Origin of the sequence: Pseudomonas sp. WS 5059 (assembly GCF_012985525.1) — a bacterium.
In the GTDB taxonomy this organism is placed as follows: Bacteria; Pseudomonadota; Gammaproteobacteria; order Pseudomonadales; family Pseudomonadaceae; genus Aquipseudomonas.
In genome coordinates, this window is the sequence record NZ_JAAQWO010000001.1 from 456,307 (window position 1) to 917,679 (window position 461,373).

General features: G+C 60.7%; 354 protein-coding genes, 10 pseudogenes and 3 riboswitches (2 of these 367 cut by a window edge). Of the genes and pseudogenes, 157 read left to right on the forward strand and 207 right to left on the reverse strand.

Annotated features, from left to right (window positions below; all coding sequences use genetic code 11):
- Together HBO12_RS02050 and HBO12_RS02055 are read left to right on the forward strand one after the other, a co-directional pair.
- A protein-coding gene (locus HBO12_RS02050) for a TonB-dependent receptor (RefSeq protein ID WP_170041288.1) crosses the window boundary here: on the forward strand, positions 1-637 show its 3' portion. Its footprint begins 1,754 nt before the window's first position; the window shows 637 of its 2,391 coding nt (coding positions 1,755-2,391); the start codon falls outside the window, past its left edge; its stop codon occupies positions 635-637.
- A 220-nt stretch (positions 638-857) separates the two neighbouring features.
- The gene (locus HBO12_RS02055; protein ID WP_003173733.1) at positions 858-1,073 is read left to right on the forward strand and encodes a TOBE domain-containing protein; all 216 of its coding nucleotides are present in this window, start codon (positions 858-860) and stop codon (positions 1,071-1,073) included.
- Positions 1,074-1,129: 56 nt separating this feature from the next.
- Here the strand turns inward: HBO12_RS02055 and HBO12_RS02060 are convergent, their stop codons facing one another.
- From HBO12_RS02060 to HBO12_RS02080, 5 genes and pseudogenes are all read right to left on the reverse strand, one after another.
- Positions 1,130-2,278 (reverse strand): MalY/PatB family protein, encoded by a 1,149-nt coding sequence (locus HBO12_RS02060; RefSeq protein WP_169953188.1) that lies wholly within the window; start codon positions 2,276-2,278, stop codon positions 1,130-1,132.
- A 49-nt stretch (positions 2,279-2,327) separates the two neighbouring features.
- Positions 2,328-3,008, reverse strand: coding sequence for a Crp/Fnr family transcriptional regulator (locus tag HBO12_RS02065; RefSeq protein WP_169953191.1), 681 nt, complete (start codon positions 3,006-3,008; stop codon positions 2,328-2,330).
- Between the two features lie 143 nt (positions 3,009-3,151).
- Positions 3,152-3,307: pseudogene (locus tag HBO12_RS02070) on the reverse strand (LysR family transcriptional regulator); the annotation flags it as partial.
- A gap of 435 nt (positions 3,308-3,742) precedes the next feature.
- Positions 3,743-4,390, reverse strand: coding sequence for a two-component system response regulator NarL (gene narL, locus HBO12_RS02075; RefSeq protein WP_170041607.1), 648 nt, complete (start codon positions 4,388-4,390; stop codon positions 3,743-3,745).
- Between the two features lie 11 nt (positions 4,391-4,401).
- Positions 4,402-6,207, reverse strand: coding sequence for an ATP-binding protein (locus HBO12_RS02080; protein ID WP_170041289.1), 1,806 nt, complete (start codon positions 6,205-6,207; stop codon positions 4,402-4,404).
- Between the two features lie 310 nt (positions 6,208-6,517).
- On the opposite strand from HBO12_RS02080, the gene HBO12_RS02085 reads away from it, so the two are divergent.
- The 13 genes from HBO12_RS02085 to HBO12_RS02145 all read left to right on the forward strand — a co-directional run bounded on the left by HBO12_RS02085 (position 6,518) and on the right by HBO12_RS02145 (position 23,786).
- Positions 6,518-7,783, forward strand: a complete 1,266-nt coding sequence (locus tag HBO12_RS02085; protein WP_169953196.1) for an MFS transporter — start codon at positions 6,518-6,520, stop codon at positions 7,781-7,783.
- The gene (locus tag HBO12_RS02090) at positions 7,780-9,177 is read left to right on the forward strand and encodes a NarK family nitrate/nitrite MFS transporter (RefSeq protein WP_169953198.1); all 1,398 of its coding nucleotides are present in this window, start codon (positions 7,780-7,782) and stop codon (positions 9,175-9,177) included. The genes HBO12_RS02085 and HBO12_RS02090 overlap by 4 nt, the downstream gene beginning before the upstream one ends.
- 70 nt (positions 9,178-9,247) lie before the next feature.
- The gene (locus tag HBO12_RS02095) at positions 9,248-13,021 is read left to right on the forward strand and encodes a nitrate reductase subunit alpha (protein WP_170041290.1); all 3,774 of its coding nucleotides are present in this window, start codon (positions 9,248-9,250) and stop codon (positions 13,019-13,021) included.
- 1 nt (position 13,022) lies between these two features.
- On the forward strand, positions 13,023-14,561 hold the full coding sequence (gene narH / locus HBO12_RS02100) for a nitrate reductase subunit beta (protein WP_170041291.1): 1,539 nt from the start codon (positions 13,023-13,025) through the stop codon (positions 14,559-14,561).
- Between the two features lie 3 nt (positions 14,562-14,564).
- Entirely contained in the window at positions 14,565-15,320 is a 756-nt protein-coding gene (gene narJ, locus HBO12_RS02105; RefSeq protein WP_170041292.1) for a nitrate reductase molybdenum cofactor assembly chaperone, read from the forward strand.
- Complete coding sequence (gene narI / locus HBO12_RS02110; RefSeq protein WP_169953205.1) at positions 15,313-15,990, forward strand: respiratory nitrate reductase subunit gamma; 678 nt, start codon at positions 15,313-15,315, stop codon at positions 15,988-15,990. Before narJ ends, narI begins: the two co-directional genes overlap by 8 nt.
- A 10-nt stretch (positions 15,991-16,000) precedes the next feature.
- Positions 16,001-16,915, forward strand: coding sequence for a peptidylprolyl isomerase (locus HBO12_RS02115; protein WP_170041293.1), 915 nt, complete (start codon positions 16,001-16,003; stop codon positions 16,913-16,915).
- Position 16,916: 1 nt separating this feature from the next.
- Positions 16,917-17,903 carry a GTP 3',8-cyclase MoaA gene (moaA, locus tag HBO12_RS02120; protein WP_170041294.1) on the forward strand — a complete coding sequence of 329 codons (987 nt, stop codon included), beginning with the start codon at positions 16,917-16,919 and terminating at the stop codon, positions 17,901-17,903.
- A 120-nt stretch (positions 17,904-18,023) separates the two neighbouring features.
- Positions 18,024-19,076: a PDDEXK nuclease domain-containing protein gene (locus tag HBO12_RS02125; RefSeq protein ID WP_170041608.1), complete on the forward strand. Its 1,053-nt coding sequence runs from the start codon at positions 18,024-18,026 to the stop codon at positions 19,074-19,076.
- A gap of 96 nt (positions 19,077-19,172) precedes the next feature.
- Complete coding sequence (locus HBO12_RS02130) at positions 19,173-21,173, forward strand: ribonucleoside triphosphate reductase (protein ID WP_170041295.1); 2,001 nt, start codon at positions 19,173-19,175, stop codon at positions 21,171-21,173.
- 46 nt (positions 21,174-21,219) lie between these two features.
- Positions 21,220-21,375 (forward strand): anaerobic ribonucleoside-triphosphate reductase, encoded by a 156-nt coding sequence (gene nrdD / locus HBO12_RS02135; RefSeq protein WP_029291331.1) that lies wholly within the window; start codon positions 21,220-21,222, stop codon positions 21,373-21,375.
- On the forward strand, positions 21,372-22,067 hold the full coding sequence (locus tag HBO12_RS02140) for an anaerobic ribonucleoside-triphosphate reductase activating protein (protein WP_262376877.1): 696 nt from the start codon (positions 21,372-21,374) through the stop codon (positions 22,065-22,067). The genes nrdD and HBO12_RS02140 overlap by 4 nt, the downstream gene beginning before the upstream one ends.
- 99 nt (positions 22,068-22,166) lie before the next feature.
- The gene (locus HBO12_RS02145; protein WP_170041296.1) at positions 22,167-23,786 is read left to right on the forward strand and encodes a methyl-accepting chemotaxis protein; all 1,620 of its coding nucleotides are present in this window, start codon (positions 22,167-22,169) and stop codon (positions 23,784-23,786) included.
- 196 nt (positions 23,787-23,982) lie between these two features.
- On the opposite strand, the gene HBO12_RS02150 is transcribed toward HBO12_RS02145, so the two are convergent.
- From HBO12_RS02150 to HBO12_RS02165, 4 genes are read right to left on the reverse strand one after another with little or no spacing between them, the layout of a single operon-like run.
- The gene (locus HBO12_RS02150) at positions 23,983-25,308 is read right to left on the reverse strand and encodes a 4Fe-4S binding protein (RefSeq protein WP_170041610.1); all 1,326 of its coding nucleotides are present in this window, start codon (positions 25,306-25,308) and stop codon (positions 23,983-23,985) included.
- Between the two features lie 32 nt (positions 25,309-25,340).
- On the reverse strand, positions 25,341-26,183 hold the full coding sequence (locus tag HBO12_RS02155) for an FTR1 family iron permease (protein ID WP_169953216.1): 843 nt from the start codon (positions 26,181-26,183) through the stop codon (positions 25,341-25,343).
- 17 nt (positions 26,184-26,200) lie between these two features.
- Positions 26,201-26,524 (reverse strand): cupredoxin domain-containing protein, encoded by a 324-nt coding sequence (locus HBO12_RS02160; RefSeq protein WP_169953218.1) that lies wholly within the window; start codon positions 26,522-26,524, stop codon positions 26,201-26,203.
- Complete coding sequence (locus HBO12_RS02165) at positions 26,525-27,055, reverse strand: iron transporter (RefSeq protein ID WP_169953220.1); 531 nt, start codon at positions 27,053-27,055, stop codon at positions 26,525-26,527.
- Between the two features lie 176 nt (positions 27,056-27,231).
- Between HBO12_RS02165 and HBO12_RS02170 the strand changes: the two genes are divergently transcribed.
- Positions 27,232-27,441, forward strand: coding sequence for a DUF3079 domain-containing protein (locus tag HBO12_RS02170; RefSeq protein WP_169953222.1), 210 nt, complete (start codon positions 27,232-27,234; stop codon positions 27,439-27,441).
- Positions 27,442-27,684: 243 nt separating this feature from the next.
- On the opposite strand, the gene HBO12_RS02175 is transcribed toward HBO12_RS02170, so the two are convergent.
- Positions 27,685-28,560 carry an alpha/beta hydrolase gene (locus HBO12_RS02175; protein ID WP_170041297.1) on the reverse strand — a complete coding sequence of 292 codons (876 nt, stop codon included), beginning with the start codon at positions 28,558-28,560 and terminating at the stop codon, positions 27,685-27,687.
- Positions 28,561-28,634: 74 nt separating this feature from the next.
- On the reverse strand, positions 28,635-29,804 hold the full coding sequence (locus HBO12_RS02180) for a GGDEF domain-containing protein (protein ID WP_170041298.1): 1,170 nt from the start codon (positions 29,802-29,804) through the stop codon (positions 28,635-28,637).
- A gap of 186 nt (positions 29,805-29,990) precedes the next feature.
- On the opposite strand from HBO12_RS02180, the gene HBO12_RS02185 reads away from it, so the two are divergent.
- Both HBO12_RS02185 and HBO12_RS02190 read left to right on the forward strand, forming a co-directional pair.
- Entirely contained in the window at positions 29,991-30,587 is a 597-nt protein-coding gene (locus HBO12_RS02185; protein WP_169953230.1) for an NUDIX domain-containing protein, read from the forward strand.
- A 105-nt stretch (positions 30,588-30,692) separates the two neighbouring features.
- A complete protein-coding gene (locus HBO12_RS02190; RefSeq protein WP_170041299.1) occupies positions 30,693-31,280 on the forward strand; it encodes a LysE family translocator in 588 nt (195 codons plus the stop codon).
- Between the two features lies 1 nt (position 31,281).
- Here the strand turns inward: HBO12_RS02190 and HBO12_RS02195 are convergent, their stop codons facing one another.
- The 13 genes and pseudogenes from HBO12_RS02195 to gloB all read right to left on the reverse strand — a co-directional run bounded on the left by HBO12_RS02195 (position 31,282) and on the right by gloB (position 48,206).
- Positions 31,282-32,103 carry an AraC family transcriptional regulator gene (locus tag HBO12_RS02195; protein WP_170041300.1) on the reverse strand — a complete coding sequence of 274 codons (822 nt, stop codon included), beginning with the start codon at positions 32,101-32,103 and terminating at the stop codon, positions 31,282-31,284.
- A 176-nt stretch (positions 32,104-32,279) separates the two neighbouring features.
- Positions 32,280-34,748: a TonB-dependent siderophore receptor gene (locus HBO12_RS02200; RefSeq protein ID WP_170041301.1), complete on the reverse strand. Its 2,469-nt coding sequence runs from the start codon at positions 34,746-34,748 to the stop codon at positions 32,280-32,282.
- A 133-nt stretch (positions 34,749-34,881) separates the two neighbouring features.
- Complete coding sequence (locus tag HBO12_RS02205) at positions 34,882-35,850, reverse strand: FecR domain-containing protein (RefSeq protein WP_170041302.1); 969 nt, start codon at positions 35,848-35,850, stop codon at positions 34,882-34,884.
- The gene (locus tag HBO12_RS02210) at positions 35,847-36,377 is read right to left on the reverse strand and encodes a sigma-70 family RNA polymerase sigma factor (protein WP_169953240.1); all 531 of its coding nucleotides are present in this window, start codon (positions 36,375-36,377) and stop codon (positions 35,847-35,849) included. Before HBO12_RS02210 ends, HBO12_RS02205 begins: the two co-directional genes overlap by 4 nt.
- 203 nt (positions 36,378-36,580) lie before the next feature.
- Positions 36,581-37,199 (reverse strand): annotated as a pseudogene (locus HBO12_RS28290) (DNA adenine methylase); the annotation flags it as partial.
- Between the two features lie 103 nt (positions 37,200-37,302).
- On the reverse strand, positions 37,303-37,692 hold the full coding sequence (locus tag HBO12_RS02215; protein WP_169953242.1) for a hypothetical protein: 390 nt from the start codon (positions 37,690-37,692) through the stop codon (positions 37,303-37,305).
- 627 nt (positions 37,693-38,319) lie between these two features.
- Positions 38,320-39,930, reverse strand: a complete 1,611-nt coding sequence (locus HBO12_RS02220; RefSeq protein ID WP_170041303.1) for an ABC transporter ATP-binding protein — start codon at positions 39,928-39,930, stop codon at positions 38,320-38,322.
- A gap of 1 nt (position 39,931) precedes the next feature.
- Positions 39,932-40,951, reverse strand: coding sequence for an ABC transporter permease (locus HBO12_RS02225; protein WP_029291368.1), 1,020 nt, complete (start codon positions 40,949-40,951; stop codon positions 39,932-39,934).
- A 1-nt stretch (position 40,952) separates the two neighbouring features.
- Entirely contained in the window at positions 40,953-42,026 is a 1,074-nt protein-coding gene (locus HBO12_RS02230) for a microcin C ABC transporter permease YejB (RefSeq protein ID WP_169953246.1), read from the reverse strand.
- A 1-nt stretch (position 42,027) separates the two neighbouring features.
- On the reverse strand, positions 42,028-43,866 hold the full coding sequence (locus HBO12_RS02235) for an extracellular solute-binding protein (RefSeq protein WP_170041304.1): 1,839 nt from the start codon (positions 43,864-43,866) through the stop codon (positions 42,028-42,030).
- A complete protein-coding gene (locus HBO12_RS02240) occupies positions 43,863-45,692 on the reverse strand; it encodes an extracellular solute-binding protein (RefSeq protein WP_170041305.1) in 1,830 nt (609 codons plus the stop codon). The genes HBO12_RS02235 and HBO12_RS02240 overlap by 4 nt, the downstream gene beginning before the upstream one ends.
- A gap of 235 nt (positions 45,693-45,927) precedes the next feature.
- Positions 45,928-47,340, reverse strand: coding sequence for a lytic transglycosylase domain-containing protein (locus HBO12_RS02245; protein ID WP_169953252.1), 1,413 nt, complete (start codon positions 47,338-47,340; stop codon positions 45,928-45,930).
- A gap of 98 nt (positions 47,341-47,438) precedes the next feature.
- A complete protein-coding gene (gene gloB / locus HBO12_RS02250) occupies positions 47,439-48,206 on the reverse strand; it encodes a hydroxyacylglutathione hydrolase (RefSeq protein WP_170041306.1) in 768 nt (255 codons plus the stop codon).
- A 65-nt stretch (positions 48,207-48,271) separates the two neighbouring features.
- Here gloB and HBO12_RS02255 point away from each other — a divergent pair, with 65 nt between their 5' ends.
- Together HBO12_RS02255 and rnhA are read left to right on the forward strand one after the other, a co-directional pair.
- A complete protein-coding gene (locus HBO12_RS02255; protein WP_169953256.1) occupies positions 48,272-49,030 on the forward strand; it encodes a class I SAM-dependent methyltransferase in 759 nt (252 codons plus the stop codon).
- 85 nt (positions 49,031-49,115) lie between these two features.
- Positions 49,116-49,568 carry a ribonuclease HI gene (gene rnhA, locus HBO12_RS02260; protein WP_029291380.1) on the forward strand — a complete coding sequence of 151 codons (453 nt, stop codon included), beginning with the start codon at positions 49,116-49,118 and terminating at the stop codon, positions 49,566-49,568.
- A 3-nt stretch (positions 49,569-49,571) separates the two neighbouring features.
- On the opposite strand, the gene HBO12_RS02265 is transcribed toward rnhA, so the two are convergent.
- Together HBO12_RS02265 and HBO12_RS02270 are read right to left on the reverse strand one after the other, a co-directional pair.
- The gene (locus tag HBO12_RS02265; RefSeq protein ID WP_170041307.1) at positions 49,572-50,513 is read right to left on the reverse strand and encodes a glycerophosphodiester phosphodiesterase family protein; all 942 of its coding nucleotides are present in this window, start codon (positions 50,511-50,513) and stop codon (positions 49,572-49,574) included.
- Positions 50,514-50,532: 19 nt separating this feature from the next.
- Complete coding sequence (locus HBO12_RS02270; RefSeq protein ID WP_169953260.1) at positions 50,533-50,838, reverse strand: DUF2388 domain-containing protein; 306 nt, start codon at positions 50,836-50,838, stop codon at positions 50,533-50,535.
- 201 nt (positions 50,839-51,039) lie between these two features.
- Here HBO12_RS02270 and dnaQ point away from each other — a divergent pair, with 201 nt between their 5' ends.
- The 3 genes from dnaQ to HBO12_RS02285 all read left to right on the forward strand — a co-directional run bounded on the left by dnaQ (position 51,040) and on the right by HBO12_RS02285 (position 54,797).
- Entirely contained in the window at positions 51,040-51,780 is a 741-nt protein-coding gene (gene dnaQ / locus HBO12_RS02275) for a DNA polymerase III subunit epsilon (RefSeq protein ID WP_162947798.1), read from the forward strand.
- A 189-nt stretch (positions 51,781-51,969) separates the two neighbouring features.
- A complete protein-coding gene (locus HBO12_RS02280) occupies positions 51,970-54,225 on the forward strand; it encodes an Orn/Lys/Arg family decarboxylase (RefSeq protein ID WP_170041308.1) in 2,256 nt (751 codons plus the stop codon).
- 20 nt (positions 54,226-54,245) lie between these two features.
- Positions 54,246-54,797, forward strand: coding sequence for a GNAT family N-acetyltransferase (locus tag HBO12_RS02285; RefSeq protein WP_170041611.1), 552 nt, complete (start codon positions 54,246-54,248; stop codon positions 54,795-54,797).
- A 3-nt stretch (positions 54,798-54,800) separates the two neighbouring features.
- Here the strand turns inward: HBO12_RS02285 and HBO12_RS02290 are convergent, their stop codons facing one another.
- Entirely contained in the window at positions 54,801-55,691 is an 891-nt protein-coding gene (locus tag HBO12_RS02290) for a LysR substrate-binding domain-containing protein (protein ID WP_169953263.1), read from the reverse strand.
- A gap of 92 nt (positions 55,692-55,783) precedes the next feature.
- Positions 55,784-56,008, reverse strand: a complete 225-nt coding sequence (locus tag HBO12_RS02295; RefSeq protein WP_170041309.1) for a hypothetical protein — start codon at positions 56,006-56,008, stop codon at positions 55,784-55,786.
- A 215-nt stretch (positions 56,009-56,223) separates the two neighbouring features.
- On the opposite strand from HBO12_RS02295, the gene HBO12_RS02300 reads away from it, so the two are divergent.
- Positions 56,224-56,781 (forward strand): NADPH-dependent FMN reductase, encoded by a 558-nt coding sequence (locus HBO12_RS02300; protein ID WP_169953267.1) that lies wholly within the window; start codon positions 56,224-56,226, stop codon positions 56,779-56,781.
- Between the two features lie 122 nt (positions 56,782-56,903).
- Here HBO12_RS02300 and HBO12_RS02305 read toward each other — a convergent pair whose 3' ends face one another.
- Together HBO12_RS02305 and HBO12_RS02310 are read right to left on the reverse strand one after the other, a co-directional pair.
- Complete coding sequence (locus HBO12_RS02305) at positions 56,904-57,398, reverse strand: DUF934 domain-containing protein (RefSeq protein WP_169953269.1); 495 nt, start codon at positions 57,396-57,398, stop codon at positions 56,904-56,906.
- Positions 57,382-59,040, reverse strand: a complete 1,659-nt coding sequence (locus HBO12_RS02310; RefSeq protein WP_169953271.1) for a nitrite/sulfite reductase — start codon at positions 59,038-59,040, stop codon at positions 57,382-57,384. The genes HBO12_RS02305 and HBO12_RS02310 overlap by 17 nt, the downstream gene beginning before the upstream one ends.
- Positions 59,041-59,492: 452 nt before the next feature.
- Between HBO12_RS02310 and HBO12_RS02315 the strand changes: the two genes are divergently transcribed.
- Complete coding sequence (locus HBO12_RS02315; RefSeq protein ID WP_170041310.1) at positions 59,493-60,572, forward strand: ABC transporter substrate-binding protein; 1,080 nt, start codon at positions 59,493-59,495, stop codon at positions 60,570-60,572.
- Between the two features lie 6 nt (positions 60,573-60,578).
- Here the strand turns inward: HBO12_RS02315 and HBO12_RS02320 are convergent, their stop codons facing one another.
- Positions 60,579-60,794: a DUF2970 domain-containing protein gene (locus HBO12_RS02320; protein ID WP_169953275.1), complete on the reverse strand. Its 216-nt coding sequence runs from the start codon at positions 60,792-60,794 to the stop codon at positions 60,579-60,581.
- 114 nt (positions 60,795-60,908) lie between these two features.
- Here HBO12_RS02320 and HBO12_RS02325 point away from each other — a divergent pair, with 114 nt between their 5' ends.
- Positions 60,909-67,979 (forward strand): NEL-type E3 ubiquitin ligase domain-containing protein, encoded by a 7,071-nt coding sequence (locus HBO12_RS02325; RefSeq protein WP_170041311.1) that lies wholly within the window; start codon positions 60,909-60,911, stop codon positions 67,977-67,979.
- A gap of 98 nt (positions 67,980-68,077) precedes the next feature.
- On the opposite strand, the gene metH is transcribed toward HBO12_RS02325, so the two are convergent.
- Positions 68,078-71,788, reverse strand: a complete 3,711-nt coding sequence (gene metH, locus HBO12_RS02330; RefSeq protein ID WP_169953279.1) for a methionine synthase — start codon at positions 71,786-71,788, stop codon at positions 68,078-68,080.
- Between the two features lie 165 nt (positions 71,789-71,953).
- Here metH and HBO12_RS02335 point away from each other — a divergent pair, with 165 nt between their 5' ends.
- Both HBO12_RS02335 and nfuA read left to right on the forward strand, forming a co-directional pair.
- Positions 71,954-74,245 carry a fatty acid cis/trans isomerase gene (locus tag HBO12_RS02335; RefSeq protein WP_170041312.1) on the forward strand — a complete coding sequence of 764 codons (2,292 nt, stop codon included), beginning with the start codon at positions 71,954-71,956 and terminating at the stop codon, positions 74,243-74,245.
- 86 nt (positions 74,246-74,331) lie between these two features.
- Positions 74,332-74,916: a Fe-S biogenesis protein NfuA gene (gene nfuA, locus HBO12_RS02340; RefSeq protein ID WP_003190728.1), complete on the forward strand. Its 585-nt coding sequence runs from the start codon at positions 74,332-74,334 to the stop codon at positions 74,914-74,916.
- Between the two features lie 203 nt (positions 74,917-75,119).
- Here nfuA and cobM read toward each other — a convergent pair whose 3' ends face one another.
- The 5 genes from cobM to HBO12_RS02365 form a co-directional block, all read right to left on the reverse strand.
- On the reverse strand, positions 75,120-75,866 hold the full coding sequence (cobM, locus tag HBO12_RS02345; protein ID WP_169953283.1) for a precorrin-4 C(11)-methyltransferase: 747 nt from the start codon (positions 75,864-75,866) through the stop codon (positions 75,120-75,122).
- Positions 75,867-75,947: 81 nt separating this feature from the next.
- Positions 75,948-76,361 carry a cobalamin biosynthesis protein gene (locus tag HBO12_RS02350; protein ID WP_170041313.1) on the reverse strand — a complete coding sequence of 138 codons (414 nt, stop codon included), beginning with the start codon at positions 76,359-76,361 and terminating at the stop codon, positions 75,948-75,950.
- The gene (locus tag HBO12_RS02355) at positions 76,358-77,059 is read right to left on the reverse strand and encodes a CbtA family protein (RefSeq protein WP_169953287.1); all 702 of its coding nucleotides are present in this window, start codon (positions 77,057-77,059) and stop codon (positions 76,358-76,360) included. The genes HBO12_RS02350 and HBO12_RS02355 overlap by 4 nt, the downstream gene beginning before the upstream one ends.
- A gap of 11 nt (positions 77,060-77,070) precedes the next feature.
- Complete coding sequence (locus HBO12_RS02360; protein ID WP_027606475.1) at positions 77,071-77,259, reverse strand: CbtB domain-containing protein; 189 nt, start codon at positions 77,257-77,259, stop codon at positions 77,071-77,073.
- Positions 77,260-77,355: 96 nt separating this feature from the next.
- Positions 77,356-77,562, reverse strand: a riboswitch (cobalamin riboswitch).
- 51 nt (positions 77,563-77,613) lie between these two features.
- Positions 77,614-78,324 (reverse strand): hypothetical protein, encoded by a 711-nt coding sequence (locus HBO12_RS02365; RefSeq protein WP_170041314.1) that lies wholly within the window; start codon positions 78,322-78,324, stop codon positions 77,614-77,616.
- A gap of 674 nt (positions 78,325-78,998) precedes the next feature.
- A riboswitch (cobalamin riboswitch) is annotated at positions 78,999-79,200 on the forward strand.
- A gap of 91 nt (positions 79,201-79,291) precedes the next feature.
- Between HBO12_RS02365 and cobW the strand changes: the two genes are divergently transcribed.
- The 11 genes and pseudogenes from cobW to HBO12_RS02420 all read left to right on the forward strand — a co-directional run.
- Positions 79,292-80,353: a cobalamin biosynthesis protein CobW gene (gene cobW, locus HBO12_RS02370; RefSeq protein ID WP_170041315.1), complete on the forward strand. Its 1,062-nt coding sequence runs from the start codon at positions 79,292-79,294 to the stop codon at positions 80,351-80,353.
- Between the two features lie 3 nt (positions 80,354-80,356).
- Positions 80,357-84,118, forward strand: coding sequence for a cobaltochelatase subunit CobN (gene cobN, locus HBO12_RS02375; RefSeq protein WP_170041316.1), 3,762 nt, complete (start codon positions 80,357-80,359; stop codon positions 84,116-84,118).
- Positions 84,118-85,116: an ATP-binding protein gene (locus HBO12_RS02380; RefSeq protein ID WP_170041317.1), complete on the forward strand. Its 999-nt coding sequence runs from the start codon at positions 84,118-84,120 to the stop codon at positions 85,114-85,116. Before cobN ends, HBO12_RS02380 begins: the two co-directional genes overlap by 1 nt.
- Positions 85,117-85,169: 53 nt before the next feature.
- Entirely contained in the window at positions 85,170-85,808 is a 639-nt protein-coding gene (locus HBO12_RS02385; protein ID WP_170041612.1) for a VWA domain-containing protein, read from the forward strand.
- A 75-nt stretch (positions 85,809-85,883) separates the two neighbouring features.
- Entirely contained in the window at positions 85,884-88,265 is a 2,382-nt protein-coding gene (locus HBO12_RS02390; RefSeq protein ID WP_170041318.1) for a type VI secretion system Vgr family protein, read from the forward strand.
- Between the two features lie 30 nt (positions 88,266-88,295).
- Positions 88,296-91,055, forward strand: a complete 2,760-nt coding sequence (locus HBO12_RS02395; protein ID WP_170041319.1) for a hypothetical protein — start codon at positions 88,296-88,298, stop codon at positions 91,053-91,055.
- Positions 91,055-91,942, forward strand: coding sequence for a tetratricopeptide repeat protein (locus tag HBO12_RS02400; protein ID WP_170041320.1), 888 nt, complete (start codon positions 91,055-91,057; stop codon positions 91,940-91,942). The genes HBO12_RS02395 and HBO12_RS02400 overlap by 1 nt, the downstream gene beginning before the upstream one ends.
- 119 nt (positions 91,943-92,061) lie before the next feature.
- Positions 92,062-94,017, forward strand: coding sequence for a glycoside hydrolase family 19 protein (locus HBO12_RS28600; RefSeq protein WP_170041321.1), 1,956 nt, complete (start codon positions 92,062-92,064; stop codon positions 94,015-94,017).
- On the forward strand, positions 94,014-94,802 hold the full coding sequence (locus tag HBO12_RS02410; RefSeq protein ID WP_170041322.1) for a hypothetical protein: 789 nt from the start codon (positions 94,014-94,016) through the stop codon (positions 94,800-94,802). Before HBO12_RS28600 ends, HBO12_RS02410 begins: the two co-directional genes overlap by 4 nt.
- 239 nt (positions 94,803-95,041) lie before the next feature.
- Complete coding sequence (locus tag HBO12_RS02415; RefSeq protein ID WP_170041323.1) at positions 95,042-95,305, forward strand: PAAR domain-containing protein; 264 nt, start codon at positions 95,042-95,044, stop codon at positions 95,303-95,305.
- A gap of 491 nt (positions 95,306-95,796) precedes the next feature.
- A pseudogene (locus HBO12_RS02420) lies at positions 95,797-96,381 on the forward strand (type VI secretion IcmF C-terminal domain-containing protein); the annotation flags it as partial.
- Positions 96,382-96,407: 26 nt separating this feature from the next.
- Here HBO12_RS02420 and HBO12_RS02425 read toward each other — a convergent pair.
- Entirely contained in the window at positions 96,408-97,355 is a 948-nt protein-coding gene (locus HBO12_RS02425) for a DUF1853 family protein (protein WP_170041324.1), read from the reverse strand.
- Between the two features lie 154 nt (positions 97,356-97,509).
- Here HBO12_RS02425 and HBO12_RS02430 point away from each other — a divergent pair, with 154 nt between their 5' ends.
- The 8 genes from HBO12_RS02430 to HBO12_RS02465 all read left to right on the forward strand — a co-directional run bounded on the left by HBO12_RS02430 (position 97,510) and on the right by HBO12_RS02465 (position 105,771).
- Positions 97,510-98,400 (forward strand): NAD(+) kinase, encoded by an 891-nt coding sequence (locus HBO12_RS02430; protein ID WP_010210870.1) that lies wholly within the window; start codon positions 97,510-97,512, stop codon positions 98,398-98,400.
- Positions 98,397-99,374 carry a metallophosphoesterase gene (locus tag HBO12_RS02435; protein ID WP_170041613.1) on the forward strand — a complete coding sequence of 326 codons (978 nt, stop codon included), beginning with the start codon at positions 98,397-98,399 and terminating at the stop codon, positions 99,372-99,374. The genes HBO12_RS02430 and HBO12_RS02435 overlap by 4 nt, the downstream gene beginning before the upstream one ends.
- Positions 99,367-100,236 carry a rhomboid family intramembrane serine protease gene (locus tag HBO12_RS02440; RefSeq protein ID WP_169951949.1) on the forward strand — a complete coding sequence of 290 codons (870 nt, stop codon included), beginning with the start codon at positions 99,367-99,369 and terminating at the stop codon, positions 100,234-100,236. Before HBO12_RS02435 ends, HBO12_RS02440 begins: the two co-directional genes overlap by 8 nt.
- A 31-nt stretch (positions 100,237-100,267) precedes the next feature.
- Positions 100,268-100,528 (forward strand): YeaC family protein, encoded by a 261-nt coding sequence (locus HBO12_RS02445; RefSeq protein WP_029291449.1) that lies wholly within the window; start codon positions 100,268-100,270, stop codon positions 100,526-100,528.
- Entirely contained in the window at positions 100,525-101,355 is an 831-nt protein-coding gene (locus HBO12_RS02450) for a DUF2797 domain-containing protein (protein WP_178123663.1), read from the forward strand. Before HBO12_RS02445 ends, HBO12_RS02450 begins: the two co-directional genes overlap by 4 nt.
- Positions 101,356-101,368: 13 nt before the next feature.
- Positions 101,369-104,026: an aminopeptidase N gene (gene pepN / locus HBO12_RS02455; protein ID WP_170041325.1), complete on the forward strand. Its 2,658-nt coding sequence runs from the start codon at positions 101,369-101,371 to the stop codon at positions 104,024-104,026.
- A complete protein-coding gene (gene zapE, locus HBO12_RS02460) occupies positions 104,023-105,129 on the forward strand; it encodes a cell division protein ZapE (protein ID WP_170041326.1) in 1,107 nt (368 codons plus the stop codon). Before pepN ends, zapE begins: the two co-directional genes overlap by 4 nt.
- Positions 105,130-105,279: 150 nt before the next feature.
- Entirely contained in the window at positions 105,280-105,771 is a 492-nt protein-coding gene (locus tag HBO12_RS02465) for a GNAT family N-acetyltransferase (RefSeq protein ID WP_169951944.1), read from the forward strand.
- Positions 105,772-105,814: 43 nt separating this feature from the next.
- Here the strand turns inward: HBO12_RS02465 and HBO12_RS02470 are convergent, their stop codons facing one another.
- The 3 genes from HBO12_RS02470 to HBO12_RS02480 all read right to left on the reverse strand — a co-directional run bounded on the left by HBO12_RS02470 (position 105,815) and on the right by HBO12_RS02480 (position 108,213).
- The gene (locus HBO12_RS02470; RefSeq protein ID WP_170041327.1) at positions 105,815-106,036 is read right to left on the reverse strand and encodes a hypothetical protein; all 222 of its coding nucleotides are present in this window, start codon (positions 106,034-106,036) and stop codon (positions 105,815-105,817) included.
- A gap of 134 nt (positions 106,037-106,170) precedes the next feature.
- The gene (locus HBO12_RS02475; protein ID WP_170041328.1) at positions 106,171-107,916 is read right to left on the reverse strand and encodes a phosphoethanolamine transferase CptA; all 1,746 of its coding nucleotides are present in this window, start codon (positions 107,914-107,916) and stop codon (positions 106,171-106,173) included.
- A gap of 147 nt (positions 107,917-108,063) precedes the next feature.
- Positions 108,064-108,213: a DUF6026 family protein gene (locus tag HBO12_RS02480; protein WP_222931746.1), complete on the reverse strand. Its 150-nt coding sequence runs from the start codon at positions 108,211-108,213 to the stop codon at positions 108,064-108,066.
- 281 nt (positions 108,214-108,494) lie between these two features.
- On the opposite strand from HBO12_RS02480, the gene gnd reads away from it, so the two are divergent.
- From gnd to HBO12_RS02495, 3 genes are read left to right on the forward strand one after another with little or no spacing between them, the layout of a single operon-like run.
- Positions 108,495-109,475, forward strand: a complete 981-nt coding sequence (gene gnd / locus HBO12_RS02485; RefSeq protein WP_169951938.1) for a phosphogluconate dehydrogenase (NAD(+)-dependent, decarboxylating) — start codon at positions 108,495-108,497, stop codon at positions 109,473-109,475.
- Positions 109,472-110,995, forward strand: coding sequence for a glucose-6-phosphate dehydrogenase (gene zwf, locus HBO12_RS02490; RefSeq protein WP_169951935.1), 1,524 nt, complete (start codon positions 109,472-109,474; stop codon positions 110,993-110,995). Before gnd ends, zwf begins: the two co-directional genes overlap by 4 nt.
- Complete coding sequence (locus HBO12_RS02495; RefSeq protein ID WP_170041329.1) at positions 110,992-111,816, forward strand: HAD family hydrolase; 825 nt, start codon at positions 110,992-110,994, stop codon at positions 111,814-111,816. Before zwf ends, HBO12_RS02495 begins: the two co-directional genes overlap by 4 nt.
- Here the strand turns inward: HBO12_RS02495 and nhaB are convergent.
- Positions 111,804-113,306, reverse strand: coding sequence for a sodium/proton antiporter NhaB (gene nhaB / locus HBO12_RS02500; protein WP_170041330.1), 1,503 nt, complete (start codon positions 113,304-113,306; stop codon positions 111,804-111,806). The genes HBO12_RS02495 and nhaB overlap by 13 nt on opposite strands.
- A 216-nt stretch (positions 113,307-113,522) precedes the next feature.
- Positions 113,523-113,789: a hypothetical protein gene (locus HBO12_RS02505; RefSeq protein WP_169951918.1), complete on the reverse strand. Its 267-nt coding sequence runs from the start codon at positions 113,787-113,789 to the stop codon at positions 113,523-113,525.
- Between the two features lie 341 nt (positions 113,790-114,130).
- Between HBO12_RS02505 and HBO12_RS02510 the strand changes: the two genes are divergently transcribed.
- The gene (locus tag HBO12_RS02510) at positions 114,131-115,456 is read left to right on the forward strand and encodes a sigma-54 dependent transcriptional regulator (RefSeq protein ID WP_169951915.1); all 1,326 of its coding nucleotides are present in this window, start codon (positions 114,131-114,133) and stop codon (positions 115,454-115,456) included.
- An 83-nt stretch (positions 115,457-115,539) separates the two neighbouring features.
- On the opposite strand, the gene HBO12_RS02515 is transcribed toward HBO12_RS02510, so the two are convergent.
- From HBO12_RS02515 to HBO12_RS02545, 7 genes and pseudogenes are all read right to left on the reverse strand, one after another.
- Positions 115,540-116,841 (reverse strand): coiled-coil domain-containing protein, encoded by a 1,302-nt coding sequence (locus HBO12_RS02515; protein ID WP_169951912.1) that lies wholly within the window; start codon positions 116,839-116,841, stop codon positions 115,540-115,542.
- Positions 116,842-116,890: 49 nt separating this feature from the next.
- Complete coding sequence (locus tag HBO12_RS02520) at positions 116,891-117,637, reverse strand: hypothetical protein (protein ID WP_170041331.1); 747 nt, start codon at positions 117,635-117,637, stop codon at positions 116,891-116,893.
- 37 nt (positions 117,638-117,674) lie between these two features.
- Entirely contained in the window at positions 117,675-118,355 is a 681-nt protein-coding gene (locus HBO12_RS02525) for a C39 family peptidase (protein WP_170041332.1), read from the reverse strand.
- Positions 118,356-118,689: 334 nt separating this feature from the next.
- Positions 118,690-118,789: pseudogene (locus HBO12_RS28665) on the reverse strand (heme utilization protein); the annotation flags it as partial.
- Positions 118,790-119,238: 449 nt separating this feature from the next.
- Positions 119,239-119,787 carry an adhesin gene (locus HBO12_RS02535; RefSeq protein WP_169951902.1) on the reverse strand — a complete coding sequence of 183 codons (549 nt, stop codon included), beginning with the start codon at positions 119,785-119,787 and terminating at the stop codon, positions 119,239-119,241.
- Positions 119,784-120,242 carry a hypothetical protein gene (locus tag HBO12_RS02540; protein ID WP_170041333.1) on the reverse strand — a complete coding sequence of 153 codons (459 nt, stop codon included), beginning with the start codon at positions 120,240-120,242 and terminating at the stop codon, positions 119,784-119,786. The genes HBO12_RS02535 and HBO12_RS02540 overlap by 4 nt, the downstream gene beginning before the upstream one ends.
- 328 nt (positions 120,243-120,570) lie before the next feature.
- Complete coding sequence (locus HBO12_RS02545; protein WP_170041334.1) at positions 120,571-121,569, reverse strand: FecR family protein; 999 nt, start codon at positions 121,567-121,569, stop codon at positions 120,571-120,573.
- A 151-nt stretch (positions 121,570-121,720) separates the two neighbouring features.
- Here HBO12_RS02545 and HBO12_RS02550 point away from each other — a divergent pair, with 151 nt between their 5' ends.
- Positions 121,721-121,990 carry a PepSY domain-containing protein gene (locus HBO12_RS02550; protein ID WP_170041335.1) on the forward strand — a complete coding sequence of 90 codons (270 nt, stop codon included), beginning with the start codon at positions 121,721-121,723 and terminating at the stop codon, positions 121,988-121,990.
- Between the two features lie 11 nt (positions 121,991-122,001).
- Here HBO12_RS02550 and HBO12_RS02555 read toward each other — a convergent pair whose 3' ends face one another.
- Positions 122,002-127,143 (reverse strand): DUF6543 domain-containing protein, encoded by a 5,142-nt coding sequence (locus HBO12_RS02555; RefSeq protein WP_170041336.1) that lies wholly within the window; start codon positions 127,141-127,143, stop codon positions 122,002-122,004.
- A 129-nt stretch (positions 127,144-127,272) separates the two neighbouring features.
- Between HBO12_RS02555 and HBO12_RS02560 the strand changes: the two genes are divergently transcribed.
- Complete coding sequence (locus tag HBO12_RS02560) at positions 127,273-128,304, forward strand: Ldh family oxidoreductase (RefSeq protein WP_169951891.1); 1,032 nt, start codon at positions 127,273-127,275, stop codon at positions 128,302-128,304.
- A 39-nt stretch (positions 128,305-128,343) separates the two neighbouring features.
- On the opposite strand, the gene HBO12_RS02565 is transcribed toward HBO12_RS02560, so the two are convergent.
- Complete coding sequence (locus HBO12_RS02565; RefSeq protein ID WP_169951888.1) at positions 128,344-128,664, reverse strand: ElaB/YgaM/YqjD family protein; 321 nt, start codon at positions 128,662-128,664, stop codon at positions 128,344-128,346.
- A gap of 165 nt (positions 128,665-128,829) precedes the next feature.
- On the opposite strand from HBO12_RS02565, the gene HBO12_RS02570 reads away from it, so the two are divergent.
- Complete coding sequence (locus tag HBO12_RS02570; RefSeq protein ID WP_038441493.1) at positions 128,830-129,081, forward strand: hypothetical protein; 252 nt, start codon at positions 128,830-128,832, stop codon at positions 129,079-129,081.
- Between the two features lie 17 nt (positions 129,082-129,098).
- On the opposite strand, the gene HBO12_RS02575 is transcribed toward HBO12_RS02570, so the two are convergent.
- The 3 genes from HBO12_RS02575 to HBO12_RS02585 are packed head-to-tail and all read right to left on the reverse strand — an operon-like array spanning position 129,099 to position 131,556.
- Entirely contained in the window at positions 129,099-129,647 is a 549-nt protein-coding gene (locus HBO12_RS02575; protein WP_170041337.1) for a GNAT family N-acetyltransferase, read from the reverse strand.
- Positions 129,648-129,652: 5 nt separating this feature from the next.
- Positions 129,653-130,120 (reverse strand): LEA/WHy family protein, encoded by a 468-nt coding sequence (locus tag HBO12_RS02580; protein ID WP_170041338.1) that lies wholly within the window; start codon positions 130,118-130,120, stop codon positions 129,653-129,655.
- A gap of 8 nt (positions 130,121-130,128) precedes the next feature.
- On the reverse strand, positions 130,129-131,556 hold the full coding sequence (locus HBO12_RS02585) for a nucleobase:cation symporter-2 family protein (protein ID WP_170041339.1): 1,428 nt from the start codon (positions 131,554-131,556) through the stop codon (positions 130,129-130,131).
- A 234-nt stretch (positions 131,557-131,790) separates the two neighbouring features.
- Between HBO12_RS02585 and HBO12_RS02590 the strand changes: the two genes are divergently transcribed.
- Positions 131,791-133,416, forward strand: coding sequence for a methyl-accepting chemotaxis protein (locus tag HBO12_RS02590; RefSeq protein WP_170041340.1), 1,626 nt, complete (start codon positions 131,791-131,793; stop codon positions 133,414-133,416).
- 568 nt (positions 133,417-133,984) lie between these two features.
- Here HBO12_RS02590 and HBO12_RS02595 read toward each other — a convergent pair.
- From HBO12_RS02595 to HBO12_RS02615, 5 genes are all read right to left on the reverse strand, one after another.
- Positions 133,985-134,962, reverse strand: coding sequence for a 2-hydroxyacid dehydrogenase (locus tag HBO12_RS02595; RefSeq protein ID WP_170041341.1), 978 nt, complete (start codon positions 134,960-134,962; stop codon positions 133,985-133,987).
- Positions 134,962-136,257 carry an MFS transporter gene (locus tag HBO12_RS02600; protein WP_169951876.1) on the reverse strand — a complete coding sequence of 432 codons (1,296 nt, stop codon included), beginning with the start codon at positions 136,255-136,257 and terminating at the stop codon, positions 134,962-134,964. Before HBO12_RS02600 ends, HBO12_RS02595 begins: the two co-directional genes overlap by 1 nt.
- A gap of 59 nt (positions 136,258-136,316) precedes the next feature.
- Positions 136,317-137,261, reverse strand: a complete 945-nt coding sequence (locus HBO12_RS02605; protein WP_170041342.1) for a sugar kinase — start codon at positions 137,259-137,261, stop codon at positions 136,317-136,319.
- Positions 137,254-138,036, reverse strand: coding sequence for a sugar phosphate isomerase/epimerase family protein (locus tag HBO12_RS02610; protein ID WP_170041343.1), 783 nt, complete (start codon positions 138,034-138,036; stop codon positions 137,254-137,256). The genes HBO12_RS02605 and HBO12_RS02610 overlap by 8 nt, the downstream gene beginning before the upstream one ends.
- A 64-nt stretch (positions 138,037-138,100) precedes the next feature.
- Positions 138,101-139,120: a substrate-binding domain-containing protein gene (locus HBO12_RS02615; RefSeq protein ID WP_170041344.1), complete on the reverse strand. Its 1,020-nt coding sequence runs from the start codon at positions 139,118-139,120 to the stop codon at positions 138,101-138,103.
- A 265-nt stretch (positions 139,121-139,385) separates the two neighbouring features.
- Here HBO12_RS02615 and HBO12_RS02620 point away from each other — a divergent pair, with 265 nt between their 5' ends.
- The 3 genes from HBO12_RS02620 (at position 139,386) to HBO12_RS02630 (ending at position 145,357) form a co-directional block, all read left to right on the forward strand.
- Positions 139,386-140,618: a hypothetical protein gene (locus HBO12_RS02620; RefSeq protein WP_170041345.1), complete on the forward strand. Its 1,233-nt coding sequence runs from the start codon at positions 139,386-139,388 to the stop codon at positions 140,616-140,618.
- A 195-nt stretch (positions 140,619-140,813) separates the two neighbouring features.
- Positions 140,814-142,832: a hypothetical protein gene (locus HBO12_RS02625; protein WP_170041346.1), complete on the forward strand. Its 2,019-nt coding sequence runs from the start codon at positions 140,814-140,816 to the stop codon at positions 142,830-142,832.
- Between the two features lie 260 nt (positions 142,833-143,092).
- The gene (locus tag HBO12_RS02630; RefSeq protein WP_170041347.1) at positions 143,093-145,357 is read left to right on the forward strand and encodes an autotransporter outer membrane beta-barrel domain-containing protein; all 2,265 of its coding nucleotides are present in this window, start codon (positions 143,093-143,095) and stop codon (positions 145,355-145,357) included.
- 64 nt (positions 145,358-145,421) lie between these two features.
- Here HBO12_RS02630 and HBO12_RS02635 read toward each other — a convergent pair whose 3' ends face one another.
- From HBO12_RS02635 to HBO12_RS02650, 4 genes are all read right to left on the reverse strand, one after another.
- On the reverse strand, positions 145,422-145,883 hold the full coding sequence (locus HBO12_RS02635) for a hypothetical protein (protein ID WP_170041348.1): 462 nt from the start codon (positions 145,881-145,883) through the stop codon (positions 145,422-145,424).
- A gap of 184 nt (positions 145,884-146,067) precedes the next feature.
- Positions 146,068-146,709, reverse strand: a complete 642-nt coding sequence (locus tag HBO12_RS02640; protein ID WP_170041349.1) for a DUF1345 domain-containing protein — start codon at positions 146,707-146,709, stop codon at positions 146,068-146,070.
- 81 nt (positions 146,710-146,790) lie between these two features.
- Positions 146,791-149,883: an efflux RND transporter permease subunit gene (locus HBO12_RS02645; protein ID WP_170041350.1), complete on the reverse strand. Its 3,093-nt coding sequence runs from the start codon at positions 149,881-149,883 to the stop codon at positions 146,791-146,793.
- An 18-nt stretch (positions 149,884-149,901) separates the two neighbouring features.
- Positions 149,902-151,059 carry an efflux RND transporter periplasmic adaptor subunit gene (locus HBO12_RS02650; protein WP_170041351.1) on the reverse strand — a complete coding sequence of 386 codons (1,158 nt, stop codon included), beginning with the start codon at positions 151,057-151,059 and terminating at the stop codon, positions 149,902-149,904.
- A 198-nt stretch (positions 151,060-151,257) separates the two neighbouring features.
- On the opposite strand from HBO12_RS02650, the gene HBO12_RS02655 reads away from it, so the two are divergent.
- The 4 genes from HBO12_RS02655 (at position 151,258) to nudC (ending at position 155,167) form a co-directional block, all read left to right on the forward strand.
- Positions 151,258-151,959 (forward strand): response regulator, encoded by a 702-nt coding sequence (locus tag HBO12_RS02655; protein ID WP_169951853.1) that lies wholly within the window; start codon positions 151,258-151,260, stop codon positions 151,957-151,959.
- A 4-nt stretch (positions 151,960-151,963) separates the two neighbouring features.
- Complete coding sequence (locus tag HBO12_RS02660) at positions 151,964-153,259, forward strand: ATP-binding protein (protein WP_169951851.1); 1,296 nt, start codon at positions 151,964-151,966, stop codon at positions 153,257-153,259.
- A 255-nt stretch (positions 153,260-153,514) separates the two neighbouring features.
- On the forward strand, positions 153,515-154,327 hold the full coding sequence (locus HBO12_RS02665) for a crotonase/enoyl-CoA hydratase family protein (protein WP_170041352.1): 813 nt from the start codon (positions 153,515-153,517) through the stop codon (positions 154,325-154,327).
- A 6-nt stretch (positions 154,328-154,333) separates the two neighbouring features.
- A complete protein-coding gene (gene nudC, locus HBO12_RS02670; RefSeq protein WP_169951847.1) occupies positions 154,334-155,167 on the forward strand; it encodes an NAD(+) diphosphatase in 834 nt (277 codons plus the stop codon).
- Here the strand turns inward: nudC and HBO12_RS02675 are convergent.
- Entirely contained in the window at positions 155,135-155,914 is a 780-nt protein-coding gene (locus tag HBO12_RS02675; RefSeq protein WP_029291538.1) for a TSUP family transporter, read from the reverse strand. The genes nudC and HBO12_RS02675 overlap by 33 nt on opposite strands.
- Positions 155,915-156,187: 273 nt before the next feature.
- Between HBO12_RS02675 and sfnG the strand changes: the two genes are divergently transcribed.
- Positions 156,188-157,300 carry a dimethylsulfone monooxygenase SfnG gene (gene sfnG, locus HBO12_RS02680; protein ID WP_170041353.1) on the forward strand — a complete coding sequence of 371 codons (1,113 nt, stop codon included), beginning with the start codon at positions 156,188-156,190 and terminating at the stop codon, positions 157,298-157,300.
- On the opposite strand, the gene HBO12_RS02685 is transcribed toward sfnG, so the two are convergent.
- Complete coding sequence (locus HBO12_RS02685; RefSeq protein WP_170041354.1) at positions 157,289-158,380, reverse strand: GNAT family N-acetyltransferase/peptidase C39 family protein; 1,092 nt, start codon at positions 158,378-158,380, stop codon at positions 157,289-157,291. The genes sfnG and HBO12_RS02685 overlap by 12 nt on opposite strands.
- A 92-nt stretch (positions 158,381-158,472) precedes the next feature.
- On the opposite strand from HBO12_RS02685, the gene HBO12_RS02690 reads away from it, so the two are divergent.
- Positions 158,473-160,059 carry a RimK family protein gene (locus tag HBO12_RS02690; protein ID WP_178123665.1) on the forward strand — a complete coding sequence of 529 codons (1,587 nt, stop codon included), beginning with the start codon at positions 158,473-158,475 and terminating at the stop codon, positions 160,057-160,059.
- Complete coding sequence (locus HBO12_RS02695; RefSeq protein WP_170041615.1) at positions 160,053-160,994, forward strand: magnesium transporter CorA family protein; 942 nt, start codon at positions 160,053-160,055, stop codon at positions 160,992-160,994. The genes HBO12_RS02690 and HBO12_RS02695 overlap by 7 nt, the downstream gene beginning before the upstream one ends.
- A gap of 33 nt (positions 160,995-161,027) precedes the next feature.
- On the opposite strand, the gene map is transcribed toward HBO12_RS02695, so the two are convergent.
- The gene (map, locus tag HBO12_RS02700; protein ID WP_170041355.1) at positions 161,028-161,783 is read right to left on the reverse strand and encodes a type I methionyl aminopeptidase; all 756 of its coding nucleotides are present in this window, start codon (positions 161,781-161,783) and stop codon (positions 161,028-161,030) included.
- On the reverse strand, positions 161,783-161,983 hold the full coding sequence (locus tag HBO12_RS02705; protein WP_169951839.1) for a ParD-like family protein: 201 nt from the start codon (positions 161,981-161,983) through the stop codon (positions 161,783-161,785). The genes map and HBO12_RS02705 overlap by 1 nt, the downstream gene beginning before the upstream one ends.
- Before the next feature lie 250 nt (positions 161,984-162,233).
- Here HBO12_RS02705 and ilvA point away from each other — a divergent pair, with 250 nt between their 5' ends.
- A complete protein-coding gene (gene ilvA / locus HBO12_RS02710) occupies positions 162,234-163,280 on the forward strand; it encodes a threonine ammonia-lyase, biosynthetic (protein ID WP_169951836.1) in 1,047 nt (348 codons plus the stop codon).
- Between the two features lie 157 nt (positions 163,281-163,437).
- Here the strand turns inward: ilvA and eco are convergent, their stop codons facing one another.
- Positions 163,438-163,920, reverse strand: a complete 483-nt coding sequence (gene eco, locus HBO12_RS02715; RefSeq protein WP_170041356.1) for a serine protease inhibitor ecotin — start codon at positions 163,918-163,920, stop codon at positions 163,438-163,440.
- Between the two features lie 247 nt (positions 163,921-164,167).
- Here eco and HBO12_RS02720 point away from each other — a divergent pair, with 247 nt between their 5' ends.
- Positions 164,168-164,425, forward strand: a complete 258-nt coding sequence (locus tag HBO12_RS02720) for a DUF1652 domain-containing protein (protein ID WP_169951832.1) — start codon at positions 164,168-164,170, stop codon at positions 164,423-164,425.
- Here HBO12_RS02720 and HBO12_RS02725 read toward each other — a convergent pair whose 3' ends face one another.
- The gene (locus HBO12_RS02725; protein ID WP_170041357.1) at positions 164,426-164,806 is read right to left on the reverse strand and encodes a hypothetical protein; all 381 of its coding nucleotides are present in this window, start codon (positions 164,804-164,806) and stop codon (positions 164,426-164,428) included.
- 134 nt (positions 164,807-164,940) lie between these two features.
- Here HBO12_RS02725 and aqpZ point away from each other — a divergent pair.
- Positions 164,941-165,640: pseudogene (gene aqpZ, locus HBO12_RS02730) on the forward strand (aquaporin Z).
- 4 nt (positions 165,641-165,644) lie between these two features.
- On the opposite strand, the gene HBO12_RS02735 reads toward aqpZ, so the two are convergent.
- The 8 genes from HBO12_RS02735 to HBO12_RS02770 form a co-directional block, all read right to left on the reverse strand.
- On the reverse strand, positions 165,645-168,299 hold the full coding sequence (locus HBO12_RS02735) for an autotransporter family protein (RefSeq protein ID WP_170041358.1): 2,655 nt from the start codon (positions 168,297-168,299) through the stop codon (positions 165,645-165,647).
- A 140-nt stretch (positions 168,300-168,439) separates the two neighbouring features.
- Complete coding sequence (locus HBO12_RS02740; protein ID WP_169951824.1) at positions 168,440-169,381, reverse strand: carbohydrate kinase family protein; 942 nt, start codon at positions 169,379-169,381, stop codon at positions 168,440-168,442.
- Between the two features lie 12 nt (positions 169,382-169,393).
- Positions 169,394-170,875 carry a xylulokinase gene (gene xylB, locus HBO12_RS02745; RefSeq protein ID WP_170041359.1) on the reverse strand — a complete coding sequence of 494 codons (1,482 nt, stop codon included), beginning with the start codon at positions 170,873-170,875 and terminating at the stop codon, positions 169,394-169,396.
- Between the two features lie 51 nt (positions 170,876-170,926).
- The gene (locus HBO12_RS02750) at positions 170,927-172,399 is read right to left on the reverse strand and encodes a mannitol dehydrogenase family protein (protein WP_170041360.1); all 1,473 of its coding nucleotides are present in this window, start codon (positions 172,397-172,399) and stop codon (positions 170,927-170,929) included.
- A 17-nt stretch (positions 172,400-172,416) separates the two neighbouring features.
- Positions 172,417-173,520, reverse strand: coding sequence for an ABC transporter ATP-binding protein (locus HBO12_RS02755; RefSeq protein WP_169951818.1), 1,104 nt, complete (start codon positions 173,518-173,520; stop codon positions 172,417-172,419).
- Positions 173,521-173,547: 27 nt separating this feature from the next.
- Positions 173,548-174,378 carry a carbohydrate ABC transporter permease gene (locus HBO12_RS02760; RefSeq protein WP_170041361.1) on the reverse strand — a complete coding sequence of 277 codons (831 nt, stop codon included), beginning with the start codon at positions 174,376-174,378 and terminating at the stop codon, positions 173,548-173,550.
- Positions 174,379-174,388: 10 nt separating this feature from the next.
- On the reverse strand, positions 174,389-175,276 hold the full coding sequence (locus HBO12_RS02765) for a carbohydrate ABC transporter permease (protein ID WP_051903031.1): 888 nt from the start codon (positions 175,274-175,276) through the stop codon (positions 174,389-174,391).
- A 162-nt stretch (positions 175,277-175,438) separates the two neighbouring features.
- Positions 175,439-176,749 (reverse strand): ABC transporter substrate-binding protein, encoded by a 1,311-nt coding sequence (locus tag HBO12_RS02770; RefSeq protein ID WP_169951814.1) that lies wholly within the window; start codon positions 176,747-176,749, stop codon positions 175,439-175,441.
- A 251-nt stretch (positions 176,750-177,000) separates the two neighbouring features.
- Here HBO12_RS02770 and HBO12_RS02775 point away from each other — a divergent pair, with 251 nt between their 5' ends.
- Positions 177,001-177,273 (forward strand): chitin-binding domain-containing protein, encoded by a 273-nt coding sequence (locus HBO12_RS02775; RefSeq protein WP_170041362.1) that lies wholly within the window; start codon positions 177,001-177,003, stop codon positions 177,271-177,273.
- 71 nt (positions 177,274-177,344) lie between these two features.
- Here HBO12_RS02775 and HBO12_RS02780 read toward each other — a convergent pair whose 3' ends face one another.
- From HBO12_RS02780 to HBO12_RS02790, 3 genes are all read right to left on the reverse strand, one after another.
- Positions 177,345-181,127, reverse strand: coding sequence for a hypothetical protein (locus HBO12_RS02780; RefSeq protein WP_170041363.1), 3,783 nt, complete (start codon positions 181,125-181,127; stop codon positions 177,345-177,347).
- Positions 181,128-181,227: 100 nt separating this feature from the next.
- The gene (locus HBO12_RS02785; protein WP_169951808.1) at positions 181,228-182,133 is read right to left on the reverse strand and encodes an AraC family transcriptional regulator; all 906 of its coding nucleotides are present in this window, start codon (positions 182,131-182,133) and stop codon (positions 181,228-181,230) included.
- A gap of 72 nt (positions 182,134-182,205) precedes the next feature.
- On the reverse strand, positions 182,206-183,498 hold the full coding sequence (locus HBO12_RS02790; protein ID WP_170041364.1) for a glycosyltransferase: 1,293 nt from the start codon (positions 183,496-183,498) through the stop codon (positions 182,206-182,208).
- Between the two features lie 166 nt (positions 183,499-183,664).
- Between HBO12_RS02790 and tpx the strand changes: the two genes are divergently transcribed.
- From tpx to HBO12_RS02825, 7 genes are all read left to right on the forward strand, one after another.
- Positions 183,665-184,165, forward strand: coding sequence for a thiol peroxidase (tpx, locus tag HBO12_RS02795; protein WP_169951804.1), 501 nt, complete (start codon positions 183,665-183,667; stop codon positions 184,163-184,165).
- 233 nt (positions 184,166-184,398) lie between these two features.
- Positions 184,399-185,703: an MdtA/MuxA family multidrug efflux RND transporter periplasmic adaptor subunit gene (locus tag HBO12_RS02800; RefSeq protein ID WP_170041365.1), complete on the forward strand. Its 1,305-nt coding sequence runs from the start codon at positions 184,399-184,401 to the stop codon at positions 185,701-185,703.
- On the forward strand, positions 185,700-188,801 hold the full coding sequence (locus tag HBO12_RS02805; protein WP_170041366.1) for an MdtB/MuxB family multidrug efflux RND transporter permease subunit: 3,102 nt from the start codon (positions 185,700-185,702) through the stop codon (positions 188,799-188,801). Before HBO12_RS02800 ends, HBO12_RS02805 begins: the two co-directional genes overlap by 4 nt.
- A complete protein-coding gene (locus tag HBO12_RS02810; protein ID WP_169951798.1) occupies positions 188,798-191,905 on the forward strand; it encodes an efflux RND transporter permease subunit in 3,108 nt (1,035 codons plus the stop codon). The genes HBO12_RS02805 and HBO12_RS02810 overlap by 4 nt, the downstream gene beginning before the upstream one ends.
- Positions 191,902-193,371: an efflux transporter outer membrane subunit gene (locus HBO12_RS02815; RefSeq protein WP_170041367.1), complete on the forward strand. Its 1,470-nt coding sequence runs from the start codon at positions 191,902-191,904 to the stop codon at positions 193,369-193,371. Before HBO12_RS02810 ends, HBO12_RS02815 begins: the two co-directional genes overlap by 4 nt.
- Before the next feature lie 240 nt (positions 193,372-193,611).
- Positions 193,612-195,693 carry a putative bifunctional diguanylate cyclase/phosphodiesterase gene (locus HBO12_RS02820; protein WP_170041368.1) on the forward strand — a complete coding sequence of 694 codons (2,082 nt, stop codon included), beginning with the start codon at positions 193,612-193,614 and terminating at the stop codon, positions 195,691-195,693.
- An 87-nt stretch (positions 195,694-195,780) separates the two neighbouring features.
- Positions 195,781-196,527, forward strand: coding sequence for an SDR family oxidoreductase (locus tag HBO12_RS02825; protein ID WP_170041369.1), 747 nt, complete (start codon positions 195,781-195,783; stop codon positions 196,525-196,527).
- 41 nt (positions 196,528-196,568) lie between these two features.
- On the opposite strand, the gene HBO12_RS02830 is transcribed toward HBO12_RS02825, so the two are convergent.
- The 5 genes from HBO12_RS02830 to HBO12_RS02850 all read right to left on the reverse strand — a co-directional run bounded on the left by HBO12_RS02830 (position 196,569) and on the right by HBO12_RS02850 (position 201,790).
- Positions 196,569-197,714: a GGDEF domain-containing protein gene (locus HBO12_RS02830; RefSeq protein WP_170041370.1), complete on the reverse strand. Its 1,146-nt coding sequence runs from the start codon at positions 197,712-197,714 to the stop codon at positions 196,569-196,571.
- A gap of 125 nt (positions 197,715-197,839) precedes the next feature.
- On the reverse strand, positions 197,840-198,301 hold the full coding sequence (locus HBO12_RS02835) for a hypothetical protein (protein WP_262376883.1): 462 nt from the start codon (positions 198,299-198,301) through the stop codon (positions 197,840-197,842).
- 95 nt (positions 198,302-198,396) lie between these two features.
- Positions 198,397-199,806, reverse strand: coding sequence for a GntR family transcriptional regulator MpaR (gene mapR, locus HBO12_RS02840; RefSeq protein WP_169951788.1), 1,410 nt, complete (start codon positions 199,804-199,806; stop codon positions 198,397-198,399).
- A 133-nt stretch (positions 199,807-199,939) separates the two neighbouring features.
- Entirely contained in the window at positions 199,940-201,355 is a 1,416-nt protein-coding gene (gene ccoG / locus HBO12_RS02845; RefSeq protein ID WP_170041371.1) for a cytochrome c oxidase accessory protein CcoG, read from the reverse strand.
- Positions 201,356-201,550: 195 nt separating this feature from the next.
- Entirely contained in the window at positions 201,551-201,790 is a 240-nt protein-coding gene (locus tag HBO12_RS02850; protein WP_169951784.1) for a DUF3203 family protein, read from the reverse strand.
- Positions 201,791-201,911: 121 nt separating this feature from the next.
- Between HBO12_RS02850 and HBO12_RS02855 the strand changes: the two genes are divergently transcribed.
- A complete protein-coding gene (locus HBO12_RS02855; protein ID WP_170041372.1) occupies positions 201,912-202,406 on the forward strand; it encodes an MgtC/SapB family protein in 495 nt (164 codons plus the stop codon).
- Positions 202,407-202,416: 10 nt separating this feature from the next.
- Here the strand turns inward: HBO12_RS02855 and HBO12_RS02860 are convergent, their stop codons facing one another.
- On the reverse strand, positions 202,417-202,575 hold the full coding sequence (locus HBO12_RS02860; RefSeq protein ID WP_170041373.1) for a hypothetical protein: 159 nt from the start codon (positions 202,573-202,575) through the stop codon (positions 202,417-202,419).
- Between the two features lie 200 nt (positions 202,576-202,775).
- Here HBO12_RS02860 and HBO12_RS02865 point away from each other — a divergent pair, with 200 nt between their 5' ends.
- The 4 genes from HBO12_RS02865 to HBO12_RS02880 all read left to right on the forward strand — a co-directional run bounded on the left by HBO12_RS02865 (position 202,776) and on the right by HBO12_RS02880 (position 214,786).
- Positions 202,776-204,749 (forward strand): alpha-1,4-glucan--maltose-1-phosphate maltosyltransferase, encoded by a 1,974-nt coding sequence (locus tag HBO12_RS02865; RefSeq protein WP_170041374.1) that lies wholly within the window; start codon positions 202,776-202,778, stop codon positions 204,747-204,749.
- 155 nt (positions 204,750-204,904) lie between these two features.
- Positions 204,905-208,219, forward strand: a complete 3,315-nt coding sequence (gene treS, locus HBO12_RS02870; RefSeq protein WP_170041375.1) for a maltose alpha-D-glucosyltransferase — start codon at positions 204,905-204,907, stop codon at positions 208,217-208,219.
- Positions 208,220-208,262: 43 nt separating this feature from the next.
- Entirely contained in the window at positions 208,263-210,491 is a 2,229-nt protein-coding gene (gene glgB / locus HBO12_RS02875; protein WP_170041376.1) for a 1,4-alpha-glucan branching protein GlgB, read from the forward strand.
- 128 nt (positions 210,492-210,619) lie between these two features.
- The gene (locus HBO12_RS02880; RefSeq protein ID WP_170041377.1) at positions 210,620-214,786 is read left to right on the forward strand and encodes a hypothetical protein; all 4,167 of its coding nucleotides are present in this window, start codon (positions 210,620-210,622) and stop codon (positions 214,784-214,786) included.
- Positions 214,787-214,823: 37 nt separating this feature from the next.
- Here the strand turns inward: HBO12_RS02880 and HBO12_RS02885 are convergent, their stop codons facing one another.
- From HBO12_RS02885 to arnC, 28 genes are all read right to left on the reverse strand, one after another.
- A complete protein-coding gene (locus tag HBO12_RS02885; protein ID WP_170041617.1) occupies positions 214,824-215,585 on the reverse strand; it encodes a PIG-L family deacetylase in 762 nt (253 codons plus the stop codon).
- A 174-nt stretch (positions 215,586-215,759) separates the two neighbouring features.
- A complete protein-coding gene (locus tag HBO12_RS02890) occupies positions 215,760-216,419 on the reverse strand; it encodes a glycosyltransferase family 2 protein (protein WP_169951772.1) in 660 nt (219 codons plus the stop codon).
- Positions 216,416-217,015: an SAM-dependent methyltransferase gene (locus tag HBO12_RS02895; protein ID WP_170041378.1), complete on the reverse strand. Its 600-nt coding sequence runs from the start codon at positions 217,013-217,015 to the stop codon at positions 216,416-216,418. Before HBO12_RS02895 ends, HBO12_RS02890 begins: the two co-directional genes overlap by 4 nt.
- Positions 217,012-217,770 (reverse strand): PIG-L deacetylase family protein, encoded by a 759-nt coding sequence (locus HBO12_RS02900; protein ID WP_170041618.1) that lies wholly within the window; start codon positions 217,768-217,770, stop codon positions 217,012-217,014. Before HBO12_RS02900 ends, HBO12_RS02895 begins: the two co-directional genes overlap by 4 nt.
- Entirely contained in the window at positions 217,767-218,768 is a 1,002-nt protein-coding gene (locus HBO12_RS02905) for an acyl-CoA dehydrogenase family protein (protein WP_169951768.1), read from the reverse strand. The genes HBO12_RS02900 and HBO12_RS02905 overlap by 4 nt, the downstream gene beginning before the upstream one ends.
- 1 nt (position 218,769) lies before the next feature.
- Positions 218,770-220,911 (reverse strand): glycogen debranching protein GlgX, encoded by a 2,142-nt coding sequence (gene glgX / locus HBO12_RS02910; protein ID WP_169951766.1) that lies wholly within the window; start codon positions 220,909-220,911, stop codon positions 218,770-218,772.
- Between the two features lie 163 nt (positions 220,912-221,074).
- Complete coding sequence (locus HBO12_RS02915) at positions 221,075-221,305, reverse strand: DUF2934 domain-containing protein (RefSeq protein ID WP_169951764.1); 231 nt, start codon at positions 221,303-221,305, stop codon at positions 221,075-221,077.
- Between the two features lie 23 nt (positions 221,306-221,328).
- On the reverse strand, positions 221,329-224,082 hold the full coding sequence (locus HBO12_RS02920; RefSeq protein ID WP_170041379.1) for a malto-oligosyltrehalose synthase: 2,754 nt from the start codon (positions 224,080-224,082) through the stop codon (positions 221,329-221,331).
- Positions 224,079-226,163, reverse strand: a complete 2,085-nt coding sequence (gene malQ, locus HBO12_RS02925) for a 4-alpha-glucanotransferase (RefSeq protein WP_170041380.1) — start codon at positions 226,161-226,163, stop codon at positions 224,079-224,081. Before malQ ends, HBO12_RS02920 begins: the two co-directional genes overlap by 4 nt.
- Entirely contained in the window at positions 226,160-227,917 is a 1,758-nt protein-coding gene (gene treZ, locus HBO12_RS02930; RefSeq protein WP_170041381.1) for a malto-oligosyltrehalose trehalohydrolase, read from the reverse strand. Before treZ ends, malQ begins: the two co-directional genes overlap by 4 nt.
- Before the next feature lie 14 nt (positions 227,918-227,931).
- The gene (glgA, locus tag HBO12_RS02935) at positions 227,932-229,491 is read right to left on the reverse strand and encodes a glycogen synthase GlgA (RefSeq protein ID WP_169951756.1); all 1,560 of its coding nucleotides are present in this window, start codon (positions 229,489-229,491) and stop codon (positions 227,932-227,934) included.
- A 557-nt stretch (positions 229,492-230,048) separates the two neighbouring features.
- Positions 230,049-231,002 (reverse strand): D-2-hydroxyacid dehydrogenase family protein, encoded by a 954-nt coding sequence (locus HBO12_RS02940; RefSeq protein ID WP_170041382.1) that lies wholly within the window; start codon positions 231,000-231,002, stop codon positions 230,049-230,051.
- A 24-nt stretch (positions 231,003-231,026) separates the two neighbouring features.
- Positions 231,027-232,040 (reverse strand): alpha/beta fold hydrolase, encoded by a 1,014-nt coding sequence (locus HBO12_RS02945; RefSeq protein ID WP_169951750.1) that lies wholly within the window; start codon positions 232,038-232,040, stop codon positions 231,027-231,029.
- A 97-nt stretch (positions 232,041-232,137) separates the two neighbouring features.
- Entirely contained in the window at positions 232,138-232,569 is a 432-nt protein-coding gene (locus HBO12_RS02950; protein WP_169951748.1) for a YqaA family protein, read from the reverse strand.
- Positions 232,570-232,572: 3 nt separating this feature from the next.
- Complete coding sequence (locus HBO12_RS02955) at positions 232,573-233,019, reverse strand: DUF411 domain-containing protein (RefSeq protein WP_170041383.1); 447 nt, start codon at positions 233,017-233,019, stop codon at positions 232,573-232,575.
- A gap of 166 nt (positions 233,020-233,185) precedes the next feature.
- Positions 233,186-233,635 carry an SRPBCC family protein gene (locus HBO12_RS02960; protein WP_169951744.1) on the reverse strand — a complete coding sequence of 150 codons (450 nt, stop codon included), beginning with the start codon at positions 233,633-233,635 and terminating at the stop codon, positions 233,186-233,188.
- 97 nt (positions 233,636-233,732) lie between these two features.
- Positions 233,733-234,884, reverse strand: a complete 1,152-nt coding sequence (locus tag HBO12_RS02965) for an acyl-CoA dehydrogenase family protein (RefSeq protein ID WP_170041384.1) — start codon at positions 234,882-234,884, stop codon at positions 233,733-233,735.
- 3 nt (positions 234,885-234,887) lie between these two features.
- Positions 234,888-235,994, reverse strand: a complete 1,107-nt coding sequence (locus HBO12_RS02970; RefSeq protein WP_170041385.1) for an enoyl-CoA hydratase/isomerase family protein — start codon at positions 235,992-235,994, stop codon at positions 234,888-234,890.
- Positions 235,995-236,152: 158 nt separating this feature from the next.
- Positions 236,153-236,857 (reverse strand): HPP family protein, encoded by a 705-nt coding sequence (locus HBO12_RS02975; RefSeq protein ID WP_169951738.1) that lies wholly within the window; start codon positions 236,855-236,857, stop codon positions 236,153-236,155.
- Between the two features lie 161 nt (positions 236,858-237,018).
- Entirely contained in the window at positions 237,019-237,186 is a 168-nt protein-coding gene (locus HBO12_RS02980) for a type VI secretion system contractile sheath small subunit (RefSeq protein WP_262376917.1), read from the reverse strand.
- Positions 237,187-237,391: 205 nt separating this feature from the next.
- Positions 237,392-238,999, reverse strand: a complete 1,608-nt coding sequence (locus tag HBO12_RS02985) for a phospholipid carrier-dependent glycosyltransferase (RefSeq protein ID WP_170041386.1) — start codon at positions 238,997-238,999, stop codon at positions 237,392-237,394.
- 3 nt (positions 239,000-239,002) lie between these two features.
- Positions 239,003-240,376, reverse strand: a complete 1,374-nt coding sequence (locus HBO12_RS02990; RefSeq protein ID WP_169951734.1) for a UDP-glucose dehydrogenase family protein — start codon at positions 240,374-240,376, stop codon at positions 239,003-239,005.
- The gene (arnF, locus tag HBO12_RS02995) at positions 240,373-240,777 is read right to left on the reverse strand and encodes a 4-amino-4-deoxy-L-arabinose-phosphoundecaprenol flippase subunit ArnF (RefSeq protein WP_170041387.1); all 405 of its coding nucleotides are present in this window, start codon (positions 240,775-240,777) and stop codon (positions 240,373-240,375) included. The genes HBO12_RS02990 and arnF overlap by 4 nt, the downstream gene beginning before the upstream one ends.
- Positions 240,774-241,121: a 4-amino-4-deoxy-L-arabinose-phosphoundecaprenol flippase subunit ArnE gene (gene arnE / locus HBO12_RS03000; protein WP_170041388.1), complete on the reverse strand. Its 348-nt coding sequence runs from the start codon at positions 241,119-241,121 to the stop codon at positions 240,774-240,776. The genes arnF and arnE overlap by 4 nt, the downstream gene beginning before the upstream one ends.
- On the reverse strand, positions 241,118-242,773 hold the full coding sequence (gene arnT, locus HBO12_RS03005) for a lipid IV(A) 4-amino-4-deoxy-L-arabinosyltransferase (RefSeq protein ID WP_170041389.1): 1,656 nt from the start codon (positions 242,771-242,773) through the stop codon (positions 241,118-241,120). The genes arnE and arnT overlap by 4 nt, the downstream gene beginning before the upstream one ends.
- Positions 242,770-243,657 (reverse strand): 4-deoxy-4-formamido-L-arabinose-phosphoundecaprenol deformylase, encoded by an 888-nt coding sequence (gene arnD / locus HBO12_RS03010; protein ID WP_170041619.1) that lies wholly within the window; start codon positions 243,655-243,657, stop codon positions 242,770-242,772. Before arnD ends, arnT begins: the two co-directional genes overlap by 4 nt.
- Entirely contained in the window at positions 243,654-245,657 is a 2,004-nt protein-coding gene (gene arnA / locus HBO12_RS03015) for a bifunctional UDP-4-amino-4-deoxy-L-arabinose formyltransferase/UDP-glucuronic acid oxidase ArnA (RefSeq protein ID WP_169951727.1), read from the reverse strand. Before arnA ends, arnD begins: the two co-directional genes overlap by 4 nt.
- Complete coding sequence (gene arnC, locus HBO12_RS03020) at positions 245,654-246,688, reverse strand: undecaprenyl-phosphate 4-deoxy-4-formamido-L-arabinose transferase (RefSeq protein WP_170041390.1); 1,035 nt, start codon at positions 246,686-246,688, stop codon at positions 245,654-245,656. The genes arnA and arnC overlap by 4 nt, the downstream gene beginning before the upstream one ends.
- Before the next feature lie 451 nt (positions 246,689-247,139).
- Between arnC and HBO12_RS03025 the strand changes: the two genes are divergently transcribed.
- The 3 genes from HBO12_RS03025 (at position 247,140) to HBO12_RS03035 (ending at position 249,580) form a co-directional block, all read left to right on the forward strand.
- Positions 247,140-247,940, forward strand: coding sequence for a M949_RS01915 family surface polysaccharide biosynthesis protein (locus HBO12_RS03025; protein WP_170041391.1), 801 nt, complete (start codon positions 247,140-247,142; stop codon positions 247,938-247,940).
- Positions 247,941-248,048: 108 nt separating this feature from the next.
- A complete protein-coding gene (locus HBO12_RS03030; protein WP_169951721.1) occupies positions 248,049-248,963 on the forward strand; it encodes a site-specific integrase in 915 nt (304 codons plus the stop codon).
- 23 nt (positions 248,964-248,986) lie between these two features.
- Positions 248,987-249,580 (forward strand): hypothetical protein, encoded by a 594-nt coding sequence (locus tag HBO12_RS03035; RefSeq protein WP_170041392.1) that lies wholly within the window; start codon positions 248,987-248,989, stop codon positions 249,578-249,580.
- A 90-nt stretch (positions 249,581-249,670) separates the two neighbouring features.
- On the opposite strand, the gene HBO12_RS03040 is transcribed toward HBO12_RS03035, so the two are convergent.
- From HBO12_RS03040 to HBO12_RS03105, 14 genes and pseudogenes are all read right to left on the reverse strand, one after another.
- A complete protein-coding gene (locus tag HBO12_RS03040) occupies positions 249,671-252,205 on the reverse strand; it encodes a fimbria/pilus outer membrane usher protein (protein WP_170041393.1) in 2,535 nt (844 codons plus the stop codon).
- 79 nt (positions 252,206-252,284) lie between these two features.
- Positions 252,285-253,031 carry a fimbrial biogenesis chaperone gene (locus tag HBO12_RS03045; protein WP_170041394.1) on the reverse strand — a complete coding sequence of 249 codons (747 nt, stop codon included), beginning with the start codon at positions 253,029-253,031 and terminating at the stop codon, positions 252,285-252,287.
- A 73-nt stretch (positions 253,032-253,104) separates the two neighbouring features.
- Positions 253,105-253,707: a fimbrial protein gene (locus tag HBO12_RS03050; RefSeq protein WP_169951714.1), complete on the reverse strand. Its 603-nt coding sequence runs from the start codon at positions 253,705-253,707 to the stop codon at positions 253,105-253,107.
- Between the two features lie 147 nt (positions 253,708-253,854).
- On the reverse strand, positions 253,855-254,502 hold the full coding sequence (locus HBO12_RS03055) for a response regulator (RefSeq protein WP_170041395.1): 648 nt from the start codon (positions 254,500-254,502) through the stop codon (positions 253,855-253,857).
- Between the two features lie 73 nt (positions 254,503-254,575).
- Positions 254,576-257,758, reverse strand: coding sequence for a hybrid sensor histidine kinase/response regulator (locus HBO12_RS03060; protein WP_170041396.1), 3,183 nt, complete (start codon positions 257,756-257,758; stop codon positions 254,576-254,578).
- 82 nt (positions 257,759-257,840) lie between these two features.
- Positions 257,841-259,034, reverse strand: coding sequence for a response regulator cyclic di-GMP phosphodiesterase PvrR (pvrR, locus tag HBO12_RS03065; protein ID WP_169951708.1), 1,194 nt, complete (start codon positions 259,032-259,034; stop codon positions 257,841-257,843).
- Positions 259,021-261,831: an ATP-binding protein gene (locus tag HBO12_RS03070; protein ID WP_170041397.1), complete on the reverse strand. Its 2,811-nt coding sequence runs from the start codon at positions 261,829-261,831 to the stop codon at positions 259,021-259,023. The genes pvrR and HBO12_RS03070 overlap by 14 nt, the downstream gene beginning before the upstream one ends.
- A gap of 64 nt (positions 261,832-261,895) precedes the next feature.
- Positions 261,896-262,882, reverse strand: coding sequence for a fimbrial protein (locus HBO12_RS03075; protein WP_170041398.1), 987 nt, complete (start codon positions 262,880-262,882; stop codon positions 261,896-261,898).
- A 23-nt stretch (positions 262,883-262,905) separates the two neighbouring features.
- A complete protein-coding gene (locus tag HBO12_RS03080; protein WP_170041399.1) occupies positions 262,906-263,631 on the reverse strand; it encodes a fimbrial biogenesis chaperone in 726 nt (241 codons plus the stop codon).
- Positions 263,632-263,739: 108 nt separating this feature from the next.
- Positions 263,740-264,576, reverse strand: a complete 837-nt coding sequence (gene otnI, locus HBO12_RS03085; protein WP_170041400.1) for a 2-oxo-tetronate isomerase — start codon at positions 264,574-264,576, stop codon at positions 263,740-263,742.
- A 39-nt stretch (positions 264,577-264,615) separates the two neighbouring features.
- On the reverse strand, positions 264,616-265,254 hold the full coding sequence (gene otnC, locus HBO12_RS03090; RefSeq protein ID WP_170041401.1) for a 3-oxo-tetronate 4-phosphate decarboxylase: 639 nt from the start codon (positions 265,252-265,254) through the stop codon (positions 264,616-264,618).
- Positions 265,251-266,543, reverse strand: coding sequence for a 3-oxo-tetronate kinase (otnK, locus tag HBO12_RS03095; protein ID WP_170041402.1), 1,293 nt, complete (start codon positions 266,541-266,543; stop codon positions 265,251-265,253). The genes otnC and otnK overlap by 4 nt, the downstream gene beginning before the upstream one ends.
- A gap of 20 nt (positions 266,544-266,563) precedes the next feature.
- On the reverse strand, positions 266,564-267,538 hold the full coding sequence (gene denD / locus HBO12_RS03100; RefSeq protein ID WP_170041403.1) for a D-erythronate dehydrogenase: 975 nt from the start codon (positions 267,536-267,538) through the stop codon (positions 266,564-266,566).
- A gap of 15 nt (positions 267,539-267,553) precedes the next feature.
- A pseudogene (locus HBO12_RS03105) lies at positions 267,554-268,864 on the reverse strand (MFS transporter).
- A gap of 165 nt (positions 268,865-269,029) precedes the next feature.
- Here HBO12_RS03105 and HBO12_RS03110 point away from each other — a divergent pair.
- The 5 genes from HBO12_RS03110 to HBO12_RS03130 all read left to right on the forward strand — a co-directional run bounded on the left by HBO12_RS03110 (position 269,030) and on the right by HBO12_RS03130 (position 275,580).
- Positions 269,030-269,809, forward strand: coding sequence for a FadR/GntR family transcriptional regulator (locus HBO12_RS03110; RefSeq protein ID WP_170041404.1), 780 nt, complete (start codon positions 269,030-269,032; stop codon positions 269,807-269,809).
- A gap of 154 nt (positions 269,810-269,963) precedes the next feature.
- Positions 269,964-270,398: a hypothetical protein gene (locus tag HBO12_RS03115; protein WP_170041405.1), complete on the forward strand. Its 435-nt coding sequence runs from the start codon at positions 269,964-269,966 to the stop codon at positions 270,396-270,398.
- A gap of 292 nt (positions 270,399-270,690) precedes the next feature.
- A complete protein-coding gene (locus HBO12_RS03120; RefSeq protein ID WP_170041406.1) occupies positions 270,691-271,944 on the forward strand; it encodes a tyrosine-type recombinase/integrase in 1,254 nt (417 codons plus the stop codon).
- A gap of 11 nt (positions 271,945-271,955) precedes the next feature.
- Positions 271,956-273,476, forward strand: coding sequence for a site-specific recombinase (locus HBO12_RS03125; protein WP_170041407.1), 1,521 nt, complete (start codon positions 271,956-271,958; stop codon positions 273,474-273,476).
- Entirely contained in the window at positions 273,463-275,580 is a 2,118-nt protein-coding gene (locus HBO12_RS03130) for a hypothetical protein (protein WP_170041408.1), read from the forward strand. The genes HBO12_RS03125 and HBO12_RS03130 overlap by 14 nt, the downstream gene beginning before the upstream one ends.
- Before the next feature lie 1,019 nt (positions 275,581-276,599).
- Here HBO12_RS03130 and HBO12_RS03135 read toward each other — a convergent pair.
- The gene (locus HBO12_RS03135) at positions 276,600-278,825 is read right to left on the reverse strand and encodes a Mov34/MPN/PAD-1 family protein (protein WP_170041409.1); all 2,226 of its coding nucleotides are present in this window, start codon (positions 278,823-278,825) and stop codon (positions 276,600-276,602) included.
- Entirely contained in the window at positions 278,822-280,012 is a 1,191-nt protein-coding gene (locus HBO12_RS03140) for a ComEC/Rec2 family competence protein (RefSeq protein ID WP_170041410.1), read from the reverse strand. The genes HBO12_RS03135 and HBO12_RS03140 overlap by 4 nt, the downstream gene beginning before the upstream one ends.
- Positions 280,013-280,142: 130 nt before the next feature.
- On the opposite strand from HBO12_RS03140, the gene HBO12_RS03145 reads away from it, so the two are divergent.
- Complete coding sequence (locus tag HBO12_RS03145; RefSeq protein WP_038843347.1) at positions 280,143-281,018, forward strand: WYL domain-containing protein; 876 nt, start codon at positions 280,143-280,145, stop codon at positions 281,016-281,018.
- On the forward strand, positions 281,011-281,550 hold the full coding sequence (locus HBO12_RS03150; RefSeq protein ID WP_222932584.1) for a hypothetical protein: 540 nt from the start codon (positions 281,011-281,013) through the stop codon (positions 281,548-281,550). Before HBO12_RS03145 ends, HBO12_RS03150 begins: the two co-directional genes overlap by 8 nt.
- Positions 281,551-281,621: 71 nt before the next feature.
- Here HBO12_RS03150 and HBO12_RS03155 read toward each other — a convergent pair whose 3' ends face one another.
- Positions 281,622-282,791 (reverse strand): hypothetical protein, encoded by a 1,170-nt coding sequence (locus tag HBO12_RS03155; RefSeq protein ID WP_170041411.1) that lies wholly within the window; start codon positions 282,789-282,791, stop codon positions 281,622-281,624.
- Positions 282,792-282,942: 151 nt separating this feature from the next.
- Between HBO12_RS03155 and HBO12_RS03160 the strand changes: the two genes are divergently transcribed.
- Positions 282,943-284,105 (forward strand): IS3 family transposase gene (locus HBO12_RS03160; protein ID WP_170041412.1). Its coding sequence is split into 2 segments (ribosomal slippage): positions 282,943-283,195 and positions 283,195-284,105, totalling 1,164 coding nucleotides; the frame shifts between segments, so codons are not numbered across the junction.
- A 430-nt stretch (positions 284,106-284,535) separates the two neighbouring features.
- On the opposite strand, the gene HBO12_RS03165 is transcribed toward HBO12_RS03160, so the two are convergent.
- On the reverse strand, positions 284,536-285,840 hold the full coding sequence (locus HBO12_RS03165) for a ComEC/Rec2 family competence protein (protein WP_170041413.1): 1,305 nt from the start codon (positions 285,838-285,840) through the stop codon (positions 284,536-284,538).
- Positions 285,841-285,954: 114 nt separating this feature from the next.
- Positions 285,955-286,323, reverse strand: a complete 369-nt coding sequence (locus HBO12_RS03170; protein WP_170041414.1) for a hypothetical protein — start codon at positions 286,321-286,323, stop codon at positions 285,955-285,957.
- A gap of 749 nt (positions 286,324-287,072) precedes the next feature.
- On the opposite strand from HBO12_RS03170, the gene HBO12_RS03175 reads away from it, so the two are divergent.
- Positions 287,073-288,425 carry an AAA family ATPase gene (locus HBO12_RS03175; RefSeq protein ID WP_069075998.1) on the forward strand — a complete coding sequence of 451 codons (1,353 nt, stop codon included), beginning with the start codon at positions 287,073-287,075 and terminating at the stop codon, positions 288,423-288,425.
- Complete coding sequence (locus HBO12_RS03180; protein WP_170041415.1) at positions 288,422-289,129, forward strand: HNH endonuclease; 708 nt, start codon at positions 288,422-288,424, stop codon at positions 289,127-289,129. The genes HBO12_RS03175 and HBO12_RS03180 overlap by 4 nt, the downstream gene beginning before the upstream one ends.
- Before the next feature lie 594 nt (positions 289,130-289,723).
- On the opposite strand, the gene HBO12_RS03185 is transcribed toward HBO12_RS03180, so the two are convergent.
- Positions 289,724-290,905 carry an MFS transporter gene (locus HBO12_RS03185; RefSeq protein ID WP_170041416.1) on the reverse strand — a complete coding sequence of 394 codons (1,182 nt, stop codon included), beginning with the start codon at positions 290,903-290,905 and terminating at the stop codon, positions 289,724-289,726.
- Between the two features lie 319 nt (positions 290,906-291,224).
- Here HBO12_RS03185 and HBO12_RS03190 point away from each other — a divergent pair, with 319 nt between their 5' ends.
- Positions 291,225-292,109, forward strand: coding sequence for a LysR family transcriptional regulator (locus tag HBO12_RS03190; protein WP_169951618.1), 885 nt, complete (start codon positions 291,225-291,227; stop codon positions 292,107-292,109).
- A 46-nt stretch (positions 292,110-292,155) separates the two neighbouring features.
- Here the strand turns inward: HBO12_RS03190 and HBO12_RS03195 are convergent, their stop codons facing one another.
- The 4 genes from HBO12_RS03195 to HBO12_RS03210 all read right to left on the reverse strand — a co-directional run bounded on the left by HBO12_RS03195 (position 292,156) and on the right by HBO12_RS03210 (position 295,278).
- Positions 292,156-293,253, reverse strand: a complete 1,098-nt coding sequence (locus tag HBO12_RS03195; RefSeq protein WP_432755756.1) for an alkene reductase — start codon at positions 293,251-293,253, stop codon at positions 292,156-292,158.
- A 158-nt stretch (positions 293,254-293,411) separates the two neighbouring features.
- A complete protein-coding gene (locus HBO12_RS03200; protein WP_169951614.1) occupies positions 293,412-294,077 on the reverse strand; it encodes a TIGR02466 family protein in 666 nt (221 codons plus the stop codon).
- Positions 294,078-294,334: 257 nt separating this feature from the next.
- Positions 294,335-294,952 (reverse strand): dTMP kinase, encoded by a 618-nt coding sequence (locus HBO12_RS03205; RefSeq protein WP_170041418.1) that lies wholly within the window; start codon positions 294,950-294,952, stop codon positions 294,335-294,337.
- On the reverse strand, positions 294,949-295,278 hold the full coding sequence (locus HBO12_RS03210) for a lysozyme inhibitor LprI family protein (protein ID WP_169951610.1): 330 nt from the start codon (positions 295,276-295,278) through the stop codon (positions 294,949-294,951). Before HBO12_RS03210 ends, HBO12_RS03205 begins: the two co-directional genes overlap by 4 nt.
- 229 nt (positions 295,279-295,507) lie before the next feature.
- Here HBO12_RS03210 and HBO12_RS03215 point away from each other — a divergent pair, with 229 nt between their 5' ends.
- Both HBO12_RS03215 and HBO12_RS03220 read left to right on the forward strand, forming a co-directional pair.
- Positions 295,508-295,882, forward strand: a complete 375-nt coding sequence (locus HBO12_RS03215) for a RidA family protein (RefSeq protein WP_170041419.1) — start codon at positions 295,508-295,510, stop codon at positions 295,880-295,882.
- Positions 295,883-295,976: 94 nt separating this feature from the next.
- Positions 295,977-297,980: a peptidase U32 family protein gene (locus tag HBO12_RS03220; RefSeq protein ID WP_170041420.1), complete on the forward strand. Its 2,004-nt coding sequence runs from the start codon at positions 295,977-295,979 to the stop codon at positions 297,978-297,980.
- Positions 297,981-298,051: 71 nt separating this feature from the next.
- On the opposite strand, the gene HBO12_RS03225 is transcribed toward HBO12_RS03220, so the two are convergent.
- Positions 298,052-298,960 (reverse strand): DMT family transporter, encoded by a 909-nt coding sequence (locus tag HBO12_RS03225; protein WP_169951603.1) that lies wholly within the window; start codon positions 298,958-298,960, stop codon positions 298,052-298,054.
- Between the two features lie 131 nt (positions 298,961-299,091).
- Between HBO12_RS03225 and HBO12_RS03230 the strand changes: the two genes are divergently transcribed.
- Positions 299,092-299,535 (forward strand): Lrp/AsnC family transcriptional regulator, encoded by a 444-nt coding sequence (locus tag HBO12_RS03230; protein ID WP_170041421.1) that lies wholly within the window; start codon positions 299,092-299,094, stop codon positions 299,533-299,535.
- Between the two features lie 13 nt (positions 299,536-299,548).
- On the opposite strand, the gene HBO12_RS28300 is transcribed toward HBO12_RS03230, so the two are convergent.
- The 3 genes from HBO12_RS28300 to HBO12_RS03240 form a co-directional block, all read right to left on the reverse strand.
- Entirely contained in the window at positions 299,549-299,677 is a 129-nt protein-coding gene (locus HBO12_RS28300) for a hypothetical protein (RefSeq protein ID WP_262376885.1), read from the reverse strand.
- A gap of 4 nt (positions 299,678-299,681) precedes the next feature.
- A complete protein-coding gene (locus HBO12_RS03235) occupies positions 299,682-299,909 on the reverse strand; it encodes a hypothetical protein (protein WP_170041422.1) in 228 nt (75 codons plus the stop codon).
- Between the two features lie 85 nt (positions 299,910-299,994).
- Positions 299,995-300,540: a hypothetical protein gene (locus HBO12_RS03240; protein WP_169951596.1), complete on the reverse strand. Its 546-nt coding sequence runs from the start codon at positions 300,538-300,540 to the stop codon at positions 299,995-299,997.
- Between the two features lie 375 nt (positions 300,541-300,915).
- Here HBO12_RS03240 and HBO12_RS03245 point away from each other — a divergent pair, with 375 nt between their 5' ends.
- From HBO12_RS03245 to HBO12_RS03255, 3 genes are all read left to right on the forward strand, one after another.
- Entirely contained in the window at positions 300,916-302,325 is a 1,410-nt protein-coding gene (locus HBO12_RS03245) for a circularly permuted type 2 ATP-grasp protein (protein ID WP_170041423.1), read from the forward strand.
- 2 nt (positions 302,326-302,327) lie between these two features.
- Positions 302,328-303,278: an alpha-E domain-containing protein gene (locus tag HBO12_RS03250; RefSeq protein WP_169951592.1), complete on the forward strand. Its 951-nt coding sequence runs from the start codon at positions 302,328-302,330 to the stop codon at positions 303,276-303,278.
- Positions 303,279-303,511: 233 nt separating this feature from the next.
- A complete protein-coding gene (locus HBO12_RS03255; RefSeq protein ID WP_170041424.1) occupies positions 303,512-303,943 on the forward strand; it encodes a nuclear transport factor 2 family protein in 432 nt (143 codons plus the stop codon).
- 3 nt (positions 303,944-303,946) lie between these two features.
- Here HBO12_RS03255 and HBO12_RS03260 read toward each other — a convergent pair whose 3' ends face one another.
- The 3 genes from HBO12_RS03260 to HBO12_RS03270 all read right to left on the reverse strand — a co-directional run bounded on the left by HBO12_RS03260 (position 303,947) and on the right by HBO12_RS03270 (position 308,860).
- Complete coding sequence (locus HBO12_RS03260; protein ID WP_170041425.1) at positions 303,947-304,882, reverse strand: alpha/beta fold hydrolase; 936 nt, start codon at positions 304,880-304,882, stop codon at positions 303,947-303,949.
- A gap of 79 nt (positions 304,883-304,961) precedes the next feature.
- Positions 304,962-307,214, reverse strand: coding sequence for an ATP-dependent DNA helicase (locus HBO12_RS03265; RefSeq protein ID WP_170041426.1), 2,253 nt, complete (start codon positions 307,212-307,214; stop codon positions 304,962-304,964).
- Complete coding sequence (locus HBO12_RS03270; RefSeq protein ID WP_170041427.1) at positions 307,211-308,860, reverse strand: VRR-NUC domain-containing protein; 1,650 nt, start codon at positions 308,858-308,860, stop codon at positions 307,211-307,213. Before HBO12_RS03270 ends, HBO12_RS03265 begins: the two co-directional genes overlap by 4 nt.
- Positions 308,861-309,048: 188 nt before the next feature.
- On the opposite strand from HBO12_RS03270, the gene HBO12_RS03275 reads away from it, so the two are divergent.
- Positions 309,049-309,273 (forward strand): YgdI/YgdR family lipoprotein, encoded by a 225-nt coding sequence (locus tag HBO12_RS03275; RefSeq protein WP_076960938.1) that lies wholly within the window; start codon positions 309,049-309,051, stop codon positions 309,271-309,273.
- A gap of 44 nt (positions 309,274-309,317) precedes the next feature.
- On the opposite strand, the gene HBO12_RS03280 is transcribed toward HBO12_RS03275, so the two are convergent.
- From HBO12_RS03280 to HBO12_RS03325, 10 genes are all read right to left on the reverse strand, one after another.
- Positions 309,318-311,165, reverse strand: a complete 1,848-nt coding sequence (locus tag HBO12_RS03280) for a polyurethane esterase (RefSeq protein WP_170041428.1) — start codon at positions 311,163-311,165, stop codon at positions 309,318-309,320.
- A gap of 101 nt (positions 311,166-311,266) precedes the next feature.
- Entirely contained in the window at positions 311,267-314,398 is a 3,132-nt protein-coding gene (locus HBO12_RS03285; protein ID WP_170041429.1) for an autotransporter outer membrane beta-barrel domain-containing protein, read from the reverse strand.
- 31 nt (positions 314,399-314,429) lie between these two features.
- Positions 314,430-317,354: an autotransporter serine peptidase EprS gene (gene eprS / locus HBO12_RS03290; protein WP_170041621.1), complete on the reverse strand. Its 2,925-nt coding sequence runs from the start codon at positions 317,352-317,354 to the stop codon at positions 314,430-314,432.
- Positions 317,355-317,489: 135 nt separating this feature from the next.
- Positions 317,490-318,827, reverse strand: coding sequence for a TolC family outer membrane protein (locus tag HBO12_RS03295; RefSeq protein ID WP_169951577.1), 1,338 nt, complete (start codon positions 318,825-318,827; stop codon positions 317,490-317,492).
- Between the two features lie 2 nt (positions 318,828-318,829).
- Positions 318,830-320,152 (reverse strand): HlyD family type I secretion periplasmic adaptor subunit, encoded by a 1,323-nt coding sequence (locus HBO12_RS03300; RefSeq protein WP_170041430.1) that lies wholly within the window; start codon positions 320,150-320,152, stop codon positions 318,830-318,832.
- Entirely contained in the window at positions 320,149-321,900 is a 1,752-nt protein-coding gene (locus HBO12_RS03305) for a type I secretion system permease/ATPase (protein ID WP_170041431.1), read from the reverse strand. The genes HBO12_RS03300 and HBO12_RS03305 overlap by 4 nt, the downstream gene beginning before the upstream one ends.
- A 177-nt stretch (positions 321,901-322,077) precedes the next feature.
- Positions 322,078-322,446 (reverse strand): AprI/Inh family metalloprotease inhibitor, encoded by a 369-nt coding sequence (locus tag HBO12_RS03310; protein ID WP_407073405.1) that lies wholly within the window; start codon positions 322,444-322,446, stop codon positions 322,078-322,080.
- Positions 322,447-322,518: 72 nt separating this feature from the next.
- Complete coding sequence (locus HBO12_RS03315; protein ID WP_169951568.1) at positions 322,519-323,967, reverse strand: serralysin family metalloprotease; 1,449 nt, start codon at positions 323,965-323,967, stop codon at positions 322,519-322,521.
- 425 nt (positions 323,968-324,392) lie between these two features.
- On the reverse strand, positions 324,393-325,490 hold the full coding sequence (locus HBO12_RS03320) for a DmpA family aminopeptidase (RefSeq protein ID WP_170041432.1): 1,098 nt from the start codon (positions 325,488-325,490) through the stop codon (positions 324,393-324,395).
- A 9-nt stretch (positions 325,491-325,499) separates the two neighbouring features.
- Positions 325,500-326,864, reverse strand: a complete 1,365-nt coding sequence (locus tag HBO12_RS03325) for an APC family permease (protein WP_170041433.1) — start codon at positions 326,862-326,864, stop codon at positions 325,500-325,502.
- A gap of 213 nt (positions 326,865-327,077) precedes the next feature.
- Here HBO12_RS03325 and HBO12_RS03330 point away from each other — a divergent pair, with 213 nt between their 5' ends.
- Complete coding sequence (locus HBO12_RS03330) at positions 327,078-327,872, forward strand: helix-turn-helix transcriptional regulator (RefSeq protein WP_169951562.1); 795 nt, start codon at positions 327,078-327,080, stop codon at positions 327,870-327,872.
- 311 nt (positions 327,873-328,183) lie between these two features.
- Here the strand turns inward: HBO12_RS03330 and HBO12_RS03335 are convergent, their stop codons facing one another.
- The 4 genes from HBO12_RS03335 to HBO12_RS03350 are packed head-to-tail and all read right to left on the reverse strand — an operon-like array spanning position 328,184 to position 331,973.
- On the reverse strand, positions 328,184-329,263 hold the full coding sequence (locus HBO12_RS03335; protein WP_169951560.1) for a polyamine ABC transporter substrate-binding protein: 1,080 nt from the start codon (positions 329,261-329,263) through the stop codon (positions 328,184-328,186).
- A 60-nt stretch (positions 329,264-329,323) separates the two neighbouring features.
- Positions 329,324-329,665, reverse strand: a complete 342-nt coding sequence (locus HBO12_RS03340) for a cupin domain-containing protein (protein WP_169951558.1) — start codon at positions 329,663-329,665, stop codon at positions 329,324-329,326.
- 27 nt (positions 329,666-329,692) lie between these two features.
- Complete coding sequence (locus HBO12_RS03345) at positions 329,693-331,099, reverse strand: NAD(P)/FAD-dependent oxidoreductase (protein WP_170041434.1); 1,407 nt, start codon at positions 331,097-331,099, stop codon at positions 329,693-329,695.
- 49 nt (positions 331,100-331,148) lie between these two features.
- Entirely contained in the window at positions 331,149-331,973 is an 825-nt protein-coding gene (locus HBO12_RS03350) for a helix-turn-helix domain-containing protein (protein ID WP_170041435.1), read from the reverse strand.
- A 257-nt stretch (positions 331,974-332,230) separates the two neighbouring features.
- On the opposite strand from HBO12_RS03350, the gene HBO12_RS03355 reads away from it, so the two are divergent.
- Complete coding sequence (locus tag HBO12_RS03355; protein WP_169951551.1) at positions 332,231-332,503, forward strand: DUF1652 domain-containing protein; 273 nt, start codon at positions 332,231-332,233, stop codon at positions 332,501-332,503.
- A gap of 46 nt (positions 332,504-332,549) precedes the next feature.
- Here the strand turns inward: HBO12_RS03355 and HBO12_RS03360 are convergent, their stop codons facing one another.
- Positions 332,550-335,003 carry a UvrD-helicase domain-containing protein gene (locus HBO12_RS03360; RefSeq protein WP_170041436.1) on the reverse strand — a complete coding sequence of 818 codons (2,454 nt, stop codon included), beginning with the start codon at positions 335,001-335,003 and terminating at the stop codon, positions 332,550-332,552.
- 227 nt (positions 335,004-335,230) lie between these two features.
- On the opposite strand from HBO12_RS03360, the gene HBO12_RS03365 reads away from it, so the two are divergent.
- Positions 335,231-335,926 carry a pirin family protein gene (locus HBO12_RS03365; RefSeq protein ID WP_170041437.1) on the forward strand — a complete coding sequence of 232 codons (696 nt, stop codon included), beginning with the start codon at positions 335,231-335,233 and terminating at the stop codon, positions 335,924-335,926.
- Positions 335,927-336,056: 130 nt separating this feature from the next.
- Here HBO12_RS03365 and pgm read toward each other — a convergent pair whose 3' ends face one another.
- The 4 genes from pgm to HBO12_RS03385 all read right to left on the reverse strand — a co-directional run bounded on the left by pgm (position 336,057) and on the right by HBO12_RS03385 (position 342,368).
- On the reverse strand, positions 336,057-337,703 hold the full coding sequence (gene pgm, locus HBO12_RS03370; protein WP_170041438.1) for a phosphoglucomutase (alpha-D-glucose-1,6-bisphosphate-dependent): 1,647 nt from the start codon (positions 337,701-337,703) through the stop codon (positions 336,057-336,059).
- Positions 337,704-337,817: 114 nt separating this feature from the next.
- On the reverse strand, positions 337,818-339,218 hold the full coding sequence (locus HBO12_RS03375) for an aminotransferase-like domain-containing protein (protein ID WP_170041439.1): 1,401 nt from the start codon (positions 339,216-339,218) through the stop codon (positions 337,818-337,820).
- A gap of 28 nt (positions 339,219-339,246) precedes the next feature.
- Positions 339,247-340,656: a hypothetical protein gene (locus tag HBO12_RS03380; RefSeq protein ID WP_262376886.1), complete on the reverse strand. Its 1,410-nt coding sequence runs from the start codon at positions 340,654-340,656 to the stop codon at positions 339,247-339,249.
- 689 nt (positions 340,657-341,345) lie between these two features.
- Positions 341,346-342,368: a zinc-dependent alcohol dehydrogenase family protein gene (locus HBO12_RS03385; protein WP_169951539.1), complete on the reverse strand. Its 1,023-nt coding sequence runs from the start codon at positions 342,366-342,368 to the stop codon at positions 341,346-341,348.
- Between the two features lie 247 nt (positions 342,369-342,615).
- On the opposite strand from HBO12_RS03385, the gene HBO12_RS03390 reads away from it, so the two are divergent.
- A complete protein-coding gene (locus tag HBO12_RS03390) occupies positions 342,616-343,530 on the forward strand; it encodes a LysR family transcriptional regulator (protein WP_262376887.1) in 915 nt (304 codons plus the stop codon).
- 199 nt (positions 343,531-343,729) lie between these two features.
- Positions 343,730-344,419, forward strand: a pseudogene (locus HBO12_RS03395) (tyrosine-type recombinase/integrase); the annotation flags it as partial.
- Between the two features lie 181 nt (positions 344,420-344,600).
- On the opposite strand, the gene HBO12_RS03400 reads toward HBO12_RS03395, so the two are convergent.
- Complete coding sequence (locus HBO12_RS03400; protein WP_170041441.1) at positions 344,601-346,085, reverse strand: DHA2 family efflux MFS transporter permease subunit; 1,485 nt, start codon at positions 346,083-346,085, stop codon at positions 344,601-344,603.
- 189 nt (positions 346,086-346,274) lie between these two features.
- Here HBO12_RS03400 and HBO12_RS03405 point away from each other — a divergent pair, with 189 nt between their 5' ends.
- The 9 genes and pseudogenes from HBO12_RS03405 (at position 346,275) to HBO12_RS03445 (ending at position 357,258) form a co-directional block, all read left to right on the forward strand.
- Entirely contained in the window at positions 346,275-346,907 is a 633-nt protein-coding gene (locus tag HBO12_RS03405; protein ID WP_169951535.1) for a TetR/AcrR family transcriptional regulator, read from the forward strand.
- Between the two features lie 479 nt (positions 346,908-347,386).
- The gene (locus HBO12_RS03410) at positions 347,387-347,650 is read left to right on the forward strand and encodes a hypothetical protein (protein ID WP_170041442.1); all 264 of its coding nucleotides are present in this window, start codon (positions 347,387-347,389) and stop codon (positions 347,648-347,650) included.
- A complete protein-coding gene (locus HBO12_RS03415; RefSeq protein ID WP_170041443.1) occupies positions 347,647-349,269 on the forward strand; it encodes an AMP-binding protein in 1,623 nt (540 codons plus the stop codon). Before HBO12_RS03410 ends, HBO12_RS03415 begins: the two co-directional genes overlap by 4 nt.
- Positions 349,266-350,021, forward strand: a complete 756-nt coding sequence (locus tag HBO12_RS03420; protein WP_170041444.1) for a thioesterase II family protein — start codon at positions 349,266-349,268, stop codon at positions 350,019-350,021. Before HBO12_RS03415 ends, HBO12_RS03420 begins: the two co-directional genes overlap by 4 nt.
- Before the next feature lie 43 nt (positions 350,022-350,064).
- Positions 350,065-351,093: a pyridoxal-phosphate dependent enzyme gene (locus tag HBO12_RS03425; protein WP_169951527.1), complete on the forward strand. Its 1,029-nt coding sequence runs from the start codon at positions 350,065-350,067 to the stop codon at positions 351,091-351,093.
- Between the two features lie 4 nt (positions 351,094-351,097).
- Positions 351,098-351,673 carry an allene oxide cyclase barrel-like domain-containing protein gene (locus HBO12_RS03430; RefSeq protein WP_169951525.1) on the forward strand — a complete coding sequence of 192 codons (576 nt, stop codon included), beginning with the start codon at positions 351,098-351,100 and terminating at the stop codon, positions 351,671-351,673.
- A gap of 13 nt (positions 351,674-351,686) precedes the next feature.
- Positions 351,687-354,581: a type I polyketide synthase gene (locus HBO12_RS03435; protein WP_170041445.1), complete on the forward strand. Its 2,895-nt coding sequence runs from the start codon at positions 351,687-351,689 to the stop codon at positions 354,579-354,581.
- 2 nt (positions 354,582-354,583) lie between these two features.
- Positions 354,584-355,687, forward strand: a complete 1,104-nt coding sequence (locus HBO12_RS03440; RefSeq protein ID WP_169951521.1) for a Glu/Leu/Phe/Val dehydrogenase — start codon at positions 354,584-354,586, stop codon at positions 355,685-355,687.
- A gap of 296 nt (positions 355,688-355,983) precedes the next feature.
- Positions 355,984-357,258, forward strand: a pseudogene (locus HBO12_RS03445) (FAD-dependent oxidoreductase).
- A 153-nt stretch (positions 357,259-357,411) separates the two neighbouring features.
- Here HBO12_RS03445 and HBO12_RS03450 read toward each other — a convergent pair.
- The 14 genes from HBO12_RS03450 to HBO12_RS03515 all read right to left on the reverse strand — a co-directional run bounded on the left by HBO12_RS03450 (position 357,412) and on the right by HBO12_RS03515 (position 376,279).
- Positions 357,412-358,710, reverse strand: coding sequence for an LLM class flavin-dependent oxidoreductase (locus HBO12_RS03450; protein WP_170041446.1), 1,299 nt, complete (start codon positions 358,708-358,710; stop codon positions 357,412-357,414).
- Positions 358,707-359,513: an ABC transporter ATP-binding protein gene (locus HBO12_RS03455; RefSeq protein ID WP_170041447.1), complete on the reverse strand. Its 807-nt coding sequence runs from the start codon at positions 359,511-359,513 to the stop codon at positions 358,707-358,709. The genes HBO12_RS03450 and HBO12_RS03455 overlap by 4 nt, the downstream gene beginning before the upstream one ends.
- Positions 359,510-360,577, reverse strand: coding sequence for a FecCD family ABC transporter permease (locus HBO12_RS03460; RefSeq protein WP_170041448.1), 1,068 nt, complete (start codon positions 360,575-360,577; stop codon positions 359,510-359,512). Before HBO12_RS03460 ends, HBO12_RS03455 begins: the two co-directional genes overlap by 4 nt.
- Positions 360,574-361,731: an ABC transporter substrate-binding protein gene (locus HBO12_RS03465; protein WP_170041449.1), complete on the reverse strand. Its 1,158-nt coding sequence runs from the start codon at positions 361,729-361,731 to the stop codon at positions 360,574-360,576. The genes HBO12_RS03460 and HBO12_RS03465 overlap by 4 nt, the downstream gene beginning before the upstream one ends.
- 5 nt (positions 361,732-361,736) lie before the next feature.
- The gene (locus HBO12_RS03470; protein ID WP_222932587.1) at positions 361,737-364,007 is read right to left on the reverse strand and encodes a TonB-dependent siderophore receptor; all 2,271 of its coding nucleotides are present in this window, start codon (positions 364,005-364,007) and stop codon (positions 361,737-361,739) included.
- A gap of 509 nt (positions 364,008-364,516) precedes the next feature.
- Positions 364,517-365,935 carry an aldehyde dehydrogenase family protein gene (locus HBO12_RS03475; RefSeq protein ID WP_170041450.1) on the reverse strand — a complete coding sequence of 473 codons (1,419 nt, stop codon included), beginning with the start codon at positions 365,933-365,935 and terminating at the stop codon, positions 364,517-364,519.
- Positions 365,936-365,949: 14 nt separating this feature from the next.
- Positions 365,950-367,275, reverse strand: coding sequence for an omega-aminotransferase AptA (aptA, locus tag HBO12_RS03480; RefSeq protein ID WP_170041451.1), 1,326 nt, complete (start codon positions 367,273-367,275; stop codon positions 365,950-365,952).
- A complete protein-coding gene (locus HBO12_RS03485) occupies positions 367,272-368,789 on the reverse strand; it encodes a serine hydrolase domain-containing protein (RefSeq protein WP_169951504.1) in 1,518 nt (505 codons plus the stop codon). Before HBO12_RS03485 ends, aptA begins: the two co-directional genes overlap by 4 nt.
- Positions 368,790-368,853: 64 nt before the next feature.
- Positions 368,854-370,134 carry an OprD family porin gene (locus HBO12_RS03490; RefSeq protein WP_170041452.1) on the reverse strand — a complete coding sequence of 427 codons (1,281 nt, stop codon included), beginning with the start codon at positions 370,132-370,134 and terminating at the stop codon, positions 368,854-368,856.
- Positions 370,135-370,264: 130 nt separating this feature from the next.
- On the reverse strand, positions 370,265-371,896 hold the full coding sequence (locus HBO12_RS03495; protein ID WP_170041453.1) for an ABC transporter ATP-binding protein: 1,632 nt from the start codon (positions 371,894-371,896) through the stop codon (positions 370,265-370,267).
- A gap of 2 nt (positions 371,897-371,898) precedes the next feature.
- Positions 371,899-372,768: an ABC transporter permease gene (locus HBO12_RS03500; protein WP_170041454.1), complete on the reverse strand. Its 870-nt coding sequence runs from the start codon at positions 372,766-372,768 to the stop codon at positions 371,899-371,901.
- Positions 372,765-373,706, reverse strand: a complete 942-nt coding sequence (locus tag HBO12_RS03505; protein WP_169951498.1) for an ABC transporter permease — start codon at positions 373,704-373,706, stop codon at positions 372,765-372,767. Before HBO12_RS03505 ends, HBO12_RS03500 begins: the two co-directional genes overlap by 4 nt.
- 11 nt (positions 373,707-373,717) lie before the next feature.
- Positions 373,718-375,286, reverse strand: a complete 1,569-nt coding sequence (locus HBO12_RS03510) for an ABC transporter substrate-binding protein (protein WP_169951496.1) — start codon at positions 375,284-375,286, stop codon at positions 373,718-373,720.
- Positions 375,287-375,412: 126 nt separating this feature from the next.
- A complete protein-coding gene (locus tag HBO12_RS03515; protein ID WP_170041455.1) occupies positions 375,413-376,279 on the reverse strand; it encodes an alpha/beta hydrolase family protein in 867 nt (288 codons plus the stop codon).
- 113 nt (positions 376,280-376,392) lie between these two features.
- Here HBO12_RS03515 and HBO12_RS03520 point away from each other — a divergent pair, with 113 nt between their 5' ends.
- Positions 376,393-377,289: a LysR family transcriptional regulator gene (locus tag HBO12_RS03520; protein WP_262376890.1), complete on the forward strand. Its 897-nt coding sequence runs from the start codon at positions 376,393-376,395 to the stop codon at positions 377,287-377,289.
- 34 nt (positions 377,290-377,323) lie between these two features.
- On the opposite strand, the gene HBO12_RS03525 is transcribed toward HBO12_RS03520, so the two are convergent.
- A complete protein-coding gene (locus tag HBO12_RS03525) occupies positions 377,324-378,268 on the reverse strand; it encodes a Dyp-type peroxidase (RefSeq protein WP_169951960.1) in 945 nt (314 codons plus the stop codon).
- 155 nt (positions 378,269-378,423) lie between these two features.
- On the opposite strand from HBO12_RS03525, the gene HBO12_RS03530 reads away from it, so the two are divergent.
- Positions 378,424-383,298, forward strand: coding sequence for an RHS repeat-associated core domain-containing protein (locus tag HBO12_RS03530; protein ID WP_170041456.1), 4,875 nt, complete (start codon positions 378,424-378,426; stop codon positions 383,296-383,298).
- Positions 383,299-383,500: 202 nt separating this feature from the next.
- On the opposite strand, the gene HBO12_RS03535 is transcribed toward HBO12_RS03530, so the two are convergent.
- The 5 genes from HBO12_RS03535 to HBO12_RS03555 form a co-directional block, all read right to left on the reverse strand.
- Entirely contained in the window at positions 383,501-384,262 is a 762-nt protein-coding gene (locus HBO12_RS03535; protein ID WP_170041457.1) for a 1,6-dihydroxycyclohexa-2,4-diene-1-carboxylate dehydrogenase, read from the reverse strand.
- A gap of 10 nt (positions 384,263-384,272) precedes the next feature.
- A complete protein-coding gene (gene benC / locus HBO12_RS03540) occupies positions 384,273-385,295 on the reverse strand; it encodes a benzoate 1,2-dioxygenase electron transfer component BenC (RefSeq protein WP_170041458.1) in 1,023 nt (340 codons plus the stop codon).
- 10 nt (positions 385,296-385,305) lie between these two features.
- Complete coding sequence (benB, locus tag HBO12_RS03545; protein ID WP_169951484.1) at positions 385,306-385,794, reverse strand: benzoate 1,2-dioxygenase small subunit; 489 nt, start codon at positions 385,792-385,794, stop codon at positions 385,306-385,308.
- Entirely contained in the window at positions 385,791-387,167 is a 1,377-nt protein-coding gene (locus HBO12_RS03550) for a Rieske 2Fe-2S domain-containing protein (protein ID WP_170041459.1), read from the reverse strand. Before HBO12_RS03550 ends, benB begins: the two co-directional genes overlap by 4 nt.
- Before the next feature lie 107 nt (positions 387,168-387,274).
- A complete protein-coding gene (locus tag HBO12_RS03555; RefSeq protein WP_169951480.1) occupies positions 387,275-388,222 on the reverse strand; it encodes an AraC family transcriptional regulator in 948 nt (315 codons plus the stop codon).
- 440 nt (positions 388,223-388,662) lie between these two features.
- Between HBO12_RS03555 and HBO12_RS03560 the strand changes: the two genes are divergently transcribed.
- A complete protein-coding gene (locus tag HBO12_RS03560; RefSeq protein WP_170041460.1) occupies positions 388,663-391,101 on the forward strand; it encodes a membrane-bound PQQ-dependent dehydrogenase, glucose/quinate/shikimate family in 2,439 nt (812 codons plus the stop codon).
- 77 nt (positions 391,102-391,178) lie between these two features.
- Here HBO12_RS03560 and HBO12_RS03565 read toward each other — a convergent pair whose 3' ends face one another.
- Positions 391,179-392,162 (reverse strand): Lrp/AsnC family transcriptional regulator, encoded by a 984-nt coding sequence (locus HBO12_RS03565; RefSeq protein WP_170041461.1) that lies wholly within the window; start codon positions 392,160-392,162, stop codon positions 391,179-391,181.
- Between the two features lie 98 nt (positions 392,163-392,260).
- Here HBO12_RS03565 and HBO12_RS03570 point away from each other — a divergent pair, with 98 nt between their 5' ends.
- The 5 genes from HBO12_RS03570 (at position 392,261) to HBO12_RS03590 (ending at position 399,118) form a co-directional block, all read left to right on the forward strand.
- Entirely contained in the window at positions 392,261-393,553 is a 1,293-nt protein-coding gene (locus tag HBO12_RS03570; RefSeq protein ID WP_170041462.1) for an MFS transporter, read from the forward strand.
- A gap of 87 nt (positions 393,554-393,640) precedes the next feature.
- Positions 393,641-395,053, forward strand: a complete 1,413-nt coding sequence (locus tag HBO12_RS03575; RefSeq protein ID WP_170041463.1) for an amidase — start codon at positions 393,641-393,643, stop codon at positions 395,051-395,053.
- A 144-nt stretch (positions 395,054-395,197) separates the two neighbouring features.
- The gene (locus tag HBO12_RS03580; protein ID WP_262376891.1) at positions 395,198-395,695 is read left to right on the forward strand and encodes an RNA polymerase sigma factor; all 498 of its coding nucleotides are present in this window, start codon (positions 395,198-395,200) and stop codon (positions 395,693-395,695) included.
- 5 nt (positions 395,696-395,700) lie between these two features.
- The gene (locus HBO12_RS03585) at positions 395,701-396,636 is read left to right on the forward strand and encodes a FecR family protein (RefSeq protein WP_170041465.1); all 936 of its coding nucleotides are present in this window, start codon (positions 395,701-395,703) and stop codon (positions 396,634-396,636) included.
- A gap of 76 nt (positions 396,637-396,712) precedes the next feature.
- On the forward strand, positions 396,713-399,118 hold the full coding sequence (locus HBO12_RS03590; protein WP_170041466.1) for a TonB-dependent siderophore receptor: 2,406 nt from the start codon (positions 396,713-396,715) through the stop codon (positions 399,116-399,118).
- Positions 399,119-399,235: 117 nt separating this feature from the next.
- On the opposite strand, the gene HBO12_RS03595 is transcribed toward HBO12_RS03590, so the two are convergent.
- Positions 399,236-400,381 carry a serine hydrolase domain-containing protein gene (locus HBO12_RS03595; RefSeq protein ID WP_169951464.1) on the reverse strand — a complete coding sequence of 382 codons (1,146 nt, stop codon included), beginning with the start codon at positions 400,379-400,381 and terminating at the stop codon, positions 399,236-399,238.
- Positions 400,382-400,521: 140 nt separating this feature from the next.
- On the reverse strand, positions 400,522-401,589 hold the full coding sequence (locus HBO12_RS03600) for a fatty acid desaturase (RefSeq protein WP_169951462.1): 1,068 nt from the start codon (positions 401,587-401,589) through the stop codon (positions 400,522-400,524).
- Between the two features lie 318 nt (positions 401,590-401,907).
- On the opposite strand from HBO12_RS03600, the gene HBO12_RS03605 reads away from it, so the two are divergent.
- Complete coding sequence (locus HBO12_RS03605) at positions 401,908-402,471, forward strand: recombinase family protein (protein WP_170041467.1); 564 nt, start codon at positions 401,908-401,910, stop codon at positions 402,469-402,471.
- 42 nt (positions 402,472-402,513) lie between these two features.
- Here the strand turns inward: HBO12_RS03605 and HBO12_RS03610 are convergent, their stop codons facing one another.
- Positions 402,514-403,068, reverse strand: a complete 555-nt coding sequence (locus HBO12_RS03610; protein ID WP_170041468.1) for a P-loop NTPase family protein — start codon at positions 403,066-403,068, stop codon at positions 402,514-402,516.
- Between the two features lie 180 nt (positions 403,069-403,248).
- On the opposite strand from HBO12_RS03610, the gene HBO12_RS03615 reads away from it, so the two are divergent.
- The 3 genes from HBO12_RS03615 (at position 403,249) to HBO12_RS03625 (ending at position 407,286) form a co-directional block, all read left to right on the forward strand.
- Positions 403,249-403,764 (forward strand): sigma-70 family RNA polymerase sigma factor, encoded by a 516-nt coding sequence (locus tag HBO12_RS03615; RefSeq protein WP_346266485.1) that lies wholly within the window; start codon positions 403,249-403,251, stop codon positions 403,762-403,764.
- Complete coding sequence (locus tag HBO12_RS03620; protein ID WP_170041469.1) at positions 403,761-404,723, forward strand: FecR domain-containing protein; 963 nt, start codon at positions 403,761-403,763, stop codon at positions 404,721-404,723. Before HBO12_RS03615 ends, HBO12_RS03620 begins: the two co-directional genes overlap by 4 nt.
- Before the next feature lie 97 nt (positions 404,724-404,820).
- Positions 404,821-407,286: a TonB-dependent siderophore receptor gene (locus tag HBO12_RS03625; RefSeq protein ID WP_170041470.1), complete on the forward strand. Its 2,466-nt coding sequence runs from the start codon at positions 404,821-404,823 to the stop codon at positions 407,284-407,286.
- 568 nt (positions 407,287-407,854) lie between these two features.
- Here the strand turns inward: HBO12_RS03625 and HBO12_RS03630 are convergent.
- Positions 407,855-408,478 (reverse strand): annotated as a pseudogene (locus HBO12_RS03630) (LTA synthase family protein); the annotation flags it as partial.
- Between HBO12_RS03630 and HBO12_RS03635 the strand changes: the two are divergent.
- From HBO12_RS03635 to HBO12_RS03675, 9 genes and pseudogenes are all read left to right on the forward strand, one after another.
- A pseudogene (locus tag HBO12_RS03635) lies at positions 408,470-409,423 on the forward strand (ATP-binding protein); the annotation flags it as partial. The pseudogenes HBO12_RS03630 and HBO12_RS03635 sit on opposite strands and share 9 nt — an antisense overlap.
- Positions 409,424-409,475: 52 nt before the next feature.
- Positions 409,476-409,648: riboswitch (yybP-ykoY riboswitch) on the forward strand.
- Positions 409,649-409,652: 4 nt separating this feature from the next.
- Positions 409,653-410,216, forward strand: a complete 564-nt coding sequence (gene mntP / locus HBO12_RS03640) for a manganese efflux pump MntP (RefSeq protein WP_170041471.1) — start codon at positions 409,653-409,655, stop codon at positions 410,214-410,216.
- A 184-nt stretch (positions 410,217-410,400) separates the two neighbouring features.
- Positions 410,401-410,808: a GtrA family protein gene (locus tag HBO12_RS28670; RefSeq protein ID WP_170041472.1), complete on the forward strand. Its 408-nt coding sequence runs from the start codon at positions 410,401-410,403 to the stop codon at positions 410,806-410,808.
- Positions 410,789-411,775, forward strand: coding sequence for a glycosyltransferase family 2 protein (locus HBO12_RS03650; RefSeq protein WP_262376893.1), 987 nt, complete (start codon positions 410,789-410,791; stop codon positions 411,773-411,775). The genes HBO12_RS28670 and HBO12_RS03650 overlap by 20 nt, the downstream gene beginning before the upstream one ends.
- A complete protein-coding gene (locus HBO12_RS03655) occupies positions 411,775-413,208 on the forward strand; it encodes an ArnT family glycosyltransferase (protein ID WP_262376894.1) in 1,434 nt (477 codons plus the stop codon). The genes HBO12_RS03650 and HBO12_RS03655 overlap by 1 nt, the downstream gene beginning before the upstream one ends.
- 50 nt (positions 413,209-413,258) lie before the next feature.
- Entirely contained in the window at positions 413,259-415,664 is a 2,406-nt protein-coding gene (locus HBO12_RS03660; RefSeq protein WP_170041473.1) for a glucose/quinate/shikimate family membrane-bound PQQ-dependent dehydrogenase, read from the forward strand.
- A 92-nt stretch (positions 415,665-415,756) separates the two neighbouring features.
- Complete coding sequence (locus HBO12_RS03665) at positions 415,757-417,016, forward strand: carbohydrate porin (protein WP_170041474.1); 1,260 nt, start codon at positions 415,757-415,759, stop codon at positions 417,014-417,016.
- 95 nt (positions 417,017-417,111) lie between these two features.
- A complete protein-coding gene (locus tag HBO12_RS03670; protein WP_170041475.1) occupies positions 417,112-417,738 on the forward strand; it encodes a LysE family translocator in 627 nt (208 codons plus the stop codon).
- Positions 417,739-417,796: 58 nt separating this feature from the next.
- Positions 417,797-418,759, forward strand: coding sequence for an arsenic resistance protein (locus HBO12_RS03675; protein WP_170041476.1), 963 nt, complete (start codon positions 417,797-417,799; stop codon positions 418,757-418,759).
- On the opposite strand, the gene yddG is transcribed toward HBO12_RS03675, so the two are convergent.
- On the reverse strand, positions 418,756-419,646 hold the full coding sequence (gene yddG, locus HBO12_RS03680; protein WP_169951437.1) for an aromatic amino acid DMT transporter YddG: 891 nt from the start codon (positions 419,644-419,646) through the stop codon (positions 418,756-418,758). The two genes, HBO12_RS03675 and yddG, sit on opposite strands and share 4 nt — an antisense overlap.
- 732 nt (positions 419,647-420,378) lie before the next feature.
- On the opposite strand from yddG, the gene mexE reads away from it, so the two are divergent.
- From mexE to HBO12_RS03695, 3 genes are read left to right on the forward strand one after another with little or no spacing between them, the layout of a single operon-like run.
- Positions 420,379-421,623 (forward strand): multidrug efflux RND transporter periplasmic adaptor subunit MexE, encoded by a 1,245-nt coding sequence (mexE, locus tag HBO12_RS03685; protein ID WP_169951435.1) that lies wholly within the window; start codon positions 420,379-420,381, stop codon positions 421,621-421,623.
- Between the two features lie 15 nt (positions 421,624-421,638).
- Positions 421,639-424,818, forward strand: a complete 3,180-nt coding sequence (locus HBO12_RS03690) for an efflux RND transporter permease subunit (protein WP_170041477.1) — start codon at positions 421,639-421,641, stop codon at positions 424,816-424,818.
- A complete protein-coding gene (locus HBO12_RS03695; RefSeq protein WP_170041478.1) occupies positions 424,815-426,230 on the forward strand; it encodes an efflux transporter outer membrane subunit in 1,416 nt (471 codons plus the stop codon). Before HBO12_RS03690 ends, HBO12_RS03695 begins: the two co-directional genes overlap by 4 nt.
- Before the next feature lie 257 nt (positions 426,231-426,487).
- Here HBO12_RS03695 and HBO12_RS03700 read toward each other — a convergent pair whose 3' ends face one another.
- The gene (locus tag HBO12_RS03700) at positions 426,488-427,504 is read right to left on the reverse strand and encodes an AraC family transcriptional regulator (protein WP_170041479.1); all 1,017 of its coding nucleotides are present in this window, start codon (positions 427,502-427,504) and stop codon (positions 426,488-426,490) included.
- Between the two features lie 190 nt (positions 427,505-427,694).
- Here HBO12_RS03700 and efeU point away from each other — a divergent pair, with 190 nt between their 5' ends.
- The 5 genes from efeU to HBO12_RS03725 all read left to right on the forward strand — a co-directional run bounded on the left by efeU (position 427,695) and on the right by HBO12_RS03725 (position 433,370).
- Positions 427,695-428,528: an iron uptake transporter permease EfeU gene (gene efeU / locus HBO12_RS03705; RefSeq protein WP_170041480.1), complete on the forward strand. Its 834-nt coding sequence runs from the start codon at positions 427,695-427,697 to the stop codon at positions 428,526-428,528.
- A 9-nt stretch (positions 428,529-428,537) separates the two neighbouring features.
- On the forward strand, positions 428,538-429,734 hold the full coding sequence (gene efeO, locus HBO12_RS03710; protein WP_463671600.1) for an iron uptake system protein EfeO: 1,197 nt from the start codon (positions 428,538-428,540) through the stop codon (positions 429,732-429,734).
- 14 nt (positions 429,735-429,748) lie between these two features.
- Positions 429,749-431,038: an iron uptake transporter deferrochelatase/peroxidase subunit gene (efeB, locus tag HBO12_RS03715; RefSeq protein ID WP_170041481.1), complete on the forward strand. Its 1,290-nt coding sequence runs from the start codon at positions 429,749-429,751 to the stop codon at positions 431,036-431,038.
- A 27-nt stretch (positions 431,039-431,065) separates the two neighbouring features.
- Positions 431,066-431,878: an iron uptake system protein EfeO gene (gene efeO / locus HBO12_RS03720; protein WP_169951419.1), complete on the forward strand. Its 813-nt coding sequence runs from the start codon at positions 431,066-431,068 to the stop codon at positions 431,876-431,878.
- 289 nt (positions 431,879-432,167) lie between these two features.
- On the forward strand, positions 432,168-433,370 hold the full coding sequence (locus HBO12_RS03725; protein ID WP_169957290.1) for an MFS transporter: 1,203 nt from the start codon (positions 432,168-432,170) through the stop codon (positions 433,368-433,370).
- Here HBO12_RS03725 and pssA read toward each other — a convergent pair.
- A complete protein-coding gene (pssA, locus tag HBO12_RS03730; RefSeq protein WP_170041482.1) occupies positions 433,367-434,710 on the reverse strand; it encodes a CDP-diacylglycerol--serine O-phosphatidyltransferase in 1,344 nt (447 codons plus the stop codon). The genes HBO12_RS03725 and pssA overlap by 4 nt on opposite strands.
- Before the next feature lie 124 nt (positions 434,711-434,834).
- On the opposite strand from pssA, the gene HBO12_RS03735 reads away from it, so the two are divergent.
- On the forward strand, positions 434,835-435,398 hold the full coding sequence (locus tag HBO12_RS03735; protein ID WP_170041483.1) for a TetR/AcrR family transcriptional regulator: 564 nt from the start codon (positions 434,835-434,837) through the stop codon (positions 435,396-435,398).
- 44 nt (positions 435,399-435,442) lie between these two features.
- On the forward strand, positions 435,443-435,922 hold the full coding sequence (locus tag HBO12_RS03740) for a nuclear transport factor 2 family protein (protein ID WP_170041484.1): 480 nt from the start codon (positions 435,443-435,445) through the stop codon (positions 435,920-435,922).
- Between the two features lie 7 nt (positions 435,923-435,929).
- Here HBO12_RS03740 and HBO12_RS03745 read toward each other — a convergent pair whose 3' ends face one another.
- The 4 genes from HBO12_RS03745 to HBO12_RS03760 all read right to left on the reverse strand — a co-directional run bounded on the left by HBO12_RS03745 (position 435,930) and on the right by HBO12_RS03760 (position 440,156).
- Positions 435,930-437,087 (reverse strand): PQQ-dependent sugar dehydrogenase, encoded by a 1,158-nt coding sequence (locus HBO12_RS03745; protein WP_170041485.1) that lies wholly within the window; start codon positions 437,085-437,087, stop codon positions 435,930-435,932.
- A gap of 19 nt (positions 437,088-437,106) precedes the next feature.
- Positions 437,107-437,424: a hypothetical protein gene (locus HBO12_RS03750; RefSeq protein WP_170041486.1), complete on the reverse strand. Its 318-nt coding sequence runs from the start codon at positions 437,422-437,424 to the stop codon at positions 437,107-437,109.
- A 210-nt stretch (positions 437,425-437,634) separates the two neighbouring features.
- Positions 437,635-438,534 (reverse strand): lipid A hydroxylase LpxO, encoded by a 900-nt coding sequence (gene lpxO / locus HBO12_RS03755; protein WP_170041487.1) that lies wholly within the window; start codon positions 438,532-438,534, stop codon positions 437,635-437,637.
- Positions 438,535-438,812: 278 nt separating this feature from the next.
- Positions 438,813-440,156 carry a Wzz/FepE/Etk N-terminal domain-containing protein gene (locus HBO12_RS03760; protein ID WP_169957307.1) on the reverse strand — a complete coding sequence of 448 codons (1,344 nt, stop codon included), beginning with the start codon at positions 440,154-440,156 and terminating at the stop codon, positions 438,813-438,815.
- A gap of 390 nt (positions 440,157-440,546) precedes the next feature.
- Here HBO12_RS03760 and HBO12_RS03765 point away from each other — a divergent pair, with 390 nt between their 5' ends.
- Positions 440,547-440,945, forward strand: coding sequence for a TIGR03067 domain-containing protein (locus HBO12_RS03765; protein WP_169957309.1), 399 nt, complete (start codon positions 440,547-440,549; stop codon positions 440,943-440,945).
- A gap of 117 nt (positions 440,946-441,062) precedes the next feature.
- Here HBO12_RS03765 and HBO12_RS03770 read toward each other — a convergent pair whose 3' ends face one another.
- Positions 441,063-441,875 (reverse strand): class I SAM-dependent methyltransferase, encoded by an 813-nt coding sequence (locus tag HBO12_RS03770; protein WP_170041488.1) that lies wholly within the window; start codon positions 441,873-441,875, stop codon positions 441,063-441,065.
- 467 nt (positions 441,876-442,342) lie between these two features.
- Between HBO12_RS03770 and HBO12_RS03775 the strand changes: the two genes are divergently transcribed.
- The gene (locus HBO12_RS03775; RefSeq protein ID WP_082445592.1) at positions 442,343-443,929 is read left to right on the forward strand and encodes an ABC-F family ATPase; all 1,587 of its coding nucleotides are present in this window, start codon (positions 442,343-442,345) and stop codon (positions 443,927-443,929) included.
- Between the two features lie 177 nt (positions 443,930-444,106).
- The gene (locus HBO12_RS03780) at positions 444,107-445,279 is read left to right on the forward strand and encodes an MFS transporter (RefSeq protein WP_170041489.1); all 1,173 of its coding nucleotides are present in this window, start codon (positions 444,107-444,109) and stop codon (positions 445,277-445,279) included.
- On the opposite strand, the gene HBO12_RS03785 is transcribed toward HBO12_RS03780, so the two are convergent.
- Positions 445,273-446,310 carry an alpha/beta hydrolase family protein gene (locus HBO12_RS03785; protein ID WP_169952457.1) on the reverse strand — a complete coding sequence of 346 codons (1,038 nt, stop codon included), beginning with the start codon at positions 446,308-446,310 and terminating at the stop codon, positions 445,273-445,275. The two genes, HBO12_RS03780 and HBO12_RS03785, sit on opposite strands and share 7 nt — an antisense overlap.
- Positions 446,311-446,491: 181 nt before the next feature.
- Entirely contained in the window at positions 446,492-447,103 is a 612-nt protein-coding gene (locus tag HBO12_RS03790) for an FMN-dependent NADH-azoreductase (protein ID WP_169952460.1), read from the reverse strand.
- Between the two features lie 126 nt (positions 447,104-447,229).
- On the opposite strand from HBO12_RS03790, the gene HBO12_RS03795 reads away from it, so the two are divergent.
- The gene (locus HBO12_RS03795) at positions 447,230-448,138 is read left to right on the forward strand and encodes a LysR substrate-binding domain-containing protein (RefSeq protein ID WP_170041490.1); all 909 of its coding nucleotides are present in this window, start codon (positions 447,230-447,232) and stop codon (positions 448,136-448,138) included.
- 11 nt (positions 448,139-448,149) lie between these two features.
- Positions 448,150-448,500, forward strand: a complete 351-nt coding sequence (locus HBO12_RS03800) for an MmcQ/YjbR family DNA-binding protein (RefSeq protein ID WP_057440098.1) — start codon at positions 448,150-448,152, stop codon at positions 448,498-448,500.
- A 90-nt stretch (positions 448,501-448,590) separates the two neighbouring features.
- On the opposite strand, the gene HBO12_RS03805 is transcribed toward HBO12_RS03800, so the two are convergent.
- Both HBO12_RS03805 and HBO12_RS03810 read right to left on the reverse strand, forming a co-directional pair.
- Entirely contained in the window at positions 448,591-448,974 is a 384-nt protein-coding gene (locus tag HBO12_RS03805) for a DUF1294 domain-containing protein (protein ID WP_169952859.1), read from the reverse strand.
- A complete protein-coding gene (locus tag HBO12_RS03810; protein ID WP_169952464.1) occupies positions 448,974-449,804 on the reverse strand; it encodes an undecaprenyl-diphosphate phosphatase in 831 nt (276 codons plus the stop codon). Before HBO12_RS03810 ends, HBO12_RS03805 begins: the two co-directional genes overlap by 1 nt.
- Before the next feature lie 250 nt (positions 449,805-450,054).
- On the opposite strand from HBO12_RS03810, the gene HBO12_RS03815 reads away from it, so the two are divergent.
- The 3 genes from HBO12_RS03815 (at position 450,055) to HBO12_RS03825 (ending at position 452,878) form a co-directional block, all read left to right on the forward strand.
- Entirely contained in the window at positions 450,055-451,689 is a 1,635-nt protein-coding gene (locus HBO12_RS03815; protein WP_170041491.1) for a methyl-accepting chemotaxis protein, read from the forward strand.
- A 104-nt stretch (positions 451,690-451,793) separates the two neighbouring features.
- Positions 451,794-452,357, forward strand: coding sequence for a nicotinamide riboside transporter PnuC (gene pnuC, locus HBO12_RS03820; protein ID WP_169952469.1), 564 nt, complete (start codon positions 451,794-451,796; stop codon positions 452,355-452,357).
- Entirely contained in the window at positions 452,354-452,878 is a 525-nt protein-coding gene (locus HBO12_RS03825) for an AAA family ATPase (RefSeq protein ID WP_170041626.1), read from the forward strand. The genes pnuC and HBO12_RS03825 overlap by 4 nt, the downstream gene beginning before the upstream one ends.
- 5 nt (positions 452,879-452,883) lie before the next feature.
- On the opposite strand, the gene pvdQ is transcribed toward HBO12_RS03825, so the two are convergent.
- Complete coding sequence (gene pvdQ, locus HBO12_RS03830; RefSeq protein WP_170041492.1) at positions 452,884-455,172, reverse strand: bifunctional acylase PvdQ; 2,289 nt, start codon at positions 455,170-455,172, stop codon at positions 452,884-452,886.
- A 252-nt stretch (positions 455,173-455,424) separates the two neighbouring features.
- On the opposite strand from pvdQ, the gene HBO12_RS03835 reads away from it, so the two are divergent.
- Positions 455,425-455,805, forward strand: a complete 381-nt coding sequence (locus HBO12_RS03835) for a fe2+ zn2+ uptake regulation protein (RefSeq protein WP_169952473.1) — start codon at positions 455,425-455,427, stop codon at positions 455,803-455,805.
- A gap of 1 nt (position 455,806) precedes the next feature.
- On the opposite strand, the gene HBO12_RS03840 is transcribed toward HBO12_RS03835, so the two are convergent.
- Positions 455,807-456,001 (reverse strand): hypothetical protein, encoded by a 195-nt coding sequence (locus tag HBO12_RS03840; RefSeq protein WP_057440092.1) that lies wholly within the window; start codon positions 455,999-456,001, stop codon positions 455,807-455,809.
- 266 nt (positions 456,002-456,267) lie between these two features.
- Between HBO12_RS03840 and HBO12_RS03845 the strand changes: the two genes are divergently transcribed.
- Complete coding sequence (locus HBO12_RS03845; protein WP_170041493.1) at positions 456,268-459,801, forward strand: membrane-targeted effector domain-containing toxin; 3,534 nt, start codon at positions 456,268-456,270, stop codon at positions 459,799-459,801.
- A gap of 66 nt (positions 459,802-459,867) precedes the next feature.
- Here HBO12_RS03845 and HBO12_RS03850 read toward each other — a convergent pair whose 3' ends face one another.
- Both HBO12_RS03850 and HBO12_RS03855 read right to left on the reverse strand, forming a co-directional pair.
- Entirely contained in the window at positions 459,868-460,641 is a 774-nt protein-coding gene (locus tag HBO12_RS03850) for an enoyl-CoA hydratase (protein WP_169952477.1), read from the reverse strand.
- 14 nt (positions 460,642-460,655) lie between these two features.
- Positions 460,656-461,373 carry the 3' portion of an acyl-CoA dehydrogenase gene (locus HBO12_RS03855; RefSeq protein WP_170041494.1) on the reverse strand. It continues 410 nt past the right edge of the window, so the window shows 718 of its 1,128 coding nt (coding positions 411-1,128); its start codon lies off the right edge, out of view; it ends in the stop codon at positions 460,656-460,658.

Below are 461,373 nucleotides of genomic sequence, written 5' to 3' on the forward strand. Positions count from 1 at the left end.
GCCTTCGAGTGGGGTGCGCAATGAAAACGCGATCTTCCCGCCGACCAAGAGCAAGCAGGTGGAAGTCGGCGCCAAGTACGACATGGGCAGCTTTGGCCTGACCGCCAGTGTGTTCCAGATCAAGCAGCCGGCCTATGGCATCGACAGCCAGGGCTTCTTCAAACCCAACGGCGAGTTGCGCAACCAGGGTGTGGAATTGAACGTGTTTGGCGAGCCCCTGGCAGGCGTGCGCCTGCTCGGCGGGGTGATGCTGCTCGACAGCGAGCAGACCAAGACCGCCCAGGGCCTGACTGACGGCAAGCGCGGCACCGGCTCGCCGATTGCCAACGTCAACCTGGGGGCCGAATGGGACATCCCGCGCCTGCAAGGCCTGACCCTGACCGCCCGGGCGATCCACACCGGCGCGCAGTACCTGGATGCAGCCAACCAGCAGAAGATCGATGGCTGGGAACGCTATGACCTGGGGGCGCGCTATACCTTCAAGGTCAAGGAAAACCCGGTGACCCTGCGCGCTACCGTGGAGAACGTGCTGGACACCACCTATTGGGCCTCGGCTGCAACCTCCAGCGACAGCGCGCCTGGCCTGACCCTGTCTACGCCGCGCACATGGCTGGTGTCGGCAACAGTAGGTTTTTGACCAAACCCATGTAGGAGCCGGCTTGCCGGCGATGGCGTCCTTGAACTCAGCACATGATTCACGGGCCCCATCGCCGGCAAGCCGGCTCCTACAGGGTTTCTCATATGTTTATATGGAATAAATAAATAGTTATTTATTCCTTTTGTTGTTGGTGGGAATGGCGCATTTTGAGGGCCTGCGCATTCGTGCGGATTGACCCAACCGTAAAAGGAAAACCGACATGACCATCAAAGCGATCAACGTGCGCAACCAGTTCAAGGGCGTGATCAAGGAAATTCTGCTGGGCGAGGTGGTGTCCGAAATCGACGTGCAGACCGCGTCCGGGATTGTCACTTCGGTGATCACCACCCGTTCGGTACGCGACCTAGAATTGAAGGTGGGCAGCGAAGTGATTGCCTTCGTCAAATCCACCGAAGTGTCCATCGCCAAGCTCTGAACCCAAACCTGCGCATACCTTTATAGGCGCCGGCAAGCCTGCGCCTACACGGGTCTTCAGCGGTTTTTCAGGCTGCGTTCCAGGCGTGAAATACCTTCTTCGAGCAACGCCCGCGGGCAGCCGAAGTTCAAGCGCACGAACTGCTGGCTGTCATCGCCAAATTCCACGCCTGCACTCAAGCCTACCTTGGCCTGCTCCAGGAAAAACCGCTGCGGGTCTTCCAGGCCCAGGGCGCTGCAATCGAGCCAGGCCAGGTAAGTGCCTTGCGGGGCATGCATGGTCACCCCCGGCAGGCGTTTTTGCACTGCATCCAGCAGGTAGTCGCGGTTGCCTTGCAAGTACGTCAGCAACGCCTTCAACCATTCACCGCATTGGCTGTACGCCGCCCAGGTGGCTTCCAGGCCCAGGGGGCTGACACTGTCGACCATGCCGCAGCGTGCCTTGTTGAAGCGCTCGCGGATGACTGGATCCTGGACAATCGCAAAGCAGGTCTTCAGGCCGGCGACGTTGTAGGCCTTGCTGGCCGACATCAGGGTAATGGTGCGCCGGGCGATCTCTGCGCTCAGCGATGCGGTGGGGATATGCCGGCGCCCGTCAAAGCACAGCTCGGCATGGATTTCGTCAGAGATAATCAGCGTGCCCTGTTCCAGGCAGGCAGTGGCCACCGCCAGCAATTCCTCGCGGGCGAACACCTTGCCCAGGGGGTTGTGGGGGTTGCTCAACAGCAAGGCACCGGCACCTTTCAAGGCCTGGCGCAAGGCGGGCAGGGGGGTGAGGTATTCGCCCTGGGCGCTCAGTTCAAACGGCACTTCGATCTTCGGCAGGTTCCAGTTGCCGGCCGCATGGCGCAGCGGCGCGTAGTTGGGAGTCTGCAAGACCACCGACTGGCCCGGTTGGACGAAGGCGTGCAGGGCCATGTTGAAACCCGGCTCGACGCCCGGCAGGAATAACAGTTCATCGGGCTGCACGCGCCAGGCGTACTTGTCCCACAGGTCGCTGATGATCGCTTCGCGCACTTCTGGCCGGGCAACGCTGTAGCCGAGCATTTGCTGGTCCAGGCGCGCGTGCAGGGCCGTGAGGATCGCCGGTGGGGCGGCGATGTCCATGTCGGCAATCCACATCGGCAAGACGTCTTCGGGGTAGCGGCTCCACTTGGTGCTGCCGGTGCCGAGGCGAGGGTGGATCGTGTCGAAATCAAAGCTCATGGGGGCGCTCGTGTCAGGAAGGCGGGCGAAGAATCACGTCGATTCTAAGTCAGCCGGCCTGATAGGTCATCAACTGCTCCTCGCACAGGATGCGGATGGTGCGCCGTTGCACCTCGATCAGGCCGGCGTCTACCAAACGATGCAGAATCCGTGAAAACGTCTCTGGCTGAATCCCCAGTTTGGAGGCTACCAGGCGCTTGGGCACTTGCAGCACCACATCACCGCTGGCCAGATCGCGCTCCTGGACCAGGAAGTTGATGACCCGGCGACTGGCATTGGCCAGGCTCAGGGTGTCGATGTCCTTGAGGCGCTGATGCAGGTGGATGCTCATGGTGCCGAGGATCGCCAGGCAGATCTGCGGCTGGTCCTCCAGGGCCTTGCGGTAGTGATGGCCCTCGATACTCACCAGCACGCTGTCCTTGAGCGCCGTAGCACTTACCGGGTAGGCCTTGGCCTGGCTGAACAGCAGGGCTTCGGCAAAGGTCTGGCCGGGGCGAATGACCTCCACCAGATGTTCCTGGCCTTCGCCGGTGACCCGGTGCAACTTGATCTGGCCGCTGACCAGCAGGAAAAACCGCTCGGCGGGGTCGCCCTGGTGCATCAAGGTGATGTGGGCGGGCAAGCGCTTGAGATTGGCCAGGGTGCAGATGTCCTGGAAAATCTTCTCCGGCAACGGGCTGAACAGATGATGCCGGCGTAGGGTTAAAACGATGGATGGGTGGGTCAGCATGGCGTACCTCCGCTCCCGTCCATGGTAGAGCGTGAGGCCTGTGGGGCCTATGCCTCGTTGGAGGTAGCCCCGTGGAGGCAGTGGCCCTGCAGCAGCGCCGAAAATGCATCGCGCGCCGGATGGCAACCTGCGTTGGCATGCTAGTAAAACCGGTTATCGATGCGCGTCAGTTCCGCGAACTCATGGCCTTGCCAGTTGGCACGCTGGCGGTATTGCTCGTAGATCCCCCGGGGCACCAGCGCGGCGCCGCTGCCGGCACTGACACAGCCGATAATCGTGCCGTAGCTGGCGATGCTGATGGCGTGGGTGATATTGGCGCAGCGGCCTCCGGTGATGGTGATGGTGGGGACGGTGAGTGGGGGCGTTGACGGTGAAAGCGAGGCGGCCTTAGAGCCGACCTGATCTTCAAATTGCACGCGCGCTCCTGTGGGAGCGGGCTTGCTCGCGATGGTCGTTAACGATGAAAAATGAATGCCTGACACTCTGATGTTTTCTTGCGGGCGCCATCGCGGGCAAGCCCACTCCCACAGGGGAATGGCTTGCCCGCCGGGCCTGGGCCAGGCTCCGAGTGGTGGGGCAAGAGCGCTTTGCTTCCTTTGGCGCTCTTCCAAAGTGAGCCGCCGTAAGGGCGGAACCAATAGTAGCCGTGACCGCAGCAACGGATATGTACACAAACCTGAGAATCACTAAAGAGATGTGTAGATACCTATGCTGCGATGGCGGTGCATCAGTCCCTACCCAGCCTGACGCAAATGCTCCATCGCCCAAACCGCCGCTTCCACCCGCGAGCGCAGCCCCAGTTTGTGCAGCAGATTCTTCACATGCACTTTCACCGTGCCCTCGGTAATCCCCAGCTTGTGCCCGATCACCTTGTTGCTATAGCCCCCGGCAATGGTCTTCAACACCTGCCGCTCGCGTTCGGTCAGTTCCACTGCCGCGTGGGGCTGGGGCGAGCGCAAGGCCTGGGCCAGCACCCGGGTCAGGCCGGGGCTGATCACCAGGGCGCCGTGCAGCGCATCGCGGATGTACTGGATCAGCAGTTCCGGCTCCATGTCCTTGAGCAGGTAGCCGTTGGCATCCAGGCGCAGGGCGTCGCGGATGTCGTCTTCGGCATCGGACACGGTAAACAGCAAGACCTTGCCGCCATAGGCCATGGCCCGCAGCTGGCGCAGGGTTTCCAGGCCGTTCATCTGCGGCATGTTGTTGTCCAGCAGCACCAGGTCCGGTTGCAGCGACTCGATCAGGCCCAGGGCTTCCTCGCCATTGCCGGCTTCGCCCACCACGTGCAGGTCGTCTTCCAGTTCGAGCATCTGGCGCATGCCGTGGCGCATCATCGGGTGGTCGTCGACGAGCAGGATGCGGTGGCGTACAGATGGGTTGATGAGCGCCGTGTTCATGACAAGCTACCTTCTGGTAAAGAGTGCCCGAGGAATTCCGGGCGAAACAGCAAGTGCACCCGGGTGCCCTGGGGCTCGCGGGAGGAAATGTCCAGTTGACCGTGCAGGCTGCGGGCGCGTTCGTCCATGATGGTCAGGCCGTGGTGTTCGCGCTGGTCCACCGGCTCGCTGAAGCCGCGGCCATCGTCTTCAATGCTCAGGCTCACGGTTTCGCCGTTCTGGCGCAGTTGCAGCCAGGCGTTTTCGGCGTGGGCATGGCGCAGGCAGTTGGACAGCGCTTCGCGGGTTACCTGTAACAGGTGGATCTGTTCACTGGCCGACAGTTGGAAGGCCAGGGCATCCACATGCAGGTGCACCTGGAACTCGCCACGCCGCGAGAACTCCTCGGCGGTGTCTTTGAGCTCCTGGACCAGCCCGGCATCGTGGATTTGCAGGCGAAAGGTGGTGAGCAACTCACGCAATTGCCGGTAGGCGTTGTTCAGGCCTTCGCGCAGTTCACCGGTGACGGTTTCCAGGGTGGCCTTGGGTTCGTCGCGGCGCAGCAGGGTCTGCATGCGGCTGACTTGCAGCTTCATATAGGACAGGGCCTGGGCCAGGGAATCATGCAGCTCGCGGGCGATGATGGTGCGTTCGTCCAGCAGCAATAAACGGTGGTCCTGCTCGCGCTGGCGCTTGAGGGACAGCGAGGTGCCAATCAGGTTGGCCAGGGCCTGGATCAGTTGTTGCTCCCAGGCTTGGGGGGCATGGCCGTCGACAAAATGCGCCTTGAGTTCGCCCAGTTCCGCGCCCTGGTTGCTGATGCTGAACACCTGGGGCGGGGCCACGTGGTGGCGCTCGCAGGTGGCGCAGTCACCGATGGCGCAGACGTTGCGGCTGTTGCCGCCATGCAGCGCGAGCATCTGCTGCGCCGGGGCGAGGAAGTGCCCTTGCAGGCACAGCGACAGGCGCAGGCCCGGCAGGCGTTTCTGGAAACGCCGAATCAATTCGTCGAGGCCTTCGGCGTTGGCCAGGCGCGTGGCCAGGCTGCGGCTGCTCTCGTAGAGCAGTTCCAGGGCGGCGTTGGCCTGTTGCAGGTTGAGGGTTTTGTGCTGCACCTGGCTTTCCAGGGTGCGATGGGATTGCTCGATGGTTTCGGCCAGGGTGTTGAAGCTCAGGGCCAGTTGCCCCAGTTCGTCCTGGGAGCGGTGATTGACCCGGGTCTGGTAATCACCCTCACGAAAGCGCCGGGTGGCGTCCACCAGTTCCTTCAAGGGCGTGACCACGCCGTACTGCAACTCATACAGCCCCAGCAGCAGGATGATCAGGGTGCTGAACAGCGCCAGGCCCTGGATCAGCTGTTGCCAGCCTTGTTTGTGCTCACTCTGTTGCTGCAACAGGCTGACGAACTGGTTCAGTTGCTCGACAAAGGCCGGTGCGCGCTCGCGAAAGAGCGCGCCGTCGCCGCGCTCGATGGCCGGGCGCAGTTCCTGGTTCCAGTGTTGCTGGATCTGCCGGTAGCTCTGTTGCAGGGCGCTGTGGGGGCCGTCTTCGAGCACCGCTTTCAAGGATTGGCTGTCCAGGCGCCGTTGCAGGCTCTGGGTGATGGCCAGGATCTCGTCGGCGGGGGCGTGGTCGGCGAGTTTCCAGCTCAGGTGGTAGGTCTCCATGCGCACCGAGCCTGCGGTGTTGATGGCCGCGCCGTCGCCCTGGCTGAACCAGGCGATCAGCCCGGCGCTCAGGGAACTGGCCAGGGCCAGGATCGCAATCAGGATCACCGCGACACCGGCGCGTGCGGGCAGGGAGCTGCGCAGCCAGTTAAACATCACGGCGTAATCGAAGGGGTAAGGACAACAGCATGGCGGCACCTGGCATAGGAAACAGTATTGGATTCTGCATTCCCTGGCGCACTACCTCTAAAGAGTTGCCGGCGAACCCTCCCACGGGAAAAAGCCGGCACAAGAGACCAATCCATTGATAAATAAAGACTTTCTCTTGTTTTTTGGTCTACCTCTTAAGAGGTAGATGGGCCAAGCATAGGCCAATACCCCCCAGGTGGACGTTGATCTGGGTCAAGTTCCTGGAGGACGTCGCCCCTAACCTGCGCTCATGGAATCACTTCTGGGAGCGCAAACCGTGACTCAACCCCGTGTAAGACAGGGCCTGGTGCTGGGCATGAGTACACTGGCCTTCACCGTGTGCTTTATGGTCTGGATGATGTTCGCCGTGCTCGGCGTGCCGATCAAAGAGCTGCTGCAACTCAACGAAACCCAGTTCGGCCTGCTGGCCGCCACCCCGGTACTGACCGGCTCCCTGGTGCGCCTGCCCCTGGGCCTGCTGACTGACCGCTTCGGCGGGCGCATCGTGTTCTTTGTCTTGATGCTCGCCTGCGTGCTGCCGCTGTACCTGATCACCTACGCCACCGCCTTCTGGCAATTCCTCGTGCTGGGGCTGTTTGTCGGCCTGGCCGGCGGCTCGTTTTCGGTGGGCATCGCCTACGTCGCCAAGTGGTTCGACAAGGACAACCAGGGCTTTGCCATGGGCGTGTTCGGCGCTGGTAACGCGGGGGCGGCGGTGACCAAGTTTCTGGCGCCGGCGCTGATCGCCCTGGGTACCTGGCACCTGGTGCCAAAGGTGTTCAGCGCAATCTTGTTTATCACCGCGCTGCTGTTCTGGTTCCTCACCAGCGAGAACAAGGCCCACCGCAGTGCCGGTGGCGCCACCTTGCGCGAACAACTGCTGTGCCTCAAGGACCCGGCCGTGTGGCGCTACTGCCAGTACTACTCGATTGTGTTCGGTGGCTACGTGGCCCTGGCGCTGTGGGCGACCAAGTACTACGTGCAGGAATACGGCTTCAGCCTGCAAAGCGCTGCGCTGTTGGCCGCGTGTTTTTCCCTGCCCGGTGGCGTGCTGCGCGCTGTGGGCGGCTGGATGTCCGACCGCTGGGGCGCACAGAGCGTGACCTGGTGGGTGTTGTGGGTCAGTTGGATCTGCCTGTTCCTGCTCAGCTACCCGCAGACCCAATTGCAGGTGCAGACCGTCAACGGCCCGCTGGATTTTCATATCGGCCTCAATGCCACCCTGTTCACCGTGCTGCTGTTTGTGATGGGCATCGCCTTCGCCTTCGGCAAGGCCTCGGTGTTCAAGTACATCGCCAATGACTACCCGCAAAACATGGGCGCGGTGTCCGGCATCGTCGGCCTGGCGGGCGGCCTTGGCGGCTTTGTCCTGCCGATCATGTTCGGCGCCCTGGTGGACCTCACCGGCGTGCGCTCCTCCTGCTTCATGTTGATGTACGGCGTGGTCTGGGTATCCCTGACCTGGATGTACTTCAGCGAAATCCGCAAGCAACCGCTGCTTGGTAAAGCGGCGGCCCAGCCTCTCCAAGGAGAATCCGCATGACTATCGCGCAAAAGCCCGACTCGGGCCCGGTGATCCACGACTGGCGCCCTGAAGACCCGGCGTTCTGGGGCGCCAGCGGCAAGCAGACCGCGACCCGTAACCTGTGGATCTCGATCCCGGCGCTGCTGTTGGCCTTCGCTGTGTGGATGGTGTGGAGCACGGTGATCGTGCGCCTGAACGCCATCGGTTTCAGCTTCACCACTGACCAATTGTTCTGGCTGGCGGCGTTGCCGGGCCTGTCTGGCGCCACGTTGCGCGTGTTCTATTCGTTCATGGTGCCGATCTTCGGTGGCCGCCGCTGGACGGCCCTGAGCACCGCGTCGCTGCTGATTCCATCACTGTGGATGGGCTTCGCGGTACAAGACCCGAGCACCTCCTACAGCGTGTTTGTATTGATCGCGCTGTTGTGCGGCTTCGGTGGCGGCAACTTCGCCTCGAGCATGTCCAACATCAGCTTCTTCTACCCCAAGTCCCAGCAAGGCACGGCCCTGGGCCTGAACGCCGGCCTGGGTAACCTGGGGGTGTCGGTGATGCAGTTCTGTGTGCCGCTGGTGATTACCTTCGGCGTGTTCGGCCTGCTCGGCGGCCAGCCACAGACCCTGGAAGATGGCAGCCAGTTGTGGTTGCAGAACGCCGGGTTTATCTGGGTGCCGTTCATCATCACCGTGACCCTGTTTGCCTGGTTCGGCATGAATGACCTGTCCAGCGCCCGCGCTTCGTTCAGCGAGCAGGCGGTGATCTTCAAGCGCAAGCACAACTGGCTGATGTGCTGGTTGTACCTGGCCACCTTCGGTTCCTTCATTGGCTTTTCGGCCGCCTTCCCGATGCTGATCAAGACCTCGTTCCCAGACGTCAACGCCCTGAAATTCGCCTTCCTCGGCCCGCTGGTAGGTGCCCTGGTGCGCCCATTGGGCGGCTGGCTGGCCGACAAGCTGGGCGGTGCGCGGGTGACCTTGTGGAACTTCGTGCTGATGATCGTGATGGTGTTCGGCGTCCTGCACTTTTTGCCCCTGAACGGCGAGGGCGGCAGCTTCTACGGCTTCCTCGGCATGTTCATGCTGCTGTTCATCACCACCGGCATCGGCAACGGCTCCACCTTCCGCATGATCCCGGTGATCTTCCGCACCCAGCATGAAAAAGCCAGCGCCGGCAAACCCGCCGCCGTGCGTGAGCAAGCCCTCAAGGATGCCAGCAAGGAATCGGCCGCCGTGCTGGGCTTCAGCTCGGCCATGGGTGCCTTCGGTGCGTTCTTCATCCCCAAGACCTTTGGCTCGTCCATGGCCTACACCGGCAGCCCGGCCATGGCGTTCTACATGTTTGTCGGCTTCTACCTGACCTGCATCGTCGTGACCTGGTGGTGGTATGCGCGCAAAGGCGCCGAGACCCCCTGCTGAGTCGACCCCGAATTCAAACCTTGCGTGGGCGGGGCACAGAACCCCGCGGCAAGCCTGAGAGGAAAGCACCATGAGTCATTTACTCGATCAACTGCGGTTCTTCAATCGCAAGCAAGACGAATTCTCCGAAGGTCACGGCGAGACCCGCAAGGAGTCCCGCGACTGGGAGAACGTCTACCGTTCGCGCTGGCAGTACGACAAGATCGTGCGCTCCACCCACGGGGTGAACTGCACCGGCTCGTGCTCGTGGAAGATCTACGTGAAGAACGGCCTGATCACGTGGGAAACCCAGCAGACCGACTACCCGCGTACCCGCAACGACCTGCCTAACCACGAGCCGCGCGGCTGCCCCCGTGGCGCGAGCTACAGCTGGTACATCTACAGCGCCAACCGCCTGAAGTACCCGAAGATCCGCAAGCCATTGCTCAAGCTGTGGCGCGAGGCGCGCCTGACGCTGTCGCCGGTCGAGGCCTGGGCGAGCATTGTCGAGGACAAGGCCAAGGCCGACTCCTATAAAAGCAAGCGTGGCATGGGCGGCTTCATCCGCTCCAACTGGGATGAAGTCAACGAAATCATCGCCGCGTCCAACGTCTACACCATCAAGCAATACGGCCCGGACCGCATCGTCGGCTTCTCGCCGATCCCGGCCATGTCCATGGTCAGCTACGCCGCAGGTTCGCGTTACCTGTCGCTGATCGGCGGCGTGTGCCTGAGTTTCTATGACTGGTACTGCGACTTGCCGCCAGCCTCGCCGATGGTCTGGGGCGAGCAGACCGACGTGCCGGAATCGGCCGACTGGTACAACTCCAACTACATCATTGCCTGGGGCTCGAACGTCCCGCAGACCCGGACCCCGGACGCGCACTTCTTCACCGAGGTGCGCTACAAGGGCACCAAGACCGTGGCCATCACGCCTGACTATTCGGAAGTAGCCAAGCTCACCGACCTGTGGCTCAACCCCAAGCAGGGCACCGACGCGGCACTGGCCCAGGCCTTCAACCATGTGATCTTCAAGGAATTTCACCTGGATAAACCGAGCGCGTACTTCACCGAATACGCCAAGCGCTACACCGACTTGCCGGTGTTGGTAATGCTCAAGCCCATGACCGGCTTCGCCCCGGGCGCAGGCTTCCAGCCGGACCGCTTCCTGCGCGCCTCGGACCTGGTGGACAACCTCGGCCAGGACAACAATCCGGAATGGAAAACCATCGCCCTCGACGAAAGCGGCGAACTGGTCTCACCACAAGGCGCCATCGGCTATCGCTGGGGCGAGAAGGGCAAGTGGAACATCCTGGCCAAAGAAGGCGGTGAAGGCCGCGAGATCGACCTCAAGCTGAGCCTGATCGGCGAGGACGTCGCCGAAGTGGCGTTCCCGTATTTTGCCGGTGAAGCCCACGACTACTTCCAGCACGTGGCCGGTGACGCCGTGCAGTTCCGTCGGGTGCCGGTGCACAGCGTGACCCTGGCCGATGGCACGGTGGCCAAAGTGGCGACGGTGTTCGACCTGTCGGCGGCCAACCTGGCCATCGACCGTGGCCTGGGCGGCAGCAACGTGGCCAAGGACTACAACGACGCCAGCGTACCGGGCACGCCAGCCTGGCAGGAAGCAATCACCGGGGTCAGCCGCGAGAAGGCGATCCAGATCGCCCGTGAGTTTGCCGACAACGCCGACAAGACCCGTGGGCGCTCGATGATCATCGTCGGCGCGGCAATGAACCACTGGTACCACATGGACATGAACTACCGCGGGCTGATCAATATGCTCATGCTCTGCGGTTGTGTCGGCCAGACCGGCGGCGGTTGGGCGCACTACGTGGGCCAGGAAAAACTGCGGCCGCAATGCGGCTGGTTGCCCCTGGCATTCGGCCTGGACTGGAACCGTCCGCCGCGCCAGATGAACGGCACCAGCTTCTTCTACGGCCACAGCTCGCAATGGCGCCACGAGAAGATGAGCATGCACGACATCCTCTCGCCGCTGGCCGACAAGTCGCAGTTCCCCGAGCACGCCCTGGACTACAACATCCGCGCCGAACGCGCCGGCTGGTTGCCCAGCGCACCCCAACTCAATACCAACCCGTTGCACATCTGCCGCGACGCGGCGGCAGCCGGTATGGACCCCAAAGACTACGTGGTCAAATCCTGGCAGGACGGCAGCCTGCGCTTTGCCTGCGAGCAGCCGGACAGCCCGGTGAACTTCCCGCGCAACATGTTTATCTGGCGCTCCAACTTGCTCGGCTCGTCGGGCAAGGGCCACGAGTACATGCTCAAGTACCTGCTCGGCACCAAGAACGGGGTGATGAACGAAGACATCGGCCACAGCACCGAATGCAAGCCAACCGAGGCCGAGTGGGTCGAAGACGGCGCCATCGGCAAGCTGGACCTGGTGACCACCCTGGACTTCCGCATGTCCTCGACCTGCGTGTATTCCGACATCGTGTTGCCGACTGCAACATGGTACGAAAAAGACGACATGAACACCTCGGACATGCACCCGTTCATTCACCCGCTGTCGGCGGCGATTGATCCGGCGTGGGAATCGCGTTCGGACTGGGAGATCTACAAAGGCATCGCCAAGGCGTTCTCGGTCATGTCGGTCGGCCACCTGGGCGTGGAGCAAGACCTGGTGACCGTGCCGTTGATGCATGACAGCGTTGGTGAACTGGCCCAGCCGTTTGGCGGCACTGACTGGAAAAGCGCCGGCGTGGCGCCGGTACCGGGCAAGAATGCGCCGAACATGGCGGTGGTGGAACGGGATTACCCGAACATCTACAAGCAGTTCTCATCGCTGGGCCCGATGTTGGAAAAACTCGGCAACGGTGGCAAGGGCATCAACTGGAATACCGACGAGGAAGTCGAGTTCCTTGGCGAACTCAACCACCACGAAGGTGACGCGGGCATCAGCCACGGCCGGCCAAAAATCGACACGGCAATTGATGCGGCCGAGGTGATTCTGTCCCTGGCTCCGGAAACCAACGGCAAGGTCGCCTTGAAGGCCTGGGCGGCGCTGTCGGAATTCACCGGCATCGACCACAGCCACCTGGCGATTTCCAAGGCCCACGAAGCGATCCGCTTCCGCGATATCCAGGCGCAGCCGCGCAAGATCATCTCCAGCCCCACCTGGTCGGGCCTGGAAGACGAGCACGTGAGCTACAACGCCGGCTACACCAACGTCCATGAAAACATCCCATGGCGCACCATCACCGGCCGCCAGCAGTTCTACCAGGATCACCCGTGGATGCAGGCGTTCGGCGAGCAACTGATGAGCTACCGGCCACCGGTCAACACCCGCACCATCGAAGGGGTGAAGGACAAGCGCAGCAATGGCGAGACCGAAATCGTCCTGAACTGGATCACGCCGCACCAGAAATGGGGGATCCACAGCACCTACAGCGACAACCTGCTGATGCTCACCTTGAGCCGTGGCGGCCCGATTGTGTGGCTCTCGGAAATCGACGCCAAGCGCGCCGGGATCGAGGACAACGACTGGATCGAGTGCTTCAACGTCAACGGCGCGCTGACCGCCCGTGCGGTGGTCAGCCAGCGGGTCAAGGAAGGCATGGTGATGATGTACCACGCCCAGGAACGCATCGTGAACGTACCGGGTTCGGAAACCACCAAGACCCGTGGCGGCCACCACAACTCGGTGACCCGCGTGGTGCTCAAGCCGACCCATATGATCGGTGGCTATGCCCAGCAGGCCTACGGTTTCAACTATTACGGCACAGTCGGCTGCAACCGCGATGAATTCGTGGTGGTGCGCAAGATGGTCAAGGTCGATTGGCTCGATGGTTCCAGCGGTGATGATCTGCCGCGTCCATTGCCGACCGATATCGAGGAGAACTGAGATGAAGATCCGCTCACAAATCGGCATGGTCCTGAACCTGGACAAGTGCATCGGCTGCCACACCTGCTCGATCACCTGCAAAAACGTATGGACCAGCCGCGAAGGCATGGAATACGCGTGGTTCAACAACGTTGAATCCAAGCCGGGCATCGGCTACCCCAAGGAGTGGGAAAACCAGGACAAGTGGAAGGGCGGCTGGATCCGCAACGCCAACGGCTCGATCAACCCGCGCATCGGTGGCAAGTTCCGCGTGCTGGCGAACATCTTTGCCAACCCGGACCTGCCGAGCCTGGACGACTACTACGAGCCGTTCGACTTCGACTACCAGCACCTGCACACCGCGCCTTTGGGCGAGCACCAACCGACCGCACGCCCGCGTTCGGTGGTGTCCGGCAAGCGCATGGAAAAAATCGAGTGGGGCCCCAACTGGGAAGAAATCCTCGGCACCGAGTTCGCCAAGCGCCGCAAGGACAAGAACTTCGACCAGATCCAGGCCGACATTTATGGCGAGTACGAAAACACCTTCATGATGTACCTGCCGCGCCTGTGCGAGCACTGCCTGAACCCTGCGTGCGCGGCGTCGTGCCCCAGCGGTGCGATCTACAAGCGTGAAGAAGACGGCATCGTGCTGATCGACCAGGAAAAATGCCGCGGCTGGCGCATGTGCATCAGCGGCTGCCCGTACAAGAAAATCTACTTCAACTGGAAGAGCGGCAAATCCGAGAAGTGCATCTTCTGCTACCCCCGGATCGAAGCCGGTATGCCTACCGTCTGCGCTGAAACCTGCGTCGGGCGCATCCGCTACCTCGGTGTGCTGCTGTATGACGCCGACCGCATCAGCGAAGTCGCCAGCACCGCCAACGAGCACGACCTGTACGACAAGCAGCTGGAAATCTTTCTCGACCCGAATGACCCGGCGGTGATCCGCCAGGCCCTGGCCGATGGTGTACCGCAGTCGGTGATCGACTCGGCCCAGCGTTCGCCGGTGTACAAAATGGCCGTGGACTGGAAGCTCGCGCTGCCGCTGCACCCGGAATACCGCACCTTGCCGATGGTCTGGTACGTGCCGCCACTCTCGCCGATCCAGAACGCAGCTGCCGCCGGCACCGTGGGCATGAACGGGGTGATCCCGGATGTCGACAGCCTGCGCATCCCCCTGCGTTACCTGGCCAATATGCTGACTGCCGGTGACGAAAAGCCGGTCAAGCGTGCGCTGAAACGCCTGCTGGCCATGCGCGCCTTCAAGCGCTCGCAGCAAGTGGACGGCGTCGAGGACCTGCAAGTGCTGGCCGACGTGGACCTGAGCGTGGCCCAGGTGGAAGAGATGTACCGCTACCTGGCGATTGCCAACTACGAGGACCGGTTTGTGGTGCCCAGCGCGCACCGTGAAGACGCGATGAGCGATGCGTTTGCCGAGCGTTCCGGCTGTGGTTTCAGCTTCGGCAGCGGCTGCAGTGGCAGCTCCGATACCAACATGTTCGGCGCCAAGAAGGCCAACCGCCGCGACGTGCTGAAAACCGTCCAGATCTGGGAGGACTGAGCCATGCGCATTCTTAAAGTGATCTCGTTGCTGCTCGACTATCCCACCGAAACCCTGGTGAACGGCCGCGATGAACTGGAGCAGGCGATTATCGAATCGCGGGAAATCAGCCCCAAGCAACGTGGCGCGCTGTTCGAGCTGTTGGAGCTGATCTGCAGCAATGACCTGATGGATGGCCAGGAGCATTACGGCGCGCTGTTCGGCCGGGGCCGCTCGCTGTCGCTGCTGTTGTTCGAACACGTGCATGGCGAGTCGCGGGACCGTGGCCAGGCCATGGTCGACATGATGGCCCAGTACCAGGAAGCCGGGTTTGCCATTGGCGTCAAGGAGCTGCCGGACTACATCCCGTTGTACCTGGAGTTTTTGTCCACCCGCGAAGACATCGAGGCCCGCGAGGGACTGGCGGATGTGGCGCACCTGCTGGCCCTGCTGGCGGCGCGCCTGGATGAGCGTGAAAGCGCTTACGCCAGTTGTTTCCGTGCGCTGTTGCAGATCAGCGGCGCCGAGCCGCACCAGGCGATTGCCGAGTTGCGTGCCCAGGTTGCCGCCGAAGTACGCGACGACTCCCTCGAAGCCCTGGACAAGGTCTGGGAAGAGGAGGCCGTGGACTTTATGCAGGCCGAGCAGCAGGACCGTTGCAGCGCAATGCCCAGCGCACCGGGCAAGGCCCGCGAAGAAAGTGCGGTGCCCTTGCACTGGGTGGATTTTCAGCACGAGGGGCTGGCCGCCGTGCCAGCCAAGGAGGTGGGTAATGTCTAAGTGGAATTTGCTGGTATTTGGCGTGTATCCGTATGTCGCCCTGGCCATTTGCCTGTTGGGCAGTTGGGCGCGGTTTGACCTGTCCCAGTACACCTGGAAGGCCGGCTCCAGCCAGATGCTCAATAACCGTGGGATGCGCGTGGCGAGCAACTTCTTCCATATCGGCGTGCTGTTCGTGCTGGCCGGGCATTTTGTCGGCCTGCTGACCCCGGCGTCGATCTATCACCATGTGATCAGCACCGAGCACAAGCAACTGCTGGCGATGGTCTCCGGGGGCTTCTTCGGCCTGCTGTGCCTGGTGGGCCTGCTGATGCTGGTCAAGCGCCGCCTCACCGACCCAAGGGTTCGAGCTACGTCGAGCCCGTCGGACATCTTGATCCTGCTGGTGTTGCTGGCGCAGCTGGTGCTGGGCTTGCTGACCATCGTCGCCTCGACCGGGCATATGGACGGCTCGGTGATGGTGATGCTCGCGGACTGGGCGCAGAACGTGGTGTTGCTGCGGCCGGTGGAAGCGGCAGCTTCGATTGCCCCGGTCAGCCTGATCTACAAGTTGCACGTGGCGCTGGGCCTGACCCTGTTTGTGTTGTTCCCGTTTACCCGGCTGGTGCATATGGTCAGCGCGCCGATCTGGTACTTGGGTCGTCGTTATCAAATCGTGCGGCAGAAGTGAGGAGAACGTCATGACTACAGGATGCGGATGTGGTGGCGGCGGTGCTGGCGGTGGCGGTTGCAGTTCTTCGGCCAAGGCTGTGGACGTGGTGGTGCCCGAGGTCGAGGTGGCGGTTGAGCCGCAACTGATCGCCAGCAGCGAGCAGGAATGGCCGATTGTCAGCGTCAACGGGGTGCTGATCACCCCGGAAAATATGGCCCAGGAGTTGCAATATCACCCGGCCGAAAGCCGCGAGGAGGCGGTGTTTCTCGCCGCCCGCGCGCTGGTGATTCGTGAGCTGTTGCAGCAGCGGATCCGCGAGCTGGGTGTGCAACTGCAAGTCGGCGCCGGCGAGAACGAGGAAGAGGCGGCGACCCGCCTGTTGCTGGAGCGCGAAGTGACGGTGCCGGACTGCGATGAGGCCACCTGTGTGCGCTACTTCGAGAGCAATCGCGGGCGCTTTCACAGCGCGCCGTTGCTGGCCGTGCGGCATATTTTGCTGGAGTGTGCGCCGGACGATGCCGAGGCGCGCCATCAGGCCCATGCCCAGGCCGAGGTGCTGTTGCTGAGCCTGGAAGAGTCGCCCGGTGCCTTTGGCGAACTGGCGCTGAAGTATTCGGCGTGCCCGTCCAAGGCCCAGGGCGGCTCGCTCGGGCAAGTCAGCAAGGGCCAGACCGTGCCGGAGTTGGAGCGCCAGTTGTTCACCCTGGCACCGGGCCTGGCCAGTAAGCCTCTGGAAAGTCGCTACGGCTGGCATGTGATCTGCGTCGATCAGCGCATCGAAGGCCAGCCGCTGCCGTACGAGGCGGTGGCCACGGCGATCCGCACCCAGTTGCAGCAAGGGGTGTGGCAGAAGGCCCTGGTGCAATACCTGCAAACCCTGATTGGCGCGGCCGATGTGCGTGGCATCGCGTTGCAGGGCGCCGACTCGCCGTTGGTGCAGTGACATGAGCCTGGTGGATGGTGTGGGCCGTTCCATTGACTACCTGCGGCTGTCGGTGACCGATCGTTGTGATTTTCGCTGTGTGTATTGCATGGCGAAAAATATGACCTTCCTGCCGCGCCAGCAGGTGCTGACCCTGGAGGAACTGCAACGGCTGGCGACGGTGTTCGTCAGCCAGGGTGTGCGCAAGATCCGCCTGACCGGGGGCGAGCCGCTGATCCGTCCGGGCATTGTCGAGCTGTGCCGCCATATCGCTGCGTTGCCCGGCCTGCGCGAACTGGTGATGACCAGCAACGGCTCGCAACTGGGCCGCCTGGCGCGGCCGCTGGTGGAGGCCGGAGTCAAGCGCATGAACATCAGCCTCGACAGCCTCGATCCCGAACGCTTTCGCGCGATCACCCGCAACGGTGACCTGCGCCAGGTACTGGACGGCATCGAGGCGGCGCAGGATGCCGGGTTCGAGCGGGTCAAGCTCAACTGCGTGGTAATGAAGGGACGCAACTTCGATGAAGTCCCGGCGCTGGTGCAGTACGCCATCGACCAGGGCATCGATATCAGCTTTATCGAAGAGATGCCGCTGGGGGATGTGGGGCGCTCGCGGGGCGAATCCTTTTGCTCCAGCGAGCAGGTGCGGGCGGTGATCGCCGAGCATCATGGCTTACTCGACAGCACCGAAAACAGCGGCGGCCCGGCACGCTACGTGCGCCTGGCCCGGCATCCGCGCACGCGCATAGGCTTTATCTCGCCCAACTCCCATAACTTCTGTGCCAGCTGCAACCGGGTGCGGATGACAGTGGAGGGGCAGTTGCTGCTGTGCCTGGGGCAGGACAATGCGGTGGATTTTCGTGCGTTGTTGCGCCGCTACCCGCTGGACGACCGGCCGCTTGTGGAGGCACTGCACAAGGCGTTGCGGGGCAAGCCATCGCGCCATGATTTCACCGGGCAGGGCGAGGTGCAGGTGGTGCGGTTTATGAATATGAGTGGGGGGTGAGGCTGGCCAACAGTAGTTCCCATTGTTTTGTATCAAGGGCATTGTGCTGGCCCGCGTGGCTTTTTTTGGTCGTTACCATTGCCGGTTTCTACAACGTGCAATATCGACAAGGAACCCGGAATGAATCGATCAGATGATGGCCTCACCACACCACCTGAGGGATATGGCGACTGGTTGAAAGAACTGAAAAACCGCATCCACTCTGCCCAACTGCGTGCATCTCTGGCGGTAAACCGCGAGCTTGTGCTGCTGTACTGGCAGATTGGCCAGGACATATTGACCCGACAGGCGCAGCAGGGGTGGGGAGCCAAAGTCATTGAGCGTCTGGCGCGGGATTTGCGTTCGGCTTTTCCTGATATGAAAGGTTTTTCGCCGCGTAACCTCAAGTACATGCGCGCATTTGCTGAAGCCTGGCCGGACGCTGAGTTTGTGCAAGGGGTGCTTGCACAATTGCCTTGGTATCACCAATTAGCGCTGCTCGATAAGCTACCCGGCCCCGAAACCCGCCGCTGGTACGCCGCCCAAGCCATTGAACACAACTGGTCACGCAACATTCTGGTCATGCAGATCGAGACTCGTTTGCTCGAGCGCAGTGGCAATGCTGTCAGCAACTTCGAAACCCTGCTGCCCAAGCCCCAGTCGGACCTGGCCCGCGAGTCGCTGAAAGATCCCTATCGTTTCGACTTTCTGGGACTGACCCTGGACGCGCAGGAGCGCGAGATCGAAAGCGCACTGATCAGGCATGTCACCGACTTTCTACTGGAGTTGGGGGCAGGCTTTGCCTTTGTCGGCAAGCAGGTACTGCTGGATGTGGGCGGCGAGGAGTTCTTTATTGACCTGCTGTTTTATCACCTGAAACTGCGCTGTTACGTCGCTATCGAACTCAAGGCCGGCAAGTTCAAACCAGAGCATCTGGGGCAGTTGGGTTTTTACCTCGCGGCCGTGGATGCCCAACTCAAGCACCCACAAGACAGCCCCACCATTGGCCTGCTGCTGTGCAAAAGCAAAAACAAGATAGTGGCTGAATATGCCTTGCGTGACAGCGCTCGACCCATCGGGGTGGCGGAGTACCAGTTGGTCGACTCCCTCCCGGCAGAACTCCAAATCAGCTTGCCCAGCATTGAACAGATTGAACGTGAACTGGCCTGTGACGATACGTCTTCGCAAACTTGACCCTGATCAATTGCAAGTCCCCGTTCACTGCGTACCATCACTGCATATTGTGTTTATACTAACTATTAAATCTATATGTAGTGTTTGGAGCCCCCAATGCAGATCACCTCAAGCCCGCTGGTCAGTACCCGCCTACACAAGCGCGATGGCACTCAGGTCGCCTTTGACGCCGAGAAAATCCGCCAGGCGATGATCGCCGCCGGTAACGCCACCGGCGAGTATCAGGACGCCGAGGTCGACCTGTTGTTGGGCGCAGTGCTCGCCCGGTTGCGTGGGATCACCCGGCTGGATGTGGAGCAGATCCAGGACAGTGTCGAGCGGGTCTTGATGGATGCCGGGTACTTTATGGCGATGCGCGCCTATATCGTCTACCGCGAGCAGCATGGGCGCCTGCGCCGGGATCGCAAGACCCTGGTGGAGGTCGCTACGTCGATGAACGAGTACCTCGACCGTGAAGACTGGCGGGTGCAGGCCAATGCCAACCAGGGCTATTCCCTGGGCGGGCTGGTGCTTAATGTGTCGGGCAAGGTCACCGCCAATTACTGGCTGGACGAGGTCTACAGCCAGGAGATCGGCCAGGCCCATCGCGAGGCGGACTTGCATATCCATGACCTGGACATGCTCGCTGGCTACTGCGCCGGCTGGTCCCTGCGCACCCTGCTGCACGAAGGCCTCAATGGCGTGCCCGGCCGCGTCGAAGCCGGGCCGCCCAAGCACCTGGGCAGTGCCCTGGGGCAGATGGTCAACTTCCTCGGCACCCTGCAGAACGAGTGGGCCGGCGCCCAGGCGTTCAGCTCGTTCGACACCTACCTGGCGCCCTTTGTGCGCAAGGATCAACTGACGTTCCCCGAGATCCGCCAGGCGGTGCAGGAGTTCATCTACAACCTCAACGTGCCGTCGCGCTGGGGCACGCAAACGCCGTTTACCAACCTGACGTTCGACTGGGTTTGCCCCGAGGATTTGCGCGAGCAGATCCCGATCATCGGTGGCGAAGAAATGCCGTTTGCCTACGGTGACCTGCAAGCGGAAATGGAGCTGATCAACCGCGCCTATATCGAAGTGATGCAGGCGGGTGACGCCAAGGGTCGGGTGTTCACTTTCCCGATCCCCACCTACAACATCACCCATGACTTCCCGTGGGACAGTGAAAACGCCGACCGCCTGTTCGAGATGACCGCGCGCTACGGCCTGCCGTACTTCCAGAACTTCCTCAACTCGGATATGCAGCCCAACCAGGTGCGCTCGATGTGCTGCCGCTTGCAGTTGGACGTGCGCGAGTTGCTCAAGCGTGGCGGCGGGTTGTTCGGCTCGGCGGAGCAGACCGGTTCATTGGGCGTGGTGACGATCAACTGCGCGCGCCTGGGTTACCTGTTCAAGGGCGACACCAGTGGCCTGTTGCAGCGCCTGGACCACTTGATGGAACTGGCGATGGAGAGCCTGGAGGTCAAGCGCAAGGTGATCCAGCACCACATGGACGCCGGTCTGTATCCCTACACCAAGCGCTACCTGGGCACTTTGCGCAATCACTTCTCCACCATCGGCCTCAATGGCATGCACGAGATGCTGCGCAACTTCACCGGAGACGAGGAGGGCACGCATACCGCCCGTGGCCGCGAGTTTGCGTTGCAGGTGCTGGACCATGTGCGCGCCACGTTGCTGCGCTTCCAGGAAGACACCGGCCACCTGTACAACCTGGAAGCCACGCCGGCCGAAGGCACCACCTATCGGTTTGCCAAGGAAGACCTCAAGCGCTTCCCCGCGATCCTCCAGGCCGGCAGCCTTGACGCGCCTTACTACACCAACTCTTCGCAACTGCCGGTGGGCTACACCGAAGACCCCTTCGAAGCCCTGGAGCTGCAAGACGAGCTGCAATGCAAATACACCGGCGGCACCGTGCTGCACCTGTACATGGCCGAACAGATTTCCTCGGCCCAGGCCTGCAAGCAACTGGTACGCAAGGCCCTGGGGCGCTTCCGCCTGCCGTACCTGACGGTGACGCCGACGTTCTCCATCTGCCCGGTACACGGCTACCTGGCAGGCGAACATGAATTCTGCCCCAAGTGCGACGAGGTTATAGCCCTCGACAAAACCCTGTAGGAGCGGGCCAAGGGCCCAACGTATTCCAACCCCAAGGAGATTCACCATGCAAACCACCCAGCCACAACGCCAACGCTGTGAAGTCTGGACCCGTGTCATGGGTTACCACCGACCGGTTTCGGCCTTTAACCCCGGCAAACAATCGGAGCACCGTGAGCGCGCGCACTTTACCGAAAGTGCCGCTGCGGCCGGGCGCCAATGAGTCGAGCGCTACGGGTCGGGGGCATGGTGCCCCTGACCACCCTCGACTACCCCGGCATGCTCGCCTGCGTGCTGTTTTGCCAGGGTTGTGCCTGGCGCTGTCGGTATTGCCATAACCCGGACCTGATCCCCCCTCGCGGCAGCGATGAGGTGGATTGGCGCCGGGTTTTGCTGTTTCTGCAACGCCGCCAGGACCTGCTGGACGCCGTGGTGTTCAGCGGTGGTGAACCGACCTTGCAGGAAGGCCTGCCGGCCGCCATGGACGAAGTGCGCGAGATGGGTTTTCGTATCGGTCTGCACAGTGCCGGGATCAAGCCCGGTGCGTTCGGCCATGCCCTGGCCCATGCCGACTGGGTTGGCTTCGACGTCAAGGCCCTGGCCGAGGACTGCCAGTTGATCACCCAGGTCAAGGGCAGCGGCGCCGCCAATTGGCGCAGCCTCGACCTGCTGCTGCACAGCGGCGTGGACTATGAATGCCGCACCACCGTGCATTGGCACCTGATCGACCCGCAGCGCCTGTTGCAGCTGGCCCAGCGTTTGCAAGAACGGGGAGTCAAGCGCTTCGCCGTACAGTTGGTGCGCACCGCGCGCATGCTCGATGAGCAACTGCCGAGCGTTTCGGCACAGGCCTTGCTGCCTGAACTATGGGAGAAAATGCGGGCATTGTTCCCGGCATTTGTTTTACGGGGCTGATCCCTTCGCGGAGCCCTTTCAAGCGTGGCGATTGAACTCCCACCGGATTATCAAAGATGCTGCCCCTCGTGGGCAGGTATTCATCAGGGAGCTTATGACATGACTCGATTAACCACCGCCCGCCGCATCGCGATCGGCTTTGCCATCGCACCCTTGGCCCTGGCTGGCATGGCGTTCTATGCCCTGCACGACCTGGGCACCCTTAAGGAACAATCGGAACTGATCGTGCAGCAGGACTGGCCGAAAATCGCCCCGATCATGGTGATTGCCACTGGTGTGCGCGACAACGGCCGCAACACCCGTGACTTGCTGATCGACCAGGACAACCAGGCCGCGCAACAGGCCATTGCCACCACCCGGCAACGCATCACCGATGCCTTCACCCAGTTGGAGCCATTGTTCAACACGCCGACGGGCCAGGCGGCCTATGCCGATCTGAAACAGCGTCGCGAAGCTTATGTCGGCGCCTTTACCCAGGTGCAGGCGCTGATCCGCCAGGGCGCCCATGCCGAGGGTGTGGCGCAGCTCAAGCAGAACGTACAACCTGCCGAGCAGGCCGTCTTCAAGAGCCTGGAGGCGATGATGGCCCTGCAGGGGCAGATCTTTACCGAGCGCGAACACGCGGCGCAGACCCTGTACAGCGAGGCACGGCGCAACATGCTCGGGCTGTTCCTGCTGTGCGTGGCCCTGGTGGTGGCGGCAGCGGTGATTGTCACCCGCAGCGTGACCCGGCCCCTGGGCGGTGAGCCCGACGAGGCCGCCCGTGTGTTGAGCCAGATTGCCCAGGGCGACCTGACCACCCCGGTACCAACGGCGGGCAGCGCTGACGGCAGCGTGATGAAAAACATGCAGCAGATGCAGCACAACCTCAACGAAATGGTGCGCCAGATCGCCGCGTCAGTGGATCGTGTGGCCAGCTCTTCCGAGGAGTTGAGCGCGGTCAGCAGCCAGACCAGCAGCAGCTTGCAGTTGCAAGGCATGGAGATCGAACAGGCCGCCACGGCGGTCAACGAGATGACGGCGGCGGTCGATGAAGTGGCGCGCAATGCGGTGAGCACCAGTGAAGCCTCGCGCTTGTCGGCGCAGACCGCCCAGTTGGGGCGCGATCAAGTGCAGGAAACGGTCGCCTCGATCAACACCCTGGCCGACGGCGTCAGTGGCACCTCGGTGCGGATCCAGCAACTGGCCGGGCGGGTGCAGGACATCAGTGGCGTGCTGGAAGTAATCCGCAGCATTGCCGACCAGACCAACCTGCTGGCGCTCAACGCGGCCATCGAAGCGGCACGGGCCGGGGACGCCGGGCGCGGGTTTGCGGTGGTGGCCGATGAGGTGCGGGCCCTGGCCCATCGCACCCAGGCCTCGACCCAGGAGATCGAGCAGATGATCGGCAATATCCGCCAAGACACCGAACAGGCCGTGACCGCGATGCAGGGCAGCAGTGACCTGGTACGGGCCACCTTGGGCGTGGCACAGCGTTCGGGCGAAGCCCTGGAAGCGATTACCCAGTCGATCTCGCAGATCAACGAACGCAACCTGATGATCGCCAGCGCCACTGAAGAGCAGGCACTGGTGGCGCGGGAGGTGGATCGCAACCTGGTGGGCATTCGCAACCTGTCCGAGCAGGTGTTGCTGGGGGCCCGGCATACCGATACGGCGGGGCATGAATTGGCACAGATGGCCAGCGAGTTGCACCTGACGGTCGCCAGGTTCCGCGTTTAGCGCTGGGCCTCCCTAATGTCGTTCAGTTAAGCGCAGATCCCCTGTGGGAGCGGGCTTGCTCGCGAAAGCAGTGGGTCAGTCAACATCAATGGTTGCTGGGCCGACGCCTTCGCGGCGATGCGGCGATCCGACAAGCCCGCTCCCACATTTGATCTTCGCTGCTTTGAGCATCGCGTTCGCTTAATTGAACGGTGTTCTACAGGCTCCAGCCCCAGAACTGTAGCCACCAGCCATACGCCACCAGCCCATTAGCCAGTAGCAGGCAAGCCGAGGCCGCGCAGCGTCGCGCCAAGGGTGTGTCGGCCAACTGTTGCCACGCCAGCCACACACACCAAGCGACAGCCCCGGCCAGCAATGCGCCGCGCGCCGGTTGCACCCATTCCAGTAACAACCCTTCATAACGCAACAACTTCACCGTGGTTGCCGACAGCCCGAGGAACAGCCCCGCACCGCCAAGGGGCGTCAAGGTCAGCGCCAGGGCCCAATACCGTGCACGGTCCCCACTCAAGCCTGCGGCCAGGCGCACCAGCCCCATCAATGCGCCGCCGATCAACAGGCTGCTGGCGCCCAGGTACACGACGATGCAAAAGCCATCCAGCCAACTGAAGCTGTCGTTGGCCTGGGGATAATGAGTCAACAACCACCAGGGCGCGCTGTCCTGCAACGGCCATAGCCAATCGTGTTCCACCAGCCACTGTGCGACGAACTGTTTGAACGTGATGAACCAAGGGCTGACGGTCCACTGGAAGGCGCCCATCGCCAGGCCGATCACTCCAAATAGCAACAAGCGCGTATCCCAGGGCTGCGCGGGTTTGCGCGGGGCCTGGAGGATTTCGTTGTTGCACGAGCGGGCAATCAACTGCACCGCGCCGCGTTGCCCGCTACAGCGCCCGCACGCGTGGCAATCGCTGGCGCCTTGCAGGCGGCGGATGTCCAGCAGCGGCGCGCAGTTGGGCAAGGGCAGGCGCGGACCGTCGTTGGCTTTCCAGCGTTGCTCGTCGACCTGGAAGTGCACCGGCGCCAGGCGCGCGAGCAGGGCGAAAACACCGCTGACCGGGCACAGGTAGCGGCACCACACCCGTTTGCCGCGCACAAACAGCAGGCCCACCAGCACTGCGGCCACCGTTGAGCCGCCGAGGATCAGCAAGGCGGCCTGGGCGTAGTCGTACACACTGATCAGTTGGCCGTAGAGGGTGGTCAGGCAGAAACCCACGGTAGGCCAGCCGCCCCAGCGGATCCAGTTGGGGATACCCAGGCCGCGCCCATGGCGGCTGGCCCATTCGCTCAAGGAGCCTTCGGGGCAGAGCACGCCGCACCACACACGGCCAAACAGCACGATGGACAGCACCACGAACGGCCACCACACACCCCAGAACAGGAACTGTGCCAGTAGGGTCAGGTTGTCCAGCAGGCGCGCCTGGCTGCTGGGCAGCGCGAGCAACGCGGGCACGACCAGCAGTCCTGCGTAGAACAGCACTACCGCCCATTGCACGCCGCGAATCAACCGCCCATGGCGGCACATGCCATCCCCCAGGCGTTGCAGCCAGGGGCTGTTCACAACGGCGCTCGTCGGGCGCGATACAGCCCTTGGCCGACCAGCAGCCAATAGCCTGCCAGCACCAGCAGGGTGACTGCGCTGGGCGTCGCGCGGTACCCGGCAAAGCCGGCGAGCACTGCGCCCAGGCCGTGGCTGTCACTGAGCAGGGCAGTGCTGTCCCACCAGGCTTCGCCCACCAGGGTGTAGACCCAATCGGGCATGTCCATGGCCAACAGCTGCCCGCCAATACGTTCCACGGCGGCCACCAGCAGGGCAGCCGCCAACAGCAGCAACAGCACCTCGCTGAGAGCAAAAAACCGCGACCAGGAGATCAGCCGCCGCGTGCTGCGCAGCAGCATCACCGTCAGTCCGGCCAACACCAGGCCGAGCACGCCGCCAACGGCGAACAGGCCCAGTGCCGGGCCGTGTAGCTGGGCACCGGCACCGTACAGGAACACCACGCTTTCGCTGCCTTCGCGGCTGACCGCCAACAACGCCAGCAACAACAACCCCAGGCCGCCCTGGCGCGCCGCGCGCTGGTCGGCGTCGCGCAGCAGGGTATGGCGCAGGTTTGGCCCGTGGCGGTGCATCCAGAACACCATCTGTACCATCAACAGGCTTGCCAGCAAGGTCATGCCGGCCTGGAACCATTCGCCGCTGGGGCCGCTCATGGCTTCGCCGGCCCACAGCATCAAGCCGGCCAACCCGGCGGAACACAGCAGGCCCAGCGCCACGCCGGCCCACAGGAAGCGCCCCAGGCGCGAGCCCTCGGGCTGTTGGCTGATCCAGGCCTGGAGAATGCCGATCACCAGCAACGCCTCGACGCTTTCTCGCCAGACGATAAACATCGATTGATTCATCTAATGCTCCCGGGCCGTTATTCGGCGAGGATGCTGCCCTCGGGCAGCTGTGAGTTGAATTCGTCGAAAAACGGATAGGCGCCGGGCTTGAGCGGGTGGATCACGACAAAGGTGGTCACCCCCGGCGACAGCACTTTTTCCACGCGCAGCGGCGTGCTCTCGAACTCGGCCGGGCCCTGGCCGATATTCTTCAGCACGATCTTGAAGCGCTGGCCGGCCGCCACCTTGAGTTGCGCCGGGTTGAAGTGGCCGTCTTGCAGGGTTAATTCATAGGTGGGCAAGGGCGCTGCCAGAGCCGTGCCACAGGCCAGCAGCGCGCACAGGGCGAGGGGATTGCGCATTCAGTAACCGCCTTTCTTGCCGATCCCCGCATAGACGAATTCGTAATGCACTTCGCAGCGCTCGAACCAAGGGGCTACGCCGGTTTCCTTGTCGGTATGCCGCCCCAGTGAGCCATGACCGCTGGGCGGCATCACCGTGAAGGTCAGTTGGTATTTGCCAGGGCCGAGCAGTTTGACGTTGTCGCCGTAGTGCGGCCCGTCGTTGGCCACCATGGCGTGGAATTCACCGATGATCGGGCTGGCACCGCCTTGTTTCTGCAGGCGGAACGTTACGTTCAGGTAGGGTACGAAACTGCCTTCCTGGAAGCCCTGCTGGTTGTCGGCGGTGGCGCGGATGTCGGCCTCCAGGTGCACATCCGAATCGGCAGTGGCGCGCATCATGCCCGGTGGCGCCATTTCGATTGGTTGCAGATAGACCGCGCCGACTTCCAGGCCGGGACACATTTGTGGTTCGCCGATCGGGTATTCCTTGGCGACGGCCGCGCCAGTCGACAGCAGCAGGGCCAGTGACAGCGTGAAGGGGATGCGCATGGGTGTTTCCTGACAGGGCAAATGAGAAGCCGAGTCTAGAAAGCTTTGCTGTAAATAATAATGATTCCCGTCAAGTTTCCAGGTCTGTGGCCACAACCATTCTTGACGTTGGTCAAGGCTGTGGGCAGGCGCTGGCCGTAGGATCAAATCACCGCCCACCGCTGTGGAGCCTACTCATGGCCAAGCCGTTCCCGCTCAACCCCAAACACCCCGAGCGTATCTGCTGGGGCTGCGACCGTTATTGCGCGACCACTGCGCTGGCCTGCGGCAACGGCGCCGACCGCACCATGCATCCGGCCGAGATGATCGGCGAGGACTGGTACCTGCATGGCGACTGGGGCATTGAGTTGCCGATTGCCACGGATAAGGTGCCGCAGGGCAACTGACCGCGAAGGGGGCAATGTGCGGCGCCGTTGCCGGGTATGCAGGTGGTGGCGGATAAAAAACGGTTAAATGCAAAAAGAGTTGTCCACGAAAACCGTGGGTATCTCTGTGGATAACCTTGCGTGGCCCCGGCAGCACTGGCGATTCTAGCTGCGGTCAATATTTGATCAGGATCGTTTGCAAGCCTTTTGGCGCGCGGCTTGCGCTTGACACGCATCGTTGAAATCGGTGCCGGATTCGCACTTTTACAGCAAACCCTGCAGTGCCTGGCGATAGCTGCGCCCCCCCAGGCTCAGGCTGTTGTTGTGGCTGGCTCCCGGCACCAGCAGCAAATGCTTGGGCTCTTGGGCGGCATCAAATAATTGCTGGCTGAAACGCGGCGGTACGTAGCGGTCATCGAGGCCGTGTACCACCAGCAAGGGCATGTGGATATCGGCGATTTTGTCGATGGAATCAAACTTCTGCGACAGCAACCAGCGCACCGGCAGCGAGGTGTTGGCCACCGCCGCCGCAACATCGGCCAGGGAGGTAAAGGTGGATTCGATCACCAGCCCACGTACCGGTGGCGGCAGCTGTTGCGCGGCTGCCTGCTGACCCAGTTCGGCCGCGAGGTCGATGGCTACGGCGCCGCCCAGGGAGTGGCCGTAGATCAGGCGCTTGCCCGGGTCCGGTTGCAGCACCTGGAAGCGCTCCCAGGCAATCCGTGCATCCTGGTAAACGCTGGTTTCTGATGGCAGGTCGCCCCGGCTCTGGCCAAAGCCCCGGTAGTCGATGGCCAGCACGGAGTAGCCCTGGGCGTGCAGTTGCTCGATGCGAAACAACTGGCCGGTGAGGTTCCAGCGCACCCCGTGCAGGTAGAGGATCGCCGGTGCGTCTTTTTTCGCCGCCGGCCACCACCAGCCATGCAGGCTCTGCCCGGACTTGAAGCTGGCCGGCTTGAGTTCGAACTCCTGCACATCGCTGGGCAGGCCGCGATACCAACTGGCAGTACCGGGCTCGATACGAAACACCAGTTCCCGCTCCTTGTGTTGCAGCACATTGCACCCCACCGGCAGGCCCAGGATCAGCAGTGCCATGCACAGCAGGGGCAGACGCAGGCGTGAGAGAAAACGTGAGGACATGGCGGTTCCAGGACAGGCGCAAAGCAGGATTTTTACCAGATGCCTTGTCAGTGAAGGGATTATTCAGACAGCCGTCAGGGAGCGATTGCTTGCAAAGTGTTGCAGGCGGTCTGCACGCGGTTGCGTCCCTGGTCCTTGGCGCGGTACAGCGCCTGGTCTGCCTGGGACAACAGCCGCGACAGAGCGTGGCAGCCCGCAGTGGTGGTCACCACCCCGATACTCACACTGAGGAACCCCGGCGCCAGCAGGTCCAGTTCGGCAAACCGCTGGCGAATGCGTTCGGCGACCTGCACGGCGCCTTGCTCATCGGTATCGGCCAGCAGGCAGGCAAACTCTTCGCCGCCGATGCGCGCGAACAGATCGTGCTTGCGCAGGATCGACGAGGTCAGTTGGCTGAAGGCAATCAACGCCTGGTCGCCCATGGGGTGCCCGAAACTGTCGTTGAGGCGCTTGAAATAGTCGAGGTCGCATAACAGCAAAGTCACCGGCTTGCCGTGTTGCTGGCTGTCGGCCAGAAGTTTTTCGCCATGCAGCATGAAGGCCCGGCGATTGCCGATACCGGTCAGTACGTCGGTGAGGGCGGCGGCCTTGAAGTTGAGCTCGGCGCGCTCCTTGACCATCGCCAGGGTGACGTAGGCGATGCCGATCGCATACAGCATCGATTCGAACAACATGAACGAGAAGAACGGCACGCCTTCGCCCACCAGCGTGTTTTCATTCTTGATCGGCATGCCGGGGTCGATCACTGCGCGCACGCAGTAAAACGTCGTGTGAAACAGCATCAGCCCCACAGCCGGCAGATAGGCTACTTCCAGGTGTCGGCGATGGCGCCACAACTCCAGCGCCGACAGCACGCCATAGCTGGCGGCTACCAGGGAGTACAGGGTCACCCGGCTGGACATCGAGCCATAAAACGGCGGCACCAGGCACATCACCAGCCACAGCGCCGGGCCTGCGAGGATGCCCGGCAGATAGGGCTTGCCATGGACGAACAGGCGCATGGCGGTCCAGTTCATGGCGGCGCTGAGCAACAGCACCACATTGCCCAGGACCAGCGCGACAAAATCCACGCCCACGCCGCGCACCACGATCAAGGCGGTGCCGAGGGACGCCAGCATCAGCATCACCCCCAAATAGCCCAGGGTGGGCTCGCGCACACGGTGCCAGGCGTGGACAGTGAGCAGGCCCATCAGGCAAAAAACGAAGACCGCGACCATCAAGAGCGTCGGTATGTGCAGCATCATGTCCTTGACCCCGCAAGATGCACTGTCGAGATAACCCCCGGCAGACACACGCCAAAGCGGTCATCCGGTGCAGAAAGGGCGCAATTGTAGCCGGATAACGCGGATCAATGCTGGCCTAAGGACAGCTTGACGTTGAGCGCACGTCCCCGACATGCTGCGCCCCCCCTGCGACCAAAAGGACTTCCCATGGACAACAGCCCCGTACGCATCACCGGCGAAGAGCTGCTCTCGGACAACTGGTACCTGCTGAAAAAGTACAGCTTCGACCTGCGCCGCCGCGACGGCAGTTGGCAAGCCCAGACCCGCGAGGTGTACGACCGCGGCAATGGCGCGACCATCCTCCTGTACAACACCTTGCAGCGCACGGTGTTGCTGATTCGCCAGTTCCGCATGCCGACCTTCGTCAATGGCCACGACGGCTACCTGATCGAAACCGCCGCGGGCCTGCTGGACAACGCCAGCCCTGAAGAGCGTATCCGCCTGGAAGCCGAGGAAGAGACCGGCTACCGCATCGGCCATGTCGAGAAAATCTACTCGGCATTCATGAGCCCCGGTTCGGTGACCGAGCGCATTCATTTCTTTATCGGTGAGTACCAACCCGGCGACCGTGTGGGCGAGGGCGGCGGGCTTGAAGAGGAGGGCGAGGATATCGACGTGCTGGAGCTGGGGTTTGACGAGGCCATCGCCATGGTAACGCGCGGTGAGATTGTCGATGGCAAGACCATCATGCTCCTGCAATACCTGGAGCTGCGGCTGCTCAAGGCGACCCTGACGCTTGCGTAGACGCCGGCTTGCCGGCGCCTGCAGGGGCATTTTCTTCAATACGCACTGGCTACAGGAACGTAGCGTACAGGCCTCGTCCCCCTGTCATTACAAAAAGGAAGTGCAATGAGTGTGCTCATGTCCATGGCCGCCTTCGCCCTGGCGACCTCTATCACCCCCGGCCCCGTCAATATCGTCGCCCTTGGCTCGGGTGCGCGCTTTGGTTTTGTCGCCAGCCAGAAGCACGTGGCCGGCGCGGCGCTGGGGTTCACGGTGTTGTTGGTATTGATCGGCCTGGGCCTGCACGAACTGCTGGTGCGTTGGCCGATCTTGACCCAGGGCATCCAGTGGGGTGGGGTGGTATTCCTGCTGTACATGGCCTACAAGCTGGCGATCGATGACGGCCGGCTGGATGCCCAAGAGGCCGGCGTTGCGCCGTCGATGTTGTATGGCGCGGTCATGCAATGGCTCAACCCCAAGGCCTGGCTGGCGTGCGTGGCGGGCATGGGGCTGTTTGCGGCCGATGGCGAGGCCACGCGGGTCTGGCAACTGGCGGCGGTGTACCTGGTGATTTGCTACCTGTCGGTGGCGTGCTGGTCGTATGTGGGCACGTTCTTGCGTCGTTACCTGAGCAATGCCCAGGGCATGCGCCTGTTCAACCGGGCCATGGCACTGTTGCTGGTGCTCAGTGTGGCGTACCTGTTGCTGGGCTGAGTCAGCCGCGATATTGCCCAGGTGTGGCGGCCAGGTGTTGCTTGAACGTGCGCTGGAAGTGCGCCTGGTCGGCAAAGCCTGCGGCCAGTGCCACATCGGCAATCAACCGGCCGTTGCGCAGTTGGTTGCGGGCAAACTGGATCCGCTGGTTGACCAGGAATGCATGGGGTGTCATCCCGTAAGACTGCTTGAACGCACGGATCAGGTACGACGGCGACAGCTGCGCGGCCTGGCAGATCTCGTCGAGTTTCAGCGCCTCGGTGCAATGTTCGCGGATGTACTCGGCGGCGCGTTCGAGCTTGTGATTGACCTCCCGTAGCCGCGTCGCAGCGGGGTTCAGGCGCAGCTGTACCTCAGTGAAAAAACTCACCACGGCACTGTGTTTGTGCAGCTGTTCGGCGTGCTCGTCGGTCAGCACGGCGTACAGCTCAAGCAGGCCTGCAAACAGCAGCGGGTCATCGGTATGGGTGGTGCTGAAGCGGCGAAAGTCCAAGTCGTAGGCAAACCCCAACTGGTGTTGCAGGTCGGTCAGCCAGGGGGTGTCGATATAGAGCATGTGATACGACCAGGGCTGGTCGTCGATGGGATTGCAGGCGTGCACGTCGCCGGGGTTCATCAGCACCACGGTGCCGGTGTGGATTTGGAACGTGTCCGGGCCATGGATATACAGGCTCTGCCCGGCGGTGATCGCACCAATCGAGAAATGATCGTGGGCATGCCGGGTGTAGCAGACCTTGCGCCCGTCATCGATGGTGCGCGCCTCGATAAACGGCAGGCTGGCATCACGCCAGAAGCGCGGGGCGGCCAGGTCGGGCAGCGACATGATGCAATCTCCGAAGATCTTGTAGGAGCCCGATGATTGCACATAAATACGGCGCCGACCTTATGTAGGATCCGGTTTGCCTGCGATGGCGGTGGTTCAGTCGGGGGATTTGGCGACTGCTCTACCGCCATCGCAGGCAAGCCAGCTCCTACATTTTTAGGGGGCGTATCCAGGGCTTAGAAGTCCCAGCGCGTCGCCAGTTGCAGGCTGCGCGGCTCGCCGTAGAAGCCGGTACCGAAGTTGCCCAGGCCGGTGTAGTACTTTTTATCCAGGGCATTTTTCACGTTCAAGGTGGCACTCAGGTGCTCGTTGAAGCGATAGCGCGCCATCAGGTCTACCAGGTAGTAGCTGTCCTGGGTGATGCGTGTGTATTGGCCGAAGTTGACCGTGTCATTCGGGTTGGGCTGGAACACATTGCCGAAGAACTCGCTCTGCCAGTTGACCCCGGCACCGAGGGTTACCTTGTCCAGCGCGCCAGGCAGGCGGTAGGTGTTGAACAGGCGCACCACTTGTTGCGGCGTGGTGGTTTGCAGCACCGAGCTGTAGACGTAATCGTCGTTGGCATCGCGGGTGTGCTGGTAGGTGTAGCCGGCCGAGACATTCCAGCCGTCCAGCACTTCGCCGGCCAGTTCCACTTCAAAGCCCTTGGTGGTGGCACCGGCAATCGGGCGATAGATCGAGTCGCTTTCAAATCCCGAGACGTATTGCGCGACATTGTCCTGTTCGATGCGGAACGCGGCGAAGCTGGCATTCAGGCGGCCATCGAAAAAGGCCGCCTTGAGCCCGGCTTCGTAGGTGTCGCCTTCGATTGCGTCGAGCAACTTGCGATCGGCGTCCTTGCTGTTCTGTGGCCGGTAGATCTTGGTGTAGCTGCTGTACACCGACCAGATATCGTTGAGGTCGTAGACCACCCCGGCGTAGGGCGTCACCACCCCGGTTTGCTTGTAGCTGCTGCGGGCGTCGGCGGTCGTTGCAGCGTAGAAGTCGGTGGTGTCGGTGTTGCTGAAATTGCTGACGCGGGTACCCAGGATCACCGACAGGTCATCGGTAGGTTTGAGGCGGGTCGCCAGGTAGGCGCCGGTCTGGCGTTGCACAATATCGTTCTGGCCGCTGCGCGGGATGTCCGGCTTGGCGTATTCGCCACGCCAGTCATAGATGCTGCCGCCCACTGGCGGGTAGATCGAGCCGTAGACCGGCACATCCTGTTTTGAGCGGGTCGCCATAAAGCCCATGATCAACTCATGCTCGCGGCCAAACAGGCTGAACGGGCCGTTGAGGTTGACGTCGAGGGTGTTCTGCACCTGGTCGCCCTTGTACTTGCCCATGAACATGTACATGCCTTCGCCGGTAACCTGGTCCGGGTTGCCGCCGCTGGCGGAGGCGAGCAGGGTGTCGTGCTGGCTGCGCTTGCGGTCCAGGCTGACTTTGAGCGACCAGTCGTTGGCCAGCTTTTGCTGGACCGAGGCGAAGATCGTCTGGTTCTGGAAGTCGCGGCGGCTCCAGTCGGCAGCCGGGTTGAACGAGCGCGAGAAATTCGTGCGATTGCCATTGCTGAAATACATCGGGAACCCGGTCCAGCTGGCGCCACGGGAGCGGGTGTCCTGCTGGTCGATGCCGAAGGTCAGCAGGGTGTCGGGGGTCAGATCGGCTTCGAGGATGCCGTAGGCAATGTCCTTGGTGTGCTGGTAGTGGTCCAGGTACGACGAGCGATCCTGGTAAACCCCGACAAAGCGCCCGCGCACATTGCCCGACTCGGTCAGCGGCCCGGAGATATCGCCTTCGGTGCGGTAGTTGTCCCAGGAACCCACGGTGCCGGTGACCGAGGCCTTGAAGTCCTTGGTGGGCTTTTTGCGGATCAGGTTGACCGTGGCCGAAGGATCGCCCGAGCCGCTCATCAGGCCCGATGAGCCCTTGATGATTTCCAGGTGGTCGTACACCGCCATGTCGGTACTGGTGGTGCCGTAGTCGTACACACCGTCATAGGTGGAGTTGACGCCGTCGTACTGGAAGTTGGTGATCGGCAGGCCGCGGCTGGAGAACTCCCAGCGCTCGCTGTCGTAGTTCTGCACGCTGACGCCAGGGGCGCGGCGCAGGGTGTCGGCGATGTTGTTGGAACCCTGGTCATCCATCTGCTGACGGGTGATCACGGTGACCGACTGCGGTGTCTCGCGGATCGACAGCGGCAGGCCGGTGGCCGAGGCCATCGAGCCGGTGGTGTAGGAGTGGCTGTCTTCGGTGGTGGCACCCAGGGCCACGCCGGAGATGGTGGTGGCGCCCAGCTCCAGTTCGCCGGTATTGAGCGGCGCCAGTTCCAGCACATAGCCATTGTCGCCCTGGGGCTGAGCCTGCAAACCACTGCCTTGCAATAACCGCTGCAACCCGGCGGCCGGGGTGTAGCTGCCACTGAGTCCAGGGCTGGTCTTCCCGGCTGCCAGGCTGTTGTGGCCGGCGATAAACACCCCGGACTGCTCGGCAAAGCGATTCAGCACGCTGACCAGCGACCCAGCGCCGATGTTGTAGCTGCGCGTGGTTTGCTGGGTAGACGGCGTTTCCACCGCCTGCACATTGAGCGGGCCCAGGCAGAGCAGGGTCGCGGTGATGGCCAGCGCCAGGGGGCGCAGCGTGAAAGCAGCGGGTTGCGGCATGGAAGGTTCCCTACGGATTCGGCGAATGTGAAAGCGTCTGCTGGGTTAACCGAACGAACGTCGAAAAGGGGAACTGCGGGAGTGAAAAAATGTTGCCCCGATCAATCTTTTGTAGGAAGCGGCAAGCCAGCTCCTACAGGGCGGTGTGTCTGGGGCCTACGTTGACCCACCAAGGCAGCACTCTGTCTACCTGGATCGGCAGCGCCGCCTCTAGCAGCCGCAACGCATGCTCGCTGTCCTTGAGCGGGAAGGAGCCCATCACTGGCAGGTGGGCCACGGCCGGATCACAACCCAGGTGGCCGGGCCGGTAGCGGTTCAGTTCGCCAATCAATTGGCCCAGGGGCAGGTTGTCGGCCAGCAGCACACCCCGGCTCCATGCCTCGCGGGTGGCGGATGCCGCGACCGTACTGCGGATCGTGCGCCGATCGAACACCGCCTGTTGCCCGGTCTCGATAATGCGCACCTGCTGGCTATCGGCGGTGCGCACTTCTACCCGGCCGTCGAAGACATTCAGGTGGGTGCCGTCCTCGCCTTGCAACACACTGAAGCGGGTGCCCAGGGCGCGCAGGCGGCCGTGCTCGGTGTCGACAAGGAACGGGCGCTGGAGGTCCTTGGCGGTGTCGATCAGCACTTCGCCAAAACGCAGTTGCAGCAGGCGCTGCCGGGCGTCGAACCGCACGTCCATGGCGCTCAGGGCGTTGAGCCAGATATGGGTGCCGTCGGTGAGCACGGCATCGCGGATCTCGCCGCTGGCCGTGGCGTAGTCGGCGCTCCAGCCGCCGACCACCCGGGGCAGGGCGGTGCTGCGCCAGGTGCCCCAGGTCAATGCTGAACCTGCGCCCAGCACCAGTAGCGTCTTGAGGGTTTGCCGCCGGCTGCTGCGCAGGGCGCGGCCAGCGCCGATGGGTTCGTCGGTCAGGGGCGCGAAGCGTTGGCTGACGCGCTCGACGTAACGCCAGGCGACCTGGTGCTCGGGGTTCTGCCCCAGCCATGTTTGCCAATGCTGCTGCGCCTGACTGTCGCCTTGCGGGTCTTGCAGGCGCACATACCATTGGGCTGCCTGCTGCAGGCTGGCGTGGCTGAGTTTTGCGCTGGAGTTCATTCCACCAGCAACCCGTCGAGTTCGGCTTCCAGCACCGCGCAGTGCAACAGCGCCTGGGCCATGTATTTTTTCACCATGCGCTCACAGACCCCCAGTTGCACGGCGATTTGCTTGTAGGTCAGGCCATGCAGTTGCGCCAGCAGGAAGGCGTCGCTGACCTTGCGCGGCAGGCGCGCGAGCATGGCGTCTACTTCGTACAGGGTTTCGACGATGATCGCCCGCTGTTCCGGCGATGGCTGCACCGCTTGCGGGCGCTCGGCGAGGCTTTGCAGCCAGGCCTGTTCCAGTTGACGGCGGCGCCAATGGTCGATGCACAGGCCTCGGGCGATGGTTGCCAGGTAGGAGCGCTCACGCACGGCGTCGGCCTGGTCGGGCGGGCGCTTGAGGACGCGGATAAAGGTGTCTTGCGCCAGGTCGGCGGCATCCCAGCGATTGCTCAGGCGCCGGCGCAACAGGCCGAGCAGCCAGGAGTGGTGGCTGCCGTAGAGCTGACTGAATGGCGTGGGGGAAGTCGACACAATATCCAACCGGCGCTGATGCCATGACGTGAATAGGAATTGGTCGCGATTAAAGCAAAGGCCTGCGCCCAGCGCAAATGATATTGGTTTGCTTTTGCGAAAGAGGTTGCCTGCAGATCTGCACAGATCAAATTGATGCCGAGCGCGAAAAACTCGCGCTTTAATCTGAGATAAATGACTTCAGATTTTTTTGCACCCATTGCAACAGAATATCAAAACAGGCCGGCAGGCTCGGCCTGAATATCCCAGCTAAAGATCAGAACCTCCTTTGCATCACTCCCCGCACCACCCCCCGACCGTGTACTTGATATCGGTACTCTCCATGTGAAAGCCGGCAAATACCCTGCGAATGTCAGGATGATCATTGAGGCTAATAATGGCCTCATACTGTTCCAGACCGAAAGGAACACCCTAGCCCCGCGTCTGCCAGTACGGAGGGTCGCAGTAGAACAGCGTATGTTCACGGTCATACTTCTTCATTACCTCCTGCCAGCCAAGATGCGCTGCTGATAGAGTCTCCTCGCTCCGTAGCAAGTTCAGTCCTGGTGGTGTGGTAGTCGCCGTACCGTAGGTCTGACCATCAACGCGGCCCCCGAGGGCAGACTGCTGTAGGTAATAGAATCTGGCGGCCCGCTGGATATCAGTCAGCGTTCCCGGTCTGGTTATTTGCAACCACTTAAACACCTGGCGGCTCGACAAAGCCTACTTGAACTGCCTGACAAACTCTTCCAGTTGGTTCTGTACAACTCGGTAAAGGTTGATTAGATCGCCGTTAACGTCATTTAGCACTTCGACGTCTGCCGGTACCGGCCGTAGGAAGAACAGTGCGCTGGCTGGAAGTGATGCGCACAGCCTGGGCCAATGAGTGGCCCAGGGCGTTTAAACGAGTTTAAAGAGTGTTGATATTTCTTAGAAAACTGCCGGTTAAAGGTGACTAAATTTTCCGTAATGAATTAGGTATAGCGCCTAAAGGCCCATCTGTGATGATAAAGCTCACTCGATCTCCTACCTTAAAGTAACTACTGCGCAAGCTAGGCCAGGGTGATATAGAGCCTTCCACAGTGGGCCGTCCTAAATCGGACTTTGTAATAACACTCGGTTCGTCTGGTAAAGGAAATGGATCTATAGCGTCACCATCAAAATCCTCCGGTCCATAGTTGGAACCTATATCGAAAATCACATCTTTACTTCCTCCATCGGGTTTTACGACCGCAGACTTCGTAGGAGGTTTTTCTGGCTCTCCCCAAACTATAGCTATCTGAGGGTAGTCACCAATTGATGTAATGACGCCAGTGTAATTAGTCGTTGTAGTAGGCTTTGCCATGCTCGCTCTCCTTGCCAAAACTGGATTCGTGAGTATTGCCTGCAAAAATGAGGCACTGCAGGAGAGATGACACAACACTAATGGAAAGCCGGCTACTGTCAAAATTGACAGGCCAGGCTGTTATTTTGAGCAAATTCCCTACCATTCGTCTCTTTCAGCGTTGGTCTGGCTGGCCAGCTCGGCGGCAATGCTGCGCATCAGCAGCTCCGGCAGGCGGGGGCTATTGAGTTCGACAGTGATCATTGCAGTCTCCTAGGCGGCCTCTTGTTTGCGTTTGAACATGTCCGCCAACCCGGTACCAGGGGCATGGTTAAAACCTGGGTCCGTGCGGAACGTGATCGGTTTTCCTGCCGCGTCGGTGGTGCGCACCAGCGTCACCTGGGCGGTTCTGATTTCGCCCGTGCGTTTGTCGGTGCCGGTATCGACGGTTTGGCGGCGACCTCGTTACGTAGCGTGGTCATTTTCATTGCACTGGCTGCAACTCTATTTCAGAACTCCGCTCACCATGGACCGTTTTATCCCGGAGTGTCCCAGGTTTATCTCGCACCGCCCCTGGTATTTATCTCAGTCCTAAACATCAAGTGTGGGAGGCAGCGGTGGATCCCGCCCTCCCAGCATCAAGCCAGATCAGATACGCGAAGTCGGCACCAGGAACGCGGCCTCCAGCAGCTGCCGGGTATAGGCATGCTGCGGATCGGCGAAGATCGTCTTGGCATCCCCCTGTTCCACCACCTGGCCCTGCTTGACCACCATCAACTGATGGCTCAGGGCCTTGACCACCGCCAGGTCGTGGCTGATGAACAGGTAGGTCAGGTTGTACTTGGCTTGCAGGTTGCGCAGCAGTTCCACCACCTGGCGCTGTACCGTGCGGTCCAGGGCCGAGGTCGGTTCGTCCAGCAGGATCAGGCGTGGCTTGAGCACCAGGGTGCGGGCGATGGCGATGCGTTGGCGTTGGCCGCCGGAGAATTCGTGGGGGTAACGGTGGCGGGTCTGCGGGTCCAGCCCCACTTCCTCGAGCGCCGCGATAATCGCCGCTTCCTGTTCGCCAGCGGTGCCGATCTTATGGATGCGCAAGCCTTCGCCGACGATCTCGCTGACGCACATGCGTGGGCTCAGGCTGCCAAACGGGTCCTGGAACACCACCTGCATTTCCCGGCGCAATGGCCGTACCTGTTGTTGGGTCAGTTGGTCTAGTTGCTGGCCTTCAAAACGGATCCCGCCCTTGCTGCCGATCAGCCGCAGGATCGCCAGGCCGAGGGTGGATTTGCCCGAGCCGCTTTCACCGACAATGCCCAGGGTCTGGCCCTGGGGCAGGCTGAAGTGGATACCGTCCACGGCCTTGACGTAGTCGACGGTGTTGCGCAAAAAGCCTTTCTTGATCGGGAACCAGACCTTGAGGTCGTCGACTTCCAGCAGCGGCGGGCCAATCGCATTGGTCGCCGGCCCGCCACTGGGCTCGGCGGCCAGCAGTTCCTGGGTGTAAGGGTGCTGCGGGGAGCGGAACAGCGCCTCACAGGACGCCTGCTCGACAATGCAACCGCGCTGCATCACACACACGCGGTGGGCAATGCGCCGCACCAGGTTCAAGTCATGGCTGATCAGCAGCAGCGCCATGCCCAGGCGCGCCTGCAACTCCTTGAGCAGTTCGAGGATCTTCAACTGCACGGTCACGTCCAGGGCGGTGGTCGGCTCGTCGGCGATCAGCAGTTCCGGCTCGTTGGCCAGGGCCATGGCGATCATCACCCGCTGGCGCTGACCGCCGGACAATTCGTGGGGCAGGGCCTTGAGGCGCTTGTGCGGTTCGGGGATGCCCACCAGGTCGAGCAGCTCCAAGGTGCGCAGGGTTGCGGCCTTGCCGGTCAGGCCCTTGTGCAGGCCCAGTACTTCGTTGATCTGCTTTTCGATGGAGTGCAGTGGGTTCAGCGAGGTCATCGGCTCCTGGAAGATCATCGCAATGCGGTTGCCGCGAATCTGGCGCAAGGGCTTTTCTTTCAGGGTCAGCAGATCCTGCCCGGCATACTCGATGGTGCCGGATGGATGCCGCGCCAGGGGGTAGGGCAACAGGCGCAGGATCGAGTGGGCGGTCACCGATTTGCCGGAACCGCTTTCGCCGACCAGGGCCAGGGTTTCACCACGGCGAATATCGAAGCTGATGTTTTCCACCACGCGCTGATGCTGCTCGCCGGTGACGAACTCGACGCTGAGGTCGCGGACTTCGATCAGATTGTCCTGATTCATCTCATTTCCTCGGGTCGAAGGCATCGCGAGCGGACTCGCCGATAAACACCAGCAAACTCAGCATGATCGCCAGCACCGCAAAGGCGCTGATGCCCAGCCACGGCGCCTGCAGGTTGGATTTTCCCTGGGCCACCAACTCGCCCAGGGACGGCGAGCCGGCGGGCAGGCCGAAGCCCAGGAAGTCCAGGGCAGTCAGGGTGCCAATCGCGCCGGTGAGGATGAAAGGCATGAAGGTCATGGTCGAGACCATGGCGTTGGGCAGGATATGGCGGAACATGATCGCGCCGTTCTGCATGCCCAAGGCCCGGGCCGCGCGCACGTATTCCAGGTTGCGCCCGCGCAGGAACTCGGCGCGCACCACGTCCACCAGGCTCATCCAGGAAAACAGCAGCATGATCCCCAGCAACCACCAGAAGTTCGGTTGCACGAAGCTCGCAAGGATGATCAGCAGGTACAGCACCGGCAGCCCCGACCAGATTTCCAGGAACCGCTGGCCGGCCAGGTCGACCCAGCCGCCATAGAACCCCTGCAAGGCCCCGGCCGCCACGCCGATGATCGAACTCAATACCGTGAGGGTCAGGGCAAACAGCACCGAGACCCGAAAGCCATAGATCACCCGTGCGAGCACGTCGCGGCCCTGGTCGTCGGTGCCCAGCAGGTTGTCGGCCGACGGCGGGGCCGGGGCCGGGACTTTCAGGTCGTAATTGATGCTCTGGTAGCTGTAGGGGATCGGCGCCCAGAGCGTCCAGGCATCCTTGGCCTTGAGCAGTTCGCGGATGTACGGGCTTTTGTAGTTGGCTTCCAGGGGGAATTCGCCGCCGAAGGTGGTTTCTGGGTAGCGCTTGAGCGCCGGGAAGTACCAGTCGCCGTCGTAATGCACGGCCAGCGGCTTGTCGTTGGCGATCAACTCGGCACCCAGGCTCAGGCCAAACAGGATCAGGAACAGCCACAGCGACCACCAGCCGCGTTTGTTGGCCTTGAAGCGTTCGAAGCGGCGGCGATTGAGGGGGGATAGATTCATCTCAATGCTCCCGGCTTTCGAAGTCGATGCGTGGGTCGACCAGGGTGTAGGTCAAATCGCCAATCAGTTTCACCACCAGGCCTAGCAGGGTGAAGATAAACAGGGTGCCGAACACCACCGGGTAATCGCGATTGATCGCCGCTTCAAAACTCATCAGGCCCAGGCCGTCGAGGGAGAAAATCACCTCCACCAGCAGCGAGCCGGTAAAGAAGATGCCGATAAAGGCCGAAGGGAACCCGGCGATCACCAGCAGCATGGCGTTGCGGAACACGTGGCCGTAGAGCACGCGGTGATTGGTCAGGCCCTTGGCCTTGGCGGTGATTACGTACTGTTTGTTGATTTCGTCGAGAAAGCTGTTCTTGGTCAGCAGGGTCATGGTGGCGAAGTTACCGATCACCAGAGCCGTGACCGGTAGCGCCAGGTGCCAGAAGTAGTCGAGGATCTTGGCGCCCCAGCTCAGCTCCTCGAAGTTGTTGGACGTCAGCCCGCGTAGCGGAAACCAGTCGAAATAGCTGCCACCGGCAAACACCACGATCAACAGGATGGCAAACAGGAACGCCGGGATCGCATAGCCGACGATGATGGCCGAACTGGTCCATACGTCAAAATGGCTGCCATGGCGGGTGGCCTTGGCGATCCCCAGGGGGATCGATACCAGGTACATGATCAGGGTGCTCCACAGCCCGAGGGAGATGGACACCGGCATCTTCTCCTTGATCAGGTCGATGACCTTGGCATCGCGAAAGAAGCTGTCGCCAAAATCCAGCTGGGCGTAGTTCTTGACCATGATCCACAAGCGTTCCGGCGCCGACTTGTCGAAGCCGTACATCTTTTCGATTTCCTTGATCAGCGTCGGGTCCAGGCCCTGGGCCCCCCGGTAGCTGGAGCCGGCCACCGACACTTCGGCACCGCCACCGGCGATGCGGCTGGTGGCGCCTTCAAAGCCTTCGAGCTTGGCGATCATTTGCTCCACCGGGCCGCCGGGCGCGGCCTGGATGATGACAAAGTTGATCAGCAAAATGCCAAACAGCGTCGGGATGATCAGCAGCAACCTGCGAAAAATATAAGCCAGCATGTCAGTCGCCTCCGCTCGCCGGGTCGGCGCTGGTGTCGGTGGGTGGCGTTGTGGCCGGCGGTGTGTCGGGTTTGATCCACCAGGTGTTGATGCCTACGTCGTAGCGCGGCGGGACCTTGGGGTGGCCGAGGTGATTCCAATAGGCCACGCGGTAGGTCTTGATATGCCAGTTGGGGATCACGTAGTAGCCAAACTGCAGTACCCGATCCAGAGCCTTGGCGTGGGCCACCAGGCTGTTGCGTGAGTCGGCGTTGATCAACTGTTCCACCAATTCGTCGATGGCCGGGTCCTTGAGGCCGATGTAGTTGCGGCTGCCGGGGTTGTCGGCACTGCCCGATTGCCAGAATTCACGCTGCTCGTTACCCGGTGACGAGGACTGTGGGAAGCTGCCGACCATCATGTCGAAATCCCGCGAGCGCACGCGGTTGACGTACTGCGAGACATCGACCCGGCGGATCACCAGCTCGATGCCCAGGTCTGCCAGGTTACGCTTGAAGGGCAGCAGGACGCGCTCGAAGTCGGTCTGGAACAGCATGAACTCGATGCTCACCGGCTTGCCGGTGGTGTCGACCATCTTGTCGTCAACGATGCGCCAGCCGGCTTCCTGCAACAGTTGGTAGGCTTCGCGCTGCTGGGTGCGGATCATGCCGCTGGCATCGGTTTTCGGTGGAGCGAAGGCCTGGGTGAAGGCTTGCGGCGGGATCCTGCCGCGCAGCGGTTCGAGAATCGCCAGCTCGGCCGGGCCCGGCAGGCCGGTGGCGGCCATGTCCGAGTTTTCAAAATAGCTGCGGGTGCGGGTGTAGGCGCCGTTGAACAGTTGCTTGTTGGTCCATTCAAAGTCCATCAACAGGCTGATGGCCTTGCGCACCCGCACGTCCTGGAACATTGGCTTGCGGATATTGAACACAAAACCCTGCATCCCGGTGGGATTGCCGTTGGGCAGTTCTTCCTTGATCAGCCGGCCTTCGGCCACGGCCGGGACGTTGTAGGCATTGGCCCAGTTTTTGGCCGTCATTTCCTGCCAGTAATCGAACTGCCCAGCCTTGAGCGCCTCCAGGGCCACGGTGTTATCGCGGTAGTAATCGCTGATGCGGTAATCGAAGTTGTACAGGCCCTTGTTGATCGGCAGGTCCTTGCCCCAGTAGTCCTTGACCCGCTCGTAGCGGATCGAGCGCCCCGGCTTGACCTCGGCCACTTTGTACGGCCCGCTGCCCAGCGGGACCTCCAGGCTGCTCTTGGCAAAATCACGGCCGGCCCACCAGTGCTTGGGCAGCACCGGCAACTGGCCAAGGATCAACGGCAGCTCACGGTTGCTGGTGTGCTTGAACTTGAACAACACCCGCAGCGGGTCTTCGGCCACCACTTCGGCGACGTCGGCGTAGTAGGTGCGGTAGATCGGCGTGCCTTGCTTGATCAGGGTTTCAAAGGTGAACACCACATCTTCGGCACGTACTGGATGGCCATCGTGGAAGCGCGCTTCGGGCCGCAGGTAAAAACGCACCCAGCTGTTATCCTGGGCTTTTTCGATCTTGCCGGCGATCAGGCCGTATTCGGTGATGGGCTCGTCCAGGCCCTGCTGCGCCAGGGTGTCGTAGACCAGGGTGATGTTATCGGCCGGCACGCCCTTGCTGATAAACGGGTTGAGGCTGTCGAAGCTGCCCATGGCCGACTCACGGAAGGTGCCGCCCTTGGGCGCGTCCGGGTTGACGTAGTCGACGTGCTTGAAGTTGGCCGGGTACTTGGGCGGCTCGTCGTACAGGGTCAAGGCATGTTGAGGGGCAGCAACAGCCTGGGTGCACAACAACAGGCCACTGATAATCGCAGTACGCAAAGCCATCATTGGGGTTTCTCCGATGCTTTCAGCCACCACGCGCTCAGGCCCAGGCTGTAGGGCGGCGTGGTCACGAAGGCGAACCGGTTACGGTACGCCAGGCGATGATAGTTGAGATACCAATTGGGAATACTGTAGTGCTGCCACAATAGGACCCGATCCAGGGCCCGGCCGGCGGCGACTTGCTGGTCGCGGGTTTGGGCGGCGAGCAACTGCTCGAGCAGGTGATCGACCACTGGGTTGGCGATGCCCGCGTAGTTCTTGCTGCCCTTGATCCCGGCCTGGCTGGAGTGGAAGTACTGCCACTGCTCAAGGCCGGGGCTGAGGGTCTGGTTGAGGGTCATCAGGATCATGTCGAAGTCGAACTGGTCGAGGCGCTGCTTGTACTGCGCACGGTCCACGGTGCGCAAGCGCGCATCGACGCCAATACTGCGCAGGTTTTCCACATACGGTTGCAGGATGCGCTCCAGGTTCGGGTTGACCAGCAGGATTTCAAACCGCAGCGGCTGCCCATCGCTGTTGAGCAGGCGTTGCCCGGAAAGTTTCCAGCCACCTTCGGCCAGTAGGCCGAGGGCCCGGCGCAAGGTTTCCCGGGGGATGCCGCGCCCCTCGGTCTGCGGCAGGCTGAAGGCCTGGGTAAACAGATTGGCCGGCAGTTGCTCGCGGTAGGGCGAGAGCATCAGCCATTCATGGCCCACCGGCAGGCCGCTGGCGGAGAATTCGCTGTTGGGGTAGTAGCTCAGGGTGCGTTTATAGGCGCCGCTGAATAGGGTGCGGTTGGTCCACTCGAAATCGAACATCAGCCCCAGCGCTTCGCGCACTTTGGCCTGGCTGAAGGTGGCGCGCCGGCTGTTCATGAACAGGCCCTGGCTCTGGGTCGGGATCTGGTGGGCAATTTGCGCCTTGATCACTTCGCCGCGATTGACTGCCGGGAAGTTGTAGCCATTGGCCCAGTTCTTGGCCTGGTGTTCGATGTAAATGTCGAACTCGCCGGCCTTGAATGCCTCGAAGGCCACGTCGCTGTCGCGGTAGAACTCCACCTCGACCTTGTCGTAGTTGTAGAACCCGCGATTGACCGGCAGGTCCTTGCCCCAATAGTCCTTGACCCGCTCGAACACCAATTGCCGGCCCGGTTGGACCTGGCTGATCCGGTAGGGCCCGCTGCCTAGCGGCGGCTCGAAGGTGGTGGCCTTGAAGTCGCGGTTTTTCCAGTAATGCTGGGGCAGCACCGGCAACTCGCCCAGGCGCAGGATCAGCAACGGGTTGCCGGCGCGCTTGAACACGAAGCGAATGCGGTGGGGGTTGAGTACATCCACCCGGGCCACTTCCTGCAGGTTGGTGCGGTATTGCGGATGGCCTTCGGTCAGCAACGTGCGGTAGGAAAACGCCACGTCGTCGGCGGTAATGGGCTTGCCGTCATGGAAACGCGCTTGCGGGCGCAGGTTGAACACCACCCAACTGCGGTCTTCGCTGTACTCCACCGATCGGGCAATCAGGCCGTAGCTGGACGTGGGCTCGTCGCCGGACGGCGCGTACTGGCCGGTGCCAACCATCAGCGGCTCGTTGAGCTCATTGACCCCGTATTGCAGGAAATTGGCGGTGGAGACCGGGCTTGAGCCTTTGAAAGTATAGGGATTGAGGGTGTCAAACGTGCCAAAGGCCATGACCCGCAAGGTGCCGCCCTTGGGCGCTGCGGGGTTTACCCAATCGAAGTGGGTGAATTTGGCCGGGTACTTGAGCGTACCGAACTGCGCATAACCGTGGTTTTCGGTAATGGTCGCATTCGCGCAAAAGCTCAAGGCCAGACTTATTAGTAGAAGGAGGGGACGCTTCAAGTCAGAGATCCGATCCGGGCGGCTTGGGCTTTATGATCGGTACAGTAACAGCTTGTTCCACTTGGAAAAAGACTGTTGAAAAGGCCATTTTCAGGCGCGGCGGGATCTTGAGCGATGCACAGATCAAATGTGGGAGCTGGCTTGCCTGCGATGCACGCACCGCGGTGAATCATTTACACCGCGTCGATGCAATCGCAGGCCAGCCAGCTCCCACACAAGCCTGCTTGCGCTTGGTTTATCTTGGTCCGGAGACCACCAGCATCTGCCCCGGCTTCAACGCCTGGCCAGTGCGAGGGTTCCAACGCTTGAGATGTTGCATCTCGACGTTGAAGCGCTTGGCAACCATGTACAGCGAGTCACCTTTCTTGACCTTGTACTGCACCGGCTTCTTGCCGCCAGCCTTGGCCACCAGCTTGCGGGTGTCCTGCATCACCAGGGTCTGGCCGACTTTCAAGGCCTGGCCATTGAGCTTGTTCCAACGCTGCAGGTCATGCACGTCGACCTTGTTGGCCTTGGCAATCAGCGTCAGGTTGTCGCCGCTCTTGACCTTGTAGCTGCGCGAACGGCCGGCCACGGCCTTGTGCTCGACTTCGTCAAACACTGGCTTTTTCGGGCGCAGGCTCAACAATTCCTCGGGGTTCATCGAGGACAGGCTACTGGCCAGCAATTGCGCCTTGGAAGTGGGCACCAGCAAATGCTGGGGGCCATCCAGGGTGGTGCGTTGCTTGAAGGCCGGGTTGAGCTGGAACAGTTCGTCTTCGTCGATCTCGGCCAGCGCGGCGACGCGGGACAGGTCCATGCTTTGCTTGACTTCAACCATCTCGAAGTACGGTGTGTTGGCAATCGGGTTCAGGTTGACGCCGTAGGCCTCGGGGGCCAGCACCACTTGGGACAGCGCCAGGAACTTGGGCACGTAGTCCTTGGTTTCCTGGGGCAGCGGCAGGTTCCAGTAGTCGGTGGGCAGGCCGAGTTTCTCGTTGCGCTCGATGGCCCGGCTGACCGTGCCTTCACCGGCGTTATAGGCCGCCAGGGCCAGCAGCCAGTCGCCGTTGAACATGTCATGCAGACGCGTCAGATAGTCCAGGGCGGCGGTGGTGGAGGCGGTGATATCGCGGCGGCCATCATAGGCGCGGGTCTGGCGCAGGTTGAAGTAGCGTCCGGTGGAGGGGATGAACTGCCACAGGCCGACCGCATCGCTGCGCGAATAGGCCATTGGGTTGTAGGCACTTTCAATCACTGGCAGCAGCGCCAGCTCCAGGGGCATGTTGCGTTCTTCAAGGCGTTCGACGATGTAGTGAATATAGAGGCTGCCGCGTTCGCCGGCGTTCTCCAGGAACGATGGGTTGCTGGCGAACCACAGGCGCTGTTGCTCGATACGCGGGTTGACGCCGACACCGTCCTGCAATTGAAACCCCTGGCGCATGCGCTCCCAGACATCCTGGGGCACCTGCGGGCTTGGCTTCTCTGAGAGCCACAGGGGTTTTTGCTTGATCTTGGCAGTAAAAACGGGTTTGGGTTGCACGGTGGATTGTGCAGCGAAATGAGTGGTTTGGCAGCCCGCCAGAGTTGCGGAAACGGCCACCGCAATGGCTTGAGCCAGGCGGGTCAATGCGTCTGAATGGTTGGATTTACGAATAGATGACGACATTGGCTGGAAGTTAGTTCCGGGCAAAAATGTCGGGCGATTCTAGAAAGCGCTTTGGTTCCGGTCAACCATTCAGAAATTTCGTATCAGAACCTGTCTGCTTAGAACGTATCTTTCCAAGCCCGCAAGCTAGCAAACACCTCGCTCCCAGGGCGGTTGTCGCGGCCATTCCGCTCGTCCGCTTTTTGTTTAACGGATGTTTCCGCGGTACGTAAGAAAGGGTTAGTCAATTTTTCCAGGGCCAGGGTCGACGGTAAGGTCATCTTGCCGGCTGCCCGCAGTTCGCCGACTTTTGCCACACGTTCGGCGATATCTGCGTTATCCGGTTCCACGGCCTGGGCAAAGCGCAGGTTACTTTGTGTGTATTCGTGGGTGCAGTACACCAGCGTGTCGGCCGGCAGGGCGGCCAGGCGTTCCAGGGAGTTGTACATCTGTTCTGGCGTGCCCTCGAACAAACGCCCGCAGCCGGCGGCGAAAAGGGTGTCGCCGCAGAACAGCAAGCCGTGATGATAAAAGGCTATATGTCCCAAGGTGTGTCCGGGCACGGCGAACACATCGAGGTCCCAGCCCAGCACCTGGATACGGTCGTTATCGTTGAGCGCTACGTCACGGGCCGGGATCTTTTCGTTGGCCGGGCCATACACCGTGGCGCCCGAGACTTGCTTGAGCTGCTCCACACCGCCGACATGGTCGTGGTGATGGTGGGTCACCAGGATGTCGCTGAGGGTCCAGCCTGGATACTGTTTAAGCCACGCCAGCACAGGCGCGGCGTCACCGGGATCGACCACCGCGCAGCGATGGCTGCGATGGTCTTGTAACAACCAGATGTAGTTATCGGTGAAGGCGGGCAGGGCACTGATCTGTATCATTCTTCTATTCGCCAAGCTGAACACATTGGTGCATCTTAGAACGTCTTGGCGAGTTGGAGAATGCAATGACTGATAAAGCGTTCGCCCAGGCCGATCCCGAGTGGCTGGCCTTGATCAGCGCAGCCCGTGAATGGCTGTCCGGGCCGATCGGGCAATTTCTGCTGGAACAAGAGCGGCTTATGCTCGAAGAAGAGCTGGAGCGCTTCTTTGGCGGCTACCTGGTGCACTACGGCCCTTCGGCCCAGAATCCGCCGCCTGCGCCCCAAGTGCAGCGCAATGTACGCCTGGGCGCGCCGTTGCCGGGGGTGGAGATTGTCTGCGAGGAACAGGCCTGGCCCTTGAGCGAGCATGCTGCCGATGTAGTGGTGATGCAGCATGGCCTGGATTTTTGCCTGTCGCCCCATGGCTTGCTGCGTGAAGCGGCGAGCGCCGTGCGCCCGGGCGGCCATTTGTTGATCGTTGGTATCAACCCCTGGAGTTCATGGGGCCTGCGGCACGTCTTCGCCCATGATGCGCTGCGCCAGGCCCGCTGCATCTCGCCCTCGCGGGTCAGCGACTGGTTGAACCTGCTGGGCTTCGCGCTGGAGAAACGCCGCTTCGGGTGCTATCGTCCGCCGCTTGCCTCGCCCAAGTGGCAAGGCCGTTTGGCTGGCTGGGAGCGCAGGGCTGGGGCCTGGCAGTTGTCCGGCGGCGGTTTCTACCTGCTGGTGGCCCGCAAGATCGTGGTCGGGCTGCGGCCGGTGAGCCAGGTACGGCGCGAGCCCATGGGCAAGCTGGTGCCGATGCCCCTGGCCAAGGTCAACCGTCGCTCCAGCGAGCCATAAATCACTTTTCTGGAATTCAGGTCGCAGTGTTCGACCTCGGGAGCTGCCGGTCGATTACCGGCAACCCGCTTTGATGGATAGCGTAATGACCGATAGCGTAGAACTCTTTACCGACGGCGCCTGCAAGGGCAATCCTGGTCCTGGCGGCTGGGGCGCCTTGCTGGTGTGCAAGGGCGTGGAGAAGGAGTTGTGGGGCGGCGAAGCCAACACCACCAATAACCGCATGGAACTGATGGGCGCCATTCGCGGCCTGGAAGAGCTCAAGCGCCGTTGCGATGTATTGCTGGTGACGGACTCGCAATACGTGATGAAAGGCATCAACGAGTGGATGGTCAACTGGAAAAAGCGCGGCTGGAAAACTGCCGCCAAAGAACCGGTAAAAAACGCCGACCTGTGGCAGTTGCTGGATGAGCAGTGCAACCGCCACAACATCACCTGGAAGTGGGTACGCGGGCATATCGGTCACCCAGGCAACGAGCGGGCCGACCAGTTGGCCAATCGCGGCGTGGATGAAGTGCGCGGTTACAAACAGAGCTGACCGTCAGTCACACCGCAGCGGCCATTCGAGCTGCTGCTTCACGCCTCGCATCGCGCGGGGCGAATCCACCAGCACCGCATCGATTTTACGGCACGCCGCTGCTCGATAATCATCTTGGGTGTTAATGCCAATCGCCAGGATATGCACCTTGCCCCTGGACTGGAAACAGTCGATGGCAGGCCTTGTCCATAGCTTGGCATTCACCGGTGAGCGTGCTTCCCCAAGGGTGAAGGTTTCCACCAGCTCGACCTTGCGCTGATACTCAAACGCCACCCAACTTCCCGCTTCGGGGGCGGGCTGGCAGTTGTGGGCCAGGGCGACGTTGGCCAAGCGGTCGCGTGTTCGGTCCCTGGATTCGAACAGGCGGGCCTGGGGGTACTGGGCAAACGCGTGTTGGTAGCTGGCGTCCGTGGAGTAGATCAACACCCGGCCCCACGCATGGTTTTGCTCCAGTACCTGGGCCACGGCCCTGGCCTGGGTGTCGGCGGGCAGGGCTTTCATATCGAGGATGATCGGCGTGGTAGCCGGGATTACGGTCAACGCTTGCTGCAATGAAGGCAGCGGCACGGGACGAGTACGGTAGGGGTAGGTCACCTGGCCATTGGCCCCGTCCTGCTTGAATTGCCAGCCGGCATTGAGCTGTTGCAACTGGGCCAGGGTTTTTCCGGCCACGGCGCCGGTGCCGTCGGTATTGGCGCTCAGGTCTGTCGGTCGATACAGCACCGGTACCTGGTCCAGGCTCAACTGCACCGTGAGCCATAGCACATCCACGTTATTGGCCAAGGCCTGGTCGATAGCCAGCAAGGTATTTTCCGGGAAGTCCGCCGTGCCCCCGCGATGGGCGACGATCTGCGGCAGCTGGCCAGTGGCGGCGGGCGGGGATGCGCAACCTGCCAAAAGAAGGCTGGTGACCAGCAATGCAATGGGATATCGGGTATCAATCATGGGTGTTTGCGTTCATCTATCACAGAATCAGGATCGCACCGGCGAGTTGCTCGTCAGTATCGCGTAAATCCGGCAGGGTGCGGCGAATATGCTGCAATGCCGATTCCAACTGAACGCCGCGTACCTTGCCCTGGCTGGCGACAAACGCTGCCGCATCGTCCTTTGCCGCCAGTACGACCTTGTCATCCTTGAAGCTGCTGCTGGTGCCTTTGGTGGCACTCATCGAGAGGCTGACCAAGGCGTCGGTGGTCATCACAAAGCTGGTGGCCTGGGCAGTGGCGGCGCCGATCAGGCACAGGGCGAGCAGGTGTTTTGGCTTGAGCATGGGCTGGTTTTTACGCATAGAAAGGAGCGGCGCAGGCTAACAAGGGCGGTGCAGGCAAACTGCGCAAGCTTTGCTAAACCTTGTAAAAAACTGTTGGACCAGGGTGCACGGTGGCTGTCCATGGGGCGCTTGGGTTATAGAGCGTGCTAATATCCCGGCCCTTGAAATACACACACCGTTGAGAGCTGAACCCTGATGGCCATCCGATCCGTTGTACTCGATACCGAAACCACCGGCATGCCGGTGACCGATGGTCACCGGATCATTGAAATCGGCTGTGTCGAACTGATGGGCCGTCGCCTCACCGGTCGGCATTTCCACGTATACCTGCAGCCGGACCGGGAAAGTGACGAAGGCGCCATTGGCGTCCACGGCATCACCAACGAATTCCTGGTGGGCAAGCCGCGCTTTGCGGAAGTCGCCGATGAGTTTTTCGAGTTCATCAATGGCGCGCAGTTGATCATCCATAACGCGGCGTTCGACGTTGGCTTCATCAACAACGAATTCGCCCTGATGGGCCAGACGGATCGGGCCGACATCACCCGTCATTGCTCGATCCTCGACACCTTGATGATGGCCCGTGAGCGCCACCCGGGCCAGCGCAACAGCCTCGATGCCTTGTGCAAACGCTATGGCGTCGACAACTCTGGCCGTGAACTGCACGGCGCCTTGCTCGACTCCGAGATCCTTGCGGACGTCTACCTGACCATGACCGGCGGGCAGACCAGCCTGTCCCTGGCCGGCAACGCCTCCGACGGTAACGGTTCGGCCGAGGGTTCGGGCAACCGGCCTTCGGAAATCCGCCGTCTGCCGGCAGATCGAAAGCCCACCACCATCATCCGTGCCAGCGAGCAGGACATGGCCGAGCACGCGGCACGCCTGGAAGCCATCGCCAAATCGGCGGGTGCGCCAGCCTTGTGGACCCAGTTGACCCAACACTGAGTCGGGCTCATCACGGCCTGAAAGTGTGGGAGCGGGCTTGCCCGCGATGGCGGTGGATCAGTAACGAATGGGCTGACTGTCACACCGCCATCGCGGGCAAGCCCGCTCCTACAAAAACCTTATCTCCATTCGCCACATTCGCTCCCAGCTTCTACCCTGAGTACATCGCCCTCAGGACGCCAAGCCCTCATGTACAAAGACCTGAAGTTCCCGATCCTGATCGTGCACCGCGACATCAAGGCCGACACCGTCGCCGGTGATCGGGTCCGGGGTATCGCCCGGGAGTTGGAGCAAGAGGGTTTCAGCATCTTTTCCGCTGTGGACTATGCCGAAGGCCGGCTGGTGGCGTCGACCCATCATGGCCTGGCGTGCATGCTGATCGCCGCTGAAGGCGCCGGAGAAAATACCCATCTGCTGCAAAATATGGTGGAGCTGATCCGGCTGGCACGCCTGCGCGCCCCCAACCTGCCGATCTTTGCCCTGGGCGAGCAAGTCACCCTGGAAAATGCCCCGGCCGATGCCATGAGCGAGCTCAACCAACTGCGCGGCATTCTCTACCTGTTCGAGGACACGGTGCCGTTCCTTGCCCGGCAGGTGGCCCGGGCGGCGCGCACTTACCTCGATGGCCTGTTGCCGCCATTCTTCAAGGCCCTGGTGCAACACACAGCCGACTCCAATTACTCCTGGCATACCCCCGGCCACGGCGGCGGCGTGGCCTATCGCAAAAGCCCGGTGGGGCAGGCGTTTCATCAGTTTTTTGGGGAAAATACCCTGCGTTCGGACCTGTCGGTGTCAGTGCCGGAACTGGGCTCGCTGCTGGATCACACCGGGCCCCTGGCCGAAGCCGAAGCCCGCGCGGCGCGCAACTTTGGCGCCGACCACACATTCTTCGTGATCAACGGCACCTCCACTGCGAACAAGATCGTCTGGCACTCCATGGTCGGGCGCGATGACCTGGTGCTGGTGGACCGCAATTGCCATAAGTCGGTGCTGCATTCGATCATCATGACCGGCGCGATCCCCCTGTACTTGTGCCCGGAGCGCAATGAACTGGGGATTATCGGTCCGATCCCGCTGACCGAGTTCAGCCGCGAATCGATTCGCGCAAAGATCGAGGCCAGCCCCTTGACCCGCGGTCGTGAGCCCAAGGTCAAGCTGGCGGTGGTGACCAACTCGACCTACGACGGCCTGTGTTACAACGCCGAGCTGATCAAGCAGCAATTGGGCAACAGCGTCGAAGTCCTGCACTTTGACGAGGCCTGGTACGCCTACGCGGCCTTTCACGAGTTTTTCGCCGGGCGCTATGGCATGGGTACCTCGCGCACGCCCGATAGCCCGCTGGTGTTCACCACGCACTCGACCCACAAGTTGCTGGCGGCGTTCAGCCAGGCGTCGATGATCCATGTGCAGGACGGCGGGGCGCGGCAATTGGATCGTGATCGTTTCAATGAGGCGTTCATGATGCACATCTCTACCTCGCCGCAGTACAGCATCATCGCTTCGCTGGATGTGGCGTCGGCCATGATGGAAGGGCCGGCCGGGCGTTCGCTGCTTCAGGAAATGTTCGATGAGGCCCTGAGCTTTCGCCGGGCCCTGGCCAATTTGCGCCAGCACATCGCCGCCGATGATTGGTGGTTTTCCATCTGGCAACCGCCCTCGGTGGCCGGTATCGACCGGGTTGCGACCGCTGACTGGTTGTTGCAGCCGGAGGCCGACTGGCATGGCTTTGGGGATATCGCCGAAGACTATGTGTTGCTCGACCCGATCAAGGTCACCCTGGTCATGCCCGGCTTGACGGCGGGTGGCGCCTTGAGTGACTGCGGCATTCCGGCAGCGGTAGTCAGTAAATTCCTCTGGGAGCGTGGCCTGGTGGTGGAAAAAACCGGGTTGTATTCGTTCCTGGTGTTGTTCTCCATGGGCATTACCAAAGGCAAGTGGAGTACCCTGCTCACCGAACTGCTGGAGTTCAAGCGCAGCTACGACGCCAATATCAGCCTGGCCAGTTGCCTGCCATCGGTGTTCCAGCAAGGCCCGGCACGCTATCAGGGCATGGGCTTGCAGGATTTGTGCGACCAATTGCACGGCTGCTATCGCAGCAACGCCACGGCCAAGCACCTCAAGCGCATGTACACGGTGTTACCGGAAATCGCCATGAAGCCGGCCGATGCCTATGACCAGTTGGTGCGCGGTGAAGTCGAGGCCGTGTCCATCGATGCCTTGCCAGGGCGTATCGCAGCCGTGATGCTGGTGCCTTATCCGCCAGGCATTCCGCTGATCATGCCGGGGGAGCGCTTTACCGAGTCGACGCGATCGATCATCGACTACCTGGCCTTTGCCCGGGAGTTCGATAGCAGTTTCCCAGGGTTTGTCGCCGATGTGCATGGCTTACAACACGAAGACGACGGCAACGGTCGTTGTTACACCGTCGATTGCATCAAGTGTTAAGGATGGTTATGCAAGCTGTAATGAATCCGAAGTACCCGGGGCTCAGTGTACGAGTCGCCGACGAGGGATTTGACGCCTACGTATGGGGCAATGATTTCAGCTTCGAGGTATGCGTGTATGGCACGCCCGAACTGGGCAAGCCTGTCGATCAGTGGGAGGTGGAGCAGATTTTGCCGTACCGCAAATGCTACGGCATCGACCCCGAGGAGTTCGCCAGCTACCGCAATGCCAGCGACAGCGCGGTATTCATGGCGTACCTGGATGATCGACCGGTGGGCCATATCGTCGTCAGTACCAATTGGAACGGTTATGCCCATGTCGATGAATTGGCGGTGGTGCTCCCAGCCCGCCGGCATGGCGTGGCCAAGGCCCTGCTTGATGTGGCGCAGTTCTGGAGCCGCAAGAAAAACCTGCCAGGGATGATGCTGGAGACCCAGAACAATAACCTGGGAGCGTGCCGATTGTATGAACGCAGCGGCTACGTCATGGGCGGTATCGACCACCTGCGTTATCGCGGGATTGATCCACAGACGCGGGAAGTGGCGATTTTCTGGTATCGCTTGTTCAGCTGACACTCAAGACAGCAGGTCTTGGGCCTTCTGCGTGACAATCTCCAGCAATGCATTCAGCGCCGGGCTCGGGCTGCTGTCCCTGACCGTCAACCCATACAGGCTCACCAGGATCGGCGGTGACAGCGGGCAGGTATCCAGCCCCGCCTCCCGCGCGCCGCTGGCAGTGAACGGATCGACCACCGCCAGCCCTTCGCCGGCCTCGACCATGCTGCGCATCATCTGGTAGGTCTGCACCCGTGTCTGGATCACTGGCAACGGCCGCAGCGCTTGCAACTTACTGTCCAGCAACTGGCTCAGCGGGTCCTGGCCCTCCAGGCCGATCATCGACTGGCCGGCCAGTTCTTGCAGGGCGATGTATTTCTGCCGTGGCTTGAGCCAGCCATGGGGCGCCAGCAGTTGCAGCTTGCCTTGGGCCAGCACGGTGCTGGTGATTTGCGGGTGTTCGGGGTCATGCAGGCTCAGGCCCAGGTCGGCCTCATGCAGCAACAGGCTCTTGACGATGTCACGGGTCGGTTGGCTGGAAAGGTTGCAGGGCGTGTCCTGGAAACGGCGGCGCAACAACGCGATGCTTTGCGGCAGCAGTTGGTTGGCCAAGGGCGGCGTACACAGCGTGCGCAACGGCGGGGCGTGATGGTGCTTGAGGCTGCTGGCCAGGCGCTGGATCGGTTCCAGGGCCTCGTAGAGGTGGGCGATCTGTGCCTGCATGGCCAGGGTTTCACGGGTGGCCTGCAACCGTCCGCGGACGCTGGCGAACAGCATGAAGCCCAGTTGCTGTTCAGCGTCCTTGAGGGTGGCGTCCACATCGGACACAGCCAATTGCAACCATTCGGCGGCGGTGCCGAGGTGTCCGGTCTGCAAAATGGCTTGAATCACTTCGATATGACGTAAACGCATGCATGAAGTCCATGTTCAGCAGGTAAGGGATTCACCGGGTGAATCCTAACCCAACTCCGTTCATATGACTTCTGCCTGGAGGCACAGCCTTATCAAACAGGCGTGTTTTCGGGTTCGCGGGTCAGGGAGATCTGCGACTGAACCAGGACGAAGGTGTTGTCATCAACTTTGTTGACCCGGTCACCAATCGCCAGTTTGTAGGAGATTACAGGTTCTGAACCACCGTCCGACGGAGTGGAGTCCTGGAATTCATGCACGGAATAAACGCGGCCTTCCGCGTCACGAGCATGGAATTGTCCGACAAGTACTGCTGCCATCTGTTTAGAACCTCTGGAGAAAACACCGATTTGCGGTTCTGTAGACCGTCTTTAACGCGGGTAGTTTACCTACATAGAAAAAATACTATTCGTTGATATTCCGCTTATTTTTCCTACAAACAAAAACATCCGCCGATTGGCTACTACCTGCTGGTGATCGCCCGGCGAAGGCTCTATAACTACAAATTCCCTTAGTCAGATGTCAGGAAAGCCCCATGAGCAAGGTCTACACGATTGCCGTACTGGTCGGCAGCTTGAGAAAAGAGTCGATCAACCGCAAGGTCGCCCAGGCATTGGCGCAGTTGGCGCCGGCCAACCTCAAGCTCAGCATCGTCGAACTTGGCGAATTGCCGCTCTACAACGAAGACCTTGATAGCGCAACGCCGCCTGCGGCCTACACCACGTTCCGCCAGCAGGTGGCGGCGGCCGATGGGGTGCTGTTCGTCACTCCTGAATACAACCGTTCGGTGCCGGCGGCCTTGAAAAATGCCATTGATGTAGGCTCGCGCCCATACGGCAAGAGCGTCTGGAGCGGCAAGCCAGGTGCGGTGATCAGCGTTTCGCCGGGGGCGATTGGTGGCTTTGGTGCCAACCATCATTTGCGCCAGTCCCTGGTGTTTCTGGATGTGCCGTGCATGCAGCAGCCGGAAGCCTACCTGGGTGGCGCGGGCAGTGCGTTTGATGAGTCGGGAAAGCTGTCGGAGAAAACCCAGCCGTTCCTGCAGGCGTTCATCGATGCCTACGGTCGCTGGGTCGCCAAGCAGAAGGGCTGAGCAGATCTGCCCGTTGCCTGCTAGGCCGGTTTCGCCCTCGCGCCCATGGCCCTTGCGCCGCGCATAAAAAAGCCCTGAAACCTGCGAGTCAGGTTTCGGGGCTTTTTGTTTCGCATCAGGGTCTAGCGACGACGGAATAGCGGCAACGGTTCATCCGTAGCCGCCTGGTACGTCACCGAGAAGTCCTTGAGGCTTTCCAGCGCCTCATACGGGTCTTTGTCGGCGCGCAAGGCGTAGGCGTCAAACCCGCAGCGGTGCAGGTAGAACAGCTGGTCGCGCAGCACATCGCCAATCGCCCGCAGTTCGCCCTTGTAGCCATAACGGTCACGCAGCAGGCGCGCGTTGGAGTAGTTGCGCCCGTCGGTGAAGGCCGGGAAGTTCAGGGCGATGACCTGGAAGTGTTCCACGTCGGCGCCAATCTCTTCGGCTTCTTCATCGGCGTCCAGCCACACGCCCAGGCCACCATCACGGGCCTTGAGGGCGTGTCCGTGCTCACGCCATAAGGCCAGCGGCACGATCAGGTCGTCACAGTTGGAAATGCCATCGAATGACGCATCCTTGGGCAGCAGGTGCCAGGTTTCGTCGACGACTTGGTTGTTCTTAATGATTCGCTGCATAGACGCGCTCCTTGAACAGGTCAATGCCGATGCGCTGGTAGGTGTCGATGAAGCGCTCATCTTCGGTGCGCTGCTCGACGTAGACGTCGATCAGCTTGCCGATCACCTCGGGCATGGCTTCCTGGGCGAAGGATGGGCCGAGGATCTTGCCCAGGCTCGCATCGCGGCTGGCGCTGCCACCCAGGGACACTTGGTAGAATTCTTCGCCTTTCTTGTCCACCCCGAGGATGCCGATGTGGCCGACGTGGTGGTGGCCACAGGCGTTCATGCAGCCGGAGATGTTCAAGTCCAGCTCGCCAATGTCGAACAGGTAGTCTAGGTCGTCGAAACGGCGCTGGATCGATTCGGCAATGGGAATTGACTTGGCGTTGGCCAGGGAGCAGAAGTCGCCACCCGGGCAGCAGATGATATCGGTCAGCAGGCCGATGTTCGGCGTGGCGAAACCACCTTCGCGCAGCTCGCCCCACAGGGTGAACAATTGGCTCTGTTCAACGTCCGCAAGGATGATGTTCTGCTCGTGGGAGGTGCGCAGTTGGCCAAAGCTGTAGCGGTCGGCCAGGTCAGCAACGGCGTCCAGTTGCTTGTCGGTGATATCGCCAGGCGCTACCCCGGTCGGTTTGAGCGACAGGGTCACTGCGACATACCCCGGCTGCTTGTGCGCCAGGGTGTTGCGCGTGCGCCAGCGGGCAAAGCCTGGGTGCTGCTGGTCGAGCGCCGCCAGTTCGGCAGCCTGGTTGCCCAGGGCCTTGTAGTGCGGATCGACGAAGTGCTTGGCCACCCGATGCACTTCGGCGTCGGTCAGAGTGGTCTGGCCGCCGCGCAGGTGTTCCATCTCGGCGTCGACCTTCTGGGCAAATACCTCGGGGGTGAGGGCCTTGACCAGGATCTTGATGCGCGCCTTGTACTTGTTGTCACGGCGGCCATAGCGGTTGTACACACGCAGGATGGCGTCGAGGTAGCTCAACAGGTCTTGCCAAGGCAAAAATTCATTGATGAACGCGCCGACCACCGGGGTACGCCCCAGGCCGCCGCCCACCAGGACGCGGAAGCCCAGTTCGCCTGCGGCGTTGTACACCGGCTCCAGGCCGATGTCGTGGACTTCGATCGCGGCGCGGTCAGACGTCGAGCCATTGATGGCGATCTTGAATTTACGCGGCAGGTAGGCAAATTCCGGGTGGAACGTGGTCCACTGACGAACAATCTCGCACCAGGGGCGCGGGTCGATCACTTCATCGGCGGCCACGCCAGCGAACTGGTCGGTGGTCACGTTGCGCAGGCAGTTACCGCTGGTCTGAATGGCGTGCATCTGCACGGTGGCCAGTTCAGCCAGGATGTCCGGCACGTCTTCCAGGGCCGGCCAGTTGAACTGCACGTTCTGGCGGGTGCTGATATGGGCGTAGCCCTTGTCGAAGTCACGGGCGATCTTGGCCATCATGCGCGTCTGGCGCGAAGTCAGTTGGCCGTAAGGCACGGCCACCCGCAGCATCGGCGCAAAGCGCTGAACGTAAAGGCCATTTTGCAGGCGCAGAGGGCGGAACTCTTCTTCGCTCAGTTCACCTGCCAGATAGCGTCGGGTCTGATCACGGAACTGCTTGACGCGGTCCTCGATGATGCGCTGATCGTATTCGTCGTATACGTACATATAGGTCCTGTTCTCGGCAAATCTGCGCGCACGGCCGCGCACTCCCAACGGAGCCGGCGCACGATACCAGCTTGCGTTTATGCGCAAAAGTGATGTTTTAGTATATGCAAAGAACCAAATCGACTAATGAGAACGGTTATCGCGATACCCACATTTGTCATGCGGGCAATCATCGACTTTACTGTGGACGAGTCTTAGTGCAATCAGCCATAAAACCGACAAGAGGCGATGCGATGAGCAATCCAACCAAAGCCCGTAAACCCGACAGTACCGTGGACGCCTGGGCGATTCTGTTCCTGATTATCCTGGTGGTTTCCACCGCCGTGTTCTGGGTCAGCCATCAGTAAAGGGAACTGATCGCCACTAAACTGTCCGATCTGCCGTTAAATAGCCAAGATCAAAAGGCTTATTGCCACTATTATGATCTGTCAATTTCCGGGGTTCGGGCAGTAATGTTGAAGGTTCTCTGCGGGTGCTTGTGGTGGGTGGGGATGGCGTTCGGGACGATGGCCCATGCAACGTCGGTGGTGTTTCTCAACCCAGGTCTGTCCACTGAAACCTTCTGGATCAGCTATGCGCAATTCATGCAGGCCGCGGCCAAGGACCTCGGCCTGGATTTACGCGTGCGTTATTCCGAGCGTGATCCGCAAAACACCCTGTTGCAGGCTCGCGAAGCGTTGCAAGGCCCGCAGCGCCCGGATTACCTGGTGCTGGTCAACGAGCAGTACATCGCCCCGCAGATCCTGCGCATGGCCCAGGGTAGCCAGGTCAAGCTACTGTTGGTCAATAACGCCCTGACCCCGAGCCAGATGCAACTGCTGGACGCCGGGAAGTACCCGGACTGGATGGGCAGCCTCACGACCAACGACGAGGAGGGCGGGTACCTGATGCTCAAGGAGCTGCTGCGTCAACATGGCCCTGTGCCGTCCGGTGGCACCCTTGAGTTGCTGGCGTTTTCCGGCGCCAAGTACACACCGACCTCTCAGGCGCGCGAGCAGGGCTTGCAGCGGGCCTTGCGCGAACACCCCGAAGTGCATCTGCGCCAGTTGGTGTATGGCGAATGGAGCCGCCAGCGCGCATTCGAGCAGGCGACCCAGATGTTCAAGCGCTACCCCCGGGCTACCCTGGTCTGGTCGGCCAATGATGAAATGGCCCTCGGCGCCATGCAGGCCTTGAATGGCAGTGGCCGCGCACCCGGCAAGGACGTGTTGTTCAGCGCGATCAACAGCTCTCCCGATGTCCTCCAGGCGCGCCTGCAAGGGCGGATCAGTGCGCTGGTGGCCGGGCACTTTACGGTCGGTGGCTGGGCCATGGTGCTGCTGCACGACGATGCCATGGGCGTGGACATCCAAAGCCATGGCGGGCGCGAGCGCCAGGTGAAACTGTTCCAACTGATTGACGGGCCACAGGCCCAGCGCTTGCTGGACCTGCGTAACCACGAGGGCGACGGTGTGGATTTTCGCGCACTGTCGGCCCAGGGCAAGCCTACGGCCTACCAATACCCCTTCAGCATGCAGTTGCTGTTGAAGTGACCGGGCCTAGACCCCGGCCAGATGCAGCACCAGCTTGACGATGGCAAAGAGCGCCAGGGCAAATACGGCGGTAAACAAAATGCCCAGCACGACAAAATGGCTGGGCTTGCCATGGGTAAAATCCCGCGCGCGGTTCTTCCCGCTCTGCACGCCAAATGCAGCAGCCATCACGCTATGAAGCATCTGCCAGAAGGTCGGCGGTTTGTTGTTCGGGTCGTCCATGAGTCCTCCTGCGAGGTCTGGGGGGAGTTGCTGCTCCCAACAGGATAGACGTAGTTACCGCGATTGGCCGTGACCCCCATGGTGTGCTGGGCCTCCTTTTCCCGGAGCCGCATCATGACCGACTTGCCCCCATTGCCGGCAACGCCCAGCATCCATCGCCCGTTATTGATCAGCGCCACGCCGCAATGGTTGATCGATAGCACAACCTCACGCCGCATGGCCCTCAAGCACAACCACAGCCCGCTGCCGCCAGCCTATTGGCATGCGACACCCGAGCAGCGCGAGCTATTGCACGACTGTTTTATCGCAAGTTTTACCGCCCAGACGGCTCTGGACCAAAGCCTGTCTGCCTTGCAGGACATCGACACGTTTGCCAGGCCGCTGCTGCTCCAGGCGCTCAAGGAGCAGTACGACGTTACCTTGGCCCCCCACGTCGCCACTTGGCTGAGCCTGCGAAAGGCCCTGCACATCACCGATCTGAACCTTGAAGCGCGAACCTACGACTTTTTGCAGCTGGAGCTGCTGCAGGCAGCGCTGCACAACTTCGAAGAGTCCGAGTCCGCAGAGGGGGCCTTTCATTCATCGTCGGGTTTTCGCTGGCAGGTGTCATCGCCTGGCGCCGCCGTCGCCCCGTTGCTGCCGGTCCGATTGGGGAGCCTCACGGTCTATCAGTTCATAGGGCTGTGCCGCCGCCTGGATCTGGGCGGGCAGTACCAGGCCTATCTCGCGGACTTTTTTTCCACCCACGAAACCACCCTGCGCCAACAATTCATTGCCAGCCAAAAGGCCGCGATGCGGGCGGCGGCCGAGTTGGCCCTGTTGCACGAGGACATTACCCAAGACGATTACCGCATGGTGCTATCGGTGATCGCCGGCGAACGCGCGCCGCAGATGGGGGGGCAACCGGTATGGCTCTGCGACCTGGGCTTGATGAAGTTGCGCATGACCGGTTGCGTGCTGTTTCTGGCCTTCGATGATGAGCATGTCGATTCGCCAATCCTGTATATCCCTCAGGACCCATACCAGCCTCTTAAGCGCTATAGCGATCATGCGCAACTGCTGGCGACCTTGAAGCAACGCTTCAGTACGCCGGGCTCAGCCTCGACCCGTGTGGAGCGCCCCACGGCCTATCAGGCTTTTTTCAGTCAGTTCGTCGATTATGCCGAGCGCCCGCATTACTTCAGTCAGTTCACCGAGGATGCGCCAGACGCCACCCTGCGCGAGAAAATCGGCACGAACTTCCCCGGCATCGGCCAGTTCTATGAACTGCTCAGCCAGGTAACCCCGTTCAAACTGAAGAATTTTCCGCCCTTGCCCCTGGCCCCGCAGGTGCCCAACCCGGACCCCTATTTGGCGCCCGTGGCGCTGGCTTTCAAAAACCAGGTATTTGGTAGCGACAAAGTCGACCTGTGGACCTACCTGTATGAGCGGCACCAGGACAAGTGCCTCGCCGATGCCGCCGGCCATGCCGTGCCCACCGCAGATGTCGACGCCGGGGGGCGAACGCGCAAACTGGCCATGCTGCTCAACATCGGGATGTTCGGCTTGAGTGCGCTGGTGGGGTTTGTGCCAGTGCTAGGGGAGCTGATGATGGCCGTGATGGCTGAGCAGTTGTTGAAAGAGGTGTTCGAGGCTTCGCAGCAGTGGGCCGAGGGCGATCGCAGGGCGGCCAGGGCGCACTTGATCGACCTGGCGCAAAACCTTGCGTTGCTTGGCGTGACTGCGGTGGGCGGCAAGGCCCTGAGCGCGTTGAGGCATGAGCCGGTTATCGAAGGCCTGGTCCCGGTGAAGCTACCGGATGGCCGGGTCCGCTTATGGAAGCCCGACCTGGGCGCGTACCCAAGTGAAGCCGCCCTGGCGCCCGGCAGTCAGGCCAATGCCCTGGGGCAGTACGAGGTCGATGGCAAACTCCATGTGCAGATCGATAACGTGCTCTACGAAAAGACCTTTGACCCGCAGCTCAAGCAATGGCGGATAAAACACCCGCGCGATCCGCTGGCGTACCAGCCGCTCCTCGAACACAACAGGGCCGGGGCGTGGCGGCATAGCCATGAGCGCCCCCTGACCTGGGACCGCCTGACCCTGCTGCGGCGATTGGGGCCGATTACCGAGGGTTTCACGGATGAAACCTTGAGGGTGGTTGGCAACGTCAGCGGTGTGCACGACGATCTGCTGCGCAAAGTTCATCTGGACGGTTTGCCGGTGCCCGCCGTGCTGGCCGATACCCTGGAGCGGTTCAGGGCCGACCAGGACGTTGGCGAGTTGATCGAGCGCCTGCGCCGCGGTACCGGCCTGCAGGACCGCCATGAGTATGCGTTGCCCCTCACCGTGGAAATGCCCGGCTGGCCTCCCGGGCGGGTGCTGGAGGTATTTGAGGCCGTCGCCATCGTTGAGCGCAGCCAGCCGGTATCGACCAGGCTGGGCGAGGAGCAGGCCTGGCGCCTGTTGGGCACGCCACAGCGTGGTGACCCACTTGGGGTGCCCGTGACTGATGAGTGGGACGGCGCGCGCCTGGAGCCGACAGGGCGCTCGGTTTGCTATGGCAGCCCGTTGTCGTTGGATGATAGTCGTCCGACCCTGAAAATCAGCCGCGCCGATGTGCAGCAAGGCAGGCTCGCCCAGGTGGTTATGAGCGGCCTTGACGAGCAGGAAATCACCGCTTTGCTGGGCAGCGGCAAGCCCAGGGAACAAGCCTTCAATGAGCGCCTGGCGGACTATGCCCTGCAACGGCAGACGGCGCTGTTCGACGCCCGGCTACAGGGCAATGGCGCGCCCATGAGCGACGGCAGGCCACTGCAGCGACGGTTTCCCGCGCTGTCCAGGCGTGCTCTCGACGAGTTGCTCAACCGCGCCAGTCCACAGGAATTCAGGCGCCTGCAAGACAGTGGGCATGTCAGCGCGCGGCTCGACCACCAGGCCCGTATCAGTTTGCAGCAGGCGCGCTTGAGCCGGGCGCTCAGCGGCCTGCACCGTGACCGGCTGGCCAATGCCGACAGCGACCGACTCGCCTTGCAGGGCCTCGCGCGCCTGCCCGGATGGCCCCCAGGTGTGCGCCTTGAGATGCGTTTGGAGGGCATTCACGGCCCTTTGCTGGACAGCATTGGCCCGGAGCACGCTGTTGTGCGCCGATACCTGGTCAGCAGCGGCGAGGGCTTCCAGGCCTTTGATGCAGGCGGCCGCGCACTCAATAGCGCGCCTGCCCATGGACGCAATCTTTTCCAGTCGATCATCGACGCGTTGCCCGATGAGGCGTGCAGGTCGTTGGGGTTGACCGGCCAGGCCGCAGATTTGCAGCAGGTGCTGGCGACCTATGCCAGTGGGCAGCGCGAGCTCATCGCCCGGGACATCCTCAAGCTGCGCACGCCGCGCTCTAGGCCTGCCTGGCGCCTGTCGAGCGGGCGCCTGGGGTATGAACTGTCGGGAAGGGGCGGGCTGTTCGCCATGGATGACGCGTTGATCGCCCATGCCCGTAGCGTGTATCCGAATATCAGCGAGTCCCAGGCTCAGGCGCTGATAGCTGCGCGCCGACGCGACGGCGAGAGCAATGCGCAAATCTGGCGGTTGTTTGCCAACCGCCAGCGCGAATTGACGGCCTTGCGCGCGACCCTTGAGCAGTGGGCGGGGGCATATGAGAGTCGCCAGCGCACGGTTGACGACCTCATCGATTGCTGGCGCCAGGGCTTTGATCGGGACAGTCCGGCCGATAGCACCCTGAGTCTACGAGGGGAGCAGGCGCTGCCCGAGTGGCACGCCGACTTTTCCCATGTCCGCACCCTGAACCTCACCGGGAGCAGATTTCTTGCCCAGGAATCCAGCCGCTTACTGCGGCCGTTTCCCAACGTGCGGCATTTGCAACTGGATGTGCGTCCCGAGCACCTCGACGCGCTGACAGAGCATTTGGCGAGTGCTCCCGGCATCACCCAACTGTCGCTTAGCGGCCCGTCGCTCACTTATTCAGCACAAGTGCTGCGCCCGCTTGAACGCATGCCTGAACTGCGCCAGTTATCCCTGGCCGGCAACCTGCAAACCCTGGATGTCCGCGGGTTGAGCGCGTTGCGCCGTTTAACCGTGTCCGGGCTCTTGGAAACCTGGCCGCAAGGCTGTCTGGAACTTGAGCACCTGGAGTTTCTGGATGTGGCCCAGACTCCGTTGCGCTCCTTGCCTGCGCCACTGTTTACCGGGCATCAACGCTTGTGGCGCGGCCTGCATATGAACTGGTCGGCCTTTGAGCCTGAGGAGTTCATGCGGGTATATGCGTACCTGCATGACAACCCGGCCCATCTGGTCGAAGAGCTGCGGCTGGTCCAGGCCTACTGCGAAGGCGCCCTGGGCAGCCTGCAGTCCGGTGGCCCGGGTTTTGCCGAGCGTGTCTTGGCCAGTTTCAAAACGCGCGGGCTGACTTCTCGCCAGCGTCTGGAGAGCGTCAACAGTGTGCGCGAAGAACACCGCCAGTTGGTCGATGACCTTGAGCAATGGTCTGATCGCGATTCAAACATTGGCAGGGTTGAGGTCGAGCGGCAGGTGGCGTCGCAAAAACTCCTTGATTGCTGGCTCGAAGGCCTGGAGCCGCGCATTGTTGGCGAGGGCCAGCCACCTGCTGGTGCCGCGATGCTGGACCTGTCAGGCGCCAACCTGATTGATTTGCCTAAGTTGCCCGCCGTGGGGTTTACCCATGTGCGCAGCCTGAACCTGAGTGACATAGGCGTGTCGCTGGAAGGCATCAATACCTGGCTTGGCCACTTCCCCCAACTCGACAGCCTGGGCTTGGCCCGCAACAATCTGACCGATCTGCCCTCGGCGCTGGGCCAATGCCCTTCATTGCGCGATCTGGACCTGTCCCATAACTGGCTGGTCATTACGGCCCCGATCCAGGCGGGGTTGAACCGGTTGACCGGCCTGGTATCGCTGCGACTGCCCTACAACCCCATCAGCCGCCTGGACGTGAGTGCGCTGCGCGAACTGCGCAGCCTCGACCTTAGCCATAGCGCGCTCAGCGAGTGGCCCGAGGGTGTGCTTGCACTGCCGTTGCGCAGCCTGGACTTGAGCCACAGCGCCGTGACCTCGATCCCCGAGGCGGCGCTGCAAGGGCATGACTTCCTGCTGTCCAATACCGACTTGCGCGGCTGTCGCTTGAGTGCGACGGCCCGCGCAGAAGCCCGGGTGTTTGCGCGACGCTACGCCCGCGAGAATCCGGCCGCCCCGCAGGAAAGCCCCCTGGGCATCCCCCGCGAACTTCTGGCCCAGGGTATGACCGGGGGCGAGCCGGAGTATTTTTCCGAGGATGCGTTGCGCCGCCCCGATTTGCTGGCTGCGCTGCCGCCCACAACCGCCGAGCTGCTGCCCGCGGCGCGCCTGCAACGCCTGGACCCGGCACTGGACGCCACGCAAGCAGCGGCATATATCGAAGAGTTACGCGCCGACGGCCTGGAAACGATGCAGATCCACGAGCGCCTGGCGCAATGGGAAGCGCAGTATGCGCAATGGGTGCCGCTGCTCAATGAATGGATTGATGTGCATGGGTACCTGGACGGCGGCTGGATCAGCGCGTTGGACCGGCGGCGTGCAGCGGATCGGCTGCTGGAGAGCTGGCGCTACAGCCTGCGCGCCGGGTCTGTGGGGCCGGGAGTGAATGGGGTGGGGCGCCTGGATCTTTCCGGGCTGGCTATCGGCGATTTGCCGACGTTGCCTCAATATTTCGCCCACGTCAGCGAGCTGAGCATGAACCGCGTGCGACTCACGGCCGAGGGCTCCAACGGCTTCCTGCGCGCCTTCAGCCATGTGCGCAGCTTGACGCTCAGCAACAATGGCTTGCGCGCGTTGCCCGAGGCACTCAGTGAGTTCCGCGCTCTGCGTCGGCTGGACCTGGGCCGCAATGAACTGCAGAACGCGGCGCAGTTGCAGGCCAATCTGGCGCAGATGCCCGAGCTCGAATGGCTGGACCTGGGTGACAATATTTTCAGTGAGCTGGACGTAAGCGGCCTGCTGCGGCTCGACAGCCTGTACCTGCAACGCAACTTGCTGGACGACTGGCCGATGACAGTGCTCGAGTTGCCACGCCTGCGCACCCTGGACCTGAGTGACAACTGGATCGAGACCCTGCCGGATGAGGCGTTCGAGCCGCAACGTAATCTGTTGATGGCGGGGACCAACCTCTTGGGCAACCGCCTGGACCAGCCAAGCTGTGAACGCTTGCAGGAGTATCTGGCCCAGACCGGCAACGGCCTGGGGTTTTCCACCGAGCAGCTTGAAGTCATGCTTCTGGAGTATTGGGAGCGCGACGAACAAGGGGCTTTTGACTCACCTGACTACTCGCTGAACCACCCGGATATCGAAACGGCCCCGGTGCAAAAGGCCCAATGGTTTACTGACGTGCCAGCACACTCGTCAAAACACCGGATCTGGGACGAACTCAGGGCCCAGGAAGGCAGCGTCGATTTTTTCTTCACCCTCTCGCAACTGCGCAATACCGAGGACTTCCTGGAGGCGCGTGCCGAACTGACACAGCGCGTGTGGAAGGTACTGGAAGCCATCAGCCAAAACCCGGCCATGCGCCGCGACCTGTTTGCCCGGGCGACGGCGATGATGCCGGACGTCACCTGCGGCGATGGGCGGATCCTGATGTTCAATGCCCTGGAAACCCGGGTCCTGGAGTTTGATGCGCTAAAAATCGCCGAGCGTGGGCAGGACGGTGCCACGCTGCTGAAATTCGCCCGTAGCATGCTCCGCCTGGAGGCCGTGGAAGGCATCGCCAAGGCTACTGTCGAGAGCCGTCCGGATATCGACCCGGCAGAGGTCCGCCTGGCGTTGCGCATTGGGCTGGCGGCGCGCCTGGAACTGCCCCGGCAACCCGCCGGCATGCTGTACAGCGAATTGTCGCAGGTGACGCCGGCCGACCTGGATCGAGCCTATGGGACGATTGTGCAAGGCGAAAGCGCAGTGGGCTATGAAGAAAGGCTGGTGGGCCTTGAGTATTGGCGCAACTATCTGAAGAAAAAATACGCCACGAACTTCGCAGCCCTGGCCCGGGAGCTGGAGCACAAGACCGACGCGCTGGATGCGCGCTACCCTGACAATGGTGCGGATTACCTGCGCGACTATGCCGTGCTGGGCACCTGGATCAAGGAGCAGCGCGCGGCGCTGGCGATCCGCCTTACCCAGCAGGAGCGCGCAGCACTCAACCTATAAGCACAGCCGCATGCCGCTCTACTGTAGGCGCGAACTTGCTCGTGAAAAACCCAAGGGCGCCGCGTCGCCCTTGTCAGTTCGCTTCTATAAAAAGCCGGTCAGTTGTCGTAACCCAGGTTCGGTGCGAGCCAGCGCTCGGTCACGGCCAGGTCCTGGTCTTTACGGGCGGTGTAGCTCGTCACCTGGTCCTTGTCGATCTTGCCCACGGCAAAGTACTGCGCCTGCGGGTGGGCGAAGTACCAGCCGCTGACCGCCGCCGCCGGGAACATCGCGTAGTGCTCGGTGAGGAACACGCCGCTGCGGCCCGCGTGCATCTCGCGAGCCTGGGGGTCGAGCAGTTGGAACAACTGGGCCTTCTCGGTGTGATCCGGGCACGCCGGGTAGCCGGGGGCAGGGCGGATACCGCTGTACTGCTCCTTGATCAGCGCCTCGTTGTCCAGCTCTTCATCCTTGGCATAGCCCCAGTAGTCTTTACGCACTTGCTGGTGCAGCCATTCGGCGCAGGCCTCGGCCAGGCGGTCGGCCAGGGCCTTGACCATGATCGAGTTGTAGTCGTCGCCCGCATCCTGGTAGGCCTTGGCCACTTCCTCGGCGCCGATGCCGGCGGTGGTGATAAAGCCACCGATGTAGTCGGTCACGCCGCTGTCCTTGGGCGCCACAAAGTCGGCCAGGGAGAAGTTCGGCTTGCCGTCAGTCTTGATGATCTGCTGGCGCAGGTGATGCAGCTTGGCAATCGGCTGGCCATCGTCGCCGTACAGCTCCAGGTCATCCTCCTGCACCTGGTTGGTCGGCCAGAAGCCGAACACCGCGCGGGCGCTGATGAGTTGTTCGTCGATCAGCTTCTTGAGCATTTCCTGGGCGTCGGCGTACAGCGCGGTGGCGGCTTCACCCACCACCTCATCGGTGAGGATGCGCGGGAACTTGCCGGCCAGGTCCCAGGAAATAAAGAACGGCGTCCAGTCGATGTATTCGGCCAGCACCTTGAGGTCGATATTGTCCAGCACCTTGGCCCCGGTAAACTTAGGCTTGACCGGGGTGTAGGTGCTCCAGTCGAACTGTGGCTTCTTGGCGATGGCCGCCGCGTAGCTCAGGCGTTCGGTGCGGGCGCTGCGGTTGGAGGTGCGCTCGCGCACGTCGATGTATTCCAGGCGGGTCTTCTCGACAAACCCGGCCTTCAGCTCCTTGGACAGCAACTGCGTGGCCACGCCCACCGCACGTGAGGCGTCGGTCACGTAGATCACCGCGTCATTGCTGTACTTGGGCTCGATTTTCACCGCCGTGTGGGCCTTGGAGGTGGTAGCGCCACCGATCATCAGCGGCAGGTGGAAGTCCTGGCGCTGCATCTCGCGGGCCACGTGCACCATTTCATCCAGGGACGGGGTGATCAGCCCGGACAGGCCGATAATGTCGCACTTCTGCTCCTTGGCCACCTGCAGGATCTTCTCGGCGGGCACCATCACGCCCAGGTCGACGATGTCGTAGCCGTTGCATCCGAGCACCACGCCGACAATGTTCTTGCCGATATCGTGTACGTCGCCCTTGACCGTCGCCATGAGGATCTTGCCCTTGGCTTCCGGCTTGTCGCCTTTTTCCAGTTCGATAAACGGGATCAAGTGCGCCACGGCCTGCTTCATCACCCGTGCTGACTTCACCACCTGGGGCAGGAACATTTTACCGGCGCCAAACAGGTCGCCGACGATGTTCATGCCGGACATCAGCGGGCCTTCGATCACCTCGATCGGGCGCGCGAACGATTGCCGGGATTCTTCGGTGTCTTCGACGATATGGGTGGTAATGCCCTTGACCAGCGCATGTTCCAGGCGCTTGTTGACTTCCCAGCCACGCCACTCCTCGGTCTCGGCTTCCTTGACGCTGCCGTCGCCCTTGTACTTGTCGGCGATGGCGAGGAGGGCGTCGGTGCCGTCCGGCGTGCGGTTGAGCACCACGTCTTCCACGGCGTCACGCAGCTCGGCCGGGATCTGGTCGTAGATCTCCAGTTGGCCGGCGTTGACGATGCCCATGGTCAGGCCGTTGCGGATCGCATACAGCAGGAACACCGAGTGGATCGCCTCGCGCACCGGGTTGTTGCCCCGGAACGAGAACGACACGTTGGACACACCACCGGAGGTCAGCGCATACGGCAGCTCGTCGCGGATGTAGGCACAGGCGTTGATAAAGTCGACGGCGTAGTTGTTGTGCTCTTCGATGCCGGTGGCCACGGCGAAGATGTTCGGGTCGAAGATGATGTCTTCGGGGGGGAAGCCCACTTCATTGACCAGAATGTCGTAGGAGCGCTTGCAGATCTCTTTCTTGCGCGCCTCGGTGTCGGCCTGGCCGGCTTCGTCGAACGCCATTACCACCACCGCCGCGCCGTAGCGCTTGCACAGCTTGGCGTGGTGGATGAACTGCTCGACGCCTTCCTTCATGCTGATGGAGTTGACGATGCCCTTGCCCTGGATGCACTTGAGGCCGGCTTCGATCACTTCCCACTTGGAGGAGTCGATCATGATCGGCACGCGGGAGATATCCGGCTCGCCGGCAATCAGATTGAGGAAGGTCACCATGGCCTTCTTCGAATCGAGCATGCCCTCGTCCATGTTGATGTCGATCACCTGGGCGCCGGCTTCCACTTGCTGCAGGGCGACTTCCAGGGCTTCGGTGTAGTTGTCCTCGCGGATCAGCCGGGCGAACTTGGCGGAACCGGTGATGTTCGTGCGTTCGCCGACGTTGACGAACAACGACTGGCGATCGATGGTGAACGGCTCCAGGCCCGACAGGCGGCAGGCCTTGGGAATGTCCGGGATCTGGCGCGGCGCGTAGCCGGCCACGGCCTTGGCGATGGCCTCGATATGCCCCGGCGTGGTGCCGCAGCAGCCGCCGACGATATTGAGGAAGCCGCTTTGGGCGAACTCTTCGATGACCTTGGCGGTTTGCGCTGGCAACTCGTCGTACTCGCCGAACTCGTTGGGCAGGCCGGCGTTGGGGTGCGCGGAAACGTAGGTGTTGGCCTTGTTCGACAGTTCTTCCAGGTATGGCCGCAACTCACTGGCACCCAGGGCACAGTTCAAACCCACGGAAATCGGCTTGGCGTGGCTGATGGAGTTCCAGAACGCTTCGGTGGTCTGGCCTGACAGGGTGCGCCCGGAGGCATCGGTGATGGTCCCGGAAATCATGATCGGCAACTCGACGCCGAGTTCTTCGTACACGCCCTGCACGGCGAAGATCGCGGCCTTGGCGTTGAGGGTGTCGAAGATGGTTTCGATGAGGATCATGTCCGCACCGCCTTCGATCAGGCCTTTGGTGGCTTCGGTGTAGTTCTCCACCAGTTCATCGAAGGTGACGTTGCGGTAGCCGGGGTTGTTCACGTCGGGCGACAGCGAGCAGGTGCGGCTGGTCGGGCCGAGTACGCCGGCGACGAAGCGCGGCTTGTCGGGGGTCTCGAGGGTCTTGGCGTCGGCGACCCGGCGGGCCAGGCGTGCGCCTTCCAGGTTCAACTCGTAGGCCAGGGCCTCCATGCCGTAGTCGGCCTGGGACACCTGGGTGGCGTTGAAGGTGTTGGTCTCGAGGATATCGGCACCGGCATCCAGGTACGCTTTCTCGATCCCGCCGATCACGTCCGGGCGGCTCAGGATCAACAGGTCATTGTTGCCCTTGACGTCGCTGGGCCAGTCGGCAAAGCGTTTGCCACGGTAATCCTCTTCCTCCAGCTTGTAGCTCTGGATCATCGTGCCCATACCGCCATCGAGGATCAGGATGCGTTCCTTGAGGGCTTGGTGGAGGGCTTGCAGGCGAGTGCTACGATCGGACATGGGACTACTCTAATCAGGCATTACGGAGGGCGTGGATCATAGCAAACCTGTGCGCTTTTAGAGCCTGCCTGGGTTTTGCATGAATATCGCTCATGTTGATAGCGGGCCGACATCGGTAGAATCGCGGCAATTTTTCAGCGCACGCATTGAATCGGGACCGGATACATGTCATTTCGCCTCATCACCAGCGCCGTCTTGGCACTGGTCGCCTGCCTAGCACAGGCCAACGGACCCGCCCCGGCGCTTTCCTATACCCGCGACATCCAACCGATCTTCACCGAGAAGTGCGTGGCCTGCCACGCCTGCTACGACTCCGCCTGCCAGCTCAACCTGGGCAGTGGCGAAGGGGCGGCACGCGGCGCGAGCAAAGTGCCGGTGTACGACGGCGAGCGCAGTCAGGCTGCGCAGCCGACCCGGCTGTTTTATGACGCCTTTGGCAAGGCCGCCTGGCAGCGCCAGGGGTTTGCCTCGGTACTGGATGCCCAGGGCAGCCAGGCGGCGCTGATGGCGCGCATGCTGGAACTGGGCCATAAAACCCCATTGGCGCCCAATGCCAAGCTGCCCGATGAGATTGTGCTGGGCCTCAACCGCCAAAACATGTGCCCGCTGCCGGGGGAGTACGACGCCTACGCCGGCGCGCACCCCAAGGAAGGCATGCCCCTGGCCGTCACCGGCCTGACCGACCAGCAATACCAGACCCTGCAACGCTGGCTGGCGTCCGGTGCGCCTATTGATGAGCAGGGCCTGGCGCCCAGTGCCCAGGAAGCCTTGCAGGTACAGCAATGGGAAAACCTGCTGAACCAGCCCGGCGCCCGGGAAAGCCTGGTGGCGCGTTGGTTATTCGAACACCTGTTCCTCGCCCATATCTATTTCGAGGGCGGTGAGCCGGGGCATTTTTTCCAGTGGGTACGCTCGCGTACGCCCAGCGGCCAGCCCATCGACCTGATCAACACCCGTCGCCCGAATGACGACCCCGGCACCCAGGTGTACTACCGCCTGTGGCCGGTGCAAGGGGTGATCGTGCACAAGACCCACATCACGTACCCGTTCAGTGCGGCGAAGATGGCGCGGATCAAGGCGCTGTTCTACAGCGGCGACTGGCAGGTCGTGGCGCTGCCCGGCTACGGCCCTGGCCGTCGGGCCAACCCGTTTGAAACGTTCGAGGCGATCCCGGCCAAGGCGCGCTACCAGTTCATGCTGGATAACGCCGAATACTTCGTGCGCACCTTCATTCGCGGGCCGGTGTGCCGTGGGCAGATTGCCACGGACGTGATCCGCGACAACTTCTGGACCCTGTTCCAGGACCCGGAACACGACCTGTACATCACCGATGCGCGTTATCGTGGCCAGGCCACGCCGTTGCTGGCGATGCCGGGGCAGAACGATGACGTGGGCAGTGTGTTGGGCCTATGGCTGGCCTATCGCGACAAACGCAATGAATACGAGGCCCTGCGTCGCGACAACTACGCCGACCTGCCGGCGCCAGGCTGGTCGAGCCTGTGGGAGGGCAATGACAACGCGTTGCTGAGCATCTTTCGCCATTTCGACAGCGCCTCGGTGACCAAGGGGTTGATTGGCGAAGTGCCGCAGACGCTGTGGTTGTTCGATTATCCGTTGCTGGAACGCACCTATTACCAGTTGGCGGTCAATTTCGACGTGTTTGGCAACGTCTCGCACCAGGCCCAGACCCGCCTGTATTTCGACCTGATCCGTAATGGCGCCGAACAGAACTTCCTGCGCCTGATGCCGGCGGACTCGCGCGATGGGTACCTCGATGACTGGTACCAGAACAGCGGCAAGGTCAAGCTGTGGCTGGACTATGAAGCCATCGACAACGACAAGCCCACCGGCCTGAAACTGGACCCGCAGGACCCCAAGCGCGACTTTGCCAACCAGTTGCTTGCCCGTTATGGCGATTTGAATGCCAGCCCGGATCCGATCAACCGTTGCATCAGCGCCTATTGCTCGCGTCCTGGTATCGACCCGCAACTGCGCGATGCCGAACAAACCCTCAGCCGCCTGACCTCCAGGCCGGCGGCCGGGCTCAAGGTGATCGAACAATTGCCGGAAGCCACTATGCTGCGCATCCAGACCCGCAGCGGCAAACGCGAGGTCTACAGCCTGCTGCGCAACCGTGCCCACAGTAACGTGGCGTTTATGCTGGGCGAGGCTTATCGCTATCAGCCGGGCCTGGATACCCTGACGATCTACCCGGGCGTGCTCAGCAGCTACCCCAACTTCATCTTCAATGTGCCGGCCGAGGATGTGCCTGAGTTCGTCGAGGACATGGAGCGGGCCAGGGACACCAAGCGTTTTGAACGGATTGTCGAGCGCTGGGGCATTCGCCGCAGCCACCCGCAGTTCTGGGAGTATTTCCACGATTTATCGCAGTACGTCCGTGAAACCACGCCGGTGGAAGAGGGTGTGCTGGATATGAATCGCTACGAGAACCTGTAAATGTGGATTTGCCTGACAAAAATACTAGGACTTTGTACCGTCGAGGCGATTGGCGTAAACTGCCAGCAAGCCTGTGAGGAGTTCCCATGACTGCCATAACCATTACCGACGCCGCCCACGATTACCTGGCTGACCTGCTGTCCAAGCAGAACACCCCGGGTATCGGCATCCGCGTCTTCATTACCCAGCCTGGCACCCAGTACGCAGAGACGTGCATTGCCTACTGCAAGCCGGGCGAAGAAAAGCCTGAAGACACCGCCCTGGGGCTCAAGAGCTTCACTGCGTACATCGACGCCTTCAGCGAAGCGTTCCTGGATGATGCGGTGGTCGACTACGCCACCGATCGCATGGGCGGCCAACTGACCATCAAAGCGCCCAACGCCAAGGTGCCGAACGTCAACGCTGACAGCCCGGTCAACGAGCGCATCAACTACTACCTGCAAACCGAGATCAACCCGGGCCTGGCGAGCCATGGCGGCCAGGTCAGCCTGATCGACGTGGTGGATGACGGCATCGCCGTGCTCAAGTTCGGTGGCGGCTGCCAGGGCTGCGGCCAGGCCGACGTGACCTTGCGTGAAGGCATCGAGCGTACGTTGCTGGAGCGGATTCCCGAGCTCAAGGGCGTACGTGACGTGACTGACCATACGCAGAAAGAAAACGCCTACTACTAAGGCGTTCGCTGCAAACAAAAAACGGCGCCCGTGAGCGCCGTTTTTTATTGATTTAAATTAATGAGTTACACGAGCTATCTAACAAAGAGAATCAACTGTAGGAGCGGGCTTGCCCGCGATGACGGTGTGCCAGGCGACTTATCTATCGACTGTTTCACCGCTACCGCAGGCAAGCCAGCTCCCACAGGTTGTCTTGCGTGGTGTCAGGGCCGGTAGAGGTGGGCATGGCCTGCGCGATACAGCGAGGATTCGCTAAAGCCGTCGCTGGCCAGCACCCGGCCCACCACAATCAGCGCGGTGCGCCGGAACCCCTTCGCCGCGACCTTTTCGACAATGTCCGCCAAGGTGCCAATGGCCCAGTCCTGATCCGGCCACGTTGCCCGGTGCACCACGGCAATCGGGCAATCCGCACCATAATGTGGCAGCAGTTCGGCGACGATTTTCTCCAGGTGATTGACCCCCAAGTGCACCGCCATGGTGGTGCCATGGCTGGCCAGGCTGTCGAAGGATTCCCCCGCAGGCATCGTGGTTTTGTCGGCATAGCGGGTCAGGATCACGCTTTGGGCGATATCCGGCAAAGTCAGCTCCGCCTCCAGCAGCGCGGCACACGCGGCCACCGCAGTCACCCCTGGAATGATCTGGAAGGCAATCCCCAACTGGCGCAAATGACGGATTTGCTCGCCAATCGCGCCATACAGGCTTGGATCGCCGGAGTGCACGCGCGCTACGTCCTGGCCTTTTTCATGGGCGTCCTTGATCAAGTCAATGATCTGCTCCAGGTGCAGTTCGGCACTATTGACCACCAACTGGGCCTGATGGCCTTCAAGCACCGCGGCAGGCACCAGGGAGCCGGCATAGATAATCACCGGGCAACTGCGGATCAGCCGCTGGCCTTTGACGGTAATCAGTTCCGGGTCGCCGGGGCCTGCGCCGATGAAGTAGACGGTCATGGGGACATTCCTGTGAAAAAGCGGGCAAGGCGGGCTGTAGATGAAGACCGCTCATGATCAAGGACGGGGATTATCGGGAATTCAGCCGGCGCACGCCAATGCAAAGGTGGCTTGCGGGCTTTTCTGGCGGTTGATCAACAGGCGGGCAGGGCGCTGGGCCAGCTGCGTGGCCAGGGCCAGGGCGGCGCTTTCAGCGATACCATGGCAGCCGGTATGGGCAAAGGCGACGGCAGAGCGGTGGCTCAGTTGCGCTTCATGGCTCGCCAGTTGCTGGGCACTGAAAAACTTCAGCGGCAACCCCAGGCTGGCGGCCAGGGCCAGTAAACCCGGCTCATCCTGCTTGCGGTCGATACTCGCCAGTGCGCTGATGTGCCGAGGGTCGATCCCTGCGCCAGCCAAGGCTTCATTGAACAGCGCCAATAACGCCTCGACGCTGCAACCACCCTGGCAACCCAGGCCGACCACCAGGGCCGGCCGGGTGTTGGCCGTTGTCATGCCGAGTACTGATCGTCGCGGTTACGCCGGAACAACCAGGCACTGATCAGGCCCAGGGCCAGCCAGAACGCAACGTTGGTCAGCTGCGAAGCGATCTTGAACTGTGCTTCCAGGGCTTCTGGGGCGAGCATCGAGTGCACTTCGGGCTGTGGCGCGCCAACCACATGGGGCACCGCCAGGATGGCCACGCCGAGGATCTTCAGCAGCCAGTTGCGACCAAACACAATCAGCGCAATGCCGGCGGCAGTGGAGGCTGCGGTGCCGATCCACCAGATCTGCCGTTGCGCCAGGTCCGCCGCAGCGGTGCCGGGCAGCTCCGGTGGCAGGCCGAGGGTCGGCGCCAACACAAAGGTGGCGTAGCCGGCCAGGCCCCAGAGCAGGCCCTGGGCGGTGCGAGTCGGGGCACGCAGGGTGTAGAGGCCGGCGAGCATCAGTGCAAAACCTACGGCGACCACCAGGTTGCCGCCAGTGGTGGAGAGCACGCGCTGCCAGCCATTTTCCGGCTCCCAGGCCTCGGCGTCGTGGCTGTGGGCTGCAGCGCCAGGGGCATGCTCATGTACCTCGGTCGCGGCAGGGGCGTTTTCGAAGGTTTCCGCCTGCAGGATCAACGGGGCCACCCAGAAGCTCTGCAGCAGGGTCAGCAACAGGGCGGCCAGCAGGCCAGTGAAACCTGCGGTTTGCGCAATTCGCTTGATCATGGCGGCAGGTCTCAATGGCACGGGAAGGCGGCGCTGTGGCGCGTATCGTGGGCGGCGTTGTGCACGGCCTCGATGTGCGAGAACCCGGCGAAATACACCAGGCACGCACCGAGGATCGACGCACCGATGGCGGCGGTCAGGCGTTGGCTCAAGGTGGCGGAGCTGCTGGCGGTGTGTGAGGTGCTGCTGATGATCGACATGGCACGTCCCTTTCGAGTGGCAGGGTGACACGAGCGCATGAAAACCCCGCGAGCCGGGCACGCAGGGTTCTGAACAGCGCCCGCCCACCGCGGGTTTGTTATTTGATTTTTCGGGCCGGTCTCCGGGCTTGCGAGGGGGCTCTCCTGAGTCCTGAAAGCATCGCCTTCCCATGCCAAAAGCACAGTGGCTGTGACGCTTCGCTCGCTTACCGTTGCGGGGGCAGCACCGGACTGGTCATGCATGCATGATTGACCGGTTTCCCGTTTCACCCTGTAAAGGGCACCCGAAACAAGATGTGTAGGAGAGCATGGCCAGAGGGCGGGCGTCAAATAGACGAATTGACGCCTGCCTGATCAGTCAGGTCGACGCGGCGACGTGGAAACCCAATCTTCTGAGTAAAAAATACTGCCCAACCCAAATCTGTTGTCTGGTTTGCTTGGACGTGAGAGCGCAACAGGCTTTGTATCCAAATCCCAAAGCAGGTCAGGCCGCTTAAGAAGTTCTTGGGCAACTTTGGTTGCATTGTACGAAAAATGGCGGGTGCTTCTTGTTTGGCGTGCGGCCTCTCGCAGTTCGTTAAAGTTTACATAATGATCTTTGGGACCTTTGGCAAATTCGCGAAAGTAAATTCTCGCTTGGTCCAGCAGGGCTGCATCGCTGAGACTATTGAAGTCTCCAGCGATAAGAGCGACTTGGTCCCAGGTCACATTGCCGGAGTGCGAACCAAAGAGTGACTTGACTAGTTCTGAACGGTTGATGACCTGCTTTGCAAGCTCTACTTGCTCTTGTGTGGCATCTCGTCCGTCGTGTAGTTTGCCTCTCGCCATACTTTTAAGCTCATCCAAGCGAAAGCTGTTGGATGTTTTAGCGCCTGGGACTTCCAAATCTATGAAATGGGCCAGTAGTTTTTCGGCCAGCATCGAGTGGGTGTAGCTCTCAAAATACGGAATGTCCGATGAGATGTTTTGTGTCGGTGCTAAGGTGGGAGAAGCGTCTTTGGGGAGTGTAGTGCGAGGTGCGTTAAGCATAGGCGCACTGGGTTGAATGCTTGCTGAAGATTTCATCGTGTTTGTATCCCCATTGAATAGGTGGGCTTGGGGTTGGATTGTTTGGAAAGCTGCCTTGAGAGTGAGTGATGTTTTTCAAGGCTGCTGTTCCACCTGCTGACTGCGAAATGGATTTTATTAAATTACAGCACCTCTTTAACTCGTATGGACTGGATAGCCAGGCTGGATTCAAGGCGGGCTTTTACATAAGGTGCTTATTACGGTCTGCACTACGTACAGGTCTTTGTAGTGCTGGCTAGTAACGCTCCTGAAAAGGCGATTAGGGGGCAGGTATGAGCAAACGTATAGTCAAAATTGTCCATGTCATAACGTTGAGCTGGTCTCCTGCCAGGTCAGGGTCTATCAGAAATACTATCGGCTGATGTCTACGACAAAGTACGGTGGGAAACATCATTGTTCAGTGTCTGCAAAGATGGGAGGTTATTGGTTTTAGGCGTTATAGCGAGTGATATTGGTTGAATTGCGTTTTCTGTTGGATTGATTGTCATCGTTCCAGCTAACGTGGATGCATATTCAGTGTATTCAGTGTATTCAGTGGGTTGGTGAGAGGTGCGATAGTTATGTAGTGTTCGCGGCGTGACGGTTTCACTTTGGGTCCCCAGAGGTGAGGTGCACCCTTGAGTCACTAGATGCGTTTAGCTGCGCGACGTTGACCAGCTGCCGGGCACTGCGTAGCCTTGCACCTTCGAGGTTCTTCGGCTGCGGCCGAAGCTAAGAAGGGAACGCGGTCCAAGCCGCGGCTGCCCCCGCAACTGTAAAGGGTTTATCTGACTGCCACGCCACTGCCTGTACCAGGCGGGAAGGCGCAGCCAGCGCCAGCCACCAGGCCAGCAAGCCCCAAGCCAGGAGACCTGCCTCGCAACCGATTTTCCATTTCAACCGGGCGGGGTGATCCGGTGACGAATCCAGCACCTGCGCCGCCGCAGGGCCAGTCGTCCCGTATGCCCGCCCCAAAGGGCATCCGATGAAAACACTGGCCAAACTCCCCGTCACTATCGTCACCGGCTTTCTCGGCTCGGGCAAAACCACCTTGCTGCGCCACATGCTGGACAACGCCCAGGGCCGGCGCATTGCCGTGATCGTCAACGAATTCGGCGAGCTGGGCATCGACGGCGAGATCCTCAAGCAGTGTTCCATCGGTTGCACCGAAGAAGAGGCCAACGGCCGTGTCTACGAACTGGCCAACGGCTGCCTGTGCTGCACCGTGCAGGAAGAGTTCTTCCCGGTGATGCGTGAGCTGGTGGCGCGCCGTGGTGACCTCGACCATATCCTCATCGAAACCTCCGGCCTGGCCCTGCCCAAGCCGTTGGTCCAGGCCTTCCAGTGGCCGGAAATCCGCAGTGCCTGCACGGTTGACGCGGTGATCACCGTGGTCGACAGCCCGGCCGTGGCCGCCGGCACCTTCGCCGCATTCCCCGACCAGGTCGACGCCATGCGCAAACTCGACCCGAACCTGGACCACGAATCGCCACTGCACGAGCTGTTCGCCGACCAACTGGCCAGCGCCGACCTGGTGATCCTCAACAAAACCGACCTGATCAGCCCCGAAGACCTGGCCCGTGTACGCCAGGAAGTCGCCGAAGAACTGCCGCCAGCGGTGAAAATCGTCGAGGCCAGCAGCGGCCGCCTGCCCCTGGACGTGTTGATTGGCCTGGGCGCTGGTTCTGAGGAACATATCGACGGGCGCCATAGCCATCACGATCATCACCACGAAGGTGAAGACGACCACGATCACGATGCGTTCGATTCCATCTCCATCGACCTGCCACAGGCTGATGAAGCGCTGCTGCTCGACGCCCTGAGCCAATTGGTGGTGCAGCACGGCATTCTGCGGGTCAAAGGCTTCGCCGCGATCCCCAACAAGCCGATGCGCCTGTTGATCCAGGGCGTGGGTACGCGCTTTGACAAGCACTTCGACCGCGCCTGGGGGGCTGACGAAGCACGCATCACGCGTCTGGTGCTGATCGGCCAGGATCTGGACGCAGCAGGCCTGGAAGCGCAATTGCGCGCTGCCCTCAGCGTTTAACCCATGCATCTGCTCAGGACCCAGCCCGGTGGCTTCGTCTCCGATGACAACATCGCCGACCTTGGGCAAACCCCCGCCGAGCTGGTGATCCTGTGCAGCGGTGATTCCAGCCTGGCGCTGTTGGCCGAAGCCGCCCAGCAACTGCCCGACGACTACCCGAGCCTGCGCCTGGCCAACCCGATGCAGGTGCAGAATCACGCGTCGGTGGACCTGTATGTGGACGAGGTGTTGCGTCACGCCAAGGTCATCCTGATATCCCTGCATGGCGGCATCGGCTACTGGCGCTACGGTATCCAGCGCCTGGTGGAGTTGGCCGGGCAGGGCGTGCAGTTGATCCTGGTGCCGGGGGATGACCGTCCCGACCCCGAACTCAGCGGCCTGAGCACCGTGGATGTGCAGGCGCGTGAGCGCCTGTGGCATTTTCTGCGCCAGGGCGGGCTGGGGAATGCGCTGGATTTCTATCGCTGCCTGGCCAGTAGCTACCTGGGCCGCGATTACCCCTGGGCCGAACCGCAAACCCTGCCGCGCACGGCGATTTATCACCCCCGCACCGCCAATGCGCGCCTCAATGACTGGCAGGCAGACTGGAACGCCGGGTGGCCGGTGGCGGCGGTGCTGTTCTACCGCTCGCACTTGCAGGCGGCCAATACCGCTTTTATTGATGTGTTTTGCCAGCGCTTGCAGGCGGCGGGCCTGAATCCGCTGCCAATGGCGGTGGCCAGTTTGAAGGAGCCCGGCTGCCTGACGGTGGTCGAGGATCTGCTGGATGAGGTGCAGGCGGCGGTGATTCTGAACACCACCGGCTTTGCCCAATCCAGCCCGGAAACGCCCCATTTGCGGCCGTTTCGCCGCAATATCCCGGTGATCCAGGCCATCTGCGCCCAGGACAACCAACCCGGTTGGGAAGCCAGCGAACAAGGCCTTGGCCCGCGCGACCTGGCGATGCACATTGCCTTGCCGGAACTGGACGGGCGCATCATCAGCCGCCCGATCAGCTTCAAGGACCTGGCCTGGCGCAGCGAGCGCAGCCAGTCGGACGTGGTGTGCTACCGCGCAGCCCCCGAACGCATGGACTTTGTGGCCGAACTGGCGCGGCGCTGGGTCGAACTGGCCCGGGTGCCGAATGCAGAGAAACGCATCGCCCTGATCCTTGCCAACTACCCGACGCGCGACGGGCGCATCGGTAACGGCGTGGGCCTGGATACGCCGGCTGCGGCTTTGAATATCCTGCTTGCCCTGCAAACCAAGGGTTATCCGCTGCCGCTCACGTTGCCGGACAGCGGCACCGCCTTGATCCACGAGCTGCTCGGCGGTGTGACCAACGACCTCGACAGCCTCGACCTGCGCCCCTGCCATCAAAGCCTGGGGCTGGACGATTACCAGGCGATGTTCAATCGCTTGCCCGAGGCCAACCGCCAGGCTGTGCTGGAACGCTGGGGCACGCCCCATAACGATCCGATGTGCCGCGACGGGCGTATGATGATCGCCGGCCTGCGCCTGGGCCTGACCTTTGTCGGCATCCAGCCGGCGCGGGGTTACCAGGTGGATGCCAGCGCGGTGTACCACGACCCGGACCTGGTGCCGCCCCACGCTTACCTGGCGTTTTATTTCTGGCTGCGCCACACCTACGGCGCCCACGGCGTGATCCACGTGGGCAAGCATGGCAACCTGGAATGGCTGCCGGGCAAAGGCGTCGGGCTGTCGGAGAACTGCTGGCCGGATGCGTTGCTGGGGCCGCTGCCCAATATCTACCCGTTTATCGTCAACGACCCGGGCGAGGGCGCCCAGGCCAAGCGCCGCACCCAGGCGGTGATCATCGATCACTTGATGCCGCCGCTGACCCGCGCCGAGACTTACGGCCCGCTGCGTAACCTGGAACTGTTGGCGGATGAGTATTACGAAGCGCAGTTGCTCGACCCGCGCCGCGCCCTGGAACTGCAAAAGGACATCCTCAAGCTGGTGCGCGAAACCCGCATCGATCAGGAGCTTGCGCTGGATAACGAGGCCGACGCAGCCGTGTGGCTGCCGCGCCTGGACACCTACCTGTGTGACCTGAAGGAATCGCAGATCCGCGACGGCCTGCATATCTTTGGCGAATCGCCCGAGGGGCGCCTGCGTATCGATACCTTGTTGGCCCTGCTGCGCATCCCGCGTGGCGACGGGCGCGGCCCGCAATCAAGCCTGCTGCGCGTGTTGGCCAAGGCCTTCGAGCTGGGCTTTGACCCGCTCGATTGCGCCCTGGCCGAACCCTGGACCGGGCGCCGCCCCGACGTGTTGCAGAAGATCGACGGGCAGTTGTGGCGCACCGCCGGCGATACTCGCGAGCGTCTGGAGCTGTACGCGGCGCGGTTGATCGAACAGGCACTGGAAGGGCCCCTCGAACAGCTTGAGGAGCCCGGCTGGGAAGATGTGAAATCCGTGGTCGAAAGCCTGCGCATCGTCGTCGCACCGCGCCTTGATGCCTGTGGCCCGGCGGAAATGCGCGGCTTGCTGGATGCCTTGGACGGTCGTTTCGTACCGGCGGGGCCTAGCGGCGCACCGAGCCGTGGGCGCCTGGATGTGCTGCCGACCGGGCGTAACTTTTTCACCGTCGATGTGCGTAACCTGCCCACCACCACTGCCTGGCGTATCGGCTTCCAGTCCGCCAACCTGATGCTTGAGCGGCACCTGCAGGACCATGGTGACCATCTGCGCCAGCTCGGGCTTTCGGTGTGGGGCACCGCGACCATGCGCACCGGCGGTGACGACATCGCCCAGGCCATGGCGTTGATGGGCGTGCGACCGGTATGGGCCACGGGCAGCCAGCGTGTCGATGACTTTGAAATCCTGCCCATCAGCTTGCTCGACCGCCCCAGGGTTGACGTCACGTTGCGGGTGTCCGGGTTCTTCCGCGATGCCTTCGCCAACCTGATCCGCTTGTTCGATGCTGCGGTGCAGGCGGTCGCGGCGCTGGATGAACCGGACGACCTAAACCCCCTGGCGGCTAAGGTGCGCAGCGAGCGTGAGGCGCTGTGCAAGTCTGGCCTGGATGAAGAGGCTGCGGCCAGGCAGGCCGGCTGGCGCATTTTCGGGGCTAAGCCCGGTGCCTATGGCGCGGGCGTGCAGGGCGCCATTGACGCTCGCCTGTGGCAAAGCCGCGCAGACCTGGCCGAGGTCTACCTCAATTGGGGTGGCTACGCCTATGGTGGCTCTGATGAAGGCACTGCGGCCCGTGAACAGTTCGCCCAGCGCCTGAGCCAGGTGCAGGCCGTGTTGCAGAACCAGGACAACCGCGAGCACGACTTGCTCGACTCCAATGACTACTACCAATTCCAGGGCGGCATGCTCGCGGCCGTGGAAACCCTCAGTGGCAGCAAGGCTGCCAGCTATCATGGCGATCACAGCCAGCCGGACCTGCCGAAGATCCGCACGCTGAAGGAAGAGCTGAACCGGGTGATCCGCTCCCGCGCGGCCAATCCCAAGTGGATCGAAGGGGTCAAGCGCCACGGCTACAAAGGCGCGTTCGAGATGGCGGCAACGGTGGACAATCTGTTTGCCTTTGACGCCACTACTGCGCTGATCGACGATCACCAATATGCAATGCTGGCCGATGCCTACCTGCTCGACCCCGACACCCGGGCGTTTGTGCAACAGCACAACCCCGACGCCCTGCGCGACATGACCGAGCGCATGCTGGAAGCCCAGCAGCGTGGTATGTGGCAGGAGCCGGGGGCCTACCGCGCGGCATTGGAAAACCTGTTGCTGGACATAGAAGAAGACAGTTGATGACTGACATCCCCCATTTCCCACTGTCGGCAGTGGTCGGCGCCGACGACCTGAAGCTTGCCCTGTGCCTGACCGCCATCGACCCGAAGATCGGTGGCGTGCTGATCGAAGGCCCGCGCGGCATGGCCAAGTCCACCCTGGCCCGTGGCCTGGCGGACCTGTTGGCCAGCGGGCAGTTCGTTACCTTGCCGTTGGGCGCCACCGAAGAGCGTTTGGTCGGCACCCTGGACCTGGATGCGGCGCTGAGCGAAGGCCGTGCGCAGTTTTCCCCGGGCGTGCTGGCCAAGGCTGACGGTGGCGTGTTGTACGTGGATGAAGTCAACCTGCTGCCCGATCACCTGGTGGACTTGTTGCTCGACGTCGCCGCCAGCGGCACCAACCTGATCGAGCGCGATGGCATCTCCCACCGGCACTCGGCGCGTTTTGTGCTGATCGGCACGATGAACCCGGAAGAGGGCGAGTTGCGCCCGCAGTTGCTGGATCGGTTTGGTTTCAACGTGGCATTGAGCGGGCAGACTTTGCCGACCGAGCGCGGGCAGATCATTCGCCGGCGCCTGGATTTCGATAGCGACCCTGGGGCGTTCTGCGCGCAGTGGGCTGACCAGCAAGCGGCGCTGCGTGCGCGTTGCACCGAGGCCCGTGCACGCCTGGAAAGCATCGCCCTGGATGACCAGGCCCTGGCGCAGATTACCGAGCGCTGCTTTGCCGCCGGTGTCGACGGCCTGCGTGCCGATCTGGTGTGGTTGCGCGGCGCGCGGGCCCATGCGGCGTGGCGTGGGGTTGCGGCCATCGCTGAAGAAGATATAGAGGCCGTTGCCGAATTTGCCTTGCGCCATCGTCGCCAGGAGCAAGCACCGCCTGCAGGCAGGTCCGATCAGGGCCAGGCGCCCCAGCCTTCAGATAACTCGTCGGGCCAGGGCCAGTGGGGCGACATGCCCGCACCTGCATTGCCCACGGGCGCTCGCCGAGAAGTGCCTAGCTGGCCAAAAAAGCCCTAGGCATCCGCCCCCGACCTGATACGGGGGCGGATGCCCGTCCCAAAGCAGGGCGACTGGACAGGGGCCGCCAGGGCAAGGCGCGCAGCGCGCAGCAGGGCTCGGTCAACTGGCCGGGTACCTTGCTGGGAGGGCGGCCGCAATCCCGTGAAGACTTGCGCTACCACCTGCGCAGCCGCTCGGCCCATGAACTGTGGCTGGTAATTGTCGATGCGTCAGCGTCCACTCGGCGGCACCAGGCCTTGAGCGATGCCAAGGGCTTGCTCGCGCAGGTGTTCGACGACGCCTATCGGCAGCGGGCGCGCATGGCGCTGCTGACGGCCAGCGGGCAGGTGCCGAGCTGGCAAGTCCAAGGCTTGAAAGCGGCGAAAGGCCTGGGGCGTTGGTTGGATGGGCTGGGCGCGGGCGGTGGTACGCCGCTGCTGGCGGCGTTGACCGAGGCTGGGCATTGGCTGGCGGCGCGGCGCAAGCGGTATCCGGCTGAGCAGCAGCGTGTGTTAGTGATTACGGATGGGCGGCTGAAAGCGATTGCCGGATGGCCGCAATTGGATTGCCCAGGGCTGCTGATTGATATCGAACGTGGGCCGATTCGGTTGGGCAAGGCTCAGGAGCTGGCGGCCGGGTTGCAGGTGGAGTATCGACATATCGATAGCCTGTCGACGCTCAATCAGATTCCGGAAGCACCCTTCTTGTAAAGTCGAATCTTCCGACATTATTCGCCGATAACAAATCTTTACTCTCTGAGCTCTCTCGCGTTCAGGAGTAAAGGGATGACTTCCAGCGTATTACCGAGCGTTTTTTTCGATCACTGCCGACACACGCTATGGGTGCGCAACGTTCCTGCCTCGCTGGACGTCCTCGCCTTCGAAGGTCAGGAGCGGCTAAGCGAACCATTCTCCTATCACATCGAATTCACCAGCACCGAACGCGACCTCCCCGCCGAAACCCTGCTCGGCCAAGACGTCTGTTTCAGCCTGCACGCGCCGCCGAAAAAGCTGCCCTTGTTAGTTTTGACGCCACCCCCGATCAAACCCCTGCGCACCCTGCACGGCGTGATCACCAGCTTCAAGCGCCAGTCCGGCTCCAACGACCAGGCCAGTTATGCAATCACCTTGCAACCACGCCTGGCCCTGCTCGCGCGCAGCCGTCAGTTCCGCATCTACCAGCACCAATCGGTGCCGCAAATCGTCGAAAGCATCCTGCGCAGCCGCCACGACTTTGAAGGCCAAGACTTTCTCTTCAGCCTCAAACGCGACTACCCCAAGCGCGAACAGGTCATGCAATACGGCGAAAGCGACCTGGCCTTCATCACCCGCCTGCTGGCGGAAGTGGGTATCTGTTACCGCTTCACCAGTGACGAGCGCCTGCGCATTGATGTGGTCGAGTTCTGCGACGATCAACGCCTCTACCAGTTCAACGTCGAACTGCCTTACCACCCACAATCCGGCCTCAGCAGCAGCGACCAGGACAGCGTGTGGAACCTGCAATCCAACCATCAGGTAGTCGAGCAACAGGTGCATTTTCGCGCCTACCACCACCGCGACGCCCGCGCGCACCTGAACGGCGACATTGACCAGACCCGCGGCGCCAAAACCACCTACGGCGAGGCCTACCACTACGCCGAACCCTACAAAGCCCTCGGCGACCGGCTGGATCAGGACGAAGACCTGCTCAGCGAAAGCGGCTATTTCTACGCGCGCCTGCGCCACGAACGCTACCTCAACGATCAGACCCAACTCAGCGGCGTCACCAGCAGCGCCACCCTGGCGCCGGGCCAGGTGCTCAAAGTCACCGGCGGCGCGCCCCAGGCTTTTACACCTGGAGCGGTGATCACCGGCCTGACAACCACCGCCGCCCGTGACAGCAGCTTCATCGCCACCTTTGAGGCCATCCCCTACTCAGAAAACGTGTGCTTTCGCCCGGCACTCAAGGACAAACCTCTGATCGCTGGCAGTATCCCCGCCCGCGTCACCAGCAACCAGGCCAACGACCCCTATGCTCATATCGACTTGGAAGGGCGCTACCGGGTGCAGTTCCTGTTCGACCGCGACAGCTGGACGCCGGGTCAGGAAAGCCTCTGGCTACGCCTGGCCCGGTCCTATGCCGGCGACACCCACGGCTTGCACCTACCGCTGATTGCCGGCACCGAAGTGGCGGTGGCCTTCGAACAAGGCGACCCCGACCGCCCCTACATCGCCCACGCCCTGCACGACAGCCAGCACGTCGACCACGTGACTTTGCGCAACTACAAACGCAACGTCCTGCGCACCCCGGCGAACAACAAACTGCGCATGGACGACACGCGGGGGCAGGAGCACGTCAAGCTGAGCACCGAGCACAGTGGCAAGAGCCAGCTCAACCTTGGGCATTTGGTGGATGGTGAGCGCCAACCGCGAGGCCAGGGAGCCGAATTGCGTACCGATGGTCATGCCGCCATCCGTGCGGGCAGCGGCATCTTCATCAGCGCTGACGCACAGCCCAAAGCGCAGGGCCAAATGCTTGAAATGAGCGCAGCGGTTGGTCGACTCCAGCAGGCGGGCGAACAGTTGTATGGGTTGTCGGTAGACGCCCAGGAAGCCCGCGCAGATCCCGCCGATGTACAGGCGCAGTTGAAGTTTCTCAAGCAAAACCTGGAGCAACTCAAGTCGTCCGTGCTGATGATCAGCGCGCCTGATGGTGTTGCCATGACCAGCGGCCAGCACCTGCAACTGGCCGCGCAACACAACCTCATGATCAACGCCGGGGCCGAGGCAGATATCAGCGTGGTCAAGCGGCTGTTTATCGGCGTGGGTCAAGGGATGAGCCTGTTTGTGCGCAAGCTGGGGATCAAGCTGATCGCTAATCAGGGGGCGGTAAAGATCCAGGCGCAAAACGACAAGCTGGAGTTACTCGCGCGTCATGGCTTGGAGATCACCAGTACCGAGGACGAGATTCATATCACGGCGAAAAAGAAGATCACCCTCAACGCAGGGGGCAGCTACATCACCCTCAATTCGAGCAGCATCGAGTACGGGACTCAGGGGGACTACCTCGTCAAGTCGGCGTACTTCGACTTACTGGCCCCAGCCCAACAAGCTCTGGATATGCCGCAGCTCCCTCAATTGACCGAGCATAAATCCAAGGCCAACGGGCCTGTGGATTTCTCTGGCTGATCCCTTTGCGAACCAGGAGCGAATCACATCATGGCTAACTTGTTCTCTGTGTTTTTTAAGCTTCTAAACCCTGGCCGCAAGGCGCAGGTTTATGTGCCGGTTGCATTGACTTCAACAGCGCCGCAGATACCGTTGGAAGAGGCTCCCGCGTTAACGCAAACAAATGCCAATACACTGCAACCGTTGAAAAATTGGTGCCATCCCTTTAAGGGCAAAAGCAACTCACTGCTTCAATTAACCCAAATGGCCAAGGCCGCTACGGGCTACTACCCATTGGGCCGCAATGGCCTGTGGCACGGCGGGGTGCATTTCGACGGCGGCACGGCCGGTACCTTGGATCAATCCAGCGTGCATTGCCTGGCCGACGGCGACGTGGTGGCCTACCGCATCGATGAACGCTCGCCGACCACCACTTACTTCACTGAAGAACTGTGTGTACCCAAGCCATTTTCACGTAACTTTGTGCTGGTCCGCCATCGCCTCCAAGCACCCCAGATTGAAGGGAGCCCCGACGTACCGCCGAGCCTAATCTTTTATAGCCTGTATATGCACTTGCAGGACTGGGCGGTTTATCGGAATGACCCTTCCATCCTCCGTCCGGCATTTTGGCCCGAGGGGCAGACTCGGCGGGTCAAGATGACGGTTAGTGATGTACGCACAGGTCCTCCTGAGCAACGTGGCCTGAATGTGCGTAACCAGGCGCGGGTCGGCAAGGTATTGGCGCTGCTGCCACAGGGCGCAGAAGTGACCGTCAGTGGGGAGGGTGAATACCACAAGCTGGAAAGCACTAATGGGCCAGATGTGCTGAAAAAAGCCGACGGCTCACTGCTCGGTTTCCTTTCGGTTGATTATCTGGTCCCCGTCGTCGGAGATGAGTATCGGGTCAAAGCGACGCCTTCACTGCGCGTCCGCGCAGAAGCCAACACCAGAAGCGCCGTCCTTATGGAGTTACCCGACGGCACGGAAGTTACCGTGAGCGGTGAAGGTCCGTTCCGCAAGTTGGAGCGTGTTAATCAATACGTTCATTTCAACTCGCTGGAAGGCGCCCCGGAACCGCTAGCCGACCGCATCGTGGTGCTCGATCAGCCCATCCCGATCAAGGCGGGCGATTTGATCGGACACATTGGTGAGTATCAAGGCGGCAATGCCGAGCACCCGGAAAAGAAGCTGCACCTGGAAGTGTTCAGTGCCGACCACGTGGAGCCATTTATCGAGGCAAGCCGTGCCTGGGCCCATCGACTGCCCGCCGCCAGCAAGACCTGGCTGAAATTCTCCAAGGGCACCGCAGTGGTGACGCATCAGGAGCGTTTCAACGCCACACAACCACCCACACTCAGCGCTGCCAGCACGCCCAGTGATGCTGATCTGCGGGTGCCCAAAAGCCTGATTGATGGCCTGCCGGCAGACAAAAAAATCGTAGTCACCGCAATGCCAGATCGAAGCGCCTGCAACTGGTATCGACTTGATGGGCTATTCCACGACGAGAACGGTGTGTTACTCGATGGTTGGGTGCGTGAAGAAGTGGGCGTTACACCGTGGTTCAGTCCATGGTCGTGGGAGGGCTACGACGTCGTCTTCAACTATGACTCCCCTCGGCAAACCCTGGCGTCCTTTTTTCGGGCCGTAGGCCGTTTCAGTCAGGAGCAACTCGAACGCTACGGTAACTTGGCCGATAAGTCTGATGAAGGACGAATGAAGAATCGCCTGTACGACATCATTGATCGAGACCGTGATGGAGTGGTGACGGCTGAAGAGTTACAGGCAGCGATTGCTTTACCGGCGCACGCGCAGTCGTTGTCGCAACTGATCATCCACTACGAAAGCGAGTGGCGCCACGAACCTTACAAGTGGGATGCACTGGACGATGTACTGGGGCATAGCGGCTCGACTCCACTTTTGAACTGGGTGGCGGAGAAGGAGCGGATCAAGGAGATCAGTTGGTGGAATGAGGTGGCGGAGGGAGTTGGATTGCCGAAACACGGCCAGGTTTATCATCTGCATCCGATAGGCATGCTTAGTTACTTTGCTGCAGCCTCTGAACGTCAACTAATAACCCGTGCCATGCTAAAAAAAGCGAGATCTACTATAGAAGACTCTTATTGTGATGCAATATTGCCTATCTTAAATAAATATGCAAAATTATATAGTGTTAATACTCCTCTTAGAGTTTCGCATCTGTTGGCGCAGGTTGGTCACGAAAGTGGGTTTAAGGTGCGGGAAGAAAACTTGAGCTATACACCAGTTCGCATGAGGAAAATTTTTGGCTGTCGAAATAATCAAGCCGGCTACGATGATTCAAAGGATGAGTGTGTTTCTTTGCCGAGACTTCGCCCTAAACTTTGGAGTGATTCAGGCATGTATGCCAATAATCCAACTAATTTAGGAAGTTATGTTTATGCCAATAGGAATGGTAATGGAGATGAGGCAAGCCAAGAAGGATATAAATATCGCGGACGAGGAATTATTCAGTTGACTGGAAAAAACAATTATCGTGAGTATTCTCGTATACATAATCAAAAAGACCCTTCCGATCCTAGAGATTTTCTGGATAACCCAGATTTAATAGTCACCGATTTGAAGTATGGGGTTGAGTCAGCTTTTGTCTGGTGGAGCATGAGTGGAATGAATGATGTGATTGAGCGTTCGTACGTATTGAGAACTGAAGAAAGAATTGCTGAGCATGTTGCAGATGTTTCGAGACGAGTGAATGGGGGTGTGATTGGGTTGGAGGAACGTGTTTCTCTTTTTAATGAGTTGCGGAGCATGGTTGAGTTGGAGCTGAATTCTTAATGGGTAAGCTTTTTTTATTCGTGCTGTTTGGATGTTCGGCGTCAATTTGTGCTGAAGGTGGGAGCTATTCTTTAAATCCAAGCTTCCATGATGCCCAGACAGTTGAGTTCGTGTCGATGGATGGCGAGCGTGGCCGAACTATAAAAGGCCGCCTGTCAGGTAAAAATGGAGTGCAGTACCATATTCCCGATGTGTGCGAGCCTGAGGGTGGGGAAGCTGCGCTAGTTGATGCTTATGCTGTAAAAGGAAAGGAAAGTTATTTTCTATTTACTTGTGCTTGGAACGTTCAGCATTCTGGTATTGGTATTGAGGGGACCCAATATGAGACTTTCGTTTATACTCAGGGAAATCCAGGCTTAATAGTAAGGCAGGCGGAATTCTCCAGAAATTTGTCCGGTTATGAAGGGCGTTTAGAGGGTGGAGTTAGAAGCCACTTTTGGTACTCAAAGCGTAAAATTGCCAGTGTGAAAATGCTTGAGCTTGAGGCTGGAAAGTCGATGGACTCTATATCTCTGGCAAGTAGTGTTGTTCGAGATCGCCTGAGTGATGCAGATGTAGATGCAATAAAGGCCTATCTTGGGGGTGAGCGAATCCAGCAGTTGCTTGTGGATTCTCCTGTCGGCAGATCTACTGTAGTTGCGTACAATGATATTGGCTACGCGTTGGCGTTCGCTGGTGAGGAAGTGATGGCGTATGAAATATTGAAAAGGGTAGAGGCAGTTGCTCCTGGTAGAGTTGTTCTCAAGTTAAATATTGCTGATGTATTATGGTCGTCCGACAAAGAACAGTCGAGGGTATATTATAAGCAATATGTTAGTTTGATGGGGGAGGCTGGAAAGGAAAGGTTAATTCCGTTAAGAGTGATTGAGCGTATTAATTCTAATTGATGGTGTGAAATGGCTAAGTTTTTGCCTCGTGTTGCAGGAGCGGTTGGTGCTGGCGCTTTTTAGTGGTGCGTATTGTAGACGCGGTTTGATGAGTCTGGAGTTTTTGAAAGGATTCCGAAGTGACCGTCAGTGGGGAGGGTGAATACCGCAAGCTGGAAAGCACTAACGGGCCAGATGTGCTGAAAAAAGCCGACGGCTCACTGCTCGGTTTCCTTTCGGTTGATTATCTGGTCCCCGTCGTCGGAGATGAGTATCGGGTCAAAGCGACGCCTTCACTGCGCGTCCGCGCAGAAGCCAACACCAGAAGCGCCGTCCTTATGGAGTTACCCGACGGCACGGAAGTTACCGTGAGCGGTGAAGGTCCGTTCCGCAAGTTGGAGCGTGTTAATCAATACGTTCATTTCAACTCGCTGGAAGGCGCCCCGGAACCGCTAGCCGACCGCATCGTGGTGCTCGATCAGCCCATCCCGATCAAGGCGGGCGATTTGATCGGACACATTGGTGAGTATCAAGGCGGCAATGCCGAGCACCCGGAAAAGAAGCTGCACCTGGAAGTGTTCAGTGCCGACCACGTGGAGCCATTTATCGAGGCAAGCCGTGCCTGGGCCCATCGACTGCCCGCCGCCAGCAAGACCTGGCTGAAATTCTCCAAGGGCACCGCAGTGGTGACGCATCAGGAGCGTTTCAACGCCACACAACCACCCACACTCAGCGCTGCCAGCACGCCCAGTGATGCTGATCTGCGGGTGCCCAAAAGCCTGATTGATGGCCTGCCGGCAGACAAAAAAATCGTAGTCACCGCAATGCCAGATCGAAGCGCCTGCAACTGGTATCGACTTGATGGGCTATTCCACGACGAGAACGGTGTGTTACTCGATGGTTGGGTGCGTGAAGAAGTGGGCGTTACACCGTGGTTCAGTCCATGGTCGTGGGAGGGCTACGACGTCGTCTTCAACTATGACTCCCCTCGGCAAACCCTGGCGTCCTTTTTTCGGGCCGTAGGCCGTTTCAGTCAGGAGCAACTCGAACGCTACGGTAACTTGGCCGATAAGTCTGATGAAGGACGAATGAAGAATCGCCTGTACGACATCATCGATCGAGACCGTGATGGAGTGGTGACGGCTGAAGAGTTACAGGCAGCGATTGCTTTACCGGCGCACGCGCAGTCGTTGTCGCAACTGATCATCCACTACGAAAGCGAGTGGCGCCACGAACCTTACAAGTGGGATGCACTGGACGATGTACTGGGGCATAGCGGCTCGACTCCACTTTTGAACTGGGTGGCGGAGAAGGAGCGGATCAAGGAGATCAGTTGGTGGAATGAGGTGGCACCGGAAGTAGGGTTGCCGGTGGATGGGCAGGTGTATCACTTGCATCCTGTGGGGGTGGTGGGGAGGTTTAAATCTAATGTTAGGAGAATTACAGTCGCGTTTTTGGAAAAAGTTACGGGTAAGTCGGGTAGCTGGTTTACGGGGAGAGGAGGAGGAGGTAAGTTTTTTACGGAGTTTGAAGAGAGATATCCAAGGATATATAAATTTGATAAATGCGAGTTTGTTAGTCAGTTAAATGATGCTCTTGAGCGCTACGGCATAGTAACTCCGTACCAGCAAGCTCATTTTGTTTCTCAGTATTTTCACGAGTCTGCTGCTTTTGGGACCACCGTAGAGTTCGGCTCTGGCGCGCAATACGATCTAGGAAAACATAATGATGCTGTGCGCAGCGGGAATACGGAAATAGGTGATGGTCCGAAATATAAGGGGAAGGGATTAATTCAGCTCACATGGAGAAATAATTATGCAGTCTATGCCGATTATAGGAGGGTTGACTTTGTGAGGGCGCCGAATTTAATTGCGGAGGATATGTTTAACGCTATAGATGTGTCATGTTGGTATTGGCGAAATAAAGGGGCTGCAAGTAGGAGGTATAATGCGCGGGGTGATATTAATATTTTGATGGATAATGAGCCTGATAATGTCAAGCTTGTGACTCTGGCAGTTAATGGCGGCGAGAATGGTTTGCATGAGCGTGCGCAAATATTCGAGTTGATACGAAAGGAGTGGGGTCTTGTATCATGAGTTTAGTTGGTTTTGTAGTGCGGACAAGGGTGCTGTTTTTACTCTGTATTTTTTCTGGTGTGATTTATGGTGAAGGAGCTTCGCCGGTTCTGAGTGTCGAGAGTCGTAATCCACTCAAGTTGTCTGTATTTGATGGTGGAAAGATGTATAGCTTGCCGGTGCCGACAGATTTCATGGGTGAAGTTGAGGGTGTGTACGATGAGGTGCGTATTCAGGATCTTACTGGCGACGGGGTTGGGGAGGTACTTTTTGATTTGGCGGGAGATGGTGTGAACTCTTGTTCGAGAGTACTTCATTACGAAAGAGATGATCGCCTTTTGAAAGAGTTGTTATTTGATGGGGGTGGGCTTTGTAATTTTGCGGTCAGGGATGGCTATATTATAAGCTCTTATAAGGATGGCGCTGCTTGGGCTGAAGATATTTATGTCGCTGCAGGTGGGAAGGTGGATATAAAAATATCGGATCGTTGTATTGGGTGTGGTGAGGTAGTTCGGATAGTTTATGGTTCTGATGGTTCTCCTGTAAAATCGTTAGTGTCTGATGACATGAAATTTGAAACACGTACCGAATTAGTCTCTACAGTGGTATCTCTCCAAGCTAAGGTTTTTTCTTCTCCGGTTACGGCTCAGTCCACGCAAAAATATTTAATGCGAGGGGATATAATTACCCTTCTAGGGTTTGATAGCTCTAGCGGCGAAGATTGGGTTGAGTTCAGGTTCTCAGGGAAGACTACTATTGAAGGTTGGTTGAAGTGCAGTGAGCTAGCAAGCTGTAGTAAGTTATAGTTTGTCAATGCTGGTTGGTAGTCGATAAAGGTCGTTGGTTTTGGTCGTTGGCTTTGGGTTTGGGGTGTGAGGTTGATAGTTGCCAGTTTTATATCGGCTTTATTTCGTGGTTGGTGTGGGCTGGTGTCGAGTCTGTATGGGGTAAGCAATGATGAGAACTCTATTGTTTAACGGCTGTTAGTGTGCGATTTTTTTTGCATGGGCAAGTAATTAAACAGATTCGGAAACGAGGAAAGAGCATGAAGAACATCATCCGCATAGGTGTCAAAACAACCGGCGGCGGCACTGTTCGATTAGGATCCACTGTCATGATCTTCAAAGGCATTGGTGCCGCCCGCAAGGGCGACCCGGTGGACTGTCTGATCCCCGGCCATGGTCGAACGGAGATTGCCGAGGGCCACCCAACGTTTCACGACCGCGGCATTCCGGTCGCGTTTCATGGGCATCGTTGCGCGTGTGGATGCACCTTGATTTCTTCTTTGCCTCAAGCAAGTGCGAGCTAGTAATGCCGGTCAGATTGGATCAAGTCCCAGCGCCGTCGCCACGACCTTCGCGGCCTAGGGGTTGGCTTTGGTTAGGCCTACTCCACTGCTGCTTTTGCTGCTCGGTGTGTGCGGGACGTTTTTGTTCGGTACTCAACCGTTACGCGTACGCCCCGCGAATTTCTGGGGTATGGCTTTGGTGTGGCCGCTCTTGTGTTGCTGTATTTCGTTCAACAGCAGGTCGCTGATGGGTGGGATAAGGCACGTGAAGAGCATTTAATCCAAAAAATTTGGTGCGGTCGGCGTGTGCAGCAGGTACTGGGTGTAAGTCTACACACAGCTTTGAGCGAGCCGGATGCATCGGTAACGACACTGCTCAGTTCCTTGCGCGGCGAGGTCAAGGCGATCACGGCCTAGCCGTCCAGGAAAGGTCAAACTGTGTCGCGTCACAGCCGGATAGCAGGCGATGCGGATAGTTCTATGGCTAGCACCTGGCCGCCAACCCCGCTTGGCGCATCGAGCAGTTTCTAAAGCGGCAATTGAGCGGCGTGTTGCGCAAGGAGGGCAGTCAGTGGGTTGTGGACCCACTTCATCGCCAAGAGTTACGTTTCAACCCGGCGTTTCTCAGCGCCATCAACCAGCTCAGCGACCTCGCCGATGTGCTCTACACCGACGGCGGCATGGGGCTGAGTTTCGAGCTGCACGGCAAAGCGGTGCGCGATGTGGTGCAGACCACCTTCATCCTCAACGGCGACCGGCACCAGTATTTCAACTAGAAGGAAAGTTGGCAGCGCTTCCACTGGCCGGGCCACAGCGACTACCCGGGCGTGAGCCTGAGCTGGACCAGCGTGCATGCCGGCGAGCGTCTGTTCGGCTACTACCCCGGTACCTTGGGCCTGATCCGCTGGCTGGGAAACGCCTAGGTCACGCCGTTGGACGACGATCACAGCCGCTATCGCCTGCTGCTCAAGGCGCCGGATGGCTTGAGCCTTACTTGGCAGCTGCGCACGGAATTGGATGCGGGACCACTGGCGGTGCTCAAGTTGAGAGGCTTCAAGTTGCCGCAACAGATATTTCTCAGCTCAAATGACACTTGAGCCCGCTGAGTATGGTGCCGTGGGGCTTAGGTGGTCCCCGGTACATTCGGCCAAAGATCCGCCACCAGAAACAGCCGCTCCGCTTCCTGCCAATCCCCACCGTTGTGCATCATGCGCACCAACAATTGCGCCGGTGCCATCGGATCAAGGTCGGCCAGCCAGCGCTGCATCTGCTCCTCACTCCAGATTTCCCCTGCCGGGTAATGCGCCGGCGCGAGCCAGGCATGGCGGGGCAGGGGTTGCCAGCGGCCCGGCGGGCTGGCATTGATAAATGCCAGCCAATCGCGCTGATGCAACCAGCTCCCACGCAGATGCTGTGGATGGGCACCGAGGGGCGGTTCGGCCTCGCCGGGCCAGGGGTACAGCAGGTAGCCGCCGAGCCACAGATGGGCGGTGAAATCCCTAATATCCAGGGCCGCCAGCATCTGCCGGCTTTGCGCGCTCGCCGAGATGGGCAGTTGATGGTCGGCCAGATGGGCCAGCTTGCGGTCCAGGCGGTCGTGACAACCGGGGCCTAGCCATTGCGCGGTATCACGGCCGTCGCCCTCTTGCGGGCCCAGGTAGAGCTTGATCGCCAGTTCCAGATGATGCACGCCGTCACGGTCGCGCAGCAGCATGTCCAGCTCCCCCAGGGTATGGCCGGCCTGGCGGATAGGCAGGTTGGCCGCGAGCAATTCCACGCCGGGCGCGTGTTGCACGGCAAATTGCCACAAGCGTTCGTAATACAGGCCCAGGCGCCGGGTACGTGCCAGGCTCAGCCAGTGCAGCAGGGGGCTGCTGTCCTGGTCCAGTTGCCGCAGCCATTGTTCCAGTGCCGCGGGTTGCTGCACCCAATCGCTGCCGGCCAGGGGATGGCGTTGCGGCCAGGGTGTTTGTTCCAGCATCGGCGGGGCGAGGATCACCCACGCCAGGTCCCGCACTTCGGGATGACGCAATTGACTGGGCAGGTACTGCAGGTCGGGAAACGGATTCATGGTCCGAGCATAGCTGTTTCCTACTCGCTGCGGGACCGTGGCGGGTGTTGAGAACCGTTGTCGTCTGGGCCCCGTGGCGACAAAGGATTTTGTCTAATGCGGCCTTTCGCCCATAATCGTTCTTTTTGCCAGACCCAAACCCTGCAGGAGCCCCATGGAGCAATTTCGCAATATCGGCATCATCGGTCGCCTGGGCAGTACCCAGGTTCTGGACACGGTCCGCCGGCTGAAAAAGTTTCTGCTTGAGCGCCACCTGCATGTGATCCTCGAAGACACCATCGCCGAGATTCTGCCGGGCCACGGCCTGCAGACCTCATCGCGCAAAATGCTCGGTGAAGTCTGCGACATGGTGATCGTGGTCGGCGGCGACGGCAGCCTGCTGGGCGCCGCCCGGGCCCTGGCGCGGCATAACGTGCCGGTGCTGGGGATCAACCGGGGCAGCCTGGGGTTCCTCACCGATATCCGCCCTGACGACCTGGAAGTCGAAGTGGCCAAGGTGCTGGACGGCCATTACCTGGTAGAAAACCGCTTCCTGCTGCAAGCCGAAGTGCGCCGCCATGGCGAAGCCATCGGCCAGGGCGATGCCCTCAACGATGTGGTGCTGCACCCCGGCAAGTCGACGCGGATGATCGAGTTCGAGCTGTACATCGACGGCCAGTTCGTTTGCAGCCAGAAGGCCGACGGCCTGATCGTCGCCACGCCCACAGGTTCCACGGCCTATGCGCTGTCAGCCGGCGGGCCGATCATGCATCCCAAGCTCGATGCCATTGTGATCGTGCCGATGTACCCCCATATGTTGTCGAGCCGGCCGATTGTGGTCGATGGCAACAGTGAGCTGAAAATCGTGGTCTCCAAAGACATGCAGATCTACCCGCAAGTCTCCTGTGACGGGCAGAACCACTTCACCTGCGCCCCCGGTGACACCATCACCGTGAGCAAAAAAGCGCAGAAGCTGCGGTTGATCCACCCGCTGGATCACAACTACTACGAAGTGTGCCGCACCAAGCTGGGCTGGGGCAGCCGCTTGGGGGGTGGAGGCGACTGATGCTCGATCCCGCGCGTAGCTACGACCTGATTGGTGACGTGCACGGTTGCGCTCATACCCTTGAGCACCTGCTCGACCAGATGGGTTACCACAAGCAGGGCGGCACCTGGCGCCATCCCTCCCGCATGGCGGTGTTCCTGGGCGATATCATCGACCGTGGCCCGCGCATCCGCGAGGCACTGCATATCGTCCACGACATGGCCGAAGCCGGCCAGGCGCTGTGCATCATGGGCAACCATGAGTTCAACGCCCTGGGCTGGAGCACCCTGGCGCCGCCCGGCAGTGGCAAGCAGTACGTGCGTGAACATTCGCCACGCCACGCGCGGCTGATCCACGAGACCCTGACCCAGTTCGAACACCACCCCGGCGACTGGCATGACTTCCTCGGCTGGTTCTACGACATGCCGTTGTTTGTCGATGCCGGGCGTTTTCGCGTGGTGCACGCCTGCTGGGATGCGGGGCTGATCGAACCGCTGCGGGGGCAGTTCCCCGACGGCTGTATCGACGAGCATTTCCTACAGGCGGCGGCGGTGCCGGGCAGCTTTGCCTGCAATGCCTTCGATCGCCTGCTACGCGGTACCGATATGCGCCTGCCGGACGGCCTGACGCTGACCGGTGGCGATGGCCTGACCCGTTCGTTCTTTCGCACCAAGTTCTGGGAAGACGACCCGAAGACCTACGGCGATATTGTGTTCCAGCCCGATGCCTTGCCCGACCCGGTGGCCCGTACGCCGTTGTCCTCGACCGAGAAAAACTCCCTGCTGCGCTATGGCGTGGATGAGCCGCTGCTGTTTGTCGGCCACTACTGGCGCAGCGGCAAACCGGCGCCGATCCGCCCGAACCTGGCCTGCCTGGACTACAGCGCAGTGCTCTACGGCAAGCTGGTGGCGTATCGCCTGGATCAGGAAACCTGCCTGGACCCCAACAAGTTCGTATGGGTCGATGTCGAGCGCCCTGAGGTGATTCATGAGTAACGTGGCCGTTTTACGCTTGCCGCTGACGGTTGACCTGGCTGGATTCGTCAAACTGTTGCAGCGCATGCAGGTGCCCCATCGCGTCAGCGAAGAGGCCGGCGAGCAGGTGCTCTGGGTGCCGGACGCGATCAGCGAAGACGTGCGCAGCCTGTATCAGCGTTTCCCTGCCGGCGATCCGCACCAGCAGCTGGATATTCCCCAGGAACCGGTAGCCAAGCGCGCCGGTTTTCTCCAGCAGTTGCGCCACAGCCCACTGACCGCGGGTGTGTTGCTGCTGAGCCTGATCGTCGGTGCGGTCACGATGCTTGGCGACAACCTGCAAGCCATGAGCTGGCTGACGTTCCTGAATTTCCACGTGGCCGGTGAATACCTGTACTTCACGCCCCTGGCCGACAGCCTGGCGGCGGGGCAGTGGTGGCGGTTGGTGACGCCGATGCTGATCCATTTCGGCATCCTCCACCTGGCGATGAATGGCATGTGGTACTGGGAACTGGGGCGGCGGATCGAGGCGCGCCAAGGCAGTATCAACCTGCTGGGCCTGACGTTGCTGTTCAGCCTGGCCTCCAACTACGCGCAATATACCTTTGGCGGCCCGGGCCTGTTCGGCGGCTTGTCTGGCGTGTTGTACGGCTTGCTCGGCCATTGCTGGATCTACCAGATGCTCGCGCCCAACCCGGCGTATCGCCTGCCGCGTGGCGTGCTGGTGATGATGCTGGTGTGGTTGGTGCTGTGCCTGTCGGGCCTGGTCTCGATGATCGGCTTCGGCGAAATCGCCAATGCGGCCCATGTCGGCGGCCTGGTGGCGGGTTGCATCACCGGTTTGCTCGGCGGGTTGTACAGCCGCCATAAACGTAACGCTTGAATCTCTGCCCATTATTTAAAGGAAGAGTCTTATGTCCTCTTTTGCTGAAATGATCGAAAACATCACCCCGGATATCTACCAGAGCCTCAAGCTCGCCGTGGAAATCGGCAAATGGTCCGATGGCCGCAAGCTCACCGCCGAACAGCGTGAGCTGTCGTTGCAGGCGATGATCGCCTGGGAGCTGCAAAACCTGCCGGAAGACCAGCGCACCGGCTACATGGGGCCGCAGGAATGCCAATCGAAGTCGACCCCGGTGGAAAACATCCTGTTCAAGTCGGATGCCATCCATTGATTGAGATTGGCCGTGGTGCAGTCAGCAAGATGTCGGCGCAACTGGGTTCGCCGACCGTTCAATACGCTTTTCGCCTGGGCGACACCGAGGTGCCGGTCAACCCGTTGATTGGCACTCATGTGCGCCTGGAATACCTCGGTGCGATCCACTGCACCCACTGCGGGCGCAAGACCAAGACCAGCTTCAGCCAGGGCTATTGCTACCCGTGCATGACCAAGCTGGCCCAGTGCGACCTGTGCATCATGAGCCCCGAGCGCTGCCATTTCGATGCCGGCACCTGCCGGGATCCGGCCTGGGGCGAAAAATTCTGCATGACCGACCATGTGGTGTACCTGGCGAACTCGTCGGGGATCAAGGTCGGCATCACCCGCGCCACCCAACTGCCCACGCGCTGGCTGGACCAGGGCGCGAGCCAGGCATTGCCGATCATGCGCGTGGCCACGCGCCAGCAATCGGGCTTTGTCGAAGATGTGCTGCGCAGCCAGGTCGCCGACAAGACCAACTGGCGCGCCTTGCTCAAGGGTGACGCGGCAGCGGTAGACCTTGCGCAGGTTCGCGACGAGCTGTTCGTCTCCTGCGCCGACGGCCTGCTGCAATTGCAGGAACGCTTCGGCCTGCAGGCCATCCAACCGGTAACCGATATCGAGCCCCTCGAAATCCGCTACCCGGTGGAGCAATATCCAACCAAGATCGTCAGCTTCAACCTGGATAAGAACCCGATTGCCGAAGGCACGCTGCTGGGGATCAAGGGCCAATACCTGATCTTCGATACCGGCGTTATCAATATTCGTAAATACACGGCTTACCAGCTCGCCGTGCATCAGTAGAAGGATTTCACGCATGCGCACCGAACAACCGAAGATGATTTACCTGAAGGACTATCAGGCGCCCGAGTACCAGATCGACGAGACCCACCTGACCTTCGAGTTGTTCGAGGACCATAGCCTGGTCCACGCGCAGCTGGTGATGCGCCGCAATCCCGAGCGCGGCACCGGCCTGCCGCCGCTGGTACTCGATGGCCAGCAGTTGGAACTGCTGAGCGTGGCCCTGGGTGACCAGGAACTGAGCGCCGCCGACTACCAGTTGAGCGACAGCCATCTGACGTTGCAACCGACCAGCGAGCGCTTCACGGTCGACACCAGCGTGCGCATCCATCCGCAAACCAACACCGCCCTGGAAGGCTTGTACAAGTCCGGCGGCATGTTCTGCACCCAGTGCGAGGCCGAAGGTTTTCGCAAGATCACCTACTACCTGGACCGCCCGGACGTGATGAGCACGTTCACCACCACCGTGATCGCCGAGCAACACAGCTATCCGGTGTTGCTGTCCAATGGCAACCCGATTGCCAGCGGCCCCGGCGAAGACGGCCGGCACTGGGCGACCTGGGAAGACCCGTTCAAGAAACCGGCCTACCTGTTCGCCCTGGTGGCCGGCGACCTGTGGTGCGTCGAAGACACCTTCACCACCATGAGCCAGCGCACCGTCGCACTGCGCATCTATGTCGAGCCGGAAAACATCGACAAGTGCCAGCACGCCATGAACAGCCTGAAGAAGTCCATGCGCTGGGATGAAGAGGTCTACGGTCGCGAATACGACCTGGATATCTTCATGATCGTCGCGGTCAACGATTTCAACATGGGCGCCATGGAAAACAAGGGCCTGAACATCTTCAACTCCAGCGCCGTGCTGGCCCGCGCCGAAACCGCGACCGACGCCGCGCACCAGCGGGTAGAAGCCATCGTCGCCCACGAATACTTCCACAACTGGTCGGGCAACCGCGTGACCTGCCGCGACTGGTTCCAGCTGTCGCTCAAGGAAGGTTTCACGGTGTTCCGCGATTCGCACTTCTCTGCGGATATGAACTCGGCCACCGTCAAGCGTATCCAGGATGTGGCCTACCTGCGCACTCACCAATTCGCTGAAGATGCAGGGCCGATGGCCCACGCCGTGCGCCCGGACAGCTTTATCGAGATTTCCAACTTCTACACCCTGACCGTGTACGAAAAGGGTTCGGAAGTAGTCGGCATGATCCACACCTTGCTCGGTGCCGAGGGTTTCCGCAAAGGCAGCGACCTGTACTTTGAGCGCCACGACGGCCAGGCCGTGACCTGCGACGACTTCATCAAGGCCATGGAAGATGCCAACGGCGCCGACCTGACCCAGTTCAAGCGCTGGTACAGCCAGGCCGGCACCCCGCGCCTGGTGGTGAGCGAGTCCTACGACGCTGGCGCCAAAACTTACAGCCTGACCTTGCGCCAGAGCTGCCCGCAAACCCCGGACAACGTGGAAAAACTGCCGTTCGTGATTCCCGTGGCCCTGGGCCTGCTGGATGCCAAGGGCGTCGACCTACCGTTGCGTCTGGCCGGTGAAGCCGCTGCGCAGGGCACCTCGCGGGTATTGTCGGTGACTGAAGCCGAGCAGACATTCACCTTCGTCGATATCGCCGAACAGCCGTTGCCGTCGCTGTTGCGCGGCTTCTCGGCGCCGGTGAAGCTGAGCTTCCCCTACAGCCGTGACCAGTTGATGTTCCTGATGCAGCACGACAGTGACGGTTTCAATCGCTGGGAGGCGGGCCAGCAACTGGCGGTGCAGGTGTTGCAGGACCTGATCGGCCAACACCAGCAGGGCCAGGCCCTGGTGCTCGATCAACGGTTGGTCAACGCACTGCGTAGCGTGCTGAGCGATGAAAGCCTGGACCAGGCCATGGTCGCGGAAATGTTGTCGTTGCCGGGCGAGGCCTACCTGACCGAAATCAGCGAAGTGGCTGACGTCGACGCGATCCACGCCGCCCGCGAGTTTGCGCGCCAGCAGTTGGCCGACCAACTGTTCGAAGGCTTGTGGCTGCGCTACCAGGCCAACCGCGACCTGTCGCGCAACACGCCTTACGTGGCCTCGGCAGAGCACTTCGCGCGCCGCGCCCTGCAGAACATCGCGCTGTCGTACTTGATGCTCAGCGGCAAGCCAGAAGTGCTGGCCGCAACCCTGGAGCAGTTCGACGCGTGTGACAACATGACCGAACGCCTGACGGCACTGGCGGTGCTGGTCAACTCGCCGTTCGACGCCGAGAAGGCCAAGGCCCTGCAAGTGTTTGCCGAGAACTTCAAGGACAACCCGCTGGTCATGGACCAATGGTTCAGCGTCCAGGCCGGCAGCGTGTTGCCGGGCGGGCTCGCGCGGGTCAAAGCGCTGATGCAGCACCCGGCGTTCAATATCAAGAACCCGAACAAGGTGCGCGCGCTGGTCGGCGCCTTCGCCGGGCAGAACCTGATCAACTTCCACGCGGCCGATGGCTCGGGCTATCGCTTCCTGGCGGACCTGGTCATCGAGCTGAATGCCTTCAACCCGCAGATTGCCTCGCGGCAGTTGGCGCCGTTGACCCGCTGGCGCAAATACGACAGCGCCCGCCAGGCGCTGATGAAGGCGGAACTGGAGCGCATCCGCGGTTCGGGCGAGCTGTCCAGCGATGTGTTCGAGGTGGTCAGTAAAAGCCTCGCATGACGCCTGACTCACCGCTGGCTGCCTACCAACAGGCCCTGGCCGATGGTTTTGTGGCTGACGACGCGCAACGCCGAGCGGTTGAGGCGTTGCAGGCCTGCCATGCGGCATTGCACCAAGCCGCCGACGCACCGGTCACCGGGGTTTATCTGTGGGGGCCGGTGGGGCGGGGCAAGACCTGGCTGATGGATCAGTTCCACCAGAGCCTGCGGGTGCCCGCGCGACGCCAGCACTTTCATCACTTCATGGGCTGGGTCCATCAACGCCTGTTCCAATTGACCGGCACCCCGGACCCGTTGCAGGCGCTGGCCCGCGAGTTGAGTCGCGAGGTGCGGGTACTGTGTTTCGACGAACTGTTCGTCAATGACATTGGCGACGCAATCATCCTCGGGCGCCTGTTCCAGGTAATGTTCGACGAAGGGGTGGTGATGGTCTGCACGTCCAACCAGCCGCCAGGGCAGTTGTACGCCGATGGGTTCAACCGCGAGCGCTTCGTGCCGGCTATCGAGGCGATCCAGGCGCATATGCAGGTGGTGGCGGTTGATGGCAGTGAAGATCACCGCTTGCATCCGGGCACGGCCGTGCAGCGCTATTGGGTGGATCAACCCGAGGCGTTGGCCAGGGTCTTTGAGGATTTGAGCAAAGGCCAGGCCTTAAGCAGTGCACCAGTGAACGTGGGCTCGCGTGTGATTGCCACGGTGCGGTCCAGCGAAAACATCCTGTGGTGCCGCTACGCTGACCTGTGCGAGCAACCGTTGGCGGCCATGGATTTCATGCTGTTGTGTGATCGCTATCGTGCCATTTTACTGGGCGAAGTCCCCGGCTTGAGCGCCTCGACACGCCCTGGACGGATTGCCCGTGGTACCGAGGATGGCGCCCAGCGCGTGGAGGCGGGCGACCGTGAGTTGCCGGCGCTGTCGGTGCACGACGACAGCGTGCGGCGGTTTATCGCCCTGGTCGATGAGTGCTACGACCGCAAGGTGGCGCTGTACATCGAAGCCAAGGTGCCCTTGGCTGAGCTATACACCGAGGGTTACCTGGAATTTGCATTCCGCCGCACCCTCAGTCGTTTGCAAGAGATGCAGTTGCAACGTTTTGGTCAGTGATGGCTATTTGCCCATACTCACTGGCGTTTACTTGTTGGCTTTTTCCCGCGCCAACTTGTAGTTAATCTCCTTCATCTAACGCCTACACCGCGCTTACAATCGAGCTTTTGCGGGGAGCTCATCCCTGCCGGGCAGTTATCGAGGAAGGAAATGGAAGCCGCAGAAATACTGGTACTGCAAGCCAGCTACAGCAACCCCGTGCACGCCGAGGCCCTTGGCCTGTTGCTCAACCACTATGCACAAGACCCCATGGGCGGCGGCCACGCCTTGTCCGCCGACCTGCTGCAACAGTTGCCGGCGGAACTGGCCAAGCGCCCCCATGCGTTCAGCGTGCTGGCCTTTGTCGGCGGGGAGCCGGCCGGGTTGGTCAACTGTTTCGAGGGGTTCTCGACCTTTGCCTGCCGGCCGCTGGTCAACGTGCATGACGTGGTCGTCAAGGAAGCATTCCGGGGGCTGGGCCTGAGCCAGAAAATGTTGCAAAAGGTCGAGGAAATCGCCCGCCAGCGTGGTTGCTGCAAGATCACCCTGGAAGTGTTGGAAGGTAATGCCGTGGCACAGGCGTCGTACCGCAAGTTTGGGTTCGACGACTCAATCTTCGACCCGGCCCATGGCCGCATGCTGTTCTGGAGCAAGGTCCTCTAACGGATCATTCCCACGCTCTGCGTGGGAATGATCGGGGGTGGGGTTAGCTCTTGGGTTGCTCGGCGTCCCGCGCCTGTTCGGCAGATCCGGATTCAGTGCCCTTGGCATCGGCAGCCGCGGTCTGTTCGGCATCGCCGTGGATTTGCTTCTGGACGAAGCTGAAGTTGTTGAAGTGCTCCTTCACGCGTTCCCCGCCGCCTTCAGCGAAGGCCGCAGCGGAGGTCAGGCCCAACAGGCCGGTGAGCATCAAGGTGGAAAGTTTCATCGCATGTATTCCCATTAAAAGTGACCGGTATCTGCACCGTCCCTGATCAGATTTATGGGAATAGTTTGTAGGACGCTTATTAAGTGCGGGTTAACGTCACGCCCCTCCAGAGTTAACGTGAGGGGCGGGGTCGTTTACTTCAGCACCACATTCTGGGTGCCGGTACTGGCCTTGGGCTTGATCAGGCTGAAGTCGATCAAGGCCTTCTGCGGACGCTGGTAGGGATCGCCAATCAGCAACGGCCGTGGCTTGAAGCTATCACTGACCAGGCTGCGGCTGCGGTCCAGTTCGTCGAAGCTCAAGCCGGCCAGGTCAGCCCAGGTGTGAATCAACTGCGAACTGCTGTACGGACGTTGCACATCACCCTGCATATTCCAGTCGTGGGTGGCGCGCCACTTCGGCGAGGCCCAGGTCATGAAGGGGATGGTGTACATCGGCGCCGTCGGTTTGCCCTCGTTGCGACCCAGGGTGTCGTGGCCTGCCGAGTCGAACACATCCTCGCCGTGGTCGGACAGGTACAGCAGGAACCCATTGGGGTCGGTCTTGGCGTAATCCTTGATCAGGCTCGACACCACGAAGTCGTTGTAGCGCACTGCATTGTCATAGCTGTTGTAGGTCGGCAACTGGTCGTCACGCACGCCGTCCGGCACGCCCTGGCGGTCGGTAAAAGTGTCGAAGCTTGGCGGGTAGCGGTACTGGTAGCTCATGTGGGTGCCCAGCAGGTGCACCACGATCAGCTTGCGCTCGGCCTTGTCGGCGAGGGCCTTGGAGAACGGCTCCAGCACGTCGCCATCGTACTGGCGGGCGTTCTGGTTGCGGTTGTTGTTGAGGTATACCTGCTCGTCGGCCTGCTCGGAGAACGTCGTGAGCATGGTATTGCGCTTGGTCATGGTCTGCTGGTTGGTGATCCAGAAAGTCTTGTAGCCGGCCTGTTTCATCATGCTGACGATGGATGGGGTCTTGAGGTACAGGTCTGGATGCTCTTCGTCGGCAAAGGTCAGCACCTGTTGCAGCGCCTCGATGGTATAGGGGCGCGGGGTGATGACGTTGTCGAACACGTCCAGTTGGTCACGCAGCTTGTCCAGCTCCGGCGTGGTCTTGCGGGGGTAGCCGTAGAGGCTCATGCGCTGGCGGTTGGTGGACTCGCCGATCACCAACACAAGCGTCGACGGTTGGCCGGCCATGCTGTCCTTGAAGTTGCTCAGTGGCGGGATCTTGCTGACGTTGTCGAGCATGCCCTGCATGTTGTTCAACTGCTGGGTGTAGCGACGATAGGCGACGATCATCTGCCATGGCACTGCAGGTTCGACACGGGTTTCGAAACCATCGATGGCCCGCTCCAGGGTGTCGTTGGTAGCGATCTGCTTGGCCAGCGGATAACCGACGATCGCCAGCACTATGGCGGTGGCTGCGACCATCGCCCGGCCCCGGGGCAGGTAGACCGGGCGTATGCGGGTCCAGAGGAAGATGGCCAGGGCGGTGTGCGCAATGAAGGCCAGTACGATCCACCAGGCAAAATACTGGGTGGCGTACTCGCCGGCTTCAGAGATGTTCGACTCGAACATGATGAAGATGACGCTCTGGGAAAACTCCTGCTGGTAAATAAAGAAATAGCCCAGGCTGGCCATGGAACAGGCCCACAACACAACACCGATCAAGCCGGCCAGCAGCCGGGCGCGACGTGGGAATAGCAGCATGGGTGCCAACCACAGCGCGCTCATGAAGAACGCCTGGCGGAAGCCACTGAAACCGGAGGTGCCGGTCAGTTGGATCAGCAGTTGGGTAATGCCTGAGAAATACCAGAAAAACAGGAACATCCAGCCAAAACCTGCCCAATCAAACCCTTTTGCAGACTTCGTGCTGCGTTTGAACATCGCCATGCAGCGCTCCAACCCAATAATTACCACCGCCCATGCGTGAGGCGGCGTTCTGGCGGAGGATTATCGGGAAGGGCTGGTGAAAACTTCGTGAGTTGGATCTGAGGGAACGATCCTTTAAGGCGCCGGCAGGCCAGCGCCTACAAGGGCTCAGCAACTGATGGCTTGATTCGCGAGCTGGGCCTGCAACTGCGCGCGCAGACGGATGACTTCCTGTTGCAACTGTTCACGCTCGTCTTTCAACTGGCGCAACTCGTCGCGGCGGACGGTGACGTAGAGGGTCTGTGGCGGGCGTGTCATCTGTGCAGTGCGCATTGCTTACCTCGCAAATAGCCGGTGTGTCGCGGTGCCAGAGCGCTTGAGTCGAGGCCCTCGGCAGGAGTCAGGGGGCGATTCTGATTTCTTTTTCAGCTCAATGGAACTTTTTTATTTTTCAGGGTCGTTGTGACTTTTCAGGCGGTGATGGTGAAACGATGGCCTCTTTTTCTGATGAAACTAGTGCGATTGGCGCCGGACTAATTCGTCATTGCGCTATAAACTGTGTCACACATTTTTTTATTTGTAGTTGGGAGCATCAATACATGCAACTGGGGATTATTGGACTAGGCCGCATGGGCGGGAATATTGCGCGCCGCTTGATGCTCAATGGGCATACCACCGTGGTCTACGACCGCAATGAAGCATTCGTCAAAGGCTTGAGTGAAGAGGGCGCGACCGGCGTTGCCGATCTGGCCGCCCTGGTGGCCGGCCTGCAAAAGCCGCGGGCCGTCTGGGTCATGTTGCCGGCGGGCGAACCCACTGAAACCACGATCAACGACCTGAGCCAATTGATGGAACCCGGCGATGTCATCATCGACGGCGGCAACACCTTCTACAAGGATGACGTGCGTCGCGGCAAGGCCCTGGCGCAAAAGGGCCTGCACTACATCGACGTCGGCACTTCCGGTGGCGTGTGGGGCCTGGAGCGTGGCTACTGCATGATGATTGGTGGCGACGCCGAGACCGTCAAGCACCTGGACCCGATCTTCGCCACCCTGGCCCCGGGCCTGGGCGACATCCCGCGCACCAAGGACCGTACCGCCACCGACGACCGTGCCGAGCGTGGCTATATCCACGCAGGCCCAGCCGGTTCCGGGCACTTCGTGAAGATGATCCACAACGGCATCGAGTACGGAATGATGCAGGCGTTTGCCGAAGGTTTTGACATTCTCAAGACCAAGAATTCGGAAAACCTGCCGCCAGAACAGCGTTTTGACCTGAACGTGGCCGATATCGCCGAAGTCTGGCGCCGTGGCAGCGTCGTATCCTCCTGGTTGCTGGACCTGACGGCCGATGCCCTGGCGACCGACCCCAAGCTCGACGGTTACTCCGGTTCCGTGGCCGACAGCGGCGAAGGGCGCTGGACCATCGAAGCGGCCATGGAGCAATCGGTACCGGTACCGGTGCTGTCCAACTCGTTGTTCGCCCGGTTCCGTTCGCGCCAGCAAAGCACCTACGGTGACAAGCTGCTGTCGGCCATGCGCTTTGGCTTCGGCGGCCATGTGGAGACTTCCAAAAAATGACGGCCAACGGCAAGAAACCCAAGGCCGAACCCGCTCCACCCACTACCTTGTTCCTGTTCGGCGCCCATGGCGACCTGGTCAAGCGCCTGCTGATGCCGGCGCTGTACAACCTCAGTCGCGATGGCCTGCTGGGCGAGGGCCTGCGGATTGTCGGGGTGGATCACAACGCTATCAGCGATGCCGACTTCGCCAAGAAACTCGAAGACTTCATCCGCACCGAAGCCGCGAGCAAGGTCAAGGGCAATGCCGAACATGCACTGGACCCACAATTGTGGGCCCAGTTGGCCAAGGGCATCAGCTACGTGCAGGGCGATTTCCTGGACGACGGCACCTATGCTGACATCGCCAGCAAAATTGCCGGCAGCGGCACTGGCAACGCGGTGTTCTACCTGGCCACCGCGCCGCGCTTCTTCAGTGAAGTGGTGCAGCGCCTGGGCCGGGCCAACCTGCTGGAGGAAAGCCCCGAGGCTTTCCGCCGCGTGGTGATCGAAAAGCCGTTCGGCTCCGACCTGGCCACCGCCGAGGCGCTGAATGCCTGCCTGCTCAAGGTCATGAGCGAAAAGCAGATCTATCGCATCGACCATTACCTGGGCAAGGAAACGGTACAGAACATCCTGATCAGCCGTTTTTCCAACGTGCTGTTCGAAGCGTTCTGGAACAACCACTACATTGACCACGTGCAGATCACTGCTGCCGAAACGGTCGGCGTGGAAACCCGGGGCAGTTTCTTCGAGAACACGGGCACCCTGCGCGATATGGTGCCCAACCACCTGTTCCAGCTGTTGGCAATGATTGCCATGGAGCCACCCGCTGCCTTTGGCGCCGACGCGGTACGCGGCGAGAAGGCCAAGGTGATTGGCGCGGTGCGCCCTTGGTCCCTGGAGGATGCGCGGGCCAACTCGGTACGCGGTCAGTACACCGCCGGCGAAATCGGCGGCAAGGCGCTGCCGGGCTATCGGCAAGAGGCCAATGTGGCGCCGGACAGCAGCACCGAGACCTTCGTGGCCCTCAAGGTGATGATCGATAACTGGCGTTGGGTCGGCGTGCCGTTCTACCTGCGCACCGGCAAGCGCATGAGCGTGCGCGACACCGAAATCGTCATCTGCTTCAAGCCGGCGCCCTATGCGCAGTTTCGCGACACCGACGTCGATGAACTCAAGCCGACCTACCTGAAGATCCAGATCCAGCCCAATGAAGGCATGTGGTTCGACCTGCTGGCGAAAAAGCCCGGGCCGACCCTGGACATGGCCAACATCCAACTGGGCTTTGCCTACAAGGATTTCTTCGAGATGCAGCCGTCCACCGGCTACGAAACCCTGATCTACGACTGCCTGACCGGTGACCAGACGCTGTTCCAGCGCGCGGACAACATCGAAAACGGCTGGCGTGCGGTGCAGCCGTTTCTCGATGCATGGAAGGAAGACGACGGGATCCAGGCCTACAAGGCCGGCGAAGATGGCCCGGCGGCGGCAGATGAGTTACTGGCCCGCGATGGCCGCGCCTGGCATAGCCTCGGATGAGTGAGGCCGCGATTCAACCCATCCGTTTTTTGTTGAGTGATATGGACGGCACCTTGTTGTTGCCCGATCACAGCCTCAGCCAGCGCACCATCGACGCCGTGCGCGCGCTGCGCGAGGCCGGGGTGTTTTTCAGCCTGGCCACCGGGCGGCCGCCCAGGGCGATGTTGCAGCAGATCGAAGCATTGGGCGTCGACGTGCCCACGGCCGGGTTCAATGGCGGCACCCTGGTCAACCCCGATGGCAGCATCCTGGTCGCGCACCATCTGCCAGAAGAAGCCGCGTTGATCACGTTGGCGCTGTTAGGCGATCAACCCGAAGTAGAAATCTGGGTGTTTGCCGATGGCGACTGGCTGCTGCGTGATCCTGCGGGCCCCATGGTGCCTCGGGAACAGCATGGCTTGGGCTATGCGCCGGTGGTGGTGGAGAGTTTCGGGCCGGTCCTGGGGCGGATCGACAAGATCGTCGCCGCCAGCGCTAATACCCAGTTGTTGATTGAACTGGAGGCGCAGCTGCAGCCCAAGGTCGCAGGCCTGGCCCAGGTCTCGCGTTCGCAGCCGGTGTATCTCGATATCACCGCGATGCAGGCCAACAAGGGCGATGCCCTGAAAACCCTGGCCGCTCATCTTGGCGTGGCGCTGGAGCACACAGCGGCTATCGGCGATGGCGGCAATGACCCGGCGATGTTCCAGGTGGCCGGGTTATCGATTGCCATGGGCCAGGCCGAAGAGGCGGTCAAGCGTCAGGCCGATGTGGTCACCGACAGCAATATCGAGGACGGCGCCGCCCAGGCAATTGAGCGGTTTATCCTTCACAGCCAGTAACTGACCGCATACCAGCCCAGCACGCCCATCACCACGGTGTACGGCAGCGCCATCCACACCATGCGCCCGTAGGACAGGCGGATCAGCGGCGCAATCGCCGACGTCAGCAAAAACAGGAATGCCGCCTGGCCATTGGGCGTCGCCACGCTGGGCAGGTTGGTCCCGGTGTTGATCGCAATGGCCAGGGTCTCGAAATGCTCGCGGCTCATATGGCCGGACACAAACGCCTGCTTGACCTCGGTGATATAGATCGTCGCCACGAACACGTTGTCGCTGATGGCGGATAACAGGCCATTGGCAATAAACAGCATGCCCGGCTGTTGTTCGGCGGGCAGCGCCAGTACCCATTGGATCAATGGGGTAAACAGCTGCTGATCATGAATCACCGCGACCACCGCGAAAAACACCACCAGCAACGCAGTAAAGGGCAGGGCGTCCTTGAAGGCATTGCCGATGCGATGTTCTTCGGTAATCCCGGTAAAGGCGGTGATCAGCACGATCACCAGCAGGCCGATCAAGCCAACCTCGGCGACATGAAAGGCCAGGCCGGCGATCAGGATCAGTGCAGCCAGGCCCTGGACAATCAGCGCTGCCCGCTGGCGTGGGGTGCGTTCGGCGTTGTCTTCACGGGCGTAGTTGGCCAGCACCTGGCGCACGTTGTCCGGCAGTAGCGTGCCGTAGCCAAACCAGCGCAGCTTTTCCAGCAGCACGCAGGTGACCAGGCCCGCTACCAGCACCGGCAGCGATACCGGGGCAATGCGCTGGAAGAACTGGCTGAAATTCCAGCCCATCTCATGGCCGATCAACAGGTTCTGTGGCTCGCCTACCAAGGTACACACACCGCCGAGGGCGGTACCGACGGCGCCGTGCATCAACAGGCTGCGCAGGAAAGCGCGAAATTGCTCAAGGTCGGCGTGGTGCAAGCTGGGCAGATGGCGATCGTCGCTGTACTGGCTGTCCTGGCGCGGATCATTGCCCGATGCCACGCGGTGATACACCGAATAGAAGCCCACCGCGGCACTGATAATCACCGCAGTCACCGTCAAGGCATCGAGAAAGGCGGACAGGAAGGCCGACAAAAAGCAGAACATCAGCCCCAGCAGCGCCTTGGAGCGTACGCCCAGCAGCAGGCGCGAAAACAGGAACAGCAGCAAGTCCTTCATAAAGTAGATACCGGCCACCATGAACATCAGCAGCAGGATCACCGGGAAGTTATGCAGCAACTCGTCGTACAGCGCCTGGGGCGTGGTCATGCGCAGCAACAGCGCCTCGACCATCAACAGCCCGCCGGGCATCAACGGGTAGCAGTGCAGCGCCATGGCCAGGGTGAAAATGAACTGGGCCACTAGCAGCCAGCCGGCCGTCACCGGGCCGAATACCCAGAGCACCAAGGGGTTGAGGATCAGGAACGCGAGAATGCAGGCCTTGTACCAACGAGGCGAGTGCCCAAGGAAGTTATGGGCGAAGGCCTGGGCCATTGATCCGGACATGGGGTGCTCCTGGGGGCGAGAAGTGCGCAAGGTGCCCGAGGCTCACTGGAAGATCAAGTGATCATGGCATGGCTGCTATATAAAGAAGGGCGATACGAAAGTTTCAGGCACGCAAAACCCGTGGCGAGGGTTGAACTCACTCGCCACGGGTTTAATAGTCTTAACAAGTTGCAGCCGATATAAGAAGCGACGGTATGTCGCAGTAGCTGCGTTAACTTACTTGGGCATTGCCCAGGATTGAAGTTGATAACCTTCGCCATTCAATTCGGCGCGGGCTTGTAGCAGCAGGGCTTCCAGTTGCTCTGGATCGGAGTAGGTGCTGCTGGAAATCAGTGTGCGTCCGATGCGGGTTTCGGTGCGGTCGATTACGGCCAGGCTAAGTGCGCCAGTACCGTCTTGTAGTGCCCAGGCTACGCATTGAAAGGGTTCAAAGGCATGGCCGGCGATCAGCAGTGCTTCGTTGAAACGGAGCGGGGCGTTCATGGGGTCTTCTCTCTAAGTGCCCAATCAAAAGATGTGCCGTCGGTTGGGCTTACCGTTCGGCTAGTACCTGTACTGATGCACGATGACAGGGTACGGGTCACATGTTAGAGCAAGAAAATTTAACTTTTCGTGATTAACGTCATGTAAGGCGTGATTTTGAAAGGTGAATGAAAGATTGCAGTAGTGTTCGTCGCGGGGCTTGATCGCTAAACGCTGTATCGGTGAGGGTTTTATCGCGAAACGATACAAGGGTAGTGTCAAGATCTTGCTAGGGTTATGAGCAGCTCGCCCAAACTGTTGTTTCTAAATAACTTTAATGATTTTGACGCCAAGGAATAGTCATGGTCGTTACACCAGCCCTGCGTCGCTTGCTTGTGGTCGATCCCTGTGACGACTGCCACCAGTTATTGCCTGGTTTGCGGGCGGCTGGCTGGGATGTCGACAGCTGTGCCCTGGAGGCGCTGGGCGAGCGAACCTGTGATGTAGGGCTGTTGCGCCTGCAGCCTTTTCACCTGCAGCGGCCCGAAGCGGTCAAGGAACTGATCAGTCGCAGCGGCACCGAATGGATTGCCGTGCTCAGCCCCGAGATGCTGCGCCTGCAAAATGTTGGCGACTTTGTGTGCGAATGGTTTTTTGACTTCCATACCTTGCCGTTCGATGTGTCGCGCGTCCAGGTCACCCTGGGCCGCGCCTTTGGCATGGCGAGGCTAAGGGGCAAAGGCGTGACCCATGTGGACGAGCCGGAGCATGAGCTGTTGGGTGATAGCCGGCCGATCCGCGAGTTGCGCAAGCTGCTGGCGAAACTGGCGCCCACCGAGTCGCCGATTTTGATCCGTGGCGACAGCGGCACCGGCAAGGAACTGGTGGCCAAGACCCTGCACCGCCAATCCCAGCGCCACGCCAAGCCCTTTGTGGCGATCAATTGCGGGGCGATCCCCGAGCATTTGATCCAGTCCGAGCTGTTTGGCCATGAAAAGGGCGCATTCACCGGCGCCCATCAACGCAAGATCGGCCGCATCGAAGCGGCAAATGGTGGCACGCTGTTCCTCGATGAGATCGGTGACCTGCCGATGGAGTTGCAAGCCAACCTGTTGCGCTTTCTTCAGGAAAAGCATATCGAGCGGGTGGGTGGCAGCCAGCCGATCCCGGTGGATGTCAGGGTGCTGGCGGCGACTCACGTCGACCTGGAAGCGGCCATCGAGAAGGGCACCTTCCGTGAAGATTTGTACTACCGGCTCAATGTCCTGCAAGTGGTCACCGCACCGTTGCGCGAGCGGCATGGCGATGTGGGGATGCTGGCCAATCATTTTTCCAGGTTCTACAGCCAGGAGACCGGGCGCCGGCCGCGCAGTTTCAGCGAGGACGCGTTGGTCGCCATGGGCAAGCATGGTTGGCCGGGCAATGTACGCGAGCTGGCGAACCGGGTGCGGCGTGGCCTGGTGCTGGCCGAAGGGCGGCAAATCGAAGCGGCCGACCTGGGTTTGCAAAGCCAGCAGGCAATCGTGCTGCCCATGGCGACACTGGAAGACTACAAGCACCGCGCCGAACGCCAGGCGTTGTGCGATGTGCTGAACCGCCATAGCGACAACCTGAGCGTTGCCGCACGGGTGCTGGGGGTTTCCCGGCCGACTTTCTACCGGTTGCTGCACAAACACCAGATCCGCTAGGGCGGGTAAAAAAAGCCCCGTCGCGACCCTTATCGCGGCGGGGCTTTTCCTTTTCTCAAACTCACCATTCCCTGTAGGAGCGTTTAGAAGTAGTACGGGAATTTCAGGCTGAAGGTGAAGTCTGGTGCGTCATCGGTCATGCCGATAGCCAGGTTGGGCACGATGGTCAGGTTTTCGCTGGCGGCAATGGTCATGCCGACGTTGAAATACCCGGCATTGGCGTCACTGGACACAATCGACTGCCAATCACCGCCATCAGGCTTGAGCTTGCTCTTGCGCTGGATCAGGTCCGACACCGAGAACGACATACTCATGCGCTCGTTGAGGGCAAACGCCACCCCCACGCCCAACTGGAAGCTGTCGCCCAGGCGCACTTTGCCACCGATGTTCTGGTTGACGTCACTGCTAATGTCGTCAAACGAGCCCTCGAAATTGTGGGTGTAGGAAATCGAACCGAACAGCACGGCCGGGTCGAAGGTCTTGACCAGGGAGAGCCCCGGGGTGATCGACCATACGCCGTTGCCGGTGGGCAGGTTCTCCGGCACGTACAGGTTGTCGTTGGCCGTCGAGCGCACCAGCTTGATCCCGAAAGGCTCCTTGCCGGTGGGGGCTTTGACGCGGACCGACACCACGGCATCGGGCATCGTCGGCGATTCGTCGAGGAACTTGTAGGCAATCCCGAAGTTGACGTCGCCGATGGTCGGATCCCGGCTCACGCTCTCTTCGGAAGTGGCCTGCGGGTCACCGCCACTGGCGCCACCGGACTGGTAGGTCGACTCGCGGTACACCACTGGCACGTTGACGTCGAACTGCCAGCGGTTGTCGAGGTTGTAGCGCCCGGTCAAGTCCAGGGTCCAGTTATCCGCCTTGATGCGGTCCAGGTTGATATTGCCGAGGAAGATCGAATCCAGCGCCAGGAAGCCGTTGAGGGTCAACTGTCGGGCGTCGTAGCGGGCGTAGGTGATGCCGGTTTCAAAACTGAACTTGCCGTTGCCGAAGAAACCGCTGGCTTCGTTATACAAGTTGCTCACGCTTTGTGCTGGCTCTGAATCATCCTTGAGCGATTGCCCATAGGAACTGCCGCCGGCTGCAGCGCCCTTGCTGTCCTTGGCGCCGCTGGCGGCCACGGTGCTGCCGCTCTGCTTGAAGTCTGCCGGCGACTTGGCCAGGCGTTTGGGGGCTGGCGTCGCGGGCTGGTCTTCTACCTGGCGTACCCGTTGCTCGAGGACCGCCAGGGCCTTTTGTTGTACTTCGTAGCGCTGCTTGAGCTCCAGCAGTTCTTGTTTGAGGGTTTCGATATCCGCGTCTGGCGCTGCGTACAACAGACTCGCCGGCAAGAGCGTACTTAAACAGACAACGGCACGTAGTGATAACGATCGATGCATGAAATAAGCCGTCCTTTTCTAATGCGTAAGTGTCGAGGGTCAGCGTAGTTCAATAACCGAGTGTGCGTAGGCCCTTGAGTTGATCCAGATTGCAGTTCAATGCCCCGGCGCTCAGGCCATTGCTGCCAAGCGCGACATTGAGCTGGGTCATGTTATTGACGAAGTTGCTGTTGCCTTGCAAAACCGTGCCTTGCAGCACGTTGCCGCCGCCGATCTGCTGCAACGCATTACCCTGGTTGTTATGGGCTGCGATGGCCATTTGCACGCCGCCATTGTTGGCGGACACACTGACCCGGCCCGCCGCGCTGTCTGTGGTGAACGAGCCGCCCGCCAGCAACGCATGCCCTGATTGCGCGACGTTGGCCGGCGACAGGCCGTTTTCACTGACATTGATCCCGACGTTGTTGTACGCCGTGTTGCCATCGCCTGCGGCGCGTACGGTCTGGGTCACGCCCTGGCCGCTGCCCAGCCCGGCGCCACCGACCACGGTGCCGGTGCCCGGGTCGCGGGTGGTGCCGTTACCCACCGAGCCGGTGGATTGCACATAGAATTGCGGGGTGATCGTGGACGAGTCGATATGCATGTTGGCGCTCACCGTACTGGTGTCGCCCGCCGCATTGGTCCAGGTGGTGCTCATGACAATGCCGAAACTGACAATCCGCCCCGGCATCACGAAGCGGCCGCGCAGTTCAGCCAGTTCCGCGTCGTTCATTTCAATGGGCTTGAACGCCGAAGAGGCATAAGCAGGCATCGAGGCTGCCAGGCACAGGGCCGTGAGCCAACGGGAAGTGTTCATCATCTGCTCCTGGGGCATCCTGCCCCTTATGGCGCTTCTAGAAGAAGTCGCTCTGGATGAAACCGAAGTCCATCAGCTCGGCGTCGCCCACGGGCCGGAACTCGTTCATTTTGGTCTTGGCGGTCAACGGCGTGGGGGGATCGAGCAGGGCGTTGGTCTTGTCATAGCCTTCACCGAGTACGGCGAAGACGATGCCATTCCAGCCTGCGAGGAAGTCATCCCGCGAAAGGCGCTTGTTGCCCAGTACCGGATCGCCGATGTAGACCCAGTCTTTTTCAGCCCGCTGCATCACCACAAAGTGCTTGTAGCCACGGATCTCCACCAGCACCACCACCGGGATCTTCACCGTCAACAGGGTGTCGGGTCCGATCTTGTAGCCCCGGGCGCGCATGCCGATGCTTTCCAGATAACGCTTCATGTCCAGCATGGAAAAGCCCTGGGTGCGTACCAGGTCCTGGTCAGCGTTGATCAGCATGCCCTTGATGATGTGTTCTTCATCCACGTCCAGCCAATAGGCCTGGCGCAGGATGGTAGCGAGTGCCGCAGCACCACAGCTGAAATCGGTTTTCTGTTCCACCAGGTTGGCGAACCGGCGTTCGCGGATGCTCTCGACCTTCTTGAAAATCACTGCACCGCCGGGCATGGCGGAAATCGCCATTTGCCCTGCCCACGAGGGGCCGGCGAGCAATAACAGAAGGCAAAGCGTCGCGAGGCGCATGATCATGACCTGATGGACACTGGAAATAAAAAGGGCCTTGTTGCCAAGGCCCCGTTGCATCAGAACGCCAGTTTGCTGCCAGTGCCCGCTGCGCAGACGGTGCAGCCGCTGCCCAGGGTGAGGGTGTTGCTTTGTTGGTTGCCCGAACCCGCTGCCACGTTCACGCCGATGTTGCCCGAGGCGTTGTTGGCGGAGTTGAGCAGGCCAGCGTTGTTGACCACATACTGAGGCTTGTAGCTGTGTTTGGAGGCCGCTTCGTTGAGGAAGTGGTTATCCAGGGACACTTGTTCGGTGTTCGAGGCAGCCGCGACGTTTTTGCCGTCAGCCGTCACGATTGCCAGGTTGTTTTTCTGTTGGTTGCCTTGACCGGCCGCCACGTTGACACCGACGTTGCCGGAGCTGTTGTTGGCCGAGTTGACCAGCGAAGCATTGTTTTGCGTGCCTTTGTTGGTGAACTTGTTGTCTTTGCTTTCTTGATAGATATCGGCCAAAGCGAAGGTACTTTTAATATCATCATCAGCGCTGCTGGTGATTGCCGCAGCGTTATCTTGCTGGTTGCCCGAACCCGCCGCGATGTTGGCACCCAGGTTGCCTTTGCTGCTGCTCAGCGAACCGTTGGCCCCGGCGTTGTTGAGGGTCTTGGTGTCGTCGAACTTGTTGTCCTTGCTCACTTGGGTGTCGGTCACGGCAGCGGCCACGGTGCCGGTTGGCGCTGGGGTTGGTTTCCATTTTTCGGCAGGACCTGCCTGTGCAGCAACAGCCATGAGCGCAGCCAGAGCGAAAACCAGTGGTTTGAGAGCCATTGTAGGTTTCATGGTGTATCTCCTTGCTTCTAATTAGTTGGTTAAGTGTTGGTACGGTCTAACAAACACCTATCAAGGGGTTACTTGATAGTCACACCGAGGGTGTTAGCCATTCGGTTCCCCACCCCTGCACTCTGATTCACCTGTACCACTCCACGGCTGCCGGTGAAGGCCTGGTCGCTGGTAACGACCTGGCGGCTGCCAGTGGTAGAGGGGGATCGTGAGTCTGGTAACAACGTCATGTTCTGTTGCGACAGGACGCTGTCATCGATGCTTTGCGGACCTGTGCTGATCCGCACCGCATTGATCATCTGGTTATTGGCGCCGGCCGCCTGGTTGACGCCCAGGATGCCGTTGCCATTGCTAAATGAGCTGCCCTGGATCGCCGCGCTGGCGTTCAGGGCGGGATCAACCTTGCCGTCGAGTTTCTGGATCAGCGCCTCGCTGGCCTGGCCACCGAGGCTGATCGCCCGACTGTTGATCTGCTGTTGTTGATTGCCGGCGGCCTGGTTGACCGACAGCACGCCGGTGTACTGCTTGCCGGTATTGTCGATCGAGGCCTGGTTGCTGCTGTCGGCCATGGCCGCCGAACAGCCGAGTACGCTGAGTAACAGCCACGCGCGATTCATGGCTGGACCCCCATCATCGCGCCAATGTTGTTGAGCGGTGCCAGGCCGCGCTCAATCGAGCCGCTGATCTGCCCGCCCAGGGTGTTGCCGCTGGCATGCCCGGCCGCGGCACCGGCGCCCAGGCCAGTCGAGCTGTTGCCCAGGGTATTGCTCAAGCCGGGGAGGTCGCCGTTAGGCAGGATGGCGCGGGTGATGGTCGAGCCGCTGCTGACACCGGCGAAATCGTTATCGCTGAGTTCGCTGCCAGTAGCGCGCAGGATCTGTTGGCTGGGGTTGGCGTTGGCGGTGGAAGGGTACGGGTCCTTGCCAAACGCAGGCCGACCGACCATAAAGCCTTGCACATTGCGACCTGTAACGATGATGCCGTCCTGCGCAGAGGCGGGCAGGCTCACACTGGCGCCGAGTACACAGCTGATCAGCAGTAGGCCTATGGAGCCTTGATTGAGAGTTGCCACGGCATCATTCCTTGTTCTATGACGCTGACCCTAAACAGCGCTGTAGGGAATAGAGCAGGAGCTGTGCCGTTTTTTATATTTGCAGCTTTTTCAAAGGCTTGGGATGTATGGCAGGGCGGGCAGGTGCAAAGGTGTATCAGCTATGAAACAGGACGCCAGTGGATGACCGGCACCTGGCATGGGCAGGCAGGGCGAAAGGGGTGTTTCAGCAGCGCAACACTATTGATGACCAATCGATGAATCCGCAGCCGCAGGGCGCTTGCGCGGCGGTGGGTGTTTCAAAAGTGGACATCATGGCGCGAGCAATCCCTTGGGGAGCGATTGCTGTTCAGCGTTTGGGAGTTTTGCGTGGGATCGAATTGAGCACGGTGTTGCCATCCTGGTTCTGGGTCAGGTAGACCGGCAGCACCTTGGGCAGGGAGGACACCAGATGGGTAACTTCATGGATATCGTAGATCCCGCCAATACGGATATTGCCGGTGCCGGTATCGGCCAGCATCACCGGTTTGCCCAGGTAGCGGTTGATCAGGGGCAAGGCATCTACCAGTGCCAGGTTGTCGAGGATCAACTTGCCCGTGCGCCAGGCCAGTGCCGGGTCGTGGGGAGAGAATGCCTGTAGCTGCGGTTGCGCATCACCACGGTTGTAGCTGGCCTGCATCCCGGGCGTGAGGTTCAGCCCGCTGTGGCTGGCATCGCTGGTGATCTTCACCGAGCCCTCCAGCAGCATGACCCGCACCTGCTCGTCATACTTCCAGACGTTGAACTGGGTGCCTGTCACACGGATCTGCCCGCTGCCGGCGCGCACCACAAACGGATGCTCGCGGTCGTGGCTGACGCTGAAGAACGCCTCGCCTTTTTTCAGGGTCGCCCGGCGCTCGTTTTTATAGTTGCTGTAGACCAGCTCGGTGCCCAGGTTCAGTTCCACGACGCTGCCGTCGGCCAGTGTCACTTGGCGCAGGCCGTTTTCGGCGGCGTAATGCTCATAGGAACTGGGCAGCCAACCGGCTTCCCAGCCAGTGAAGGCGGCCAGGGGCAACGCCACCAGAGAGATGGCGGCAGCCACGGCATACTTGCGCCAGCGGCTGGGCGGCGGAACCAGCGCCAGGGGCGGGGAGGGTTCTTTGCTGCGGGGCAAATGGTCGGCTACATCCCAGATTTCCAGCATGGCCGCATATTCGAACGCATGCAGGGGATGTGCGTCGTGCCATTGCTCGAACGCCTGGCGCTCGGCCTCTGTGCAATCAAAAGCGTGCAGGCGCATGCACCAATGCGCGGCGGCATCGGTGATTGCGTCGTAGTCAGCTTCTGAAAGGGGTTGCTCGGTCATTGGTGCTTCCTGATTTCCTACATTCTAACCTTCCCGGCAGGGTGCCGAGAACAGCCATCATGGCGAATGAGCATCAATGTGGAACTAATTCGGGGTCCAAACACCCTAAAAATCTGGATCTGTAAGTCATTCTCTCTAACGGAGTAAGAAAATGCTGAAGAAAACCCTCACCGCCATGCTCGCCACTGCCACCTTGCTCGGCGCTGGCGCCGCCCTGGCCGACAAACCCGGGGCAGGTTGGATCACCATCGAGAAAGCCATTGAAACCGCCAAGGCCAAGGCCGGTTACATCGAGGTCTACCAGGCCGAAGCTGATAACGACGGTTACTGGGAAGTAAAAGGTCGCAAGGCTGACGGTATCGTTTATGAAGCACGCATCGACGGCGCCTCGGGCAATGTACTGCGCGATCAAAAGGACTGATCCCCGCGGGATCAGTCCAGCGATGCCCTTCGACTGGAGGGCACTGGGTCTAACTGACGTCCCAGGTTACTGATCATGAACGCCACCGAGTCGGCATTATCCAGCATGGTGTCGACTCGCCTTGCCAGGTTGCTCATGAAAATCCCCCTTGCGTTGCCCAAATTCGCGCCCCCGGTGGTGCGAAGTATCTGATCCCTGATGTACTCGGTGTCTGAGGCTTGTCCGAAGTCGCTCCATAGCGTGCCGCTCACGTCCGCAAACTTGAATAGCTGGCCCACGGGTGTCCTGCGCGAGTAGCTTTGGGATTGCTGTTTTTTCAGGGCGCCAGACAGAGTGCGCCCGGCCTCTGTCAACGTCTCGATCAGGTCGGAAAACGGCGCCACGGAGTCCAGGTACGCTGCATCGGCTGTCTCAGCAACCACATGGCTCAACTCATGAATCAGCAGCGTCGCCCGCGCATGGGCCGCCCAGTCGAAATGGTCGGGCAGGCAGTTGTCATAAATGCTCAAAGGCGGTGCAAAAAAATGCTCGGACAAGTAAATCCGCCGATCAGGATCTTTATCGATGGTGAACCCCCAATTGCCGTGTGGGTCCGTTCGATGAGAACCGGCCACGAAACGCTTGGAATCAAGCGCGCTGAGCTTGGGGTCCAATAGCGCTGCCAGGATCAGATCGACGATACGATGCAGCTTTTGCACCAGGAGTGGATCAACCACTTGCGGGCCCTGATCGGTGTCGATATCAATGCCAAAGAACTCATTGACGAAGCGATGGATACGCGTGACCGGCGCTACCCCAGGCTCCAGCAAGGCCAGGTTCAACTTGCAGTTCTGCACATAAAAAGTTGCCAGGTCGATCGCCTCGACAATCATCCTGGCCCGATCAGGGCACAGTTGGCGAATGGCCCTCATCCCGACAGCCTCGATATTCATTGTCCTGCGCGCTGATGCCCGGATTTCCCTGCGATCCAGCAGGCGACCAAAAGCCTGGCCATAGCGTGCGATATTGCCGCGGGTGTCGATCGCCCATTGCCCGGCGCTGTTGCGATGGATGAAGGGGCCGTTTTGATCGGGTGTGCGAATGCGCCAGTCGTTCCCCAGAGACAGCGCCTTGTACACCTTGCCAGCCAACGGAATATAGGCGGCCCCTTGATGCTGGTAAGTACCGTTGAGCTCATTCTTGTTCATGTTCACCAGGGCCACATCACTCACTTCGCTGGGTGCAAGCTGGGTGCGTTGTGGGGCGGTGATGTCCAGTCCCGGCCACTTCACAAAGGTCTGCGGCGCAGCCTGGGGCGTTTGCTGCTCGGGATCGAAGAGCAATGACTGCGCGTCGTGCAATTGCTGAGCCAGTGACGCCATTTGCGCAATGCCTTCGATAAACGTCTGTAAGGCCCGGCGCCAATGATGGTCTTGCAATGCTTCGGCGGAGTCCATGAACAACGAAATGCTGCGCCAGATATTCCACGGCAGCGCCAGCTTGCCAGGCAGCAAACTCAGCACACTCTCGGCAGAACCGCTGAGCACCTGCTTGACGGTTTCCCATTCGGCCTGCGCCCCCTCGACCCATTGGACGCCGAGCCACTTGAGGAGCAGTTGCCGATTGTCGTCGAACAGCTGGCTGAACAGGTTGCCCTGGATTGGATTGAAGTCCAGGGTGATTTCCGAATCTCTCCCCAGCGTGCTGGCCAGCAGATTGCGATAGGTCGCGTCCTGAGGCGCGGCCAAGCGATTGAGGACGCAGTCTTGCAAGGCACCCGGCAGGTTCAGGGCTTCAAGAAACTGCGCTTCGCTTTCAAACTCGGTAAAGCTCAGTGTCGGGTGATAGGGTGCATACAACACCTGGATCCCCTCGCGTCCTGCGCTAATAAGGTAGAGGCCGAGCACGGGCGCGCGCGTGGCACCGGCCGTGGCTAGCAGCTCAAGCGGCCTGATGATGGCGCTCGCGCCTGCGACCGACGCGCGGGCAATCGCGTCTGGCATGTCGACAACCTGTTGGATCAGGTCCAAGCCTCGTTCTGACAGGCGCTCCTGTAATTTCAGGGCATGGGCATGCTGCAGCAGCTGCCACGGCAGTTGCTGGCTGAAGTCCCTGCGCCGCTGCTCGATTCCGGGCGCACCGCCAGCCAGGTGTTGCGCCAGGTAGGTGTGGTAGTCATCGTGGATTTTCAACTGGGTCAGCATCTGGCGCACCACGGTTTCCGTAAGGTCGGCAGACGTGCAGACCACATCGAACCTGGCACTTTGCAGGCTGGCGGGGTTCATGGCGAAATCCAGCAGGCTCTGGCGTAGCCCTGCCAGGGCCAGCTTGGGAACGATCTGCACCCCATCGGCAAACAGCGAGTAATCGACGAGCATTTCGTTAAGGCGATCCGACACATGCTGGCGCAATGACCGGAGCTCATAAAGATAGTCCCGGCCATGCAACGTACTGACGCGATATTGCTCGAGAATCTCCGCGTGGCGTCTTTGTTCCCTGGCCGGCGCGGCCCCAAGCCTGTCGGGCAGCGAATGCCTGAGTTCAGCCCAGCGGGCGATATCGATAGCGCGCTGCAGATTATTGGCCGGCTGTTGGCGCTGCACTTCGCCGAGCGCCTGGACCAATGACTGGGCATTGGTCTTGAACGCCAGAGTGTGTTGGCGCTGGGCGATGTGCTGATCGATCCACGATCGCTGGCACCTATGTAGCACCGGTTCTCTGATTGATTGAAGCGGTCCCAGCTCATAGCGTTGATGGGGGAGCCGCTTAAGCGCGTCCAGGTTTTCCAGCAGGCTCAGGCGTAGGGCCGAGTCGTTCAGCCGGTGCGCCAATGCGTCGCGCAGGTAGCGGATCGTAGTAAAGGCTTCCACGCCGCTGGCGGGTGTCCACAACAACGCATGTCCGGAGTGATGCTGATCAAGCCCGCCGCGCTCGGTCAGCACAAAACAGTTGGCCAATTGACGCAAGGTGGTTTGGCCTTTCGCCAGCAGCGACAGGGTGAAGGCCTCGGGTGTGAAGCCGTTCAAGGTCAGAGGCTGGCGTGTACTGGTGGTGTCCGGATTGAGGACGGCCCGCAGGATGCCGACATCACGTTCGTCCAGGGTTTTATCGAGCAGTCTGAGACTAGCCTCTTCAAGAATCCCCACTGCCATGCTGTGTGCCAGCGTGGGGATCAATGCCTGCAGGCCCGCGCGGGGAGTCTGGGCGACGGCCTGGAGGTTTAGCACGAGCAACCACTGGGTGAGCATGCTATTGAGTCGAGCAATGCTCAGTTCCGGCCGTTTTGCTGCCACGCCGTGGTTCCGTGGCCCGTACACGCCGTACTGCGCAGAGTCAGGGATGGCCTGTGCCTCTCCCTTCAGCCGGGCGATGCAATGGGCGAGGATGCTCTGGCTGGCTTGGGGCGTACGGCGTTCCTGAGCGTCGGCATGGGTGGCATAGCGGCTGATGTAGAGGTTTGCCGGATCCAGGGCGATCCCGGCAGAGAGGTTGAAGGTGCGGCGCAGTTGGTCGGTAATCAGCGTCTCAAGATTGGGAATCCGCGCTATCAGATCGCCCTGTGCGTTGACCAGGCTGTGCAGTTTGCGGATTGTCAGTCGCGCCCTTTCAGCGGGTACCGAAGGTGGTGATGGGTGAGTGCTCCAGCGACCCTTGGCATCCAGTCCCAGTAGACGATGGTCAAGCATGGCACGGATATCCAGGCCGTGATCAAGCAGGGCGTAGGCATTGACCGTTCCCAGGTTACGCCGGTAGATATCCAGGCAATACTCGAGGTTCTGCCGCTGCTTGTTGATGATGCCTTCAAACAAGGTGTTGAATACCGGCCCATTGATAGAGGCCGAACTGATCTGTGGATGTTTAAAACCTATGAACCGCGCCCGCTCCTCCAATCCCAGGAAGCCGAAAAAATCATCTTCATGCCCCCTCGCCTGGGCCATTGCCTTGAGCGTTGCCTGCAAGTCGTCATAGCTTGCAAGTACTTGCAAGCCCTTGGATTGGGTGTAGAGACAGTTAAGGCTATCGGTAATCACCAGCGTACTGGCCAACTCGACAAAATGGGGTGGGTACTCCCATAGCCGGACTTTCTCGATAGGGATTGTTCCCCGGCGGTTGCCCTCCAGGTAAAGCGCTTGCAATTCTTGCCACTGTTGCGCCGAAATCACATCCTCCTGGCGCTTGAACAGCAGATCGACCCTGGATTTGTCGCTCATCGCCTGGGCGAAGTACTCGCGCCTCGACTGCCCGGGATGGATGTCAGCGTTCCAGTAGGTCTCTATTGAGTTGAGGAGGAACAGATGTAGCTGGCGCGAGGCTTGTTTCAGCCCCTCTTCCCACAGTGTGTTGGTGCCCTGGGTCGCTGCCACCTCAGGGTTCGCGAACTCCCGGCGCAGGCCTACGGGCCAGGACTGCTGGCGATAAAACAACAGCAGGGCATCGCGCAGGCGCAGCGCGTCGACCCAGCGGTCCTGCTCCGTAGGGGAGGCCGCCAGGGCATACAAAAAGACATGGGTCTTGTGTTGATCAGCGTTGGGAAAGGCTTTGCGCAACGTGCTGTTCAGCAGTTGGTCCAGCAACGTCTCCAATAACGGCAACTGGCCCAATTGATCGAGCATTGCCTGCACATTCAGTTGTTGGTAACGCTCGATGCAGGCTTTTTGTTCGTCGAATACGTTGCCCTCGATCAGTTGCCGAGTGAGCGTAGAACCGGCCGCAAAGCTGAAATCTGCGCGTTGGCCAATGGACAGGAAATGCAATAGCTCGCCACGTTTGTGCTCATCGCCCAGCCTGGTTTTCAGTGCTTGCGACAATTGCCCGTAATCACTGAATTTCTCCAGTCCGGTCTGCGGGCCATAGAAAAAAACCGCGCTGTAGTCGCCCTCGGAACCCATCGCGAATGCCCCGGCCAGTTCAATCGGTTCCTTGCCTGGGCAGTTGAGCAGCAAGCGCTCGGCGATCATCGGCGGGGATTGGGCTTTACGCCCGGTGGCGCTGGCAAAGAACAGATTGCGCAGGAACTGGCGATCTTGATCGCCGATATCGCGCTGGCGTTCGCGCTCATTCAGGCGCTTGGCCAGGCGCATGGCCTCGGGGAAAAAGTAGGGGAGTTGCAGGTCGTCCATCGCAAAGGCTCGGTGCAGGTTATAGAAGGCATCGAGCCTAGGCGTGGCGGGCATCCGCAGGGCCCTAAATAAATAGGCTTGAAACCGCAACGGTGGTTGACAGCTCACTTGTCACGCGTTGTTAATCAAGCAGCTGAATCCAGCAGGCTGTTGCCCCTTCCAATAACAATTCTGGAGCTTCAGATGTCAGCCACTCCCATTACCGCAGTGAATACTTCAATTGGCTTCACTGAACTTGTGACTCTGCTCAAGGCTATTTTTACCCGTCATGGGGCCTCGCATGAGGTTGCCAGCGTACTGGCCGACAACTGCGCCCGCGCCGAGCAGGATGGGGCTCATAGCCATGGGGTGTTTCGCATACCGGGCTATGTCTCGACCCTGGACAGCGGCTGGGTCAATGGCCAGGCGGTGCCGCTGGTCGAGGATGTTGCCTCGGGCTTCGTGCGGGTAGACGCCGCCAATGGGTTTGCCCAACCGGCCTTGGCTGCCGCCCGCCCATTATTGGTGGCAAAAGCCCGCAGCGCCGGGATCGCCGTACTCGCGATTCGTAATTCTCATCACTTTGCCGCCCTATGGCCGGATGTCGAACCGTTTGCCGAAGAAGGCCTGGTCGCCCTGAGTGTGGTCAATAGCATGACCTGCGTGGTGCCCCACGGTGCGGATCGGCCCTTGTTCGGCACCAATCCCATCGCGTTTGCCGCCCCACGCGCAGATGGGCCGCCGATTGTGTTTGACCTGGCCACCAGCGCCATCGCCCATGGCGATGTGCAGATCGCCGCGGGCAAGGGCGAACGGGTGCCGCCGGGCACCGGTGTCGACAGCCTGGGCCAGCCGACCCAGGACCCCAGGGCGATCCTCGAAGGCGGTGCGTTGTTGCCGTTTGGCGGGCACAAGGGCTCGGCGTTGTCGATGATGGTCGAGCTGCTGGCGGGGGCCTTGACCGGGGGGAATTTCTCGTTTGAATTCGACTGGTCCAACCACCCCGGCGCCAAGACGCCCTGGACCGGCCAGTTGCTGATCGTGATCGACCCGAGCAAAACCGCCGGGCAAGACTTCGCCCAACGCAGCCAGGAACTAGTGCGGCAGATGCATGCGGCGGGGTTGCGGCGTCTGCCGGGCGATCGGCGTCATCGCGCACGGGACAAGGCCGCGCTGGAAGGGATTATGTTGGATGGGGATGAGCTGGCGCGGTTGCGCGCGTTGGCGCAAGGCTGATGGCGGGCGCGGGCTGAGCCGCGCCAGCCGTGTTGTCGATCAGTTGCGACGGCCCAGCAGCAGGCCCACTACCAGGCCGAAGCCTGCGGAAATCGCCACGGTCTGCCAAGGGTGGCCACCGATATAGGTTTCGGTGGCATCCACCACCGGCTTGCTGCGCTCGCGCACGCTGGATACCGAGTCCAGGGCTTGCTTGAGCTTTATCGCGACCTGTTCGCGCAGGGTTTCACCTTCTTCTCCCACCAGCGACGCGCTGCTCTTGAGCAGTTTGTCGGATTCTTCGATCAGGGCCTGGAGTTCGCTGAACGCCTGGTCCTTGATTTGCTCTTCGACAGCTTGGGCGGCGGTTTTACGGGCCATTGAGTAGCTCCTTGCGGGGTAAGTGGGCAGTGAACAATGGAGTCTTGCAGCACGGCAAAAGTTGCAGTTTTTTTTCGTGGGTTACTGAGTCTATGCAAAATCCGAATTCGGACCTTTCCACCTACAGTGTAAGATGTCACCTATTTGTGCAGCAGGTAATTCCACATGAGCTTCAATCTGGCCAACAAGCCCTTAGCCGAGCGTGCGGCGCTTGAAGACGAAAAGTCCCGTCTGTATGACTTGTGGCAAAGCAACCTGGGCAAGGCCAAGGGCGAGGGCGCGCGGCTGTTTGGCGAGCGCGCCAAGCGCAAGGGCAAATGGGCCGAATGGGTGCGCTCGGAACTGGACGGTATGTCGCCACCGGAATTTGCCAACATGGTACGCAGCGAAGTCAACCGCCTGATGGCCGCCAAGTAGGCCTGGCTGGCCGGTGCCTACAGCTGTTGTTTGAGCCACTCTTCGCGGGTGATTTCCCAGATGTCCTTGGGGAACGCCCCCTCCACGAACTGTCCTTCTTGCGTGCGGATCAAGCGCATCCCGGTTTTTTCGCTAAGCCTGCGTGAGCCCAGGTTCGGCGCCGCCTTGGGCACCCGCAGCACGGGTCGCCCAAGCACCTTGAACCAATACGCAGTCACTGCCGCGCTGGCTTCGCTCATCAACCCCTGGCCCTGCCATTGCGGCCCGAGCCAGAAGCCACGGTTGTTGTCTTGCTCATCCATCAGGCTCACGTTGCCGATCAACTGTGCGGGCGCCTCGCGCAGGCGGATCGACCAATGCCACTCGCGCCCCTGGGCCATGGCAGGCAAAGCCACCTGTTCCAGGTAGCTGCGCGCACCGTCGGCCGGGTAGGGCCAGGGCACCAGGGCATTGAGGTAGCGCACCACTTCCCAGTGGGGAAACTGCTGCTGTATGCCCTCGGCATCGTCCAGGGTCAGCGGCTGCAGGATCAGGCGTTCGGTGTACAGGGTAGGCAAGGTGTTCATGCTATTTACCAAGTCACGGTGTTGGGCAGGTCCAGGGTACCGCGATCGACAAAGCGCATCGTGCCAAACAACCCGCCTGCCAGCTTGCCGCGCAGTACATAGGGCAGGTTGTTCAAACTCTGGGTCTGGCTCAGGCCCAGGGTCTGGCGCAATACCGAAAACGCTGAAACGCTGACCGGGACGGTCAGAACCGTCTCGGAGAAGCGCGGGATGGATCCCTGTTGATCAGCGACCCCAGCCGCCAGCGGCCGGCCATTGACCTCCAGGTCCAGGGCCACGCCGTTGTAGTCGATGGCCGTGTCGTTGGGGTTCTGCACCCGCAGCTTGATTGCAAAGCGCACTTCCAGGTCCTGGCTTTGCAGCGGCTCGATGCCCACCACATTGATATGCAGCGGGTCACGGTTGGGGAACAAGGCGCAGGCGCTCAGGCTGAGCAATATCAAAGACAGGGTCAGGCCGATCAATCTGCGCATAAGGGTTCCTATTTGGTCGGTTCCGGGTCCTGCATCACTTTGAGGGTAGAGGCTTCCGGGTCAAATTCATCTTCTTCCAGCTCTATGAACTCTTCAGGCAGGAAAATGTTCAGCAGGATCGCACAGAACGCACCCACGGTAATCGGCGACTCGAAGATGTTATGCAAGGCCTTGGGCAGTTCGCGCAGCACTTCCGGCACCGCCGCCACGCCCAGGCCCATACCCAGGGAAATCGCCACGATCAGCACATTGCGCCGATGCAGCCCGGCCTCGGCGAGGATCTTGATCCCGGCCACCGCCACCGTACCGAACATGATCAGGGTCGCGCCGCCCAGCACCGGCTTGGGCATCAGTTGCAGCACCGCGCCAATCATCGGGAACAGGCCCAGCAACACCAGCAGGCCGGCAATGAAATACGCCACATAGCGGCTAGCCACGCCGGTCAACTGGATCACCCCGTTGTTCTGCGCGAAGGTCACCATCGGCAGGCTGTTGAAGGTAGCGGCCATCACCGAGTTCAGGCCGTCCGCAAGCAGGCCGGACTTGATGCGTTTGATGTACAGCGGGCCCTTGACCGGTTGCTGGGAAATCATCGAGTTGGCGGTCAGGTCACCGGCCGCTTCCAGGGGCGAAATCAGGAAGATCACCGCCACCGGAATAAACGCTATCCAGTCGAACGAGAACCCGTACTTGAACGGCACCGGCACGCTGATCAGCGGCACTTGGGGCAATGCCGCCAAGTCGACGCGCCCCAGCCACCAGGCCACCACAAACCCCAATGTCAGGCCGATGACAATCGAGCCCAGGCGCAGGAACGGGTTATTGAAGCGGTTGAGCACCACGATGGTCAGCAGCACCAGGGCTGCGAGCCCCATATTGCCCGCTGCGCCCAGGTCCGCGGCACCGTAGCCGCCTGCCATGTCGGTCACGGCGACCTTGATCAGCGACAGGCCCATCAAGGTGATGATGGTGCCGGTCACCACCGGGGTGATCAGCTTGCGCAGTTTGCCGATGAACTGGCTGAGCACCACTTCGATAAATGCGGCGAAGAAGCAGATGCCGAAGATCGTCGAGAGAATCTCCTCGGTGCCGCCGCCCCGGGCCTTGACCATGAAGCCGGCACTGAGGATCACGCTGATAAAGGAAAAGCTGGTGCCTTGCAGGCACAGCAAGCCCGAACCCACCGGGCCGAAGCGTCGCGCCTGGACAAAGGTGCCCAGGCCGGAGACGAACAGCGCCATGCTGACCAGGTAGGGCACTTCGCTTTCCAGGCCCAGTACGCCGCCGACGATCAGGGTCGGGGTAATGATCCCGACGAAGCTGGCGAGCACATGCTGCAGGGCGGCAAAAATCGCCGCCGTGAAGTGCGGGCGGTCTTCCAGACCATAGATCAGGTCCGATTTATAACGGGGGCGGGGGGCTTGAGCGTCAGACAAGATACGTGCTCGGGTCAGAAAATGGAGGCGCAGGATGCCAGAAAGCGCCCACTGTCAAAAGTGTGAAAATATATTTCTCCGATTCGTGCAAAAAGCCTCAAGCCGGCCGATACCTCTTATAGGCCCACACAACCCTTATAACAGTGGCGCCGAACAGTCATCTCGGTGCGTTGACGCTAAGTGACCGTGTCGCGGCAAGGACGCTCGCAGCCATCCCTCTTTGAGAGCTTTCCTATGTCCCTCCGTAATTTGAATATCGCACCTCGGGCGTTTCTCGGTTTTGCGTTTATTGCGTTGCTTGTGATTGTTCTGGGGGTGTTTGCCGTCAACCGCATGACCCTGATTCGCCAGGCCGCGCTGGACATGGGCGCCAACCAGCTGCCGAGTGTCGGCTACCTGGCCAATATGACCGAGAGCGTATTACGCCTGCGCATTCTGTCGTTCCGGGTGCTGGTCAACCGCGAGCCTGGCGCCCTGCAAGATGCCCAGGCGCGCATTGATGTCCTGGTCGACAAGGCCCGCCAAGCCCAGGCGGGTTACGCCGCGATGCCGGCCGGCGCCGAAGAAGCGGCGCTTTACAAGACTTTTGCGGTGACGTTGGACAACTACCTTAAAGCCCAGGCTGAAATGCTGACGTTGTCCCAGCAGAACAAGGTCGAGGAGATGCGGGCCCTGATCAACAGTCGGATCAAGGACGGCACCGATCAGATGGGTGAACAGCTCAACAAGTTGATTGCGATCAACGCCGCCGATGCCAAGCAGGCCGGGGACGACGCCGGGCGCAGCTACAGCGATGCGATCAGCGGGATTATCGTGGTGTCGGTGGTCGCGGCACTGATGACCGTATTGCTCGCCTGGCTGCTGACCCGCAGCATTGTCACGCCCTTGCGCAAGGCGGTGGCAGCCGCCGAGACCATCTCCAGCGGCGACCTGAGCAAGGTTATTGAGGATGATGGCCAGGATGAGCCTGCGCGGCTGATCAGTGCCCTGGCGACCATGCAGGGCAACCTGCGCCAGACCATCCAGCATATCGCCGGCTCGGCGACGCAATTGGCGTCCGCCGCCGAAGAGCTGAGCGCGGTGACTGAGGAAGCCTCCAAGGGCTTGCAGCAGCAGAACAATGAAATCGACCAGGCCGCCACCGCCGTCAATGAAATGACCGCTGCCGTGGAAGAAGTGGCGCGTAATGCGGTGTCCACCTCCGAGGCCTCGACCCAGTCCAACCAGGCCGCACGGGAAGGGCGCGACCGCGTGGTGGAAACCGTGGGCGCGATCCAGACCATGACCCAGGACGTGCAGAACACCTCGGTGTTGATCGAAGGCCTGGCGACCCAGGGCCGCGATATCGGCAAGGTGCTGGATGTTATTCGGGCGATTGCCGAACAAACCAACCTGCTGGCCCTCAACGCCGCCATCGAAGCCGCACGCGCCGGTGAAGCCGGGCGCGGGTTTGCCGTGGTGGCCGATGAAGTGCGCGCCCTGGCCCACCGCACCCAGCAGTCGACCCAGGAGATCGAAAAAATGGTCGCCGGCATCCAGAACGGCACGGGTGAGGCGGTGCAGTCCATGCAACAGAGCAACCAGCGCACCCAAAGCACCCTGGAAATGGCCCGCGCGGCGGGTGTGGCACTGGAGCAGATCACCCAGTCCATCAGCCTGATCAACGAGCGCAACCTGGTGATCGCCAGCGCGTCCGAAGAACAGGCCCAGGTATCGCGCGAAGTGGACCGCAACCTGGTGAACATCCGCGACCTGGCCACCCAATCGGCGGCCGGCGCCCACCAGACCAGCGCCGCCAGTCACGAACTGTCGCGCCTGGCAGTGGATTTGAATGCGATGGTGGCGCGGTTTGTTATCTAAGCAGGGAAGGCTTGGGTGCCTGGCATACCGCTATCGCAGGCAAGCCAGCTCCTACCTCTGATTTGTGGTGTGACCCAAACTTCTGCCCCAATGAAGATCCCCTGTGGGAGCGGGCTTGCCCGCGATGGCGGTGGCTCAGCCACTGTTTGCGGTGGCTGGCATACCGCTATCGCAGGCAAGCCAGCTCCTACACGTGATTGGTGGTGTGGCCCAGACTTCTGCCCCGATGAAGATCCCCTGTAGGAGCGGGCTTGCCCGCGATGGCGGTGGCTCAGCCACTGTTTGCGGTGGCTGGCATACCGCTATCGCAGGCAAGCCAGCTCCTACACGTGATTGGTGGTGTGGCCCAGACTTCTGCCCTGACGAACATCCCCTGTGGGAGCGGGCTTGCCCGCGATGGCGGTGGCTCAGCCACTGTTTGCGGTGGCTGGCATACCGCTATCGCAGGCAAGCCAGCTCCTACACTTGATTGGTGGTGTGGCCCAGACTTTTGCCCCGATGAAGATCCCCTGTAGGAGCGGGCTTGCCCGCGATGGCGGTGGCTGGCACACGCCATTTGGTCGAGCTGTCAGGCTTTCCATACGCCGGGATTGACCAGGTTTTTCGGTCGTTCTCCCGCCAGTGCCGCCAGCAGATTATCCACGGCACACCGCGCCATCGCTTCCCGCGTTTCATGGGTGGCAGAGCCGATGTGCGGCGTCGCCACCACATTGTTCAAGCGCAGTAGCGGCGAGTCATGGTTCAACGGTTCACGCTCGAACACATCCAGCCCCGCCGCGCGGATCGTACGCTGTTGCAGCGCTTCTACCAGCGCCGCCTCGTCCACCACCTTGCCCCGGGAGATGTTGATAAAGATCGTCTCCGGGCCCATGAGCGCGAATTCCCTGGCGCCAATCAGCCCCTGGGTCTCGGCGGTCAACGGCAAGGTCAGGCATACAAAGTCGGCTTGCTGCAACAGGTCGGGCAAGCTGCGGTATTGCGCGCCGAAGCGCTGTTCCACCGCAGGCTTGGGGGAGTGGCTGTGATAGATCACCGGCATGCCAAAGCCAAAATGCCCGCGCTGTGCCAGAGCTTCACCAATGCGCCCCATGCCAATGATGCCCAGGGTCTTGCCGTGTACATCGCTGCCAAAGTGCAACGGGCCGATGTTCTGGTTCCAGTTGCCGGCGCGCACCATGTTGGCCAGCTCCACCACGCGCCGGGCGGTGGCGAGGATCAGGGCAAAGCCGGTGTCGGCGGTGGTTTCGGTGAGTACATCCGGGGTGTTGCTGAGCAAAATGCCGCGTTGGGTCAGGTAGTCGATGTCGTAGTTATCGACGCCCACCGAAACACTGGCCACTGCCTCCAGGCGCGGCGCCAGGTCCAGCAGTTGCGCATCCAGGCGCAAGCTGGCGCCCAGTAGGCCGTGGGCGGTGGGCAATGCCTCACGCAGTTGCGCCAGGCCCGTGGCGTCGAGGCTTTCGATCAGGGTCACGGTGGCCGCCTCGTGCAGGCGGGCCATCAGCGGCGCGGAGAGTTTTTTGTACAGCACGACATGTTTTTTCATCAGGTTCTTACCTTCAAATCCAGGGAGTGCAACGGTGCTGCCGGGGACGGCTCACGGGCACCGGTCTTGAGAAAAATCGTCAGTACCACCGACAGCAGCAACGCGCCGCTCATCAGCAGGTAGGACGCACCGGGCGAGCCGGTGCTGCTGTTGAGATAGCCCACCAGGTACGAACCGCCAAACGAACCCAGCGCGCCCATGCTGTTGATCAGCGCCATGGCGCCCCCGGCAACGTTGGCCGGGAGGATTTCCGGGACGATCGCAAAAAACGGCCCGTAGGGCGCATACATGCAGGCGCCAGCAATCACCAGCAGGGTGTAGGACCACCAGAAATGCTCGGCCCCCAGCAGGTAGGAGCCATAAAACGCCACGGAAGCGATCAGCAGCGGTGGCCACACGAAACGTTTACGCTTTTGCAGCTTGTCCGAGCCCCAGGACACCACGAGCATGCCAATCACCGCCGCCAGGTACGGCAACGCCGAAAGCCAGCCGGCTTCGACCATGTCCATCTGCAAGCCGGCCTTAAGGATCGACGGCAGCCACAGCACAAAGCCGTACACGCCGATGCTCCAGCAAAAGAATTGCAGCGCGAGGATGATCACCTGTGGCGAGCGGAACGCTTCGGCGTAGTTTTTCACCGCCTTGAGCCCAACCTGCTCGGCGGCCAGGGCGGTTTCCAGGTCGTGCTTCTCGCCGGCGTTCAGCCACTTGGCATCGGCTGGGCGCTCATCGGCCAGGCGCCACCAGATAAAGGCCCAGAACACCGCCGGCAGGCCTTCGATGATAAACATCCAGCGCCAGCTGTAATGCTGCACCAGGTAGCCGGACACCACCGACATCCACAGCATGGTCACCGGGTTGCCGAGGATCAGGAAGGTATTGGCCCGCGAGCGTTCGGCACGGGTGAACCAATGGCACAGGTACACCAGCATCGCCGGCATCACGGCGGCCTCGACCACCCCGAGCAGGAAGCGGATGGCGATCAGCATGTAGGCGTTGGACACGATGCCGGTCAGCGTGGCCAGGCCGCCCCAGAGGATCAGACTGACAAAAATCAGTTTCTTGACGCTGCGCCGTTGGGCATAGATCGCCCCCGGCACCTGGAAGAAGAAGTAGCCGAGGAAGAACAGCGCGCCGAGCAGCGAGGACATGCCCGGGGTGATCATCAGGTCTTCGGCCATCCCGGAGGCGGCGGCGAAGCCATAGTTGGCGCGGTCCAGGTACGCCAGGCTGTAGGTGATGAACACGATGGGCATGATGTACCACCAGCGGCGGGTGGCGAGTTTGGTCGTCATGGGTTTGCTCCTGAGCTTGTTGTAGTTGTGGCAACAGGTAACGGGTTTAGCGCCGGGGGTCAGCCGGCCTTTTGCAGGGCTGGCAGGTCGGCGCGCATGGGCAGGCCTTCCATATCGCCACGACTCTGTACTGCGCGGCTGCCGATCCAGTTGGCGCGCTGCACCGCCTGGGCAAAGCTGAGGTTTTCGAGGAGGGCGCTGATCATGCCCACGGCAAAACCATCACCGGCGCCCACTGTGTCCACCACCTTGGCCACCGGCACCGCGGCGACAAACCCTTGGTCCAGATGGCTACGGTAGTAGGCGCCGTGGGGCCCGAGCTTGATCGCCACCGCTTCCACACCCTGGTCGAGGTAGAAGGCGGCAATATCCGCCGGGTCTTCGAAGCCGGTCAGCAGGCGACCTTCGCTCAGCCCCGGCAACACCCAGTGGGCTAGGCAGGCCAGGGCGTTGATTTCGCGGATCATTTTCTGCTCGCTGGGCCAAAGTGACGGGCGCAGGTTAGGGTCGAACGACACACTGCGGCCTGCCGCGCGCATCTGGCTCATCAACTCGCGCGACAGCTCGGCGGTGGCGTCCGACAATGCTGGCGGAATCCCGGTGGCGTGCAGGTGCCGTGCTTTTAGCAACTGTGGAGTGATCACGGCGCTGGACAGGTGACTGGCCGCCGAGCCACGACGGAAATACTCGACCTTGGGATCGTCGCCGCGCTCTTCCCGCGACTTGAGCTGAAAACCGGTGGGGTGCGCCGGATCGACCGCCACATGCCGGCAATCCAGGCCTTCGCTTTCTAGGGTATCGACCACAAAGCGGCCCAATGAATCATCCCCCACACGGCTCAGCCAAGCCACATTGAAGCCCAGGCGCGACAAGCCGATCGCCACATTGCTGTCGGCGCCGGCAATGCGTTTTTCAAAGTGACCGACCTGGGCCAGGTCACCGGTTTGTTCGGCGACGAACATCGCCATGGTCTCGCCGAACGAGAGGATATCGATCTCAGACATGGGCATTCTCCACACGCGGTTGGCCAAGGTGGGTGAGGGCGGCGACTTGCACGGTGGTGACCGCCACCAGGTCTGCGCCTTGCAGCGGGAATTCCACCGCGCGGCTGATACCTTGGGGCATCAGTTGCAGCAATTGTTCCCACAGATGCAGGTCGGCGGTGCCCGGCGGCAACGCCACCAGCTTGCCGTCGGCGCGACGCTCTACGGCCTTGCAGTGCAGGTAGTCGACATGGCGGCCCAGCAGGCGCGCAGCGGTGCGCGCCGATTGGTCCTGCCAGTGCCAGTTGCCGATATCGAAGGTCATTTTCACCGGTACCGCCAGGCGTTCGGCTTCATCGAAGAAACGTTGCAGCGGCTCGATGCGCCCGCCGTGCAGGGTCTGGTCGTTTTCCACCAGCAAGCGCACCGGGTGGCGATTGAGCAAGGCGCTGAGGCTGTGCAGGTCGTTGGTGTCGGTGAAGTAACCGAGGGACACCTTCAACCAGCGCGCACCGAACGCCTGGGCGCGGTCGAGGGTGGCAGCAAGCTCGGCGTTGGCTTGCGCCCGCCCGGCCACCCACAGTTCCAGGGGCGAGGAAAATACACACTCCAGGCCTTGCGCTGCGGCGGCTTGCGCCAGTTCAGCGGGCTGTTCGGTGGTCAGCAGTTCTTCACGCCATTCAATGCGCGTGGCGCCAGCGGCGGCCAGCAGGTCGACAAAACTCAGTTGGCCGCGCTGGCGGACCAGGTCGGCGCCGTAGCTGGAAAGGCTGATGGAAACGGGGTATCTGTGCATTGTTGTTGATCTCTGAAACCGGTTTCATTTGAAGATAAAAAAATGCTCGTGCAGGCGGTTATGCCTACACGGGTTGGGTTGAGCCTCGGACGATCAGTTGCGGGGCAAAATCCACCGAACGGGTCGGCGCGGTATCGCCGCGCAAGCGCTTGAGCAAGCACTCAAAAGCACTGGCGCCAATGGCTTCGGTCGGCTGGGCCAGGGCGGTGATGCCGCTGCCCACCAGCGGGTACCAGTCCAGATCATCCAGGGCGAGCAAGCCCACGTCCTCGAACAATCGGCAACCCAGCTCGCGCAGGGCTTTGGTACAGGCCAGCGCGGCAATGCCGTTGGCACAGAACAACGCTTTGGGCCCGGCTTGGCCTGCGCCAAGAAACGTCTGCAAGCGGTGGGGCAGGTCGCGGTCTATTTCCAATACGGCGCCGCGCATTTTTTTGCGACGACGGATCTGGGCCTGGAAACTCTCCATACGCTCAACCCGCGAACTGGTGCCATCGGCCGCCTCGCTGACCAGCAAGATATCCCGGTAGCCCTGGTGTTCCAGGTGGTCCAGCGCCATGCCCACGGCCAGTGGGTTGTCCAGGCCTACCAGGTCGCTGTGCAGGGCGTCGACCTTGCGGTCCACCAGCACCAGGGGCATTTCCCGTTGCAGTTCCAGCAGTTGTTCGAGGTGATGGCCCAGGGTGTTCACGATCAAGCCTTCGATGTTATAGGCGCGCAGGGCTGCCAGGTGCTTGCGCTCCTGCTCGTCATCGCGGTCGGTGTTGCACACCACCAGGCTGTAGCCGTGCTGGCGGCAGGCGGTTTCCACGCCATGCATCACGGCAATCGAATAGGGGTTGCGGATATCGGCCACCAGCATGCCGATCAGGCGCGTGCGCCCACGTTTCAGGCCACGGGCCATCTGGTTGGGGCGGTAGCCCAATTCATCGATGGCCTGCTCGATGCGCAGGGCGATGGCGTCGGAGAGCAGGGCGCGGTCTTCGCCGATAAAACGCGACACGCTGGCCTTGGAGACGCCGGCGCGTTCGGCTACATCAAGCATGGTCACGCGGCTGCGTTGGGCGGCGGAGAATGAAGTCACGGCGGGGCCTTTCTTATTAGTGTGAGGTGGCAGTGCGCTGGGCATTGAAACCGGTTTCAGAAAACACCAGCCAGCCCCTTTCGTCAAGAAAATCTTTGCTGGAACACTGCCAAAACCGGCTGCGTGAAACCGACGAGCGGCGAGCCGACCTGTTAGTTCTGACAGTATCCGCAGCACTGCTGGAGGTGTTCAATTATCCCAACTGAGCCGCAAGCGCCGTGATCCATCGACGCCCTGGCGCGTGTCTAGGTGATGGGAGGTTTTGATGAGCACCCACAATGCTGGCCAATCCAATGGCCCAGGCGGCATCCTGGTGATTGAGGCGCCTATCGTCGTCGACGCGCTGCCTGACGGGTTGCTGCCGGCACAGTTTTATTTCGCTGATCTGCAGCTTGAGATTCCGACGCCCTGGGCGTTTTTACCCGGTCCGGGCAGAGATCAGTATCTGGTGTTCGAGTGGAGCGTTCGCGGTGCCCGGCCCTTGGATACGCCGCCGATTTTGCTGCCTAACCCGATGACGCCTGCCGACTTTCCCTACGCCGTGCAGATACCTCAGGCATTCCTGCTCAACAGTGCAATTGTTGATCTGCGGTTTCGCATCCATAACCGCACGCCGAACAGCCCCAGCGTTGATGCCTCCGAGGTTGTGACCATCAGGATCGACCGCGATGCGCCCGGTGGGGGGGCGTTGCTGCCACCGGCCATTTTTCCCATCGATCCGATCACCGAGGCCTACCTGATTGCCAACCCCCAGGTGCCCATGGAAATCCCCAAGGACTATCTGGATCGTGAGGTGGGTGATCAGGTGTTGATGTATTTTTCAGATATGAACACCTTGCCAACCGGCGCGCCTACCCTGGTTTCAGCGCCGCTGACCAGCGCCACCGGCCGTATATTCGTGGATGTGCCCAGCGCCGTGTTCCGCAGTTTCCCGGGGGCGCTCTGGATCTTCTGCTTCTATCGCCTGAAAGACCGCGCAGGCAACGTTAATCCGCTGTTTTCACAGGTGGCGCAAGTGGGCCTGCAAACCGGCCAGCCGCCATCCAGGTACCCTCGGCCCAGTTTCCCGCAGTCGGAGTCGCATCCAAACCGTTTCCTGACCTGCAGCACCCAACCGCCGATCTGGTTGGGAGTCGAGGTGTATGTCGCGCCTCACGCCGACATACACGCTGGCGACCTGATCACGCTGCGGTTCCAGGGGTATGGCAAGTACCCGGATGTCGATCCGGACCCCAATATCGTGGAAACCCTCACGCATTATTGGGATGGGGTCGCCGATGCGGCGGGCTATACCTTCTGGATTCTCGATGTCGAGCGCGTGATTCGGCCCCTGAAAAAAAACGCCGGCGGCGAGGCCAGTTACACGGTGTCCAGGGGCGGCGTGGTGATCGGCCGTTCTTCTTCGCGCTATGTGGAGTTCGACCGCGTGGTGCCCACCTCACCGCCACCGCCCACGCCTATTTATTGCTGGATTGACGGCAATGGCCCCGAGGACTGAACACCCTACACGTTTGCTTTAACAACAGATGGGTAATTCGAAAGGTGGTTTGTTTGGCCGCGTGTTTTACGTGCTGGAGAGAGTGTTGCTGCGATTTCAGTCACCAGGCAATCACTCAAGTATCGGGCGATGGCGGCTTGGCCACCTAATGAGTGTTTGTGCGACGCCTACATTAAGTACTAAGGAGAGACTGATATGAGCAGCAACCCTGACGTCACCATTACACCAGCGCCGTTCGTTATTGATGCCCCCACGATTGCAGAAGCATTGGATGATGCATCCGGGCTCATCCCGGTAGCCGTTGCACGGGCGGGTATAACCCTTCAACTGCGAACCGGGCTGATTTCATTGCGCACCGACTGGCTGAGTGTCGAAATTCGCAGAACCACAGATACGGTGCCCAGTTGGACCACCTTCGTGCCCCCCTTCCAGATCAACTTGAACCCCGTGCCGGCAATAATCGATAGATTTGTTCCTGCTCCGGCTCCCGAGTTTGAGTTCGCCCATGGCTTTTATGAACTCAAAGTCACGCAATACCGTAATGCCGGTGGTGTACCGGGTCCTGCGATGGATGAGTCCAACCCCGCCGCATTCCGGGTTGACCTCATTGCGCCCTACGCCGTAGCGGCGTCCCGTGAACAGCCGACCGCTCCAGTGTTAGTCAATGCCCCGCCGGGTACGGTTATCAACAATGCTTTCCTGATCAACCAGGGCGGCGTGGAGGTGCGTATCCTGGCAAACAGTTTCGGGCCGCAGCCCGGACGGTTTGAAGCGGGGGACGAAATTGACGTGTACTACAGCCCGGTCATGGACCCTCGGCCCGAGTATTTGGTCAGTGGCCCAGGTGTGCCTATGCTGCCGCCACCTGCGTCGAGCACTTTTTTCCTGCCAGCCAGCCTGATCACCTTGAGTGGGCTCTATTACTTTTTCTACACCATCAGGGACCGTGCAGGGAACGTCAGTCGCCCGTCGTTCAATGAGTTTCGTACGGTTTCGTTGTTGGCCGATCCCGTGCCATTGGCGCCGTTCCTGCCACTTGCGCCTGCCCCTCGTAATGGCAGCACTGATGACCTGCTCAGCATTGCGGACTATGTACAAGGGATCGATCTGCATATTGAGCAGTATGTTAATTTCGTGACCGGGCTGGACAAGTTCGAGACGCAATGGGAAGCCGAGCCCTTTGGCCCGCAAACTACCGAACTCACTGGTTTCCCGGTGGTGTTCAATAATATGAATGACGCAATCAAGGCCGCCTATACCGCGACTCTGGGCCCGCAGACGGTAAATGTGCGTTACCGGATCGAGCGCAACGGTGTGTTCTTCATCTCGCCAGATAAAACCCTGCAGCTCGATTTGTCGGTCGAAGGGCCGGTCCTGCCGGGCACACTGGAGCCAGGCGATGTGAACCCCGGGCTGAACCCGCCGCAAGTGTTTGGTGCCAACTCCAACGAGTTGAACACCCTGCGCATTGGGGATGCGAACCTGCCTGTCACTATTGTGATCCCCCTTTGGATCATTGCGGCGCTGCCTCATGCAGCTAATGAGTTTTACCTGTATTGGGGCACCTCCAGAGAGCGTGTCGGGCCGTTCCCTTTAAGCACTACAGTTCCCGGCGCCGACGCGACGTTTACCATTCCCTGGGACGTAGTGGCGCGCCACGGCAACAATATGCAACCGGTCAGCTACTCTGTGATTGGCCCCGGCACCACCAATGAAAACCCATCGCCCGTGACCATGGTCAATGTGATCGATGCCGTGACGGTGGAACTGGCACCTGCAAGGTATGAGCGCCTCGTGTTTGGTGAATGGAACTGTCAGTCGCTGGTACAAATCCAGCCTGGCTCGCCACCGGTACTGGCTGCCACTGTGTTGATCCCGGGCGATGCAAGACTGGTAGTGGGCAATACCGTGGATGTTACGATCACCATTACCAGCGAACGCCCAGGGCATCCGTCAGGGCCATTTACACTGACTATTACAACCCCGCCCTTGACCGCTGCCGAGGTGGCCAACGGTATTGATGTAGATATCATCTACCGTCCGTTCCTGGCTCAAGTGGCGTTTGGGCCGTGCGAGGTCACCTACACCACGGGCGTGGCAGGTGGGGGACTCGGTCGCGGCGAGCTGGCCGAGGTATACACGGTATTCTCCAACCCTGACTCATTCTGTGATGGCGTACCGGCTAGCCTGGGAACCACTCTGATAAGTCAATAAACCGCTGCAAGCACAAAAGGGAAGCCTGGCTTCCCTTTTGTGCGTCTGCAAGCCTTGGATTGGCGCGTTTAGACGGTTGTGTCTGCCGGGGGCGCAACTTTCCATGCGTCTGCGCTGCCGATTAACACTGCTTGTTCAGATTAGTCCTACAGTCGTCGGTATGTTCACTACGTAACCTCTGCGCTGTACAGGTGAGGCCTCATTCCGCGGGGAACGAGCCAAGCCGTTTTTAGTGGCTCTACCCCCAGAGAGTGAACCCGATGTCAGCACCCATTAACTTCGAGCTCAAACCCTTGAGCAAGATGATGAAAGTCCCAGCCATGACTGTCCTGCTGTTTGCGGCAGTGCAAACCAATGTGCAAGCCGGCCATCTGATTGGCGAGTCCAAGGTCATTGGCGCCGATGAACCGACAAATCACTGGCAGCTCGATCAAAAGTCCGAGCTGACCATGAACGGCGCCCGTGCGGGCCATATCCTGGCCAACGATTCGACGCTGAATGTCAATTCCGGCAGCCTGATCGAGGATATCCGCGCGACACAGGGCTCCTCTGTCAGCCTTAACGGTGCCACGGTCAATTCCAACAACTCGACATGGGGCGCGGTGCGCCTGGATGACAGCACAGCCATCATTCGTGACAGCTCCATCACCAGCAACACCGTTGTCGGCCTGCAAGCGTTCCAGAGCTTCAACTCGCAAACGGGCGGCATTGCCCAGGTGTTCAACAGCATCATCCGCGGTGTAAAGGGTGGCGCAATAGCCAACGGCAACGCCGAGTTGCATTTCAACCAGAACACCGTGGTCGAAGGCACTGGCGCCGACAGCTATGGCGTGTTGCTTGATGGTGCAACGGCGACTGCCAGTCAGAGCAGCATCATTGGCGGCAAGAATGGCGTGCTGTTCACCAACAACCTTGGCAGCACCACTGCCGGCAAGCTGGTGCTGGACAATTCCAGCGTCGAAGGCCGCAGCGGCTCGGCCATTGTTGTCGAAGGTGAGCCTGGCGAGCCGATGGACGTTGAAATCGACGTGCGCAATGGTTCGACCCTGAGCGGCGGCAATGGCACGTTGCTGGAAGTCAACGGCGGCGCCCAGGCGAGCATGAACGTCGACAACAGCCGCTTGAACGGCAATATCATTGTCGAGGACGGCAGCACCGCGCACCTGAACCTCGACAACAACGCCGGGCTGACGGGCCAGTTGCACAATGTCAGCAGCCTGAACATCGGTGACCAGTCCTACTGGGAATTGACCGGCGACAGCCAGGTGGGTGCCTTGAACCTGGCCGGCGGTACGGTGAAGTTCGGCGACAGCGACGCGTTCTATCAGTTGGACCTGGACAGCCTCGACGGTAACGGCACCTTTGTCATGGGCACCGATTTTGCCCGGGGTATCACCGACTTCCTGAATATCAATGGCCAAGCCAACGGCAACCACAGCCTGCTGCTTGAGGCCACTGGCGTGGAGCCGCTCAACCCTGAAGCGATTCGTATCGTGCACACCGAAGGCGGGGACGCGCAGTTCTCCCTGGCCAATGATTTCGTCGACGTGGGCGCCTACTCCTACGGCCTGAAAAAGGACGGCACCGACTGGTTCCTCGACCCGGAAAACCGTGTGATCAGCCCGTCCACCCGCTCGGTGATGGCGCTGTTCAACACCGCACCGACCGTCTGGTACGGCGAGGCGACCTCATTGCGTACGCGCATGGGCGAGCTGCGTTTCGAGCCTGGTCAGGCGGGTGTGTGGATGCGCGGTTACGGCAATAAGTACAAGGTGGCCGAGAGCACCGGTGTGGGCTATGACCAGAACCAGCAAGGCTTCACCCTGGGTGCCGACATGCCGTTGGCCGATAGCCAGTGGCTGGTAGGTGTGATGGCCGGCCACAGTACCTCGGACCTGAACCTCAAGCGCGGTACGTCCGGCACCGTGAAAAGCTACTACGTGGGTGCCTATGCCACCTGGCTGGATGAGGAAAGTGGCCTGTACTTTGACGCCGTGGCCAAGCTCAACCGCTTCAACAACGAGTCCAAGGTCGGCATGAGCGACGGTACCAAGTCCAAGGGCAAGTACGCCAACACCGGTGGCGGTCTGTCGGCAGAGTTCGGGCGCAACATCAAGCTCGATGACGGCTACTTCGTCGAACCGTATGCACAATTGTCCACCGTGGTCATCCAGGGTGCCAATTACAACCTGGACAATGGCCTGCACGCCGATGGCGAGCGCACCCGCTCGATCATGGCCAAGGCCGGCGCGACGATTGGGCGTGATATCCAACTCGACAGTGGCAGTGTCGTCCAGCCGTACCTGCGGGCAGCGATGGTGCATGAGTTTGCCAACAACAATAAGGTCAAGGTGAACAACAATGTGTTCAACAACGACCTGTCAGGCTCACGCACTGAGTTCGGCGCAGGGGTTGCGGTGAAGTTGTCGCAGAACCTGCAACTGCACGCTGACCTTGAGCACAGCAGTGGTGGCCGGGTCGAGCAGCCTTGGGGCGCCAACGTAGGTATGCGTTACAGCTGGTAAAAACAGGACGCTTATTAACGCCCGTATCGAAGGATACGGGCGTTTTTTTCTCTTGCATAAGCGATCAACTGGTTAGATCAAAGTCGACTTGTATTGTATGCCTGTTGCCGTTTTCATCCGGATCGGTGGTACCGTTCAATTCACCGCCGAACTTGACAGTGCCTGCTTGCAAGCGATTAACGATCAAAGTTCCTGTGGAACACCGCATGGAGTTAGGATTCGGAGTGCCCTCAATGGCATACCAGACACTAACCTCATTGGTCTGCCACTTACTCAGATCCAGTACCTGCCCCTGACGAACGGTGTTGGGCAGCCCAATCGTGATTTTTTTCACTGTGATTGAGTTATCAGCATGTCGCGCATTAAGGCGGTACATGGCTTCTATAGGGTCATGCAGCAGTTTCAAGGTCTGAAAGTGGAGCGGTATATTATCGATACGTGCATCGAATGTGCCAGTTGCAAGAAGGAACCTGGGGTAAAGCAATTTTTTTTGCTCGGGGGTCAACTGTTGCGCTTGTTCGGTCATGATCGCTTCTCCATCGCTGATGATTGTGCGAGTAACAGAGATGTTGACGGCTCTGTCTGAGTCATGAAATAGCACCGCACCTGCGCTGTAAACTGTCAGAACTAACAGTATACGAAGACAACGACTTATGAATGATCTAATGACAATCTAAGCACGCCGCTGTTAATACTCTTTGGCACTTAGACTAACCGAACAACCCCGCCGCGATGTTGATCGAAAAACCCAGGATCGCCGTATTGAACAAAAAACCGATCAACGATTGCCCCAACACCACTTTGCGCATGGCCCGGGTAGCCACCCCCACATCGGAGGTCTGCACGGCAACGCCGATGGTGAAGGAGAAGTACAGGAAGTCCCAGTAGTTGGGGGTCAGTAGCCCTTCGGCAAAGCGCAGCGCCGGTTCCTTGCCCTCCCAGGTGTAATAGAGGCGGGCGTAATGCACGCTGAAAATTACCCCGATCAGCAACCACGAACCAATCACCGTCACCCCGGTAAAACCGTAATGCAACAGGCGTTCGGTCGTATCCAGGCCCTTGCTGCCGGCCAGGCCAACCGCAATGGTGGCCAGGCTCGCAATCGCCGCAATGCACACCATAAATAACACCAGGCCGGCGTTCTCGTCCTCGACCTCGGCGATGCGCTTGACGTCTTCGGCCTTGGCACGGATGGTCAGGCGCAGCATCAGCACCAGGTAGGTCCAGACCCCGACGTTCCAGCCGATCAGGATTTTGCTGAGGATTGAGTCGACGGGCGCCAGGATGCCGATTGCCAGTCCCAGGACGGCGGCAGCGGACAGGCGAGGGTGGGTACGGGCGAGAAAAGGCATGATGGCTCACAGACACAGGACATGTGAGCACCATAGCCTATTCCCGTAGGAGCCGGCTTGCCGGCCCCTACAGGGGGGGTATCAATCTTTGCGTTTGCGCACCAGTTTCATGACGACCACAAAGAACACCGGCACAAACACCACCGCCAGCGTCGCAGTGATCATCCCGCCGATCACCCCAGTACCAATCGCCTGCTGGCTCGCCGAACTGGCGCCGGTGGCAATGGCCAACGGCACCACGCCCAGAATAAACGCCAGCGAAGTCATGATGATCGGTCGCAGACGCAAGCGAGCAGCCTTCAATGTCGCCTCGACCAAGTCTTCGCCCTGGTCATACAAGTCCTTGGCAAACTCGATGATCAGGATCGCGTTTTTCGCTGACAGCCCGATGATCGTGATCAGGCCGACCTTGAAGAACACATCGTTGGGCATGCCGCGCAGTGACACCGCCATGACCGCGCCCAATACCCCCAGTGGCACCACCAGCAGCACCGAAGTGGGGATCGACCAGCTTTCATACAGCGCTGCCAGGCACAGGAACACCACCAGCAGCGACAGCATCAGCAGCAGCGGCGCCTGGGAACCCGACAAGCGCTCCTGCAACGACAACCCGGTCCATTCCTGGCCCAGGCCCGCGGGCAATTGGCTGACCAGACGCTGGATTTCTTCCATTGCCTCGCCAGTGCTATGACCCGGTGAAGCTTCACCCGAAATAGCGATGGCCGGATAGCCGTTGTAACGGGTCAACTGCGCCGGGCCCTGGACCCAGCGCGCTTGGACAAACGCCGACAGCGGCACCATTTTCCCGGCGTTGTTGCGCACATGGATCTTCATCAGGTCTTCGACCTGGCTGCGCTGGTCGCCTTCGGCCTGCACCACCACGCGCTGCATGCGGCCCTGGTTGGGGAAGTCGTTGATATAGGCCGAGCCAACGGCCGAGGACAGGATATTGCCCACATCGGCAAACGACACGCCCAGGGCGTTGGCCCGCTTGCGGTCCACCTCCAACTGCACTTGCGGCGCCTCGGCCAGGGCGCTTTCGCGCACATTGGCCAGGATCGGGCTTTTTTCCGCCGCCGCCAGCAGCTCGGTACGCGCCGCCATCAACGCGGCATGGCCCACGCCGCCACGGTCCTGCAAACGGATCTCAAAGCCGCTGGAGGTGCCCAGGCCGTCCACCGGTGGCGGCAGCACGGCATAGGCCATCGCATCCTTGAGTTCGGTAAAGGCCATGTTGGCGCGATCGGCAATCGAGGCCGCCGAATCGTCGCTGCTGCGCTCGGACCAGTCCTTGAGCGTGGTAAACGCCAGCGCCGCGTTCTGCCCGGAGCCGGAGAAGCTGAAGCCCATGATCATCGTCGTATCACCAACGCCCGGCTCGGTGGCGTTGTGCGCCTCGATCTGCTCGGCCACCAGCACCGTACGGTTCTTGCTCGCGCCTGGCGGCAACTGGATATCCGTGATCGTATACCCCTGGTCCTCCACCGGCAGGAACGAGGCGGGCAGGCGGCTGAACAGGAAGCCCAGGCCTACCAGCAGGACCAGGTAGATCAGCAGGTAGCGGCCGCTGCGCTTGAGGGCATAGGCAACCCAGCCTTCGTAGCGGTCGGTCAGTTGTTCAAAGCGCCGGTTGAACCAACCAAAGAACCCGCCCTTGGCATGGTGCTCGCCCTTGGCAATTGGCTTGAGCAACGTGGCGCACAGGGCCGGGGTCAAGGACAGGGCAAGAAACGCCGAGAACAGGATCGAGGTGGCCATCGACAGCGAGAACTGCTGGTAGATCACCCCCACCGAGCCTGGCATGAACGCCATCGGCAGGAACACCGCCACCAGCACCAGGGTAATGCCGATGATCGCCCCGGTAATCTGGCCCATGGCCTTGCGTGTGGCTTCCTTGGGCGAAAGGCCCTCAGTGACCATGATCCGCTCGACGTTCTCCACCACCACAATCGCATCGTCCATCAGGATGCCGATGGCCAGCACCATGCCGAACATGGTCAGCACGTTGATCGAGAAACCCAGTAACAGCATCGTGGCGAAGGTGCCCATCAGTGCAATCGGCACCACCAGCGTCGGGATCAGGGTGTAGCGGATGTTCTGCAGGAACAGGAACATCACCGCAAACACCAGCGCCATCGCCTCCAGCAGGGTGTAGACCACCTTGGTGATCGAGACCTTGACGAACGGCGAGGTGTCGTACGGGATCTTGTACTCGACGTTGGCCGGGAAGTAGCGCGACAGCTCATCCATCTTCTCCCGCACCAGGGTCGCGGTGCTCAAGGCATTGGCGCCGGGCGACAGCTGCACGCTGACGGCGGTGGAAGGCTTGCCGTTCAACCGCGTGGAGAACTGGTACTCCTGGCTGCCGACCTCGACCCGCGCGACGTCGCCAATGCGCACGGTGGAACCGTCCGGGTTGGCCTTGAGCACAATGTCGGCAAATTCGGCGGGCGTGGAGAGCTGGCCCTTGACCAGAATCGACGCGGTGATTTCCTGGGTATTGGTGCCTGGCAAATCACCGATGCTGCCGGCCGAAACCTGGGCGTTCTGCGCGGTAATCGCGGCGTTGACGTCGGCCGGGGTCAGGTTGAAACCAATGAGTTTCTGCGGATCGATCCAGATCCGCATCGCCCGCTCGGCGCCATACAGTTGCGCCTTGCCCACACCGTCCAGGCGCTTGAGCTCGTTCATCACGTTGCGCGCCAGGTAGTCGCTGAGCGCCACGTCGTCGAGCTTGCCGTCACTGGAGGTCAGGGTTACCAACAGCAGGAAGCCGGCAGACACTTTTTCCACCTGCAGGCCTTGCTGGGTCACCGCTTGCGGCAGGCGCGGCTCTACGGCCTTGAGGCGGTTCTGCACATCGACCTGGGCCATTTCCGGGTTGGTTCCCGGCTGGAAGGTCGCGGTGATGGTGGCCGAGCCGAGGCTGCTCTGGGATTCGAAATACAACAGGTGGTCGGCCCCGTTGAGCTCCTGCTCGATCAGGCTGACCACGCTTTCGTCCAGGGTCTGCGCCGACGCACCGGGGTACGTCGCATAGATTTCCACTTTCGGTGGCGCGACGTTGGGGTACTGCGCCACGGGCAACTGCGGGATGGCGAGGGCGCCGGCCAGCAGGATAAACAGGGCGACCACCCAGGCGAAGATCGGGCGGTCAATAAAGAACTGCGGCATTGTCTCTGATCCCTATGATTACTGGCCGGTTGCCTGGGCGACAGGCGCGGTGCTGGCATCCACTTCGACTTTTTCACCGGGGCGTGCATGTTGCAGGCCTTCGACGATGATGCGGTCCCCGGCCTTCAAGCCGCTGTTGACCACCCAACGATCATTGACCGCTGCGCCCAATTCCACCGGTTGCTGGCTGACGTTCTGCTCGGCATCCACCAGCAACACCATGGGGATACCGGCGCTGTCGCGGGTGATTGCGCGCTGCGGCACGCTCAGGCCTTGCTGGTCGACGGCCTGCTCCAGGCGCACACGGATAAAGCTGCCGGGCAACAGGTCGAGGTCCGGGTTGGGGAATTCGCTGCGCAGGATGATCTGCCCGGTGCCGGGGTCTACGGAGATTTCCGCGAACAGCAACTTGCCCGGCAGCGGGTAGAGGCTGCCGTCATCCTGAATCAGCGTGGCCTTGGCCTGGTTTTGGCCCACTTGCTTCAAATGCCCGGCGCGGAAGGCGCGGCGCAGGTCATTGAGTTCGCGGGTGGACTGGGTGAGGTCGGCGTGGATCGGGTCCAACTGCTGGATCACGGCCATGGGCGTGGCTTCGTTCTGGCCCACCAGCGCGCCTTCGGTCACTAGCGCACGGCCGATACGCCCGGAGATCGGCGCGGTGACGGTGGCATAGCCGAGGTTGAGCTTGGCACGCTGCACTGCTGCCTGGTTGGCCGCGACCTCAGCGGCCGTTTGCCGGGCGGCGGCGCGGGCGTTGTCGTAGTCCTGGGCGCTGATGGCATTGCCTTCGACTAGCTGGCTATAGCGCTGCTCTTGCAGACGCGCCTGGAAGGCATTGGCCTCAGCCTTGCGCAGGCTGGCCTGGGCACTGTCGAGGTCGGCCTTGAACGGCGCCGGGTCAATACGGAACAGCACGTCGCCCTGTTTGACGTCATGGCCTTCGTTGAACACCCGTTGCAATACCACGCCTGCGACCCGTGCGCGCACTTCGGCAATGCGTGGCGCGGCAATCCGTCCGCTCAGCTCGCTGCTGATGGACAGGGGTTTGGCTTCGAGGGTTTCGATCCGTACCTTGGCCAGGGGCATTTGCGGGGCGTCGTCCGCAGAGTTGCCACAGGCACCCAGGGCCAACGTCAGTGCCAGCAGGCAAAACGGCGCAAACAGATTCTTTGACATGCTCTTATCCCAATATTGACTGGCGCATCCTACGGACACCCCCGGCTCGGTGCTGTGAAGCTGTGTAGGTGGTGTGTGAAGAAATGTAAGGTACGGCGCACGCCGAGGCGCCTGCGTATATCCTTTACGGCCGTGGATCCTAACAAGCTCTTCTGATCAATGACGATCTAATGTGAAACTGTATTATTTGGAAGCACCATGCCCAACATCCTCCTGGTCGAAGACGACGCCGCGCTGTCCGAGCTGATTGCCAGTTACCTTGAACGCAATGGCTATCACGTCAATGTGCTCAGCCGTGGCGACCACGTACGCGAGCGGGCCAGGCTCAACCCGCCGGACCTGGTGATCCTTGACCTGATGCTGCCGGGCCTGGATGGCCTGCAAGTCTGCCGCCTGCTGCGCGCCGACTCGGCCGGCCTGCCGATCCTGATGCTCACCGCCCGCGATGACAGCCATGACCAGGTGCTGGGCCTGGAGATGGGCGCCGATGACTACGTGACCAAGCCCTGCGAGCCACGGGTGCTGCTGGCCCGGGTGCGCACTCTGTTGCGCCGCAGCAGCCTCAGCGAGCCACAGGCGGCCAATGACCAGATCATTATGGGCAACCTGTGCATCGACCTGTCGGAGCGCGCCGTGACCTGGCGCGGCCAGGCGGTGGAGCTGTCCAGCGGTGAATACAACCTGTTGGTGGTGCTGGCCCGGCATGCCGGTGAAGTGCTCAGCCGCGACCAGATCCTGCAGCGCCTGCGGGGCATCGAGTTCAACGGCACCGACCGCTCGGTGGATGTGGCCATTTCCAAGCTGCGGCGCAAGTTCGACGACCATGCCGGCGAGGCGCGCAAGATCAAGACGGTGTGGGGCAAGGGTTACCTGTTCAGCCGTTCCGAGTGGGAATGCTGACAGCATGTTCCGGCTCCTGATCCGTCTCTACCTGCTGACCATCGTGACCTACAGCGCGGCGATCTACCTGATTCCCATGGGCATCATCGAGGTCTTCCATCATCGCTACATGAACTACAACCTCGAGCAATCCCGGGGCTTGCAGAGCCTGATCGTGCGTCAGTACCACAGCCGGCCGGTGGAGCGCTGGTCCGAGGTCACCGACCAGTTGGCCCGGGACTTTGCGCCCTTGAAGGTGCAATTGCTGCATCGCCAGGATGCCCGCTATACGCCGGCCGAGGAGCGGTTGCTGGAGCAGGGCAAACCGGTCATCCGCCTGGGGGAGTGGGGCTGGATGGAAGAAATCAGCTCGCCGCTCAATGACCAATTGGCGGTCAAGCTGACCATCCCGCCCGACCCGCTGGACATGAACCTGCTGTACTGGACCATGAACGTACTGATCGGCGCGGCGCTGCTGGGGGGCCTGTTGCTGTGGCTGCGCCCGCACTGGCGCGACCTGGAACGCCTCAAGGCCACAGCCGCGCAACTGGGCCGTGGTCATCTGGAAGAACGCACACACATTCCGCCCAGCTCCAACATCGGCAGCCTGGCGGCGGTGTTCGACACCATGGCCAATGACATCGAACACCTGCTCAACCAGCAGCGTGACTTGCTCAACGCCGTGTCCCACGAACTGCGTACCCCGCTGACCCGCCTGGACTTCGGCCTGGCCCTGGCGCTGTCCGAAGACCAACCGGCCGCCAGCCGCGAACGCCTGCAAGGCCTGGTGGCGCACATCCGCGAGCTGGATGAGTTGGTGCTGGAACTGCTGTCCTACAGCCGCCTGCAAAACCCGGCACAACTGCCCGAGCGGGTGGAAGTGGTGCTGGATGAGTTTATCGACAGCATCCTGGGCAGCATCGACGACGAACTGGAGAACCCCGAGATTGTGATTGATGTGGTGCTGGACTGCGCCGTGGAGCGTTTTACCCTCGACCCACGCCTCACCGCCCGCGCCCTGCAAAACCTGCTGCGCAATGCCATGCGCTATTGCGAGCGGCGCATCCAGATTGGCGTCAAGGTCTGCGCCAAGGGCTGCGAAATCTGGGTGGATGACGACGGCATCGGCATCCCCGAAGAGCAACGTGCGCGGATTTTCGAACCGTTCTACCGCCTGGACCGCAGCCGCGACCGCGCCACCGGTGGCTTCGGCCTGGGCCTGGCGATCAGCCGCCGGGCCGTCGAAGCACAGGGCGGCACACTCACCGCCCAGGCCTCGCCACTGGGTGGCGCGCGCCTACGGCTGTGGCTGCCTACCTGACTGTCTGTCTAGAGTGGGCTTGTGTGGGAGCGGGCTTGTCGGATCGCCGCATCGCCGCGAAGACGTCGGCCCAGCGAACATTGATGTTGACTGACCCACTGCTTTCGCGAGCAAGCCCGCTCCCACACAAGCCCGCTGCCACATGGATGGGTGTTTTTCTGCAGTCCTGCTTTTGGCATATGCGCAGCCTTACCGCCCCTGACGCACCCTTGCTATAGTTCGGCCCTTATCAGCCGCCAGCCAAGGATCACTGCCATGTCCGAATACCAAGCCTTTGTCGTCGAACTCCACGGCAACGTCGCCCATGTGCAGATCAATCGCCCAGAAAAAATCAACGCCATGAACGCGGCGTTCTGGAGCGAAATCATCGAGATTTTCCAATGGATCGACGACACCGACGCGGTGCGCGCAGTGGTGTTGAGTGGTGCGGGCAAGCACTTTTCCTCGGGCATCGACCTGATGATGCTGGCCTCGGTGGCCAATGAGTTTGGCAAGGACGTGGGGCGCAATGCGCGCCTGCTGCGGCGCAAGATCCTGCAACTGCAAGCCTCGTTCAACGCCGTGGATAACTGCCGCAAGCCGGTGCTGGCGGCGATCCAGGGCTACTGCATCGGCGGCGCCATCGACCTGATCAGCGCCTGCGACATGCGTTACGCCGCTGACGATGCGCAATTCTCGATCAAGGAAATCGACATCGGCATGGCCGCCGACGTCGGCACCCTGCAACGCCTGCCACGCATCATCGGCGACGGCATGCTGCGCGAACTGGCCTACACCGGGCGCACCTTTGGCGCCGAAGAAGCGCGCAGCATCGGCCTGGTCAACCGGACCTTTGCCGACCAAGCAAGCCTGCTGGCCGGGGTGATGGACCTTGCCGCGCAAATCGCCGCCAAATCGCCGATTGCCGTGACCGGCACCAAGGCCATGATCAGCTACATGCGTGACCACAGCATCAACGACGGCCTGGAATACGTTGCCACCTGGAACGCTGCTATGTTGCAATCCAACGACCTGCGCGTGGCCATTGCGGCCCATATGAGTAAGCAGAAACCCGAATTCGTGGATTGACTGAACATGACCCCAGGCTGGATTACCACAACGCTGCTGGATAACGACGCCCCCGGTGGCTGGGCTGTGGCCCGCAGCCGCGAAGGCTTTTTGGTGGATGACAACGGGCCGCTGTTTCCCCGGGAGTGGCTCAAGCGCCAGGACCTGCCAGTATTGGCCGAGCATGGCATTGGCCATCTGGACGGCGAGCCTGTGTATCTGCTGGAGCTGAACAGCCCCGGCGACGTGCCAGGTTGCCGCTGGCAAGGCTTGCGGGCGTTTATGCTGCAAGGCGATCACCGCCTGTACAAAGTCCTGGGCTATGCCGCACAAATCGGCACCTGGGCCCGCGAGCACCGCTTTTGCGGCAGTTGCGGGCAGGCGATGGTGCAGGTGCCCCGCGAGCGCGCGATGTTCTGCAAGGCGTGCGACCTGCGCAGTTACCCGCGTATTTCACCGAGCATGATTGTGCTGATCACCCGTGGCGATGAGATTCTGCTGGCCCGTTCGCCGCGTTTCGTCACTGGGGTCTACAGCACCCTGGCCGGGTTTGCCGAGCCCGGGGAGTCTGCCGAAGACTGCCTGATCCGCGAAGTGCGCGAGGAAGTGCAGGTTGAAGTGCAGAACATCCAGTACGTGGGCAGCCAGTGCTGGCCGTTCCCCCATTCCATGATGCTGGGCTTTCACGCCGAGTACGCCGGGGGCGAGATCGTGCCCCAGGCCGATGAGATTGAAGATGCGCAGTGGTTCAACATCCACCAGTTGCCGCCGCTGCCGGCCTCGCGCTCGATTGCCCGCTACCTCATCGACCTGTATGTGGCGCGCCGTCTAGGCCACGCTGAACCAGTGCTGCCAGGCTAGGCGCACGGTCAGGCCGAGGACCACGGTGATAAACACCGGGCGAATGAATTTGGCGCCGCCGCTGATGGCACTGCGAGCGCCAAAGAACGCGCCCACCATCACCGACAGGCCCATGCTCAGGCCGACAATCCAGTCCACCGAACCGTTGAAGATAAACACCGACAACGCCGCCGCGTTGCTGACGAAGTTCATGCTGCGCGCCACGCCGCTGGCCTTGACCAGGTCCACCGGGTACATCAGCAGCGTGCTGACGGTCCAGAACGCCCCAGTGCCGGGCCCCGCCACACCATCATAGAAACCCAGGCCGAAGCCTTGGGTCGACTGCCATTTCTTCTTGATCGGCGCATCGGCGTCCAGCGGCGCCTTGGGCGTGCCGCCAAACAACAGGTAGATGCCGCAGGCAAAGACGATCACCGGCAGCATCTTGTTCAGCCACTCGGCGGGCAAGTAATGGGCAACGACGGCCCCAACCAGCGCGCCGACCAGCGTGCCGACGATGGCATGCACCCATTGGCGCGGGTGGAACAGCTTGCGCCGGTAGAAGGTAAAGCTGGCGGTGGCCGAGCCGAAGGTCGAACTCAGTTTGTTGGTGCCCAGCACCAGGTGGGGCGGCATGCCGGCGGTGAGCAGGGCCGGGGTGGTGAGCAAGCCGCCACCGCCGGCAATGGCGTCGATAAAACCGGCAATAAAGGCAACCACGGCGAGGATGGCCAGGGTGGTGAGGTCAACGCTGAGTTCAAAAGGCATGGAGGCGACTTATTTTCGGCGAGGCGCAGAAAGGGGCTGCGCGAAAGTCCGATAGCTTACCTATAACCGATTGTCAGGGCGACTGTTGCGACACACCCGCGCAGGTGCGGTAGGTGTTGTGCCAGCAACAGTGATCCAACAAACCATCCACCAAGGCAACATTGCCCGGCCCAGGCTCGCAGGGGCCAAACGCCCGTGCCACGTGGCTTGGCCCACACTGGCACGCTTGCTGCTCCACCACTTGCACAATCTTTGTGTGCGAGGTACCGAGCCATGACTCAGCAAGCCGTGAAATTTGCCTATTGGGTGCCCAATGTCAGTGGTGGCCTGGTGGTCAGCAAGGTCGAACAACGTACCGACTGGGGCATCGACTACAACCGCAAGCTGGCCCAACTGGCCGAGGAGGCAGGGTTTGAGTACGCCTTGACGCAAATCCGCTTCACCGCCGGCTACGGTGCCGAATACCAGCATGAATCCGTGGCCTTCAGCCACGCGCTGCTGGCCGCCACCCGCAAACTGAAGGTGATCGCGGCGATCCTGCCGGGCCCCTGGCAGCCGGCGTTGGCGGCCAAGCAGCTGGCCACCATCGATCAACTGACCGATGGCCGGGTGGCGGTGAACATCGTCAGCGGCTGGTTCAAGGGCGAGTTCCAGGCCATTGGCGAGCACTGGCTGGAGCATGACGAGCGCTATCGGCGCTCCGAAGAATTCATCCGTGCCCTGAAGGGTATCTGGACCCAGGATGACTTTACCTTCAAGGGTGATTTCTACCGCTTCAACAATTACACCCTCAAGCCCAAGCCCCTGGGGCAACCGCACCCGGAGATTTTCCAGGGTGGCAGCTCCCGTGCGGCACGGGATATGGCGGCGCGGGTGTCGGACTGGTATTTCACCAACGGCAATACGCCGCAGGGGATCAAGGCCCAGGTCGATGACATCCGGGCCAAGGCCGCCGCCAATAACCATTCGGTCAAGATCGGGGTCAACGCGTTTGTGATCGCCCGTGACACCGAAGAAGAAGCCCAGGCGGTGTTGGCCGAAATCATCGACAAGGCCGACCCGGACGCGGTCAACGCCTTTGGTGATGCGGCCAGGCAAGCAGGCAAGGCGTCTCCCGAAGGTGAGGGCAACTGGGCCAAGTCCAGCTTCGCTGACCTGGTGCAGTACAACGACGGTTTCAAGACCAACCTGATCGGCACGCCCCGGCAGATCGCCGAGCGCATCGTCGCGCTCAAGGCGGTGGGGGTGGACCTGGTGCTGGCGGGCTTCCTGCATTTTCAGGAGGAGGTGGCGTATTTTGGCCAGCGCGTGCTGCCCCTGGTGCGCGAGCTGGAAGCCAAGGCTGCGGCGGCCGGCAGCGCCAGGGCGACGGCGTTACCGGTATAGCACCACCGCCGCACGCAGTTGGTTGTTGCCAAAGCGGCACATCCGCTCGAACTCCCCATGGCTGACCGGCAGGTGCTGGCAGTCCATGGGCTGGCGGTGCTGGCTATGGTCCACGTCGGGATCATGCAGGTAGACAAACTCTTGATCGCAGTCGGTCACGATCACCCAATGCGGTGACTTGGAGCGCGTCAGCCGGTAACTGCTGATCAGCACCAGCGGCTGACCGCCGTCGTCCAGGACCTGCGGCAGGTCCAGCGCACCGCCAAATACCTGCTGCACATTACTGCGGGCCAACTCATCCGCGAATCCCTCATGCACCAGGCGCATCACCTCTTTTTTATGCAGGTTGCGCACGCCATCGAGAAACAGCGGCCCACGCACGTTGACCTGCATGCGTACAGCAAACCCCCGGCGCCACGCGGCCAGGGCCAGGCCCTGGGGGCTGCAACCGCCGTGGCCGGCGGTCATGAACACGGTGGTTGCTTCGCGCCAGATCTGCAGTTCTTCGCGGCGCAGTGACTCACGCCCAGGTAACAGGGCACCCATGGCCATCAGCAAACAGGCGGCGCCGCAGGTAAAGTCAGTGGTCTGCTGATAGTAGGGGACACTCAAGGCGCGGGCGTGCGCGGGCTGGAGGATGCGTTTTTCCAGGCGCAGGGCGTCGGTATGGTCGGCGTAATAGTCGTTAATCAGGGCAAAACGCCGGTAGCCAGCGCGCTCATACAACGCGATGGCGCCTGGGTTATCGGTGCGCACCTCAAGGCGCAGGTACGCACAGTCGTGGGCCACGGCGCAGGCTTCGATGCGCGCCAGCAACTGCCGGCCCAGGCCCATGCCCCGGGCCGGCGCGGCAATGGCCAGGGAGTACAGGCGCGCCAACGAGGTGCCGCGATGGAACAGCACCAGGGCATAACCGACCAATTGCCCGGCATTTTCGGCCACCAGCAACTGCGCGTGGGCACGGCTGATCATCCACTGGAAACTGCGGGCAGACAGCCGGTCAGTGGTGAAACAGTGCTGCTCCAACGTTACCAATGCTGGCAAGTCTTCGAGGGTTGCAACGCGAAAGGAAAGAGTCATATAACCGCCGTAAAAGTTGCGTAACTAAACGAGACTTCTGTGAAAGATCGTGCTTAATAGAAAAGGTCAAGTTCTCTAGCGGATCAATCAATATGTCAGCGGTACAAAGTCATTGGCGAGAAGTATCCGAGCAAACCGTCGCGGCGACAATAACTTCCAGCGGATATTTTTCTACCCCGCCCAAGAGCCCAAGCCAAGTCGTGATTATTGTTGAACGCAAGGAAGACTGGGCCTCGTACTTCCCTAGCGAAGATATAGTCACCGCCCAGGAATACCTCGAACACTCCCGGGAAAACGAGGCGGGCAAACGGGTCCAGGTGATCAACCTGTGCCGCAGCTACAAGTACCTGGGGCATGGCTACTACTGCTCGCTGCTGGCCGAGGCGCGGGGGCACAAGGTGATCCCGTCGGTGCGCACCATCAGCGAGCTGACAAAGAAATCCTTGTATGGCCTGGCCCTGGATGACCTGGATAAAACCCTCGATAAAGCATTGAGTCATCACCTTTACAGCAATACCGAAGGTTTTACCCTGACACTTTATTTTGGCCGGACCAATATTGAACCGTTGCAGGATTTGGCCCGGCAGTTATTTGAGGCTTTCCCGTGCCCGATCCTGTTAGTTGAGTTTCGTAAACATAACGGCTGGCATATCGAAGGTATCAAGTCTGGAGTCTTACATAAGTTGCGCGATGATCAGGAAGATCAATTCGCCCATGCCCTGGACAACTTCAGTCGCCGGATCTGGCGCCAACCCCGTTCGCGGCGGCTGGCCCGTTATGACCTGGCGATCCTGCATGATCCCCAGGAGCAATTACCGCCGTCCAATGCCAAGGCCCTGGAAAATTTCGTGCGGGTGGGCAAGGGCCTGGGGATCGATGTGGAGTTGATCGAACGCAAGGACTACGCGCGGCTGGCCGAATACGACGCCTTGTTGATTCGCGAGACGACCAGTGTCGACAACCATACCTACCGCTTCGCCAAGAAAGCCGAGAGTGAAGGGCTGGTGGTAATGGATGACCCGGCGTCGATCCTGCGCTGTACCAATAAGGTCTACCTCACGGATATGCTCAAGAGCCATCAGTTGGGCATGCCCGCCACCGAAATTCTGTACAAGGAGCGACCGCAAGATTTCGAACGGGTCGGCGAGCGCCTGGGCTTTCCTCTGGTGCTGAAAATCCCCGACGGTTGTTTCTCCCGAGGGGTGATCAAAGTGGAAAGCCAGGAGGCGCTGCTGGCCGCCACGGCCGAGCTGTTCGAACACTCGGTGCTGCTGCTGGCCCAGGAGTTTTTCTATACCGAGTACGACTGGCGCATTGGCGTACTCAACCGCAAGCCGATCTTTGCCTGCCAATACTTCATGTCCAAGGGCCACTGGCAGATCTACAACCACAAGGCCATCGGCCAGGATATCAACGGCGAATGCCGGACCCTGGCGGTGCACGAGGCCCCCAAGGCCGTCGTGGAACTGGCAGTCAAGACCGCCAACCTGATCGGCGATGGCTTGTACGGCGTGGACTTGAAGCAGTCCGGCGACAAAGTGGTGGTGATCGAGGTCAACGACAACCCGAACATGGACGCCGGGATCGAAGACGCCTACTTGCAGGACGACCTGTACTCCCTGGTGCTGGAAGAGTTCGTGCGCCGCCTGGAGCTCAAACGCCAGGGCCAGGTCTGGTGATCTGCTTTGAGCTCAACGAGGGTGCGCTGCGCCGCACCGAGCGCGACAATGCCGAGATCCTGCTGTTCAACAACCCCGACAGCGATGAGCGTGAATTGCTGCGCGAGCGCTATAAAGTCGATGAGCACGCGCTGGCGTCGGCACTGGACCCGGACGAGGTGTCGCGCATCGAATTCCACCCAGACAACCTGTTTCTGATCTGGAAGCGCCCGCAAAACTACTCCGGGGGCAGCAACCTGGTGTTTGAAGTGTCGTCCTGTGGCTTGCTGTTTTCCCCCGACCGCCTGCTGGTGATTGCTACCGACGACAGCCAGTTGTCGGGCCTCGGCGCGCGCCGACCGCTGCATACACCGCTGGACGTGTTGCTGGACCTGCTGCTGAACAACATCCACCACTACCTGGGCCACCTCAAGGTGATCAAGCTGGTCGCCCGCGAGTTGCAGCAGCAGTTCAACGCCTCCATGAGCAACCGCCACCTGATGCAGATGTTCAGCCTCAGCGAGAGCCTGATCTATTACATCAACGCGCTGCACAGCAATGGCGCGGTCTTGACGCGCTTGCGCAACCACGGCGAAAAAGAACACTTCAGCGCGCAGACCCTGGGCCTGATCGGCGACCTGATCATCGAGAACAACCAGTGCTACAAGCAGGCGGAGATCTACTCCAACGTGTTCTCCGGGCTGATCGATGCCCGGGGCAACCTGATGAACAACAGCATGAACAACCTGCTGCGCAAGCTGACGCTGATCAACGTGGTGTTCCTGCCGCTGAACCTGATTGCCAGCATTGGCGGCATGTCCGAGTTCAGCATGATGACGGCGGGGACGCCGTGGTGGGTGGCGTACCCGCTGTTTTTGCTGGCAATGGCGTTGGGCGCGGCGGGGATGGTGCTGGGGCTGCGGCGGATTGCCAGGGGCGGCGGCAAAGCGGGGTGACCGGGCCCCGCATTCGCGCCGGTGCAGGCGGGCTTAGGCGCCGGCCTGCAGGGTCAATACTTCAAAACCCTCTGCGGTGACGGCCACCGTATGTTCCCACTGGGCCGACAGGCTGTTGTCACGGGTCACCACGGTCCAGCCATCCTTGAGGCTGCGCACCTTGGCGCTGCCCTGGTTGAGCATCGGCTCGATGGTGAACACCATGCCTTCGCGCAGGGTCAGGCCGGTGCCTGGGCGGCCGAAGTGCAGGATTTGCGGCTCTTCATGCATTTCCCGGCCAATCCCATGCCCGCAATACTCGCGCACCACACTGTAGCCATTGGCCTGGGCGTGGCTCTGGATCGCATGGCCGATATCCCCCAGGCGGGCGCCGGGCTTGACCTGGCGGATACCGGCCCACATCGCCTCGAAGGTCTGCTCCACCAGGCGCCGGGCCTTGGGCGCGACGGCTCCGATCATGTACATCTTGCTGGAGTCGGCGATAAAGCCGCCTTTTTCCAGGGTGATGTCGATATTGACGATATCGCCATCCTTCAACACGTCCTTGGCACTTGGCATGCCATGGCACACCACCTCGTTGATGGAGGTGTTGATGCTGAAGGGGTAGTCGTACTGCCCCAGGCTGGCGGGGCGGGCTTGCAGGTCCTGGCGGATAAATGCCTCGACGGCTGCATCCAGTTCCAGGGTGGTCTGGCCGGCCGCGACGCGGCTGTCGAGCATAGTGAACACCTGGCCCAGCAGGCGCCCGGCTTCGCGCATCACGGCAATCTGTGCAGGGGTCTTGATCATCAGCTGCGCCCCCGGATCAGGTCGGGCTTGTCGAGCAACAGTTTGTTGATCAGGTCGTTGTAGGCCAGGTGCGGATTGAGTTCGGCCAGCAGGCCGATCTTGATCCAGAACTCCGCCTGGGCGTTGATGGAGCGGTCCATCGTGGCGCTGGCCAGTCGGATTTGTTCATGCAGTTGGTCGGTGATCTTGACGATGCCCATGGGGTTCACTGTGTAGGGTTTATATACAAAGCGTATACGTTTCGTATATCGCTCGTAAACCCCGGTGTTGACTTGCCCAGGACCGGCGGTTAGTTTTGTTGCATGACATTACAAACCTATCGTTCCCAGCCAAGCATTATTACCGCCATTCCTCATTTGGCGGGATAGCGTTCGGCTGTACCCAAACCCGCCCTAGAGGCGGGTTTTGTTTTTCCGTCTCCAGGGCTCTGTCAAACGCCAGGAGACACCCATGAGTAGCCCGCTGCCGCAGTCCACCGCCGACGATGGATTGCTTGAGCATTACGTGAAGAAAATCCTCGCCGCGCCGGTCTACGACCTGGCGGTACGCACGCCGTTGCAGGCCGCCCCGGCGCTGTCGGCGTTGCTTGGCAATCAGATCCTGCTCAAGCGCGAAGACCTGCAGCCGACGTTTTCCTTCAAGATTCGCGGCGCCTACAACAAGCTGGTGCAGCTTGGCGAGGCGCAAAAAGCCTGCGGGGTGATCACCGCCTCGGCAGGCAACCATGCCCAGGGCGTGGCATTGGCGGCGCGCGAGTTGGGGATCAAGGCGACGATTGTGATGCCCAGCACCACACCCGAATTGAAAGTACTTGGCGTGCGTTCGCGGGGCGCCGACGCGGTGTTGCACGGCGCCAGTTTCCCGTTCGCCCTGGCCCACGCGTTGCAGTTGGCCGAACAGTCGGGCGCGACCTTTGTGTCGCCGTTCGATGATCCCGACGTGATCGCGGGGCAGGGCACCGTTGCCATGGAAATCCTGCGCCAGCAACAAGGTGCACTGGACGCGATCTTCGTGCCCGTGGGCGGTGGTGGCTTGATCGCCGGCATCGCGGCCTACATCAAGTATTTGCGCCCGCAAGTGCGGGTCATAGGCGTGGAGCCTGAAGGTTCCAGTTGCCTGCTGGCGGCCTTGCGTGCAGGCGAGCGGGTGATATTGCCCAGCGTCGACAGCTTTGCCGATGGCACCGCAGTGGCGCAGATCGGCGCCTACGGCTTTGAAATCTGCCGCGAGCATGTCGATGAAGTGATCACCGTCAGCAACGATGAACTGTGCAGCGCGATCAAGCTGATCTACGACGACACTCGCTCCATCACCGAGCCCTCCGGTGCCCTGGCGGTTGCCGGGATCCGCCGCTATGTGACACGCACCGGGGCCCGGGGGCAGACGCTGGTGGCGATCAACTCCGGGGCCAACATCAACTTCGATAGCCTGCGCCACGTGGCTGAGCGAGTGGCGGCGCAACAGCACAGCCTGAATGTAGGCGTTGTCGAGCGTTAGCGAGGCTACGATGGCGCCAGCAACTACACCTCGTCCATTGTGGGAGCGGGCTTGTCGGATCGCCGCATCGCCGCGAAGACGTCGGCCCGGCAAACATTGATGTTGACTGACCTACCGCTTTCGCGAGCAAGCCCGCTCCCACATTTGATGTGAGGCGCTACTGCACCCTGGCCTTCTCGACGGTGCTCGATGCCGACCAGATGCGGTAACGCACTTCGACATCTTTTGGAACATATATAACGATGGGTAACTTGCTGTTGTAGCGCAGCACAAAACCGTCGCCGACCACCGGCACAAAGTCCTCGCGGGTCTTGCCGCCGGGGCAGGCCATCATGGTGCTCATGGGGCCGCTGACCTTCTCCAGGCGGTAGAACGGATAACCCCAACCCTCGAGGTTTTTCTCTTCCAGTACACCACCCAGTCGCTGCTGGTTGCAGTCCACAGGCAAGGTTTTACCGGCGAGGATTTCGACCTTGAAGTCCTGCTCCTGGGGCTTTGCGGGCAAGTGGATGACCTGGCGAACCTGCCCGGCATCGGCCTTGGGGTAGGGCGCGATATCTTCAAGCTTGGCGGCATGGGCCTGGGCGGCCAACATGCTCATGGCCAGTACGCAAAGGATGTTGAGTGCAGAAGAAGTCATGGGACGTCCTTATCTTGGGGGGCGCTGAAACGGTCACTGCCACGCTGCACGCCAACGTCCGGCCGTGCAAACCAGCAGCAACTTATATAAGGGTTGCTGGTGCTTATGAGGAAAGGATCCTACGCCAAAAAACACAAGGAGTAGGCTTTGTAATGGAACGTGCCTGCCAGGGTTGGCAAGGCAGCGGTCAGACTATTGATAGCTATAAAAATTCATTGGCGGTCTCAAAAAAAGGAGAGGTTCAGCCATGCTTTCGGAATTGGAACTACGCGGCCTTATTGAAGGAAGCTTCCTGCCCAGGCGTTGTGAATGCATCAAGGCCCAGGATGCGTCGTTGACCATCAGAATCTACGACGACGATGGCACCAACATGACTGTCACCGGCATCCAGGCCGATAAACTCGACAGCAGTCGTGCCATCTGTAACTTGATCACGACGCTGCGTGGAGACCTCCATCACGCCCACGCACCCGCCCCGCGCAGGGCCGGCGCCAGGCTCTACTGATCAGCCCACGTTGGGCTTGCGGGCCTGGATAAACCCCAGGCCCAGCACCAGCTCCGTGCCCACGGCCAACAGAATTCCCGGGCCAGCATGCCCATTGAGCCATTCGCCCATCCCCAATGCGGCCAACCCCAGGCAACCGACAATAAAGCCGGACACCAGCGCGCTGCGGGTGGGTGACGGGGCGGTATGACGCAGGCGATAAAACATGATGCCGATTGCCAGGAACAGCATGGCATTGCGGCGCGCCACCAGGCCGCTGGCATCGGTGTATTGCACCCCCCAGAGCCACAGCAGCAGGTCGGGCCGCACACCCCAGGCAATCGCCAGGGCCAGGCATAGCACGGCAGTGAAGGTGGCGAGTGAGTGGAAGCTGAGGCGCATGGCGAGTCCTTTCGGCCGTTTCAGAAGGGCCCAAGAATAAGCTGTGCGGCAAGCCTCAGACAAATCCGATACGGCACGTTCCCATCTCGCTGCTAGTGTTTCGCCAAATCTGTCGGCAGTGGCTGAGGTAGTGCGTGCAACAAAAAATCGCAGCAGAGTTTCTCGGCACCTTCTGGTTGACGTTCGGCGGCTGTGGCAGCGCCATCCTGTCGGCCGCGTTTCCCGGCCTGGGCATCGGGTTTGCGGGGGTAGCGCTGGCGTTTGGCCTGAGTGTGCTGACCATGTCCTACGCGGTAGGCAGTATCAGTGGTGCGCATTTCAACCCGGCGATCACCGTTGGCTTGTGGGTCGCAGGGCGTCTACCGGCAATGGATGTGTTGCCCTACATCATTGCCCAGGTCGCCGGGGCGACGGTTGCGGCGGCGATCCTCGCGCTGGTCGCCAGTGGCCGGCCGGGGTTTGAAATCGGCGAGTTCGCCGCCAATGGCTATGGCGCCTTGAGCCCGGGGCAGTACAGCCTGCTGGCCGCGGTGGTGGTGGAAAGCGTGGGCACCTTCTTCCTGGTGTTTATCGTCATGCGGGTGACAGCGCCCGGGGCCGCGCCCGGGTTTGCGCCGATAGCCATCGGCTTGACGCTGACCCTGATTCACCTGGTGTCGATCCCCGTGACCAACACCTCGGTCAACCCGGCCCGCAGCACCGGCCCGCAGCACCGGCCCGGCACTGTTTGCCGGCGCCGATTACCTGAAGCAACTCTGGCTGTTCTGGCTGGTGCCCCTGGCCGGGGGCATCCTTGGGGCCATGGTGGCCAGGGCCGTACGGGAGCGGCCGTGAGCCGCTACCAGCTCATGCGGATGCCGGCGTTGCCGCTCACGCCCTCCAGGGTGTTGGTGTCCAGTTGGGTGCTGTAGTCGGCGGCCACGTACACGCTGACGCTGGCGGACAGTTTGGCGACCACGCCGACGCCCAGATCGGCATAGGCTGACTTGTGGTCAGTCTTGATCCGATCAATGTCATCGTAAGTCACCGTGTCGCTGCCACCGAACGTGCGCCAGGCGTTGACCCGCAGGTAGGGTTCAACGGGGGTGTCTTGCAGCAGGTAGCGACCTTTCAAGCGGGCCCCCACGCGCCCGGTCCAGTAATCCTGGGAGTCGAAGGACACACTGGATATCCCGTCATTCTGGCGATCGAGGTCAATCTGTTGGTGGATCACCTGGGCCTGTGGCTCCACCACCCAGTTCGCGGAAACGGCGAACGGGTAGCCCGCCTCCGCAGACAGGGCCAGCGCATGGCCTTTGGTATCCATCTTTATCCCGCGCTCGGATTTGTTGTCACCCTCCAGGCGCGTGCCCATGGCCACCAGGTCCACGTACCAGCCCTTGGGATCGGTCAACGTCCAGTAAGCACCGACGTTGTCGCCGGTGAGTTTGACTTGCCCGGAACGCTGGTCTTCAAAACCCAGGGCAAAGCCTTTGACGTCACCCTGCAGGCGGCTTTGCCCGATAAACAGCCCCAGGCGCTGGAGTTGCCCGCCATCGGTGGCCCAGGCATAGAGATCATGGCCCACCTGATAACCCTTGACGGAACCGTCGAAACTCGGCGACACCGTGCCGGACCAACTCTGCTTGAAGTCACTGCCATAGGCCCGGCCCCAGCCAGCCGGGGCGGTGCCGGTCTCGCCCAACAGGCTTTGCTCGCCCTGGCGGTCATGGAACGTGCCAAGCGCCTGCAAGGTCATGCGCTGGGCCGCCGGAACCACCACCGAGTACACCGGCACCTCGACGCGATACAGCGGGATCGGCTCGGCGCCGGCCACGGCGGTGGGCAAGGGCGGCGTGGAGTCGGCAGGGGTTGGCGAGACCTCGGCCGGGACCTGGGTTGGTGGTGGCGGCGCAGGCTCGACGGGAGCCACGGGCTGCGCGGTAGGGGGTTCGACCAAAGGCTCGTCGGGGCCGACCACCGGAGGCACGGCCGGGATAGGGGGTTCTGGCACGATCACCGGTGGAACCACCGGCGGCGTGGGCACGGCGGGTGGCTGCACGGCCACCACGGAAGAGCGTAGATACCAACTGTTCTCCGAACCGGCCGTCACGCCGCCCTTGAACAGGAAGTACTCATAGGCCCCGGCCGACACCGCGCCTTTGAGGGCAAACGCGTCGCTGCTGCTGGTCGCGCCATTGAGCGCCTGCACCACTTCAATCCCATTGTTGCGGGTCAACCCACCCAGGCCGCCCAGGTTGCTCACGGCCAACTGGGTGTTACCGCCGATCGTGCCCTGGGACACCACCAGCTTGTCGGTGGCCGAGGTCTCGTCGCCCAACACCGTTTGCAGCCACAACTGGCCGTTGTTACCGACATAGTTGCCGTGCACCGTCAACGAATCCGTGGCGCTGTTGCTGGCGCTGGCCATGTCGATGGTCCCGGCATTGTTCAGGGTGGCCAACTGGCCTGCGGTGTAGGGCCGGATACTGCCTTGGGTCACCGCCAGCACACTGCTGTTATCGATGGACAACACCCCGGTGCCGCTGGTGTTGTCCCCCAGGAACAGATCCTGCGTCAGGTCCAGGCGCGAGCCATTGTTGAGGTCGAAGGTTTCCCAGCCGATATAGCGGCCAGCATTGCCTGAGGTGGTGTTGTCGAAGGCCAAGCGATCATTGCCCAGGCCACCGTCAATCGAGGGGGTGCTGCCAAGCAGGGTTTCGTTGAGGTTGGCCAGCAATGCCGTGTCGTCACCGTCGCCCATCAGCACCGCAGACTTGATCACGCCGCCCGAACGCCACTCGAAGGTGTCGTTGCCGAGGCTGGCGCGGATCTCGCCGTTGATCACGCCGCCGCTGACGAGAAGGGTGTCGTTGCCGCCACTGACACTGATGTTGCCGCCAATGGTGCCGCCGGACACGCTGATCCGGTCGGTGCCAAAGCCAGTCACCAGGTTGCCGAGGATTGCGCCACCGGACAGGTCATAGATGTTGTTGTCCAGCTTCATGTCCACCCGGCCGATGGTCCCGGCGCTCTGGCTGGCCACATCGCCGTCTTCAAAGGCGCCGACGATGGTGCCGCCGGTCATGGTGAAGGTGTCGCGCCCATCGCCCTGGGCCAGGGACTGGATCTGCCCGCCGCCCATCACAAAGTCATCGATGCCGTTGCCCTGGGAGACTGCCCCGGTGACGGTCCCGGCGTTGATCTGGAAGCGATCGGCGCCGTCGCCCTGGGTCACCGAGCCGACGATGCTGCCGGAGTTCATCTGGACCCCATCGACGCCCGGCCCGAACAGCACATTGCCATTGACGGTGCCGGAGCCCCCCGTGGGCAGCGTCAGGCTGTTGTTGCCGGATACGTCGGTCAGGCCGCCTGCCGAGGTGCCGCTGTCGCAGGTATAGCTGTCGTCGCCACTGCCTGGGGTGAGGACGCATGCGGCCTGGGCAGGAGTCTGGAGTGAAAGAATGCCGACTACAAAAACGGCTGGCTTGAAAAAAGTCCGTTCATTGCTCATCGATCATCCCTGCCCATGTAGGAAAAATATACGTAACTAGGGTCTAGTACAGCCTGGGATGAATCGCAATGTTTAAGGCAAGGCTGAAAGCCACGAAATCCGTGGCCTGCAGTGATGGCACTGTGCAGTTATGCCTGTATCTAAGCGTTTAATTGCTGGCGATAGGGCAGGTCTGGCCCGGTCTTGCCACAGGTCAGCGCGGCGGCGCGAATGGCGAACTTGAGCATGCTGTCGATCTGTTCCCGGGCCAGCCCCTGCACCCCCTCAACCGAATCCAACTGCTGCTCGGTAAGCCAGGCGATCAAGGCCGCCTGGAAGGTATCGCCAGCGCCCACGGTATCGACCATCACCACTTTGACGGCCGGTGCCGACCAACTGCCATGCTGGCGGCTGAACACGCTCGCGCCATCGCCGCCACGGGTCAGGAACACCAGTTGGCAGCGCTGCTGCAACCAGCCTTGCAGCACGCTTTCGGGGGCCTGGCCTGGGTAGAGCAGGTGCAGGTCTTCATCGCTGACCTTGATCAGGTCGGCATGCTGCACCCACTCGGCCACGCGCTGGCGCCATACCTCGATATCCGGCTCGGGATTCAGGCGTACATTCGGGTCGAGACTGATCAGGCGCTTGCCGCTTTCCCGGCGGGCCAGGGCCAGCAGGCTATCGGCGACCGGCTGCACCACCAACGAAAACGAACCAAAATGCAGGCCGCGTACCTGCGCATCGAGGGCGGGCAAATGCTCGATCTGCAACTGCCGGTCGGCACAGCCTTCGCCGCGAAAGCTGTACTGCGGCGAGCCGTTGGCACCCACGGCGACCATCGCCAGGGTGGTCGGCGCGGCAAACTCCAACAGGTACTCGTCGTGTACCCCTTCATCCTCGAGCACCTGGCGCAGGCGCTGGCCCAGGTAGTCGCTGGACAACCCGGCGAACAGCCCGGCCTCGATCCCCAAACGGCGCAGCCCCACCGCCACGTTGAACGGCGAACCGCCGGCAAGCGCCTTGAAATTGACTTTGGAGGCCTGCCCGCTGGGATCCTCCTGGCTGAAAAAATCAAACAGCGCTTCGCCACACACCAGATACATAATTATTCGCTCTTAAAGGGTTGCCACATGCTGTTGATAGCGTTCATAGGCCTGCTGGTACGCCCTGACGCTGGCGGCGACGGGCTGGGTGCGACTGGCCGGGTCGACACTCACGCAACGCGCGCATAGCCCCTCCAGGCTTTCGCCGGACTGGCACCACGCGGCCTGGATCGCCGCGCCCAGGGCCGCCGCTTCGCTTTGTTCGGTACAGATCACTTCGGTGTCCATGATATCGGCGACCATCTGCCGCCACACCGGGCTTTTCGAGCCGCCGCCGATCAGGCGGATACTGTGGCTTTGCAGGCCGGTCTGGCGCAACAGGTCCAGGCCTTGGCGCAAGCCAAAGGTGGTGCCTTCGACCACCGCGCGACACAGGTTGCCACGGGTCAGGTTGGTCATGGTCAGGCCGTGCAGGCTGCCGGTGGCGTGGGGCAGGGCGGGTACGCGCTCGCCATTGAGAAACGGCAGCATGCAGACGCCCTCGGCGCCAATCGGCGCCTGGGCCACCAGGACGTTGAACGCCACCAGGTCCAGCTCGAACAGCTCACGGATGACCCCGGTGGCATTGGTCAGGTTCATGGTGCAGATCAGCGGCAGCCAGCCGCCGCTGGAGGAACAGAATGTCGCCACCGCGCCCTGGGTGCTGACAGTCGGCTGATCGGCAAACGCATACAGGGTGCCCGACGAACCGAGGCTCATGGTAAACACTCCAGGCTTGATATTGCCGGTGCCGATCGCCCCCATCATATTGTCGCCGCCGCCACTGGACACAATGGCCCCGGGGTTGATCCCCAGGCGCTTGGCGATGGCCGGCAGCACAGTGCCCAGCGCCTGATTGGCTTCTATCAGGGTTGGCAACGCGGTTTCCAGGCGCCCGCTGGGGTCGATATGCCGCAGCAATGGCAGGTCCCATTGCCGGGTGCGGACATTGAAATAACCGGTGCCCGAGGCGTCGCCATACTCGGCGCAGGCGCGGCCGGTGAGCCAATAATTGAGGTAGTCGTGGGGCAACAGGATATGGGCGACGCGTGCGAACACATCCGGGTGTTGCTCCAGGGTCCATAACAGCTTGGACACGGTGTAGCCCGGCGCAATCGCCACCCCGAGGCGTTCCAGGGAGCCGCTTTCACCGCCCAGGTGTTGCAGCAGCCGGGCGTTTTCCGCGCTGGTCTCGGTGTCGCACCACAGCTTGGCCGGGCGCAGCACCTGGCCCTGCTCATCGAGCAGCACCAGGCCATGTTGCTGGCCGGACACGCCAATGCCGAGAATGTCCTGGCCGTCCACACAGGCTTGCTGCAAGGCGCGGTGGGTGGCTTGGGTAAAGGCGTCCAGCCATTGCGTGGTGTCTTGCTCGCGCCGGCCATTGGCGCCGCTGATCAGGCTGTGGGTCGCGGCGCCCAGGCCCAGCACCCGGCCGCTGGCGGCGTCGAGGACGATGGCCTTGGTGCCTTGGGTGCCGCAGTCGATACCAAGAAACAGAGATTGGCGGGGCATGGTGGTTACTCAGCAGAAAACAGGGTGAAAACCCGAGCAATGTGGGGTTCTTCAGTCGGTAAGTCGTTTCAAGGTCTTTGTGACACCGTTATCGCGCAAACTGACAAAACACCGCTCGAACGCTGCCACAAACTCAGGCGAATTGGGAATCGCCGTGCCAAAAATTTCTTCCACACCCAACAAGCGCTGGCTGATCGAGGCGTCATCCGCCACCAGCGCCCGGCAGAAGTCGGCGCGGGGGTCGGGGATGCGGTAGCGCACGCCGTTCTCGTCAACGCCTTGCAGGTACAAGGCCCAGGCTGCCACCACCAGTGCCGCCCGCTCGGTGTCGCGGCCCTCGGCAATCAGGCGGTTGATGGTTGGCACGGTGAACTTGGGAAACTTCGAGGAGCCATCGGAACACACCCGCTCCAACTGGTCGGCAATCGCCTGGTTGGAGAAGCGGTCCACCAGGGTCTGCTTGTACTCGCCCAGGTCAATGCCCGGCACCGGCGCCAGGTTGGGGGTCACGTCCAGGTCCATATAGGCGCGCATATACGCGACAAACAGCGGGTCGTTCATGGTCTCGTGGACAAACCGGTAGCCCTTGAGAAACCCCAGGTAAGTCAGGGCCAGGTGGCTGCCGTTGAGCAGGCCGATCTTCATTTCTTCATACGGCGTGACGTCGTCGGTGAATTGCACACCCACCTGTTCCCAGGCCGGGCGGCCGTTGACGAACTTGTCTTCCAGCACCCATTGCACAAAGGGTTCGCACACCACCGGCCAGGCATCGTCGATGCCGTGTTCATCATGCAGTTGCAAACGGTGCGCGGTGCTGGTCATCGGTGTGATGCGGTCGACCATGGCGTTGGGGAAACTCACATGGTCCTTGATCCAGTCATGCAGTTCGGCATCGCGCAATGCGGCGAACGCCAGCAGCGCCTTGCGAGTCACGGCGCCGTTGTGCGGCAGGTTATCGCAGGACATCACGGTAAAGGCAGGCACGCCCGCCGCCCGGCGCTGGGTCAGGGCTGCGCAGATAAAACCGAACACGGTTTGGGGGGCGTCGGGGTGGGCCAGGTCATGCTGGATCTGCGGCAGGTGGGCCATGAACTCACCGTTGCTATCGTCGATGCAGTAGCCGCCCTCGGTGATGGTCAGCGAGACGATGCGGATTGCAGGGCTGGCCAGCTTGTCGATCAAGGCCTGGGCGCCGTCCTGTGCCAGCAGCATGTCGCTGATGGCACCGATCACTCGTACTTCGGTGTCGTCGGTATCGCCCAGTTCGTACAGGGTAAACAGATAATCCTGGCCCGCCAGGTCATCGCGCGCCTTGCGGTCTTCGGCCCGCAGGCCGATGCCGCAGATGCTCCAGTCCAGGCCGTCGCCGGTGTTCATCAGGGCGTCGGTGTAGTACGCCTGGTGCGCACGGTGGAAACCGCCGACGCCGATATGGGCGATGCCCTGGCGCGTATCGGCGATGGTGTAGGCGGGCAGGCGCACTTCGGGCGACAGCTGCGTGAGGTTTTGCTTATTGAGTTTCATCAGAAAATCTCGCGAAATCAGGCGGCAGCGCGCAGTGGGCGGGCCACGGCCACACCGTCGGTGTCGAACAGATGGCAGTGCGCCGGGTCCAGGTGCAGTTGCAGGGTCTCGCCATACTGGCTGGCCATGTCGCCACGGATCCGCATGGTCAGCGGCTCGCCGCTGGTGGTGAGCACATGGCAGAACGTGTCGCTGCCCAGGCGTTCGCCCACGTCGGCGGTGACGGTCAGGGTGGTATCGCCCGGCGCGGCCAGTTCCAGGTGCTCGGGGCGGATGCCCAGGGTCACCGCACTGCCCACGCGCAAGCTGGCGCTGCTCAAGGGCAGGCTGATCAGGGTGCCGGCGTCCAGTTGCACGTCGCAGCCCTGGCCCTCGATCCGGGTGACCTGGCCCTTGAGAAAGCCCATTTTCGGCGTACCCAAAAAGCCTGCGACAAACAGGTTGGCCGGCTGGTGATACAGCTCCAGCGGCGAGCCGACCTGTTCGATGCGCCCGCTGTTGAGTACCACCACCTTGTCGGCCAGGGTCATGGCTTCGACCTGGTCGTGGGTCACGTAAATCATGGTGGCTTGCAGTTCTTTATGCAGGCGCGCCAGTTCCAGGCGCATTTGCACGCGCAGGGCGGCGTCGAGGTTGGACAGCGGCTCGTCGAACAGGAAGATTTTCGGGTTACGCACAATCGCCCGGCCAATGGCCACGCGCTGGCGCTGGCCGCCAGACAGCTGCTTGGGCTTGCGCTCCAGCAGCGGGCCCAGCTCCAGGATGCGTGCCGCCTCACTGACTTTACTGTCGACGATTGTTTTGTCGACGCCGGCCAGGTCCAGGGCAAACGACATGTTCTTGCGCACGCTCATATGCGGGTACAGGGCGTAGGTCTGGAACACCATCGCCAGGTCGCGCTTGGCCGGGGTCACTTCGGTGATATCGCGGCCATCCAGTTCGATGGTGCCCTCAGTCACTTCCTCAAGGCCGGCAATCAGGCGCAGCAGGGTCGACTTGCCACAGCCCGACGGCCCGACGAATACCACGAACTCCTTGTCGTTCACTTGCAGGTCGATGCCCTTGATGATGGAGAAACCTTCGAAGCCTTTTTGCAGATTGGTGATTTTCAGGTTGGCCATGATGGGCCTCCTTTTTATAAGGGGTCGTTATTTCACTGCGCCAAAGGACAAGCCGCGCACCAGTTGCTTCTGGCTGATCCAGCCGAAGATCAGGATCGGCGCGCAGGCCAGGGTCGAGACGGCAGATAATTTGGCCCAGAACAAACCTTCGGGGCTGGAGTAGGAGGCGATCAGCGCGGTCAACGGTGCGGCATTCGAGGAGGTCAGGTTCAGCGACCAGAACGCCTCGTTCCAGCACAGGATCAGCGACAGCAACACGGTGGACGCCAGGCCGCCCTTGGCGATGGGCAGCAGCACCCGCAGCATTTCCTGCAACAAGGTGGCGCCATCCAGGCGCGCGGCTTCGAGGATGTCCTTGGGGATGTCCTTGAAGTAGGTGTAAACCATCCACACCACAATCGGCAGGTTGATCAGGGTGTAGATGATGATCAGCGCGATGCGCGTATCCAAAAGGCCCATGCTCTTGGCCAGCAGGTAAATGGGCATCAGCACGCCCACCGGTGGCAGCATCTTGGTCGACAGCATCCACAGCAACGTGCCCTTGGTGCGCTGGGTTTCGTAGAACGCCATGGAGTAGGCCGCCGGCACTGCAATCAGCAGGCACAAGGCGGTGGCGCTGAAGGAAATCACCACGGAGTTCCAGGCGAAGCTTAGGTAATTGCTGCGCTCATTGATGTGCAGGTAGTTCTCCAGGGTGGGCGTGAAAATGAACTGCGGCGGCGTGGCAAACGCGTCGATTTCGGTCTTGAAACTGGTGAGCACCATCCAGAAGATCGGGAAGAAAATCACGATCGCGATGGCCCAGGCCAGGGTGCCGAGCAACAGGCTTTGCAGGCGGCGGGATTGTTGAAGCGTCATGGCGCGGCCCTCAAGGCTTGTCAGTCAGGTTTTTGCCGAGCATCCGCACCAGGATGATAGCCGCGATATTGGCAATGACCACGGCAATCAAGCCGCCGGCCGAGGCCATGCCCACGTCGAACTGCACCAGCGCCTGGTTGTAGATCAGGTAGGCGAGGTTGGTCGAGGCGTAGCCGGGGCCGCCGTTGGTGGTGGTGAAGATTTCAGCGAATACCGAGAGCAGGAAGATGGTCTCGATCATCACCACCACGGCAATGGGCCGGGCCAGGTGCGGTAGGGTCAGGTGCCAGAAGATCGCAATCGGGCCGGCACCGTCCAGGCGCGCGGCTTCTTTCTGTTCCTGGTCCAGGGACTGCATGGCGGTCATCAGGATCAGGATCGCGAAGGGCAGCCATTGCCAGGACACAATGATGATGATCGACAGCAGCGGGTAGTGCGCCAGCCAGTCCACCGGCTGCGCGCCAAACAACTTCCACACCGCCGCCAGTACGCCGGACACCGGGTGGAAAATCAGGTTCTTCCAGATCAGCGCACCGACCGTGGGCATGATGAAGAACGGCGAGATCAACAACACCCGCACCAGCCCCCGGCCGAAAAACTCGCTGGCCTCCAGCAAGGCACTGATCAACACCCCCAGCACCACACTGATCAGCAGCACGCTGCCGACCAGCAACAGGGTGTTGGTGGCACCGGGCAAAAAGCCGGAATCGGTGACGAAGTAGGTGAAGTTCTCCAGGCCCACGAATTGGTTTTCGCCGGGGTAGAGCAGGTTGTAACGGATCAGCGAAAAATACAGGGTCATGCCCAGCGGCACGATCATCCACAGCAGCAACAGGGCCACCGAGGGGCTGACGAGGAACCAGCCGGGGTTGAGCAGGCGGCTTTTAGACGTATTCATGACAATCAGAACCCATTGGAGGCAAACAGAATCAGCCTTGGAGTGCGGTCAATGTAGGAGCTGGCTTGCCTGCGATGGCGGCCTGTCAGTGGATAAATCAGTTAACTGATCGACCGCTATCGCAGGCAAGCCAGCTCCTACATTTACGAGGGTGAGCCTGGGCTATTTGGGGTAGCCGGCACGCTTCATTTCCCGCTCGGTGGTGGTTTGCGCGGCAGCCAGGGCCTGGTCGACTGTCTGCTGGCCGGTCAGGGCGCCGGCGAAGAACTTGCCCACCTGGGTGCCAATGGCCTGGAACTCGGGAATGGTCACCAACTGGATGCCGACATAGGGCACGGGCTTGAGGGTCGGTTTGGTCGGGTCTGCGACTTTCAACGACTCCAGCGTCACCTTGGCAAAGGGCGCGGCCTGCATGTATTGCTCGCTGTAGGTCGAGGCGCGGGTGCCTGGCGGTACGTTGGCGATGCCATCGGTCTTGGCCACCAGCGCGCCGTACTCCTTGGACGTCGCCCAGGCACTGAAGACCTTGGCCGCGTCCTTGGCCTTGGAACTGGTGGGGATCGCCAGCGACCAGGAATACAGCCACGAAGTGCCCTTGTCGGTGACCTGTTGCGGGGCAAAGGTGAAGCCGACATGCTCGGCGACCTTGCTCTGGGTCTTGTCGGTGACAAACGAACCGGCGACGCTGGCGTCCACCCAGATCGCGCACTTGCCGCTGTTGAACAGCGCCAGGTTTTCATTGAAACCATTGCTGGAAGCGCCCGGTGGGCCGGACTTCTTCATGTTGTCGACGTAGAAATTCAGCGCGTCCTTCCACTCAGGGCCATTGAATTCGGGTTGCCATTTCTCATCGAACCAGCGCGCGCCATAGCCATTGGCCAGGGTGCTGATCAGCGCCATGTTCTCCCCCCAACCGGCCTTGCCGCGCAGGCACAGGCCGTATTGCTCCTTGCTCTTGTCGGTGAGTTTTTCGGCAAACTGGCCAATCTGCACCCAGGTCGGATGCTCCGGCATGCTCAGCCCGGCGGCCTTGAACAGGTCGCTGCGGTAGTAGGTAATGGAGCTTTCGGCATAGAACGGCAGGGCGTACAGCGTGCCCTTGACGGACAGGCCGTCACGCACTGAAGGGAACACATCGTCCAGGTCGTAGGACGCCGGCAGGTCCTTCATCGGCTCCAGCCAGCCCTTGGCGCCCCAGAGTGCAGCTTCGTACATGCCGATGGTCAGCACATCGAACTGCCCGCCCTGGGTGGCGATGTCGGTGGTCAGGCGTTGGCGCAGCACGTTTTCTTCGAGCACCACCCAGTTCAACTTGATGTCCGGATGCTCGGCCTCGAAGGTTTTCGAGAGCTTTTGCATGCGGATCATGTCGCTGTTGTTGACGGTGGCAATGGTCAGGGTTTGTGCACCCAGGCTGACGGCGCTGAGGGTCATGCAGGTACAGGCAAGCAGGGCTTTTGCTGGGAACTTCATCGCGCACTCCGTATCTGCGCCCAGAGGGCTGCAGAAGGACAGTTATTGTTGTTGTGTCTTCCAGGGCAGCAGGAAGAGTGTGCGTTGATTACAGCCTTGTGCAGGCCCGGTGACAAATCCTTGGACACACTTGCACTGATACTTTTTTGCACTGGTCGATGGGTGCCATGGGCGACCTGTTACTTTTGACAGTAGACGATCTAAAGGAATCAAGGGTTAATTGTTGTGCACAACCAACCGAGGATATGTTCATGAACTATTCCACCGTAAGACCCGACATTAACTGGCTCTACAAAGTTGCTCTTGGCATGGTCGTCGCACTGTTTGTCAGTGCATGCACAGGGCAGTCACCTTCTTCCGGTAATTTTGATGAATGCGTGCGTGAGGGTTATTTCAAAAGTGTCGAAATCGCCGGTGGGTATTACCGCTGTGTGTATAATTCAAGCACTAAGAAATATACGCTTTATCGCTACACTTGCCCGGCAGGCAAAGAGTTCAACGAAGCGACCAGACAATGTGAGTGAGCCCGTGTAAACCCACAAGGCCCCCAGTGTTTTCACTGGGGGCCTTGTGTTTTCAGGGGGTGAGTAGTAGATCAGTCGACCCCGTCTTCCTGCTCCAGGGTTATTTGACTTGGATAAGGCCGCTGCTGGATGATGATGTCGTCAAAATCGTAGATACCCTCGGTTGACGGATTAGTTATGGCAATTGACGCCTCAAATGGCTGGCCTGGCAAATATCCCATATACACATCGGCATACAACCACGTATTGATGCTAGGTATCGCCACGTTCTTGGTCAAGTTGCCTATATGAATAAATACACTGGTCGGCCCGCCGATATCCGCGAACTTGCTGATCCTGAAGCGCAAACTTACCCGATAGTAGCCCACTGCGGCGGGGGTGAAGGTTTTGTAAATCCTCACACCACTGCCGGGGTAGGGGGCGGCTTGCAGGTAGTAATTGCCGTTTGCCTCGCGGCGGATCCCGGTATTGGGCCACTGGCTGAGCCAACCATTGAGGAAGGAGCCGGTAAAGGTCGTCTCGTCGGTGATCATCCTGCTGCGGATGGTGTAAATGACCGGCGGGAACTCAATTGCCCGCGACTCTTCGGTGCTGTTGTTGAACGCCACCTTAAATTGCAGGGTCAGTTGGCTGTTGTTGCCCAGGTCCGACAGGTAGCTATTGAGGATGGTTTGCTGGTGATACCCAAGGCTCAACCAGCCAGAGGTCACCCGGTCGCCGTAGGAACCGTCCAACAGGGTCAGGTTGTGGGCCGCACCGTTGGGCCGGTTGCCGAGCAAGCGCAGCCAGACGGGCTGGTCCCTGGCAATAAGTGGCCAGGTACCTACGGTTGCCGTGGCGTTGCCGGCCAGTTCGCCCACATCCAGTACACCGCTGACGGCCTCGTCGATCCGCAGCACGGTTTTTTTCAGCTCAGTCACCGGAATGGCTTTGAGGGTCACGCTCAACACCGTTGACGAACGGCGCACGCCGTTGCGCAAGACGGAATACTGCACGGTGAACACGCTGTCGCGATTGTCCAGATTGGCGGCAATCAACGCGGCCGGCAGGCTGAAAGTCACCGTGCCATTGGCTTCGCCATTTTTCGGCCCCAGTTGCACCGACCCTGGCCCGCTGGCACCCAGTACCTCCAGGGTGAGGCTGTCGGTGGTGTACATCGGGCTGTAGGCCACCTCTACCGTCGCCCCGTTTTGCGCATTGAGCGGTGTCAGGGTTACCGCGGCTCCCGAACCCGTGGCCTCGAGCACTCGGGGCACTGGAAATTCGGCGGGAATGGCCTGCACGGTGTAACGGCGTTCCGGGAACCACAGTGCATTGGCCTGTTCGGTCGATTGGTCAAACGTCACCCCAAAGCGCATCACAAGTTGTGAGCCGTCCTTGAGCTGGCGCAATTGCGCCACCGGCGCCTGGGGGCGGATCCCGATCTGTTCGCCGTTGTAGGTCACCAGGTCACCGTCGTAGAGCACGGCAACAAAGGGCGTGTCATTGGCAGAGGTGCCGCGCAGTTCAAACCACATGCGTTGATTGCGGTTGATAAAGTTCCAGCGATCAACCATGGCGCGCTCGGAGCCGACCAGGTTGCTGAGATTCAGCACGCTGCTGGTATGGCCTTCGATATAGGGCAGGGGCAGTACCGGCGCCAACAGATTCAGGCTCAATACCGGCGAAGGTTTTTGGTGGGCACCCAGCAATACAAAGTACTGCACCTGAATGTAACGCCCGTATTCGCTGAGGTTGGCCCCGATGACCTCTGCCGGCACCTCGAAATGCAGGGTCCTGGAGGTGTTGCCATCCTTGGTTTCGCAATAGGTGCCCAATTGCGGGATACCGCTCCAGCAGGCCTGGATACGGTGGCTAGGCAGCATTTGCGGGTAGGTGACAGTGATGGTGGCACCGTTCAGCGCCGCCTCCGGCAACAGTTGGTCGGGGTAGCGCTGGGCTTGCAATACCTCTGGGCGCAACAGGTCCAGGGCCGCACCCACCGTGACCACTAACACGTCCGAGTAGAGCGTGGCGCCACCGCTTGCAGGCACCAGCGAATAGCTCAGGCGCAGCTCGCCATTTTCGCTGGCACGGATCAACGCCTCTTCCAGGGTGAATACCACCGGCTTGCCCGCTGTTGCATTGTTGAGGCGTATCTCATCGCCGGCAGTGCCGTTGCTGGTCGCGCCCAACAATGTCCAGCGCAGAATGTCGCCATTGGCGGTGCGCGTGTAGGGTAGGGTTACCTGCAACTGACCACCTTTGATGCGCGCCGGGTCCAGGTTGTTGAACTCATCGACATATTGCATCAGGGGCGATGGCAGATCGGCATAGCGGGGGCCAAAGGTGACTTCCAGCACCTCTGACATGCGCACTGTCTGAATGCTGGGGTTCAGGATGCCCAGGGTGCCGGTGTCGACCAGGTAGTACACCCGTACGGTGCCCAGCCCGACGAAGCGATCGAAATTTTCCTTGAGCACAATGCGAAAACGCTCCGGAGGCGGCTCGGCGCCGGCCAACAGGGTTTCTTCGTAGACCACCAGGCCGCCGCCTGGGCGCACGGCTTCCATGCGCAGGGTCACGCTGTAGTTGCGGTCGTATGGGGTGTAACGCGGGAAAATCGCCTTGATAAAAGGATGGTCCGGGACAATGTTGCCGCCCTCGTTTTGCTCGATGATCATCGGCGGCATCGAGCTCCTGGTGCCGAACACCGTGATATTCAGGCGTCGGGAGGAGGCGAGGAACACGCCCGTGGCCGTGGTCAGCTTGTACTCGATTTGCAGGTGGCCGTTGAGCACCGCCTGCAGGTATTGGGGGTCCACGGCGACGGACGACGACAGGCCGATGCGTGCTGGAAACGCGGGCAGGGTCCTTTCGAACGGCAGGCCATCGGCATCGGCGCCTCGCAACGTCACTACGATCAACGCGCCTGCAGGGGTGGAGGTGCCATTGGGCAGGCGCCGCGGTACCACCATTTCGATATCGAAGTCGTTGTGGATGTCGAGGTTGACGTCGATAACGGAGTCCCCGTCCACCACAAAATGCGGAGCGTCGAGCAGGTAAGGGTCCAGGTCGCTGTCGACCGTGACCGCCTTCGACCATTGCTGGGTTTCCCCGGAGAAGTTGAACACCTTGTCGTAGGCCCGGAAGCGAATAGTCACTACCCCACTGCCGCCCAGCAGGATGATTGATTCCGGGACCAATACGGTGATCGGCTTGATGCCGGCGACATGCTCGGCATCAAGCCTCAAGGAAATGGGGTAACCGTTCCAATACACCTCGACGGTGTCGCCTTCGGTCAGGTTAGGGTAAGGGTCGATCGTCATTTCCACCCCTTCGGCGGCGCGATGGGGGTCTATCACGCCGCCTTCCAGGTCGGGTGGCAGGTGTATCACCAGTTCCGTGTGATACGCCAGCCCGGGATCTTTACTGACCCCGCCGGGGCGAGTGCGCTTGACATACCAGGTTTCGTAGGGCGAGCTGCTGGTGGTGCCGCTGCCCCTGCGGATGACCTCGTAAAAACACGGGTAGGTATAACCCAGTGGCACCAATGGCGGGAGAATCACCAACGCCACCGACGTCTTGTCCAGATCCTCATCGCGGATTTCCGTCGACACAAGGGCAAAGCGGTTGCTGCCCATGAAGAAGTTCAACCTATCGCCGACAGTCAATTGGGTCCAGCGCGGGAAATGCACGGTCAGCCACGGCTCGGTGTGGCGTATCCCCAGGCCGAGCACCGCGTCTGGCAGCGTGCGCACCGCATCGCTGACGTCAGGCGGGTCCAGGTCGTCGATAACGCTTGGGTCCACAGGTCTTGGATGGGGGAGGCAGGGCAAAGTGCTCGGGTTGGATGACTCGGTGTTCTTCATCATGGGTGCTCCGTGTGCATAGGTAACTGGCCACGGACATCACACACCCAAGGTGCTGCTGCATATAACTGTCAAAATTGACAGTGGCGACGAGTGGTCGCTGTCAGGCCAGGTTCTGTTCCGTCAGGCGCTGCACTGCCAAGCGCCGGTAGTGTGAGGGCGTCATGCCTTTGAGCTGCTGGAATCGCCGGTTGAAATTGGAGATGTTGTTGAACCCCGACTCAAAGCACACATCGGTCACGGCCTTGTCGCCCACGGCCAGCAACTCGCAGGATTTGCTGATGCGCAGGCGGTTGACGAACTCGACGAAGGTGCGCCCGGTGGCCTGCTTGAACACCCGGGAAAAGTAGGTGGGTTTCATCCCCAGGTACTGCGCGACTTCTTCCAGGGACAGTTCGCGGGCGTAGTGGGCAAAGATGTAGTCCACCGCGCGGTTGGTCCGGTCGATGCTGTGTTCATCGGCCAACTGCGCTGTAGTCCCTCCTGACAGCACCAGGTAGTCCTCACAGGCACAGAGTGCCTCCAGCAACACAAAGAAGTGCCCCAGCCGCGCCATGCCCTGGGCATCCTCGATGCGTTGCATCAGGGTCATGGCCTGGGCGATGGTGTTCTTGCAGCGAAATTCGATGCCGTACTGCGCGCGCTCCAGCAAGGGCGCCAGGCTCTTGAACTCGGTGAAGACCTGGCTGCCGTCCTCCAGCAACTGATCGGTGAAATTCACCAGCATGTCGCGCTTGGTGATCACTTCGCCTTCCTCCACCTGGCTGATCCAGTTGTGGGGCAGGTTGGGACCGGTGAGGAACAGGCTTTGCGGGTAGAAGTTGCCGATATAGTCGCCGATAAACACCTTGCCGGAACTGGCGACAATCAGGTGCAGCTCATATTCCTTATGAAAGTGCCAGCGCACCAGGGGGCAGGGGAAACCATGCTGGCGATAGATGATGGACAGGCCGTTGTGGTCGTCCATCAACTCGTAGGAAGGGTCGGTGATGCGCGTTGCTCGGCTCATGCTGGCGTCGCTTTTATTGTGGTTGCGCAGCCGATAATGCCCCGTTGCACGTCACCTCGCCAGCGCCGCTGTTTAAATGGGGCGGTTTTTTGCCTCGATCCACTGCGCCATGTATTGGGTACTTTTGTGCAGATGGTGGCGCAGCATGCTGCCGGTAAAGTTGTCGCGCCGATGTTGCGCCAGCTCGCCCAGGCAGTGTTGCAGGCGCTCGACCAAGGCCGGGCCGTGGTTGTGCGGGGCATAGCGACGGGCCAGCAATTGCTCGCCATGTGCCTGGGCCTCGGTCCAGGCTTGCCGATCTGCGTACAGGGCCACGGCAGCAGCGGCCAAGGCCGTGGCGCTCTGGGCGATCATCCCCGGCCAGGGTTGCCCGTCGCCCATGCCTTCGGCGCCGATGGGAGTGGTGATACTGGGGGTGCCGCAGAGCATGGCATCGGCCAGTTTGCCCTTGATTCCGGCGCCGAAGCGCAGCGGGGCCAGGCAGATGCGCGCCGCCGACATCACTTGCAGCGCGTCCTCGGCCCAGTTCATCACATGGAAGCCTTGCGCCGGGTTATGCAGCGCAGTGGCCTTGGGCGGCGTGTAGGCCCCATAGATATGCAGTTGGGCGCCGGGGAGCTGCTGGCGAATCAACGGCCAGAGGCTGTTTTTCATCCAGAGCACCGCATCCCAGTTGGGTGCGTGGCGGAAGTTGCCGATACTCAGGAAGTGCGCGCGGTCTTCATAAGGAGTAAACGCCTGGCTGGGCGCCTCGATCATCAACGGGCACCAGTGGAGCAGGGCGGCCGGCACCTTGAAGTGCTCGGTGAGCAGTTGGATCTCGACGTCGGAAATCATCAGGCTGATATCACAGCGGTAGATCGCGGCGATCTCGCGCTTGGCCAGGTCGGTGTCGGCCATCCTCTGGAACTCCTGGTCCAGGACCTGGGCGAATAACGGGCTGAAATCGTCAGCATCCGGCTGGTGCTTGAGGTAGTCCTTGAGGCGCTGCTGGCGGGCATCGCGCAGGCTCTGCAAATCCGAAGTCTCCAGCACGCGCAAGGCCTGCGGGCAATGCTTCTCTACGCGCCAGCCGAACTGCTCCTCCATCATGAAACGATCGAACAGCACGATATCCGGGGCCAGTTCACGGATAAAGTCGTCGAAACTGCGGTTATTGAGCTCGATAGCGCATTCGCGAACACCCAGTGCCGCAAGGTCGGCCTTGTGTTCACCGATAGCGGCTGGGCTGCTGAAGGTTACTTCCCAGCCTTGCGAAAGAAAGCTCTGCAAAATCTGCATCATATGTCCGCCAGCTGCCGAGGAGCGGGGCTCCGGCCAGACGTAACCGATGACCAGGACTTGGGTGGCAGGCTGATTCTTCAACGACGAACTCCTTCAAGGGCAGGGCAAAAGCGGCGCAATTAAACCACAGCCGTCGGCCCAGGCGCTGTCATGACAATTTGTGACGGCCATAGGTGTAAATCGAACTTTGTGGTTAACTTCTGCCTCTCGAATTCGTTTCATCCAACCCAGCATAAGGATTCCGTTCATGGCTCAAGTCACCCTCAAAGGCAACCCAGTCCAGGTTGAAGGCGAGTTGCCGCAAATCGGTACCCAGGCCCTCGATTTTTCCCTGACCGCAGGCGATCTGTCGGACGTCACCCTGGCGACTTTCGCCGGCAAGCGCAAAGTACTGAACATCTTCCCAAGCGTTGACACCCCGACCTGCGCCACGTCGGTGCGCAAGTTCAACGCCCAGGCCAACGAGCTGAACAACACCGTTGTACTGTGCATCTCCACCGACCTGCCATTCGCCCAGGCCCGTTTTTGCGGTGCCGAAGGCCTGGAAAACGTGAAGAACCTGTCGGACTTTCGCAGCGCCGATTTTGCCGTTGACTACGGTGTTTCCATTGCCGACGGCGCCCTCAAGGGCCTGACCGCCCGCGCCGTGGTGGTACTGGACGAAAACGACAAGGTGCTGCACAGCGAGCTGGTTGGCGAAATCGCCCACGAGCCAAACTACGAAGCGGCGCTGGCTGTACTGAAGTAATTGCGGCTGCGCGTTACTGTCGCTTTGCAGTAACACGTATGATGCATGCTTGCGGCCTGGCCTAGTCCAGGCCGTTTTTATTTGTGCTTCAGCGGTTTAGCCCAAATTGCTGACATTTCACTTCGAAAAGTAAATGTTTGTAAGCGCGAAGGTAAATAGCCGGTAAAGGCGCTTTTCTAAACGCGCCCCAGTGCTTATCTTTCAGCCTCCCACAGTAGAAGCCCTCGCATCCAATGGTTGATCAATCCATGCAATCGTCCCCCCGTAGTTCCCGCCGCTGGCTGTTTGGCTTGCTCGTCCTGTTGGTTGTTGCCGTGCTGTGCTGGAAGTTCTGGCCGACCGGCGCCGCCCAGAAAGAGGCCCCGGCAGCCCGGACCAGCAAGACGGGGATGATGCGTCCCGGCTTCGGCGGCTCAGGTGCTGCGGTACCCGTGCGTGTCGCGCCCGCGATCACTGGGGATTTCCCGGTGTACTACAAGGCGCTGGGCACTGTGACGGCGCTGAACACCATCAATGTGCGCAGCCGGGTGGGGGGAGAACTGGTCAAGATCGCCTTTGAAGAGGGGCAGATGGTCAAGGCCGGCGACCTGCTGGCAGAAATCGACCCGCGTAGCTACCAGAACGCCTTGCTCCAGGCCCAGGGCACGCTGCTGCAAAACCAGGCCCAATTGAAGAACGCCCAGGTCGACCTCGAGCGTTATCGCGGCCTGTATGAACAGGACAGTATTGCCAAGCAGACTTTGGACACCGCCGCTGCGCTGGTCCTGCAATACCAGGGCACGGTCAAGACCAACCAGGGCGCGGTGGATGACGCCAAGCTCAACCTGGAATTCACCAAGATCCGCGCACCGATTTCCGGGCGTGTCGGCCTGCGCCAGCTGGACGTCGGCAACCTGGTGGCGGCCAATGACACCACCGCCCTGGCGATCATCACCCAGACCCAGCCGATCAGCGTGGCATTCACCTTGCCGGAGAACAGCCTGCAAACCGTCCTGGCCCGCTACCGCAGCGGCAACAAGCTACCGGTGCAGGCCTGGGACCGTGGCGACCTGCAACTGCAAGCCACCGGCGTATTGCAGAGCCTGGACAACCAGATCGATGTCGCCACCGGCACCCTGAAATTCAAGGCCCGCTTCGATAACCAGGACCAGGTGCTGTTCCCCAACCAATTCGTCAATGTGCGCCTGTTGGCCGACACCCTGAAAAACGTGGTGCTGGTTCCCTCGGCGGCGATCCAGTTCGGCACCAATGGCACCTTTGTTTATGCCCTGGACGGTGACAAGAAAGTCAAGATCCGCACCTTGGTGATTGGGGAGACCGATGGCCAGAACACCGTGGTCAAGGAAGGCCTGGCCGCAGGCGATCGCGTGGTGCTCGAAGGCACCGACCGCCTGAAGGACGGCACCGACATCGAAGTGGTCAACGACAGCAACCTGGTCCCGACCACCCCAACCGAGCATTTGCAGGGCAAACCCGCGGCGAAAGGCGAAGGCAGCCCGGCGGCTGACGCCGGCAAGGCGCAAAAGGCCGGCGCATGAACCTGTCACGGCTGTTCATCCTCAGGCCCGTCGCCACCACCCTGAGCATGCTGGCCATTGTCCTGGCCGGCCTGATTGCCTATCGCCTGATGCCGGTGTCGGCCTTGCCCCAGGTGGATTATCCGACCATCCGCGTCATGACCCTGTACCCCGGCGCCAGCCCGGACGTGATGACCAGCGCGGTCACCGCGCCCCTGGAGCGCCAGTTCGGGCAAATGCCCGGCCTCACGCAGATGGCGTCCACCAGTTCCGGCGGGGCCTCGGTGCTGACCCTGCGCTTTAACCTCGACGTCAATATGGACGTGGCCGAGCAACAGGTGCAGGCGGCGATCAACGCAGCCAGTAACCTGCTGCCCTCGGACCTGCCGGCGCCACCGGTGTACAACAAGGTCAACCCGGCCGATACCCCGGTCCTGACCCTGGCCATCACCTCCAAGACCATGCTGTTGCCCAAGCTCAACGACCTGGTCGATACGCGCATGGCGCAAAAAATCGCGCAGATCAGCGGCGTGGGCATGGTCAGCATCGCCGGCGGCCAGCGCCAGGCGGTGCGGATCAAGGTCAACCCCGAGGCCCTGGCCGCCAATGGCTTGAACCTGGCGGACGTGCGCAGCCTGATCGCCGCCTCCAACGTCAACCAGCCCAAGGGTAACTTCGACGGCCCGACCCGGGTGTCGATGCTCGATGCCAACGACCAGTTGGTATCGCCCGAGCAGTATGCCGAACTGATCCTGGCCTACAGCAACGGCGCACCGCTGCGCCTTAAAGACGTCGCGCAAATCGTCGATGGCGCAGAAAACGAACGCCTCGCCGCCTGGGCCAATGAAAACCAGGCGGTGCTGCTGAACATCCAGCGCCAGCCGGGGGCCAACGTGATTGAGGTGGTGGACCGGATCAAGGCGCTGCTGCCAAGCATCACCGACAACCTGCCGGCCGGCCTTGACGTGACGGTACTCACCGACCGCACCCAGACCATCCGCGCCTCGGTCACCGATGTGCAGCATGAATTGCTGATCGCCATTGCCCTGGTGGTGATGGTCACGTTCCTGTTCCTGCGCCGTTTCAGCGCCACCATCATCCCGTCGATTGCCGTGCCGTTGTCCCTGGTCGGCACCTTTGGCGTGATGTACCTGGCCGGCTTCTCCATCAATAACCTGACCCTGATGGCCCTGACCATCGCCACCGGGTTTGTGGTGGACGATGCCATCGTGATGCTGGAAAACATCTCCCGCTATATCGAGGAAGGCGAGACGCCGCTGGCCGCCGCGCTCAAGGGCGCCAAGCAGATCGGCTTCACCCTGGTTTCCCTGACGCTGTCGCTGATTGCGGTATTGATCCCGTTGCTGTTCATGGCCGATGTGGTCGGGCGCTTGTTCCGCGAATTTGCCATCACCCTGGCCGTGGCGATCCTGATCTCCCTGGTGGTGTCCCTGACCCTGACGCCAATGATGTGCGCGCGCCTGCTCAAGCGCGAACCCAAGGAAGAAGAACAGGGGCGCTTCTACAAGGCCAGCGGCGCCTGGATCGACTGGCTGGTCGCCGCCTACGGCCGCAAGCTGCAGTGGGTGCTCAAGCACCAGCCGCTGACCCTGCTGGTGGCCATCGCCACCCTGGGCCTGACGGTGGTGCTGTACCTGGTAGTGCCCAAGGGTTTCTTCCCGGTGCAGGACACCGGGGTGATCCAGGGTATTTCCGAGGCGCCGCAGTCGATTTCCTTCGCGGCCATGAGCCAGCGCCAGCAGGAACTGGCGAAGATCATCCTCGAAGATCCTGCGGTGGAAAGCCTGTCTTCCTACATTGGCGTCGATGGCGATAACGCCACCCTCAACAGTGGCCGCCTGCTGATCAACCTCAAGCCCCATAAAGAGCGGGACTTGAGCGCTGTCGAGGTGATTGCACGCCTGCAACCGACACTGGATAAACTGGTGGGCATCCGCCTGTTCATGCAGCCGGTGCAGGACCTGACCATCGAAGACCGTGTCAGCCGCACCCAATACCAGTTCAGCATGTCCTCCCCGGATGCCGAGCTACTGGCCCTGTGGAGCGGCAAGCTGGTGCAGGCCCTGAGCCAGTACCCGGAACTCACCGATGTGGCCAGCGACCTGCAGGACAAAGGCTTGCAGGTGTACATGGTGATCGACCGCGATGCGGCCTCGCGCCTGGGGGTGTCGGTGGCCAATATCACCGACGCGCTGTATGACGCCTTCGGCCAGCGGCAGATTTCCACGATCTACACCCAGGCCAGCCAGTACCGCGTGGTGTTGCAGGCCCAATCCGGCGAAAGCCTGGGGCCGGACGCGCTGAACCAGATCCACGTGAAGACCACCGATGGCGGCCAGGTGCGCCTGTCGAGCCTGGCCCGCATCGAGCAGCGCCAGGCGCAGTTGGCGATTACCCATATCGGCCAGTTCCCGGCGGTGATGATGTCGTTCAACCTGGCACCCGGCGTGGCCCTGGGCAAGGGCGTGGAGCTGATCAACCAGGTACAGAAGGACATCGGCATGCCGGTCGGCGTGCAGACTCAGTTCCAGGGGGCTGCCCAGGCGTTCGAAGCGTCGCTGTCGAGCACCTTGCTGCTGATCCTCGCGGCGGTGGTGACCATGTACATCGTGCTTGGCGTGCTGTACGAGAGCTACATCCACCCGATCACCATCCTCTCGACCTTGCCGTCGGCAGCGGTGGGGGCCCTGTTGGCGCTGCTGCTCACGGGCAATGACCTGGGGATGATTGCGATCATCGGCATCATCCTGCTGATCGGCATCGTGAAAAAGAACGCGATCATGATGATCGACTTCGCCCTCGACGCCGAACGCAACCAGGGCCTGGACCCGCAGACCGCGATCTACCAGGCGGCGCTGCTGCGCTTCAGGCCGATCCTGATGACCACCCTGGCGGCATTGTTCGGTGCCGTGCCGTTGATGCTGGCCACCGGCTCCGGCGCCGAGTTGCGCCAGCCCCTGGGCCTGGTGATGGTCGGCGGCTTGCTGCTGAGCCAGATCCTCACGCTGTTTACCACGCCGGTGATCTATCTGTACTTCGACCGCCTTGGCCGTCGCTGGCGCAAGACCCCGGACGCGCTGGAGCCGGTTGAGCCATGAACCTGTCCGGACCTTTTATTCGCCGGCCGGTAGCCACCATGCTGCTGAGCCTGGCGATCATGTTGCTGGGCGGTGTCAGTTTCAGCCTGCTGCCAGTGTCGCCGTTGCCGCAGATCGACTTCCCGGTGATTGTGGTCTCTGCCAGCCTGCCTGGCGCCAGCCCGGAAGTGATGGCGTCTACCGTGGCCACGCCGCTGGAGCGCTCATTCGGTGCGATTGCCGGGGTCACCACCCTGAGCAGTTCGTCCAGCCAGGGCTCGACCCGGGTGATCCTGGCATTCGACTCCGACCGCGATATCAACGGCGCGGCGCGAGAAGTGCAGGCCGCGATCAATGCCTCGCGCAACCTGTTGCCCAGCGGCATGCGCAGCATGCCCACCTACCGCAAGATCAACCCGTCCCAGGCACCGATCATGGTGCTGTCGCTGACCTCGGACGTATTGCCCAAGGGCCAGCTCTACGACTTGGCGTCCACCATCCTCTCGCAAAGCCTGTCCCAGGTGCCGGGTGTGGGCGAAGTGCAGATCGGCGGCAGCTCCCTGCCGGCGGTGCGTATCGAACTGGAGCCCAAGGCCCTCGACCAGTACGGCGTGTCCCTGGACGAGGTGCGCGACACCATCGCCAACGCCAACGTACGCAGGCCCAAGGGCTCGGTGGAAGATGGCGAGCGCAACTGGCAGATCCAGGCCAATGACCAGTTGGAAAAAGCCAAGGACTATGAGCCGCTGTTGATCCGCTACCAGGACGGCGCGGCGTTGCGCCTAAGTGACGTGGCCAAGATCAGCGACGGCGTCGAAGACCGCTACAACAGTGGCTTCTTCAACAACGACTCGGCGGTATTGCTGGTGATCAACCGCCAGTCCGGCGCCAACATCATCGAGACCGTCAAGCAGATCAAGGCCCAGTTGCCGGCGTTGCAGGCGGTATTGCCGTCCAGCGTCAAGCTCAACCTGGCCATGGACCGCTCGCCGGTGATCACCGCCACCCTGCATGAAGCGGAAATGACCCTGCTGATCGCCGTGGCTCTGGTGATCCTGGTGGTGTACCTGTTCCTCGGTAACTTCCGTGCCTCACTGATCCCGACCCTCGCGGTGCCGGTGTCGCTGGTGGGCACCTTTGCGATCATGTACCTGTATGGGTTTTCCCTGAACAACCTGTCGCTGATGGCCCTGATCCTCGCCACCGGCCTGGTGGTGGACGATGCCATCGTGGTGCTGGAGAACATCTCGCGGCATATCGACGACGGCATCGCGCCGATGAAAGCGGCGTACCTGGGAGCCAAGGAGGTCGGCTTCACCCTGTTGTCGATGAACGTGTCGCTGGTGGCGGTGTTCCTGTCGATCCTGTTTATGGGCGGGATTGTCACCAGCCTGTTCCGTGAGTTTTCCATCACCCTGGCGGCGGCGATCATCGTGTCGCTGGTGGTCTCGCTGACCCTGACCCCGATGCTCTGCGCGCGCTGGCTCAAGCCCCATGTCAAAGGCCAGCAGACCGGCTTGCAGCGCTGGAGCCAGAAGGTCAACGACCATATGGTTTCGGGTTATGCCAAAAGCCTCGACTGGGTGCTGCGGCACAAGCGCCTGACCCTGCTCAGCCTGTTCGTCACCATCGGGGTGAATATCGCGCTGTATGTGGTGGTGCCCAAAACCTTCATGCCGCAACAGGACACCGGGCAACTGATCGGTTTTGTGCGCGGCGATGATGGCCTGTCATTCAGTGTCATGCAGCCGAAGATGGAGATCTTCCGCAAAGCCGTGTTGCAAGACCCGGCGGTGGAAAGCGTGGCCGGCTTCATCGGTGGCAGCAACGGTACCAACAACGCGGTGATGCTGGTGCGCCTCAAGCCGATCAAGGAACGCAAGTTGTCGGCCCAGGCGGTGATCGAGCGCCTGCGCAAAACCGTGCCGCTGGTACCCGGCGGCCGCTTGATGCTGATGGCCGACCAGGACCTGCAATTTGGCGGCGGCCGCGACCAGACGTCCTCGCAATATTCCTACATCCTGCAAAGTGGCGACCTGGCCGCCTTGCGCCTGTGGTACCCGAAAGTGGTCGCCGCGCTGCGCGAGCTGCCGGAACTGACCGCCATCGACGCTCGTGAGGGGCGCGGGGCGCAGCAGGTGACGCTGATTGTCGATCGCGACCAGGCCAAGCGCCTGGGCGTGGACATGAACATGGTCACCTCGGTGCTGAACAACGCCTACAGCCAGCGGCAGATTTCCACCATCTATGACAGCCTCAACCAGTATCGGGTGGTGATGGAGGTCAATCCGAAATATGCCCAGGACCCGATCACCCTTAACCAGGTGCAGGTGATTACCGCTGATGGCGCGCGAATTCCACTGTCGACCATCGCCCACTACGAAAACAGCCTGGCCGACGACCGCGTCAGCCACGAGGGGCAATTTGCCTCCGAAGACATCGCCTTCGACATGGCCCCCGGGGTCACGGTAGAGCAGGGTACGGCTGCCATCGAGCGGGCGATCGCCAAGGTCGGCTTACCGGAAGACGTGATCGCCAAGATGGCCGGCACCGCCGACGCCTTTGCCGCCACCCAGAAAAGCCAGCCGTTCATGATCCTCGGCGCGTTGGTGGCGGTGTACCTGGTGCTGGGGATTCTGTATGAGAGCTACATCCACCCACTGACCATTCTCTCGACCCTGCCGTCGGCCGGGGTCGGCGCGCTGTTGTCGATCTACGTGCTGGGCGGCGAGTTCAGCCTGATCTCGCTGCTGGGCCTGTTCTTGCTGATCGGTGTGGTGAAGAAAAACGCGATCCTGATGATCGACCTGGCGCTGCAACTGGAGCGCAAGGAAGGCATGCAGCCCCTGGAATCGATTCGCAGCGCTTGCTTGCTGCGCTTGCGGCCAATCCTGATGACCACCCTGGCGGCGATCCTCGGGGCCTTGCCCTTGTTGCTGAGCACCGCCGAAGGCGCGGAAATGCGCCAGCCCCTGGGCCTGACCATTATCGGCGGCCTGGTCTTCAGCCAGATCCTGACCCTTTACACCACCCCGGTGGTTTACCTCTATCTCGACCGCCTGCGCCACCGTTTCAACGGCTGGCGCGGGGTGCGTACCGATGCTGCCCTGGACACTCCGTTATGACCAACCCAACCCTTTGTAGCGGCCTGCGGTTTTTCGCGAGCAAGCTTGCGCCTACAGTTGTGTGCGCCATGCTCCTCAGCGCCTGTGCCATCGGCCCCGACTACCAACGCCCGCCAGTCGCCGAGCCGGCGCAGTACAAAGAAGCCCAGGGCTGGCGCCAGGCCGCGCCCAGCGATGCCCTGGCCCGTGGCGCCTGGTGGGAGTTGTATGGCGACCCACAACTCAACAGCCTGGTGGACAAGCTCAACAACGCCAACCAGACCGTGGCCCAGGCCGAAGCTCGCTACCGCCAGGCCCAGGCCACCGCCCGCAGTTCCCGTGGCGCATTCTTCCCCACCGTCGACCTGAGCGCCGGGAAAACCCGCGCCAGCCAGGGCACCGGCAGCAGCAATGCGAGCTTGAGCAGCTCCAGCAGCGGTATCCGCGACACCCTCAACACCCAGTTGGGCGTGAGCTGGGAAGCCGATATCTGGGGCAAACTGCGCCGCGGCCTGGAGGCCAGCAACGCCAGCGAGCAAGCCAGCGCCGCCGACCTGGCCGCCATGCGCCTGAGCCAGCAGTCGGAGTTGGTACAGAACTACCTGCAACTGCGGGTCATGGACGAACAGACGCGCTTGCTGCAATCCACCGTCGAGACCTACCAGCGCTCGCTGCAAATGACCCAGAACCAGTACCGCGCCGGTGTGTCCGGCAAGGACGCGGTGGCCCAGGCGCAGACCCAGCTCAAAAGCACCCAGGCCAGCCTGATCGACCTGATCTGGCAGCGCGCGCAGCTGGAAAACGCCATCGCGGTATTGATCGGCGAAGCGCCGGCCACCTTCAACTTGGCGGTAAGCAAGGACATTCCCGCCTTGCCGCAGATCCCTGCCAACCTACCATCGCAACTGCTGGAGCGCCGCCCGGACATCGCCTCGGCCGAACGCGCGGTGATCGCCGCCAACGCCAATATCGGCGTGGCGAAAACCGCCTACTACCCGGACCTGACCCTGAGCCTGGCCGGTGGTTATTCCAGCAGCACCTACGCCGACTGGATCAGCCTGCCGAACCGTTTCTGGTCGGTGGGGCCGAAACTGGCGATGACCCTGTTCGACGGCGGGCAGCGCTCGGCCGAAGTCGACCGCGCCGAAGCGTCCTACGACGAAACCGTGGCCAAGTACCGCCAGACCGTGCTCGACGGTTTCCGCGAGGTGGAAAACTACATGGTCCAGCTCAAGGTCCTGGAAGATGAGGCGGGCGTGAGCAACGAAGCCCTGGAGTCGGCACGCGAATCCCTGCGCCTGACCCAGAACCAGTACAAGGCGGGCCTGATTGCCTACCTGGATGTGGTGAACGTCCAGGCCACGGCATTGAGCAACGAACGCACCGTGCTGACCTTGCTGCAGACCCGTCTGGTGGCCAGTGTGCAGCTGATCGCAGCGCTGGGCGGCGGCTGGGATGGCCAGTTGGAGCCGCGAGAGAAACCCTGACCCTGTAGGCGATGGTCGTCAACGATAACGGATGAACAGCTGATAAACCCTCAGGTGTTATTACTGACGCCATCGCGGGCAAGCCCGCTCCCACAGGGCGTAGTTTTGCCCCCCCCAGGCCATACATTTTCAGTAATGGCCTTGTGACAATATTCCACCTGTACAAGAATTATTCTCGCTACAATCTGCGACTTTTCCACGGCATGGACGCCGTTCGTATCGTCAGCCACGAGAAGTCCCATGCTTACCGGCAGTTATTCCCCCGCACTGGTCCTGATCTCCCTGTTAGTGGCGATCCTCGCTTCCTATACTGCCCTGGACCTGAGCGGCCGTATCGCCACGGCCAAAGGTCGGACCGTGTACCTGTGGATGACCGGCGGCGCCCTGGCCATGGGGACTGGCGTGTGGTCGATGCACTTTATCGGAATGCTGGCGTTTCGCCTGCCCATTACCCTGGGCTACGACATCGGCATAACGGCGCTGTCGCTGTTGATCGCCGTCCTGTCCAGTGGCTTCGCCCTGTGGCTGGTCAACCAACCGCGCCTGCCGGCCTGGCAACTGGGCTTTGGCGCCCTGATCATGGGCGCGGGTATCAGCACCATGCACTACACCGGCATGGCTGCCTTGCGCATGATGCCGGGGATCGACTACGACCCAACCCTGTTCGGCGCCTCGCTGCTGATCGCCGTCGGCGCTTCGGCAGCCGCCTTGTGGATTGCCTTCAACCTGCGGCGCAACACCCCCTATGTGCGCCTGGCACGGGGCGGGGCGGCGGTGGTGATGGGCGTGGCCATCGTCGGCATGCATTACACCGGCATGGCGGCGGCACGTTTTGCCGATGGCAGTTTCTGCGGGGCGGCGGTGGACGGCCTGAGCGGTAGCGGCCTGGATAATCTGGTGCTGGTGACCACCCTGGCAGTGCTGGCCATCGCCCTGTTGACCTCGTTGCTTGACGCCCGCCTGGAGGCGCGCACCGCGATATTGGCCGACTCCCTGACCCTGGCCAACCAGGAACTCACCCACCTGGCTCTGCACGACACACTCACCGGCCTGCCCAACCGCACGCTGCTGGCCGATCGCATTCAGCAGGCCACGCAACTGGTGGCGGAGCAGGGCGGCTGTTTTGCCCTGATGTTTATCGACCTGGACGGTTTCAAGCCAGTCAACGATGCCTTTGGCCACCATCTGGGCGACCAGTTGTTGCGCGAGGTGGGCCTGCGCCTGCGGGAAGACCTGCGCAGCCAGGACACCCTGGCGCGGATCGGCGGCGATGAGTTCGTGCTGCTGGTGCAATTGAGCCAACCCGACGATGCGCTGCGCCTGGCCGAGCGCCAGGTGGGGCTGATCAACCAATCGTTCCGGGTGGCCGAGCATGACTTGAACATCTCCGCCAGCGTCGGCATTGCCCTGTTTCCTGGAAACGGCGCAACCCCCCAGGAACTGTTGATGAATGCCGATGCGGCGATGTATCACGCCAAGAGCATGGGCAAGAACGGCTACAGCTTTTTCGATATGTCGATGAACACCAACGCACGCCGCCAACTGCAACTGTTGCAGGATCTGCGCAATGCGGTGGAAAAACAGCAACTGCGCCTGTTTTACCAACCCAAGTTCGACGCGCTCAGCGGCCGCGCCATCGGGGCCGAGGCCCTGTTGCGCTGGGAACACCCGCAACATGGCCTGTTGCTGCCGGACAAGTTCATCGAACTTGCGGAAAAGACCGGGGTGATCATCGCCATCGGCGACTGGGTGCTCAACGAAGCGTGCCGGCAAATGCAGGTGTGGTTTGCCCAGGGTTATCGTGACTGGCGCATCGCGGTCAACCTGTCCGCCCTGCAGTTCTGCCACGCGGGGCTGGTCGCCAGTGTGGCCAGCGCCCTGCAACGCCACCAGTTGCCGGCCAATAGCCTGACCCTGGAAATCACCGAAACCACGGCCATGAGCGATGCCGATGCCAGCATGACGGTGTTGCAGCAGCTCTCGGAGATGGGCGTGGACTTGTCCATCGACGACTTTGGTACCGGCTACTCGAGCCTGATGTACCTCAAGCGCCTGCCGGCCAACGAGCTGAAAATCGACCGCGGTTTTGTGCGGGACCTGGAGCATGACAGTGACGATGCCGCCATCGTCTCGGCCATTGTCGCCCTGGGCCAGGCCCTCGGCCTGCGCATCGTTGCCGAAGGGGTGGAGACCGATGTGCAGCAGACCTTCCTCACGCGCCTGGGCTGCGACTCGTTGCAAGGCTACCACCTGGGCCACCCGCTGCCGCCGGATACCTTCATGAGCGCTATCGAGGCCAAGGAACGGCTCACCCGACCCTGAGATCAATTGACCCCGGTCCATGCAAAACCTGGCAGGCACAGGTATTCTTGGATCCAACAGCTCACGTTGAATGGGGAGTCAGCACACATGGACAAAGTCGTCATCATTACCGGCGGCAGTCGTGGGATCGGGGCCGCCACGGCCTTGTTGGCGGCCCGGCAGGGCTATCGCATCTGCATCAACTTCCAATCCGATGAACAAGCCGCGCTGGGCGTGCTGGAGCAGGTGCGCGCCTTGGGCGCCCAGGCCATTGCGGTGCGCGCCGACGTGAGCATCGAAGACGAAGTGATCAGCCTGTTCAATCGCGTCGACGCCGAACTGGGTCGTGTTACCGCGCTGGTCAACAACGCCGGCACGGTGGGGCATAAGTCGCGGGTCGAGGAGATGTCCGAGTTCCGCATCCTGAAAACCCTCAGGACCAATGTGCTGGGGCCGATCCTGTGTGCCAAGCATGCGCTGCTGCGCATGTCGCCCAAGCATGGCGGGCAGGGCGGTAGCATCGTCAATGTCTCGTCGGTAGCCTCGCGCATTGGTGCCCCCGGCGAGTATGTCGACTACGCAGCGTCCAAGGGTGCGCTGGACAGCTTCACCATTGGCCTGTCCAAGGAAGTGGCGGGCGAGGGAATTCGGGTCAATGCGGTACGCCCTGGCTACATCTTCACCGACTTCCATGCCTTGAGCGGCGATCCGGATCGGGTCAGCAAGCTTGAATCGGGAATTCCCATGGCCCGTGGCGGGCGCCCGGATGAAGTGGCGGAAGCGATTGTCTGGCTGCTATCGGACAAGGCGTCCTATGCCACCGGGACCTTTGTTGACCTTGGCGGCGGCCGCTAACCGACGCCGTTGTTGGCAGGACGCCTCTGGCAAGCGGGGCGTCAATGCACCAGCCGCAACGTATTGCGCCCCAGGCCCTTGGCCTCGTACAGCGCGGCATCGGCCCTGGCAAGCAGGCTGGCGGTGGTATCAGCGTGCTCTGGCACTACACAACAAACCCCGATACTGATGCGCAGTTCAATGCTTGCCCCCCCAAAATGCGCCGGCGCCTCGGCCAGGGAGGCGCGCAGTTGATCGAGGACACTGATGGCTCCTTCGGGGCTGGTGCCTGGCAGCAATAGCAAAAACTCCTCGCCGCCATACCGACCAATACTGTCGGAATGCCGAAGGCGCTGGGTCAGATGGCAGACACAGTGGCGAATCATCTCCTCACCGGCCAGATGCCCATATACATCGTTGATCTGTTTGAAGTGATCTATGTCGACCATCGCCACCGCCAGGTAGGCATTGCCCAGGCGCGCACGTTCCAGTTCGGTGGAAAACTGCTCAAGGATGGCGCGACGATTGAGAATGCCCGTCAGCACATCGCGCTGGGCCAGATGCTGAAGCAGTGACTCGCTGCGTTCTTTGGCCAGTAGCACCAACCCCAGAGAAATCATCATTGCGGTGAACGTGCCGATGCTGACCGAGATGGTTTGCTTGAGGTTGCTGACGTCATAACGCATCTGGGCAGCACCTCCGCCGAGCACAGCCACCACGCGCATGCCCAAGCCAATCAGGCTGATGCTCGAACCAATGATCAGCAACATCCTTGCACGGCCATGGGCCGGGATGTAGCGGCGCGTCCAGTGGATGATCAACGCGCACTGCACCATCAAAACCAGCGTGGCAGCGAGCATGCGCGGTTCCAGGGTTTCGATCAGGCTTGCCATCAGCACCAGCATCAACCCAGCGGGGGCGAATACCCGCCACCAGGGCACTGGCAGCTCAACGATGCGAAATAAACTCGCCCCATAAAAAGCCAGCGCCACCGCCAACAATGTATTGGCGGCACCGTAGGTAAACCACAATGGGGCATGCCCGTAGGAGCTGTAGCCAATGTAGGCCAAGGCATGGGCCAACAAACCGACGCCAATGGTGAGCAAGCCATCACGCTGGTTGAACTGGCCGACCAGAATCAGACAAAACGCCATGATCGTCGCCACTAACGCGACACAGGCAAAAAGCGTGGGGGTATGAGCGACCATGGAATCTCACACAGCGTTTCTAGAAGTGACTCTGTGCGCAAGTCTAGCTGAGCTGGCCGGCTGCCACTATGCGTTTGTCTCTGAAGTGCGCAAGTCCCGGCCAGCGCTTCAATAGCGGGCCACCCTTAGAAGGAGTGCAACACCGGGTAGCCTTGGCGGGCAAACTGGTCCAGGCGGTCAGCCTCTGAGTTGGGCAGGATGACCACACCCAAGTCGGAAAAACCGTCGATCTTGCCGTTGCGCTCCTCGCTGCCTTTGAGCTTGCACTCGTCCAGGTTGTCGATAAAGCGCAGCACCTTGTCCAGATCATAGGCTGCATTGGCGCGCGCATCCGGGTCGGGATTGGCGTGCGTCCAGTCACCCACGTGCCGTTTGAGGTCAAGCTCCAGTTGCCAGCGGTCATTCCCCTCGAGGTAGCACCTGAGCACCGAACTCTGTTCAATAATCCTCTCTGCCGAGCGGTGATCCCCGGCAGGGCGTCCCATTGGCGCAGTCAATTGGCGAACTTCGCGCTGCTCTGCGACACGCATGTAATGGGGCGGGATGGGCAATGGAAAAGAAAAAAATGGCAGTAGGGTATTTTTCATGGCGCCTCTGTTCTTCAGGAAAAAGAGGCTGATCCTAAACTGCCGGAGGGTGCCTTCCTACGGCAGCGGCTGGCTGATCTATTTCAAGGTGTCTTTCAAAACGAACGGACAATCCGCCCTAGCGTCTCCATGGCCTTTTCCGCCGACTCGTCCCAAGGGCTGCCGTAATTCAGACGGATGCAGTTACGAAAACGCTGGGTCGGTGAAAAAATCGGCCCCGGCGCAATGCTGATGCCCTGGGCCAGGGCCATCTGGAACAGCTTCAACGAGTCGGTCTGCTCCGGCAATTCCAGCCACAGGAAGTAGCCGCCGGCGGGTTGGCTGACCCGGGTCTGCGCCGGGAAGTACCGGCCGATGGCGGCGAGCATCGCGCTTTGCTGCTCTTCCAGGGCATAGCGCAGTTTGCGCAGGTGCCGGTCGTAGCCGCCGTGTTGCAAGTAGTCGGCAATCGCCGCCTGGGCCGGCATCGAGGCACACAGCGAGGTCATCAATTTCAAGCGTTCGATCTTCTGCGCATAGCGGCCCGCGGCCACCCAGCCGACGCGGTAGCCGGGGGCCAGGCTCTTGGCGAAGGAGCCGCAGTGCATCACCAGGCCTTCTGTGTCGAAGGCCTTGGCGGGTTTGGGCGCCTGTTGGCCGTAGTACAACTCGGCGTACACATCGTCTTCGATCAGCGGCACCTGATGCCCGCGCAGTAACTCGACCAACTCCTGCTTCTTGGCCTCTGGCATGGTGGCGCCCATGGGGTTCTGGAAGCTGGTCATGCACCAGCACGCCTTGATCGGGTAGCGTTCCAGGGTCTGGGCCAGCACCTTGAGGTCAATGCCATCGCGCGGATGCACGGGGATTTCCACCGCCTTGAGCTTCAGGCGTTCCAGCACTTGCAGGCAGGCATAAAACGCCGGGGCCTCGATGGCTACCAGGTCGCCCGGTTCGGTGACTGCTTGCAGGCACAGGTTCAGCGCTTCGAGGGCGCCGTTGGTGATCAGCAGTTCTTCCATGGGCAGCATCAGGCCACCGACCATGTAGCGCAGGGCGATTTGCCGGCGCAGTTGCGGGTTGCCCGGCGACATATCGGTGACCACCATGCGCGGGTCCATCTCGCGGCTGGCGCTGGCCAGGGAGCGGGCCAGGCGTTGCAGGGGGAACAGCGTCGGGCTGGGGAAGGCCGAGCCAAAGGGCACGGTTTGCGGATCCTTGATCGAATCGAGCACCGAAAACACCAGCTCACTGACGTCCACCTCGGTGGATTCATGGACATGGGCGCTGACCGCCGGCTCCGAGAACGGGCTGGGCGCATGGGTATTGACGAAATACCCTGAACGCGGCCGCGCCCGGATCAGGCCACGGCGCTCCAACAGGTAATAGGCCTGGAACACCGTGGACGGGCTGACGCCGTAAGTCTGGCTGGCATAGCGCACCGACGGCACGCGCTGGCCCGGTCCGAGGACGCCGGAGCGGATCAGTTCAGCGATGTCGTCGGCAAATTTCTCGTAGCGTTTCATCGTGATCCTAGGTTCTACACAGGTCAAAACGTGGGAGCGGGCTTGCCCGCGATGGCGGTGTGTCAGTAGCCGATAGTTTGACTGACACAGCGTAATCGCGGGCAAGCCCGCACCCACAGGGGGGCTTGCGGGCTCAGCGGTTCAGCGGCGCCACAAAACGGCTGTCGGCGACACTATAAACACTTGGTTCATCCCTATCCGTCACCTTGAAGCGGATGGTTTGCGAGCTGCTGGTCGGTTTGTCACTGGTCAGTGCCACCGACACCGGCACATCGGTGATTTCCCCGGGCGCCAGGCTGACTTCGGTCTTGCCTTGCAGCTCAAAGCCCTCGCCATCCACCAGTTCCAGGCGGTAGTCCTGGCGCTGTTGGGTCTTGTTGATGATCTTCAGGCTGTAGATGTTCTCGATCAGCCCCTGGCTGTTCTCGCGGAACATCCCGCGGTCCTTGGTCACGTCCAGCGACACCATCGGCCGCTGCACCAATGCCATCACCAGGGCCGCAATCATCACCAGCAGCACCGCACTGTAGCCGATCAAGCGTGGCCGCAGCAGGTGGGTCTTGCCACCTTGCAACTGATGCTCGGAGGTATAGCCCACCAAGCCTCGCGCATAGCCCATCTTGTCCATGATCGAATCACAGGCATCGATACACGCCGCGCAGCCGATGCATTCCATTTGCAGGCCGTCGCGGATATCGATGCCGGTAGGGCAGACCTGCACGCACAACTGGCAGTCGATGCAGTCGCCCAGGCCAACGTCCGCCGGGTTCACCTCGCGCTTGCGCGGGCCACGGCTTTCGCCACGGGCAGAGTCGTAGGAAATGGTCAGGGTGTCCTTGTCGAACATCACGCTCTGAAACCGCGCATAGGGGCACATGTGCATGCACACCGCCTCGCGCAGCCAGCCGGCATTGATGTAAGTGGCGCCGGTAAAAAACAGCACCCAGAACAGGCTGACACCGCCCATCTGCCAGGTCAGCAGCTCTTCGGCCAAGGGCCTGATCGGCGTGAAGTAGCCGACAAAGGTCAGGCCGGTCAGCACACTGATCGCCAGCCACAGCGTGTGCTTGGCGGCCCGGCGCGCCAGTTTGTTCACGCCCCAGGGCGCGGCCTGCAGCTTGATCCTTTGGTTTCGCTCGCCTTCGGTGACCTTCTCGCACCACATGAACAGCCAGGTAAACGAACTTTGCGGGCAGGTGTAGCCACACCAGACGCGGCCGGCAAACACGGTGATCGCAAACAGGCCAAAGGCACAGATGATCAACAGCGCCGACAACAGGATGAAGTCCTGGGGCCAGAAGGTCGCGCCAAAAATATGGAACTTGCTTTCAGCCAAGTCCCACAGCACGGCCTGGCGTGAGTCCCAGTTCAGCCACACAGTGCCAAAAAACGCGAGGAACAGAAAGCCTGCACCGCTTACGCGCAAGGTGCGGAACAGGCCGGTGAAACTGCGGGTATGGATCTGGTTGTCGCTGGATTTGGCCTTCATCTTCTTTGGATGTGCAGGCTCGAAATGTTCTACTAATCGGACGGGGATTCTATCGCTCATGGTCTTTCGCTCATCAGCCTCCATCAGGCAGATGAACTATGCGACGCGATCTGTTTGCATAACAGACTCAGGTAAATCGATAAAAAGCGGATCAGATGGGTTTTTGCGCCGGCGCTGCGACAATGTGCAGCACCCCGCAAGCCGTGGGGCCGGTGCCTGGATCAACAGTGCACGCGGCATGCTGATCCAGATCAATCAAATCACCGAATCACCCGCGCTGGCCTTGAGGTGCTTGCGCCCGTCAATGGCGCCGGCGACGGTCAGGGCGTCGGCTTGTGCCTCGGTGATGTAGATGCGCTGGCCGTCAATCTCGACTGCCGACATCGATTTTTCGCTGTCGGTAATCACCGTCACCTCCAGCACGCTTAGGCGTTGCTCTTCACCGCTGTCGTCGATCTTGAAGTAGCAGGTCTGGTTTTCGATACGTACGGGCATGGTCTTCTCCTGGTTGATCGGTGCTGTTCGTTAGGTGACGCACACGGGCCAATGGTTCGGCGCAACTGACTGGCGGTCGTTGCTGTCCATCCTTTATCCCCCCTACGAAAAGGACAGGACCATGGACGCCTGGTGGCAAGAAGTCTGGCAAACCCTGCAAAGCGAATTCGCCGATATCGGCGATGCGCGGCAACTCACGCAAATCACCGTGCGCCTGCTGATTGCCGCGATTCTGGGGGGCATCCTGGGGTTTGAGCGCGAACAAAAAGGCAAGGCCGCCGGCGTGCGCACCCATATGCTGGTGGCGATGGGTGCGGCCTTGTTTGTGCTGGTGCCGCAGATGGGCGGTTCCCAGGCCGACGCCATGAGCCGGGTGGTGCAGGGGGTGATCGCCGGCATCGGCTTCCTGGGCGCAGGGACGATCCTCAAGGGCAAGGAGGAAGAGGCCGGCCAGCATGTCAAGGGCCTGACCACCGCAGCCGGCTTGTGGATGACCGCCGCCATCGGGGTGGCGGCGGGGCTGGGCAAGGAGTCCACCGCGGTACTGAGCACCGTGCTGGCGCTCGCGGTGTTCAGCGTGATGCCAAGGATTGTGAAGCTGCTGGACAAGCCCTAGCTGCGGGCGCCTACACGATGACCGGCGGTATCGTTGTCGGCGGTTCTTCCTTTGCCGCAGGCACGCTTTGCGGCGGCTCCTGCTGAGGAATCGGCTCTGGCTCGGTCGGCGGCAAGGTAGGCTTATCAATGTTCGGGTCAGGGGTTTGCGCAGGAATCGGGATATTCATCGCGGTGGCCTCGTTTGTGCTTTGCTCAATCGGTGGACAACCGCCATGGCCGATTGATTCCCGCCCGGTGGCGGCACATCCATCTGAACTTTCCGTCGGCCACCGGGCTCGGACCTTATACGGCCCGCCCGGGAAGAGCCCGCCTGCTGCACAGACAATCAAGCACAAGAGCGTCCATGGGGCGTAAGGGGAGATGCTCGATGACGGCTGAAATACCCGTATTACCGCTGTCCCAGGCACTGTTGCTGCCCAGGATCGCCATTGAAGACACCATGCCGGTGATTGATGCCGGTGCATTCGCGGTCAAGGCCGTGCAAGGGCAAGCCATCCACGTTACCAGCAAGGTATTCGCCGACGGGCATGACCAGTTGGCCGTGTTGATTCGCTGGCGGTCGTTGAGTGAAGACAACTGGCACAGCGCGGTCATGGCAGACAAGGGCAACAACACCTGGGAAGGCACCTTTGGTGTAAGCCAGCAGGGCCCGCACCACTATTGCATCGAGGCCTGGATCGATCATTTCGCCAGTTTCTGCTACGAACTGGGTAAAAAACACACCGCCGGGGTTCCCGTCAGCCTGGAGCTGCAGGAAGGCCGCCAGCAGGTCCTGCAAGCGGCTGAACGCAGTGAAGGTGAGCTGCAGGAGCACTTGCAGCAACTGCATCACCAACTGTCCGGGCTGCTGGAAACCGAGCAGGTCGCGCTGTTTTTGCACGAACACAGTGCACAGCTGATGGCCCAGGCCGATTTGCGCCCCTACTTGAGCATCAGCCCGGTGTATCCACTGGATGTGGAGCGCCCCCAAGCGCTGTTTGCCAGTTGGTACGAGCTGTTCCCGCGCTCGATCACCGATGACCCGACGCGCCACGGCACGTTCAATGACGTGCATTCGCGCCTGGCGATGATCCACGACATGGGCTTTGACGTGCTGTACTTCCCGCCGATCCACCCCATCGGCCGCAGCCACCGCAAGGGCAAGAACAACTCACTGAGCGCCGGCCCCGAGGATCCCGGCAGCCCCTATGCGATTGGCAGCGAGGAGGGCGGCCACGACGCGATCCATTCGCAACTGGGCACCCGCGAAGATTTCCGCCGCCTGGTAGCGGCCGCCGCCGAGCATGGCCTGGAGATCGCCCTGGACTTTGCCATCCAGTGCTCCCAGGACCACCCGTGGCTCAAGCAACACCCAGGTTGGTTCAACTGGCGCCCGGACGGCACGATCAAATACGCGGAAAACCCGCCGAAAAAATACCAGGACATCGTCAACGTTGACTTCTATGCCGCCGATGCGATCCCCAGCCTGTGGTTGGAGTTGCGCGATATCGTGCTGGGCTGGGTCGAGGAGGGGGTCAAGACCTTCCGCGTCGACAACCCCCACACCAAGCCGCTGCCGTTTTGGCAATGGCTGATCAGCGACGTACGGGCCCAGCACCCCAAGGTGATCTTCCTTGCCGAGGCCTTTACCACCCCGGCGATGATGGCGCGCCTGGGCAAGGTCGGTTACTCCCAGAGCTACACCTACTTCACCTGGCGCAACACCAAGGCCGAACTCAGCGAGTACTTCACCCAACTCAACCAGTCGCCCTGGCGTGAGTGCTACCGGCCGAACTTTTTCGTCAATACACCGGACATCAACCCAGGCTTTCTGCATGAATCCGGGCGCCCGGGCTTTTTGATCCGCGCTGCACTGGCCACCATGGGCTCGGGCCTGTGGGGTATGTACTCGGGCTTTGAACTGTGTGAAAGCGCGCCAGTGCCGGGCAAGGAGGAATACCTGGACTCGGAAAAGTACGAGATCCGCCCCCGGGACTTCAGCGCCCCCGGCAACATCATCGCCGAGATCGCCCAGCTCAACCGCATCCGCCGGCAAAACCCGGCGCTGCAGACACACCTGGGCCTGACGCTCTACAACGCCTTCAACGACAACATCCTGTACTTCGGCAAGCGCAGCGAGGATGGCAGCAACTTCATCCTGATCGCCGTCAGCCTCGACCCGTTCAACCCCCAGGAGGCGCATTTTGAGTTGCCGCTGTGGGAGATGGGCCTGCCGGACGACGCCCAGGTGCAGGGCGAAGACCTGATGAACGGCCATCGCTGGACCTGGTACGGCAAGACCCAATGGATGCGCATCGAGCCCCATATGCCGTTTGGCATCTGGCGCGTCACCCAGTCTTGAGTCGGATGCAGATCAACTGTGGGAGCGGGCTTGCCCGCGATAGCAGTGTGTCAGTCACGTATCCATCAACTGATCCAGCGCTATCGCGGGCAAGCCCGCTCCCACATTGACCACGTCCTGTCTGTCAATTTTTTTGAATTTTCCAGGAGTTTCCAATGGCGAAGAAACCCAAGGCTGCCACCTTTATCAAAGACCCGCTCTGGTACAAAGATGCGGTGATTTACCAGGTTCACGTCAAATCCTATTTCGACTCCAACAACGACGGCATCGGTGACTTCCCCGGGTTGATCGCCAAACTCGACTACATCGCCGACCTGGGCGTGAACACCATCTGGCTGCTGCCGTTTTACCCCTCGCCACGCCGTGACGATGGCTATGACATCGCCGAATACCGTGGCGTGCACAGCGACTACGGGACCATGGCCGACGCCAAGCGCTTTATCGCCGAGGCGCACAAGCGCGGCCTGCGGGTGATCACGGAACTGGTGATCAACCACACCTCCGACCAGCACCCGTGGTTCCAGCGCGCGCGCAAGGCCAAGCCCGGCTCCAGCGCGCGGGATTTCTACGTGTGGTCTGACGACGAGCAGAAATACGACGGCACCCGCATCATTTTCCTCGACACCGAAAAGTCCAACTGGACCTGGGACCCGGTCGCCGGCCAGTACTTCTGGCACCGCTTCTATTCCCACCAGCCGGACCTCAACTTCGACAACCCGCAAGTCATGAAGGCCGTGCTGTCGGTGATGCGCTACTGGCTGGACATGGGCATCGACGGCCTGCGCCTGGACGCGATTCCTTACCTGATCGAGCGCGACGGCACCAACAACGAAAACCTCCCCGAAACCCACGATGTGCTCAAGCAGATCCGTGCCGAGATCGACGCCAACTACCCCGACCGCATGCTGCTCGCCGAAGCCAACCAATGGCCGGAAGATACCCAGCTGTACTTTGGCGACCAGAAGGGCGACGACGGCGATGAATGCCACATGGCCTTCCACTTCCCGCTGATGCCGCGCATGTACATGGCGCTGGCCCAGGAAGATCGCTTCCCGATCACCGATATCCTGCGCCAGACCCCGGAAATTCCCGCCAACTGCCAATGGGCGATTTTCCTGCGCAACCATGATGAGCTGACCCTGGAAATGGTCACCGACAAGGAGCGCGACTACCTGTGGAACTACTACGCCGCCGACCGCCGCGCGCGCATCAACCTGGGGATTCGCCGGCGCCTGGCGCCACTGATGGAACGCGACCGGCGCCGCATCGAGCTGCTCAACAGCCTGCTGCTGTCGATGCCCGGCACACCGACCCTGTATTACGGTGATGAAATCGGCATGGGCGACAACATCTACCTCGGCGACCGCGACGGCGTGCGTACGCCGATGCAATGGTCCATCGACCGCAACGGCGGGTTTTCCCGTGCCGACCCGGCCAGCCTGGTGCTGCCACCGATCATGGACCCGCTCTACGGCTACCAGTCGGTCAACGTCGAAACCCAGGCCCAGGACCCCCATTCGCTGCTGAACTGGACCCGGCGCATGCTGGCGATCCGCAAGCAGTCCAAGGCCTTCGGGCGCGGCAGCCTGAAAATGCTCTCGCCGAGCAACCGCCGGATCCTGGCCTACACCCGCGAATACACCGGCGTCGATGGCAAGCACGAAATCATCCTGTGCGTGGCCAACGTGTCGCGCACGGCCCAGGCGGCGGAGCTGGACCTGTCAGCCTTTGCCGGCATGGTTCCGGTGGAAATGCTCGGGGGCAACGCCTTCCCGCCCATTGGCCAGCTGAATTTTCTCCTGACCCTGCCTCCTTATGGCTTCTACTGGTTCGTGCTGGCTACCGAAAACCAGATGCCCAGCTGGCATGTGGAACCGGCCCAGAGCCTGCCGGACTTCACTACCCTGGTCCTGAAAAAACGCCTCGAAGAGTTGCTCGAAACGCCGTGCCGCACCACCCTGGAGCAGACCTCGTTGCCCAGCTGGCTGCCCAACCGGCGCTGGTTTGCCAATAAAGACTCGGCCATCGACCGCGTGCATATCGCCTATGGCGTGCGCTTTGGCGATGCCCAGCATCCGGTATTGCTCAGCGAGATTGAAGTGACCAGCGGCGGGCAGACCAGCCGTTACCAACTGCCATTCGGCTTGCTCGGCGAAGACCAGTTCACCAGTGCCTTGCCGCAACAACTGGCCCTGGCCCGGGTGCGCCGGGTGCGCCAGGTGGGCCTGATCACCGATGCCTTCAGCCTCGACAGCTATATCCGTGCCGTCATCGACGGCCTGCGCGCCCAAACGGTGCTCAGCAGTAGCGACGGCGAGATTCGTTTCGAACCCACCCCGCACTTGGCCGACTTGCCGGTAGGCGATGAGTTGCAAGTGCGTTACCTGGCGGCCGAGCAGTCCAACAGTTCAGTGGTGGTCGGCGAAAGCCTGGTGCTCAAGTTGATCCGCAAAGTCAGCGCCGGGGTTCACCCGGAACTGGAAATGGGCGCCTACCTGACCGCCGCCGGCTACAGGCATATCTCGCCATTGCTGGGCTCGGTGATCCGGCGCGATGCCGCGGGTGAGGACAATCTGTTGATGATTGCCCAAGGCTATCTCAGTAACCAGGGCGACGCCTGGGCCTGGACCCAGAACAACCTCGAGCGGGCGATCCGCGACGAGCTGGCCGAAGCGATCTCCGAGCAGGAGCAGCACTACAACGCCCTGGGTGAACTGGCAGATTTCGCCGGGTTGCTCGGCCAGCGGCTTGGGGAAATGCACCAGGTGCTGGCCGCGCCAACGGCCAACCCGGACTTCAAGCCTGAAGTCACCTCGGTCAAGGACAGCCAGGGCTGGGCCAAACAAGTGGGGGCGCAGATTGAACGCGCCTTGCAGTTGCTCAAACAGCATCAAACCCAATTGAACCCCGCCGACCAGGCGTTGGTCACTCAACTGCTGGGGCAAAAAAAGGCGATTGCCAACCATGTGCAGGACCTGGCGAAAGCCACGGTGGGCGGCTTGCGTATCCGGGTCCATGGTGATTTGCATCTGGGCCAGGTGCTGGTGGTCAAGGGCGATGCCTACCTGATCGACTTCGAAGGCGAACCTGCACGGCCGCTGCACGAGCGCCGGGGCAAGCACAGCCCGTACAAGGACGTCAGCGGCGTACTGCGCTCGTTCGACTATGCCGGCGCCATGGCCCTGAATGTGCAAGGGCAGGGGCTGGATCACTCGGCCGACGCCGATGCGGCACGCCAGCGTGTCGCCGATCGTTACCTGAGTGAAGCGCGCCAGGCATTTATCCAGGCGTATCAACAGGCTACGTCTACACTGGCGCATGGCTGGCAGGATGCCAAAGGGGCGGATGCGGCACTGGCACTGTTCAGCCTGGAGAAGGCTGCGTATGAAGTGGCCTACGAGGCAGAGAACCGCCCGACCTGGTTGGCGGTGCCCTTACGCGGATTGCACGGGTTATTGCAAGGTTATTAATGACGTTCAGTCCAAGCGCGCGAACGTCAAGGTGGGAGAAACCATGAGCTTTACACATAAAGAACCGCTGCAATCGAAGTTCGCTGTCATGCCTGCGCCCAAGGATATCGAAGCCCTGGTGCGTGCCGAACATCCGGATCCTTTTGCGATCCTCGGCCCCCATGACGATGAGCAGGGCGGCCAGGTTATCCGTGCATTCCTGCCGGAAGCCTTGAGCGTCCTGGTGCTGGCCCGCGACAGCGGCGATGTGCTCGGCAGCCTCGACGCGACCCCAGTCCCTGGCTTGTTTATCGGGCATTTCTCCACGCGCCAGGGCTACCTGCTGAAGATCCAATGGGCCGGCGGCGAGCAGATCACCGAAGACCCCTACAGCTTCGGCCAGTTGCTTGGCGAGATGGACCTGTACCTGTTTGCCGAGGGCAATCACCGCGACCTGAGCAGTTGCCTGGGCGCCCAGGTGATGAGTGTCGAGGGTATCCAGGGCGTGCGTTTTGCCGTGTGGGCACCCAATGCCCGCAGGGTTTCGGTGGTCGGCGACTTCAATATCTGGGACGGGCGCCGCCACCCGATGCGCCTGCGGCATCCCGCCGGAGTCTGGGAGATCTTTATCCCGCGCCTGCATCCGGGCGCCGCCTACAAATACGAAATCCTCGGCGCCAGCGGCATCCTGCCGCTCAAGGCCGACCCCATGGCCCTGGCCACGCAGTTGCCGCCCGACACAGCGTCGAAAGTCGCCGCGCCGTTGCAAGTGGACTGGGCAGATGAAGCCTGGATGCAAACCCGTGGCGAACGCCAGGCGCCCAGTGCGCCGTTGTCGATCTATGAACTGCACGTGGGTTCCTGGCAGTGCGAGCTCGACGAATTGGGCGAAGTGTCACGCCAATACGGCTGGCGCGAGCTGGGCGAGCGGCTGATCCCCTATGTGCAGCAACTGGGGTTTACCCATATCGAACTGATGCCGATCATGGAGCATCCCTTCGGTGGTTCCTGGGGCTACCAGCCGCTGTCGCAATTTGCGCCCAGCGCGCGCTTCGGCTCACCGGATGAGTTTGGCGCCTTCGTCAACGCCTGCCACCAGGCAGGCATCGGCATCATTCTCGACTGGGTGCCGGCGCATTTTCCCACCGATACCCACGGCCTGGCCCAGTTCGACGGCACTGCGCTGTACGAGTACGGCAACCCGCTGGAAGGTTTCCACCAGGATTGGGACACGCTGATCTACAACCTGGGGCGCACCGAAGTCCACGGTTTTATGCTGGCCTCGGCGCTGCACTGGCTCAAGCATTTCCATATCGATGGGCTGCGGGTGGATGCGGTGGCGTCGATGCTGTATCGCGACTATTCACGCAAGGCCGGCGAGTGGGTGCCCAACCGCCACGGTGGGCGCGAGAACCTCGAAGCCATCGACTTCCTGCGGCATTTGAATGACGTGGTGGCCCTGGAAGCCCCCGGCGCCCTGGTGATCGCCGAGGAGTCCACGGCCTGGCCGGGCGTCAGCCAGCCGACCCAGCAGGGCGGCCTGGGCTTCAACTACAAATGGAACATGGGCTGGATGCACGATTCGCTGCATTACATCCAGCAAGACCCGGTGTACCGCGCCCATCACCACAATGAGCTGAGTTTCGGCCTGGTGTACGCCTGGTCCGAACGTTTTGTGCTGCCCATTTCCCACGATGAAGTGGTGCACGGCAAACACTCGTTGATCGACAAAATGCCCGGCGACCGCTGGCAGAAATTCGCCAACCTGCGGGCCTACCTGAGCTTCATGTGGATGCACCCCGGCAAAAAGCTATTGTTCATGGGCTGTGAATTCGGCCAGTGGCGCGAGTGGAACCACGACCAGCAACTGGACTGGTACCTGCTGCAATACCCGGAGCACCGCGGCGTGCAAAAACTGGTGGGCGATCTCAACCGTCTGTACCGCGAAGAGCCGGCGCTGCACGAGCAGGACGCCGCGCCCCAGGGCTTCCAGTGGCTGATTGGCGACGACGCGATCAACAGCGTCTATGCCTGGCTGCGCTGGAGCAAGGACGGCAAGGCGGTGCTGGTGGTGGCCAACTTCACCCCGGTGCCCCGCGAGGCGTACACGGTGGGCGTGCCTTTTGCTGGCACTTGGAAAGAGCTGATCAACAGTGATGCCGACACCTATTCCGGCTCCAACTACGGCAATGGCGGTGAAGTCTTTACCCAGGACGAGCCGCGCCATGGGCAGCCGGTATCACTGGCGTTGAATCTACCGCCACTGGGGGTGCTGATCCTGGGCCAGGAATGAAACCCAAGGAGCCGGCCAGCCGGCTCCTTGGGATGATCTGACGAACGTTGTTACCAATCCTCTGGAGCATCTTCTTACAGGCGCTCCACACAAGGGTGTCTGTGTATCCTTGCCAGAGGCGAAAGGCCATGACGTCTGTCCACCTGAATGCCCCACCTCCCGCTGTCGCTCTTTCTCACGTGCAGCCGGCCAACGCCCAGGCCAGTTCCGGCCTGGCGCTAGTGCAGCCGACCACGCAAGCAGCCGATTCTTACCAGGCGCAACTGCGCGGAAAACTGGCGGATCTGGACGAAATATCTCGGGTGCTACACCAACTCAAAACATCGGACGGCCCCGGCGGCGATGTGAATAAAAGCCTGTTCCTCAACAAAGATTCACCGTTGATCCCGCCCAACGGCTCCACCCAGCCAGGCACCAATCGGCTGGACAACATGCTCAGGTTCTATGGGGTTGTGCCGGCCGATCCGAGGACGCCTGCGCAAGTGCAGGCGGCGCTTGATGCCACGCAAGATGCCCGCAGCGAAATTGCCCTGGGCCTGGATGATGGGGCCACTGATGTGGACGGTTTACTGCAACCGAGCACTGAGCCCGCTATCGCGGCATGGGTCGCCAAGCAGGAGGCCACGTCTAAAAAGCCCCTGCTCAGCCAGTTGACCGAGGGCCTCTCGCCACAGGCCCTGGCCAAAGCCCAGGGCACGCCGGCCGCCGTGCTCGAGCTAATACTCAAATCCCCCCAGGCCAAGGCGCTGCTTGAACAGTTGTTGAGGCACCTGGGCGGCGCGCCGTTTCCCCTCGATGGGGTGATTGCTCCCCAGGTAAAGGTCAAGTTGCTGGTGAAGGCCCTGAGCTTGAGCCTGGACCCGTTGCACGGGCGCAAACCTGGGCATATTGCCGGTTTTGATCTGGCTTCACGTGACCTGGCGAACCAAAGCTATCCGGCGATCAAGGCGCAATTTCGCCAGCACCTGATCGACTCCAGGCAGTTGTCCGCCGACCAGGCGCATCTGGCGGCCTACGTTCTGCGCGCCCGGTTCCCGGCCGATTTTTCCGTACGTGATGTGCCCGCCGACCTTGCGTATCAGGGATCGGCAGTGTGGGTGAATTTCCAGCACGGCGTCAGTTTGGCGGAGGCGATCCGGCCCGGTTCGTCGCGCAGCATGGGCTTCCAGGAGTTGGTTGACCTGCCGGGCAAGTTCAGCGAGCAAGCCACCACCGACGCCCAGTGGGCGCTTATCACATCGACCCGTATCCCGGCGACCCTGGATTGGGCGGTGGTGCAGGGGGTAATCGCGCACAAAGACAGCTATTTGCAGGAGGACATCAACAAGGCGGTCACGGCGTTTGATGCCCATCTTGATCGGGTGGTCGCGGCAACCCAGCAAATGGCAGCCGATGTGCCGATGCGCAAGGATTATTTCGAGCGCATGGAGAAGGGCACCTCGCGTACCGAACTGCTGAGCATGATCAGCCCGATTTTTGCCCTGTACCGGCACATGAGCGGTGAGAAAATCACCCCCTCGGACATCCGCTATCAATACCCTGTGTATGACGAAGATCAGTTCCAGGGCAAGTTTGACCAATACCTGGCCGACACCAAGGTTGCCTATTCACAACTTATCCGCAGCCAACTGACCCAGTTGCCCATAAAGGATCGCACAGCGCTTGAGCAGGGTGACGTCACCGTGTTTGCCCTGCGCACAAAGCCCGGCCCCGGCCATGAGACGGATGAAGAGAAACAGGCCGCCGTGACACGCCCGGCGTTTATTCTCAAGGCCGTGCATGACGGCCAGACAAACTACTACGAAATCAATCCGCTCAAGGGCATCGCCCGGCGCCGCGACGACTTGCAGCCGATCCTGGAGGCCTACAATCCTGCGGACAAAAGCTATGGCAAGGACTTCATCTCTGTTGAGCACGCCGCAGACGGCGTGCCTAGCGAAGAGTTGGTGGTGCGCAATACCCGCCCCGACAGTCGGGCCGAGTTCAAGCAGCAGTGGGCCGCCTACACGGCAGGCAAGGGGCCTAGACCCAAGAGTTTTTCGATCGTGGTGCCGCAACAGCTTGCGCACTTCGCCGCGACGGGAAACCCATCCAAAAGTTTGGTGCCGCGCACCTTTGACTCCGAGCGTTCGGTCGCCATTGCCAAGGCCATTACCACGGATCTGTTTTATGTCGATGAGGACACGCTCAAGCAATGGGCCGCGTCGGACCCCGCCCGGGAAAGCGCAGCGCATAAAAACGATGAAGCATTCTGGGAGCGGGTCAAAGGCGTCGGCCAAATGGTTATTCCGTTCTGGAGTGGTATTGAGAACCTGGTCAACGGCAACACCAAGCAGGGCATCATGGAGCTGGTGGTCGATGGGCTACTGACCTTCGCCAGCCCGGCGGGCAAGCTGGCAGCAGGCTCGGTGCGCCTGCTGTCCCAGGCCGGCAAGATCGGCGTGCGCGCACTGCTGCCAAAATTTGCGCCACTGGTGAAGAAGTTCGCGGTTTCCGTGGCGCGCAATCTCAACCCCCTGGACCCGGTGATGCCCGCGCTGAATAGCGTCGGGAACCGTCTGATGAAGCACGGGAGCCTCCAACTCAAGGAGGTCCAGGCCGGCATTGCGAAATTCAGACAATCGGCCGCCCTTGAACTGCCTGGCAGAGGCCGTTACGACATCACCCAGCAAATCCCCCTGACCGCCAGGCCCCTGGCGCCAGGCCAGACTGTACGGGTGGCCGAAGGCATCACCAGTGACCAGGCCCGCGTCCTGCATCGGCGCACGCACAGTGATGTGGTGGTCGGTGATGACGTCTATCGTTATCGCCCGAAAAACCCCGAGAGCCTGATCAAACTGGGCGGCCCCAGCGATACCGAGCCATTTGAAGGCTTCGTATTGACCTGTGGTGTCGGGGGCCGGCGTTTCAAGCGCGATCTGGGTGACCTGTGCTACACCAAGCAAATCGAACCTGGCGGCACTCCGATATTTCAGGACGCCCAGGCCCTGGAGCATCGCCGCCTGATTCCTGGCGCGGGCCCAGTGAAAGGGCCACGCACGGTGATTCACGAACACCGTCGCTACCGCGTCAACGAAGCAGGCAACCAGGAACTGCTGCCGATGGCCAGCACCCAGCCTGTCACCTACAAAAACCGTACCTCTGGCACCGTGGTCAATGAGCCGGACTTTGGTTACGACGACTTCGGCGTGCCCCGGGCGCTCAATCAGGAAACGCTGGTGATCAAAATGGATGCCATCAGCGATTTGAGCAACGATCAGCGCGTCGTCAGAGGGCTCAAGATCGACCATGCTGGCCAGCAATACGTGATGGTCGAGGGCGATACCGGGGTGTATTTCTTCGCGCCGCTGGACGGCACCGGCAAGCTGGACTTTCATCGCCTGACCCGCAGTGGCCCACTGGACCTGGAGTTCATCCGCCGGTACGACCACTACAAGGATGTCTACAGCTTTGTGGCGCAGGGACTGCCGGATAACCCGCTAGTGGTACTGCCCAGCCTTGAGACCCTGATCAAGAAAATTGTCGCGGATGAGCCCATGTCGCCTGCGGAAATCGACCACTTGGTCAAGGTCCTGCGCGCACTTCCCCCCGAAAAGCAGCGTGAAGTCTTGATGGGGGTGTATGCCGCCGGGAGCAACCCTGGGCATGTGGTGGTTGCGGCAAAACCGGTGCGGCTCTCGCCGATCAACAAACCGGCGGACTTCGCCCTGTTGCCGACCGAACAGCAGAACCATTTATATGCACAGGGCGGCAGCAAAGCGGTTGAAGAGCAATTCCAGGCCACGGGCATAAGGTCGGCCAATCAACAGGTTCCCGGCCTTCCCGCAGAGGTCGTTCGCAGCCAGACAGCCACGGAGATGGTGGGCTGGCTCTACACCCGCACTGGGGCGCCCAACTATTCGCAAATGGTCCTCAAGACCGGTGCCGGCAATTGCGACCAGATGGCCAAGGTGGCGGTGGATACGATCAACGCCAGTGGCGGCAATGCGCGGATCGCCCAGGTCAAGGGGCATACATTCGCCGTGGTCGGCGGGCCGCCCGGCCAGCCGCGCAGCAAAGGCTTCACGGGGCCGGAATGGGACGAGGCGTGGGTGGTCGACCCGTGGGCCGGCATCTCCTGCAAGGCCGCGGACTATCCGGCCCAATTCAAGGCGAGGATGCAGGAGTGGAGCCAGTCGGGCCGGCGCATCCTGATCAGCGACGGGGGCACGCCGCCGCGCTCGGTGTGGAGCGACCCCATGGAGCCACGCTGGATCCGCGCCACCGTCGATGGCGAGGCGCAGGTGTTTCAATAGGACTGCGTAACGCCGTGTGGCGTGGTGCTCCAAGGCATTACAGAAACACAATCTCGTAGGGTACGCGCATGCGCTCCAGCAGCACCGGGGGCAGCATCGGCGCCAGGCCGATCAAAGGGTCGCCGAGCAACTGGCTGGCGTAGGCATGGGCCGCGTGGCGTTTGCGCGCCACGCTCCAGGTGTCGAGGCGTATCTTGCGCGCGCACTGCCAGGGCATGCGCCCGGCTTCGCGGGCGGGCCAGTGCCAGGCCCAGATCGGCAGCTCCAGCAGGCGCGCGCCGGTCAGCGCGCAGGCGATGGCGGTGGCACGGCCGACGGCATCGTGGTCGTCATTGCCATCATTGCGCCAGGTGGTGAATACGACGTCACCGGGTTGCAGGTAGCGGGCGATAAATTGGCTCAAGAGCTGTTCGCGGCCCGCCAGGGCGTTGTCGCAAAAGCCCCCGCGAATCCACTTCAAGCTATGCATGGGCAAGCCGAGGCGGCGCAGGGCCTCGACACTCTCCTGGGGCCGGAACACGCTCAAGCGCTGTGCCGACCACTGGTTGGAGCCCGGATGGCTGGCGCTGCCGTCGGTGATCGAGATCAGTTTCAAGGGATAGTCGAGGGCGCTGAGCAGTTGCAGCAAACCGCCACAGGCCAGCACTTCGTCACCCGGATGCGGCGCCACCACCACCACTCGCGAGCCAGGAGGCACCAGTAGGGAAGGGCTGATGGTGGGGATTTGCGCCAATTGCGGCGCGCTGTTCCAGATTTGCGCCGGCTTGCGGCGAACGTCGTTCAAAGTGGCGGGATTGATCAATGTTACGTCCTTGTCCTGGTAATGCAGGTCGTGCCCCGTGGCCGGGTCGACTCTCCTTTTTGTCGCGCCGGCCTCATGGCCGGTGCGGCACGCTGGCATTCCGAATCCTAAGATTGCCGTGCTTGAGTATTGTTCATCACCCGGATTTCGCCGGGCAAAGTTGTAAGTTTTTCAAGATGGCAACATCAGGCCTTTCAAATAGTCGCCAAAGCCTCCCTGTGCGCGGCAGTCCAAGCGGGCGCTGGTGATGACTTGTGGGGCATGGCTCCAGGCTATGGTTGCGCCGCAACGCTCCAGTTGGCGCACCAGTTGCACGTCCTCATGGCAGGCCAGGGGCTCAAACCCGCCAGCGCGCACGTAGGCGCCGGCGCTGACGCCGAGGTTGGCCCCATGAATGTGCCGGTGCCCGTCACTGGCCTGATAGGCCTGGTGGTAGCGGATCTGCGCCGCCTCGTCGAAACCGTCGCTCCAGGCATCCACCGTGACCGTGCCACAGACTGCATCCACCCCCAGGGCCAGTTGCGCCACCAGCCAATCGCCCGCCACGCGGCTGTCGGCATCGGTGCAGGAAATCCAGCGCGCGCCCTGGTTCAACAGATGCCGCGCACCGATTCCACGCACCTGGCCGACATTGCGTGCCGCAACGCTCAGGCTGTGTACCCCGAACGCCTCGGCAATGGCGGCGCTGCCATCGGTACAACTGTCGAGCACCACCAGTATCTGTACCTGCTCACCGAGCAGTCCCGGATGGCTGGCGGCGATCATCGCGGCTTTCAGGCACTCGGCCAGCAGCGCCTCTTCGTTATGCACCGGAATCAGAATGCCGATCATCGCAGCCCCTCAAGATGGGCGACCGAGGCGCTTTCGCGAGACCACAGGTCGAGTAGGAAATCGCTGTCAGCCACCTGCGCCACGCGCGACATGCCCAGGCGTTGGTGCAGCAGTTGGTGGACCTGTTCGGCGGTTTGCGGGCAACCGTCGATGGGCGCTCGCCAGTGGCAGGCCAGGACCTGGCCATCCGGGCTGAGTGCGCCCAGGGCCTGATCGATCAGCACGCACAAATCGTCATGATCAAGGTAGTAGCACCACTCGCTGAGGACGATCAGTTCGAACGAGCCGTGCGGCCACTGTGCAGGCAATCGCAGCCGCTCGACCTGGGCGTGGCCAAACTCCTGCAGGCGCGCTTGCGCGAGGGCTACCGCCGCCGTAGCGGTATCGCAGCACAGCAGGCGCTCACAGCGCGTCGCCAGTTCGGCGCTCAATTCGCCATTGGCGCAGCCGGGTTCGAAAATCGAGGCGTAGCGCGGCCGGGTCAGCAGCGCCAGGGTCAATGCGCGCTTGCGCTGCTCGTACCAGCGCTGGCGAAAGGCCCAGGGGTCGTCGTTGTCGACAAACAGCTGGTCGAAGTAAGCCGTGGCCACACTCATAGAAACACCACTTCAAAAGGTTGCAACAGCCGCTCCAGCACATGGGGCGGCAAGACGGGCGGCAGGTCGACCTGCGGGTCGCCTTCCAGTTGGCTGGTGAACGCGTGCAGGGCGTGGCGTTTGCGGGCCACGGCCGCGGGTGCCAGGGCAATCTTGTGCGCGCGGTGCCAGGGTACCCGTGAGTCCTCGGGGGTTGCCCAGTGCCAGGTCCACACCGGTAGCTCGATCAGGCGCGCGCCGACTGCCCGGGCCGCCTGGGCACTGGCGCGGCCAACCGCTTCGTGGTCGCAATGGCCGTCTTCGCGCCAGGTGGTGAACACCACGTCTTCGGGTTGCAGGTGCTGCTGGATAAACGCCGTCAGCGCAGGTTCGCGCGCCTGCACCTGGCTGTCGGAAAAACCGCCGCGCAACCAGCTCAGGCGTTGCTGCGGCCAACCCAGGCGCTGCAGGGCCTCGGCCGACTCACGGGGACGAACCTCGCGCAGGCGTTGCCTTGGCCAACGGGTTGAGCCCGGATGGCTGGCGCAACCGTCCGTGACTGAAACCAGCAGCAACTCGCGGCCCAACGCCGCCAAGCCTTGTAACAAACCGCCGCAGCCCAGTACTTCATCATCCGGATGGGGCGCGATGATCACCGCGCGGCAACCTTCAGGCACCAGTTGCGCCACGCTGATCAAAGGCAGGCCGGCGACACGGGCAGAGCCTTGCCAGGCGCGCAGGGGCGTGCCTTGGCCGACAATCGGGTTGGCTTTCATAGTTGCCATGTCCCGCCAGCTGCGCTCGACAGTTGCTCGCCGAGCGCTGCCAGGTCCCGCTCGGCATGGCTTTGGCGCAAGTACACCGGCAGGTCTGCGATCAATTGCGCGAAGTGCCGGTCCTGGCAATAGGGCCCGGCTCCCATGGCCCTGCCGACGTGATGGATGACTTCGTTGGCCGCCGCTTCAATCACTGCCCGCGTCCGGCGCGCCAGCAACTGGGCGTTGGCCTGGGGTTGCTCGTCGATCTGCCGCGCAGCGCTGCGCAGCACCGTGGCGGCGGCGAACAAGGCCATGTCCACCGCACCCAGATGGGCCAGGGCATGGGGTTCTGCACGACGGTCACAGTGTTCGCGCAGGGCCTCGGCCAAGCGCTGCGCCGCGCCGTACCAGCAGGCGGCGATGCCAACCCCGCCTTGCCAGAACCCTGGGCGTTGCAGGTAATCCCCTGGCTCGCCCACGGCCAGCGCCACGGCATTCTCGAACCGCACTTCGACACTGGCGCACGCGCCCATGCCCACGGCTTGCCAGCCTTCACCGGTCACCTGGACACCCGGCTGGTCCATCGACACTGCAACCAACTGCTGGCGCGCCTGTTCATCCCAGGCAGTCAACAACCCGTGGCTGACCACCGCCGCCCCGGAGCACCAGGCCTTGCGCCCATGCAGCAGCCACTGCGAGCCCTCACGCCGAACCTGCACCCGTGCCGTCGGCGGCTCGGCGGCCCACATGCCCCAGGTACTACCGGCAGGTGGGGCCGGGCTGTCGAGCTCGGCCATGATCGCCAGTGCATCGGTGTGCCCTTCAAACAGCTTGCACAGGCTCAGGTCGTGGCCGGCCACCTGGGCCAGTTCGCTGAAGCGCAGCAGCGTCTGCCCGCTACCGGGGCGCGGCAATTGGTCAAGGCCCGCATCCACCAGGGCCCTCAGGGTCTGGCCAAGGCCTTGGGTGTCGGCCAGTCCCTGGGGATTGCGTTGCAAAAACCCGTGTAGAGCCATTTCACACCTCTTGCTCATGTTGCAGTTCAAATAGCAGCAACGAGCGTCCGGTCACCGCATATTCGTGGTCAAAATCGAAACGTTCCTGGCCACGCACGGCCGGTTGGTTGGTGTCGACCATGCAGGTCCAGAAGCCGCCATCCGGTACCTGGGGCAAGCGGAAATTCACCAGGTCGTGGTGCGCATTCACCACCAGCAACAAGGTGGCGTCGGACCCGGGCCGGCGGATCCCGGTTTCCTGGGCGCGCCCATCCATCAACATGCCCAGGCAGCGGCCCTGGCTGTCTTCCCACTGTTCGATGGTCATTTCGTTGCCGTCGGGAGCCAGCCAGGTCACGTCCTTGACCCCGATGTCTTCGTTGTAGTCACCCACCAGGAAGCGCCCGCGCCGCAGGATAGGGTAGGCCAGGCGCAGCTTGATCAGGCGCTTGACGAACTTGAGCAGGGATTTGCCATCTTCATCCAGCTCCCAGTTGACCCAGCCGATTTCGCTGTCCTGGCAGTAGGCATTGTTGTTGCCGTGCTGGGTGCGGGCGAACTCATCCCCGGCCACCAGCATTGGCGTGCCCTGGGCCAGCAACAGGGTGGCGAAGAAGTTGCGCATCTGGCGCAGGCGCAGCGCGTTGATCTCGGGGTCTTCGGTCGGGCCTTCGACGCCGTGGTTCCACGACAGGTTGTTATTGCTGCCGTCCTGATTGTTCTCGTCGTTGGCCTCGTTGTGCTTGTCGTTGTAGGACACCAGGTCGTGCAGGGTGAAACCGTCATGGGCGGTGATGAAATTCACCGAGCTGTAGGGCCGGCGCCCGCGCTGGTTGAACATCTCGCCGGAAGCGGTCATGCGCCCGGCAAAGTCGGCCAACTGGCCGTCATCGCCTTTCCAGAAGGCGCGCACGGTGTCGCGGAAACGGTCATTCCATTCCACCCAGCCAGGCGGGAAGTTGCCCACCTGATAACCGCCTGGGCCCACATCCCAAGGCTCGGCGATCATTTTTACCTGGCGCAGCACCGGGTCCTGGCGGCAGGCGACAAGGAAGCTGTGACGCTCATCAAAACCATCGTGATAACGCCCCAGAATGGTCGCCAGGTCAAAGCGGAAACCATCCACATGCATCTCCGTGGCCCAGTAGCGCAAGGAGTCGGTGACCATTTGCAGTACGCAAGGGTGGCTCAGGTCCAGGGTGTTGCCGGTGCCGGAATCGTTGATATAGAAGCGTTTGTCATCGGGCATCAACCGGTAGTAGGAGGCATTGTCGATGCCGCGCATCGACAGGGTCGGGCCCTGCTCGTTGCCTTCGGCGGTGTGGTTGTAGACCACATCGAGGATCACCTCCAGCTTGGCTTCGTGCAGGTGCGCGACCATTTCCTTGAACTCGGCGATCTTGCCGCTGGCCAGGTAGCGCGGGTCGGGGGCAAAGAAGGCGATGCTGTTGTAGCCCCAGTAGTTGGTCATGCCTTTTTGCAGCAGGTGCTGGTCATTGACGAAGGCGTGGATCGGCAGCAGTTCCACCGATGACACACCCAGTTGGCGGATGTGCTTGAGCACATCGTCGACCATCAACCCGGCGCAGGTGCCGCGCACCGCCTCGGGCACGGACGGATGGCGCATGCTGATACCGCGCAGATGGGTTTCGTAGATGATCGTGCGGTCCCACGGCGTGCGTACCGGCTGGTCGTTGCCCCAAGTATGGGCCGGGTCGATAACTTTGCATTTGGGCACGAAGGGTGCGCTGTCGCGTTCATCGAAACTGAGGTCGGCATCCGGGTGGCCGATGGTGTAGCCAAACAGCGCTTCGGACCACTTGAGTTCGCCCACCAGTTGCTTGGCATAGGGGTCGATCAGCAATTTATGGTGGTTGAAGCGATGGCCATTGGCCGGGTCGTAGGCACCGTATACGCGGTAGCCATAAATCAGCCCCGGGTGGGCGTCGGGCAAGTAGCCGTGGAATGTCTCGTCGGTGTACTCCGGCAGTTCGATACGCTCCAGCTCGACTTCACCGGTATCGTCGAACAGGCACAGCTCGACCTTGGTGGCGTTGGCCGAGAACAGTGCGAAATTGACCCCCAGACCGTCCCAGGTCGCGCCAAGGGGGAAGGGCAGCCCTTCACGAATCCGCGATGGCTCGGTATCGGGTGTCTTGCTCATGGTGTTGCTCCTGCAAAGTTTTTCCGGGCCGAACGGGGCCGTGCTGACATCAGGTCAGATCAATAATTGAGCATTTTTTGTAGCAGCCGGGTGGCCGGGGATAGCGTCTCGGGTGGTGCTTGATGGAGACCTATCGCCGGCAAGCCGGCTCCTACAGGTGGGGTCAGCCGGCGGGTTTGCGTGGGGCTCGAGGCTTTTTCGCGGCGGCGGGTTTTTCCGCTGGCGGCTTGGCCTTGGCCTTGGCGCCGGCCTTGGGTTTACTAGGCGTCAGAGCCTCGGCTTCAGCCAACTTGCGGGCCATTTCCCAATGGCGGGCTTCCTGGCCTTCGGGCTTACCTTCGGACTCCCAGATCTGATACGCGAATTCACGAACGCGCTTGTCTTCGGTGCTCATCGCAATGCTCCTCACAGAAAATTTCAGCTTTCTTGATCGTCAGAATGGATAAAGACATTCACCGGGAGATCCCCCAGGGCAGCGCTGATCAGTAGCTCCTTGTTGGGTGTGACTGCGCCTGTTTGCAAAAGTCCCTTCCAATTTCGCAGCGTGGCGTCGAACGGTAATGTGATCCGGGTATCGCCCCAAACCTGCGCATCCACCCGGGGCTGGGCGCTGTTTTCAAGCAGGGTGTGGGTCCAGCGCGGTACCACCACCAACAGCCATTGCCCCTGGTACTCACGGCTGAAGGCGACAACCCGTTGGGCATGCCGGCCCAGCACTTGCAGCGGTACATAGCGCCCCCTGGCAAACAGCAGCGGGTGGGCCTTGCGCAGGTTCAAGACCTGGACAATCAACGCCTGCTTGAGGTGGCCGTCACGCCAGTGCTCAAGCAAGGCATCGGGTGTTGCCGCCAGTGCCTGTTGCCGGGCACTGAAATCCACCGCCCGACGGTTGTCCGGGTCCACCAGGCTCAAATCCCAGAATTCGTCGCCCTGGTACAGGTCTGGCACGCCTGGCACGGTGTTGCGCAGCAAGGATTGCGCCAGCCCGTTCAACGCGCCGGCAGGGGCGATGGCCTCGGCTGCCGCGTGGATCGCCGTGCGCAAGGTCAGACCGGCGGGGTCGAGCAGCAAGCGGCTGAGGAAGGCTTCGACACCTTGCTCATAAACATCGTTGGGGGCGGTCCAGCTGCTGTGCAGCTTGGCTTCGCGCAGGGCCTTTTGTTGCCACTGCCAGAGGCGCTGCTGATAGTTGCCGGTGTTCTCAATGCCCAGGTCCAGGGGCCAACTGCCCAGCAGCACCTGATACAGGATCAGCTCATCGCCGGCCGAGGGGATGGCCGGATCGTCGCGCAGGGGCGCCGCCAGCCGGCGCCACTGCTGCACCTGCTCGGCATACCACGGTGCGCACTCGCTGAGCACCGCCAGGCGCGCGCGGCTGTCTTCGCCGCGCTTGTGATCGTGGGTGGCGGTGGCCAGCAGGTTATCGGGGAAGGTGTGCAGGCGGTGCTGGTTGGCGGCATGGAAGTCGGCCAGGGGCGCGCTGAACTGTTCGGTACTGAAGCCCACGTCATTGCGTGAGAGCAACACTGCCGAGCGGTAGAAGGCCGTGTCTTCCACCGCCTTGGCGGCTGCCGGCGAGGTCAGTTGCTGGAAGCGCACGCAGGCGTGCTTGAGGATCTTGCGCGGTTGCCCCACCGGGCGCTCGCGCCAGGGTTGCCCGCCGAGCCACTGTTGCAGGTAGTCGAGCACCGGCCAGTCAGCTTCGCTCAAGGTCCCACGGGCGCCGGCCAGGGCCTGTTGGAACACGCGCTCGTCCGCGGCGCTACGGCCACCTGCGCTGATATAGGTGCGGTACACCGGGAAATGCACGACCAGTTCCTGCAAGGCGCGGCGGATTGCGCCCAGGGTCAGGTCGCGACTCATCACATCCGCGCGGGCCACTTGCAGCAGGGCCTGGGCCACGCTTTCAAAATCCCCGGCGAGGGAGCCGTTGAGGATTTGTTGCCGGGCCAGCCAGGCTTCCTCGATAAACGCCGAAGGCCGCTCGGTAGCCTCGCTCCAGAGCTGGGCCAAGGCCTCGAATCCCTGGGGATCATGCTGCATCAGCGACACCTGGTTCATGAACTCATAGCCGGTGGTGCCATCGACCCGCCAGTCTTCGCGCAGGGTTTCGCCGGCGCCGAGGATCTTCTCGACAAAAATCGGCAAGTGCCGGGTCGGCGACAACCCATCCACGCGCCGCCGCAACTTACGGCAGTAGCCCCGTGGATCGGCCAGGCCGTCGATATGGTCGATGCGCAGGCCATCCACCAGGCCTTCGCTGATCAGCTGGAAAATCTTGCTGTGGGTGGCCTCGAATACGGTGGTCCGTTCCACCCGCAGGCCACCGAGCTCGTTGACGTCGAAAAAGCGCCGCCAGTTGATGTCATCCGCCGCCGTGCGCCAACTGGCCAGGCGATAGGCTTGCTGTTCCAGCAGTTGATGCAGGCGCAAAAAACCTTCGCGCTGGCGCCCGTCAAACCATTGCAGGGCGTGCTCGATGGCTGCCAGGGTCAGTGGGTCGCGGGCCTGTTGTGCCAGTTGCTGTTTAAGCTCGCCCGCCAGGGGCCAGGCATCGGCCTGATAGGCCAAGGCGCTGAAGCGGTCGGCCAGCGCTTTGAGCGGGGCATGGGCGCGCAGGATATCGCCATAGTCACTGGGGCAGATCGGGAAGCGGTGTTCGTAGTGCTCGACAAAAAAGCTGCCCTGGGCCGGGTCAAACCGCAGGGGCAGGTTGCCACTTTGCAAGGCTTCGCCGTAGTCGCTGCCAAGGAAGGGCATCAGCAGTTGGCCCTTGAGCAGCGGGTCCGGTGAATGCCACTGGATGTCGAAGAATTCGCTGTAGGGGCTCAGGCGCCCCCATTCCAGCAGGTCCAGCCACCAGGGGTTGTCGCTGCCGCCGACGGCCATATGGTTGGACACGATGTCCAGAATCAGGCCCATGCCGTGCGCGCGCAGGGCCGTTACCAGGCGGCGCAAGGCAGGTTCGCCGCCCAGTTCCGGGTTGACGGTGGTCGGGTCGACCACATCGTAGCCATGCATCGAGCCGGCGCGGGCCTTGAGCAGGGGCGAAGCGTACAGGTGGCTGATGCCCAGGCTGGCGAAATACGGCACCAGCGGCACCGCATCATCCAGGGTAAAACCCTTGTGAAATTGCAGGCGTTGGGTGGCCCGGAGCAAGACGGCGCTCATCGGTCACGCTCCAGGGCCTGATTGCGCGCCACCGCCAGCAACTCCAGGCGGCGCGCGGCGTTTTCATCGTCAAGCAGGTGCGCGGCGTCCCCCGGCAGGCGTCGGCGCCAGTTGGGGTGGGTGTCGATGGTGCCGGGCAGGTTGGCCTGTTCCTCGACGCCCAGGGCATCCTCCAGGGGCAGCAGTACCAGGGGCGCACGGGTGTGACCGAGGTAGCGCACGCTGGCATCGAGTATGTGATCAGTTTCGTTGCGCAGCTCATCACGAAAGTTCTGCGGGTCTTGCACCAAGGCCTGGCGCAGTGACTCGCGCTCGCGCTGGCGGTGCTCGCTCCATTGCTCCACCGTGGGCACGTCGATCAGCCCCAGTTGCACATTCCAGTCGATATCGCGGCTGTGCCACCAACCATTGAGTGTCGGCAGGTCGTGAGTGCTGGTGGTGGCCAGGGCGTTGTCCGGCCAGTCGAGGATCGGCGTGAAGCGCCCGCCATGGTCCTGCTCGAACAACAGCACGCGCATGCCGAGCATGGCACGGGCGCTGAGTTTTTCCCGCAGGCCCTCGGGCACCGTGCCCAGGTCTTCGCCCAGCACAATCGCCTGGTGGCGGCTGGACTCCAGGGCCAGCAGGCGCAGCAGGTCGTCTACCGGGTAATACAGGTACGCGCCTTGTTTGGGTGAAGCATCCCGGGGGATGACCCACAGCCGTTGCAGGCCCATCACATGGTCGATCCGCAGGCCGCCGGCATGGGCGAAGTTGGCCCGCAGCATTTCGATAAATGCGCGAAAGCCGTTGCGCTTCAGGCCCTCAGGAGAAAACGCGGAGATGCCCCAGCCCTGGCCGGCACGGTTGAGGATATCCGGTGGCGCGCCCACGGTCAGGTCGGCCAGCAGCTCATCCTGACGGCTCCAGGCCTGGCTGCCCGCGCCATCGGCCCCCACGGCCAGGTCGGCAATCAGGCCGATGCCCATGCCACTGCCGCGGGCGGCCTGTTGGGCGCGCGCCAGGCAGCGGGCGATCAGCCATTGGTTGAAGGCATAGAAACCGATCGCTTCGCCCTGTTCGGCGGCGAATTGCGCCAGCGCAGCGCTGGCGGGGTCGCGCCAGTCCTCGGGCCATTGGCGCCAGTCGAGGCTTTCACCGTTGGCGGCGCGCGCGGCCTGCAAGGCTTCGAAGCGGCAGTGGTTTTCCAGGGCCTCGCCACCGGCCTCGCGGAAACTGAGAAAGTCCGCCTGCTGCGGGTGCTCGCCCTGGCGAAAGTCCTCGTACAGGGCGCGCAGCAGGCGTTGCTTGGCCTTGGCGGCGGCGGGCCAGTCGATCAGGCTTTGTTGTTCCAGTTCGTGCAGCTCGTCGGCCAGTCCCGTGGACTCAATGGCGCTGTGCACGGCGCGTTCGCCGAGGATGCAACCGGGGGACGCATACAGGCTATTGAGAAACAGGCGGCTGGACGGCGAATAAGGGCTATAGCGCTCGGTATCGGCACTGAACATGGCATGCAGCGGGCTGATCGCCAGGGCGTCGACACCCCGCTCAGCGGCAGCGCGGGCCAGTTGTTCCAGGGCCTGGGTGTCGCCAAACCCACCGTCGCCGCTGCGGCGCAGGGCATACAACTGGGCACTCAGGCCCCAGGCGCGGGCAGGCTGGCTGTCCACCGCCTCGGCGACAGTGAAACAACGTTCAGGGGCCACGGCCAGGGTGAAGGATTGATCGGCGATCTGCACCCGGTGATAGCCCACGGGCAACACGCCAGGCAGGGTGGCCTGGGCATCCAGCGCAAGGTCCCGGGTACTGCCGTCCTCCAGATGAGCCTGGCACGGCGTACCCGGGGCAAAGTAGGCGGCCAGGTCCAGGCCTGCGCCCACGTCCACGGTCAACAGCGGCGCCAGGTGCCGATCCTGCTGCACGCGCTCCAGCTCTTGCAGGCTGGCGGCGATGGCGGCGTCGGTGTCGGCGGGGTGGCCAAGGCCATGGAGCACGGCACGCAGCGCGTCGGCGCTGACATGTTGCGGCCGGCCGTTGGCGTCGATCCAGTCCACCGCCAGGCCCGCACGGCTGGCGAGTATTTCCAATTGCGCTTCGCTCAAGAGTGCTCTCCAACAGATGATGAGGTGTCACCCGGCGCCAAGCTGACGCGGGCAGAGAAGGGCGTGAGTAACGCGGGGTCGTTGCTGGTGCTGAACAGTTGGCCGATAGCGGCCGGGGGCTGCAGGGTGGCCGGCCCCAGGTTGAGGTCGATCTGCAATACGCTGCCATTGCCCAGGCGCCAGCGTGCAGACACCGCGCCCTGGCCCAGGACTTGGGCGCCGAGGGCGGTGCTGCCGGGCAGGTGCGGCACGATATGCTGCTGGCGCAGGCCCAGCAGTTGCCGGTATAGCGCAGCAGGTGCCTGGGTAAACCGGGGTATGGAGCGTTCGAAAGTCTGTAGCGCGTTGGGGTCGGGAATCTGCGCGCGGCGCTGGGGATCACTGAAGGCGGCAAAATCAGCAAATTCGTTGCGCCGGCCTTCGCGCACCGCCTCGGCCAGCTCGCCGTGATGGTCGGTAAAGAACAGGAAGGGCTGCTCGGCGTTGACTTCATCCCCCATGAACAACAGCGGGATCATCGGCGACATCAATAGCAGCACGGTCGCTGCCTGCAACGCCTGGGGCGAACACAACTGGTGCAGGCGCTCGCCGAGCGCACGGTTGCCGATCTGGTCGTGATTCTGCAAAAACAGCACAAAGGCACTGGGGGGCAAATGCCCGCTGGGCTCGCCGCGTCGGGTACCGTGGCGCGTGGTCTGGCCTTGGTAGATAAACCCTTCGCCCAGGCAGCGGGCCAGCTTGGCGGTGGGGTCGTCGGCAAAATCGGCGTAGTAGGCGTCGGTCTCGCCGGTCAACAGCACATGCAAGGCGTTATGCCCGTCATCGTTCCATTGCGCATCGAAGCCTTGCTGCAACAGGCTGGCCTGATTGAATTCGTTTTCCAGGACCAGCCATACATGGCGCGCCGGGTCGACCTGCTCACGCACCCGTTGGGCCAGCTCTTTTAGGAACGAGGGGTCGTTGATGGCATGCACCGCATCCAGGCGCAGGCCATCGAAGCGGTATTCGAGGAGCCACATCAGGGCGTTGTCGATAAAGAAGTCGCGCACTTCGCGGCGGCCAAAGTCGATCCCGGCGCCCCAGGGGGTGTGGGTGTCTTCGTGGAAAAAGCCCTTGGCGTACTGGCCCAGGTAATTGCCGTCGGGGCCGAAGTGGTTGTAGACCACATCGAGGATCACCGCCAGGCCATGCTCGTGGGCACTGTCGATCAGCTGTTTCAACTGCTCCGGCGTGCCCAGGGACGCTTGCGGTGCATAGGGCAGTACCCCGTCGTAACCCCAATTGCGCTCGCCGGGATACTGCGCCAAGGGCATCAGTTCGATGGCGGTGACGCCCAGTTCCGCCAGGCGCGGCAAGTGCTGCTCCACCGCGGCGTAGCCCCCGAGTATCCCCACATGCAGCTCGTAGATCACCGCTTCATGCCAGGGCCGGCCTTGCCAGGCGCCGTGGCGCCAGGGGTAGGCCAGGGGGTCGACCACCACGCTGTCACCCTGCACACCTGCGTATTGGAGGCGCGAGGCCGGGTCCGGCACATCCAGCTCGCCATCGATGTTGTAGTGGTAGCGGGTGCCAGCCCCACAGCGCACGTAGGCGACAAACCAGCCCTCTGCCTGGGGCAGCATGGGCACCGACTGACCCTCGTGCAGCTCGACGCTGACATAAAACGCGTCAGGTGCCCATAGGGCGAAGCGGGTGTGTTGCGCATCCTGCATGATCGCGCCGTGGGGCCATGTTTCCAGAGTCCGTAACGGCATCTATCCTGACCTCTTTATACTTTCCCTGATTTTCCCAGCGCTTTCGCTACCAGTTGCTCGTAAAGTTCGGCATAGGGTTCCACCGCCTGGCACCAGTTGAACGGCGCGGCCATGGCCCGGCAGCGCATGGCGTTGAGGAGGCCTGGGAAGGCAAACACCTTGAAGGCACGGGCGAGGGCGGCTTCGTAGCTTTGTACGGTGGATTCGTCGAACAGAAAGCCGGTCACGCCGTCTTCAATAGTGTCTGCCAGGCCACCGGTATTGCGCGCCACCGGCAGCGAGCCGAAACGCTGGGCGTACATCTGGCTCAAGCCGCAGGGCTCGTAGCGCGAGGGCATCAACAAGAAGTCGCTGCCGGCAAACATGCGGCGCGCGTCGGTTTCGTTGAAGCCGATGCGTACACCGATGCGGCCGGGGAATCGCAGGGCCAGGGCGCGCATGGCCTGTTCTTCTTCCGGCTCGCCGCGGCCGATAATGGCAATTTGCCCGCCGTTTTCCACGATAAACCCGGCGACGGCTTCGGTCAGGTCCAGGCCTTTCTGGTACACCAGGCGCGAGACCACGGCAAACAGGGGGCCGGTGGACTCGTCCAGGCCAAACAGCTTGCGCACATGGCTGGCGTTGACCGCCTTGCCTTGCCAGTCGCCGATATTGAATGGGTGATCCAGATGCGGGTCGGTGGACGATTCCCAGCTTTCATCGATGCCGTTGGGGATACCACTGAGCAGGCCTTGCTGGGTCTTGCTGGCGAGAAAGCCATCCAGGCCGCAGCCGAACTCGGGCGTGGTGATTTCCCGGGCATAGGTGGCGCTGACCGTGGTGATGTGACTGGAATACGCCATGCCGGCCTTGAGAAACGACATCTTGCCGTAGAATTCCATGCCTTCTTGTTGCAAGGCATGTTCGGGAATCCCCAGCTCCGGGCACGAGGCCAGGCTGACCACACCCTGGTAGGCCAGGTTATGGATGGTAAACAGCGTAGGGGTGCGTGACCCACGCCAGTGCATGTACGCCGGGGCCAGGCCGGCTGGCCAGTCATGGGCGTGCACCAGGTCCGGGCACCAATGGATTTGCGCAAGGTTGGCGGCAATATCGGCGGCGGCCAGGCCCAGGCGGGCGAAGCGGATGTGGTTGTCGGGCCAGTCGCGACCATTGTTGGCGCCATAGGGCGTGCCTTCACGCTCGTACAGTTCGGGGCAGATCAGTACATAGATGACCAGGCCGTCCTTGAGGTCCATGCGCCCGATCTTGCACGGTGGTAGCGCGGCATGCCCGCCCAGTTCGCCGATGATGTGGATCGGGTTGTCGCTGTCCAGCACCTGGCGGTAGCCCGGAATCAGCACCCGCACATCGTGCAGGTGGGCCATGGCACGGGGCAGGGCAGCGGACACATCGCCCAGGCCACCGGTTTTCACCAGGTCGGCCAACTCCGAGGTCACAAACAGCACTTTCTTGCGATTGGGGTTTTGAGACGAGACCGGCCGCACTGCGCCGGGCAGGTCAACCAAGGCGGTTGGCCCATCGACCGGCTGACTGAAACGCTGTCCCTGAATTCCCGAAGCGGCACTGATCATAGTTCTCTCCCATGTGGTGGTCAGCCGAGAGCCTGGCGCCCTCAGCGAAAGTCAACCGCGTCCTGCGGTCACGCGCACTAGCACTGCACAGACTGGCAAGGCTTATGCCAATTGCACCGAACTGATAAATAGATTGGATGGGCGGACGTCCGGCTGGCGCCGGTGGCGTGCGTCCTACCTTAAACCTGACCTACGGCAGAGTTGGAAAGTTTCGATTTATTGCGGGGGCTTTTGTTCTGATCGTGACCCATCGGTCATCAGTCTAGGACACAGCCCAGAGCCTGCAAGGCTTGTAGGATAATTTTGTAGGACAATATTATTTTTCAGGCAGGCGCCTCCCTTGCAGGAGCCGGCTTGCCGGTGATGGCGACCTTGGGGAGTGCGTCGCTGCTGAGGGCTTCATCGCCGGCAAGCCGGCTCCTACGGGGGGATCGCCTCTTGATGGGGCATCGGGGTTGGGCTGCTCGATAGTGGTGCGGGATGCTACTTAAAGTGATTTGTTAAGAGTTAATACCCATATAAATCAATATCTTGATGTATATATGTGAAGCTATTTATCATGTCAGGCTGCGCAAGACCCGCCCACTGGCCCACGCCTGGATATCCTCGATCATCTGCCCATAGAACTGCCGGTAGTTGCGCGCGCTGACATAACCCACATGGGGGGTGGCCAACACGTTGGGCAGATGGCGAAACGGGTGGTCGACCGGCAAGGGCTCCTGCTCGAACACATCCAGTGCCGCGCCCGCCAGTCGCCCATCGCGCAGCGCATCGATCAGGGCCGCCTCATCGACGATCGGCCCGCGCGCCGTGTTCACCAGGCGTGCGCCGGGTTTCATCCAGCCCAGGGCCTGGGCATCCACCATGCCGCGGCTGCGCTCGCTGAGTACCAGATGAATCGACAGCACGTCGGCCTGTTCGAACAGTTCGCGCTTGCTGACCCAGGTCACGCCTACATCGGCGGCGCGTTGCGCAGTGAGGTTTTCACTCCAGGCGATCACGCGCATGCCAAACACCTGGCCAAACTGCGCGACACGCTGGCCGATACTGCCCAGCCCGAGGATACCCAGGGTCTGGCCATGCAGATCGCCGCCCAGCCCTTGCTGCCACTGGCCGGCACGCAAGGAGCTCGCTTCGGCCAGCAGATTGCGGGTGGAGGCCATGATCAGGGCCCAGGTCAGCTCCGGTGCCGCGTGTTTGTAGCTGTCGGTGCCACACACCTGGATACCCAGGGCCTTGGCGGCGCCAAGGTCGATGGCGGCATTGCGCATGCCGCCGGTGACCAGCAACTTGAGCCCCGGCAGCCCTTGCAGCAGCGCCTGGTCAAACACTGTGCGCTCGCGCATCACGCAAATCACCGCAAAACCCTGCAAGCGTGCGATCAAGGTGGCGGTGTCGGCAGGGTAGTCGTGAAGGAAACGCACTTGGCCGATCGCCTCCAGGGCGGACCAGTCCACCACGTCGCGGGCCACATCTTGCCAATCATCAATGACTGCGATCTGAACTGACATGCACGGTGCCTCGCTTAGTGGGAATTAGAGCGCCTTGAGCCCTTGCAGCAGCGCCTGGTGGAAGCGCGCGGGTTCTTCCATTTGTGGTGCGTGGCCCAGGCCCGGGAACTCCACCAGGGTCGAGTGGGGAATGAGCTTGGCCACTTGCTTGCCCAGTTCGTTGTACCGGCCGATCTTGGCCTTGACCTCGGGCGGCGCGCTATCACTGCCGATGGCGGTGATATCGGACGTACCGATCAGTAGCAGGGTCGGGACCTGCAGGTCCTTGAACTCGTAGTACACCGGCTGGGTGAAGATCATGTCGTAAATCAACGCCGAATTCCACGCCACCCGCTTATGGCCCGGGCCCTGGTTCAGGCCGACGAGCATGTCCACCCAACGCTCGTATTCAGGCTTCCAGCGCCCGTCGTAGTAGGTCTTGCGCTCGTACTCGCGCACGCCGTCGGCGCTCAGTTTCAGTTCGCGCTCATACCATTGGTCGACGCTGCGATAGGGCACGCCCAGGGCTTTCCAGTCTTCCAGGCCGATCGGGTTGACCAGCGCCAGTTGCTCGGTCTGTGTGGGGTAAAGCAGGGCATAGCGGGTAGCCAGCATGCCACCGGTGGAATGGCCGACCAGGGTCGCCTTGGGAATGCCGAGTTTTTGCAGGAGTTGATGGGTGTTGATTGCCAACTGCTGGAAGCTGTACTGGTAGTGCTCAGGCTTGGTGGAGGTGCAGAAGCCGATCTGGTCCGGTGCGATCACCCGGTAGCCGGCCTCGCTCAGGGCCTTGATCGACGCCTCCCAGGTCGCGCCGCAGAAGTTCTTGCCATGCATCAACACCACGCTGCGGCCATTGGCGGGGCCTTTGGCCGGCACGTCCATATAGCCCATTTGCACTGCTTGGCCCTGGGACTGGAAATCGAAATGTTCGACCGGGTAGGGGTATTGGAAACCTTGCAACTGCGGGCCGTAGCTTGGGTTTTGCGTGGCTGCCAAGGCAGGGAGGGCGCAGGTGGCCAGCAGGCCGGCAAGGAGAAACGAACGTGTCAGCGGCATGGGAAAGCTCCAGGGACGATGCTCCCGGATGCTGTGGCGGGGGGATTAAGCGGGGATTAACCCGTCGCCGCAGGCCCAGTGCAGCAACGCACATTGCTTACATCCAATGCAACGTAAGCATTGCCACCACCGCATACCGGGCCGCCTTGGCCAGGCTGACGATCAGCACAAAACGCCACAGCGGCTCCTTCATTACCCCGGCCACCAGGGTCAGCGGGTCGCCGATGATCGGCACCCAACTGAGCAGCAGTGACCAATGCCCCCAGCGGCGATAATGGCCGCGGGACTTTTCCAACTGCGCGGCGCTTAGTGGGAACCAGCGTCGATCCTTGAACAGCTCGACCGAGCGGCCCAGCAGCCAGTTGACCAGCGAACCCAGGACGTTGCCCAGGGTCGCGATCCCGAGCAGCAACCACACCGCGTAGTTGCCGTTGAGCAGCAGCGCGACCAGTACCGCTTCCGATTGCAGTGGTAACAGCGTAGCCGCGCCAAAGGCGCTGAAAAATAGCCCGGCATACCCAGCGAGCATTGATCAGTGGGCCGGGTATTGGGCTACCACTACATCTTTGCCTTCGCGGGTCAGGCCGATGACTTGATAGGCGTCGCTCATACCATCCATTTCCATGCCCGGCGAGCCCATGGGCATGCCTGGGGCGGCGATGCCCAACAAGTCGTCACGTTTGCGCAGGGCCAGCACCTGATCAGCAGGCACGTGGCCTTCGACGAATTTGCCGTCGATCACGGCGGTATGGCAGGACGCCAGGCGCGGCGCCACGCCCAGGCGCTGCTTGACCGAACTCATGTCCGCTTCCACATGGTCGTTGACCTTGAATCCGTTGCTTTCAAGGTGGCTGATCCATTTCTTGCAGCAACCGCAGTTGGCATCGCGGTGCACGTCAATCGGGATCAGTTCGGCGGCCTGGGCCAGGGTGGTCATGAACAGGGCGGACAGCAAAGTCAGGCGCAGGGTGGTTTTCATAGACAGGTCCCATCGGTTACGGAGTGCGCAAAGAGGGCGCATTGTCCGCGCTTTTGCGAATCAGGTGAGGTGGTTATGTTTCGAAATTATACGGACACGCGACAACCCCGCAGCTTAAGGTGCGCAGCTGTCAGCCAACTGAGGCAAAGATGACAATTTTGTCAGTTCAGGACGATTCCAGGCGCTGCTTGAGCTGGTCCATGGCCTGCTCCGACAGCTCTACCATGCGCGTTTGCAAGGTGCGCAGCTGCAGTTCGGTCTCATAGCTCAGCACCCGGGTGAACAAAGTGCCGCTACCTTGAGGCTGGAGTAAGTAATGAATACTGCCATCGACCGCAAGGGAGGTGAACACGGTCTTGAATTCCCGGGGCGGCACGGCGATTTGCACCCGGTAGCTCATGGGTACACGTACCCCCAGTAGGTCGATCGTCTCGGTGAAGCGCTGACCGGCAGGCAGTGAACCGCTGGTGCCGGTGTCCGCGCCCAGGGACGTGGGATGCCATTCATGCCAGCGATCCGGCTGGGTCACGTAGTCGTAGACGGCTTCGATAGGGGCTTGGATGTAGCGTTCCTGGCTGATTCGCTCGACGCGGAGCGGGTGCTCGACTGCATTCATGACACACCTCCTGTGTGGCTAGGAACTGTCAGAATAGTCGCACTCCCGTACAACGCACGGGAGTCTTCAGGCTTTTTCGAAGGGTTCGCAGCAAGGCCTATAGCTGATAGTTCTTCAGCTCCCGAGCAATCACCAGGCGCTGGATCTCGCTGGTGCCCTCATAAATCTGCGTAATCCGCGCATCCCGGTAGTAACGCTCCACCGGGTAGTCTTCCAGGTAGCCATAGCCGCCATGGATCTGCATCGCAGATGAGCAGACCTTCTCGGCCATTTCCGACGCGAATAGCTTGGCCTGGGAGGCTTCGGACAGGCACGGTTTGCCGGCACTGCGCAAACGCGCGGCATGCAGGATCAGCAGCCGTGCGGCATTGAGGCGGGTCTGCATGTCAGCCAGCAGGTTGGCCACGCTCTGGTGCTCGATGATGGCCTTGTCGAACTGCACCCGGTCACGGGCGTAGGCCAATGCGGCTTCAAAGGCTGCACGGGCGATGCCCAAGGCCTGGGCGGCGATGCCGATGCGCCCACCTTCGAGGTTGGACAGGGCAATGGCCAGGCCCTTGCCGCGCTCGCCGAGCAGGTTGGCCTCGGCCACGCTGCACTGGCTAAGGGTTACCGCGCAGGTGTCCGAGGCACGGATGCCCATCTTGTGTTCGGTACGGTCCACGGTGAAGCCTGGGGTAGCGGAGGGCACCAGGAACGCCGAAATACCTTTCTTGCCCAGCTCCGGGTCGGTCACGGCAAACACAATCGCCAGCTTGGCGCGCTTGCCGTTGCTAACGAACTGTTTGGCGCCGTTGATCACCCACTGGCCATCGCGCAGTTCGGCGCGAGTGCGCAGGTTGTGGGCTTCGGAGCCGGCCTGGGGTTCGGTCAGGCAGAAACAACCGATGGCCTGGCCGCTGGCCAACTCGGCCAACCAGGTCTCTTTTTGCGCAGCTGTGCCGTAGTTGAGGATTGGGCCGCAACCCACTGAATTATGGATACTCATCAGTGCGCCTACTGCACCGTCACCCGCAGAAATCTCCTCGACGGCCAGGGCATAGGCCACGTAGTCCACATAAGTGCCGCCCCATTCTTCCGGCACCACCATGCCCAACAGTCCCAGTTCGCCCATCTTGGCTACCAGGCCGTCGTCGATCCAGCCGGCTTTTTCCCAGGCCTGGGCATGGGGAGCGATTTCGCCACGGGCAAAGTCGCGCGCCATGTCGCGGATCATGACTTGTTCTTCTGTAAATTCAATATCTTGCATGGGTTAGTTCCCGTTCTTCGCGAAGTCTTGGAAGAAGCTGTCGACATGGCGCTGGTCCAGTGCCGCTAACGTTGGCGGGTTCCAGCGCGGGGCTTTGTCCTTGTCGATCAACAATGCGCGTACGCCTTCGATCAGGTCGCCACGGGCGAACCACTGGCGGTCCAGGTGCAGTTCCAGGGCAAAGCAGTCTTCCAGCGCTAGGTGCCGTCCACGTCGCAGCATCTGCAGGGTCACGGCCATGGCCAATGGCGAGCGGGTGTGCATCAGTTGCGCTGTGCTCACGGCCCATTCATGGCTGTCGGCAACGGTCACTTGTTGCAGCTGTTCGACAATGCTCGGTACGTCGGGCTGGGCAAAGAAGTGGTCGATGGCCGGGCGCAGGGCCGCCAGCGGCGCATCCGGCAATTGTTGCACGGCGAGCTTGGCCAGCAGGCCTTGCAGATCCTTGAGTGGCGAGTCGCGCCATTGCAGGTGGTCGAGTTTGTGGTCCAGCTCCGCCAGCCTGGCGCTGTCCAGGTACCAATCAGCCAGCCCGCAATACAAAGCGTCGGCGGCGCGAATCTGCACCCCGGTCACGCCCAGGTAAATCCCCAGTTCGCCGGGAATGCGCGGCAGGAAGTAGCTGCCGCCCACATCCGGGAAATAACCGATGGCCACTTCCGGCATGGCCAGGCGGCTGCGCTCGGTGACTACCCGCAGGTCGGCACCCTGGACCAGGCCCATGCCGCCGCCCAGGACAAAGCCGTCCATCAGGGCGAGGATCGGCTTGCGGTAGTGATGGATGGCCAGGTCGAGGGCATATTCCTCGACGAAGAAGTCTTCGTGCAGGGTGTCGCCGCTCTTGAAGCTGTCGTACAGCGAGCGGATATCGCCACCGGCGCAGAAGGCCTTTTCACCGGCGCCGCGCAACACCACAGCGTGCACCTCGGGCGCATCGGCCCAGGCGCGCAAATGCGCCGAGAGGCTGCGGACCATGTCCAGGGTGATGGCGTTGAGGCCGGCGGGGCGGTTGAGGGTCAGGTGGCCGATGTGGTTGCGTACTTCGGCCAGGACGCTGTCCTGGGAGGACTCGGTGCTGCGTGTCGCCTGGGACTGAGCCTGAGCAGTCATCTGTAACTCCCTGCTTTTATTGTTCTTTATCAAAGTGTTCGCGGGCGAACCATCTCCGGATCGTACCAGTGCAAATTTGCCCAGTACAAGCCGGAATCCTGCAGGTCATCTTTGCATTTATGCAGCGAGGCATTCGATAAAAAACTGGGCAGGCTTGGCTAGACCCGGCTGGCCAGCACCTGGCTGATACTGCGGCGGCGGGCATGGTCTTCGGCGATATGGATCAGTTCCTCCAGTTCGCTGGGGGTAACGTCAAAAAACTGCTCCATTTGCGCCAACGCTTGTTCCAGGTCTGCGGCGGTGATTTTTGCATCCACCTCTGGGGACGGCGTCGGCACCACCACTGGGGTTTCAGCCGGGCCCTTGGGGTAACGGGTGCGGGTCAGGTTGTTGTAGGCCAGGGCCGACAGCAGCAAGGTGCCAGCGCCGAGCATGACCGGGCCGACTTCCTGCCAGCCCAGGGCGATGGTGGCCGGGTCGGCCAGCACCAGGGTCATGGCCAATCCACCGGAAGGCGGGTGCAGGCAACGCAGCCAGCACATCAGGATCAACGCCATGCCCGCCGCGAGACAGGCGCTGCCCAGGGTCCGGCCCAAGACGCGGGCCACCAGCAAGGCCACCACACTGGCGCATAGATAGCTGCCAATAATCGACCATGGCTGGGCGAGGGCCCCCGATGACACCGCAAACAACAGCACGGCGGAGGCGCCCAGCGGGCCCAGCAGGTGCATGGCCACTTCCAGGCCATACACCTGGGCACAGAGCCATACGGTAAACAGGGTGCCCAGGGCCATGCCGATGGCGGCACGACTCCATTCGGCGGGACGGGTATTGATGGCAGCGGGGAACCAGCGAGCGAGCATTGCGGGGCAGTCCGATCTTGAAAGGCAAAAAAAGGGCTTTGCGGTTTCCCGTAAAGCCCTTCGAAAGTTCCAACATTTGGGGGAGGAACCGGCGCAGTGTGCCGATCAATCAACACTGGCGCCAATGCATATTAATGCAGGTTAAGTGCAGTAATTTTGCATCAAGCCCACCGGGGCCCTGAGCAGACCTTGCCCAGGACACGCTCGTGGTTCTCGGCATTGATCAGCGATTTGTGCACGCTTTCCCGCAACTGTGGGTCGCTGGCCAACGGCCCCTTGAGTGCGACCAGGGCGTCGCGCAGTTCCATCAGGCGGTCGAGGGTGGGCAGGGGGATATAGCCGACGTGTACAGGCTCGGCAGCAACAGGCAATTGCTCGTCAGGCACGGCAGCGGTCCTCTGAGGGCAGTAACGATGTGGCGCGAATGGTGGCGCAAATGTAAAACGAGTTTACCGGTGGGGTCAGAGAGCCGGTAGGGGAACCGCTACCGGCATTTACGGATACAAACGTAGGAGCTTTCTTGATGACTCACACTCAAGGCGCAAGCGGCTCCAGATGCAGCAGCACATAGGGGTTTTTATCGAACTGCCCGACAAGCACCGGCGTTAATCCGCGCCAGCGCGGCTCCTCCAGGCCATCGAATTGCGCCTTGTCCATCACCAGCCACGCCGGCGCCGGCAGCGCTGCGAGGTCGGCAGGTGCCTGGGTGAACAGCGGCACCCGGTCACACTCCACATTGACCATGAATTTGATGGCCTTGGCGTCTTTGCCCAGGCCATGCAACACCAGCGGCGCGGGGTCCTGGCGAATCAGCGCCTGCGCCTCGCGGGCAAAGGTGCGGGTGTCATACAGGCGGCGTTCCAGGGGTTCGACCACCAGGATGTACACGCTCCACACCGCCAGCACCGCGCAAAACGCCGGCCCCACAGGGCGCCAGCGCCACTTCACAAGCATCGCGACGGCAACGACCTGCAAGCCGATCAACAGGCCCAGCGCGCCCTGGAAATGCTCCACCTGCGCGCCAAAACGATGCCGGGCCACCAGCAGCGCGCCGACCAGTAAACCCGGAGCCAGTGCCCATAACCCCAGCATCAAGCGCCGTAGCCCCTTGAACAGGCGCCCATCCGCCCGATGAAACGGATACGCGGCGATGATCGCCACCATGGGCATCATCGGTAACACATAGCGGGCTTTCTTCGCCTCGGGGATCGACAGGCCCAGCATCACGATCAACCCCGCTGCGATGCATCCCAGCAGCAATTGCCAGCCGCTATCGGACGCGCGCCGGCCTCTTTGCAGCACCGCCAGCAGCGTCAACAGGGCCAGCGGGTACGCCGGGGCGTAGTTGCCCAGGGAACTGCTGAAGTAATACAGCACGCTGCTGGAGCCTTCGCGGCCGTCCATGCGCCCAAGGAACTGCATGCGGATCACGTCCTGCATAAAGGCCTCGCCGCCACTGAGCTTGGCCAGCAACAGCAGCAAGCCCACGCACGCCACCAGCAACGCCAGGGCCAGCAGGCCGAAGCTGAACAACGGCCGCCATTGGCGGTTGAGCAGGTAATAGGCGCACAACACCCCAGTGGGGATCACCAGGCCGATGGGCCCGCGAATGGCAAACCCCAGCAGCAACAGGAGTAACAGCCACGGCAGGCGCCGGGGGCTGGCGAAATGATCATGGGCATAGCCCAGGTAAAACACCGCCAGGGTCACCGCCGCCAGCATCTGGTCCAGGGAAACCGAGCGGGTTTCGCTGATAAACGTGCTGCTGAGTAACAGCAACGCGATGCTCAGCAGCGCCCAACGCCGGGAGTAAGGCGCCGTCAGGCGGTAGACCAGGGCAACGATGACCGCCGCAGCGATGGCCGTCGGCAGCCACGCACTAAGGCTGGTGACGCGCCCCAGGGGCAGCGACAACAGCCAGGTCAGCAGGGTCGAGGTCGAGAGGTAATCGGCATATGGCTGGCCATAGGTGGTGGGGAAAAACCCCGGCCCGTGGCGCAGCATTTCCTGGGCGAACAGCACGAAGCGCGAGTCGAAACCGATAATTGCCTGGTCCCAGTTACCGGCGACAAACAGCAACAGGGCCAGCAGCCCGACGCCCCAGGACTGGCGGCGCAAGGCAGGCGCGAGCAGCGTGTCCACGCCTCAGGCCTCCAGCAACCGTGGCACCCACTGTTGCTGGGGGATCGGCAACTCGCAAGACTGCCCACGGCCCATGGGGAAGTAGTCAAAGCCCTTGCGCGCCAGGCGCTCGGCGTCATACAGGTTGCGCCCGTCAAAGATCACCGGCGCCTTGAGGCGCGCGTGCAGCAGGTCGAAATCCGGTGCCTTGAACTGCTGCCACTCGGTGCAGACGATCAAGGCGTCGGCGCCGCCCAGGGTCGATTCCGGGGTGCCCATCAGCATCAGGCGCGGGTCATCGCCGTAGAGCTTCTGGGTTTCCTGCATGGCCTCGGGGTCGAAGGCCCGTACGTTGGCCCCGGCGGCCCAGAGCGACTCCATCAGTACCCGGCTCGGCGCGTCGCGCATGTCGTCGGTGTTGGGCTTGAACGCCAGGCCCCACAAGGCAAACGTCTTGCCGCGCAACTCGCCCTTGTAGAACGCCCGGATACGCTCGAACAGTTTGCTTTTCTGGCGCTGGTTGATAGCTTCCACCGCTTCCAGCAGGTCGCTGGAGCAGTTGGCTTGGCGGGCACTGTGGATCAGCGCGCGCATGTCCTTGGGAAAGCACGAGCCGCCGTAGCCGCAACCAGGGTAGATAAAGTGGTAGCCGATCCGCGAATCGGCACCGATGCCCAGGCGCACCGACTCGATATCGGCCCCCAGGTGCTCGGCCAGTTCGGCGATCTGGTTGATAAAACTGATCTTGGTGGCCAGCATGCAGTTGGCGGCGTACTTGGTCAGCTCGGCGCTGCGCACGTCCATGAAGATGATGCGGTCGTGGTTGCGGTTGAACGGCGCGTACAGGTCGCGCATCACCTCGCGCACTTCCTCGCGCTCGCAGCCGATGATGATCCGGTCGGGGCGCCGGCAGTCAGCCACGGCGGAGCCTTCCTTGAGGAATTCCGGGTTGGAGACGATATCGAACACCAGGCTGCGCCCAGCCAGGGCCTTGTCGATATGGGCCCGCAGGGTGTCGCCGGTGCCCACCGGGACCGTGGACTTCTCCACCAGGATCACCGGCTCGACACGATGCCGGGCCACCGCATCACCCACCGACAGTACGTATTTCAAGTCTGCCGAGCCGTCCTCGTCCGAGGGCGTGCCGACCGCGATAAACAACACTTCGCCATGCTCGACCGCGAGTTTTTCCTGGCTGGTAAAGGTCAATCGGCCGTTTTCCAGGTTTTCCCGGACCAGGCTGGCAAGCCCCGGCTCGAAAATGCTCACATGGCCCTGTTGCAGCAGACGCACCTTGTTTTCGTCAACGTCCATGCAGATCACATCGTGACCGACCTCGGCCAATACGGTGGCCTGTACCAGGCCAACGTAACCACTACCAAATACGCTGATTTTCATGGGGCATTCCTGGGGCTTGTATTGCCGATACGACGGGAGTTGATGGTCAAAACGCCGAGGATGACCAGTGCCACCCCCAAGGTCCGTGACAGGGAAAAGGGTTCGTTGAAGCCGGGCAGGCTGGCGGCCAGCAGGTACACCAGGACGTAGCTGATACTCAGCAACGAATAGGCGCGGCCCAGGGGCAGATGCGCCAGCGCACCGAGCCAGCACAGCATCGACAGGGCGTAGGCCACGATGGCCAGGGCCACCACGCCCAAGGCCACGGGATCAACCATGGGTGCCGTGAGCAAGTCGGCGGGCAATGGCAGGCGCGTCATGCTCCAGCGCATGCCCAACTGGGCCGCGCTGACCAGCACCACGCTGGACAACGCCAGGGTGAAACCGCGCAACCGGCTCATACCTGGCCTCCCAGCAGCAGCACGCCGCCCATCACCAGGGCCACGCCGACCCAGTGGCGGCGGTCTACCGGCTCATGGAACACAAAGCGCGCCACCAGGGTGATCAGTACAAAATTCAGGCTGAGCATCGGATAGGCAATTCCCACTTCCAGGCGTTGCAGCACCAGCAGCCACACCAGCAGGCCCAGGCCCAGGCACAGCAGGGCCGACCAGAGCCAGGGCGAGCGCAGTTTCAACGCCCAGCCCGCCGGCTGGCCACGCCAGCCTTCCACGGCATACTTTTGCGCGATCTGGCCCATGCAGGTCAGCAGGCACGCGGCCAGGAGCAGCAGCAGGCTGATCAAGGCGCCACCTGCGGGAACACCAGGATCACCATGTTGCCTTGCTCGTAGCGCTGTCCATCGCTGGGCAGCAACTCGACTTCATGCACTTCACTCTCGCCCTTGACGCGCATCACCACGCCCACCGAGCCCTGTTTGCGGGCCTCGGTCATCCATTGCTGGACTTGTGTGGTGTCGACCCGGCGCGCGGCGCTGTCAGGGTAGGCCAGGCCGTATTTGACTTCGCCCAGGGTGTCGTAAAGCGTCACATCCGGGCGCTTGAGCCGCCACGCCAGGGCGGCCGCTGCGCCCAGGTCGTTGCTCAGCAAACGATTGGTACCTGCCAGTTCCTGGGCGTGATCAATAATGAATTGGTCCGGGGTCTTGTTATTCACCACCGAGTGCGGCAACGCCGCAGGCACCAGGGCCACCAGCAACCAACTGCCCAGGGCCGGCGCCGCCCACAGGCGCAGCGGGCGCGCCGCCTGTAGCAGATTGACGATAATCCAGCCCAGCAACACGATAAACACCAGCACCAGGCTCGACAGTTCCTGCTGGTGGGCATAGATCGGCTTTTTCAGCTGGAAATACACAATTGCCAGCAGGCCCAGCACCCCGAGGATCAGGTTGAGCCAGCCATTGACTTGCAACACCCGGCCACGGGCCTGCGCCAGTTTGTCGGCCAGGGTATGGCCCATCAGCAATGCCAAAGGCAGCAGGCACGGCAAGATGTAAGCCGGCAGCTTGCCCTTGCTCAGGCTGAAAAACGCCAGGGGCATCAGCAACCACAACAACAGGAAGCCAGTGGTGTGCGCACGTTTTTCCTGCCACGCCTGTTTCAGGGTGGAGGGCAACAGGGCCAGCCATGGCAGGCTGAATGCGGCCAGCAACGGCAGGTAGTACCACCAGGCTTCTTCGTGCTGGGCATCTTCACCGGCAAAGCGCTGAATGTGTTCGTGCCAGAAAAAGAAGTTCCAGTAGTCGGGCTCCTGGGCATGCACCATCAGCGCCCAGGGCAGGCTGACCACAATCGCCACAGCCACCGCCACCAGGCCGTAGGCCAGCAGCTCACGCAAGCGCTTTTGCCAGATCATGTAGGGCAGGGCGATCAATACCGGCAGCAGCCAGGCCAAAAAGCCCTTGGTCATGAAGCCCATGGCGCAGGCAAACCCCAACAGGGCCCAGGCGCCTAGGCGCGCCCGCCGGCTGTGGCTGTCGATGCACAGCCACAAGGCCACGCCGCTGAGGTTGACCCAGAAGCTGAACTGCGGGTCGAGGTTGGCGTAGCCCCCCGACATCGCCACGCTGACAAAACTCATGTACAGCACGCTGCTGACCAGGCTCTTGCGTGGATCGTTCCACAGGCGCCGGGCCATGAAGTACACCAAAAGGATGCTCAAGCCCGTGGCCAGCGCAGAGGCCACGCGTACGCCGAACAGGTTTTGCCCGAACAGGGCCTGGCCGAGGGCGATCATCCAGTAACCGGCCGCCGGTTTTTCGAAATAGCGGATGCCCATGAAGTGCGGCGACGCCCATTTGCCGGTCAGCAGCATTTCCTGGCTGATCTGCGCGTAGCGGGTTTCGTCCGGGATCCATAGGCCATGGGTGACCATCGGCAGCAGGTAACACAGGCCGAAGGCCAGTAGGAGCAGGGGCAGGGCCCAACGTCGGATCATGCCTGTTGCACTCCCAGCCAGCCTTCGCGGCCACTGAGTACGCCGCGTGTCAGATGCGCCAGGGGCAAGCTCGCCGGATCGGCCGGCAACAGGTTGCCCAAGGGCTGGAATTGGATGCCGCGCTGCCCTGCCTGGGCAAGCAACTGGCGAAATTCATTAGCCATAAGAATCCCTTCGACTTCTGCGTGGATCGTATAGACGTTGAGTGTCGATTCGGTGAACCGATCAAGAATGAAGCCGTTGAAGTCCTTGGCCGCGACCTGGGGCCCGACCACTTCGTCGAAGGTCGGCAGGTCTACCGGGATCTGCGGCGTGCCGGCGCGGCCATCGGCGAGGATCGGACGGAACAGGCCGGTGCCGCGACAATCGCTGTTGTAACGCAAGCCAAAACCTTGCTTGGCCTGCACCACTCGCTCATCGGCACGCCAGCCGGCGGCAGCGGAACATTCCACCGGGGCGCCGAGAATATCGCCCAACGTGTCGAGCCCACGGCGTACCTGCTCCACCAACTGCGCATCGCTCCAGCGCCCGGCATTGGCCTGCCAGCCATGGTGATCCCAGGCATGCAGGCCTACTTCGTGCCCGGCGGCCTTGGCCTGGCGCATCAGGTGTCCCAGGTCGCGGCCAATCGGCTTGCCCGGCCAGGCAGTGCCGGCCAGCAGGATGTCCCAGCCGTACAACCCGGCCGCGTTGGAGCGCAGCATCTTCCACAGGAACTGCGGGCGGATCAGGCGCCACAAATGCCGCCCCATATTGTCCGGACCGACACTGAAGAAAAACGTCGCCTTGATCCCGGCCTCATCCAGCAACTCCAGCAACCGTGGCACGCCATCACGGGTGCCGCGGTAGGTGTCGACGTCGATGCGCAGACCTGCCTTCATTATTTGCCTGCTTCGCTGGACTGGGCGATTTCCAGCATCGCTTCACGCAGGAAGAAGTCCAGGGTGTTGCCGATGGTCTCGCTCATCTGCACGCTCGGCTCCCAGTCCAGCAGGCGCTTGGCGTTGGCAATGCTCGGCTTGCGGTGCGCCACGTCCTGATAGCCAGTGCCATAGAACGCCTTGCTTTCGACATCACGGAACCCGGCGAATGGCGGGAAGTTACCGCGCAACGGGTGGGCCTCGAACTGACGCAGCAGTTCTTCGCCCAACTGGCGGATGCTCGCTTCGTTGTCCGGGTTGCCGATGTTGATGATCTGGCCGTTGCACGCGTCGTTATCGTTGTCGATGATCCGCGCCAGGGCCTCGATGCCGTCGGCAATGTCGGTGAAGCAGCGTTTCTGCTCGCCACCGTCAAACAGGCGGATTGGCGTGCCTTCCACCAGGTTGAGGATCAACTGGGTAATGGCCCGGGAGCTGCCGATGCGGGCCGAATCCAGGCGATCCAGGCGCGGGCCCATCCAGTTGAAGGGGCGAAACAGGGTGAAATTCAGGCCTTTGGCGCCATAGGCCCAGATCACCCGGTCCAGCAGTTGCTTGGAGACCGAGTAGATCCAGCGCTGCTTGTTGATCGGCCCCACCACCAGGTTGGAGGTGTCTTCGTCGAAATTCTGGTCCTGGCACATGCCATAGACTTCAGAGGTCGACGGGAAAATCACGCGTTTGTTGTACTTGACGCAGTAGCGCACCAGCTTGAGGTTTTCTTCAAAATCCAGCTCGAACACACGCAACGGGTTGCGGGTGTATTCGATTGGCGTGGCGATGGCCACCAGCGGCAGGACCACGTCGCATTTCTTGATGTGGTACTCGATCCACTCGGAGTGAATGCTGATATCGCCTTCCACATAATGGAAGTTGGGGTGGCTGCGCAGGCGTTCGATGGCGTCGGAGCCGATGTCCAGGCCGTAGACCTCGTAGCGATCATCGCGCAGCAGGCGCTCGGACAGGTGGTTGCCGATAAAGCCGTTGACTCCCAGGATCAGCACGCGGGTGCGCCGTGGTTTACCGCCCGACTCGGCGCCGCGCAGGATCGAGCCGTCCACCAGGCCCAGTTCATCGGCCAGGGCCGGGCCGGTCAGGTACAGGCCGTGGTCATTGCGCTGGCCAAAGTTGATGACCAGGGAGTCTTCACCGCAGGCAATGCGCAGCGGGTTGACGCTGATCACGCGCCCCGGCGCCTGGCCTTCATTGCCCTTGAGCACTTCGGCTTGCCACACGATCAGCTTGTGCTCGCCCACCGCACAGAACGCGCCGGGGTACGGTTGGGTCACGGCACGCACCAGGTTGAACAATTCTTCTGCGGGCTTGCTCCACACGAGCTTGCCGTCTGCCGGGGTGCGGCGGCCAAAGCAGGTGGCCTGGCTTTCGTCCTGGGCGGTTTCGCTCAACTTGCCCTGGGCCAGTTGCGGCAGCGCGTCACGCAGCAACTGGGTGGCGGCCTCGCGCAGCTTGGCGTGGAGTGTCAGGCCGGTGTCGCTGCGTTCGATCATGACTTTTTGCTGGGCGAGAATCGCGCCGGCATCGGCACGCTTGACCATGCGGTGCAGGGTCACGCCGGTTTCGGTTTCGCCATTGACCAGCACCCAGTTGGCCGGCGCGCGGCCACGGTACTTGGGCAGCAGCGAACCGTGCAGGTTGAATGCGCCCTGGCGCGCGGTGGCCAACAGCGCTTCGCCCAGCAGGTTGCGGTAGTAGAACGAGAAGATGAAGTCCGGGTTGAGCTTGGCCACACGCTCGACCCACAGCGGGTGGTTGGCGTCTTCCGGCGCGTGCACCGGGATGCCGTGGCGCGCGCACAGCTGGGCGACCGAGCCGTAGAAGGTGTTTTCCTTGGGATCATCGGCATGGGTGAACACGGCAGCAATCTGGTAGCCCGTGGCGAGCAGGGCTTCGATGCCTGCACAGCCAATGTCGTGGTACGCGAAGACAACAGCTTTTGAACTCATGACGAAACCTGACTGGAAGAGGAAGTGGACGATTGGGAAGAGGGCAGGCCATCAACGATGACCGCTGGCGCAGGGGCTGTCGGCTCGTTGCGCAGCACCTTTTCAATAAAGAAGCGTGGGCGGGCGCGCACATCGCTGTACATGCGCCCCAGGTATTCACCCAGCAGGCCCATGCCGATGAACTGCCCGCCAGTAAACACAAACAGCACGGCGAACAGCACGAACAGGCCATCGCCGGCCCAATCGGCACCAAAGGCCAGGCGCATGACGATCAGGGCAAAGGCAAACAGCATGCCCAGGGCCGCCAGGCTGAAACCGACGATGGACAACAGGCGCAGGGGCGTGGTGGTCATGCACGTCAGCAGGTCGAACATCAGGCTGATCAGGCGCATGGCGCTGTATTTGGATTCGCCGTGTTCGCGCTCGGCGTGGTGCACCAGGATTTCCGTGGTATGGCGCGCAAAGCCGTTGGCCAGGATCGGGATAAAGGTGCTGCGCTCACGGCAGGCGAGCATGGCGTCGACGATGGTGCGCCGGTAGGCACGCAGCATGCAGCCGTAGTCGGTCATGGCCACGCCGGTCGAGCGCTGCACGGCCAGGTTGATCAGGCGCGAAGGCCAGCGGCGAAAGGCCGAGTCCTGGCGATTGTTGCGCACGGTCGCGACCACGTCGTAACCCAGGGCGGCTTGCTCGACCAGGCGTGGAATCTCTTCGGGCGGGTTTTGCAGGTCGGCATCGAGGGTAATCACCACCTCGCCCCGACAATGTTCAAACCCGGCCATGATCGCGGCGTGCTGGCCGTAGTTGCGATTGAGGATCACTGCTACCACATGGCTGCCGGGCTCGCTTGCCGCGTCTTCCAGCAGTTGGGCGGAACTGTCGCGGCTGCCGTCGTCCACCAGGATGATTTCGTACGCATAGGCCAACTGCTCGCATGCCGCACGGGTACGGCGCAGCAGTTCGGGCAGGCTCTGTTCTTCGTTGTAGACCGGGATAACGATCGACACGCAATGAATAGGGTAGGGTTTCAAAGATTCATGACCTCGGGTTAGAGCAACTTTGAGCGTAGAGATGACAACAAACAGCGGATGAAAGTGCAGGCAGTTCAATAAAAAAGAGCCGCGTGCAGAGCCACCCTGAGTAAAGCCCATAACGGCCAAAGGTAAAGCATTATCAAGGAGTTAGTCAGCAAAACCCGGCTTGCCCCAAGTATTGCGGCCAAGATTAAGCGCAAATTTGTCCAGCGAATATGAAAGGCAGATGAAAAACTCGTTTATTTGGTGGGCAGACAGCTAGTGTTCAGCTAGACAATAAAGAACGCGGACAAACGATAACTGTTTACACGTAGTCCTAATCCGTAAGTGCTTTAGTGCGTATTCGCGCTGATTTAATCGGGTTGGCAATCCATGGCGATTGAACAATCTTCTCAGCAACACCCTGCAAGTGCCGGTAAAGTAGGCGGTCTCTTGCCAGGGTAGTCGGATGAATAGCGTGCAGTTTTTACGGGGCCAGTTAAGGCCGGTGTTGATAGTGATGTGGATGACCCTGGGGGCTGCCCAGACTGCGGGCGCTGCCGAGCAAGTGAGCCTGACGCCGCTGGCCCAGGTTCCGCCCGGGGTCGAGGTGCAGGGCAAGCAGGTGGCAGCGTATAGCTGGGATGACCGCCAGGGTCATAACCTGCTGGTACTGGCCGAGCAGGAAGCAGGCGAGCGCGATGACGACGGCACGCAATCGGCGTCGATCTATGCCGCGCAGTACCTGTTGGAAGGGGATCGCCCCAAGCGCCTGTGGATGCTGCATGACGATGTGCAGCGCTGCGAGTTCGACGCCGGCCTGCACTTCGATAACGCCGCGACCCGCGTCACCGACTTGCTGGGTGACGGTCTGAGCCAGGTGACCGTGGGCTATTCACGCACCTGCACCAGTGATGTCAGCCCCCGTGAGTTCAAGCTGATCATGCACATCGGCAAGGCGCACAAGTACGGGCTGCGTGGGGTCGACCGCTACGGCGCCAGTTGGTGGGACGAGGAGGCCGGCGCGCTGCGCGGTATGCCGCTGCCCACCGATTGCACGGTTGCCGCGCAGCAGGCCCTGGTCAGTCAATACCAGGAGCAGGGCACCGACCTGCCATTGCCAGGCTGCTACAACGACGAGCAAGACTTCGCCAAGGCGCCCGCCAAGCTGCTGGTTTTCATGCGCCAGCAGTGGTTTGCGCTGATGCAAAAACAGGACGCCGACTGGAGCCAGCAGCAGAGCCCGGCACCGGCCGAGGATGAGCCCTAGTTTGGTATGCGGCGCCGACCTGCGTTAGACTCGGCGCTCGCCAAACCAATAAATACCGAGATTAAACATAGGCTTAGTCTCGATATTTAATCTCAAGGCTGATCTATTTTGACTGAGATTTCCCGCAACCCCCTGACCCTTTATCTCGCGCGCCTGGCGCCCTCCAGCCAATTGACCATGCGCTACGTGCTGCAAGACGCCGCCGACCGCCTGGGTTTCGAAGAGATCAACCTGGAAGATATCGACTGGCATCTGTTGCAACCCGAACACGTGATGGCCCTGGTCGCCGTGTTACGTGAAGACGGGTACGCGCCCAACACCTCATCGCTGTATGTCAACGCCGTGCGCGGGGTGATGAACGAAGCCTGGCGCATCAGCCTGATCAGCCAGGAACACCTGCTGAAGATGCGCTCGGTCAAAGCCACCGCCGGCACGCGCTTGAGCCAGGGACGCAACCTGCGCCGCACCTTGATCCGCGAACTGATGGACGTCTGCGCTGCCGATCCAAGGCCCCAGGGCCTGCGGGATGCGGCAGTGATCGCAATCCTCTATGGCTCGGGGATGCGCAAGTCAGAGTCGGTCAACCTCGACCTGGCCCAGGTGAACTTTGCAGAGCGCAGCCTGCGGGTGATCGGCAAGGGCAACAAGGAACTGGTCAAGTACGCGCCAGCCTGGGCGTTTGCCAAGTTGCAGGCCTGGCTGGAATTTCGCCGCGAGCATCTAAAGGACGGGGAACAGGACGATAGCTTCCTGTTCAACCGCATCCGCCGTGGCAGCCACATCACCCGCGAACGCATTACCAAACATGCGATTTACTACATCGCCCGCCAACGCGGCGAGCAGGTGGGCGTGAAGATCATGCCCCATGATTTCCGGCGATCATTCATTACCCGGGTGATCGAGGAGCATGACTTGTCGATTGCGCAGAAACTGGCGCACCACACCAATATCCAGACCACCGCCAGCTACGACGTGCGCGACGACAACGAGCGGCGGCGGGCGATTGATCGATTTGATCTTTGATTTTTCAGACTCAGGAAGTAAGCATGACTACAAGCATTAATGATTTTTGGTGGGCGACCCTGCTTGCACTGAGCGGTTGGGGTGCGATCGCCTTTTTGATCGGGTGGCGGGTACGTTCCGGCAAGGTCTTTAAGGGCATCACGGCGGCGAAACAGAATATCTACCTGGGGTTGATTCTGGTGGTTGTTTCTATGGTCCCGCCTGGTGTTTCGTGGTTCAAGTACATGGATTTCAAAGAGCAGCGGCAAGCTGAGTCCCAAGAAACAGCGCAAATGAACCAGCGCCTGCAAGCCGATACCGACGAAAAAAGATGCGCTGCGCTCAAGGCTCAGAACCAGGAATGCGCGCAAAAAAAAGACCAGCAGAGGCAAGAGGATGATGGCGAAACGCTATACACCATCATGGCTAAAATTGTCGATATGATCGGCGTGTTTGTGGGCTTTCTCGGGGGTGCGCTGGGGGTCAATATCTTGTCTGAAGGCCTGTTTAGGAGAGACAAGACACTGCCTGAGCCCCTGGAGCCTTCGCCGATATATGTGAAGCGAACCATCACCTACGAATGCGGCAAAATACACCATGAGACCATCATGGAATATCGCCCATCCAAACCAGAGTAGGGGATAGGCACAACCCCGCAGATCAAGTGCAGGCGCTGTCGAGCCGCTATCGCAGATTTGAGCGGTGTCGCCCTCGACAAGGGCCACGGCTTATTGGCATATCAATGCCTGGCGCTCGTAGTTCAACGCCCTGTTTTGCGCGGGCAGGGCGTACGGCGCCGTACATTGCTGGTCACCCCACTTGATCGTCAGGCTGCCCTGGTCTTCTTCAACCAGCACCAAGGCATTGCCGCTGGGGTCGGCGATGGCCAATTGCTTGCCGCTGGCGTCTTCCAGGGAGGCGCCAAACGTCATGCGCTGGTGCTGTGCATCAAACAGTTCAAACAGCACGCGCCGCCCGCTTTTGCCGCTGTAGCGGGCCAATACTACCGCCCCACGGCGTGGCACCAGTTGCTGCGTGGCCTGGGTGATTTCGATGTCGCCGCCCAGGTCGCGGGTGTCGAGGCTGATCCAGTTCACTCGATAAGGTTGTGTCGAGGGGATAACTGCATAGCCGTTGCGCCCGGTTTCAACCCCGCTGTAGCTGCTGATCTTTGCCCCGCTGATGCCCGGTACCTGGGCCAGGGCGAAGGTCTCGCTGACAGTCTGCCCAAGGTTGATACCACCGGCGTGGGCCACCACCGAACCGGCAACGTTAAGGTTTTGCGAGTCGTAACCACGCCCCTGGCTGTACCCCAGGCTGATATCGGCCATGGAGGTGCGGCTGTTGATGTTGGCTGATCCCGATTGGCCGCCCGTACTGCTATGGCCGGCCTGCACCGAATAGAACACGTCGCTGGTATCGGCCACATAACCGTTGATACCGGCCTGGGTGCTGGTATCGCCTCGCTGGGTGCTGCTGGTGACGAACGCGCGCGGCGCCCGGGGCTGGCTGCCCAAGGGGAACGAAACAGACAGGTTGAACTGCGTGTCGGAGTCGGGTGCGCCCCAGCTGGCGATCTGTTTGGTGCGGGTCACGCCCAGGTTGTAGCTCAGGTCGCCCCAGTTGTTGTTGTAGCCAGCTGAAAAGCTCTGGGAGCCGCCACGGTTCCAATAGCGTTGGTCAGTGGCGTTCACGTAGAGGCTGCCGAACTCACGGTTGCGCCCCAGACTCTGGTTGATGGTCAGGTCGGTACGGGTTTTCGAGTTGCCGGTGCGCTTGACGGCCTCTTCGCTGGTGTCCTCGACGTGGTCGGTCAGGGTGCGGTAACCCTCGGTCGAGTAACGATACGCGGCGAGGGTGAAATTGGTGTCGGTGCCGGCAAAGGTCTTGGCATACAACGCACGCACACTGTTGCCCTGGGTCGTTTGCCCTTGGGCGGCGCTCGACGAGTGAGTGACGTCCATGGACACGGCGCCCAGCGATGTGTTGCGGCCCACTCCCAGGGAGAACGCCTTGTAGTCTTCACTGGCTTGCAGGCCGACAATCGCGCTCAGGTTGCTGGTGAGGCCGTAGGCGAGGGTGCTGCTGACAAATTGCGGGCTCGCCAAGCCGTCAGCATTGCTGCTGAATTTACCGGCCGACACGCTGTATTTGACCTGGCCTTCACGCACCATGATCGGCAGGCTGGAGAACGCCTGGGTGCTCACGTGACGACGGCCGTCGGCCTCGATGATGGTGATTTCCAGGTCGCCGTTCGAGCCGCTGGGGTAGATGTCGTTGATCTCGAAGGGGCCGGGCGCGACGTTGGCGGTGTACAGGATGTAGTCGTTCTGGCGGATTTCTACGGTGGCGTTGGTTTGCGCTACACCACGGATCACCGGCGCATAACCGCGCTCGCTGTCGGCGCGCATGCCTTCGTCGGACGCCAGCTTCAGGCCACGGTAGCGCACGCTGTCGAACAGGTCGGTATCGGAAAAAATCTCGCCGGCACTGAACTGCCCCTTGAGCACAGTCACGTCATGCTGCACATAGCTGCGGTTGCTGGTGAAATTGCTCGGGCGCCCGGTACCGCTGCTCAGGTTCGACTCGTTACGCAGCCGCCAGCCCCCCAGGTTGATACCATTGCGCAGCCCCAGGTTGTTGTTGATGCGCGTTTCATAGTCGCCGCCTGTGCGGCTGCTGTTGAGTTGATAGTTGATAAACGCCGCCGGCACGCCGTCGTCCCAAAGCTCTGGGTCGACATAACCGCGCATGCCCCGTTGCATCGCGACCTGCGGAATGCTCGCCGCCAGGCGCAGGCGACTGGCGTCATAGCGCAAGGTCGCCTGGTCGATCAGCGTCGGCAGGTCGTAGCAGTCCTGGGGCTGGTTGGGGTCGAGCTTGCCCTGGGCCTGCAAGAGGGGCATGTCGATGCCCAGTTGCTTGAGCAGATCCAGGGTCAGGCAGGGATCGACCCGGCCGGTCTGCGGGTTGCGTTTGAAGTCGATGTCACGCCGGCCCACCAACACCTCATTGCTGTACAGGTCGACCCGGTAGTTGCCAGGCAGCACTCTGTTGGCCGAGAGCAGTTGCTGCAGGTCGACCGACGATTGTGCACCTTGCAAAAAAGTGGTGTTGAACACTTCCAGGGACGGTTCATCGGCAACGGCCCAAGCGGGCGAACCGGCAAGAATGGCCAGTGACAGCGTGCAAGTTGTCGACGCGCGTAAAGTGCGCTCGCTTGATATGTAATGATTGGGCCTGCTGCCTAAAAGAAAAAACATGCAATCATCCCTGCTTATCGGACAGGCGAGGCACGCGAGTACGCACTCGAATCGAACCTGAAGGGTTTAAGGGAAATGCTTATTGCTTGGTGCGCGCCTCAATGGCCTTGGCTGTCAGACGCGTGGAAAGTTGTGCGGTGTATTTATCTTGTGCGCCATAGTCGTTAATACTGGAAAAAGACAACTGCACAGCATCGTGACTATTGAGTTGTTTAACGCTGAACTGTTTTTCGGCACTCGGCGCAATCATTGTCGAGTCGGCAGCCAGTTCTGTTTGTTTACCGGCCTGCAGTTGTATGTCGGCCATGGACACGTGATACAGCGTCGGGTTCTTGACCGTCAGCAGCGAGTCAGCGCTGCGCTTTTGCAATTGCCACTGCAGTTGCGCGGGCGCCGACAGCGCGCTACCTGGCAACCCCGCTGGGCGGAAAAACACCTTGATGCGCTGGCGTACCGCCAACTGCAACGTGTTGTCGGAGGCGGCGGCCTGGGGAATCTCTTGCACATTGAGCCAGACCACGGACTCACGATCCGTTGGCATCCCGGCACCCTGGTAAAGAATTCGCAGCAACTGCTGCTCCTTGGCAAATATGCGTGCCAGTGGCGGGGTTACCGCGAAGGGTGCAGCACTGGCTTGCGCATCGTTGGTGTCGACCCAGGATTGAATCAATACGTCCTGGTTACCGTTGCGCACGGTGATATTGGCCTCCTTGTGATCGCCATCGAAGACGATACGGGTGGCACTCAGTGAAATGCTCGCGGCAGCCTGGGTCGCCATAAGCAGGGTCAGCAGCCCGAGGCCTGCTGCAATGGAACGAGGCAACATGATGTCTACCGTTTGGTGGTCGAATAAATGGCGAGGCCCGAAGGCCTCGCGCGTGACAGGCGCTGCGTGTCGTTTATTCGTATTGCAGGATGAACGGCAGGGTGGCGTCACCACGACCCGCGGTGGAGGCACCGGCTGCACCGGTGGTGACGTAGGCCGCAGCAAAGCTCAAGGTTGCGTCGCCGCCTACGGCACCTTGGCCGTGCATGGCGCTTTCGATACGAGCGGTGGCCGGGGAGCTGAGGTCGATCAGCGCGCCAGTGCTGTCGAGCAGTGCGATACCGACGTTGCTTGCGCTGCCGTTACCAGGGGTCAGGGCGAGGACTTTTTTACCAGTCACCAGGCCTGAACCACCACTTTTGGCGTCAAAGATCATCGCCACTTTAGTGCCCAGGTTGCAGTTCACGCTGAGGTTGAAGTCCTTGGCGGTCACACGGCCCGAGGCCGGGTTTTCAGCAGTGCCCATGTCTTTGATGGAGACGGTGCCCATGTCGACGGAGATCACGCGATCAGCGTTGGCACCGTCAACCGAGCAAGCGTCGTTGTTGATCAAACCGGTGAAGGTGATTTTGCCGCCGCCGCCCGGGGTACCCGTACCCGGGGTAGTTTCGGCAAACGCACTGCCGCTGGCGGCAATAACTGACACAGCGATAAGGGCCAGGGAAAACTTCTTCATGATGATGTCCGTTAGTGTTGGTTGTAGAGGCGGGTTGAAACTGCCAACGAACAATAGTGAATTTGTGCCTTAGAGAGAATAAGACGATTCTTATAAAGCACTACAGCGCGAGTTAGTTAAAAATGGCACTACTTGATAAAGTGCGAACTAGTTGAAGATATTCTGCTCCAGGCAATAAGTTAATAAATCCTGATCACTGCTGACTTCAAGTTTGCGCATGGCCGAAATTTTTTGCGCACTGATAGTCTTTGAGCTTCTATTCTGGCTGCGCGCGATATCACTGACACTTTTGCCCGAAATGAATAAACGCAATATCTCGAACTCCTTCGGCGATAGCGTCGAGAAGCGTGCATCAATGGCAGTCATTGACTCGATCACCGAGGTCTTGGCCGGCTCCAGGCTGCGATACAGCGCCTGTTGCGCAATGGACTTGAGGGCGACCTGGATTTCGGTGTGCAACTGGCTTTTCTGGATTACCCCAACCACCCCCAACTCTTGCAGGCGGGTCAGGATCAGATGGTTGGAAATCATGGTCAGGATCAGAATCTGCACCTCGGGGAAGTGTCGCTTGAGGTACTCCACCAGTTTCAAGCCATCACCGTAGGGCGAATCGCCGGGCATGTTGTAATCGGTAATCACGATGTCGACAGGCTGCTGCTCAAGCAGGCCGATGAGGCCCGCCGAACAGATCGCTTCACCAACGACTTCAAAGCGCTCGTCTCGCTCGACGAGTTCTCGCACCCCCAGGAGCACGATGGGGTGATCGTCTGCAATAACCACAGTGAATGTTTTCATAAGGCGGGCCCGTAATGCTGGTTCAGTAAGTGAGGTGGTCCCACGCGCTTGCGCGCCAGGCGGTGCAATGCGCTCATAGCTGTGCCCCGAGCAAGGCTGACAGCCGAGTCATGACCTGTTTTGTCTCAAGCTCCAGCGTGGTACTGAGCCGGCCGCCGGCCAACTGGCTTTCCAGTTCGATACACGCCTGGGCCAGGTCGAGTGCCTGCACCGCCCCCAAGGCGCCGGCCACCGAATGCAAGGTTTCGGCCAGGCCCCGGCAATCACGTTGCTCGAGTGCGGCGCTGATGCGCTGCAGATCGTGCTGCACACTGCTGATAAACAGCGGGCGCATTTTGTCTGACATCTGCACCGTGTCAATTACCGCCGGCTCGGCGCGTACCGTGGGTTTGCACAGTTTGATCAACTGCGCACGCAGGGTTTGCAGGCTCAAGGGCTTGACCAGCCAGGCATTCATCCCGACCGCCAGGCAACGCTGGCCTTCCTCGCGCATGGCATTGGCGGTGACACCGATGATCGGCAGTTGCGGATCGTGCTCCCTGAGGGTGCGGGCCAGTTCATAGCCATTCATCAACGGCATATTGACGTCCGTCAGCACCAGATCGAAGGCCTGGGGTTGCCATAGGTGCATGGCCTGCTCGCCGTTGTCCGCCAGGGTTACCGTGCAGCCCAACGCTTGCAGCTGTTCCTGGATGATGGCCTGGTTCACCGGGTTGTCCTCAGCCACCAGGATGCGCAGCTGCAACTGCCCGGCACTCTGTTGTTCGGCGTGCAGCACGGCCTCCTGTTTACCCCGTTGCGCCAGTGAAACCACCGCCGCAATGGCGCGCACGTCATGCATATCCACTTCCCAGCCTTGGGCGGTGTGCAGCGGCGGGCTGTGTGCCCCCGGCACACACAACACCCGTGGCCCGGACCAGGGCCGCGGCGGGCCTGCGGGCAGCATCTCGACCAGCACCGCTCGCTCGCTTTGTTGGGCCAGGGGCAGCGCTGCCACCGAGGCCTGGATGCCCAGGCGGCTGAGCCAGTCGCACAGCGACTCGGCCAACTCGCGCACGGGCGCCAGCACCTGCACCGGTGTGGTGCTTGGTTCAATGGGCGGCAGCCCCGGCAGCTCGCCACGGCCTGTCGGCAAGCTCATCTTCAGGGTGAAGCTGCTGCCCAGGCCGGGTTCGCTGACCACCTTGATCTGGCCATCCATCATCTCGGCCAGCCAGCGGCAAATCGGCAGGCCAAGCCCGGCGCCGCCTTGGCCGGCGGTGTCCGGGGCCTGGTAGAACAAGTCGAACAGCTTGGCCTGCTGCGCCTGGCTGATGCCCACGCCGGAGTCGGTCACTTGCCACTCCAGGTCGACGCGATCGTTGCCCCGGCGCAGCGCCCTGGCACGAATCACCACGCGGCCTATGTCGGTAAACTTGATGGCGTTGCTCACCAGATTGTTGAGGATCTGGCGGATACGCATCGGGTCGCCGACCACGCAATCGGGCAACTGCGCATCGATGCAGCCGTACAGTTGCAGGCCCTTGCGCTGGGCGAAGGCTGCGTAGGTGTGCAGGGTGTCTTCGAGCATGTCCAGTGGGCAAAACTCGATGGATTCGATTGCCATCTGCCCGGATTCGATTTTCGACACATCGAGCACATCACTGATCAGTTGGAACAGCGTGGCAGACGAGCGCTGGATGGTGTGCAGGTAGGTTTTCTGGCGCGGGTCCAGGGGCGTCAACCCGAGCAGTTCCAGGGTGCCGAGCACCCCGTACAAAGGCGTGCGGATTTCATGGCTCATGGTGGCCAGGAACAGCGTCTTGGCTTCATTGGCCGCATCGGCGGCGCGCCGGGCGTCTTCCAGGGCCAGGGCGTCCTCGATGTGCCGGGTGACGTCGTTGAATGCATACAGGCGCACATCCTGGCCCTGGTAACGGGTGGAGACGAAGCCCACCTGCAAGTGCCGGCCCTCGATTTCCAGGTGGGTTTCGCCACTGTCGGCGCTGTCGTGGGAACGGCTGAGGGCCGCCACCAGCCTGGCGGTGCCAGGCCATTGCTGGGCGCGCTGGTTCTCGATCAATACCTGGCCATCCGCGCGGCCCACCACACACAGGCCGGTGGGCGCGGTGTCAATGATCACCCGGCTGAACGCCACGCTTTCGGCAATGCGCTCATGGGCTTGGCGCGCCGGGCGAATCACGTGCTTGCGGTACCAGCGGTTGCCCGCCCAGGCAATCGCCAGTACCGCACACACAAATAGCGCAAGGCTCGTCAGTGGCCACAGGGCATAGCGGAAAAAATGCTTGTAGCTGATCCCGTAGATCGCCGTCCACTGCGACTCAGTATTGTGGGTGATCTTGAACTCCAGGCCTTCAGCGCGAAAATTCAGCCCTTCGCCCAGGGACGACGCCATGGCCTGGGGGCCAGTCAACGTCTGGCCGGCCGGGGAGATCAGGGTGAACCGGTCATAGATGGACGACTCCATGGTGCGTTCCACATCGTTGACGTGCGCCATGTCCAGCAGGGTGGCAACCATCACCTGGTTATCGCCTTGACCGGCGCGCAATAGCTGAGGGTTGAGGGTCACCGCCACATACGCCAATAACTGAGGGGCCGCAGGGGGCGTGCCGGATGGGGTGTAGGCCTCCCAGTAAAGGCGCTCGTCCACTCGGTGCAACTGGCCGAGCCTTTGCCGCACGGCCTCGGCCTGCTCGGGGGACGGGCCGTTGAATGGGGTTTTGCCGCCTCGCTGGTAGCCGACCGCAGGCACTGCCATGTCGTAGTTGACCAGGCGGTTGAAGATAAAGACATGGGGCGAAGCGTAGGGCGACGATGACCAGAACGCACTGTAGTAGCTGGCCAGGTGCACGCCGAGGGCAAAGATCTTCTGCTGCTCGACGGGCGTGACCCGTTGTGCCTCGAACCGCGCGCTGAAGGGCACCGAAAACGCGAACTCGCGGCCTTCATAACGGGTGGTGTGGGCGTCCAGGCGTTGGCTCTGGAGGCTGGCCTGGACGTTCTTGTCGCTGGTCAACTCGCGTTGGATAGCCGGCTGCGCCAGGGTCCGGAGGAAGACTTCCTGTTCCTGGATGTTTTCCATCAGCCGCGCAAAATGAAAACCCACGGCAGCGTACTGTGCATCGATGATCCGCTGCAGTGCCCAGTAACTGGTGCCTGCCAGCAGCAACGCGACGCCGAGCACCACCATCAGCCCTTTGTTCAAGCGCAGTGAGCTGCGGGTGAATGCTTCGAGGATCGCGTTGTTGTGCTTCATGGAAGGTTTTCGCAGGCGGATGAAGAATCGGCGCTGGATGGAGTTTACTCCTTATACAGGTTAGACAAATCCAGGCCGCGGGCTAATGAGATGTCGCAGGGCCATCATTGTTCAACAGTTGCTGAAATTGTTCTGACGACACCGCGTGAGAGATCAGGAAGCCCTGGACCTGGGTGCAGTCGATTTTGCGCAGCAGCGCCAGTTGCTGGGGTGTTTCGACTCCTTCGGCGACGACGGTCAGCCCCAGTTTGCGGCCCAGTGCGATGATGCTGGCCAGGGCCGAAGCCATGCCCTCGTTATCATGGCAACCCTGCACCAGCGCCTGGTCGATCTTCAGTTCGGTAAACGGGGTCGAGACCAGGTTCAGGTAAGAGCTGTAGCCTTTGCCGAAATCGTCCTGGGACAGGCCAAATCCCTTGATCCGCAGGCGGCAGGCACCGGCGTAGAAGTTGCTGATGTCCTGGGGCACCGAGCATTCCATCAGCTCGAAGCAGATCATCCCCGGGATGCCCTGATGCTCCAGGACAAACGCCAGCAGGCGGTCTGCCAAGTCATGGCTGTTGAGCAGGTGGGTCGGCAAGTTGATCGATACCGGAATCTCATACCCGCGCTGGCGCCAGCGCTCCTGGGCATGGATCGCTTGCTTGAGCACCAGCCACAACAGACGCTCCTCCAGGTCGAAGGCCTTGATCGCCGGCAAAAACGCCGCGGGCAACAGTACCCCTTGTGCGGGGTGCATCCAGCGCACCAGCGCTTCGGCAGCGACGATCCGGCCGTTGGCCAGGGATTTTTTCGGTTGGAACCAGGCCTGGACTTGCCCGTTGCCCATGGCCTGGATGAGCGTATGCCGGTCAATCGCCGGGGCCGTCGCGGCCGGTGGGGAAGGGCTGCGGTCCTTGTGGTTGAGCTGGCTGACCAGGCTGCGCAGCGCATCAGCGGCGACCGGCTTGGAAATCAGCCCGATGACTTTCACATCGAGATTTTTCGCCACCAGGCTGGCCGCCATCAACATCCGCCGGGACGCGGCACTCATGATAGCCAGGGCGGGCTTGCAACGCAGGGTCGCCAGGCTCTGGATAAACTGCACACCGTCCATGCCCGGCATCAGCAGATCCGTCAGTACCAGGTCGAAATCACGCTGGCGCAGGCGCTCCAGCGCCTCGTTCCCATCCTGGGCAGCCTCCAGCAGGAAGTCACCCAATTCATTGAGCAGGTTCTGCAGGTACAGGTGCTGCAGGGGATGGTCCTCGACGATCAAAATACTATAGGGCTTCATGGGGGATCCGTGCGTAAGGCTCCAGGTAGTTGAAGAGGGCCCGCAACGCAAAGGGTTTGACCAGGCAATGGTTCATTCCGGCGGCCAGGCACAGGTCGGCCTCGCCGCGCATGGCGTTGGCAGTCGCGCCGATGATGGGCAGCGCGCAACCTTGGCTGCGCAACTGCCTGGCTAATTCGTAACCGTTGACTCTGGGCATATTCACATCCGTCAGTACCACATCGAAGTGTGAGGCCTTGCACAGCTGCAGCGCTTCATGACCATCGCAGGCCAATTCCACGGTGCACCCAAGTTCCTCAAGCTGATCGCGCAAAATCAATTGATTGATAACGTTGTCCTCGGCCACCAGCACATGCAGGTTGAGCTTGCGCAGTTCACGCTTTTGCGCCTGCTCATCGACCCGGGCGACCCACAATCCCTGGGCCTGGCTGACCGCCTGGTGAATCGCACTCAATTGGTTGAGGTTGGCGTGCCACGTACCGGTCTCGGGTTGCTGGCCATTGCCGCTGTTGCTACTGACCAGGATTACCGGCCCCGGCCAATCGGGCACCAGGGGTTGTTCGATGGCGCCGGGGTGCAGCTCCAGCAGCAGTTGGCCATCGGGGTGGGTCGGCTGGCCGGTCTGGGCCCGGGCGCCCCAGCGGCGCAGCCAGCCGCTGATCGATTGAGCGAGTTCGGGAATCGGCGAGACCACATAGACAGTCTCGGCAAGCAAGCTGCTCATGGGCGCACAGTGCGCAACTTCCAGTGGCAGGGTCAGGCTGAAACTGCTGCCCAGGCCCAGCTCGCTGACCATGCGGATATGCCCGTTCATCAATTGCGTCAGGCGCTGGCATATCGGCAGGCCAAGCCCGGTGCCGGCCACCACGTTGGTATTGCCCTCGCTTTGATAGAACGGCTCGAAAATCATCGCCTGGTCTTCCTGGGCAATGCCTTTGCCGGTGTCGGACACTTGCCACAGCACGCTGGAGCGCTCGTCATCGCGGTCAAGCAACTTGACCCGCAGAACCACGCGCCCGTAGTCGGTGAATTTCACCGCGTTGTTCAACAGGTTGTTGAGGATCTGCCGCAGGCGTGTGACATCGCCCATCAGCCGCTCGGGCAGCTTGGGATCAAAGCAGGCGTAGAGCTGCAAACCCTTGCCCCTGGCGGCCGCGGCATAGCCCTGGATGATTTCATTGACCAGGTCCAGGGGCGAGAACTCGCTCAGCTCCAACGCCAACTGCCCGGCCTCGATCTTCGACACATCCAGCACATCACAGATCAGTTGCAGCAACGTGGCCGAAGAACCCTCTATGGCATGCAGGTAGTCTTTTTGCTGGGCATCGAGCTGAGTGCGGGCCAGCAGTTCCAGGGTGCCCAGCACGCCGTACAGCGGTGTGCGGATCTCGTGGCTCATGGTCGCCAGGAACAGGGTTTTCGCGGCATTCGCCGCATCCGCTGATTGCCGCGCGTCTTCCAGGGCCGCTTCCACTTGTTTGCGCGCACTGATGTCGCTGAATGCACAAAACAGCACGTCCTCACCTCTATAGCGGGTGGGCGCGCTGCTGAGGTAAAGGTGGCGGCCGTCGAGGGTCTCGAAGTAATCCGAATGCCCGCAGGAGGTGCCATCGAAGGCCTGGCGGATCCAGCCGGCGCACAGCGCTTCACGCTCCAGGCCGGTGCCCAGCCACTGCTGGGCCAGGGTGTTTTCCAGCACCACCTGGCCGTCGGTGCGACGCAGCACGCACAACGCCACCGGCGCGGTCTGGATCACGTCGCGCCCGAAGGCCTCGCTTTCGATCAGCGCCTGGATGCCATTGATCGACGGGATGATGAAGCGTTGATTGACCCGGCGCATCACCAGCCAGATCAGGGTCACGCTGAACAGGCAGAACACCAGCGAGCCAAGCAGTTCGCGCCACAATCCGCGCACTACATCGCGCAAGTTGATCGAATACATCAGTTGCCAGTCCGACGACTTCAATTGCTTGCGAATCACCAGGTGATCCGGCACCAGGCCACCGCCGACAAAACCGAAAAAATTCTCGCCCTTGGGCTTGAGCAGGGACTGGTCCAGCCGTGGGTCGTGGCTATTGGTAAACACCAGCATGCCCTGGGAGTTGAGCATCATGAATTCGCCCGCACTCTGGTCATTGAGGGTCGTGGACACTTCATGGCTTTCCATCTCCAGGCCCAGCCAGCCGGAGTCGGGGTCGCGCTCATCCAGCAGAATGAACAGGTAGAGGTGGGAATGGCCTTCGGTCTGGTCGCTGAGCCAGAGTTCGCCGGGGTCCAACGGGTTGTGCTTCTTCAGCGCCCGCAGGCGATTGAGCATGCACTGGGAAAACGGCAGTACCTGGGGCGTGGAGTCGTAGAGCCGGGTCAGTTGCGGATCGGGGCCGGCGGTCACGTAGAGCAGGTTGACCTGCTTGGTCTTCAGGTAACTGCGCATGCGCGAGGTCAGCCAGATGCTCCACTGATGGCTTGGCGTGTTGCCCAGCAACAGGCGCTGCTCTTCGCCCACGGTCGGGTAGACCTGGGCCTTGGCCTGCGCGGATTTGCGCACCGCCGACAGGCTCAGGCTTTCAAGCAGCGCTTCACGAGTGGTGAAGAAGGTATGCGCCTCGGCAATGGCGCTGCTCATATAGCCGCGCCGCTGGGAGATGTCATTGTTGAAGGTGGAGAGCAGAAACGTATAGACACCGCTCAAGATGCCAACCAGCAACACGGTGGCGAAAAGACGAAGCAGCCTTCTGGCTGCTTCGGGTCGGGACAGGACGGGATTGATCTGCAACAGATAACTTTTAAATCGCATCGGCGGATTTTAATCGGCCGCCCAGCGCCTGGGCATAAGACGATCCTTAAAAGCGCCGGTGCCGTTACTTGTAGAACATATCGACCACGACCGCCGCATCGAACGCGCCGGGAATGGGCAGGCTGCGCCACTTCAAGTCCGCCCTGAAGTCTTGGCGGAAGGTCTGGTTAGCACCATTCATTCGGGCCAGGGGGAACCATTCATTAAAGGGCAGATGCTGATTGGTATAGTCCCAGGCCAACGAAATGCCCACGGAACTGTTATTGGCCGGCACCAACAGGCCATTGATCACGTTCCCGCCGCCCGGGGTGGTGGCGAAGCGCGCGCTCACCGTATACGGGGTGTCGCAGGCTTTGCGCAGGCTCAAGCTGAAGGTGGCGGTGCTTGCCACCTCGCCGATCTGCGCCTTGCGCGAGGGCTTGGGAAAGTTCACCACGTTGGGCGTGATCGTCAGGTCTGGCGTGCAGGGCACGAAGCGGATGTCGTTGACGCCGGTGACGATGTAATTGAGGTTGCTGTTGGGGCGGTTGTTGAGCCCCGTAATACCGTCCAGTTGAAAGACCCGGTATTGCGAAAGGGTACTGGCCTGGCCGTTTTGCGGCGTGGTACCAAATTTCTCGATAAACACGCTGAAGTTGAGGGTGAACCGGGCCTTGTCCCAACCGACGCAGTTTGACAAGTTGCAACCGCGGTCGGAGTAGAACCCAGTACCGTACTTACCACTGCTTTGGGTGATCGGCACCGAGTTATAGCGAATCCCGGCACGGATGCCCTGACCGATACTGACGCTTGCCGGGTTCAGGTAAAAAAACACTTCTTCGCGGCCATGGTCAAAGTCATCCTTGCAAATCACGTTGACCGAGCGTGGGCCCGACTCCCAGATAATCGTGCCATCCGGCGCATCGGCCGCTACTGCCAATGCCGTGCCCAGGGGCGCGGTGTCAGCGACAGAACCGCTACCGTCCACCCGACAGGCCAGCGCATAGCTGGTAGCGGGGAGGGCGGCGCAGGCAAGCAAGGTGGCCAGGAGCAGGTATTTAAGGTGTGACATAGGTCGGTGTTCCCCACGAACCATCACTTGAGGGCCGCACGATGGCGGGCCTGCAAGCCGATATCGGTGATTTCGGTAAAGTTGATTTGGCTCCCGGCGCTGATGGGGGCCTTGGCACTGAAGACTTTGCGTTCCCCGGGCTTGAGCAATGCGTAGTCATCCAGCGCCTGAACCTGGCCGCCGGCGTCGATTTGCACATCGATCAGGGACAGGTGAAACGCACTCGGATTGGTGACCGCTATGGACTGCCCATCGGTGCGCTCCCACACCAAGCGGGGCACCGCCTCTGACGAGCTGCCGGCAAGCCCAGGCGGGCGATAGAACAGCTTGAGACGCTGGCGCACGGCAAATTGCACGCTGTCGGTGGCTTGCGGCTTCAGCGGGATTTCCATGACGTTGAGCAAGAACATCGATTCCACGTCGTCGGGCAAGCCTTCGCCGGCATACAGAATACGCAGCAGGTGATGCTGTTGAGCATCCAGGCGAACCAGCGGCTGAACCACGGCAAAGGGCACCGGCGAAGTTGCATCATCGTCCTCGCGGGTGACCCAGCTTTGCACCACCAGTTCGCCGGGGGACTGATTGACGATGTTGATGCTGGCTTCTTTATATTGGCCAAAGTAGATCAGGCGCGTGCCTTCAATCTTGACCGTCGCCTGCGCGCAGGGCGCCAGGGCCAGCAGCGCTGCAAGCAGCGCACTGATCCAGAGCAGGGACCGGCAGAATGGCAAATGCTTGAGTGTTGACATGAGGGCCCGCAGCTTCCCTGGATAGGTTTGGAATGGCTTCGGGGCTCATGTTAGGAGGTGGGCGCTGGGGATTCTCTCAGGCGATTCTTAAAAGCCACATTTGCAGGCTCAGGGCTGGGGCGCGTTCTGCTTGTCTGCGCCGAAAGTGACGTTCTTGTTTGGGCGTGCCTGCCAATCACGCAGCCATTGCAGGCCCTTGGATGTGTTGCCGCGCGGCCGGTATTCGCAACCCACCCAGCCGGTATAGCCCAGTTGGTCGATCAGTTCGAACAGATAGGGATAGTTCAGCTCGTTATGCAGGTCCGGCTCGTGGCGATCCGGCACGCCCGCGATCTGGATGTGGCCGATACCGGCGAAGTCCTGGCGCAGCTTCGTCGCCACGTCGCCCTCGACAATCTGGCAATGGTAGATATCGAACTGGACTTTCAGGTTGGCATGGCCGACGGCTTTGCAGATGGCGTGCGCCTGATGCTGGTGGTTGAGGAAAAACCCCGGTATGTCCCGGGTGTTGATCGGCTCCAGCAACACGGTGACGCCGCTCTTGGCGGCTTGTGTGGCCGCATAGTCGAGGTTGTCCAGGTAGGTTTGCTGGTGCCTGGCGCGATCCGCTTCGTTTGCCAGCAGCCCGGCCATTACGTGAATGCGGTCGTTGCCCAGGACGGCGGCATATTCCAGGGCCTGGTCGAAACCTGAGCGAAACTCCGATTCACGACCAGGCAGGGACACGGTGCCTTTCTCGCCCGCCGCAACATCGCCGGGCGGCGCGTTGAACAGGGCCTGGACCAGGCCATTGTCGTCGAGCCGTTGTTTCAACTGTTGCGCGGGGTAGGCGTAGGGGAACATGTATTCCACGGCCTGGAAACCATCGGCAGCGGCGGCGGCAAAACGGTCGAGAAAATCATGTTCGGGGTAAAGCATGCTGAGGTTGGCAGCGAAACGAGGCATGAAGACTCCAGGGGTGAACAATCAATCGTATGGCCGGTGTTACCACTGAACACCAAAGGCCGCGTGCAACTCATCCAGTGCCGACTGGGGCAGGGGAGCGGGGCGCGGACCGGTCATCAGCCACAGGCGTGCGGTTTCTTCCAATTCTTCCAGGGCATAGCTGGCTTTGGACACCGAGCTTTCCCAGATCACCGGCCCGAGGCGCTCAAGCATCACCCCGCGCACACGGTTGGCCAGTTGCGCCACCCGCTCGGCCACCTTGGGAGAGCCGGGGCGCTCATAGGCGATCTGCGGGATGCGCCCGACTTTCATCACTTGGTAAGGGGTCAACGGCGGCAGGATTGTATCCTCCTGCCAGACCCCGGCCAGCGTCAACGCCACCAGATGGGTCGAGTGGGTGTGGACCACGCCGCCCACCCCAGGGTTGCGATCGTAGACCTGACGGTGCAGGGCCAGGGTCTTGGACGGTTTGTCGCCACTGACCCATTCCCCGGCCAGGTTGACCTTGGCAATCGCCGCCGGGTCGAGACGCCCCAGGCATGCGTCCGTGGGCGTGATCAACCAGCCGTCCTCCAGGCGCGCGCTGATGTTGCCGGCGCTGCCCACCGTGTAGCCACGGGTGTACAACGAAGCGCCGACGTCACAGATCTCTTCACGCAGGGTATTTTCGTTGCTCATGTCCGAACTCCTGCCAGTTGCTTGAGGGCCTTGTCGAAGAAATCCACACCGCCGAAGTTACCCGACTTGAGCGCCAGTGCCAGGGGTTCCCCGGGCGTGCTGACGCAGGCGGGCACCCCTGGGTCGATTTGCGCGCCGATCTGCAATAGCTGGATATTCAGCGCCTGGACCACGGCGCCCGAGGTTTCCCCGCCGGCGACCACATAGCGCCGCACACCGGCCTCGCGCAGCCCGCTGGCGATCCGCCCCATGGCTTGCTCCACCAGATGCCCCGCACGCTCGGCGCCTAATTCGCGCTGGACCGCCTTGACCTCATCGGCTGTGTTGGTGGCGTAGATCAGCACAGTTTGCGCATGGTCGGCGGCGAAGGCCAGCGCCTCCTCGACCACCGGTTTTCCCGCCGCCAATGCCAGCGGGTCGATACGCAAGGCCGGGCGACCTGCCTGCAACCAATTCGCGACCTGCCCCCTGGTGGCCTGGGAAGCGCTGCCCGCAAGCACCACCTCAGCGCCTTTGACGGCGGGCACTTGTGTAGCGTCCAGCGTGCGCAATTTACCGGCACGCCGAAAGTTGCCCGGCAAGCCCAGGGCCAACCCGGAACCGCCAGTGAGCAGCGGCAACTGCGCACAAGCCTCGCCCAGCAGATAGAGATCGGTATCGCACAGGGCATCGGCGACAGCCATGCTGACCCCGTCGGCGCGCAACTGAGCGATGCGCGCGCGGATGCTCTCGACGCCGCCGGCCACGCTGTCATAGCGCAACAGGCCGACCTTGCCTTGGGTCTGCGCCTGTAACACGCGAACCAGGTTGGCGTCAGTCATTGGCGTCAGCGGGTGATGCTGCATGCCCGACTCGCTGAGCAATTGGTCTTGCACGAACAAGTGCCCGCGAAACACCGTGCGCCCGTTTTCCGGGAACGCCGGGCAGGCGAGGGTGAAATCGCTACCCAGCGCGTCCAGCAAGGCGTCGCTGACCTGGCCGATATTGCCGGCCGCCGTGGAGTCGAATGTCGAGCAGTATTTGAAAAATATCTGCTCGCAGCCGCGCTCGCGCAGCCAGTGCAGCGCTTCGAGGGACTGCGCGACGGCATCGGCGGCCGGCACCGTGCGTGACTTGAGGGCAATGACGATTGCATCGGCGTCGAGCTGGCTGGCGACATCGGCAGCGGGTATGCCGATGCTCTGCACAGTACGCATGCCGCCGCGCACCAGCATATTGGCCAGGTCCGTGGCTCCGGTGAAATCGTCGGCAATGCAGCCCAGCAGCGGCCGGGCAGGGGCGTTCAACATGGTGCGCTCCTCAATCGGGTTTAGCCGGGCTGGTATTCATGGATGAATTGCTCGATCACATCAGTGAAATGCTCGTCTGCGGTAAAGCCCAGGTCCCGGGAGTAGGTGGCGCAAAAGGCGCCGGGCCAGGAGCCGACGATGCGCTCGATCGCCTGGTTGGGCTCCATGCGAATCCGTTCGGCCACTTGCGCACCGGCGGTCTGGCGCAGGGCATCGATCATGCGCTCAACGGTGATCGACAGGCCCGGCATGTTGATCACCCGGCCCTGGACCAGTTGCTCGCCGCCCAGTTCATGGCCATGAATCAGGTTGCCAATGGCCTGTGCCGGCGACATCAGCCACAGGCGGGTGTCGAGTGGTACCGGACACACGCTGGGTTGGCCGTTGAGCGGCTCGCGGATAATCCCGCTGGCGAAGCTGGAGGCCGCCAGGTTGGGTTTGCCTGGGCGCACCACGATGGTCGGCATGCGCAGGCTGCGACCATCGACGAAGGCGCGCCGGCTGTAGTCGGCGAGCAGCAAGTCGTTCATGGCTTTTTGCGTGCCGTAGGAGCTTTGCGGCGCCCAGACCTGATTATCCGGCACCTGTTCCGGCAACTGTCCGCCGAACACCGCGACAGAGCTGGTCATCACCCATTTGGGGCACGTACCGAGCTGGCGCACGCGCTCCAGCATGTTCTGGGTTGCGCTGAAGTTGATGCGCATGCCCAATTCAAAGTCGCCTTCGGCCTGGCTGGAAACCACCGCAGCCAGATGGAAGATGCTGTCTGTGTTGGCATCGATCAGGCTTTCCAGCACTTGCGCGTTGGCGATATCGCCACACACCACTTTGACCCGGGGATCAGCGATCCCTGTGAGTTCGACCATGTCGAAGGCGAGGATCTGCCCGATGGGCCGCGACTGGCCAGTGCGGTCGGTGAGCGAACCACGCAGCAGCAGCGCTTCGATCAGGCGCCGGCCGAGGAAGCCGGCTGCACCGGTCACGAGAATATTCATGAGTTACTCCAAACGTCAGCGGTTGACGAGTTTTCCGGGAATTCTGAAGACCAGCAGGGCGCCGAGGAACAGGGCGCTCGCCATCACGTACATGCCGATTGTGGTGCTGTGGGTCAGGTCCTTGAGGAAGCCCATCAGGTACGGCGAGACAAAGCCCGCCAGGTTGCCCCAGGAGTTGATCAGCGCAATGCCGGCAGCGGCAGCCGTACCGCCGAGGAAGGCTGTCGGCAGGCTCCAGAACAAGGGCAGGGTGCTCATGGCCCCCATCGAGCCCAGGGTCAGGCCGATCATCGACACGGTGAAGTTGTCGCTCCAGGTGGCGGAGATGAACAGGCCGATACCCCCGAGCACGGCGGTCAGCGCCAGGTGCCAGCGCCGTTCGCGCAGCCGGTCGGCACTGCGTGAAACCACGATCATGGTGACTGCCGCGGCGGCGTACGGGATGGCGGTGAGCATGCCCACCTCAAACACATCGCTGACGCCGGCCTGGCGGATAAGGGTCGGCAACCAGAAACCGACGGTGTAGAACCCGGCGATCATGCAGAAGTAGATGGCCGTCAACAGCCAGATACGCGGTTGCAGGAACACCTCTTTAAGGCTGTGTTTCTGGTGGTCGACGGCTTCGGCGTCAATGCGTGCTTGTAGCAGGGTTTTCTCTTCGCGGGTGAGCCAGCCGGCGCTGGAGATCCGGTCGCTGAGGCAGAACACCACGAGGAAACCGACGGCAATCGAGGGCAGCCCTTCAAGGAAGAACAGCCATTGCCAGCCGGCATATCCATGCATACCGTTGAACGCGCTCATGATCCAGCCGGACAACGGCGCGCCAATCAGCCCGGACAGCGGCACAGCGGTGGCAAACAGGGCGTACATCTTGCCGCGGCGGTGGGTCGGGAACCAATAGGACAGATACAGGATGACACCCGGATAGAACCCGGCCTCGGCAATCCCCAGCAGGAAACGCATGATGTAGAAGGATGTCGGCGTGGTCACCAGGGCCATGGCCGAGGAGATGATGCCCCAGGTGATCATGATGCGGGCGATCCACAAGCGCGCGCCGACGCGATGCAGGATCAGGTTGCTGGGCACCTCGACGAGGAAGTAGGCAATGAAGAAGATCCCTGCACCAAGGCCCTAGACGGCTTCGGAAAACTGCAAATCGTCAGACATCTGCAACTTGGCGAAACCGACGTTCACCCGGTCCAGGTAGGCGACCAGATAGCACAGCAGCAACAGCGGCATGATCCGCCACGCCACTTTGCGATACGCCAGGTTCTCGAAGCGATCTGCGGGTACGGCAGTACTGGTTTGAATCACTGACTCAGTCATGTGTTTCCCCCATCCTTATTTTTATAGTGGGTGGCGTTGTGTGTGTCGGATTACATGATGGGGCGTTTTTTATCATAATACGTCATACGAATTCAACGACTAAATCCCCAGGGGACGCCGGGCATAAAATGCAGTACCTTTCACAGATTTGAGCCAGAGCTTTCTATGCCCACTGCTGACAAGTCTTCCTGTAGTGCCGATGCGCTGGGCATCCTCAAGGACGCCGCCAAGGGCACACTGTCCGACCAGGTGACGGCGGCCCTCAAGGCCTACATCGCCAACGGCGAAGCACTGCCGGGCGATCGCCTGCCCACCGAGCCCGTACTCGCCGAGCGCTTCGGCGTGAGCCGGACGGTTATCCGCGAGGCCATTTCGCGGCTCAAGTCAGCCGGCCTGGTGGAGGTGCGCCAGGGCAGCGGCACGGTGGTCAGCGAAGGTGCGCACATCAAGGCGTTCACCATTGACCTGGATGTGGGCGGGTCGATCGAGGCGGTGTTGCGCGTTACCGAACTACGCCGTGGCATCGAAGGCGAAGCGGCGGCACTGGCGGCGCAACGGCACTCACCGGCGCAACTGGAAGCGATCCACCAGGCGCTGAAGGCCATTGATACGGCCGAGCAGGGGGGGCGCGACGGGGTTGAGGAGGACTTGGCGTTCCATCACTCCATTTCCAAGGCGACCGGCAATCCGCTGTATCCGTCATTGCACGAATTCATCGCGCAGTTCATCAAAGAAGCGATCCGCATCACCCGCTCCAACGAAGAGCGCCGCCGCGACCTGGCCAAGACCGTCCGGGCCGAGCACTTTGCGGTGTACGCCGCCATTGCCGCACGCGACCCGCAAGCCGCGCGCCAGGCGGCGCTGGAGCATATCAATAATGCGGTTGAGCGGCTCAAGAGTGCTGATCCTGCGTTTTGGCAGAGTCCGGGGGCGAGGAAGGGTTAGCATTTTAGCTTGGGAGTGTGAGTGGATTATTATAACTAAACTAAACAGTCATTTAGTTTAGTTATAGTCAAGAGCATAGCTAAACGTTTGGCATCATATAGGGACGATCTATATGCGGGGAAGGCTTACGTCAGGTCTGTGGGTGGCATGTTTCGTGATCAGTGCTACAGCGCTGGCGGATGAACTACCGCGTAGCGAGCAGTTAAAAGCATTCCGCGCTGCTGGATTTAACCAAGAGACGTCGGAGTGCGAAATCGAGACAACAGGTAGCTACACGCCGGTAACCATGGAATTGGTTGAGGACCTGAATGGTGACGGCCGGCCGGATGCGTTGATTACCGAAGGCAGCACTTACTGTTATGGGCAAGCGGGTACTGGATTTTATCTAGTCAGTCAGCAGTCTGACGGCCACTGGAAACTCATGCTCAAAGAAAGCGGCGCCGCTGAGTTTCTCGCTAGCAAAGGCAGTAATGGTTGGCCTGATGTCAAGGTCGGCGGCCCGGGCTCTTGTTTCCCAGTACTGCGTTACGACGGGCAACGATATCGATTTCACCACAGTGTTGGTGAACGGTGTGCTGACTCGCCATAAACGTCAGATGGCCCAAGGCTCAAACGAAGGCAAGTCAGTGACGGCGACGGAGGCTGCTTTTGAATCTGGCGCGCAGTGGTTCTAGGTCGCTTAGTGAAAAGCAGCCTCCAGAGCCCCCCAGCTCCGCATAGGATAGTTCGCATAATGTATATTATGTTAAACGACAGGCTATGCCATAAATGTTCATGAGCTGCCTAAGTGACTGATTCGACGAATTCGTTGTTGACGCCTACTCTCTCAACGGGCTATGTCCATAGTGTTCATGACGAATCCTTGAATGAGGTGGATGCCGATGAGACTGATTCAGTGTCGTTTCTCTTCAGGTCAACGACTACCGCTGCTTGTACAAGCTGGTGATGCGACTCCGTTGCCCATACTCATTCCGTTCATCTACGTCCAACTCAAACTCAGGCACCGCGCTTACAACACGGCTGCGGCGCACCTGCGCGCGATCCAGGCTTTCTACGCCTATGCCAAAAGCCGAGATCTGGATATCGATGAGGCCATTTTGGCCTGCCACTTTGAGGCGATTCTGGCTTTGCTGGATGGTTACGCTATTTGGCTCCAAAGTGGCCGTCATGCCGATAATCTGATTGCCCGAATCGGCAAACCTGGCACTGTACTTTCTCAGCAGATCAGTTCACGAACACGTGACCAGTATCTGCGCCTGCTGAAGAAATACCTGTCTTGGTGCGTCACCCGTTACATCCCGCGCGCCCGCCAGAATTCATCCGCACAGGCTGACATCAACGTGGTATTTGCCGATGTTGCTGACGTCATTGAGCGGCGCTTTGAGGGCCACATCATCAATGCTCGTCCCGACCGCACTCGTTACCGCAGCCTGACAGATACGCAACTACAGATCGTTCGCACACTGATTCGCCCTGGCGCTGCGGAGAATCCGTTCCCGGAACGTTTGCAACTGCGTAACTGGCTAATGATTGAATTGCTCTTGGAGACCGGCATCCGTCGCGGAGAGCTTCTGAAGCTCTACACCACGGATATCAATAAAGGTTCTCAGCACGCCTATGTCAGCATCAATGATCGCGAACATGATCCCCGCGACCCGCGCGTTGAAGAGCCTGCGCTCAAAACACATGGACGGACCGTAGGCATCTCCGCACAGTTGTATGAGGTCTACGAGCGCTATATCCAAAGCGACCGGCGCCCTCTGCGTGACGGTAAACCGATGAAATTGCTCTATCGCTATTTGTTCATCTCGGATCGTGGCCGCCCGCTATCGATCCGCGCGTTGTCTAACGTTCTTGATCGGCTGTTTCTGACCATTGAACTGGCTGATCCAGGGTTGTTGCCTACACTTTCTGCGCATGACTTTCGCCACACATTTGCAGACCGGTTTTTGGCTTACCTGGTCGAAAAGCGTGGGCATGACCTCGAGCGGGCCACGGACGAACTCCGGCGAGTCTGCGGTTGGTCTGAGACCTCGACGATGCCACGCCGCTACGCAGGTCGTTATCTAGCCGAGTCGGCCAACCTCCATAACGCCCAGCGCACCTCGGCAGCCTGGAGTCGACTAGACAGTTAAGGAGGTTCGCCGTGACCAAATCAGCCGATCAAGAACACGCGTCACCACTCTCCTCTTTGCCAGCTTATGTGTTCAAGGGCCCCGCTTACGTTGCGATTCGAACTCGCACTAATGACCAACCACGATATGTCGATACTCAACTGAAGGTGTGGACCTGGTATGACGGTGGACTAGCAATGAAAATCGATTGGACTGCGATCCAGTTGAATTCAGAGCTAATCGAAATAGGCAAAGGCTTTATGGCTTATGCACTTGAGAAATATGCACCTCGAACTGCGGCAATGTTCGCGGATACCCTTCGATTTTTACCTGGTACAAATCTCGCGGCCGGACTTCCTTGGGCTACACATCAACTAATCACTGCTCTCGAAGAGATCAAAAAAACGAGGACAGTACTGGTAGGATTTCGAAGGCTTTATCGTTGGGCAATGGATAGAGGAATCAATGGCTTCGATCCAATCACATATTTAAAAATCAAGGAGGTAAAGTCAGATCGGGTTGACCCGTATGCTCGAATTTTTCTCTCGCAGTCTGGTTTAGAGCTTGATGAGGAAATTCGATTACTGAAACGCATTGAGCGAGAACTTAAACCTGACTCTTGGGAGGATGTTCAGTTTAATATAGTGCTTCACTTGGGCTTCGAACTCGCACCTCGGTCGATTCAATTTCATTCGCTCGACATTGCTGACTTTGAGTTTATTGAGAGCGCTGATCACGAGAAGTACTACACGCTGTGGTTACCCATGGCCAAAAAAGTCGGCCAGCGCAGACCTGAGCGGCGCCCCCGCAAAATAACCACCCGCCTGGGTGAGAAAATCTCACGGCACGTTTCAGAAATTCAACGCCGTTTTGGTAGCGACTGTGAACCATTATTTGTCAATCCTTGTGGAAGGCGTCTCTCAGTTATTGAAATCGGTACAGGCCTCAAATACGAGCTGCGTGAAGCTGGGATAGATAGGCCGAATCAGGTAACCATGTTGTTGCGTCATCACCTCGGACAAGGCTTGGCGGATCAGGGTACCCCAGCAGACATGATTGCCGAACTGCTCGGTCACAACAGCACGGTTGCAGCGCGTGCTTACGTAACGGCCACCCCCAACATTGCCCGGATCAAAGAGAAAGCACTGGGTAAGAGCCCGGCCTATCAACGCATCATGCGCAGCTTATTAACTGGGAAAGTCGTCCAACGCCGCGATGCGGCTCCTGAAGCAGCCGTCCGCGGCGTCATTGATACGCAATACATAGGCGATATTGGTGCCTGCGCCCTGCCCGTTCATACCCACTGTCCCTACAACCCTATATACGCGTGCTACACCTGCAAGAAGTTCCACCCCTTTGCTGAAGGCCGCCACGAGCAGGTAAAGGATGCGCTCCAGCGGGAGGCCCAACGGTTCATTGATATGGCAGAACAAGCCGGTGATCTGAGTCACAACCGGCCCCTCGCCCAGCATCAGACAACCATCCTGGCAGTAAGCGCTACGATCGAACGCTGCCGGCGGCACACGGAGGGTGCCGAAGATGACGCTGTCTAGGGCAAGGCTGAGCCTCGAAAGCTTTATTGCACAGGAGCAAGCGATTTTTCGGTCGTTACCGATTTCAACACCATGGGCAGAATCATTCTGGGGTATCGGAAATTGGTTGCCGCAAAGGGATGTTAACAAACATGCACTTACGTTTGAGACGCACCGACAAGCCCTGGAAAAGACAGGTTATCCTGCTCCGACCAAGGGCCCACTGCCCTTCGCATTCCAAAACTTTAACAAGGCTCTGATTGTGTATTTGCAACGTACCCGAAACCTGAAGTTTTCGATGGTCGCTGCTTACAATATTGCCGTCCGGCGGCTCTATAACCCCTTGTTTGAGCGCGGTGTATCCGACCCCACACAATTGACGCGAGGTGACTTTGATCGCGTCGTCGGATTTCTCCGTGAGAGCTGCTATAAGAACCTCTACGACGCAATCTCTCACCTTCAAGTAATAGCGGATACGATTGATAATCTGCAATTAACAGAGATCGCCATCCACTTTGAGCATGATGCAAAACCAGAAAAACGCCGACACGATTACATTTCATTGCACGATCCTGATCGAGCGGTGAAACAGCGTAAATCTGATGATAAATTACCTTCTCGTGAGGCGATGGAGGCATATGCCATATGTTCGAACAACCCACTCAGTGACGGCGAAGAAATTTTGCTGCGAGTGATCGATTTATTGATAGCGACTGGGCAACGAGGTAACGAAGTAGCAGTAATACCTTATGATTGTTGGGTCAAAAGGCCGATCAAAGGGGCGACAGGAGAAGTAGTTGTCGATGCCCATGGCAAGTCTCTGGTCGAATGCGGAATTAGGTACTTCGCGGAAAAGCAATTTCAATCCCGTGTTCATTGGTTTGCAAACAGCGACATTCCTCTAGCTAGGCGTGCAGTCAAACGACTCAAGGTATTGACGCACGAGCAGCGAGAAATCGCTAGATGGCAAGAAGCCAATCCGGGACGTCTGTGGGATTACTCGCCGCAGGAAGTTCTGACTGAAAATCAAGTTCTCCGGTGGCTTGGATTTAGTGAAGGGTCAAGCTCAGGGCGGAATCTCTACTTGTATCTTTCTAGAAATGGAATTGACCCATTCGACGATGAAACAAAACTTAAATCCACCGAAGCCAGAAAACGGAGGTATCTAGCCGGTAAAATTGAAAAATTGCTCGTTCCTAAGTTGCGTGGCCACGATGTTCTAACGGAGAATTTTGGTGGTGCGCCTCGGACAGTACTTAAAACCAGCGAAACGCTTGCAATTGCGTTTGACGGACAATTTCGTTTGGGTGGGAGAGAGTCCAATGTGTTCCGTGCCATACCGAGGCGAGTCATGTTGACTGATATCAACCGGGCACTCGGCGCGGATCCACAATTCTCCTCCATATTCTCGCGCCGTTCATTATTGGAAGCTGATGGGACACCGATTAGGCTGACTAGTCATCAACCGCGCCACTGGCGAAATACTATTTATCATCTGACTGGCATGAGCAATGTTCAACAAGCGCTTGCCCTGGGGCGGAAACGCCTCGACCAGAATGTCTATTACCAACACACAAGCATTGAAGAAAACACCGCTACCCATCAAGAGTTCTTGGCGTTCAATAGCCATCACGAGCGTATCGACTTTCTACATGCGGGCATAAGAGATAAGCGCATTCAGGGCGCTTTGACCGACAGTTACCATGCGCTGCTGTCAGATAAAGGCACGATCACGGCAGACGCATTCCTTACCGTACACGCAACGGCGCTGCACGTGACACCCTTTGGAGGTTGCATTCACGACTTCTCCCAAGCGCCCTGCCCTAAGCATCTTCAGTGCTGGAATGGCTGCTCGCATCTCCATCTGATGGGCACTCCATCGGAACGGACGAACCTTGAGAAACAAGCCGAAAATCTTACGGCCGCAATTACTATCATGCGCGATGCCGGCGCCGGAGAGGCAGGCAGCGATGTATGGCTGGCGGACCAAGAGGACAAACTCAATAATCTAAAATCCGTCCTAGCACGCGACACCAATGCAGGTGTGCAACGCGTGTTTCCAAATGGGCGTCCAATGACGGTTGCGGACTCGGACAAACGACACAGTTCGGTTTCAGATGACTAGGGGCAATTATGGCGCAACGACAGACATTGAGGGGCGGCACTCTTGACGAAGCAATAGACGCTCTCCTCGCCCAGATGATTAGCTCTGGAGTGGAGCTCGCTCCCATTTCCCGACCAGAGGTGCAGCGCCGGCTGGGCCTGACAAGCCGAGCTACGCTAGGAGGTGGCCGTGGAGACAGAATTGAGGCCGCTCGTGTTGTTCAAATGAGGGAAAGCGGGAGGGATCCGGATGGTGCCCGCCGGCGCAGGAGTCTCGAAGAGCGTATTGCAAGTCTTCAAGCGGAGAACGCTGCGTTGGCAATACAGCGAGACAAGCTTTTCGAGGCTCTGTCAGTAATAGCACACAACTGCCTTATGAACGGTTTGGACGTAGAGTCAGTAATGGCACCGTTGAGAAACACCCGATAATCAGGCTGAGTAGTCTTCGTATCGACTACAGATTACGGCATGGTAATCTGCCCACATTGCTAGACAGGACTGCGTCAGCTCTGACGACTGCACATTACGGTACACGTTCGTTCCAGACGCAGAGCGTTGACATGAGCGCCAACCGCTCGTAGAGTTTGGCTTGTAGCCCTTGAGGCACTTCAGCTTTACCTCCCCTTGAGGGATCTGCAAAGCCCGGTAACGACCGGGCTTTTGCCTTTCTGCTGTATTGCTCTGAACTCTCATAAGACGTTCCTTCGTATTCACCCTTTTATCGCCGTTGTGTTTTCAACCAGACGCGGCTTGCTCAGGGCTCCTCGTACTCGGCCTCAGTTTAGGGAAGTGAGGTATCTACAAAACGCAGGGCGATTCAGTCGCCGTCCGAGTTAGAAGGTCCTGCTGAGCGCTTGAAAGGGGTGATGAGAAAACCTGCTGGATCACGCCGTCAACGCATTCCCCCACCAGAGTTCGCCCGATAGAGAAAAATACGATTTCTACCCCGACGGCGGGAGGCATCATCCCACTGCCTCCTCTAGTAGCCAAAAGGTTCATCTCATGGCTACTGACGAGCAGTGGGCCTGGGTGCTTGGTGAATCAAAACACAAAGATCCCTACAGCACCTTTGGCAGCGATCACCATCAGCGCTGGCAATCCTTCAACGCTCATCTGCCTATGCAGGGAACTCAGCAAATTCTCGTCGAGCTCACTCGGGCGAGCCGGACAACCGTCGGGATGCGAATGCCATTCGCCCACATAATCCACCATGCCAGCAGTACGCTTGTGTACTACCTCCAGCGCTTCTGCCTGGCCCTCTTGCCCTCTAATGAAATGGCTCGGACTGGCCTCGCTGTCCGCCGGTGCCGGCAGAACGTCAACAATGACAATCGTCTTCGTTTTGAGATCCGTGACGCCGAGGATTGCGCCACCCGTTTCGTTCGGAAGGGCCTTCTGTCGAGCGGTGTACAATTTCTGAACCAGTGACTCGTCGTACTTCACCGTCCAGCCAGATGATTGCGCAGAATGCACTTGCGCGGTGTCGATCTCATGAGCGGTAACTGATCCGGATCGGTCATCTGATTCCCAGACACAAATCCTTGCCTGCGACTTGGCGACTGACTGCCGAAGCTGCCTGGAAAGAATTCCTGCATGACCATGAATAGATTCACCCGACATCCTTACCGAAATGTCACGACAGCCACCGCCCACCCAGCGATCCCCCAGAGGCTGGGCCAAGTGCTGATGACCCCACTCATTTTCCAGTATCGCTCGGTAGTACTGTCCCTCCAGACCGTCAATGCGCCGAAGCCTGTCCTGATCTTCGAGAATCATCACACTTGAGAGACCTGAAGGTGTAACGAACAAGCTCACGGTGCGGGGAGCTTCCGGTCTACGGGCGAGCTCACGTGGTGCCTCCAACGTTGTCGTTACATCCACCAAGATTTGGGCAACGCTCAACGACGAGGCGATCTCCTCGGTATCCTCAAGTATGCTTTTGGCAATTGCCTTGGGTGGATCCCAGTTCGGAAAGATTTCTACAGCCAGATCCCTCACTACGTTGACCTTTGGCCGGCCAATGTATAAATCGAACGCCACATGGCGGCATAAATTGTGAGGCAGCACCCGATCAGGGTCTATGAACGTCCACCGCCCCCAGCCTTGGCGAATCCATAGATCAGCCAACACGCTACCTAACGCCCCCACCCCGGCCAGGACGCCTTGGATGTCACTGTTCTCCTCAGGGGTGCCCGATAGATCACGAGCGGCTTTGGCTGTGAGAGCACTTCGAACTTCTACCGACATGAGCGGGATCAATCGCCAGGCAATACTGCCAGCTCCACCGAGGATCACGCTACGGTGACTCAGCCCTTTCGAATCAGGGGGGCCTAGCATATCTAGGGCCGTTGCTAGGTCAAACAGAGAGACGTCCAGCATGTACCCAGCTACGTCAAAGCGTTCAGCCTCGCCGTCGCGTACGCGCGGAATCCAGACAGTAATGAGTACACCTTGGCCTTGGGCAGGAGCAGCAGAAACACCGCCTTCAATGGCGTCGTAAACGGTCGCATGAAGCGACTGATAGAGGTCGCTGCCCCAGCTTACGAGTTGATCATGCAGATCACCCAAGGTCTCTGGATAGCGAGCCAACGTTGGCGATCCCACAGGATTGACCACCATTGAGACCATCCTGACCAGCTTCGACTGGTCGCCTGGCCGAGTGGGATCGGCCCTCAAGATGATCGAGTCACCTACATCCACTTTGCAAATGGTCAACGTGTTGCTACCCGATTTTGCGTAATCGGTATAGTTGGAAGGCAGGATAAGCTGGTAAGGGCTCATGTAAAAAAGCTGCTCAACCGGCTGATCACTCCGGTGCAGTTTCAACAGAGCAGACTCTCGCAACCACCAGAACATTCGAGCGATGAAACGCTCCGGCGTCCAGGTTCGCTCGACCGTCGACCAATTGCTGTCGTACAGACAAAGCACCCTAGCCCCGCCTATGGAAGGTGGATGCTGGTGCGACAGCACAGGGAAGTCTTTGCGCAGCGTGTAGACTACTACCGGCACGCGGAAGTCGGGGTTTACACCGACCGCCAATCGCTCGCGTCGCCTGACTCCTCCGAGATTACCCGAATCCACTGTACCGTCGCCGGCATCGATGACAATGTATTCGCTAATTATCTTCCCTGGTTTGTCCTTCCTGATTTCTCGAACATCGGTGTAGGGACAAGCACGTAAAGCTTTGAGGAGTGCCTGGGTATGGGGATAGAGGTGATCCTCATCTGCACAGTCCAAAACCTCACCGAGCTCGTAGTAATCGATCATTTGAACTTGCCAGCGCGTGGCGGAATCGAGGCCGCTACGGAACTCGGTACCGCTCCAGCAAGCGCTGCAGCAACGGCCAGCAGTTTGACCTTACCATCCGACCGAACCTCGAAGTCCATGCAAGCCTTCTCACCGAGATCCCCAGTGCAAGAGAACCAACCATCAACTTCGTCCAGGATGCTCTGATACTCACGCTTCGCCCGGATGCAGGGCGGATCGCAATAATCGTCGAGAATCTCAACACTGCTGGAAACGATCGTTGCACCATTGCGTGCCTGGCTCAGGGCTTGACGGGCATCCCAACTTACCTTGGCGTTCTCGCCCTTGCCCGACCAGCTGTCCCACGAAAGCGTGTGCCAGGAACAGTGGTGCGGAGCTAGGAGCAGATCATATTCAAGCACCTCGGGCGTGGACTCGTAATGACTCCACATCCGCTCCCAGATCAATACCTCAGCGTCACCGCCAACAAGGAATTTGGTTTTGGTTTGCGAGTAAGCCGACGGCGAGATCTGAATATTCATGATCACGCTCGATTCGTTTTTTGTCAGGTCTTCTTCAAGATCCGCATCATCTTCATGCGGTGCCGGTGCGAGCAGGTGCGAGGTGAAAAACTGCGGAAGGTTTTCACCTGCGATCTGGCTGAAAGTCTGGCCGGCTTTAACCAGGATTGGGCCAAGATCGTCAGTCTTCCCCTGGTTGTCTTCGCCCATGATGCGAATGCGGTTCCCATCACCTGCAATGCGATAATTGCGCCAGTAGATCACTCGCCGCCGCGCTTCTTTATCGAAAGCTTTCGCGTCGTCACAGAGGATGTGGTTCTTCGAACTCCGACGGAATACCAGAGGCGACGACCACATTTCACGGATCAAAATCCGCCTCTCCCAACGATCCTTGCCGTCGTCAGGGTAGTCCGCAGGATCGCCAAGCCAGAAGTGATTTCTCAGGCCTGCACAGTGGTCTTGGTCAGGATGACTCAATAGGAAGGCGTTGACGAATGGGCGGTCTTTGGCATCCCACTGCAGCCGCTCTCGCAATGCCCTGCCCACGTCAGGAGTGTCATCGTCTGGGTTGTCCGCAGCCTGGCGGATCCGCGAGTCAATCAGAATGGTGGTGACCAACGTATCGGCCAACCGGATCAACGTCATGTCACCGGTACCCACTTGAAAAAACGTCACCTTGGCAGCCATATATCCCTCCCCGGGCACTGGGCCATCTTTGAGAAACGCTACAGATACTGTAAGATACGTATAGAAACTCAATCCGTCTAGATACTATTCGTATATTTTTTATACCCACTACCTACCAGGCTGATTTCAGATGACTGCTACCGCTACTCGTACCGGACGCTGGGGCCAGGAACGCCGCCTTGAATTTATAGATTTTCGGCTGCTGTGGGAGCGAAAACTCAATCGCTCAGACCTGACCATTTTTTTTGGGATTTCTGTTCCTCAAGCGTCATTGGATTTCGCGACCTATCAAGAACTCGCTCCTGACAACATGGCCTATGACCGAACGCTGAAAGCGTACGTGGCAGGCCCTGACTTCAAACCCGTCTTGACCAACCCGGATCCAGCGCACTATCTAAATGAGCTACAGCAGCGTGGCATAGGCAATATCGCCCCAACGGATAGTTTCATCGGCTGGGCGCCCCCAGTGGCGAACCTACCTTCTCCCATGAGGCAGGTTGATCAACAGATCCTGATCAAGCTCATCAGGGCGCTCCAGGCAGGCGAGGCAGTGGACGTCGACTATCGATCAATGACCAATTTCGACGAGCCAGCTGTTCGGACTATCTTCCCCACATCGTTCGCCCATGACGGCTTTCGTTGGCACACCCGCGCCTTCTGCTTCAAGTCAGGGATATTCAAGGATTTCGTTTTAGGTCGCATCAATGCCCTGAAGACTTCGTTTGCCCCTCCTTCAGAGGTGCCAGAGGACGTTGAATGGGAGACCTTCATCGATGTGGTGATCGGCCCGAATCCGAGCTACCCGCCACAAAAGCAAAAAGCAATCGAGCACGATTACCAGATGGTGAATGGCGAAGCTCGGCTCAGAGCTCGCAAGCCACAGTTGTATTACCTAAACCGCCGGCTGAACCTGAATGTGAAGCCAGGCGACCCGGTCAGTGAGCATCAGCAGATTGTGATGCTTCGGATTGAGAATGCTCGCAAGGAGTCAGCAGCAGATGAGTGAAACCACTTCAGCCAAGCCAAAGACAGATCTGACGATCGTCATCATCATCTATCTGCTGGCACTTCTGGTCTTCGCGACCTACTCCATCGGTGCGATGGCTCTGGGTTGGCTTTCTGAGCCCTATAGGCCTCTGAGAGTGCCGTTGATGTGTGGCGCGATCGCCTACGTTGGCGGTGCCCTGTACTGCTTCCGTGCGATTTACCTCAACAAGTGCGTCCACAAGCGCTGGGATCCGGACTGGCACGTCTGGTATTTCATCCGCCCCATCACCAGCACAATCGCCGGTGCGGTGAGCTACCTCTTCTTGAAGGCAGGCTTGTTGGTACTGGAGTCGACCGCGAACGCCGGAGCAAGCGAAATTGGATTTTTCGCACTGGCCTTCATAGCCGGCTTCAACGTCGACAAGTTCGTGGCGAAAATTGAGGAGGTCGCGAAGGCGGTGTGGGGCATTGATAAAACCCGGAGTGGACAGACTCGGGCTGGTGAGGCGGAGCCGGTCAAATCGCCCACTCCAACCTCCCCTCAAGCCTGAATTAGGTTCTTGCTTGGGAGTTTGATGCGGCAGGCTCACTGCCTGCCGCTGAGGCTTCGTCAGACAGCAACTCAAAGCAGATTCGGCAGGAGAATCTTCAGCTGTAGGAAGACAAACCGCAAGAAGCAACCGCCACTGGCCAGGAACAGGCCAATGAGAGTGAGCCGGCATAACGGGCGCATCGTGTTTTGCCACTGCGCCACAATACGAGTGAATGTCAGCGCAGAAGCGTCGGTGCGGAACAGGTAGATGAAACCTTCCGCGTACGCCGACACCACCAAATTTCGAGGGGTTGGTAACCGCGATTGAAAATCCAGTGAGTTGTCGAACCAGCGCACCACCAAGTCGCCCTCCTTGCCCACCTTAGCCATTTCCGCCTCACTCTCATTCATGACGCTCAAGTGGAGGCTACGCAGAGGCATATTACGTGGGCACATTCGATGTACCGGCATGAACTTTTGGAATTCGTTCGGCTTGAATTCTTCTCGCCAGATCGCTGTCGATGTCAGTTTGGCGTATTCATGAAGTGCATACTCGATCCGTGCGGATGCGAATTCACCAAAGCCGCCGTAGGCTGGAATTTCACCATGCCGAGTGATGTCAAGCGCAAGTCGGTGTTTATAGGACTCTGGTTTAATTCCGCCTACATCCAAGTCATAAGGTTTAACGCCCCACCAGCGTCGCAGCTCATCCTCAACAAGAGCGAGTAGCCAGCGCCGCCCCTCAATGCCAAGGTATTCCTCCTTCCCAGCAAGCGTGCGCTTTAGCAGAACCGGACACTTCCACTCGAACCAGATCACCGCTAACAAGTAAAAGCCCCCGCCCACCAGCAACCAGCTCAAAGGCCCGACCGCGGCTTCTGCGCCCTTCAATGGCGGAGCTGCCTGAATGAATGCGGCGACCAACCCCCCCACCGCTGCGAGCTTGATACCGGCGCCTGACTTCATCCGCGACCAGAACGACCAACTCATCATTTGTCGAAACCGATGATATGCCATTTCCTGGCGCGTGTTGCGTCGCTCAGCCAAGGGAGGCCTGTAGAGCTCCTCATTCGGGAATTCATCCCAAAACCAGGAAATCCGGCTGAACTCAAACCGCCTCTCCCGACGCTTGTAACGACGGTGCTCTTTTTCCGATTCCACTATCCGCCGGCGCATCTCATCGGTGAGCACGAACGCCTTTTTTGGCTTGATTGAGTCGTTTTGGTTTTCAGGTTCTGTTAGTTGGTTCTCAGCTGACAATGTGCCGCTCCTTGTCTGTTTGCTTCCGCGGGCTGCAAACGCAGGCGGTTCACAGCAAGCAAGTTAACGAACCAGATCAATGTCCTTGTAGTGGTCTAATGAAATCGGACACCCATTTTAGGCGAGAATGCTCGCCAGAACGAGGTGTCAGATGACCAAACAACGCCGTACCTTTTCCCCTGAATTCAAACGCGAGGCTGCCGACCTCGTTCTCAAGCAGGATTACAGCTTCATTGAGGCCAGCCGCTCGCTTGGTGTCGGGGAGTCGGCTTTGCGCCGATGGGTCGACCAGGTGCAGCAAGAACGCACGGGCGTCACCCCGCAGAGCAAAGCGCTGACCCCGGAGCAGCAGAAAATCCAAGAGCTGGAAGCCCGAATTACTCGCCTTGAGCGGGAAAAATCGATCTTAAAAAAGGCCACCGCGCTCTTGATGTCGGAAGATCTCGAGCGTTCGCGCTGATTGACCAGTTGAGCATCCACGAGCCGGTTGATTGGCTGTGCAAGGTGTTTGAAGTGACCCGCTCGTGCTACTACGCTCGGCGTCTCAGGCGCCGCACACCAGATGTAGAACGCCTTCGATTGCGCAGTCGGGTGAGCGAGTTGTTCACCCAAGGCCGCAGTGCTCCCGGTAGCCGTAGCATCATGGCCATGATGCAGGACGACGGCGAGCAGATCGGGCGATTCAAGGTACGCAGCCTGATGCGCGAGCTGGAGTTGGTCAGCAAACAACCGGGATCGCATGCTTACAAAAAGGCGACGGTCGAGCGGCCCGACATCCCTAATATTTTGAACCGAGAGTTTGATGTGCCCGCTCCTGACCACGTCTGGTGTGGCGATATCACTTACATCTGGGCTCAAGGGAAATGGCAGTATCTGGCGGTTGTGCTAGATCTTTTTGCCCGCCGTGTTGTGGGTTGGGCGTTGTCGGGAAAGCCGGATGCCGACTTGGTCATCAAGGCCTTGGACATGGCTTACGAGCAGCGAGGGAAGCCTCAGGGTTTGCTGTTCCACTCCGACCAGGGCTCGCAATATGGAAGCCGGAGTTTTCGCCAGCGCCTTTGGCGATATCGCATGCGTCAGAGCATGAGCCGGCGAGGAAATTGTTGGGATAATGCGCCGATGGAGCGGGTGTTCAGGAGCCTGAAAACCGAGTGGATACCGACCATGGGCTACGCGACGGTCCAACAAGCTCAGCGGGATATCAGCCATTTTTTGATGCACCGGTACAACTGGATTCGACCGCACCAATTTAATGGTGGGCTGCCACCGGCTCAGGCCGAGAAAAAACTTAACGTCGTGTCCGGGATTAGTTGACCACTACAAACTCGGCTTGCGATCAATCTCGTAAGAGAGAAAATTCGACGGTGACATCATGTGCGGACGCTAGGCTTGAATTTGCACTGCGCAAGACAGGCTGGTTACGACGCGACTGGCTCACGGGATGAGCGTGAGGTACAGATTCAGATCAAGGGCCGTTGCGTTATTAATCTGAGAAAGCTCAACGGGCGGGTGGGGGCTGTTGATACGAATAAAACGTTCGATTCCTGCTGTTGGTGTTGTTGAATTTCGATTTCAATGCATTATCGATGTATGAAGCTTGTCGGGATTCGGTGATGCCAGCTTTTTGTTGAAGCTTGGTTCGAAAGCACGTAACGAATACGGTTCATGGGGATTAGGTTGTTCGTAGTGAGAAAAAAGCGCTCAGGGAGTCCGGTGATCACCCCGTGAGCGCCTTTCACCATATTCAAACTGAAAAAGATACCTTTAATGTAAAACCGCTTTCAGGATTCTCCGAAACATGCCAAAGGCTGCTTTCGTAACTGCGCAGCCGACCCAGCAACAAATTGTGGGGGTGTTTTTCACGACCGGCTGCTGCACAAACAATCATCTCTGAGTTATTTAGTTTCTTGATAACCTCATCGTGAATGCTATCGTTGCTGCCATGGTGGGGCAAAATAAAAACATCTACATTCTTTAGGAGCTTGCCGAACCTCTTAAGCCACGCCGATCTCGTACCGCGCTGGTTTAAATTTGCATCACCCGTACAAATCCACGCACCACCGTTTTTTCTTATAAGTGTATCTTCCGAGTGAATTATTTGATAAGGCTTAGGGAATGGCCAATCGAAGTTTTTATTGGTTCGAGAGATTTTCAAGTTGTTTTTGTGAGCTTGAGGCCCTGAATACAGACTCAGTGAGATTTTATTGTGATCTCTTGATATGATGGAGTAGCAAGCTTTCAATTTTTCGCAGCTTGCCTTGTCACTTAACAACTGGATCAGTTTTTTAGTAAAGGCTTTTGATGCCAGTGAACGCCCCGCGAATGTATGAGGAAACTGTTTTCCTACAGCTCTTCTAAAGCTCGCGATAGCTTCTTTGGGAAATGGATGCACATAAGGGACGAGCAGCCATGAAGGAATTGATTTACCCTTTACCTCCACAGAGATCGATGTATGTTCTCCGAGTGTTCGGACAGTACCGGCACCTGAACGAACAGATTTAGCTTCCTCTACCATTTCTGATCTGATTGTGTATGGGCGACTCGGGTCACCGCCTTCGGGCACGGGCACTATAATGCTATCGGGTTGCCCTTCTGGATCAGGCTCATAAGGAATTACATTAAGTGTATCGTCTGCGCGCTGTACTTGAATGATTTCCTTGACCCCCCGATCGACTAACCATCCAAAGGGGTCTGTCAAAAACGACTGAGTCGACAATCGAAGTGTAGAGTTTCCTGCTGCTTCACATGCGATCATTGTGAGGTGAAGAGCGTCCAGACAGGGAAGAACGACCATGTCAATCTGCACCTGTGCCGCCAGTGCATCAATTCCACTTACATGGTCCACATCTAAGTGTGATACAAATAGTATGTCAATTTTTTGAAGCGAACACATCTTCAGCCCTTGTTCGAAGTGCTCTCGATTGATCGAGCCGCAATCGAAAGCGTAGGTGAAAATTCGTGAATGTTCATCCTCTATTTGGCCTATGAGGAATCCACCCTGGCCAACAGGAATCTGTTTGATCGTCGTAATAAATTTTTTTGCGGTCAAGAAACTCTCCTTGTAGTATGCGCATCTACCATCAATGCACACGATGAAAAAATTACGTAAATTCTGAAAAAATCAAACCTTGCCCACGAGGTTTGATTGATTCGGAGTGAAAAACTAGACTACGCTTGGCACGTTGAATACGGTTGAATCGGTAATTTTTACTAAATGAACTTTATCTCCGCTTTGATTCCATACAGGGCTATTCAAACCCCAATACAGATAGCTGGCGGGCTCCTTCGTATTAGTTTGCCCTTTTTTGTTTAAGCCAGGCTTGGTGGCTAGAAAAATGTACTCATTTTTTTCAACTATCCATTCAGGGAACTTAAATACGTGGCGATGTTTATTGCTCGCGACTCCATCAGTGTCGTAGGTGTTATCAAGAATCATATAAGGCTTTAAATTGCATTTATCTAATGCTTGAAGCACAATGTATTCTTTTTTCTCATCGCCTTGATGTAAAACGGTAACTATTTTAATATCCAATTTAATTTTCTCGACGATCTATCTCTGAGGATGGCATGGAGCCATTACTGATGCAGATTAGCCCGAAGTCGGTTTTAATTGAAAGATATTTTGGATCCAAGGATTGCTCGGCCGAATCTCGACGAGGACGGCCTAGTGGCCTGCACCTGTAGGTGATGTGCGCCCCCCCTGGGGCGATTCAACCGCACGCTCTTAAATGGCGATACCAGCTTGCTGACGCGGTCTTAAAATACAGGCTATGGCCAGTCGATTGGGCAAAAGATCTTGGGGTACCTCGAGAGTAGTGGCCACCTGCCAAGTCAACACGATGTCGGATCATGTTGGTCCAATTACCCTCTTTGATAAGATCAATCTGATGGCCTGCCAGGGCTAGAAAAAGCGTATGCACTACAGGATTATTCAGGCAGGGTTCGAGGGATGGCTGGGTTTGTGCTGTGGTTGACCCATTGCTCCTGAGCACCTACTACAAAGGTGTTGGCCTCAATCGGGCGCGTAGCTACATCGTTGTTATTGCTCGCTTGCGAAGCTGAGTTCAGAGCGAGTAGCCGTGTGACCATACCTCGTTAGCAACCCGTTTCGAATTGAGGCTTAAGGCGTTGTATCTTGCTATCATCGACTCATCGACGTGACTCAACATTCCCGCTTGCAGATCCTACGTGTGAGGGCGGGCCGCAGAGATTTTAGAGCGGCAGCACCTTCCTAGAACTCAAGCTGGCCCTGAAGTTCGTACTCACCCAGTTTGGTAACTCATGAAAATCACTGAATTAGTGCTGCACAACTTCCGAAAGTACGACGAAGCCTATCTCCAGTTCAATCCCCAGTTCAACGTACTGATTGGTAACAATGGTAAGGGCAAAACGACCATACTCGACGCACTGGCGATGCTGCTCAACACTTACTTTCAGGGCGGCAAACTGACGACTGGTGGCGGCACGATCAAGGACTCGGATGCGCGAGCTGTTTTTCAAGAGGTCGAAGGTCAGGTGTTCCGTGAGGCATTTACGGAGGTCTGGCTGGAGGCTGTCTGTCAAACGAACGAAGAACCGCCCATTCGCTGGCGGCGAGATCTGGGTGACCGTGGTAAGAAGGCTAAGGATTTCGTCAGGGTTGGTGCAGAAGCGCGTGAGCGCGTTATACATCAGCCTCATGTGAATCTTCCGCTGCTGCTTTACTACGGCGCGGGGCGACTATGGGATAAGCATGATGATGTAGTGGCGGACAGCCCGTCTTCCCGCCTAACGGGCTACCGTTATTGCCTCGATCCGAAATCGGATCACAAAGCGTTTGAGAAATGGTTCAAACGCTTATCTATGGCAAAGATACAAAAAGGGAAAGACATACCTGCACTGGATGCGGTGACCAATGCGGTGACCTCTTGTATTCCTGGTGCGCAAAATTTCTATTTCGACGCGGGTTACGATCACCTGATGATTGCGTTGGATCATGAAGGCTTAATGCCGTTTGATGATCTCAGTGATGGGTATCGCAATATGGTTGGCATCATTGCGGACATCGCGCACCGTGCCTCACGCTTAAACCCGCATTTAGGTGTGGATGCAGCTATCAAAACTCAAGGGATCGTGTTGATCGATGAAATTGATTTGCATCTGCACCCTAAGTGGCAGCGTCGTGTGGTTTCGGACCTGAAAAATGCATTTCCGCTTCTGCAGTTTGTTGTCTCCTCTCATTCCCCTTTCATCTTGCAGTCTCTAGAGCCGGGGGAAGTTATAGACCTGGAGCGGGGGTTAAAACCCGCTCAAGCGGACTCGATTCCTGATGGTATTGCCGCTCCCGCTTCGGAGGCAAAATACGCTAATCGATCTATTGAGGACATCACCGAAGAGGTCATGAAGATTCCGGTGCCGCAGCGTGGGGAGCGTTACCAGAAAATGCATGAGGCGGCCATTGAATACTTCCGGCTGCTCAATGATGCTGCTGGAGATGTGAGTGATGAGCAGAAGGAAGCTATTAAAGCAGACCTTGACGCACTGTCCGATCCATTTAGTGACAACGTTGCATATCACGCCTTTTTGACAATGAAGCGATTGGTTTCGGGTATCGATGGTGCTCCTGAGGGAAACCCTAAGGCGGATGATGAATGAGACCAGTCATTCGCGGGGCCTGCCCCACTGAAGCAGATGGAAGGGTTGTCGTATTTAAAGCTTACGCAATGGCTCGGGGTAAGCTTATCGAGCGACTCGGCGAATGTTGTTCCTATTGTGAAGTGCATCTTGATACTAGTTTGGCCATCGAGCATGTCCAGCCGAAGAAACCGCCGGGCGCCATCGCGAATGACCTGGTTCGCGAGCTAAGTTGGGACAACTTTTTACTTGCGTGTACAAACTGCAATAGCACGAAGGACAATAAGGACGTTGTGCTCGATGACTACATGTGGCCGGATCGGGACAACACCTTTCTTGCCTTAATCTACAAGCAAGGTGGGTTGGTCGAAGCCGCACCAGGGCATGACAATGTTCGAGCCACTCGCACGATCCGCCTTGTTGGTCTACACAAAGTTCCTAGCGTTAATGATCAGGAAAATGAAGCATCCGACCGTCGTTGGAACAACCGGCGCGAGGCATGGGACATCGCGCTGGAATCGAAGCAGAACCTTTTTGAGTTGGATCACCCAAAGATGCGCGATCAAATTGTGTTGCAGATCCAAGGTTTCTGGTCCATTTGGATGACGGTTTTCAAAGACGATCCAGATATGCTCAGGCGCATACTGGATCGTATTCCAGGTACAGCGAAACACTGCTTCGATGTTGCCAGTGGATATCAGGCGATTACTCGGGTTCTTCCTTAAGCTATCCGCAGCACAGCTCGGGTAACAGATCGGTAGCATCCGCCTGACTTGGAATGATTTATCGAAATGCTCTTTAGTCAGACGGCCGCTTTCAATAGCGGCTTTTTTTTGGCCTATCAAGCGGTTCCAAGATTCCTGTTGTACTGAATCGCCTCGGATTCTCTAGACGCCACGCAAGCGTAACCCGTGCCACCATTGAACATACCTCCAGCAACACTGGAAGCACCAATAAAGCTCGGGTTGACGAGGCTAATGACGGGGAAAGCTGGGTCTATGAACATCAATCGGTGAACAGTTGCGTTCATTTCAAGGGTATTGAGCTAGTAATCTTGGGCTGTTGACCTGCTTATGAACATCTAACATCGCCCACTTGTTAAATCAAGTGGCTGTCGATGAAACTGATTCAATGCAGGTTCTTTTCAGGTCAACGACTACCGCTGCTTGTACAAGCCTAGAGCGGCGCTTCGAGAGCCTTATCATCAATGCTCGTCCCGACCGCACTCGTTATCGCAGCCTGACAGATACGCAACTCCAGATCGTTCGCACGCTGAACGTTGCGCACCGAAGGTGAACTGAACGGGACGCCCTTGTTGATCACTTAAACAACGAAACCGCTGCAGTTGGGCCCTTGCGCTCTTGGGTCAGGATAAACAACACACCGACGATAGGAATAATCGCCGCCGCAAATGGAATCGCTTGTGCACCGAAATGGCTGTCGATGACTGCGCCACCAATCATGCCACCCAGGGCGTTGGCAACATTGAACGCCGAGATATTCGCCGTGGCTGCCAACTCCGGCGCTTTACCGCCGTAGTTCATCACCCGCATCTGCAGCGCCGGGACATTGGCAAATGAGGTTACACCAAAGGCAAAAACAGCCAACAGAAACGCGTATGGGTTGCTCGACACTAGGTACGCCACGACCAGCGACGCGATCATCGCCAAAGGCCAGCCAATCAGCGACAGACGCAGGTTGGCATCGGCGGTCCTGCCACCCAGGCTATTGCCGATGACCAGGCCAATCCCAACGATCATCAACACCCACGTGACGTTACCGCGATCGATGCTTGCAACTTGCTCGGCAAAGGGCGCCACGTAACCGTAGAACGTCATGAAGCCAACCCAACTGAGAACGGTAATCAGCAGGCTCGCCAACAAGTTACGGTCACGTAGCCCAGCCAGTTGCCCCATCACGGAGACGGCCTTTTCCTGTCCTTGTCGCTCGATGTTAGTGGCAATCGCCACGGCTGCCACTGCCCCCAATGCCGCGACCACAAAAAACGCTGCGTGCCACCCCAGCGCATTGCCAATCCACGCCCCTGCCGGCACACCCAGTACATTGGCCAGGGTCAGGCCAGCAAACATTTGGCCCACGGCACGCCCCGCCATCTGCGGCGCGACCAAACGCGTGGCAACTACCGCGCCGATCCCATAAAACGGGCCTTGGGTCAGGCCGGCCAGGACACGGCTGATCAGCAGCACGGTGTAATCCTGGCTGAGCGCGGTGATCAGGTTGGCGACGATAAACAGCACCATCAACCCCAGTAACACATTGCGTTTCTCAAAGCGCGATAGCCACAGGGTCAGCAAAGGCCCCCCCACGACAATGGATAGGGCATAGGCAGTGATCAACGATCCTGTCTGGCCTTCGCTGATCGCCAGGCTTTCAGCCACTTGCGGCAGGATACCGGCGATCACAAACTCCGCCGTACCAATGGCGAACGCCGCCAGCGTGAGGATCCATACTTGAAAAGGCATTTTGGTTGAGTCAGTCATCGGTGTTTCTCCACGGGTGCGGTTGGGGGGCTACCAGCTGTTTTCAGAAGAGGGGCCAGGGAAAACGGTCTCTAGCAACTGCCCGCCCGGGGTGCGCAAAAAAATCCGCTGCCACGGATTTCGTGGGGGCGAGTGCCCTCCTCCAGGTCAAAGACTTGAATCAGGAAGTCGCGGATAGCGCGAAGGTCGCGGGTTCGTAGGGTGACGTGATCGATATGCACGATGTCGTTCCTCAAGAGTGAATGCAGAAACGATATCCTTGAAGCCCAAGGCGTAGAATCCATTCAAAAGCACAATCATATTCAGGGAAATCCGGATAATGCTCTTCGAGAACCTCGCGCTGTTTTTATTGATTGTCGAGAAAGGCGGATTGTCGGCGGCAGGCCGCGAGGTCGGACTTTCGCCCACGTCTGTGTCGGAACGGCTCGGGGCTCTGGAAAGGCACTACGGCGCAACCCTGCTGACCCGTACGACACGTTCGATCAGCCTGACGGACGAAGGACGGATGCTGATGGAGGGCGCCCGGCGCCTGCTCGCCGAAGCTGAAGACATCGAGAGCAATATCAAACTGGGCACCGAAAGGATCTCGGGCCTGATACGCCTGAGCGTCCCCGTCGACCTGGGCCGCAACCGCATCGTGCCGATCCTTGATGACTTTCTGCAGGCGCATCCCAACGTCAGCCTCGACCTGAACCTGACCGATGGCTACCTGGATCTCGCGGGGCAAGGGATTGATTTCGCCATTCGATATGGCGCCCTGTCCGACAGCACCCTGCGCGTCAGAAAGCTCAGCGAGGGCCGTAGGGTAGTGTGTGCATCCCCCGCTTATCTCACGGCCCACGGCACGCCCCAACACCCATCGGACCTGGCGCAACAGCAGTGCATCCTGATGCGCTTTGGCAGCAGCATCCACCGTGAATGGCAGTTCCGCGCCGATGGTCGTACATTCAAGGTTCTGGTGTCGGGCAGGCGTATTGCCAATGACGGTGATCAGGTGCGCCAGTGGTGCCTGGCCGGTCACGGCATCTGTATCAAGTCCTACATCGATGTGCGTGATGACTTGGACGCAGGCCGACTGGTCGAGGTGCTGGAGAGCTACTCTCTGCCGGGCGTGGACTTGCAGATTGTCTACCCTTCCGGCCACGTAGTGCCGCGCCGGGTCAAACTGCTGATGGACGAAATCTCCTTGAAGCTGGCAACTTGAGCGCGCTCCAAGGAGATGTTTCAGAGTTGACCTGAGAGCTTGCGCCCTACTGAGCCCAGGCGGAAAAATCCGAGTAGCCACGTTCGGTACCGCCAAATAGCTCGGCACCTTCGAGACCCGCTAACGGGTACCCCTTCTCCAGCCGCAGAGGCAGATCCGGATTGGCGACAAACTTGCGTCCGAAGGCGACATAATCTGCGTAGCCTTTTTCCAGGACCCATTCTGCGAGTTCCAGGTCGTACTTACCGGCCACCACAATCGCATTGCGAAAGCGCTCGCGCACGGCTTGGCGGAAGTCCTCGGGAAACTTGGGGGCATCATCCCAGTCCGCTTCGACCAGGTGCAGGTAGGCAATGCCCTTGCCTTGCAAATAGCTGGTTGCTTCCAACAAGGTGGGCAGAATGTCCGGGCACGCCATGCCACGTGCCGTGAGAAACGGCGCAACGCGGATCGCCGTACGGGCGGCTCCCACTTCATCAATCACTGCATCCATGACTTCCTTGAGAAAGCGCAGGCGGTTCTCGCGCGATCCGCCGTACTCATCTGTACGAACATTAGACGTGGTACGTAGGAACTGGTCGATCAGGTAGCCGTTGGCCCCATGCACTTCGACACCGTCGAAACCCGCGGTCATGGCATTACGCGCAGCCTTACGATAATCGTCGACGATGGCGTGGATTTCGTTACGCTCCAGCGCCCGTGGTGTCGGGCACGGGGCCATGCTGCCGACAGCCGATTCGGCGTCCACTTTCCAGATGCTACCGTCAAACGCAATTGCAGACGGCGCGACCGGCAATTGGCCATTGTGGAAATCAGGGTGCGACATACGCCCTACATGCCACAACTGCAGGAAAATTCGCCCGCCAGCGGCATGCACCGCATCGGTCACCAGGCGCCAGCCGGCGACCTGTTCGTCACTGTAAATACCTGGGGTGAATGAATAGCCCTTGCCCTGGGGCGAGATCTGCGTGGCTTCAGTAACAATGAACGCGGCCGACGCCCGCTGTGCGTAATACACCGCGTTCATGGCGTTCGGCACATCGCCAGGCTGGGTACTGCGCGAGCGAGTCATGGGCGCCATGACTACACGGTTGGGGGTGTGCAGTTGGCCAACAACGCCAGGGGTAAAAAGTGTGGACATCAGTGTCTCCTCGTAGATAGTCGGTGGTGCCAATGACCACAGAATATCTATGAGGGGATTTCTTGATAATCGACTCAGTTCGGGAAATATATTCCGGTGAATCCGGATAATGCGATGGTAGGCAGACGCAAAGCCAGCATGATCAAAAGAAGGTGGGTAACTCAAGCGCCAAAATTAAAGGCAATAGAAATACGCGGACGCGTCCCTTCAAAACGTCTTACGGAATGCATCAGCCACGACGGGAACATAATGAACGTTCCGCTGGTAGCGGCATAAGTCGTACTAAAACCGGCGGTAAGACAATCTTCCACTCTCATGCGCAACGCAGGATTGTAGGTCGATGCAACCATACCGCGTGGGTCGATAAACTCCAGGTCACCGCCAACAGCCGGATCCTCCTCTCGCCCGCCCGCATCCACCCAATAAACCCCCGACCAAAATGCCCCCGGGTGGCCATGCAACGCATTGCTGTGGCCCGCCTGGTTAACGTTTACCCAGGCATTGAGTTTCCATGCAAAACTCGGTTCAGTTAAGCCGTACTGCTCGCTATGCACCGCCGTCAGTTGAGTGGCGAACTCCTTGGCAAAGCCGACCAACGCATCGCAGGCCTGCCCGCCCCATTCCGGGAAGTCGCTGGCCGACTGCCAGCCGCCGTCGTTACTACGCTGCGTGCCGCCCTGATCGCTCGCCATGCGACAGGTGATCAGGGTTTTGAGCTCTGCATTGAGTTCTTCTGCATCGGGGTACTGGAGACAGGCCAGGGGAGTTGCAAACAGTCGCCTGATGTTTATCAGCTCAGGGTTTACCGGGTTATTGCTGGAGTGCATTGAGCGTCGACCAAGTTGCGTTAATTGCAGCAGACCTTACCTGACGAACTAAAGCACATATGTAAACCTTTGTTAAAAAGTTATGGACTTCAGTCAAACTACATAAGTTGATCAGCTTTCATCCCGCGACTAACGATCACGCCTCAATCGCGCGAAGTTCGCAGGTAATTATCAACAGAAACAAGACCGGCTCCCGTGTTAACCCGGCAAACATCACAAAATACTCTGGATACGGTAAACCTATACTTCCAAAGTAATCACGAAACACTAAGCACTCTATAGATCTCAGCAACCACCTGCCTTGTTGCGTCTTCGATCGATCCTTCATTCCGACATAAAACCCAACCGTGATTCGCAACCGCTCGCTCGAACGCCTCGGTACACGCCACATGTTCTTCCAACCTATGGATCACCGTGCTGCTCAGCCCACGCCGTCGCGCCGCAGCCCTCGCCCATGAAACCCCAGGTGCGGTGACAATCCCCACATGCAAGTCCGGTACTTGCACGTTTCGGTCAATGTTCAATTGCAGAATCTCTGCAAACGGCACTATGCGGCGAAACGCTGCATCGGATGGGTACCAGCGATCAATCAACACAATGCTACCGGGTGGCTGTTTAGCCAGGACGTGTTGAGAAATCCAGGCACGGCTGTCCGCGAGGCGTTCACAAATCTCCCACTCCAGGTCCCGCGAGGGATTTCTGACCAGCGTGTTAACGAGGGCCATTGTTTCCCGTCTAAAGGGATCGCTTTTTTTCTCGCACAGTCGGATGACCTTTTTGTTGTCCGCCCTTAGTGCTTTGGTAACGGCTTCCAACAGTGTGGTTTTGCCGGTGCCCTTGGGCCCATCCAGAGCAACAAACAGCAGACGATTCATTGCTGCAGTTCAACCAACCGCTGCTTGTAACTGTCGCGCACGCAGGCCTGTTTGTCGTCAGCCTTCCAGCAGTCGTTGCGGCCCTTGATCCAGCCACGTTGTTCGGCCTTGAGCATCTTGGCCTGGCTACCGGCCTTTTTCAGCGCGGCGCTGTAGGTGCTCGCCATTTGGCGATCAAGGGCGCTAAGCGCTTCGCTGGCGCAGATCAGCGTCTCTATTGAGCTGCTCAAGTTCGCGCTGCACTTGAACGAAGGTCCCGTCTGGGCGTGTGCGTCGAGGACAAAAATGGCCACTGGCAACAGCGCCGCTCGGATAAATAAATGCATGAGGGGGTTCCTAACGGTATTTGGTTCGCCTACTAGGATAAGCCTTGATGGATAATGTTTAACCGTCATGTCTTTAAAGCTCCAATGTCCAGGCCAGCAAAGTACTTGTGCGCAATAGTGGCATTTTAGCCAGCCGCTTTCGACATCATCTAACTCTCAAATCAGCTGTGGCACACGTTGCCCCCGGGTAAACTGCCGGCCTGATCCACTTCTTGAATAAAAGAGCCCCATGAGCCACCTAGACTACACCCCCGACCTCGACCCCGACTCCATCTCATCCGACGTGATCGGCTTCAACGGCATCCTGGTCTCCACCCAAATCCCCGTGCGTGCCGATGGCAGCCTGGAGCTGGGCGATATCACCGTGCAAAGTGAATGCACCTTGCAAGCCCTCAAGGTCGCCCTTGAACGTGCAGGCAGCTCCATGGACCGGGTCATGCACTTGACCATCTACCTCACTGACATGGCCGATCGCGCCGCATTCAACGAGGTGTACAAGCGCTTCTTCGCCCAACCCTGGCCGGTGCGTGCGGCTATTGGCGTGGCCGCATTGGCGGTCGAAGGCATGCGCGTGGAAGTCACGGCGATGGCCGCCAAGGGCTGAGCCCGGCAGGTTATTGGGCATCCAGCGGGTGCCGGTCAGGCGATTCACGGCTACAATGCGTACCTCAACCGTGACAAGCCTGACTAAAAAAACTATGTCCTTGCCCAAGCATCATCTGGAATTGCTCAGCCCTGCCCGCGATGTCGCCATCGCGCGCGAGGCTATCCTGCACGGCGCCGACGCTGTGTATATCGGCGGCCCGAGCTTCGGTGCGCGCCACAACGCCTGCAACGACGTGAGCGAGATCGCCCAACTGGTGGAGTTCGCCCGTCGTTACCACGCCCGCGTGTTCACCACCATCAACACCATCCTGCATGACAACGAACTGGAGCCAGCGCGCAAGCTGATCCACCAGTTGTACGATGCCGGGGTTGATGCGTTGATCGTCCAGGACCTGGGCGTGATGGAACTGGATATCCCGCCCATCGAGCTGCATGCCAGCACCCAGACCGACATCCGCACCCTGAACCGGGCCAAGTTCCTCGACCAGGCCGGGTTCTCCCAACTGGTGCTGGCCCGCGAGCTGAACCTTCAGGAAATCCGTGCGATTGCCGATGAAACCGATGCCGCCATCGAGTTCTTCATCCACGGCGCGTTGTGCGTGGCGTTCTCCGGGCAGTGCAATATTTCCCACGCGCAAAACGGCCGCAGCGCCAACCGTGGCGACTGCTCCCAGGCCTGCCGCCTGCCCTACACCCTCAAGGATGACCAGGGCCGCGTCGTCGCCTTTGAAAAACACCTGTTGTCGATGAAAGACAACAACCAGAGCTCCAACCTGCGCGCCCTGGTGGATGCCGGCGTGCGCTCGTTCAAGATCGAGGGCCGCTACAAAGACATGGGCTATGTGAAGAACATCACCGCCTATTACCGCCAGCGCCTGGACGAAATCCTCGAAGACCGCCCGGACCTGGCCCGCGCCTCCAGCGGCCGCACTGCGCATTTCTTCCTGCCAGACCCGGAAAAGACCTTCCACCGCGGCAGCACCGACTACTTTGTCAGTGACCGCAAGATTGATATCGGCGCCTTCGACACCCCGACCTTTACCGGCTTGCCGGTAGGTGTGGTGGAAAAAGCCGGCAAACGCGACTTGCAGGTAATCACCCACGAGCCGCTGTCCAACGGTGACGGCCTGAACGTGCTGATCAAGCGCGAAGTCGTGGGTTTTCGCGCCAATATCGCCGAGCCTAAAGGCGAGTTCGAAGAAGATGGCGAAAAGCGCTACCGCTACCGTGTCGAGCCCAACGAAATGCCGGCGGGCCTGCATCAACTACGACCGAATCACCCGCTCAACCGCAACCTCGACCATAACTGGCAGCAAGCGTTGCTCAAGACCTCGGCCGAACGCCGGATTGGCGTGTCCTGGCAGGCGTGCCTGCGCGAAGACCAGCTGCAACTGACCGCCACCAGTGAAGAAGGCGTGAGCGCCAGCACCACCCTGCCCGGCCCGTTCGGCGTGGCCAACAAGCCGGAACAGGCACTGGACACCCTGCGCGACCTGCTTGGCCAGTTGGGCACCACCCAGTATCACGCCACGGCGATCGAGCTGGATGCGCCGCAGGCGTACTTCATTCCCAACTCGCAACTCAAGGCCTTGCGCCGCGATGTGATCGAAGCGCTGACCGTGGCCCGTGTCGAGGCCCACCCCCGTGGTGGTCGCAAGGCCGAAACCACGCCGCCGCCGGTGTACCCGGAATCGCACCTGTCGTTCCTGGCCAACGTCTACAACCAGAAGGCCCGCGATTTCTATCACCGCCACGGCGTGAAGTTGATCGACGCGGCCTACGAGGCCCACGAAGAAACCGGTGAAGTGCCGGTGATGATCACCAAGCACTGCCTGCGTTTCTCCTTCAACCTGTGCCCCAAGCAGGCCAAGGGCGTGACCGGCGTACGGACCAAGGTCGCGCCGATGCAGCTGATTCATGGCGAGGAAGTACTGACCCTGAAATTCGACTGCAAGCCTTGTGAAATGCACGTGGTGGGCAAGATCAAGGGCCATATCCTCGACCTGCCGTTGCCGGGCAGCGGTGTGCAGCAGCAGGTCGTGGGGCATATCAGCCCGGCGGACCTGATCAAGACCATTCCCCGCGCACCGCACTGACCCACGCCCTTGTAGGAGCCGGCTTGCCGGCGATAGCGCCCTCCAGATCGCCATCGCCGGCAAGCCGGCTCCTACAAGGGGCGCCTGGATGGCGGCAGATCGTGTTCAGCACGCCACCACCAGCCTCGCTGCAACCCTGCCGCCGCTAGCAATATTGCCGCAACGCCCAGCCACTGTGCCCAGCCCAGACGATGCCCGTAGGCCATCCAGTCAACCAGGATCGCCGCAATCGGGTAGATGAACGACAGCGCCCCGGTCAATGCCGTCGGCAGCTTTTGAATCGCACCATACAGCAGCACATACATCAGGCCGGTGTGCACCACCCCCAGTGTCAACAGCGCCGCCCAGGCATCAACCGGCGCCCAAAGGCTGTGCCACGAAACCAGCGGCACCAACAGCACCGCACCGGTACTCACTTGAATCAGCGCCAGCAGATGGGGCGGCACAGCCTTCAGCCGCTTGATGATCAGTGCAGCGATGGCATACAAAAGGGCCGCGCCCAGCGCCTGGGCCACGCCCCACAGGTATTGATCACCGCTGCCCTGCTGCTCGCCATGGGCGGTGACGATAGCCAACATGCCCATGAATGACACGCTCAGCCACGCCAGCTTCTGTACGGTGATTTTCTCGCCAAGCAACAGCGCCGCGAGGATCACCAGCATAAATGGCTGAACGTTATAGACCGCCGTGCTGATGGCAATCGACGCCTTGGCATAAGACGCAAACAGCAACAGCCAGTTACCCACGATGGCCACGCCGCTCAACATGGCCCAGCCGAGTGTTGAATAACTCAGCCATGTACTGCGCAAATACCCCAGGCGCCAGCACACCAGCAACAGGGTCAAGGCGCCAATGACGCAACGCCAGAACACCACCTCAATGACCGGCACGCCAGACACCAGCACGAACCAGCCGATCGTGCCGGAGATCAGCATGGCACCGACCATTTCCCATGAGCCGCGACGTATGGATGTGTCCATGATTTAGCTCCTCGAATGAGGCTAAATTATGGCAATCTGCGTCGATCAGGCTCCAGCGCCTGAAGAAGGCCAAAGGTAGTCAGCGCCTATTCTTATTAGGTGAAATAGCAGGTTTGGTTAAGGAGCCCAGGATGATTGATATTATTGACCAACAACTGATTGCCGCCCTGATGGACGACTCGCGCTGCACGCTCAAGACCCTGGCGGGGATTACCGGCCTGTCCTCGCCCAGCGTTGGCGAGCGATTGCGACGCCTGGAGGAACGCGGTGTTCTGAAGGGCTATACGGTGGATATCGACCCCAAACACTTCGGTTATTTGCTGCAAGCCATCGTGCGCATCCGCCCCCTGCCCGGCCAATTACAGGAAGTGGAGCGGCAGATCCAGGCAATACCGCAGTTTACCGAGTGCGACAAAGTCACCGGCGACGACTGTTTTATCGCACGGCTGCACGTGCGCACCATGGACCAGTTGGATACCTTGCTTGACCGGCTCAACGGCTATGCCGAGACCAACACCACCATCGTCAAGAAAACCCCGGTCAAGCGTCGGTTGCCGCCCTTGGATGGCGCGTAGAAGGCGGTACAGCTCAATCGGAGCTGACCTCTTCTGGGGCGTCGTCCCCATCAATCAGCGGCACCTGCGCATCATCCATCAACGATCCGGGGTCTTCATTGCCCGGGTCATTGATCGGCTCCTCTTCGGTTGGGGTATGCATGGCCCTAGCCGCCCTGGGTATCAATGTCAGCGTCGGTCTTGGGCTTGGGTTCGCGTTCGGGCTTGAAGTCCGGGCTGTACTCGTTGTCCCTGGCCACCTTGTCGGTGACGGGTTGCGGGTCCTTGGGAGCCGTGGCCCCGTTGCTTGGAGTGGGCACTTTGCGGGCATCGTCAGCGATGGCTGGATCGTTCCTGCCGCTGGTTTGCAGGTCTTGGCTGTCATTAGTGCTCATGGGAACCTCTTTATTCGTTGGTGTAAGGTTAAGGTGCCGCGCGGCGGGATGAAGTTCAGTGCGCAGGCCCCATGCTGATCAATGGTCACCCCCCCGGGTTGTCTACCTGGATATAGAACGCAAACGCTGCCAGCAGCATCCAGAACACGGTGAACAACCACGGCGTGCGCACGGAAAACAGCAATGACTTGCGATAGCCCTTGTGCGACGACTCGGTCTCGCAGAACAGCGGCGACTCATCGTAGGCCAGGCCCATCACCGGCTCGCTGCGCAACAGTTCGCTCTGCTTGAAGTGCCAGTGGTCAATGATGTCGTAGGCCGCCCGGATGCCCGGCCAGGCATTGAGCGAGCTGAACACGCCAAGCATCGACAACATCAGCGGCACCACCAGGGTAAACAGCTTGCCCCACTCCGGGTTGAGGTTGCCCATGCAGGACACAAAGGCAATCACCAAAAACGACTGCGCCGTCAGGTAGGCATCGGTACGGTTGGCGAGGATGGTGGTTTCGTACTGGATTTCCCGACGATAGAAATCCAACCGGTCCTTGGGCGAGCCGAAGATCTTCGCGTTGTGTTCGGTGTGGTCGGCCAGCGCCGATTCCGGGCTGTGCGGGGAGATGATCCTGGGCACAATCGATATTCCTCAGAGTGCGTAATCCACTTAGAAGAACCGGCGGTGCGCGAAGTTCAGGTCAATCGCCTGCACCGTTATGAAGCAAATGCTGCGCCTATCACGCACCACGCTTGCCCAGGCCGCTCCAGTAACGGGCTGATACACCGTGTAATCCCAATAAACACGCTTGCGGCACAGCCATTGCTTTACTCCTGCTACTCCCTACTTGCCAGGGTGAACACAGGAGCAACTGTTACCCCCCGACTCAGAGCCGACTCCACAAGAAAGTAAGGACAAGGTCCGTTGGCGCCAAAAGCCACGGGCTCATAACAATGCGTTTTCTAAAGCGGCAGTGCCTGCAGCGTTTTACCCGGCACTGACAAGGTAATTGGAATGGCTCGATCTTTCTTCGATGAAATGAATGACGCAAATGGCGTGTGCCGTGCGCACTACCAGGATTTTTCCCGCTGGCTGGCCAACACGCCGCCGGAACTGCTGGCCCAGCGCCGCCGCGAGGCCGACCTATTGTTCCACCGCGCCGGGATCACTTTCACCCTGTACGGTGACGAGCAAGACACCGAGCGCCTGATTCCCTTCGACATCATCCCGCGCAGCATTCCCGCCAGTGAGTGGAGGGTGATCGAACGCGGCTGTATCCAGCGGGTCAATGCGCTGAACATGTTCCTCGCCGATATCTATCACGACCAGCGCATTATCAAGGCCGGGATCATTCCCGCCGAGCAGGTGCTGGGCAATGAAGGCTATCAAAAGGCCATGATCGGCCTCGACCTGCACCGTGATATCTATTCGCACATCTCCGGTGTCGACCTGGTGCGCGATGGCGACGGTACGTATTACGTCCTCGAAGACAACCTGCGCACCCCCAGCGGCGTGAGCTACATGCTCGAAGACCGCAAGATGATGATGCGCCTGTTCCCGGAAGTATTTGCCAAGCAGCGCATCGCGCCGGTGGACCACTATCCCAACCTGCTGCTCAAGACCCTGAAAAGCGCCAGCCGCCTGGACAGCCCCAATGTGGTGGTGCTGACCCCCGGGCGCTTTAACAGCGCGTTTTTCGAACACGCGTTCCTCGCCCGGGAGATGGGCGTCGAGTTGGTCGAAGGTGCCGACCTGTTCGTGCACGACCTCAAGGTGTTCATGCGCACCACCGACGGCCCGAAACCCGTGGATGTGATCTACCGGCGCATCGACGACGCCTTCCTCGATCCCCAGGCTTTCAACCCCGAATCCATGCTCGGCGTGCCCGGCCTGGTGGCCGCCTACTGCGCCGGCAATGTGGTGCTGGCCAATGCCATCGGCACCGGGGTGGCCGACGACAAATCCATCTACCCCTATGTGCCAGAGATGATTCGCTTTTATCTGGATGAGGAACCGGTGTTGCAAAACGTACCCACCTTCCAGTGCCGCAAACCCGATGAACTGTCCCACGTACTGGCGCACTTGCCCGATCTGGTGGTCAAGGAAACCCAGGGTTCCGGCGGCTACGGCATGCTGGTGGGCCCAGCCGCCTCGGCGGCCGAGATCGAGGACTTCCGCCAACGCATCAAGGCCCGGCCCCATGCCTATATCGCCCAACCGACCCTGAGCCTGTCCACCTGCCCGACCTTTGTCGAAAACGGCATCGCGCCACGGCATATCGACCTGCGCCCGTTCGTGCTGTCGGGCAAGGAGACCCGCCTGGTGCCAGGCGGCCTGACCCGGGTGGCATTGCGTGAAGGCTCGTTGATCGTCAACTCGTCGCAAGGCGGCGGAACCAAGGACACCTGGGTGGTGGAGGGCTGAGTATGCTGAGTAGAACCGCCGCAGATCTGTATTGGATGTCGCGCTACCTGGAACGCGCAGAGAACCTGGCGCGCATGCTGGAGGTCAGTTATTCGCTGTCGCTGATGCCCCAGGCCGGGCGCAGTGATGGCCTGGATGAACTGGCGATGTCGCTGCTCAGCAGTGGCACCCTGGACAACTACCTGGAGCGCCATCAACAACTGGACGCCGAGCGCATGCTGCACTTTTTCGCCCTCGACGAAGAAAACCCGGCCAGTATCTACAACTGCCTGCGCGCCGCCCGGGGCAATGCCCATGCGGTACGTGGGCGGATCACCGCCGACATGTGGGAAAACCTCAACGCCACCTGGCTGGAAATGCGCAGCATCGCCGCCGGCGGACTGGCCCGCCATGGCATCAGCCACTTCTGTGACTGGGTCAAGCAGCGTTCGCACCTGTTCCGGGGGGCCACGTCCGGCACCATAATGCGCAACGATGCCTATCGTTTTATCCGCCTGGGCACCTTTGTCGAGCGCGCCGACAACACCTTGCGCCTGCTGGATGCGCGTTACGAGATGTTCGGCGAGGAGTCCGAAGAAGTCAGCGACCTGTCCGCCCGCGGCTACTACCAGTGGAGCGCCCTGCTGCGTGCCTTGTCGTCGTTCGAGGCCTACACCGAGCTGTACCCCAATGCGCTGAATGCGCGTTCGGTGTCGGAGTTGCTGCTGCTGCGCAGCGATGTGCCGCGCTCATTGCATGCGTGTATCGAGGAGTTGAGCCATATCCTCGCCGACCTGCCGGGCAGCTACGGCCGCACGGCCCAGCGCCTGGCGGCGGAGTTTGAAGCGCGGCTGCGCTACACCGGTATCGATGAGATTCTCGAAGAAGGCCTGCACAGCCGGCTGACCGAGTTTATCGACACCGTGCGCGAACTGGCGCGGGCGATCCACAGCTCCTACCTGGAGGTGGTGTAACCCCCAATCCCCCCAGCCTGACAGCCGTGCGCGTTCTCCTGTGGGAGCTGGCTTGCCGGCGATGGCGGCAGGTCAGACAATAGATTTATCGACTGATACACCGCCATCGCGGGCAAGCCCGCTCCCACAGGTGGGATGTTTGTTCCAGGCATATAACTGTCAGTTTGGATCATTGATCCCATCTCGCGGCTGCTCTTATGGTTGCCAGACACTCATAAGAACAGGTACAGACCATGTCCGAAGCTCTGCAATTATCCAGCCCGGCCGCCCATACCCTAAAGCGCTGGCACACCATGCTGGCCACTGCCGACCTCAAAGCCCTGCCCGAACTGCTGGCGCCGGATGCCGTGTTTCGCTCGCCCATGGCGCATACCCCCTACCCCGGCGCACCCGTGGTGTCGATGATTCTCAACACCGTGTTTACCGTGTTTGAAGACTTCCAGTACCACCGCGAACTGGCCAGCGCCGACGGCCACAACGTGGTGCTGGAGTTCAGCGCGCGGGTGGGCGACAAGCAGCTCAAGGGCATCGACCTGATCCGCTTCAACGAACAGGGGCAAATCATCGAGTTTGAAGTGATGGTCCGCCCCTTGAGCGGGCTACAGGCCCTGGGTGAAGAAATGGGCCGGCGCCTGGCGCCGTTCCTGGCCAAGGCCAAGGGCTGACCTTCAGCGCCCGAGGAACTCCAGCAGCCGGGCGTTGACCTGCGCGCCCTGCTCCACCTGGATCCAGTGCCCGCAGTTGGCCAGTACCTGCTGCTGCAACTGCGGCACCACCTGGGGCATGCGCTTGAGCGTATGGGCCTCAAACACCCCCACAGGATCACGGTCGCCGATCAGGAACAACGTCGGTTGCAGCACCTGCCGGCCCGCCAGGAACTCGGTGCGCTGCCAGTTGCGCTCAAAGTTGCGGTACCAGTTCAACGGCCCGCGAAAGCCCTTGGCGAAGGTTTGTACATAAATATCCAGGTCGTGCTGGCTGCACCAGGCCGGCAAGGCGCCAGGCAATGCAACACCTTCCAGCAAGGTGGCCGTGGCCGGTTTCTGCTGCAGGAATACATCCTGGTCCTGCATAAACAGGCGCAAGCTGCGCTCGATATCCGCCTCCAGCTCCTGTTCGGCCACGCCGGGCTCCTGGAAATACAGGATGTAGTTGAACCGCTCGGCATACAGCTCGCGCATGATCTCGATCACCGGCCTGCGGGAACGACCGGCGAAGGGCACCGACATCGTGACCAGGGCGCTGATGCGCTGCGGCTCCAACAAGGCCAGGTGCCAGGCCACCACCGCGCCCCAGTCATGGCCGACCATCACCACCCGGTGATGCCCGAACAGGTCCATGGCACCCTGGATATCCGCGCACAGGGTCAGCAGGTCGTAGTCGGCAATGGCTGCGGGGGCGCTGCTGTGCCCGTAGCCGCGCATCTGCGGCACGAACACGCGATAGCCAGCAGCAGTCAGCGCCGGTATCTGCTGGCGCCAGGAGTGCCAGCACTCGGGAAAGCCGTGGAGCAGCCACACCGGCGGGCCGCTCTCGGGGCCGGCGATGTGCAGGCACAATTGAATACCGTTGACCTGGATCGTCTGTTGTTCGATAGCACTCATCGCACCGCTCCATCAGGGGACTGCTGCAGACTGCCCCAGCGGTACGGCCTGCGCCAGCATCATTGATGGGGCAAATACCTCAGGTCACCGACCACCAGCGCGGCAGCAGTGGCCGCACCTTGGGTTCGGCAAAACGGTCATCGATCAGCATCACTACCCCTTGGTCCTGCTGGGTGCGAATCACCCGGCCGGCCGCCTGTACCACCTTCTGGATCCCGGGATACAGGTAGGTGTAGTCGTACCCCGCACCGAAGATTGCGCCCATGCGCAGCTTCATTTGCTCGTTGACCGGATTGAGTTGCGCCAGGCCCAGGGTGGCGATAAAAGCCCCGATCAGGCGCGCGCCCGGCAAGTCGATACCCTCACCGAACGCCCCGCCCAGCACGGCGAACCCCACGCCCTGGCTGTGCTGGGTGAACTGGTCAAGGAACGCCTGGCGTTCGGCCTCGGTCATGCCCCGCGATTGATGCCAGGTTGGGATCGACGGATGCCGCTCGGCCAGCAATTGCGCCACTTGCTGCTGGTAATCGAAGCTGCTGAAAAACGCCAGGTAGTTGCCCGGCGTGCGTTCAAACTGCTCGGCGATCACTGCGACGATGGGCGCCAGGGACGCCTGGCGATGCACAAAGCGCGTGGAGATGCGGTCGATGATGCGCACCTGCAACTGTGCGGCATCGAAGGGCGATTCCACGTCGACCCACGCGGTATCCGCCGGCAGGCCCAGCAGGTCGGCGTAGTAATGCCGGGGGCTGAGGGTCGCGGAAAACAGCACGCTGCTGCGGGCGGCCGTCAAGCGTGGGCGGATAAACTCGGCCGGCACCACATTACGCAGGCTCAAGCGCGAGAAGCGACGCTTGGCCAGTGGGTCGCGCTGGCTGATATCAAAAATAAACTGCTCGTTGAACAGCTCCGCCACCTTGGCGAACTGCAAGGCCTCGAAGTAAAAGCCTTGCAGCTCGCCCGTGAGCGCCTGCGGGTGATCGTTGAAATACTCGCCCATGGCGCTGGTGCACAGGGCCAAGGCCTGCAACAGCTTCTCCGGTTTGCTCGGATAGGCCTGATACACCGTGACCTGCTCTTTGTGCAGCGCGTTCCATTCACGGTTGAGCCGCTGCAACGGTTTGCGCAACGGCTCGGGTGCGCTGTCGCGCACGGTCTTCAGGGCAAATTGATCGAGGTCGGCGCTGTACATCGCGCGGCCCCGCTCCACCAGGTTATGGGCTTCGTCCACCAGCACCGCGACCCGCCATTGGTTGAGCTGGGCCAGGCCAAACAGCATTGCGCCAAAATCGAAGTAATAGTTGTAGTCGGCGACCACCATGTCGCACCAGCGCGCCATTTCCTGGCTCAGGTAATACGGGCACACCTCATGGGCCAGTGCCACTTCGCGCAAATGGCGCTGGTCCAGCAGCCGCACCTGGGCTGCCGCCTCGCGCGCGGCGGGCAGGCGATCATAAAAGCCCTTGGCCAGCGGGCAGGAATCGCCATGACAGGCCTTGTCTAGGTGCTCGCAGGCCTTGTCCCGCGCCACCAGCTCCAGCACGTGCAGCGGCAGGTCGGCACTTGCGTGCAGTATCTGCACCGCGTCCAGCGCCAGTTTGCGGCCAGGGGTCTTGGCCGTGAGAAAGAACAGCTTGTCCAACTGCTGCGGCGCCATGGCCTTGAGCACCGGGAACACCGTGCCAATGGTTTTACCGATCCCCGTGGGCGCCTGCGCCATCAGGCAGCGTCCGGTGCTGACGGCCTTGTACACCGACTCGGCGAGGGTCCGCTGGCCCAGGCGAAAGCCCGCGTGGGGAAAGGCCAGGGCCTTGGTCGCGGTATCGCGGGCCAGGCGCCGCTGTGCCTGTTGCTCGGCCCAGTCGAGGAACAACCCACACTGGCGATTGAAGAACGTCTCCAGCTCATCAACCGCACACACCTGGCGGATCACGGTTTCGCGCTCGCTGACGATATCGAAATACACCAGCGCCAGCTCGATCTCAGGTATCCCCAGCTTGCAGCACATCAGCCAGCCATAGACCTTGGCCTGGGCCCAGTGCAGTTGCCGGTGGTTGGCCGGTTGCGCATCCAGGTCGCCACGGTAGGTCTTGACCTCTTCCAGCACATTGCGATCCGGATCATAGCCATCAGCGCGGCCGCGCACGGTCAACTGTTGGTAGAGACCTTCCAGGGCCACTTCACTCTGGTAGTGCGCACTGCGTCGGGAGGCCACGGTGCGATGGCCGAGCATGCCTTCCTGGGCACTGGGCGAGGGGGTAAACCGCAGATCGAGGTCACCCACCTTGGCCGTGAACTCGCACAGTGCCCGTACGGCAACGGTGTAGCTCAAGCGCCCTGCTCCGCCCAGCGTACGTAACACACGGTGACCGGCATCTGGTATTCGCTACAGAACTCCAGCCAGCGCAATTGGTTGTCCTGCAGGCGGTCGCCCGGGCCTTTGACTTCGATCATGCGATAGGTTTTTTGCGCCGGCCAGAACTGGATCAGGTCCGGCATCCCGGCGCGATTGGCGCGGATATCCAACAACAACCGGTCGAACCAGTGCCGCAGGTGCGCGGCGGGCAGGCAATCGAGCGCCTGCTCGAGCAGCTCTTCGCTCAACACATTCCAAAATACAAAGGGCGACTGGATCCCCCACTTTTCGACGTAGCGCTGGCGGATCGTGGTTTTGTAGCGCTCGTCGTGCAGTTGGTCCAGGCACGCGGCAAATAGCTCGGCGCGGCGCTGCTGGAAGTCCTCACTGTGCAAATCCACCGGCCCGCGCTGGAACGGGTGAAAGAACGAGCCGGGCAACGGCGCGAAGATCGCCGGCCAGCACAACAGCCCGAACAGCGAGTTGACCAGGGTGTTCTCCACGTAGTGCACCGGCCCCTCTTCATCTCCCAAATGCGCCTGCACGCAGAACTCCACGGCCGCCAACGGTTGCGGGAACGGCAGTTCCAGGTCCAGGCGCTGGATCACCTGGGGTTTGGGCTTGGGCAACGCCGGCTCGCCCAGCTTGCGCCGCAACCGCGGCAAAACCCGCAACAGGTGCTGCTGCTCGGCCGCGCTTTGTGGCGCGGCCTGGGCCTCCAGTGCCAGGGCCATGGCCTGGGCGAAATCCTCCTGGCGCTCCAGTACGCGGATCAGCCGTGCACGAGCGCCGGGGTAGGCACAATCGCGGTAGATCACCTCGGCCAGGGCCAGTTCGGCGAGCCGCTCGCAATGCTGGCCAACCTGGAACAACAGCTTGGCCCGACGTTTTTCCAGCCAGGGGTTATCGGTGGCCAAGGTGGCTATTTGCGCCAGCACAGCCTCCAACGGTTCGCCCGCCTCGAACGCCTGCTGGCATTGGTGCAGGAACAGCAGGCCAGATACATCGTCGCGATGGCGCAGCCCGCGGGATTCGGCGCAGAACTCGACCTTTTCGTAGGTGTAGATCCCCAGGTCCGCCAAGACAAACTCCGACCAGTCCTGGTACAGGTTGCCGAAGAACATCAGGCGCAGGCGCTCACATAGATCCATCACCGTGAGGCTGTACAGGCGCTCGTCCAGCTGCGGGGACCACTGCGCAAACGTACGCGGCTCGGTGAATTGGCTGGACAGGCCGGGCAGCCAATCGGACTTCTTGCCCCTGGGCTGCTCGATCCATGGCTTGAACGCTTGCAGTACCTCGCCTTTTTGCAACTGCCCCCACAGCTCATCAAGCGACAGCAGCCCCTGCTCGCTGACCCAACCGTAAGCCAGCAACGGCTGCACGGCCACGTCAACCGGGCCGATCTCGCCGTAGTTGAGCTTGCTCGCCCGAAAATGCACGCCCTTGCGCATCACCATGCGCACCAGCAACGCCTGGGCCGGTTGCGGCAACTGGGCGAACTGCGCCATGAAGCGCTGCTCCTGTTCGTCCAGCACATCGGCATAGCGCTGCCCCAGCCAGTCGAGCACTTGCCGGAAGTTATGCAGGTAGTAGAACGGGTCTTCGAGGGGATTGGACATGACGGGCACTTGGACAAACACTGGTTATGCATACAGAGTGCCGTCCCAAGGCTTGCGTTGCAATGGCTAATAGATCAGTGGCGCACGCAACTTTTTGCATAAAAGTGATCAGATGGGGGTGGATCCGCGTAACATTTGTTGCCCGCAGCCGTTGAGCACGGGGTTTTCGAAGGATGAGAGTAAGGGTTATGAACATGAAGAACTGGGGCCTGCCGCTGGCCGTACTGACGTTTCTGGCATTGGCCGGTTGCTCGACGCCGACCGTCGTGACCTTGCAGAACGGTACTCAGTACCTGACCACAGACACGCCGAATGCCAAGACACCCGATGGTTTCTACGAATTCACCGATATCGCCGGCAAGCGCGTACGGGTCAAGGCGGCGGATGTCGCAACCGTGCGCAAGGAAGACTGACCGCATAACCGTAGGAGCCGGCTAGCCGGCTCCTACGGGTTGTTTCAGGTGATGACGAACGCCTCTGCCGACAGGCTGCCAAGCCCGACCCCCACCAACGTCACCGAGTTATCGCCAAACGTCAGCAACGTATCACTGCCCACCGCCTTGGCATGGTCGAGGTAGTTGTACTGCCCGTCCACCCCCGCCACGCCCATGAACACCAACTTGTCGGTCGACTGGTAGCCCAGGATCCGGTCCTGGCCAAAGTCGCCGTCGAACAGGAAGGTATTACGCCCGCCGCCCGCCTCCAGCAGGTCATTGCCAGCCCCGCCGACCAGCACATCGTTGCCTTTGCCGCCGATCAGATGGTCATTGCCGTCCAGGCCAAACAACCACTGCCCGCCATCGCCGGCCTTGAGCACATTGGCACCGGCATCGCCCTTGAGCGATGCCGCGTAGGCCGTCAGGTCCTTACCCGCCAGCAACCCCTTGTCGGTCACGCTGTGGGTCACCTCCTTGCTGAACAGCAACAGATAGCTTTCCTTGCTCACTATCGCGCCCATGTCACGGGTCATGCTGATGCCGCCTTGGCCGTCGCGGACATACAGGGTGCCTGCACCGTCGTTGGCCACCTCGACGTTTTTCAGTGACTGCTGCAGGTCCAGGGTGTTGAACCCCTTGCCGCCCAACATGATGTTGTAGCCACCGCCATCACGGAAAGTATCGTTGCCTTCGCGGCCTTCCAGGTAGTCGTTGCCCCGGCCGCCCTGGATCAGGTCATTGCCGTCGCTGCCGATGATGAACGTGCTGCCCTTGTGCGCTTCGGCATTGCGGTTGAGGTCTTGCACCCAGGTAGTGGCGCGCGCCGGGTCCGACAGGTTGGCGACGATGATTGTCGAATCACGGCTGGTCAGGTCATAGAACTTGGACTCAAGGATGCGGCTCATGCCATCGCCATAACCGGTGGGTAAATGGGAGATCCATGTCGGCAGGTTGAGGATGGAAAACGGCAGGATGTTCCACAGTGTCGAGGCGTAGTGGTCGTTGAAGCTGACGATGTTATCGGCGCTGGATTCGTGGGGTTTATCGTGGGCCCAAAGCGAGGACCCCGTGAACGAGGAGCCGTCGAGGGCCCGATAGACCGGGTCGTTTTCGTAGCCGATGTTCAGCACCTTGTCGCCGCTGCTCTGGGTCGGCGAGGCATAGGCCACGTAGTTGGCGTCCTGGTAGAACCCCGCCCAGTTGTCGTTGCTCAAATCCGCCATGCTGTTGACTGCCAGGCCACCGAGGCTATGGCCGCTGACCACCACATCCTGGCCGCTGAGCCCCTGTGCGCTGGCATACGCGGCGACTTTGCCGAGCAAGCTGCCAAACGCTTGGCCCGCGTAGTTTTTCGCATAGTCCGCAGGACCGAACGCTGCCAGCAAGTCACTGATCACATCGCCGATGGAATCAAGGATCAGGTTTTCCCTGGGGCCCGAAGTCCCACGGAAGGCGATGCCGATTTCCAGCAGTTTGCCGGCGTCATCGTACTTGCCCAGGACCTCGACCTGGGCGCTGGTATAACCGGCTTTTTCGCCAAAGAACGTGCCCCGGGCGTCGACCTTGCCGCCATACTCAAGGGTGCTGGCGCTGATGGGCGTCCAGCCGGCCTTTTGCACGGCGTCGAGGGCGGCCTTTTCCGAGTCGGGGTTCCACGGGATCCCGGGAATCACGCCTTGGGAATGGGTGCTGCCAATCAAGGCCTGCACCAGGGTGGCCGGCAAACCCAGGCCCAAGCCGTGCTGCTGGTACCCCACGGCAAAGCCGTTATCCAGGTTGTGGTAGGAATACAAGGTGATCGCCATGGCATCGGCGAACAGTGCTTTGGAGTCCTCGGTAGTAAGGTTTTTGTAGTCATAGACACCCATGGTATTGCCTCTCTTTTGTTGGAATTGTCGAGAAAGCCAAAACAGTTGGAATGCTGTAACGGTGGGAGCAAACCTGCTCCCACCGTTTGGAGCTGCGGTGTTTAGAAGGCCCAGTCGAGGCTCAAGCCCACGCCGTGGATTTTCTCCTTGCTGGCCAGCAGGCCGTTGTAGTCGAAGTTCACCCGCGCATCCTTGGTCAGCGCCAGGCTGGCGCGCGCGCCGACCAAGGCCGCGTCGCGCACCATCGGCGAGCTTTCCACGGCAAACGCGGTACTGCCTGAAGCAAACGCCAGGTGGCGCTCGGAATCGGTGGTGCTGAGGTTGTGCTGCCAGCCCAGGGTGCCGGAAACGTCCAACGCCTGATGGTCGCTGAGGTTGAAGGTCTTCAACGCCCGCACGCCGAGGGTGCTGAGCACCAGGTCGCGGGTGTCATCGCCGCCCTTGAGCGCTGCTGCATCGCCTTTCTCGCTGAAGCCGTCGCTGTCCAGATGCACATAGGCCAGGTTGGCGAACGGCTCCAGCGCCAGCGGTTGCAGGTTCAGGCGATAAGCCGTTTCGGTGAAGAGCTGGGTGCTACGAGCATCAACCTTGGCTTTCTGCTTGCCGGCGACTTCGCCGTATTGCAGCTCACGTTTCACATCAGCGCGGTGCCAGCTGTAGGTCGCCCCGCCGCTCAGGCGCCAGGCGCCGATGTCGTGACCGGCATAGGCGCCAAAGTGGTAGCTGTCCACCGATGCCCGCGAATGGGTGCCATCGCCCATGTTCAGCGAGGTATCGCTGTAACCGGCGACCAGGCCCAGGCGTGTGTCTTCGTCCAGCGCACCGTCCACACCCGCCAGCAGGCCGCCGATGGAGGTAGTGTAGCCCGCCGTATCGCTGGCGCTGTCGGTTTTACCCCAGGCGCCAAGGGCCTTGACCCAGACGTTGCCGCGCGTGTCGATGGTTTGTGGCGAGGAGCCCATTTCACCCTGTTGCAGGCGCTCGCCCACCGCTTCACGCAGGTAGCGGTTGTCATTGACCAGCGCGGTTTCCAGGGCTGGGTAGATTTCCCCCGACAACTGTTGGAACGCCCCTTGCGCCGAGGCCGCACTCGGTGCCAGCAGCAGGCTTTCATACACCCCGTTACCCGCGCCCAGTTGCTCGGCCGCCACCGCCACCGCGCGTTGGTTATCGGTCGCCGCAACGCTGGCGAAGCTGTTGGCCGTGCGCGCAACATCCAACTGCACGCCGTTGGCGCCGTAGTTCAGGTTGCCGCCGACAAACAGGTAGTTGGGCAGTACCGAGGCAAAGCTGCCGGTAACTCCCCCGGCCGCCTGCAGGATGTTGTACTGGCGACCGATCAGGCTTTGCGCCTCGGGCTGGCTGAGCAAGGTCGGGCTGTTTTCCAAGGCCAGGGTCACGGTGCCGCCGTTGAGGGTGGCCTTGCCACCGGCGACGATGCGGTCGCTGCTGGTAGTGGACAGCTCCACCGCATAGGTAGAACCCGCGTCGAAGTTGACATCCCCAGCCACGTTCAAGGTGCCGATGGAGTTACCTGGCGCGACCGTACCGCCGCTTTTCGCGTGCAGCGCGCCGATGCTGCCGGAGCCGCCCAACACCCCGCTGTTACTCACCGTGACTTGCGATGCCAGCGAGCCATTGACCGCCAACAGGCCTTGATTGACGACGGTTGGCCCGCTGTAGGTGTTGTTGCCGGTCAGCACCAGCGTCCCAATGCCCTGCTTGGTCAAGCCGCCGTGACCGGCAATGTCATTGCTCCACACATCCCGCCCGCAGTGCACATCGTCACACACGCGCTGGGTGGGCTTGCCGGCGTCAACCACCGCCCCAACCCCCGGCAAGTCCGCAACAAACTGGCCGCTGCCATAGCCACCGTCGATACGGAACTGGGCCGGGATATCCTCTGCGGTGATAAACATTCCCGGTCCGCTGACCGCCTTGCCCAGGTTGATCATGCCCCAGCCGTACAGTGCGTCGATGCCCGGTGCGCCAAGGTCGGTGGCGGTGGTCTTGAGCAGCGTGGAAATCTGCTCGCCGCTCATGTACGGGAAACGCTCCATCAACACGGCGGCGGCGCCTGCCACATGGGGCGCAGCCATGGAGGTGCCGTTTTTGTTGTTCCAGCCCAGGGTCATGTTATCGACCGTGGTGCCCACCATCACCGAGCTGTAGATCGCCGTGCCTGGGGCCGACACGCAGAAGCTGGCGGCATAGCCACAGCGCGACGAGAAGGTGCTGATCACATAGGGGTTGGGGCTGTTGGCATCCGGGTTGCGTTGCAATGCGGCCACCGACAGCCAATTGGGCGCGATCTCGGGCACAAAATACGCCAGGCCGGAGATCGCATCGGGGTTGTTCAGGTTGTAGTCGTTGCCGGCTGCGAAGATCGTCAGCACCCCGCTGCGCGCCGCGTTGATCGCACCGGTATAAGCCCCGCCTGGTGCGGTGCCCAACAGCGGCTTGATCTGGTCGAACTGCGCCTGCGCATCGCTGAGAGCAAAATGGGGGAACGCCGGGTCCTTGCCGCCCTTGGCAAACTGATCGCCAATGCCGATGCCCCAGCTGTTATTGATGATGCGTGCGCCGTTGGCCACCAGGCTGTCCCAACCGGCCTGGTACACCGCACCGTCGTTACCCAGGATGATCCCGTCTTCGGGGCCGGGGTCGCCGTTCTCGGCGCTGAGGATCTGTGCGTTGTAGGCCACACCGTGCATCGGCCCGCCGTTACGGTCGCCGGCGGCAATGCCCCCGACATGGGTGCCGTGGTCGCCCAGCTTGCCGTTGGAACCCAGGGACGGTGTGCCGTCGTAGCGGAACGGGTCACCGGCCTTCACCGGGATATACGGGTCGGTGTACTGGCGGATCCCTTCAGTGACCAGGGTCTGTACCTTGCCCGGGCTGGAGAACTCAGGATGCAGGGCGTATACCGGCTGGTCGAAAATTCCCAGCTTCACGCCCTTGCCGCTGTAACCGGCGGCATATGCCACATCGGCATTGACTGCGCCCAGGCCCCAATCGGCCTTGAACTCATTGCTGCGCCAACTGGCGACATCCCCCAGCTTGCCGGTTTCGACGTAGGGTGCGGCCTGGGCGGTACCCAGGCTGGCCAGGCAACACAGCAACGCGCCGTATGGCACGCGACTCAAGGCCTTGAGCGGGTAGCCCGGGCCTGTTGGGATGGCGGAGTGAAACCCTCGTTGTTTTGCGTTCACGGTGACCTTCCTTAGTTTCATTGCGTTTGTTGTTCTTTTTGTTGGCGCCGCTTCAGAACTGCCAGTCCAGGCTCAGGCCCACGCCCTGGTTGTTCTCCTTCGACCCCAGTTGGCCGTTGTAGTCGAGGTTGACCCGTGTGGTGTCACTCAGTGCCAGGCTGGCCTTCAAGCCCACCAGCGCGGCGTCGCGCTGAAGCGGTGTGCTGCGCACGGCAAACGAGGGGCCGCCTGCGACGAACGCCAGGTGTTCCTCGGATTCAACCGGCGTGAGGCTGTGCTGCCAGCCGAGCGAGCCGGAGAGTTCCAACTGCTGGCGGTCATTCAGAGGCAGGGTCTTGAGGGCGCGCAGGCCCAGGGTGCCGAGGGTCGCATCGCGGCGATCACTGCCCCGTTGCAGGGCGGCGCCATCGCCTTTCTCATGGAAACTTTCGCTGTCCAGGTGCACATAGGCCAGGTTGGCAAACGGTTCCAGGGCCAGCGCTTGCAGGTCCAAGCGGTAGGCCGCCTCGGTGAACACCTGCAGGCTGCGCGCATCCAGCTTGGCTTTTTGCTTGGCGCTGACGTCAGCGTATTGCAGGTCGCGCTGCACATCGCCGCGATGCCAGCTGTAGGCGCCGCCCACACTCACACGCCAGTTGCCCAGCTCACGCCCGGCGTAGGTGCCCAGGTGATAGCTGTCGACATCGGCCGACGCATGCGTGCCATCGCCCATGTTCAGCGAGCTGTCGCTGTAGCCCGCCATCACACCGACGCGGGTCTGTTCGTCCCATTGGCCATCGACCCCCAGCAGCATGCCGCCGATAGAGCGGGTGTAACCAGCATATTCACTGCTGCTGTCGGCCTTGCCCCAGGCGCCGAGGGCCTTGATCCACAGGTTGCTTTCGCCGGTGGCAGGCACATGGCGCAGGCGCTCACCGACGGCATCGCGCACATGGCGGCTGTCATTGATCAACATCGCGCCGACTGCCGGGTAGATCTCGCCGGACAACTGCTGGAAGGCCTGGCGGGCCACCACACTGGAGTCGGCACTCAGCACGCTTTCATACACCGGGTTGCCGGCCCCCAACTGCTCGGCTGCAGCGGCCACGGCGCGCTGATTGCGGGTCGCCGCGACGCTGGCAAAGCTTGCGTCATTGCGCGCGATAGCCAGTTGCACGCCATTGGCGCTGTAGTCGAGGTTGCCACCGAGGAACAGGTAGTTGGGCAATACCGCACCGAAACTGCCGGTGACCCCACCCGCCGCCTGCAAGATGTTGTACTGGCGACCGATCAGGCTTTGCGCCTCGGGCTGGCTGAGCAAGGTCGGGCTGTTTTCCAGGGCCAGGGTCACGGTGCCGCCGTTGAGGGTGGCCTTGCCGCCCGCGACAATGCGATCACTGCTGGCATTCGACAGCTCCACCGCATAGGTGGACCCGGCGTCGAAGCGCACATCCCCAGTCACATTCAAGGTGCCGATGGAATTGCCCGGCGCAATCACGCTGCCGCTATTGGCCTGCAACGCGCCGATACGCCCGGAGCCGCCCAAGGTCCCGCCATGGTTGACCGTGACCGCCGAGGTCAGCGCACCCTCGACCTTCAACACACCGCCATTGACCGTGGTCGGGCCGCGATAGGTGCTGTCGCCGCTGAGCACCAGGCTACCGGCGCCGGACTTGATCAAACTGCCCTGGTAAATGCGCTGCGCCGCCGCCGCATCCCGGGCCATACCCACTGCGTAGTCGGTCTGTTCCTGCTGGCTGGCGCCGCCCCCCGGACCATTTCCCCAGCCCTTGTCCTGCACGGTCTGTTGCCAAGCCAGGCGCTCGGCACTGTCTTCGGCCTGGCGTTGCAGCAGCGCCTTGTCGGAGATGCCATTGCTCCACACATCGCCCTGCCCGGCCGCCAGATTGACGTCCATGGCACCCAGCAACTGCCCCGGCCCATGCATCGCCCGGCCAAGGTCCGGCACGCCCCAGCCGACCTTGGCGTTCGGCGCGTCGGTCACCGAACCGTCCAGCTGCGTGGCCGTCGTCAGCAACACCTGCAAGGCCTGCTCGTTGTTCAGGTACGGGTAGCGTTCCATCACCAGCGCCAACGCACCAGTGGCGTGGGGTGCCGACATCGAGGTGCCGGACTTGATCCCATAGCCGCCGCCAGGAACGGTGCTGTCGATCAGCGCCCCCGGGGTGGCAATACACCAGTACTTGGCGATGCCGCACTGGTTGTATTTCTGGTTATTGGCCTTGTCCAGGCCGGACACCGCCAGCCAGTGGCCTTCCAGCTGCGGTTCAAAGTAAGGCAAGGCCGAGCGCACGCTGGCGTTGGCATAGCCGCTGTTGCCGGCGCTGAACACATTGATCACCCCGGCGCGGGCCACATCGGCGGCGGCGTCCAGCCAGGTGCCCTGGTTAAAGTGCTGGGCGTAGGCCGCGTGCAGGTCGCCCAGGGTCTGGTAGCTGACATCCTTGGGCTGGCTGCCCCAGCTGTTGTTGATCGCGCGCACCCCGGAATCGACCATGGCGCTGTACACCGCCTTGAAGTACTGGGGGTCGGGCGTCGGGCCAAACAGGAAGCTGTCGTTGGCGTTGGTGTTGCCCACATAAATCTGCGCGTTGTAGGCCACGCCATGCATGCCGCTGCCGTCCCGCGCCGCCCCCATGGTGCCGGTGACGTGGGTGCCGTGGGAGTCGTTGTTGGGGTTCAGGGCGCCGGTGGTGGAAAACGGGCTGCCATCCACATAAGTGCCGCTGGCGGTCACCGGGTGGAAGCGCTCCGGGGAGGCTTGCGGGTGGCTGGCATCAAAGCCCGAGTCCAGCGCACCGATCTTCACCCCGGCACCGCTGATCCCCGCGGCGTAAGCCTGATCGGCCTGCATGCGCCCCAGGCCCCAGTCCCGCTGGTATTCCGTCGAGCGCCAACTGGCGGGGTCGCCCAGCTTGCCGGTCTCCACATAGGGCGCGGCCTGGGCGGTACCCAGGCTGGCCAGGCCACACAGCATGACGCAGTGATAGCTTCGTTGTTTTGCGTTCACCCAGACTTCCTCTTTTTATTGTGTTTATCAGCCTATAGGAGCGGGCGTGCCGGCGATGGCGGGCTCAACGGCCTTATCGCCGGCAAGCCGGCTCCTACAGGGTCAGCGTTGGGCCGGGCCGAAGGCTTCGTCGACCTTGGCCAGGTCGGTGTCGCGCAGGTTGCCCGCGTAGTAGTGCAATTTGGTCCAGGCCATCAAATAGTCGTAACGGGCCTGGGCCAGGTCGCGACGGGTGCTGTACAGCTGCTGTTCGGCGTTGAGGGCATCGAGGTTGACCCGCTCGCCACCCAGAATGCTTTGCTTGGTCGACACCACCAGCGCTTCGGCAGAGGCCAGGGCCTTTTGATAGGCGCGCAGTTTGCTCACCCCCGACAGGCAGGCGCTGAACTGGCGCCGCAGCTCGATCAGGGTCTCGCGGGTCTTGCCCTCCAGCTCATATTCGGCCTGCTCCATGGAGCGGCTGGCCTGGCGGGTGGACGCCGCGACGCCGCCACCGGCATACAACGGCACGCTGACTTCAATGCCGATGGTGTTGGTGTCGTAGCGCTGGTTGTAGGTGTTGCCGCTGTCGGACTCCTGCTGGCGCGAACTGGCGTACGCGGTGATGCGCGGCAGGTGCCCGGCGCGGTTGCGTTCCACCTCATAGCGCGCCACCTCCACGGCCTGGCGCTGGGAGGCCAGGGTCGGGTTGTTGGTCAGCGCCAGTTCGTGCCAGCTGTCGTAGTTGGCCGGGGCCAGGGTGAAGGCGGCAAAGTCGTGGTTCAGTGGCGCCAGGTCGGCAATATCGACGCTCTGTACGCCGAGCAACGCCCCCAGTTCGCGCAGTGACGCATCCTGCTCGTCGAGCGCCTGGATTTCTTCGGCGGTGGCCAGTTCGTAACGGGACTCGGCCTCCAGAATATCGGTACGCGTGCCCTCGCCTTGCTGGAACAGGTGCTGGTTCTGCTGGAACTGTTGCTCGTAGGCCTTCTTTTTGGCCCGGGCGATGTCGATCTGGTCCTGGGCGAACAGTGCCTGGGTGTAATAGGTCAGCACCCGCACCAACAGCGCCTGGCTCTTGTCGCGAAAACTCTCGTCGGCAAACAGCGCCTGGGCCACGCCCTTGCGGTAGTTGGCATAGGCTTCGTAGTCGAACAGCGGCTGTTGCAGGGTGAAGGTCGAGCCGAAACTGTTGTAGTTGCGGTCGTCGTGATAGTGGCCGCCACGGCCATCGGGCAGGTTGGCCTGGGAGTTGTTGCGGCCCTTGTTGTAGTTGTACGACAGCCTAGGCAACAGGCCGGCGCGGCCGATGGTGCGGTTTTCCAGGCCGGCGTCACGCTCCTTGATTGCACCGAGGAACACCGGATCGTTGCGCAGCGCCTGTTCATACACATCGAACGGGCCCATGGCGGCCTGGGCGCTGCTGCACGCCATAAGCAAGGCGATGAACACTGGTTTCATGCTCATTCCTCGGTCAACGCCGAGCCGGCACGGTCGAGCAGCGGCTTGAACAGGTAGTTGAGCAGCGAGCGCTCGCCGGTGCGCACAAACATCTCGGCGGGCATGCCGGGCTTGATCACCAGGCCCTGGAGTTTTTCCAGGGCGACATCGCTGACCGTGGTGCGCAGCACGTAATACGGCGCACCGGTTTTTTCGTCGAGCAACTGGTCGGCGGAGATCAGGCTCACCTCCCCCGGCACCCGGGGTGTACGGCTCTGGTTGAAGGCGGTGAATAGGATATCGACCGGCAGATGGCTGCCGACCTTGTCCACCAGGTTCACCGGCAGGCGCCCTTCCACTTCCAGGCGCGTGTCCTGGGGCACGATTTCCAGCAGGGTCTCCCCGGCCCGCACCACCGCACCGATGGTATGCACGCCGAGATTGACCGCAATGCCATCGGCCGGCGCGTTGATTTCACTGTGTTGCAGGTCAAAGCCAGCAGAGGTCAGTTGCTGCTCCAGGGTCAGGCTGCGCAGTTGCGCGTCGGCCAACTGGCTGCGGACCTCCTTCTGGTACTCCTCGCTGTGCTGTTGCAACTTGAGGCGCGATTCGAGGATGCCCTGCTCCAGGCGCCCGCTTTCGCCGCTGTTCTGCGCCAGGTCCTGCTGCACCTGGGACAGTTGGCGCTGGTACTCCAGCAGGCGGTTGCGCGGGATATAGCCGTTGTCGGCCAGGGGTTGCAGGTTGGCCAGTTGATCACGCAGAGATTGCGCCTGGGCGCTGAGGTCGGTGCGGGCGCGGCGCATGCCGTTGAGCTGGGCGCTGGCGCCTTCGATATTGGCGCGAATCCCGGATTGCTCGCGGGCAAAGGCGTCGCGCCGGCTGCTGAACAGCTGGCGCTGGCCTTCGAGCACCAACGCCAGCGCAGGATCGGGGGCGCTACTCAGTTCAGCCGGAAAGGCCACCGCCGGCAAGCTGTCGCGCTCGCTCTGCCAACGGGCGACGCTGGCCCAGGCCATGCGGTATTGGGCTTGCAGGGAATGCACGTCGGCCTGGCTTTGGGTCGGGTCGAGGCGAAACAACGGCTGGCCCTGTTTGACCACCTCGCCTTCGCGCACCAGGATCCGGCTGACCACGCCGGGGCTCATGGTTTGCACGGCCTTGCGCTTGCCGGACACCACCACCGTGCCCTGCACCGGGATCCCCTGGTCCAGCGGCGCGAGGCTGGCCCAGAGGAAGAATCCGCCGGCGCCAACCACCGTCATCACCCAGCCCAGGCGGGAGAAAAAGCGCGCATCGCGCTCGGGAAAGGTCTGCTCGAGTGGCAGGCTGTTATCGGTATTCATTGGCCTGGATTCCTTGCCGCAGGATATTGACGGTTCAAGCTGACGCCGGCCTTTTCACGGGGTGGCTCCGCTTGCCCGGACAGCGCCCGCAGCACCTCCTGGCTGGGGCCAAACGCTTGCAGGCGGCCGTCGTTGAGTACCAACAGCTTGTCGGCCTGGGCCAGGGCCGAGGAGCGGTGGGTCACCAGGATCACGCTGCTGCCCTGGGCTTTCATCTGCATGATGGCGCTGGCCAGGGCGGCCTCGCCCACGGTGTCGAGGTTGGAGTTGGGTTCGTCGAGCACGATCAGGCGCGGCCCGCCATACAGCGCGCGGGCCAGGGCCACCCGTTGTTTCTGCCCACCGGACAGGCCGCTGCCGTCGTCGCCCAACACCGTGTCGTAGCCCTGGGGCAAACGCAGGATCAGGTCATGCACCCCGGCTTGCTGCGCGGCTTGCACCACCCACTCGGGGTCAGCCTGGCGAAAGCGCGCGATGTTGTCGGCGATGCTGCCGCTGAACAGCTCGATGTCCTGGGGCAGGTAGCCGACATGGGGCCCGAGGTCGTCGCGGTCCCAGCGATGGATATCGGCGCCGTCCAGGCGCACCGTGCCCGCCAGGGTCGGCCACACGCCCACCAGTACTCGCGCCAACGTCGACTTGCCGGACCCGGAGGCCCCCAACACGCCCAGCACTTCACCGGCCGCGAGGTTGAAGCTGACCTGATGCAACGTCGCCACCCGCCGCCCCGGCGGCCCGGCAGTGACCTGCTCGAAACTCACTTGGCCCTTGGGCGCCGGCAACGCCATGGCCTGCGCCCCGGGCGGGAACTCCTGCAACAGCTCATCGAGGCGTTGATAGGCCAGCTTGGCCGAACTCCATTGCTTCCACACCGCGATCAACTGGTCGATCGGGCTCAACACCCGGCCCATCAGGATAGTGCCGGCAATCATCATCCCGGCGGTCATCTGGCCCTTGATCACCAGCAACGCACCCAGCCCCAACACCAACGACTGCAGGAGCAGGCGCAGGGATTTGCTCAGGGAGCTGATCACCGAACCGGTGTCGCTGGCCCGGTTTTGCAGGCCGAGGAATTGCGAATGCACCTGGAACCAGCGACTGCGCAGCGCCCCCAGCATGCCCATGGCCTGGATGGTCTCGGCGTTGTGCAAGTGGCTGGTGGCCAATTGGGTGGACTGCTGCGAGTAGCCGCTGGCTTCGCGCAAGGGTTTTTTGGTCAGGTATTCGTTCAGGCATGCCAGGGCGATCAACAGCACGGCGCCGGCCGTGGCCAACACCCCCAGCCACACGTTGAACAAAAAGATCACCAGCAAATAGATCGGGAACCACGGCGCATCGAAGAACGCAAACAACGCCGGCCCGGTGAGGAACTGGCGGATATGGGTCAAATCCCCGAGCGATTGCCCAGCATGGCCTTCGCCCCGTTGCAGGTTGCGCTCGAAGGCGGCCTTGTATACCTGCAAGTTGAAGCGGCGCTCCAATTGGCTGCCGATGCGGATCACGATAAAGCTGCGCACCACTTCCAGGGTGCCGATAAAAGCAAAGAAACCTACGACCATCAGGGTCAACATCACCAAGGTGGTTTCGTTCTGCGATGACAGGACCCGGTCATACACTTGCAGCATGTAAATGGACGGCACCAGCATCAACAGATTGATCAGCGCGGTGAAGCAACCGACGCTGATCAGGATACTTTTATAATCGCCGAGGGCTTTAAACAGTGGTGCAGTGGGAGTGGTCTTCGCCATGTTGCCTGATCTTCCCTGGGCTGGAATACGCGCGATAGTCTGCCGGGCGCCCCAATGGATGGGGCGGGCAACTATTTCAATAGTGTTTAATGCGCTGGAAGTGACAGGTGGATATAGGTCACGACCAACAAACAGCTCTATACCTGGTAGTTATAAGCATATAACCGTAATAGTTAATTATTGTGTGCGTTGCAGTAACAGCTCTAATCCCGAAGCAGAACGCGCGGTATATTCGCCTTCTTTCTGCCGATTCAAATGAGTAATACCGGTGCCCTCGGCATTCATTAGCCAGATGCCATCCGGGGTGGGCAGCCACGTCAGAGGTTTTTGCCCCAGCCACTGTTGCGCGCACTCAATATCACCCGCCAGGCTATTGGGCTGGGCGATCAGATCCAGCTCGCACACCTGCTCCTGCTGGTGTAGTTGCCAGTGCCCAGCCAGTTGCGCGGTGCTGGGTAAAACAAGACTGCTTGCCATTGCGTTGGCTCCTGCCGACACGAGCAATGCCGGGATCACCCAGGCGATTGCATTGCGAAAAATAGTCATCACCATTACCCGTTTACGGGACTGTTGCAAGGAAAGAGCGGCGCCGGGGCGCCGCCCTTCGTTACGCCTTGATCAAGCCACGATGTCGCTATAGGCCGCCTGGCCCACGGTGGTGACGAGGAAATCCGCCACCCCGTGCCCGGAGAAGTCCACCGCCAACGTGCCCAGGTTGGTACCCGAGGCGTAGGTCAGCACGGCATCGCCGGCAGCGCCGGTAAAGGCGTTGACGAAATGCAGGCCGCTGCCCTTGGTGATGCCGGTCAGGTCGATCTTGTCCGAACCTGAGGTGAAGTCGAGGATCTGGTCCGCCGCACCTGGCCGGGAGTCAGAGCTGGCACCGAACACAAAGGTGTCCGAACCCGCGCCGCCCCACAGTTTGTCGGCACCGCCACCGCCGTAGATCAGGTCATTGCCGGCACCACCCTTGAGGGTGTTGGCCACTGCGTTGCCGATCAGCAGGTCGTTGCCCGAGCCACCGAAGGCGTTTTCCACGGTCACGCCCTGGGCGATCGACACGTTACCCACCAGGCCGCCCACGTCGGAGAACGAAGTCTCGTTGAGGTTGATTTTCTGGTTCTGGGTAAAGCCGGAGAAGTCCAGGGTGTCGTTGCCACCGCCATCCCACACCGAGAACACCAGCTTGTCGGCATTGGACGTGGCGCTGAGGTGATCACGCCCGGTGTTGGAGTTGAAGCCGTAGGTGGTGTCACCGGCACGGGTGTTGAAGTTGGCGCCGTAGAGCTTCTGGATCGCCGCGATATCGTCGATCAGTGGGCCGGACGCATAAGCCTCGACCCCGCCTTTGGTGAAGTTCTGGTTGGTGTTGTTTTCACCCCAGTAGCTCATGACGCTGTAGCCACGGGTGTCCTGGCCGTAGTCCGCGTCCTTGTAGGACGGGTTGCCGGTCCCGGCGTTGTAGTCGCCAGGGTGATCCAGGCCCAGGGTATGGCCGATCTCGTGGGTCAGGGTCTGGCGCCCGTAGTTGTTCAGGCCAGGGTTGATGTTGGCGGTGTAGCTGTTGTTGATCAGGTACCACGAGGTGCCATCCGTGCCGCTCGTGTGGTACTTCTCATTGGTGCCGGGCAGGTAGGCAAAGGCCGCGGCGCCGTCCTGGCCTGCGCTGTAGTTGCCGAAGGTCATGTGGAAGTCGCCGCCCGAGGCTTTCTCGGTGAAGGTGACATTGGCCACATCGGCCCAGGATTGCATGGCCAGTACGGCCTGGCCTTTTTGCAGGTTGCTGAACTGGCTGAACCCGGAGATACCATGCTTGTTCATGGTCGCCGAGGAAGCCTGGGTCAGGAAGGTGTAGGTCAGATCGATCCTGCCGTTGCCGTCAACGTCCCGGTATGCCGCGTTTTCGCGCAGCAAATGGTCGGCTGCCTGGTCGACAGAGAACGAAGGTTTGCCATTGACCGTGAGGTTGCCGCCACGGTCATACAAATGGCTAAAGCTATCGATTTGTGAATAGGCACTACTTGCTTGAGCTGCCGAGACAATAGCTTTGTCTTTTACTTTCGACATAAACGTACTTCCTTGTTTGCAAGTGGAACAGTTTTTGTCCGATATGACGCTCTCGGGCGAGATCGTCCTATCACTCGCCTCTTATGAAGGCGAAAGAAAACTGACACAATTCGAAATCACACGTCCAGTGATTTTTTTGTTGGAAAAGTTCATGGACGGAATAACGGCTGCAAACATTGGGAATTAAGTGTTTATATTCTTTGTTTTGGGGCGAGTGACGGAGAATCGGCTATTTAAATATTAAATAGTGCTAAATAATTAAATGCCAGACGGGTCACACTTATTGCGTAATGGATCCAATATATTGATTGGGCGGCACTTTAAAAGTGCCACCGTGTCATTCGCAAATATTAAATAGCCACTGTTTTATTATTGACAGCCAGCGCCGGCAAGCCGGCACCTACAAAGTGATAGCGGCCTCAGGCTTACCCACGCCAGCCCGTCTGGCGCAGTGCCTCCAGCAGCGTCTGCCCATCCAGCCCCGGCACCAGCACGCCATCGGCGGTGGTCATGTCTTCCCCGGCGAGGATCGCGTTGATGATCGCCTCTTCCACCGCCTCGGCCGCGGCGCTGAACAAGGGCGAAATATGATCGTTATTGACCATGCTCAAGGTTGTGCTCAGGGGCAAGTCCTTGCGCCCGTAATCTGCCGGCGGCAGGTGGTGATTGCCGGTGGCAAACGCCAGGAACAGATCGCCACTGGAGTCCTCGGTGCCGCCGCCGGTGCGGGCAATGCCGATGGATGCGCGTTGCGCCAGGCGCTGGCACTGGTGCGGCAGCAACGGTGCATCGGTGGCGATAATCACCACGATCGAGCCCATGCCCGGAGTGCCCCGGTCGGCAAACGGCGAGGCAATGTCCATCAGGTGGCGCCCCACCGGATAGCCATCCACCCGCAGCTCCTGGCGCTTGCCGTGGTTGGCCTGCACCAGCACGCCAACGGTCCAGCCGCCCTGCTCCACCGCCAGCTTGCGCGAGGCGCTGCCGATGCCGCCCTTGAACTCATGGCAGATCATCCCGGTGCCGCCGCCCACGGCGCCCTCTTGCACCGGGCCGGACTCCGCGCTCGCCATGGCTTGCAGCACATGTTCGGGGCCGATGTGCTGGCCCCAGATATCGTTGAGCAGGCCGTCGTAGGTTTCCATCACCACTGGCATGCACCAGTACACCGCCGGGTCCGCCAGGCTGTCGCGCTCCAGGGCAATCAGGGTGTCGCGCACAATGCCGATACTGTGGGTGTTGGTGATCGCCAGGGGCGTCGTCAGCAGCCCGGCTTCGCCGATCCACTCAAGGCCCGTGGCGTCGCCGTTGCCATTGAGCACGTGGTACCCGGCAAAACACGGTTGTAGCCGCGCCGCACCGGCCCGCGGCTGGATCAATGTGACCCCGGTGCGCACCTGCTTGCCGTCGATCTGCTCCTTGAGCGTGCTGTGGCCGACCCGAACCCCGGGGACGTCGGTAATCGCATTCAATTCGCCGGGCGTGCCCAACCCCAACGTAATGCCCAATTGACGTGCGCGCATAACCACTCCTTACAGTTTCTGAAACGCCGGACTCGACCGGCCGCTGATGCAATAGAGGATCACCGACATTGCCAACAGGCCGATGATAATCATGATGTCGCGCATGGAGGCCGCGATAAACAAGGTAAACAACAGATAACCCGCGCCCGCCACGGCCAGCAACGCCGGCACCGGCCACAGGGGCATGCGGTACGGGTGCTCGCGGTCGCGCAACAGCACCCGGCTCATCAGCGCGCTCAGGGCCACGATCAGGTACACCAGCATGATCAACAACACACTGAAGGACGTCAGGTCTGCCAGGTTGGAGCTGAAGCTGAGCAGTGCCGAAGGTATCGCCAGGAACAGCGTGGCCAGCCATGGCGAATCCCAGCGCGGGTGGATGCGGGTGAACAGTTTGTTGATGGTCGGCGTCCACAGCGCATCGCGACCACTGCTGAACACCACCCGGCCGATCTGAATCACGATGGCGACGATGGCGTTGAACACCGAGAGGAAGATCCCGGCGCTGACCAGGCGTGACAGGGTTTCATTGCCATGGCTGGTCAGCAGGTAGCCGATCGGGTCCGGGCTGCTGATCATCTCGCTCAGGGAGGGCGCGCCGATCAACAGCGCGGTGATCGGCACCAACTCGATCACCACCACCAGGCCCAGGGACCACAGGACCGCCTTGTGCACGCCCTTGCCGCCGCATTTCATGTCTTCGGCCAGCAGCACCGCCGGGCCGTAGCCGTTGAACGAGAACAGACCGATGCCCACCGCGCCGATCACCAGCGCCCAGGGCGCCAGGTGCAGCACGCCGTTTTCGACGATCTGCGGTTGGAACAGCACACTGGCCGGCTGCACCGGGTTGCCGAAGCCAATAAATACGATCACCAGCAACGCCGCTACTTCCAGCAGCAGGCAGGTGCCGGTGATCCAGGCGTTGAGCTTGATATTGAGAATGCCCAGGGCGTAACTGCACACCACAATCACCAGGGCCACGGTTTGTGAATCGAATGTCGTGCCCAGGGCGTTGTTGAGGTAGGTCGCCGCGCCGGTGGCCAGCACCGGCGGGATAAACAACAGCATCACCAGCACTGTCAGGAAGGTCGCGTAGCCGGCCATGCCGCCGAACACGCGCTTGGCATACACATACTCGCCACCGGCACTGTTATGGGCGCGCCCAAGCTCCGCGTAGCAAAAGGCGAACATCAGCGCCAGCAGCCCAGCCATCACAAACGCCAGGAACACCCCGCTGCCGGCTTGCTGGATCGCAAACGGTGCAATCACAAATACGGAACTGGCCGGAGTTACCGCCGAAACGGTAATGGCCACCACATCGAACACACTCAAGGTAGGTTTCAGCACGCCATCGGGTGCGGGGGTTGCGCTCATGTCGTTATCCTCATGGTTATTCTTTTTATTGGAAAGCTGGTTGAGGCAGAAACGAAAAAGGGAAAGCGGGTGCGGGATATGTTTCCCGCTGAATGCCAGGGAATCTAGGCGCTGTGCCGGCGCCCGCCAATTCCCCTATTGGAGTACTCCCCTTGACGGGCTCGTGCAAAAGCCGAACCCTTGGCCGATCTTTCAGCCATCGGAACCCATCACATGAGCCTGTTCAGGGAAATCGGCATGCATGCGGGCCTGGGTCGCACCGTGTCGCAAATTGGCACCGAGCGTTTCTGGAAGCAACTGGTGTTGCTGCTGCACCAGAACCTGGCCTTCGATAACGCCCTGGCGATCTTCTACCCGATGGATGGGCCGCCCCAGGCGCTGGAGGAATACGACGCGCAGCCCACCAGCAAGCCGGCGTCGATGCTGGTGTACCTCAATGGCTTGTACTTGCTCGACCCGTTCTTCCAGGCCTGCCGCGAAGGTTACGCCAGTGGCGTGTATCGCCTCGAAGAGGTGGCACCGGACCATTTCCGCCAGAGTGAGTACTTCCTCAATTACTTTCACGACAACGTGCTGGAGGATGAGGTGCAATTCATCCTGCAACTGCCCGGGGTGGGCACCTTGTCGTTGTCGTTGGGGATGCAGCGCGTGTTTACCGCCACGGAAACCGGGCTACTGACACTGCTGGCGGCGTGGGTGCTGCCCTTGATGCAGCAACATTGGCAGCAGAGCACCCAGCGCGCACCGGCCGGCGCGGCCATGGCCAGCCAGATCCGCGATGCGTTGAGCCATTTTGGCAGTGGGGTGTTGTCCGAGCGCGAACTGGAAATCGCCCGCCTGGTATTGCGCGGGTTCTCGTCCAAGGCCATGGCCGAACGCCTGAGCATCTCGCCGGACACGGTCAAGGTGCATCGCCGGCACCTCTACGCCAAGCTGGATATCTCGTCGCAGCCGGAGCTGTTTTCGTTGTTTATCCAGTCGTTGGGGCATGACCTGGATAACCCATAGGGAGGCCATGTATCGACTGGTCCACCGCTATCGCAGCGATGCGGCGACCCGACAAGCCAGCTCCCACAGTTGGTGTGTGGTATGTGCAAAGTCCTGTGCCCAACCGAGATCTCGTGTAGGAGCGGGCTTGCCCGCGATGGCGGTGGGTCATGTAAGGATGTGTTGACTGGCCTACCGCTATCGCAGCGATGCGGCGACCCGACAAGCCAGCTCCTACAGTTGGTATGTGGTATGTGCAAAGTCCTGTGCCCAACCGAGATCCCCTGTAGGAGCGGGCTTGCCCGCGAAGGCGGTAGATCAGTCACAGGTATCTAGCGCCCGGTACGGATGGTGTTCCAGATCCGCGTACGAATGCGGTCGATCTTCATCGGCATGGCTTCAAGGGCGAATAGCTTGCCCATCATTTCTTCGCTCGGGTACACCTTGGTGTCGCTCTTGATCACCGGGTCTACCAGGCTGTCGGCGGCGCTGTTGCCGTTGGCGTAGTGTACGAAGTTGGTGATGTCGGCCATCACGTCCGGGCGCAGCAGGTAGTTCATGAAGGCATAACCGGCCTTTTCATCCGGGGCGTCGGCGGGCATGGCGACCATGTCGAACCAGATCGCAGCGCCTTCCTTGGGAATGTTGTAGCCAATCTTCACGCCATTCTTGGCTTCCTTGGCGCGGCTTTCGGCCTGCAGCACGTCACCCGAGAAGCCAACCGCCACGCAGATGTCGCCGTTGGCCAGGTCGCCGGTGTATTTCGAGGAGTGGAAGTAGGCAATGTACGGCCGCACCTTGATCAGCAGCGCCTCGGCTTTTTTATAGTCCTCGGGGTTCTTGCTGTGATGGGGCAAGCCCAGGTAGTTCAGGGCGATCGGCAGCAGTTCCGGGCCGTTGTCGAGGATCGCCACCCCGCATTTGCTGAGTTTTTCCATGTATTGGGGCTTGAAGATCAAGTCCCAGGAGTCGACCGGCGCATCCTCGCCCAACACAGCCTTGACCTTGTCGATGTTGTAGCCGATGCCGGTGCTGCCCCACAGGTACGGGAAGCCATGCTCATTGCCCGGGTCGTTGGTTTGCAGGGCCTTGAGCAGCACCGGGTTGAGGTTTTTCCAGTTCGGCAACTGGCTCTTGTCGAGCTTTTTCAGGGCCCCGCCCTGGATCTGCCGGGCCATGAAGTGGTTGGACGGGAACACCACGTCATAGCCCGAGTTGCCGGTCATCAACTTGCCGTCCAGGGTCTCGTTGCTGTCGTACACGTCATAGCTGAAACCGATCCCGGTTTCCTTCTGGAAGTTCTTGGTGGTGTCCGGCGCGATGTAGCTCGACCAGTTGTAGATTTTCACCGTTTCGGCGGCCTGGGTCAGGGAGGCCACTAACATCAAGGGCAACAGGGCAATGGGTCTCATGGTTCGATTTCCTGGCGGTTATAGGGCTGTTTTTATGGCAGGCGATCAAGGATCAAAAGATTAGAGGATCAACACATAGGTCTTGCGCACGGTCTCCTGGATATCCCAGATCCCCGTGCTGTTGGCCGGCAACATCAGTGCATCGCCGGCTTCGATATGCAGGGTTTCGCCGTCATCGGGGGTGAACGTGCAGCGACCCTGGATAAAGTGGCAGAACTCCTGCGCCACGATCTGGCGCCGCCAGCGGCCCGGGGTGCATTCCCAGATGCCGGTTTCGACGCCATCGTTGCGTTCCACGCTGAGGGTGGAGGCCACGGCGACCGGGGTGCCCAGGGGCACGGCGACCGGACTTGAGTCCGGCAGGTGGCGGTTTAGTGTGTCTTTGAACTGGGTAATGCTCATGGTCATACCTGTGGTGAATGAAGCGACTTAGTGCATGAAACCTTCCATGAAGCCGGCCATCCCGCTGGCCAGCTTGCGCCGCCAGGGCGCGGTGTTCGGGTCGGCGAGGGTCTGGTCCTCATGGACAAAGCTGCGGATGATGGCGTTGTAGCCCAGCCAGCGGCATGGCTCCGGCTCCCAGCCCTTGAGCGCCGTCAGGCCGCCATCACGCAGCACCCACGGCTGCCGGACCAGCGGCGTGTCACGCCCCAGGATCAGGTCGGCCAGGGTCCGCCCGCCCAGGTTGCTGGCGCCCACGCCCTCCCCGCCATACCCGCCGGACAAGGCGATGCCGCTCTGCTGGTCGCACAGCATGTGCGGCCGAAAGCGCCGCGACATACCGAGGTTGCCGCCCCAGGAGTGGGTCACGCGCACGTGCTTGAGTTGCGGGAACAGCTCGCAGAACAGGTAGCGGCGCAGTTCCACTTCGCTGTCGGTGAGGTCGAAGTTGTGGCGCAGCTTGCCGGCAAACTGATAGCCGCCGCGGGCACCGAATACCAAGCGGTTATCGGCGGTGCGCTGGCCGTAAGTGACCTGGCGGCTGCTTTCACCAAAGGCCTGGCCCTGGTTCAGGCCGATTTCTTCCCAGGTACTGGCCGGCAGCGGTTCGGTCGCCACGATCAGGCTCTGCACCGGCAGTTGATAGCGCCCCAGGGGCTTGAGCGTCGGCGCATAGCCTTCTACCGCCGGCACCACCCACGAGGCCCGGACCTGGGCTTTGTCGGTGCGCAGGCTGCCGGACTGCCAATGGGTGACCGGGCTGTTCTCGTAGATCGCCACGCCCATGGCCTCGACCACCCGCGCCAACCCGCGCACCAGCTTGGCTGGGTGGATCGTCGCCACGTGGGGCGTGTAGACCGCGCCATAGGCCGAGGCAATGCGGATCTGCCCGGCCAGTTGCTCGGGGCTGAGCCAGCGGTAGTCATCGTCGGTCAGGCCTTGGCCGTGGAGCTTGGCCAGGTATTCGCGCAGGCTGGCTTCCTGCTCGGGGTAACGGGCGGCGCAGTGCAGGGCCCCGCCCTTACGGTAGTCGCAGTCGATGCCTTCGCGCTGCAACACCTGCCCGACTTCATCGGGGATGCCGTGCAGCAGATCAAACGAGGCCCGGCGCTGCTCGGCAGGCAACCCCGCCAGCAAGCGGTCTTCGCCCAGGAGGTTGCCCATCAGCCAACCGCCGTTGCGCCCGGAGGCTCCGAAGCCCGCGGTCTGTGCCTCGACGATCACCACCTTGAGCTGCGGTGCATGGCGCTTGAGGTAATAAGCGGTCCACAACCCGGTGTAGCCGGCGCCAATAATGGCCACATCGACATCCAGGTCCTGCCCGAGGGACGCACGCGCCTCCAGCGGCTCTTGCAGCTGGTCCATCCATAAACTGATCTTGCGCCATGCCGGCATACTGAAACTCCACCACCAAACGTCGATGGCGTGATCCTAGTGCCTGGCTTCAGTCGTCGTCTTGCGCGCGTGCACGCAGGGAAATTTGTTTGACGTAGGCCTTGGGCGACAGGCCCGTGTGCTGGCGGAAACAGCTGTAGAACGCCGACAACGAGTTGAAACCGGCGGCAAATGCCAGTTCATCGATGCGGATCGGCGGCGTGGCGCCATCCAGTGCCGCCAGTAAATGTTGCAGGCGGGCCTGGTTGACGTAGCGGTAGAAGCTCTGCCCCAGCACCTGGTTGAGCAGGTAGGAAATCTGGTTGCGGCTGTAGCCACATTCCTTGGCCACCCGTTGCAGGTCCAGTTCGGGGTCGAGATAGGGTTGCTGGCGCTGGAAGTACTGCTGCAAATCGTTGGCCAGGTAGCTCAGTTGCTGGGGCGACAGGCCCAGGCGGCTGACGGTCGGCCGTGTGGCCTGGGACTGGGAACGGCTGGTGGCGGGCTCGTGCACCAGGGACGCGTATTCGTTGACGCGCCAGATCAGCCCGTCGCGCACGGTGATCGCCTCACTGGTGCGAAACGACACCAGGCCCTGGCCACCGCGCAAGGTCACGCGATACTGGATAAATGCGGTATCGCCGTCGGTGCGGATGCGATCGGTGTGCTCAATCGCCTCGTCGGGGTCGCGCGGCATGCTGGCTTGCAGGTACTCACGCAACTGGTCGAAGCACACTACGCGGTTCTGGAAGAAGTCGTGGTACTGGATATCCGGGTGATAGTGCGACATTACCCCGTCCAGGTCGCGGTGCTTCCAGCACAAGTGATGGCGCAATACCACGTCGGCAGTCGCTTGGGTCTGTTGCGGGCAATCGGCCGGGACGGTCTGTGGCATACAACACTCGAAAACGGCTAAAGCCTGGAGCTTGCACAACTTTACCGGGTGCTTCAATGGCCAAGTGACAGTTTTAAGTAATGGCCTTTTGCCTAAGCATTTGTAAGACATGACCCACGTCAAACTTCTCGCAAGGAAGCGCCGAACGGACAGAAAAAACCCCGGTACTTATTGCCAGTGAGTGCTATTTTTTAAGCTTCACCGTCAGGACTATTGATGGACCTGACGCCCTTGCCGCGAGCTAAAGGAAGTGCTCAATGAACAAGGTTGGCAACATGAACAAAGTGACGTTCCCCAATGCATGCCAGTTGATGCGCTGGCACTTTCACCCGGTTGGCTTTGAAGGCAGCATGGACGCGCCTGGCAGCATGATCGCGCGATTGTTTGACCGAGAGAGTGGCGAAACCCTGATTGCCATCGCCGGCATTCCTTGCGCCACGGTGATGAACGCCACGGATGTGGAGCGGATTATCGAGGCAATCGAGGCTGAGCTGGACTCGTTTGTGCGCCCGCAACTGCGGCAGGCCTGAACTGCGTAGGGGCTGCTTCGCTTCGCGAGGCAGCCCCTACAGGGATCTAACGGCGGCGGTCATCGAAGAACGCCTTGCTCCCCACCACCCGATCCGACGCCTTCGGCGCATTCGTGCCCTGGCCATCCTGCCCTTCGACATACCAATAGCAATGGCTCACCGCCCGGGTAATCCCGACATAGGCCAGGCGCAGCACCTCGTCTTTTTGCGCATTGTCGTAGGGCTCGGCATCACCGTCCTTGCCCAGGCCCGCCATGCGGTACACCTGGTTCTTGTACGGCGAGCGGGTCAGGTGCTGGCAATCGCCGAGCAGAAACACCGCATCCGCCTGTAGGCCCTTGGCGCTGTGGTAGGTCAGTTGCTTGAGGCGGCGCATGGCGGGCGGCAAGCTAGAATCAAGATTAACTACAGATTGAATATGCTCTTGAATCAATAGCTTATCGCTACTTTTTCGATACAACATCAATACTGATTCGCCACGCTGATAGTGCGCCAACAACTGCTGGGCCAAGGCTGCCTCGTCGCGATCAAGCACCTGTACCGGCACCAATGCCCGATCTACGCCGCTGGCCTTGGCCTTTTTGCCGCTGATCGCCGGTGCGGCTTTAACGATGTGTTCGGCAGCATCGATGATGTGCTGGTGACTACGAAAGTTCTCCCCGAGCATCACCCTAGTGGTGGCCGGTGAAGGGAACTCCTTGTTGAACTCCATGAAGTATTTGGGCGAGCTGCCGCGCCAGCCATAGATCGACTGCCAATCATCCCCCACGCAGAGCAGCGAGGAATGCTGGGCACCGCGCCCCACATGCATCGCCGGCCCACGACTGCGGATCTCGCGCAGGCTGGCGCGGATCCACGAGACGATCTGCGGCGAGACATCCTGGAATTCATCGATCATCAAGTGCGACAGCGGCCGCAACAGCCCATCGTTGAGCAACTTGAGGTTTTCCGGGGTGTTCTCGCCAAACAGCGAAAACATGCGGTTATAGGTCATGATCGGCGGCGACTGGTCCAGCAGGTGATCTTCCAGGGCCTTCCAGAAAATACCCAGGGCCTCGAAGAAGCCGCGATCCGGGTCATCCTTGGCAAAGCTCATCTGGCCCACAGCCGTGGGCACGTCCAGGCCGAGGTTTTCGATAAACCCGGCGGCGGTGACGAAACAATCCAGCAGCGGCGCCGAAGCCAGTTCACCCTTGACCTTGTAATCAAACCCCGGCCCCGAGGTGGTATCTGCGGCCAGGCTGCTCAACAGGCGCCTGGATGACTCGTAGCTATCTATCCATATCAATGGCTTACGACAGAAAGCTTGAAACAAGGTGCGCTTGACCGCCCATTCCGCGCGTACCGACAGCTTGGCCCCGGGGCGGGCAATCTGCGGGTTTTCCCGGGAGTCGAAACCCAGCACCACCCAGGCATCCAGTTCGGCGCAGTAGCCATGGCAATGGAACGACGCACCATTGATTTCAACGCTCTGGCGGTTTGGCTCGATGCCCTGGATCGGCCATGCGCCGGCGCGCAACCACAGGTCCTCGATCACATCGCACAGCTCTTCGTCGCGCTTGGCTGCCAACTCGGTAACCGCCACGCGCTTTTGTACATCCGGGTGGTCGCGCTCCAGCTCCTTGAGCTGCAGGGCGTGGCGGGCCATGGGCGTCATCAGCTCGCGAAAGCGCGCATGCCGGCCATGGAGCCCGTGATAACAGGCGTTGAGTTGCTGGCGTTGGGCATCGTTGATGCGCAGGTCGAAGGGGTTGCTATCGGCCTCCTCGTCGTAAGTGCCGTAGTGCAGGTTCTCGAACGCCTGCAACCGCTCTAAGCCCGGCAGGCTGCGGACCATGGGCAGGATGCGCGAGTGAAAGGTGCGCACCACAGCCTGGGCTTCTTTCAAACCAAGGGGTTGGCCCCACAGCTGGAGAATCTGCATGAGCTTGTTGATGAAGTCCTTGCGCGATTCACGGGTGAAGGTCACCACGGTCATGGAGCTCAGCTCAAAGCCCAGGTAATGCGTCAGCAGCAGGATCCGCAGGACCAGCGACGTGGACTTGCCGGCACCGGCACCGGCAATCACCGAAGTGGATGGGGTGTCGCTGAAGATCATCTTCCACTGCGCTGCGCTGGGCTGCGCATGGGCCGGTAGCAGGCGCGCCACATCGGCCTTGATACGTTTTTTCAGCTCCGCGGTCAGTGGCAGGCGCCAATCGTCGAATAGGCTGTCGTCGACACCCGGGACGCGATGCTCATCGCTGCGATAATCACGGATCAACAGGACCTGGCGCCCTTCCTCGATGCCATCGCGCCTGCCCTCCTGGTAGCCATACTCCACGCCCGCCTCATGCCCGCTGCGAAAACCGTCGGCCTGGCCATGCAGCCACGAAAAACGATGCTGGGCCCGCAGGCGCGTCAAACCATGGCCAAACAGCCGGGCAGCCAGGCGCTTGAATAGCGGCATTTGCGCCAGCGGGCGCAGTTCGGGGGGCAGATCGGGAGTGTGTTGCGGCACGCGGACTCCTGCGGGGGCTTGAGCGGACAGAAACGCTATGGTCGCCGGAAACCTCCGCCAGTTCCAGCCAATTGCTTTGGCTTCATGTGGTTAGGCGATGAAGTGAAGATCGGGTCGAGTTCTCGCGACTACAAACCAATCGAATAATTTGATTGAAATAAGGCATTTTTTACGCTTTTTATCGATGATGCCCTGATAGAAGATAGGCCCATCAACAGGAGACGATCATGCTTGAACTTCGACCTTTTACCTCCCTGGGCGGTGCCAATCACGGTTGGCTGGATGCCCATCACCACTTTTCATTCGCTGAGTACCATGACCCTAAGCGTATGCACTGGGGCAACCTGCGGGTGTGGAACGACGACATCATCGCACCCGGTACCGGTTTCCCCCAGCATCCGCACCGGGATATGGAAATCATCACCTATGTACGTGAAGGTGCCATCAGCCACGCGGACAACCTGGGCAACAAAGGCCGCACCGAGGCTGGCGACGTACAGGTAATGAGCGCTGGCACCGGGATAGCCCACAGTGAATACAACCTGGAAGCCACGGCAACCAAGATTTTCCAGATCTGGATCATTCCCAATGAAGCGGGTTTGCCCCCTTCCTGGGGTGCCAAGCCGTTTCCCAAGGGCGAGCGCGAAGGCTTCGTGACCTTGGCCAGTGGCAAGCACGGCGACAATCAAAGCCTACGGATCCGTGCCGACGCGCGCCTGGTGGCGGCCAACCTGAAGGCCGGGGAAAGTGCCGAGTATCACCTGGATGCAGGACGCCGGGCGTATCTGGTGCCGGCCACTGGGGTGATCGATGTGAATGGCTTGCGAGCGCAGGCGCGGGACGGCGTTGCGGTAGAGGATGAACGCGTGCTGCGAGTGACCGCGCTCGAAGACAGCGAAGTAGTGCTGGTGGACCTGGCCTGATCCCAAGCCTGGCACTAAACACACTGTGGGAGCGGGCTTGCCCGCGATGGCGTTGGGTCAGTCACCGATTCATTGACTGATCCACCGCCATCGCGGGCACGCCCGCTCCCACATTTTTTACAACTGTGTGTCAGTTCGGGGTGATGGCGCCGTCCACCAACACCTGCGCCTCTTCCACCAGGCGCTTGAGGTGATCTTCGCCAATGAAACTCTCGGCATAGATCTTGTAGATATCCTCGGTGCCCGATGGCCGTGCGGCAAACCAGCCGTTTTCGGTCATGACTTTCAACCCGCCAATCGCCTGGTCGTTACCCGGCGCATGGCTGAGGATCTGCTGGATGCTTTCCCCGGCCAACTGCGTGGACGTGACCTGCGCCGGCGCCAGCTTGCCCAGTAGCGCCTTCTGCGCCGGCGTGGCCTTGGCATCCACACGAATGGCGAAGGGTTCGCCCAGGGCGTCGGTCAGGCCACGGTAGATCTGGCTTGGGTCCTGGCCTTTGCGCGAGGTCATTTCCGCGGCCAGCAAGGCCGGGATCAAGCCATCCTTGTCCGTGCTCCAGACAGTGCCATCCTTACGCAAAAACGAAGCCCCCGCGCTTTCTTCGCCGCCAAAGCCCAGCGAGCCTTCGAACAGGCCATCGGCAAACCACTTGAAGCCCACCGGCACTTCGTACAGGCGCCGGCCAATGCGCGCGGCCACGCGGTCGATCAAGCCACTGCTGACCACGGTCTTGCCGACGGCAGCATCAGCACGCCACTGGGGACGGTTCTGGAACAGGTAGTCGATGGACACGGCCAGGTAGTTGTTCGGCGCCAACAGCCCGCCCGACGGGGTAACGATGCCGTGACGGTCGTGGTCCGGGTCGCAGGCAAATGCCACGTCGAAGCGGTCCTTGAGGCCGATCAGGCCTTGCATCGCATAGCTGGAGGATGGGTCCATGCGAATCTGGCCGTCCCAATCCACGCTCATGAAGCGGAAAGTCGGGTCGACTTCGGTGTTCACCACCTCCAGGTTCAAACGGTAGTGCTCGGCGATGGCCGACCAGTAGCGCACCCCGGCTCCGCCCAGCGGATCCACGCCCAGGCGCAGATCGGCACTGCGGATGGCGTCCATGTCGATCACATTGATCAGGTCGGCCACGTAGGTGTTGAGGTAGTCATGGCGGTGGGTGGTGTCGGCTTTCAACGCTTGCGCGTGGGTAATGCGCTTGACCCCGGCCAGTTTGGCCACCAGCAGCTCGTTGGCCTTGGCCTCGATCCACTTGGTGACATGGGTATCGGCCGGGCCACCGTTGGGCGGGTTGTACTTATAGCCGCCGCTCTGGGGCGGGTTGTGGGACGGGGTGATGACAATGCCATCCGCCAGCCCGCTGGTGCGGCCACGGTTGTAGCAGATGATGGCGTGGGAAATCGCCGGGGTGGGTGTGTATTCATCGCCCTCGGCGAGCATTACATGCACGCCGTTGGCCGCCAGTACTTCCAGCGCACTGGCGCCCGCCGGGGTGGACAGCGCATGGGTGTCGAGGCCGACAAACAGCGGGCCATTGATACCTTGCGCCTCGCGGTACAGGCAAATGGCCTGACTGATGGCGAGCACGTGCCATTCGTTGAAGCTCAAGTCAAAAGAGCTGCCACGGTGCCCGGAGGTACCAAATGCCACGCGCTGAGTGGAGATTGCTGCATCGGGCTGGCCGGTGTAATAGGCCGTTACCAGTCGCGGGATGTCCACCAGCAATTGAGCCGGTGCCGGTTTGCCCGCAAAAGGACTGAGAGTCATGCAAAAACCTCTGAAAAGAAGGATTCGGAAAAGGAATGCAGTTTACTGGGAGTTCGACCGCCATGCGACGGTATCTATCCCACAATAATTAGGGATATTTCCCGCAACACCAAATCATCCATTCTGCCCCTGCTTGAGTGCCCGCGCCAACTCTTCCAGGACCAGGTCCAGGCTATGGTGGGAGCTGAACACATGACTCAAACGAAAGTGCTGCTGGTACAGGCCACTGACACTGAACAACTCGCCAGGGGCGATCACCACCTGGCGCGCCAGCATGTTCTGGAATACCCGGCGCATATCCACAGCCTCGGTCGAGCGCAACCAATAGGTGGCGCCTGCCTGGGGCTGGCGGTATGTCACGCGCTCGCCCAGATGCTGCTCCAGACGCTTGTGCATCGCTGCCGCGTGTTCCTTGAGCAGTGCGCGCAGCTCCAGCAAGTGCTGGTCCAGGCGGCCATTGTGGTCCAGCCGGGCAATCGCCCGCTGGCGAATGGACGACAAACGAAACGCGCGCAACAGGAACTGGCGCTGCAATTGCGTGCTCATGTGCCGCGACAGCAGGTAACCATAGGGCGCTTCCGGGCCCATGAGTTTCTCGAAGGTAGAAAACACCATCAACCGCTCAGGATTCACCAGGTCCCGCAAGTAGCCGGCGCACGCCTCGAATTCCAAGCCGCCATGGATGTCGTTCTCCAGCAGCCAACAGCCATGTTGCTCCAGCAACCCTGCCAGTTGCGCCTGCTCGGCCAGGGTCAAGGCTTTGCCGGTGGCCAGGCCGGGGGTCGAGGATAACAATGCCAGTTGCACGCCCTCGCTACGCAACTGCTGCTCCAGATACGCAAGGTCCAGCCGTCCCTGCTCGTTGCACGGCCACTCGATCACCCGCACTTCGGCGTCTTGCAGCAGCCGCAGCACGAGCCAGTCACACGGCGACTCCACCAGCACCGCCGCCCCTTTGAGGGCCAGGACTTCGATCAGGATGGCCAGCACGCCCCGCAGGTCAGCGCCGATATAGACGTCATCCGCCTGCCAGCATCGTGTAGGCGAACGGGTGTAGCGCGCCGCCAAAGCCGCACGCAGCTCCCAGATACCACAGGGCTGGGAATAGGGCTGCAACTGGCGCGGGTACTGGCGCACCAGCTCACGCTCCAATTGCAGCAATGGGCCGTCCAAGGACAGCAGCTGCGCCGGCTCATCGGCACTGAGCACCAACATCCCCGGCCTGCGCGCCCCGGCATACAGGCGCTCGAGCAAATCACCGGCGGTGCAGCACGGGGTGGTGCTGGCAATGGGCAAGGCGTAGTAACCGGACTTGGCCACCGAGTACACCCTGCCCTCCTTTTCCAGCAGCGAATAAGCGTATTGAATGGTGGAAATCGACACGCTCAAACGCTCGGCCAGGTGTCGCAACGACGGCAGCTTGACCCTCGCCTCACCGCCCACTTCATTGATCAGGTTGATCATGTAGCGATACACGGCCTGATAGGCGAAGTCTGCCTGCTTGTCCTCACTCATGACGTTTTCTGCCGTCGCACACCCACCTTCAGCGTCCTGGCACGCCGTGCGGCCCTGTGACCGGCTCCTCGCTGTTGATGCAGGCGGCATTGGCCGCCAGATCGTTGCGGTACAAATGCTGCAACAACGCCAGCGGCAAACCGCTGGTATCGACAATCCAATGCTGGATCAATTCGGCCGACGCCTTGCCCTCCAGGGCTTTGTGCAGTTCGGGCAGCGCCACCAGCATGCCGGGGTGGCAGCGGCGCAAGAACGCTTCCAGCCGCTGGCCTTGTTGGATAAACGGTGAAAACAACAGGCAGACCAATTGGCTTTCTTCCAGGCCAAAAAACTCGCGCGCGTAAGTCGTCGCCAGCATGCGCCCGTCCGGAGTACCGGCTTGGGCAATCAGCAGTTCGGGGATTCTTTTGCGGCGCATAAAACCGATGGCCTGTTCGATAAACCCTCTGACGCCCTGCTGATAGTCAATGCCCAGCAACACTTCGGCGTGCAGGCCATGCATGTGCGCCATCATCAATGGGTTGGCGTAGGCCGGGGTGCTGAACTGAAAGGCAAACTCATCTTGCTTGTAACCCATGAAATCGTTGAGCAATGCGGTGCAGTCCAGCTCCCCGGTGCATAACAGGTCGGCGACGCCGATGTAGGCCAGGTGGCGATGCACTTCCTTGGAAGATGCATCCTGTGCCGCATAGTGCTCGCCATACACATCGCGGTAATAGCCAACGCTGCAATCGTCCATGCGAGTAAACAGGGCGGTGAGCGCCAGGGGCCGGCCAGAGTGACCTTTCATGCCCGCCGCACGGGTAGTCTTGACCAGCCACGCCAGGTATTGGTTTTGCTTGCGCGGCGAATCACTGCTGACCAGGGCGTGCACCCCACCGTCCCAGGCGGTAATGCGCCGATAGAAATCCCCCAGGGACAAGTAGCCATCGTTACACAGGCTGGTGCGAATATCCCCGCAACTCCTATGCCCGACCATCAACATATTGCGCCGGCCGATATCCTGCCCAGTTGTCGAAGCCGGACGCAGGTGGTTGAAGGGCAAGACCTCCTGGTTTTCCACCATCATCAGCTCGACCCGGGGGTCGTCATGGAAAAACAATGCGCTGTAGCCACGATGAATGCTGTCCAGCGCGGCTTGCGTCATTCCCGTATGCCGCAGGGTTGCGACGCGCAACTGGAAACTCCTCGGCGCCCGGCCGGCGATGGTCAATTGGGCGGCACGCAGGAAGGCCAATGCATAACTGCTGCCTCTGCCGCCCCCATGGGCGACCAATACTTTGTAGTCACCGATCTGTTCGATGCCGCCTGCCGCCACAATCAACCGCTGAATCAATAATTGAAGTGCAGTTCGCTCCGCTCGCGAGAAGTAGCCCTGTAAGCGTTGCAATACTTGCTGGTAAACATAATTCATGGCTTGTTCGTGAATAGCGCTCATAGCTTTACTACCTGAAGTTAACTGTCAGTTCCGGGCAAGCAGTTAGGCGTGCCTGTCCGTCCTGCGGTTTGCTTGGAGTTGGCGCCTGTTGCGACTAAGGCTGATAGCTAAATGTTAGCACCGCACAACAAAGCGCCAGTCGGAACATCCCTGCGAAGATGCCATCAGCTGTTGAAGAAAGCCCCTACACCGGCCTGCTGGCCAGCCTAGGAACGGTCTTACAGCTTCCTAGTGGAATTTAACTCAGACAATCAAGAATGGTCTGACATATACAGCGCAGGGAAACTACCGGATTTAGTTCGCACTCTATCTACCGACCAACATCCTTTGCCCGGCATACAAGGCGACTTACTAGTTACAGCGAACCGCTGTTGTGATTTGTTTTCTGCAATCATTGCTCAGTCCTTGAGATGAAAGTGACCGGGCAATTATCAGCGCTTGCTTGATGATTAAAAGATACAGACTCAGCGTAAAAACCAGTGCAGATCAACAGCTTGGCACTTGTTGCGGGGCCCACGCAAAACGCCGCGGCTCTGGGATTCAGGGCGGCGGCGGCTTAAAAGGCAGGTTTTACAGGGGGGAACCGGTGACAGTCCTGGTGCCAAGGGCGTAGGTACTGTCCTTTCAAATGGCGTATTTGCCCCATGGGCAGCGTAGGCGGAATGTCCGATTACGAACATTCCCACAGATCAAACGGCTTCAACCTGCAACGCCACCCGCTCGCGACATGGGCATTCGTCCATATAGCGGTGTGCATCGACAAATTCGCTGAAAGCAAATACCCGGGTCTTGAGGGGTATCAGCAGCCCGTCGGCAGTCAATTGGTTGATCTCACGTAGCGCCCGTTGCAGCGCAGCCTGGTCCTGGGCGATGCCCAGCTCCGGCTTGCCAGTGAAGTTGCCGATGCAGTGCACAAAGAACTGGATGTTCTTCTGGAACGCGGCGCAGGCCGGGAATGGCGTCTGGTTGCCGCCTTGCAGGCCATACAACACCAGGCTGCCACGTGGCGCGAGCACATCGCCCAGCAGCGACATCTGCGGGCCACCCAGGCCGTCGAACACCACATCCACGCCGCGCCCATCGGTGAACTTGTTGATTTGCATCAGCAAGTCCTGCTCTTCAGTGACGATGACCTTTTCGGCGCCCAGGGACAGCAGGTACTCGCGCTCGTCCGGTGATTTGGTGGCCGCGATCACCCGCACCCCCAGGGCCTTGCCCAATTGCACGAACGAAGGCCCGGCACAATGGCTGGCATCGGTGACCAGGGCGAACTGCCCAGGCTTGGCCCGCGCCAGGTCGATATAGGCAAAGTAGGCAATCAACAGTGGCGTGTAATGCACGCTGGCCTGCACCGGGCTCAATACGTCCGGGTAACGGGTCAGGGCCGAACGGGGCAGCACAATCAACTCGCCATATACCGGGTAATCATTGGGGCTTTCGGCCGGGAAGCTAGCGACCTTGTCGCCCACCGCCAGGTCCTCGACGCCCTCGCCCAACGCCACGACCACCCCGGCCATTTCATGACCAAGGCCCGAAGGCAGCCGGGCGTGGGACGACGCCAGGTTCTGGCGCCAGAGAATGTCGTACCAACTGATGCCAATCGCCTCGACACGCACCTGCACTTCGCCCGGTGCGGGCAACGTGGCTTCATGCTCTTCGCACTTGAGCACCTCGGCCGGACCAAACTTGTGAAAACGGATCGTGCGGGACATCGCAAACCTCGCCAAAGTAACCTCTAATGCCATGAACTTTATCTGGGCTTTCGGGGCAAGGCCACCGGTCGCCATTAATAGTCGTCATGTCTGTCATTGATTCCACCGCCTAGGAAAAAACACCAGGCAGCGTAGGAAATCTGAATTAGCCGGTGCAGAGTACCAGCCTTTCCCCGTAAGATTCACGCCGGCCATTGTTATCATGTGGCCGTTCACGTCAAGTTCGCTGAATCTGCCAGGACACAAGATGAACCGTAACGACCTGCGTCGTGTCGACCTGAACCTGTTGATCGTATTCGAAACCTTGATGCATGAGCGCAGTGTGACCCGCGCGGCCGAGAAATTGTTCCTCGGCCAGCCGGCCATCAGCGCTGCCTTGTCGCGCTTGCGCGGGCTGTTCGATGACCCGCTGTTTGTGCGGACCGGGCGCAGCATGGAGCCCACGGCCCGAGCAGTGGAGATTTTCGCCCTGCTGTCGCCGGCCCTGGATTCGATTTCCACCGCCGTCAGCCGCGCCGCCGAGTTCGACCCGGCCACCAGCACCGCAGTGTTTCGCATCGGCCTGTCGGACGACGTCGAGTTCGCCCTGCTGCCGCCACTGCTCAAGCGCCTGCGCGCCGAAGCGCCGGGCATCGTGCTGGTAATCCGTCGCGTCAACTACATCCTGATGCCGGGCCTGCTGGCCTCCGGGGAGATCTCCATTGGCGTCAGCTACACCGCCGACCTGCCGGCCAACGCCAAGCGCAAACTGCTGCGCCGCAGCCTGCCCAAACTGTTGCGCGCCGACAGCGTACCCGGCGCCCTGAGCCTGGACGACTTCTGCGCCCGCCCCCACGCCCTGGTCTCGTTTGCCGGCGATCTCAGCGGATTTATTGATGAAGAGCTGGAGAAACTTGACCGCAAACGCCATGTGGTGCTCGCGGTCCCGCAATTCAACGGCCTGGGCACCCTACTGGCCGGCACCGACATCCTGGCGACCGTCCCCGACTACACCGCCGAAGCCCTGACCGCCGCCGGCGGCCTGCGTGCCGAAGACCCGCCGTTGCCGGTGCGCAGCTTTGAACTGCACATGGCGTGGCGCGGCTCCCAGGATAATGATCCGGGGGAGCGGTGGTTGCGGTCGCGGATTCAGATGTTTTTCGGCGACCCCGATAGCCTGTGATGCAATTCCACTAAACTCCACAAAAGCGTTTTATAACAACGAGTTATTGATAATTTAAGTCTACTTCCGTCCGTCTAAATCCGATGGATTCCACGACTCATAGGGGCATAACTGGGGGCAAATTCCGGTTCCTTAAAAGGATGCCCCCAGCGATGCCCCAGATAATGCGGTTGTTTTCAAACGAAAACTCAGCGATGCCTTGATCCGCTTGCTGACCGAACCCGGCAAACACGCCGATGGCGAAGTCCCTGGGCTCTACTTGGCGGTAAGGGCGTCGAGCAAGGTCGGAAAATCCCCTTCCAAGGTTTGGCGATTGAAGTATCGCCTGCAAACCGCTTCTCCATCGGCGCATACCCCGACATTGGTCTCAAGGAGGCGCGCGACATTGCCCGCGGCGCACGCCACGATCATTACCGAGCTGCGCCGCCAGCGCACACTGGCGATGGCCCGGCGTGTGCGCACCATCATCCGCGCCGTCCTGGGGTTTGCTGAAGGGCGCGGCTGGATTGATCGCAACGTAGCGCTCAGCAACATTGAGGAATTGAAGATCCGCCATGTCGTCACCAGCAACCCGGCGAACGAACGGCCGGCCGATCTAGGCAGGTTTCTTCTACGCCTTGATGACTGCAACGACGGCAGCGTTGCCGCCGCAATGCGCCTGCTGGTCATGTTACCGGTCCGCCCAGGCGAACTGGTTCAGATGCGCTGGGAAGATGTCGACTGGGTGGGCGCCGATTGGCGTTATGTGGTGAGCAAGACCAAACACCTGGACAAAAGCAAACACATAGTGCCGTTGCCTGAGCAAGCCTTGGTTCTGTTACGCGAGCTACATAGAATCCGCGTGGTGGATGAAGAAGGCAAAGGCTGGGTGTTCGTCTCACCGGTTTACTTACCGAAAGACTTAACAGACATCTGAAGAGGCGCGGGAGCTGTGCAGGTTACTCAGATAAGTCTCGTTATCGCGAAAGTCAGCAGGGCAGATCCGGTACAAACTGAACACACGGCTTTCTGGCGTTTTGCGCAGGGGCGTTCGTAAGTTTCCGTTTCTAATAGCCCCCCGCTCCACGAGTTCAAGCATCCGCAGGCCTATGAGTAAAAAAGAAAAACAGCAGACCTGATATCGCCAGGCATGCCAGGCCTGCGCAGATCATGACGAGACCAAAGCCACCCGCCATCGCTGACCTGTAAAGATCGACAACCCAGGGCTGAGTCGACGGAAAAACATGGTCCACTATCGCTCGTCGAGCCAAATAAGCTCCATGACTTGGCCCACTGTCTTGTATTTCAACAGTAAGCCTATTGACCGCATAAACACTCATGGTGCTACCTAAAATAGCGATTCCCAAAGCCATTCCGGTCTGCCTCAAGGCGTTCATTGTCGCGGATGCAATGCCGGCACGTTCAGGCGGGACGCAGCCCATGACCATCATGCCGGTTGCGGGTACTGATAACCCTGTTCCAAAACCCAGTACGGCAAGGATCAATCCAATCCCGAGATAGGGAGTCCATGGATTGAAAACGACCATGGCGCACAAGGCCAGACCTATCAGCGCATAACCTGTGACCATCAGGAACTTCATCGAGAACCGCGCCACGAATCGCCCGAAAAACAAGGAGGCCAGTGCCATCATGACGAACTGCGGCATTAGTTTCCAACCAGTAATCTCCGGGCTGCTCCCCTGTACTTGCTGGAGAAAAAGGGACAAAAAGAAGAGGCTGCTGTAACTGGAGAAGCCGAGAATAAACGACGCCAGATTGGCCAGCACCAGCGGGCGACTACGGAATAATTTGATCGGAAACAGAGGCCGTTTGACGCGCAACTCAACCCATACGAATGCGATGAAGCCCACTGCGGCAGTAAGCAAAGGGATTAAAACCCTATCGGGCGAACTGCCATGTTCCCCGATTCCAATGAGGCCATAGCTGAGTGCCCCCAGCCATAGCATGCTAAGCGCCTGCCCTGCTGGATCGAACGCCGCGTGATCGAGATGCTTGCGCTCGGGAATACCATACGCACCCAGCACAGTTGCCAGAATGCCAAGCGGGACATTGACCAGGAAAATGCTCTGCCACCCGACACGCTCGACCAATATGCCCCCCACTAACGGCCCGCAAATCAACGCGAGTGCGCTAAAAGCGGACCACCCGCCAATCGCCCGCGCCCGCTGGCCGGGATCAGGGAATGCGTGAGCCAGAATCGGCATTGCCCCCGGTATAAGCATAGCGCCGGCAACGCCTTGGACAGCTCGCCCCCACAAAAGCATCGGCAGTTGGCTAGCCAGCGAGCAGATGACCGATCCAACCACAAAGAGCAAAACGCTACCAAGCCAAACCCGTTTGTGCCCATAGCGATCACCAAGAGGTCCGGCAGATAGCATCACCGCGGACAATGCGACTGCGTAGATGTTGACGACCCATTGAAGACCCGCCAAGTCAGTTTGTAACGCTGTCTGAAGGGTAGGCAGTGCGACGTTGACGATGCTGATGTCCAGCGTCGCGAGAAATGTTCCGAGATAGGCGGCAGCGACCAAGGCGTGAATTCGATATTTGCGCATCGGAGTCCAATTTACGTTAAGGAACTTACCTTGATCCTATCCACTGACTGACAGTCAGTCAATAAGAAGACTTCGCTTGATGGCGTCGCCAAGATACAATTGACCGACCGATAGTCAGGGCTGAAAGGCTCGTACAGATGCCTCTTCCTCTCCTAGCCAGTCAACTTTTATGCAGGGCCCCAAACAGCGATGAAATATAAGAAAAGCCAAGTCGAGCCACCCACCTCGAAAACGCCGCGAACCAAGCCTGCGCACATACGCCTTGATGAACTGATGGCCGCCGCAGAAACGCTGTTTTTAGCGCAGGGCGTCGAAGCCACTACCATTGACGGGATCGCCGAACTGGCGCAGGTAGCGAAGGGTACTTTTTATATTTACTTTTCTTCCAAAAATGAGTTGCTTGAAGCGATGGGGCAACGTTACACCGCGCAGTTCCTGCGTCGTCTTGAGGAAGAGGTGGATAAGTGCGCTCCCGGAGATTGGCTGGCGCGCCTGCGCACCTGGATCCATACAAACGTTATTGCCTATGTCGAAACGTATAGAACGCACGACATCGTTTACACAAACCACCATCACCACAATCGTAGCAATCAAGAAAAAAATGCCATCCTGGAACAGTTGCAAGACATTCTGCTGGGAGGCAATGAAGCAGGCACCTGGCGATTTGATCAGCCCCGAATCACGGCCTTGATAATCTATGCCGGCGTGCATGGGGTCACCGATGATGCGATCGCTAATGAGGGCACCGATTGTGAGCAATTTGCTCGTGATGTTACCTCCGTGTGCCTTCGCCTGATTAACGTGGCTGAGGAGTCCAACTGAAAGCCCGGCCGCTGATGTTGAAAATCAGTGGCAAGCGTTATCTCCAAAGCGGCACCTATCGACTCCGCTTTAACCACGGTGGCCGCCTCTTCCCTGACCTTGCGGAACGTTACGTGATCCTTTTATCGGCGTCAGTGGCGTTTTTCCGCCCAGGCGATTCAGCTTCGTCGCTGCGTCCGCCCCCATATCCAGCGTCAATTCGTTGTTCTCGTGCCCGTCGGGCGTTGCAGCGATCCGCGTTAACTCCAGTCCTCGCCGATTCGCTGTAATCGCGACCTACATTAACGCTCGTCCCAGGCTCAAGGCGCAGCACTTGCCTGCGTACCACTTCGCCTTCTTCGGTAGAACTCACAAAAGCCGCGGATCCTGTGTTGCCCCCTTCATTTCCTGCGACCCAAAAAAACTCATAAACGCCTTGTTGACTGACCGGCAGTCATGAGTTAATAATTCTCATTAAGGATTAATCTGGAGTTCAAGGAATGACGTCGACACAGGTAATTGTGCTGCTGAAGGAAATAGGGTTACCGCCCGAGCTGCTCGCGTCAGCCGCCGGTGACTGGAGGCTGCGCACTGATCTGGGCCTGAGCTCGGCGGAAACGCTGGAGCTACAACTGATGCTGGAGCAGTTGGGATGTGGCGGATTTTCGCTTTGGGATACGCATGACCATACCTTGCGAGAGCTTGAGCGACTGATCGAGTCAGCACACGCAACTGACGGCCCTCGTGCCGGGGGTACGAAATGAGTCCTCATCCTGCATCACTGAACGAACAGTTGGCCGTGGTCCTAAACAAGGGCGGAGATGCACCTGCTTTAATTGCCGATGGCGAAATTATTTCCTATGCGCAATTGAAGTCGCGAGTTGCCTCTACAGCCGCACGGCTGCGAGCCCTAGGCATCTCGAAAGGCGATCATGTCGCGTTTCAGTTACCCAACTGCGCCGATGCTGTCATCTTGATGCTTGCGACGCTGATAACCGGCGCGGCTCCAGTGCCACTCCTTCCCGCCTATCGCGAACAAGAATTGCGACACGTCCTGAAAATGGTCAGGCCTCGTGTCATGGCCATGACCAAAGGTAACCGTCGCTTCAGCGCAGTGGGTGTGGCCAGCACTGTCAGTCGTGAAGAAGGTTTGGACGTGGTGCTGGGCCTTATTGATGAGCCTGACAACGGCGACAATTCAGACTGGCTAGCGCTCAGGGAATTCTGCTCAGCGTCATGTGACAACGCGTCAGCGCATGAACTGCGCGCGACACAGATGGGTGCAGAAGATACAGCGATGATGCTGCTGTCGAGCGGGACGACAGGACTCCCGAAGCCCATCGCTAGAAAAAACGCAGGCTACAGCTACATGATCGCTGAAGCTTGCCGGGTATTCGAACTCAGTCACTCCTCCTCCTATCTGGCGGTGCTGCCCATATCTCACGGTTTTGTCATCAACTGCCCAGGCATTCTCGGCACCCTCCTTTGCGGGGGAACCGTGGTTCTGTCCCCGGACACGTCCGCGCAAACGGCTTTGAGACTGATCACAAACCATGAAGTAACACATTCGACGCTGGTTCCAGCATTACTGGCCCAGTGGCTTGATCGAGTGAATCAGCAAGGGATTGCACCTCTGACATTAAGGCACATTCAAGTCGGTGGGTCGCGCCTGCCTGCTGATCTCGCAGCCCTTGCTGAATCAAGGTTAGGGATGCGTATCCAGCAGTGCTACGGGATGAGCGAAGGGCTTCTTTGCTTCACCCGCGAGACTGATTCGGACAGCGTCCGATTCAACTCACAGGGCCGCCCGTTGTCCGAGCAAGATGAGGTCCTGATTGTGGACAGCGACGGCACGCCGGTCCCGCCTGGCCAATCGGGTGAATTAATCACCCGCGGCCCCTACACCATATCTTCGTATTTCAACAATCCGCTGGCGACTTCCCGCGCCTTCACGCAAGACGGGTATTACCGAACCGGCGACATGGCCCACCTTGATTCGGCGGGCAACGTCTATATCGATGGGCGATTGACCGACTCAATCAATCGCGGTGGAGAAAAATTCAGCCCGGAAGAGATTGAAGCGCTTACTAAACAGCACGCGAAGATCCAGGACGTCGCGGTGGTGGGTATATCCGACCAGCGCTTCGGCGAAGTGCCTTGCCTGTTTGCCGTAGTGCACGAAGGAGAACAGCTTTCGTTATCCGAAGTCCGACGGCACCTGGAGATTGTTGGTATAGCGCAATTCAAACTGCCGGAGAGGCTAGTCCTGATAGAGGCGATTCCGCGCAAAGGCATCGGCAAAATTGACCGCGCGTCTCTACGCGCTCAAATCTACGGCGAGCGCCAAAGCGAAGCACAAGCATCCGGGTCGGGTGAGCTATGAAGCTCATACAAGCCCAGGCCGAAGGTGCCATTAGATTTAGCTTCGCGGCCTCAGTGCCTGTGCGACATCAACTGGTTGTGTTCCCTCACGCTGGCGGTAGTTCCGAGTTCTATAGAGCGTGGCGAGACCACCTGCCTGCGGACGTGGACCTCGTAATAATGCAATACCCTCAACCAGGCACGAGCAACGCGACAGTGAACTGGAGCGACCCACACGCAGCTATCCAACGCTGCATGAGGGGGTTGGCCAGTCTTCTTGGCATCGCGCCCACCACACTCTTTGGGCACAGCATGGGCGCCTTGCTCGCACTGCATATAGCGTCCTCCCTGGCATCGTCGAGATTCAGGGTGGCTCAACTCATCCTGTCGTCTCAGATGGCACCGGTGTCGCTGCAGACAATCCTTCAATCACAGCAGGATGTCGACCAGCTTGCAGAGCGTGCGATGGGGCTTGGCGAAGTGCCCGAGTTGAGCACCTCCGCTGACACCGCTCAGACGGTTGTTGCTTCAGCTGTTCGTCAAGACCTGGCGCTTCTTCAAAAGCTTGCGAAGTTGCCGGTGGGTGACTTACCCACTACCCGCCTATTCGCGGGCGACAACGATCCGTTGATCGACAGAAAGCAGTTCTTCGAGTGGTCTCAATTGCTGCCCAAACATCCAGTGCTAGAGGTTTTTCCAGGCGGGCACTTCTACTTTCTCGGCAATGAGCCGTTGGTAGTGGACACCATCCTGGGCCCCTCTCGTACGGCGTGACCTCTACGTTCATTCAACCCAAACGCGTAATGGGAAATTTGTCATGGATTTCGACCTTTTCAATGCTCAATCAGCAGCTCCCAGCCCTGCCAAAGCGCTGGATATGTTTCCCCAACTCAGGGACTTCAGTGCGTCGCTGGGAAACACCCCGCTCGTGGAAGTGCCGGGGCCACAGAACGGAGGTCGAATCTTCGCCAAGCTGGAGTCGAAGAACCCTTCCGGGTCGATCAAGGATCGCGTGGCCTTCGGCTTGTTCTGTGATGCGATCAATGCTCACGACTTTGATCAGGGCCCGCTCAAGCTTCTTGATTCGTCGGGTGGCAACATGGCCAAGGCTTTAGCTCATTTGGGGCATCTATGCGGCCTGCCCGTGCACGTGGTGATACCCGACTCAGCGCCAGAGGTATTGCTTCAATCCTTGAGCGATAGCAACGCGATTGTCACGAAGGTGGACAGCAGCCATTTTCTGCTTGGCATCATCGCCCGCAGCCAGCAGATCGCCTGCACGGAGCCAGGCTGGACCTTGCTATCCCAGCATCTGAACTTGGTAAACACATCGGTGCATCAGTATCACACCGGCGCCGAGATCTGCCGTCAGCTCGACGGCCGACGCCCCGATGCCTGGGTAGCAGCCATCGGCACTGGAGGTACGCTTGCCGGCGTATACGCAGCGCTGGCGCAGCAAAACCAGGACCTGCGCGTCGTCGGGTGCACGCCTCGCGAACTGCCATTTGGCACGATGGAACCTCCAAACCGAACTGCCAGATTCGCAGGCGCAGGAGGATTTGGTTTCGGGTTCCGGCAACCGTTTGTCTCGTTGATTCCCTACGAAGTGCCGTTCCAGACCGTCTCACACGAGGAGTCTCTCAAAGCCATGTTCCGGTTCTTCGAGGAAACCGGCATCCCAATTGGCGGTTCGGCCGCGGCCAACTGGATCGTCGCGTGTAACGTCGCCTCTGAACTCGACAAGGAGGCCAGTGTAGTCACCATCTTCCCCGACGCCGGCAGCGACGCCGACCGCGAGCGGGGCCGGCAGTTGCTCGATAACGAGCGTCAAACGACAAGGAGCTAATGCTATGCCCATTAATGAACAAGACATGATGTCAAATCTGGTGAGCCTGGCCGATCTGGCCAGAGCTCAGTTGGACCTTCCCGACGGGCTCAACAAAGCCCGGCAGATTGTTGCAGAGCGCATAGGCACCGATCGCTTCGTCATGCTGCCACTGCTTGAACTCAGCGATATTCAGTTCAAGGCACAGGCTGACGACAGGCCCACTGTGGGCGATGTCAACTCGCATATTGATCGATGGATCGGGGATGACGGCGTCGAAATCGGCACCATCAGCGGCGAAGGTTGGAAGATCGCAAGCCTGGATAAAGACGTGATCTCCTATTATCGGGAAACCGCAGATACACGCTTGGGCAGAATCGAGACAGCGGGGGTCTGGAATTCATCCGCCATTTGGCAAGGGCGATGGCAATCATTGTTTGCCACCGGTGTCACCGGTGAGGTGACCGGGATGATTGGGGTACGGCAACTGTATCAAGAGGTCCCGCGCGAGCGCTATCGGGCCTTTGTATTGCTGATTCCGATCGAAGCGGCCGACGAAGCGATTCAGGGCCGGGTACGCCGCGGATACACGACTGATTGAATTCGGAGGTCGCATGTACGATCAGCACGTGGACCGCGACATTGCAGTCATTGGTATGGCTTGCAGGTTTCCTGGCGCCAACACCCTTGAGCAGTACTGGCACAACCTGGTGAACGGCGTCGAGTCGGTAATCGAACTCGGTGATACGCCTACCGATGCGCAGACCATGCCATTTGCCGCACCGTTGAATGACAACGTACTGTCATTCGATGCCACGTTTTTTGGCGTGGGTCATCGTGATGCAGCCTTGATGGACCCTCAGCACCGACTATTCCTCGAGTGCGCGTGGCATGCGCTCGAGCATAGCGGTATCAAGCCCGGGCAAATGCCCGACACCGGTTTGTTTGCCGGCTGCAGTAGCTCAGCCTACCTTGGCCACTTGCAAGCGTCCGACCTCATGGAAAAATTCCAGCCGTCAGGGTTCGAGCTGCAAATTACCAATGATAAGGACTACTTGGTCACGCGGGCGGCGTGGCACCTGGGCATAGAGGGGCCGGTACTCGGTGTGCAGGCAGCCTGCGCTACATCGCTCGTCGCCGTCGCAGAGGCCGTCGAGGCCTTACGCGCAGGGCGATGTCGAGTAGCGCTGGCCGGTGGATGCACGTTGCGGTTTCCGCAACGTGCACCTTACCGGACTCAGCGAGGCATGATCTACGCACAGAATGGCCACTGCATGCCTTTCTCCAGCAAAGCGACAGGGACGGTGTTTGGCAGCGGTGTCGCGCTAGTGGTTCTGAAACCGTTATCCCTGGCGCTCGCTGAGGGGCAACGCGTGTTAGCCGTAATCAAAGGCTGCGCCGTCAACAACGATGGCGCCCGCAAGGTGGGTTTCACCACCACCAGCGTCGACGGACAACGACGCGTGATCAGCGCGGCCATGCTCGATGCCCATCTCACGCCCATGGACATGCGGGCGATGGAGGCGCACGGGACCGGGACAATTGCCGGTGATCCCATTGAGTTCAACGCATTGAACGACCTGTTTGCAATGCCCGGGAAAGGACACAACTCCTGCGCACTTGGCTCAGTGAAGGCCAACGTAGGGCACCTGGAAACATGCGCGGGCATGGCAGGGCTGATCAAGGCCGTGCTCCAGATCCAGCATGGTTTCGTAGCGCCACAGATCCACATGGACGAGGTAAACCCTTCGATAGCATTGGATGCCAGCCCGTTTTATTTTCCCGCAATCGCTGAGCCGTGGCATACAACGGATAGTCGCAGTGCCATTGGGGTCAGTGCTTTTGGAATCGGCGGGACAAATGCGCACGTAGTGCTGGCGCGTTCGCCACAAGCTCTCGATGAGACGACGACCGCCGCGACCGATTTTCCTTCAGTCATTCCCGTAACCGGGCAAAGCGAGGCTGCCTGCCATAGGTTGATACGGGCCTACCGCGCAGAACTCGCCGGGCTCCCCGCGGACCGCACGGCGTGGAGCGCCCAAACCACGCGTCGAGCGCTCAGGTATCGCGCAACCTTGTGTGCGGACAAGGACGGCGCACTGCAGGTCGCTGACCCGGTACGCGATACCGGCCGCCGCAAGCCGGACATCGTTTTCCAGTTCCCGGGCCAGGGCAGTCAGTTCCTCGGCATGGCCACCGGCCTGGCCAAGTCGAACCGACATTTCGCAAGTGATCTTCATGCCTTGGTACGTCTGCTGCGAGAACAAGCGGATGTCGATGTCTCCTTCCTGCTGGATGGAAATGCTGACACCGCCCTGACCGATACCGCGACGGCACAGCCCGCGCTCGTTGCAGTTCAAATCGCGATGGCCCGGTTCCTCATTCGGCACGGCGTCGTACCTGACGCAATCGTCGGTCACAGCGTGGGCGAAATAGCAGGCGCCTGCATCGCCGGAATGCTGACCGCCGAAGAAGCACTGCTGTTCGCTGCTCGACGGGGCAAGTTGATGTCTGAATTGCCAGCTGGCTCCATGCTCGCCGTCTCCATGAGTGAGCAAGCCTGCCGGGATTGGCTCGCGGACGACGTTTCGCTAGCCGCCGTCAACGCCACAGAGGCCTGCGTTCTCTCCGGTACCAAGGCCGCGATCGAGCGCATACAGCGCTCATTGACCAGCCTCGGCATACGTTGCCGTGGTTTGACGGTATCCCATGGGTTTCACTCGTCCATGATGGCCCCCATCCTGGACGAACTGGCAGCCGCCGCGCCGACCTCCAAGGCGGCGCCTTCGGATATTCGCTTCCACTCGACCCTGCACGGCACAACATTCGACTCGTCAGACCGCCTCGACGGAGCTTACTGGGCGCGGCACGCGCGTGAGCCGGTGAGATACCTGGAGGCGCTTACGTCCATTGCGGTTCGTGAAGGGACGCTATTTGTCGAAGTGGGCCCCGGCACGACCTTGACGGCCTTGACAATGGCGCTGCGGCCGCGAGACACCGCGATTCGCACGATGCGTGGCGAGCGAGACAAATCGCCAGAGCATGAGGTGTGGCATACCGCGCTTCAGAAAATCTGGATGGCCGGTGTGGACATTGACTGGCGCCCGTCGTGGAACCTGCCAGCCAGAACCATCCCGTTAACGCCCTACCCCTTCGACCGACAACGTCACGGCGTGACGCTTGAGACGCAGGGCAGCACACCTCGTACGGCCGAACCCGCACAGCAGCCTGAGTCGCGAAGGTACAACAGCGTTGCACAGGCCGCTGCCGCACTTTGGGAGAAGGTCACCGGGACGCCTCCATCCAGCCAGTATCAGTTGTTCAGTGACGATGGCGGGGATTCCTTGGCGGCGTTCCAACTGGTTGCATTTGCAGACTCCGAACTCGGGGTCGTGTTGAACGTATCTGACTTCCTGGCTGATCCCACACCGTCGGGCCTATGTACATGCCTGACGGATGCCGGCGCCGCTAACAGCATTCACACTCATCCTAAAGAAGGGAACGCATAGTCATGGCAACCATCACTCATCCAACGTTCGGTGTCTATGAAGTCGAAACTGTAGTGGTAGACAGTCAGAGTTCATTCACGATCGCCTGCTCGCCCCACCGGCATGCGATGCCCAGCAATGGAGGTATCCGTTGGAGTCGATATAAAACACTGTCACATCAAAAAGATGAAGCAATCATGCTGGCAAGTGCGATGGATCTGAAACATGGTTTTTATCGAACCGGCTTCAGCGGCGGGAAAATCGTCGTAAATAGCAGTGCGCTACCTGATGAGGCCCCACACGTATTCGATGCCATCGGAGAAACCCTGAACCGCTATGCCGGCTCGATGTACACAGGGTGTGACATCAATACAAGCAGTGCGCATATGACGTACCTGAGAAAATCCACCCCGTGGATTCTGGATGCCATGGACAGCCCTCAGATCAGCACGTCAATTGCCACCGGATTTGGTGTCTGGAGTGCCCTGAAGGCGGTACTGAAGTGCTCTCCGAGAATCAACGGAACGCCTCTTGTAGCCATTCACGGCATGGGCAAGGTGGGCTTTGAAGTTGCCAGGCAATGTCTCGCCCATGGGTACAACGTGATCGGCTTCGACGTAAAGCCCATTAGCGATATTCCGGCCGGCCTGTGCATGTTGAGCGAGGAGGATTTCTGGTCAAGCGCCCCGGATGTACTGTGCATTGCGTCCCTCTCCAGAATCCTTGATCTGCCCACGGTTGAACGTATACGCGCGCGCTGGGTTATCAGTAGCTCCAACACACCGTTTGACAGTACTCAAGCAGAAGCGAGGCTTCTGGCGCGTGGGGTTGGTTATGTTCCTGATTATGTAAGCAACGCCGGAGCGGTTATCTGTGACAGCATCGAGCGATCGTTCCCTGATGTTTTTCGTGCGATGACACAGGATCAGGCAAACAACTATACAGGGGCATTGATCGGTACCAAGACCGGCGAATTGATCAAACGGGCAGAACTGCTGGGATGCAATATTCCCACACTGTTATCGCGAACCTATTTTCATGCCGGAAATAATGTAGACCTCGACGTATCCCAACGGCACGATCCGTCTATCCACGCTGATATAGACGCGCGCAGCTTCGCGGTTTAGACATAAGAGGACAATGAAGGGGATAGCTGTGGGTTTGTTATAACTTGGCCGCACCGCTGGCCCATCACAAGCATTTAAACTTTAAAGATCTCGCACATACCCAACTTATCTGGAAGAGCCATTCTTCCAACGTATTTAATTTGCTTGACGCGTCACGCAGTAACCGGGACTTCCATTACAACCGAGTCACTACGGCCCACGCGCATATAACACCGCTCGATTACCTGACGAACCCCAAAATATAACTAATTGCAGTGACGTTTTTTGTCGCCCACTTTAATTATCAGGAAGATACGATGCCCCCCAACACGCCAGAGACACACTACGATGTATTAATCATCGGCGGAGGAATACTCGGTCTCGCCAGCGCTTACTATGCGACAGCCAGAGGATTAAAAACATTGATTGTCGATCAGTACGGAATAGGCAACGACACCAATAGTTCCAAAGGCCTGGAGCGAATGTTCCGCTTGATGCAAGACAACGAGTCCGAAGCCCGGCTGGCCGAAGCGTCACTTGCAATATGGACAGAACTGCAGCGCGCGAGCGGAAAAACCCTGCTTGCTTCGGACGACCTTATCTTCTTTGGCCATCGGGATGCGCCGATGACTACCGAAGGTAACGTGTAACACATCAAACACACCATGGATAGCATGGGCATGCCCTACGAATACCTGGACTCCCCCGCCGCTATTCACAAAAGATTTCCGATGTTCAATCTGGCAGCCATGCCTGACGACTACGTAGGCCTGGTGCAGGCGGCAAGCGCGTCCATCAACGTGCAGGAAGCGGCCAGGACTTTTCTATTCGCCGCCCGGCAGACGGACCTCCTGCACGTATTGGATAAGCACGCCGTGATCCAGGTCGCCCCTCTTGAGGACCAGGCTGGCTATACGCTGTTGACTGAGGCTGATGGTCGCTCCGTGACCGTCCACGGAAAACATTTGATCACTTGCCCGGGGGTATGGGCAGATTCGGTGTTGAAGGGCTTTGGTCTCAAGCAAGCGCCCGGTTGGAAGATCTGGAAGATGAGTTACGCCTATTGGCCACTCAAGGAAACCCCCCCGAAGATTCCTATCTGGTTTGAGTTCGGGAATATCGATGCAAGCGACCAAGGTACGTTTTACGGCTTCCCACCGCTGGACTTCTCGCCAGACCGGCACAACATGGTAAAAATGAGCGCCGACTACACCTACGACACTTACGATGCGCCGTCAGCAATTCAACCGGGCGTGAACCCGAGATTGATGGAGGAACTCGTTGCGCACCTGGATCAACTGATTGCCCCCAATGCCGTCGACGCCACTCAATACCAGCATGCGGGGACGTGCCTTTACTCGATGAGCCCGGACGGCAAGCTGGTGATCGGGCGTATCCCGATTGCACCCGGCCAGCAGTCATTCCACGCCGGCGCCTCGATGTGCGTTATGGAGTCAGGCCGAGCCTTCAAATACGCGCCATTGTTTGGACGTATATTGGTTGAACTGGCTGTCGATGGGCACACCCGGTATCAGCACGACCTGGATATATTCTCGTCCACTCGTGATGGGCTGTTCGAACCTTCAACGTAACAGCGCTAAAACGGGGCCCACTACGAAGCGCGGTTGGTGCTCTCCCTTTCGTCTGCGCATCGTCAACACCGGTAGGTGCCCTGCTTCCAGGCAAGGGCACCGTTCACCCTGCACGCCAACAGACCCTGAAGTACCGCCCAAAGAACAACCAGGCTACGGCTTGACCAGGCCCAGGTTTTCCCGGAAGCAGCGTCCTTCGTAACGCCTTCTGAGCAGCCCGCGCTTCTGCAGGAGCGGAACGACCTGCGCCACGAACTCGCTCGCGCCTCCCGGTAGGTGGGAGAACATGACGTTGAATCCATCGGCGGCCTCCTGCTGCAGCCACAGTGCCATCTGGTCAGCGACCATTTCGGCGGTCCCCACCATTTCCAGGCCCTGGTAACCGCAGACCCGCCTTGCCAACTCAAGAACGCTCAAGTTTTCCCGCGCCGCGAGCCGCACCACACGATCACGGCCGCTCTTGCTCGCATTGCTCTCGGGTATTTCAGGCAGTAGGCCTGCCGGATCGTAGGCAGAAATGTCGTGCCCCAACGCAATGGAGAGCGTCGCGAGGCAACTCTGATCATCTACCAGCTCATCCAGCCTCGATCTTTTGCGTTGCGCCTGCTCAAGATTGTCGCCTAATACGACAAGCACTGCGGGAACGATTTTCACCGCATCCGTGCGGCCTGCTGCCACAGCTCGTGATCGCATGTCGGCATAGAAAACCTGCGCAGATGCAAGATCGGTCTGATAAGTAAAAATGACTTCGGCCGTCTCTGCCGCAATCTGCCGCCCCGCTTCGGACGCACCGGCTTGTACTATGACGGGGCGCCCCTGAACAGGTCGAGCTACATTGAGCGGGCCTTTCACCGCGAAGTGAGGGCCTTGGTGATTGAGTGTATGCAGCTTGGCAGGATCAAAGTAGATGCCATTGGCTGCATCCATGCAGAAGGCATCCGCCTCCCAGCTTTCCCAAAGCCCCTCCATCACCTGCGAGAACTCTCGGGCGCGGCGGTACCTTGCGCCATGCTCAAGGTGGGACTGCGCGCCGAAGTTGGCTGCCTCGTTCGGATTACTCGACGTGACCAGATTCCACCCAGCCCTACCTGCACTGATGACATCCAGTGAGGCCAGGCGGCGCGCGAGCATGTACGGTTCGTTATAGGTGGTACTGGCGGTTGCGATCAGCCCGATGTGCCGCGTCACTGCCGCCAACGCCGGAAGCAGTGTCAATGGATCAAGCGTAACCACGCTGGAGCTTCGCATGAGCGTGTCGACGGAACCTGCGCGAACCGCAAGTGAGTCAGGCAGAAAGAGCCCATCAAACCGACCCTTCTCAAGGATTCTGGCGAACCACTTCATGTGCTCGAAGCGTCTGTGGAAGTCGGGTATGGCACCCGGATAGCGCCAAGCGCCGGCATGAATGCTGGGCATGGCCAACAGGATGAGTTTCTTGATTGGTCTGGTCATTGTAGGGTGCTCGACATGGAATTCGGTGCTCGCAAAGACCGATCCACAATCAGGAATGGAGCCCCTTGCGAGCAGTATTCGAGGCGCGCTTGCACGCCGTAGACTTTTTCCAGCAACGCCGGTGTCAGGACATCGAGGGGGCGGCCGGTGGCATGCACCCGCCCTTGATGAAGGACCACCACGTGGTCCGCGAAGCGCAATGCGTGATTGATGTCGTGAATGGCCATGACGACGCACATCGAGCGCGCTCGCGCCAACCGACGCAATAAATCGAGCACATCGAACTGGTTTTGCAAATCCAGTGCGCTCGTGGGCTCATCCAGTAACAAGACACTGGGTGCGCGGATCATTGCCTGGGCAATCGATACAAGTTGCCGTTGGCCGCCGCTCAATGCGGCCAGCTCGCGGTCGGCGAGCACGTTAATCTCCAGCGTCTGGAGCATACGGGTGACCTCATCCAACTCACTGCCGTCAACGCCCCAGCCGCTGCCCTGCTTGCTCGCAAGCAGCACTGCTTCAAACACTCGCAGCGAGGAGTTCATGGAAATATCCTGGGGGACGTGTGCGGGGCGGTTGCGATGATGAATGGACCAGGTCTCGACAGCCTGCCCTGCCACAGTCACGGTGCCTGCGCCACCCAGCTCGCCCGCAATCCGGCGCAGCAGCGTGGACTTACCGGCAGCGTTCGAACCCAGCAGCGCCGTGATGCTACCCGCCGCCATGGGCCCGAAGCTGACGTTCTGCAATACCGCATGGCCGTCGAAGGCTACCGACACGTCCGCGATGTTGAGCAGTGCAGTCATCGCGTCTTCGCTCGCAGAATCAACGCAAAAAACAAGGGCACGCCCACCAGGGATGTCACTATTCCAATCGGCAGGGTTTGCCCGGCGACCAGCGATTTGCTCAGTACCGAGGCCGCCGACAGCATGCATGCCCCACATAGCGCAGAGGCAGGAAGGAGAAAGCGCTGGTCCTCGCCTACCAGCATTCGGGCAATATGCGGCCCCACCAATCCAACGAACCCGATGGTGCCCACAAAAGAGACGCAGATAGAGGCGAGCAGACTGCTGAGCAGAATGCCACGCAGGCGCAGGCGCGCTACGGGAATCCCCAAAGCCGTCGCCCGGGCCTCTCCGAGTTGTAATGCCGTCAACGCCCAGGACTGGCGGGCGAACGTAAACGATACGATCAGGAGAATGACACTCATGATGCCGAGCTTGGGCCACGTAGCACGCGAAAGACTGCCCATTGTCCAGAAGACGACAGCAGACAGCGCCTGTTCGGGACCGATGTACTGCAGCGCCTCCAGCAGTGCCGAGAACGTGAAGACCAGGGTCGTGCCCAACAGTATGATCATTTCGGTGGTGATACCGCGTTTGCGACTCAGGCGATGAATGAACAAGGCCGCTGCCATCGAAACGAGGAACGCATTGACGGGGATGGCGTAGGCGACGGCCGAAGCAGGCAGAACGCTTACCCCCAATATCAGACCGAGTGCGGCGCCAAAACTCGCCGCGGCCGACAAGCCCAAGGTGAACGGGCTCGCCAGGGGGTTGCCGAGCACTGTCTGCATTTGCAAACCCGCAATCGACAGACTCGCGCCGACGACCAGAGCCGATAGCGCCACGGGTAGTCGGATGTCCCAAAGTATCACGCTCACCTGGCTCGACGACGCGTCTTGCATCAAGACGGACAGCAGCTCCATCAACCTGTAATGCGCCGGGCCTATGGAAAGGTCGATCATGAAAAACACAAGGGTAAGCAGGCCAATGCCGACGATCATGCTCAAGCGGCGTTTCGCCAGGCGGCTGTATAAGCTCCGCCCGCGGGTGAGTTCGGCCTGTGTGCCGATGGCTTGCTTCGTCATAGTGATGCTCCATCCAGGCTCAGCCAATAACCGGGCTGATAAGGAACCGGAAGAAAACGCGCGTGGAACTCGCGAAACGTAGCGTCCGGATCCAGCGATGCGAAGAGTTCGGGATGAAGCCACTTTGCTATCCGCTGCAGTGCGACAAAGTAATACGGATTGTCATAGAAGGGATGCCAGATGGCGTGGACCCTCCCCGCCTTCACCGCCGACAACGAACGATATGCCGGCCGGCGCATCAACCGGCGCAAACGCACGAGCCCTTGCGCGGAGTCGGCGCCGGGTCCGAGGTTGACCCAGTCTCCCGCAGGTGAATAAAGCGACCAATTTGCGCCGGTCACCAGGATGACATCCGGGTCGCTGGCAATAACCTGCTCGGGATGCAAGGTACCAAAAGTACTGTGCAGGAAATGAGAACCGAGGTTGTCACCTCCAGCGACTGTCACAAGCTCACCGAAATTGCCTTCGCCGTAAGTCAGGCAACAGTCGTCATACAGACCTGCGGCACGCTCGACCATTACACGAGGCCGCATTCGAACGTTTTCCAATGGCACCGTGACACGTTCGATCTGCTCTTGGCGAAAACGCAGGAATTCGTCGGCACGATCGGTTCGCCCAAGCAGTGCACCGAGGATCTGCACGCTTCGCACGGTGTTATCAAACATCTTGGTGCGAAAATCAACGAACACGATCGGAATGCCCACCTGTGTCAACCGTGCCATCAGGCCCGACGACTCGGCGGCGGCCTTTGAACTGAGGTTCATGATCACCACGTCCGGCGCCAACGAAATCGCTAATTCGCTACCAATGGAGTCAAGCGTCGCGGCCGGAAACGATGGAATGCGGCCCATCTCGGGAAACTTCCGCAGATATGCCCGATAGCCATCCAGGTCCGCAGCCTTGAAGTTCTCGCCCCAACCCACAACATCAGCAAATGGCCGGTCCGGAAGCAGCACCGCCAAGACGTAAGCCAGCGTGCCATCCCCCAGCAGCACCCGCTCCACAGGTCGATCTATGCGTACATCACGGTCAGCAACATCCTTGAATGACACACGTGCGGGCGCAGCGGTGAGACTTCGAGAAAGGCTGATCAACATTCCAGCCGCCATCAGGCGCCCCAGAACACGGCGCCTTGAATACAGAACATCGCCCATTTGGCTCACCAGCGGTAAGTGAGAGAAGTGGTGGCCGTGCGATCCTGCCCGACAAAGCAATACAGGGCCGAGGTACAACTTGCGACGTATTCCTTGTTAGTCAGGTTGCTGACATTGAGCGCCAGCGAAGCGCCTTCAAGCGAAGGCGCAATTGAACCCAGTTCATAGTTCAACGCCAGATCAAAAAGCGTGACCGCCGGAACCTTGAACGTGTTCGCTGGATCGCCGTACGACGCGCCCAGGTAACGCGAGCCTGCTCCGATTTTCAGGCCGGACAAAGATCCGCGCCCTATGAGGTAATCAAGCCACAGGGCAGCGCTGTGTCGGGGGGTTTGTGTCAGGCTGTTGCCTTGGTAGGTCGTATCCTGGACCAAGGCGTTATCCAGGTAACTGTAACTGGCAAGCAGATTAAGATTTTCGACCAGCTCGGCAGTGGCTGAAAGATCGACACCACGGCTGCGCACCTTGCCCGCCTGGGTGTTGAACCCCAGATGGGCCGCATCGGCGGTTTTGACGTTGGTCTGTTCCAGATTGTAAATGGCGGCCGTCAGCAATGTTCTGGAGTCCGCGGGGTGAAACTTGATGCCTATCTCCGTTTGTGTCGTTTCAGTCGGGACGAACGCACTCCCGTTGTAACCGCTGCCTATCAACGGATTAAAAGACGTGGCATAGCTCACATAGGGAGAAATGCCGTTGTCAAACTGGTAACTCAGGCCTGTTCGCCCCGACCACTTCCCGTTGTTCATCTTGGTGGAGACCGAAGTAGGGGAATAACTTCGCGTCACGTCGTCTGTTTCGGATTTATCGTAGCGTGTGCCCAACGTCAGACGCCATCGGTCATAAGAAATCTGATCCTGTACATAGACGCCCAAGCGATCGAACTCCTGTTTCTCGGACCAAGGTGCTGCGCGGCTTGCCGTGAAGTCTGGTTTGACATGCGGGCGATAGTCCGAGCCGTAGGGGTCAACAAGATAAGGGCCACTGCTATAGAGGGCACTGGTTACAGTGCCCGAGGCAAAATCGGCACCCACGATAACGTCGTGCTTAGTAGGCCCGAGCTGGAGGCTGCCACTGACATAGTTGTCCATCGAGAACGTATTGGAACTGGAGGGGGAAATCTCATAAGTGTTTTTTAGCAGTGGCTTGCCATTGACCACCGAATACCCGTAGACAACGCTTCTTTGCAAATCCGAGGCGATATGCATGTAGCGCATAGTGCTCGTCACCTTCCAGTCGTTGTCGAAAGAGTGGGTGAAGTTGGAGCTGATGTAATTCTGTTCGCGGGACGAGTCATCAAACGACATATCCCGGTAGTTCCTGTCCCGATCTATTGATGGATAGGGACTTTTATTCAGCCCAAGCAGATTGGCTGGCAAAGAGTTGTAGTTCGGTATTTCGGGCTCCCGAGAGTGAACAAGCTGGACAGTCCAAGAGGTTTGCTCCGTCGGCTGCCACGTCAGCGAAGGCGCAAGGTAGAGCCTTTTGTGGTGTACATCTTCGATCTGGTCATTCGCCTTCAACCCTGTCGCGGTAAAGCGATAGAGCAGCGTCCTGTCACTGTCGAGTGGACCGGTTGAATCCACGCCAAGAAACGTACGGCCGAAGCTGCCAAATTGTGTCGTGACCTCATGCGACTCCACCTCTTGGGGCTTGCGAGTTACCTGGTTGACTATGCCTCCGCCGGTTGATTGCCCATAAAGATAGGACGACGGTCCTCGCAATACTTCGACACGCTCCAGTGTGTAGGGATCGACCTGGGGCGACCAACTGCCAGGGTTACTGATTAAGCGCAGCCCGTCCAAATAGTAATCGGCTTCGACGCCGCGGATTTTCGTGAAGTCGAGCTGATCTCCGAAGGCCCCGTATTTTTCGCTATTGGCGCCTGCCGTATAGCGCAGTGCCTGGCTGGTCGTTTTTATTTGCTGGGTATCCATCTGCTCGCGCGTGACTACCGACACGGATTGAGGAATTTCCAGGATCGAAGTGTCGGTCTTGCTGCCCAACCCGGATTGTTCCGCAACATAACCGTGTACGAGACCGGATTCGCCTCCCTTGGTGCTCACCCCAGTGACACTGGTGGCCGGCAAGGTGACCACACCTGCAACGGGTGGGATTGGATCATTCTCGGTCGTGCGCTGCGCAAGGTCATCAGCGTGAGCCATTTGATAAGCACACAGGGTTAGCGCAGAGGCGATCACCGCACACTGCTGGGCGGTGCGGAAAAAGTAGTTTGGTTTCGAGCATGGAGAGGGATGAATCAGCGGCCAGTTGTTCATTCTGTACACGGCGTCAAGCGGATTGGGAGGCAAATCCTATCCACTGACTGACTGACAGTCAATGTAAATGAGAAGTAACATTAACTGTGCCTTGCGTGCCTGTGTAACCACTGCAGCTCAATTACCGGGCGGGACTTGTATGGACCCGTGCAACGAGGGTGCTGCCGCGCCTGCGCAACGATGTGAAAATGCCCCCAAAGCCACCATTTTCCGCAGAAGGGATAAGGCATCATGTCGATGCCCATTGGCCAACAGTTCAATATCATGGGGTGATCCAAGACATGCATGAACTTGGTGATGCTTACCACCGCGTAGCGTGCCCGGGCCACCCTTTGATGAGCGATCAACGACGACATTCTGTCGGAAATCGCCACTCAAGAACCTGATACACCTGGGGGCAAAACGGGGGCATATCTGAAACTTATCTGCCTGAAAACACAGCGCTAGAGCCTAGTCAAAATATTCTCCGGCGATCCTGACAGCCTCTGATAAACCGCCTGCGCAACCCGCTAATAGCCAAACAACGACTTACTCTCCAGATACTCATCAAACCCACACTCCCCCCACTCGCGGCCGTTGCCCGACTGTTTGTAGCCGCCAAACGGTGCAGCCTGGTCGGCGCGGGCGCCATTGAGGTGGACCATGCCGGTACGCAGTTGACGGGCAATCCCCAGGCTGCGTTCAAGGCTGGCCGAGGTGACGTAACCGGACAGGCCGTAGGGGCTGTCGTTGGCGATGGCGATGGCCTCGGCTTCGCTGTCATACGGGATGATTGCCAGGACCGGGCCGAAGATTTCCTCACGCGCCACCAGCATGTCCGGGGTGACATCTGCAAATATCGTCGGCTGCACGTAGTAGCCACGCTCAACGCCTTCAGGCCGACCTGGCCCCCCGGCGACCAATCGCGACCCTTGGGCAATGGCCTGGGCGATCATGTGCTGTACCCGTTCGTACTGCATGGCGTTGGCGATAGGGCCAATGGCCGTGCTGGGGTTGCTGTCGTCGTAACACACCTGCGCGAGCACGTGCTGGGCAATCTCAATCACCGCCTGTTGCTGTGCACGTGGCACCAACAGGCGTGTCGGTGCATTGCACGATTGGCCGCTGTTACGCATGCAGCCCAACACCCCATGGCGCACTGCGCTGGGCAGGCTGGCATCGTCGAGCAGGATATTGGCGGATTTGCCGCCCAGCTCCTGGGACACTCGCTTGACCGTCTGTGCCGCCGCCTGGGCCACTGCAACGCCGGCGCGGGTGGAGCCAGTGAAAGACACCATGTCCACCTCCGCATGGCGCGCCAGCGCAGCGCCCACCCCCGGGCCGTCGCCGTTGACCAGGTTGAATACCCCTGCGGGCACCTCGGCCTCATGCAGCACCTGGGCAATGATCCGGGCTGACAACGGCGCACGCTCGCTGGGTTTGAGCACCACGGTGCAGCCCACCGCCAGCGCTGGCGCGAGCTTGCAGGTGAGTTGATTGAGTGGCCAGTTCCAGGGCGTAATCAGGCCGCACACGCCGATGGGCTCGCGCACCACCAGGGTGCTGCCCAGGCGCCGTTCGAAGCGGTACTCGCGCAACACTTCCAATGCCTGCATCAGGTGGCCCAGGCCAGCCGGCACATGGGCGCTGCGGGCCAGGGACAGCGGCGCGCCCATCTCCAGGTGAACCGCTTCGATCAACGCTTCGCTGTGGCGCTCGTAGGCTTCGATAATGCGTTGCAGCAGTTCGATACGCGCCTTGAGCGAACTGGCGGCGAACCCCGCAAACGCTTGCCTGGCCGCGCCGACCGCACGCTCCAGGTCATGGCTGTCGCCAAGGATGATGCGCGCTACCACCTGCTCGGTGCGCGGGTTTACCACGGATTCGATGGTGGTGCCGTGGGGCTTGACCCAGGCGCCGTCAATGTAGAACTCAAACAGATCCGACATCCCTTGCACTCCCTTCAGGCAACGTGTTTCAGGGCGCTGCCCAGGGTGTCGAACACCAGGGCAATCTCCTGCGGGCTGATGAGCAGTGGCGGCGAAATCACAATTGTGTCGCCCGAGCCGCGCACCAGTACGCCGTTCTCGAAGCACCACTGCGCAACCTCGCTGCCCCGTGCGCCTGGAAACCCTGGGCGCGGCTCGAGTTCAACGGCGCAGAGCAGGCCGATAGCACGTACGTCCAGCACCGCGCCGACGCCCTGCAGCGCAAGTGCACTCGACTGCCACAGCCCACTCACGGCGTTGACGTGTTGGTTGATGCCCAATTCGCGATGCACCTCAAGGGTCGCCAACCCGGCTGCGCACGCCAGCGGGTGCGCTGAATAGGTGTAGCCGTGCATCAGTTCGATGACAGTGGCCGGCCCGGCCATGAACGCCTCATACACCGCACCGCTGACCAGTACGCCGCCCATGGGCACCGCGCCGTTGGTCAGGCCTTTGGCCGTGGTGATCAGGTCCGGGAGCACGCCGAAGGCTTGCGCGGCAAAGGGGGCGCCGACGCGGCCAAAGCCGGTGATCACCTCGTCGAAAATCAGCAGCACGCCGTGCCGCGTGCAGATCTCGCGCAAACGTTGCAAATAGCCCAGGGGCGGCGGATAAACGCCGCCGGAGCCGGTCACGGGCTCGACGATCACGGCGGCCACGGTGCTCGGGTCCTGGATATCCAGCAACTGTGTCAACGCGTCGGCGTAACTGGCGCCCTGTTGCGGCTGCCCGACGCTGAAACGCATGCCGGCGTCATAGGGCAACGGCAGGTGCGAGACCTCGCCCAGCAGTGGGCCAAAGTCACGCTTCTGACGGCCGATACCAGAGACCGACAGCCCACCGAAGCCCATGCCATGGTAGCCCTTGGCGCGCCCGATAAACTTGGTCCGGCGGCAATCGCCACGCGCCTGGTGATAGGCCCGCGCGATCTTCAGCGCGGTGTCCACCGCTTCAGACCCTGAGTTGGTGAAAAACACCTGCTCCATGCCGGCGGGGCTGACGTCGATCAGGCGCTCGGCCATCTCCAGGGCCTGGGGGTGGCTCATCTTGAATGACGAGACAAAGTCCAGGCGCCCCGCAGCTTCGCGAATCGCCTCGACGATTTTCGGCTGGCCGTGCCCGGCATTGACGCACCACAGCCCGGCCATTGCATCGAGTACCCGGCGCCCGTCGGTGGTGGTGTAGTACATGCCATCGGCACTGGCGAACATCATCGGCTGTTGCTGGAACTGGCGCATCGGCGTGAATGGCGCCCAGAACCCGCGATTCACGCGCGCTGAAGGCTGGGAAAGATCGTTCATAGAGACTCCTGCAAAGCAATGATGGGATGGCCGGTCAGCGTCGGGCGCTGCAACGGGCCTGCGTTAACGTTGACGCTGCGGTCCACAGACAACCTGCCGTGTTCGATACGGCAGGTGACCCGGTCACAAAACGCCGTCTCGACAAACTGCCAGGTCATGCTCAACACCCCCGCTTCGGTCCAGCGCGCCTGCGCCACCACCGGGGTGAGCTCCGGCTGGTATTGGTGATGCAGATAGTGGCCGGTCATGCTGGTCCGGCTTTCGATGCCGGCCACGAGCCCGGCACGAATGCAATGGGTGCCACGGGGGTCGGTGAGGTAGAAATCACAATGCTCTGGGCCAAACTCCAGGCGCACTTCGCTGACCTGGTCTTCGTTGGCCTGCATGACGAACGTGCCACTGAATTCGGCCTGGCGCGGCGAACTCGCGGCGCCAGACATGACGGGCCGCTGTTGCCGCGCCAGCAGCGCCGCCAACCCGGCATCCGTCGCGCCGTCAGTGGGCACACCCAGCGCCGGCACCAGATGCTCCCACAGCAGGCTGTGCAAGCGCCGCTCGCCCAGCGCCAGCCCGGCGGTGAAGGCAATCACCGCGTTATGGCGCGGTAACACGATGCACTGCTGGCCAAACACTCCGGAGGCGTAGTAACCACCGTGCAGGGTCATCCACCACTGGTAGCCGTAGCCTTCGCGGCGCGTGACAGCCGCGTCGCTCGACTCGTCACGGCCCAGGTAGCGCTTGCCATCGAAGGCGCCCATCCATACATCGTCGACATGCCCACGGGTCGCGTCGGCCACCCATTCCCGGGACAGCAATTGCTGCCCTTCCCAATGACCTTGTTGCAAGTGCAGCACGCCGAACTTGAGCAAGTCCTCGGTGCGGCAACTGAGGCCGTTGCCCCCGGTGTTGAAGCCGCCCGGTGCAAGGTCCCACTCGATGGGCCCCATGCCCATGGGCTGGAAGATGCGCGCGTTGCACAGGGCGTACGCCGTCTGGCCGCTGACCACACTGACAATCGCCGAGAGCATGAAGCTTGACGCACTGCTATAGATGAACCGCTGCCCTGGCGGGTCTTCGACCGGCTCATTGAGGAACAACCGCACCCAACTGTCAGTGCGCCCGCGCCAGGCGCCACCGGAGATGCCCTGGCGATGCCCGGTGCGCATGGTCAGCAGATCCCGTACGGTCATGGCCGCCAGGTTAGCGCTGATGGAGGCCGGGCAATCGGCGGCAAAAAAGTCCACCACCTTGGCATCCAGCGACAACACACCGTCATCCACCAACAGCCCGACCGCCATGGACACCCAGCTTTTGGTCGCCGAGTGCTGAACATGCAAGCGTGCGGCGCTATAAGGCGCCCAGAACGCTTCGGCCACTACCGCGCCATCGCGGTACAGCATGAAACTGTGTAACTCCAGGCCCGCAGCGTTCACCGCATCGATGAAATCACTCACGCCACGCGCCGATACACGTTGTTGACTGGGCAGTGCCCGGCGCAACGGCAAACTCGTCATCTGATCTATCCCCTCATTTGCACTGCTTGGGCGTGCAACAGGCTGCTGTTGCACGCCATTACCGCTACCAGAGCGCCACGGTGTAGCCCAGGATCACTCGGTTTTCGTTGGTGTCACGGGCGAAGTTGCTGGTGGCGCTGGCGTTCTGCCAACGCAGCGATACGTCCTTGAACGTACCGCTCTGCACCACATAGCCCAGGCTCAAGTCCCTCTCCCACTCGCGCCCTTCGCCGTCAAAGCCGATGACCTTGGCGTTATCGCCCTTGGCGTAACGCGTGGAGAACAGCAGGCCCGGAATGCCCAGCGCAGCGAAGTCATAGTCGTAGCGGGCATGCCACACGCGCTCGCGGGTCTGGGAGAAGTTGGCCAGTTGGTACTCGCTGAACAGGTAAGTGTTGGTACCGTCCACATAGGTGAACGGCGTCGAACCGTACTGCTCCTGGTAACCGCCACTGAGGTTGTGGCCGTACAGGCCATAGCCGATGCGCGTGCTCAGCGCCCGGTTATCCACCTTGCCGGCCAGGGCGGCGGCGTCTTCGCTGGCGCTGAAGTAGCGGATGTCCGTCTTCAGGGTGCCCGGGCCCCACTTGAGGCTGTTTTTCAAGCCCAGGTAATGCTGTTGGTACAGGCTTTCCAATTGTGCGAACTGGTAAGTCACGAAGGTCGTCGGCGTGAGTGCGTATTCGCCGCCGGCGAAGCGGAATTCATCGCTTTTGGCGCTGCTTTTGTAGGCGCCGTATTGGCTGGTAAGCCCCATGTCCTCGTAGTGGGTCGAGTCGCGCTGCTTGACCTGATCCAGTTGACCGGCGGTCAGGGTCAGCTTGTCGATGTCCTTGGAGGTGAGTGCCGTGCCGCTGAAACTCTGCGGGAACAGGCGGCTCAGGTTCGGCTGCAGGGTCGGCAGGTCTGGCACCATGTAACCCACGCGCAACTCGCTCTTGGCCAGGCGCGCCTTACCGGTGAGGCCAAGTTTGGAGTAGTTGTCATGGGCTCGGCGGGCGTAGCTGGGAGCGCCGGGCTCGGCCATGCTGGAGCGCGCCAGCAGCCCGGTGCCGGAGTTGTCCGGGCTCGAATCGAGCTTGATGCCCAACATCCCGACCGCGTCCAGGCCAAAGCCCACGGTACCGTCGGTAAAACCCGACTCGAGCTTGAGGATAAAACCCTGTGCCCATTCGGCACGCTTGTTCTGCCCGCTGGATTCGCGGTAGTCGCGGTTGAAGTAGTAGTTCTTCAATTCCAGCGCGGCTTTGCTGTCGGCGATGAAGTCGGCCTGGGCAAACAGGGGCATGAAACCGGCCCCCATGACGCTGGCACTGGCGACGACTTTGTTGATGCGGTTATTCATGTGTAGGTTCCTGGCAGACAGGTTGAGTGGAGTTGTTTTTGTTTTCTTCGGCCATGGCTTCGCCCGCTTCGCAAATCGGCGATTTGCGAAGGGTTGGGTTTTGATGCCGTGGCCTGGGGTGCAGCAGTACCTAAATCACACTGGCACGGAGGCGGTAGCTGCCGTCCGCGCGTTTCTCCAAGGGGCTGGCCGCCGCAAGTAGCCGGCGGGTGTAAGGGTGTTGCGGGGTGTCGAAAATCGTGTCACGCGGGCCCATTTCGACCACCTCGCCCTGGTTCATCACCGCCACGCGGTGGGCAATACGCTCCACCGCCGAGAGGTCGTGGGAGATGAACAGGCAGGCAAAGCCATATTGGCGTTGCAGACGCTCGAACAGTTCGAGGATCTGTTTCTGGATGGTCATGTCCAACGCCGAAATCGGCTCGTCGGCAATCACCAGCTTGGGCCGGCGCACCAGCGCCCGGCCGATCGCCACGCGCTGGCGTTGCCCGCCGGAGAGTTGATGGGCAAAGCGCTCGCGAAACTGTTCGGGCAAGCCCACGTCGACCAGGGTGTCGGTGACCCGCTGACGTTTTTGCGCGGCCGTCAGGGCCGGCTCATGGCGCAGCGGCTCGGCGAGGATCTGGCCGACCGTCATGCGCGGGTCGAGGGACGAATACGGGTCCTGGAAGATCATCTGGCATTGCAGGCGATGCGCGCGGTTGGCGGCGTTGAGGATATCCACGCCCTGGAACAGAATCGCCCCGGCGCACGGGTTGACCAACCCGACGACCGCACGCCCCAGGGTGGTCTTGCCCGAACCGCTGCCACCGACCAGGGCCAGGGTCTCGCCCGGCGCGATGCTCAGGTTCACCGAGTGCACCACGCGCTTGGGCACGCTGCGCCCCCAGAAACTCCGTGGCCCCGGGTGCTCGATACACACATCCCGGACCTGCAGCAACGGGCTGTCGGTCGCCGGCAATGGCCCCAGCGTCCCACGCCGGGGCAGCGCTTCGAGCAACTGCCGGGTGTATTCAGCCTTGGGGGCAAAGAGGATGTCTTCGATACGGCCCTGCTCCACCGCCTTGCCCGAGCGCATCACCACCACTTTATGGGCATACCGCGCCACCAGGGACAGGTCGTGGCTGATGAACAGGATCGCGGTGCCCTGCTCGCGGGTCAGCTCCAGCATCAACTCGATCACGTCCAGTTGCGCCAGGCAGTCCAGGGCCGTGGTCGGTTCGTCGGCGATCAGCAGCGCCGGGCGCAGCAACATCACCGAAGCCAGCATGATGCGTTGGCGCATGCCGCCGGAGAATTGGTGCGGGTAGGATGCCAGGCATTTTTCGCCGTCCTTGATGCCGATGCGTTGCAGCATGGCGATGCAGCGCCCGTGGATCGTCGCCGCATCCAGCGCGGTATGCAGCTTGAGCGCCTCGCTCATCTGCCGGCCAATGGTCAGCGCGGGGTTGAGCGAGACCATCGGCTCCTGGAACACCATGCCGATCCGCGCACCACGCACCGTACGCATGGCCTTGGCATCGCTGCTGTCCAGCGCTTGCCCCTGGAACAGGATGCGCCCGCCGCACACTTGCATGGGGGCCGGCAGCAAGCCAATGGCGGCGCGGGCGGCCATGGTCTTGCCGCTGCCAGACTCGCCCACCAGGGCGACGATTTCGCCAGGGGCCATGGTGAAGCTGAAGTCGTCGACGGCCAGCGGACCGTCCACGCCAACGCGAATCTGCAGATTTTCAACGGCCAGTAAAGGCACTGGAGCGCTCATGCTCATTTCCTCATGCGCGGGTCGAGACGATCACGCAACGCATCGCCGAACAGATTGATAGCCAGCAACGTCAGGCTGATAAAGATGCCCGGGAAGATCCCCAGCCACGGCGCCGTCGAGATATAGGTGCGGCTTGCCGAGAGCATGCTGCCCCAGGTCGCGGCCGGCGGTGGCACCCCGAGGCCGAGGAAGCTCAACGCGCTCTCCGAGAGCAACGCCCAGCCAAACATACTGGTGGCCAGTACACACAGGGGCGCCAGGCAGTTGGGGGTGATGTGGCGGAACATGGTGTACAGCTCGGAGTTGCCGATCACCCGCGAAGCCTCGATGAACTCCAGCTCACGCAGTGACAGCACGCTGCCGCGCACCACCCGCACCACCGATGGGGTGTAGGCGATGCCCAGGGCGAGCACGATGCCGTACTGGCTGGCGCCGACAATCGCCATGATGCCCAGGGCCATGAGGATGCCGGGGAACGCCAGCAACGCGTCGTTGAGCATCATCAGCACCCGGTCGGTCCAGCCGCGCAGGTAACCGGCGAGCATGCCGATCACCGTGCCGCAGATCACCGCCACGCTGACCGAGAGCAGGCTGATCCACAAGCTGGTACGCGCGCCAATGATCAGGCGGCTGAACACATCGCGGCCAAACTCGTCGGTGCCAAGCCAATGCACGGCACTCGGTGCGTGCAGGCGTGAGAGCAGGTCCAACTTGAGCGGGTCGTAAGGCGTCCACACCACGCCGAGCAATGCCAGTAACACCAGGACCGCGAGCAAGCTGCCGCCGATCAGGGCGTTGAGCGGCGGGTAACGCCGGCGCCGCCGAGGCGAGATCGCCGCCACGGTGGGCAAGGCAGGAGTCTTGAGGTTCATAGCTTCACCCTTGGATCGAACAGCGGATACAGCAGATCCACCAACAGGTTGACCAACACATAGATGCAGGTGACCAGCAGCAGGCACCCCTGCAGCACCGGGTAGTCGCGGGAGAAGATCGCATCGACCATCAACCGGCCGATGCCGGGCAAGGTGAACACGGTTTCCAGCACCGCAATGCCGCCGAGCAGGTTGCCCAGGATCAGGCCAATCAAGGTCCAGGTCGGCGCAAATGCGTTGCGCAAGGCGTGTCGCCACAGCACCGCGCTTTCCGACAAGCCCTTGGCCCGGGCATGGGCGATGTACTCCAGGCGTAGCACCTCGATGGTGCTGGCCCGGGCCATCCGGGCAATGGCGCCGAACTCCACCAGCGTCAGGGTGATGATCGGCAGCACCACATAGGTCAGCGCCTTCATAGGGTCGGTGGCGAAGCCGACGTAACCGATCACCGGCAACCAGCCCAACTGAATGCCGAAGACATACAGCAGCAGCAAGCCCAACCAAAAGCTCGGCACCGACAGCAACAACGTTGCCGTCGCCACCAGCCCGAGGTCCATCGCACTGTTTTGCTTCCAGGCTGCGAGCAAGCCCACCGGCACCGCGAGCAGGGTCGCCAGCAACACCGCCACCAGCACCACGGTCGCACTGACGCTGAAACGCTCGACCAACAACTCCAGCACCGGCTGACGGCTGCTGATGGACACCCCAAGGTCGCCACTGAGCACCGACTTGATCCAGATCAGGTACTGGGTCACCACTGAGTGGTCCAGGCCCAGGCTGCTGCGCATGTCGGCCAGGCTTTGCGGGTCGGCCATGTCACCCAGCATCAACAGTGCCGGGTCGCCGGGGATCAGGCGGATCAAGGCAAATACAATCACCGAGATCAGCAACAGGGTCGGCACCGCCATGCCGAGCCTGTGCAATATGAATCGAAACATAGCGCTACGCCTTACTTGGAAGTGTCGGCCAGCTTCACGCCCCACAGGCGCGGCTTGGCAACGGGCCAGGAACGATAACCCTCAACGCGCTTACCCATGGCGCCGATGGCAGTGCCGTTGTAGATGACCACCATGGGCACATCCTTGAGCATCAGCGTGTGCAGCTGGTCGAACAGTGGCCGGCGCTTGGCAGGGTCAACTTCCCGCTGGGCCTCGCGCAAAATCGCCAGGGCCTGGGGGTTGTCCCAGACTTTACGCGGCTCCTTGTCCTTGTCGCCGATCACCGATTCGTAGCTTTGCGCCGCATCGAAACGCCCCGAATAGGAGAACGACATCATTTGGTAGCTACCGCTCTGGTAACGCTCCAGCTGCGTGCCCCACTCCAGGGTTTCCATCTCGATGTTCAGCCCTGCTGCCTGGGTCATGGCCTGGCTGAGCAAGCCCATGTCGAACATCTGCGGGTAGCGCTTGTTGACCAGCATGCGGATTTTTTCCCCGCGGTAGCCGGCCTCTTTCAACAAGCGCCGGGCCTCGTCGAGGTTGTAGGTGTAACCCTGGTGCGCGATGCCGTCGTAGTACGGGCTCGCGGTGGGAATCACTGAGTTGTTGACCACCGACAAGCCATCGGACAACGCCGCCACCATCTGCGCGTAATCCAGGGACAAGGCCACCGCGCGCCGGATGCGCACATCCTTGAGCAGCGGGTCGCGGGTCTGGAACAACAGGCCGCTGATGGTCATGATCGGGCTGACCTGGATCTGCAGGTTCTTGACCTGCTTGAGTTGCGCGGCATCCATCGCGGTCACGTCCGGCAGCAGGTCCACGCCACCTGACAGCAGCGCGGCCTTGGCCGAGGCTGCATCGGGGATCACCTGGAAGCGCACGGTGTCGACAAACGCCTGCTTATTGCCGGTGTAACCGTCCGCCTCGCCTTCGGCACGCGGGGTGTATTGCTTGAAGCGATCCAACTCGACGTACTGGCCCTTCTGCCATTTGCCCAGGGTGAACGGGCCGGTGCCAATCGGTGCGCGCCAACTGCCATCGGCGGCCAGGGAGTCTGGGTGCAGGATGCCGCTGCCGGCACAATCCGGACGGGCCATGGCGGCCAGGAACAAGCCATTGGCCTGGTCCAGGGTGAACACCACGGTTTTCGGGTCTGGGCTTGAGACATCGACGATCTTGGCCGCGCCGCGCCCATCGAACTCCGCCAGGCAACGCCACTGGGTCTTGGGATCGAGGTAGCGCTGCCAGGTCCATTGCACCTGCTTGGCCGTCAATGGCTGGCCGTTCTGGAAGAGAACGCCGTCGCGCAGGGTAAAGGTGTAGCGCAGGCCATCGGCCGAGACGGCAACCGCACTGGCCAGCATCGGTGCGATGCTGGTGTCTTCACGGTATGCCACCAAGCCTTCGACGATATGCATCATCACCGCGTCGGTATTGTCGTCCCGGTTGACCCCTGGGTCGCTGCTGCGGATATCACCGTTGATGCCGACACTGATGACCTGGTCTTGGGCAACGGCCATGGAAAAGGCGCACGCCGACATCGCAACGGCCACTGCCGTCTTTACGTAACTATTCACGGGAGAAAGACTCCTTGAAGAAATTTTCCGGTCAGTGGCGAGGGCCAAGGCAGGACCGGCATCAGAATGAGTGAATCCTTGGTTATTGTTATACGGTCTGTTCTGAGTGCATCTACCTACGGTGTATCAGCCCAGGCTGCGCTTGTGGCGCAACACCTTGGCAAAAAAGTCCTGGGCGGCCGGCATGGCCTTGACGCCCTGGTGCGCGACGTTGGGCAGCAAGTCAAAGTGCACCTGCACGCCGGCGGCTTCGAAGCTCGCCTTCAAGGTGGCCAGGCGCTCAGGTCGCGTGCGCCCGGCAGCGTTGGCACCGGCCATGTAGTGTTTGCCACCTTCACGGTGGGTGATTTCCCAGGTTTCGAGGTCTGAATCACCCACCACCATGTGCACCGGCAAGCGCTGCAAGGCTGGCAGGTTCAGCGGCTTGCCAAAGCGCGTGGCAAAGTCCCGCACGCCGACCCACCAGTCCTGATCGGCATCGAGCAGGGTCACCGAGCCCGGTGCACCGATGGACGCCGCCCAGAGTTTCTCGGGGTGCAGGTAGCAGAAGCGATGGGTGAATTGCCCCCCACCGGAATAGCCGAACAGCGCGAAGGTTTCAAAGCGGCGGCCGTAACGCTTGCCGACACTGGCGATCATGTCGAGCAACACCTGGTCGTAGCGGATATCGCCTTCGACCATCTGCTTGTAGCCATCGCCATTGCCGTCCCCCAGCACGCCGACCGGGAACAGCGGCGACAGGATCACGCAATCGTTCCAGCGGCCAAATTCGGCGAAGCCATTGCGGTAAATCTCCATCGCACGGGTTGAACCGTGCAGCGACACCACCAGGTCGACTGGCCGGGTGCTGTCCTCGATGGCTTCAGGCACATAGAGGGTGTAGGCAAACCGGCTGTCCCCGTGATGGGAGTACACGGTGGTCGCGCCGAGGTGATACACGTTCTTTGCAGCACGCAATGCTGCGTGTTCAGGGCTGATATCTGGATTGCTCATTGGGTAAGTTCGCCGAGTCAGTTCGGGCTTGAGTATTGGCCGGGCCCTATAAAAAGAAAAACTAATTTAACTTTAACCTGAGTAAACAAAACCTTTACGATTCAGGCACACCCATGACCACGGGCCTGCCCATGAGCAACATTCGCTTCTTCAAGACGTTTATCGCCGTCGCCGAATACGGCAGTTTCGCCGCCGCCGCCGACCGGGTGGCCCTGACCAATGCCGCTGTCGGCCAGCAAATGCGCGCCCTCGAAGAAGAGATGCGCCGGCCACTGTTCGACCGCAGCCAGCGGCAGATCAAGCTCAGCCGCGATGGCGTGTTGTTGCTGCCCAAGGCCAAGCGCCTGTTGGCGGACTACGAGCAAATGATCGCCGAGGCGCCCGATGGCATGGCCATGGAGGGCGAAGTGTCCATCGGCGGTATTACCTCCGGCATGGGCCTGCTCGCCAATTGCCTGGTGCAACTGAAAAAGCTGCACCCGCGCATCTCGGTCAACCTGATGACTGCCCGCTCCGACGAGGTGGTCAACCTGGTACACGCCGCCAAGCTCGACGCGGCGTTGTTGATCGAGACGGCGCGGCAAAACTTCGACGGCTTGAGCTGGACCCTGCTCTACAACGAGCCCATCGTCATGCTCGCCAACACCGCGCAGACCGCGGGTATCAACGACGCCGTGGAATTGCTCAGGACCCAGCCGTTCATTCGCTATGACCGGTCCACCGCCGTAGGCCGCAAGGTGCAATCGATCATCAAGAGTGAATCAGTCGAGCCGCTGGAAATCCTCGAACTGAACTCGATCATCGGTATCGCCGACCTGGTCCGCCAGCAAGTCGGTGTGGCAATCGTGCCGCTGTTGAAGAACTTTGACTGGCACAAAGACCCCAGCCTGCGCGTACTGCCGCTGCCTGGAGACTTGGCGGTACGCCGGGTGGGGATTCTGGAGCAAGGCACCAAAAGTGCGATTACCGGGGAGATTCGCAAGTTGCTGATGCAGGCAGTGGCGAAGTGAGCCTTACCTGGCAGATTGCCACGCGTGGCCGCCCCTAAGGCTCACGCTCGGCCAGTTCTTCCAGCAGATCCGCGGACGGCACAAAAAACAAGCCACCGGTGACCGCCGTACTGAAATCCAGCAGCCGGTCATAGTTGCCGGCAGGCCGGCCGACAAACATGTTCTCCAGCATCAGCTCCAGCGGCTGCGGCGTGCGCGCATAGCCGATGAAATAGGTGCCGAACTCCCCCGCTCCCGGCCGGCCGAAGGGCATGTTGTCGCGCAGGATCTTCACTTCCTCGCCATCCTCGGTGATGGTGGTCAAGGCACTGTGGGAGTTGCTCGGCTTGGCCTCATCCGCCAGTTCGATATCCGCCAGTTTGGTACGCCCGATCACCCGCTCCTGGGCCTCGGTGGACAACGCGTTCCAGGCACCCATGTTGTGCAGGTACTTTTGCACCAGCACATAGCTGCCGCCACTGAACGCCGGGTCTTCGTCAGCGACGATGGTGAAACCGACAGCCTTGCGCCCGGTCGGGTTCTCGGTGCCATCGACAAACCCGATGATGCTGCGCATGTCGAAATTGCGAAATCCCTGGACCTCATCCACCACGACCACCGCATCCCCCAGGGCCGCCATGATTTGCGTGGCCAGTTCAAAACACAGGTCCATGCGCTCGGCGCGAATGTGCAGCAACACATCCCCAGGCGTGGCAACCGCCATGCGCCCCGCTACGCCAACTGCCTGAAACGGATGCAGGGACGCCGGGCGTGGGTTGCCGAACAGCGCGTCCCAGGCCGTCGAGCCGAAGCCGCAGACACAGGTCAGGCTACCGTCGGGCACGCGCTTGCCCACGGAGCGCGTAAGGGCGGCGATATCGCCGCACCACTGGCGTACCGTCCTGGCCGCATCGCTACCGGGAGCAAGTGTGGCGACCATGAAAATGGCCGCGCGGGTGATCGGAGTGCACACAGCCTGAGGTTCAATATTCGGGTTCATCGTGACGGATTCCACACGCAGCTCCACGGTTAAAGGAGAGAGTAAAAAATCCTACACCCATTACTAAACGATATAAACGACTGTGAGATTTGACAGTTACGTGCGCGTTCGCCGTCGCGTAGTTTTTGAACAGGGTAAAAATCAAGGAGAGGATGATGGCGCACAACCCCATGGGCACCGACCCAACCGACGACGAAAACGATCCGATCTTCAATGCCACCACGCAAAAGCGCAATGTCGTGGACCCACGCACGGGGTTGTTTGAGGTTTACGTGCCCTTGCCGTCGCTGACGGGCAATGCCGGCAACGGGCCGGTGATCGAAATGAGCCTGCACAATACGCCCGTGGTCAATAACGAGGCAGCGCTGGGGGATGGCTGGTTCTATGCCATGACCACCTACAGTGAAAAGCACAAGAAGCTCACGATGCATTCCGGTGAAGTGTTGACGGTGGAAAAGGATAAAGATTTGAAGCAATCCGCCGTGATTGCGCAATGGAACAACGGCAAGTTGACCGTGCACCGCAAAGGTGGCCGCAAGGAAGTGCTGGTACTGCTGCCAGATACCGGCATCTACGTCCCCGAGTCCCTGACCACCGATGGTTACAACAGCGTGACCCTGAGCTGGATGACCACCGCCCATGTGATCGGCGGCGCAACCTACTACCAGATCCAGTTGACCGAAATCCGCGACGCCACCCGCAGCCTGCTCAAGGTGCAATACACCCCAGGGGACCCGGCCGCCACGCCGGTCATCAGTTCGGCCACGTTGACGTTCTGGCCCGACGACGCCGCCGAAACCCTGAGCTACAGCCTGGCCATCGAGAATTACGCCCTTAAATCCGTCAGCCTCGCAGCAGATATCAAAAGCAGTTTCGAGTACCTCGATCACCCGACCTGTGGCTGGCTGCTGACCAACATCACCAGCTTTGACGGGCTGCAGGAGCAGGTGGAGTATCAGGACAACGGACTGACCTTCCCGGACAACCCCAAGCTATCTGCCCTGCCCTGTGTTAGCACCCATACCCTGACGCCCAATGGCGGCGGGACACCGGTGGTGACCACCTATGTGTACCAGCGCCAGGACCCGGATCACTACCGCACGATCATGAGCGAGGGCGTGCCGGCCATTCGCACCACGACCTATAACTACAATGAACAGCACAACGTCACCTCCGAAGTGCTCGTACAAGGGGCGGCACAAACACAAAAAAAATACACGATGACTGTGCAAGAAGAACTACTAAGTCGCACGACATCGACGATATACAGCAAGGCCGGCAAGAGTCGGGAAGAGAAAAACGAAAACCGCTTCAATACCCACTCTGCACTTGTCAGAAATCGACAAGAAAGAGTAACTACAGTAGTGGACTACATACCTGCCCCAGAAAAAGGTGAAATTAAATCTACTGAGAGCGAGACTACCTTAACAAACTTGCTGAATCAGATCGCATTAACTTCCGAGCAGCAGACCGACAAAGAGCCTGATGAATCATGGACGCCTATCCTGACACTCCCCACCCAGCTGTTTCCTTCCACTTACGTTGATACTGAAATCGTCGACGATCCAGGGCTGCTGGCAATAATTCCAGAACTGCTGCCAGGGACATTCCCCCAACTATTAAATATTTTCACCTTTAAATACCACGCCTATAAACAAATACCCAATCTAAGCGAATCTAAAATCATCAGTACCTTACAAGGTAGTCTCGCCAGCGAACTGAACTACAATGCAGCACTCATCGGCCAGCTTATCGAATACTTCGAAGGTGACGACTTTCGCAAGGGTCGCGTGAAGACCCTTACCCAGAGCACCCTGGGGACCAAGGACCGGCGCCCCGTGCAGACCGATCCAATACGCACCTTTGACTACACACTGGGAGGGGTTGGTAACACCGAACTGACCACCACGACCACCGACACCGACACAACCGGCAAGACCCGTACGTCTTCACAAACCCAAAGCACCCTCAGTGGCCGCCTCCTGCGCCAAGTCGACGCTGATGGCAATCGCACCGAGTTTACCTATAGCCAATACGGGCAGTTACTCAGCCTGACCGTCTGCGCGCACAGCACCACGTATCGCCAAGTCACCGCCTATGCCTACCCCGCGCCCGGGCAAGTGAAAGTCACCGAGCCCAACGGAAAAACCCACTTGACCCAATACGACGGCCAGGATCGGCTGGTGAGTGAATACTTGCTGGAAGGTAACCTGCGTAAGCAAACCAAGGCCGTTACCTATGACAGCCTGGGACGTGAGCTACGGACATCAAGTTTTGATTATGACCGGCACGGGACCCAGCTCATCCAATGGCAAGAGATGCGATACGACGACTGGAATGAAGTCAGCAGCCAGCACTACAGCGATGGCCGGGAAGACTTCAATCAATATGACCCCGTCGCCATGACCCGTACGCAATGGACCGGCAAGGCCGCCGACAAGCACACCACCGTGACGACGTACAACTCGGATGAAACCATCAAGAAAATTCAATGGAAAGGCCAGAACGGCGCCGTCTTTCAAACCCAGACAGCCAGTTACAATCGGGCCAAGCAAATTAAACAGTTGGTTACCGACAGCGAGTTCGGAATTATCACCATCAACTACATCTACGATGCCAATGGTCGCCTGCTGAGTGAACGGCGCAGCGAAAAAGGCCGTGGGTTGCTCGACGTGCCCTTCATCTATACCTACCACTACACCTATCCACAGCACTGGCTATTGAGGGACGCCACACAAATCGAGCTTGAGTCCGGTGGCAAACGGCAGGTCCTGGGCAAGCGCAGCTTCGACACTTGGGGCCGGGTAACCTCGCTGACACGCGGCTCTTGCACCGAGACTTACACCTATAGCGGTACAAGCACAGTACCCGCGACCACTGTTACCGCCGACGGCCGCGTGCTCAAGCATGACTACATCAAGGAGCTGGGCAATCGCCTGGCCAAGACCAGTACCGCAGATGCCAGCGCGCAAAACACCTTTACCTACGCCTATGGCACACAAGGCATTGCCACGGCGACCGAGGGCCAACAGTTCCTCCAGTACAACCATGACCTCTATCTCAGTATCACCCGGCAACAGGTGCAAACCGAGCCAGGTCAAAGCAAGGAAGTGCTTTACACCCACTCAATGAATGGGCGCTTGCTGGACAGTACCGACGTACTGAGTAACCAGACACTGTTTCTCTACAAGACTAACGGGCAGCGCTATGCCAGCAATAACTTTCACTACACCACTGACCACATTTACGATGATCAAGGGCTGTTTCAGGAGGAAGTCGTTGCCGGCCCCTACAACCTTGAGCCCACTTCCCCCATCACATTCCATGTGAAGTACACCCACGATCTGCAACAACGTGAGACCAGCCGCCAATTCATACTCCCCGGTAAAGTTGACCTCCTGCTGGAGCAAACTTATTACGCCGATGACAAATTGAAATCGGCCCAATTGAAACAGGGCGCCACCCTCCTCGGCTCCCGCAGCCTGACCTATACGCCGGGCGGCCGGGTCAAGTCCTGTACCACCACTGGCGTCTGGCGGCCAAGGACGCCGAAGAACAAGGAGATCGACAAACAGGAATTTACCTACGATGCACTGGGTAACGTGCTTACCCGCATCACCACCATCGGCACCGCGAAAAACACCGCAACCTATACCTACGACGCTGCCAATGGCTACCGCCTTACAACAGTCAAGAACAGCCACGCGGACTACATCGCGTCTGCCAGCTTGAGTTATGACGCAGCGGGACGGGTAACCCAGGACCAGACGGGCAAAAAATACAGCTATGACTGGCTCGGGCGGCTCATCCAGGCTGGCAGTGCGCGTTATAGCTATGACCCGTCCAAACGCCTGATGACCCGTAATGGCGGTGACGAGCCAAGTCAAGTGATCTACGACGGCCTCAAGGCTTGCGGGGATTACGCCACCGCCAGTAACGACAACAGCCGCAACCTCAACCCCGGCAGCGCCGCCTGTACGGTCCAACAAATCAAGCGCTCCGGGGTCGACAGAACACTGTTTGAACTGCGGGATCTCAACGGCAGCGTGTTGGTCAGCTACGATGTCCAGGCCCAGACCCTCAAGCATCATGCCTATACCGCCTACGGCGAGCATTTTTCGGATGAGCCCGACTCGGTACTGGGCTTCAACGGCGAATACCGTGACAGCACCACCGGCCAGTACCCGCTGGGCACAGGCGAACGCTGGTATGACGCATCCAGCATGCAGTTTCTTACCCAGGATGACCTCAGCCCGTTCGGTAAGGGTGGACCCAATCTGTATGGCTATTGTGCCGAAGGGGACCCGGTCAATTATCAGGACCCCACCGGGCATTTTTCCGTGGATAAGCAATTACGGGCGATTTGGGGGGACGACCTGCCTGGCCCGGAGGGCTTGGGCGAAGGAGGATCTTTGATTCATACGTACCTGTGGGGCGCGGTCGGTGTATTGACCGCCGTGATGACAGGAGGGACGGCACTGTTACTGACGGCGGCGATTGTTGGGCTCGCCGCCACTTCGCTCGCGACCGGTATTGCCTCAGTGGTTATCCAGGACACCAATTCCGCGGCTTCCGGCATCCTGGCCTGGATATCCCTGAGCACCGGAGCAGCAGCAGGGCTGACCACGCTGGCAGCCAAAGTTGTGAGGGTTGGCGCGTATCTGGGGCGGTCTCTCCCAGCAGTCGCCAGGAACCTCATGAGCAAGACATCCAACGCCGTGACCGGCACCCTCAGGCAGTCGCGGCTAATCCGAGGAATGGAGCGCGTCTGGGCAAAATCATTCCCCCGCCCAACCGTGAATTGGCAGGTCCGCTACAACGATGCGTCACTACTGCACCCCCGGGGGACTTCGAGTCTGTTCGATACCGGTGATGTAAATACGCTTTCGTTCGTGACCTCGGGGGTCCTGGGAGGTCTGGGGGTCCTTGAGTCTGAGCCCGCTCAGTTTGCCGATACATTCATCGGTGATATTACTTGGTTGCCCTTCGGCAGTTTCAGGGGGTTGTGGTTGACCAGTAAAGGTAGATGATTCGGTACACCCTGCGCCTTGCAAAAAACTGACCGAGCAAGGCCTGGGGCCCTGCTCGGTCAGGGTTTAAAGCTGCGGCCAGGTGTAACGGAGGTTCAGCCGGTTCTCATTGAGGTCGCTGCGGTAGTTTGAGCGCGCCGTCACATTGCGTATTCGAATGCCCAAGCCAGTGGCACGGCAGACCCTGCAGGTAAAAGGCAAATCAACCAAGGTCGCCCCCCCCTACCGGCAAGGTCACGCCGGTGATGTAGGAGGCCTCGTCAGAGGCCAGGAACAGGATCGCGCCCACTTGTTCGTCGATGCTGCCGTAACGCTTCATCGGGCTGCTATCCAGGGTCTGGTCGACGATTTGTTGGTACCACGCGCGCTCCTGCGCGCTCTGCGGCTGGTTATTGCGCGGGATGCGCCGGGGCGGTGCTTCGGTGCCGCCGGGTGCGGTGGCGTTGACGCGGATGCCGCTGCCGGCGGTTTCCAGGGCCAGGCAGGCGGTCAAGGCATTCACTCCACCCTTGGCCGCGCCATAGGGCACGCGATTGACCCCCCGTGTGGCGACCGACGACACATTGACGATGGCGCCAGTGCCCTGCTCCAGCATGTAGGGCAGCACGCAATGGCAGCACCACAGCGTGGGGAACAGCGAACGGCGCACTTCGGCCTCGATTTGCGCCTCCGCGTAATACTCGAAGGGCTTGGCCCAGATGGTCCCGCCGACGTTGTTGATGAGGATATCGATGCGCCCGAAACGCACCTTGGCGGCGGCCATCACCTGGGCACACTCGGCATGCTGCTCCAGGTCGGCGATGAGGGTCAGCACCCGGGCATGCTGCAACTCGTGCACCAGTTCCGAGCGATCGATTGCGACCACCCAGGCGCCCTCCGCCAGCAAACGTTCGGCGACGCGCCGGCCGATGCCCTGGGCGGCACCGGTGACCAGCGCAACCTTGGTGTCAAAACGTAGATTCATGCTGGTTTCCTCAGGCGGCATCGCAGTTGGCCATGGCATTGGCGGTGAATTTTTCGTAATGGAAGCTGGCCGGGCTCACGCCCTGGTGCTTGAAGTGCTCGCGCACCGCATCGACCATCGGCGGCGGCCCGCACAGGTAAACGTCGACATCACCATCGTTGAGAACATCGCTGGCCATATGCTGGGTGACATACCCCTGGCGCGGGTGCGCGGTCTGCGGATCGGCCACGCAGGTGACAAGCGTGAGGTTGGGCAACCGCGCAGCGAAGGCCTCCAGGGCCTCGACCAACACCAGGTCCTGATCCCGCGTCACCCCATAGATCAGCGTGATCGGCCGGTTTTCCCCCCGCAGGGCCAGCACTTCAAGCATCGACAGGAACGGCGCCAGGCCGGTGCCACCGGCCAATAACAGCAGCGGCCTGTGCACCTCACGCAGGTAAAAACTGCCCAACGGCCCGGTCATCGGCACGCTGTCGCCCGGCTGGGCGCGCTCCAGCCAACTGCTCATCAACCCGCCCGGTACATGCTTGATCAGAAAACTGGCGTGCGTGTCGCCAGGGCGGCTGCTGAATGAATAGGAGCGCGTCTGCCCACTGTCGGGCACGCCGATGTTCACGTACTGGCCGGGTAGAAACACCGGCGCCTGATCCAGTTCGAAACTCACCTGCAGTGCGGCATCGGCGTGGCGCGTGATGCTGGCCAGCGTCGCGACGAACTGCGTGGTGCCGGTCTTGCACGCGCTGGACGGTACCGGCACGGCAATCACGCAATCGGACTGCGGCACCATCTGGCAGGTCAGTACCTGGCGCTCCTGGGCTTCATTCGCGCTCAGGGCGTCTTCGATATAGTCATCGCCCAAGTCATAGGCGCCGGTTTCACAACGGCACTTGCACGTGCCACAGACACCGTCCGAGCAGTCCATGGGCAGGTTGATGCGTTGGCGGAAAGCAGCATCGAGCACCTTCTCCCCCACCTTGCAGTCGATAAAACGGGTAACCCCATCTTCGAAGTTCAGGGCAATGGCATACGTCATGGCGGTGTCCTCAGATGTGGTAGATGTCGATGACCTGGTGGATGTAATCGTTTTTCAGCACCACCTTCTTGTGCGTGATCAGCGGCTGCTCGCCGCGGATGTCCAGGCTATAGAAGGAGGTGCCGAAATAACTGTCCGTGGTCTTGTAGCGGTGGCTGAGGGTGTGCCAGTTGAAACGCAGCTGCACCTGGGCGCCATCGTCGGCCAGTACTTCGAGGTTGCAGAGCAAGTGCACGGTGCGCGGCTCGGGCGTGCTGGCGCTGGAGCGTTCGGTCTTGATCCGGAAGATGCGGTCTTCCAGGCCATCGCGGCTGGGGTAGTAGATCAGCGAGATTTCGCGTTGCGGGTCTTCGGTGAGGGTGTCGTAGTCGTCCCAGGCGGGCATCCAGAATTGCACCTTGGGCGAATAACACGCCAGCCACTCATCCCACTGGCGGTCATCCAGCAGCCGCGCCTCGCGGTACAGAAAGTCCAGCAGGCAGTCACGGGACAGGCTCATGGCTGCAGCTCCCGGTCGCTGGCGATCAGGCCTGGCTGTTCACGCTCTATTGCACGCTGCAGGCTTGCGGCCCAATGCGCATGCTGGCGCACGAACAAGCCTTCGTCTTCGGTTTTGCCCCCGCTCAATTGCGGGTGCATGCCCATGGCCCTGGCGTTGTCGTCGGCCCCTTCCACCCACTGCTTGGCGCCACGGCTCAGGTCATTCCACAGGGTGGTCGCGCCCTGGTAGCCGGTCTGGCAGGCGCGGAACTCTTCCAGGTCATCCGGCGTGCCCATGCCGCTGACGTTAAAGAAGTCTTCGTACTGGCGGATCCGCGTTGCCCGCTCCTCGGCGCTTTCGCCAATTGGCGCCATGCAATAGATCGTCACTTCGGTCTTGTCCACCGCGAGGGGCCGCACCACACGGATCTGCGTGGAGAACTGATCCATCAGGTACACATTGGGGTAGAGGCACAGGTTGCGGGTCTGGTCGACAATAAAGTCTGCACGCGCCTGGCCCAGGCGCTCGGCCAGTGCCGCGCGGTGGGCATGCACCGGGCGCACCTCGGGGTTGAGCAGGCGCGTCCACAGCAGGATATGCCCGTGATCGAAGGCGTAGACGCCGCCCAGGCTTTTCGACCAGCCATTGGCATCGACCGTGCGCGTGCCTTCGGCCTCGTAGTTGCGCCGGCCCATGGTCGCCGAGTAGTTCCAGTGCACGGAGCTGACGTGGTAACCGTCGGCGCCGTTCTCGATCTGCAGCTTCCAGTTGCCGTCGTAGACATACGAGGAACTGCCGCGCAGCACCTCCAGGCCCAGGGGGGCCTGGTCGACCATCTGGTCGATGATGACCCGGGTCTCGCCCAGGTAATCACTCAGTTGCGGCACCGCCTCGCTGAGACTGCCGAACAGAAAGCCACGGTAGTTTTCAAAGCGCGCCAGGCGCGTGAGGTCGTGGGAGCCGTCGCAGTCGAAGCTGTCCGGGTAGGCGCCGGTCTTGCCGTCCTTGACCTTGAGCAGCTTGCCGGCGTTGCTGAAGGTCCAGCCGTGGAATGGGCAGGTAAATGAGCCCTTGTTGCCCTGTTTGCGCCGGCACAGCATGGCGCCACGGTGGGCACAGGCGTTGACCAGGCCATGCAAAGTACCCTGTTTGTCGCGGGTGATGACCACCGGCTGGCGGCCGATCCAGGTGGTGTAGTAGTCGTTGATTGCCGGCACCTGGCTTTCATGGGCCAGGTACAGCCAGCCGCCTTCGAAGATGTGCTGCATCTCCAGGGCGAACAGGTCGGGGTCGGTAAAAATGTCGCGGCGGCAGCGAAATACCCCGGTAGCGGGATCTTCCTGAACGGACTCGCGCAATTGTGCAGCGAGGCGGTCGAGTGTAGTGGTCATGGGGCAGGCCCTCCGTTGTTCTTGTATCAGGCGCCCTCACCGTACGTGCTCCTCCCACTCCTCAATATCCGCTTCCTGCACATCAGTATCCGGCTGGCGCGAGCCGCTTAGCGATGGCGCTTCCAGGTCTGCGAAGGCAGCTCGCCAAAGCGTTTGCGATAGGCCTCGGAGAACCGCCCCAGGTGCATGAAGCCATGGTCCAGCGCCACTTCCGTCACACTGCGCGCACTGCTCAGTTGCAAACGCGCATGCACCCGCTCCAGCTTGCGCCGGCGCACATAATCACGGGGCGACAGGCCGACCTGGCGCGCAAACAGGCTATACAGCGACCGCTCGCTGACCTTGGCCACCGCCATCAATTGCTCGATACCGATGTCCTCGCCCAGGTGCTCCTCGATAAACTCGCGCACCGCCTCGAAACCACCGCCATGCGCCGCCTGGGGCACCACCCGCAACACATTGCTGGCCAGCAGCGCCAACAGCTTGTTGGCGACAATCCGCTCATACAGGTCCTGCACTTGCGGCTCGACGGCGTTTTCCGCCTCATGGCAGATCAGCCCCAGTAACTGCAGAAAACCATCCATCTCACTCAGCGCATGGCGCGCCGCCGCAAAACGAATACCCGGTTGTGGCAGCGTCCAGTGCTGCGCCAGGCAAGCATTTTCCAGCAGGCGCACCGGCAACTTGATGATGAATTTCTCGCAATCGGCGGAATAGGTCAGGTCCACCGGGTCATCCGGATTGATCAGCAGGATCTCCCCCGGCCCGAAGACCTGCGCGTTGCCCCGGGAGTTGGAGCGGCAGTGCCCGCTCAGCAGGATCTGCAAGTGATAGATGGTTTCCAGCGCCACCGACGTCACCTGCACCGGCGCGCCATAGCTGATGCGGCACAGGTCCAGGCTGGAAAAGGTCCGGTGGCTGATGCTCGCCAGGGGCCGGCCCTTGGGCGGCAGACGGATACAGTGGTTGCCCACGTGCTGGTTGACATAATCCGACACGGCGTAGGCATCGGCACCCTGGAAAATCTGGCTGCGCTCACTCAATAGCACGGTCATGGTGCGCCTCTTTATAGTTATTGGCCTCAGGCTGAGGCGTGATGTCGCGAGCGTCCAATATGGATAAGGTCTACATGGATACCCTTAAGGTATGGTGAGCTTTTCGCGACTCGGTAGTCCGCACCAGGCCGGCGATCACGCAGCGCATGCAGTCCATTGTTACTGTTTCATCAATAATGCTTTTCTACCTTGAGTATTTATCCGGAAAAACCCTGCGCCTAAACTGCGCGCAATTTCCAGGCAGCCATAACGCGCTAACTCTTATAAGGCGATCCAACGCCAAACCCCCTTTCCTAGAGCCCTCGGCGGCGCCCGCGTCGATTGACTACCCCCTCCCCGCCAGCCCCGATCAGCGCGACTGCCTGCTGCCGACTGAATGCCTTGCCCCCTGCACATTGATTGCGTGCACTTTCCATTGACTAACGGAACGTATTAAAAAAATGACGGATGATCATCAACCCAAAACTCGCAAAGTTGCACTTGGCGCGACCGCGAGGGTGCTGTTTTGCTTGCTTGTGCTGCTCGTAGCGCTGGCAATGATTTACGGCGGTTTCAAACTGGTTGCGCTGGGCGGCTCGAGTTACTACTTGATCGCGGGGCTGGCGTATTTGCTGCTGGCGGCGCTGATGTTCTTGCGCAAAGGGATAGGCCTTGCCCTTTCAGTCATCATCGCCTTGGCAACCTGTGCCTGGGCGTTTTACGAAGTGGGCCAGTTCAGTTACTGGGAACTGCTGCCGCGCCTGGTCGTTCCGGCAATTGTCCTGGCGCTCAGCCTGTGGGTCGGCGCTACGTTCCCAACCACCTCATCACGCGCCCGGCGTTTGGCCAACGGCATGGGGCTCGTTGTGTTTGCGGGGCTGATCGCAACGTTTGTGGCGGCGTTCTATCCGCACGGTGCGATTTCCAATCCAGTCGCCGCGAAGGCTGCACCCGCACCCACGGAGCCCGCCTCGGCGTCCGAAAACTGGGCGTCCTTTGGCCGTAGTGCATCAGGCACCCGCTTTGCGCCGTTCAACCAAATCACCCCGCAAAACGTCAAGGACCTGCAAGTTGCCTGGATCTACCGAACCGGCCGCAGAACCACAGGGGGCGGCGCCGGTGTGGACGAAAACACTCCGCTGCAGATCGGCAACGTCTTGTATTCGTGCACCCCGGAAAACCTGATCACCGCCCTCGACGGCGATACTGGCAAGCCGATCTGGAAGTTCGATCCCCACGCCAGCAGCGCAGAGCACGTAACTTGCCGTGGCGTGGGCTATTACGACATCGATAAGGACGACAGTCTGAGCGCTGAAGTCAAAACGTCGTACGGCGACCAGCAACAATGCCGTCAGCGCATTCTGGTGTCGTCTGTGGATGCCCGTTTGTTTGCCCTTGATGCGCACACCGGCAGCCTGTGCGCGAACTTTGGCGACAAGGGTTACGTCGACCTGAAAAAAGGCATGGGCCCGACCGAGAACAGCAAGCGCTATCACCCCACATCGCTGCCGGTGGTCATGGGCCATCTCACCGTGGTCGGCGGCTGGGTGCGTGACATCGTCGCCAAAGAGCCTTCTGGCGCTGTGCGTGCCTTCGACGTGCTGACCGGCGCGCTGGTGTGGGCATGGGACATTGGTGCGCCTGAGGGCCAGGATGCAACCGCTGGCGACCAAGAGTTCACCCTGGAAACCCCCAATGTCTGGACCATTCCTACCTACGACAAGGCATTGAACCTGGTCTACCTGCCCACCGGTAACGGTCCGCCTGACTATTGGGGTGGCGACCGCAACCAGGCCAAGGAAAAGTATGGCTCGGCTGTCGTCGCCGTCGATGCTTCGACCGGCAAAACCCAATGGGTTTACCAGACCGTTCACCACGATGTGTGGGACTACGACCTACCCTCCCAACCTGTGCTGTACGACATCAAGAACGCCCAGGGCGAAAAAACGCCGGTGCTTATCCAGACCACCAAAACCGGCAATATCTTTGTCCTGGATCGCCGCACCGGCCAACCGGTCACTGAAGTTCAGGAGCGGGCGGTGCCTACTTCGCCAGCGGCCGAAGGCGAGCACCTGTCGCCGACGCAACCCCATTCGGTAGGCATGCCGGTGATTGGTGCCGAGCCACTGACCGAAAAGTCCATGTGGGGCGTAAGCACCTTCGACCAACTGTACTGCCGGATCATGTTCAAGGACTCCGTTTACGTAGGGCCCTTCACTCCGCCAACTGAAAAGCCCTACATCGAATGGCCGGGCTTGCTGGGCGGCATGAACTGGGGTGGCATCTCTATCGACGAAAACACCGGCATGATGTTCGTCAACGACATGCGCGTCCCTTTGCGCATGGCGCTGGTTACCAAGGAAAACACCAAGAAGTTCAAAGTCTCGACCGATGAAGTGCCTGGCTTCATGGGCACCATTCGCCCACAAGTTGCCGGCATCTATGGTGGGGTGAAAATCGACATCCTCCAGTCGCCCCTGGGCGTGCCGTGCAACACCCCGCCATTTGGCAGCATGAGTGCCATCGACCTGAACACGCAGAAACTGGTCTGGCAGGTTCCGTTGGGCACCGTGCAGGATACCGGCCCGCTGGGTATCAAAACCCACCTGCCGATCCCGCTGGGCATGCCAACGCTGGGGGGCCCGACCTCGACGGCCTCGGGGCTGGTGTTCTTTGCCGGCACCCAGGACTACTACCTGCGGGCTCTTGAGTCGGCCACCGGTAAAGAGGTGTGGAAAGCCCGCCTGCCAGTGGGTGCGGTTGCGGCACCGCTGATCTACAAGTCACCGGCCACCGGCAAGCAGTATGTGGTGATCTCGGCGGGTGGCATGAGCCATTCGCCGGATGTGGGTGACTACATCATTGCGTATGCACTGCCAGAGAGCGCCGATAAACCATAAATCGTTGGTTAGCGCCGTCTAAAAATAATCCCCGGTTTCGGGGATTATTTTTGCTGGCTGGGAGGCAGGCCTGGACACTACTCAACCATAAGCCCGCGACGCACTCGCCCTGCCCTTTTATAGGCTCTGACCACCGTGTTGGTCTCACAAGAAATGATCCCCTCCAGGGACCCCATCCGCGCCGTTGAAACGGCCCACAGATCATGAATATCACGACACAACACATGCCAAAACAACTGCGAACGTCCGCTGGTACCGAACAGGCAACGCGTGTGCTCATCCTTTGCCAGCTCCAGGGCAATGCCATCTGCCGCACCCGGTCGGGTTTGTAACGACAGGATCGCCTCTACCCCATAGCCAACCAACAGCGGTTCGAGCTCCACACGAAAGGTCAGGGCATTACTGTCGACCAGCCCACTCAACATCCGCTGAACCTTCGGTTCACTGACGCCACAGGTTTGGGCAAGCACGCCCAGGCTGGCCCTTCCATCGAGCATTAACGCGCCCAGTAGCCGCATCTCATCGGCATTCAGGCTCACAGGCCCGGCCGGCACCGGTTCAGTAGGCACCGAACCGTCAATCCGCCAGCGACTCGCTCGTCGGAACGATCTGAGCACCACCTGCGATTGAACCTGCCTTACTCCCGGCACCAGCGGCAACGCTCGCACCACCATGTCAGACAGCGCTTCCACATTCGGCAAATTGATCTCGGTGAAGATGTCGAACTCTCCAGTTGTCGCCATCACCACCTGCGTCTGTGCCAGTTGCGCCAAGTGCTCCGCTACTTCCTTCTGCCGCCCGTCGGCTACCCGAATCCACGCATGCAGCACCGGGCCACTCCCGACGACAACCGGATCAAGCTCGCCGATCACCCGGATATATCCACTGTCCATCAAACGTTGCAGGCGACGCGAAAGCGTCCGCTCGGCCACATCGCAGCACGTACTCAAATCCCGCCAAGTGCCACGGGGGTTTGCCTGTAGTGCAACCAGGCAGGCCAGATCGGTTTCATCCAGCGCAAAATGTCTTTTTTCATCCGACTCAACGGTTGACGAGACCATATTCTTACAATACCTTCGCTCAAGTGGCCAAATTAAAACAAAACAAACCAGAAAATGTCTAAAAATAATTACAATTCAAAAACCAAAGGCACAAGCCAATGAATTATGCGACTCAAACGTCCCAAGCGGTAAAGCCGCAGGTATCAATCGCGCGCAAAATTGCGGCTGGCAGCATTGGGAACGCGGTGGAGTGGTTCGACTGGACGATCTATGCGTCGTTCGCGGTGTTCTTTTCTACACAGTTTTTTCCGAAAACTGACGAAACGGCGTCCCTGCTGGCGACTTTCGCTATTTTCGCCGTAGGTTTCTTCATGCGTCCCATCGGCGGTTGGGCGCTGGGGATCTACTCTGATCGCTATGGCCGCAAATCAGCATTGGGCGTCACCATCATGTTGATGGCTGGCGGCTCACTGATGATCGGCATTACCCCCACCTATGAGCAGATCGGGCTGCTAGCGCCGGTGTTGCTGGTGGTTGCACGACTGATGCAGGGTTTGTCGTTGGGCGGTGAATACGCGTCGGCCTCTACTTACCTGGCCGAGTTAGCGCCAGACCACCGTCGCGGCTTCTTTTCCAGCTTTGTATTTTTCAGTTCCGCCGCAGGCATTCTGACCGCATCGGCGATCGGCTGGGCCCTTACTACCCTGCTCACCGACGAACAAATGAGAGAGTTCGGCTGGCGCATTCCGTTCTTGCTCGGTGCCTTGGGCGGTGTCGCTGGTATTTGGCTGCGTATGTCGGTGCCTGAAACCGAAGCCTGCACCTCGCAACCGGCTAAAAAGGTAGAGAAGCAACCCCTGCGCACCCTGCTGCGGGATTATCCGCGGGAGACCCTGCGAATTGTCGGCTTTTCGATCCTCAGCACATTTGCCTTCTACCTGTTCGTTATCTACATCCCCACCTATGCCATCCGAGCACTGCACGTGGAGTCCTCGACAGCCTTTGCGGCAAATACGGTTGCCATGGTTGCGTTCATGCTCGTGCACCCGCTCTTCGGCATGCTCTCAGACAAGTTCGGGCGCAAGCCGCAACTGATCGTTTTTGCCCTGGGTTACCTGCTGTTCTTCTACCCGATTATTACCAACATGCAGCCGACGTTCTCGTCGATCCTGATGGTGGAGCTGTTCGGCCTGTTGCTCTACGCGCTTTATACCTCGATCGCCCCAGCCATCATGTCTGAACAATTCCCGAGCAGCGTTCGCGCCGTCGGTATTGGTGCGCCCTACAACCTGATGGTGGCCTTGCTCGGCGGGACTACGCCATACCTGCTGACCTGGCTGCAGAGCCACGGCCAAGAGAGCTGGTTCTTCTATTACGTGCTCGCAGGCGCCGCGCTCACCCTTCTGACCTTCATCAAAATGCCAGAGACCGCCGGAAAACCACTGAAATAGGCACTGGCTCGAACAACGCGATGCGATCCCCGTCAACGCCCGTCGAACACGGGGATACCGACTCACAAATCTTAGAATCCAGAAATTATGTGCGAACGATCCGAAGCCCTTTGTTTCCAGACTGCCCTGCAGATTGCCCATCTGATCGCTACCCGGCAGATCACCTCGCGCGCCGTCACGCAATACTTTCTGGACCGTATTGCACGCAGCAGCGCGCTTAACGCCTTCACGATAGTGTTCGCAGAGCAAGCCTTGGCGGCCGCCGATGCCGCCGACAGTGCACTCGATACAGGCCAACCCTTGAGCCCATTGCATGGCGTGCCGGTTGCCATCAAAGACAACATCGAAATCGCCAACACCCTGGCCTCGGCAGGTTCGTTAAGCCGCCTGACCACTATCAGTTCCGCGACCAGCGCCGTCGCGCAACGTTTACAGGCGGCGGGAATGGTTATCGTCGGCAAGACCCAGATGACCGAATTTGCCTTCGGCTTATCCGGGCAGAACCCGACCCGAGGCACGCCCTGGAACCCCTGGGACGCCAAGTTGCATCGCGCCCCGGGCGGGTCCTCTTCAGGCGCGGCGGTTGCAGTTGCAGCAGGACTGGTACCGATTGCCGTCGGTGGCGATACCGGCGGATCGATACGAGCTCCCGCATCGCTTAATCATTTGGTTGGCTTCAAACCGTCCAGCGGCCTCATCAGCCTGGACGGTGTCGTTCCACTGGCTCCCAGCCTGGATGTGCTGGGCCCAATCGCCCGCGACGTAAACGACGCGCATGCGCTCACCGCCATCATTGCCAGCCCGTATACGGGCAATGGGTTGAAGGTTCAGGCTGAACTTGCCAGTGAGTGGGTGCCCACCAAGCCGGGCACCGTATTTGTACTGGACCAGAGTGCGTTCCCCAGTGCGCTGTCCATTGGCACCCGCCGGGTATGGGACCAGGCCTTGGGCAATCTGAACGCGGCCGGCTGGACGCTCGAAAGCTGGGTTCCCAATGATGAGTTGGATATCGCTCAGCTTTCCGAATGCAACTCGATGATCATTGCTTATGAGGGCTATCGCGAGTTTGGGCACCTGGCCCATGACCCCGCGCAGCTACTCTGGAAGGTGGTGCGCAATCGAATCCTGGCGGGTGCGGATATCAGCCGTGATGCCTACGAACACGCCGTTGCGCAGCGTGCAACGGCAGCCGCGGCATTCACCCGTGCGATCGGCTCATTTGGGGTGTTGTTGATGCCTGTCAGCAGCCACGGTGCCTTGCCCCTGGATGACGAGGACGTCAATCACGCCAGTATTGGCAAGTTCAGCCGAGCCAGTAATTACCTGGGCACTCCGGCAATCGCCCTGCCCGCCGGATTCGATGAGGCCCAGATGCCGATTGGCGTGCAGCTGCTAGGCCCGGTATTTACAGATATGCACTTGCTGAAAACAGCGAGCGCCATGGCGCCTTCGCTTTTACTTGACGGGCGCACGCCTGAGCTTGAGCGATGGGGGCTTTAAACCAGGTACAAACAGCAATCGCCCAAGACGACCAGTCCCAGTCACAGGCCGATCGAGATGGCAGCCCAAGAAAAGATTGTTAATGCGAAGCACTATCATTAAAGTGCAGGACTTTCCTCTGCGTGATCTCTGCTAATGTCGAGCATGACCACCGAAGAGCTTGAGGTGGCGTTTCGGGCCCATGCCACCGAGTTGCGTTCGTTTCTTCATCGTCAGTTGCGCAATCCTGAGACTGCGGCCGATCTGACCCAGGAAACCTACCTGCGCCTGCTCCGCCAGCCACCCCGCAAGCCGGTGCTCAATCTACGCGGCTTTATCTTTAAAGTTGCGCGCAACTTGGCGATTGATCATGCGCGCAGCAGGCAGACGCGAGAGCGCCTCGACGAAGGCACCGCCTACCTCTACGAGGTGACCGGCGAGAGCCCGGCGCTGTTCGATGTGGTGGTCGCGCAACAAGAACTGGCCGCGATGGCTCACGCTCTGCACCGCTTGCCTACCCAGTGCCAGGAGATATTCACGCTGTGTCGGCTGCAAAACCTGCCCCACAAGGAAGTGGCCCTGCAACTTAAGGTTTCGGTCAGTACGGTGGAAAAACAATTGGCTATTGCGCTCGACTTTCTCAGCCAATGCCTGCAACGATAGCCGGTATGCACGATCAACCCCACACCACGCCATCCCTCAGCGAAATCCAGCGCACTGCCCACGCGTGGGTGATTCGCCTCACCTCGGGTTCGGTGCAGCCATCGGATGTGGCGGCGGCGCGGGCATGGTGCGAACAGGCGCCGGAGCATCAGCAGGCGTTTGTCGAAGCGCGTCGGATGTGGAGTTTAAGTGCGCATCTGGCCCAGCCTGCTGCTTCGGCACGGCCGTCCGCGCGTCGCCTGTGGGCAATGGGTATCGCGGCGTCGTTGGTGCTCGGGCTCGGCGTGACATGGGCGCAACGAATGGCATTGGATGCCGACTATTACACCGGCACCGGTGAGCGTCGACAGGTCGTGCTAGCTGATGGTTCGCAGATCACCTTGAATGCCAACAGCGCCGTTGATGTGAAATTCACTGACGATGGGCGGCGTATTACCCTGCGCAAAGGCGAGGCCGTGTTCGACGTGAAGCCGGACCCGCAGCGGCCCTTCAGTGTGCAGGCGGGAGCCTTGAGCGCGACGGCCCTGGGCACGATCTACGCCGTACGCCGTGATGCAGAGCACGTGGATGTCACGGTGCGCCGCGGGCGTGTGGCCGTCACGGGCGAGCCTGACAAGGTGACGCTCGGCGCTGGCGAGACCGTTGGCGGGCGTGCCGATGGCCTGGGCGCCAAGCAGCGTGTGGACGTCGACACGATGCTGGCCTGGGAGCAAGGTCGCCTGGTCTTCGAGCTGACACCGCTGGCGCAGGTGCTTGAGCAACTCGAACGCTATCGTCCGGGAATCATAGTGCTGCGGGACTCGCGCCTGGGCGCACTCAAGGTCAGCGGCACCTTTCAGCTCAACGACCTGGACGAGGGCCTGACGACGCTGGAGAACGTCTTTGCCCTCAAGATCGAGCGCTACACCGACTATCTGCTGGTGATCTCCTCCAAGACTTGACTATTTTTACGGGTGTTGGCGTGTCAGCCGTCTTCCTTCCCTAGAACGATAATGCTTCGTATTAGGGAGACCACTGATGCACCATCCGTTACCTGAAGGGCTGCACATAAAATCGTTGTCCGCCGCCCCGCTCGCCCTCTTGTGCGTGCTGATATCCGGCCTGGCAGTGGCTGACCCTCACTCTTTCAACATTGCACCGCAACCCCTGGCGAGCGCGCTGAACCGCCTGGCTGCTCAAAGCGGTTTACAGGTGATTTTTGATGGCACGCTGGTAGTCGGCAAGAACAGCCTTGGAGTCGTCGGCCCCAAAGAGCCAGAAGCGGCACTGGCTGACGTCTTGAAAGGCAGCGGCTTGACCTGGCGCACGACCGGCGCAAACAGCGTGATGCTGGAAAAGGCCCCCGAATCGAGCAGCACCCTGCAATTGGGGGAGACGGCAATCGTCGGCCAGCAGATGGGTGAAACCACCGAGAACACCGGCTCCTACACCACCGGGGCCATGCAGACCGCCACCAAGCTCCCCTTGACCTTGCGGGAAACGCCGCAGTCGGTCAGCGTGGTCACGCGCAAACGCATGGACGACAAAGCCATGACCACCATCAGCGATGTGGCCCAAAGCGCACCGGGCTTTTTCTTGAATAACTCCGGCGGCGTTGGGCGACCCACGTTCAGCGCGCGCGGGTTCGACGTCGACACCATTATGTACGACGGCTTTCCCACCAGTTTCCTCACCTACCTGCCCAGCAGCGAAGCCAATCTGGCCATGTATGACCGGGTGGAAATCGTGCGTGGCGCCACCGGCCTGGCCCAGGGCGCGGGCAGCCCGGCTGGGGCGATCAACCTGGTGCGCAAGCGCCCGACCCACAAATTCCAGGCCGTGCTCACCGGCAGTGCCGGCAGTTGGGACGATTACAGCAGCACCCTGGACATTGGCGGCCCGCTCAACGAAAGCGGCACCTTGCGTGCCCGTACGGTGCTCTCGCGGCAGGACTCGAAAAGCTTTCGCGAGTCGGTAGAGAGCGACGCCGATCTGTACTACGGCGTCGTGGACGCCGACCTGACGGATACCACCACGCTGACGCTGGGGGCCTATCGGCAGAAGGACTACACCAACTACGTCTGGGGCGGGTTGCCCATGGCCCGTGGCGGTGGTCATCTAGGACTGCCCCGGGACACGTTCCTGGGGCATGACTATGAATACATGGACAACCGCACCACCGGGTATTTCGCGACCCTGGAGCATGGTTTCGCCAATGACTGGAAGCTGCGCATGGCAGCCATGCAGTCGATGACCAACACCGACGTGCTGGCCTCCTCCATATGGGGATACAACCGCCACTATCTATGGACGCAAGCCATGGAGCAGAAAGAGAAAGGCTATGACCTGGCCCTCAGCGGCCCCTTCCAGCTACTGGGCCAGGAACATGACTTCACCGTGGGCGTCAGCAAGCGCCAGCTGGATTATCGTACCGGTAAGATTTGGGAAAGGTTCATCGACAGCAACGTCGATCTGTTCGCGTGGGACCCACGTGGCCACACCAAGCCCACTATCGTCAAAGGCCCCGACGGCCGTCTCGAGACGACGACTCAGGACAGCCTCTATACCAGCACCCGCCTGCGCTTGACCGACCCGCTGTCGCTGATTCTCGGCGGCCGTCTGGACTGGTACGAATTCCAAAGCAGGGCCAACCCTGCCAGCAGCTACAAGGTCACGCGCAATCTGACCCGCTATGCTGGCCTGGTCTATGACCTGGACACCAATCACTCGGTCTATGTCAGCTACACGGATATCTTCAAGCCACAGACCGAAAAAGGCCTCGGTGGACAAGTGGTGGTGCCTATCGTGGGCGAGAACTACGAGGTGGGTATCAAGGGCGAATACTTTGATGGCGCACTGAACGCCAGCCTGGCGGTTTTCCAGATTGACCAGAAGAACCGCGCCCAGCAATTGCCGGATGTCAAAGGCTGCGGTGCAACCGCCAACAGTGAGTGCTATGAGTCTTCCGGCCTGGTGCGCAGCCGCGGTGTGGACCTGGAAATCCAGGGCGCCCTGAGCGAAAACTGGCAACTGGCCGGCGGGTACACCTACACCCAGACGAAGTACGTCAACGACGCCACTGCAACCCTGGAAGGCCAGGACTTCAACCGCCGGCTGCCGCGCCAGCTATTCAAGCTGTCCACCCTCTACACCCTGCCCGGCGACCTGCAACGCTGGCGCATTGGCGGTGATGTTTATCAGCAGAGCCAGATCCGCACCGCAGGGGGCAGCGGTACCAGTGCATGGCAAAACCGGCAGGGCTCGTACACCGTGGCCGGCCTGGTGGCAGGCTACAAGGCCAGCGAGCAACTGGATTTGCAGGTCAACGTAAACAACCTGTTCGACCGTACCTACTACGTCAGCATCGCCAACGGCGGCTATGAACCGTACGACGTCTACGGCGACCCGCGTAACTTCAAACTGACTGCCCGCTACAGCTTCTAAGAAGCGGCTCGACGCTCATGTCCAAGGACGGACATGAGCAGGATAGATAGGGCGCGAGTTTGTCGACCTTATCCTCAAGTGACGAGCTGCAAAGGCAACTGATAAATGAACGCCCCTTCAAAGCGCCGCATAAACAAGCGCGGATAGCCGGCCAGGACGCGGATCAATCATCGTATGGCTGCCCGAGGTCGTGGTGACAAAACCAAAGCTCACGCGACTGTCGGGATCGGCAAAACTCACCGGGCCGCCAAGGCCCAGATGACCAAAGGCGCGGGGGCCCATTGCAAGGGAAGCCGTCGGGTCGACTTGCTGCTCCAGCATGCAACCCAGGCCGTAGCGCATTGGGCGCATCCATGAGCGATCCATGCCGTGACTGTGCTCTTGGGTGAACTCACGGAGCATTTCGCGCCCGATAAAGTTTCCCGCCAGCAACGCACTGTAGAAACCGGCGAGGCCGTGAGCGGTACCGTGTCCACACACAGCCGGTTGGCGATAGGCCCACCAGCGAGGGTCGCTGGTGCGTCTGGGCACCATTCCGGGATTGGTGAAGGCATATGTCGCGATGTGCGATGGCTGGTTTTTCAGCACTGCTCGCAACGCTTGCGAGTAAGGATCGCCGACTCGCCCGGTGGCACTGTCGAACCGGGCGATACGATGAAAGTGCTGTTCGTCCACGCCAAGGTGAACGTCCAGGTCATGAGGGTCCAGAATCTCGTCATGGATAAAGACGCAGGCATCGCGGCCGTCCACCCGACGAATCAACTCACCGAGTATCCAGCCAAAGGTGGTGGTGCCGTACCCCAGGTCGGTTCCCGGCTCCCACCACAGCGGCTCGGCCTCAAGGACCCGTATCATGTGTTCCCAGTCAAACATCATGGGGTTGTGGTCGGGGGCGCGCAGCGCCGGCAGGCCCGCGGTGTGATTCATCACCTGACGCAAGGTCACCCGGGCTTTGCCGCTCTGGGCGAACTCAGGCCAGTAACGGGCCACGGGTGCATCCAGCTCCAGCTTGCCCTGCTCGACCAACATCAGCACCGCCACCGCCACATAGGGCTTTACTACGCAAAAGGTATTGGCCAATGTATCGCGCGTCCACGGCTGGGTGCCCTCTTGATCCGCCATACCGGCCCACAGGTCGACGACCATCTCCCCGCCTACCTGCACGCAAAGCCCGGCTCCACGCTCCTGCGGATCATCAAACATCTGCTCGAAAGCCTGCTTGACCGCTTCGAACTGTTTTGCACACATCCCTTGTGCCTTCATACCTCAGACTCCTCGCATTTGAAGTATTGCTATTGAGCATTAACAAAGTTGCCAGGCGACAAGAAACATGCCGCCTGGCAGCCCCATTTACGGATTACGGCTGGGCCGTAACTATCAGCTGATAATACTTTTCGCGAACTTCACCCGCGCGACCGTGTTTGCGAGTGATCCAGGGAAAAACGGTTCGCACGCTTGTATGTGCCGAAGTCATTGAACCTGACACCTGCCTGCGCCATGACTTTATGGGCATAAGGCGCCGTCATCTGACGCAGATAGAACGGGTCCCTCACAACGAAGTGATGAATACTGTGCGTGCTGCCAAAGTTAAAACAGAACATCTGGAACGGCCACAACCACCAAGGGTTCATTACCTGGGTTTGTTGTAACGCATTACGCGGGGCGACGTCGCCATAGTAATGCATATTTGAACTTACAAAGAACAGGCAGAACTGCCTTATCAGGTTTGGAGCGATAAGAATGACGACTACATTATTGACCACCTCCATTAGCGCCAGCGTTGCCGCAGAACTATGAACCTGCGCCCCGCTGATTGACCCAAGCCAGACATACAGGTGGTAGCCGAGGAACACATACCAGCACCCCCAGTACACAAGGCCGAAAGGCGTGTTGAGTCGAATGATTTTGCCTAACAATCTTACCTTTTGCCGCCATCCCGGAGCAAAAACCGCGTTTAGGAAACCAAAGACAAATCCATCCATCAGTTTCAACAACCGCAGGATTCCCCAAGGGCTACCACTGGTAGTGATCCAGGCCTCGACATCCGAGTCAGTTCCGGATTCTTTATGGTGATGAAAGTGCAGACTGCGTCTTAACCACGGACTGGGCATTCCCGGTCGCGCCAACCAGCAAAAAAACATCATGGCATTATGGGCCAGCGGTTTTTTTCTGAAATAAAGCCGATGAATCAAATCATGTTCGATTTCATGAATAAAAGAAGTCAGCAGCGCGTTAATAAAAATACACATCCAGCCAGGGATAAAACCCTTGATATAGAGCCCTCCCGTGACCACCATGCCTACCAGGGAAAACACCATGACACTCGCTCCCAGAGCATCCTGATGCTGCAGGATCGGGTAGCGCTTGCGTAGGTCGTTCCCATGTTCGGTAATGCGCCGGGTTACATGATCAATCTTTTCCTGATCGGTATTTAGGCGATCAATTTCGATGGCTTCTTCCAAGACCTTCATCCATTCATCCTCTGCTTGCATCGGGGAATTACCAGCTTCGTCAAGCCGGTCACATCAATTGTTTGAGCGATAAAACAGTAGACATTCAAATTCACTGCGCGAATTCACGCGCACCGCTCAATAAATATGAAATCGACTGTTTACGGAAAACTTGTTAGGATCATTCCAAGCTTCAAAATGATAAGATAAGTTCAATTCTTTGCAACTGTGTATTTTGGGCGAGCTCAGTGTTACAGGAATTTGTGTAAGTTTTAATAATTTAGTTACAGTTTGTACAAGGATAAAACAACTGCGTACAAGTATTGCCAAGGAGGCACTATGAGATTGCATCGCATCAAATATTTCCGGCTCTCTCTACAAGAATCCGAGGGTAGCGCGGAGAAAAAAACGAGCCATGATGTATTTGACGCAGTGTTTTGCGATGAGGCTGCAGACAATGCCGCAAATCGCCCAGGCCTTGAACGGCTGATTCGCTATACACAGTGCGGGGATACCGTGGTTGTCGACAGCATGGCAGCGCTCACCTCCAGCATCGAGCAACTGTGTACCCTGATTCGCCGGTTGATTGAAAAGCAGGTAAACCTGGAGTTTTTGAGCGAAAACCTGGTTTTCCGACACGACTGCCTTGAAGTTATGGAGCCCATCATTGCGGTAATGGAGATGATCGCAGAGTTCGAACGCACTGCGACGATGGAAAGACAGGCAATAGGCATTGCCCGCGCAAAGATGCGGGGAGTTTATAGAGGGCGCAAGAAAAAACTGTCCGACAATCAGGTTGTAAGTTTAATTGACCGTGCCTGTGCGGGAGAAAGTAAATCTAAACTAGCGCGCGATTTTGAAATCAGTCGCCAGACACTTTATCGGTACTTGAGATCTACATAGCGGACTTGTCAGTCACATAATGAAGAGTCCATGGCATGTCCCTTAGATGACCGGCTCCAGGGCTATTTGCGAAACCGCATGCAGCACATCCGCAACCATGTGCTCGGCAGCGCTCTCCCCGTTGATAGGCAACACCGGCACCACCTGCCTTGAAATCCACGCCTCATGCCGCGCTCGATTGCGTCCGCTAAAAAGTGGGTCGTCATACTGCGAGGCCCACTCGCGAAAGGCGATATGTATTTCATGCATATCGCCACCTTGGGCAATACGTTCGCCAAAACGCGCCTTTTCACGCAGGTCCAGGCGCTGTAGGCGCACAGGTGTTGGTGTCGTCACAAAGACGATCAGGCTGGCATGGCTGATAAGCGCTTCTCCCCAGCCATCAGCAGAGCCGCTCAACACCCAGCCTTGATCGCCAAGTGTTCGCTTGATCAAACAGACGCGCTCGTTGGGTGGTCGCTTGGTTGTGAAAGGCGGATTGGTGGGTAACCAGTAAAAGTCGTCCACATCGACATGGGGTACGCCCAACGACGCTGCAAGGGTTTGCCCCAAGGTCGTGACGCCTGCACACGAAGCGCCGGTGATATAGATGCGCACTGTTCTCTCCATGAATGTAAGCGGCTTTGGAGTCTACGAGTTTTATCCACGCAGCGGGAATGGGGGCGGATCTGTTTAATTAAATGGATCTGTCCCCTTTTGTTCTTGCTGAACCCCGTCGCCCCGCACTAAGATGCGACAAATTCTCAAATGCATTCAGTTATCGCGCGGAGGCTTTTCGTGTCGTCGCCACCCACTCCTTCAGCCCCTCACGCCGATATCCGCGCGCTGTACATCGATCATCACGCCTGGTTGCTGGACTGGTTGCGCAAGCGACTGCGTCACGGCGACAACGCTGCCGACCTGGCCCAGGACACCTTTGTGCACATCCTCGGCAAGCCGCAGCGGTTGCAGGAGTTGCGTCAGCCACGGGCGTGGCTGAGCACAGTGGCCCATGGGTTGCTGGTGGATCGCGTGCGCCGCCAACGGGTCGAGCGGGCTTACCTGCAAGCCATTGCCCACCTGCCGGAAGCTGGGGTGCCGTCGCCGGAATCGCAACTGATTCTGTTGGAAACCCTGGTGCGCGTCGACGCCCTGCTCGATGGCCTGCGGCCCAAAGTGCGCATGGCCTTCCTGATGTCGCGGCTCGAAGGCCTCAGCTACAAGGACATCGCCGAGCGCCTGGCGATCAGCCTCAGCTCGGTGGAGAAGTACATGGCCACTGCCATTCGCCACTGCTACCTGGCGCAACGATGAGCGTTCCTGATGGCGTGCTCGATCAGGCGATCGGTTGGTTGGTGCGGATCGAATCCAGCGGCGCCACCCCCGAGGTCCTGGCAGCCTGCCAACGCTGGCGCCAGGCCGACGCGCTGCATGAAACCGCCTGGCAAGCGCTGCAAAAAATCGACGCGCCCTTCCAGAGCCTGGCCGCGCTGCCCGGCAGCGTGGCACTGGACACGCTGGAGCGCCTGAACAGCGGGCAGCGCAGCCGGCGCCAAGCGCTCAAGTTGCTGGGCATGGGGTTGCTTGCCAGCGGCGTTACCGGCTGGTCGCTGCGCGACAGCACGCTGGTGCCCTGGGGCGCGGACTATGCCACTGGGGTCGGCGAACGACGCCAGTTCCTGCTGGCTGACGGCACCCGCCTGCAACTGAACACCGCCAGTACGGTGGATGTGCAATTCAGCGCCCAGCGCCGGCTGATCACCCTGCGGCGTGGCGAGATTTTCATCGACACCGGCAAGGACAGTGCCGCACCCGGCGGGCGCCGCAGCTTCTGGGTCAGCAGCCGGCATGCACAGCTGCAAGCCATCGGCACCGCCTTTGCGGTGCGTGACGAGCCGAATGGCACGCGCCTGCGGGTCGAGGACGGCGTGGTGGCCATTCATGGAAAAGGCGAGCCGATCCAGGTCGCTGCCGGTGAGCAATACCTGATTGATGCCAGCGGCAGCCACCGTGTCGAAGCCAGCCCCCTCAACGCCAGCGCCTGGACCCGTGGGCAGTTGGTGGCCAAACGCATGCGCCTGCACGACCTGACCGCCGAACTGGCGCGTTATCGCCACGGCTGGTTGCACTGTGACCCGGCCGTCGCGCAGTTGGAGGTGTCGGGCGTGTTCCAGCTCGACGACATCGACCGTGCCTTGAGTGCCCTGGGTGATTCGCTGCCGGTGCGCATCGAGCGCTTCACCCCGCTTTGGACCCGTGTCCTCGCTCGTTAAGCCGGATGAGAAAAAATCGCAAAAACTTTTACGGGTTTTGCCAAGCCCTTCGACAGACAGGCAATACACCTCGTCATTCGTAAGGAGCTTACCGTTCATGTCCCACCCTTTGAATCCCCCCCGGCCCCTGCAACGCAGCGTTCTTGCGCTCACCCTCCAGAGCATTTTGCTGGGTGGCATGAGCAGCCTGGTGCTGGCCAGCTTTGCCGTGCAGGCCGAACAGGCCGATAGCCGCCACTACGACCTGGCCGCGGGGGCGCTGGAAGAGTCGCTCAACAGCTTCGCCCAGGTAGCCGGGATCACCCTGCCCTTTGATCCGGCCCTGGTGCAGGGCAAGCGCGCGCCGGCGCTGCGGGGTGACTTTGGGGTGCATGAGGGTCTGGACCGCCTGCTGGTTGACAGTGGTCTGGCCGTTACGCGCAATGCCAGCGGCAACTACCTGCTGATACCGCGCGGCCAAGCCACCGGCGCTGTTGAACTGGGCGCGACCACCGTCAGCGGCCTGGCCCTGGGCTCGACCACTGAAAACAGCGGTTCCTACACCACAGGGGCGATGCAGACTGCAACCAAGCTGCCGTTGTCCCTGCGCGAGACGCCGCAGTCGGTGACGGTGATCACCCGCCAGCGCATGGACGACCAGGGCATGCGCAGCCTTGACGATGTGGTCCAGGCCACGCCCGGGCTGCGCTTGTCGGCCTCGCGCCCGGCCAACAGCGAGTATTTCGCCCGTGGTTTCCCCATCACCAACCTGATGTTTGACGGCCTGCCCACCACCTACAACGCCGACTGGGTCGCCACTGCCGACCTGGCCCCCTACGACCGCGTCGAAGTGGTGCGCGGCGCCACCGGCATGATGCAGGGCGCCGGCAACCCGTCGGCCGCCATCAACATGGTACGTAAACGCCCCACCAAGGAATTCCAAGCCAGTATCAGTGGCAGTGCCGGCAGTTGGGACAACTACCGCAGCGAGCTGGATGTTTCCGGCCCGGTCAATGCCAGCGGCACGGTACGCGGGCGCTTTGTCGGCGCCTACAACGACAAGGACAGCTATCAGGATTACGCCGGGCGCGAACGCGGCGTGTTCTACGGCATCAGCGAGTTCGACCTGAGCGACAGCACGACCCTGACCGTGGGGGCGTCCGACCAGAACGACAATAACAACATCAACTGGGGCGGCTTGCCGGTGAACACCGACGGTAGCCACATGGGCTTCTCGCGCTCCAAGACCTTCGGCTATAGCTGGTCGCACCAGGACGTCGACAATAAGACGGTGTTCGTCGAACTGGACCAGCGCTTCGACAACGACTGGCGCCTGCACCTGGGCGCCTCGAAGAACTGGTCGGAATTCAAGATGATGGGCGCCGTCCTCGAACGCAACAACGACGCCACCTACCGCCAGCGCGTCTTCAACCAGGGCCGTGATTTTGATCAGTCCACCTATGATTTTTTCGCCAGCGGACCTTTCTCGCTGCTAGGTCGCCAGCATGAATTGGTGGTGGGCGCCAGCAAGCGCCAGCTCAAGACCGAGGCCACCGGCGGCCACGTGTTCATCAGCGTGCCGGACATCAACGGCTTCAGCCCCAAGGGCCTGGCTAGACCGACCGTTCCGGACGTTTACTCCCTCAATGACAAAGTCGATCAGGAAGGTCTCTACCTGACCACCCGCTGGAACCTGGCCGACCCGCTGAAAGTCATTCTCGGCGCGCGCCTGGACTGGTACGACGCCACCTCGATCTATGACCAGACCAACGACCAGTACTACACCTCGGGCAAAACCCGGGAAGTGCGCCACGTCACCCGCTATGCCGGGGTTATCTATGACCTGGACGACAACCACTCGGTGTATGCCAGCTACACCGACATCTTCCAGCCCCAGACCGAGAAGAACGGCGAAGGTGCCGGGATCAAGCCGATCACCGGCGCAAACTACGAAGTGGGCATCAAGGGCGAATACTTTGGCGGCGCGCTGAACGCCAGCGCTTCGCTGTTCCAGATCGACCAGCTCAACCGTGCAGCGGAAGTGGCCGACGCCAGTGTCTGCCGAGTGATCCCCGCCGGCAGCTACGGCTGCTATGAAGCCGCCGGCAAGGTGCGCAGCCAGGGACTGGAACTTGAGATCAACGGCGCCCTGACGCCCAACTGGCAAGTGGCTGCCGGCTATACCTTCGCCCAGGCCAAGTACGAAAAGGATGCGGACAAGAGCAAGGAAGGCAGCCTGTTCGACACCGACGTCCCGCGCCATATGTTCAAGGCCAATACCACCTACCATCTGCAAGGCGACATGAGCCAATGGCGCATCGGTGCCAACCTCTATAGCCAGAGCGCAACGTTCAACAAAGGCAGCAACGTGTTTGGCAAGTTCCATATCGAACAGGATGCCTACGCCTTGGTCGGACTGATGGCGGGTTACCAGGTGAATAAACATCTGGATACCCAACTGAACATCAATAACGTCTTCGACAAAAAGTACTACCAGGGCATCGCCAGCAACTCGACCTGGAGCCCGTACGACGTGTTTGGTGACCCGCGTAACTTCACGGTAACGGCCAAATACTCCTTCTAAGCACCAGCAGGAGAATTCGCACAGACCCCAAGCTGGATTGCCTGCAATGGCGGTCTACCACGAACCACCGCCATCGCGGGCAAGCCCGCTCCCACAGGGGGTGCGGCAGGGCTGAGAATCTGCGCCACATCACCAATCAAATGTAGGAGCCGGCTTGCCGGCGATTAGCGGTCTACCAGCCACCAGATGCAGCGGCTGAACCACCGCCATCGCCGGCAAGCCGGCTCCTACAGGGGGTGCGCGGCAGGGCTGAGAATCTGCGCCACATCACCAATCAAATGTAGGAGCCGGCTTGCCGGCGATTAGCGGTCTACCAGCCACCAGATGCTGCGGCTGAACCACTGCCATCGCCGGCAAGCCGGCTCCTACAGGGGGGGCGCGGCAGGGCTGAGAATCTGCGCCACATCACCAATCAAATGTAGGAGCTGGCTTGCCGGCGATTAGCGGTCTACCAGCCACCATCAGCGCACATTGCGGTACAGCATCAACCGCGCGCTTTCATGCAGGCCCCGGGTCAGGTCGACCAGGCGTTGGAATTGCTCGGGGTTTTGCGCCGCTACATTCCCTGGGGCAGATCGCGCAGGATCCGGTCGCTTTCCTTGAACAGGTCCAGATCGGAGATGCCCCACACATCCACTCGCGGCGATTGCCAATCGCGTTCTTCATACAAGCGCACGCCATCGATACTTTGCTGGATCAACGCATTGATATTGGCCCACCCGGCGTTACCGCCAATCATGTACAGCTTCTGGTAATCGGTGAAAGCGTTGATCAGCGTGTGCTGGCGAGTGATCAGAGGGTGGCGGGTCGCCGTCTCCTGACGCGTGACATCCGGTACGCCCGTGATGCTCGCCCACACAGTCTTTGCGGTGCCGGTGACCGGCACATAGAAATGCTTGAAGAACCAGCTCTGGCTCGCCAGCCGGTCAAGGTTTGGCGTCGGGTCCAGAGGGTTGCCATAGGCGCCGACCGCACTGGTGCCAAGGGATTCAAGCATCACAAACATCACGTTCGGCGTGGTGCCAAGCCGGTACGGCTGCGCCTTTTGCTCACGCTCGAACGTCAGGCTTTGCGGGTCTGGGCGGTCCACGCCCAGGTAATGGGCAACCACCGGATAATGCTCGCGCACCTGCGGCTCATCGAACTGCGCCTGCCCGGCCTTGAGCGTGTCGTAGAAAAACAGATCTGGGTGGGCGAGCGGGATGACATCCGCCAGGACCTGATCCAGCGCATCGTCGGCCATACGCTGTGGCCCAGTGTGATTGGCGTGCCGCTGTTGGCCGCCTTGATCTGGCTGACCATCGGTTGGGGGTTGCAGCCGTTACGCGCAATGGCCCACACCATCCGTGGCCGCAATACCGAAACCCTCAAGCCGCTCAACCTGCGCCCCCTGCCCCACGACCTGGAGCCCATGCAGACCGCGCTCAATCGCCTGTTGCAACAGATCGACAACCTGCTGGCGCGGGAGCGCCGTTTTATCGCCGATGCGGCCCACGAATTGCGCACGCCCCTGGCGATCCTGCGGATCCATGCGCAGAACGCCCAGTTGGCCAGCACCCCACAACAACGGGAGGAAGCTCTCGAGTTCCTGGTCAGCGCCGTCGACCGCGCCACACGCATTGCCAGCCAGTTGCTGACCATGGCGCGTATCGAGCCGCGCCTGGCCAACCCCGATCGATGCGATGTGGAACTGACCGCGCTGGTGCGTGAGGAACTGGCCGAACTGACGCCCCTGGCGCTGGCAAAGGGTATCGAGTTGATCCTCGACAGCGACCACCACTGCCTGGTCAAGACCGACCCCGTCGCCCTGGCGATCGCCCTGCAGAATCTGGTGACCAATGCGCTGAACTTCGCCCCACCCGGCAGCGAGGTCCGCGTGCAGGTGCAACCGCAGGCGTCGGGGGCGGTGTACATCAGTGTCGAGGACGCCGGCCCGGGTATCGACGAAGGTCAATATGCGCGCCTGTTCGAGCGGTTCTACAGCCAGGGGCATGCCAATGGCGCCGGGCTGGGCCTGGCGATTGTGCAGATGATCGTCAGCAAGATCGGCAGCACCTTGCAGCTGTACAACCTGCCCCAGGGCGGGCTGTGCGCTGAACTGCGGATCAACGAGGGCGCGCCGCTTCAGAAAGGTTGAGCAGCCCGCGGGGCGGTTTTGACGTTTTTTTCATGTTTGCCCGCATAAGATCCCGCACCTCGTTGGGGAGTAGCCTGCTTGCGAGTCTTTCGCAAGCGTTCGTATCAACATTCTCGGCAACCTGCCGTGGTACGAACACCTTTTGGTTGGTGAGACCAGCGACACATCCATGCCTAAAGTCGGGCGTGTGGTTGTGTCGTTGACTCATAGCCCGACTGGAAGAGCGCCCGTGAATCCTGTTTCCCTCATTCTCCTGGCCCTGGCCATGTCCACCGACGCCTTTGCCGCCGCGATCGGCAAAGGCTCCAGCCTGCACAAACCACGCCTGTCGGAAGCGCTGCGTACCGGTTTGATTTTCGGCGTCATCGAAGCCATTACCCCGATTATCGGCTGGCTGATCGGCCAGGCCGCCACGCGCTGGGTGGCAGACTGGGACCACTGGATCGCCTTCACCTTGCTGGTGGTACTGGGCCTGCACATGATTTACAACGGCCTCAAGCACGAAGACGAGGCCGAAGAGAAAAGCGCCCAGCACTCCTTCCTGGTCCTTGCCGTCACCGCATTTGCCACCAGCATCGATGCCCTCGCGGTGGGCGTCGGCCTGGCGTTTGTCGATGTGAACATCTGGGTGGCCGCTGCCGCCATCGGCCTGGCGACCATGACCATGGTCACCATTGGTGTGATGCTCGGCCGGGTCCTCGGCACGATGTTCGGCAAACGCGCAGAGATCGTGGGCGGGGTCGTGCTGATGATAGTGGGTGCGACGATTTTGTATGAGCACCTGTCGGTCTAATCCTCCATCTATCCTATAGAAAGGGACCGACTGCCCCTTTCTATAGGTGACTTATAACAACTAGCCAACACTAAAATTACACTTTGGCAATATGAGCCACTTCAAACATCTTTTTCACATTTGCACATTCATGAGTCGTTAAAGTCAGCGCCATACAGACTCTTGAATACGTGTAACTCTCTCGATGACAGCCCCTGCGTCCCACAACACCTGCGCGCGACTACCTTGTTATTTAACAGTTGGAGTACTTGCCACCGGCGCTCACTACCTAACACTTTTGTTATTGTCGTTGGCGCTACCAGCATTAATAGCGACTTTACTGGGTGGACTAATCGGCACCGCCGTAAGTTACCAAGGCAACAAACGCTGGACGTTCACAACCCCCCGCCCACCCGATAATTATCAATGGTTGCGCTTTTGCATCACGGCCCTCGCCTATAACGCGGCAAACCTGGGGCTGATGGCCTTGCTGCTGGCGCTCTGGCCCCGGCACCTATGGCTGATGCAAGGGCTGACCACCCTCGCCCTGACGTTGCTCACATACCGAATCAATCAGCACTGGAGCTTTCGCCATGAACCCATCAAGACCTGAGCGCCCTCTGCGCCCGCTGCTCAGTGTGGTTGTCTGCTGTTATAACGAAGCCAAGGTACTGCCACTCTTTCATAAACGATTAATGGCTGTGCTGGACACATTAACCATTCGCCATGAAGTGTTGTATGTAAACGACGGCAGTCGCGATGAAACACTGGCGCTGCTGGCGGGTTATTGCCGGGTACCGGGGGTTCGCTGCCTGAACCTGAGCCGCAACTTCGGCAAGGAAGCGGCGATGGTCGCCGGTATTGATTATGCCGGTGGCAATGGGTTGTTATTTATTGACGCAGACCTGCAAGACCCACCCGAACTTATTCCATTAATGGTTCATCATTGGTTGACTGGCAGCGATATCGTCAATATGCAGCGCCGCACTCGACTGTCTGATACGTCAAGCAAACGGATCAGTGCCCATCTCTACTACAAACTGATGAACTTCCTGGCCGACAAGTTTGATGTGCCTGCCGACGTCAGCGACTTCCGCCTGATTGGCCCTGCCCCCCTGGCAGCGCTGCGATGCATGCCCGAGCGCACACGGTTCATGAAGGGCCTGATCAGTTGGCTGGGGTTCAATACCATCGAGCTGCCCTACGACCGTGAACCACGCAGCGCCGGCCTCAGTAAATGGGGGCCGCTGGCGCTGATCGACCTGGGTATCGAAGGTGTGTTGGCCCTCTCGCGCAAGCCGTTGCGCTGGTTCAGCCTGCTCAGCCTGGTGATTTTCATCGCGACCCTGGTCCTGATCATCTATCAGGTGAGCGTCAACAACTTCAGTTCCCATCACGTGATCATGGGCATCGCCGCGTTCATCGCCCTGGGCATCGCGATGATCGGCGAATACCTGGGCGCCACGTTGAGCGAGGTCAGGCAGCGTCCCATCTACCTGCTCGACAGGCTGCTCGGCGAAACCCCCGAACGCCCGGAACACACCTGCCCCCCACACCCTCGCGAACAAGAAAACCGCTGATGACTATGACGACCCGTACGCTATGGCTGCTATTGATCGCCATTTTGGGCCTGCGCCTGGCAAGCCTGGGGCTCTACCCGCTGATGGACACCTCAGAAGCCCGCTATGCAGAAATGGCGCGCAAGATGCTGGTACTCGGTAACTGGGTAACCCCGCTGTTCGAGGTAGATGTGCCGTTTTGGGGCAAGCCGCCGCTGTCGTTCTGGAGCCAGGCGCTGGCCATGCAGTGGCTGGGCATCAATGAATTCGCGATTCGTGTTCCGGCGTGGCTGTTTCATGTGGCCAGTTGCCTGATCATCATTCGTTTTGCCCGTGAGCAAGCGGATGAAAAAACCGCCGTGCTGGCGGCGATTATCTTTTCCAGCTCGACCCTCGGCCTGCTGTCAGCGGGGGTGGTGCTGACTGATCCGGCACTGAGTTTCTCGGTCCTGCTGGCCACCTACGGCTTTTGGCGCGGCGTGGCACAAGGCGACCGGCGGTGGGCGCTGGCAGGATTCGCCGGCCTGGGTCTTGGCCTGTTGGCGAAGGGGCCATTGGCAGTGGTCTTGGTCGCCATTCCCGCGTTCGCCTGGACCGTTGGTTATCGCCAGTGGCGCGCTTTTTTGCGCTTGCCCTGGCTCACCGGCGTTTTGCTGATGCTGCTGATCGCCGTGCCCTGGTACCTGCTTGCCGAACAACGCACCCCCGGCTTTATTGATTACTTCCTCGTGGGCGAGCATTGGAAGCGCTATGTCGTCAGCGATTGGGCCGGCGACTTGTACGGCAGCGCCCATGCCCGGCCAATCGGTGCCATCTGGCTGGATCTGCTGCTGGCGTTTTTCCCGTGGACCCTGCTGCTACCCGCGCTCTACATTGGCTTTCGCCGCTCGGTGCTGTCGGGACGCTACTACGCGTTCATCACCCTGTGGGCCCTGGCAACCCCGGCCTTTTTCACGTTCTCCGGCAATATCCTGTGGACTTACCTGTTGCCGGCCCTACCGGCCTGGAGCCTGTTACTGGCAGGCGCGCTCAATCAGGCGCGCTGGAGCACCGGGAAAATAGTCACTGGACTGATGCTGGCACTGCTCTTGCCTGTGTGGCTGCCGATTGCCGCAATCGATGGCCGTGCCTTTGATCGGCCCAACAACCAGCGCGACCTCGCCTACGCCTGGCAGCAACTGCAAGCCAGCGCGCCGGGAAGCCTTTACTACTGGGGCCGCCGCTCCTATTCGGGAGAGTTCTACACAAAGGGCCAGGCGCGCCAGATCGACGACTTGAGCAGCCTGCCCGATGACCGGACGTTCTACATCGCCCGCCGCGAACGTGACCTCAAGCGCGGTCTCCAGGGGTTGCAGCCGTTGAACTGCGTCGAACAACTGCGGGCCAGCCAGAGTGTGTTGTTTCGGTGCGGCACAGGATCTGTAAATGCCATACAAAATGTACCAAGCAGTTAATTAGCTTGCTATCATTACTCCCCTGGACCATCACCCTCGGGTTTTTCGACATGAAACACACACCCCGCGCCGCTGGCGCCTCTCGATTCCTGTTGCTGGGCTTGGGCGTAATCATCGCCCTGCTCGGCGTGGCGTTGGCCGTCGGCGGCGCAAAACTGCTGAGCCTGGGCGGCTCCGGCTACTTCCTGATCGGCGGCGTGGCCATGGCCATTTCCGGCCTGTTGATTGCCAAGCGCAAACGAGCAGGTGCCTGGTTGTTCGCCGCATTTTTGCTTGGCACTGCCGTGTGGGCTGTGGTGGATGTAGGCCTGGTGTTCTGGCCACTGTTTTCGCGGTTGTTCATGTTCGCCGCCATTGGTCTTGCGGTGGCGCTGGCCTATCCGTTGCTGGCACCGGGCACCCGCCGTGGCGCCTTCAGCGTGGCGGGCGTGCTGGCGCTGGCATTGGCCGTGGCGGCGGGCAATATGTTTGTCGCCCACCCCAGTGTCGCGCCCAACGGTAAGGGCCCGGGCTTGACCCCCGTGGCCCCGGCAGATGCGCAGAAGGACTGGGCGCACTACGGCAACACCGAAGGCGGCAGCCGTTTTGCAGCGCTGGACCAGATCAATCGCACCAACGTCGACAAGCTTAAAGTGGCCTGGACCTATCACACCGGTGATGTGGCCATCAGCGACGGCAATGGCGCCGAAGATCAACTCACACCCTTGCAGATCGGCAACAAGGTATTTATCTGCACGCCCCATAACAACCTGATCGCGCTGGATGCCGACACCGGCAAAGAACTGTGGAAGAACACCATCAACGCCCAGTCGGCGGTGTGGCAGCGCTGCCGTGGCATGGCCTATTTCGATGCCACCGCACCCATCGCCCAGCCAACCCAGGCCAACAGCTCGCCGATCATTGCCGCCAGCGTGCCGGCCGGTGCGCAGTGCCAGCGGCGCCTGCTGACCAATACCATCGATGCTCGATTGATTGCAGTGGATGCCGATACCGGCGAGTTCTGCGAGGACTTTGGCAACCACGGCCAAGTGGATTTGAAAGCCGGCCTGGGCAATGTGCCGGACAGCTATTACCAGTTGTCCTCCGCGCCATTGATCGCCGGCACCACCGTAGTGGTTGGCGGGCGCGTCGCCGATAACGTCCAGACCGATATGCCGGGCGGCGTGATACGTGGTTTTGATGTGATCAGCGGGCAGATGCGCTGGGCATTCGACCCGGGCAACCCTGAAGACAAGCAGGCCCCCGCTGCCGGCAGCACCTATGTGCGCAGCACCCCCAACAGCTGGGCGCCGATGTCCTATGACCCGCTGATGAACACGGTATTCCTGCCGATGGGCAGTTCGTCCACCGATATCTATGGTGTGGAGCGCACCCAGCTCAATCACAAGTACGGCGCCTCGGTGCTGGCACTGGACGCCTCCACCGGTGCCGAAAAGTGGGTGTACCAGACCGTCCACAATGACCTCTGGGACTTCGACTTGCCGATGCAACCGAGCCTGATCGACTTCCCCCAGGCCGACGGCAAGACCGTACCCGCCGTGGTGATCGGCACCAAGGCCGGGCAGATCTATGTACTGGACCGCGCTACCGGCAAGCCGTTGACCGAGGTACAAGAGGTACCGGTCAAGGCTGCGGACATTCCCAATGAACCGTACTCGCCCACCCAGCCAAGGTCCGTGGGCATGCCACAGATCGGCGCGCAGACCCTGGGCGAAGCGGACATGTGGGGCGCAACCCCCTATGACCAGCTGCTGTGCCGCATCGACTTCAAGAGCATGCGCTACGACGGCCTGTACACCGCACCGGGCACCGATAAATCACTGAGCTTCCCCGGCTCCCTGGGCGGAATGAACTGGGGCAGTATCTCCACCGACCCGGTGCATGGCTTTATCTTCGTCAACGACATGCGCCTGGGCCTGTGGATCCAGATGATCCCCTCGCAAAACAAGGCCCAGGCCTCCTCCGGTGGCGAGGCGTTGAACACCGGCATGGGCGCGGTGCCGCTCAAGGGCACGCCTTACGCGGTGAACAAAAACCGCTTCCTGTCGGTGGCCGGCATTCCGTGCCAGGCGCCACCGTTCGGCACCCTCACCGCCATCGACATGAAGACCCGGCAGATTGCCTGGCAAGTACCGGTCGGCACCGTTGAAGACACCGGCCCGCTGGGTATACGCATGCACCTGCCGATCAAGGTTGGCCTGCCGACCCTGGGCGGCACTCTGTCGACCCAAGGCGGCCTGGTGTTTATCGCCGGCACCCAGGACTTCTACCTGCGCGCCTTCAACAGCGCCAATGGCGAAGAAGCCTGGAAAGCCCGCCTGCCCGTGGGTAGCCAGGGTGGGCCGATGACCTATGTGTCGCCAAAAACCGGCAAACAGTATGTGGTCATCACTGCGGGCGGCGCGCGCCAATCCACCGACCGTGGCGACTACGTGATCGCCTACGCCCTGCCTTGAGCCCCGCGCGGCGCTGATGCGCCGCCATTTGAATGTGGGAGCCGGGTTGCACGGCTCCCACAGGTATCGTGATTTTTCCAGGAAGACCCCGCATGTCCCCCGCGTTTAATACTCTGTCTCTGCGCCTGCTCGCCAGCCTGCTGCTGGGCGCCACGCTGCCCGCCTACGGCAGCCCCCTCACCGGCGACTGGGGTGGCCTGCGCCATCAGCTCGACGAGCAAGGCATCAAGTTCACCGGCGACTACAGCGGCGAAACCGCCTATAACGCCAATGGCGGCCAGCATCGTTCCGCGCGCTACTCGCAAAACATCAAGCTTGGCGTGCAACTGGACCTGGGCAAATTGTATGGCCTGCACAACGGCGACAAGATCCAACTGACGATCAACGACCGGCGTGGCAACAGCGCTTCCGAAGACCTGGTGGGCAACCGCCTGCCGATCCAGGAAAACTACGGCGGGCTCTACACCCGTCTGACCGAACTGAGTTATGAGCGCACCCTGTTCACGCCGGCCCTGAACCTCAAGCTCGGCTACATGGCCATGGGCAACGACCTGGGCGGCCTCGACAGCGGGATCCTGTGCAACTTCATGAACGCCGGTTTCTGCGGGCCCCCCCTGAACATGTCCGGCGGCAGCGGTTGGACCAACTACCCCAACGCTCACCTGGGCGCACGGGTGAAGTATGACTTCTCGCCGGCCTGGCAATTACGCGTGGCGGCGTTCAATGTCGACCCGCAAAGCAACGGCAACTCCAGCCGCGCCTGGCACCTGGGGCCCAAGCACACGACCGGCACCGTGGTGCCCATCGAGCTGGTCTACAAGCACGCCAGCGATCTGCCCGGCGAATACAAGCTTGGCTACTACTACGACAGCTCCAACGTGCAGCGCATTGGCAGCGCCAAGTACGTCAGCGGGCGCGGCGGCCATTATCTGCTGGTCGACCAGGCCCTGTGGAACTCCCAGGCCTCAGAGGGCCGGACCTTGCATGCGTTCGGCCAATACTCGGCCGCCAGCAAGGCGGCCTCGCCGTTCACTCGCTGGTATGGCGCCGGCCTGGTGCTGTACAAGCCGTTCGCCAGCCGACCATGGGACACCGTAGCCCTGGGGTACGGCCGCGCCGTACCCAACCCCCGCAGCCGCGATGTACTGCAACAGGCCGCCCAAGCCCAAGACAGTGCCTTGCCAAACCTTGACAGTGCCGAACAGTTGCTCGAACTGAGCTACGGCTACCAGGCCACGCCCTGGCTGACCCTGCGCCCGGATGTGCAATACATCATTGAGCCAGGGGCGTTCGCCGCAAAGAAGATCGACAACGCGCTGATACTGGGATTGCAGGTGAAGGCGACGTTCTGAAGTGCTGACTTCCAGGCAGTTGGATCGAGCTTGATCTGGGTTGCCAGGTTGGCACACGATGGCGGACCTCAATCGTTGACGAAAGGACTGCCGTTATGTTCCCCCTGGATATCTGGCTGACCTATACCGCTGCCTGCCTGTTACTGGTGCTCTCCCCCGGCCCGGACAACCTACTGGCCATCGCTAGGGGGCTGAGCCAGGGACGCCTGGCGGCGGCCGTTTCCGGAGTTGCGTCGGGCACCGGCATTCTGTTTCACGTGGCGACGGCATCGCTGGGCCTGACTCTGCTGATGCAGACCTCCGCCGTGGCCTTCTGGGTGGTCAAAGTCATCGGCGCCAGCTACCTGCTGTGGCTGGGCATCAAGGTCTTGCGCTCGCGCAGCCTGATCAACTTCAAGCCGGCGGCGCGCCAACCGCTCAAAAGCATCTTCCTCACCGGCTTCCTGTCAGCGGCGCTGAACCCCAAGCCGGGGCTGTTTGTGCTGGCGTTCATTCCGCAGTTCGTCAACCCGTCATTGGGCTCGGTCACCTTGCAAATGATGGTCTATGGCGCCTGGTTCGCCGCATTGACCGCCCTGGGTTTTGCGCTCATGGGGATTTTTGCGACGCGCCTGTCGACATGGCTGCAGCGCAAGCCCAAAGTCGTCAATGGCCTGAATGTGGGTGCCGGACTGACCTTCGTCGCGTCCGGGCTTTCGGTGGCGGCACTCAGTCAAAAATGAGTGCCTGGTTTCGGTTACCCTGCACGGCGCGCACAGCCCCCCGTGACAAGGACACCCCGTGACCCGAGAACAACTTGAGCAGAACCAGATCCCCGTCTACCTTGTCGCCGTTATCGGCGCAACGCTCGGTGGCCTGCTCGCCCCGCAGGCCGCAGCGGGGCTTGGCGCCCTGGTAACCCCGGCAATCGCCGTGCTGATGTACGCCATGTTCCTGCAGATCCCGTTTCTGCAACTGCGCCAGGGGCTGGCCAATAAACGCTTTATGGCGGCGCTGCTGATCGCCAACTTCGTGTTGATCCCGCTGCTGGTCTGGGGCTTGACCCGTGGTTTGAACGAGCGCCCGGCCATCCTGATCGGCGCGTTGCTGGTGCTGCTGACGCCGTGCATCGACTACGTGGTGGTGTTTACCCACATTGGCAAAGGCGACGCGCGGCTGACGCTGGCCGCCACCCCGGTGTTGCTGTTGCTGCAACTGGCCCTGCTGCCGTTGTACCTGGCGCTGATACCTTCCGGTGACGCCGCGGTGGCGATCTCAATCGGCCCGTTTGTCGAGGCCTTTTTGCTGCTGATCGTGGCGCCACTGCTGCTGGCGGTGCTGACCTGCGCGGGCGCCCGGCACTCGCGCCTGCTCGAGCGCTGGAATGATGGCTGGGCATGGATGCCAGTGCCGGCCATGGCGGCGGTGCTGATCGTGGTGATTGGCTCGCAGATCGCGTTTGTCGCGCAGCAGATCGAGCAGTTGTTGCCGGTGGTGCCGGTTTACTTAGGCTTTATGCTGTTGGCGCCCGTGGTCGGGGCACTCACGGCGTGGGCCTTTCGCTTGCCGGCAAGCACCGCGCGCGCGGTCACGTTCAGCAGCGCGACCCGCAACTCACTGGTGGTCTTGCCGCTGGCGCTGGCCCTGCCGGAAGATATCCGCGCCCTGGCCGCCGCCGCCGTCATCACCCAGACCTTGATCGAGCTGTTGTTCGAGCTGGTCTATATCCGGGTGATCCCGGCCCTGGTCTGGCGCAGCCGCTAGGGTTGCGCCCGTGTCGCGTGCCAGCACACCAGCGAGCCCGCGGTCACCAGCACCGCACCCTGCCAGAACTGCGGGGTGAGATGAGCGCCCAGCCATAGCGCTGCAAAGGCCGACGACAGCACCGGCGCGCCATAGGACGCGGTCGCCAGCAAGGTCAGGTTGCCGCGCAGGATACCGATATTCCACAGCGCATAGCCGCCCGCCATGGCGATGCCCGTGGCGAGCAATTCCAGGCTACTCCCCAAGGTAAAAGCCGGCAGCACTTGGGCACTGAAGGCGAATTTTGCCCATAGCAGCGCCGCCGTCAGGATGAAAAACAACACCACCAGGTTCTGCCCGCCGGCGTAGCGCCGCGTGACGTTGCAATACAAGGCAAAGGTGATCGCACAGCCCAGGGCCAGGCTGTAGCTCAGGGGGTTGGATTGCACATTGGCGACGATGGTTGCCAATGCCAGGCCATCGCCACTGACCACCCACAGGATGCCAAACAGCGCCAGCGCCGAGCCTGGCACGATAATCCAGCGCGCTCGCTGGCCATTCATGACGATTGCCAACAACACCGTCAGGCACGGCCAGAGGTAGTTCACCACCCCCAGCTCAATCGCCTGGTTGCGGTTGCTGGCAAAACCCAGGGCCAGGGACAGGCAGACCTCGTAGGCCACGAACAACCCGCTGCCCATGATCAGGTAGCGCCAGGACGTGGCGCGCAGGCGCGGCCGTCCCAGCCAGGCCAGCAGCAGTATCGCGCCTACCGTATAGATCAGCGCCGCGCCCCCCAAGGGCCCGAACAGTTCACTGACACTGCGGATCAAACCGGCGGCGGTGCTCCATAAAACAATCGCGACCAAACCACACACCGTCGCGGCCCGCTCCCCCCTGATCTGCATGGATGCCTCTCTGAGAATGTCCACAGCCACAGCACCTGCGGCACAAAGGCCGCAACGGTACACGCTGGGGTATTGCTTGTCTCCTTGTGGGAACCATAACAAAGCAATCTCATTGAGAGCAGAAATCATGACCACGCCACCCATCAACTGTAGGAGCTGGCTTGCCTGCGATGGTGGTGGGTCAGCCGCCACATCCTTACTTGACCTACCGCCATCGCGGGCAAGCCCGCTCCCACAGTGGGAACTCAGCGAGTAGAAAATTGTGGCCATAGCACAATTCAAATGTAGGAGCGGGCTTGCCCGCGATGGTGGTGGGTCAGCCGCCAAAAAGAGTGACTGAACAGCCGCCATCGCGAGCAAGCCCGCTCCCACAGGGGGAACTCAGCGAGCAGAAAATTGTGGCCATACCACAATTCAAATGTAGGAGCGGGCTTGCCCGCGATGGTGGTGGGTCAGCCGCCAAAAATAGTGACTGAACAGCCGCCATCGCGGGCAAGCCCGCTCCCACAGGGGGATCACTTCAAGGCAAGGCTGTTTGATTGGTTGCAGTTCGCGCAACAGTGTCTTGTCATCAACGGGATTGATAGCACCCTAACGAAAGCCCCATGCTAAAGGGCTTGGCTGGCGCTTATATCATTCCGAATGATAGTTACCTTTGTTTCATTCGATTCGTGAGATAGCACACTGCCGAGCATGATCCGCCCATCTCAAATACATTGGCGGATGCACCTCATGGAACAGTCACTCAAACATTTGCGCTATCCCCTGGCCCTTTTGGCCGTGCTGGTGATGAGCGCATGCGGCAAGGCCCCCGAGCAAGCGGCCGCCATGCCCGCCAGCAAAGTCAGCGTTGCCAAGGTCCTGGAACAACCGGTCAATGAATGGGACGAGTTCACCGGCCGCCTCGAAGCCCCGGAAACCGTACAGATCCGCCCGCGTGTATCAGGCCAGATCGACCAGGTCGCCTTTACCGAAGGCGCGCTGGTAAAAAAAGGCGACCTGCTGTTCCAGATCGACCCGCGTCCATTCCAGGCTGAAGTGCGCCGCCTGGAAGCCCAGCTTCAACAGACCAAAGCCGCTGCTTCGCGCAGTGACAATGAAGCCCAGCGTGGCGAGCGCCTGCGCCAGAGCAATGCGATTTCTGCCGAGTTGGCCGACTCGCGTACCACCGCCGCCCAGGAAGCCCGTGCTGCCGTGGCCGGAATCCAGGCGCAACTGGACCTGGCCCGCCTGAACCTGAGTTTCACCCGTGTCACCTCGCCCATCAGTGGCCGTGTCAGCCGCGCCGCGATCACCGCCGGCAACCTGGTCACCGCCGATGTCACCGAGCTGACTAGCGTGGTCTCCACCGACAAGGTCTACGCCTACTTCGACGCTGACGAACGCGTGTACCTCAAGTACACCGAGCTGGCGCGCCAAGGCCGTCGCGGCGCCACCACCCCGGTGTACCTGGGCCTGTCCAATGAAGACGGCAACCCGCACCTGGGCCAGATGAACTTTGTCGACAACCAGGTCAACCCCGCCACCGGCACCATCCGTGGGCGCGCGGTGTTCGACAACAGCGACGGGCGTTTCACCCCTGGCCTGTATGCGCGCCTCAAGTTGGTCGGCAGCGGCACCTACTCCGCCGTGCTGATCACCGACGAAGCCGTGGGCACCGACCTTGGCAAGAAGTTTGTGCTGGTGATGGACGCCGACAACAAGTCCGCCTACCGCGCCGTGGAACTGGGGCCGAAGATCGAAGGCTTGCGCATCGTGCGCAGCGGCCTGAGCAAGGACGACACCATTATCGTCAAGGGCTTGCAGCGGGTGCGCCCGGGTTCGCCGGTTGCCCCAGAAACCATCCCGATGGCCAGCCAGGCAACCCTCGCCGCCCTGGCCCAACAACGACAAGCGCTTGAAGCCAGCAACCTGGAGCAAGTGGCACCGGATAAAACCGCGCCCAAGCTCGCCAGTGTCGCGACTCCACGCGGTTAAGGGACTACACACCAGATGAATTTTTCCAAGTTCTTCATATCGCGGCCGATCTTCGCAGCGGTGCTATCGCTGCTGATCCTGATCGCCGGCGCAATCTCGCTGTTCCAACTGCCGATCAGCGAATACCCGGAAGTGGTACCGCCGACCGTGGTGGTGCGCGCCAACTTCCCCGGCGCCAACCCCAAGGTCATCGGTGAAACCGTGGCCTCGCCGCTGGAACAGGCGATCACCGGCGTCGAGAACATGCTCTATATGTCCTCGCAGTCGACCGCCGACGGCAAGCTCACCCTGACCATCACCTTCGCCCTGGGCACCGACCTGGATAACGCGCAGGTGCAGGTGCAAAACCGTGTGACGCGCACTCAGCCCAAACTGCCTGAGGAAGTGACACGCATTGGTATCACCGTGGACAAGGCCTCCCCCGACCTGACCATGGTCGTGCACTTGACCTCCCCGGACCAACGCTACGACATGCTGTACCTGTCCAACTACGCGATCCTCAATATCAAGGATGAGTTGGCGCGGCTGGGCGGCGTGGGTGATGTGCAGTTGTTCGGCATGGGCGATTACTCGCTGCGGGTGTGGCTGGATCCGAACAAGACCGCCTCGCGCAACCTGACCGCCACCGATGTGGTAACCGCGATTCGCGAACAGAACCGCCAGGTGGCGGCCGGTGCCCTGGGCGCGCAACCTGCGCCCAACGACACCAGCTTCCAGTTGTCGGTCAATACCCAGGGCCGCCTGGTCACCGAGGAAGAGTTCGAAAACATCGTGATTCGCGCCGGCGACAACGGTGAGATCACGCGCCTCAAGGACATCGCCCGCGTTGAGCTGGGCTCCAGCCAATATGCCCTGCGCTCGCTGATCGACAATCAGCCGGCGGTGGCGATTCCGATCTTCCAGCGCCCGGGCTCCAATGCCATCGACATCTCCAATGATGTGCGCAGCAAAATGGCCGAGCTGAAAAAGAGCTTCCCCGAAGGCATGGATTACCGCATCGCCTACGACCCGACCGTGTTTGTGCGCGGCTCGATCGAGGCGGTGGTGCACACCTTGTTCGAGGCGTTGATCCTGGTAGTGCTGGTGGTGATCCTGTTCCTGCAGACCTGGCGTGCGTCGATCATCCCCCTGGTCGCAGTGCCGGTGTCGCTGATCGGCACCTTTGCGGTGATGCACTTGTTCGGCTTTTCCCTCAATGCGCTGTCGCTGTTCGGCCTGGTGTTGGCCATCGGGATCGTGGTGGACGACGCCATCGTGGTGGTGGAGAACGTCGAACGTAACATCGAGCTGGGCCTGGAGCCCTTCCCGGCCACGGAAAAAGCCATGAGCGAAGTGACCGGGCCGATCATTGCCACGGCGCTGGTGCTGTGTGCGGTGTTTATCCCGGCCGCCTTTATCAGCGGCTTGACCGGGCAGTTCTATAAGCAGTTTGCCTTGACCATCGCCATCTCGACCGTGATCTCGGCATTCAACTCCCTGACCCTGTCGCCGGCCCTTGCCGCAGTCTTGCTGCGCAGCCATGACGCGCCAAAAGACCGGTTCTCCAGGTTCCTCGACAAGCTCTTCGGTGGCTGGCTGTTCCGCCCGTTCAACCGCTTCTTTGAAAAGGCCAGCCATGGCTATGTCGGCACCGTGCGCCGGGTGATCCGTGGCACCGGTATCGCGCTGTTCGTGTATGGCGGCCTGATGGTGCTGACCTTCTTCGGGTTTGCCCACACACCCACCGGTTTCGTACCGGCCCAGGACAAGCAATACCTGGTGGCCTTCGCCCAACTGCCGGACGCCGCGAGCCTAGACCGCACCGAAAACGTGATCAAGCGCATGTCTGACATCGCCTTGAAACAGCCCGGCGTCGAAAGCGCCATCGCCTTCCCGGGCCTGTCGATCAACGGGTTCACCAACAGCCCCAACAGCGGCATTGTGTTCGTGACCTTGAAACCGTTCGGCGAGCGTAAGGACCCCAGCATGTCCGCCGGGGCGATTGCCGGGGCGCTGAACGGCAAGTACGCCGACATCCAGGAAGCCTACATGGCGATCTTCCCACCGCCGCCGGTACAGGGCCTGGGCACCATCGGTGGGTTCCGCCTGCAAGTCGAAGACCGCGGCAACCTGGGCTATGAAGAGCTGTACAAAGAAGTGCAGAACGTCATCGCCAAGAGCCACAACGTGCCGGAACTGTTTGGCCTGTTCACCAGCTACACGGTCAACGTGCCCCAGGTCGATGCTGCTATCGACCGGGAAAAGGCCAAGACCCACGGCGTGGCGATCAGCGACATCTTCGACACCCTGCAAATTTACCTGGGCTCGTTGTATGCCAACGACTTCAACCGCTTTGGCCGTACCTACCAGGTCAACGTGCAGGCTGAACAGCAGTTCCGCCTGGACCAGGACCAGATCGGCCAGTTGAAAGTGCGCAACAACAAGGGCGAGATGATCCCGCTGGCGACCTTTATCAAGGTCAGCGACACCTCGGGGCCGGACCGTGTGATGCACTACAACGGCTTTATCACCGCCGAGATCAACGGCAACGCCGCCCCCGGCTACAGCTCGGGCCAGGCGGAGGCGGCGATCGAGAAACTGCTCAAAGAAGAACTGCCCAACGGCATGACCTACGAGTGGACTGACCTGACGTATCAGCAAATCCTCTCGGGCAATACCGCGCTGTTCGTGTTCCCACTCTGCGTACTGCTGGCGTTCCTGGTACTGGCCGCCCAGTACGAAAGCTGGAGCTTGCCACTGGCGGTGATCCTGATCGTACCGATGACCCTGCTGTCGGCCATCACCGGGGTGATTCTGTCCGGTGGCGACAACAACATCTTTACCCAGATCGGCTTGATCGTACTGGTGGGCCTGGCCTGTAAGAACGCGATCCTGATCGTCGAATTCGCCAAGGATAAACAGGAAGAAGGCCTCGACCCGCTGGCTGCGGTGCTGGAAGCCTGCCGCCTGCGTCTGCGGCCGATCCTGATGACCTCGTTCGCTTTCATCATGGGCGTGGTGCCCCTGGTGTTCTCCAGCGGCGCCGGTGCCGAGATGCGTCATGCCATGGGTGTGGCGGTATTCTCCGGGATGATCGGTGTGACCTTCTTCGGCCTGTTGCTGACGCCGGTGTTCTACGTGTTGATCCGCCGCTATGTGGAGCGCAGCCAAGCGCGCAAAGCGGCCAAGGCCTTGCAGCTGGAGACACAGCAATGAATGTGAAAGTGTTCCTGCCGAGCCTGTTGGTATTGGCGCTCGCCGCCTGTGCCGTGGGCCCGGACTATAAAACCCAGCAACTGGAGGCGGCCAACATCCCGGCCGCCGCCGATGCCAAGCAATACGACCACGCCAAGTTCGAAGGTATCTGGTGGCAGCAATTCGAAGACCCGATCCTCAACCAGTTGGTCAGCCAATCGTTGAGCGGCAACCGGGACCTGCGGGTCGCGTTTGCCCGCCTGCGGGCCGCCCGGGCGATTCGTGATGACGCCAGCAATGACGCGATGCCGACCATCACCAGCCGCGCCAGCAGCGACTTGGCCAAGGGCCAGATCCCTGGCCAGACCACCCGCCGGGTCAATAGCGAGCGCTATGACCTGGGCCTGGATATGGCCTGGGAATTGGACCTGTTTGGCCGCATCCAGCGCAATCTCGAAGCCAGCGACGCCGACCAGCAAGCCGCCGAAGCCGACCTCTACCAACTGCAAGTCAGCCTGATTGCCGAACTGGTAGACGCCTACGGCCAACTGCGCGGTGCGCAACTGCGGGAAAAAATCGCCCTGGCCAACCTGAAGAACCAGCAGGATTCGCGCACCATCACCGAAAGCCTGCGCGATGCCGGCGTCGGCGACCAACTGGACGTGGTACGTGCCGATGCACGCCTGGCAGCGGTTGAAGCCAGCGTGCCGCAATTGCAGGCCGAGCAAGTGCGCGAGCGCAATCGCATCGCCACCCTCCTCGGCCAGCGCCCGGACAAACTCAGCGTGGACCTGAGCCCGGCCAACCTGCCGGCAATTGCCAAGGCCTTGCCGATTGGCGACCCGGGGCAACTGCTGCAACGGCGCCCGGACATTCTCAGTGCCGAACGCAAACTGGCCGCCGCTACCGCACGTATCGGCGTGGCCAAGGCCGACTTGTTTCCACGGGTCAGCCTCAGTGGTTTCCTTGGGTTTACCGCTGGCCGTGGCTCGCAGATCGGTTCCTCCGCCGCCAACGCCTGGGCCCTGGGCCCGAGCATCACCTGGGCCGCCTTTGACCTGGGCAGCGTACGCGCCCGCCTGCGCGGCGCCGATGCCGAAGCCGACGGCGCCCTGGCCACCTACGAGCAGCAAGTATTGCTAGCGTTGGAAGAGTCAGAGAATGCCTTCAGCGACTACGGCAAGCGCCAGCAGCGCCTGGTCTCGCTGATCCGCCAGAGCGAATCCAGCCGTGCCGCGGCCGACCTGGCCGAAATCCGCTACCGCGAAGGCACTGCCGACTTCCTCGTACTGCTCGACGCCCAACGTGAACGCCTGCTGGCCGAAGACGCCCAAGCCCTGGCCGAAGTAGACCTGTATCGCGGCATCGTGGCGATCTACAAGGCATTGGGGGGTGGCTGGCAGCCGGAGACGGTGGTCGCCAGCGCTAAGTGATGTAAAGAGCTCCTTTGGTTGGTCGCATCCAGCCAATTTTTAGCCCCGTGGTCCATTCGGTCACGGGGCTTTTTTTTGCCTGTTAGGGCCCCGCCCGACACGTCGCTCAAGGTCGCTAAGATCAAAGGTGGGAGCTGTCTCGCTCTGCGAGGCTGCGATAGCGGTGGGTCAGGCGATACAAAGACTGGCTGTGCCACCAGTATCGCAGCCTCGCAGAGCGAGACAGCTCCTACAAGGTTCCGTTTTGCCGATCTGACTCAGTTGGCTTCATTAAGAATCAAGCTGCGGTAATGCCCGGGATTGGAGCCCGACCATTTGCGAAAGGCCTTGTAGAACGAACTCACATCGGCGAAACCCAGGCGGCTGGCGATCTCGGCGAAGCTGATATCGGCCTCGGCCAGCCACACAACCGCCAGTTCCTTGCGCACGCTGTCCTTCAGGCCCTGGTAGGTTTGCCCTTCTTCCGCCAGGCGCCGGCGCAGGGTCGAGGCGGACATGCACAACTCCTGGGCCAGGCTTTCGGTTTCCGGCCACTGTTGGGCCGGGCGTCGGCGCAGGTCATGCTTGATGCGCATCGCCAGGCTGTCGGGGTCGCGGTATTTGACCAGGATGTTGGCCGGCGCCTGGGCCAGGAAGCGCTTGAGTTCCTCGGGGCTGCGCTTGACCGGCAGGTCGAGGCAGTCGGCAGAAAAGATCATGCGTGTACGCGTGCGATCAAAGCGCAGGTTGTCAGAGAACATCACCTGGTAGTCGTCGCAGAAGTCCGGTTGCGGGCAGCGCAATTCAATGGCCAGGATCGGGATGCGTCGCCCGGCCAGCCAGCAGGCGACGCCGTGGACGATCATCCAGTAGCAAAAATAGGTGAACGCCCGTCGCGGTTCGGGCTCGGGCTCCAGCAAGACGATTTCCGCCAGGCTTTGCTGGCGCACCAATTGCGCGGGCAGGTGCTCGAGCATCAACGACAGGAAGCCCAGGCCGGTTTCCAGGGCCGCGCCCAGGGTAGGCTGGGCCATGGACGCGCGACACAGGAACCCCAGGCTGCCGGACTTGAGCTTGCGCGGGTCCATGCCAAAAAACTCATCATCCCGACGCCGCGCCAGCAAGCGCCAGAGCCGCGCGTACGCCAGCGCCGGGACGCGGGCGGCAGGCTGCTCCAGCAAGGCAGGCTCGATCCCGACCTTGTTCAGGGCCTCCCGCGTCGCCGCACCGGGGGCGCAACTCTGCAACAGGGCTTCACGAACCAGGTGGATGGAGATTGTGTCTTTTTCCGACATGGGCCAGGGCTCAATCTTGTAGGTCGGCCATTGTAGGAGCGTGTGGGCTTGATAAGGAACACATACCCCACGCTGCAACGACTTAGGCGGCTGTTCAGGCCGTGTTCAGAAAACGTCAAGATCCGCTGTTTAGTAATGAGTATCATTATGTTACAACTTAGCACCCTAACTAATTACGTTGCGGTGCCCGATGCTCGTCCCCTTTCTCATCATGCTGCGCGAAGGCATTGAAGCCGCATTGATCGTTGGCATCATCGCCAGCTACCTGCAACAGACCGGCCGTGGCCAATGGATGCCGGCGGTGTGGATCGGCGTATTTCTGGCAGCCGCCCTGGCCCTGCTGGTCGGCGGTGGGCTGGAGTTGGTCAGCGCCGAGTTCCCGCAAAAGCAGCAAGAACTGTTCGAAGGCATTGTCGGCCTGGTGGCCGTGGGCATTCTCAGTTCCATGGTGTTCTGGATGCGCAAGGTCGCGCGCTCGATCAAGCATTCCCTGCACCAATCCCTGGATCATGCCCTGGCCGGCTCACGCAACCAGGTAATTGCGCTGATTGCCATGGTGTTTTTCGCCGTAGCCCGCGAAGGCCTGGAAACGGTGTTCTTCCTGCTGGCAGTGTTCCAGCAGAGCGAAGGCCCGGCCGCGCCCATCGGCGCCCTGCTCGGCCTGGTGCTGGCGATTGTCGTGGGATTCTTGATCTACAGCGGCAGCATGCGCCTGAACCTTGGTGCGTTCTTTCGCTGGACCGGGCTGTTCATCCTGGTGGTAGCCGCCGGCATCCTCGCCAACTCGGTGCAGGCCCTGCATGAAGCCGGGGTGTGGAACCACTTGCAGACTGTACTGTTCGATTTCAGCGCGACGCTACCGATGGATGGCCCGCTGGGCTCGGTGCTGGCCGGCATGTTCGGCTATCAGGACGCGCCGACCGTCAGCACCCTGGGCGCCTACCTGATTTACCTGGTGCTGGCGCTGGTGATGTTCTTCATGCCCGCCGCGCCGGCCACCCCCACTTCCGTTTCCAGCCAGTAAGGTCGTCCCTTGCCAAACCAAGCCCCTGCCTCGCCACCCCGCGCCTTGCGTTGGGCGGTCGCCGGTTCGGTGATCGTGATGATCGCCGCCGGCGGCCTGTTCTACTACGCCTCGCAATTGGCCGCAGCCAAGCGCCAGGTCAATCACAACGAAATCGCCGTGATCATCCATGCCCACGCCTGCGAGCCCAACGCCCTGACGGTGCCGGCAGGCCGTGCGAGTTTTCGCATCATCAATCGCTCGGATCGCGCGGTGGAGTGGGAAATCCTCGACGGCGTGCTGGTGGTCGAAGAGCGCGAAAACATTGCGCCGGGCTTGAGCCAGGTGATCAACGCCAACCTGCTGCCGGGCGACTACGCCATCACCTGCGGCCTGTTGAGCAACCCGCGCGGCACCCTGCACGTAACGCCGACCGCCGAGTCCGACGCCCAGGCCAAAGCCAAGCCGTCGATGGTGGCCTTTGTCGGCCCGCTGTCGGAGTTTCGCGTGTATCTGAACACCCAGGGTGGCGCCTTGATCAAGACCGTCAGCGCCCTCCAACAGGCGATTGCCGCCGGCGACCTGAGCCAAGCCCAGGCCCTGTACCTGCCGGCTCGCGAGGCTTACCAACGACTGGCCCCGGCCGCCCAGCGCCTGGCCGAGTTGGACAACGCGATCAATGCCCGCGCCGATTACTTCGAAAAACGCGAACAGGACCCGGCCTTCAGCGGCTTCCATCGCTTGGAGTACGGCCTGTTCGCGCAACACAACCTCGACGGCCTGGCACCGATTGCCCAGCGCCTGCTGGCCGATGTCACCACCCTCAAGCAACAGTTGCTCGCGCAGTCGCTGCCGCCCGAGCAACTGGTGAGCATCCTGGTGCGCAACCTCAACAGCCTGGCCGACGTGCGCGCCGCCAGTGGCGAAGAGGAGCGCTACAGCCACCTCGACCTCAATGGCTTTGCCGCCAACCTTACGGTGACGCGCAAAGTGGTGGACCTGATGCGGCCGCTGCTGGGCAAGTCCGCCGCCGACCTGTTGCCGGGGATCGATAGCGCGATCAACGCTTTCGCCGCGCAACTCGACGGCCTGCAGGTCGATGGCCACTACCCCACCTATGACCGCGTTACCGCCGATCAGCGCCAGCAGATCGCCGACAAGGCCAAGGCTCTGGCCGCCGCACTCGATGGAATCGACCCAGCCCTTGGCCTCTCCGGCCTTAAGTGAAGACGACCAAATAAATGAGTGATTCAGAACAGTTCAACGCCCAGCGCCGCCGTGTGTTGCTGGGCATGGCCGCCACCGGCGCGGCAATTGCCGGCAGCAGCCTCAGTTGCCCGGCGATGGCGGCCGGCGCGGCCCAGGTCACCGCGGCCCCCAGCAGCGAGAAAACCCAGGACCACCATGCCTTCCACGGCAAGCACCAGAGCGGTATCGTCACCCCGCGCCCGGCCTGCGGCATGCTGGTGGCGTTCGATGTATTGGCCAGCGACCGCGAGGACCTGGAGCGGCTGTTTCGCACGCTCAACGAGCGCATCAGCTTTTTGATGACCGGTGGCAGCGTGCCGCAAGTCGACCCGAAACTGCCGCCCACCGACTCCGGGATCCTCGGCCCGGTGGTCACCCCGGATAACCTGACGATTACCGTGTCGGTGGGCGCGTCGTTGTTCGACGAGCGTTTCGGCCTGGCCGACGCCAAGCCCAAGCGCCTGACCCGCATGGTCGGCTTCCCCAACGATGCCCTGGAACCGGCGCAGTGCCACGGCGACCTGAGCCTGCAGTTGAGTTCCAACACCCCCGATACCAATATCCACGCCCTGCGCGATATCGTGAAAAACCTGCCGGACCTGCTGCTGGTGCGCTGGAAACAGGAAGGCAGCGTACCGCCCCAGGCCCCTGCCCGCGCCGGGCAGCCGGCACAGAGTGCGCGCAACTTCCTGGGCTTTCGCGATGGCTCGGCCAACCCGGACTCCAACGACGCCAAGGCCATGGACCAACTGGTCTGGGTCCAGCCCGGCAGTGACGAGCCCGCCTGGGCCGCCCATGGCAGCTACCAGGCGGTGCGGATCATCCGCAACTTCGTCGAGCGCTGGGACCGCACGCCCTTGCAGGAACAGCAGAGCATCATCGGCCGGATCAAGACCAGCGGCGCGCCCATGGACGGTCACAGCGAAGCCCAGGTGCCCGACTACAGCAAGGACCCAGAAGGCAAACTGACCAAGCTCGATGCGCATATCCGCCTGGCCAACCCGCGCACAGCGTCGACCCAGGCCAACCTGATCCTGCGCCGGCCGTTCAACTACTCCAATGGCGTCAACAAGAACGGCCAGCTGGACATGGGCCTGTTGTTTATCTGCTACCAGGCAGACCTGGAGAAAGGCTTCATTACCGTGCAAACCCGGCTCAATGGCGAGCCTCTGGAGGAGTACCTCAAGCCGGTGGGCGGCGGCTACTTCTTCACGCTGCCGGGGGTCACCGGGCCCAAGGACTTTATCGGCCGCACCTTGCTGCACACCACTGCCAACACCTAACCCCCTCCCCACAGCGGAAACCGTCCCATGAAAAAGTCGTCTCTTGCGTTGTTGTTGACCCTTTCTCCGCTCGCAGCCTTTGCCGCGACGGCGCCCCTGGACCTGGTGGGCCCGGTGTCGGACTACAAGATTTATGTCACCGACAAGATCGATGAACTGGTGACCCAGACCCAGGCCTTTACCGACGCGGTGAAAAAAGGCGACCTGGCCACCGCGAAAAAACTCTATGCGCCGACCCGTGTGCACTATGAGTCCATCGAGCCGATCGCCGAGCTGTTCAGCGACCTCGATGCCTCGATCGACTCACGGGTCGACGATCACGAAAAAGGCGTGAAGGCCGAGGATTTCACCGGTTTCCACCGTATTGAATACAGCCTGTTCGCCGAGAACAGCACCCAGGGCCTGGGCGCCCTTGCCGATGGCTTGAACAAGGACGTCAAAGACCTGCAAACCCGCGTTGCCGGCCTGACTTTCCCGCCGGAAAAAGTCGTCGGCGGCGCTGCTGCGTTGCTCGAAGAAGTGGCCGCCACCAAGATCTCCGGCGAAGAGGACCGCTACAGCCACACCGACCTGTATGACTTCCAGGGCAACATTGACGGGGCGAAGAAGATCGTCGACCTGTTCCGTGGGCAGATCGAACAGCAGGACAAGGCGTTTTTGGCCAAGGTCGACAAAAACTTCGCCACGGTGGACACCATCCTGGCCAAGTACAAGACGGCCGATGGCGGTTTTGAAACCTATGACAAAGTCAAGGAAAACGACCGCAAGGCCCTGGTCGGCCCGGTCAATACCCTGGCCGAAGACCTGTCGACCCTGCGTGGCAAGCTGGGGTTGAACTGATACCTCGACGGTAGCGGCTCTGAGCCTGACACACCGCCATCGCGGGCAAGCCCGCTCCCACAGGGGGGCTCAGCGAGCAGAAAATATTCGCCACACCGCCAATCAAATGTGGGAGCTGGCTTGCCTGCGAGGGCGGTGTGTCAGTCACCGGAAACAGTGGCTGAACCACCGCCATCACAAGCAACCCCACTCCCAAAGCTGTAGATCCCTATCATCTAGGTTAATCGCGCTGTGCGTTTAACCGTCTTACCTATAACGTTCCATTGATCCCACTCACGGAAGATTCCCCATGCCCGATTCAGCCACTAGCATTGATGCCGCCTTGCCCACCTCTGTGTCGTTCAACCTGCGTCCCCTGCTGATCGCCAACATGGCCTGCACCATGGCGATGATGGCGTTTGTCTCGCTGATTGGCCCCATCGCCCGGGTGCTGGGGCTGGCGACGTGGCAGGCGGGGGCGGCGGTGACGGTGTCCGGGGTGATCTGGATGTTGCTGGCGCGGCCTTGGGGCCAGGCCAGTGATCGCCTGGGGCGCCGGCGCGTGCTGCTGCTGGGCACGGGCGGTTTCACCCTGGCGTACTGGGCGCTGTGCGTGTTTATCGACGCTTCCCTGCAATTACTGCCCTCGGCCATGCTGGCGTTTATCGGGCTGGTGCTCGGGCGCGGGTTGATCGGGGTGTTCTACGCCGCGATCCCGGTAGGCGGCTATGCGTTGATCGCCGACAATATCGAGCCGGCCCACCGCGCCAAGGCCATGGCCTCGCTGGGGGCGGCCAACGCCTGCGGCCTGGTGCTGGGGCCGGCGGTTGCCGCGCTGCTGGCCCGCTACAGCCTGAGCCTGCCGTTCTATGCCATGGCGCTGTTGCCGATGCTCGGCTTCCTGGTGTTGCTGGTGAAACTGCCGCGCCAGGAACTGCACCTCAAGCAACCACCCAAGGCCGTCAACCTCTCTGACCCACGCCTGCGCCGGCCCCTGGTGGTGGCCTTTGCCGCCATGCTCTGTGTGTCTATCGCCCAGATCACCGTGGGCTTTTTCGCCCTCGACCGCCTGAAAATGAACCCGGCCGATGCCGCACAAACCGCCGGGATTGCCCTGACGATGGTCGGCCTGGCCTTGATCTGCTCGCAATTGCTGGTGCGCAAGCTCGAATGGCCGCCATTGCGGATGATCCGCGTCGGCGCCACTGTTTCCGCCCTGGGCTTTGCCGGCAGTATGTTCGCCGATACCGCGTGGATCCTCTGGCTGTGTTTCTTCGTCTCGGCGGCCGGCATGGGCTGGATCTTCCCATCGTTCGCCGCACTGGCGGCCAACGCAGTGGAAGCCTCGGAACAAGGCGCTACTGCCGGGTCGGTGGGTGCCGCACAAGGCTTGGGCGTGGTGGTCGGGCCCCTGGCCGGGACTCTGATCTATGCCGTCGAGCCGCGGCTACCGTACCTGGTGGCCGCTGCCCTGCTGCTGCTCATAGCGATCTGGCCGGCACCACGCCACTAGAGAATCCGATACAACAACCGCTCGACCCGTACCCGGCTGACCCGGCGCAAAAACTTGCCGACGGCCTCGGGGTAATCCACCAGCGTCTGCAACTGCTGGTAGCCCTGGATCCGCGTGGTGTGCTGGAAAATCTGCGCAAGCTCGTCACGCCGTGGTGCCAGCCACTGGCCCTGGGGATCGTCGATCAGCAAGGCGTTTTCCAGGTCCAGGCGGAAAGCCCGGGGGTTGAGGTTGTTGCCGGTGAGCAAGGTATAGCGTTCGTCGACCCACATGCCCTTGAGGTGATAGGTGTTATCCCCGTCGCGCCACAGATGCAGGTTGAGCTGGCCGCTGTCGATCATGCGCTGGTGGCGCTTGGCAAAGCGGCGCAGGCTGATCTCGTAGAGATAGGGCAGCGCGGCGATGATCCTGAAGGGTTCGCTGGGCGGGATGTAGAAGTCGTTGGTGGTCTTGTCGCCGACGATGATGTCGATCTTCACCCCCCGGGCCAGCGCGCGGTTGATTTCCCGGGTGACTGGCAGCGGCAGGTTGAAATACGGGGTGCAGATGGTCAACTGCTGCTGGGCACTGGCGATCAGCTCGCAGATCACCCGGCTCAGCGGGTTGTTCTTGCCCACCCCCAGCAGCGGGCTGACCGACAACCCGCCAATGCCCGCCTGGCCGGCCGTGGTGTCATAGGTCGCGTGCTTGAGACGGCTGCGCAGGTCGCCGATGTCATTGCGCAGGCTGCGGGTACTGGGCAGGTTGGGCAGGTCCAGGCGGTGCACCGCCTTGGACGCCACCAGGCCGTGTTCCACCAGGTGTTGCAGGGAGTCGGCCAGGGGCTTGCTGTGGATCAGGTGATAACGGTCGAAGCGGTATTTGTCGAACTTGTGCAGGTACACATTGTTCAAGCTGGCGCCGCTGTACAGCACACTGTCGTCGATCACAAAACCCTTGAGGTGCAGCACGCCGAACAGCTCGCGGGTCTGCACCGGCACGCCGTACACCGGCACTTGCGTCGGGTGTGACTGGGTCATCGCCTGGTACCAGGCGCTGTTGCCCGGCTGCTTGCCCGCGCCGATCAGCCCGCGCTGGGCGCGCAGCCAGTCGACCATCACCACGATATCCAGCCCGGGCCGTGCGGCCTTGGCGGCATGCAGCGCGTCAAACACCTCCTGGCCCGCTTCGTCCTGTTGCAAGTACAGGGCGACGATGTAGATACGGTGCTGGGCCTGGGCGATTTTCTCCAACAGGCAGCGGCGAAACTCGGCAGCGCCAGACAGCACCTCGATCGCATCGGTGCTCAGGGGAAAACCGCGCAATTTGGGCAATAGGGAACGTTTGAATAACGACGGCATAGGGCTCGCAATGATCGAATCCGAAGAGCCCGAGAGCTTACACCATGGGGGTCCCCAGGTCTGCCCACGGGCCGCTGAAAATAAACGATTGACCAAGAAGAACGATCGTTCTACTGTTTGCAGCATGAACGATATGACCAACAATGAAACCCGCGACATTATCCTGGACGTCACCGAAAAGTTGATCTACCGGCATGGCATTGCTGCCACCGGCATGGATCTGCTGGTGAAAACCGCCGGTGTCTCCAGGAAGAGTATCTACCGCTACTTTGCCAATAAGGACGAACTGGTGATCGCCGCCCTGCAGCGGCGCGACGCGCGTTGGCTGCTGTGGCTGCGCAGCGAGGTCGAGCAATACGCCGGCAGCGGCGCCCGTTTGCTCGGCGTGTTCAGCGCCCTCAAGGCCTGGTTCGGCTCTGCGGACTTTCGCGGTTGCGCCTTTATCAATACCAGCGGCGAGACCGGCAACCCGCAAGACCCGGTTCGCTTACTGGCCAAGGCGCACAAACAGAAACTGTTCGAGTACCTGCTTGAACTGTGCAAGGCCCATGGCACCCCGGCCCCGGAGAAGCAGGCCGCGCAACTGCTGATCCTGGTCGATGGCGCCATTACCATCGCCCTGATCATGGGCGATGTCACCGCCGCTGATAATGCGCAATGCATGGCGCAGGACTTATTGGCACTTTGAAAGTTGTCTGGGTTTAACAACTAACGATCCAAAGGAGCAGTCAAATGACCGCCAATGTACACGTGCGTCCGCCCTTACCGCCCTTTACCGAGCAATCGGCCATTGAAAAGATCCGTCTCGCCGAAGACGGCTGGAACTCCCGCGATCCGCAGCGCGTGTCGCTGGCCTACACCCTGGACACAAAGTGGCGCAATCGCGCCGAGTTCGCCCATAACCGCGAGCAGGCCAAGGATTTTCTCACCCGCAAATGGGCCAGGGAACTGGACTACCGCTTGATCAAGGAGCTATGGGCGTTTACCGGCAACCGCATCGCGGTGCGTTATGCCTATGAATGGCACGACGATTCCGGTAACTGGTTCCGCTCCTACGGCAACGAGAATTGGGAGTTTGACCAGGACGGCCTGATGTCCAATCGGCATGCGTGCATCAATGACATGCCGATCAAGGAAAGCGAACGCAAATTCCACTGGCCCCTGGGACGGCGCCCGGATGATCATCCGGGGCTGTCCGAACTGGGGCTGTAGGAGCCGGTCAATCCTGCTTCAAGCCCACCTGATACAACACGCCATCATCCTCATCCGTGAGTACGTACAGGAAGCCATCCGGGCCCTGGCGTACATCGCGGATGCGCGCCTTCAACTCGCCCAGCAGGCGCTCTTCGTGGACCACCTTGTCGCCGTCGAACTGCAGGCGGATCAGCTCCTGGCTGGCCAGGGCGCCGATAAACAGGTTGTGCTGCCAGGCCTTGAAGCGGTCGGCGTCGTAGAACGCCATGCCGCTGATGGCCGGTGACTTTTCCCACACATGATGGGGCCCGACCGTGCCTTCGGCAGTCTTGCCCTTGGCCTCGGGAATCGGCAGCAAGGAATAGTTGATGCCATGGGTCGCCAAGGGCCAGCCGTAGTTCTTGCCACGTTCGATGATATTGATCTCATCACCGCCGCGTGGGCCATGTTCGTTTTCCCAAAGAGTGCCGGTCCACGGGTTCAGCGCAGCGCCCTGGGGGTTGCGCTGGCCATAGGACCAGATTTCCGGCCGCGCTCCTGGCTGGCCGACAAACGGGTTGTCATCCGGTACGCGTCCGTCGGGGTAGATCCGCACTACCTTGCCCTGCAACTTGTCCAGGTCCTGGGCCGTCGGGCGATCATTGTTCTCGCCCAGGGTCACAAACAGGTAGCCATCGCGGTCAAACACCAGGCGCGAGCCAAAATGGTTGCCGGTGGAGAGCTTGGGCTCCTGGCGCAGGATCACCTGGAAGTCCTTGAGGCCGCTCAGGTCGTCACTCAAGCGGCCACGTCCTACCGCCGTGCCGGCCGTACCGCCCTTGCCCCCCCCTTCGGCGTAGGACAGGTAGACCAAGCGGTCCTCCTTGAAATCCGGTGACAACACCACATCCAGCAAACCGCCCTGCCCCTTGGCCCAGACTTGCGGCACGCCACTCAGCGGCGCGGACAATTTGCCATCACTGCTCACAAAACGCAGCGCGCCCGGCCGTTCGGTGACCAAAAAGCCCTGTTTGTCGGGTAAAAACGCCACCGCCCATGGGTGGTCCAGGCCTTTGACAATCGGGGTCGCGGTGATGCTGCCTTGCTCGCTGGGGAACTGCCGGGTCTCGGCGGCCAACGCGGGCAGCGCGCTTGCCAGGGCGCTAGCGCAGCAGGTCGCTAAAAGAGTTGTGCGTAGAAACATACCGTGGGGTTCCTTGCGTTCAGGGCCGGCGATTGCCATTGGCATCTTGCGTCGGGGCTGAAGGTTGGGTGGCGGGACGTGCAGGTGCTGCATCACGTTGCGGATAGCGGTTGCCGATACCGCCATTTTCCAGGGTCGGCGGCCGAGGCACCGGCGCGGTGTAGGTACCGCGGGTGGCGGGCGTATTGGGCTGGGTGCCCTGCATGCTGTTGGGATTGGCCCGTTTGATCGGGCTGTTATACGGGTTGTTGTTGCCGGGCAGGTTCTGCGCCTGCGCCCCGCCACTCAAGGCAAGGCCCAGGGCCAGCACTACAAGGCTGCGCGTACGGCTGTTCATGACAAAACCTCTGTAGGGTGAGGAATACCTGCATTCGATAACACGCTACGCCCTGGGTTCGGATTTGGTAACCAAATACTTTCCATGCAGGTGTAACACGGCTTTTCGAATGCCCCTACGCCAACCGGCAGCGGCTCAGCAAGAAGATAGGGCAGAAACTGGGGACCCAGCCGCCTGAGTAGCCCCTGCCAGTGGCAAGGGGCCTTACTCTCAGATCAATATAAAAATCACTGCCAAACCAGCAAAGATCGCCCACTTCTCCAGGTAATACCGGGTGCGGTTACGCTTTTTCAGCTCCTTGCCGCGCAGGCGGATCTTGTACAGGCGGGTAAAGGCGCGGTTCAAGCCGCCGGTCTTGTCCCCGGCATCATTGGGCGAGCCGGCGGCGGCCATGACATTGCGGCTAAACCAGCGATTGAACGCCGCAGCCCAACGGTATTTCATCGGTCGCTCAATATCGCAGAACAAGATGATGCGGTTTTGCTGGGTGGTGTTTTCGGCGTAGTGAATGTAAGTCTCGTCAAACATCACCGCCTCGCCGTCGCGCCAGTAATAGTTTTCACCGTCCACGTTGATGTAGCAGCCTGGATCGTTGGGTGTATCCAACCCCAGGTGGTAACGATAGGAGCCAGCATAAGGATCGCGATGGCGCACCAATTTCGAGCCTGGAGGCAGTTCGGCAAACATCGCGGCCTTGATCGAACCGATGCTTTGCACAAGCTCCGTAGTACGCGGGCACAGCTTCATGGCCGAGGGATGGCTGTCGCCGTACCACTTGAGGTAGAAGCGTTTCCAGCCCGATTTGAAAAACGAGTTGAAACCCACGTCGTTGTATTGGTCCGAGCGCTTGATCTCACCGGCGCGCATCAGGTTCTGGCCCTCCTCGCGAATCTCCTGCCAGTGCTCCTGGAGCGGGCTCAGGTCGGGGAAATCGCTGGGCGAGAGATACGGGCGGCCGGGCAGTTTGGAGAATAGGTAAAGGAAGCAATTGACCGGGGCGAGGAAGGTCGAGTGGTCGCTTAATTGACGGCCCAGCTTATGTCGCACCCGGCCACGCAGATGGACATACGCGATGGAGACAACGTAGAGAGCAACAATGATGAGTTTCACGGGAATTCGTCACATGTCAGAAGAGTACAGGCTGCTCCTCCAGGCCGGGCCAGGGAGGGAAAATGCAGCACCTGAAATCACAATTCGTTAACAGCCCACGAGTGCCTTGGAGACAGTTCGGATAGTGGCCAATGGCAGTTATTTTAGCCATAGATTGTAACCAAAGGTTAACTAAGAATTGTGAAAAGGTGTCTTCCAACTGTATAGCCGCGCCACCTCGGACGCGGGGTGGCGGGTCTTGCGGGCTGCGACGCAGCCCGGCAAAGGAGCGGCGTGACTCAGCCCAGTGGCTGGTCATCCTTGCGTTCGCGCTTGGTAAAGCGGTCGTCGTCCAGGGGCGAATAGGCCACTGGCTTGCCGCGTGCCAGCACCAGATGGCGAACCAGCGCGATCAATATCCCCAGCAGCAAACCGCCCACCAGGCTCAACGCAACCACCAGGATTTTCTTCGGCTTAACCGGGCTCAGGGGCTCCTGGGCGCGCCGGTCAATGGTCACCAGTTTCAAGGCGCTCATATCGATATTCAGGCTGCGCAGGCGCGCCACTTCAGCGCGCAAGGGCTCGACATCCTGCAGGAAAATATCTTCATTGCCCCGACGCTTCATCACCTCGACCTGGCGATTGACCTCCAGCAACTGCAGTTCCTTGCCGATTTCGGCGACGCGGTTGTTGGTGAAGTCATCACTGGTACGCTGCTGCAGGGCCGTGCGCTCGGCTTCCAGGGCGTCGGTGCCGAGGAAGTACAGGGGAATCTGCTGGTTGTTGACCTCGGTGCGCATCACCTGGCTTGTGCCACTACGCCCGGCATCGGCCATGGACGACGGCGTGGTCGGGTTCTTGATGCCCATGGACTTGGCAATCGAGATGGCCTCGTTCAACTCTGCCAGGCGGTTGGAACGCTGCATTTTCATCTGTAGGCGCAGGGCGCTGAGTTCGTCTTCAAGCTGTGCGCGCTTGAGCTTGTCGCCTTCCAGCAGCTTGGCGATCTTCGATTCCTTGTCGGTTTCATAATTGGCGCGCGCCGCGTCAATCTTGCCCTTGAGCTCGGTAAGGCGGTTGTTGACGATCACCTTGAGATCGGCGCCCACTTGCTCGCGCTCGGCTGCAATGGCGTAGTCGACAAAACCGTTGAGAATCGCGACCCCGTCTATATCGGTGGGGTATTGCAGCTCAAGACGGATATAGCTACTGAGGGAATCTGCTTTCTTCGGGTCGGGCAGGATCAGCTTGATCGAGTTGCGGTTGAACGCTTCGAAACTCTGCTCAAGGCTGCGGCCCGGCTCCTGAAACGCCTGGAACAACGCCGGGTTGGCTTTGAAGAAGCTCAGTCGCGCGTCGTACGAATCCAACTGCGCGCCCACTTTGGCCAGCGCGTCCGCCGGTGGCAACTTGTAGACCTCGGAACGATTGAGTGCGTCCAGTTCATTGATAGCTGCCGGCCTCAGCACGCTGCTGACCTGGTACTCACGGGGAGCGAGCAGCGCGTAGCCAACACCAAGCAGGCCGGCAAAGAAGGTACAGCCGATGACCAGTTTCTTCTGCCGCCAAATCGAGTGAAACAGCTCAAATAAATCAATTTCGTCAGACACCACGGGGGCGTGCACCTGGGGAGTTCTATTCAAAATGGGGACACCCTTCAAAAAGTGGACGCTGGCTGTCCACTACACGATAGATCTGAATAACCAACTGAAAATGCAGGGACAACGCCCTGTATATGGCTCGTACGACACGAGACAACGGTCATCCGACCATTTAGTCACTGAAAAAATCCCTATCGCATGGAGTTTGTTTTCCTTCACAAAAATCAATGTCATCCATGACATTGATCAGCGTAGACGACATATCGAGCAGCATCGTTCTTACGATATGTCAAAATCGCTGCTTGCAAGGGGGAGAACTCAACTACTTGGCTTTTTTGAGACATTTCCTGCAGAAAGCTCCATGCCAGTTTTTAAAAAAATTGGCTGGTAGACAAACCGCCCTGCCCGGCCCATCAATAAAAGGAGCTTTTGATGCCATCACCCATATCGAGCCCAACGCAACTGGATAGACAGGCCCTGCAAGGCACCTGGGAGCAAATTGCCCTGGAAGACAGTGGTGTCATTAATCCACCGGACGAGCACAGTGCACCAGGTGCGCTGACCACGATTGACGGTGATCGATTCCGGGTCGAGACCGTCGACGGCAACGTACTGCTAGAGGGGTGTTTTAGCCTGGACGCCAGCACCACGCCCAAAAGCATCACTTGGATAGATTCCATAGGGGCCGACGCCGGCAAATGCCTGCCGGCCAGCTACACCTTGGATGACAGGCACTTCGTGTTCATCGCAGCGGATGAAGGCATGCCCCGGCCAACGCGTTTCAGTACGACGCCAGGGCAAACCATGCGCACGTTTGTGCGCAGGTCTTGAGCAGGCAGGTTTTTGCGACAGGATTTTCACAAAGTGTTCACCTTTGACGCGTTAGGTTAAACCCAACTCCTCAGATGAATCCCTTGGCCCGCCGCCCCAGCGGGCCTTTTTTTGCCTTCAGGCCGAGCGTTTTACCGCAGTCAGCGTGTAGCACATGGGCAATTGCGCGGCCTGGTTTTCGTACCGGCCGTACAGCTCTTCGCGATTGGAGTGCGGGTATTCCTGCAAATGACTGATCTGCAGCCCTGCCGCGATGGCCGCGCTGACAGTCTCCCCCAGGGTATGCACAAACCAGTAGGACGTGGCGGCGGCACTTTTGCTGGTGCCTTCATAGACGATTGCCTCGTTCTGCACAAAAGGCTCGCGGCGAAAGTAGGAGGTGGCCGGCAGCATCGGGTTGGCCGCTTCGGGGTCGAACACTTCCATGAATGGATGGGTCTCGTAGATCACCAGCGTGCCCCCCTCTTTCAGGGTGCTGGCAACATGCCGCATAAACAGCCCGATATCTGGCATCCAACCCAGCACGCCGATGGTGATCAGGGCGATATCAAACCGCCCCAACACACCCTCGGGCAAATGATGAACATCGGCTTCGATAAATTCAGGTGCATGCGGCGAGCGGCTGGCCAGTTCCACCGCCTGCGCCAGAAACGCATCGGACTGGTCGACCCCGACCACACTGCGGGCACCAAGCCCATACAGCGACAGGCTCTCACGGCCGTTGTTGCAGCCCAGTTGCACGGCGTCCCGACCCTGTATGCCCACCTGCAACAACACTGAGGTCAGGGTGGGATCCAGGCAGCTGAAGTCGGGCTCGCCGACGCCGGCGAGCAGGCCTTGCCAGTGCTCGGTGGTTTTATGGTGTTCGGCGGATTCGTTCCAGGCGGCCTTGTTACTGGCGATCGCCTGTTGAGCAGACAGCGTGTCCATTGCGTCTCCAAACCATTGAGCGTGCGCAACAGGATGGCAATGAGCGCCGTCAAAAAAAGAAGGTGGTTCGCCCCGCACCGACAGCCTCGCCATCCTTGAACCGGTAAAGAGCCATCACTGCAGGGCGAACGGTGGAAACTTAATCCACGGCCATTGGATGTTCAACTGTTATCAACCACAAACCTGACAATCGATACAATTTCGATACAACTCGATGAATTTTGTAGAATTTCCCGCCAGAACAGACCCGCGCCGCACTTCTTGGCGCCGGACAAGACTGCCTGTCATATAACTCGCGCCTCACATATGCGACAATGCGCGCCAAATTCCAACATGCACCCCATATTTTCTGCTCGGCGACTGGGCTTCACGCCTTGATGTCGCTGTTGACGCATGCCCGTTGGCCCGGGCTCCGAATGGGTCCCGGCCCAAATAAGCGCACCCCAAGCTATTGATAGGTAAAGTAATTGATCTCCACAGCTAACATCACCATGCAGTTCGGCGCCAAGCCGCTGTTTGAGAACGTCTCGGTCAAGTTCGGCGCCGGCAACCGTTATGGTTTGATCGGTGCCAACGGTTGCGGCAAGTCGACCTTCATGAAAATCCTCGGTGGCGACCTCGACCCGTCCGGCGGCCAGGTCATGCTGGAACCGAACGTGCGCCTGGGTAAACTGCGCCAGGATCAGTTCGCCTACGAAGAATTCAACGTGATCGACACCGTGATCATGGGTCACGAAGAGCTGTGGAAGGTCAAGGCCGAGCGCGATCGCATCTACTCGCTGCCGGAAATGAGCGAAGAAGACGGCATGGCCGTGGCCGAGCTGGAAACCGAGTTCGCCGAAATGGACGGCTACACCGCCGAATCCCGTGCCGGTGAACTGCTGCTGGGCCTGGGTATCGGCATCGAGCAGCACTTCGGCCCGATGAGCGAAGTGTCCCCAGGCTGGAAGCTGCGCGTACTGCTGGCCCAGGCGCTGTTCTCGGATCCGGAAGTGCTGCTGCTCGACGAACCGACGAACCACCTGGACATCAACACCATCCGCTGGCTGGAAAACGTCCTGACCCAGCGTAACAGCCTGATGATCATCATCTCTCACGACCGTCACTTCCTGAACAGCGTGTGCACCCACATGGCTGACCTGGACTACGGCGAGCTGCGCCTGTTCCCGGGCAACTACGATGAGTACATGACCGTGGCCACCCAGTCCCGCGAGCAGTTGCTGTCGGACAACGCCAAGAAGAAAGCGCAGATCTCCGAACTGCAATCGTTCGTCAGCCGTTTCTCGGCCAACGCCTCGAAAGCCAAGCAGGCCACTTCCCGCGCCAAGGCGATCGACAAGATCCAGCTGGCCGAGGTCAAGCCTTCGAGCCGTGTGAGCCCGTTCATCCGCTTCGAGCAGACCAAGAAGCTGCATCGCCAGGCGGTCATCGTCGAGCGCATGGCCAAGGGCTTTGACGGCAAGACCCTGTTCAAGGACTTCAGCTTCCAGGTTGAAGCGGGCGAGCGCGTGGCGATCATCGGCCCGAACGGTATCGGCAAGACCACCCTGCTGCGCACCCTGGTCAACGAACTGACCCCGGACGCCGGCAGCGTGAAGTGGACCGACGCGGCTGAGCTGGGTTACTACGCCCAGGACCATGCCCACGACTTCGAAGACGACGTCACCTTGTTCGACTGGATGGGCCAGTGGGCCCAGGGCGAACAAGTGATCCGCGGCACCCTCGGCCGCATGCTGTTCTCCAACGACGAGATCCTCAAGTCGGTCAAGGTCATCTCCGGTGGTGAGCAAGGTCGCATGCTGTTCGGCAAGCTGATCCTGCAAAAGCCCAACGTGCTGGTCATGGATGAACCGACCAACCACTTGGACATGGAATCCATCGAGGCGCTGAACCTGGCGCTGGAGAACTACCCGGGCACGCTGATCTTCGTCAGCCACGACCGTGAGTTCGTATCGTCCCTGGCCACTCGCATCATCGAGCTGAGCCCAAGCGGCGTGATCGACTTCAGCGGCACCTATGACGACTACCTGCGTAGCCAGGGCGTGGTGTTTTAAGGGCAGCCAATAGCGGCTGGCTACACGCTGCAAGTAAAAGCCCCGTCAGCAGTGACGGGGCTTTTTGCATTTCCAGGCTCGACCAACGGAGCGTCCAGCCGATGATTGTTAGCCTGCTTCCTTTTCTCCCCAGCCCTTGCCATGATGCGCTCACCGCCCTACCGCGAATGAGCCTCCATGCCTGCCGCCCCCAGCTCCCTGTCGATCACCCTGCAGATCGTCTCCATCGTCTTCTATACCTTTATCGCGTTTATCTGCATCGGCCTGCCGATTGCGGTGATTCCCGGCTACGTCCATGAACAACTGGGCTTCAGTGCGGTAGTGGCGGGCATCACCATCGGTTCGCAGTACCTGGCCACCCTCCTCAGCCGGCCCATGGCCGGGCGCATGTCGGACAACGTCGGCACCAAGCGCGCGATTGTGCTCGGCTTGAGCGGCATCCTGCTCAGCGGCGTCTTGACCCTGCTCGCCACTGCGCTGCAAAGCCTGCCCAATCTAAGCCTGGGAATTCTGATTGTCGGCCGCGTGCTGCTGGGCGTGGCCCAGGGCCTGATCGGTGTCGGCACTATCAGTTGGTGCATGGGCCAGGTCGGCGCCGAACACACCGCCCGCTCGATCTCCTGGAACGGCATCGCGTCCTACGGCGCTATCGCCATTGGTGCGCCGCTGGGTGTGGTGATGGTTGCGCAATATGGCTACAACAGCCTCGGTATCGCGCTGGCGGTGCTGGCCGGGCTGGGCCTGGTGCTGATTCGCAAAAAGCCCTCGGTGCCGGTGGTGCGCGGCGAGCGCCTGCCGTTCTGGGCGGTGTTCGGGCGGATTGCGCCGTTTGGCGCCAGCCTGTGCCTGGCATCCATTGGCTACGGCACCCTGACCACCTTCATTACCCTGTTCTACCTGAGCCGCGGCTGGACCGGCGCCGCCTGGTGCCTGACGGTGTTTGGCATCTGCTTTATCCTCTCGCGCCTGCTGTTTATCTCCAGCATCAACCGCTTTGGCGGGTTTCGCGCAGCGATTGCCTGCATGACCCTGGAAACCCTCGGCCTGGCCCTGCTATGGCTCGCACCCTCTCCCGCCATCGCCCTGGTCGGCGCCGGCCTCACCGGCTTTGGCCTGTCCCTGGTGTACCCGGCATTGGGCGTCGAAGCTATCAAACAGGTGCCCAACAGCAGCCGGGGCGCGGGTCTGAGTGCCTATGCGGTGTTTTTTGACCTGGCGCTGGCGATTGCCGGGCCGTTGATGGGCGCGGTGGCGTTGAACCTGGGCTACTCGTGGATTTTCTTTGGCGCGGCGCTACTGTCCGTCACAGGCCTGGGCCTGACCCTGCTGCTGATGCGCCGGGCCTATTGATCGGCGGTCTGTAGGCCGGCCCGCGAGTGCTGGCCAAGGGTGCGCCCGAAAAAACGCCCGGCCTCGGAAATCAGGTCACGGTGAATGCCCTCGCGGTCCACCCCATCGGCATCCGTACACAGCGCCGGCATCAGCGCCAACTGCTCATCATCGCAAGGGGCCATGAAGATAAAGTGCCCGGCCCCGGCCAACAGCTTGAAATCCGGCGGCTGCGGCAGCTTGCGCGCCAGGGCGGCGGCGTTTTTATCCACGGCTACCAGCTTGTCACCGTCGCCGCTATACAGCAGCACCGGCACATGCACGTCGCCCAGGGTGTGCCGACCAAACATCAGGCTCAGCGGGGCCATGAGCATCAACGCATGGATCCGGGAGTCGGCCTGGGGTTGCAGGTCATCGCGGTCGACCACCAGCTCGCCCTTGGTCGTGCAAGCGTCACGGTCTTCGGGGCGTTCCATGCAATAGCGGCGCAAACGCTCGAAATCCGGCTTGGCCCCGGCCAGGATCAGCGCCGTCTCGCCGCCTGCCGAATAGCCGATCACGCCCACCTGGTCGACATTGACGAACGGCGACAGCATTGGGTCGCCCAAGGTGGCGCTAATCGCTGCCGAAATCTGGATCGGGCGGCCATACAGGTTGCTCAAGGTGCCCAGGCGGCTGTGGTCCTTGTAGTTGTCGCCAGGATGCAGCACCGCCACCACCACAAACCCCTTGCGCGCCAGCGACGTCGCCAAATCGTGCAAGGCCAGGGGCGTGCCGGTGTTGCCATGGGACAACATCAACAGCGGGAAGCGGCCAATGGCGACCTTGGCATCCTCGGTGGCGGCGACGCGATAGGCGCCCACCTGGCTGATATGTTCGCGGCCGGTGGACGGATAAAAGGCGATGGCTTTCATCGGCTGCGAATCCAGCGGGTCGAGAAAGCTCATGCGGTGATAGCCCACGCTCCAATGGGGGTGCGGGGCCACGGCGGCGTGCACTGGAACGAGGCCGCCGAACAGGGAAACCAGCAAGACTGCACAAAGACGCATCATGGGGATGTCCACCTGTGCTGCGTGACGCCTGCGAGTGGGCGGTATGGCCCTGTGTTGCATAACCTGCGCCAGATTCGCCCACCCAAAACAAAAAACTCCGTAATCCGCTGGTTTTCAGGCCAGCAGAATACAGAGTTTAGGCGCCTCGAATCAGATTGATAGCGAGCCGCGGTGAAATCTCCTACGCAGCGACGAACAGTTGCTCGCTGATCTGCGCATTGGCGTCGTTCAGCGCCTTGCTGCGTGCTTCGTCACCATAGGCCAGGCCGTGGGCACGTACGAACTCAACGTCGGTAATGCCGAAGAAGCCCAGCAGCACCTTCAAGTAGTCCTCGTGCGCCACACCGGTCGGCTGACCCACATGCAGGCCACCGGCGGTGGAGACCACGATGACTTTCTTGTTGCCGCACAGGCCTTGGGGGCCGGCTTCGGTGTAGCGGAACGTCTGGCCGGCAACAGCAATGCGGTCAATCCAGGCCTTGAGTTGGGTGGGGATGGTGAAGTTGTACATCGGCGCGGCGATGACCACCGCGTCGGCCGCCAGGAACTCGGCCAGGGTCGAGGCGCTCAGGTCGGCTTCGTGCTTCTGCACCGCATCACGCAGTTCGGCAGCGGTGCCCAGGGCGCCCAGGGTGATCCCGGAAAAATGGTTGATCCCTTCGCTGGCCAAGTCGCGGTAGGTGACTTCCACACCCGGCTCGGCCGCTTGCCAGGCCTTGACCACTTCGCGGCTCAACTGACGGGATACCGAGTTGTCGCCGAGGATGCTGGAATCGATATGCAAGAGTTTCATGTGGGATCTCCAAGTGAGGACCGCCACCGGGCGATCTGATGGAGAGAATCCTACAGATCAATCCAATAGCCGATTAGCCGGTTAAAATGCGATAGTTCGTCCCACTGACAGGACAATAGGCCCAACATGCAAGACCTCAATGACCTCTACTATTTCGCCAAGGTGGTGGAAGCCGGTGGCTTCGCGGCCGCTGGCCGGCTGCTGGGGATCCCCAAGTCGCGGCTGTCACGGCGCATTGCCGAACTGGAGGAACGCCTCGGCGCCCGCCTGTTGCAGCGCACCACCCGGCAACTGACCCTGACCGCCGTCGGCGAACGCTACCTGGGGCATTGCCAGGCGATGCTGCTGGAAGCGGAAATGGCCGACGAAGCCGTGGCCAACATGTCCAGCGAGCCCCGTGGCCGCCTGCGCGTCAGTTGCCCGGTGGGCCTGGCCCACGAAATCCTGCCGACGGTGGTGGCGCAATTTCTCGCAGCCCACCCGCTGGTGCAATTGGAGATGATGCTGATCAATCGCCGCGTCGACCTGGTAGCCGAGGGCGTGGACGTGGCCCTGCGCGTGCGCGAACTGGGGGACGAAGACCCGCTGCTGGTGACCCGCCGCCTGCGTCAGGCGCAGACGGCCATGGTCGCCAGCCCCGAGTTTGTACGTGGCCATCAGATCAACACCCCGGCCGACCTCAAGCACCTGCCGGTATTGGGCGCCCTGGAAGCCGACCGCATGGTCCACCTGCGCATGCTCGACCCTGCCGGCAATGCCACCGACCTGGCCATGGAGGCACGCCTGGGCATCGACGACTTCCTGGTGCGCAAGGCCAGCGCCCTCGCCGGCCTGGGTTTCACCGTGCTGCCGATGATGTACTGCGAGCAGGAGTTGGAAACCGGCCAGCTGGTGCAATTGCTACCCGAATGGTCACTGCCTGGCGGCTGGCTGCAAGCGGTGTACCCGCACCGACGCGGCGTATCCCCAGCGGTGCGCGCCTGGATCGACTTTTTGGCCCACGCCTTCAACAATTGCGGAGATCGCCTGCTATGAACACCCGGATCATGACCGAAGACGACGTCGCCCAGTTCTGCCTGGGCCTGCCCGGTGCGCGCGAGGATTACAAATGGGGTGGAGTGCGGGTGTTCTCGATTGCCGGCAACAAGATGTTCGCGTTGCAGAACCTGCGGGGTGACTCCCTGGCGTTCAAGGTCGACAAGGAGCTGTTCCTCGGCCACGTGGACCGCCCGGGCATCCACCCGGCGCCGTACCTGGCACGCGCGCAGTGGATCATCATGCAACTGCCCTACCCGCTGGGCGGCGAGGAGTTGCGCGGTTTGCTGCAGCGCTCCCACCAGTTGGTGGTGAGCAAACTGCCCAAGCGTACGCAGATCGGCCTGAGGCTGGACGAGTAAGCCAGTCCAGGTCGTCTTGCACACAACTTGATCATCGAGACATGCACATACCCCTGTGGGAGCGCAGCTTCGCTCCCAAGCCCCACACAGCTAGAAGACCGCCAGCAGCGTGCCACCCAGAAACAACTGATCGATCCAGAACACCTGGTGCAGCACCACGATCAACCAGAACACCACCTGATACGACACCTTGCGCGTCTTGTGGCGAAACACCTGCTGTGCGACCAACGCACCGGGCCAACCACCGGCCAGCTCCATCGCGTGCAGAATCTTTTCCGGGGTGCGCCAGCTGTCGCTCTGGGCCTTGCGCTTGTCGCTCCAGTACAAGCAAAACGTCACCACACTGACCAGCCCATAGGCCGCCAGCGGGATCAGCGACACCCCGCGATACGCCAGCAGTGCCGCGCCAAACAACGGCACGGCACACAACAGCACAAACACCAGGGCCTTGAAGCGCGGATGCTGGATGGTCATCACGCCTTGGCCGCCGCCCAGTCAATCCAGCCGAACTGCCAGGTGGCCAGGATCAGCAAGCCGAACGCAATGCGGTACCAGGCAAACACTGCGTAGCTGTGGCTGGCGATGAACTTGAGCAGACCGCGCACCGCAATCATCGCGAAGATGAACGAGACCACAAAGCCGAGGGCGAACACCGGCAGGTCCGCAGGCTGGAACAGCTCACGGTACTTGTAGCCCGAATACACCGCCGCGCCGACCATGGTTGGCATTGCCAGGAAGAACGAGAACTCGGTCGCCGTCTTGCGCGACAGGCCGAACAGCAGGCCACCGATGATGGTCGAACCGGAACGCGACGTGCCCGGAATCATCGCCAGGCACTGGGCAAAGCCGACTTTCAAGGCGTCTTTCCAGGTGATGTCATCGACGGTTTCGGCATGGATGACATGCTCGCGGCGCTCGGCCCACAACATGATCACCCCACCGATCACCAGCGCAGTGGCCACGGTGATCGGGTTGAACAGGTATTCGTGGATCAGGTCGGCAAAAATCACCCCCAGCACCACCGCCGGCAGGAAGGCGATCAGCAGGTTGATGGTAAAGCGCTGGGCGTTGCGCTGGGTCGGCAGGCCGGTCACCACGTCAAGGATCTTGCGCCGGAACTCCCAGACCACCGCCAGGATGGCGCCCAGTTGAATGATGATGTTGAACGCCATGGCGCGTTCGCCACCGAAGTCGAGCAAATCGGCGACGATAATCTGGTGCCCGGTACTGGAGATCGGCAAGAACTCCGTCAGCCCTTCGACAATGCCAAGTATCAGTGCCTGAAAGGCGGTCCAAAGATCCATTATTCCCCCAAAAGGTCATGCGACGGCATGCCTCGTTGATATTTTCTAGGTGTTCACTAACGATGAGCACGCTGCAAGGCCGCGCGCAGGATCAAGGCTGAACTGCAAAAATTCTGTGAAAAATCAGGCAGCACTCAGGTTTTTTGATTCCGGGCCGAAAGCCTATCAGACAAGCCCGGATTTCGCTTCGCGTTATCACTGGCTGATCAACGCAGCACTGAAAATTATAAGAACGCGGAGTGACAAGACTATGAATAGTTTGCGCAATATGTCGATCAGCCGGCGCCTCTGGATGATCCTGATAGTCGCCGTGTTGATGTTGCTGACCCTGGGTTTGCTGATGCTCAAGCAGATCCACGACGACCTCTACCAGGCCAAGAGCCAGCAGACCCAGCATGTGGTACAGACCGCCAGCGGGATTCTGAATTTTTATCACAGCCTCGAAACCACCGGCGTACTGACCCGCGAAGCCGCGCAGAAGCAAGCCCTGAGCGTGGTGCGCGGGCTGCGCTATGACCAGGATGACTATTTCTGGATCAATGACCTGACGCCGGTGATGATCATGCACCCGGCCAACCCCAAGCTTGACGGCCAGAACCTCTCGGCCATCCGTGATCCGGACGGTTTTGCGGTGTTCAACGAATTCGTCACCCTGGCCAAGGCCAAGGGCGCCGGCATGGTCGATTACCGTTGGCCGAAACCTGGCGCGGCTGAGCCCGTGGCCAAGACCTCTTATATCCAGTTGTTCGAACCCTGGGGCTGGATCATCGGCTCCGGCGTCTATGTAGATGATGTGCAGGCACAGTTCCGTGGCCAGGTGTGGGAAGCCTCGCTGATCGGCCTGGGCATTGCGCTGATCATGGCCCTGCTGGTGGTGCTGATTGCCCGCAGCATCGTGCGCCCGCTGCAAGAAGCGGTGCATGCCATGGCCAACATCGCCAGCGGCGAAAGCGACCTGACCCGCAGCCTTGACACCCATGGCCAGGACGAGGTCACGCAACTGTCGCGGCACTTCAACACCTTCACTGCCAAGCTGCGCCAGGTGGTCAGCCAGTTGCAGGTGTGCGCCAATGCCCTGGGCCAGTCGTCCGCCGAACTGGGCAGCAACGCCAGCCAGGCCCATGACCGCAGCCAGCAGCAGTCCCAGCAGATGGAGTTGGTGGCCACCGCTATTAACGAAGTGACTTACGGCGTGCAGGACGTGGCCAAGAATGCCGAACACGCCGCCAGCGAAATGCGCGATGCCCAGACCCAGGCCGAACAGGGCCAGGTCAATATCGACGGCAGCCTGCAACAGATCGACGCGCTGTCCGGCACCATCAGCCAGGCGGTGGAAGTGATCCGCACCCTGTCCACCGAAAGCACGCAGATTGGCGGGGTGCTGGAGGTGATTCGCTCGATTGCCGACCAGACCAACCTGCTGGCCCTCAACGCCGCCATCGAAGCCGCCCGCGCTGGCGAACAGGGCCGTGGTTTTGCCGTGGTTGCCGATGAGGTGCGCCTGCTGGCCCAGCGTACGCAAAAGTCCACCGCCGAAATCCAGAGCATGATCGAACGCCTGCAAGGGCATTCCGAAGCGGCAGTCAAGGTGATCAGCGACAGCCACCAGGCCTCGCAATTGACCATCGAACAAGCCGGCCAGGCGGGCGCCAGCCTGAATGCCATCGGCCAGGCCCTGCGCAACCTCAACGGCCTCAACGCCTCGATTGCCAGCGCAACCCTGCAACAGGCCCATGTGGTGGAAGACATCAACCAGAACGTGACCCAGGCTGCCGGCCTGTCCCACAGCACTGCGCTGGCAGCCCAGCAGTCGAGTGTGGCCAGCGTGCACCTGAAGGACTTGAGCGAAGAGCTCAACGGCCTGCTGCGCCAGTTCAAGGTCTAACGCCCACTGTGTAGGGGCTGGCTTGCCAGCGCCTACAGGGGTTCTGCATTTGCCTGGGAGGTTGGGTACAATCGCCCTCCTCTTCGACTCTTCCAAGGAATCCCATGTCCGGGCTTGAACTGTTTGCCGCCGCGCTGGGGGTGATTGCCGTCTGGCTGACGGTCAAGCAGAACCCATGGTGCTGGCCGATCGGCCTGGTCATGGTGCTGCTGTACACCTGGGTGTTCTTCGAAGTGAAGCTGTATTCGGACATGCTGCTGCAAGTGGTCTACGCCGGCCTGCAAGTCTACGGTTGGTGGCAGTGGACCCGCGCCGGCGAGGTCAAGCAAGGGCGCCAGGTCACCCGTCTTGGCGGCCAGGCCATCCTCCTGAGCCTGACCATTGGCGCCGTGGGCAGCCTGTTGCTGGGCGCCGCCATGGCCCACTGGACCGATGCCGCGCAACCGTGGCTGGATGCCGCCCTGACCGGTTTCAGCCTGGTGGCGCAGATGTGGATGGCGCAAAAACGCGTGCAATGCTGGGCGCTGTGGATTGTGGTCGATGTGATTTTTGTCGGTCTGTTTGTCTACAAAGGGCTGTACCTGACAGCCGCGCTCTACGCCTTGTTCACCGTGATTGCCGTGCAAGGCTGGCGCGAATGGCGCGCCGACCCGGCGTTGCGCACATGAAGGTGCTGGTGATGGCAGGCCCCGAGTCCAGCGGTAAGAGCTGGCTGGCCGAGCAGCTGCAAGCGCATTTCGGCGCGGTGCTGGTGGGCGAATATGTGCGCTATTTCATCGACCATTACCAGCGTGACACGACCCTGGCCGACATCCCGGACATCGCCCGTGGCCAACTGGCCTGGGAAGATGCCGGCCGCGCCCGGCAGCCGCAACTGTTGATCCTCGACACCCACTTGCTGACCAACAAGCTCTGGAGCCTGACCCTGTTTGGCGATGCCCCGGCATGGCTCGATGAGGCGCTGCTGGCCCGCCACTACGACCTGCACCTGCTGCTGTCGCCCGAAGGCATTGGCTGGACCGCCGATGGCCAGCGCTGCCAGCCAGACCTGGCAGACCGCCAGGCCTTCTTCCAGGCCAGCCGCGACTGGCTGGAGCAGCATCACCAGCCCTTCAAGGTGATTGGCGGGGATTGGCAGGCGCGGCATGACCAGGCCTTTGCCGCCGTGACGCGCCTGCTCGCCGACTAAATCCCCTACTCGTGGATCACCTGCCGTTGATACTGCGGATCAGCCTTGATCTGCTGCTCGGTAAACGGCAACGGGCTGAGTTTTTTCGCGGAAAACGCCTGGGTCTGGTCCTTGAAGTGAGGCGACGCCGGATCGCTGGACAGCGAGAACGCCAACACGCCTTCGGCCTTGGGCCCCTGGTCGTCGAAAGTGACGATCTGCAAGTAACTACTGCCGCTGACCACCTCGCGCTTGCCATCTGCCCTCGGCACGCTTTGCATGGCGTTGTAGATGCCCAGCTCCTGCGGCCCGCCATGCATCGGCGTGCTGCCCGAGACCTGGATATCGCCCCAGCGCGCGCCCTCCTGCAAGCCCGACTCGCTCACTTGGGCGATTGACGCCAGCATCGCCTCACGCAATGCCTTGGTCACCTGCGGCTGTTCGATGAGCAAGCCGCGTGGGGTGGTTTGCGCGTGATCCGGGTCGAACGCAACGCGCCACACATCCGGCACTTGCTGCATGTGCTCCATGACCTGGATGAAATGCACCAGGCCCAGGCCGCTGTCGAGGTTGGCTTTCTGGTCCCAGTCCTTGAGGCGGGTGCACAGGGGTTTCAGGGTTTCATCCGTCTGTTGCGCGCAGAACTTGAGCAAATCCGGCATCACCTGGCCGGCCAGGTACACCTGGTTGTCCAGCACCATATGTTGCAGGTCAGCGATGGTGATCGGCTGTTTGCCCAGGTCCTGCAAGCGCTGCAAGGCAAAACGCGAACGGGCGCCCAGGGCTATGTGATCCTGGCTGATCACCGGTGAGAAGCCGGCCAGCGGCGCCTTGGGGTTGGCCATCCAGGCCGAATCATTGGAGTGCTGTACGTAATCCCGGCGTTCCAGCTGCGGCAGTTGATCAGCGGCGAAGATCCCCGGCTGCGCCGCGCGCGGGTCGATATCCCAGGCGCAGGCACTGTGGGCACCGTCGAGCATGATCATCTGCAGGCCTGCACGCGGGTCGCTGCATTGCTCGAGTTTTTTTGCACTGACGTTCGGCACCACCGACAGGTTCATGTACAGGCTCTGCCCCTGATCGTCCGCTGCCAGGGTATTGACCCAGGGAATGCCTTGCAGGCGGTGTACCGAGGCTTGCAAGTCCTTGAGGCTGCGGGCCTGGTTCATCGCGTACCACTGTTGCAGTACGCGGTCATTACCCAGGTTGGCATCACGCAGGCTGAAAGCGTATTGCCCGTTCCAGTCGAGCTTGCCCGGCCATTGCACCACCGGCCCGAACTGCGAACTGTAGACCGTTTGGGTGTGGGGCTCGGCGCCCTTGACCTGCACGGTCACCTGGGTTTTCTGCAGGGGGATCGACTTGCCGTCAAGCAAGTAGCGGGTTGGGTCCTTCGGGTCCAGGGTCAGGCGATACAGGGTGAAATGTTTGGATGTGTCCACCGTATGGGTCCAGGCCACATGCTGGTTGAAGCCGATATTGACCACCGGCAGGCCCGGCAAGGCGGCGCCCATTACATCCAACTGGCCAGGGATGGTCAGGTGCATCTGATAAAAGCGCATGCCGCCGATCCATGGAAAGTGCGGATTGGCCAATAACATGCCGCGCCCATTGAACGAGCGCTCGCTGCCCACCGCCACGGCGTTGCTGCCGCGATCCAGGGCAAAACGCTGCTGCTTCAAGGTGGCGACCTCAAACGCTCGCACATTGCCCTGCACCGCCACGCCTGGCTGGGGCGGTGTCGCCCCCGCCAAGGCCTCGGCAAATTGCCCCACCCCACCTTCCACCAACAACCTGCGGGTCAGCTTGACCAGGTCATTGGTAGTGATTGGCCGCACCCAGGCGCCCTGGCACTGCATCGGCCGGTCCTTTGTCCCGCGTTCTTGCAGGTAACGGTTGTACCCCGCCACATAACCTGCAAGACGCTGCTGCATCTGCGGGGTCTGAGCCTTCCAGAATGCCGTCACTGCTTCGGGCGTATTGAGCCAAGTAAAAAACACATCGCTGGTCAGGTTGTTGCGCTCTTCCAGGGTCGCCTGCTCGGCACCGAAGTAGCGAGCGCGCTGGCCATTGACCGTCACCACTTCGTTGGCCAACAGGCACAGGTTGTCCTGCGCGTAGGCATAGCCGATGCCATACCCCAGGCCTCGTTCATCGTTGGCGCGGATATGCGGGATACCAAACCCGGTGCGGCGGATATCGGCGCTCAGCGCCCCCGCCTGCACGTCGCTCACCTGGCGGGCCGTCGCACACAGGCTCACCCCCAGCAACACACCCGCCACGCAAACCCTGGACAACCCGTTGGAAATAATCACGCAGACCCCATCATCAAGCCAAATTGAACGCCCAAGGCGGGGCCGACTCGCCAATGCCAGCCCATGGATAGAGACGTAGAAATCCGCAGAAATTTAGGCCGCGCGCGGCTTATTTACCGGCGCCAGGAATGTGACAGACGTGATACTGACAAAATTTATACAGGTTGGACTTCATGATTTGCGCGGCTCATACGTCTTATTAACTAAGAGCACCATCATTTTCCTGATCAGGCTCTGATAAGGAGTTTTTGCATGTACAACCCGCAACTGCCCACGGACGGACATTTTATGGCACACGACGCCGCTTTCGGCGCGGATACCCAAGCCTTCGCCAAGGCAACCGAGCATCAAGGCAACCAACGCATCCGGCATCTGCTCAAGTGTTTTGGGTTGCGCACCAGCCTGATCCGGCTGAAAGTCATCGACGCCCTGCTCACGGCAGCCGACAACGGCCGCTCGCTGGGGGTACGGGGCGTGCACAGCCATTTGCTGGAACTGGGCATCCCGTTATCGTTTCTCAGTGTGCGCGAGGTGCTCAAGCGCCTGTGCAGCGAGGGCTTGATCACCCTCAACAGCGATAAAAGCTACAGCCTCCATGAAGAGGCTGTGAAGGTCCTGGATTCCGGTGCCTGACTTACAGGTTGGGCTTGACCTTGCGGCGCATGATGCCGTTGATCACCACCACAATCACTGCCACGGCAATGGCGATGTACTGGAACGTCTTCTCACTGATGGCGCCGATGTTCTGCAAATAGGACAGGCCAAACATCGTGCCGAGGACGACCAGGGAAATTAGAATCGAGTAAATCAAGCGTTGCTTCTGGGTCATGACGGGTTCCTGAAACCTGAAAGTTGTATCCACTGTTTATCGCAAGCCATGCCAAGGGCATACCCTATTTCGGGGATGACTCAGGGTGGGCGTGAATTCATGTTACAGGCGATCAGCCACTTTGGCTTGTCTTGCACCCGATCACCTGGCAGTTATCTCTGTTGACAATTCACCGTGGGATAAATCGGACCAGCTTCGCCACTTAGCCTGGGAAAACTGAAGGCCTGAATGCTTTCAGAAGTGTCGTCCCACACAGGTGAACCGCGATGCCCCCAATTGCAGTAATACCTTCCACTCCAGGTTTTGCGACAAACGGAATATCCCCTCCCCCCAGGGCGCTCCAGGCAGCGGTTGAGCCATCAACCGTCGTGCACAACACGCCACCTAGCCAGGCAGAAACCCGCAGCCCCGACCTGAAGCGGGCCCTTGGGGACCAGCGTAACTGGCAATCCCTGACGCAGCTTCTTGACCAGGCGGCCCAAGGCCTGGCACCCGAAGCCGACGCGCAAGCCGTGGCGTCAGCGTTGGCCGGGGTGACGTTTACCCCTGACGTCGACTCTTCGTATGTTCAGCAACAACCTTCCCGGGATACAACCACCGTCGACCTTGAACGGTTCTTGATAAAGAGCGACGTCAGACTGCCGCGTACCCGAACCGAATTGTCGGACCTGGCTAAAGCTATGGCAATTCAGGCGTTGCAGCCGCCATACGGCAATTACGGTGGTGGACTGTCCTGGCCTTTACCCCTGAGCGTTTCGCAACAGCAGTCTGTCCTCACGCTCTTCACGACCAACTCGGCAGGCTTATCAGACCTCCCCTTGATAGACCATCGCGCCGGGCCGCTGGGTTATCTTGCCGACGCCGTGCCGTTGTCCGGGGCCGAACTCCAGGACCCCGGCCAGGCGCTGGAAAAACTTATCCAGTCACCCCGCGGGCAAGCGCTGGGGCAGGCAATCCAAACTCATCTTAACGGTGTCCAGACACCAAGCAGCACCCGCGACTACGTGTTGACAGCAATCAACCTGGGGCTCGATTCAGAATCCATCAGCCACCCCCAGAGAAATACAGTCGCAGGCTTTGACCTCGCCCAGGAGCAACATTGGGGCAAGTCGCCCTCCTCTATTGTCAACGCCCTGCGCAACCATCTGGTCACGACCGGCAAGGCCACCATGGCGACCGCTCAACTGGGAGCGCATCTGTTGCTGGCGCGTCTTGCACCTCAGTTCCTGGTCAAGGATATCCCTGACAAAGTGACCTATGGCAGCCAGTCCTGGGCCAGCTTTCACCTGGCGGTGGCAAAGATAGAAGCCAGCACACCAGGCGTTACGCCACAGATGAGTTACGCCCAGGTCATGAGCGTCGCCGATGCCAGCGATGCATCTGTTTACGATGCAACCCAAACGGCTGTGTTAATTGACTGGGCGGTTGCCAACGGCGTTCTCGATAAAAAAGATGACAGCCTTTACAGCAGCGCTGAAATCGAACGCGCCCGCAGCGACTTCAACCAGCAACTGGATGAGCGGGCAACTGCTTCGAGCCAGCTGCGCACGCCAATACCCGACCTGAAGCAAATCGCGCTGGCCAAACTTGAGCAACAATTTGGCAAAGGCATTCCCTTCGAAGAAAAATGCATCAAGGCTGATTATTACTTTCGTAGCGCCAAGATTCATCAGGGCACCTACTCGATGCTGGACATCGCGATGATGGACCATCACGACGTTCCCAAATGGAAAACGACGGACAGTCGCATCCCGATCGACAGCCTTAACGCGCGCGAGAAAGTCAACGTATTCGACAGTTTCAAAACAGCATTCGACGACACTATCAGAATACAAAAACAAGGCATTAAAACCGCGATAAAACACATGATTGCCCAGTTACCGTTAGCCGATCGTAAAAACCTTGAGTCGGGGGAGATCCACTTCTATCAAGAAAGGACGTATACCATCGCGACGGATTTTTTTTCGCCGCCCGCCCTCACTTCAAAAAGCAAAAAAATGCTGATCAAAGTCGGACGCGATAACCCTCCAATCGTGTATGAAGTTGATCTGGCAAAAGGTGCTATCGCCCGGGGAAAACTGTCGCTGACAGAGTTCCGTAACGCCAACAGGCTCCATAGAACAGAGGAGTTCAACGTCGGCGATGCCGAACGCCCAGCGCGGTTGGACGCAACTCCCGGCAGTGCGTTGCCGCCACAGAGTTTTTCCAGCGTCAGGACGCAGGATATCGCCGATGCGTTTGTCGAGGCCTTTGACCTGGATAACGCAGACGTGCTCAAACAGGCGCGGGGGGTCACCACCTTTGACGAGGAGCAAGCTTCGCGAGACAAGGTCAATGAATTGCTGTTGAACCTGATTCCGCTGAGATCGGCCATTGTCAACTTTCAACAGGGCAACTACGCCGACGGCGTGATGGATTTGGGGCTGGACCTGCTGGGTTTTCTGACCGCAGGCGCGGCAACGTCTGCCAGGGCAGGGAAAGTGGTATCGACGGCAACGTCCAGCACGGCCAAGGCACTGGGACTGGCAAGAGCGATTGGCGTCAGCGCTATCGAGGCCCTGAACCCTCTGAGCGGCGTAGGAGACTTGCTGATGGGCACAGCGCGACTCGCCAAAACGGGCGCCAAGGGAGCAGCCCATAAGATACAAGCGCTGCGGGGCAGCGCAGACAGCTATGACTTGGTGGCCGCCAGCCAAAAATACGACGCTGCAGCAACAGGCACATTCAAGTACGCCGACCAATCCGGCGATACGCTCGCGGTGCAGCAACAGGGCAAATGGTACGCCTACGATGAAGGTACCCAACAGACCTATGGCAGCCCTCTTGAAGATTTCACCCCCTTGAACACGTTGATGCCAGTCAATCGTGATTGGCTCACCCTGCATCATCCACACTCTCGGCGCTACAACCCGCTGCAACGAATCTGGCGCAAGGTCTACCCAGCAGCCCCACCGCCGCCGCCAAAAGCACTACCCAGCGGGGATTACGCACTCAGCATGAAGGGAAAATGGCAGGGTGAGCACTTCTCAAGCCAAAATGCGTTAGTCGATACCGCGTTGAAATTTGAGAGCGATATGCATGCCTACTTCAACTCGGCAAATGCAGGCAACATCCCACCACGGCCTGCGATTCCATCTATCCCCACCCCCGTTCCATCATCAGAGGTAATCACCAAAGGATTACAGGCATCCGATGGCCTGGTGTTTGGAGAGAACCATGGAGAAAGGGCCAGCTTCCAACTCCTCTACGACAACATGGATTTATTCGTTCGGCAAAAAGTAAAAAGGGTCTATATCGAAGGCGTGGCGGATTACCCTTCAGGCATCAGGGACGACGGTATTGGCTGGCTTGGGGATACAAACCAGAAACGCACCCAACCGAACTTTGAAGAGCTTAAACGCAAGTTCGAAGAAAATGGCATAGAGGTGCTTCCTCTGGACCATGTCTATTTAACACAACGATATAACCCAACACTCTCCACAAAAGAATACAGCGTTGCTGATGCCAAGGAGCGGCTCGAACGATTCAACTATTACGCCGCACAAACCATCAAGGCAACCAGCGGCGGTGAGAAGTGGATCGCCTTGGTCGGCCGGTTCCATACAAATACCCAGTTGGGGGTGCCCGGCATGGCTGAATTGACTGGAGGCCTGAGCATCGGCATTTTTCCAAAAAAAATGACCGGTCCCAGCGATGGATTGACCAATACGTTTGTTGTGCCACCGGGCCACGTACCGGGTCCGACGACTCCGATGGGAGACCTGACAATCTCGTTTCAGGTCAGGCACCCCCAGCCTTGATCAGCATATAGATATGAAACACAGGTCCTACGCCGGACCTGTATTTCAGATGATTCTACCCGCGCATTACTTGTCCTTGAACTCTGGAGTGCGCTTGGCCACGAACGCGGCCATGCCTTCCTTCTGATCCTGAGTGGCAAAGGCTGCGTGGAACACCCGGCGCTCAAAACGCACACCTTCCGAAAGGCTGACTTCAAAAGCGCGGTTCACGCTTTCCTTGACCATCATGCTGATCGGTACCGATTTGCTGGCGATCAGCGCCGCAACCTTGAGCGCCTCGTCCAGCAGTTCGTCCGCCGGCACAATCCGCGCGACGATGCCGCAACGCTCGGCCTCCACCGCATCGATAAAACGCCCGGTCAGGCACATTTCCATGGCCTTGGCCTTGCCCACCGCACGGGTCAGGCGCTGGGTGCCGCCCATGCCCGGCAGGACGCCGAGGTTGACTTCCGGCTGGCCGAACTTGGCCGTATCGCCGGCCAGGATAAAGTCGCACATCAACGCCAGTTCGCAGCCGCCACCCAGGGCAAAACCGTTGACCGCCGCGATGATCGGCTTGCGGCGGTTGGCCACACGGTCGCTGTCGCTGAACAGGTCGTCGAGGTAGATCTGCGGGTAGGTCAGCTCGGCCATTTCCTTGATATCGGCGCCAGCGGCAAAGGCTTTCTTGGAGCCGGTCAACACGATGCAGCCGATCTCGGGATTGGCTTCCAGGCTGTCCAGGGCCTGGTTCACTTCGCTGACCAATTGCGCGTTCAAGGCATTCAGCGCTTGCGGGCGATTGAGGGTAATCAGCCCGACACGGCCTTGAACGTCGAGCAAAATGGTTTCATAACTCATTGATCCGTTCCTCTTCAAAGATTGCGCGAAATGACCATGCGCTGAATATCACTGGTGCCTTCATAAATCTGGCAGACCCGCACATCACGGTAGATCCGCTCCAGCGGGAAGTCGCTCAGGTAACCGTATCCGCCCAGGGTTTGCAAGGCGGCAGAACAGACTTTCTCAGCCATTTCCGAGGCAAACAGCTTGGCCATGGACGCCTCCACCAGCGCAGGCTTGCCGCTGTCGCGCAGGGCGGCGGCGTAGTGCACCATCTGCCGGGCCACGGCGATCTGGGTGGCCATGTCCGCCAGGCGAAACGCCACGGCCTGATGCTCGATCAGCGGCTTGCCGAAGCTTTCCCGCTCGCGGGCGTAATCACGGGCCGCTTCAAACGCGGCGCGGGCCATGCCCACCGATTGCGAGGCAATGCCCACGCGACCGCCCTCAAGGTTAGCCAGGGCGATTTTGTAGCCTTCGCCCTCCTCGCCCAGGCGGTTGGCGACCGGCACCTTCACATCCTCAAACAGAATCTGGCAGGTGTCGGATGCATGCTGGCCAAGCTTGTCCTCGACCCGCGCGACGGTGTAGCCAGGCGAGGCGGTGGGCACGATAAACGCGCTGATCCCACGCTTGCCGGCCGCAGGATCGGTCACGGCAAACACAATCACCACCCCGGCGTTCTGCCCGGAGGTGATGAACTGTTTGCAGCCATTGAGCACGTAGTGATCGCCCTCCAGGCGCGCGCGG

What these genes read in the sequence shown, in the direction of transcription:
- rnhA (WP_029291380.1), top strand. Translation starts at nt 49,116, where the DNA reads ATGACCGATAGCGTAGAACTCTTTACCGACGGCGCCTGCAAGGGCAAT.
- HBO12_RS02215 (WP_169953242.1), bottom strand. Translation starts at nt 37,692, where the DNA reads ATGGCAAAGCCTACTACAACGACTAATTACACTGGCGTCATTACATCA.
- HBO12_RS02645 (WP_170041350.1), bottom strand. Translation starts at nt 149,883, where the DNA reads ATGCCGCAGTTCTTTATTGACCGCCCGATCTTCGCCTGGGTGGTCGCC.
- HBO12_RS02190 (WP_170041299.1), top strand. Translation starts at nt 30,693, where the DNA reads ATGAGTGTGCTCATGTCCATGGCCGCCTTCGCCCTGGCGACCTCTATC.
- HBO12_RS03135 (WP_170041409.1), bottom strand. Translation starts at nt 278,825, where the DNA reads ATGATCGATTACTACGAGCTCGGTGAGGTTTTGGACTGTGCAGATGAG.
- HBO12_RS02900 (WP_170041618.1), bottom strand. Translation starts at nt 217,770, where the DNA reads ATGAAAGCCAACCCGATTGTCGGCCAAGGCACGCCCCTGCGCGCCTGG.
- HBO12_RS02565 (WP_169951888.1), bottom strand. Translation starts at nt 128,664, where the DNA reads ATGGCCCGTAAAACCGCCGCCCAAGCTGTCGAAGAGCAAATCAAGGAC.
- HBO12_RS02080 (WP_170041289.1), bottom strand. Translation starts at nt 6,207, where the DNA reads ATGTTTAACTGGCTGCGCAGCTCCCTGCCCGCACGCGCCGGTGTCGCG.
- HBO12_RS03225 (WP_169951603.1), bottom strand. Translation starts at nt 298,960, where the DNA reads ATGGACACATCCATACGTCGCGGCTCATGGGAAATGGTCGGTGCCATG.
- HBO12_RS03770 (WP_170041488.1), bottom strand. Translation starts at nt 441,875, where the DNA reads ATGGACACGCTGTCTGCTCAACAGGCGATCGCCAGTAACAAGGCCGCC.
- HBO12_RS02095 (WP_170041290.1), top strand. Translation starts at nt 9,248, where the DNA reads ATGAGTCATTTACTCGATCAACTGCGGTTCTTCAATCGCAAGCAAGAC.
- HBO12_RS03260 (WP_170041425.1), bottom strand. Translation starts at nt 304,882, where the DNA reads ATGAGTGCTATCGAACAACAGACGATCCAGGTCAACGGTATTCAATTG.
- HBO12_RS02575 (WP_170041337.1), bottom strand. Translation starts at nt 129,647, where the DNA reads ATGAACACCTTGCCTACCCTGTACACCGAACGCCTGATCCTGCAGCCG.
- HBO12_RS02555 (WP_170041336.1), bottom strand. Translation starts at nt 127,143, where the DNA reads ATGCCCGCCACGCCTAGGCTCGATGCCTTCTATAACCTGCACCGAGCC.
- ccoG (WP_170041371.1), bottom strand. Translation starts at nt 201,355, where the DNA reads ATGAGCGATAGAATCCCCGTCCGATTAGTAGAACATTTCGAGCCTGCA.
- HBO12_RS03665 (WP_170041474.1), top strand. Translation starts at nt 415,757, where the DNA reads ATGTCCCCCGCGTTTAATACTCTGTCTCTGCGCCTGCTCGCCAGCCTG.
- HBO12_RS03295 (WP_169951577.1), bottom strand. Translation starts at nt 318,827, where the DNA reads ATGAAACCAGTGTTCATCGCCTTGCTTATGGCGTGCAGCAGCGCCCAG.
- HBO12_RS03110 (WP_170041404.1), top strand. Translation starts at nt 269,030, where the DNA reads ATGCCCACTGCTGACAAGTCTTCCTGTAGTGCCGATGCGCTGGGCATC.
- HBO12_RS03520 (WP_262376890.1), top strand. Translation starts at nt 376,393, where the DNA reads ATGACCACGGGCCTGCCCATGAGCAACATTCGCTTCTTCAAGACGTTT.
- HBO12_RS02675 (WP_029291538.1), bottom strand. Translation starts at nt 155,914, where the DNA reads ATGCCTTTTGAACTCAGCGTTGACCTCACCACCCTGGCCATCCTCGCC.
- HBO12_RS02365 (WP_170041314.1), bottom strand. Translation starts at nt 78,324, where the DNA reads ATGAAATCTTCAGCAAGCATTCAACCCAGTGCGCCTATGCTTAACGCA.
- HBO12_RS03205 (WP_170041418.1), bottom strand. Translation starts at nt 294,952, where the DNA reads ATGAATCGTCTGCTGTTTGTTGCTCTGGATGGGCCCAAGGGCACCGGC.
- HBO12_RS03055 (WP_170041395.1), bottom strand. Translation starts at nt 254,502, where the DNA reads ATGAAAACATTCACTGTGGTTATTGCAGACGATCACCCCATCGTGCTC.
- HBO12_RS03550 (WP_170041459.1), bottom strand. Translation starts at nt 387,167, where the DNA reads ATGACCACTACACTCGACCGCCTCGCTGCACAATTGCGCGAGTCCGTT.
- HBO12_RS03045 (WP_170041394.1), bottom strand. Translation starts at nt 253,031, where the DNA reads ATGTTGCCTCGTTCCATTGCAGCAGGCCTCGGGCTGCTGACCCTGCTT.
- HBO12_RS03220 (WP_170041420.1), top strand. Translation starts at nt 295,977, where the DNA reads ATGTCCTTGCCCAAGCATCATCTGGAATTGCTCAGCCCTGCCCGCGAT.
- HBO12_RS02350 (WP_170041313.1), bottom strand. Translation starts at nt 76,361, where the DNA reads ATGACAACGGCCAACACCCGGCCGGCCCTGGTGGTCGGCCTGGGTTGC.
- HBO12_RS28670 (WP_170041472.1), top strand. Translation starts at nt 410,401, where the DNA reads ATGACAGCCCCTGCGTCCCACAACACCTGCGCGCGACTACCTTGTTAT.
- HBO12_RS03235 (WP_170041422.1), bottom strand. Translation starts at nt 299,909, where the DNA reads ATGAGCACTAATGACAGCCAAGACCTGCAAACCAGCGGCAGGAACGAT.
- HBO12_RS02060 (WP_169953188.1), bottom strand. Translation starts at nt 2,278, where the DNA reads ATGAGCTTTGATTTCGACACGATCCACCCTCGCCTCGGCACCGGCAGC.
- HBO12_RS03175 (WP_069075998.1), top strand. Translation starts at nt 287,073, where the DNA reads ATGAAAATCACTGAATTAGTGCTGCACAACTTCCGAAAGTACGACGAA.
- HBO12_RS02205 (WP_170041302.1), bottom strand. Translation starts at nt 35,850, where the DNA reads ATGAACTCCAGCGCAAAACTCAGCCACGCCAGCCTGCAGCAGGCAGCC.
- HBO12_RS02600 (WP_169951876.1), bottom strand. Translation starts at nt 136,257, where the DNA reads ATGACGACCAAACTCGCCACCCGCCGCTGGTGGTACATCATGCCCATC.
- HBO12_RS02150 (WP_170041610.1), bottom strand. Translation starts at nt 25,308, where the DNA reads ATGTGCCGCCATGGGCGGTTGATTCGCGGCGTGCAATGGGCGGTAGTG.
- HBO12_RS02720 (WP_169951832.1), top strand. Translation starts at nt 164,168, where the DNA reads ATGCTTTCGGAATTGGAACTACGCGGCCTTATTGAAGGAAGCTTCCTG.
- HBO12_RS28300 (WP_262376885.1), bottom strand. Translation starts at nt 299,677, where the DNA reads ATGCATACCCCAACCGAAGAGGAGCCGATCAATGACCCGGGCAATGAA.
- HBO12_RS03200 (WP_169951614.1), bottom strand. Translation starts at nt 294,077, where the DNA reads ATGCACTCCAGCAATAACCCGGTAAACCCTGAGCTGATAAACATCAGG.
- HBO12_RS03475 (WP_170041450.1), bottom strand. Translation starts at nt 365,935, where the DNA reads ATGTCGGATCTGTTTGAGTTCTACATTGACGGCGCCTGGGTCAAGCCC.
- HBO12_RS02860 (WP_170041373.1), bottom strand. Translation starts at nt 202,575, where the DNA reads ATGAATATCCCGATTCCTGCGCAAACCCCTGACCCGAACATTGATAAG.
- moaA (WP_170041294.1), top strand. Translation starts at nt 16,917, where the DNA reads ATGAGCCTGGTGGATGGTGTGGGCCGTTCCATTGACTACCTGCGGCTG.
- HBO12_RS02905 (WP_169951768.1), bottom strand. Translation starts at nt 218,768, where the DNA reads ATGGCTCTACACGGGTTTTTGCAACGCAATCCCCAGGGACTGGCCGAC.
- HBO12_RS03120 (WP_170041406.1), top strand. Translation starts at nt 270,691, where the DNA reads ATGAGACTGATTCAGTGTCGTTTCTCTTCAGGTCAACGACTACCGCTG.
- HBO12_RS02505 (WP_169951918.1), bottom strand. Translation starts at nt 113,789, where the DNA reads ATGAACGCCCCGCTCCGTTTCAACGAAGCACTGCTGATCGCCGGCCAT.
- HBO12_RS02255 (WP_169953256.1), top strand. Translation starts at nt 48,272, where the DNA reads ATGACTGATAAAGCGTTCGCCCAGGCCGATCCCGAGTGGCTGGCCTTG.
- HBO12_RS03140 (WP_170041410.1), bottom strand. Translation starts at nt 280,012, where the DNA reads ATGGCTGCCAAGGTGACGTTTTTTCAAGTGGGTACCGGTGACATGACG.
- HBO12_RS02640 (WP_170041349.1), bottom strand. Translation starts at nt 146,709, where the DNA reads ATGCCTTTTCTCGCCCGTACCCACCCTCGCCTGTCCGCTGCCGCCGTC.
- HBO12_RS02430 (WP_010210870.1), top strand. Translation starts at nt 97,510, where the DNA reads ATGGAGCAATTTCGCAATATCGGCATCATCGGTCGCCTGGGCAGTACC.
- HBO12_RS02705 (WP_169951839.1), bottom strand. Translation starts at nt 161,983, where the DNA reads ATGGGCATCGTCAAGATCACCGACCAACTGCATGAACAAATCCGACTG.
- HBO12_RS02400 (WP_170041320.1), top strand. Translation starts at nt 91,055, where the DNA reads ATGGGTAAGCTTTTTTTATTCGTGCTGTTTGGATGTTCGGCGTCAATT.
- glgB (WP_170041376.1), top strand. Translation starts at nt 208,263, where the DNA reads ATGAGCTTTACACATAAAGAACCGCTGCAATCGAAGTTCGCTGTCATG.
- HBO12_RS03745 (WP_170041485.1), bottom strand. Translation starts at nt 437,087, where the DNA reads ATGTTTCTACGCACAACTCTTTTAGCGACCTGCTGCGCTAGCGCCCTG.
- zwf (WP_169951935.1), top strand. Translation starts at nt 109,472, where the DNA reads ATGACGGCCAACGGCAAGAAACCCAAGGCCGAACCCGCTCCACCCACT.
- HBO12_RS02835 (WP_262376883.1), bottom strand. Translation starts at nt 198,301, where the DNA reads ATGAAAAATACCCTACTGCCATTTTTTTCTTTTCCATTGCCCATCCCG.
- HBO12_RS03380 (WP_262376886.1), bottom strand. Translation starts at nt 340,656, where the DNA reads ATGAGCGCTATTCACGAACAAGCCATGAATTATGTTTACCAGCAAGTA.
- HBO12_RS02595 (WP_170041341.1), bottom strand. Translation starts at nt 134,962, where the DNA reads ATGAAAAAACATGTCGTGCTGTACAAAAAACTCTCCGCGCCGCTGATG.
- HBO12_RS02740 (WP_169951824.1), bottom strand. Translation starts at nt 169,381, where the DNA reads ATGTATCTGGTGTGTGGCGAAGCGCTGTTTGATTTTTTCAGCCAGGAG.
- HBO12_RS03505 (WP_169951498.1), bottom strand. Translation starts at nt 373,706, where the DNA reads ATGTTTCGATTCATATTGCACAGGCTCGGCATGGCGGTGCCGACCCTG.
- HBO12_RS03405 (WP_169951535.1), top strand. Translation starts at nt 346,275, where the DNA reads ATGAAATATAAGAAAAGCCAAGTCGAGCCACCCACCTCGAAAACGCCG.
- HBO12_RS02920 (WP_170041379.1), bottom strand. Translation starts at nt 224,082, where the DNA reads ATGAGCGCCGTCTTGCTCCGGGCCACCCAACGCCTGCAATTTCACAAG.
- HBO12_RS02805 (WP_170041366.1), top strand. Translation starts at nt 185,700, where the DNA reads ATGAACCTGTCACGGCTGTTCATCCTCAGGCCCGTCGCCACCACCCTG.
- efeU (WP_170041480.1), top strand. Translation starts at nt 427,695, where the DNA reads ATGCTCGTCCCCTTTCTCATCATGCTGCGCGAAGGCATTGAAGCCGCA.
- HBO12_RS03810 (WP_169952464.1), bottom strand. Translation starts at nt 449,804, where the DNA reads ATGGATCTTTGGACCGCCTTTCAGGCACTGATACTTGGCATTGTCGAA.
- HBO12_RS03320 (WP_170041432.1), bottom strand. Translation starts at nt 325,490, where the DNA reads ATGCGCGCACGTCAATTGGGCATTACGTTGGGGTTGGGCACGCCCGGC.
- HBO12_RS02325 (WP_170041311.1), top strand. Translation starts at nt 60,909, where the DNA reads ATGACCGACTTGCCCCCATTGCCGGCAACGCCCAGCATCCATCGCCCG.
- HBO12_RS02300 (WP_169953267.1), top strand. Translation starts at nt 56,224, where the DNA reads ATGAGCAAGGTCTACACGATTGCCGTACTGGTCGGCAGCTTGAGAAAA.
- HBO12_RS02195 (WP_170041300.1), bottom strand. Translation starts at nt 32,103, where the DNA reads ATGTCGCTGCCCGACCTGGCCGCCCCGCGCTTCTGGCGTGATGCCAGC.
- HBO12_RS02480 (WP_222931746.1), bottom strand. Translation starts at nt 108,213, where the DNA reads ATGACACGCCCGCCACAGACCCTCTACGTCACCGTCCGCCGCGACGAG.
- gloB (WP_170041306.1), bottom strand. Translation starts at nt 48,206, where the DNA reads ATGATACAGATCAGTGCCCTGCCCGCCTTCACCGATAACTACATCTGG.
- ilvA (WP_169951836.1), top strand. Translation starts at nt 162,234, where the DNA reads ATGAGTAGCCCGCTGCCGCAGTCCACCGCCGACGATGGATTGCTTGAG.
- arnA (WP_169951727.1), bottom strand. Translation starts at nt 245,657, where the DNA reads ATGAGTTCAAAAGCTGTTGTCTTCGCGTACCACGACATTGGCTGTGCA.
- efeB (WP_170041481.1), top strand. Translation starts at nt 429,749, where the DNA reads ATGAGTGATTCAGAACAGTTCAACGCCCAGCGCCGCCGTGTGTTGCTG.
- mexE (WP_169951435.1), top strand. Translation starts at nt 420,379, where the DNA reads ATGGAACAGTCACTCAAACATTTGCGCTATCCCCTGGCCCTTTTGGCC.
- HBO12_RS03255 (WP_170041424.1), top strand. Translation starts at nt 303,512, where the DNA reads ATGTCCGAAGCTCTGCAATTATCCAGCCCGGCCGCCCATACCCTAAAG.
- HBO12_RS03565 (WP_170041461.1), bottom strand. Translation starts at nt 392,162, where the DNA reads ATGGTCTCGTCAACCGTTGAGTCGGATGAAAAAAGACATTTTGCGCTG.
- HBO12_RS03070 (WP_170041397.1), bottom strand. Translation starts at nt 261,831, where the DNA reads ATGCGATTTAAAAGTTATCTGTTGCAGATCAATCCCGTCCTGTCCCGA.
- HBO12_RS02550 (WP_170041335.1), top strand. Translation starts at nt 121,721, where the DNA reads ATGCTGAAGAAAACCCTCACCGCCATGCTCGCCACTGCCACCTTGCTC.
- HBO12_RS02335 (WP_170041312.1), top strand. Translation starts at nt 71,954, where the DNA reads ATGTCATTTCGCCTCATCACCAGCGCCGTCTTGGCACTGGTCGCCTGC.
- HBO12_RS03780 (WP_170041489.1), top strand. Translation starts at nt 444,107, where the DNA reads ATGCCTGCCGCCCCCAGCTCCCTGTCGATCACCCTGCAGATCGTCTCC.
- HBO12_RS02685 (WP_170041354.1), bottom strand. Translation starts at nt 158,380, where the DNA reads ATGACTCTTTCCTTTCGCGTTGCAACCCTCGAAGACTTGCCAGCATTG.
- HBO12_RS02655 (WP_169951853.1), top strand. Translation starts at nt 151,258, where the DNA reads ATGCCCAACATCCTCCTGGTCGAAGACGACGCCGCGCTGTCCGAGCTG.
- HBO12_RS03310 (WP_407073405.1), bottom strand. Translation starts at nt 322,446, where the DNA reads ATGACTATTTTTCGCAATGCAATCGCCTGGGTGATCCCGGCATTGCTC.
- HBO12_RS02960 (WP_169951744.1), bottom strand. Translation starts at nt 233,635, where the DNA reads ATGAATGCAGTCGAGCACCCGCTCCGCGTCGAGCGAATCAGCCAGGAA.
- HBO12_RS02315 (WP_170041310.1), top strand. Translation starts at nt 59,493, where the DNA reads ATGTTGAAGGTTCTCTGCGGGTGCTTGTGGTGGGTGGGGATGGCGTTC.
- HBO12_RS03570 (WP_170041462.1), top strand. Translation starts at nt 392,261, where the DNA reads ATGAATTATGCGACTCAAACGTCCCAAGCGGTAAAGCCGCAGGTATCA.
- HBO12_RS03695 (WP_170041478.1), top strand. Translation starts at nt 424,815, where the DNA reads ATGAATGTGAAAGTGTTCCTGCCGAGCCTGTTGGTATTGGCGCTCGCC.
- HBO12_RS02515 (WP_169951912.1), bottom strand. Translation starts at nt 116,841, where the DNA reads ATGCATCGATCGTTATCACTACGTGCCGTTGTCTGTTTAAGTACGCTC.
- HBO12_RS02285 (WP_170041611.1), top strand. Translation starts at nt 54,246, where the DNA reads ATGAATCCGAAGTACCCGGGGCTCAGTGTACGAGTCGCCGACGAGGGA.
- HBO12_RS03060 (WP_170041396.1), bottom strand. Translation starts at nt 257,758, where the DNA reads ATGAAGCACAACAACGCGATCCTCGAAGCATTCACCCGCAGCTCACTG.
- HBO12_RS02810 (WP_169951798.1), top strand. Translation starts at nt 188,798, where the DNA reads ATGAACCTGTCCGGACCTTTTATTCGCCGGCCGGTAGCCACCATGCTG.
- HBO12_RS03845 (WP_170041493.1), top strand. Translation starts at nt 456,268, where the DNA reads ATGCCCCCAATTGCAGTAATACCTTCCACTCCAGGTTTTGCGACAAAC.
- HBO12_RS02495 (WP_170041329.1), top strand. Translation starts at nt 110,992, where the DNA reads ATGAGTGAGGCCGCGATTCAACCCATCCGTTTTTTGTTGAGTGATATG.
- HBO12_RS02890 (WP_169951772.1), bottom strand. Translation starts at nt 216,419, where the DNA reads ATGATCGGCATTCTGATTCCGGTGCATAACGAAGAGGCGCTGCTGGCC.
- HBO12_RS02945 (WP_169951750.1), bottom strand. Translation starts at nt 232,040, where the DNA reads ATGCCGCTGACACGTTCGTTTCTCCTTGCCGGCCTGCTGGCCACCTGC.
- xylB (WP_170041359.1), bottom strand. Translation starts at nt 170,875, where the DNA reads ATGCCCCGCCAATCTCTGTTTCTTGGTATCGACTGCGGCACCCAAGGC.
- HBO12_RS02245 (WP_169953252.1), bottom strand. Translation starts at nt 47,340, where the DNA reads ATGTCGTCATCTATTCGTAAATCCAACCATTCAGACGCATTGACCCGC.
- HBO12_RS02630 (WP_170041347.1), top strand. Translation starts at nt 143,093, where the DNA reads ATGTCAGCACCCATTAACTTCGAGCTCAAACCCTTGAGCAAGATGATG.
- HBO12_RS02760 (WP_170041361.1), bottom strand. Translation starts at nt 174,378, where the DNA reads ATGACGCTTCAACAATCCCGCCGCCTGCAAAGCCTGTTGCTCGGCACC.
- HBO12_RS03465 (WP_170041449.1), bottom strand. Translation starts at nt 361,731, where the DNA reads ATGGGCGATGTTCTGTATTCAAGGCGCCGTGTTCTGGGGCGCCTGATG.
- treS (WP_170041375.1), top strand. Translation starts at nt 204,905, where the DNA reads ATGGCGAAGAAACCCAAGGCTGCCACCTTTATCAAAGACCCGCTCTGG.
- HBO12_RS02165 (WP_169953220.1), bottom strand. Translation starts at nt 27,055, where the DNA reads ATGCGCATCCCCTTCACGCTGTCACTGGCCCTGCTGCTGTCGACTGGC.
- HBO12_RS02175 (WP_170041297.1), bottom strand. Translation starts at nt 28,560, where the DNA reads ATGTCCTCACGTTTTCTCTCACGCCTGCGTCTGCCCCTGCTGTGCATG.
- HBO12_RS02525 (WP_170041332.1), bottom strand. Translation starts at nt 118,355, where the DNA reads ATGCGCCTCGCGACGCTTTGCCTTCTGTTATTGCTCGCCGGCCCCTCG.
- HBO12_RS03435 (WP_170041445.1), top strand. Translation starts at nt 351,687, where the DNA reads ATGTACGATCAGCACGTGGACCGCGACATTGCAGTCATTGGTATGGCT.
- pssA (WP_170041482.1), bottom strand. Translation starts at nt 434,710, where the DNA reads ATGCCGTCGTTATTCAAACGTTCCCTATTGCCCAAATTGCGCGGTTTT.
- HBO12_RS02735 (WP_170041358.1), bottom strand. Translation starts at nt 168,299, where the DNA reads ATGAGCAATGAACGGACTTTTTTCAAGCCAGCCGTTTTTGTAGTCGGC.
- HBO12_RS02765 (WP_051903031.1), bottom strand. Translation starts at nt 175,276, where the DNA reads ATGAATACGTCTAAAAGCCGCCTGCTCAACCCCGGCTGGTTCCTCGTC.
- sfnG (WP_170041353.1), top strand. Translation starts at nt 156,188, where the DNA reads ATGACTCAGCAAGCCGTGAAATTTGCCTATTGGGTGCCCAATGTCAGT.
- HBO12_RS03800 (WP_057440098.1), top strand. Translation starts at nt 448,150, where the DNA reads ATGACCGAAGACGACGTCGCCCAGTTCTGCCTGGGCCTGCCCGGTGCG.
- HBO12_RS03280 (WP_170041428.1), bottom strand. Translation starts at nt 311,165, where the DNA reads ATGGGTGTCTATGACTACAAAAACCTTACTACCGAGGACTCCAAAGCA.
- narJ (WP_170041292.1), top strand. Translation starts at nt 14,565, where the DNA reads ATGCGCATTCTTAAAGTGATCTCGTTGCTGCTCGACTATCCCACCGAA.
- HBO12_RS03795 (WP_170041490.1), top strand. Translation starts at nt 447,230, where the DNA reads ATGCAAGACCTCAATGACCTCTACTATTTCGCCAAGGTGGTGGAAGCC.
- HBO12_RS03690 (WP_170041477.1), top strand. Translation starts at nt 421,639, where the DNA reads ATGAATTTTTCCAAGTTCTTCATATCGCGGCCGATCTTCGCAGCGGTG.
- HBO12_RS02950 (WP_169951748.1), bottom strand. Translation starts at nt 232,569, where the DNA reads ATGCTCGCTGGGTATGCCGGGCTATTTTTCAGCGCCTTTGGCGCGGCT.
- HBO12_RS03555 (WP_169951480.1), bottom strand. Translation starts at nt 388,222, where the DNA reads ATGACCGTGCTATTGAGTGAGCGCAGCCAGATTTTCCAGGGTGCCGAT.
- HBO12_RS02775 (WP_170041362.1), top strand. Translation starts at nt 177,001, where the DNA reads ATGAACTATTCCACCGTAAGACCCGACATTAACTGGCTCTACAAAGTT.
- pvrR (WP_169951708.1), bottom strand. Translation starts at nt 259,034, where the DNA reads ATGAAGCCCTATAGTATTTTGATCGTCGAGGACCATCCCCTGCAGCAC.
- HBO12_RS02155 (WP_169953216.1), bottom strand. Translation starts at nt 26,183, where the DNA reads ATGAATCAATCGATGTTTATCGTCTGGCGAGAAAGCGTCGAGGCGTTG.
- HBO12_RS03485 (WP_169951504.1), bottom strand. Translation starts at nt 368,789, where the DNA reads ATGACGAGTTTGCCGTTGCGCCGGGCACTGCCCAGTCAACAACGTGTA.
- HBO12_RS02855 (WP_170041372.1), top strand. Translation starts at nt 201,912, where the DNA reads ATGGACGCCTGGTGGCAAGAAGTCTGGCAAACCCTGCAAAGCGAATTC.
- HBO12_RS03410 (WP_170041442.1), top strand. Translation starts at nt 347,387, where the DNA reads ATGACGTCGACACAGGTAATTGTGCTGCTGAAGGAAATAGGGTTACCG.
- HBO12_RS02785 (WP_169951808.1), bottom strand. Translation starts at nt 182,133, where the DNA reads ATGAGCCGAGCAACGCGCATCACCGACCCTTCCTACGAGTTGATGGAC.
- HBO12_RS03785 (WP_169952457.1), bottom strand. Translation starts at nt 446,310, where the DNA reads ATGATGCGTCTTTGTGCAGTCTTGCTGGTTTCCCTGTTCGGCGGCCTC.
- HBO12_RS03430 (WP_169951525.1), top strand. Translation starts at nt 351,098, where the DNA reads ATGCCCATTAATGAACAAGACATGATGTCAAATCTGGTGAGCCTGGCC.
- HBO12_RS03390 (WP_262376887.1), top strand. Translation starts at nt 342,616, where the DNA reads ATGAACCGTAACGACCTGCGTCGTGTCGACCTGAACCTGTTGATCGTA.
- HBO12_RS03605 (WP_170041467.1), top strand. Translation starts at nt 401,908, where the DNA reads ATGAGATTGCATCGCATCAAATATTTCCGGCTCTCTCTACAAGAATCC.
- HBO12_RS03210 (WP_169951610.1), bottom strand. Translation starts at nt 295,278, where the DNA reads ATGCATTTATTTATCCGAGCGGCGCTGTTGCCAGTGGCCATTTTTGTC.
- HBO12_RS02235 (WP_170041304.1), bottom strand. Translation starts at nt 43,866, where the DNA reads ATGATGGCTTTGCGTACTGCGATTATCAGTGGCCTGTTGTTGTGCACC.
- HBO12_RS02125 (WP_170041608.1), top strand. Translation starts at nt 18,024, where the DNA reads ATGAATCGATCAGATGATGGCCTCACCACACCACCTGAGGGATATGGC.
- HBO12_RS03790 (WP_169952460.1), bottom strand. Translation starts at nt 447,103, where the DNA reads ATGAAACTCTTGCATATCGATTCCAGCATCCTCGGCGACAACTCGGTA.
- HBO12_RS03215 (WP_170041419.1), top strand. Translation starts at nt 295,508, where the DNA reads ATGAGCCACCTAGACTACACCCCCGACCTCGACCCCGACTCCATCTCA.
- HBO12_RS03750 (WP_170041486.1), bottom strand. Translation starts at nt 437,424, where the DNA reads ATGAACAGCCGTACGCGCAGCCTTGTAGTGCTGGCCCTGGGCCTTGCC.
- HBO12_RS02320 (WP_169953275.1), bottom strand. Translation starts at nt 60,794, where the DNA reads ATGGACGACCCGAACAACAAACCGCCGACCTTCTGGCAGATGCTTCAT.
- HBO12_RS03460 (WP_170041448.1), bottom strand. Translation starts at nt 360,577, where the DNA reads ATGACGAAGCAAGCCATCGGCACACAGGCCGAACTCACCCGCGGGCGG.
- HBO12_RS03440 (WP_169951521.1), top strand. Translation starts at nt 354,584, where the DNA reads ATGGCAACCATCACTCATCCAACGTTCGGTGTCTATGAAGTCGAAACT.
- treZ (WP_170041381.1), bottom strand. Translation starts at nt 227,917, where the DNA reads ATGCCGTTACGGACTCTGGAAACATGGCCCCACGGCGCGATCATGCAG.
- HBO12_RS02380 (WP_170041317.1), top strand. Translation starts at nt 84,118, where the DNA reads ATGACTGACATCCCCCATTTCCCACTGTCGGCAGTGGTCGGCGCCGAC.
- denD (WP_170041403.1), bottom strand. Translation starts at nt 267,538, where the DNA reads ATGAATATTCTCGTGACCGGTGCAGCCGGCTTCCTCGGCCGGCGCCTG.
- HBO12_RS03500 (WP_170041454.1), bottom strand. Translation starts at nt 372,768, where the DNA reads ATGAACCTCAAGACTCCTGCCTTGCCCACCGTGGCGGCGATCTCGCCT.
- HBO12_RS03655 (WP_262376894.1), top strand. Translation starts at nt 411,775, where the DNA reads ATGACTATGACGACCCGTACGCTATGGCTGCTATTGATCGCCATTTTG.
- HBO12_RS02200 (WP_170041301.1), bottom strand. Translation starts at nt 34,748, where the DNA reads ATGCCGCAACCCGCTGCTTTCACGCTGCGCCCCCTGGCGCTGGCCATC.
- HBO12_RS02415 (WP_170041323.1), top strand. Translation starts at nt 95,042, where the DNA reads ATGAAGAACATCATCCGCATAGGTGTCAAAACAACCGGCGGCGGCACT.
- HBO12_RS02850 (WP_169951784.1), bottom strand. Translation starts at nt 201,790, where the DNA reads ATGCCCGTACGTATCGAAAACCAGACCTGCTACTTCAAGATCGACGAC.
- HBO12_RS03495 (WP_170041453.1), bottom strand. Translation starts at nt 371,896, where the DNA reads ATGAGCGCTCCAGTGCCTTTACTGGCCGTTGAAAATCTGCAGATTCGC.
- HBO12_RS03080 (WP_170041399.1), bottom strand. Translation starts at nt 263,631, where the DNA reads ATGTCAACACTCAAGCATTTGCCATTCTGCCGGTCCCTGCTCTGGATC.
- HBO12_RS03455 (WP_170041447.1), bottom strand. Translation starts at nt 359,513, where the DNA reads ATGACTGCACTGCTCAACATCGCGGACGTGTCGGTAGCCTTCGACGGC.
- otnI (WP_170041400.1), bottom strand. Translation starts at nt 264,576, where the DNA reads ATGCCTCGTTTCGCTGCCAACCTCAGCATGCTTTACCCCGAACATGAT.
- HBO12_RS02830 (WP_170041370.1), bottom strand. Translation starts at nt 197,714, where the DNA reads ATGGTCGCTCATACCCCCACGCTTTTTGCCTGTGTCGCGTTAGTGGCG.
- HBO12_RS03025 (WP_170041391.1), top strand. Translation starts at nt 247,140, where the DNA reads ATGAATAGCGTGCAGTTTTTACGGGGCCAGTTAAGGCCGGTGTTGATA.
- cobM (WP_169953283.1), bottom strand. Translation starts at nt 75,866, where the DNA reads ATGACCGTCTACTTCATCGGCGCAGGCCCCGGCGACCCGGAACTGATT.
- HBO12_RS03275 (WP_076960938.1), top strand. Translation starts at nt 309,049, where the DNA reads ATGAACATGAAGAACTGGGGCCTGCCGCTGGCCGTACTGACGTTTCTG.
- HBO12_RS03145 (WP_038843347.1), top strand. Translation starts at nt 280,143, where the DNA reads ATGACTGCTACCGCTACTCGTACCGGACGCTGGGGCCAGGAACGCCGC.
- HBO12_RS03660 (WP_170041473.1), top strand. Translation starts at nt 413,259, where the DNA reads ATGAAACACACACCCCGCGCCGCTGGCGCCTCTCGATTCCTGTTGCTG.
- HBO12_RS03270 (WP_170041427.1), bottom strand. Translation starts at nt 308,860, where the DNA reads ATGTCCAATCCCCTCGAAGACCCGTTCTACTACCTGCATAACTTCCGG.
- HBO12_RS03385 (WP_169951539.1), bottom strand. Translation starts at nt 342,368, where the DNA reads ATGTCCCGCACGATCCGTTTTCACAAGTTTGGTCCGGCCGAGGTGCTC.
- mapR (WP_169951788.1), bottom strand. Translation starts at nt 199,806, where the DNA reads ATGAAACGCTACGAGAAATTTGCCGACGACATCGCTGAACTGATCCGC.
- HBO12_RS02160 (WP_169953218.1), bottom strand. Translation starts at nt 26,524, where the DNA reads ATGCGCAATCCCCTCGCCCTGTGCGCGCTGCTGGCCTGTGGCACGGCT.
- HBO12_RS02650 (WP_170041351.1), bottom strand. Translation starts at nt 151,059, where the DNA reads ATGTCAAAGAATCTGTTTGCGCCGTTTTGCCTGCTGGCACTGACGTTG.
- HBO12_RS02625 (WP_170041346.1), top strand. Translation starts at nt 140,814, where the DNA reads ATGAGCAGCAACCCTGACGTCACCATTACACCAGCGCCGTTCGTTATT.
- HBO12_RS03625 (WP_170041470.1), top strand. Translation starts at nt 404,821, where the DNA reads ATGTCCCACCCTTTGAATCCCCCCCGGCCCCTGCAACGCAGCGTTCTT.
- HBO12_RS03450 (WP_170041446.1), bottom strand. Translation starts at nt 358,710, where the DNA reads ATGACCAGACCAATCAAGAAACTCATCCTGTTGGCCATGCCCAGCATT.
- HBO12_RS02815 (WP_170041367.1), top strand. Translation starts at nt 191,902, where the DNA reads ATGACCAACCCAACCCTTTGTAGCGGCCTGCGGTTTTTCGCGAGCAAG.
- HBO12_RS03600 (WP_169951462.1), bottom strand. Translation starts at nt 401,589, where the DNA reads ATGAAGGTCTTGGAAGAAGCCATCGAAATTGATCGCCTAAATACCGAT.
- nrdD (WP_029291331.1), top strand. Translation starts at nt 21,220, where the DNA reads ATGCAAACCACCCAGCCACAACGCCAACGCTGTGAAGTCTGGACCCGT.
- HBO12_RS03330 (WP_169951562.1), top strand. Translation starts at nt 327,078, where the DNA reads ATGAGCCTGTTCAGGGAAATCGGCATGCATGCGGGCCTGGGTCGCACC.
- HBO12_RS02185 (WP_169953230.1), top strand. Translation starts at nt 29,991, where the DNA reads ATGGACAACAGCCCCGTACGCATCACCGGCGAAGAGCTGCTCTCGGAC.
- HBO12_RS02230 (WP_169953246.1), bottom strand. Translation starts at nt 42,026, where the DNA reads ATGCTGGCTTATATTTTTCGCAGGTTGCTGCTGATCATCCCGACGCTG.
- HBO12_RS02270 (WP_169953260.1), bottom strand. Translation starts at nt 50,838, where the DNA reads ATGCTCAAGCCAAAACACCTGCTCGCCCTGTGCCTGATCGGCGCCGCC.
- HBO12_RS02140 (WP_262376877.1), top strand. Translation starts at nt 21,372, where the DNA reads ATGAGTCGAGCGCTACGGGTCGGGGGCATGGTGCCCCTGACCACCCTC.
- HBO12_RS02055 (WP_003173733.1), top strand. Translation starts at nt 858, where the DNA reads ATGACCATCAAAGCGATCAACGTGCGCAACCAGTTCAAGGGCGTGATC.
- HBO12_RS03835 (WP_169952473.1), top strand. Translation starts at nt 455,425, where the DNA reads ATGTACAACCCGCAACTGCCCACGGACGGACATTTTATGGCACACGAC.
- HBO12_RS02570 (WP_038441493.1), top strand. Translation starts at nt 128,830, where the DNA reads ATGAGCTTCAATCTGGCCAACAAGCCCTTAGCCGAGCGTGCGGCGCTT.
- HBO12_RS03530 (WP_170041456.1), top strand. Translation starts at nt 378,424, where the DNA reads ATGGCGCACAACCCCATGGGCACCGACCCAACCGACGACGAAAACGAT.
- HBO12_RS03345 (WP_170041434.1), bottom strand. Translation starts at nt 331,099, where the DNA reads ATGCCGGCATGGCGCAAGATCAGTTTATGGATGGACCAGCTGCAAGAG.
- HBO12_RS03585 (WP_170041465.1), top strand. Translation starts at nt 395,701, where the DNA reads ATGCACGATCAACCCCACACCACGCCATCCCTCAGCGAAATCCAGCGC.
- otnK (WP_170041402.1), bottom strand. Translation starts at nt 266,543, where the DNA reads ATGTTGAACGCCCCTGCCCGGCCGCTGCTGGGCTGCATTGCCGACGAT.
- HBO12_RS02310 (WP_169953271.1), bottom strand. Translation starts at nt 59,040, where the DNA reads ATGTACGTATACGACGAATACGATCAGCGCATCATCGAGGACCGCGTC.
- HBO12_RS02590 (WP_170041340.1), top strand. Translation starts at nt 131,791, where the DNA reads ATGTCCCTCCGTAATTTGAATATCGCACCTCGGGCGTTTCTCGGTTTT.
- HBO12_RS02605 (WP_170041342.1), bottom strand. Translation starts at nt 137,261, where the DNA reads ATGTCTGAGATCGATATCCTCTCGTTCGGCGAGACCATGGCGATGTTC.
- HBO12_RS02990 (WP_169951734.1), bottom strand. Translation starts at nt 240,376, where the DNA reads ATGAAAATCAGCGTATTTGGTAGTGGTTACGTTGGCCTGGTACAGGCC.
- HBO12_RS02130 (WP_170041295.1), top strand. Translation starts at nt 19,173, where the DNA reads ATGCAGATCACCTCAAGCCCGCTGGTCAGTACCCGCCTACACAAGCGC.
- HBO12_RS02755 (WP_169951818.1), bottom strand. Translation starts at nt 173,520, where the DNA reads ATGGCCAACCTGAAAATCACCAATCTGCAAAAAGGCTTCGAAGGTTTC.
- HBO12_RS02510 (WP_169951915.1), top strand. Translation starts at nt 114,131, where the DNA reads ATGGTCGTTACACCAGCCCTGCGTCGCTTGCTTGTGGTCGATCCCTGT.
- HBO12_RS02280 (WP_170041308.1), top strand. Translation starts at nt 51,970, where the DNA reads ATGTACAAAGACCTGAAGTTCCCGATCCTGATCGTGCACCGCGACATC.
- HBO12_RS02545 (WP_170041334.1), bottom strand. Translation starts at nt 121,569, where the DNA reads ATGACCGAGCAACCCCTTTCAGAAGCTGACTACGACGCAATCACCGAT.
- HBO12_RS02390 (WP_170041318.1), top strand. Translation starts at nt 85,884, where the DNA reads ATGACTTCCAGCGTATTACCGAGCGTTTTTTTCGATCACTGCCGACAC.
- HBO12_RS03315 (WP_169951568.1), bottom strand. Translation starts at nt 323,967, where the DNA reads ATGTCGAAAGTAAAAGACAAAGCTATTGTCTCGGCAGCTCAAGCAAGT.
- arnF (WP_170041387.1), bottom strand. Translation starts at nt 240,777, where the DNA reads ATGAGCCGGTTGCGCGGTTTCACCCTGGCGTTGTCCAGCGTGGTGCTG.
- glgA (WP_169951756.1), bottom strand. Translation starts at nt 229,491, where the DNA reads ATGATCAGTGCCGCTTCGGGAATTCAGGGACAGCGTTTCAGTCAGCCG.
- HBO12_RS02180 (WP_170041298.1), bottom strand. Translation starts at nt 29,804, where the DNA reads ATGATGCTGCACATACCGACGCTCTTGATGGTCGCGGTCTTCGTTTTT.
- HBO12_RS02800 (WP_170041365.1), top strand. Translation starts at nt 184,399, where the DNA reads ATGGTTGATCAATCCATGCAATCGTCCCCCCGTAGTTCCCGCCGCTGG.
- HBO12_RS02965 (WP_170041384.1), bottom strand. Translation starts at nt 234,884, where the DNA reads ATGCAAGATATTGAATTTACAGAAGAACAAGTCATGATCCGCGACATG.
- efeO (WP_169951419.1), top strand. Translation starts at nt 431,066, where the DNA reads ATGAAAAAGTCGTCTCTTGCGTTGTTGTTGACCCTTTCTCCGCTCGCA.
- gnd (WP_169951938.1), top strand. Translation starts at nt 108,495, where the DNA reads ATGCAACTGGGGATTATTGGACTAGGCCGCATGGGCGGGAATATTGCG.
- metH (WP_169953279.1), bottom strand. Translation starts at nt 71,788, where the DNA reads ATGTCCGATCGTAGCACTCGCCTGCAAGCCCTCCACCAAGCCCTCAAG.
- map (WP_170041355.1), bottom strand. Translation starts at nt 161,783, where the DNA reads ATGATCAAGACCCCTGCACAGATTGCCGTGATGCGCGAAGCCGGGCGC.
- HBO12_RS03825 (WP_170041626.1), top strand. Translation starts at nt 452,354, where the DNA reads ATGAAGGTGCTGGTGATGGCAGGCCCCGAGTCCAGCGGTAAGAGCTGG.
- HBO12_RS03335 (WP_169951560.1), bottom strand. Translation starts at nt 329,263, where the DNA reads ATGAGACCCATTGCCCTGTTGCCCTTGATGTTAGTGGCCTCCCTGACC.
- HBO12_RS02635 (WP_170041348.1), bottom strand. Translation starts at nt 145,883, where the DNA reads ATGACCGAACAAGCGCAACAGTTGACCCCCGAGCAAAAAAAATTGCTT.
- tpx (WP_169951804.1), top strand. Translation starts at nt 183,665, where the DNA reads ATGGCTCAAGTCACCCTCAAAGGCAACCCAGTCCAGGTTGAAGGCGAG.
- HBO12_RS02295 (WP_170041309.1), bottom strand. Translation starts at nt 56,008, where the DNA reads ATGGCAGCAGTACTTGTCGGACAATTCCATGCTCGTGACGCGGAAGGC.
- HBO12_RS03580 (WP_262376891.1), top strand. Translation starts at nt 395,198, where the DNA reads ATGACCACCGAAGAGCTTGAGGTGGCGTTTCGGGCCCATGCCACCGAG.
- HBO12_RS02970 (WP_170041385.1), bottom strand. Translation starts at nt 235,994, where the DNA reads ATGACTGCTCAGGCTCAGTCCCAGGCGACACGCAGCACCGAGTCCTCC.
- HBO12_RS03180 (WP_170041415.1), top strand. Translation starts at nt 288,422, where the DNA reads ATGAGACCAGTCATTCGCGGGGCCTGCCCCACTGAAGCAGATGGAAGG.
- HBO12_RS03245 (WP_170041423.1), top strand. Translation starts at nt 300,916, where the DNA reads ATGGCTCGATCTTTCTTCGATGAAATGAATGACGCAAATGGCGTGTGC.
- HBO12_RS02955 (WP_170041383.1), bottom strand. Translation starts at nt 233,019, where the DNA reads ATGAAAACCACCCTGCGCCTGACTTTGCTGTCCGCCCTGTTCATGACC.
- HBO12_RS03700 (WP_170041479.1), bottom strand. Translation starts at nt 427,504, where the DNA reads ATGTCGGAAAAAGACACAATCTCCATCCACCTGGTTCGTGAAGCCCTG.
- glgX (WP_169951766.1), bottom strand. Translation starts at nt 220,911, where the DNA reads ATGAGCAAGACACCCGATACCGAGCCATCGCGGATTCGTGAAGGGCTG.
- HBO12_RS02355 (WP_169953287.1), bottom strand. Translation starts at nt 77,059, where the DNA reads ATGATCAAGCGAATTGCGCAAACCGCAGGTTTCACTGGCCTGCTGGCC.
- HBO12_RS03815 (WP_170041491.1), top strand. Translation starts at nt 450,055, where the DNA reads ATGAATAGTTTGCGCAATATGTCGATCAGCCGGCGCCTCTGGATGATC.
- HBO12_RS02690 (WP_178123665.1), top strand. Translation starts at nt 158,473, where the DNA reads ATGTCAGCGGTACAAAGTCATTGGCGAGAAGTATCCGAGCAAACCGTC.
- HBO12_RS03850 (WP_169952477.1), bottom strand. Translation starts at nt 460,641, where the DNA reads ATGAGTTATGAAACCATTTTGCTCGACGTTCAAGGCCGTGTCGGGCTG.
- cobN (WP_170041316.1), top strand. Translation starts at nt 80,357, where the DNA reads ATGCATCTGCTCAGGACCCAGCCCGGTGGCTTCGTCTCCGATGACAAC.
- HBO12_RS02780 (WP_170041363.1), bottom strand. Translation starts at nt 181,127, where the DNA reads ATGATGAAGAACACCGAGTCATCCAACCCGAGCACTTTGCCCTGCCTC.
- benB (WP_169951484.1), bottom strand. Translation starts at nt 385,794, where the DNA reads ATGAGCCTGTCCCGTGACTGCCTGCTGGACTTTCTGTACCGCGAGGCG.
- HBO12_RS03575 (WP_170041463.1), top strand. Translation starts at nt 393,641, where the DNA reads ATGTGCGAACGATCCGAAGCCCTTTGTTTCCAGACTGCCCTGCAGATT.
- HBO12_RS02290 (WP_169953263.1), bottom strand. Translation starts at nt 55,691, where the DNA reads ATGCGTTTACGTCATATCGAAGTGATTCAAGCCATTTTGCAGACCGGA.
- HBO12_RS02090 (WP_169953198.1), top strand. Translation starts at nt 7,780, where the DNA reads ATGACTATCGCGCAAAAGCCCGACTCGGGCCCGGTGATCCACGACTGG.
- HBO12_RS02660 (WP_169951851.1), top strand. Translation starts at nt 151,964, where the DNA reads ATGTTCCGGCTCCTGATCCGTCTCTACCTGCTGACCATCGTGACCTAC.
- HBO12_RS02580 (WP_170041338.1), bottom strand. Translation starts at nt 130,120, where the DNA reads ATGCGCAGATTGATCGGCCTGACCCTGTCTTTGATATTGCTCAGCCTG.
- HBO12_RS03075 (WP_170041398.1), bottom strand. Translation starts at nt 262,882, where the DNA reads ATGTCACACCTTAAATACCTGCTCCTGGCCACCTTGCTTGCCTGCGCC.
- HBO12_RS02975 (WP_169951738.1), bottom strand. Translation starts at nt 236,857, where the DNA reads ATGCTCGCTCGCTGGTTCCCCGCTGCCATCAATACCCGTCCCGCCGAA.
- pgm (WP_170041438.1), bottom strand. Translation starts at nt 337,703, where the DNA reads ATGACTCTCAGTCCTTTTGCGGGCAAACCGGCACCGGCTCAATTGCTG.
- narH (WP_170041291.1), top strand. Translation starts at nt 13,023, where the DNA reads ATGAAGATCCGCTCACAAATCGGCATGGTCCTGAACCTGGACAAGTGC.
- HBO12_RS02115 (WP_170041293.1), top strand. Translation starts at nt 16,001, where the DNA reads ATGACTACAGGATGCGGATGTGGTGGCGGCGGTGCTGGCGGTGGCGGT.
- HBO12_RS03035 (WP_170041392.1), top strand. Translation starts at nt 248,987, where the DNA reads ATGACTACAAGCATTAATGATTTTTGGTGGGCGACCCTGCTTGCACTG.
- HBO12_RS02440 (WP_169951949.1), top strand. Translation starts at nt 99,367, where the DNA reads ATGAGTAACGTGGCCGTTTTACGCTTGCCGCTGACGGTTGACCTGGCT.
- eprS (WP_170041621.1), bottom strand. Translation starts at nt 317,354, where the DNA reads ATGCTGTGTGGCCTGGCCAGCCTGGGTACCGCCCAGGCCGCGCCCTAT.
- cobW (WP_170041315.1), top strand. Translation starts at nt 79,292, where the DNA reads ATGAAAACACTGGCCAAACTCCCCGTCACTATCGTCACCGGCTTTCTC.
- HBO12_RS03805 (WP_169952859.1), bottom strand. Translation starts at nt 448,974, where the DNA reads ATGACCATCCAGCATCCGCGCTTCAAGGCCCTGGTGTTTGTGCTGTTG.
- HBO12_RS03740 (WP_170041484.1), top strand. Translation starts at nt 435,443, where the DNA reads ATGACCGCCAATGTACACGTGCGTCCGCCCTTACCGCCCTTTACCGAG.
- HBO12_RS02360 (WP_027606475.1), bottom strand. Translation starts at nt 77,259, where the DNA reads ATGTCGATCATCAGCAGCACCTCACACACCGCCAGCAGCTCCGCCACC.
- HBO12_RS03840 (WP_057440092.1), bottom strand. Translation starts at nt 456,001, where the DNA reads ATGACCCAGAAGCAACGCTTGATTTACTCGATTCTAATTTCCCTGGTC.
- HBO12_RS02535 (WP_169951902.1), bottom strand. Translation starts at nt 119,787, where the DNA reads ATGAATCGCGCGTGGCTGTTACTCAGCGTACTCGGCTGTTCGGCGGCC.
- HBO12_RS03650 (WP_262376893.1), top strand. Translation starts at nt 410,789, where the DNA reads ATGAACCCATCAAGACCTGAGCGCCCTCTGCGCCCGCTGCTCAGTGTG.
- HBO12_RS03515 (WP_170041455.1), bottom strand. Translation starts at nt 376,279, where the DNA reads ATGAGCAATCCAGATATCAGCCCTGAACACGCAGCATTGCGTGCTGCA.
- eco (WP_170041356.1), bottom strand. Translation starts at nt 163,920, where the DNA reads ATGACTTCTTCTGCACTCAACATCCTTTGCGTACTGGCCATGAGCATG.
- HBO12_RS03340 (WP_169951558.1), bottom strand. Translation starts at nt 329,665, where the DNA reads ATGAGCATTACCCAGTTCAAAGACACACTAAACCGCCACCTGCCGGAC.
- HBO12_RS02305 (WP_169953269.1), bottom strand. Translation starts at nt 57,398, where the DNA reads ATGCAGCGAATCATTAAGAACAACCAAGTCGTCGACGAAACCTGGCAC.
- HBO12_RS02610 (WP_170041343.1), bottom strand. Translation starts at nt 138,036, where the DNA reads ATGCACAGATACCCCGTTTCCATCAGCCTTTCCAGCTACGGCGCCGAC.
- HBO12_RS03350 (WP_170041435.1), bottom strand. Translation starts at nt 331,973, where the DNA reads ATGCCACAGACCGTCCCGGCCGATTGCCCGCAACAGACCCAAGCGACT.
- HBO12_RS02465 (WP_169951944.1), top strand. Translation starts at nt 105,280, where the DNA reads ATGGAAGCCGCAGAAATACTGGTACTGCAAGCCAGCTACAGCAACCCC.
- HBO12_RS02520 (WP_170041331.1), bottom strand. Translation starts at nt 117,637, where the DNA reads ATGAACACTTCCCGTTGGCTCACGGCCCTGTGCCTGGCAGCCTCGATG.
- HBO12_RS03735 (WP_170041483.1), top strand. Translation starts at nt 434,835, where the DNA reads ATGAACGATATGACCAACAATGAAACCCGCGACATTATCCTGGACGTC.
- HBO12_RS03425 (WP_169951527.1), top strand. Translation starts at nt 350,065, where the DNA reads ATGGATTTCGACCTTTTCAATGCTCAATCAGCAGCTCCCAGCCCTGCC.
- HBO12_RS02770 (WP_169951814.1), bottom strand. Translation starts at nt 176,749, where the DNA reads ATGAAGTTCCCAGCAAAAGCCCTGCTTGCCTGTACCTGCATGACCCTC.
- HBO12_RS02395 (WP_170041319.1), top strand. Translation starts at nt 88,296, where the DNA reads ATGGCTAACTTGTTCTCTGTGTTTTTTAAGCTTCTAAACCCTGGCCGC.
- HBO12_RS03230 (WP_170041421.1), top strand. Translation starts at nt 299,092, where the DNA reads ATGATTGATATTATTGACCAACAACTGATTGCCGCCCTGATGGACGAC.
- HBO12_RS03595 (WP_169951464.1), bottom strand. Translation starts at nt 400,381, where the DNA reads ATGAAGGCACAAGGGATGTGTGCAAAACAGTTCGAAGCGGTCAAGCAG.
- nhaB (WP_170041330.1), bottom strand. Translation starts at nt 113,306, where the DNA reads ATGTCCGGATCAATGGCCCAGGCCTTCGCCCATAACTTCCTTGGGCAC.
- HBO12_RS02265 (WP_170041307.1), bottom strand. Translation starts at nt 50,513, where the DNA reads ATGATTGATACCCGATATCCCATTGCATTGCTGGTCACCAGCCTTCTT.
- HBO12_RS03355 (WP_169951551.1), top strand. Translation starts at nt 332,231, where the DNA reads ATGAACAAGGTTGGCAACATGAACAAAGTGACGTTCCCCAATGCATGC.
- HBO12_RS02825 (WP_170041369.1), top strand. Translation starts at nt 195,781, where the DNA reads ATGGACAAAGTCGTCATCATTACCGGCGGCAGTCGTGGGATCGGGGCC.
- pnuC (WP_169952469.1), top strand. Translation starts at nt 451,794, where the DNA reads ATGTCCGGGCTTGAACTGTTTGCCGCCGCGCTGGGGGTGATTGCCGTC.
- HBO12_RS03365 (WP_170041437.1), top strand. Translation starts at nt 335,231, where the DNA reads ATGCTTGAACTTCGACCTTTTACCTCCCTGGGCGGTGCCAATCACGGT.
- HBO12_RS03415 (WP_170041443.1), top strand. Translation starts at nt 347,647, where the DNA reads ATGAGTCCTCATCCTGCATCACTGAACGAACAGTTGGCCGTGGTCCTA.
- HBO12_RS03050 (WP_169951714.1), bottom strand. Translation starts at nt 253,707, where the DNA reads ATGAAGAAGTTTTCCCTGGCCCTTATCGCTGTGTCAGTTATTGCCGCC.
- HBO12_RS03040 (WP_170041393.1), bottom strand. Translation starts at nt 252,205, where the DNA reads ATGTTTTTTCTTTTAGGCAGCAGGCCCAATCATTACATATCAAGCGAG.
- HBO12_RS02145 (WP_170041296.1), top strand. Translation starts at nt 22,167, where the DNA reads ATGACTCGATTAACCACCGCCCGCCGCATCGCGATCGGCTTTGCCATC.
- nfuA (WP_003190728.1), top strand. Translation starts at nt 74,332, where the DNA reads ATGACTGCCATAACCATTACCGACGCCGCCCACGATTACCTGGCTGAC.
- HBO12_RS03590 (WP_170041466.1), top strand. Translation starts at nt 396,713, where the DNA reads ATGCACCATCCGTTACCTGAAGGGCTGCACATAAAATCGTTGTCCGCC.
- aptA (WP_170041451.1), bottom strand. Translation starts at nt 367,275, where the DNA reads ATGAACGATCTTTCCCAGCCTTCAGCGCGCGTGAATCGCGGGTTCTGG.
- HBO12_RS03285 (WP_170041429.1), bottom strand. Translation starts at nt 314,398, where the DNA reads ATGAAACTAAGGAAGGTCACCGTGAACGCAAAACAACGAGGGTTTCAC.
- HBO12_RS03670 (WP_170041475.1), top strand. Translation starts at nt 417,112, where the DNA reads ATGTTCCCCCTGGATATCTGGCTGACCTATACCGCTGCCTGCCTGTTA.
- HBO12_RS02425 (WP_170041324.1), bottom strand. Translation starts at nt 97,355, where the DNA reads ATGAATCCGTTTCCCGACCTGCAGTACCTGCCCAGTCAATTGCGTCAT.
- zapE (WP_170041326.1), top strand. Translation starts at nt 104,023, where the DNA reads ATGACGCCTGACTCACCGCTGGCTGCCTACCAACAGGCCCTGGCCGAT.
- HBO12_RS02560 (WP_169951891.1), top strand. Translation starts at nt 127,273, where the DNA reads ATGTCAGCCACTCCCATTACCGCAGTGAATACTTCAATTGGCTTCACT.
- HBO12_RS03130 (WP_170041408.1), top strand. Translation starts at nt 273,463, where the DNA reads ATGACGCTGTCTAGGGCAAGGCTGAGCCTCGAAAGCTTTATTGCACAG.
- HBO12_RS02475 (WP_170041328.1), bottom strand. Translation starts at nt 107,916, where the DNA reads ATGGCGATGTTCAAACGCAGCACGAAGTCTGCAAAAGGGTTTGATTGG.
- HBO12_RS02725 (WP_170041357.1), bottom strand. Translation starts at nt 164,806, where the DNA reads ATGCGCCTCAGCTTCCACTCACTCGCCACCTTCACTGCCGTGCTATGC.
- HBO12_RS03305 (WP_170041431.1), bottom strand. Translation starts at nt 321,900, where the DNA reads ATGGCGAAGACCACTCCCACTGCACCACTGTTTAAAGCCCTCGGCGAT.
- HBO12_RS02225 (WP_029291368.1), bottom strand. Translation starts at nt 40,951, where the DNA reads ATGAATCTATCCCCCCTCAATCGCCGCCGCTTCGAACGCTTCAAGGCC.
- HBO12_RS03470 (WP_222932587.1), bottom strand. Translation starts at nt 364,007, where the DNA reads ATGAACAACTGGCCGCTGATTCATCCCTCTCCATGCTCGAAACCAAAC.
- HBO12_RS02220 (WP_170041303.1), bottom strand. Translation starts at nt 39,930, where the DNA reads ATGAATCAGGACAATCTGATCGAAGTCCGCGACCTCAGCGTCGAGTTC.
- yddG (WP_169951437.1), bottom strand. Translation starts at nt 419,646, where the DNA reads ATGCAGATCAGGGGGGAGCGGGCCGCGACGGTGTGTGGTTTGGTCGCG.
- HBO12_RS02410 (WP_170041322.1), top strand. Translation starts at nt 94,014, where the DNA reads ATGAGTTTAGTTGGTTTTGTAGTGCGGACAAGGGTGCTGTTTTTACTC.
- narI (WP_169953205.1), top strand. Translation starts at nt 15,313, where the DNA reads ATGTCTAAGTGGAATTTGCTGGTATTTGGCGTGTATCCGTATGTCGCC.
- HBO12_RS03420 (WP_170041444.1), top strand. Translation starts at nt 349,266, where the DNA reads ATGAAGCTCATACAAGCCCAGGCCGAAGGTGCCATTAGATTTAGCTTC.
- HBO12_RS03765 (WP_169957309.1), top strand. Translation starts at nt 440,547, where the DNA reads ATGCCATCACCCATATCGAGCCCAACGCAACTGGATAGACAGGCCCTG.
- HBO12_RS02470 (WP_170041327.1), bottom strand. Translation starts at nt 106,036, where the DNA reads ATGAAACTTTCCACCTTGATGCTCACCGGCCTGTTGGGCCTGACCTCC.
- HBO12_RS02665 (WP_170041352.1), top strand. Translation starts at nt 153,515, where the DNA reads ATGTCCGAATACCAAGCCTTTGTCGTCGAACTCCACGGCAACGTCGCC.
- HBO12_RS02865 (WP_170041374.1), top strand. Translation starts at nt 202,776, where the DNA reads ATGACGGCTGAAATACCCGTATTACCGCTGTCCCAGGCACTGTTGCTG.
- HBO12_RS03535 (WP_170041457.1), bottom strand. Translation starts at nt 384,262, where the DNA reads ATGAATCTACGTTTTGACACCAAGGTTGCGCTGGTCACCGGTGCCGCC.
- HBO12_RS02170 (WP_169953222.1), top strand. Translation starts at nt 27,232, where the DNA reads ATGGCCAAGCCGTTCCCGCTCAACCCCAAACACCCCGAGCGTATCTGC.
- HBO12_RS03560 (WP_170041460.1), top strand. Translation starts at nt 388,663, where the DNA reads ATGACGGATGATCATCAACCCAAAACTCGCAAAGTTGCACTTGGCGCG.
- HBO12_RS02880 (WP_170041377.1), top strand. Translation starts at nt 210,620, where the DNA reads ATGACGTCTGTCCACCTGAATGCCCCACCTCCCGCTGTCGCTCTTTCT.
- otnC (WP_170041401.1), bottom strand. Translation starts at nt 265,254, where the DNA reads ATGAGCAACGAAAATACCCTGCGTGAAGAGATCTGTGACGTCGGCGCT.
- HBO12_RS03250 (WP_169951592.1), top strand. Translation starts at nt 302,328, where the DNA reads ATGCTGAGTAGAACCGCCGCAGATCTGTATTGGATGTCGCGCTACCTG.
- HBO12_RS02065 (WP_169953191.1), bottom strand. Translation starts at nt 3,008, where the DNA reads ATGCTGACCCACCCATCCATCGTTTTAACCCTACGCCGGCATCATCTG.
- HBO12_RS02620 (WP_170041345.1), top strand. Translation starts at nt 139,386, where the DNA reads ATGAGCACCCACAATGCTGGCCAATCCAATGGCCCAGGCGGCATCCTG.
- HBO12_RS03725 (WP_169957290.1), top strand. Translation starts at nt 432,168, where the DNA reads ATGCCCGATTCAGCCACTAGCATTGATGCCGCCTTGCCCACCTCTGTG.
- HBO12_RS02895 (WP_170041378.1), bottom strand. Translation starts at nt 217,015, where the DNA reads ATGAGTGTGGCCACGGCTTACTTCGACCAGCTGTTTGTCGACAACGAC.
- HBO12_RS03300 (WP_170041430.1), bottom strand. Translation starts at nt 320,152, where the DNA reads ATGAATACCGATAACAGCCTGCCACTCGAGCAGACCTTTCCCGAGCGC.
- HBO12_RS03375 (WP_170041439.1), bottom strand. Translation starts at nt 339,218, where the DNA reads ATGAGTGAGGACAAGCAGGCAGACTTCGCCTATCAGGCCGTGTATCGC.
- HBO12_RS03620 (WP_170041469.1), top strand. Translation starts at nt 403,761, where the DNA reads ATGAGCGTTCCTGATGGCGTGCTCGATCAGGCGATCGGTTGGTTGGTG.
- HBO12_RS02940 (WP_170041382.1), bottom strand. Translation starts at nt 231,002, where the DNA reads ATGTCAGTTCAGATCGCAGTCATTGATGATTGGCAAGATGTGGCCCGC.
- HBO12_RS03325 (WP_170041433.1), bottom strand. Translation starts at nt 326,864, where the DNA reads ATGAGCGCAACCCCCGCACCCGATGGCGTGCTGAAACCTACCTTGAGT.
- HBO12_RS03525 (WP_169951960.1), bottom strand. Translation starts at nt 378,268, where the DNA reads ATGAACCCGAATATTGAACCTCAGGCTGTGTGCACTCCGATCACCCGC.
- pepN (WP_170041325.1), top strand. Translation starts at nt 101,369, where the DNA reads ATGCGCACCGAACAACCGAAGATGATTTACCTGAAGGACTATCAGGCG.
- HBO12_RS02915 (WP_169951764.1), bottom strand. Translation starts at nt 221,305, where the DNA reads ATGAGCACCGAAGACAAGCGCGTTCGTGAATTCGCGTATCAGATCTGG.
- benC (WP_170041458.1), bottom strand. Translation starts at nt 385,295, where the DNA reads ATGACGTATGCCATTGCCCTGAACTTCGAAGATGGGGTTACCCGTTTT.
- HBO12_RS03400 (WP_170041441.1), bottom strand. Translation starts at nt 346,085, where the DNA reads ATGCGCAAATATCGAATTCACGCCTTGGTCGCTGCCGCCTATCTCGGA.
- arnT (WP_170041389.1), bottom strand. Translation starts at nt 242,773, where the DNA reads ATGATCCGACGTTGGGCCCTGCCCCTGCTCCTACTGGCCTTCGGCCTG.
- HBO12_RS02750 (WP_170041360.1), bottom strand. Translation starts at nt 172,399, where the DNA reads ATGAAACTCAATAAGCAAAACCTCACGCAGCTGTCGCCCGAAGTGCGC.
- HBO12_RS02445 (WP_029291449.1), top strand. Translation starts at nt 100,268, where the DNA reads ATGTCCTCTTTTGCTGAAATGATCGAAAACATCACCCCGGATATCTAC.
- nudC (WP_169951847.1), top strand. Translation starts at nt 154,334, where the DNA reads ATGACCCCAGGCTGGATTACCACAACGCTGCTGGATAACGACGCCCCC.
- HBO12_RS03490 (WP_170041452.1), bottom strand. Translation starts at nt 370,134, where the DNA reads ATGAATAACCGCATCAACAAAGTCGTCGCCAGTGCCAGCGTCATGGGG.
- HBO12_RS02820 (WP_170041368.1), top strand. Translation starts at nt 193,612, where the DNA reads ATGCTTACCGGCAGTTATTCCCCCGCACTGGTCCTGATCTCCCTGTTA.
- HBO12_RS03190 (WP_169951618.1), top strand. Translation starts at nt 291,225, where the DNA reads ATGCTCTTCGAGAACCTCGCGCTGTTTTTATTGATTGTCGAGAAAGGC.
- HBO12_RS03185 (WP_170041416.1), bottom strand. Translation starts at nt 290,905, where the DNA reads ATGACTGACTCAACCAAAATGCCTTTTCAAGTATGGATCCTCACGCTG.
- HBO12_RS03150 (WP_222932584.1), top strand. Translation starts at nt 281,011, where the DNA reads ATGAGTGAAACCACTTCAGCCAAGCCAAAGACAGATCTGACGATCGTC.